400 protein-coding genes, 3 tRNA genes and 9 pseudogenes (2 of these 412 running past the window's edge) are annotated in these 455,678 nt (G+C 73.3%); 171 read left to right on the forward strand and 241 right to left on the reverse strand.

The genetic code is table 11. The features are described from left to right. Positions 1–133: the 3' end of a LacI family DNA-binding transcriptional regulator gene (locus ACSNOA_RS26815; RefSeq protein WP_436662566.1), read on the forward strand. It extends 941 nt beyond the left edge of the window; the window shows 133 of its 1,074 coding nt (coding positions 942–1,074); its start codon lies off the left edge, out of view; it ends in the stop codon at positions 131–133. 68 nt (positions 134–201) lie between these two features. Continuing rightward, positions 202–1,878: a glycoside hydrolase family 13 protein gene (locus tag ACSNOA_RS26820; RefSeq protein ID WP_436663390.1), complete on the forward strand. Its 1,677-nt coding sequence runs from the start codon at positions 202–204 to the stop codon at positions 1,876–1,878. 52 nt (positions 1,879–1,930) lie between these two features. On the opposite strand, the gene ACSNOA_RS26825 is transcribed toward ACSNOA_RS26820, so the two are convergent. From ACSNOA_RS26825 to xylA, 3 genes are all read right to left on the reverse strand, one after another. Then, positions 1,931–3,370, reverse strand: a complete 1,440-nt coding sequence (locus ACSNOA_RS26825; RefSeq protein ID WP_436662567.1) for an MFS transporter — start codon at positions 3,368–3,370, stop codon at positions 1,931–1,933. 72 nt (positions 3,371–3,442) lie between these two features. After that, positions 3,443–4,882 (reverse strand): xylulokinase, encoded by a 1,440-nt coding sequence (gene xylB / locus ACSNOA_RS26830; protein WP_436662568.1) that lies wholly within the window; start codon positions 4,880–4,882, stop codon positions 3,443–3,445. An 11-nt stretch (positions 4,883–4,893) separates the two neighbouring features. Next, a complete protein-coding gene (gene xylA, locus ACSNOA_RS26835; protein WP_436662569.1) occupies positions 4,894–6,081 on the reverse strand; it encodes a xylose isomerase in 1,188 nt (395 codons plus the stop codon). A 75-nt stretch (positions 6,082–6,156) separates the two neighbouring features. Between xylA and ACSNOA_RS26840 the strand changes: the two genes are divergently transcribed. Continuing rightward, complete coding sequence (locus ACSNOA_RS26840; RefSeq protein ID WP_436662570.1) at positions 6,157–7,392, forward strand: ROK family transcriptional regulator; 1,236 nt, start codon at positions 6,157–6,159, stop codon at positions 7,390–7,392. A gap of 13 nt (positions 7,393–7,405) precedes the next feature. Here ACSNOA_RS26840 and ACSNOA_RS26845 read toward each other — a convergent pair whose 3' ends face one another. Next, positions 7,406–7,939, reverse strand: coding sequence for a MarR family winged helix-turn-helix transcriptional regulator (locus ACSNOA_RS26845; protein WP_436662571.1), 534 nt, complete (start codon positions 7,937–7,939; stop codon positions 7,406–7,408). Positions 7,940–8,035: 96 nt separating this feature from the next. Between ACSNOA_RS26845 and ACSNOA_RS26850 the strand changes: the two genes are divergently transcribed. After that, the gene (locus ACSNOA_RS26850; RefSeq protein WP_436662572.1) at positions 8,036–9,166 is read left to right on the forward strand and encodes a PP2C family protein-serine/threonine phosphatase; all 1,131 of its coding nucleotides are present in this window, start codon (positions 8,036–8,038) and stop codon (positions 9,164–9,166) included. A gap of 13 nt (positions 9,167–9,179) precedes the next feature. Here ACSNOA_RS26850 and ACSNOA_RS26855 read toward each other — a convergent pair whose 3' ends face one another. The 7 genes from ACSNOA_RS26855 to ACSNOA_RS26885 form a co-directional block, all read right to left on the reverse strand. Next, on the reverse strand, positions 9,180–10,664 hold the full coding sequence (locus tag ACSNOA_RS26855; RefSeq protein WP_436662573.1) for a sugar transferase: 1,485 nt from the start codon (positions 10,662–10,664) through the stop codon (positions 9,180–9,182). A 207-nt stretch (positions 10,665–10,871) separates the two neighbouring features. Beyond that, positions 10,872–12,629 carry a substrate-binding domain-containing protein gene (locus tag ACSNOA_RS26860; protein ID WP_436662574.1) on the reverse strand — a complete coding sequence of 586 codons (1,758 nt, stop codon included), beginning with the start codon at positions 12,627–12,629 and terminating at the stop codon, positions 10,872–10,874. 164 nt (positions 12,630–12,793) lie between these two features. Beyond that, on the reverse strand, positions 12,794–13,831 hold the full coding sequence (locus ACSNOA_RS26865; protein ID WP_436662575.1) for a lactonase family protein: 1,038 nt from the start codon (positions 13,829–13,831) through the stop codon (positions 12,794–12,796). Positions 13,832–13,916: 85 nt separating this feature from the next. Continuing rightward, positions 13,917–14,519, reverse strand: coding sequence for a GTP-binding protein (locus tag ACSNOA_RS26870; protein ID WP_436662576.1), 603 nt, complete (start codon positions 14,517–14,519; stop codon positions 13,917–13,919). Next, on the reverse strand, positions 14,500–14,886 hold the full coding sequence (locus tag ACSNOA_RS26875; RefSeq protein WP_436662577.1) for a DUF742 domain-containing protein: 387 nt from the start codon (positions 14,884–14,886) through the stop codon (positions 14,500–14,502). The genes ACSNOA_RS26870 and ACSNOA_RS26875 overlap by 20 nt, the downstream gene beginning before the upstream one ends. Continuing rightward, complete coding sequence (locus ACSNOA_RS26880; RefSeq protein WP_436662578.1) at positions 14,876–15,298, reverse strand: roadblock/LC7 domain-containing protein; 423 nt, start codon at positions 15,296–15,298, stop codon at positions 14,876–14,878. Before ACSNOA_RS26880 ends, ACSNOA_RS26875 begins: the two co-directional genes overlap by 11 nt. Beyond that, positions 15,298–17,778, reverse strand: a complete 2,481-nt coding sequence (locus ACSNOA_RS26885; RefSeq protein WP_436662579.1) for a nitrate- and nitrite sensing domain-containing protein — start codon at positions 17,776–17,778, stop codon at positions 15,298–15,300. Before ACSNOA_RS26885 ends, ACSNOA_RS26880 begins: the two co-directional genes overlap by 1 nt. 502 nt (positions 17,779–18,280) lie before the next feature. Here ACSNOA_RS26885 and ACSNOA_RS26890 point away from each other — a divergent pair. The 7 genes from ACSNOA_RS26890 to ACSNOA_RS26920 all read left to right on the forward strand — a co-directional run bounded on the left by ACSNOA_RS26890 (position 18,281) and on the right by ACSNOA_RS26920 (position 25,374). Next, positions 18,281–18,985 carry a hypothetical protein gene (locus ACSNOA_RS26890; protein WP_436662580.1) on the forward strand — a complete coding sequence of 235 codons (705 nt, stop codon included), beginning with the start codon at positions 18,281–18,283 and terminating at the stop codon, positions 18,983–18,985. Positions 18,986–18,997: 12 nt separating this feature from the next. Continuing rightward, a complete protein-coding gene (locus tag ACSNOA_RS26895; RefSeq protein ID WP_436662581.1) occupies positions 18,998–20,017 on the forward strand; it encodes a hypothetical protein in 1,020 nt (339 codons plus the stop codon). A gap of 184 nt (positions 20,018–20,201) precedes the next feature. Next, positions 20,202–21,860: a sodium:solute symporter family protein gene (locus ACSNOA_RS26900; RefSeq protein ID WP_436662582.1), complete on the forward strand. Its 1,659-nt coding sequence runs from the start codon at positions 20,202–20,204 to the stop codon at positions 21,858–21,860. Between the two features lie 15 nt (positions 21,861–21,875). Next, positions 21,876–22,226 carry a hypothetical protein gene (locus tag ACSNOA_RS26905; RefSeq protein WP_436662583.1) on the forward strand — a complete coding sequence of 117 codons (351 nt, stop codon included), beginning with the start codon at positions 21,876–21,878 and terminating at the stop codon, positions 22,224–22,226. A 121-nt stretch (positions 22,227–22,347) separates the two neighbouring features. Then, the gene (locus ACSNOA_RS26910; protein ID WP_436662584.1) at positions 22,348–22,722 is read left to right on the forward strand and encodes a hypothetical protein; all 375 of its coding nucleotides are present in this window, start codon (positions 22,348–22,350) and stop codon (positions 22,720–22,722) included. Positions 22,723–23,270: 548 nt separating this feature from the next. Beyond that, positions 23,271–24,692 carry a hypothetical protein gene (locus ACSNOA_RS26915; RefSeq protein WP_436662585.1) on the forward strand — a complete coding sequence of 474 codons (1,422 nt, stop codon included), beginning with the start codon at positions 23,271–23,273 and terminating at the stop codon, positions 24,690–24,692. Then, positions 24,676–25,374: a class F sortase gene (locus ACSNOA_RS26920; protein ID WP_436662586.1), complete on the forward strand. Its 699-nt coding sequence runs from the start codon at positions 24,676–24,678 to the stop codon at positions 25,372–25,374. Before ACSNOA_RS26915 ends, ACSNOA_RS26920 begins: the two co-directional genes overlap by 17 nt. A gap of 62 nt (positions 25,375–25,436) precedes the next feature. Here the strand turns inward: ACSNOA_RS26920 and ACSNOA_RS26925 are convergent, their stop codons facing one another. Further along, positions 25,437–30,497 (reverse strand): NAD-glutamate dehydrogenase, encoded by a 5,061-nt coding sequence (locus ACSNOA_RS26925; protein WP_436662587.1) that lies wholly within the window; start codon positions 30,495–30,497, stop codon positions 25,437–25,439. 288 nt (positions 30,498–30,785) lie between these two features. On the opposite strand from ACSNOA_RS26925, the gene ACSNOA_RS26930 reads away from it, so the two are divergent. After that, positions 30,786–32,750: a penicillin-binding transpeptidase domain-containing protein gene (locus ACSNOA_RS26930; protein WP_436662588.1), complete on the forward strand. Its 1,965-nt coding sequence runs from the start codon at positions 30,786–30,788 to the stop codon at positions 32,748–32,750. A gap of 1,305 nt (positions 32,751–34,055) precedes the next feature. Here the strand turns inward: ACSNOA_RS26930 and ACSNOA_RS26935 are convergent. The 6 genes and pseudogenes from ACSNOA_RS26935 to ACSNOA_RS26960 all read right to left on the reverse strand — a co-directional run. Next, a pseudogene (locus ACSNOA_RS26935) lies at positions 34,056–34,991 on the reverse strand (arginase family protein); the annotation flags it as partial. Positions 34,992–35,063: 72 nt separating this feature from the next. After that, positions 35,064–35,972 carry a tetratricopeptide repeat protein gene (locus ACSNOA_RS26940; protein WP_436662589.1) on the reverse strand — a complete coding sequence of 303 codons (909 nt, stop codon included), beginning with the start codon at positions 35,970–35,972 and terminating at the stop codon, positions 35,064–35,066. Between the two features lie 106 nt (positions 35,973–36,078). Further along, positions 36,079–37,767 carry an acyl-CoA mutase large subunit family protein gene (locus ACSNOA_RS26945; RefSeq protein WP_436662590.1) on the reverse strand — a complete coding sequence of 563 codons (1,689 nt, stop codon included), beginning with the start codon at positions 37,765–37,767 and terminating at the stop codon, positions 36,079–36,081. 120 nt (positions 37,768–37,887) lie between these two features. Continuing rightward, entirely contained in the window at positions 37,888–38,301 is a 414-nt protein-coding gene (locus ACSNOA_RS26950) for an Asp23/Gls24 family envelope stress response protein (protein ID WP_436662591.1), read from the reverse strand. A gap of 83 nt (positions 38,302–38,384) precedes the next feature. Further along, on the reverse strand, positions 38,385–39,320 hold the full coding sequence (gene meaB, locus ACSNOA_RS26955; protein WP_436663391.1) for a methylmalonyl Co-A mutase-associated GTPase MeaB: 936 nt from the start codon (positions 39,318–39,320) through the stop codon (positions 38,385–38,387). A 103-nt stretch (positions 39,321–39,423) separates the two neighbouring features. Next, positions 39,424–40,623, reverse strand: coding sequence for an acetyl-CoA C-acetyltransferase (locus ACSNOA_RS26960; RefSeq protein WP_436662592.1), 1,200 nt, complete (start codon positions 40,621–40,623; stop codon positions 39,424–39,426). A gap of 61 nt (positions 40,624–40,684) precedes the next feature. On the opposite strand from ACSNOA_RS26960, the gene mce reads away from it, so the two are divergent. The 5 genes and pseudogenes from mce to ACSNOA_RS26985 all read left to right on the forward strand — a co-directional run bounded on the left by mce (position 40,685) and on the right by ACSNOA_RS26985 (position 48,993). Next, positions 40,685–41,158, forward strand: coding sequence for a methylmalonyl-CoA epimerase (mce, locus tag ACSNOA_RS26965; RefSeq protein WP_436662593.1), 474 nt, complete (start codon positions 40,685–40,687; stop codon positions 41,156–41,158). A 330-nt stretch (positions 41,159–41,488) separates the two neighbouring features. Beyond that, on the forward strand, positions 41,489–42,844 hold the full coding sequence (gene ccrA, locus ACSNOA_RS26970; protein ID WP_436662594.1) for a crotonyl-CoA carboxylase/reductase: 1,356 nt from the start codon (positions 41,489–41,491) through the stop codon (positions 42,842–42,844). Positions 42,845–43,177: 333 nt separating this feature from the next. Beyond that, a complete protein-coding gene (locus ACSNOA_RS26975) occupies positions 43,178–44,437 on the forward strand; it encodes a cell division protein DivIVA (protein ID WP_436662595.1) in 1,260 nt (419 codons plus the stop codon). A 177-nt stretch (positions 44,438–44,614) separates the two neighbouring features. Next, a pseudogene (locus ACSNOA_RS26980) lies at positions 44,615–46,318 on the forward strand (hypothetical protein); the annotation flags it as partial. 1,568 nt (positions 46,319–47,886) lie between these two features. Continuing rightward, entirely contained in the window at positions 47,887–48,993 is a 1,107-nt protein-coding gene (locus tag ACSNOA_RS26985; protein WP_436663392.1) for an AI-2E family transporter, read from the forward strand. Positions 48,994–49,000: 7 nt separating this feature from the next. Here the strand turns inward: ACSNOA_RS26985 and ACSNOA_RS26990 are convergent, their stop codons facing one another. From ACSNOA_RS26990 to ACSNOA_RS27015, 6 genes are all read right to left on the reverse strand, one after another. Continuing rightward, positions 49,001–49,810 (reverse strand): alpha/beta hydrolase, encoded by an 810-nt coding sequence (locus tag ACSNOA_RS26990; RefSeq protein ID WP_436662596.1) that lies wholly within the window; start codon positions 49,808–49,810, stop codon positions 49,001–49,003. Positions 49,811–49,877: 67 nt separating this feature from the next. Then, the gene (locus ACSNOA_RS26995) at positions 49,878–50,204 is read right to left on the reverse strand and encodes a hypothetical protein (protein WP_436662597.1); all 327 of its coding nucleotides are present in this window, start codon (positions 50,202–50,204) and stop codon (positions 49,878–49,880) included. Beyond that, positions 50,201–50,695 (reverse strand): sigma-70 family RNA polymerase sigma factor, encoded by a 495-nt coding sequence (locus ACSNOA_RS27000; protein WP_436662598.1) that lies wholly within the window; start codon positions 50,693–50,695, stop codon positions 50,201–50,203. Before ACSNOA_RS27000 ends, ACSNOA_RS26995 begins: the two co-directional genes overlap by 4 nt. 42 nt (positions 50,696–50,737) lie before the next feature. Next, on the reverse strand, positions 50,738–52,528 hold the full coding sequence (locus tag ACSNOA_RS27005) for a 3-hydroxyacyl-CoA dehydrogenase family protein (protein ID WP_436662599.1): 1,791 nt from the start codon (positions 52,526–52,528) through the stop codon (positions 50,738–50,740). A gap of 118 nt (positions 52,529–52,646) precedes the next feature. Beyond that, positions 52,647–53,711: an alpha/beta fold hydrolase gene (locus ACSNOA_RS27010; RefSeq protein ID WP_436662600.1), complete on the reverse strand. Its 1,065-nt coding sequence runs from the start codon at positions 53,709–53,711 to the stop codon at positions 52,647–52,649. 110 nt (positions 53,712–53,821) lie between these two features. Continuing rightward, a complete protein-coding gene (locus ACSNOA_RS27015) occupies positions 53,822–54,238 on the reverse strand; it encodes an FHA domain-containing protein (RefSeq protein WP_436662601.1) in 417 nt (138 codons plus the stop codon). 244 nt (positions 54,239–54,482) lie between these two features. On the opposite strand from ACSNOA_RS27015, the gene ACSNOA_RS27020 reads away from it, so the two are divergent. After that, a complete protein-coding gene (locus ACSNOA_RS27020) occupies positions 54,483–55,985 on the forward strand; it encodes an aldehyde dehydrogenase family protein (protein ID WP_436662602.1) in 1,503 nt (500 codons plus the stop codon). 28 nt (positions 55,986–56,013) lie between these two features. On the opposite strand, the gene nucS is transcribed toward ACSNOA_RS27020, so the two are convergent. Next, the gene (gene nucS, locus ACSNOA_RS27025) at positions 56,014–56,673 is read right to left on the reverse strand and encodes an endonuclease NucS (protein ID WP_436662603.1); all 660 of its coding nucleotides are present in this window, start codon (positions 56,671–56,673) and stop codon (positions 56,014–56,016) included. A 71-nt stretch (positions 56,674–56,744) separates the two neighbouring features. Between nucS and ACSNOA_RS27030 the strand changes: the two genes are divergently transcribed. Next, positions 56,745–57,362: a DUF4126 domain-containing protein gene (locus ACSNOA_RS27030; RefSeq protein ID WP_436662604.1), complete on the forward strand. Its 618-nt coding sequence runs from the start codon at positions 56,745–56,747 to the stop codon at positions 57,360–57,362. A gap of 58 nt (positions 57,363–57,420) precedes the next feature. On the opposite strand, the gene ACSNOA_RS27035 is transcribed toward ACSNOA_RS27030, so the two are convergent. Then, positions 57,421–58,011: a hypothetical protein gene (locus tag ACSNOA_RS27035; RefSeq protein WP_436662605.1), complete on the reverse strand. Its 591-nt coding sequence runs from the start codon at positions 58,009–58,011 to the stop codon at positions 57,421–57,423. A gap of 533 nt (positions 58,012–58,544) precedes the next feature. Between ACSNOA_RS27035 and ACSNOA_RS27040 the strand changes: the two genes are divergently transcribed. Continuing rightward, entirely contained in the window at positions 58,545–58,841 is a 297-nt protein-coding gene (locus ACSNOA_RS27040; RefSeq protein WP_436662606.1) for a DUF1540 domain-containing protein, read from the forward strand. A 2-nt stretch (positions 58,842–58,843) separates the two neighbouring features. On the opposite strand, the gene ACSNOA_RS27045 is transcribed toward ACSNOA_RS27040, so the two are convergent. Continuing rightward, a complete protein-coding gene (locus ACSNOA_RS27045) occupies positions 58,844–60,850 on the reverse strand; it encodes a protein meaA (protein ID WP_436662607.1) in 2,007 nt (668 codons plus the stop codon). Positions 60,851–61,001: 151 nt separating this feature from the next. On the opposite strand from ACSNOA_RS27045, the gene ACSNOA_RS27050 reads away from it, so the two are divergent. Next, a complete protein-coding gene (locus ACSNOA_RS27050) occupies positions 61,002–61,850 on the forward strand; it encodes an ABC transporter ATP-binding protein (protein ID WP_436662608.1) in 849 nt (282 codons plus the stop codon). Next, on the forward strand, positions 61,847–62,692 hold the full coding sequence (locus ACSNOA_RS27055; protein ID WP_436662609.1) for an ABC transporter permease: 846 nt from the start codon (positions 61,847–61,849) through the stop codon (positions 62,690–62,692). Before ACSNOA_RS27050 ends, ACSNOA_RS27055 begins: the two co-directional genes overlap by 4 nt. Before the next feature lie 17 nt (positions 62,693–62,709). Here the strand turns inward: ACSNOA_RS27055 and ACSNOA_RS27060 are convergent, their stop codons facing one another. Continuing rightward, entirely contained in the window at positions 62,710–63,663 is a 954-nt protein-coding gene (locus tag ACSNOA_RS27060) for a helix-turn-helix domain-containing protein (RefSeq protein ID WP_436662610.1), read from the reverse strand. Between the two features lie 57 nt (positions 63,664–63,720). Between ACSNOA_RS27060 and ACSNOA_RS27065 the strand changes: the two genes are divergently transcribed. Continuing rightward, positions 63,721–64,956: an MFS transporter gene (locus ACSNOA_RS27065; protein ID WP_436662611.1), complete on the forward strand. Its 1,236-nt coding sequence runs from the start codon at positions 63,721–63,723 to the stop codon at positions 64,954–64,956. A gap of 65 nt (positions 64,957–65,021) precedes the next feature. Here the strand turns inward: ACSNOA_RS27065 and ACSNOA_RS27070 are convergent, their stop codons facing one another. Both ACSNOA_RS27070 and murA read right to left on the reverse strand, forming a co-directional pair. Further along, entirely contained in the window at positions 65,022–65,870 is an 849-nt protein-coding gene (locus ACSNOA_RS27070) for a 3-hydroxyacyl-CoA dehydrogenase family protein (RefSeq protein ID WP_436662612.1), read from the reverse strand. Between the two features lie 121 nt (positions 65,871–65,991). Continuing rightward, positions 65,992–67,431, reverse strand: a complete 1,440-nt coding sequence (gene murA, locus ACSNOA_RS27075) for a UDP-N-acetylglucosamine 1-carboxyvinyltransferase (RefSeq protein WP_436662613.1) — start codon at positions 67,429–67,431, stop codon at positions 65,992–65,994. On the opposite strand from murA, the gene ACSNOA_RS27080 reads away from it, so the two are divergent. Then, complete coding sequence (locus tag ACSNOA_RS27080) at positions 67,430–68,002, forward strand: cob(I)yrinic acid a,c-diamide adenosyltransferase (protein ID WP_436662614.1); 573 nt, start codon at positions 67,430–67,432, stop codon at positions 68,000–68,002. The genes murA and ACSNOA_RS27080 overlap by 2 nt on opposite strands. Next, positions 67,978–68,394, forward strand: a complete 417-nt coding sequence (locus ACSNOA_RS27085) for a VOC family protein (protein WP_436662615.1) — start codon at positions 67,978–67,980, stop codon at positions 68,392–68,394. The genes ACSNOA_RS27080 and ACSNOA_RS27085 overlap by 25 nt, the downstream gene beginning before the upstream one ends. 31 nt (positions 68,395–68,425) lie before the next feature. Here the strand turns inward: ACSNOA_RS27085 and ACSNOA_RS27090 are convergent, their stop codons facing one another. From ACSNOA_RS27090 to glyA, 13 genes are all read right to left on the reverse strand, one after another. Next, a complete protein-coding gene (locus ACSNOA_RS27090; protein WP_436662616.1) occupies positions 68,426–68,881 on the reverse strand; it encodes a DUF2550 domain-containing protein in 456 nt (151 codons plus the stop codon). Positions 68,882–68,893: 12 nt separating this feature from the next. Continuing rightward, positions 68,894–69,178, reverse strand: coding sequence for a F0F1 ATP synthase subunit epsilon (locus ACSNOA_RS27095; protein WP_436662617.1), 285 nt, complete (start codon positions 69,176–69,178; stop codon positions 68,894–68,896). 89 nt (positions 69,179–69,267) lie between these two features. After that, positions 69,268–70,410, reverse strand: a complete 1,143-nt coding sequence (locus ACSNOA_RS27100; protein WP_436662618.1) for an LCP family protein — start codon at positions 70,408–70,410, stop codon at positions 69,268–69,270. A 210-nt stretch (positions 70,411–70,620) separates the two neighbouring features. Beyond that, the gene (atpD, locus tag ACSNOA_RS27105) at positions 70,621–72,060 is read right to left on the reverse strand and encodes a F0F1 ATP synthase subunit beta (protein ID WP_436662619.1); all 1,440 of its coding nucleotides are present in this window, start codon (positions 72,058–72,060) and stop codon (positions 70,621–70,623) included. Beyond that, the gene (locus ACSNOA_RS27110; protein WP_436662620.1) at positions 72,060–72,989 is read right to left on the reverse strand and encodes a F0F1 ATP synthase subunit gamma; all 930 of its coding nucleotides are present in this window, start codon (positions 72,987–72,989) and stop codon (positions 72,060–72,062) included. Before ACSNOA_RS27110 ends, atpD begins: the two co-directional genes overlap by 1 nt. A 3-nt stretch (positions 72,990–72,992) precedes the next feature. Next, positions 72,993–74,645 (reverse strand): F0F1 ATP synthase subunit alpha, encoded by a 1,653-nt coding sequence (gene atpA, locus ACSNOA_RS27115; protein WP_436662621.1) that lies wholly within the window; start codon positions 74,643–74,645, stop codon positions 72,993–72,995. Positions 74,646–74,760: 115 nt separating this feature from the next. Further along, positions 74,761–75,582 carry a F0F1 ATP synthase subunit delta gene (locus tag ACSNOA_RS27120; RefSeq protein WP_436662622.1) on the reverse strand — a complete coding sequence of 274 codons (822 nt, stop codon included), beginning with the start codon at positions 75,580–75,582 and terminating at the stop codon, positions 74,761–74,763. Next, entirely contained in the window at positions 75,582–76,121 is a 540-nt protein-coding gene (locus ACSNOA_RS27125) for a F0F1 ATP synthase subunit B (RefSeq protein ID WP_436662623.1), read from the reverse strand. The genes ACSNOA_RS27120 and ACSNOA_RS27125 overlap by 1 nt, the downstream gene beginning before the upstream one ends. Positions 76,122–76,149: 28 nt before the next feature. Continuing rightward, positions 76,150–76,380, reverse strand: coding sequence for an ATP synthase F0 subunit C (locus tag ACSNOA_RS27130; protein WP_120780588.1), 231 nt, complete (start codon positions 76,378–76,380; stop codon positions 76,150–76,152). Positions 76,381–76,448: 68 nt separating this feature from the next. Beyond that, positions 76,449–77,246, reverse strand: a complete 798-nt coding sequence (gene atpB / locus ACSNOA_RS27135) for a F0F1 ATP synthase subunit A (RefSeq protein ID WP_436662624.1) — start codon at positions 77,244–77,246, stop codon at positions 76,449–76,451. Positions 77,247–77,257: 11 nt separating this feature from the next. Beyond that, a complete protein-coding gene (locus ACSNOA_RS27140) occupies positions 77,258–77,494 on the reverse strand; it encodes an AtpZ/AtpI family protein (RefSeq protein ID WP_436662625.1) in 237 nt (78 codons plus the stop codon). A gap of 181 nt (positions 77,495–77,675) precedes the next feature. Beyond that, entirely contained in the window at positions 77,676–78,107 is a 432-nt protein-coding gene (locus ACSNOA_RS27145) for a hypothetical protein (RefSeq protein WP_436662626.1), read from the reverse strand. After that, positions 78,100–79,389: a serine hydroxymethyltransferase gene (gene glyA, locus ACSNOA_RS27150; protein WP_436662627.1), complete on the reverse strand. Its 1,290-nt coding sequence runs from the start codon at positions 79,387–79,389 to the stop codon at positions 78,100–78,102. The genes ACSNOA_RS27145 and glyA overlap by 8 nt, the downstream gene beginning before the upstream one ends. Positions 79,390–79,424: 35 nt before the next feature. Between glyA and ACSNOA_RS27155 the strand changes: the two genes are divergently transcribed. Next, positions 79,425–80,918, forward strand: a complete 1,494-nt coding sequence (locus ACSNOA_RS27155) for an SDR family oxidoreductase (RefSeq protein ID WP_436662628.1) — start codon at positions 79,425–79,427, stop codon at positions 80,916–80,918. On the opposite strand, the gene ACSNOA_RS27160 is transcribed toward ACSNOA_RS27155, so the two are convergent. The 4 genes from ACSNOA_RS27160 to prmC all read right to left on the reverse strand — a co-directional run bounded on the left by ACSNOA_RS27160 (position 80,893) and on the right by prmC (position 85,316). Beyond that, positions 80,893–83,004 (reverse strand): transglycosylase domain-containing protein, encoded by a 2,112-nt coding sequence (locus ACSNOA_RS27160; protein ID WP_436662629.1) that lies wholly within the window; start codon positions 83,002–83,004, stop codon positions 80,893–80,895. The genes ACSNOA_RS27155 and ACSNOA_RS27160 overlap by 26 nt on opposite strands. 111 nt (positions 83,005–83,115) lie before the next feature. Continuing rightward, positions 83,116–83,727 (reverse strand): phosphotyrosine protein phosphatase, encoded by a 612-nt coding sequence (locus ACSNOA_RS27165; protein WP_436662630.1) that lies wholly within the window; start codon positions 83,725–83,727, stop codon positions 83,116–83,118. After that, complete coding sequence (locus ACSNOA_RS27170) at positions 83,728–84,369, reverse strand: L-threonylcarbamoyladenylate synthase (RefSeq protein ID WP_436663393.1); 642 nt, start codon at positions 84,367–84,369, stop codon at positions 83,728–83,730. Continuing rightward, complete coding sequence (gene prmC, locus ACSNOA_RS27175; protein ID WP_436662631.1) at positions 84,369–85,316, reverse strand: peptide chain release factor N(5)-glutamine methyltransferase; 948 nt, start codon at positions 85,314–85,316, stop codon at positions 84,369–84,371. The genes ACSNOA_RS27170 and prmC overlap by 1 nt, the downstream gene beginning before the upstream one ends. 73 nt (positions 85,317–85,389) lie before the next feature. Here prmC and ACSNOA_RS27180 point away from each other — a divergent pair, with 73 nt between their 5' ends. Next, entirely contained in the window at positions 85,390–86,940 is a 1,551-nt protein-coding gene (locus tag ACSNOA_RS27180) for a GGDEF domain-containing protein (protein WP_436662632.1), read from the forward strand. Positions 86,941–86,961: 21 nt separating this feature from the next. Here the strand turns inward: ACSNOA_RS27180 and prfA are convergent, their stop codons facing one another. Next, positions 86,962–88,050 (reverse strand): peptide chain release factor 1, encoded by a 1,089-nt coding sequence (gene prfA, locus ACSNOA_RS27185; RefSeq protein ID WP_436662633.1) that lies wholly within the window; start codon positions 88,048–88,050, stop codon positions 86,962–86,964. Positions 88,051–88,172: 122 nt separating this feature from the next. After that, positions 88,173–88,397, reverse strand: a complete 225-nt coding sequence (gene rpmE, locus ACSNOA_RS27190) for a 50S ribosomal protein L31 (protein ID WP_436662634.1) — start codon at positions 88,395–88,397, stop codon at positions 88,173–88,175. 314 nt (positions 88,398–88,711) lie between these two features. On the opposite strand from rpmE, the gene ACSNOA_RS27195 reads away from it, so the two are divergent. Then, positions 88,712–89,608 carry an AAA family ATPase gene (locus tag ACSNOA_RS27195; RefSeq protein WP_436662635.1) on the forward strand — a complete coding sequence of 299 codons (897 nt, stop codon included), beginning with the start codon at positions 88,712–88,714 and terminating at the stop codon, positions 89,606–89,608. 49 nt (positions 89,609–89,657) lie between these two features. Here the strand turns inward: ACSNOA_RS27195 and ACSNOA_RS27200 are convergent, their stop codons facing one another. The 9 genes from ACSNOA_RS27200 to argS form a co-directional block, all read right to left on the reverse strand. Next, positions 89,658–93,155, reverse strand: coding sequence for a phosphodiester glycosidase family protein (locus ACSNOA_RS27200; RefSeq protein WP_436662636.1), 3,498 nt, complete (start codon positions 93,153–93,155; stop codon positions 89,658–89,660). Positions 93,156–93,854: 699 nt separating this feature from the next. Then, positions 93,855–95,903: a transcription termination factor Rho gene (gene rho, locus ACSNOA_RS27205; protein WP_436662637.1), complete on the reverse strand. Its 2,049-nt coding sequence runs from the start codon at positions 95,901–95,903 to the stop codon at positions 93,855–93,857. Positions 95,904–96,197: 294 nt separating this feature from the next. After that, on the reverse strand, positions 96,198–97,142 hold the full coding sequence (gene thrB, locus ACSNOA_RS27210) for a homoserine kinase (protein WP_436662638.1): 945 nt from the start codon (positions 97,140–97,142) through the stop codon (positions 96,198–96,200). A gap of 59 nt (positions 97,143–97,201) precedes the next feature. After that, complete coding sequence (locus ACSNOA_RS27215) at positions 97,202–98,449, reverse strand: MFS transporter (protein WP_436662639.1); 1,248 nt, start codon at positions 98,447–98,449, stop codon at positions 97,202–97,204. A 113-nt stretch (positions 98,450–98,562) separates the two neighbouring features. Then, positions 98,563–101,844: an efflux RND transporter permease subunit gene (locus tag ACSNOA_RS27220; protein WP_436662640.1), complete on the reverse strand. Its 3,282-nt coding sequence runs from the start codon at positions 101,842–101,844 to the stop codon at positions 98,563–98,565. A 133-nt stretch (positions 101,845–101,977) separates the two neighbouring features. Then, a complete protein-coding gene (thrC, locus tag ACSNOA_RS27225) occupies positions 101,978–103,027 on the reverse strand; it encodes a threonine synthase (RefSeq protein WP_436662641.1) in 1,050 nt (349 codons plus the stop codon). Positions 103,028–103,220: 193 nt separating this feature from the next. Then, a complete protein-coding gene (locus ACSNOA_RS27230; protein ID WP_436663394.1) occupies positions 103,221–104,531 on the reverse strand; it encodes a homoserine dehydrogenase in 1,311 nt (436 codons plus the stop codon). 8 nt (positions 104,532–104,539) lie between these two features. Then, positions 104,540–105,925 carry a diaminopimelate decarboxylase gene (gene lysA / locus ACSNOA_RS27235; RefSeq protein WP_436662642.1) on the reverse strand — a complete coding sequence of 462 codons (1,386 nt, stop codon included), beginning with the start codon at positions 105,923–105,925 and terminating at the stop codon, positions 104,540–104,542. A 62-nt stretch (positions 105,926–105,987) separates the two neighbouring features. Beyond that, positions 105,988–107,655: an arginine--tRNA ligase gene (argS, locus tag ACSNOA_RS27240; protein ID WP_436662643.1), complete on the reverse strand. Its 1,668-nt coding sequence runs from the start codon at positions 107,653–107,655 to the stop codon at positions 105,988–105,990. A 99-nt stretch (positions 107,656–107,754) separates the two neighbouring features. On the opposite strand from argS, the gene ACSNOA_RS27245 reads away from it, so the two are divergent. The 4 genes from ACSNOA_RS27245 to ACSNOA_RS27260 all read left to right on the forward strand — a co-directional run bounded on the left by ACSNOA_RS27245 (position 107,755) and on the right by ACSNOA_RS27260 (position 110,390). Beyond that, positions 107,755–108,558, forward strand: a complete 804-nt coding sequence (locus ACSNOA_RS27245) for a DUF3105 domain-containing protein (RefSeq protein ID WP_436662644.1) — start codon at positions 107,755–107,757, stop codon at positions 108,556–108,558. Positions 108,559–108,566: 8 nt separating this feature from the next. Further along, complete coding sequence (locus ACSNOA_RS27250) at positions 108,567–109,229, forward strand: DUF305 domain-containing protein (RefSeq protein WP_436662645.1); 663 nt, start codon at positions 108,567–108,569, stop codon at positions 109,227–109,229. 236 nt (positions 109,230–109,465) lie between these two features. Continuing rightward, positions 109,466–110,158, forward strand: a complete 693-nt coding sequence (locus tag ACSNOA_RS27255; RefSeq protein WP_436663395.1) for a winged helix-turn-helix domain-containing protein — start codon at positions 109,466–109,468, stop codon at positions 110,156–110,158. Positions 110,159–110,315: 157 nt separating this feature from the next. Then, a tRNA-Arg gene (locus ACSNOA_RS27260) sits at positions 110,316–110,390 on the forward strand. Positions 110,391–110,678: 288 nt separating this feature from the next. On the opposite strand, the gene ACSNOA_RS27265 is transcribed toward ACSNOA_RS27260, so the two are convergent. From ACSNOA_RS27265 to ACSNOA_RS27275, 3 genes are read right to left on the reverse strand one after another with little or no spacing between them, the layout of a single operon-like run. Further along, a complete protein-coding gene (locus tag ACSNOA_RS27265; protein ID WP_436662646.1) occupies positions 110,679–111,470 on the reverse strand; it encodes an ABC transporter permease in 792 nt (263 codons plus the stop codon). Continuing rightward, on the reverse strand, positions 111,467–112,429 hold the full coding sequence (locus tag ACSNOA_RS27270) for an ATP-binding cassette domain-containing protein (protein ID WP_436662647.1): 963 nt from the start codon (positions 112,427–112,429) through the stop codon (positions 111,467–111,469). The genes ACSNOA_RS27265 and ACSNOA_RS27270 overlap by 4 nt, the downstream gene beginning before the upstream one ends. A gap of 14 nt (positions 112,430–112,443) precedes the next feature. Beyond that, entirely contained in the window at positions 112,444–113,109 is a 666-nt protein-coding gene (locus tag ACSNOA_RS27275) for a DUF4097 family beta strand repeat-containing protein (RefSeq protein WP_436662648.1), read from the reverse strand. 225 nt (positions 113,110–113,334) lie between these two features. Here ACSNOA_RS27275 and ACSNOA_RS27280 point away from each other — a divergent pair, with 225 nt between their 5' ends. After that, positions 113,335–114,099 (forward strand): helix-turn-helix domain-containing protein, encoded by a 765-nt coding sequence (locus tag ACSNOA_RS27280; RefSeq protein WP_436662649.1) that lies wholly within the window; start codon positions 113,335–113,337, stop codon positions 114,097–114,099. Positions 114,100–114,129: 30 nt separating this feature from the next. On the opposite strand, the gene ACSNOA_RS27285 is transcribed toward ACSNOA_RS27280, so the two are convergent. After that, entirely contained in the window at positions 114,130–115,101 is a 972-nt protein-coding gene (locus tag ACSNOA_RS27285; protein WP_436662650.1) for a GlxA family transcriptional regulator, read from the reverse strand. Between the two features lie 141 nt (positions 115,102–115,242). Here ACSNOA_RS27285 and ACSNOA_RS27290 point away from each other — a divergent pair, with 141 nt between their 5' ends. Beyond that, the gene (locus ACSNOA_RS27290) at positions 115,243–115,881 is read left to right on the forward strand and encodes an HD domain-containing protein (protein WP_436662651.1); all 639 of its coding nucleotides are present in this window, start codon (positions 115,243–115,245) and stop codon (positions 115,879–115,881) included. Positions 115,882–115,897: 16 nt separating this feature from the next. Here the strand turns inward: ACSNOA_RS27290 and ligD are convergent, their stop codons facing one another. The 3 genes from ligD to ACSNOA_RS27305 form a co-directional block, all read right to left on the reverse strand. Beyond that, the gene (ligD, locus tag ACSNOA_RS27295; protein WP_436662652.1) at positions 115,898–116,857 is read right to left on the reverse strand and encodes a non-homologous end-joining DNA ligase; all 960 of its coding nucleotides are present in this window, start codon (positions 116,855–116,857) and stop codon (positions 115,898–115,900) included. A 31-nt stretch (positions 116,858–116,888) separates the two neighbouring features. Then, a complete protein-coding gene (locus ACSNOA_RS27300; protein ID WP_436662653.1) occupies positions 116,889–117,686 on the reverse strand; it encodes an isocitrate lyase/PEP mutase family protein in 798 nt (265 codons plus the stop codon). Between the two features lie 135 nt (positions 117,687–117,821). Continuing rightward, positions 117,822–119,258 carry an MFS transporter gene (locus tag ACSNOA_RS27305; RefSeq protein ID WP_436662654.1) on the reverse strand — a complete coding sequence of 479 codons (1,437 nt, stop codon included), beginning with the start codon at positions 119,256–119,258 and terminating at the stop codon, positions 117,822–117,824. 75 nt (positions 119,259–119,333) lie between these two features. On the opposite strand from ACSNOA_RS27305, the gene ACSNOA_RS27310 reads away from it, so the two are divergent. The 3 genes from ACSNOA_RS27310 (at position 119,334) to ACSNOA_RS27320 (ending at position 122,835) form a co-directional block, all read left to right on the forward strand. Then, positions 119,334–119,774, forward strand: coding sequence for a winged helix-turn-helix transcriptional regulator (locus ACSNOA_RS27310; RefSeq protein WP_436662655.1), 441 nt, complete (start codon positions 119,334–119,336; stop codon positions 119,772–119,774). Positions 119,775–120,035: 261 nt separating this feature from the next. Further along, complete coding sequence (locus ACSNOA_RS27315) at positions 120,036–120,596, forward strand: TetR/AcrR family transcriptional regulator (protein ID WP_436662656.1); 561 nt, start codon at positions 120,036–120,038, stop codon at positions 120,594–120,596. A 16-nt stretch (positions 120,597–120,612) separates the two neighbouring features. After that, positions 120,613–122,835 carry an MMPL family transporter gene (locus ACSNOA_RS27320; protein WP_436662657.1) on the forward strand — a complete coding sequence of 741 codons (2,223 nt, stop codon included), beginning with the start codon at positions 120,613–120,615 and terminating at the stop codon, positions 122,833–122,835. A gap of 10 nt (positions 122,836–122,845) precedes the next feature. Here ACSNOA_RS27320 and ACSNOA_RS27325 read toward each other — a convergent pair whose 3' ends face one another. Next, positions 122,846–124,102, reverse strand: a complete 1,257-nt coding sequence (locus ACSNOA_RS27325; RefSeq protein ID WP_436662658.1) for an erythromycin esterase family protein — start codon at positions 124,100–124,102, stop codon at positions 122,846–122,848. Positions 124,103–124,296: 194 nt separating this feature from the next. Between ACSNOA_RS27325 and ACSNOA_RS27330 the strand changes: the two genes are divergently transcribed. Further along, complete coding sequence (locus ACSNOA_RS27330) at positions 124,297–124,488, forward strand: DUF2795 domain-containing protein (RefSeq protein WP_436662659.1); 192 nt, start codon at positions 124,297–124,299, stop codon at positions 124,486–124,488. Positions 124,489–124,535: 47 nt separating this feature from the next. Here the strand turns inward: ACSNOA_RS27330 and erm are convergent, their stop codons facing one another. Continuing rightward, positions 124,536–125,333, reverse strand: a complete 798-nt coding sequence (erm, locus tag ACSNOA_RS27335) for an ErmE/ErmH/ErmO/ErmR family 23S rRNA (adenine(2058)-N(6))-methyltransferase (RefSeq protein WP_436662660.1) — start codon at positions 125,331–125,333, stop codon at positions 124,536–124,538. A gap of 431 nt (positions 125,334–125,764) precedes the next feature. Next, complete coding sequence (locus ACSNOA_RS27340; RefSeq protein WP_436663396.1) at positions 125,765–126,670, reverse strand: Gfo/Idh/MocA family protein; 906 nt, start codon at positions 126,668–126,670, stop codon at positions 125,765–125,767. Positions 126,671–126,840: 170 nt separating this feature from the next. Between ACSNOA_RS27340 and ACSNOA_RS27345 the strand changes: the two genes are divergently transcribed. Next, positions 126,841–127,236 (forward strand): hypothetical protein, encoded by a 396-nt coding sequence (locus ACSNOA_RS27345; RefSeq protein WP_436662661.1) that lies wholly within the window; start codon positions 126,841–126,843, stop codon positions 127,234–127,236. Beyond that, a complete protein-coding gene (locus ACSNOA_RS27350; protein WP_436662662.1) occupies positions 127,229–127,645 on the forward strand; it encodes a hypothetical protein in 417 nt (138 codons plus the stop codon). The genes ACSNOA_RS27345 and ACSNOA_RS27350 overlap by 8 nt, the downstream gene beginning before the upstream one ends. 61 nt (positions 127,646–127,706) lie before the next feature. On the opposite strand, the gene fabG is transcribed toward ACSNOA_RS27350, so the two are convergent. Beyond that, positions 127,707–128,465, reverse strand: a complete 759-nt coding sequence (gene fabG, locus ACSNOA_RS27355) for a 3-oxoacyl-ACP reductase FabG (RefSeq protein ID WP_436662663.1) — start codon at positions 128,463–128,465, stop codon at positions 127,707–127,709. 129 nt (positions 128,466–128,594) lie between these two features. After that, a complete protein-coding gene (locus tag ACSNOA_RS27360) occupies positions 128,595–130,961 on the reverse strand; it encodes a BTAD domain-containing putative transcriptional regulator (RefSeq protein ID WP_436662664.1) in 2,367 nt (788 codons plus the stop codon). 30 nt (positions 130,962–130,991) lie between these two features. On the opposite strand from ACSNOA_RS27360, the gene ACSNOA_RS27365 reads away from it, so the two are divergent. The 6 genes from ACSNOA_RS27365 (at position 130,992) to ACSNOA_RS27390 (ending at position 137,525) form a co-directional block, all read left to right on the forward strand. Beyond that, positions 130,992–131,438: a VOC family protein gene (locus tag ACSNOA_RS27365; RefSeq protein ID WP_436662665.1), complete on the forward strand. Its 447-nt coding sequence runs from the start codon at positions 130,992–130,994 to the stop codon at positions 131,436–131,438. A 32-nt stretch (positions 131,439–131,470) separates the two neighbouring features. Further along, on the forward strand, positions 131,471–131,638 hold the full coding sequence (locus ACSNOA_RS27370) for a hypothetical protein (protein WP_436662666.1): 168 nt from the start codon (positions 131,471–131,473) through the stop codon (positions 131,636–131,638). 77 nt (positions 131,639–131,715) lie between these two features. Further along, positions 131,716–132,240 carry a cupin domain-containing protein gene (locus tag ACSNOA_RS27375; protein ID WP_436662667.1) on the forward strand — a complete coding sequence of 175 codons (525 nt, stop codon included), beginning with the start codon at positions 131,716–131,718 and terminating at the stop codon, positions 132,238–132,240. A gap of 62 nt (positions 132,241–132,302) precedes the next feature. Next, a complete protein-coding gene (locus ACSNOA_RS27380) occupies positions 132,303–133,118 on the forward strand; it encodes a hemerythrin domain-containing protein (protein ID WP_436662668.1) in 816 nt (271 codons plus the stop codon). A gap of 52 nt (positions 133,119–133,170) precedes the next feature. Next, positions 133,171–133,554, forward strand: a complete 384-nt coding sequence (locus ACSNOA_RS27385; protein ID WP_436662669.1) for an SDR family oxidoreductase — start codon at positions 133,171–133,173, stop codon at positions 133,552–133,554. A gap of 218 nt (positions 133,555–133,772) precedes the next feature. Beyond that, positions 133,773–137,525: a S8 family serine peptidase gene (locus tag ACSNOA_RS27390; RefSeq protein ID WP_436662670.1), complete on the forward strand. Its 3,753-nt coding sequence runs from the start codon at positions 133,773–133,775 to the stop codon at positions 137,523–137,525. A 57-nt stretch (positions 137,526–137,582) separates the two neighbouring features. Here ACSNOA_RS27390 and ACSNOA_RS27395 read toward each other — a convergent pair whose 3' ends face one another. Next, positions 137,583–139,235 (reverse strand): alpha-amylase family protein, encoded by a 1,653-nt coding sequence (locus tag ACSNOA_RS27395; protein WP_436662671.1) that lies wholly within the window; start codon positions 139,233–139,235, stop codon positions 137,583–137,585. Positions 139,236–139,304: 69 nt separating this feature from the next. Here ACSNOA_RS27395 and ACSNOA_RS27400 point away from each other — a divergent pair, with 69 nt between their 5' ends. After that, positions 139,305–139,913: a DUF1349 domain-containing protein gene (locus ACSNOA_RS27400; protein WP_436662672.1), complete on the forward strand. Its 609-nt coding sequence runs from the start codon at positions 139,305–139,307 to the stop codon at positions 139,911–139,913. Positions 139,914–139,990: 77 nt separating this feature from the next. Beyond that, a complete protein-coding gene (locus ACSNOA_RS27405; protein WP_436662673.1) occupies positions 139,991–140,662 on the forward strand; it encodes a DedA family protein in 672 nt (223 codons plus the stop codon). Positions 140,663–140,783: 121 nt separating this feature from the next. Here ACSNOA_RS27405 and ACSNOA_RS27410 read toward each other — a convergent pair whose 3' ends face one another. The 4 genes from ACSNOA_RS27410 to ACSNOA_RS27425 form a co-directional block, all read right to left on the reverse strand. After that, positions 140,784–142,145 (reverse strand): chitinase, encoded by a 1,362-nt coding sequence (locus ACSNOA_RS27410; protein WP_436662674.1) that lies wholly within the window; start codon positions 142,143–142,145, stop codon positions 140,784–140,786. Between the two features lie 161 nt (positions 142,146–142,306). Continuing rightward, on the reverse strand, positions 142,307–143,716 hold the full coding sequence (locus tag ACSNOA_RS27415; RefSeq protein WP_436662675.1) for a carbohydrate-binding protein: 1,410 nt from the start codon (positions 143,714–143,716) through the stop codon (positions 142,307–142,309). Between the two features lie 72 nt (positions 143,717–143,788). Further along, positions 143,789–144,532: a YidC/Oxa1 family membrane protein insertase gene (locus ACSNOA_RS27420; protein ID WP_436662676.1), complete on the reverse strand. Its 744-nt coding sequence runs from the start codon at positions 144,530–144,532 to the stop codon at positions 143,789–143,791. Between the two features lie 177 nt (positions 144,533–144,709). Then, a complete protein-coding gene (locus tag ACSNOA_RS27425) occupies positions 144,710–145,003 on the reverse strand; it encodes a DUF6412 domain-containing protein (protein ID WP_436662677.1) in 294 nt (97 codons plus the stop codon). A 155-nt stretch (positions 145,004–145,158) separates the two neighbouring features. Here ACSNOA_RS27425 and ACSNOA_RS27430 point away from each other — a divergent pair, with 155 nt between their 5' ends. The 4 genes from ACSNOA_RS27430 (at position 145,159) to ACSNOA_RS27445 (ending at position 150,137) form a co-directional block, all read left to right on the forward strand. Further along, complete coding sequence (locus ACSNOA_RS27430) at positions 145,159–146,304, forward strand: carboxylate-amine ligase (protein WP_436662678.1); 1,146 nt, start codon at positions 145,159–145,161, stop codon at positions 146,302–146,304. Positions 146,305–146,316: 12 nt separating this feature from the next. Continuing rightward, the gene (locus ACSNOA_RS27435; RefSeq protein ID WP_436662679.1) at positions 146,317–147,696 is read left to right on the forward strand and encodes an FAD-dependent oxidoreductase; all 1,380 of its coding nucleotides are present in this window, start codon (positions 146,317–146,319) and stop codon (positions 147,694–147,696) included. 127 nt (positions 147,697–147,823) lie between these two features. Further along, entirely contained in the window at positions 147,824–149,242 is a 1,419-nt protein-coding gene (locus ACSNOA_RS27440) for a WGR domain-containing protein (protein WP_436662680.1), read from the forward strand. A gap of 16 nt (positions 149,243–149,258) precedes the next feature. Next, positions 149,259–150,137 carry an aminoglycoside phosphotransferase family protein gene (locus tag ACSNOA_RS27445; protein ID WP_436662681.1) on the forward strand — a complete coding sequence of 293 codons (879 nt, stop codon included), beginning with the start codon at positions 149,259–149,261 and terminating at the stop codon, positions 150,135–150,137. Positions 150,138–150,173: 36 nt separating this feature from the next. Here ACSNOA_RS27445 and ACSNOA_RS27450 read toward each other — a convergent pair whose 3' ends face one another. Continuing rightward, a complete protein-coding gene (locus ACSNOA_RS27450) occupies positions 150,174–150,767 on the reverse strand; it encodes an NADPH-dependent FMN reductase (protein ID WP_436662682.1) in 594 nt (197 codons plus the stop codon). 112 nt (positions 150,768–150,879) lie between these two features. Here ACSNOA_RS27450 and ACSNOA_RS27455 point away from each other — a divergent pair, with 112 nt between their 5' ends. After that, on the forward strand, positions 150,880–151,719 hold the full coding sequence (locus ACSNOA_RS27455) for a helix-turn-helix domain-containing protein (RefSeq protein ID WP_436662683.1): 840 nt from the start codon (positions 150,880–150,882) through the stop codon (positions 151,717–151,719). Here the strand turns inward: ACSNOA_RS27455 and ACSNOA_RS27460 are convergent. Further along, positions 151,712–152,548, reverse strand: a complete 837-nt coding sequence (locus ACSNOA_RS27460) for an Fpg/Nei family DNA glycosylase (protein ID WP_436662684.1) — start codon at positions 152,546–152,548, stop codon at positions 151,712–151,714. The two genes, ACSNOA_RS27455 and ACSNOA_RS27460, sit on opposite strands and share 8 nt — an antisense overlap. Positions 152,549–152,727: 179 nt before the next feature. Between ACSNOA_RS27460 and ACSNOA_RS27465 the strand changes: the two genes are divergently transcribed. The 4 genes from ACSNOA_RS27465 to rocD all read left to right on the forward strand — a co-directional run bounded on the left by ACSNOA_RS27465 (position 152,728) and on the right by rocD (position 158,103). After that, positions 152,728–154,626 carry a lectin gene (locus tag ACSNOA_RS27465; RefSeq protein WP_436662685.1) on the forward strand — a complete coding sequence of 633 codons (1,899 nt, stop codon included), beginning with the start codon at positions 152,728–152,730 and terminating at the stop codon, positions 154,624–154,626. Between the two features lie 165 nt (positions 154,627–154,791). Beyond that, positions 154,792–155,607 carry a thrombospondin gene (locus tag ACSNOA_RS27470; protein ID WP_436662686.1) on the forward strand — a complete coding sequence of 272 codons (816 nt, stop codon included), beginning with the start codon at positions 154,792–154,794 and terminating at the stop codon, positions 155,605–155,607. A 466-nt stretch (positions 155,608–156,073) separates the two neighbouring features. Beyond that, positions 156,074–156,889: a dimethylargininase gene (ddaH, locus tag ACSNOA_RS27475; protein WP_436663397.1), complete on the forward strand. Its 816-nt coding sequence runs from the start codon at positions 156,074–156,076 to the stop codon at positions 156,887–156,889. Continuing rightward, positions 156,889–158,103 (forward strand): ornithine--oxo-acid transaminase, encoded by a 1,215-nt coding sequence (rocD, locus tag ACSNOA_RS27480; RefSeq protein ID WP_436663398.1) that lies wholly within the window; start codon positions 156,889–156,891, stop codon positions 158,101–158,103. Before ddaH ends, rocD begins: the two co-directional genes overlap by 1 nt. Positions 158,104–158,153: 50 nt before the next feature. Here the strand turns inward: rocD and ACSNOA_RS27485 are convergent, their stop codons facing one another. Next, positions 158,154–159,302 carry an FHA domain-containing protein gene (locus ACSNOA_RS27485; protein WP_436662687.1) on the reverse strand — a complete coding sequence of 383 codons (1,149 nt, stop codon included), beginning with the start codon at positions 159,300–159,302 and terminating at the stop codon, positions 158,154–158,156. A 246-nt stretch (positions 159,303–159,548) separates the two neighbouring features. Here ACSNOA_RS27485 and ACSNOA_RS27490 point away from each other — a divergent pair, with 246 nt between their 5' ends. Continuing rightward, complete coding sequence (locus ACSNOA_RS27490) at positions 159,549–160,322, forward strand: hypothetical protein (RefSeq protein ID WP_436662688.1); 774 nt, start codon at positions 159,549–159,551, stop codon at positions 160,320–160,322. Between the two features lie 46 nt (positions 160,323–160,368). Here ACSNOA_RS27490 and ACSNOA_RS27495 read toward each other — a convergent pair whose 3' ends face one another. From ACSNOA_RS27495 to ACSNOA_RS27555, 13 genes are all read right to left on the reverse strand, one after another. Beyond that, positions 160,369–161,418: a fatty acid desaturase family protein gene (locus ACSNOA_RS27495; protein WP_436662689.1), complete on the reverse strand. Its 1,050-nt coding sequence runs from the start codon at positions 161,416–161,418 to the stop codon at positions 160,369–160,371. Between the two features lie 130 nt (positions 161,419–161,548). Beyond that, the gene (gene cutA / locus ACSNOA_RS27500) at positions 161,549–161,869 is read right to left on the reverse strand and encodes a divalent-cation tolerance protein CutA (RefSeq protein ID WP_436662690.1); all 321 of its coding nucleotides are present in this window, start codon (positions 161,867–161,869) and stop codon (positions 161,549–161,551) included. 9 nt (positions 161,870–161,878) lie between these two features. Next, complete coding sequence (locus ACSNOA_RS27505; protein WP_436662691.1) at positions 161,879–162,925, reverse strand: 1-acyl-sn-glycerol-3-phosphate acyltransferase; 1,047 nt, start codon at positions 162,923–162,925, stop codon at positions 161,879–161,881. Beyond that, a complete protein-coding gene (locus ACSNOA_RS27510) occupies positions 162,925–163,755 on the reverse strand; it encodes a patatin-like phospholipase family protein (RefSeq protein WP_436662692.1) in 831 nt (276 codons plus the stop codon). The genes ACSNOA_RS27505 and ACSNOA_RS27510 overlap by 1 nt, the downstream gene beginning before the upstream one ends. Positions 163,756–163,821: 66 nt before the next feature. Then, the gene (locus tag ACSNOA_RS27515; protein WP_436663399.1) at positions 163,822–164,877 is read right to left on the reverse strand and encodes a glycosyltransferase family 4 protein; all 1,056 of its coding nucleotides are present in this window, start codon (positions 164,875–164,877) and stop codon (positions 163,822–163,824) included. Positions 164,878–165,035: 158 nt separating this feature from the next. Beyond that, positions 165,036–165,707, reverse strand: coding sequence for a BON domain-containing protein (locus ACSNOA_RS27520; RefSeq protein ID WP_436662693.1), 672 nt, complete (start codon positions 165,705–165,707; stop codon positions 165,036–165,038). Positions 165,708–165,876: 169 nt separating this feature from the next. Continuing rightward, positions 165,877–167,526 carry a trypsin-like peptidase domain-containing protein gene (locus ACSNOA_RS27525; protein WP_436662694.1) on the reverse strand — a complete coding sequence of 550 codons (1,650 nt, stop codon included), beginning with the start codon at positions 167,524–167,526 and terminating at the stop codon, positions 165,877–165,879. Positions 167,527–167,588: 62 nt separating this feature from the next. Continuing rightward, positions 167,589–169,145: a sensor histidine kinase gene (locus tag ACSNOA_RS27530; RefSeq protein WP_436662695.1), complete on the reverse strand. Its 1,557-nt coding sequence runs from the start codon at positions 169,143–169,145 to the stop codon at positions 167,589–167,591. Further along, a complete protein-coding gene (locus ACSNOA_RS27535) occupies positions 169,142–169,843 on the reverse strand; it encodes a response regulator transcription factor (RefSeq protein WP_436662696.1) in 702 nt (233 codons plus the stop codon). Before ACSNOA_RS27535 ends, ACSNOA_RS27530 begins: the two co-directional genes overlap by 4 nt. 94 nt (positions 169,844–169,937) lie before the next feature. After that, positions 169,938–170,576 (reverse strand): PadR family transcriptional regulator, encoded by a 639-nt coding sequence (locus ACSNOA_RS27540; protein ID WP_436662697.1) that lies wholly within the window; start codon positions 170,574–170,576, stop codon positions 169,938–169,940. Next, positions 170,573–171,388: a DUF4097 family beta strand repeat-containing protein gene (locus tag ACSNOA_RS27545; RefSeq protein WP_436662698.1), complete on the reverse strand. Its 816-nt coding sequence runs from the start codon at positions 171,386–171,388 to the stop codon at positions 170,573–170,575. The genes ACSNOA_RS27540 and ACSNOA_RS27545 overlap by 4 nt, the downstream gene beginning before the upstream one ends. A 94-nt stretch (positions 171,389–171,482) precedes the next feature. After that, positions 171,483–172,436, reverse strand: coding sequence for a lysophospholipid acyltransferase family protein (locus tag ACSNOA_RS27550; protein WP_436662699.1), 954 nt, complete (start codon positions 172,434–172,436; stop codon positions 171,483–171,485). After that, the gene (locus tag ACSNOA_RS27555) at positions 172,433–173,203 is read right to left on the reverse strand and encodes a GNAT family N-acetyltransferase (RefSeq protein ID WP_436662700.1); all 771 of its coding nucleotides are present in this window, start codon (positions 173,201–173,203) and stop codon (positions 172,433–172,435) included. The genes ACSNOA_RS27550 and ACSNOA_RS27555 overlap by 4 nt, the downstream gene beginning before the upstream one ends. A 164-nt stretch (positions 173,204–173,367) precedes the next feature. Here ACSNOA_RS27555 and ACSNOA_RS27560 point away from each other — a divergent pair, with 164 nt between their 5' ends. From ACSNOA_RS27560 to ACSNOA_RS27570, 3 genes are all read left to right on the forward strand, one after another. Then, the gene (locus ACSNOA_RS27560; RefSeq protein WP_436662701.1) at positions 173,368–174,030 is read left to right on the forward strand and encodes a hypothetical protein; all 663 of its coding nucleotides are present in this window, start codon (positions 173,368–173,370) and stop codon (positions 174,028–174,030) included. 198 nt (positions 174,031–174,228) lie between these two features. After that, positions 174,229–175,164: an ABC transporter ATP-binding protein gene (locus tag ACSNOA_RS27565; RefSeq protein ID WP_436662702.1), complete on the forward strand. Its 936-nt coding sequence runs from the start codon at positions 174,229–174,231 to the stop codon at positions 175,162–175,164. Further along, the gene (locus tag ACSNOA_RS27570) at positions 175,161–175,985 is read left to right on the forward strand and encodes an ABC transporter permease (RefSeq protein WP_436662703.1); all 825 of its coding nucleotides are present in this window, start codon (positions 175,161–175,163) and stop codon (positions 175,983–175,985) included. Before ACSNOA_RS27565 ends, ACSNOA_RS27570 begins: the two co-directional genes overlap by 4 nt. A gap of 111 nt (positions 175,986–176,096) precedes the next feature. On the opposite strand, the gene ACSNOA_RS27575 is transcribed toward ACSNOA_RS27570, so the two are convergent. Then, on the reverse strand, positions 176,097–176,504 hold the full coding sequence (locus ACSNOA_RS27575) for a hypothetical protein (protein ID WP_436662704.1): 408 nt from the start codon (positions 176,502–176,504) through the stop codon (positions 176,097–176,099). Continuing rightward, a complete protein-coding gene (locus ACSNOA_RS27580; protein ID WP_436662705.1) occupies positions 176,501–176,851 on the reverse strand; it encodes a hypothetical protein in 351 nt (116 codons plus the stop codon). The genes ACSNOA_RS27575 and ACSNOA_RS27580 overlap by 4 nt, the downstream gene beginning before the upstream one ends. A gap of 252 nt (positions 176,852–177,103) precedes the next feature. Between ACSNOA_RS27580 and ACSNOA_RS27585 the strand changes: the two genes are divergently transcribed. From ACSNOA_RS27585 to ACSNOA_RS27600, 4 genes are all read left to right on the forward strand, one after another. After that, positions 177,104–180,862 (forward strand): multifunctional oxoglutarate decarboxylase/oxoglutarate dehydrogenase thiamine pyrophosphate-binding subunit/dihydrolipoyllysine-residue succinyltransferase subunit, encoded by a 3,759-nt coding sequence (locus tag ACSNOA_RS27585; RefSeq protein ID WP_436662706.1) that lies wholly within the window; start codon positions 177,104–177,106, stop codon positions 180,860–180,862. Between the two features lie 111 nt (positions 180,863–180,973). After that, a complete protein-coding gene (locus ACSNOA_RS27590) occupies positions 180,974–181,153 on the forward strand; it encodes a DUF6104 family protein (protein ID WP_436662707.1) in 180 nt (59 codons plus the stop codon). Between the two features lie 182 nt (positions 181,154–181,335). Beyond that, a complete protein-coding gene (pta, locus tag ACSNOA_RS27595) occupies positions 181,336–183,411 on the forward strand; it encodes a phosphate acetyltransferase (protein WP_436662708.1) in 2,076 nt (691 codons plus the stop codon). Continuing rightward, complete coding sequence (locus tag ACSNOA_RS27600; RefSeq protein WP_436662709.1) at positions 183,408–184,526, forward strand: acetate/propionate family kinase; 1,119 nt, start codon at positions 183,408–183,410, stop codon at positions 184,524–184,526. The genes pta and ACSNOA_RS27600 overlap by 4 nt, the downstream gene beginning before the upstream one ends. Positions 184,527–184,572: 46 nt before the next feature. Here ACSNOA_RS27600 and ACSNOA_RS27605 read toward each other — a convergent pair whose 3' ends face one another. After that, entirely contained in the window at positions 184,573–184,746 is a 174-nt protein-coding gene (locus ACSNOA_RS27605) for a hypothetical protein (protein WP_436662710.1), read from the reverse strand. A 147-nt stretch (positions 184,747–184,893) separates the two neighbouring features. On the opposite strand from ACSNOA_RS27605, the gene ACSNOA_RS27610 reads away from it, so the two are divergent. The 3 genes from ACSNOA_RS27610 to ACSNOA_RS27620 all read left to right on the forward strand — a co-directional run bounded on the left by ACSNOA_RS27610 (position 184,894) and on the right by ACSNOA_RS27620 (position 187,530). Next, positions 184,894–185,781 (forward strand): alpha/beta hydrolase family protein, encoded by an 888-nt coding sequence (locus ACSNOA_RS27610; protein ID WP_436662711.1) that lies wholly within the window; start codon positions 184,894–184,896, stop codon positions 185,779–185,781. Positions 185,782–185,795: 14 nt separating this feature from the next. Further along, positions 185,796–186,341 (forward strand): nucleotidyltransferase domain-containing protein, encoded by a 546-nt coding sequence (locus tag ACSNOA_RS27615; protein ID WP_436662712.1) that lies wholly within the window; start codon positions 185,796–185,798, stop codon positions 186,339–186,341. A 220-nt stretch (positions 186,342–186,561) separates the two neighbouring features. Further along, positions 186,562–187,530, forward strand: a complete 969-nt coding sequence (locus tag ACSNOA_RS27620; protein ID WP_436662713.1) for an alpha/beta hydrolase family protein — start codon at positions 186,562–186,564, stop codon at positions 187,528–187,530. 30 nt (positions 187,531–187,560) lie between these two features. Here ACSNOA_RS27620 and ACSNOA_RS27625 read toward each other — a convergent pair whose 3' ends face one another. The 3 genes from ACSNOA_RS27625 to ACSNOA_RS27635 form a co-directional block, all read right to left on the reverse strand. Further along, entirely contained in the window at positions 187,561–188,523 is a 963-nt protein-coding gene (locus ACSNOA_RS27625) for a zinc-binding dehydrogenase (protein ID WP_436662714.1), read from the reverse strand. A 73-nt stretch (positions 188,524–188,596) separates the two neighbouring features. Further along, positions 188,597–189,775 carry an NAD(P)-dependent malic enzyme gene (locus ACSNOA_RS27630; protein WP_436662715.1) on the reverse strand — a complete coding sequence of 393 codons (1,179 nt, stop codon included), beginning with the start codon at positions 189,773–189,775 and terminating at the stop codon, positions 188,597–188,599. Between the two features lie 143 nt (positions 189,776–189,918). Further along, a complete protein-coding gene (locus ACSNOA_RS27635; protein ID WP_436662716.1) occupies positions 189,919–190,269 on the reverse strand; it encodes a S24/S26 family peptidase in 351 nt (116 codons plus the stop codon). Between the two features lie 82 nt (positions 190,270–190,351). Between ACSNOA_RS27635 and sodN the strand changes: the two genes are divergently transcribed. From sodN to ACSNOA_RS27650, 3 genes are read left to right on the forward strand one after another with little or no spacing between them, the layout of a single operon-like run. Next, positions 190,352–190,756, forward strand: coding sequence for a superoxide dismutase, Ni (sodN, locus tag ACSNOA_RS27640; RefSeq protein ID WP_436662717.1), 405 nt, complete (start codon positions 190,352–190,354; stop codon positions 190,754–190,756). After that, entirely contained in the window at positions 190,753–191,274 is a 522-nt protein-coding gene (locus tag ACSNOA_RS27645; RefSeq protein WP_436662718.1) for an N-acetyltransferase family protein, read from the forward strand. Before sodN ends, ACSNOA_RS27645 begins: the two co-directional genes overlap by 4 nt. Positions 191,275–191,306: 32 nt before the next feature. After that, positions 191,307–191,714 (forward strand): ATP-binding protein, encoded by a 408-nt coding sequence (locus ACSNOA_RS27650; RefSeq protein ID WP_436662719.1) that lies wholly within the window; start codon positions 191,307–191,309, stop codon positions 191,712–191,714. Here ACSNOA_RS27650 and ACSNOA_RS27655 read toward each other — a convergent pair. Then, entirely contained in the window at positions 191,708–192,133 is a 426-nt protein-coding gene (locus ACSNOA_RS27655; protein ID WP_436662720.1) for a hypothetical protein, read from the reverse strand. The genes ACSNOA_RS27650 and ACSNOA_RS27655 overlap by 7 nt on opposite strands. A gap of 43 nt (positions 192,134–192,176) precedes the next feature. Here ACSNOA_RS27655 and ACSNOA_RS27660 point away from each other — a divergent pair, with 43 nt between their 5' ends. Next, positions 192,177–193,127 (forward strand): diacylglycerol/lipid kinase family protein, encoded by a 951-nt coding sequence (locus ACSNOA_RS27660; RefSeq protein ID WP_436662721.1) that lies wholly within the window; start codon positions 192,177–192,179, stop codon positions 193,125–193,127. Positions 193,128–193,568: 441 nt separating this feature from the next. Then, the gene (locus ACSNOA_RS27665; RefSeq protein ID WP_076472094.1) at positions 193,569–193,826 is read left to right on the forward strand and encodes a WhiB family transcriptional regulator; all 258 of its coding nucleotides are present in this window, start codon (positions 193,569–193,571) and stop codon (positions 193,824–193,826) included. A gap of 164 nt (positions 193,827–193,990) precedes the next feature. Here the strand turns inward: ACSNOA_RS27665 and ACSNOA_RS27670 are convergent, their stop codons facing one another. The 4 genes from ACSNOA_RS27670 to ACSNOA_RS27685 are packed head-to-tail and all read right to left on the reverse strand — an operon-like array spanning position 193,991 to position 197,476. Next, positions 193,991–194,803, reverse strand: a complete 813-nt coding sequence (locus ACSNOA_RS27670) for a sirohydrochlorin chelatase (RefSeq protein WP_436662722.1) — start codon at positions 194,801–194,803, stop codon at positions 193,991–193,993. Continuing rightward, positions 194,785–195,594 carry a phosphoadenylyl-sulfate reductase gene (locus tag ACSNOA_RS27675; protein ID WP_436663400.1) on the reverse strand — a complete coding sequence of 270 codons (810 nt, stop codon included), beginning with the start codon at positions 195,592–195,594 and terminating at the stop codon, positions 194,785–194,787. Before ACSNOA_RS27675 ends, ACSNOA_RS27670 begins: the two co-directional genes overlap by 19 nt. Positions 195,595–195,605: 11 nt before the next feature. Beyond that, positions 195,606–195,767 (reverse strand): hypothetical protein, encoded by a 162-nt coding sequence (locus tag ACSNOA_RS27680; RefSeq protein WP_436662723.1) that lies wholly within the window; start codon positions 195,765–195,767, stop codon positions 195,606–195,608. Beyond that, complete coding sequence (locus ACSNOA_RS27685; RefSeq protein WP_436662724.1) at positions 195,764–197,476, reverse strand: nitrite/sulfite reductase; 1,713 nt, start codon at positions 197,474–197,476, stop codon at positions 195,764–195,766. The genes ACSNOA_RS27680 and ACSNOA_RS27685 overlap by 4 nt, the downstream gene beginning before the upstream one ends. Positions 197,477–197,861: 385 nt before the next feature. On the opposite strand from ACSNOA_RS27685, the gene ACSNOA_RS27690 reads away from it, so the two are divergent. After that, on the forward strand, positions 197,862–199,271 hold the full coding sequence (locus ACSNOA_RS27690) for a glycosyltransferase family 39 protein (RefSeq protein WP_436663401.1): 1,410 nt from the start codon (positions 197,862–197,864) through the stop codon (positions 199,269–199,271). 148 nt (positions 199,272–199,419) lie between these two features. Here the strand turns inward: ACSNOA_RS27690 and ACSNOA_RS27695 are convergent, their stop codons facing one another. After that, positions 199,420–201,015 carry a sensor histidine kinase gene (locus tag ACSNOA_RS27695; RefSeq protein ID WP_436662725.1) on the reverse strand — a complete coding sequence of 532 codons (1,596 nt, stop codon included), beginning with the start codon at positions 201,013–201,015 and terminating at the stop codon, positions 199,420–199,422. Between the two features lie 25 nt (positions 201,016–201,040). Beyond that, positions 201,041–202,072 (reverse strand): SIS domain-containing protein, encoded by a 1,032-nt coding sequence (locus tag ACSNOA_RS27700; RefSeq protein WP_436663402.1) that lies wholly within the window; start codon positions 202,070–202,072, stop codon positions 201,041–201,043. 187 nt (positions 202,073–202,259) lie between these two features. Between ACSNOA_RS27700 and ACSNOA_RS27705 the strand changes: the two genes are divergently transcribed. Then, positions 202,260–204,077 carry a tetratricopeptide repeat protein gene (locus tag ACSNOA_RS27705; RefSeq protein ID WP_436662726.1) on the forward strand — a complete coding sequence of 606 codons (1,818 nt, stop codon included), beginning with the start codon at positions 202,260–202,262 and terminating at the stop codon, positions 204,075–204,077. Positions 204,078–204,218: 141 nt separating this feature from the next. Here ACSNOA_RS27705 and ACSNOA_RS27710 read toward each other — a convergent pair whose 3' ends face one another. Further along, positions 204,219–205,802, reverse strand: a complete 1,584-nt coding sequence (locus ACSNOA_RS27710) for an MDR family MFS transporter (protein WP_436662727.1) — start codon at positions 205,800–205,802, stop codon at positions 204,219–204,221. A 113-nt stretch (positions 205,803–205,915) separates the two neighbouring features. On the opposite strand from ACSNOA_RS27710, the gene ACSNOA_RS27715 reads away from it, so the two are divergent. Beyond that, on the forward strand, positions 205,916–206,503 hold the full coding sequence (locus tag ACSNOA_RS27715) for a TetR/AcrR family transcriptional regulator (protein ID WP_436662728.1): 588 nt from the start codon (positions 205,916–205,918) through the stop codon (positions 206,501–206,503). Positions 206,504–206,596: 93 nt separating this feature from the next. Here ACSNOA_RS27715 and ACSNOA_RS27720 read toward each other — a convergent pair whose 3' ends face one another. Both ACSNOA_RS27720 and ACSNOA_RS27725 read right to left on the reverse strand, forming a co-directional pair. Then, a complete protein-coding gene (locus tag ACSNOA_RS27720; RefSeq protein ID WP_436662729.1) occupies positions 206,597–207,103 on the reverse strand; it encodes a GNAT family N-acetyltransferase in 507 nt (168 codons plus the stop codon). Beyond that, a complete protein-coding gene (locus tag ACSNOA_RS27725; RefSeq protein ID WP_091068708.1) occupies positions 207,100–207,315 on the reverse strand; it encodes a biotin/lipoyl-binding carrier protein in 216 nt (71 codons plus the stop codon). Before ACSNOA_RS27725 ends, ACSNOA_RS27720 begins: the two co-directional genes overlap by 4 nt. Before the next feature lie 221 nt (positions 207,316–207,536). Here ACSNOA_RS27725 and ACSNOA_RS27730 point away from each other — a divergent pair, with 221 nt between their 5' ends. After that, a complete protein-coding gene (locus ACSNOA_RS27730) occupies positions 207,537–207,611 on the forward strand; it encodes a 50S ribosomal protein bL37 (RefSeq protein ID WP_369752275.1) in 75 nt (24 codons plus the stop codon). Between the two features lie 121 nt (positions 207,612–207,732). On the opposite strand, the gene rsrA is transcribed toward ACSNOA_RS27730, so the two are convergent. The 5 genes from rsrA to ACSNOA_RS27755 form a co-directional block, all read right to left on the reverse strand. Next, positions 207,733–208,020: a mycothiol system anti-sigma-R factor gene (gene rsrA, locus ACSNOA_RS27735; protein WP_436662730.1), complete on the reverse strand. Its 288-nt coding sequence runs from the start codon at positions 208,018–208,020 to the stop codon at positions 207,733–207,735. 1 nt (position 208,021) lies between these two features. Then, positions 208,022–208,831, reverse strand: coding sequence for a sigma-70 family RNA polymerase sigma factor (locus tag ACSNOA_RS27740; protein WP_436662731.1), 810 nt, complete (start codon positions 208,829–208,831; stop codon positions 208,022–208,024). A gap of 244 nt (positions 208,832–209,075) precedes the next feature. Continuing rightward, on the reverse strand, positions 209,076–209,720 hold the full coding sequence (locus tag ACSNOA_RS27745; RefSeq protein ID WP_436662732.1) for an alpha/beta hydrolase family protein: 645 nt from the start codon (positions 209,718–209,720) through the stop codon (positions 209,076–209,078). A gap of 31 nt (positions 209,721–209,751) precedes the next feature. Further along, positions 209,752–210,144, reverse strand: a complete 393-nt coding sequence (locus tag ACSNOA_RS27750) for a WhiB family transcriptional regulator (protein WP_436662733.1) — start codon at positions 210,142–210,144, stop codon at positions 209,752–209,754. Between the two features lie 198 nt (positions 210,145–210,342). Next, positions 210,343–211,050 carry an SOS response-associated peptidase gene (locus ACSNOA_RS27755; RefSeq protein ID WP_436662734.1) on the reverse strand — a complete coding sequence of 236 codons (708 nt, stop codon included), beginning with the start codon at positions 211,048–211,050 and terminating at the stop codon, positions 210,343–210,345. 102 nt (positions 211,051–211,152) lie between these two features. On the opposite strand from ACSNOA_RS27755, the gene aroA reads away from it, so the two are divergent. The 4 genes and pseudogenes from aroA to ACSNOA_RS27775 all read left to right on the forward strand — a co-directional run bounded on the left by aroA (position 211,153) and on the right by ACSNOA_RS27775 (position 215,402). Continuing rightward, positions 211,153–212,454, forward strand: coding sequence for a 3-phosphoshikimate 1-carboxyvinyltransferase (gene aroA, locus ACSNOA_RS27760; protein WP_436662735.1), 1,302 nt, complete (start codon positions 211,153–211,155; stop codon positions 212,452–212,454). 121 nt (positions 212,455–212,575) lie between these two features. Further along, positions 212,576–213,592, forward strand: coding sequence for a ribosome small subunit-dependent GTPase A (gene rsgA / locus ACSNOA_RS27765; RefSeq protein WP_436662736.1), 1,017 nt, complete (start codon positions 212,576–212,578; stop codon positions 213,590–213,592). A gap of 28 nt (positions 213,593–213,620) precedes the next feature. Further along, complete coding sequence (gene hisN, locus ACSNOA_RS27770) at positions 213,621–214,439, forward strand: histidinol-phosphatase (RefSeq protein WP_436662737.1); 819 nt, start codon at positions 213,621–213,623, stop codon at positions 214,437–214,439. Positions 214,440–214,498: 59 nt separating this feature from the next. Next, positions 214,499–215,402, forward strand: a pseudogene (locus ACSNOA_RS27775) (hypothetical protein). Here the strand turns inward: ACSNOA_RS27775 and ACSNOA_RS27780 are convergent. Further along, on the reverse strand, positions 215,360–216,559 hold the full coding sequence (locus tag ACSNOA_RS27780; RefSeq protein WP_436662738.1) for a glycosyltransferase: 1,200 nt from the start codon (positions 216,557–216,559) through the stop codon (positions 215,360–215,362). The pseudogene ACSNOA_RS27775 and the gene ACSNOA_RS27780 overlap by 43 nt on opposite strands. A gap of 231 nt (positions 216,560–216,790) precedes the next feature. Here ACSNOA_RS27780 and ACSNOA_RS27785 point away from each other — a divergent pair, with 231 nt between their 5' ends. The 4 genes from ACSNOA_RS27785 to ACSNOA_RS27800 all read left to right on the forward strand — a co-directional run bounded on the left by ACSNOA_RS27785 (position 216,791) and on the right by ACSNOA_RS27800 (position 220,042). Beyond that, complete coding sequence (locus ACSNOA_RS27785) at positions 216,791–217,792, forward strand: SDR family oxidoreductase (protein WP_436662739.1); 1,002 nt, start codon at positions 216,791–216,793, stop codon at positions 217,790–217,792. A gap of 56 nt (positions 217,793–217,848) precedes the next feature. Then, positions 217,849–218,592, forward strand: coding sequence for an ATP-binding protein (locus ACSNOA_RS27790; RefSeq protein WP_436662740.1), 744 nt, complete (start codon positions 217,849–217,851; stop codon positions 218,590–218,592). A gap of 123 nt (positions 218,593–218,715) precedes the next feature. Then, positions 218,716–219,288, forward strand: a complete 573-nt coding sequence (locus ACSNOA_RS27795) for a DUF5709 domain-containing protein (RefSeq protein ID WP_436662741.1) — start codon at positions 218,716–218,718, stop codon at positions 219,286–219,288. A 313-nt stretch (positions 219,289–219,601) separates the two neighbouring features. Beyond that, the gene (locus ACSNOA_RS27800) at positions 219,602–220,042 is read left to right on the forward strand and encodes an ATP-binding protein (RefSeq protein WP_436662742.1); all 441 of its coding nucleotides are present in this window, start codon (positions 219,602–219,604) and stop codon (positions 220,040–220,042) included. A 37-nt stretch (positions 220,043–220,079) separates the two neighbouring features. Here the strand turns inward: ACSNOA_RS27800 and ACSNOA_RS27805 are convergent, their stop codons facing one another. Beyond that, on the reverse strand, positions 220,080–221,018 hold the full coding sequence (locus ACSNOA_RS27805; RefSeq protein ID WP_436662743.1) for a ribose-phosphate diphosphokinase: 939 nt from the start codon (positions 221,016–221,018) through the stop codon (positions 220,080–220,082). A 100-nt stretch (positions 221,019–221,118) separates the two neighbouring features. On the opposite strand from ACSNOA_RS27805, the gene glpK reads away from it, so the two are divergent. Next, positions 221,119–222,603 (forward strand): glycerol kinase GlpK, encoded by a 1,485-nt coding sequence (glpK, locus tag ACSNOA_RS27810; RefSeq protein WP_436662744.1) that lies wholly within the window; start codon positions 221,119–221,121, stop codon positions 222,601–222,603. Positions 222,604–222,729: 126 nt separating this feature from the next. Then, entirely contained in the window at positions 222,730–223,452 is a 723-nt protein-coding gene (locus ACSNOA_RS27815) for an acetate uptake transporter family protein (protein ID WP_436662745.1), read from the forward strand. Between the two features lie 36 nt (positions 223,453–223,488). Here the strand turns inward: ACSNOA_RS27815 and ACSNOA_RS27820 are convergent, their stop codons facing one another. Then, on the reverse strand, positions 223,489–224,322 hold the full coding sequence (locus ACSNOA_RS27820; protein WP_436662746.1) for a phosphoribosylaminoimidazolesuccinocarboxamide synthase: 834 nt from the start codon (positions 224,320–224,322) through the stop codon (positions 223,489–223,491). Positions 224,323–224,490: 168 nt separating this feature from the next. Between ACSNOA_RS27820 and ACSNOA_RS27825 the strand changes: the two genes are divergently transcribed. Further along, entirely contained in the window at positions 224,491–225,819 is a 1,329-nt protein-coding gene (locus ACSNOA_RS27825; protein WP_436662747.1) for an ABC transporter substrate-binding protein, read from the forward strand. Between the two features lie 9 nt (positions 225,820–225,828). Here ACSNOA_RS27825 and ACSNOA_RS27830 read toward each other — a convergent pair whose 3' ends face one another. The 12 genes from ACSNOA_RS27830 to ACSNOA_RS27885 all read right to left on the reverse strand — a co-directional run bounded on the left by ACSNOA_RS27830 (position 225,829) and on the right by ACSNOA_RS27885 (position 239,645). After that, a complete protein-coding gene (locus tag ACSNOA_RS27830; RefSeq protein ID WP_436662748.1) occupies positions 225,829–226,083 on the reverse strand; it encodes a hypothetical protein in 255 nt (84 codons plus the stop codon). 123 nt (positions 226,084–226,206) lie between these two features. Then, positions 226,207–226,280: transfer RNA gene (locus ACSNOA_RS27835), tRNA-Met, on the reverse strand. 79 nt (positions 226,281–226,359) lie between these two features. Continuing rightward, entirely contained in the window at positions 226,360–227,739 is a 1,380-nt protein-coding gene (locus ACSNOA_RS27840) for a GDSL-type esterase/lipase family protein (RefSeq protein ID WP_436662749.1), read from the reverse strand. After that, positions 227,739–230,153, reverse strand: coding sequence for a glycosyl hydrolase family 95 catalytic domain-containing protein (locus ACSNOA_RS27845; protein ID WP_436662750.1), 2,415 nt, complete (start codon positions 230,151–230,153; stop codon positions 227,739–227,741). Before ACSNOA_RS27845 ends, ACSNOA_RS27840 begins: the two co-directional genes overlap by 1 nt. 78 nt (positions 230,154–230,231) lie before the next feature. Continuing rightward, positions 230,232–232,061 carry an alpha-galactosidase D gene (locus ACSNOA_RS27850; protein ID WP_436662751.1) on the reverse strand — a complete coding sequence of 610 codons (1,830 nt, stop codon included), beginning with the start codon at positions 232,059–232,061 and terminating at the stop codon, positions 230,232–230,234. A gap of 62 nt (positions 232,062–232,123) precedes the next feature. Next, entirely contained in the window at positions 232,124–233,290 is a 1,167-nt protein-coding gene (locus ACSNOA_RS27855) for an ROK family protein (RefSeq protein ID WP_436662752.1), read from the reverse strand. A gap of 199 nt (positions 233,291–233,489) precedes the next feature. After that, positions 233,490–233,563 (reverse strand) — tRNA-Met (locus tag ACSNOA_RS27860). 163 nt (positions 233,564–233,726) lie between these two features. Next, positions 233,727–234,653 carry a hypothetical protein gene (locus ACSNOA_RS27865; protein ID WP_436662753.1) on the reverse strand — a complete coding sequence of 309 codons (927 nt, stop codon included), beginning with the start codon at positions 234,651–234,653 and terminating at the stop codon, positions 233,727–233,729. Beyond that, positions 234,643–235,152, reverse strand: coding sequence for a SigE family RNA polymerase sigma factor (locus ACSNOA_RS27870; protein ID WP_436662754.1), 510 nt, complete (start codon positions 235,150–235,152; stop codon positions 234,643–234,645). The genes ACSNOA_RS27865 and ACSNOA_RS27870 overlap by 11 nt, the downstream gene beginning before the upstream one ends. A 142-nt stretch (positions 235,153–235,294) precedes the next feature. Further along, a complete protein-coding gene (locus tag ACSNOA_RS27875) occupies positions 235,295–238,333 on the reverse strand; it encodes a UPF0182 family membrane protein (RefSeq protein WP_436663403.1) in 3,039 nt (1,012 codons plus the stop codon). Between the two features lie 87 nt (positions 238,334–238,420). Continuing rightward, positions 238,421–239,434 (reverse strand): YlbL family protein, encoded by a 1,014-nt coding sequence (locus ACSNOA_RS27880; protein WP_436662755.1) that lies wholly within the window; start codon positions 239,432–239,434, stop codon positions 238,421–238,423. A 58-nt stretch (positions 239,435–239,492) separates the two neighbouring features. Beyond that, positions 239,493–239,645 (reverse strand): hypothetical protein, encoded by a 153-nt coding sequence (locus tag ACSNOA_RS27885; protein WP_436663443.1) that lies wholly within the window; start codon positions 239,643–239,645, stop codon positions 239,493–239,495. On the opposite strand from ACSNOA_RS27885, the gene ACSNOA_RS27890 reads away from it, so the two are divergent. Continuing rightward, positions 239,616–240,845, forward strand: coding sequence for a zinc-dependent metalloprotease (locus ACSNOA_RS27890; RefSeq protein ID WP_436662756.1), 1,230 nt, complete (start codon positions 239,616–239,618; stop codon positions 240,843–240,845). The genes ACSNOA_RS27885 and ACSNOA_RS27890 overlap by 30 nt on opposite strands. Before the next feature lie 319 nt (positions 240,846–241,164). Here the strand turns inward: ACSNOA_RS27890 and ACSNOA_RS27895 are convergent, their stop codons facing one another. Together ACSNOA_RS27895 and ACSNOA_RS27900 are read right to left on the reverse strand one after the other, a co-directional pair. Further along, entirely contained in the window at positions 241,165–241,773 is a 609-nt protein-coding gene (locus ACSNOA_RS27895) for a hypothetical protein (protein ID WP_436662757.1), read from the reverse strand. 129 nt (positions 241,774–241,902) lie between these two features. Then, a complete protein-coding gene (locus ACSNOA_RS27900) occupies positions 241,903–242,436 on the reverse strand; it encodes a M48 metallopeptidase family protein (protein ID WP_436662758.1) in 534 nt (177 codons plus the stop codon). Positions 242,437–242,963: 527 nt separating this feature from the next. Between ACSNOA_RS27900 and ACSNOA_RS27905 the strand changes: the two genes are divergently transcribed. The 3 genes from ACSNOA_RS27905 (at position 242,964) to ACSNOA_RS27915 (ending at position 245,864) form a co-directional block, all read left to right on the forward strand. Next, the gene (locus tag ACSNOA_RS27905; RefSeq protein ID WP_007072829.1) at positions 242,964–243,131 is read left to right on the forward strand and encodes a DUF5679 domain-containing protein; all 168 of its coding nucleotides are present in this window, start codon (positions 242,964–242,966) and stop codon (positions 243,129–243,131) included. A gap of 205 nt (positions 243,132–243,336) precedes the next feature. Further along, on the forward strand, positions 243,337–244,386 hold the full coding sequence (locus ACSNOA_RS27910) for a TOMM precursor leader peptide-binding protein (RefSeq protein WP_436662759.1): 1,050 nt from the start codon (positions 243,337–243,339) through the stop codon (positions 244,384–244,386). A 131-nt stretch (positions 244,387–244,517) separates the two neighbouring features. Further along, the gene (locus ACSNOA_RS27915; protein ID WP_436662760.1) at positions 244,518–245,864 is read left to right on the forward strand and encodes an ABC1 kinase family protein; all 1,347 of its coding nucleotides are present in this window, start codon (positions 244,518–244,520) and stop codon (positions 245,862–245,864) included. 326 nt (positions 245,865–246,190) lie between these two features. Here the strand turns inward: ACSNOA_RS27915 and ACSNOA_RS27920 are convergent, their stop codons facing one another. The 3 genes from ACSNOA_RS27920 to ACSNOA_RS27930 form a co-directional block, all read right to left on the reverse strand. Then, entirely contained in the window at positions 246,191–246,556 is a 366-nt protein-coding gene (locus ACSNOA_RS27920; protein ID WP_436662761.1) for a WhiB family transcriptional regulator, read from the reverse strand. A gap of 132 nt (positions 246,557–246,688) precedes the next feature. Beyond that, entirely contained in the window at positions 246,689–246,943 is a 255-nt protein-coding gene (locus tag ACSNOA_RS27925) for a hypothetical protein (RefSeq protein ID WP_436662762.1), read from the reverse strand. A 123-nt stretch (positions 246,944–247,066) separates the two neighbouring features. Then, a complete protein-coding gene (locus tag ACSNOA_RS27930) occupies positions 247,067–249,229 on the reverse strand; it encodes an ATP-dependent DNA helicase UvrD2 (RefSeq protein ID WP_436662763.1) in 2,163 nt (720 codons plus the stop codon). A 92-nt stretch (positions 249,230–249,321) separates the two neighbouring features. On the opposite strand from ACSNOA_RS27930, the gene ACSNOA_RS27935 reads away from it, so the two are divergent. Then, positions 249,322–249,564, forward strand: coding sequence for a mycoredoxin (locus ACSNOA_RS27935; RefSeq protein ID WP_436662764.1), 243 nt, complete (start codon positions 249,322–249,324; stop codon positions 249,562–249,564). 94 nt (positions 249,565–249,658) lie between these two features. Here ACSNOA_RS27935 and ACSNOA_RS27940 read toward each other — a convergent pair whose 3' ends face one another. After that, a complete protein-coding gene (locus ACSNOA_RS27940; RefSeq protein WP_436662765.1) occupies positions 249,659–250,963 on the reverse strand; it encodes an MFS transporter in 1,305 nt (434 codons plus the stop codon). 232 nt (positions 250,964–251,195) lie between these two features. Between ACSNOA_RS27940 and ACSNOA_RS27945 the strand changes: the two genes are divergently transcribed. The 3 genes from ACSNOA_RS27945 to ACSNOA_RS27955 all read left to right on the forward strand — a co-directional run bounded on the left by ACSNOA_RS27945 (position 251,196) and on the right by ACSNOA_RS27955 (position 252,972). Beyond that, positions 251,196–252,176, forward strand: a complete 981-nt coding sequence (locus tag ACSNOA_RS27945) for a helix-turn-helix domain-containing protein (RefSeq protein WP_436662766.1) — start codon at positions 251,196–251,198, stop codon at positions 252,174–252,176. Positions 252,177–252,248: 72 nt separating this feature from the next. Beyond that, entirely contained in the window at positions 252,249–252,488 is a 240-nt protein-coding gene (locus tag ACSNOA_RS27950) for a DUF397 domain-containing protein (RefSeq protein ID WP_436662767.1), read from the forward strand. Between the two features lie 214 nt (positions 252,489–252,702). After that, positions 252,703–252,972 (forward strand): hypothetical protein, encoded by a 270-nt coding sequence (locus tag ACSNOA_RS27955; protein ID WP_436662768.1) that lies wholly within the window; start codon positions 252,703–252,705, stop codon positions 252,970–252,972. A 125-nt stretch (positions 252,973–253,097) separates the two neighbouring features. Here the strand turns inward: ACSNOA_RS27955 and nudC are convergent, their stop codons facing one another. The 3 genes from nudC to ACSNOA_RS27970 all read right to left on the reverse strand — a co-directional run bounded on the left by nudC (position 253,098) and on the right by ACSNOA_RS27970 (position 256,864). Then, positions 253,098–254,057, reverse strand: coding sequence for an NAD(+) diphosphatase (gene nudC, locus ACSNOA_RS27960; RefSeq protein WP_436662769.1), 960 nt, complete (start codon positions 254,055–254,057; stop codon positions 253,098–253,100). Positions 254,058–254,106: 49 nt separating this feature from the next. Further along, positions 254,107–255,438: a M16 family metallopeptidase gene (locus tag ACSNOA_RS27965; protein ID WP_436662770.1), complete on the reverse strand. Its 1,332-nt coding sequence runs from the start codon at positions 255,436–255,438 to the stop codon at positions 254,107–254,109. A gap of 115 nt (positions 255,439–255,553) precedes the next feature. Beyond that, the gene (locus tag ACSNOA_RS27970) at positions 255,554–256,864 is read right to left on the reverse strand and encodes a M16 family metallopeptidase (RefSeq protein WP_436662771.1); all 1,311 of its coding nucleotides are present in this window, start codon (positions 256,862–256,864) and stop codon (positions 255,554–255,556) included. Between the two features lie 172 nt (positions 256,865–257,036). On the opposite strand from ACSNOA_RS27970, the gene ACSNOA_RS27975 reads away from it, so the two are divergent. From ACSNOA_RS27975 to ACSNOA_RS27985, 3 genes are read left to right on the forward strand one after another with little or no spacing between them, the layout of a single operon-like run. Then, a complete protein-coding gene (locus ACSNOA_RS27975; RefSeq protein ID WP_436662772.1) occupies positions 257,037–258,086 on the forward strand; it encodes an ABC transporter substrate-binding protein in 1,050 nt (349 codons plus the stop codon). Beyond that, the gene (locus ACSNOA_RS27980; protein ID WP_436662773.1) at positions 258,083–258,862 is read left to right on the forward strand and encodes an ABC transporter ATP-binding protein; all 780 of its coding nucleotides are present in this window, start codon (positions 258,083–258,085) and stop codon (positions 258,860–258,862) included. The genes ACSNOA_RS27975 and ACSNOA_RS27980 overlap by 4 nt, the downstream gene beginning before the upstream one ends. Further along, positions 258,852–259,736, forward strand: coding sequence for an ABC transporter permease (locus ACSNOA_RS27985; protein WP_436662774.1), 885 nt, complete (start codon positions 258,852–258,854; stop codon positions 259,734–259,736). The genes ACSNOA_RS27980 and ACSNOA_RS27985 overlap by 11 nt, the downstream gene beginning before the upstream one ends. 40 nt (positions 259,737–259,776) lie before the next feature. Here ACSNOA_RS27985 and ACSNOA_RS27990 read toward each other — a convergent pair whose 3' ends face one another. The 7 genes and pseudogenes from ACSNOA_RS27990 to ACSNOA_RS28020 all read right to left on the reverse strand — a co-directional run. Then, positions 259,777–260,022, reverse strand: a complete 246-nt coding sequence (locus tag ACSNOA_RS27990; RefSeq protein ID WP_436662775.1) for a hypothetical protein — start codon at positions 260,020–260,022, stop codon at positions 259,777–259,779. A 354-nt stretch (positions 260,023–260,376) separates the two neighbouring features. Continuing rightward, on the reverse strand, positions 260,377–261,696 hold the full coding sequence (locus tag ACSNOA_RS27995; RefSeq protein WP_436662776.1) for a DEAD/DEAH box helicase: 1,320 nt from the start codon (positions 261,694–261,696) through the stop codon (positions 260,377–260,379). Between the two features lie 182 nt (positions 261,697–261,878). Continuing rightward, positions 261,879–262,082, reverse strand: a complete 204-nt coding sequence (gene cspE, locus ACSNOA_RS28000) for a transcription antiterminator/RNA stability regulator CspE (protein WP_076466503.1) — start codon at positions 262,080–262,082, stop codon at positions 261,879–261,881. A 204-nt stretch (positions 262,083–262,286) separates the two neighbouring features. Further along, on the reverse strand, positions 262,287–265,700 hold the full coding sequence (locus tag ACSNOA_RS28005; protein ID WP_436662777.1) for an ATP-dependent helicase: 3,414 nt from the start codon (positions 265,698–265,700) through the stop codon (positions 262,287–262,289). A 58-nt stretch (positions 265,701–265,758) separates the two neighbouring features. Continuing rightward, complete coding sequence (locus ACSNOA_RS28010) at positions 265,759–269,412, reverse strand: ATP-dependent helicase (RefSeq protein WP_436662778.1); 3,654 nt, start codon at positions 269,410–269,412, stop codon at positions 265,759–265,761. Between the two features lie 174 nt (positions 269,413–269,586). After that, the gene (locus tag ACSNOA_RS28015; RefSeq protein ID WP_436662779.1) at positions 269,587–270,132 is read right to left on the reverse strand and encodes a TIGR00730 family Rossman fold protein; all 546 of its coding nucleotides are present in this window, start codon (positions 270,130–270,132) and stop codon (positions 269,587–269,589) included. A 123-nt stretch (positions 270,133–270,255) separates the two neighbouring features. Then, positions 270,256–271,086, reverse strand: a pseudogene (locus tag ACSNOA_RS28020) (TIGR00730 family Rossman fold protein); the annotation flags it as partial. 155 nt (positions 271,087–271,241) lie between these two features. Between ACSNOA_RS28020 and ACSNOA_RS28025 the strand changes: the two are divergent. Further along, positions 271,242–271,409, forward strand: a complete 168-nt coding sequence (locus tag ACSNOA_RS28025) for a hypothetical protein (RefSeq protein WP_436662780.1) — start codon at positions 271,242–271,244, stop codon at positions 271,407–271,409. Between the two features lie 99 nt (positions 271,410–271,508). Here the strand turns inward: ACSNOA_RS28025 and dapE are convergent, their stop codons facing one another. Next, on the reverse strand, positions 271,509–272,582 hold the full coding sequence (gene dapE / locus ACSNOA_RS28030) for a succinyl-diaminopimelate desuccinylase (protein ID WP_436662781.1): 1,074 nt from the start codon (positions 272,580–272,582) through the stop codon (positions 271,509–271,511). 78 nt (positions 272,583–272,660) lie between these two features. Here dapE and dapD point away from each other — a divergent pair, with 78 nt between their 5' ends. Beyond that, complete coding sequence (dapD, locus tag ACSNOA_RS28035) at positions 272,661–273,620, forward strand: 2,3,4,5-tetrahydropyridine-2,6-dicarboxylate N-succinyltransferase (protein ID WP_436662782.1); 960 nt, start codon at positions 272,661–272,663, stop codon at positions 273,618–273,620. A 48-nt stretch (positions 273,621–273,668) separates the two neighbouring features. Here the strand turns inward: dapD and ACSNOA_RS28040 are convergent, their stop codons facing one another. Next, positions 273,669–277,013: a S8 family serine peptidase gene (locus tag ACSNOA_RS28040; RefSeq protein WP_436662783.1), complete on the reverse strand. Its 3,345-nt coding sequence runs from the start codon at positions 277,011–277,013 to the stop codon at positions 273,669–273,671. A 137-nt stretch (positions 277,014–277,150) separates the two neighbouring features. On the opposite strand from ACSNOA_RS28040, the gene ACSNOA_RS28045 reads away from it, so the two are divergent. Continuing rightward, entirely contained in the window at positions 277,151–277,708 is a 558-nt protein-coding gene (locus ACSNOA_RS28045; RefSeq protein WP_436662784.1) for a sugar O-acetyltransferase, read from the forward strand. Positions 277,709–277,809: 101 nt separating this feature from the next. After that, positions 277,810–280,383 (forward strand): hypothetical protein, encoded by a 2,574-nt coding sequence (locus ACSNOA_RS28050; protein ID WP_436662785.1) that lies wholly within the window; start codon positions 277,810–277,812, stop codon positions 280,381–280,383. Between the two features lie 6 nt (positions 280,384–280,389). On the opposite strand, the gene ACSNOA_RS28055 is transcribed toward ACSNOA_RS28050, so the two are convergent. The 4 genes from ACSNOA_RS28055 to ACSNOA_RS28070 all read right to left on the reverse strand — a co-directional run bounded on the left by ACSNOA_RS28055 (position 280,390) and on the right by ACSNOA_RS28070 (position 283,792). Beyond that, a complete protein-coding gene (locus tag ACSNOA_RS28055; protein ID WP_436662786.1) occupies positions 280,390–281,037 on the reverse strand; it encodes a nucleoside/nucleotide kinase family protein in 648 nt (215 codons plus the stop codon). After that, positions 281,037–281,678 (reverse strand): SIMPL domain-containing protein, encoded by a 642-nt coding sequence (locus tag ACSNOA_RS28060; RefSeq protein WP_436662787.1) that lies wholly within the window; start codon positions 281,676–281,678, stop codon positions 281,037–281,039. The genes ACSNOA_RS28055 and ACSNOA_RS28060 overlap by 1 nt, the downstream gene beginning before the upstream one ends. Before the next feature lie 39 nt (positions 281,679–281,717). Further along, complete coding sequence (locus ACSNOA_RS28065) at positions 281,718–282,743, reverse strand: prephenate dehydrogenase (protein ID WP_436662788.1); 1,026 nt, start codon at positions 282,741–282,743, stop codon at positions 281,718–281,720. Between the two features lie 119 nt (positions 282,744–282,862). Beyond that, entirely contained in the window at positions 282,863–283,792 is a 930-nt protein-coding gene (locus ACSNOA_RS28070; protein WP_436662789.1) for a DUF4034 domain-containing protein, read from the reverse strand. Between the two features lie 187 nt (positions 283,793–283,979). Here ACSNOA_RS28070 and ACSNOA_RS28075 point away from each other — a divergent pair, with 187 nt between their 5' ends. After that, positions 283,980–285,821 carry a M48 family metallopeptidase gene (locus tag ACSNOA_RS28075; RefSeq protein WP_436662790.1) on the forward strand — a complete coding sequence of 614 codons (1,842 nt, stop codon included), beginning with the start codon at positions 283,980–283,982 and terminating at the stop codon, positions 285,819–285,821. Between the two features lie 82 nt (positions 285,822–285,903). On the opposite strand, the gene dapC is transcribed toward ACSNOA_RS28075, so the two are convergent. Beyond that, positions 285,904–287,013 (reverse strand): succinyldiaminopimelate transaminase, encoded by a 1,110-nt coding sequence (dapC, locus tag ACSNOA_RS28080; protein ID WP_436663404.1) that lies wholly within the window; start codon positions 287,011–287,013, stop codon positions 285,904–285,906. Next, on the reverse strand, positions 287,010–287,336 hold the full coding sequence (gene fdxA / locus ACSNOA_RS28085; protein WP_076466513.1) for a ferredoxin: 327 nt from the start codon (positions 287,334–287,336) through the stop codon (positions 287,010–287,012). Before fdxA ends, dapC begins: the two co-directional genes overlap by 4 nt. 80 nt (positions 287,337–287,416) lie before the next feature. Between fdxA and ACSNOA_RS28090 the strand changes: the two genes are divergently transcribed. After that, positions 287,417–288,598, forward strand: a complete 1,182-nt coding sequence (locus tag ACSNOA_RS28090) for a GNAT family N-acetyltransferase (protein ID WP_436662791.1) — start codon at positions 287,417–287,419, stop codon at positions 288,596–288,598. Positions 288,599–288,890: 292 nt separating this feature from the next. On the opposite strand, the gene ACSNOA_RS28095 is transcribed toward ACSNOA_RS28090, so the two are convergent. The 3 genes from ACSNOA_RS28095 to mshB all read right to left on the reverse strand — a co-directional run bounded on the left by ACSNOA_RS28095 (position 288,891) and on the right by mshB (position 290,812). Continuing rightward, positions 288,891–289,355: a hypothetical protein gene (locus ACSNOA_RS28095; RefSeq protein WP_436662792.1), complete on the reverse strand. Its 465-nt coding sequence runs from the start codon at positions 289,353–289,355 to the stop codon at positions 288,891–288,893. Between the two features lie 78 nt (positions 289,356–289,433). Then, positions 289,434–289,871: a hypothetical protein gene (locus ACSNOA_RS28100; RefSeq protein WP_436663405.1), complete on the reverse strand. Its 438-nt coding sequence runs from the start codon at positions 289,869–289,871 to the stop codon at positions 289,434–289,436. Between the two features lie 17 nt (positions 289,872–289,888). After that, positions 289,889–290,812: an N-acetyl-1-D-myo-inositol-2-amino-2-deoxy-alpha-D-glucopyranoside deacetylase gene (mshB, locus tag ACSNOA_RS28105; protein WP_436662793.1), complete on the reverse strand. Its 924-nt coding sequence runs from the start codon at positions 290,810–290,812 to the stop codon at positions 289,889–289,891. Positions 290,813–290,897: 85 nt separating this feature from the next. On the opposite strand from mshB, the gene ACSNOA_RS28110 reads away from it, so the two are divergent. Then, a complete protein-coding gene (locus ACSNOA_RS28110) occupies positions 290,898–293,045 on the forward strand; it encodes a prolyl oligopeptidase family serine peptidase (RefSeq protein ID WP_436662794.1) in 2,148 nt (715 codons plus the stop codon). A gap of 67 nt (positions 293,046–293,112) precedes the next feature. On the opposite strand, the gene ACSNOA_RS28115 is transcribed toward ACSNOA_RS28110, so the two are convergent. The 5 genes from ACSNOA_RS28115 to ACSNOA_RS28135 form a co-directional block, all read right to left on the reverse strand. Then, complete coding sequence (locus ACSNOA_RS28115; protein ID WP_436662795.1) at positions 293,113–294,855, reverse strand: ABC transporter substrate-binding protein; 1,743 nt, start codon at positions 294,853–294,855, stop codon at positions 293,113–293,115. A 154-nt stretch (positions 294,856–295,009) separates the two neighbouring features. Further along, a complete protein-coding gene (locus tag ACSNOA_RS28120; RefSeq protein ID WP_436662796.1) occupies positions 295,010–295,996 on the reverse strand; it encodes an ABC transporter permease in 987 nt (328 codons plus the stop codon). 70 nt (positions 295,997–296,066) lie between these two features. Beyond that, positions 296,067–297,074, reverse strand: coding sequence for an ABC transporter permease (locus ACSNOA_RS28125; RefSeq protein ID WP_436662797.1), 1,008 nt, complete (start codon positions 297,072–297,074; stop codon positions 296,067–296,069). Continuing rightward, the gene (locus ACSNOA_RS28130) at positions 297,071–298,138 is read right to left on the reverse strand and encodes an ABC transporter ATP-binding protein (RefSeq protein WP_436662798.1); all 1,068 of its coding nucleotides are present in this window, start codon (positions 298,136–298,138) and stop codon (positions 297,071–297,073) included. Before ACSNOA_RS28130 ends, ACSNOA_RS28125 begins: the two co-directional genes overlap by 4 nt. Then, on the reverse strand, positions 298,135–299,241 hold the full coding sequence (locus tag ACSNOA_RS28135) for an ABC transporter ATP-binding protein (protein WP_436662799.1): 1,107 nt from the start codon (positions 299,239–299,241) through the stop codon (positions 298,135–298,137). Before ACSNOA_RS28135 ends, ACSNOA_RS28130 begins: the two co-directional genes overlap by 4 nt. A gap of 302 nt (positions 299,242–299,543) precedes the next feature. Between ACSNOA_RS28135 and ACSNOA_RS28140 the strand changes: the two genes are divergently transcribed. From ACSNOA_RS28140 to ACSNOA_RS28160, 5 genes are all read left to right on the forward strand, one after another. Then, on the forward strand, positions 299,544–300,980 hold the full coding sequence (locus tag ACSNOA_RS28140; RefSeq protein WP_436662800.1) for a TldD/PmbA family protein: 1,437 nt from the start codon (positions 299,544–299,546) through the stop codon (positions 300,978–300,980). Beyond that, positions 300,977–302,356: a TldD/PmbA family protein gene (locus ACSNOA_RS28145; RefSeq protein ID WP_436662801.1), complete on the forward strand. Its 1,380-nt coding sequence runs from the start codon at positions 300,977–300,979 to the stop codon at positions 302,354–302,356. Before ACSNOA_RS28140 ends, ACSNOA_RS28145 begins: the two co-directional genes overlap by 4 nt. A 316-nt stretch (positions 302,357–302,672) precedes the next feature. Continuing rightward, the gene (locus ACSNOA_RS28150; RefSeq protein ID WP_436662802.1) at positions 302,673–303,479 is read left to right on the forward strand and encodes a hypothetical protein; all 807 of its coding nucleotides are present in this window, start codon (positions 302,673–302,675) and stop codon (positions 303,477–303,479) included. 11 nt (positions 303,480–303,490) lie between these two features. Further along, complete coding sequence (locus tag ACSNOA_RS28155; RefSeq protein WP_436662803.1) at positions 303,491–305,404, forward strand: fumarate reductase/succinate dehydrogenase flavoprotein subunit; 1,914 nt, start codon at positions 303,491–303,493, stop codon at positions 305,402–305,404. Positions 305,405–305,408: 4 nt separating this feature from the next. Continuing rightward, the gene (locus ACSNOA_RS28160) at positions 305,409–306,506 is read left to right on the forward strand and encodes a succinate dehydrogenase/fumarate reductase iron-sulfur subunit (RefSeq protein WP_436662804.1); all 1,098 of its coding nucleotides are present in this window, start codon (positions 305,409–305,411) and stop codon (positions 306,504–306,506) included. Positions 306,507–306,725: 219 nt separating this feature from the next. On the opposite strand, the gene ACSNOA_RS28165 is transcribed toward ACSNOA_RS28160, so the two are convergent. Beyond that, positions 306,726–307,166, reverse strand: coding sequence for a (deoxy)nucleoside triphosphate pyrophosphohydrolase (locus ACSNOA_RS28165; RefSeq protein ID WP_436662805.1), 441 nt, complete (start codon positions 307,164–307,166; stop codon positions 306,726–306,728). A 185-nt stretch (positions 307,167–307,351) separates the two neighbouring features. Here ACSNOA_RS28165 and ACSNOA_RS28170 point away from each other — a divergent pair, with 185 nt between their 5' ends. From ACSNOA_RS28170 to ACSNOA_RS28220, 11 genes and pseudogenes are all read left to right on the forward strand, one after another. Next, positions 307,352–307,660 carry a 4a-hydroxytetrahydrobiopterin dehydratase gene (locus tag ACSNOA_RS28170; protein ID WP_436662806.1) on the forward strand — a complete coding sequence of 103 codons (309 nt, stop codon included), beginning with the start codon at positions 307,352–307,354 and terminating at the stop codon, positions 307,658–307,660. Between the two features lie 23 nt (positions 307,661–307,683). Continuing rightward, entirely contained in the window at positions 307,684–308,292 is a 609-nt protein-coding gene (locus ACSNOA_RS28175; RefSeq protein ID WP_436662807.1) for an HAD family hydrolase, read from the forward strand. Positions 308,293–308,388: 96 nt separating this feature from the next. Then, complete coding sequence (locus tag ACSNOA_RS28180; protein ID WP_436662808.1) at positions 308,389–308,721, forward strand: hypothetical protein; 333 nt, start codon at positions 308,389–308,391, stop codon at positions 308,719–308,721. A 111-nt stretch (positions 308,722–308,832) separates the two neighbouring features. Continuing rightward, positions 308,833–309,194, forward strand: a pseudogene (locus ACSNOA_RS28185) (PH domain-containing protein). 72 nt (positions 309,195–309,266) lie between these two features. Next, the gene (locus ACSNOA_RS28190; protein WP_436662809.1) at positions 309,267–310,010 is read left to right on the forward strand and encodes a class I SAM-dependent methyltransferase; all 744 of its coding nucleotides are present in this window, start codon (positions 309,267–309,269) and stop codon (positions 310,008–310,010) included. Positions 310,011–310,053: 43 nt separating this feature from the next. Continuing rightward, complete coding sequence (locus ACSNOA_RS28195) at positions 310,054–310,683, forward strand: DUF899 domain-containing protein (protein ID WP_436662810.1); 630 nt, start codon at positions 310,054–310,056, stop codon at positions 310,681–310,683. Positions 310,684–310,744: 61 nt separating this feature from the next. After that, entirely contained in the window at positions 310,745–311,065 is a 321-nt protein-coding gene (locus tag ACSNOA_RS28200) for an ArsR/SmtB family transcription factor (protein WP_436662811.1), read from the forward strand. Continuing rightward, positions 311,062–311,535 carry an SRPBCC family protein gene (locus tag ACSNOA_RS28205; protein ID WP_436662812.1) on the forward strand — a complete coding sequence of 158 codons (474 nt, stop codon included), beginning with the start codon at positions 311,062–311,064 and terminating at the stop codon, positions 311,533–311,535. Before ACSNOA_RS28200 ends, ACSNOA_RS28205 begins: the two co-directional genes overlap by 4 nt. A 95-nt stretch (positions 311,536–311,630) precedes the next feature. Next, the gene (locus ACSNOA_RS28210; RefSeq protein WP_436662813.1) at positions 311,631–312,182 is read left to right on the forward strand and encodes a GNAT family N-acetyltransferase; all 552 of its coding nucleotides are present in this window, start codon (positions 311,631–311,633) and stop codon (positions 312,180–312,182) included. Next, positions 312,179–312,823, forward strand: coding sequence for a class I SAM-dependent methyltransferase (locus ACSNOA_RS28215; RefSeq protein WP_436662814.1), 645 nt, complete (start codon positions 312,179–312,181; stop codon positions 312,821–312,823). Before ACSNOA_RS28210 ends, ACSNOA_RS28215 begins: the two co-directional genes overlap by 4 nt. 107 nt (positions 312,824–312,930) lie before the next feature. Then, entirely contained in the window at positions 312,931–313,920 is a 990-nt protein-coding gene (locus tag ACSNOA_RS28220) for an IS481 family transposase (protein ID WP_436659092.1), read from the forward strand. Positions 313,921–313,965: 45 nt separating this feature from the next. On the opposite strand, the gene ACSNOA_RS28225 is transcribed toward ACSNOA_RS28220, so the two are convergent. From ACSNOA_RS28225 to ACSNOA_RS28265, 9 genes are all read right to left on the reverse strand, one after another. Then, positions 313,966–314,379 (reverse strand): carboxymuconolactone decarboxylase family protein, encoded by a 414-nt coding sequence (locus tag ACSNOA_RS28225; RefSeq protein WP_436662815.1) that lies wholly within the window; start codon positions 314,377–314,379, stop codon positions 313,966–313,968. Between the two features lie 114 nt (positions 314,380–314,493). Then, a complete protein-coding gene (locus tag ACSNOA_RS28230; RefSeq protein ID WP_436662816.1) occupies positions 314,494–315,189 on the reverse strand; it encodes an HAD family hydrolase in 696 nt (231 codons plus the stop codon). 25 nt (positions 315,190–315,214) lie between these two features. Then, entirely contained in the window at positions 315,215–315,496 is a 282-nt protein-coding gene (locus tag ACSNOA_RS28235; protein ID WP_436662817.1) for a hypothetical protein, read from the reverse strand. Positions 315,497–315,503: 7 nt separating this feature from the next. Then, positions 315,504–315,932 (reverse strand): polymorphic toxin type 17 domain-containing protein, encoded by a 429-nt coding sequence (locus tag ACSNOA_RS28240; protein ID WP_436662818.1) that lies wholly within the window; start codon positions 315,930–315,932, stop codon positions 315,504–315,506. Continuing rightward, the gene (locus ACSNOA_RS28245; protein ID WP_436662819.1) at positions 315,925–316,416 is read right to left on the reverse strand and encodes a hypothetical protein; all 492 of its coding nucleotides are present in this window, start codon (positions 316,414–316,416) and stop codon (positions 315,925–315,927) included. Before ACSNOA_RS28245 ends, ACSNOA_RS28240 begins: the two co-directional genes overlap by 8 nt. A 4-nt stretch (positions 316,417–316,420) precedes the next feature. Further along, on the reverse strand, positions 316,421–316,738 hold the full coding sequence (locus tag ACSNOA_RS28250) for a WXG100 family type VII secretion target (RefSeq protein WP_436662820.1): 318 nt from the start codon (positions 316,736–316,738) through the stop codon (positions 316,421–316,423). Then, positions 316,735–317,154, reverse strand: coding sequence for a YbaB/EbfC family nucleoid-associated protein (locus tag ACSNOA_RS28255; RefSeq protein ID WP_436662821.1), 420 nt, complete (start codon positions 317,152–317,154; stop codon positions 316,735–316,737). The genes ACSNOA_RS28250 and ACSNOA_RS28255 overlap by 4 nt, the downstream gene beginning before the upstream one ends. A gap of 159 nt (positions 317,155–317,313) precedes the next feature. After that, positions 317,314–317,991 carry a DUF1028 domain-containing protein gene (locus ACSNOA_RS28260; RefSeq protein ID WP_436662822.1) on the reverse strand — a complete coding sequence of 226 codons (678 nt, stop codon included), beginning with the start codon at positions 317,989–317,991 and terminating at the stop codon, positions 317,314–317,316. Positions 317,992–318,039: 48 nt separating this feature from the next. Next, on the reverse strand, positions 318,040–318,381 hold the full coding sequence (locus tag ACSNOA_RS28265) for a hypothetical protein (protein ID WP_436662823.1): 342 nt from the start codon (positions 318,379–318,381) through the stop codon (positions 318,040–318,042). A 54-nt stretch (positions 318,382–318,435) separates the two neighbouring features. Here ACSNOA_RS28265 and ACSNOA_RS28270 point away from each other — a divergent pair, with 54 nt between their 5' ends. Then, positions 318,436–318,879 (forward strand): MarR family winged helix-turn-helix transcriptional regulator, encoded by a 444-nt coding sequence (locus ACSNOA_RS28270; RefSeq protein WP_436662824.1) that lies wholly within the window; start codon positions 318,436–318,438, stop codon positions 318,877–318,879. A gap of 48 nt (positions 318,880–318,927) precedes the next feature. Here ACSNOA_RS28270 and ACSNOA_RS28275 read toward each other — a convergent pair whose 3' ends face one another. Continuing rightward, positions 318,928–319,542: a DinB family protein gene (locus ACSNOA_RS28275; RefSeq protein ID WP_436662825.1), complete on the reverse strand. Its 615-nt coding sequence runs from the start codon at positions 319,540–319,542 to the stop codon at positions 318,928–318,930. A 108-nt stretch (positions 319,543–319,650) separates the two neighbouring features. Between ACSNOA_RS28275 and ACSNOA_RS28280 the strand changes: the two genes are divergently transcribed. Together ACSNOA_RS28280 and ACSNOA_RS28285 are read left to right on the forward strand one after the other, a co-directional pair. Continuing rightward, positions 319,651–320,445 (forward strand): hypothetical protein, encoded by a 795-nt coding sequence (locus ACSNOA_RS28280; protein ID WP_436662826.1) that lies wholly within the window; start codon positions 319,651–319,653, stop codon positions 320,443–320,445. 47 nt (positions 320,446–320,492) lie between these two features. Next, positions 320,493–321,092, forward strand: coding sequence for a nucleotidyltransferase domain-containing protein (locus ACSNOA_RS28285; RefSeq protein ID WP_436662827.1), 600 nt, complete (start codon positions 320,493–320,495; stop codon positions 321,090–321,092). A gap of 67 nt (positions 321,093–321,159) precedes the next feature. On the opposite strand, the gene ACSNOA_RS28290 is transcribed toward ACSNOA_RS28285, so the two are convergent. The 4 genes and pseudogenes from ACSNOA_RS28290 to ACSNOA_RS28305 all read right to left on the reverse strand — a co-directional run. Continuing rightward, positions 321,160–321,522 carry a DUF4440 domain-containing protein gene (locus tag ACSNOA_RS28290; protein ID WP_436662828.1) on the reverse strand — a complete coding sequence of 121 codons (363 nt, stop codon included), beginning with the start codon at positions 321,520–321,522 and terminating at the stop codon, positions 321,160–321,162. A 273-nt stretch (positions 321,523–321,795) separates the two neighbouring features. Next, the gene (locus ACSNOA_RS28295) at positions 321,796–322,332 is read right to left on the reverse strand and encodes a GNAT family N-acetyltransferase (protein WP_436662829.1); all 537 of its coding nucleotides are present in this window, start codon (positions 322,330–322,332) and stop codon (positions 321,796–321,798) included. A 414-nt stretch (positions 322,333–322,746) separates the two neighbouring features. Then, positions 322,747–323,907, reverse strand: coding sequence for a low temperature requirement protein A (locus ACSNOA_RS28300; RefSeq protein ID WP_436662830.1), 1,161 nt, complete (start codon positions 323,905–323,907; stop codon positions 322,747–322,749). A gap of 61 nt (positions 323,908–323,968) precedes the next feature. Continuing rightward, positions 323,969–324,067, reverse strand: a pseudogene (locus ACSNOA_RS28305) (IS481 family transposase); the annotation flags it as partial. Between the two features lie 236 nt (positions 324,068–324,303). Between ACSNOA_RS28305 and ACSNOA_RS28310 the strand changes: the two are divergent. After that, a pseudogene (locus ACSNOA_RS28310) lies at positions 324,304–324,852 on the forward strand (integrase core domain-containing protein); the annotation flags it as partial. Positions 324,853–325,565: 713 nt separating this feature from the next. On the opposite strand, the gene ychF reads toward ACSNOA_RS28310, so the two are convergent. From ychF to ACSNOA_RS28325, 3 genes are all read right to left on the reverse strand, one after another. Beyond that, positions 325,566–326,651 (reverse strand): redox-regulated ATPase YchF, encoded by a 1,086-nt coding sequence (gene ychF, locus ACSNOA_RS28315; RefSeq protein ID WP_436662831.1) that lies wholly within the window; start codon positions 326,649–326,651, stop codon positions 325,566–325,568. A 23-nt stretch (positions 326,652–326,674) separates the two neighbouring features. Beyond that, positions 326,675–327,409 carry a Type 1 glutamine amidotransferase-like domain-containing protein gene (locus tag ACSNOA_RS28320; RefSeq protein WP_436662832.1) on the reverse strand — a complete coding sequence of 245 codons (735 nt, stop codon included), beginning with the start codon at positions 327,407–327,409 and terminating at the stop codon, positions 326,675–326,677. Positions 327,410–327,515: 106 nt separating this feature from the next. Further along, positions 327,516–328,028 carry a MarR family winged helix-turn-helix transcriptional regulator gene (locus ACSNOA_RS28325; protein WP_436662833.1) on the reverse strand — a complete coding sequence of 171 codons (513 nt, stop codon included), beginning with the start codon at positions 328,026–328,028 and terminating at the stop codon, positions 327,516–327,518. An 87-nt stretch (positions 328,029–328,115) separates the two neighbouring features. On the opposite strand from ACSNOA_RS28325, the gene ACSNOA_RS28330 reads away from it, so the two are divergent. Next, positions 328,116–329,039, forward strand: a complete 924-nt coding sequence (locus ACSNOA_RS28330) for an EamA family transporter (RefSeq protein ID WP_436662834.1) — start codon at positions 328,116–328,118, stop codon at positions 329,037–329,039. A gap of 122 nt (positions 329,040–329,161) precedes the next feature. Here the strand turns inward: ACSNOA_RS28330 and ACSNOA_RS28335 are convergent, their stop codons facing one another. Beyond that, a complete protein-coding gene (locus ACSNOA_RS28335) occupies positions 329,162–329,698 on the reverse strand; it encodes a hypothetical protein (RefSeq protein ID WP_436662835.1) in 537 nt (178 codons plus the stop codon). 149 nt (positions 329,699–329,847) lie between these two features. On the opposite strand from ACSNOA_RS28335, the gene ACSNOA_RS28340 reads away from it, so the two are divergent. The 4 genes from ACSNOA_RS28340 (at position 329,848) to ACSNOA_RS28355 (ending at position 335,741) form a co-directional block, all read left to right on the forward strand. Further along, entirely contained in the window at positions 329,848–331,338 is a 1,491-nt protein-coding gene (locus ACSNOA_RS28340) for a DNA-3-methyladenine glycosylase 2 family protein (RefSeq protein WP_436662836.1), read from the forward strand. Beyond that, positions 331,335–331,847, forward strand: a complete 513-nt coding sequence (locus ACSNOA_RS28345) for a methylated-DNA--[protein]-cysteine S-methyltransferase (protein WP_436662837.1) — start codon at positions 331,335–331,337, stop codon at positions 331,845–331,847. The genes ACSNOA_RS28340 and ACSNOA_RS28345 overlap by 4 nt, the downstream gene beginning before the upstream one ends. A 37-nt stretch (positions 331,848–331,884) precedes the next feature. Further along, positions 331,885–333,768: an ABC transporter ATP-binding protein gene (locus tag ACSNOA_RS28350; RefSeq protein ID WP_436662838.1), complete on the forward strand. Its 1,884-nt coding sequence runs from the start codon at positions 331,885–331,887 to the stop codon at positions 333,766–333,768. Between the two features lie 104 nt (positions 333,769–333,872). After that, positions 333,873–335,741 (forward strand): ABC transporter ATP-binding protein, encoded by a 1,869-nt coding sequence (locus tag ACSNOA_RS28355; RefSeq protein ID WP_436663406.1) that lies wholly within the window; start codon positions 333,873–333,875, stop codon positions 335,739–335,741. A gap of 119 nt (positions 335,742–335,860) precedes the next feature. Here the strand turns inward: ACSNOA_RS28355 and ACSNOA_RS28360 are convergent, their stop codons facing one another. Both ACSNOA_RS28360 and ACSNOA_RS28365 read right to left on the reverse strand, forming a co-directional pair. Continuing rightward, positions 335,861–337,315 carry a hypothetical protein gene (locus tag ACSNOA_RS28360; RefSeq protein WP_436662839.1) on the reverse strand — a complete coding sequence of 485 codons (1,455 nt, stop codon included), beginning with the start codon at positions 337,313–337,315 and terminating at the stop codon, positions 335,861–335,863. A 76-nt stretch (positions 337,316–337,391) separates the two neighbouring features. Then, positions 337,392–338,054 carry a nitroreductase family protein gene (locus ACSNOA_RS28365; protein WP_436662840.1) on the reverse strand — a complete coding sequence of 221 codons (663 nt, stop codon included), beginning with the start codon at positions 338,052–338,054 and terminating at the stop codon, positions 337,392–337,394. 56 nt (positions 338,055–338,110) lie between these two features. Between ACSNOA_RS28365 and valS the strand changes: the two genes are divergently transcribed. After that, positions 338,111–340,675, forward strand: coding sequence for a valine--tRNA ligase (valS, locus tag ACSNOA_RS28370; protein WP_436662841.1), 2,565 nt, complete (start codon positions 338,111–338,113; stop codon positions 340,673–340,675). An 82-nt stretch (positions 340,676–340,757) separates the two neighbouring features. Here the strand turns inward: valS and ACSNOA_RS28375 are convergent, their stop codons facing one another. From ACSNOA_RS28375 to ACSNOA_RS28395, 5 genes are all read right to left on the reverse strand, one after another. Next, a complete protein-coding gene (locus ACSNOA_RS28375; protein ID WP_436662842.1) occupies positions 340,758–341,381 on the reverse strand; it encodes a hypothetical protein in 624 nt (207 codons plus the stop codon). Positions 341,382–341,528: 147 nt separating this feature from the next. Beyond that, complete coding sequence (locus ACSNOA_RS28380; RefSeq protein ID WP_436662843.1) at positions 341,529–342,239, reverse strand: ABC transporter permease; 711 nt, start codon at positions 342,237–342,239, stop codon at positions 341,529–341,531. A gap of 3 nt (positions 342,240–342,242) precedes the next feature. Then, positions 342,243–343,202, reverse strand: coding sequence for an ABC transporter ATP-binding protein (locus ACSNOA_RS28385; RefSeq protein WP_436662844.1), 960 nt, complete (start codon positions 343,200–343,202; stop codon positions 342,243–342,245). After that, positions 343,199–344,086 carry an ABC transporter permease gene (locus ACSNOA_RS28390; protein ID WP_436662845.1) on the reverse strand — a complete coding sequence of 296 codons (888 nt, stop codon included), beginning with the start codon at positions 344,084–344,086 and terminating at the stop codon, positions 343,199–343,201. The genes ACSNOA_RS28385 and ACSNOA_RS28390 overlap by 4 nt, the downstream gene beginning before the upstream one ends. After that, positions 344,079–344,993, reverse strand: coding sequence for an ABC transporter ATP-binding protein (locus tag ACSNOA_RS28395; protein WP_436662846.1), 915 nt, complete (start codon positions 344,991–344,993; stop codon positions 344,079–344,081). The genes ACSNOA_RS28390 and ACSNOA_RS28395 overlap by 8 nt, the downstream gene beginning before the upstream one ends. A gap of 206 nt (positions 344,994–345,199) precedes the next feature. Between ACSNOA_RS28395 and ACSNOA_RS28400 the strand changes: the two genes are divergently transcribed. The 4 genes from ACSNOA_RS28400 to galT all read left to right on the forward strand — a co-directional run bounded on the left by ACSNOA_RS28400 (position 345,200) and on the right by galT (position 350,412). Further along, positions 345,200–346,750, forward strand: coding sequence for a glycosyltransferase family 2 protein (locus tag ACSNOA_RS28400; protein WP_436662847.1), 1,551 nt, complete (start codon positions 345,200–345,202; stop codon positions 346,748–346,750). Positions 346,751–346,872: 122 nt separating this feature from the next. Beyond that, positions 346,873–348,402: an adenylyl-sulfate kinase gene (gene cysC, locus ACSNOA_RS28405; RefSeq protein WP_436662848.1), complete on the forward strand. Its 1,530-nt coding sequence runs from the start codon at positions 346,873–346,875 to the stop codon at positions 348,400–348,402. A 112-nt stretch (positions 348,403–348,514) separates the two neighbouring features. Next, positions 348,515–349,339: a DeoR/GlpR family DNA-binding transcription regulator gene (locus tag ACSNOA_RS28410; protein ID WP_436662849.1), complete on the forward strand. Its 825-nt coding sequence runs from the start codon at positions 348,515–348,517 to the stop codon at positions 349,337–349,339. After that, positions 349,336–350,412 (forward strand): galactose-1-phosphate uridylyltransferase, encoded by a 1,077-nt coding sequence (galT, locus tag ACSNOA_RS28415; protein WP_436662850.1) that lies wholly within the window; start codon positions 349,336–349,338, stop codon positions 350,410–350,412. Before ACSNOA_RS28410 ends, galT begins: the two co-directional genes overlap by 4 nt. Before the next feature lie 290 nt (positions 350,413–350,702). Here galT and ACSNOA_RS28420 read toward each other — a convergent pair whose 3' ends face one another. From ACSNOA_RS28420 to ACSNOA_RS28430, 3 genes are all read right to left on the reverse strand, one after another. Continuing rightward, positions 350,703–351,920, reverse strand: a complete 1,218-nt coding sequence (locus ACSNOA_RS28420; RefSeq protein ID WP_436662851.1) for an NADP-dependent isocitrate dehydrogenase — start codon at positions 351,918–351,920, stop codon at positions 350,703–350,705. 207 nt (positions 351,921–352,127) lie between these two features. Then, entirely contained in the window at positions 352,128–353,078 is a 951-nt protein-coding gene (gene mdh / locus ACSNOA_RS28425; protein ID WP_436662852.1) for a malate dehydrogenase, read from the reverse strand. A 119-nt stretch (positions 353,079–353,197) separates the two neighbouring features. Then, a complete protein-coding gene (locus ACSNOA_RS28430) occupies positions 353,198–354,058 on the reverse strand; it encodes a bifunctional methylenetetrahydrofolate dehydrogenase/methenyltetrahydrofolate cyclohydrolase (RefSeq protein WP_436662853.1) in 861 nt (286 codons plus the stop codon). A gap of 451 nt (positions 354,059–354,509) precedes the next feature. Between ACSNOA_RS28430 and ACSNOA_RS28435 the strand changes: the two genes are divergently transcribed. From ACSNOA_RS28435 to ACSNOA_RS28455, 5 genes are all read left to right on the forward strand, one after another. After that, positions 354,510–356,111, forward strand: coding sequence for a peptide ABC transporter substrate-binding protein (locus ACSNOA_RS28435; protein ID WP_436662854.1), 1,602 nt, complete (start codon positions 354,510–354,512; stop codon positions 356,109–356,111). A 191-nt stretch (positions 356,112–356,302) separates the two neighbouring features. After that, a complete protein-coding gene (locus ACSNOA_RS28440) occupies positions 356,303–357,241 on the forward strand; it encodes an ABC transporter permease (RefSeq protein WP_436662855.1) in 939 nt (312 codons plus the stop codon). 72 nt (positions 357,242–357,313) lie between these two features. Next, positions 357,314–358,267: an ABC transporter permease gene (locus ACSNOA_RS28445; RefSeq protein WP_436662856.1), complete on the forward strand. Its 954-nt coding sequence runs from the start codon at positions 357,314–357,316 to the stop codon at positions 358,265–358,267. Between the two features lie 4 nt (positions 358,268–358,271). Further along, positions 358,272–359,309: an ABC transporter ATP-binding protein gene (locus ACSNOA_RS28450; protein WP_436662857.1), complete on the forward strand. Its 1,038-nt coding sequence runs from the start codon at positions 358,272–358,274 to the stop codon at positions 359,307–359,309. Continuing rightward, positions 359,293–360,324, forward strand: a complete 1,032-nt coding sequence (locus ACSNOA_RS28455) for an ABC transporter ATP-binding protein (protein WP_436662858.1) — start codon at positions 359,293–359,295, stop codon at positions 360,322–360,324. Before ACSNOA_RS28450 ends, ACSNOA_RS28455 begins: the two co-directional genes overlap by 17 nt. A gap of 81 nt (positions 360,325–360,405) precedes the next feature. Here ACSNOA_RS28455 and purH read toward each other — a convergent pair whose 3' ends face one another. After that, positions 360,406–361,974 carry a bifunctional phosphoribosylaminoimidazolecarboxamide formyltransferase/IMP cyclohydrolase gene (gene purH, locus ACSNOA_RS28460; protein WP_436662859.1) on the reverse strand — a complete coding sequence of 523 codons (1,569 nt, stop codon included), beginning with the start codon at positions 361,972–361,974 and terminating at the stop codon, positions 360,406–360,408. After that, the gene (gene purN, locus ACSNOA_RS28465; protein ID WP_436662860.1) at positions 361,971–362,588 is read right to left on the reverse strand and encodes a phosphoribosylglycinamide formyltransferase; all 618 of its coding nucleotides are present in this window, start codon (positions 362,586–362,588) and stop codon (positions 361,971–361,973) included. Before purN ends, purH begins: the two co-directional genes overlap by 4 nt. Before the next feature lie 147 nt (positions 362,589–362,735). Here purN and ACSNOA_RS28470 point away from each other — a divergent pair, with 147 nt between their 5' ends. Together ACSNOA_RS28470 and ACSNOA_RS28475 are read left to right on the forward strand one after the other, a co-directional pair. After that, complete coding sequence (locus ACSNOA_RS28470; protein ID WP_436662861.1) at positions 362,736–363,032, forward strand: CD225/dispanin family protein; 297 nt, start codon at positions 362,736–362,738, stop codon at positions 363,030–363,032. Positions 363,033–363,060: 28 nt separating this feature from the next. Then, on the forward strand, positions 363,061–363,609 hold the full coding sequence (locus ACSNOA_RS28475; RefSeq protein WP_436662862.1) for a DUF4190 domain-containing protein: 549 nt from the start codon (positions 363,061–363,063) through the stop codon (positions 363,607–363,609). A 76-nt stretch (positions 363,610–363,685) separates the two neighbouring features. Here the strand turns inward: ACSNOA_RS28475 and ACSNOA_RS28480 are convergent, their stop codons facing one another. The 4 genes from ACSNOA_RS28480 to ACSNOA_RS28495 all read right to left on the reverse strand — a co-directional run bounded on the left by ACSNOA_RS28480 (position 363,686) and on the right by ACSNOA_RS28495 (position 368,061). Beyond that, positions 363,686–364,978 carry a cell division protein PerM gene (locus ACSNOA_RS28480; RefSeq protein ID WP_436662863.1) on the reverse strand — a complete coding sequence of 431 codons (1,293 nt, stop codon included), beginning with the start codon at positions 364,976–364,978 and terminating at the stop codon, positions 363,686–363,688. A gap of 161 nt (positions 364,979–365,139) precedes the next feature. Next, entirely contained in the window at positions 365,140–366,027 is an 888-nt protein-coding gene (gene sucD / locus ACSNOA_RS28485) for a succinate--CoA ligase subunit alpha (RefSeq protein ID WP_436662864.1), read from the reverse strand. A 2-nt stretch (positions 366,028–366,029) separates the two neighbouring features. Further along, positions 366,030–367,208, reverse strand: coding sequence for an ADP-forming succinate--CoA ligase subunit beta (gene sucC, locus ACSNOA_RS28490; protein WP_436662865.1), 1,179 nt, complete (start codon positions 367,206–367,208; stop codon positions 366,030–366,032). A gap of 448 nt (positions 367,209–367,656) precedes the next feature. After that, a complete protein-coding gene (locus tag ACSNOA_RS28495) occupies positions 367,657–368,061 on the reverse strand; it encodes a cobalamin B12-binding domain-containing protein (protein ID WP_436662866.1) in 405 nt (134 codons plus the stop codon). Between the two features lie 439 nt (positions 368,062–368,500). On the opposite strand from ACSNOA_RS28495, the gene ACSNOA_RS28500 reads away from it, so the two are divergent. Together ACSNOA_RS28500 and ACSNOA_RS28505 are read left to right on the forward strand one after the other, a co-directional pair. Continuing rightward, positions 368,501–369,211, forward strand: a complete 711-nt coding sequence (locus tag ACSNOA_RS28500; RefSeq protein ID WP_436662867.1) for a M23 family metallopeptidase — start codon at positions 368,501–368,503, stop codon at positions 369,209–369,211. A 273-nt stretch (positions 369,212–369,484) separates the two neighbouring features. After that, positions 369,485–370,264, forward strand: a complete 780-nt coding sequence (locus ACSNOA_RS28505; RefSeq protein ID WP_436662869.1) for a M23 family metallopeptidase — start codon at positions 369,485–369,487, stop codon at positions 370,262–370,264. 954 nt (positions 370,265–371,218) lie between these two features. Here the strand turns inward: ACSNOA_RS28505 and pcrA are convergent. After that, positions 371,219–373,624, reverse strand: a complete 2,406-nt coding sequence (gene pcrA, locus ACSNOA_RS28510; RefSeq protein WP_436662870.1) for a DNA helicase PcrA — start codon at positions 373,622–373,624, stop codon at positions 371,219–371,221. 551 nt (positions 373,625–374,175) lie between these two features. Between pcrA and ACSNOA_RS28515 the strand changes: the two are divergent. Continuing rightward, a pseudogene (locus ACSNOA_RS28515) lies at positions 374,176–374,478 on the forward strand (chorismate mutase); the annotation flags it as partial. Positions 374,479–374,597: 119 nt separating this feature from the next. Here ACSNOA_RS28515 and ACSNOA_RS28520 read toward each other — a convergent pair. The 5 genes from ACSNOA_RS28520 to ACSNOA_RS28540 form a co-directional block, all read right to left on the reverse strand. After that, entirely contained in the window at positions 374,598–375,611 is a 1,014-nt protein-coding gene (locus tag ACSNOA_RS28520) for an ABC transporter ATP-binding protein (RefSeq protein WP_436662871.1), read from the reverse strand. Further along, positions 375,604–376,626, reverse strand: coding sequence for an ABC transporter ATP-binding protein (locus ACSNOA_RS28525; protein ID WP_436663407.1), 1,023 nt, complete (start codon positions 376,624–376,626; stop codon positions 375,604–375,606). The genes ACSNOA_RS28520 and ACSNOA_RS28525 overlap by 8 nt, the downstream gene beginning before the upstream one ends. A 26-nt stretch (positions 376,627–376,652) precedes the next feature. After that, the gene (locus ACSNOA_RS28530; protein WP_436662872.1) at positions 376,653–377,630 is read right to left on the reverse strand and encodes an ABC transporter permease; all 978 of its coding nucleotides are present in this window, start codon (positions 377,628–377,630) and stop codon (positions 376,653–376,655) included. Between the two features lie 72 nt (positions 377,631–377,702). Continuing rightward, complete coding sequence (locus ACSNOA_RS28535) at positions 377,703–378,629, reverse strand: ABC transporter permease (RefSeq protein ID WP_436662873.1); 927 nt, start codon at positions 378,627–378,629, stop codon at positions 377,703–377,705. 141 nt (positions 378,630–378,770) lie between these two features. Beyond that, complete coding sequence (locus tag ACSNOA_RS28540; RefSeq protein ID WP_436662874.1) at positions 378,771–380,408, reverse strand: peptide ABC transporter substrate-binding protein; 1,638 nt, start codon at positions 380,406–380,408, stop codon at positions 378,771–378,773. 419 nt (positions 380,409–380,827) lie between these two features. Here ACSNOA_RS28540 and ACSNOA_RS28545 point away from each other — a divergent pair, with 419 nt between their 5' ends. Continuing rightward, positions 380,828–381,562, forward strand: coding sequence for a PIG-L deacetylase family protein (locus ACSNOA_RS28545; protein ID WP_436662875.1), 735 nt, complete (start codon positions 380,828–380,830; stop codon positions 381,560–381,562). Between the two features lie 75 nt (positions 381,563–381,637). Here ACSNOA_RS28545 and ACSNOA_RS28550 read toward each other — a convergent pair whose 3' ends face one another. The 3 genes from ACSNOA_RS28550 to ACSNOA_RS28560 form a co-directional block, all read right to left on the reverse strand. Further along, a complete protein-coding gene (locus ACSNOA_RS28550; RefSeq protein ID WP_436662876.1) occupies positions 381,638–382,810 on the reverse strand; it encodes a thioester domain-containing protein in 1,173 nt (390 codons plus the stop codon). 190 nt (positions 382,811–383,000) lie between these two features. Continuing rightward, positions 383,001–383,687, reverse strand: a complete 687-nt coding sequence (locus tag ACSNOA_RS28555; RefSeq protein WP_436663408.1) for a response regulator — start codon at positions 383,685–383,687, stop codon at positions 383,001–383,003. Between the two features lie 2 nt (positions 383,688–383,689). Next, positions 383,690–384,955: a PspC domain-containing protein gene (locus tag ACSNOA_RS28560; RefSeq protein ID WP_436662877.1), complete on the reverse strand. Its 1,266-nt coding sequence runs from the start codon at positions 384,953–384,955 to the stop codon at positions 383,690–383,692. A 196-nt stretch (positions 384,956–385,151) separates the two neighbouring features. On the opposite strand from ACSNOA_RS28560, the gene ACSNOA_RS28565 reads away from it, so the two are divergent. The 3 genes and pseudogenes from ACSNOA_RS28565 (at position 385,152) to ACSNOA_RS28575 (ending at position 390,221) form a co-directional block, all read left to right on the forward strand. Next, complete coding sequence (locus tag ACSNOA_RS28565; protein ID WP_436662878.1) at positions 385,152–387,182, forward strand: PspC domain-containing protein; 2,031 nt, start codon at positions 385,152–385,154, stop codon at positions 387,180–387,182. Beyond that, positions 387,179–387,433: pseudogene (locus tag ACSNOA_RS28570) on the forward strand (hypothetical protein); the annotation flags it as partial. The gene ACSNOA_RS28565 and the pseudogene ACSNOA_RS28570, both read left to right, overlap by 4 nt. A gap of 1,534 nt (positions 387,434–388,967) precedes the next feature. Beyond that, positions 388,968–390,221, forward strand: coding sequence for a phosphatidylserine decarboxylase (locus ACSNOA_RS28575; RefSeq protein WP_436662879.1), 1,254 nt, complete (start codon positions 388,968–388,970; stop codon positions 390,219–390,221). 67 nt (positions 390,222–390,288) lie between these two features. On the opposite strand, the gene ACSNOA_RS28580 is transcribed toward ACSNOA_RS28575, so the two are convergent. The 3 genes from ACSNOA_RS28580 to ACSNOA_RS28590 all read right to left on the reverse strand — a co-directional run bounded on the left by ACSNOA_RS28580 (position 390,289) and on the right by ACSNOA_RS28590 (position 393,533). Further along, positions 390,289–391,203, reverse strand: a complete 915-nt coding sequence (locus tag ACSNOA_RS28580; RefSeq protein WP_436663409.1) for a CDP-alcohol phosphatidyltransferase family protein — start codon at positions 391,201–391,203, stop codon at positions 390,289–390,291. 339 nt (positions 391,204–391,542) lie between these two features. Next, positions 391,543–392,445 carry an NUDIX hydrolase gene (locus ACSNOA_RS28585; protein ID WP_436662880.1) on the reverse strand — a complete coding sequence of 301 codons (903 nt, stop codon included), beginning with the start codon at positions 392,443–392,445 and terminating at the stop codon, positions 391,543–391,545. Positions 392,446–392,585: 140 nt separating this feature from the next. Next, complete coding sequence (locus ACSNOA_RS28590; protein WP_436662881.1) at positions 392,586–393,533, reverse strand: NUDIX hydrolase; 948 nt, start codon at positions 393,531–393,533, stop codon at positions 392,586–392,588. Between the two features lie 144 nt (positions 393,534–393,677). Here ACSNOA_RS28590 and ACSNOA_RS28595 point away from each other — a divergent pair, with 144 nt between their 5' ends. Further along, positions 393,678–394,058 carry a PspC domain-containing protein gene (locus ACSNOA_RS28595; protein WP_436662882.1) on the forward strand — a complete coding sequence of 127 codons (381 nt, stop codon included), beginning with the start codon at positions 393,678–393,680 and terminating at the stop codon, positions 394,056–394,058. Positions 394,059–394,065: 7 nt separating this feature from the next. Here ACSNOA_RS28595 and guaA read toward each other — a convergent pair whose 3' ends face one another. Next, a complete protein-coding gene (guaA, locus tag ACSNOA_RS28600) occupies positions 394,066–395,619 on the reverse strand; it encodes a glutamine-hydrolyzing GMP synthase (protein WP_436662883.1) in 1,554 nt (517 codons plus the stop codon). 149 nt (positions 395,620–395,768) lie between these two features. Further along, positions 395,769–397,466, reverse strand: coding sequence for an FAD-dependent oxidoreductase (locus tag ACSNOA_RS28605; protein WP_436662884.1), 1,698 nt, complete (start codon positions 397,464–397,466; stop codon positions 395,769–395,771). 142 nt (positions 397,467–397,608) lie between these two features. Between ACSNOA_RS28605 and ACSNOA_RS28610 the strand changes: the two genes are divergently transcribed. Further along, the gene (locus ACSNOA_RS28610; RefSeq protein ID WP_436662885.1) at positions 397,609–398,742 is read left to right on the forward strand and encodes an LCP family protein; all 1,134 of its coding nucleotides are present in this window, start codon (positions 397,609–397,611) and stop codon (positions 398,740–398,742) included. On the opposite strand, the gene ACSNOA_RS28615 is transcribed toward ACSNOA_RS28610, so the two are convergent. The 4 genes from ACSNOA_RS28615 to guaB all read right to left on the reverse strand — a co-directional run bounded on the left by ACSNOA_RS28615 (position 398,739) and on the right by guaB (position 404,513). Beyond that, positions 398,739–400,199 (reverse strand): M1 family metallopeptidase, encoded by a 1,461-nt coding sequence (locus ACSNOA_RS28615; RefSeq protein WP_436662886.1) that lies wholly within the window; start codon positions 400,197–400,199, stop codon positions 398,739–398,741. The genes ACSNOA_RS28610 and ACSNOA_RS28615 overlap by 4 nt on opposite strands. A 141-nt stretch (positions 400,200–400,340) precedes the next feature. Next, the gene (locus ACSNOA_RS28620; RefSeq protein ID WP_436662887.1) at positions 400,341–401,744 is read right to left on the reverse strand and encodes a M1 family metallopeptidase; all 1,404 of its coding nucleotides are present in this window, start codon (positions 401,742–401,744) and stop codon (positions 400,341–400,343) included. Between the two features lie 49 nt (positions 401,745–401,793). Beyond that, entirely contained in the window at positions 401,794–402,912 is a 1,119-nt protein-coding gene (locus ACSNOA_RS28625; RefSeq protein WP_120780833.1) for a GuaB3 family IMP dehydrogenase-related protein, read from the reverse strand. A gap of 38 nt (positions 402,913–402,950) precedes the next feature. Continuing rightward, on the reverse strand, positions 402,951–404,513 hold the full coding sequence (gene guaB, locus ACSNOA_RS28630; RefSeq protein ID WP_436662888.1) for an IMP dehydrogenase: 1,563 nt from the start codon (positions 404,511–404,513) through the stop codon (positions 402,951–402,953). Positions 404,514–404,699: 186 nt separating this feature from the next. On the opposite strand from guaB, the gene ACSNOA_RS28635 reads away from it, so the two are divergent. Further along, the gene (locus tag ACSNOA_RS28635) at positions 404,700–405,122 is read left to right on the forward strand and encodes a DUF5319 domain-containing protein (RefSeq protein WP_436662889.1); all 423 of its coding nucleotides are present in this window, start codon (positions 404,700–404,702) and stop codon (positions 405,120–405,122) included. Positions 405,123–405,179: 57 nt separating this feature from the next. On the opposite strand, the gene ACSNOA_RS28640 is transcribed toward ACSNOA_RS28635, so the two are convergent. After that, the gene (locus ACSNOA_RS28640; protein ID WP_436662890.1) at positions 405,180–406,010 is read right to left on the reverse strand and encodes a response regulator transcription factor; all 831 of its coding nucleotides are present in this window, start codon (positions 406,008–406,010) and stop codon (positions 405,180–405,182) included. A 250-nt stretch (positions 406,011–406,260) separates the two neighbouring features. On the opposite strand from ACSNOA_RS28640, the gene ACSNOA_RS28645 reads away from it, so the two are divergent. Beyond that, entirely contained in the window at positions 406,261–406,644 is a 384-nt protein-coding gene (locus ACSNOA_RS28645) for a WhiB family transcriptional regulator (RefSeq protein WP_436662891.1), read from the forward strand. Positions 406,645–406,717: 73 nt separating this feature from the next. Here the strand turns inward: ACSNOA_RS28645 and ACSNOA_RS28650 are convergent, their stop codons facing one another. The 3 genes from ACSNOA_RS28650 to groES form a co-directional block, all read right to left on the reverse strand. Continuing rightward, on the reverse strand, positions 406,718–408,574 hold the full coding sequence (locus ACSNOA_RS28650; RefSeq protein WP_436662892.1) for a molybdopterin-dependent oxidoreductase: 1,857 nt from the start codon (positions 408,572–408,574) through the stop codon (positions 406,718–406,720). A gap of 124 nt (positions 408,575–408,698) precedes the next feature. After that, positions 408,699–410,345, reverse strand: coding sequence for a chaperonin GroEL (groL, locus tag ACSNOA_RS28655; RefSeq protein WP_436662893.1), 1,647 nt, complete (start codon positions 410,343–410,345; stop codon positions 408,699–408,701). A 69-nt stretch (positions 410,346–410,414) separates the two neighbouring features. Further along, complete coding sequence (gene groES / locus ACSNOA_RS28660) at positions 410,415–410,729, reverse strand: co-chaperone GroES (protein WP_089012574.1); 315 nt, start codon at positions 410,727–410,729, stop codon at positions 410,415–410,417. Positions 410,730–410,979: 250 nt separating this feature from the next. On the opposite strand from groES, the gene ACSNOA_RS28665 reads away from it, so the two are divergent. From ACSNOA_RS28665 to ACSNOA_RS28680, 4 genes are all read left to right on the forward strand, one after another. Further along, a complete protein-coding gene (locus ACSNOA_RS28665) occupies positions 410,980–412,185 on the forward strand; it encodes a THUMP-like domain-containing protein (RefSeq protein ID WP_436662894.1) in 1,206 nt (401 codons plus the stop codon). A gap of 10 nt (positions 412,186–412,195) precedes the next feature. Then, positions 412,196–412,681 carry a Cys-tRNA(Pro) deacylase gene (gene ybaK / locus ACSNOA_RS28670; protein ID WP_436662895.1) on the forward strand — a complete coding sequence of 162 codons (486 nt, stop codon included), beginning with the start codon at positions 412,196–412,198 and terminating at the stop codon, positions 412,679–412,681. Positions 412,682–412,756: 75 nt separating this feature from the next. Continuing rightward, complete coding sequence (locus ACSNOA_RS28675; protein ID WP_436662896.1) at positions 412,757–413,047, forward strand: DUF1707 SHOCT-like domain-containing protein; 291 nt, start codon at positions 412,757–412,759, stop codon at positions 413,045–413,047. Between the two features lie 147 nt (positions 413,048–413,194). Beyond that, positions 413,195–413,935, forward strand: a complete 741-nt coding sequence (locus ACSNOA_RS28680; RefSeq protein ID WP_436662897.1) for a DUF4142 domain-containing protein — start codon at positions 413,195–413,197, stop codon at positions 413,933–413,935. 25 nt (positions 413,936–413,960) lie between these two features. Here ACSNOA_RS28680 and ACSNOA_RS28685 read toward each other — a convergent pair whose 3' ends face one another. Genes ACSNOA_RS28685 through tsaB form a run of 4 tightly spaced genes read right to left on the reverse strand, consistent with a single transcriptional unit; the run spans position 413,961 to position 416,402 of the window. Then, positions 413,961–414,215 carry a hypothetical protein gene (locus ACSNOA_RS28685; protein ID WP_436662898.1) on the reverse strand — a complete coding sequence of 85 codons (255 nt, stop codon included), beginning with the start codon at positions 414,213–414,215 and terminating at the stop codon, positions 413,961–413,963. Positions 414,216–414,225: 10 nt separating this feature from the next. Next, positions 414,226–415,272, reverse strand: a complete 1,047-nt coding sequence (gene tsaD / locus ACSNOA_RS28690; RefSeq protein ID WP_436662899.1) for a tRNA (adenosine(37)-N6)-threonylcarbamoyltransferase complex transferase subunit TsaD — start codon at positions 415,270–415,272, stop codon at positions 414,226–414,228. Between the two features lie 3 nt (positions 415,273–415,275). Beyond that, positions 415,276–415,728, reverse strand: a complete 453-nt coding sequence (gene rimI, locus ACSNOA_RS28695) for a ribosomal protein S18-alanine N-acetyltransferase (RefSeq protein ID WP_436662900.1) — start codon at positions 415,726–415,728, stop codon at positions 415,276–415,278. Next, positions 415,725–416,402, reverse strand: a complete 678-nt coding sequence (tsaB, locus tag ACSNOA_RS28700; protein ID WP_436662901.1) for a tRNA (adenosine(37)-N6)-threonylcarbamoyltransferase complex dimerization subunit type 1 TsaB — start codon at positions 416,400–416,402, stop codon at positions 415,725–415,727. Before tsaB ends, rimI begins: the two co-directional genes overlap by 4 nt. Before the next feature lie 348 nt (positions 416,403–416,750). Between tsaB and ACSNOA_RS28705 the strand changes: the two genes are divergently transcribed. Continuing rightward, a complete protein-coding gene (locus tag ACSNOA_RS28705; protein WP_436662902.1) occupies positions 416,751–417,434 on the forward strand; it encodes a helix-turn-helix domain-containing protein in 684 nt (227 codons plus the stop codon). Positions 417,435–417,438: 4 nt separating this feature from the next. On the opposite strand, the gene ung is transcribed toward ACSNOA_RS28705, so the two are convergent. From ung to ACSNOA_RS28735, 6 genes are all read right to left on the reverse strand, one after another. Then, positions 417,439–418,137, reverse strand: coding sequence for a uracil-DNA glycosylase (gene ung / locus ACSNOA_RS28710; protein ID WP_436662903.1), 699 nt, complete (start codon positions 418,135–418,137; stop codon positions 417,439–417,441). A 74-nt stretch (positions 418,138–418,211) separates the two neighbouring features. Further along, a complete protein-coding gene (gene tsaE / locus ACSNOA_RS28715) occupies positions 418,212–418,694 on the reverse strand; it encodes a tRNA (adenosine(37)-N6)-threonylcarbamoyltransferase complex ATPase subunit type 1 TsaE (RefSeq protein ID WP_436662904.1) in 483 nt (160 codons plus the stop codon). Then, positions 418,691–419,779: an alpha/beta fold hydrolase gene (locus ACSNOA_RS28720; RefSeq protein WP_436662905.1), complete on the reverse strand. Its 1,089-nt coding sequence runs from the start codon at positions 419,777–419,779 to the stop codon at positions 418,691–418,693. The genes tsaE and ACSNOA_RS28720 overlap by 4 nt, the downstream gene beginning before the upstream one ends. 10 nt (positions 419,780–419,789) lie before the next feature. Next, positions 419,790–420,908 carry an alanine racemase gene (gene alr, locus ACSNOA_RS28725; RefSeq protein WP_436662906.1) on the reverse strand — a complete coding sequence of 373 codons (1,119 nt, stop codon included), beginning with the start codon at positions 420,906–420,908 and terminating at the stop codon, positions 419,790–419,792. Positions 420,909–421,011: 103 nt separating this feature from the next. Then, positions 421,012–422,481 (reverse strand): NAD(P)H-hydrate dehydratase, encoded by a 1,470-nt coding sequence (locus ACSNOA_RS28730; RefSeq protein ID WP_436662907.1) that lies wholly within the window; start codon positions 422,479–422,481, stop codon positions 421,012–421,014. A gap of 54 nt (positions 422,482–422,535) precedes the next feature. Continuing rightward, positions 422,536–422,904, reverse strand: a complete 369-nt coding sequence (locus ACSNOA_RS28735; protein WP_436662908.1) for a holo-ACP synthase — start codon at positions 422,902–422,904, stop codon at positions 422,536–422,538. Positions 422,905–423,077: 173 nt separating this feature from the next. Here ACSNOA_RS28735 and ACSNOA_RS28740 point away from each other — a divergent pair, with 173 nt between their 5' ends. Together ACSNOA_RS28740 and ACSNOA_RS28745 are read left to right on the forward strand one after the other, a co-directional pair. Further along, entirely contained in the window at positions 423,078–423,374 is a 297-nt protein-coding gene (locus ACSNOA_RS28740) for a hypothetical protein (protein WP_436662909.1), read from the forward strand. Beyond that, complete coding sequence (locus tag ACSNOA_RS28745; protein WP_436662910.1) at positions 423,371–424,969, forward strand: alpha/beta hydrolase; 1,599 nt, start codon at positions 423,371–423,373, stop codon at positions 424,967–424,969. The genes ACSNOA_RS28740 and ACSNOA_RS28745 overlap by 4 nt, the downstream gene beginning before the upstream one ends. Positions 424,970–425,161: 192 nt before the next feature. Here the strand turns inward: ACSNOA_RS28745 and glmS are convergent, their stop codons facing one another. Beyond that, complete coding sequence (gene glmS, locus ACSNOA_RS28750) at positions 425,162–427,075, reverse strand: glutamine--fructose-6-phosphate transaminase (isomerizing) (protein WP_436662911.1); 1,914 nt, start codon at positions 427,073–427,075, stop codon at positions 425,162–425,164. 1,569 nt (positions 427,076–428,644) lie between these two features. Between glmS and ACSNOA_RS28755 the strand changes: the two genes are divergently transcribed. Further along, positions 428,645–429,127 (forward strand): MmpS family transport accessory protein, encoded by a 483-nt coding sequence (locus ACSNOA_RS28755; RefSeq protein ID WP_436662912.1) that lies wholly within the window; start codon positions 428,645–428,647, stop codon positions 429,125–429,127. Positions 429,128–429,162: 35 nt separating this feature from the next. Further along, positions 429,163–430,374 (forward strand): pyridoxal phosphate-dependent aminotransferase, encoded by a 1,212-nt coding sequence (locus ACSNOA_RS28760; RefSeq protein ID WP_436663410.1) that lies wholly within the window; start codon positions 429,163–429,165, stop codon positions 430,372–430,374. An 8-nt stretch (positions 430,375–430,382) separates the two neighbouring features. On the opposite strand, the gene ACSNOA_RS28765 is transcribed toward ACSNOA_RS28760, so the two are convergent. After that, a complete protein-coding gene (locus ACSNOA_RS28765) occupies positions 430,383–431,015 on the reverse strand; it encodes a helix-turn-helix transcriptional regulator (RefSeq protein WP_436662913.1) in 633 nt (210 codons plus the stop codon). A gap of 92 nt (positions 431,016–431,107) precedes the next feature. Here ACSNOA_RS28765 and ACSNOA_RS28770 point away from each other — a divergent pair, with 92 nt between their 5' ends. Both ACSNOA_RS28770 and ACSNOA_RS28775 read left to right on the forward strand, forming a co-directional pair. After that, a complete protein-coding gene (locus ACSNOA_RS28770) occupies positions 431,108–433,936 on the forward strand; it encodes an FtsX-like permease family protein (RefSeq protein WP_436662914.1) in 2,829 nt (942 codons plus the stop codon). Between the two features lie 2 nt (positions 433,937–433,938). Further along, the gene (locus ACSNOA_RS28775; protein ID WP_436662915.1) at positions 433,939–434,685 is read left to right on the forward strand and encodes an ABC transporter ATP-binding protein; all 747 of its coding nucleotides are present in this window, start codon (positions 433,939–433,941) and stop codon (positions 434,683–434,685) included. Positions 434,686–434,750: 65 nt separating this feature from the next. Here ACSNOA_RS28775 and glmM read toward each other — a convergent pair whose 3' ends face one another. The 6 genes from glmM to ACSNOA_RS28805 all read right to left on the reverse strand — a co-directional run bounded on the left by glmM (position 434,751) and on the right by ACSNOA_RS28805 (position 438,708). After that, positions 434,751–436,109 carry a phosphoglucosamine mutase gene (gene glmM, locus ACSNOA_RS28780; protein WP_436662916.1) on the reverse strand — a complete coding sequence of 453 codons (1,359 nt, stop codon included), beginning with the start codon at positions 436,107–436,109 and terminating at the stop codon, positions 434,751–434,753. A gap of 114 nt (positions 436,110–436,223) precedes the next feature. Continuing rightward, complete coding sequence (gene rpsI, locus ACSNOA_RS28785; protein ID WP_076466623.1) at positions 436,224–436,688, reverse strand: 30S ribosomal protein S9; 465 nt, start codon at positions 436,686–436,688, stop codon at positions 436,224–436,226. A gap of 20 nt (positions 436,689–436,708) precedes the next feature. Further along, on the reverse strand, positions 436,709–437,152 hold the full coding sequence (gene rplM / locus ACSNOA_RS28790) for a 50S ribosomal protein L13 (protein ID WP_436662917.1): 444 nt from the start codon (positions 437,150–437,152) through the stop codon (positions 436,709–436,711). 194 nt (positions 437,153–437,346) lie between these two features. Further along, the gene (locus ACSNOA_RS28795) at positions 437,347–437,640 is read right to left on the reverse strand and encodes a type II toxin-antitoxin system PemK/MazF family toxin (RefSeq protein WP_436662918.1); all 294 of its coding nucleotides are present in this window, start codon (positions 437,638–437,640) and stop codon (positions 437,347–437,349) included. Then, the gene (locus tag ACSNOA_RS28800; protein WP_436662919.1) at positions 437,630–437,887 is read right to left on the reverse strand and encodes a DUF6364 family protein; all 258 of its coding nucleotides are present in this window, start codon (positions 437,885–437,887) and stop codon (positions 437,630–437,632) included. Before ACSNOA_RS28800 ends, ACSNOA_RS28795 begins: the two co-directional genes overlap by 11 nt. Before the next feature lie 125 nt (positions 437,888–438,012). Beyond that, a complete protein-coding gene (locus ACSNOA_RS28805; RefSeq protein WP_436662920.1) occupies positions 438,013–438,708 on the reverse strand; it encodes a class I SAM-dependent methyltransferase in 696 nt (231 codons plus the stop codon). Between the two features lie 170 nt (positions 438,709–438,878). Between ACSNOA_RS28805 and ACSNOA_RS28810 the strand changes: the two genes are divergently transcribed. Continuing rightward, positions 438,879–440,003: a uroporphyrinogen-III synthase gene (locus tag ACSNOA_RS28810; protein ID WP_436662921.1), complete on the forward strand. Its 1,125-nt coding sequence runs from the start codon at positions 438,879–438,881 to the stop codon at positions 440,001–440,003. 53 nt (positions 440,004–440,056) lie between these two features. Here the strand turns inward: ACSNOA_RS28810 and ACSNOA_RS28815 are convergent, their stop codons facing one another. From ACSNOA_RS28815 to ACSNOA_RS28830, 4 genes are all read right to left on the reverse strand, one after another. Further along, positions 440,057–440,680, reverse strand: a complete 624-nt coding sequence (locus ACSNOA_RS28815; RefSeq protein WP_436662922.1) for a GTP-binding protein — start codon at positions 440,678–440,680, stop codon at positions 440,057–440,059. Further along, positions 440,661–441,023 (reverse strand): DUF742 domain-containing protein, encoded by a 363-nt coding sequence (locus ACSNOA_RS28820; protein ID WP_436662923.1) that lies wholly within the window; start codon positions 441,021–441,023, stop codon positions 440,661–440,663. Before ACSNOA_RS28820 ends, ACSNOA_RS28815 begins: the two co-directional genes overlap by 20 nt. 83 nt (positions 441,024–441,106) lie before the next feature. Continuing rightward, the gene (locus ACSNOA_RS28825; protein ID WP_088976088.1) at positions 441,107–441,514 is read right to left on the reverse strand and encodes a roadblock/LC7 domain-containing protein; all 408 of its coding nucleotides are present in this window, start codon (positions 441,512–441,514) and stop codon (positions 441,107–441,109) included. Then, positions 441,511–444,654 (reverse strand): nitrate- and nitrite sensing domain-containing protein, encoded by a 3,144-nt coding sequence (locus ACSNOA_RS28830; RefSeq protein WP_436662924.1) that lies wholly within the window; start codon positions 444,652–444,654, stop codon positions 441,511–441,513. Before ACSNOA_RS28830 ends, ACSNOA_RS28825 begins: the two co-directional genes overlap by 4 nt. Positions 444,655–445,099: 445 nt before the next feature. Here ACSNOA_RS28830 and ACSNOA_RS28835 point away from each other — a divergent pair, with 445 nt between their 5' ends. Then, positions 445,100–446,281 (forward strand): ABC transporter substrate-binding protein, encoded by a 1,182-nt coding sequence (locus tag ACSNOA_RS28835; protein WP_436663411.1) that lies wholly within the window; start codon positions 445,100–445,102, stop codon positions 446,279–446,281. A 69-nt stretch (positions 446,282–446,350) separates the two neighbouring features. Here the strand turns inward: ACSNOA_RS28835 and ACSNOA_RS28840 are convergent, their stop codons facing one another. Together ACSNOA_RS28840 and ACSNOA_RS28845 are read right to left on the reverse strand one after the other, a co-directional pair. Further along, a complete protein-coding gene (locus tag ACSNOA_RS28840) occupies positions 446,351–447,208 on the reverse strand; it encodes an ABC transporter permease (RefSeq protein ID WP_436662925.1) in 858 nt (285 codons plus the stop codon). Positions 447,209–447,305: 97 nt separating this feature from the next. Then, complete coding sequence (locus tag ACSNOA_RS28845; protein WP_436662926.1) at positions 447,306–448,340, reverse strand: ABC transporter substrate-binding protein; 1,035 nt, start codon at positions 448,338–448,340, stop codon at positions 447,306–447,308. 266 nt (positions 448,341–448,606) lie between these two features. On the opposite strand from ACSNOA_RS28845, the gene ACSNOA_RS28850 reads away from it, so the two are divergent. The 4 genes from ACSNOA_RS28850 (at position 448,607) to ACSNOA_RS28865 (ending at position 454,164) form a co-directional block, all read left to right on the forward strand. After that, on the forward strand, positions 448,607–449,392 hold the full coding sequence (locus ACSNOA_RS28850) for an ABC transporter ATP-binding protein (protein WP_436662927.1): 786 nt from the start codon (positions 448,607–448,609) through the stop codon (positions 449,390–449,392). Positions 449,393–449,394: 2 nt separating this feature from the next. Continuing rightward, a complete protein-coding gene (locus ACSNOA_RS28855; RefSeq protein WP_436663412.1) occupies positions 449,395–450,345 on the forward strand; it encodes an LLM class F420-dependent oxidoreductase in 951 nt (316 codons plus the stop codon). Continuing rightward, on the forward strand, positions 450,342–450,650 hold the full coding sequence (locus ACSNOA_RS28860) for a cupin (RefSeq protein WP_436662928.1): 309 nt from the start codon (positions 450,342–450,344) through the stop codon (positions 450,648–450,650). The genes ACSNOA_RS28855 and ACSNOA_RS28860 overlap by 4 nt, the downstream gene beginning before the upstream one ends. A 79-nt stretch (positions 450,651–450,729) precedes the next feature. Beyond that, positions 450,730–454,164, forward strand: coding sequence for a hypothetical protein (locus ACSNOA_RS28865; protein WP_436662929.1), 3,435 nt, complete (start codon positions 450,730–450,732; stop codon positions 454,162–454,164). A gap of 95 nt (positions 454,165–454,259) precedes the next feature. Here the strand turns inward: ACSNOA_RS28865 and thiC are convergent, their stop codons facing one another. After that, positions 454,260–455,678: the 3' portion of a phosphomethylpyrimidine synthase ThiC gene (gene thiC / locus ACSNOA_RS28870; protein WP_436662930.1), read on the reverse strand. 174 nt of this gene lie beyond the right edge of the window; only the last 1,419 of its 1,593 coding nucleotides appear in the window; its start codon lies beyond the right edge, outside the window; the stop codon is at positions 454,260–454,262.

Consider the following 455,678-nt stretch of genomic DNA (forward strand, 5'->3'; position numbering starts at 1 on the left):
CCCGGACCGCGTGGGCGGCCGGCCGGCGGGCCGCACGGCCCGTCCGGGTCGACGCGACACGCCGGACCCGCCGGTGATCCTGCCCACTCGGCTGGTCGTCCGGGAATCGACCGCACCACCGCGGGCACACTGAACGGACCGCCCGCCACCGTCGCCGGGTGGCCCGCCGCACGACCGTACGAACACACACGGGAGAAGGCCCTGAACACCAACGTGACGCAACAGCACCCGTCCGGCGACCCGATCACCGGCTGGTGGACCGAAGCGGTCATCTACCAGATCTACCCGCGGTCGTTCGCCGACGCCGACGGGGACGGGATCGGGGATCTGCCCGGCATCACCGCCCGCCTCGACCACCTCGTGGAACTGGGCGTCGACGCGGTGTGGCTCTCGCCCTTCTACCCGTCGCCGCAGGCCGACGCCGGATACGACGTGGCCGACTACCGGGACGTCGACCCGCTGTTCGGGCGGCTGCCGGACGCGGACAAGCTCATCACCGAGGCACACGCGCGCGGCCTCCGGGTGATCGTCGACCTGGTGCCCAACCACACCTCGTCCGCCCACGCCTGGTTCACCGCGGCGCTCGCCGCCCCTCCCGGCAGCCCGGAGCGCGCCCGGTACATCTTCCGGGACGGGCGGGGGCCCGACGGCGCGGAGCCGCCGAACGACTGGCAGAGCGTCTTCGGCGGCCCCGCCTGGACCCGCGTCGTCGACCCCGACGGGCGGCCCGGCCAGTGGTACCTGCACCTGTTCGACGGCGGCCAGCCGGACCTGAACTGGGACAACCCCGAGGTGCGCGCCGAGTTCCTGGACATCCTGCGGTTCTGGCTGGACCGGGGCGTCGACGGCTTCCGGGTCGACGTGGCGCACGGCCTCATCAAGCAGGCCGACCTCGCCGACTGGCAGGAGCCGCAGGAGATCCTCTCCGGCCGGGAGGCGGAGGACCGGCCGCGCCCGCCCATGTGGGACCAGGACGGCGTGCACGACATCTACCGCGAGTGGCGCCGGGTGCTCGACTCCTACCCCGGCGAGCGGGTCCTCGTGGCCGAGGCGTGGGTGGAGCCGGCCGAGCGGCTGGCCCGCTACGTGCGGCCCGACGAGATGCACCAGGCGTTCAACTTCGAGTACCTGCTCGCGTCCTGGACCGCGCCCGCCCAGTACGCGGTGATCACCCGCTCGCTGGAGGCCACCGACGCCGTGGGCGCGCCCACCACCTGGGTGCTGTCCAACCACGACGTCGTGCGGCACGCCTCGCGGCTCGGGCTGCCGGTCGGCACGCCCCGCCCGAACGGCATCGGCATCGGCGACCCGCAGCCGGACGCGGCGCTCGGCCTGCGGCGGGCCCGCGCGGCCACCCTGCTCATGCTCGCCCTGCCCGGCTCGGCGTACCTCTACCAGGGTGAGGAGTTGGGGCTGCCGGAGCACACCACGATGCCCGACGAGGCCCGGCAGGACCCGACCTGGACCCGCAGCGGGCACACCCAGCGCGGCCGGGACGGCTGCCGCGTGCCGATTCCGTGGGAGGCCGACGCGCCGTCGTACGGCTTCGGGCCGACCGACGCGAGCTGGCTGCCGCAGCCGGGCGTCTGGGCCGAGTACGCCCTCGACCGGCAGCGGGACGTGACCGGCTCGACGTACGAGATGTACCGGACGGCGCTGCGGCTGCGCCGGGAGCACGGCCTGGGCCGGGGCACGCTGGCCTGGCGGGAGTCCGGCGACGCGGTGCTGACCTTCGACAACGGCGGGCTGACCGTCCTCACCAACTTCGGCGAGGCGCCCGTGCCGCTGCCGGCCGGCGCCGAGGTCCTGCACGCCAGCGCGCCGCTGACCGACGACGGCGCGGTCCCCACCGACGCCACGGTCTGGTTCCGCGCCTGACGCGGGTCGGGGTCTCCGGCACCGGCCGGAGACCCCACCGGGACCGGCCGGCTCAGCCCGCCTCGGCGCGCGCCGCCTGGGCGCGGTCGTGCAGCAACGCGTCCACGGCCGCGATGTCCTCCGGCGAGCTGCGCGCCGCGAGCCAGTACATGACGCCGGTGGGCACGAAGAAGAGCTGGAACGCGGCAAGCCCGACGGCGACGTTCAGCGGCGCCGGGAACGCCGTGGCGAGCGCCCGGAACGCCAGCCCGGCGAGGCCGTTGCCGGCCGCACGGCCGACCCCGTTGACGAGGTTGCCGAGGCTGTAGACGGTGCCCCGGTGCTCGGGCGGGTTGACGTCGGCGATCAGGGCGAACCAGTTCGGCGAGTTGGCCGAGGTGAGCGCGAGCGCCAGCAGCGCGGTGAGCAGGCTGAGGCCGACGGTCGGCTCGGTGACCACACTGGCGAGCACCGCTCCCACCACGCCGCCCGCGCCGGCCCCGTCGGGCACGTCGATGCGCATCGGCACGAAGAAGAGCACCAGGTACAACGGCACCGCGGCGAGGACGCCGACCGCCGCGACGAGCCCGCGCCCGCGCGGCGTACGCCGCTGCGCCGCGTCGCCGACCAGGCCGCCGACGATGGAGAACACCCCGCCGAGCTGGAACAGGGTGGCGAAGACGCTGCCCACCGCCACCGCTGTCGGTTCCGAGAAGCCCTGGGCCTCGGCGCGCTCGGTGAACAGCACCGGCAGCCAGACCAGCGAGCCGAAGGCGGCCTGCGCGGTGAGCCCCTGGAGGACGAGCCACACGTTGGTGCGCCGGGACAGGATCCGGGGCAGGTCCGACCGGCTGATCCGGTAGTCGTAGTCGCCGCCGGCCGCCAGCGCGCCGGCCAGCTCCGGCTCACTCTGCCCGCGCCGGACGTCGTACGTGAACAGGTACGCGACCGTGGCGGCCAGGCCGACGACGGCGAGCAGCAGGAACGGCCGCCGCCAGTCGGTGTTGCCGAGCAGGCCGGCGACCAGCGTCCCGGCCAGGGTGCCGACGCCCTGCGACAGCCCCCAGAAGCTCATGACCAGTCCCCGGCGGCGGGGCGAGATCAGGTCGGTGACGACCGAGAAACCGACCGACCCGACGGCGCCGAGGCCGATCGCCGCGACGAGCTGAGCGGCCAGGAAGACGGCGTACGACCCGGCGACCGCGCTGCCGCCGGTCCCGGCCGCCCAGATCAGCGTGCCGACCATGAGCAGCCGCTTGCGGTCGGCCCGGTCGCCGACGTACGCCCAGGCGACCGCGGCCGCCGCGCTCACCACGAAGCTCACGGCCGTGACGAGACCGAGCAGGCCCCGCGGGACGGCGAACGCCTCGGCGATCGGACCGTACAGCGGCGGGACCAGCCCGATCGCCACGTTGTCCAGCGAGGCGAGCAGCACGAAGACGACCACGCTGTAGCCGCGGTGCACCGCCGTGCCGCCCCAGGCCCGCGCCATCCCACCCCGGCTTGAGGTCATGAGCGGAAGCCAAGCAGTCCAAGGTCACGAGCGGGTGACGGCTCGCCGGCCACCGCCACCCGGCTCGTGCCGCTAGCTCGCGTCGATCCGGTCGAGGTGGCGTTCCCGGGCGGCGGCGTACCGTTCGCGGATCGCGGGGACCGGCTCGGCCGCGTACTCCTCGGTGCCGTCGAGCCGCCACACCGGCGGCGCGTCGCCGCCGAGGGCCACCCACGCGGCCTGCCGGGCGGCGCCGTCGGCGACGTACTCACCGGGCGGCGGTACGACCACCGGGCAGCCGAAGACCTGCGGCGCGATCCGGCGCACCGCGGCCGACCGGGCGCCGCCGCCGACCAGGATCACCCGGCGGATCTCGGCGCCCTGGGCGACGAGGGCGTCCAGCCCGTCGGCGAGCGCGGCGAGCAGGCCCTCCACGGCCGCGCGGGCCAGGTGCGCCGGGGTCGAGGTGCGCAGGGTCAGCCCGTGCACCGCGCCGGTGGCGGCGGGCCGGTTCGGCGTGCGCTCCCCCTCCAGATACGGCACCATGACCAGCCCGTCGGCGCCGGCCGGCGCGGAGAGCGCGAGATCGGCCAGGTCGTCGAGGCCGACCCGGAGCATCGAGGCGGCGGCGTCCAGCACCCGGGCGGCGTTGAGCGTGCACACCAGCGGCAGGAACCGGCCGGTGGCGTCCGCGAAGCCGGCGACGATGCCGCTGGCGTCGGCCGAGGGCCCCTCGGCGACGCTGAACACCGTGCCGGACGTGCCGATAGACACCACTACGTCGCCCGGCCCGGCTCCGACGCCGAGCGCCGCGGCCGCGTTGTCGCCGGTGCCGGGGCCGAGCAGCACGCCGGTGCCGGTGCCCAGCGCCGCCGCGTGCAGCTCGCCCGCCACCTCGGCGGGGCCGAGCACCGCGGGCACCGCGAGGCGACGGCCGAAGGCCCGCTCGAGCAGGTCGAACCGGTACTCCCCGGTGGCCGGCGACCAGTAGCCGGTGCCGCTCGCGTCGCCGCGGTCGGTGCGCAGCGCGCCCAGGTCGGGCGCCCCCGCCAGCCGCCAGGTGAGCCAGTCGTGCGGCAGGCAGACCGCGGCCACCCGGGCGGCGTGCTCCGGCTCGTGCCGGGCGAGCCAGCGCAGCTTTGTGGCGGTGAAGCTGGCCACCGGCACGCTGCCCACCGCGTCCGCCCAGAACCGACGCCCCGCCTCGCCGCCGCCGGCCTCGTCGACGAGATCGGCGGCGGCGTCGGCCGAGCGGGTGTCGTTCCACAGCAGCGCGGGCCGGACCACGGTGCCGGCCGCGTCCAGGGCGACCATGCCGTGCTGCTGGCCGCCCACCGACACGGCCGCCACGTCGGCCAACCCGCCGGCGGCGTCGACCGCCGCCCGCAGCGCCGACCACCAGGCGGCCGGGTCGACCTCGGTGCCGTCCGGGTGCGGCGCCCGACCCTGGCGCACCAGGGTCCCGGTCTCCGCGTCCCGGACGACCACCTTGCAGGACTGGGTGGACGAGTCCACCCCCGCGACGAGCGGCATGGCGGGCCGCCTCAGCGCGCGCCGAGCAGGTGCTCGACGGCGAGCTGGTTGAGCCGCACGAAACCGAAGCCGCGGGCCGCGACGGCGTCCACGTCGAACTCCTCGAAGGCGGACCGGTCGGCGAGCAGCTCGGCGTAGCCCTCCCCGTCGCCGAGCGTCGGAGCGGCCAGCTCGGCCACCTTGCTGGCGGCGAGCGCCTCGGCCACCTCCGGGTCGGCCCGGAAGGCCGCGGCCCGCTCCTTGAGCAGCAGGTAGGTGCGCATGTTCGCCTCGGCGGACGCCCACACCCCGGTCATGTCCTCGGTGCGGGAGGGCTTGTAGTCGAAGTGTCGGGGGCCGTCGTAGGCCGGCCCGCCACCCGGGCCGCCGTTCTCCAGCAGGTCGACCAGGGCGAACGCGTTCATCAGGTCACCGTGGCCGAAGACGAGGTCCTGGTCGTACTTGACGCCGCGCTGGCCGTTGAGGTCGAGGTGGAACAGCTTGCCCTGCCAGAGCGCCTGGGCGATGCCGTGGGCGTAGTTCAGCCCCGCCATCTGCTCGTGGCCGACCTCCGGGTTGAGGCCCACCAGCTCGGGGTGGGCGAGCGTGGAGATGAACGCGAGCGCGTGCCCGACGGTCGGCAGCAGGATGTCGCCGCGCGGCTCGTTCGGCTTGGGCTCGAGCGCGAAGCGCAGGTCGTAGCCGCGGTCGATGACGTACTGGGTCAGCAGGTCGACGGCCTCGCGGTAGCGCTCGAGCGCGGCCCGCACGTCCTTGGCCACGTCGTACTCCGAGCCCTCCCGGCCACCCCACATCACGAAGGTGCGGGCGCCCAGCTCGGCGGCCAGGTCGACGTTGCGCAGCACCTTGCGCAGCGCGTACCGCCGGACCTCGCGGTCGTTGCTCGTGAAGCCGCCGTCCTTGAAGACCGGGTGGTTGAACAGGTTGGTGGTGACCATGGGGACCACGAGGCCGGTCTCGTCGAGCGCCTTGCGGAACCGGGCGATGTGCTGGTCGCGGGTGGCGGCGTCGGCGCCGAACGGCACGAGGTCGTCGTCGTGGAACGTGATGCCGTACGCGCCCAGCTCGGCGAGCCGGTGCACCGCCTCGACGGCGTCCAGCGGGGGGCGGGTGGCGTCACCGAACGGGTCCCGGGCCTGCCAGCCCACGGTCCAGAGCCCGAAGGAGAACTTGTCGGCGGGGGTGGGACGGGGTGCCATGGCAGCCTCCGGGGGTGGGGTCCACTATTTGTTCAGCGATTGAATTATTTGGCTGGCCTGTGGCAGTGTCAAGGGGTGACGCCTACCCCCGCAGCCGTCGGCGCGGTCCGCCAGGGCAGCCTGCGCGAGCTGAACCTCGCCGTGGTGCTCGGCCGGATCGCCGCCGCGGACCGCCCGCCCTCCCGGGCCGAGCTGGCCGCCGAGACCGGCCTCACCCGGGCCACCGTCTCGGCGGTCGTCGAGGACCTGATCACGGGCCGGCTGGTCGCCGAGGCCGACCCGGCGCCACGCTCCGGCGCCGGCCGCCCCGCGCGCGGGCTGGTGCTGGCCGGGGACGGACCGGCCGGGCTGGGCCTGGAGATCAACGTGGACTACCTGGCCGCCTGCGTGGTGGACCTCGCCGGGCGCGTACGCCATCACGGCGTGCACCGGGCCGACCTGCGGCCGCACTCCCCCGCCGACGCGCTCGCCCGCCTCGTCGACCTGGCCGGACGCGCCCGCGCCGACGCCGCGGCGCAGGGCCTCACCCTGGCCGGCGCGGCGCTCGCCGTGCCCGGTCTCGTCGACGACGCCGGGACGGTACGGCTCGCGCCGAACCTCGGCTGGCGGGACGTGCCCGTGCCGGCGCTGCTCGCCGGGCACCCACCGCTGACCGAGCCGGTCGACGGGGTGCCCCCGCTCGTGGTCGACAACGAGGCCAACCTCGCCGCGCTCGGCGAACTCCACGCGGGCGCCGACGTGACGGCCAGCTTCCTGCACATCTCCGGCGAGGTGGGCATCGGCGCCGGCATCGTGCTGGACGGCGCCCTCTTCCGCGGCGCGCGCGGTTGGAGCGGCGAGATCGGGCACATGCCGGTCCGCCCCGAGGGGCGCCCCTGCCGCTGCGGCGGCCGCGGCTGCCTCGAGCAGTACGCCGGGCAGGAGGCGATCCTCGCGACCGCCGGCCTGGCCGGGGCCGACCTGCCGGCCGACACCGCCGCGGCCCGGCTCGCCGAGCTGGCGCGGGCCGGCGCCGCCGACGTGCTCGGCGCGCTGCACGAGGCCGGCACCGCGCTCGGCGTGGCCATCGCCGGCGTGGTCAATCTGCTCGACCTGGACACCGTGGTGCTGGGCGGCGGCTACGCGCCACTCACCCCCTGGCTGCGACCGCCCGTGCTCGCCGAGATCTCCCGCCGGGTGCTCACCGCGGCCTGGTCGCCGGTCACCGTACGGCCCGCGGTGCTCGGCGCGGACGCCGCCGCCGTCGGCGCGGCGGGCTCGGTGGTCCGGCGGATCGTCACCCGCCCGGCCGGCTGGCTGGCACGCGGCTGAGGGCCGCGCCGGATCAGGCGGTACGTGCCACCGGGGGATCGCCGGCCGGCCACTCCCGCGGGGCGGGAAGCGAACCGCCGTCCCCGAGCCCGTCCGGGCGGACCGGCACCGGCTCGACCGGGGCCGACTCGGCCTCCTGGCGGTGGGCGGTCTCATCGAACTCGCGCATCCCGCGCAGCAGCGCCTCCCGCCCCTCCGGCGTCATCCCGGAGAGGATCCGGGCGAGCTGGGTCCGCCGGTCGCCCCGCAGCTCCGCCAGGAGCCGGCGGGCCTCCGGCGTGAGGTGCAGCGCGATCTCCCGCCGGTCGAGCCGCCCCGGCTCGCGTTCCAGCATCCCGGCGGCCACGAGCCGGTCACAGAGCCGGCTCGCGGAGCTGAGCAGCATGTCGAGGCGGCTGGCGAGCCGGCGCAGGTTGATTCCGTCGTGCTGCTCGACCACCATCACCGCGCGCAGCTGGGCGCCGGAGACCCGGCTGGTCGTCCGCTCCCGCGCCGCCTCCCACACGGTCAACAGGGAGCCCGCCGCCACGTCCAGTGCGGCAGCCATACTCGTCTCGGGGTCCGGTGGACCGTGCAGTTCGGCCATGGTGGCCCGAGAGTACCCGCAGACGGGGCGCCTCGGGCCGGCGAGCGAGGAGCGGTGATGAACGAACCGGTCAACCGGGCACGAGAGGTCCTCATCGAGGCGCCCGCCGAACGCCTCGTCGCCGCGGTCGCCGACGTGGTGGCCGAGACGTACGGCGCCACCGACACCGAGCTGCTCCAGGTCGACTACCGGCTGGCGACGCTGCTGCCGCTGGGCGGAGGGGAGGCGGTCGACGCGCCGGGCCACCCCGCCTGGCGCTGCTTCGACCACCAGGAGCCGGTGGTGGCCGACGGGATCGGGTACTTCCCGGTGAGCATGCGGGGAGAGCGCCGCGGCGTCCTCCGGACCGCCCCGCTGCCGGAGGACCCGGGCGCCCTGGCCAAGCTGACCGAGATCGCCACGGCGCTCGCCCACGAGCTGGCGGCCGTCTCGGCCGGCACCGACGTCTACCGTTCCGCCCGACGCAGCCGGCGGCTCACGCTCGCCGCGGAGATGCAGTGGGAGCTGCTGCCCGGCCGCAGCCGGATCCGGCCCGCCTTCAGTCTGGCCGGCCAGTTGGAGCCCGCGTACGCGGTGCGGGGCGACAGCTTCGACTGGTCCGACGACGGGCACCGGCTCTGGCTGGCGATCATCAACGGGATGGGCGAGGGGGTGGCGGCGTCCATGCTCACGGCGCTGTGCACGAGCGCGCTGCGCAACGCCCGCCGCGCCGGGCTGGCCCTGGCCGACCAGGCAGCCCTCGCCGACCAGGCGATCTACGACCTGCACCGGGGCGCCCAGCACCTCTCCGCCCTGCTCATGGACCTCGACCTCGCCACCGGCGAGATGACCGTCGTGGACGCGGGCTCGCCACGCCTGGTGCGGGTCCGGAACGGCGAGGTCACGGAGCAACCGCTGGAGGCGCAGTTCCCCCTCGGCATGTTCGAGGCGACCGACTACCACGAGCAGCGGTTCCCGCTGCACCGCGGGGAGCGGCTCTTCGTGGTGAGCGACGGTGTGATCGAGGCGGCCGGGCAGCAGACCCGGTACGGCGAGACCGCGCTGGACCGGTTCCTGCGGCGGACCGGGCCGATGGAGCCGCTGGACGCCGTCCGGTCGCTCCTCGGCGACCTCCGCGCCTTCGTGGCCGGTGATCTGGTCGACGACGCCGTCGTGGTCTGCGTGGACTGGACGGGCCCGCAGGCCTGACCCGCGTCGCCGGTCAGTACGCGCCGCGCGCCTTGAGCACCGCGCCGAAGGTCTTCCAGAGGATGGAGAGGTCGACGGCGAGCGACCAGTTCTCCACGTAGTAGAGGTCGAGCCGGATGCCGTCCTCCCAGCTGAGGTCGGACCGCCCGCTGACCTGCCAGAGCCCCGTCATGCCGGGCTTCACGAGCAGCCGCCGGGCCACGTCGCCGTCGTAGCGGGCGACCTCCGAGGGCAGCGGCGGGCGCGGGCCGACGAGGCTCATCTGGCCGAGCAGGACGTTGAACAGTTGTGGCAGCTCGTCCAGCGACCACCTGCGCAGCAGCCGCCCGACCCGGGTGACCCGCGGGTCGTCGCGCATCTTGAACAGCAGGCCGTCGGTCTCGTTCTGGGCGGCCAGCTCCGCCAGCAGCGCGTCCGCGTTGACGACCATGGTGCGGAACTTCCACACCCCGAACTCCCGGCCACCGCGACCGACCCGGGTCTGCCGGAAGAACACCGGGCCGCGGCTGTCGAGCCGGACGGCCAGCGCGAGCACCACGACCAGCGGCAGCAGCAGCGTGAGGACGACCACCGCGACGGACCGGTCGACGAACCCCTTCACGAGCTTGCGGACCCCCCGGAACTCGGGCGCCTCGACGTGGATCAGCGGCAGGCCGGCGACCGGGCGGGTGTGGATCCGCGGGCCGGCCACGTCGGTGAGCGCCGGCGCGAGCACGAGGTCGATCCCGGTCCCCTCGAGCAGCCAACCGAGCCGGCGCAGCCGGGCGGCGGTCAGCTCACCGGACGCGGTGACGGCCACGGTGTCCGCGCCGATCGCGGAGGCCGCCTCGGGGATGTCCCGGAACGAGCCGACCACCGGCACGTCGTTCAGCCGCTGCGCCACGGGGGCGAGCAGCGCGTCCGGGATGCACGCGCCCACCACGTGGTAGCCGGCGTACGGCTCGCGGCGCAGGGTCTGCACCAGCTCCAGCACGTGGGCGGTGTCGCCGACCACCAGCACCTTGCGCGACCAGCCGGTGCCCCGGGACCGGGCCCGGTGCAGCTGCTTCCGGACGGCGAACCGGGCCACCTCGAGACCGAGCGTGCCGACGGCGAAGAAGATGCCCAGGAAGCTGCGGGAGACCCCCACCTCAATGACGTAGTCGGCGATGGCGATCCCGGCGGCCAGGCGCAGGCCCGACATGCTCACCCGGCGGTACTCGTCGGCCCCGTAGCCCACGACCCGGTCGTCGTAGCACCGCAGCGCCTTGAGCGTGAGCAGCCAGGCCAGCACCAGGCCGGGGGCCACCAGCACGTACGAGATCTTCGAGCCGCCGGGGGTCGTCTCGCCGAAGCGGGCCAGGTAGCTCGTCAGCAGCGCCACGCACAGCACGGCGGCGTCCAGCACCACGAGGCCCCGGACGTAGGCCCGCTCGTCGGTGCGGGCCACGACCCCGGCGGGGGTCTCGGCCGGCCTCGGCGGTGTCCGGGTGGGGGTCGACAGCGTCGCCGAGGTCACGAGTCCCTCCCACTTCGCTCGGGACGGCCCCGGCCGATGGTCGAACCGCAGGGGACCGACGATGCCGGAGCACGTCGACATCCTCCCCCACAACTATCGTCACCGATTGCTTCCGACGTATTGCCGTCAGTTTTCCGGCCACGGGAAAACGGGCCCGCCGCACCGGTCTCCACCGGCGGGGCGGGCCCGCTTCGACTGACGGCTCGATCAGCGCGGCGCCGGCGGGCGCAGCGCGATGGCCTTGAGGAAGATGCTGCCGATCTCGGTCGGATCCTTGGTGACGAAGCTTCCGCCGCCGGTCACCGTGGTGATGGACTGCAGCTCCGCCTCGCTGACCCCCTCGCCGATGCCGATGATGATCACCTGCACCGGCCGGTCCGGGTCCGAGAGCCGCTTGAGGTCGGACAGCAGCTTCTGCTGCGAGATGCCGTTCTTGTCGTCGTTCTTGCCGTCGGTGAAGAGCACCACCGAGTTCACCCGGCCGGCCTGCCAGTCCTCCTGGACCGCCTTGTACGCGGCGAGCATCGTGTCGTAGAGGCCGGTGTCACCGTCGGACGGGCGGATCGTGCTCAGCGCCGACTCCAGCTTGCCCCGGGTGCTGGACAGCGGGCCGATGTCGACCAGTGCCTTGTAGTCCCGGGCCCCGACCAGCTCGGTGGAGAACGTCCACAGGCCGATCGACCACGAGTCGTCGAAGAGACTGAGACCCCGCCGCGCCGCCTCGACCGTGACCTCCTCGCGGCTGCGGTTGTTGGCGCTCGGCACCTGCTCCTTCATCGAGCCGGACACGTCGATGACGCAGAGCATCCGGCCGGACTGGGTGGCGATGGACCAACTGGAGACGACCCGGTCGATCGAGTCGGCGTCGAGACCGCCCGCGGCCGTCCCGCCGCCGGCGGGCGCGGCCGACGGCTCGCCCGCGGGGCTCGGCGCGCCCTGCGGCGCCTTGAACCCGTCACCCCAGTTGCCGTCCGGCGCCCGCAGCGCCTGGGCGGCGAGCCGGTCCCGGAAGCCGGGGGTGGTGAGCACCTCGTAGAGCACGCGCGCGGCCGAGGCCTTGGCCGGCTCGATGCCCGGCAGCACCGCGAACGGGTAGTCCAGCGGCGCGGGCGCCGGCTCCAGGTACAGCGCCGCGAGCGGGACCGGCGGCTTCTTGCTGTTGTACGCGATGACGTCCTCTTCGGACAGCGCCGCGGCGCCGAGCCCGCTCGCGATGGCCGTCGGGTCGCTGGCCGTCGGGAACCGGGCCAGCAGGTCGTTGCGCAGCGCGGACCGCCCGGTGGCCAGGGCGCGCAGCGCGCCCACCGTGCTGCGCTGGGCGTCGCCCCCGGACGCACTGGCCGCCGCGGTGAGCGACAGCAGGCCGGAGAGGCCCGCCGCGTCGCGGGTGGGCTCCACGATGCCGGTACGCAGTGGCTTGTTGCTGTTCACCTGCTTGAGCAGGTCGGACCAGCCCAGCTTCGCCTTCGGCCAGCCGATCCGGGTGGCGATCGGCTCGGGCATCGCGACGACCACCGGGCTGCGCGCGATGGAGGCGCCGTTGGTCGGCGCGAACGCCGTGGCGTTCTTCTTGAGCCGCAGCAGCCAGGTGGAGGAGTCCGGGATCCAGACGTCGGGCGCTACCGCCGTGCCGCTGGCCTGACCCACGCCCGCGAGGACGGCGCCGTGCTTGGCGGCCACCACGGCGGCCACGTCGACCGGGTCGGCGGCCGTGACGTTGACGGCGATGCAGGTGCCGCCGACGGCCGCGCCGTCCTCGACCCACTGGGAGGCGGCGGCGTCGACCGCGGGAGCGAGTTCCGAGGCCACCGCCACCGACAGCTCGGTCTTACCGGAACAGGAGGGTTGTACTAACTCTCGGTAACCGTACCAGCTGCCCGCCGCGACGACGACGAGCGCCACCACGGAGAGGGCGGCGGCGGCTCCACGGATTTTCGAACGCATGCGATGGCGGCCTGCAGACACGGTGACCATCTTGCGTACCGCACCAGCCGACTGCCACAACCGTTCGGACGAAAGTTACAGAGCAGAAACAGTTTCTCGTCGGATGACGACACAGAGTGACGTTGCGGCCTCGCGGTGTCGTGAAGCGACCGTCCGCACCGGGCGGCGGGCGGCGGCGCGCCGGCTCAGGGGAGCACGCAGGTGGGGCTGGGCACCGGCACCGGTTCGCCGACCGCCTCGGGCACCCCGCTGTCGGGGTCCACCCGGAACACCCGGATCATGTCGGCCCGCTCGTCGGCGACGTACAGGTGCTCTCCGACGAGCGCGAAGTGGCGCGGCCACTCGCCGTCGGTCTCCACCTCGGCCACCAGGGCCGGTCGCTCGTCCCGCAGGTCGAAGACCGCCAGGGTGCCGACGCCCCGGTTCGCCACGTAGAGGAAACGGCCGCCGGGTCCCACCGCCACCTCCGACGGTTGCACGTGCCCCGGCCGGCCGCTCGCGTCGACCCGGCTGCGCCGGTGCAGCGAACCGTCGGCGGTCAGCTCGTAGCCGGTGACCGTCGCGTCCAGCTCGCCCACCAGGTAGAGGCGCCGCCCGTCCGGGTGCCGGGCCAGGTGGCGGGGGCCGGCGCCGGCCGTCGTGTGGACCCGCGGGGCCCGGGGCACCAGCCGCCCGGTGGCCGCGTCCAGGTCGTACCGGTAGACCGAGTCCGTGCCGAGGTCGACCGCGAGCAGCGGGCCGCCGGCCGGGGCCGGGGAGACCATGTGGGCGTGCGCGCGCTCCTGGCGCTCCGGGTCGGGCCCGCGCCCCTCGTGCACCACCAGATCGCTGCGCTCGCCGGGCACGCCCTGCTCGTCGAGCGGGAAGACGGACACGCTGCCGCCGCCGTAGTTGGCGGCCAGGAGGTGGCTCCCACCGGGCACCACGGCCAGGTGGCAGGGTTCCGCGCCCCCGGTGGGACGGGTGGCCAGCGGCGTCAGCTCGCCGTCGCCGCCGACCCGGAACGCGCTGACCTCGCCCGCGGGCAGTTCGTTGACCGCGTACAGGACGGGCAGCCTCGGGTGCCGGGCCAGGAAGGACGGCGAGGCGGTGGACGCCACGACGCCCAGCGGCGTCAACGCGCCGGTGGCCGCGTCCCGTCGGGCCGCCACGATGCCGGTGCCCCGCCCGCCGCTCTCCGCCGTGTAGCACCCGATGTGGACGACCTCGCCGCGACCGCTCACCGTTCCGCCTTCCGCCGACGTCCTGGTCCGATCCAACCAGAGGCGTCCGGCGGCGGCACGGCAACCGGACGCGTCCGACGACCGGTCAGGCCGCGGGAACCGGCTCGCCCCGCTGCCGGGCCACGTGCTCGACCAGGGAGATCAGCACCAGCTTGCCGGACTGCCGGTCCCGGGCGTCGCAGAGCACCAGCGGCACGTCCGGGTCGAGGTCCAGCGCCCGGCGTACGCTCTCCAGGTCGAACCGGCGCGCCCCCTCGAAGCAGTTCACACCCACCACGAACGGGATCCCGCGCTGCTCGAAGTAGTCGATCGAGGGGAAGCAGTCGGCGAGCCGGCGGGTGTCGGCGAGGACCACCGCACCGAGCGCACCGAAGGCCAGCTCGTCCCAGAGGAACCAGAAGCGGTCCTGCCCCGGGGTGCCGAAGAGGTAGACCTGAAGGTCGTCGTTGATGGTGATCCGACCGAAGTCCATGGCCACCGTGGTCGTGGCCTTCCCCTCGACCCCGGAGAGGTCGTCGGTGCCGACGCCGGCGCCGGTGAGGATCTCCTCGGTCTGCAACGGCCGGACCTCGCTCAACGCGCTCACGAGCGTCGTCTTGCCGGCGCCGAACCCGCCCGCGATGAGGATCTTCAGGGCCAGCGGGACCCGGGTGCCGGAGTCCGTCCGGTCATAACGCACGGAGTCCACTGACCACCGCCTTGAGGATGTCGTCGTCGGGAAGGGGCGCGGCGGCCGGTGGTTCGTGGACCGCGACCAGGCCGCGCGCGAGAAGGTCACCGAGCAGCACCCGGACCACGCCGACGGCGAGGTCCAGCTCGACCGCCAGCTCCGCGACCGGGACGGGCCGGTACGCCAGCTCGACCAGTCGCCGGTGCTCCGGCGGCAACGGCGTGTCGGTGGTGCCCGCGGCCGGGCCGGCCAGCACGAACGCCACCAGGTCGAACCCGTCGGCGGCGGACCGGACCCGGCCGCCGGTGAGGGTGTACGGACGCACGACCGGACCGGCGGCGTCGTCGAGCCACTCGTGCTGCGGCCCGGGCGGCTCAGTCAGCATCGACGGCCCCCGCCGTCGACCGGGCCGGCGCGCTGAGGTACTCCCCGACCCGGGTCACGAGCATCGCCATCTCGTACGCCACCAGGCCGATGTCGGCGTCCGCGTCGCTCACCACGGCCAGGCAGGCGCCCTGCCCGGCGGCGGTGACGAAGAGGTACGCCGACTCCATCTCCACCACGGTCTGGCGCACGTGCCCGCCGTCGACGTGCCGGCTCGCTCCCCGCGCCAGGCTGGCGAACCCGGCGGCGAGGGCGCACAGGTGCTCGGCGTCAGCCCGGTCCAGGTCGGCGGTGGCACCGAGCAGCAGCCCGTCCGCCGACAGCACGACCGCCTCGCGGGCGGCCGGTACCCGTTGCACCAGTTCGTCGAGCAGCCAGTCGAGATCGGCGCTCTGCTCCGTCGATTGCCGCACTAGGCGTCCCTCTCACTCTCGGTCGGTCGTTCACCTGCCGCCGGTGGTTCGGGCGGCAGCGGCACCGGTCGCTCGCCGGCACGAGGGGTCGTGCCGGCGGGGTCGACCGGCGCCGACGCCGCGCCGGCCTCCGGTACCGCCGGACGGACGTCGCCCGCCGCCGGAGGCGTCGAACGGGCCGCGTCGGCGGCGCGGCGGCCCCGGGCGGTGCCGGCCTGCAACGCCGACATCACCCGGCGCACCTCCTCCGGCGGGCGTGGGGTCGGGGTGTCCGTGGCCGGATGCCGCGGACGGGCGGACGGGCCCCGGCGTCGTACCCGGCGGGGCAGGCCGTCGATTTCTCCGGCGGCGTCCGGGCCGGTGGCGCCGTCCGCGTCGCCGATGGCCTCTCGCGGTGGCTGCGCAACGCCGCCGGCCGTGGCCGGTCGAGGCGGCGCCGACGCGGGCGTGGACGGGTCCGCGGACGCGGTGTCGGGCTGCTGGCCGCGGCGGGCGGCGGCGCGTGGCCGTGGGACGCCGCTCCGCCGCGTCCCGCCGGTGAGCCGCCGTGTCGGTCGCCCCGGGGAACGGCCCGTCGAGTCCAGTACGGACGATGCGGGTTCCTCGGTGACGAGGTCGTTCGGGACGAGCACCACGGCGATGATCCCGCCCGCCTCGGAACGGCGCAGGCTGACCCGCACGCCGTGCCGGACGGCCAGCCGCGCCACGACGAACAGGCCGAGCCGGGCGCTCTCGGCGGGAGAGAACTCGGGCGAGCGCGCGAGCCGGCGGTTGGCGTCCTCCAACGCGGTGTCGGACATGCCCAACCCGCTGTCGGTGACCTCCAGGGCGTAGCCGTTGGCCACCCGCTGGCCGGACACGGCCACCCGGGTGGCGGGCGGGGAGAACGCCGTCGCGTTCTCGATCAGCTCGGCGAGCAGGTGGATCACGTCGCCCACGGCCCGCCCGAGGACCCCGGCCGGCTGCACGTCCACGATGTCCACCCGGTCGTACGCCTCGACCTCCGAGATGGCTCCGCGCACCAGGTCGAGCATCGCGACCGGGTTGCGCCAGCCCCGGCCGGGCGCGGCGCCGGCCAGGATGACCAGGTCCTCCGCGTGCCGCCGGAGCCGGGTGGCCAGGTGGTCCACCTGGAACAGCTCGGCCAGCTCGTCCGGGTCCTCGGCGCTCCGCTCCATCGTGTCGAGCAGCGCGAGCTGCCGGTGCACGAGGCCCTGGCTGCGCCGGGCGATGTTGAGGAAGACCTCGTTCAGGCCCCGGCGCAGGGTGACCTCGTCCACGGCCGCCTGCACCGCCGTGCGCTGCACCTCGTTGAACGCCCGCCCCACCTGGCCGATCTCGTCGTCGCCGTACTCCAGCGGCGGCGCCTCGCGGGCCACGTCGACCTGCTCGCCGCGGCGCAGCCGGGTCACCACGTCGGGCAGTCGTTGCTCGGCCAGTTCGAGCGCGGCGGTCCGTACGCCGCTGAGGCGGCGGGCCAGGGTCCGGCCGACCCGCACCGACACGAGCACCGACACCACGACGGCGACCAGGCCGAGCACGCCAGCGGCGGCGAGCCGGACGAGGACCCGGACCGCGGTCGGCACCGACCGGTCGGCGAGCCCGTCGGCCGCGTCCAGCTCGAACTCGCGTAGCTGGCGCTGGACCTCGTCGTAGTCGGCCTGCCACGCGGCGGGGTCCACCCGCGGCGGCGCCGCGCGGTCGGCGGCCACCAGGCCGTCCTGCATCGCCCGGAGCCGGGTGAACGCCTCTCCCTCGGTGAGCCGCTGGTACGCCGCCCGCTCGGCCGGCGGCAGGTCGGCCACCGCGTCCTCGGCCAGGAACCGCTGGTTGCCGATGACCTGCACCAACCGGGCGTGCTCGCCCTCGGCGAACCGGCCGGCGGTCACGGCGCCGGCCAGCAGCGCGTCGGTCTGCCCCAGCAGCTCCCGGGAACGGCCGAGCGCGGTCAGCGCCCGCGCCTCCCGGTTGAGGTCCGGCTCGGGCAGCGCCGCCGTGGCGGCGAACGCCTGGAACGCCGAGCCGACCATGCCGTTGTAGAGGCCGAAGGCCCCGGGCCGGTCGAGCTTCCGCTGGTCGATGAAGTCCCGCCCGGCCGGCAACGCCTCGAGGGCGGTGACGAGCTGGTCGATCCGGGCTTCGAGCGGCGCGTCGGCGGCGTCCCGCAGCTCCTCGCCCGCGACCCGGCGGCGCAGCTCGTCGATCGCCCGGTCGGTCCGTTGCCGCTGCTCGGCGAGGGCGGGCAGGGTGCCGGCGCCGGCCAGTTGCACCACGGTGAGCCGGCGCTCGCGTTGCAGCTCGGCCACGACCGCCTCGCCGGGTCGGCCCAGGTCGTAGAGGTAGGTGCGGGCGGCGAGCAGGTCGAGCGCCGGGCCGAAGGTGAGCGTGGTCGCGAAGATCCAGAGCGCCAGCAGGGCGGTCACCGGTACGACGACCAGCGCCGTCAGCTTCGAGCGGATCGGCCAGTCGCGCGTTCTCATCGGACCTCGCCCGGAAGGTGTGGCAGAAGGGGCGCCGGCGACGGCCGGGCAGCGCTCCCACCGGGGCAGCGTCCCGGCGCCTGGCACCGGGCACCGGCACGGGCGCCTTGGGCAGGATACGTAATCCCGGACGGATGCACTACCGCCCGTTGCGACTACCATGACGCTCCGATGTGGAGCCGGACGGCGACGGGTGGCCGGCCGCCGGTGACCGACGGGCCCCGGGTGGGTCGGGCGTTGATCGACTCGGCGTGCCGGAGTTCCCGGTGCCGACCGACGTCGCGGGCCCGGCCCGGGGCTGGGCGCTGGCGATCGGAAAGCCGGCTCGCTCGCGGGCGGCGGGCAGACCGTCCCGGCCGGTTTTCTGGGGTGGATCAAGTCTCGGTGTACGGCTGCGCGCGCCGTCGCGGCGGGTGGCCCGGAACGCTTCCCCAGGAAAGTGCCACCGATCGGGATTGGCGATCTGTGCGGCGAGGGAATACCGGGTGACGAAGGAGGAGCCATGTCGCCCACGCAGATAATCGTCGTCATCGTCGCCGTGCTGGTGATCGCGGCGCTGGCCGTCGCCGTCCGGACGCTGGCCCGCCGCCGGTCCCTGCGGGACCGCTTCGGCCCGGAGTACGACCGGGTGGTGGCCGAGCGCGACAGCCGCGCCGCCGCGGAACGGGAACTCCGGGACCGGGAGCGCCGGCACGCGGAGCTGACGCTCACCCCGCTCGACCCGGAGTCCCGGGCCCGCTACGCCGCCGCCTGGGAGGAACTCCAGGTCCGTTTCGTCGACTCCCCCGCCGAAACCGTGGGCGACGCGGACGAACTGGTCACCCGGTTGATCGCGGAGCGCGGCTACCCCACAGGTGACTTTTCCGACCAGGCCGCCCACCTGTCCGTCGAGCACGCCCGCACCCTGACCCACTACCGGGACGCGCACGAGATCCACCTGCGCAACACCCGGGGCGAGGCCAGCACGGAGGACCTGCGACAGGCGGTCGTGCACTACCGCGCGCTCTTCGCCGACCTGCTCGGCGAGGATCCGCTGAAGCCGCGGCCGCCGGCGCCCCGCGAGTCCGACGAGGCCCTCGGGGACCGGGCCGAGCCGGCAAAGCACGAGCGCGGGCCGGACGACCCGGCGGACCGCATCCCGGACGGGCCCGAGCGCCATCCGGAGCGGCACCACCCGGACACGCCCCAGGACGTCACCAACCGCTGAGGAGGCACCGCGATGCGCCAGGAAGAGCAGCAGGTGAGCAACGACCACCCCGAGGCCGTGCGGTCCAACCCGGTGCCCGTTCCCCCGGAGGGCGGCCGCGGCGGCCGGTCGGGGGTGCCGGAGGACGCGCTCGACGACCGGGGCACCTTCGACGACCCGTCGGTCGCCGGCGAACGCGACGACACGACGGCGGACGACGACACGAGAGCCGACGACGCCCGTGTCGCGCGGACGGCGCGCCGGGACGCCGAGGAGGGCGGCTTCCACGATCCCGGACCGGTGCCGACCGCGCTGGGCGCTCCCACCGTGGCGGGCGCGGTGGCGGCGGCCGCCATGGCCAGTCCCCGGCCCGAGGACGAGGTGGACCCGCGGGCGGAGCGCACCGCCAGCCCGGGCGACGGCGCCGAGGAGGGCGAGCGTGAGGGGTTGCGCGCCGACCCCACGGCCGAGCTGCGCGGGGCCCCGGTCAGCACCGCGGCCGCCGCTTCCCCGCAGTCCTCGACCACGGTCGTGCCGCCCGCCGCGAGCGAGGGCGATCCGGAGCGCCGCGCCGACCTGACCCCGCCCGGGGGCGACCCGGGGGCGGGACCCGCCGGCTACGGCAGCGCCTCCCCCCGCATGGTCGACCCGGACGCGGTGTCACCGGACGCCGACCCGACCAGCGCCGCCGCCGCCGCGACCCCGGTCGCGGCCGGTGGGGCCACCGCCGGCACCCTCTCGTCGGCCGGGACCGCCCGACCGGTCGGGTCGACGGTCGCGGCCGAGCCGGCGAGCCTCTTCGACCCGGCCACGGCCCAGGGCTTCCGGGACCGCTGGCGCGACGTCCAGCTGCGTTTCGTGGACGACCCGCGGGCCGCGGCCGGTGAGGCCGAGGCGCTCGTGGAGGAGGCGATCGACGCCCTGTCGGCGGCGCTCGCGGCGCAGCAGACCACCCTCGGCGGGTGGCAGGAGGCCGGCTCCGCGGACACGGAGGAGCTGCGGATGGCGGTCCGCCGGTACCGGGACTTCCTGGACCGGGTGCTCGGCCGCTGACGGATCACACCGGGCGCGGGACGGGGATCCGCGCGCGCCCGGGCAGGACGCGAGGGTGCCCCGGCCGACGGCCGGGGCACCCTCGCACGCACGGAGCGGACATCAGGGCAGGCGTGGATTTTCACGTTCGGGGGTAGTAGGCCGCCCGCACCCGGACAGGGACGGTCGAACGGAAGGTGACGGGATGGACGGCGGCGGACTACGGCTGAACATGAACGCCCTGGACTATGTCCTCCTGGCGCTCTACTTCGTGACGGTGCTCGGGGTCGGCTTCGCCGCCCGCCGCGCGATCCGCACCAGCGTCGACTTCTTCCTCTCCGGCCGCTCGCTGCCGGCGTGGGTGACCGGCCTGGCGTTCGTGTCGGCCAACCTCGGCGCGCTGGAGATCATCGGCATGGCCGCCAACGGCGCCCAGTACGGCGTGATGACCGTGCACTACTACTGGATCGGCGCGGTCCCGGCGATGGTCTTCCTCGGCATCGTGATGATGCCCTTCTACTACGGCTCCAAGGTCCGCAGCGTCCCCGAGTACCTGCGGCTGCGCTTCAACCGCCCGACCCACCTGCTGAACGCGATCACCTTCGCGGTCGCCCAGGTGCTGATCGCCGGGGTCAACCTCTACGCGCTGGCCCTGATCATGCAGGCGCTGCTCGGGTGGCCGCTCTGGGTGGCGATCATCGTGGGCGCGGCGATCGTGCTGGTCTACATCACCATCGGCGGTCTGTCCGGTGCCATCTACAACGAGGTGCTCCAGTTCTTCGTGATCATCGCCGGTCTGGTGCCGATCACCGTCATCGGCCTCGTGAAGGTGGGCGGCGTGTCCGGCCTCATGGACGCGGTGCGGGACTCGAAGCTCGGCGAGGCGGGGCTGCACGCCTGGCAGGACACCGGCAGCTCGGCCAATCCGCTGGGCGCGCACTGGCTCGGCATCGTCTTCGGGCTCGGCTTCGTGCTCTCGTTCGGCTACTGGACGACCAACTTCGCCGAGGTGCAGCGGGCGCTCTCGGCCAAGAACATGAGCGCCGCCCGCCGTACGCCGATCATCGCCGCGTACCCGAAGCTCGTGATCCCGGCGGTGACCGTGATCCCCGGCCTCATCGCCCTGGTGACGGTGCAGGGGCTCGGCGCGCCGAGCGGCGACCTGGTCTACAACAACGCGATCCCGCTGCTGATGCGCGACCTGCTCCCCAACGGCGTGTTGGGCGTCGCGGTCACCGGCCTCGTGGCCTCGTTCATGGCCGGCATGGCGGCGAACGTGAGCGGTTTCAACACCGTCTTCACGTACGACATCTGGCAGGCGTACTTCCGGCGGGACCGGCCGGACGACTACTACGTGCGGGTCGGCCGGATCGCCACCGTCGTGGCCGTGGTGGTGGGCATCGGCACGGCGTTCATCGCGGCCGGGTTCAGCAACATCATGAACTACATCCAGGCGCTCTTCTCGGTGTTCAACGCCCCGCTCTTCGCCACCTTCATCATCGGCATGTTCTGGAAGCGGATGAGCCCCCTGGCCGGCTTCTGGTCGCTGCTGTCGGGCACCGTCGTCGCGGTGGGGACGTACCTGCTCTACAAGGGCGGGGCGATCCACTTCAACTCCGACCTGGAGGAGAGCTTCTGGGGCGCGGGGCTCGCCTTCGTGACGGCGGCCGTGGTCGCCGCGATCCTCACCCCGCTGACCGCCCCGAAGCGTGACGAGGACCTGCGCGGGCTGGTCTACGGCACCGGTGGCATCGATCTGAAGGGCGACGTGCTGGCCGGCGACACGGCCTGGTACCGCTCCCCCGTCCTGCTCGGCGTGATCGCCCTGGCGCTCGCCGTCGTCCTCTACATCCCGGTCTTCTAGGAAAGGGTCCGCACCATGGCAAACCGCAGCGAGCCGGACCGCGATCCGCTGGTCACGGGAGCCGAGTCGGAACAGCGGCGCTCGGCCGCCGCGCGCCTGTTCGACATCCGCCGAGTGATCGGCGGCCTCTTCGCCGTCTACGGGATCATCGTCACGCTGGTCGGCGTCTTCGACAGCCAGAGCGAGATCGACAAGGCCCAGGGCCTCCGGATCAACCTCTGGTCCGGCCTCGCGATGCTCGGCTTCGGGCTGCTGATGCTGCTCTGGCAGTGGGTCCGGCCGGCCGAGGCGCCCGCCGACCAGGAGCACCAGAGCGGCGCCGACACGCCCGGCGGGTCCGGACCGGGCGCCGCGGACGGGCGTTGACCCCCGGGGTGCCGTACCCGTGCCGCCGGGCTCCGGCGGGATGCTCCCGCGCATGACCCCACCCGCACGGGGTAGGCGAAGGGGATCAGGGAACGCGCCTCGGGAGAGGGAGGGCAGCAGCATGACCGATCGCGACCGCCAACCACCGCTGGAGGAGAGCCCGGAGATGGCCGCGGCGGTGGACGACGACAGCACCGTCCCGCAGCTCCGCACCGGAGGCGGCGCGGACCGGGACAACCCGACCTTCGCCGAGCCGGGTGACCAGGGCGCGCCGAACGACGAGATCATCGGCGACCCGTACGCGGCGGGGACCGGCGCCACCGGGACCGGCACCGGCGCGGGCGGTGACAACATCCGCACCGGGGCGGAGCAGCCCTGGGACCCGGAGGACCTCGTGATGGCCCGGGGCCAGGACCTCACGCCGGAGAACATCGAGCAGGCCCGTCGGGACCTCGACGAGCTGGGCCAGGCCGCGGTGGAGCGGACCGTGCCCTGACCCGTACGCGACGGCGGGCGGGCCCCCTCCCCGATCCCCGGCGGGTGGGCCCGCCGTTCCGCCGGAGTGGCGGTGTCCCGATCGGCCGGACACCGCCATCTCGCCGAACATGGCGTCGATCAGGGGCCTGTCCTCGTCGGCCCTCCCCGCCCACACACAGCCGCCCACCGGTTCCCCGGTCGGGCGGCTTTCGTTCGTCCCGTCACCGGATCCGGGCACCACGGACAGGCCGGCCCCCGGGAGCACGACGGCGACCAGTCCGGCCCAGGCCGGCCCCGACCCGGAGACTGCGGCCGGCGAGGCCCGGACGCGGTGGGACCGCCCGGTCGGGCCCGGACACGGTGGGACCGCCCGGTCGGGTGACAAGGCCATGGGAGGACCGGAAGACAACCGGTCGGCACGGAAAGCCGCGTACCACCCTCATGGTGCGTACGGCCAGCAAACGTAGAAACGTGAATCTTTCCCTGTATAGGTCATGAAACGGTCTAACGTCAGCCTTAGCTCGGGGGCACCGAGTTCAGGACAACAGGGATGGAGTGACGCAGGTCATGGCTAAGAAGATGCTCGGAAAGGTCGTCGCGGGCGCCGCCCTCGGTGGGGCGTCCCTCCTGGTGTTCACGCCGGGGGTCGCGCTCGCGGACGGGCACCACGACGGCAAGGACCGCGACGGCAAGGTCCTGGCCAAGCCGCACGTCGTGAAGGCCGGTGAGGAGGTCAAGCTCCTCGAGATCTGCTCTGAGCGGCAGGAGCACGCCTTCGTGTGGTCGAAGGTCACCGGCAAGGTCGACCTCAAGCCGGTCAAGGACGACCGCGGCGACTGGCGCGACGAGGACCGTGGCGGCAAGGACGAGCACGGCAAGGACGACAAGGGCCGCGACCACGAAGGCAAGGACGACAACGGCAAGGACGACAAGGGCCGCGACCACGAGGGCAAGGACGACAACGGCAAGGACGAGCACGGCAAGGACGACAAGGGCCGCGACCACGAAGGCAAGGACGACAACGGCAAGGACGAGCACGGCAAGGACGACAAGGGCCGCGACCACGAAGGCCGGGAGAACGGCGACAACGGCGGCGACAACGGCGACTGGAACGGCCAGCCGCCGGCCGACGGCCAGCAGCCGCCCGCCAACGAGGGACAGCCCCCGGCCGACGGCGGGCAGCCGAGCGGTCAGGGCGGCGGCGCCGCGGACGGCTCCGCGGACGACCGCAAGGACGACCGCAAGGACGAGCACGGCAAGGACGACAAGGGCCGCGACCACGAAGGCAAGGACGAGCACGGCAAGGACGACAAGGGCCGCGACCACGAAGGCAAGGACGACAACGGCAAGGACGAGCACGGCAAGGGCGAGGACCGCAAGGACTGGAACGGCTACGAGCACGGCCAGGACGCCGAGAACCGCGGCGACGAGGGCGACAAGAAGGACGACAAGGGCAAGGAGCACGGCGGGTACGGCTCCGACGAGTACGGCTCGGACGAGTACGGCTCCGACGAGTACGGCTCGGAGTGGAAGAAGGACGACAAGTCCAACGAGCACGGCGAGTACGGCTCGGAGGAGGGCCGCTCGGACGAGTACGGCTCGGACCGCAAGGACGAGGAGTCCAAGAACCACGACGGGTACGGCTCCGAAGAGGGCCGCTCGGACGAGTACGGCTCGGACCGCAAGGACGAGAAGTCCGGCGACTACGGCAAGGACGAGGACCGCTGGGAGCACAAGCGGGACTTCCTGTACTACGGCGAGGCCAAGGTCGACCGGGACGCCAAGCCGGGCCGCTACGAGCTGAAGGGCTCCTGCGGCGAGGGCGAGCTCATCGTCCTGCCGCACGGTGGGGTCGACGGCGGTGACGGTGGCTCGGCCGCCGGCACCGACAAGAACCTCGCCGCGGGTGGGGCCAGCCTGCTCGGTGCCGCCGCGCTGGGCGGGATCGTGCTGATGCGTCGTCGGCGGACCGATGAGTCGGTCGCCTGACGCGACGGCGACAGGGGCCGGCGGCCGTCACGGGAAACCGTGGCGCGCCGCCGGCGCCGCCGTCGTCGTGCTGCTCGCGCTGGCCGGCGCCGGCATGATCGGCGTCTCCCTGCAGGAGAATCCCGCCCCCCGCCCGCCGCAGCCGCTGGCCCAGGCCGCCCCCGACGCCAGCGGGCCGGCCGAGGCGGACCAGCCCGCCGAGGGGGCGCCGGCCGCGGCGGCCCTGCCCCGGTCCACCCCCACCACCATCGCCATTCCTCGGATCGGGGTGGACGCGCAGATCATGTCGCTCGGCACGAACCCGGACGGCACGGTCCAGGTCCCTCCGCTCGACCAGGCTCAGCTCGCCGGCTGGTACGAGCCGGGCCCGAGCCCCGGCGAGGTCGGCAACGCGGTCATCGTCGGGCACGTGGACTCGGCGAAGCTCGGCCCCGCGGTCTTCTTCGACCTGGGTGCCCTGCAACCGGGGGACACCGTCACGGTGAACCGGCAGGACGGGAGGACGGCCACCTTCCGGGTCGACTCGGTGAAGTCGTACCCGAAGACGTCGTTCCCCACCGAGCTGGTGTACGGGCCGAGCGACCGGCCCGGCCTGCGGGTGGTCACCTGCGGCGGCCAGTTCGACGAGAACGCCCGCAGCTACCTCAACAACATCATCGTCTTCGCGAGCCTCGTGGGCTGACCGGAAGGCGACGGGCCGGCCGGTCGGGTCTCCCCGACCGGCCGGCCCGCGTACGCGTCCGGTCAGGCCGCCGCGGCGGAGGTCCGCACCAGGGTACGGATCTGGCGCAGCAGCACCGACAGCGCGGCGAGGTCGGCCCGGGACTCGTCGAACTCGCCCATGGCCCGCCGTGTCCGGTGGATCGAGGTCGCGTTCGACTGCTCCCACTGCTGCACCCGGTCCTGCGGCGACTGGCTGTCCGGAGTGGAGTCCAGCACCTCCGCGGTGAGCGCCGCCAGCGCCGCGTAGAGGTCGTACCGCAGCGCCATCCGGGCCAGCGTCTGCCACCGGTCCTCCCGCGGCAGCAGGGAGATCTTCGACAGCAGCGCGTCGACGCGGAACCGGTCGGAGAGCACGAAGTAGACCGGCGCCACCTCGCCGACGTCCCGGCCCCGGCTCGCCGCGGTCTCCACCACGTCGAGCAGACCGAAGCTGTACATCAGCCGGGTCGACTGCTCGGCCAGCTCGCGCGGCAGCCCCCGCTCGGTCATCGAGTCGATGTGCGCCGAGATGGCCTCCCGCTCGCTGCCGTAGAACAGGTCCTCCAGCCCCGGCAGCAGTCGCGCCACCCCGTCGCGGAGGCGGGCGATCTCCGCCGGCACGTCGATCGGCGAGCGGCGGTTGGTCACGAGCCACCGCACGGCACGGTCGAGCAGCCGGCGGGTGTCCAGGTACACGGTGGTCTGCAGCTCGGGCGAGACCTTGTTGTCCAGGTTCTCCACCGCGTCCCACAGCTCACGCAGCCCGAACACCTCGCGGACCACGACGTACGCCCGGAGCACGTCCGCCGCGGAGGCGGCCGTCTCCTCCATCACCCGGAACACGAACGAGATGCCGCCCCGGTTGATCGCCTCGTTGACCAGCACCGTCGTGACGATGTCCCGGCGCAGCCGGTGCCGCGCCATCCGGTCGGCGAAGCGCTCCCGCATGGGCGTCGGGAAGTAGTTGACCAGGACCTCGGTCGTCCACTCCTCGTCGGCCAGCCCGTCGGCGAGGATGTCCCGCTCCAGGACGATCTTGACGTACGCGAGCAGCACCGCGAACTCCGGCGCCGTCAGCCCGGACTCGACCCGGACCGCGAGCTCCTCGTCCGGCGGCAGCGCCTCCAGCGAGCGGTCGAGGGCGCCGGAACGCTCCAGCTCGTTGATCATGCGCCGATGCACCGGAAGCAGCGAGGCGGCCTGCGCCTGGGCGTTGTTGATCGCCCGGGCCTGGTCGTAGTTGTCCCGCAGCACCAGGTCGGCGACCTCGTCGGTCATCTCGGCGAGCAACTCGTCCCGCTCACCCGTGGTCAGCTCCCCGTCGGCGACCGCGGTGTTCAGCAGGATCTTGATGTTCACCTCGTGGTCCGAGGTGTCCACACCGGCCGCGTTGTCGATGAAGTCGGTGTAGATGCGGCCGCCCGTCAGCGCGTACTCGATCCGGCCGAGCTGGGTGAAGCCCAGGTTGCCGCCCTCGCCGACCACCCGGCAGCGCAGGCTCCGGCCGTCCACCCGGATCGCGTCGTTGGACTTGTCGCCCACCTCGGCGTTGGTCTGGCTGGACGCCTTCACGTACGTGCCGATGCCGCCGTTCCAGAACAGGTCCACCGGCGCGGTCAGGATCGCCCGCATGAGTTCCTGCGGGGAGAGCTGGTCCACGTCGTCGGCCAGGCCGAGCCGCGCGCGGACCTGCGGCGTGATCGGGATGGACTTCGCGGTACGCGGGAAGATGCCGCCGCCGGCCGAGATCAGCTCGGGGTTGTAGTCCTCCCACGACGAGCGGGTCATCTCGAACAGCCGCTTCCGCTCGGCGTACGACGTGGCCGAGTCCGGGTCCGGGTCGAGGAAGATGTGCCGGTGGTCGAAGGCGGCCACCAGCCGGATGTGCTCGGAGAGCAGCATCCCGTTACCGAAGACGTCGCCGGACATGTCGCCGACGCCGACCACGGTGAAGTCCTCGCTCTGGGTGTCGTGCCCCAGCTCCCGGAAGTGCCGCTTGACCGACTCCCACGCGCCGCGGGCCGTGATGCCCATCTTCTTGTGGTCGTAGCCGGCCGAGCCGCCGGACGCGAACGCGTCGCCGAGCCAGAAGTTGTGCGCCTGCGAGATCTCGTTGGCGATGTCGGAAAACGTGGCCGTCCCCTTGTCGGCGGCGACCACCATGTACGGGTCGTCGCCGTCGTGCCGGACCACGTCGTCCGGCGGCACGATCTGCCCGCCCACGATGTTGTCGGTGACGTCGAGCAGCCCCGACACGAACTCCTTGTAGCAGGCCACGGCCTCGTCCCGGTCGCCCGGCTTCTGCTTCAGGACGAAGCCGCCCTTGGCGCCCACCGGCACGATGACGGTGTTCTTCACCATCTGCGCCTTGACCAGGCCGAGCACCTCGGTGCGGAAGTCCTCCCGCCGGTCGGACCAGCGCAGCCCGCCCCGGGCCACCGGCCCGAACCGCAGGTGCACACCCTCGAACCGGGGCGAGTACACGAAGATCTCGAACTTCGGTCGGGGCGCCGGCAGGTCCGGGATCGCCTGCGGGTCGAGCTTGAACGCCACGTACGACTTGGGCCGCCCGTCCGCGCGCCGCTGGTAGAAGCTCGTCCGCAGCGTGGCCTGGATCAGCGTGAGGTACGCCCGCAGGATCCGGTCCTGGTCGAGGCTCGCCACGTCGTCCAGCGCCTCGCGGATCGACTCCACCAGCTCGGTGCTGCGCCGCTGCCGCTCCTCGGCCTCCGTCCCGCCCGGCGCGAACCGGGTCTCGAAGAGCTGGACGAGCAGCTCCGCGATCTGCGGGTAGGCGATGAACGTCTGCTCCATGTAGTCCTGCGAGAAGACCGTCCCGGCCTGCCGCAGGTACTTCGCGTACGCCCGCAGCACCACGACCTGCCGCCACGTCAGCCCGGCACGAAGCACCAGCTCGTTGAAGCGGTCCACCTCGGCCTCGCCCCGCCACGCCGCCGCGAAGGCGTTCTCCACGTGCGGGCGCACCTCGGCCAGCTCCTGGTGCCCCTCGGGCAGGTGCAGACCGAAGTCGTACAGCCAGATGCGGCCGTCGACGCGGTCCACCTCGTACGGGTGCTCGTCGACGACCCGTACGCCGAGGGAGTGCAGCACCGGCAGCACGGCGGAGAGCATCATCGGCTCGCCGTACCGGTAGACCTTGAACCGGACGTCCAGCGTCTCGTCCACGTCGCCCGGCGCCCGCGCGCCGGCCCGGGGGGCGAGCTGCTTGCGGAACAGGTGCATCTCGAGCTGGCCGGGCTCCTCCAGCAGCTCCAGCTTCGCGAGGTCCTTCATGGCCTCGTACGGGGTGTGCCCGTCCTTGTAGCCCTCGGGGAACGCGTCGGCGTACCGGGCGAACAGGTGCTTGGCCTGCTCGTCGCCGAGCTTGCGCTCCAGCACCAGCCGGTAGTCGTCGTCCCAGAGCCGGGTCGCGTCCGCGAGTTCCTCGGCGAGCAGGTCGGCGTCCACGTCGCGGGGCGGGTCGGTCGGGTCGGTCCGCACGATGAAGTGCACCCGGGCCAGCATCGACTCGGTGACCCGGGTGGTGTAGTCCACCCCGACCCCGTTCAGCTCGCGCAGCAGGATGTCCTGCATCCGCAGCCGGTTCTGCGTGGTGAACCGGTCCCGCGGCAGGTAGATGAGGCAGGAGATGAACCGCCCGTACGCGTCCCGGCGCAGGAAGACCCGCAGCTGCCGGCGACCGGCCATGCGGAGCACGCCGATCACCGCGTGGTACAGGTCGTCGGTCTTGATCTGGAACAGCTCGTCCCGCGGGTAGGTCTCCAGGATCTGGAGCAGGTCCTTGCCGGAGTGGCTGCGCTGGCTCAGGCCGGAGCGCTCCAGCACCTCGGCGACCTTGCGGCGGACCACCGGCAGCTCCCGCACGCTGGTGCGGTACGCCGCCGTGGAGAACAACCCGAGGAACCGGCGCTCGCCGACCACCGCGCCGGACTCGTCGAACACCTTGAAACCGATGTAGTCCAGGTACGCCGACCGGTGGACGGTGGCCCGCGAGTTGGCCTTCGTGATGATCAGCAGGCGCTTCTCGAGCACCTTCTCGTGCGCCTCGGGAGTCATCGACGACAGCGCCCGCGCCTCCGGCGCGTCCTGCCGCAGGATGCCGAGCCCGGTGCCGAGCACCGCCTCCAGGGCCTGCCCGCCCTCCGCGGTCTCGACCAGCCGGTACTCCCGGTAGCCGAGGAACGTAAAGTGATCTTGGGCGAGCCACCGAAGCAGCTCCACCGAGTCGGTGATGTCCTTCTCCGGCACCGGCGGCCGGTTGTCGCTGGTCCGGGCGGCGGCCAGCTCGTCGGCGAGCGCGAGGGCGCGCTGGCGCATCTTCGGCCAGTCCTCCACGGCCTCCCGGACGTCGGTGAGGACCCGCTGGAGTTCGCGGCGGAGCCGTTCCCGTTCCGCCGCGTCACGGACCGGATCTATTTCGATCCGCATCCAACTTTCCACAAGATCGCCGGCGATCGCGTCGTCCGGCTCGACGTCCGCCGCCACCTCCATGAGGCGGCCCAGCGGCTCGCGACGCACCACCACGAGCGGGTGGACCAGCAGGTGGACGTCCAGATGGTACGAGTTGAGCAGAGCGGTCACGGAGTCGACCAGGAAGGGCATGTCGTCGACGACGATCTCGATGACCGTGTGGTGCTGCTCGGCGTCCGGCTCGTGGATCCGCAGCTTCAGCTCGCCCGGCACCCGCTGCTGCGCCAGGTCGCGGTGCGCGCGGGCCGCCTCGAGCATCTCCTCGGCGGTGAAGCCGATCAGCTCCTCGTCCGGCGCGAACCGCCAGAAGCGGCTGACCAGTGTCGCGGCGTCCTGGTCGTCCCCCGCGAGCGCCACGGCCTGGGCCACCAGGCGCTCCACGTTGGGTACCGGTTCGTCGAGCTCGGCGTCCTCCACGTCGTCGGCCAGCGCCTCTGTCGGCAGGCCGAGTTCGTAGATGGTGTCGATGCTCGACCCGGTCAGCCCGGTCACGCCCGTGTCGAGCCGGCCGTAGCCGTCTCCGTCGGTCGCCGAATCGAAGCTGTCGTCGTTCCGGCCGGAGTCATCCTGCCGGAGGTCGGGTTCCGGTTTGATCGCCGGACGCCGGTCCATCGGTGCCACTCCCCTCGACCCACAGCATTGTGGGTCACTCTGCCGCCCAGCCTAGGCCCTGCCGGTCTACCCCTTCGGAGGCGGACCACGGGCCGGACGTCCGGATCGGGACTTTGTCCTTTCACCCGTTGCGGGTCCGAGGTTGGCCGCCTGCCGAGTACCCCGCCACGCGATGTTCATCACACTGTCGCGGGTCCGTCTTTCGGCACGTCGGAGCCCAGCCGGGGACGATGGGGACGGCCTGCGCGTACTACCGTGAGGCGGCCCGAGATCGGAAGGGACTGCTCCATGCGCCTGTCGTACCCGCACCGCCCCACCTCCACCCGCACACGGCGTCCGCTCGCCGTCCTCGCGGTGACCGCCCTCGCGGCCGCAGGCCTGACGGCCTGCTCGGACAGCGACGGTCCGGGGCGCACCGTCGACGCGTTCCTGGCCGGCTGGCACTCCGGTGACCTCCAGGCGGTCGGGTTCGTCGACCCGCTCGGCGCCAAGCTGCCGGCCAGCGACGTCGCCGACGCACTCAAGGACCTGTCCGGTGAGCTGGCGGCCACCCCGCCCACGGTGCGCCGGCAGGGCGACCCGAAGATCACCAAGGACATCGCCACGAGCACGGTCCGCGTCGACTGGACGTTGCCCGGCGGGGCGCACTGGACGTACGACCGGCAGGTGCGCCTCACCCGGGGCGACGACGACCAGTGGCAGGTGATCTGGGAGCCGCAGCTCGTGCAGGAGAAGCTCACCAAGGGTGACCGCCTCGGGCTGCGGCGGGACGCCAGCCCCCGCGCGGGCTTGCTCGACGGCGCGGGCCAGCCGATCGTGGCGCCCCGCTCGGTGGTGCGGGTGGGTGTGCAGCCCGGCGAGGTGACCGACGTCAAGGGTCTCGTCAGCAAGCTCGACGCCGCCTTCAAGGCGATCCGGCCGGCGCTCGTGCCGGCGGTCGACCTCGCCGACCTGCCCAAGCGCATCGCCGAGGGCGGCGCCGGCGACTTCGTCGAGGTGGTGACGCTCCGGGACGAGGCGTACCGCCAGATCAAGTCGCGCATCTACGATCTGCCCGGCACCAAGTTCCGCTCCGAGAAGCTCGACCTGGCGCCCACCCGTGAGTTCGCCCGGGCGCTGCTGGGGTCGGTGGACCCCGCGCAGGCCGACGACCTGGCCGCCCACCCCGACCGGTACGCGGCCGGCGACCTCGTGGGCCACGGCGGCCTCCAGGGCCGTTACGACGAACGGCTACGGGGCAAGCCCGGCCTCACCGTGCTCATCGAGCGCGCGGGCGAGGACGGCAAGCTCGTGCCGACCGGCACCGAGGTGTTCCACAGCGACCCGGAGCCGGGCCAGCCGCTGAAGACCACACTCGACGTGTCCGTCCAGAACGCGGCCGACAACGCGCTGCGCCCCGAGAAGAAGCGGAGCGCCCTGGTGGCCGTACGCATCAGCGACGGCACCGTGCTCGCTGCGGCGAACGGGCCCGGTGCGACCGGGGAGAACCTCGCCTTCGACGCCCAGGTCCCGCCCGGGTCGACCTTCAAGATGGTCAGCGCGCTCGGCCTGCTCGACAAGGGCGCCGTCACGTCGACGACGCCGGTCGACTGCCCGAAGACCTTCACGGTGGACGGCCGCTCGTTCAAGAACTCCGACAACTTCGCGCTCGGCTCGGTGCCGTTCCGCACGGATTTCGCCAAGTCCTGCAACACCGCCTTCGCGGCGCTGGCACCGAAGCTGGGCGCCGACGGCCTGGCCGCCGCCGGCCGCTCGCTCGGCCTCGAGGGCCAGTGGGACCTCGGCGTGGACGCGTTCTCCGGCAAGGTCTCGGTGAACGGGTCCCCGGCCGAGCAGGCCGCCGCCGCCTTCGGGCAGGGCACCACCGTGGTCAGCCCGCTGGCCATGGCCGCCGCCACCGCGGCCGTCGCCCGGGGCCGCTTCGAGCAGCCCAAGCTGTTGCTGGACCCGGCGCCCGCGAAGCCGGCCGGGGCCGGGCCGCAGCTCAAGCCCGAGTCGGTGGAGGCGTTGCGGGGCATGATGCGCGAGGTGGTCACCACGGGCACCGGGACGGCCCTCAAGGACGTGCCCGGCCAGCCGGTGTACGGCAAGACCGGCACCGCCGAGTACGACGACAACCCCGCCCACACGCACGCCTGGTTCGTGGGCTGGCAGGGCGACGTCGCGTTCGCCGTGTTCGTGGAGGAGGGCGGGGCCAGCACGGCCACCGCCGTCCCGATCGCGGAGCGCTTCCTGCGGGCCCTCTCCCGCTGACCGCCCCTTCGCGCCGGGGGCTGGCCGTCCCGCCCACCGGGTCGGGTCGCGCTCCCTGATCGACTCGGCTTCGGCGATATGGCGGTGTCCCGCTTGCCAGGACACCGCCATATCGGGGAACCGGAGTGGATCAGGACGGGCCCCGGGGACCGGGTGAAGCAGTTGCGGGGCGGACGCTGTCGAGCTGCCCCAGATATGGGGCAACCGGGGTGGCCGCGACCGGCCGTGTTCCAGCCCCCGGTCGACGCGGGCTCGACGTCGAGCCGACCGGGCTGCCTTCGGTGGACCCGCTCCGCCTGGCCGATCCCTAGGCGCTCGAACGAGTCCGTCCGACGCTAGGGCCGACCCCGGCTGCCTTCGGTCGCGGCACCGCCGATCTACTCCGACCCACGTTCAATCGACTCGACCCCACGCTCGATCGACTCCACCCCGCGCTCGCTCGACTCCAGCCCGCGTTCGCTCGACTCCACTGTCCTGAAGTCGGGGTGTCCCGCCGCGCCGCACACCCCGACTTCAGGGAAGCCGGGTCGATCACCGCGCCCCAGATCTGGGGCAGCTCGACAGGCCCCGCGACGACCCCCCGACCACCGCCGCCCCAGGCGAAGCCGGCACCACGACACCGCGGCACACCCGCCTACGCCAAGACAAAGCCGATCACCGCGCCCCAGATCTGGGGCAGCTCGACAGGCCCCACGACGACTTCCCGACCACGCCGCCCCAGGCGAAGCCGACACCAGGCGAAGCCGGCACCACGACATCGCGGCACCGCGGCACACCTGCCTCCACCAAGACCCAGCCGACCGCCACGCCCCAGATCTGGGGCAGCTCGACAGGCCGCGGGACACCCGTCCCGACCGCCGCGGATCAGGCGAAGCCGGCGGCGGAGCGGGGGTTGTCGTCGTCCGACGACGGCCTGCTCGTCTCCGGCCCTGCCTCGTCCGGTGGCACCGGCGCGCGGCGCAGCCGGCCTGGACCGGCCGACGCGGGCGGCCCGACCGGCTCCAGCCCGAGCGGCCCGACCGGCCCGAGGGAACCCGCCACACCGGACCGCGCCGGCACACCCGACTGCGCCGCCACGCCGGACTGCGCCGGCACATTGGGCTTCACCGCCACGGCGGACGCCTCGGCCGGATCGGCCGGCGGCGCCGGAACGAGGGCCTCCGAGGGATCGGGATCGTCCGCCGGGACGGGCTCGGCGGCGGGTACAGCCGGACGACCGTTGCCCCGGCGCGGCGTGGGGGCGGCGGGCGATGCGGAACCCGGGAGCGGCGCGGAGGCCGGCGGCGGGGTGGTCGGGCCGGGGAGCAGCCGGGGCGGCACGGCCTCCGGCGCGGTGACCGGCGCCAGCCCGGCCACCACGGTGTTGACGATCTCGGCGGCGTACGCGCCGTCCGGGTCGTAGTCAGGGTCGAAGACCGTCAGTTCCACGCCCAGGCAGTGCGGGGTGTCCACCAGACCGGCGAGCAGGATCTCCAGTTCGGCGAAGGCGATGCCGCCGGGGTCGGGGGCGTCCACGGCGGGCATCACGGCCGGGTCGAGCACGTCGACGTCGATGTGCACCCAGTAGCCCGCGCAGTCGGCGAGCTGCTCGTGCGCCCACTGGGCGGTCCGCGCGGCGCCCTCGGCGCGCAGCGCCGGCACCGGCCGGGTGAGGATGCCGGCCGCCTGGAGGTCGAGCCGGTACTCGTCCTGCGCCCGGATGCCGAGCACCACCACGTCGATGTCCCGGAAGTACGGCCGGCGCCCCTCGATGGCGGCCAGGTCGGCCTGCCCGCGGCCGGTGACGAGGGCCAGATCCTCTCCGGCGGCGGCGCCCACGTAGGACGCGTTGCCGGGATGGCGGAAGTCGGAGTGACCGTCGACGAAGACCAGCCCGATCCGGCCGCCGACCGCCTCGCCGAGCCGGTGCATGGCGAGGGCCGACCCGAGCAGCACCGAGCAGTCCCCGCCGAGCACCACCGGGAACTCGCCCCGGTCGATGATCGTGCCGATCCGGTCGGCGAGCGCCACCGAGTACGCGGAGATCTCCGGGGCGTGGCACACCCCGTCGCCGGGTCGCCAGTCGCCCGCGTCGTACCGCGGCGGGGTGAGGCAGCCGGCGTCGCGGGCGCGCAGGCGGGCCAGCAGGCCGTGGTCCCGTAGCGCGCCGGGTGCCTTGGCGCAGCCGGGGACGGAGCTGGGCGTGGGCGGGCGCAGGCCCAGGTTCGTCGGCGCGTCGAGGACGGCGATCCGGCGCATCATGAGCTCCCGTCCTCGATGGTCGGGCGGGCCGGCCGTACGCCGGCCCGCGCTGGCGTCTTGCGTGCGGCTACCTCAGAACAGGGCGCTGGCGAGGGCCCGCCGTGCCGAGGCGACCGCCGGGTCGTCGGGACCGGCGATGGTGAACAGGCCGATCAGGTGCTGGCGTACCTTTTCGCGGTCGTCGCCCGCGGTGCGGCGGACCGCGTCCACGAGACGCTTGTAGGCCTGCTCGGCCATGCCGCTGAGCACCTCGATGTCGGCGGCCAGCGTCTGCGCGTCCACGTCGTCGAGGTTGGCCTCGGCCGCGGCCAGCGCGGCCCGCGGGTCGACGCCGGCCACCCGGCGGGCCAGGCCCACCTGGGCGAGGCCGGCTTCGGCCGCGGTGTCGGCGGGAGAGTCGGCGAGGATCTTCCGGTACGCCCGCTCGGCGGCGTCCAGGTCGCCGGTCATGAGGGCGTCGTCGGCCTCGTCGAGGCGCGGATCCGACGGGGCGGCCACGCTCACGCCACCGGCCTTGAGCACGGCCTGGATCCACTGCCGCAGCTGCGCCTCCGGCACCACGCCGGAGAAGGCGTCGATCGGCTGGCCGCCGACCACGGCGTAGACCATCGGGATGCCCTGCACCCGGAACATCTGGGCGATGCGCGGGTTGGCGTCGACGTCGATCTTGGCGAGCACCCAGGCGCCGCCGCCCTCGACGGCCAGCCGCTCCAGCACCGGCGAGAGCTGCTTGCACGGCTCGCACCACTCGGCCCAGAAGTCGATGACCACCGGTGTGTTGAGCGAGCGCTCCAGCACCTCGGACTGGAAGGTCGCCTCGGTCACGTCGATGACGGTGACCCCGCCGCCGACGGCGCCCCCGGGCGCGCCGGCGGGCGGGCCGGCCTGGGCCGGCGTGGAGGTGGGGGCAGGGGTGCGCAGCGCGCTGAGGTCGACCGCGCCGCGTGTGAAGATCGACGAGGTGATCCGTGGGTCGCTCATGGTTACCTAGTTTCGCACGGACAACGCCGAACTCAGATCAACCGCGACGGCGACAGTTGCAGTTCTCACCCTGCTCACCCCGCCCCTGCCCACCACGACGGACGGGTCAGAAGCGGGCGGGCTCGCGGTAGGTGCCCCACTCGGCGCGCAGGGCGTCGCAGATCTCGCCGAGGGTCGCCTCGGCCCGGACGGCGTCGAGCATGGCGGGAATCATGTTCTCGCCCGTACGGCTGACCTCGACCATCCGGTTCACGGCGGCCTTGACGGCGGCGTCGTCCCGTCCGGCCTTCCGCTCGGCCAGCACCCGGCGCTGCTCCAACTCGACCTCGTGCGAGATACGCAGGATCTCCAAGTCCTTGGCCACCGTGTTGGTGTGGCAGTTGACCCCGACGATCTTCTTGTCGCCCTTCTCGAGCGCCTGCTGGTAGGTGAAGGCGGCCTCGGCGATCTGGCTCGTGAACCAGCCGTCCTCGATGCCCCGGAGGATGCCGGAGGTCATGGGGCCGATCTGGTGCGGGCCCTCGCCACCGAGCTGGCGGATCCGGGCGAAGATCTCCTCCGCCTCGGCCTCGATCTTGTCAGTGAGCGCCTCGACGTACCAGGAGCCGCCGAGCGGGTCGGCCACGTTGGTGACGCCGGTCTCCTCCATGAGCACCTGCTGCGTACGCAGGGCGATCTCGGCGGACTCGTCGGTGGGCAGCGCGAGCGTCTCGTCGAGCGCGTTGGTGTGCAGCGAGTTGGTCCCGCCGAGCACGGCGGCGAGCGCCTCGACGGCGGTGCGTACCACGTTGTTGACCGGCTGCTGCGCGGTCAGCGACACACCGGCGGTCTGGGTGTGAAAGCGCAGCCAGAGGGCCTTCTCGCTGGTGGCGCCGTAGACGTCGCGCAGCCAGCGGGCCCAGATGCGGCGGGCGGCCCGGAACTTGGCGATCTCCTCGAAGAAGTCGACGTGCGAGTCGAAGAAGAAGCTCAGGCCCGGGGCGAAGACGTTCACGTCGAGCCCGCGCGAGAGGCCCAACTCGACGTAGCCGAAACCGTCGGCCAGGGTGTACGCAAGCTCCTGCGCGGCCGTCGAGCCGGCCTCGCGGATGTGGTAGCCGGAGACCGACAGCGGCTTGTAGCGCGGGATCTCCCGGGCGCAGTACTCCATGAGGTCGCCGATGAGGCGCAGGTGCGGCTCCGGGTCGAAGAGCCACTCCTTCTGCGCGATGTACTCCTTGAAGATGTCGGTCTGCAGGGTGCCGTCGAGCGTGGACAGGTCGACGCCCTGCCGCTCGGCGGCGACCAGGTACATGCAGAAGACCGGAACCGCCGGCCCCGAGATGGTCATCGACGTGGTGACCCCGGCCAGGTCGATGTCGTCGAAGAGCACCTCCATGTCGGCGGCGGTGTCGATGGCCACGCCGCAGTGCCCCACCTCGCCGAGCGCCTGCGGGTCGTCCGAGTCCCGGCCCATGAGCGTCGGCATGTCGAAGGCGACCGAGAGCCCGCCGCCGCCGGCGCCCAGGATCATCTTGTAGCGCTCGTTGGTCTGCCGGGCGTTCCCGAAGCCGGCGAACTGCCGGATCGTCCAGGTGCGCCCGCGGTAACCGGTCGGGTAGAGGCCACGGGTGTACGGGAACTCGCCCGGCCAGCCGATGCGCTCGAAGCCCGGGTACGCGACGCCCTCCGGAGGGCCGTAGACCGGGTCCACGGTCATGCCGGAGAGCGTGGTGAAGTCCGCGTCCCGCTTGCGCGCGGCGTCGTACCGGGCCTGCCAGCGGGCCCGTCCGGCAGCGATCTCGTCGGCGTTCATGAGCGGGGCTCCTCCTCGGGTCCTCGACTGCACGTCGAGTGTAGAGCCCTGGCCTGAACGATCGCTAAGGAAGGTCGTACCGGTGGGTAACCGTAGGGCCGCCGAACGGGAGGTCGGGCCTCAGGCCGTCGGTGCGGCCGGACCCCCGAGCGCCACGTCGTCGACCCGGATGTTGACCTCGTCGACCCGCAGGCCGTACGCCTCGACCGCCTGGGTCACCGCCACCCGGACCGCCTCCGTCACCTCGGGTACCGTCCGGCCCGCCTCGATCACGATGACGAGGTTGACCACCGCCGCCCCGTTGGTGACGTTGGCCGAGCAGCCGCGGCGGGCGTCGCCGACCTGGTCGAGCCCCACCCGGTCGAGCACCGCGTTGAAGAACCGCGCCACGTCCCCGCCGAGCTCGGTCACGCCGGGCACCGAACGGGCGGCGGCCACCGCGATCTTCTCCACCACCTCGTCGGAGACGGTCGTCGTCCCGGCCGCCACCGCGTCCGGCGTCACCGACAGCTCCTGCGTCGCCTCGTCAGCCATGCTCTCCCACCCTCGCTGCGCCCCGCACGCCGTCCGTACGGCGGTGCGAGCGTACTAACAAGGGCGGGTCCGCAGTGGACCGGTCAGCCGCCGAGCTGGTCCAGCAGCTGGTCGGCGGCCGCGTACGGGTCGATGGCCCCCTCGGCCACCTTCGCGGCGAGCGACGGCAGCTCCGTACCGTCGCGCAGCGAGCCGATCCGGTCGCGGAGGACGCCGAGCGCGATCGCCTCGATCTCGGCGGCGGCCCGCGCCTCCTGCCGGCGGCGCAGCTCGCCGTGCTCGACCAGCCAGCCGCGGTGCTTGTCGACGGCGGCGGCGATGTCGTCGATGCCCTCGCCGCGGGCGGCGATGGCGCGCACCACCTGCGGCCGCCACTCCCCCGGGCCGCGCTCACCGAGCGCGATCATGCCCTGGATGTCGCGGTACGTCGCGTCGGCGCCGTCGCGGTCGGCCTTGTTGACCACGAACACGTCGGCGATCTCCAGGATGCCGGCCTTCACGGCCTGGATGGCGTCGCCCATGCCCGGAGCGAGCAGCACCAGCGTCGTGTCGGCGAGCGAGGCGACCTCGACCTCCGCCTGCCCGACGCCGACGGTCTCGACCAGCACCACGTCGCAGCCGGCGCCCTCGAGCACACGCACGGCCTGCGGGGTGGCGGCGGCCAGCCCGCCGAGGTGTCCCCGGCTCGACATCGACCGGATGTAGACGCCCGGGTCGGTGGCGTGGTCCTGCATCCGGACCCGGTCGCCGAGGATCGCGCCGCCGGTGAACGGGCTCGACGGATCCACCGCCAGCACGCCCACCCGGTGGCCCCGGGCCCGCAGCGCCCGGACCAGCTCGTTGGTGGTGGTCGACTTGCCCACGCCGGGCGAGCCGGTCAGCCCGACCACCTGGGCCTGACCGGCGTACGGCGCGAGCGCCGCGGCGACATCGCGCAGCAGCTCGTCGCCGTTCTCCACCAGCGTGATGAGCCGGGCCACCGCGCGGGGGTCACCCGCGCGGGCCCGTTCGACCAGCATGGGTACGTCCCGACTGCGGCGCAGCGAGCCGGTGGCCGCGGCCGGGGCGTTCTCCACGGTTCCGCTCACCGGCCGCTCTCCAGGACTGTTGCCACCGTTTCGCTCACTGACCGCTCTCGCCCGGCGCCGGCACGTGGATGATCAGCGCGTCGCCCTGCCCGCCGCCGCCGCAGAGCGCGGCCGCGCCGGTGCCGCCGCCCCGGCGCTTCAGCTGCAGGGCGAGGGTGAGCACCAGCCGGGCGCCCGACATGCCGATCGGGTGGCCCAGCGCGATGGCGCCGCCGTTGACGTTCACCTTCTCGGGGCTGATCCCCAGCTCCCGGGTGGACTGAATCCCGACCTGGGCGAACGCCTCGTTGATCTCGATGAGGTCGAGGTCGGCGACGGTCAGCCCGGCCTTGCGCAGCGCGTGCTGGATGGCGTTGGACGGCTGGGAGTGCAGGGAGTTGTCCGGCCCGGCCACGTTGCCGTGCGCGCCGATCTCCGCCACCCAGGTCAGCCCCAGCTCCTTCGCCTTGGCCTTGCTCATCACGACGACGGCGGCGGCGCCGTCGGAGATCGGCGACGAGCTGCCGGCCGTGATGGTGCCGTCCTTCGTGAACGCCGGGCGCAGCTTCGCCAGCGTCTCGACCGTGGTGTCCGGGCGGATCCCCTCGTCCTCGCTGACCACCACCGGGTCGCCCTTGCGCTGGGGGATGACCACCGGGGTGATCTCGTCGGAGAAGCTGCCGTTCTTCTGCGCGGCGGCGGCCCGCTGGTGGCTCGCCGCGGCGAAGGCGTCCTGCTCCTCGCGGCTGATGCCGTGCTTCGTGCCGAGCCGCTCGGTCGACTCGCCCATCGAGCAGCAGTCCCAGGCGTCGGTGAGCCCGTCGAGCGCCATGTGGTCCTTGACCACCACGTCGCCGTACTTGTAACCGGTGCGCTGCCCCATGAGCAGGTGCGGCGCGTTGGTCATCGACTCCATGCCGCCCGCGACCACGATGTCGAACTCGCCGGCCCGGATCAGCTGGTCGGCCAGGGCGATCGCGTCGAGGCCGGAGAGGCAGACCTTGTTGACGGTCAGCGCCGGCACGGACATGGGGATGCCCGCCTCGACCGCTGCCTGGCGGGCCGGGATCTGGCCGGCACCGGCCTGGAGCACCTGCCCCATGATCACGTACTGCACCTGGTCGGGGCTGACGCCGCCCCGCTCCAGCGCGGCCTTGATGGCGATACCGCCGAGCTTCGTGGCCGGGAGGTCCTTGAGGTTGCCCAGCAGGCGCCCCATCGGGGTCCGCGCGCCGCTGACGATCACCGAAGCCATGCCTGCCTCCGAGGGGGTGCCGACCTGTACGCCTTAACGATTGTTCGGCCAGACTAGCGCCATGGCTGAGAACTCCCCCGTCGAGCCCGCTGCGGACTACGTCACAGACATCGGGCTGCGCCGAATCGACCACGTCGGCATCGCCGTCGCCGACCTGGACGCCGCCATCGACTTCTACGAGCGGACGTTCGGGATGCGCTGCGTGCACACCGAGACCAACACCGAGCAGGGGGTCCGGGAGGCGATGCTGGCCGTGGGACCGGACACCGCGGGCGGGTGCGTGCAACTGCTCGCCCCGCTCACCCCGGAGTCCACCATCGCGAAGTTCCTCGATCGCAACGGTCCGGGCGTGCAGCAGGTGGCGTACACGGTCGCCGACATCGACGCCGCCTGCGCGGCCCTGCGCGAGCGGGGGATGCGACTGCTCTACGACACCCCGCGGCGTGGCACCGCCGACTCGCGGATCAACTTCGTCCACCCCAAGGACGCCGGCGGCGTCCTTGTCGAGCTGGTCGAACCGGCCGCCGCCCACTGAGGCCGCCCCGGTGCCGTCGATCATGAGGTTGTCGGCGCGGTCGTCGGCGTGTCGCGCCGACAACCTCATGATCACGGGAGTGTGCAGGCCGAGGCGCGAGCCTGGTGGTGCGCGGTTCAACGTTGGCCCGGACAGCTTCACGCATCGAGCGATGCAGTTTTTCACACAGGGCTTCCCGCCCTAGCTACCGTTCAGTAACGTCCGCCCCCAACAGAAGCGCGACCACTGCCGGTTGTGTCGGATGCCGACATGGCGGCCCGGTCGCACCGGCGCCGACGATGGCAGCACCCAGGCTCGCGTGGCGCGGGTGCGGACGAACGGGAGGTCACCGTGCAGGACATCCTCGAGGCGATCATGGCGGCGGAGAACTCCAGCCAGCCGGAGCGGGAACTCGCCGGGATCGCCGGGCTGCCGGTGCCGGAGAGCTACCGCGGGGTCGTGGTGCGGGCCGACGAGACCCGGATGTTCGACGGGATGGCGACGCGGGACAAGGACCCGCGCAAGGCGCTGCACGTCCAGGAGGTGCCGACGCCGGAGCTGGGCCCCGGCGAGGCCCTGGTCGCCGTGATGGCGAGCGCCATCAACTACAACACGGTGTGGACGAGCATCTTCGAGCCGCTGTCCACCTTCACGTTCCTCCGACGGTACGGCCGGCTCTCCGAGCTGACCCGCCGGCACGACCTGCCGTACCACGTGGTGGGGTCGGACGCGGCCGGTGTCGTGCTGCGCACCGGGCCCGGTGTCACCCGGTGGAAGGCCGGTGACGAGGTCGTGGCGCACTGCCTCTCCGTCGAGCTGGAGGACGCGGCGGGGCACGACGACACGATGCTCGACCCGCAGCAGCGGATCTGGGGCTTCGAGACCAACTTCGGGGGCCTCGCCGAGCTGGCCGTCGTGAAGGCCAACCAGCTCATGCCCAAGCCGCGCCACCTCAGCTGGGAGGAGGCGGCCAGCCCGGGGCTGGTCAACTCGACCGCGTACCGGCAGCTCGTGTCCCACCATGGCGCCAACATGAAGCAGGGTGACGTGGTGCTCATCTGGGGCGCGTCCGGCGGCCTCGGCGGCTACGCCACCCAGATGGCGCTGAACGGCGGCGCCATCCCGGTGTGCGTGGTGTCCTCGCCGGAGAAGGCCGAGCTGTGCCGCAGGATGGGCGCCGAGCTGGTCATCGACCGCGCGACCGAGGGGTTCCGGTTCTGGCGGGACTCCGAGACCCAGGACCCGGACGAGTGGCGCCGCTTCGGCGAGCGGATCCGCGAGCTGACCGGCGGCGAGGACCCGGACATCGTCTTCGAACACCCCGGCCGGGAGACCTTCGGCGCGAGCGTCTACGTCGCCAAGCGGGGCGGCACCATCGTCACCTGCGCGTCCACCAGCGGCTACCAGCACCAGTACGACAACCGCTACCTGTGGATGCACCTCAAGCGGATCATCGGCAGCCACTTCGCCAACTACCACGAGGCGTGGCAGGCCAACCGGCTCGTGGCGCTGGGTCACGTGCACCCCACGGTGTCGCGCACCTACCCGTTGGAGCAGACCGGGCAGGCCGCGTACGAGGTGCACCGCAACGCGCACCAGGGCAAGGTCGGCGTGCGCTGCCTCGCGCCACGCGACGGCCTGGGCGTCCGGGACGCGGAGCGGCGTTCCCGGCACGAGGACGCGATCAACCGGTTCCGCGGTCACTGACCGCCGCCGGATCGCCGACGCACCCGCTCCGGCCGCTGTCCCTGCGGCCGGAGCGGGACGGTCCGTCCGGCGGGGACTCGTCGACCATTGCGGCCGACCGCGTTTCCGACGGGTCGCCGGCGACCCATTCGAGTGGACGCGGGAGCACCGACAAAGAGCGGGCGCTCGTACGCATTTCACGTTCCGCGCGGCGTCGTCCCGACCCGCCCCGGACCTGCCAAGATCGCGGCTGGGTCCGGTCCCGTGGCCACCCGAAGTTGACCATGTAAAGAGGACTCGAAAGGTTCGTACCGCTCTTGCGGAGCACCCTGGGGCGTCTGCCAGTATGTCCCAATGCCCCAGCAGCAGTCCTCCCCTCTTGCGTTCTTCGATAACGCGAACTCGCAGCCAGATTTCACCGTTGGCCTGCGCGGATACAACACCCACCAGGTCGATGACTTCATCGGCCGGATGACCGCCGCGCTGACCCAGTCCGAGCAGGCTCGCGCCGAGGCCGAGCAGCGGATGAACGACGCCCAGCGTCGGCTCCGCCAGGCCGAGCAGCGCATGACCGCGCTGGAGCAGAAGCTCGCGGACACCAACAAGCAGCTCGAGGAGAACAGCCGGCCGACCCTCTCCGGCCTCGGCACCCGCGTCGAGCAGATCCTCCGGCTGGCGGAGGAGCAGGCCAACGACCACCGCAACGAGGCCAAGCGGGAGTCGGAGGGCATCCTCTCCGCGGCCCGCCTCGAGGCGCGTGAGATCACCGACAAGGCACGCGCCGAGGCGGCCGCCATGAAGGCCACCGCCGAGCGGGAGGCGGGCAACGTCCGCACCGCCGCCGAGCGGGAGGCCGCCGAGGTCCGGGTGCAGGCCCGCCGTGAGGCCGACACGCTGCGCGCCGACGCCGAGCGCGAGACCAAGCAGCTGCGCACCGTCACCGCGCACGAGGTGGCCGAGCTGAAGTCCACCGTCGAGCGGGAGGTGGCCACCCTTCGGGCCACCGCCGAGCGGGAGATCACGCAGCAGCGCGCGAAGGCCGCGCGGGAGGCCGAGGAGAAGCGCGCCGAGGCCACCAAGCTGCTCACCGACGCGCGGGACAAGCGCGACAAGGACCTGCAGGCCCTGGAACTCCAGCTCGCCGAGCGCCGGGAGAAGGCCGAGCGCGAGGAGTCCGAGCGGCACGCCGCGCAGGTCGCGCAGACCCAGAAGCTGGTCAACGAGGCCGAGCAGCGGGCGCGGGCCGCCCAGGAGCGGGCCAAGGAGATCGAGCAGCGTGCGGAGGCCCGCCGGGTCGAGTCGGAGCGCACCGCGAACGAGACGGTCGACAAGGCCAAGGCGCTCGCGGACAAGACCCTCAACGAGGCGCGGGCCGAGTCGCAGCGCCTGCTCAGCGAGGCGCGCACCGAGGCGGAGCTGACCACGCAGGCGGCGCGCCGCGAGGTCGAGGACCTCACCCGTCAGAAGGACGCGGTCACCGCGCAGCTGGGCCAGATGCTGTCGGGTCTCGCCGGCATCGTGCCGGGCGTGCCGAACGCCGCGGCCGGGTCGGCCGCCAAGCCGGAGGCCGGCAAGACCGACGGCGACAAGGTGACCGCCGAGTCGGCCAGCTGACGCGGCGCCAGGTAGGGGCATGACGCGGCGCGGGGTGGCACCGGGTGACCGGTGGCACCCCGCGCCGCATGCTTTCGCAAACCCGTTGTTATCTACCGGTACGAACCGAGTGAAGTAGGTCCCAACAGGGGCGTCCGTATCGCCCCAGCCGGACCGGATGCGTGTGAGGATGGTGGCATGTCGCACGGCGAGGAACTGTTCGCTCTCGGCGGGGACGTGGCCACGGAGCCCAGCTTCGAGTCCGCGCTGCGGGGGTACGAGAAGAAACAGGTCGACAGGTACGTCGCGCGTGCGGAGCACGAGATCGCGACTCTCGCGGCGGAGCGGGAGCAGGCCTACACACAGATCCACAAGCTCGCCGGCCAGGTCGAGGTGCTCCAACGGGACCTCGCCCAGGTGCGCAAGCAGGTGGGCGTGGTGGACCGGGCGTCGTTCCGGCACCTCGGTCCCCGCGTGGAGCAGATCCTGCTCCTCGCCGAGGAGCAGGCGGAGGACATCCTCAGCGCCGCCAACCAGGAGATCGAGTCCCGCCGGGCCGCCGCCGAGCACATCGTCGAGGACGCGCGCGAGCAGGCCGCGACGGCGCTGAAGGACTTCGAGATCGCCCTCGCCGCCCGGCGCGCCGAGGAGGAGCGGCAGGCCGCCGCCCGCAAGGCCGAGTCGGAGGCCGCGCTGCGGGCCGCCAAGGAGGAGTCGGCGAAGCTGCGCCGCAACGCCCAGGACGAGCTGGCGAAGGCGCAGCAGGAGGCGACGCAGCTCCGCGAGACGGCCAAGGAGATCCACGCCCGGGCCCAGCAGGAGTCCACCAAGTTGCGTGAGGCGGCCCGCGAGGTGCTGACCAAGGCGCAGCAGGAGGCGACGCAGCTGCGGGACGCCGCCAAGGAGGTGCACGCCAAGGCCCAGCAGGAGGCCAAGCGCCTCGTCGACCAGGCGACCGAGGCCGGGCGGGCCACCCACGCCAAGGCGCAGCGGGACGCCAAGCAGATCATCGACGACGCCTCGATGGCCGGCCGGGCCACGCGGGCCAAGGCGCAGCAGGAGGCGGAGCGGCTGACCACGCAGGCGGCCGAGACGGCCAAGCGCAGCCGCGCCGAGACCGAGGCGTACGTGCAGCGCATGCGCAGCGAGACCGAGGCGTACGTGCAGCAGTCGCGGGCGCAGACCCAGCAGGAGCTGGGCGCCTGGCGGGCCGGCGTCGAGCAGGAGGTCAACTCCCGCCGCGAGACCGCCGACCGCGAGCTGGCCCAGCGGCGGGCCACGGCCGACCAGGAGTTCGCGAAGCGCCGCGACGAGCTGGAGAAGCAGTACAAGTCCCGCCAGCAGGAGCTGGAGACGGGCTTCACGAGCCGCAAGCAGGAGCTGGAGACCAGCTTCACCGGCCGGCGTGACCAGCTCGAGGCCGAGTACACGGCCCGCAAGAACGAGATCGAGCAGGGCGCCGACCGCATCCGGCAGACCGCCGAGCGGGACGCGGCGACCCTCCGCCAGCAGGCCGAGGAGCAGGCCGCCGAGCTGCTGCGCCGGGCCGAGTCGGAGGCCACCGAGAAGCGCCGCGCCGCCGACGAGCACGTGGCGACGTCCCGGCGGCAGTTCGAGGAGTACGCCGCCACGACCCAGCAGGCCCTGGCCACCACCCAGCAGCACCTGGCCGCCACGCAGCAGGAGGTCGCGGCCGGCCGACAGCAGCTCGCCCAGGTGATGCTGGAGATCGCCCAGGCCCAGCAGCAGCTCGCCGACCTGCGACAGGAGACGTGGAAGTCCCGCCAGGAGTCCGACGAGCTCCAGCGGAAGCTGGCCGAGCTGCGCGTGCAGACGGCCGCCGCGACGACCGGGTCCGACGGCCCCACCTCGCCCCCACCGGCGGGCACCGTCGCCCCCGCCTCCGCGGCCGGGCCGGCGGTGGCCGCCCGACCCGTCGACGCGGGCCGCGGCGCCGGCGAGGGCCCGGCGGCGAAGCCGGCGGAAGCGTCACGACCGGGTGGCCCGAAGGCCGAACCGGGCGCGGCACAGCCCACTCCCGTGAAGACCCAGCCGGGCACGGCCCAACCGGGGCCCGTGACGGCCCAGCCCGGCACCCCGCAGCCGGGACCCGTGACGGCCCAGCCGGCCGACGGCAAGCCCCAGCCCGTCGGCGGCAAGGCTCAGCCCGCTAAGGCGGCGACGTCGCCGGTGGGCGGCTCGCCCGCTGGCGGCACCACCCAGCCGGCCGGGAGCAAGCCCCAGACCGCCGAGGCTGCGCCCGCCGCGGCCACACCGGACCCGGTGACCACGGCGACGGAGTCGGCGAGCAGCGAGGGCGAACGGGACGCGGCCGCCCAGCCGAAGGCCCGCCCGGTGGCCGAGCCGGTCACCACGGTGGACGACGGGGAGGCCGGGGCGGCAAAGGACGGCGAGCCGACGGTGGCCGCGGTGCCGGGCGAGGGCGGCCGGGGCGCCACGCCCACGAAGATCACCAGCACCGGCGAGAACGGCAAGCGGCCGAGCAAGCCGACCACCGACGAGCGGGCCGCCAAGCCCAACACGGTGGCCGTCGAAAAGGAGTGAAGCCCGCTCGTCCGCGCGCGAGTCTCCCGGCCGGGGCGGGCTCGTTCGGCGGGGCGCGAGACGCCCTGCCCGGCATGATCGCACTCGATCCAGGAAGTAGTGGCCTTCCCGCACCCCTGAGGCCACTACTTCCCCGATCGAGCACGACCTTGGGGCCCGCACGTGTGCGTGCGAGCGCGGAGGCGGGTGCGGGTGCGGATGCGGGCGGGGGCGCCTTGGAGCGACGCGACGGGTGGCCCGGGCGGCGGCACATCTCCCGTCGGGCGTGATGCCTCTGCGTCATATTTATGCCTCAGAGGCATCACGCTCACGCGACCTTCTGCTCTCGGGCGGCATCGGCGATGACGTCAGATGCCGAGAGCCGCCGCTCAGCGCCGTCGGGCGACCCGGACGGAGGGCGGCGCCGGGCACGCTCAGCCGGCACGGCCACGCTCGGCTCGCACGGGCCGGTGGGCTCGCACGGCCGATGGGCTCGCACGGCCGCTGGGCGGATCCGGTGACGGTGGGCGGAGGCGGGTGGTTCACCCCTCGGGCGGCCAGTAGTCTCCGGGCATAGGCCGTTAAGCCACGAGCCACACGGCAGCGAGCCGCCGCACGCGTGGAGCCGCCCGCGCCACGAGCAGCCCGCGGCACGGGCAGCCCGCGCCACAAGCGGCTCGCGCCACGAGCGGCTCGGGACGAACCGGGTGTGCGAGCGGCGGTGGGTGGATGGGGCGGCCGAGCCGCGCGACCTGACCGGAGGACTGGTGACGCAGGACGGGCCGACCACCGACGGGCCGGACCCCGATCGGGCCGACGCGCCGGGCTCGGACCAGCCATCGGCCGGGGCTTCGCGGTCCGCCCCCGAGCGGGACCGGACGCACCGGCACACTCCGGCGCCCGAGGCGGCCACCCCGCCGCACCCCGTGGCCGCGCCGTCCGGGGACGCGCCCGAGGCGCTGGACCCGCCACCGGTCACCGGATCGGGGCGGTTCGGACCACCCGGCCGGCCACTGCGGCGCAACAGCTTCCTGCTCGGCTTCACCGGGGCGCTCGGCGTGCTGCTGGCGTACACCCTCTATCTCGGCATCCGCAACGCCGCCGGGATCCTCGTCCTGGTGCTGATCGCGCTCTTCCTCGCGGTCGGCCTCTACCCGGCGGTGGCCCGGCTGCGCCGCTGGGGCCTGCCGCACGGGCTGTCCGTGGCGCTCGTCGCGCTCGCCGTGCTGCTGCTGCTCTGCGGCGGCGTGGTGGCGCTGGTGCCGCCGATCGTCACGCAGTCCGGGCAGTTCATCGAGCAGTTGCCGACGCTGTTGGAGGAGTTGCGCCGCAGCGAGACGGTCAACAACCTGGTCGAGCGGTACGACCTCGTGCAGCGGGTGCAGGGCGCCGTGAACGCGGAAACCGTGAGCCGCGCGCTCGGCGGCGTGCTCGGCGGCGCCCAACTGATCTTCGGCACCATCTTCCGGATCCTGACCGTGCTGGTGCTCACGATCTACTTCCTGGCGTACTTCGACCGGCTGCGTGCGCTCGGGTACGCCCTCGTGCCCCGGTCGCGGCGGGAGCGGGTGCAGCTCATCGGCGACGAGATCCTCGCGAAGGTCGGGGCGTACATGGTCGGCGCACTGTGCATCGCGGTGCTGGCCGGCCTCAGCACGTTCATCTTCGCGCTGATCGTCGGGCTGGCGTACCCGATGGCGCTGGCCGTGGTCGTCGCCGTGACCGACCTCATCCCGCAGATCGGGGCGACCCTCGGCGCGTTGATCGTGACCCTGGTCGGCTTCGCCACCGACCTGTCGGCCGGCATCGCGTGCCTGGTCTTCTTCCTGGTCTACCAGCAGGTGGAGAACTACCTCATCTACCCGAAGGTGATGCGCCGGTCGGTGCACGTCAACGAGGTGGCGGCCCTGCTGGCCGCGCTGCTGGGGGTCGCGCTGATCGGCGTGGTGGGCGCCCTCATCGCCATTCCCACGGTGGCCGCGATCCAGCTCATCCTGCGCGAGGTGGTGCTGCCCCGGCAGCAGACGCGCTGACCGGCGCTCAGCCGGCCTTCGCCTGCGGCGGGCCCGGCACCGGCCGGTCCGCGAACGACGCCACCGTGCGGTCGGCGTACGCGCTCACGTCGCCGGTCTCCATCGGCCCGTCCCAGGTCGTGGGCAGCGGCACCGGGACGGCCGGGTTGACGCGCCGGACCACCTCGTCGAGCACCCGCTCGGCGTCGCCCACCCAGAGGTGCTTCGCGCCGGACACGCCCACGACCTCGGCCTGCGGCACGGCGGCGAAGCGCTCCCGGGCCTCGGCCGGGCGCAGGTAGTCGTCGAACTCGGGCACCAGCGCCACCAGCGGCCGGCCGGAACCCGCCCAGCGGTCAAGGTCCTCCGGCTCCGAGTAGCGCAGCGGCGGGGAGAGCAGGATGGCGCCGGAGACGGCCGGGTCGCAGCCGTACTTCAGGGCCAGGTCGGTCCCGAACGACCACCCCAGCAGCCAGATGTTCGGCAGGTCGTGGAACTCGGCGTACTCGATGGCGGCGGCCACGTCGTAACGCTCGCCGACCGCGTTGTCGAAACTCCCCTCGCTGGTGCCGCGGATGCTGCTGGTGCCCCTGGTGTTGAAGCGCAGCACGGCGACGTCGGCCAGCGCGGGCAGCCGCCAGGCCGCCTTGCGGAACACGTGGCTGTCCATCATCCCGCCGTGGGTGGGCAGCGGGTGGAGGCAGACCAGGGTGGCGACCGGCTCGCGGTCGACCGGGCGGGCCAGCTCGCCGACCAGGCGCAGACCGTCGGCGGTGTGCAGCTCGATGTCCTCCCGGTGGCCGGGGAGGATGGACGACGCGCGGATGGGTTCGCTCACCGGTCAAGTCTCGCGCCACGGCCTCGCGGCCGCCCGCCCGGGGCGGAAACAGCGTGACGCAGATCGCTCAGCCGTAGTGCGGGGCGCCGCGCCCGCGCTGGATCACCGGACCGCGCCGGTCCCGTGCGCGCCAGCACCCGCTGTGCCAGTGCCGGCGGTCGGTGAGGTCACCCCGGCCGTCGGCCGGCCAGGCCACCACGTGCGCCACCCCCGGGCGGATCTCCTGGTCGCAGCCGGGGCACCGGTACGTCTTCACGGACGCCCCGCCGCTGATCCCGCGGACCTGCCACTCCCCGTCGCGCCACTGCTGCACCGAGGCGACGCCCTGCCGCGCCCGGTCGCCGTCCAGGTGCGGGGTGTCGTCCCGACGGGGGCGGTTGCGACGAGGACTCACGTCGTCAAGCGTACGGGCCGACCGGCGGGACGCCCCGCCGGACGGTCTCCCCGCTCAGTCCCAGGTCTCCGGTCGGGCCAGGTCTGCGAGCAGTCCAGGATCTGCGCGATCGTCGCGTCGTCGAGGTCCTCGTAGTAGCGAAGCACGAGCACCGCACGCTGGCGGTCGGGCAGCCCGGCGATGAGCCGCCACATCTCGTCCCGGTCGGCCGTCTCGCCACCGAGGTCGCCGCGCTGGGGCCGCTCCCGGAACGACTCGACGGCCAGTTCCCGGTTGGACAGGCGTCGCCACCACGAGTTGTTGGCGTTGACGAGCATGCGGCGCACGTAGACGTCGGACCGGTCGGCTCGGGCGATCTTCCGCCAGTGCACGTACGCCCGGGTCAGCACCTCCTGGGTGAGGTCCTCGGCCCGGTGCTCGTCGCCGGTGAGCAGCCGGGCCAGGCGCAGAAGGGCCGGGCCGCGGCTGCCGACGTACTCCTCGAAGGTCACGCCCTTCCAGACGCCGTCACCGGCGCGTCCTGTTGACCCGGGTCAGCGGTGGGTGTGGTCGCGGAAGCCCCGGCCCGTCTTGCGGCCCAGGTAGCCGGCGGTGACCAGGTGCTCGAGCAGCGGCGCGGGGGCGAACCCGGGCTCGCGCAGCTCCAGGTACAGCTCGCGCTGGATGGCCAGCGAGACGTCCAGGCCCACCACGTCGAGCAGTTCGAACGGGCCCATCGGGTAGCCGCAGCCGAGCTTCATGGCGTGGTCGATGTCGTCCGCCGTCGAGTAGCTCGCCTCCAGCATCTTCACGGCGTCGTTGAGGTACGGGAAGAGCAACGCGTTTACGATGAACCCGGAGCGGTCGCCGCAGACCACGGCGGTCTTGCCGAGCGTCGCGCAGAGCGCGCGGGCGGTGGCCGTGGTCTCCGGCGACGTGCGGATGGTCCGGACCACCTCGACCAGCGGCATGATCGGCGCGGGGTTGAAGAAGTGCAGCCCCACCACGTCGGCGGGCCGCTGGGTGGCCATCGCCACGTCGATCACCGGCAGCGACGAGGTGGTGGTGGCGAGCACCACGCCCGGCTTGCAGATCTCGTCGAGGCTCGCGAAGAGCGCCTTCTTCACGCTCAGCTCCTCGACCACCGCCTCGACCACGACGTCGACGTCGGCGAGGTGGTCGAGGGCCGCCGACCAGGTGACGCGGCCGAGCGCCGCGTCCCGGTCCTCCTCGCTGAGCCTGCCGCGCACGACGCCCTTGTTGAGCGAGGTCTTCACGGCCTCGCAGACCGTCGCGGACTTCTCGGCGCCCCGGGTCACCGAGACCACCTCGTAGCCGGCCTTGGCGAACACCTCGATGATCCCGGTGGCCATCGTCCCGGAGCCGACCACGCCGACCTTCGTGATGGCGCGCGCGCCGTCGGCGAGGGCGGCCTCCGTGGTCACGGGCGTCGCCTCGTCGGGTACGACCACCGGGGAGCCCGGCCTCTCGTAGGTGTAGAAGCCGCGGCCGGACTTCCGGCCGAGCAGCCCCGCCGTGACCATCTGCTTGATCAGCGGCACCGGGGCGTGCCGGCGGTCCCGGCCGCCGCGCCGGTACATGGTGTCCAGGATCTCGTACGCGGTGTCCACGCCGATGAGGTCCATGAGCGCGAGGGGGCCCATGGGCAGGCCGCAGCCGAGCTTCATGGCGGCGTCGATGTCCTCGCGGCTCGCGTACCTGGCCTCGAACATGGCCACCGCGTGGTTCAGGTAGCCGAAGAGCAGCGCGTTCGCGATGAAGCCGGCCCGGTCGTTGATGGTGACGTCGACCTTGCCGAGCCGGGCGCAGAGCGCCTCCACGTCGGCGACCACGTCGGCCGAGGTGACCACCGTGCGGACCACCTCGACGAGCTTCATGACCGGCGCCGGGTTGAAGAAGTGGATGCCGATGACCTGGTTGGGCCGGGTGGTGGCCACCGAGATCTCGGTGACGCTGAGCGACGAGGTGTTGGTGGCGAGGATGGCGTCGGGCTTGCAGACCCGGTCCAGCTCGGCGAAGATCCGCTGCTTGAGGTCCAGGTGCTCGGGTACGGCCTCGACCACGAGGTCCACGGAGTGCAGGGCGTCCAGGCCGACCGCGAAGGTGATCCGCCCGAGCAGCGCGTCCCGGTCGGCCGCGGCCAGCTTGCCCTTGGCGACCGCGCGGTCGGTGGAGCCGGTGAGGTTGGCCCGCCCGCGCTCCAGCGCCCCCTCGGAGATCTCCACGGCGACCACGTCGATGCCGTTGCGCGCGAAGACCTCCACGATGCCGGCACCCATGGTGCCCAGTCCCACCACGCCCACGCTCGTGAACTCGCGCGCCACGACCGGCCTCCCCAGTACGCTCCGCACGACCGCTGAACGGCCGCTAAGGTTATGCGCGCGAGTCTGCCACGTGACGCTCGGTTGTCGAGACGCGGTGGGATATTTCACCCAGCGACGGTCAGACGGCCGGCACGGCGGTCAGCGCCAGCAGCTCGGCCACGAACTCCGCGGGCCGCTCGATGTGGGGGCTGTGCCCGCAGCCGGGGAGCACCACCTCGCGGTACGCGCCGCCGGCCGCCGCGTAGCGGTCCAGCACCGCCCGGGTCTGGCCGACCATCGGCTGGGGCGGGCAGTGCTCCGCACCGGGCCAGCCCGGCACCGCGCCGAGCGAGCCGAGGTACGCCAGGTCGAACAGCGAGGTGTCCGAGACGATCACGTCGGCGTCGCCGCGTACCCAGGTGATCGGGGGCTTGCCCGGCACGGCGACCAGCTCGTCGGCGAGCCGGAAGTACGTGGGCGCGAGCGCGTTGAGCACCCCGCGCTCGCCGGGCGCGTTGCCCGGCCAGTGCGGCGACGGGACCGAGGTGCCCGGGTAGTTGTCGTCGCCCGTGGCCGTGGACAGCACGGTGTCCAGGAGCAGGTCCTCGTCGGCGCCCAGCGAGGCGGGGTCCGCCACGTACGCGGTCCGCAGCACGTTGCGGGGGCTGGCCGGGGCGTCGTCGCCCCGGTCACCGGCGGCCAGCCGGGCCACGAAGTCGGCGTTGGCCGTGCCGGCGCCGGTGCCCGCGAAGTCCGGTGTGGTGGGCGTGCCGTCGAGGTCGCGGGTGCCGCCGAAGCCGTACGGCGAGACCGGCGCGGCGAGCAGCAGCCCGGCGACCCGGTGCGGGTGGTCGACCAGCAGCCGCATGGCCACTCCCCCGCCGAGCGAGTGCCCCACCACCACGGGGCGCGCGTCGGGGGCGCCGAAGAGGGCGGGGTCGTCGAGCAGGGCGGCCACGTCGTCGGCGAAGTCGCCCAGCCCACGGGTGGCGTCCACCGGGGCGGTCTGCGTGTCGCCGTAGCCGCGCAGGTCGGGTGCCACGACCCGCAGCGTCTCCGGCAGCCGCCGGACGAGCGGCTCCCAGAAGGCGGCGGAGGAGCAGTTGCCGTGCACGAGCAGCACGGGCGTGCCGCCGGGCGGCCCGGCCACCCGTACCGCCTGGGTGATGCCGTTCGCCGTGACGGTCCTCTGCTCGGTCTCCATCCGCGGCATGCTGCCACCGTGCCCGGCGCCGGTCCATGTGGGCCGTCCCCATGTGGCGGGGCCGCGCGGTGTGGTGTCGCGCTGCCCTGTGTGGCCGACGCGGGGCGGGTTCAGCGCATCGCGGGCGGCGTCACGGGCACGGGCAGCGGCAGCGTCGGCCGGTGGTCCCGGCGCGGCGTGCCGAAGCTGAGCCCCACCGGGTCCGTGCGGGCCACACCGGGGTCGAAGAACCGCAGCTCGGTGCGGCCTACGCGGATCACGTCGCCGTCGGTGAGCTGCTCCACGCCGTCGATCCGGCGGTCGTTGAGCCAGGTGCCGTTGGTCGACCCGAGGTCGCGCAACGAGGCGCCGTCGGGCGCCAGCCAGACCTCGGCGTGCCGGCGGCTCAGGTGCGGGTCGGACACGACCACGTCGGCCGCCGGAGCCCGGCCGATCACCTGGGCCGCCGGCCCCAGCCGGAAACTCGCTCCGCGCATCGGGCCACCGGCTATCGTCAACGACGGCAGCAGTTCCGGACGCTCCTCCATGGACAGTCAGCCCTCCACCCCACAGCGTCACTCTCCGCGCCAGCGTGCCATCGGACCGTAGTCGTCCTCCACCGCCGCGCGGCCACCTCCACGACACCGGCCGGCCACCTTCCGTTCGCCGGTTCGGGCGGCCCGTGTCGCTCGGGCCATCGTCCCGCCGCGGGTCCGTCTCGCTCGCGGGACGCGCCGTGAACTCCTCGATCACGACCTACCGACGGGTAACGCTCGGGTCTAGACTTCCGCCATGACGGCTGTGCATGTCCCCGGTGCCCCGCTCATCGACGACGGTGTGCTGGTCTCGACCAGCCCCGCCACCGGGGCCGAGGCGGGTCGCTTCCGCGTCGCCACGCCGGCCGCCGTCGCGGCCGCCGTCGAGCGGGCCGGCGCCGCCGGCCAGTGGTGGGCCGGATTGGGCTTCTCCGCGCGGCGGGAGCGGCTGCTGCGCTGGCGCGCGCTGCTCGCCCAGCGGATCGAGCAGCTCGCCGAGCTGGTGCACCTGGAGGGCGGCAAGCCGGTCGGCGACGCGGTCGTCGAGATCGTCACCGCGATCGAGCACATCGACTGGGCGGCGCGCAACGCGCGGCGGGTGCTCGGTCCCCGGCGGGTCCGTTCCCGGCTGATCCTCGCCGAGTTCTCCGGCCACCTGGAATACCAGCCGTACGGGGTGGTCGGCGTGATCGGCCCGTGGAACTATCCGGTCTTCACCCCGATCGGCTCCACGGCGTACGCGCTGGCCGCCGGCAACGCGGTGGTCCTCAAGCCCAGCGAGTACACCCCGGCCGTCGGGCAGTGGCTCGTGGACACGTTCGCCGAGGTGGTGCCGGAGCAGCCGGTCCTCACGGCGGTGCACGGGCTCGGCGACGTGGGCGCGGCGCTGTGTCGGTCGGGGGTGGGCAAGCTGGCGTTCACCGGCTCGACGGCCACGGCCCGCGCCGTCATGGCGGCCTGCGCCGAGACGCTGACGCCGGTGCTCCTGGAGGCGGGCGGCAAGGACGCGATGATCGTCGACTCGGACGCCGACCTGGACGCGGCCGCCGAGGCGTGCGTCTGGGGGGCCCTCACCAACGCCGGCCAGACCTGCATCGGCATCGAGCGGGTGTACGCCGTCGAGCCGGTCTTCGACGCCTTCGTCGAGAAGGTGGTCGCCCGGGCCGGCCGGCTCACCGTCGGCCCGGACGGCGCGGACATCGGCCCGATCACCATGCCGGCCCAGGTCGACGTGATCCGCCGGCACATCGACGACGCGCTCGCCCGGGGCGGGCGGGCCGTACTGGGCGGCGCGGACGCGGTGCAGGCTCCGTACGTGCGCCCGACCGTGCTCATCGACGTCCCGGAGGACTCGGCGGCCGTCCGGGAGGAGACGTTCGGGCCGACGCTCACCATCAACCGCGTACGCGACGCCGACGAGGCGGTGACCCGGGCCAACGCCCTCCCGTACGGGCTCGGGGGTTCCGTCTTCGGCCGGCGCCGCGCGGTGGGCATCGCCCGGCGACTGCGCTCCGGCATGGCCTCGGTCAACTCGACCCTGACCTTCGCGGGGATGTCGACCCTGCCGTTCGGCGGTGTGGGCGACTCGGGCTTCGGCCGGATCCACGGCGAGGACGGGCTGCGCGAGTTCGGCCGGGCCAAGGCGATCACCCGCCGGCGCGCGCGCTCGCTGCTGCCGTCGATGACCTTCGAGCGCACGCCGAGCGACGTCGCCCGGCTCGTCAAGGTCGTCAAGATGATGTACGGCCGGGGCGCCTGAGCCGGTCGGCGCCGCCGGCCGGGGAGCCTCAGAACAGGGTCAGCTCGTCGCGTTCGATGCCGCGCAGCTTGTCGTAGTCGACCACCACGCAGCGGATGCCCCGGTCGGTCGCGAGCACGCGCGCCTGTGGCTTGATCTCCTGGGCGGCGAAGACACCGGTGACCGGGGCGAGCAGCGGATCACGGTTCATCAGTTCGAGGTATCGGGTGAGCTGCTCCACCCCGTCGATCTCACCGCGCCGCTTCACCTCGACGGCGACCGCACGGGACTCGGCGTCCCGGCAGAGCAGGTCGACCGGACCGATGGCCGTCATGTACTCGCGCCGGACCAGGGTGAAGCCCTCGCCCAGCACGCCCGGGTTGGCGGCCAACAGCTCCTGGAGGTGCGCCTCCACGCCGTCCTTGCGCAGGCCCGGGTCGACGCCCAGCTCGTACGACGTGTCCTGGAAGATCTCCTCGAGGGTGATCCGCAGCTCCTCGCCGGCCTTGTTGACGACGCGCCAGACGCCCGGCGCCTCCTCGAGCCGGCAGGGTGGGCTCATCCAGTTGAGCGGCTTGTACGCCCGGTCGTCGGCGTGGATCGAGACCGAGCCGTCCGCCTTCACCATGAGCAGCCGGGTGGCCGGCGGCAGGTGGGCCGAGAGCCGTCCGACGTAGTCCACCGAGCACTTCGCAATGACCAACCGCACCCGACGAGGGTAGCGGAGGAGGTGGCCGTCGCCGCCGAGCGGCACTGGCGTGCCGGTGGGATGCTGAGACGGTGCTCGAAGTCCTCACCGGAACCGGTCTCGCCGCCTCGGCGGGGCTGAACGCCTACATCCCTCTGCTCACCATGGGGCTACTCGCCCGCTACACCGATCTGGTCGACCTGCCGGGTGGCTGGACGTGGCTGGGCAACGGCTGGGTCATCGCCATCCTCGCGGTCCTGCTCGCGGTCGAGGTCGTCGCCGACAAGGTGCCGGTGGTCGACCACGTCAACGACGTGGTGCAGACCGTTGTCCGTCCCACGGCCGGTGGGCTGGCCTTCGGCGCGGGCTCCAGCGCCGAGACGGTCACGGTGAACGACCCGGCGAGCTTCTTCTCGTCGCACCAGTGGGTGCCGGTGGTGACCGGCGTGCTCGTCGCGCTCGGTGTGCACCTGCTCAAGTCCGCCGCCCGCCCGGTGATCAACGCGACCACGGCCGGCGTCGGCGCCCCGGTGGCCAGCACCGCCGAGGACGCCACGAGCGTGCTGATGTCCGTGGTCGCCATCCTGCTGCCGGTGCTGGTGCTGGTCTTCCTCGTCGCGCTGGTGGCGTTCGTGTTCTGGTTCCGGCGCCGCCGTGCGGACCGCCGGGAGCAGCGGCGGGCGGCGCGCGCGGCCGGTTTCCGCGTCTGACCCGTAGACGCCACCGGCCGGGTCCCCGTGGCGGGGACCCGGCCGGTGATCGGATGGGTCAGCTGTTCCAGTACTGGGCGACCAGGTCGGCGGCCTGCTGCTCCCACTGCGCGTACGCGTCCGGGTAGGCCGAGACCTGCACCGTCTGCGCCGCCTCGGTCAGCGGCATGTCCTGCCAGCCGTCGATCTGCTTCAGGCCCTTGAGGAAGGCCATCGTGGAGTACTCGGGGTCGGTGATCTGCTCCGGCGTACCCCAACCGCTCGACGGGCGCTGCTGGAACAGGCCCAGCGAGTCGTGGTCGTTGGCGTCACCCAGGTGACCCAGGTTCTCCAGCTTCGACTCCTGCAGGCTGGTCGCGATCGAGATGACCGCGGCCCGCTCGTCCATACCGGACTTCTTCGTCGCCGCGATGATGGCCTTGGCGTTGGCGATCTGCTCGTCGTCCAGGTCGATGTGCGACTGCGCACCCTGCACGCCGTGCGGGATCAGCTTCGCCGTGTCCACGCCCGGCTTGTCCGCCTGCACCACCGCGACCGGTCGGGCGTCGACCGTGTGCGCGGTGTGCGCCGCGATCGGGCCACCGATCACGCCACCGGCGAAGGCCAGTCCGGCGAGACCGAAAACGCTCTTCCGCATGATGGTGTTCATGACAAGCTCCTTCAGGGGGTTGACACCCACGCGCCGCACAAGGGGATCGGCATCGCGGGTGTAAGCACCTCGTCGGGCGCTCGAACTCGGGGATCCGTGACCGGCTCGGCGGCCGTCCTCACGGGTGGCGCACGGGCGGGGGTGCCACGCCGCGCCGGGTCCATCTGCAACGACCGGGCGTCCGCCGGCATTCCGTCGGACCGGCTTCTCAGCTGGCCCGGCCGCCGTGCTCCCTCGGCCGTCGGGGGATGTCAACGACCCGCGCCCGCCCACGATTCCGCCGGCCGGGTGCCGCCCGTCACAGGTCAAATCCGGACGAACCACCCAGCCGGGCCTAAGCCGGTGGATCGTGCCAGCTCCACGCTCCGGACCGAGCCCGACCCTCCATCACCGTGATGCCTCTGAGGCATAAATATGCCTCAGAGGCATCACGCTCACGGGAGCACCAGCCCCGGCGGCGATGAGGAACCAATCGAGCCGTAACAAATCCGCCAAAAGCCTAGAATCGGTGCAACTGGCCAGAGGAGGTCGCCATGACGGCAGCGGTGCGGATGCCCCCCGTCGAGGAGTGTGTGGTCGCCGCCTGCGCGTACAACCAGGCCGGTGACTGCCACGCCTTCGCCATCACGATCGGCAGCATGGACCACGCGCACTGCCACACCTTCGTGGAGATGCCGGTCCGCGCGGGCGTGGCCGACCTGACCGCCCAGGTGGGCGCCTGCCAGCGGGCGGACTGCCGGCACAACGAGCAGCTCGAGTGCCACGCCACGGCGATTCGGGTGGGCCCGGACAACGACATGGCCGACTGCATGACGTACGACGAGCGCTGAGGTCAGCCCAGCCCGTTCGCCTCCCGGATCACCGTGACCAGCTCGTCGATGATGCCGGTGAGCGCGAAGTCCTTCGGCGTGAAGACCCGGGCCACCCCGGCCGCCCGCAGCCGCTCGGCGTCGCCGGCCGGGATGATGCCGCCGACGACCACCGGCAGGTCACCGCGCCCGGCCTCCCGCAGGCCCGTCAGCACCGCGGGCACCGCGGCGAGGTGGGAACCGGAGAGAACCGAGAGCCCGACCAGGTCGACGTCCTCCTCGACGGCGGCCGCGACGATCTGCCCCGCCGTCAACCGGATGCCCTGGTAGACCACCTCGAAGCCGGCGTCGCGGGCGCGGACCGCGATCTGCTCCGCGCCGTTGGAGTGCCCGTCGAGCCCCGGCTTGCCGACCAGGAGCCGGAGCCGCCCGCTGCCCAGCTCGCGGGCCGTGGCGGCGAGGCGCTCGCGCACACCCGCGAGACCCGCGTCGGCGCCCGAGCCGGCGCCACCGGCCAGACCGGTCGGCGCCCGGTACTCCCCGAAGACCTCGCGCAGCACGCCGGCCCACTCGCCGGTGGTCACCCCGGCGCGCACGCACCGCAGCGTCGCCGCCGTCAGGTTCGCCGTGGTGGCGGCGTCGGCGCGAAGCCGGGCCAGCGCCCACTCCACCGCGGCGCCGTCCCGAGCGGCCCGCCACTCACGTACGGCGGCCGCCGCCGACGCCTCCACCGCCGGGTCCACCTGCTCGACGGCCTCGGCGCCGGCCGCCATGAGCGGGGAGGGTTCGGTCTCGGTGAACCGGTTGACACCCACCACGACGTCCGAGCCGGCCTCCATGCGCCGACGGCGGTCGGCCAGCGAGGCGACGAGGGCGCTCTTCAGGTAGCCGGTCTCCACGGCGGTGACGACGCCGCCCATCTCCAGCACCGCGTCCAGCTCGGCGCGCGCGCCGGCCACGATCTCGTCGACCAGCGCGGTCATGACGTGCGAGCCGGCGAAGAGGTCGGGGTACTCGAGCAGGTCCGACTCGTACGCGAGCACCTGCTGCATCCGCAGCGACCACTGCTGGTCCCAGGGGCGGGGCAGGCCGAGCGCCTCGTTCCAGGCCGGAAGCTGCACGGCGCGGGCCCGGGCGTCCCGGGAGAGCGTGACGCCGAGCATCTCCAGCACGATGCGCTGGACGTTGTTCTCCGGCTGCGCCTCGGTGAGGCCCAGCGAGTTGACCTGCACTCCGTACCGGAACCGGCGCTGCCGCGGGTCCGCGACGCCGTACCGCTCCCGGATGATCTCGTCCCAGAGCGCGCCGAAGGCGCGCATCTTGGCGATCTCCTCGACGAAGCGGACGCCCGCGTTGACGAAGAACGAGATCCGCTGCACCACGTCGCCCATCCGCTCGGCGGGCACCTGGCCGGAGTCGCGGACCGTGTCGAGAACGGCGACGGCCGTCGCGAGCGCGAAACCCACCTCCTGCACCGGGGTCGCGCCCGCCTCCTGGAGGTGGTATGAGCAGATGTTCACGGGGTTCCAGCGGGGCATCGCTGTGAGCGTGTCCGCGACCACGTCGGCGGTGAGCCGCAGGGACGCCGCCGGCGGGAAGATGTGCGTCCCCCGGGACAGGTACTCCTTGATGATGTCGTTCTGCGTGGTGCCGGAGAGCGTCGAAGCCGTCGAGCCCTGCTCCTCGGCCACGGTGCGGTAGAGCGCCAGCAGCCACATGGCCGGGGCGTTGATGGTCATCGAGGTGTTCATGTCCGCGAGCGGGATGCCCTCGAAGAGGGCCCGCATGTCGCCGAGGTGGGCGACCGGCACGCCGACCCGGCCCACCTCGCCGGTGGCCAGCTCGTGGTCGGGGTCGTACCCGGTCTGGGTGGGCAGGTCGAAGGCGACCGAGAGCCCGGTCTGCCCCTTCGCCAGGTTGCGGCGGAAGAGGGCGTTGGTCGCGGCGGCCGAGCTGTGCCCGGCGTACGTGCGCATCACCCACGGGCGGTCGCGCTCCGGCAGCCGTCCCGGGAGGCCCTTCTCGTCCATGGCCGGAGTCTAAGTTACCGTTCAGTAGAACGGGTTGTGGAAAACCACACAGGTCCATGGACGGTACGACCGGGCGCAGACGGCGCGACATGGCTCCCACCACCACACCCCGCCCGCCCGGCCGCCGTTCCCAGGTCGCACACTTGACGGCATGGAGAACGAGCTGGCGATCCGCGTCCGGGGGCTGCGCAAGGCGTACGGCGACACCGTCGCGGTGGCCGGCCTCGACCTCGACGTCCACCGCGGCGAGGTGTTCGCGCTCCTCGGCCCGAACGGGGCCGGCAAGACCACCACCGTGGAGATCCTCGAGGGCTACCGCCGCCGCGACGCGGGCGAGGTCGGCGTGCTGGGCAGCGACCCGGCGTCGCCGGCCGCGGACTGGCGCTCCCGGGTGGGCATCGTGCTCCAGGGCACCGGCGAGTTCGACGAGCTGACGGTCGGTGAGGTGGTCCGGCACTTCGCGGGCTTCTACCCGGACGCCGACGACCCGGACAAGGTGATCGAGCGGGTGGGCCTCGCCGGCAAGGCGCGCGCCCGCACGCACACCCTCTCCGGCGGCCAGAAGCGTCGCCTCGACGTGGCGTTGGGCATCATCGGCCGCCCCGAGCTGCTGTTCCTCGACGAACCGACCACCGGCTTCGACCCCGAGGCGCGACGCGAGTTCTGGGAGCTGATCCGTGACCTGGCCGCCGCCGGCACCACGATCGTGCTCACCACCCACTACCTGGACGAGGCCGAGGCGCTCGCGGACCGGGTCGGCGTGATCGCCGGCGGCCGGCTCGTGGCGGTGGCCGCGCCGGACCAGCTCGGCAACCGGCAGGAGGCCCTGGCCACGGTCTCCTGGCGTACGCCGGAGGGGTCGGTGGAGAGCGCGCAGAGCGCGACGCCGACGGCGCTGGTGGCGGACCTGGCCGCGCGGTTCGGCGGCGAGGTGCCCGGCCTCACCGTGACCCGGCCGACCCTGGAGGACATCTACCTCACGATGATCGGACACCGATGACCACGACCACGAAGCCGGCGGCCCCGGTCGCCGCCAGCCCGAACCGGCGGCCGGGCCCGGTCGCGCTCGGGCTGCGCCAGGGCCGACTGGAGATCACCCAGTTCCTGCGCAGCCGGGAGTCCGTCGTGTTCACGATGGGCTTCCCGGTCATCATGATCCTGATCTTCGCGGCGATCTTCAACGACGAGATCGCGCCCGGGGTCAGCTACACGCAGTACTTCATCACCGGCATGATCGCCACCGGCCTCATGACGGTGAGCTTCCAGAACCTCGGCATCTGGATCCCCATCGAGCGGGACCGCGGGGTGCTCAAGCGCTACCGGGGCACACCCATGCCGAAGTGGGCGTACTTCGCCGGCAAGGTGCTCATGGTGGTGGCCATCGGGGTGGCGGAGACCGTCCTGCTGCTCGCCGTCTCGGTCGCCTTCTTCGACCTCGACCTGCCGGCCACCGCCGGGCGCTGGCTCACCTTCGGCTGGGTGTCGGTGCTCGGGGTGACCGCCTGCACGCTCTGCGGCATCGCCATCTCGTCGCTCGCCCGCACCGCCCGCAGCGGTTCGGCCGTCGTGACGCCGGTGGCGCTCGTACTCCAGTTCATCTCCGGGGTGTTCTTCGTCTTCACCGAGCTGCCGGGCTGGATGCAGCACGTGGCCGCGCTCTTCCCGCTCAAGTGGATGTGCCAGGGGCTGCGCGCGGTCTTCCTGCCGGACAGCTTCGGCGGCCAGGAGCCCGGCGGCTCGTTCGAGCTGGGCCGGGTCGCGCTCGTCCTCGCCGCCTGGTGCGTGATCGGCCTGGTGCTCTGCCTCACCACGTTCCGGTGGACCACCAAGCGCGACGGCTGACCGGTGGGGTCTCGCCGTCAGCCACCGGCGACGAGCGCGGCGCCGAGCGGCGTACGCCAGTAGAGCACCGCGCGCCCGGAACGCCGTTTGGTGACGGCGCCCGCGTCGAGCAGCACCCGCAGGTGGTCGCTGACCGTGCCGAGGGACAGCCCCGTCAGCACCACGAGCTGCGAGGTGCTGAGTGGCGCGTCCAGCCGGGCCAGGATGTCGGCCCGGTTCGCGCCGAGCAACCGGGCCAGACCGTCGGGTGCCGGTGAGGTGCGCTCGGCGAGGATGCCGCGCGCCGGATAGACCATCCCGAACCGGGTTGGCATGTCCCAGACGACCCAGCCCCGACGGCAGTGCGCGGGCAGGAAGAGCAGCTGCTCGGCCTCGTGCAGCGACAGTGCCGGCTCCGGGTAGTCGTTGACCTGGAGGAGACCCTCGCCCAGCCACCGCACGTTGCGGTTGATGTCGGTCAGCACCCCGGCCCAGCCGCCCGTGCTCAGCGCGGCGGTACGGGCCACGATGTCCGCCCGCAGCCGGCGCTCCCGCTCCGGCCACTCCGGCTCCACGGTGTGCGTCCAGACCCACTGAAGGAACTCGACCACGTGCCCCGTGAGGCCGTCCGCCAGCAGCTCGGCGGCGAGTGGCTCCGGTCGGGTGACGCGCAGGTCGGCCCGGATCCGCTCGTCGGACAGGCTCTCGACGGCCGCCAGCTCCGCCGCGAACGTCGGGTCCGGCGAGGCGGGCGCGATGGTGAGGAAGTCCGCGATCCACCGGAGGTTGAACGACGCCGACAGCAGCGCCCGGGCCACCGGCCGGGCGGCCAGCATCCGCCGGAACGCGTCGATGTGAGGCCGTCGCCAGGCCTGCTCCCACGGAACGTGCGGATAGCGCAGCGCCTTCACCGCCGCGACCGTCTCGACCATCGGCGAGACCGTGAACCGGCTCCGCGCGACCAGATCGGACGGCACCTGCCAGACGCCCATGTTTCGCCTCCAGACGTAACTCTGGGGATCGAGCCGACGGGCCCGGACCATCCTTCCGTGAGAACGTACGCAGATCTGTTCGCGGTCCGGGAGTTCCGCAACCTGTTCCTGGCGAACTGCGCCGGAATCGCCGCGCACACGACGTCGGCGCTGGCGCTGGGCGCGCTGACCTACGCGTCGACCGGCTCGGCCCTGCTCACCGCGCTGAGCATGTTCGGCGCGCCGCTGGCCGGTGTCCTCGGCAGTCTCACGCTGCTGTCCGCGGCCGACAGCGTGCCGCCGCGCCGGGCGCTGACCCTCGCCGCGCTGCTCGTCACCGCCGGAGCCGCGCTGCAGGTCGTGCCCGGACTCCCCCTGTGGGCCCGCTTCGCGATCATCTTCGCGAGCGCGTACGTCGGCTCGATCACCGCCGGCGCCCGGTGGGCGTTGCTCACCGACATCGTGCCGGTCGAGGCCTACGTGCTGGCCCGGGCCACCATGAACACCAGTGTGGGAGTCATGCAGATCGCCGGGTTCGGGCTGGCCGGCGTCCTGCTCGTCTGGCTGAGCCCGTACCAGGTGTTCCTGCTCGCCCTGGCCCTGCGGGCGGTGGCCGCCGCGGTGGGCTGGTTCGGGCTCGCCGAGCACCCGGCCCGGGCCACCGAGCGGGTGACGGTCACACGCACCCTCCGCGTCAACCGCCAGCTCTGGGCCCACCCCGGCCGCCGGTCGCTCCTGCTCAACCTCTGGGTGCCCAACGGTCTGATCGTCGGCTGCGAGGCGCTGTTCGTCCCGTACGCGGGTGAGCGCGCCGGCTTCCTCCTCGCGGCCGCCGCCCTCGGCATGCTGGTCGGGGACGTGGTGGTGGGCCGGTTCCTGACCCCGGCCCGCCGCGAGCGGTGGGTCCACCCGCTGCGGTTGCTACTCGCCGTTCCCTACCTGGCCTTCGTGCTGTCGCCGCCGCTGCCGGTGGCCGTGGCCGTCGCGCTGGTCGCCTCGGTCGGCTACGCCGCCGCGTTGCCGTTGCAGGATCGGCTGATCACCCACTCGCCGGCCGAGGCCCGTGGTCAGGTGCTCGGCCTGCACCACAACGGCATGATGGCCGGGCAGGCGGTCTGCGCCGCGCTCGCGGGAGCGCTCGCAGACCTCCTCGCGCCGTACCAGGCCGTCGCGCTGGTCGCCGGGGCGTCGCTGGCCGTCACGCTCGCGCTCACCTCCGGCCTGCGGCGGACCGCGCCCGGACCCGTCCCGCCGCCCCGCGCGGACGGTGGCGACGCCGACGAGCGGACCAGCCCGGCCGCGACGGCGCCCTGAGAAGCACCGAGGCGCCGGCGGGCACCGGTCTCCCGGCCCGCCGGCGCCTCCCACGGCGCCCCGGCTCAGTACGTGTAGAAGCCCTTGCCGGTCTTGCGGCCCAGATCGCCGGCGGTCACCATGCGCTGGAGCAGCTCCGGCGGGAAGAACTTCTCGTCCGCGGTGTCGGTGTAGATGTTCTTCGCGGCGTGCAGCAGCACGTCCACCCCGGTGAGGTCGGTGGTGGCGAGCGGACCCATGGCGTGGCCGAACCCGAGCTTGCACGCGGTGTCCAGGTCCTCGGCCGAGATCACCCCGGACTCGACGAGCTTGACCGCCTCGACCACGAGGGCGGCGATGAGCCGGGTGGTGACGAAGCCGGCGATGTCCCGGTTGACGACGACGACCGTCTTGCCGATTTCCTCGGCGAACGCCCGGACGGTGGCCAGCGTGGCGTCGCTCGTCTTGTAGCCCCGGACCAGCTCGCAGAGCTTCATCATGGGCACCGGGGAGAAGAAGTGGGTGCCGACCACCGACTCGGGGCGCTCGGTGACCGCGGCGATCTGGGTGACCGGGATGGCCGAGGTGTTGGTGGCGAGCACCGCGTCGGCCTTGCAGATCTTGTCGAGCGCGCGGAACACCTCGTGCTTGATCTCGAGGCGCTCGAAGACCGCCTCGACCACGATGTCCGCGTCGGCGGCCGCCTCCAGGTCGGTGGTCGGGGTGATCCGGCCGAGCGTCGCCTCGACCTCGGACGCCTCGATCTTCCCCTTCTCGGCGAACTTCTCCAGCGACCGCCGGATGCCGTCGACGCCCCGCGTGGTGGCCGCGTCGTCCAGGTCCCGCAGCGTCACCTGCCAGCCCGCCTGCGCCGCCACCTGGGCGATCCCGGAGCCCATCAGCCCGGCCCCGACGACCGCGAGTCGACCCGCCATCTGCTCTCTCCCTCGCCTGTTTTGGGTGTCTGCCGGCACCCAGGGGTCTGTTTCACAAGACCGTGCCTTGTGAGACGAACCCTAGTCGGCGAGCTGAACGGTCGCTAAGTCGCGTCGACGGTCAGATGGAGAGCTCGGGTTCCTCCGGCGCCGTGCCGCGCTCGACCTCGACGCCAAGCGCCCGCAGGTCGGCCACGAAGTCCGGGTAGCCGCGGTCGACGTGGTGCACGTGGGAGACCTCGGTGAGCCCGTCCGCGCAGAGCCCCGCGATGATCAGCCCGGCTCCGGCCCGGATGTCGGTGGCCCGCACCGGCGCGCCGGAGAGGCGGTCGCGGCCGCAGACCAGGGCGTGGTGGCCGTCGGTCCGGATGTCCGCGCCGAGCCGCATCATCTCGTTGGCGAACATGAACCGGCCGTCGAAGATGTTCTCGGTGATGAGGGAGGCGCCGTCGCTGACCGCCGCGAGCCCGATGGCCATGGGCAGCAGGTCGGTGGCGAAGCCGGGGAAGGGCAGGGTGACCACGTCCACGGCGGCCGGCCGGTCGGGCATCCGGATCCGGAACGCGTCCGCCCGGGTCTCCACCAGCCCACCGGCGGCCACGAGCTTGTCGAGCGCGACCTCGAGGAACGCCGGGTCCGCGCCGGTCACCGTCACGTCGCCCCGGGTCATGGCGGCCCCGAAGGCCCAGGTGCCGGCGACGATCCGGTCGCCCACCGTGGCGTGTCGCACCGGGCGCAGCTCGGGCACCCCCTCGATGTGCAGCGTGGACGTGCCGGCCCCGGAGATCTGGGCGCCCATCTGCCGCAGCATCGTGCAGATGTCGACGATCTCGGGCTCGCGGGCCGCGTTGTCGATGACCGTGGCGCCGCGGGCCAGCACCGCGGCCATGACCAGGTTCTCGGTGGCGCCCACGCTCGGGAAGTCCAGCGCTATCTCGGCGCCGTGCAGGCCCTGCGGTGCGGACGCGATCACGAACCCGTGCTCGCCAGAGATCTCCGCCCCCATCCGGGTCAGCCCGGAGATGTGCATGTCGAGCCCGCGCGAGCCGATGGCGTCACCGCCCGGGTGCGCCACCCGCACGTACCCCTGTCGGGCCAGCAGCGGGCCGAGCACGCAGATGGACGCGCGCAGCCGGCGGACCAGGTCGTAGTCGGCGTCGGTGCCCGGCCGCTCGGGCACGTCGATGGTCACCGAGCGGGACCGCGCCACGCCGCCCCGGGCCACCATGGGGTCCACCGGGTCGTCCGCCTCGAACCGGACGTCGCAGCCCAGCCGGCGCAGCACCTCGCCCATGATGGCGATGTCGGTGATCCGCGGGACGTTGGTGATCACGCTGCGCCCGGGCGCCAGCAGCGCGGCGGCCATGAGCTTCAACGCCGAGTTCTTCGCACCGACGACGTGTACGGTGCCCGTCAACCGGGCGCCACCGCGGACCCGGATGACGTCGACGTCGTTGACCGCCGTATCCCCCGCGTCGCCGGGGCCAACCGTGGCCGGCCAGGCGGCGGCGTCCGGCCGCACCGGGATCGTGAGGTCCGGTATCCGTAGGCTGTGCGTCATGGCCGTCCACCTCACGCGCATCTACACCAGGGCCGGCGACGCCGGCACGACCAGGCTGAACAACAACGAGCAGGTGCCGAAGACCGATCCGCGGATCGTCGCGTACGCCGACGTGGACGAGTGCAACGCGGCGATCGGCGTCGCGCTCGCCCTCGGCCAGCTCGACGACGAGCTGCGGGCGGTGCTCGGGTCGATCCAGAACGACCTCTTCGACGTGGGTGCCGACCTGTCCACCCCCGTCGAGCCGGAGCCGAAGTATCCGCCGCTGCGCGTCACCGAGGAGTACGTCGAGCGCCTTGAGGGCTGGTGCGACGACTTCAACGCGCGCCTGAGCAAGCTCGACTCCTTCATCCTCCCCGGCGGCACCGCGGGCGCGGCGCTGCTGCACGTGGCGCGGACCGTCGCCCGGCGCGCCGAGCGCGCGGCATGGGCGCTGGTCAGCCACGACCCGGAGCGGACCAGCACTCTTCCGGCCAAGTATCTCAACCGACTCTCCGATTTGCTGTTCATCCTGACAAGAACGGCAAATCCGGCCGGAGATGTGCTATGGGTCCCCGGGGGCGGGCGCTGACCGGAGGCCTGCACCACGTCGAGGTGTGGGTCCCCGATTTGGCCGCCGCCGAACATGCGTGGGGCTGGCTCCTCGCCGAACTGGGTTGGGCGCGCTTCCAGGAGTGGCCGGCCGGCCGCTCCTGGAAGCACGGCGGAACCTACCTGGTGCTCGAGGAGTCCCCGGCGCTGAGCGGACGGCGGCACGACCGGCTCGCCCCCGGCCTCAACCACCTCGCCTTCCACGCCGGTCCGCCGGCGGCGGTGGACCGGCTCGTCGCGGCGGCGCCGGCGCACGGCTGGACGCTGCTCTTCCCCGACCGGCATCCGCACGCCGGCGGTCCGGGGACCTACGCCGCCTACCTCACCGACGGGCAGGGCTACGAGGTCGAACTGGTCGCCGACGTGGAGTGAGCGCCGCGCCTTCGAGTGAGGGCGACGGGTGTCAGGCGGCCGGCCAGTCCTGGGAGGCCAGACGCGGCGAGGCCGCCCCGGGTGGGGCGGCCTCGAGCCAGGAGAGGAATCCGGTCACCGTGGACCGCGCCATGGCGATCTCCACCGGAGCGTGGTGACTGGTACAGCGGAGAATGACCCAGTCGGCGGGCATGGAGAGCCGTTCCTGGCCCTCCGGGAGCCGCCGCCGCTCGACCGCCAGCCCCTTGCGGTAGAGCACCCGCTTGGGGCGCAGCGCGAAGCTGAACATGCGGTACCAGCGGAGTTCGTCGCCGACGAACCGGCCGAAGCCGGGCGACCAGCCGCGACCGTCGAGCAGGGTGGAGACCCGGACGCTGAGCCGGATGATCCCACCGCTGCGGGTGACGAGGGCCCGCCGGACGAAGAGGATCAGGAGTGCGACGAGAACGGCGACGAGGCCGATCCCGATCCCCTCGACGATCTCCATCGACGGTGTGGCTCAGCGACCCTGAGCGGCGGACACCGGGGTGGCGCTCTCGGCGAGGACGGTCACGCCCTCGGCGCTCACCGAGAGGAAGCCGCCAGCCACCTCGTAGGAGACCTGCTCACCGCCCGGGAGCTTGATGCGCACCTGGCCGGGCTCGGCGAGCTGGCCGAGCAGGGGCGCGTGCCCCGGCAGCACACCCAGCTCGCCCTCGGTCGTCCGGGCGACGACCATCTCGGCCTCGCCGGACCAGACCTTCTCCTCGACGGCTACCAGCTCGACGTGAAGCTGCTGTGCCACGCTGTCTCCTTGCTGCGGCGGCGGAATGGGCAAATTCTAGTCCCGCCGCCGCAGCGCACCCAACGCGGGTGGCGAGAGCTGGGCCACGACTACTTGTTCTTGTTCACGAATTCCGGGTGCTCGAGCAGGAACGGGTCGAGCTGCTCGTTGTGCAGGGCGGTGAAGAAGTCGTCCACGCCCGCCTGGAACTGCTCGCCCTTGTACGTCTTGCCGTCGAAGACGGGACCACCGGGCAACTTGATCATCTGGAGCGTGTTCGGGCGGATGTTCTTGAGCGCGAGCGCGAAGTCGACGACGCTGTTGCCGCGACCACTGAAGATCAGCGACTGCCCGGCCGCGCGGAGCACCCGGTCCAGCTTGATCGGGTTGGTCACCACGTCGGCGCTGAACGCCTGCCCGACCATCGCCTTGACGAACTGCTGCTGGTGCCGCTGCCGGCCGTAGTCGGCGTCGGGAACGCCGTTCTTCGGGTAGCGCTGCCGGACGTAGTCCAGCGCCTGCCAGCCGCTCAGGTGCTGGGTGCCCTTCTTGTAGACCGCCTGCGGCCCGATGTAGCCCCCACCGCCGGGCTTGCCCTCCCGGTGCCGGCCACTCGGCTCGCGGTGCTCGGAGCGCACCTCCCGCTCGATGGTCATCGTGACGCCGCCCATCGCGTCGACGATCTTCTGGAAACCGGTGAAGTTGATGATCGCGCCGGCGTCGAACCGCTTGATCCCGGTCTCCTTCTGCACGGTCTTCGAGAGCAGTTCGAAGCCGCGGGCGGCGTCTGGGTTGCGGCCGGGCACCTGGCTGCCGAAGGACATGGCGGCGTTGAGCTTGGTGCGTTCGCCGCGGAAGTGCGCCGGCTCGAACTCCGGGATGTCGACGTAGAGGTCCCGCGGCATCGAGAACAGGTACGCGCGGTCCATGGTCGCCGGCACGTGCAGCACCATGATCGAGTCGGCGAGCGGCGGCGTCTCCGGGTTGCGGGGGTCGATGCCCACCAGCAGGAGGTTGAGCGGGCCCTTGATGTCGCTCTTGCGGGGCTGGGCGCCGGCGGCCTGGTCACCGAAGAGGTCCGCCTTGCCGACCGCGCCCTCGTACCGGGCCGTCAGCACCTCGGTGCCCACGAGCACCGCGCCGCTGAGCACCATGAGCACCGTCCCGAAGACGGTGCAGACCCGCGCCCACCGGGGCACGCCCCGCCAGATGGACGACTTGCGGCCGTTCTTGCCGGCCTTGGCCACGAGCATCTCCGTTCGTCACGCCTCTTCCTCTGAAGACGGCGTGCGTCGCTGAAAAGTTGCACCGATCAACGCTGATCCCGGTGAAGGCGCGATGAACGGTACCCGGCGGGTGCGCCAGTGCCGACCACCAGAATCCGAGCAGCGGAGATGATAGGGCCTGAAGGTGAACGAAAAGCCGCCCCGGTGTTACCGAGGCGGCTTTTCGTGGGGGCTGGGTCAGCCCTCCTTCATCAGCTCCTGCGCCTTGCGCTCCAGGTCCTCCAGACCGCCGCACATGAAGAACGCCTGCTCGGGGAAGTGGTCGTACTCGCCCTCGCTGATCTTGCGGAACGCCTCGATGGTCTCCTTGATCGGGACCGTCGAGCCGGGGACGCCGGTGAACTGCTCCGCCGCGTAGGTGTTCTGCGACAGGAACCGCTCGATCCGCCGGGCCCGGCCGACCGTGACCTTGTCCTCCTCGGAGAGCTCCTCGATGCCGAGGATGGCGATGATGTCCTGCAGGTCCTTGTAGCGCTGCAGGATCCGCTTCACCTCGGTGGCCACCGCGAAGTGCTCCTGGCCGACGAACTCCGGGGCGAGGATCCGGGACGAGGACGCCAGCGGGTCCACGGCCGGGTAGATGCCCTTGTCGGAGATCGACCGCTCCAGGTTGGTGGTCGCGTCGAGGTGGGCGAACGTGGTGGCCGGAGCGGGGTCGGTGTAGTCGTCCGCCGGCACGTAGATCGCCTGCATCGAGGTGATGGCCTGGCCCCGGACGGAGGTGATCCGCTCCTGGAGCTCGCCCATCTCGTCGGCCAGGGTCGGCTGGTAGCCCACGGCGCTCGGCATGCGGCCGAGCAGGGTGGACACCTCGGAACCGGCCTGGGTGAAGCGGAAGATGTTGTCGATGAAGAGCAGCACCTCCTGCTTCTTCACGTCCCGGAAGTACTCCGCCATGGTGAGCGCGGAGAGGGCGACCCGCAGCCGGGTGCCCGGCGGCTCGTCCATCTGGCCGTAGACCAGCGCGGTCTTGTCGATGACGCCGGACTCGGTCATCTCGGCGATGAGGTCGTTGCCCTCACGGGTGCGCTCACCCACGCCGGCGAACACCGACGTACCACCGAAGTTGCGGGCCACACGGGTGATCATCTCCTGGATGAGCACCGTCTTGCCCACGCCGGCGCCGCCGAACAGGCCGATCTTGCCGCCCTTCACGTACGGGGCCAGCAGGTCGATGACCTTGATGCCGGTCTCCAGCATCTCGGTCTTCGGCTCCAGGTCCGCGAAGGCAGGGGCCTTGCGGTGGATCCCCCAACGGTCGTCCGCCTCGAGCGTCTCGCCCTCGGTGAGGTTGAGGACCTCGCCGATCGCGTTGAACACGTGGCCCTTGACCGCGTCGCCCACCGGAACGGTGATCGGCGACCCGGTGTCGCGCACCACCGAGCCGCGGACCAGGCCGTCGGTCGGCTGCATCGAGATGGCGCGGACCATGTTGTCGCCCAGGTGCTGGGCGACCTCGAGGGTCAGCGTCTTCTCGCCGCCGGAGAGCGTCACGTCCACGTGCAGGGCGTTGAACAGGTCCGGCATGGCGTCGCGCGGGAACTCGGCGTCGACGACCGGGCCGATGACCCGGACCACGCGACCGGTGGCCGTCTTGGTCTCTACTGGGGCAGTCATCACACTTCACTTCCCGACGCGGCCAGCGCGTTCGCGCCGCCGACGATCTCGCTGATCTCCTGGGTGATCCCGGCCTGGCGGGCCGAGTTCATCTCGCGCGTGTACTTCTCGATCATCTCTTCGGCGTTGTCGGTGGCCGCCTTCATGGCTCGCCGCCGGGCCGCCGACTCGCTCGCCGCCGACTCGATCAACGCCGCGTAGATCCGCGTGTTGATGTACCTCGGCAGCAGCGCGTCGAGCAGCGCGTCCGCCTCCGGCTCGAACTCGTACGCCGGGAGCAGGCCCTCGGACCGCGGACGGTCCTCGACCTGCATCGGGCCGATGATCTTCGCGACCGGTGTCTGGGTCATCAGGGAGTGGAACTCGGTGTAGACGATGTGCAGCTCGTCGATGCCGAGCACCCCGTCCGGCCCGCTGCCGCCGTCGACGTCGTCCGCACCGGCCGAGAACGCCTTGATGAGCGTCTCGCCGACCGTGCGCGCGTCGTCGAACGCCGGCTGCTCCGAGAAGCCCGTCCAGCTCGCCTCGATGGGCCGGTTGCGGAACCGGTAGTACGTGACGCCCTTCCGCCCGATGACGTAGAGCACCGGCTGCTTGCCGTCGGCGTCCAGCCGGGCGATCAGCGACTCCGCGGTCCTGATCGCGTTCGTGCTGTAACCGCCGGCCAGACCCCGGTCGGCGGTTACCAGCAGGACGCCCGCCCGTCGCACCCGCTCACGCGGGGTGAGCAGCGGGTGGTCGATCCGCGCGTTGGACGCCAGCGCCGTGAGCACGCCGGTGATGGCCTGGGCGTACGGCAGGGACGCCTCCACCCGGGCCTGGGCCTTGGCGATGCGGCTCGTCGCCACGAGCTCCATCGCCTTGGTGATCTTCTTCATCCCCTTCGCGGAGCGGATCCGCTGGCGAAGGACGCGAACCTGGGCGGCCATGGGTCAGCTCTCTGCCGGCCGGTCGGTCGCGCCGTCGCGGAAGCGGGTCACCGTCTCGCGGTTCTCCTCGCCCTCCAGCGGCGCGGCCGGGGCCTCGTTGATCTGGCGGTCGTCCTGCTTGCCCAGGAAGACCTGCTTGAACTCGGTGATGGCCGAGTCCAGCGAGCCGATGATGTCGTCGTCCCACTTGTTGTCGGCGATCGCGGCCAGCACACCGGCGTGCTTGTGACGCAGGTACTGGAGGAACTCCGACTCGAAGCGCCGGATGTCGCCCACCGGGACGTCGTCCAGCTTGCCCTCGGTGCCGGCCCAGACCGAGACGACCTGCTCCTGCACCGGGAACGGCGAGTAGTTCGGCTGCTTGAGCAGCTCGACGAGGCGGGAGCCGCGCTCCAGCTGGGCGCGGGAGGCCCGGTCCAGGTCGGAGGCGAAGGCAGCGAACGCCTCCAGCTCGCGGTACTGGGCCAGGTTGAGCCGCAGCGAACCGGAGACCTTCTTCATCGGCTTCACCTGCGCGGCGCCACCGACCCGGGAGACCGAGGTGCCGACGTTGATGGCCGGCCGGACGCCCTGGTTGAACAGGTCGGTCTCGAGGAAGATCTGGCCGTCGGTGATCGAGATGACGTTGGTCGGGATGAACGCCGAGATGTCGTTCGCCTTCGTCTCGATGATCGGCAGACCGGTCATCGAGCCGCCGCCCAGCTCGTCGGAGAGCTTGGCGCAGCGCTCCAGCAGCCGGGAGTGCAGGTAGAAGACGTCACCCGGGTACGCCTCGCGGCCCGGCGGGCGGCGCAGCAGCAGCGACACGGCGCGGTACGCCTCGGCCTGCTTGCTCAGGTCGTCGAAGACGATGAGGACGTGCTTGCCGCCGTACATCCAGTGCTGCCCGATGGACGAGCCGGTGTACGGGGCGAGGTACTTGAAGCCGGCCGGGTCGGACGCCGGCGAGGCGACGATGGTGGTGAACTCCATCGCGCCCGACTCCTCCAGCAGGCCCTTGATCGAGGCGATCGTGGAGGCCTTCTGGCCGATGGCGACGTAGATGCAGCGGACCTGCTTCGTCGGGTCGCCGGAGCGCCAGTTCTCACGCTGGTTGAGGATCGCGTCCAGCGCCACCGTGGTCTTGCCGGTCTTCCGGTCGCCGATGATCAGCTGACGCTGGCCACGGCCGATCGGGGTCATGGCGTCGACGGCCTTGATGCCGGTCTGCAGCGGCTCGAACACCGACTGCCGCGACATCACGTTCGGGGCCTGCAGCTCCAGCTCCCGGTAGCCCTCGTTGGCGATGTCACCGAGGCCGTCGATCGGCTGGCCGAGCGCGTTGACCACCCGGCCGAGGAAGGCGTCGCCGACCGGCACGGAGAGCACGCGCTGGGTCCGCTTGACCCGCTGCCCCTCCTCGATACCGGCGTAGTCGCCGAGAACGACGACGCCGATGTCCCGGACGTCGAGGTTCAGCGCCACGCCGAGCGTGCCGTCCTCGAACTCCAGGAGCTCGTTGGTCATGGTCGAGGGCAGGCCCTCGACGTGGGCGATACCGTCACCGGCGTCGGCGACGGTGCCGACCTCCTCGCGGGAGACGTCGGTCGAATAGGAGGAGACGTAGCGCTCCAGGGCGCCGCGGATCTCCTCCGTCGAGATGGTCAGCTCGGCCATCCTCTGCTTCCTTATGTATCAGGGGCCCGGGATACCTAGTACCGACCGGTCCGAGTGGCGTCTGGTTATCAGGTGCGGCGCGGCTGTGCCGTCTCAGCGCTTCGCGCGAAGCCGGTCAGCGCTTCGCGAGCGCGTTGCGGGTCTCGTTGAGGCGGCGCAGGACGGTGCCGTCGTACAGGTCGGAGCCGACCCGGACGCTCACGCCACCCAGGACGTCGGGGTTGACCGTCTGTCGGACGGATACCTCCCGACCGTATATCGCGGAGAGGCGAGCGCCCAGCCGCTGCTCCTCCTCGTCACTCAACGGGGCGGCCACCGTGACGTAGGCCACCTGCCGGTCCCGCCGGTCGGCGGCGAGCTCGACCAGCCGGGTGAGCGCCCCCGTGAAGGAACGACCCCCGAACCCGCCGAGCGCGGCCTCCACGAGGCGGACCGTCACCGGACGCGCCTTGCCCTCGAGCAGCTCGCGGGCCAGGGCGGCCCGCCGCGCGGTCGGGGCGATCGGGTCGCCCAGCACCGCGGCCAGGTCCGGCTGACCGGTGACGACCTGCCCGAAACGGAACAGCTCGTCCTCGACCTCGCCCAGCTCGCCGGCCGAGTCGGCGCTGGCCAGCAGCGCCTCCACGCCCAGCCGCTCGGCGCCGTCGAGCAGGTCCGACGGGGTCGACCAGCGGCCCGAGACCAGCGTGGCGAGCAGGTCCAGCGCCTCGGCGTCGATCTTGCCGCGGAGCATGTCGCCGAGAAGGCCGGCCCGGTCCGGCGCGGACCGGGCCGGTTCGGAGAGCGCCCGGCGCAGCCGCGGCTCGCGCCGCAGCAGGGCGGCGACGGAGAGGAGGTCGTCGGCGGTGGCCAGCACCGCCGACGGCTCCACGCCGCGGACGTGGTTCTCCAGGTGCTCCGCCGCAGCCTGGTACGACTCCCGGCTGGCGGCCTGCATCAGCGGGCCCCCGTGCTCTCGAGGCTGCTCAGGAACCGGTCGACGGTGCCCTTGCGACGCGCCTCGTCCGCGAGCGACTCGCCGACGATCTTGCTGGCGAGGTCGACCGCGATCGTGCCGACCTCCGCGCGCAGCTCGCGCACGATGGTGGCCCGCTCGGCGGCGAGCTGGTCCTTGCCGGCCTGGATGACCCGGTCGGCCTCCTCCCGCGCCTTGGCGAGGATGTCCTGCCGGATGCCCTCGGCGTCGGCCCGGGCGTCGTCCCGGATCCTGGCAGCGTCGGTGCGCGCCTCGGCGAGCTGCGCGCGGTACTGCTCGAGCAGCTGGTTCGCCTCGGCCTGCGCGGCCTCGGCACGCTTGATGCCACCCTCGATCGCGTCGACCCGCGCCTGGAACGTCTGCTCCATCCGCGGGAAGACGAACTTCATCAGCACGAAGCAGAGCACGATGAAGGCGATGCCACCGACCACGATCTCCTGCCAGAGCGGAAGGATCGGGTTGTGGGTCGTCTCACCACCCTCTGCGGCGAGCAGGAACATGAAGACCTCCCGGTCTACTCAGACGGGATCAGGCGCCGGACCAGACGAAGCCGAACGCGACGCCCAGCAGAGCCAGCGCCTCGATGACGGCGAAGCCGATCCAGACGTACGGCAGGGTCATCCGGGACGACTCCGGCTGCCGGGCGGTCGACTGGATGTAGGCGGCGAAGACCAGGCCGACGCCGATACCCGGGCCGATGGCGGCGAGGCCGTAGCCGATGGCGGCGGTGCTGCCCTCTACCGCGGCGACGATGTCCATTAGTGGGTTCCTCCTGGTTATCACGCGTGACGGTCACGCGGGACGACAACGGTTGGTGCGGAAGTGGATCAGTGTTCCTCGGCGAGCGCGCCCTGCACGTAGCTGGCCGTCAGCACGGTGAAGACGTAGGCCTGCAGGACGATCACCAGGAACTCGAGGAAGGTCAGCGCGATGGTCATCAGCCAGGACACCACCGAGACCGGCGCCAGCAGGGCGTTGGCGTTGAGCATCGCGAAGCCGCCGAGCGTGAAGACCAGCAGGAGCATGTGACCGGCGAACATGTTCGCGAAGAGACGAACGGCGAGCGAGAAGGGCCGGACGAGGAACGTCGAGAACGCCTCGATCGGGATCAGCAGCGGCAGGATGTACCACGGCGCCGGCGGCACCAGCGCGTTCTTGAAGTACTTGCCGAAGCCGTGCTGCTTGATGCCGACGGCGTTGAACAGGACGTAGCTGATCGCGGCGAGGAACGCCGGGAAGGCGATGTGCGAGTTCGGCGAGATCTGGAAGAACGGCACGATCGCGAAGAAGTTCGTCAGCAGCACGAAGCAGAAGAGCGTCGTGAAGTACGGCGCGAACCGCACGCCCCGGTGCCCGATCATGTCGACCGCGATGTTGTTGCGCACGAAGCCGTAGATCGACTCGGCGAGCCACTGCTTCTTGGTCGGCACGAGCTGGGGCTTGCGGTAGGTGAGCAGGAAGAACAGGATCAGGATCCCGACCGCCAGCCACACCATGAACGTGATCTTGGTGAACCAGTAGTTGTTGTGCGCGCCCCACGGGGCGATGCTGGGCAGGTAGAAGTCCTCCACGCTGGGTGGGAAATTAACCTCGCCCTGTGCCAGGACGTTCGACTGTCCGAACACCGCGTCCCTTCCTATTGAGGCGTGCCGAGCCTACGGATGACCAGGACGATCCCCCCGGCCATGCCGAGCACGATCCCGATCCCGGTGGCGACGCCACCGGTCTCCAGCCACCGGTCAACCAGCCAGCCGATGAAGCCCCACACGAGCATGCCCGCGATCAGGTAGCTGAGCGCGGTCCAGCCCTGCCCGGCTCCGGACGGAACGTCGTCCTGGCCGCCAGCGCTGGGGGGTTTCTGGTCACCGGTCATGACGGGGCGAACGATATCAGTCGAGTGCACGAGGCTGTGCCTCACCCCCCGCACAACCTTGTTGTGTGGGACACGGGTGGGCGAAGTCGTCTGGAGGCACGCTACTCCCCTTCCGCGAGGGAGAGAATGACCGATCGCGGACACATCGGCGCGCCGCCCGAAAGGTGGGACACCCGGTCGCTCAGCGAGCCGCGCGTCGTGCGTGGACCGTGGTCAACCACCAGATGTGCACACCCGTCCACACCACCACACCAGCGGCGATGCCCAGGCAGAGCGGGATCAGGCCGGGCCAGCCGGAGGCCGCCACCGCGATCATGACGGCGCCGAGCAGGGTGAACTTCGCGACGTAGAGGCCGAGGCCGAACGGCAGCACCAGTTGCGAGTCACGGGAGTCGGCCCACGCCAGCACCACGGTGGTGAGGGTGTAGCTGGCCGCCGTGACGGCCACCCCAGCGGCGGCGCCGAGCGCCGCGTCGGCCCCGCCGGTCACCCCGCCCACCACGGCGGCGACCGCCGCCATGAGCACGGACGCGATCAGCAGCACCGGCAGGTGCCGCAGCCGCCAGCCCCGGTCCTCGGCCGCCTCCGCCGTCCGGGCCGCGGGCTCAGCCACGGGGGTACGCCGGGAACGCGGCCACGAGGTCGGCCACCTCGGCGCCGATCCGGGCCAGCTCGTCGGTGCCGCCGGGAGCCGCCGGGTCGGTCCGCACCGCCCGGGCGATGAGGGCGGCGACCTGCCGCATCTCCCCCTCCCGCATGCCCTGGGTGGTGACGCTCGGCGTGCCCACCCGGATGCCGGAGGCGACCATCGGCTTCTGCGGGTCGTACGGGATCGCGTTCTTGTTCAGGGTGATGGCGGCGGCGTCGCAGCGCGCCTCGGCGTCCGCGCCGGTCACCCCGACCTCGCGCAGGTCGACGAGGGCTAGGTGGGTGTCGGTGCCACCGGAGACCGGGCGCATCCCCTCGGCGGCCAGCCCGCCGGCCAGCGCCCGCGCGTTGGCGACCACCTGGGCCGCGTACGACCGGAACTCGGGCTGGGCGGCCTCCCGCAGCGCCACCGCCTTCGCGGCGACGGCGTGCATCAGCGGACCGCCCTGGGTGAACGGGAAGACGGCCTTGTCGATCCGCTGGGCCAGCGACTCCCGGCAGAGGATCATGCCGCCGCGCGGACCGCGCAGCACCTTGTGCGTGGTGCAGGTGACCACGTCCGCGTACGGCACGGGCGAGGGGATGGCCCCGCCGGCCACCAGCCCGATGAAGTGGGCCGCGTCCACCACGAGGTACGCGTCGACCTCGTCGGCGATCTCCCGGAACCGGGCGAAGTCGATCAACCGGGGGTACGCCGTGGCGCCGCAGATGATCATCTTCGGGCGGTGTGCCCGGGCCAGGTCCCGCACCTCGTCGTAGTCGATCAGCTCGGTGTCCGGCCGCACCCGGTAGCCGACCGGCGCGAACCACTTGCCCGAGAAGTTCACCCGGCTGCCGTGCGTGAGGTGGCCGCCGTGCGGCAGGTCCATGGCGAGCACCGTGTCGCCCGGCTGCACGAGGGCCGCGTACACGGCCAGGTTCGCGCTGGCGCCGGAGTGCGGCTGGAGGTTGGCGTGCTCGGCGTCGAACAGCTCACGGGCCCGCGCGACGCCGATCTCCTCGGCCCGGTCCACCTCGGCGCAGCCGCCGTAGTAGCGCCGCCCGGGGTAGCCCTCGGCGTACTTGTTCGTCAGCGTCGAGCCGAGCGCGGCCAGCACCGCCGGCGAGGTGAGGTTCTCGCTGGCGATGAGCTGGAGACCGCCGCGCAGGCGGTCCAGCTCGCCGAGCACCACCCCGGCGATCTCCGGGTCGGTGGCCCGGAGCTGGTCGAAATCCGGCCCCCAGAAGGTGCTCGTCACGGTGTCCACGACGAAGCAGTCTATGGGGCAGCAGACTGGAACCCGTGAGATGCCTGGTCACCGGCGCGACGGGATACATCGGCGGGCGGCTGGCGCCCCGACTGCTGGCCGACGGCCACGAGGTGCGGTGCCTGGCCCGCCACGCCGGCCGGCTGCGCGACGTCCCGTGGGCGTCGGAGGCGGAGGTCGTGGAGGGCGACCTGCGCCGGCCGGAGACGCTGCCGGCCGCGTTCGCCGGCGTGGACGTGGCCTACTACCTGGTGCACTCGCTGGGGCAGGCCGGCTTCGAGTCGGCCGACCGGGAGGCGGCGCAGGCGTTCGCGGCGGCGGCCCGGGAGGCCGGCGTACGCCGGATCGTCTACCTGGGCGGCCCGGAGCCGGCGCACGACGGCGGCAGCACGTCGGCACACCTGCGCTCCCGCGCCGAGGTGGGGCGGATCCTGCTCGACAGCGGCGTGCCGACGGCGGTGCTCCGGGCCGCGGTCATCATCGGGTCGGGCTCGGCCTCGTTCGAGATGCTGCGGTACCTGACCGAGCGGCTGCCGGCCATGACGACACCGCGCTGGGTCCGCAACCGCATCCAGCCGATCGCGGTCCGGGACGTGCTGCGCTACCTGGTCGGCTGCGCCGACCTCCCGGCGGAGGTCAACCGCGGGTTCGACATCGGCGGGCCCGAGGTGCTGACCTTCCAGGACATGATCCAGCGCTACGCCCGGGTCGCCGGGCTGCGGCGGCGGATCATCCTGCCGGTCCGGCCGCTGAGCCCGGCGCTGTCGTCGTACTGGGTGGGGATGGTGACCCCGGTGCCGAACGCCATCGCCCGGCCGTTGGTGGAGAGCCTGATCCACGAGGCGGTCGCCCGCGAGCACGACATCGCCGCGTACGTCCCCGACCCGCCGGACGGGCTGACCGGCCTCGACCGGGCGCTCGAACTGGCCCTGACCCGGGTGCGGAACGCCCAGGTGGAGACCCGCTGGTCGACGGCGAGCGTGCCGGACGCCCCGGCCGAGCCGCTGCCCAGCGACCCGTCGTGGTCCGGCGGCACGGCGTACACGGACCTGCGCGAGCGGATCGTCGACGCGCCGCCGGAGGCGCTGTGGCGGGTCATCGAGGGTGTCGGCGGCGAGCACGGCTGGTACTCGTTCCCGCTGGCCTGGTCCATCCGCGGCTGGCTGGACCGCCTCGTCGGCGGGGTGGGGCTGCGCCGCGGGCGGCGCGACCCGCACCGGCTCCAGGTCGGCGAGGCGCTGGACTTCTGGCGGGTCGAGGAGATCGAGCCGGGGAAGCTGTTGCGGCTGCGCGCCGAGATGCGGCTGCCCGGCCGCGCCTGGCTGGAGATGCGGGCGCTGCCCGCCGACGGCGGACGCAGCCGCTACCAGCAGCGGGCCGTCTTCCTGCCGCGCGGGCTCGCCGGGCACGCCTACTGGGGCGCCGTCACGCCGTTCCACGCGGTGATCTTCGGGGGCATGGCCCGCAACATCGCGCGCGGCGCCGAACACGACGGCGGGTCGGTCAGTTCCCCGTCCGGGCGCCGGTGACCTCGAACGCGGTCCGCTCGCTGGGCGGCACGAAGTCACGTACCGGCTGGTCGCGCAGGCCGAACGAGAGCACCTCGCCGACGGCCTCCACGAGGCGGGCCTGCACCGCCTGACCGACGGCGTCCCGTGGATCGTCCGGGTTCGCCGCCATCGAGGCGACCGCGAGCTGCGGGGTGAAGGCCACCACCGTCTCCGTCTCGTACCCCTCGGAGCTGCCCGTCTTGCCGGCCACCGGCCGGCCCAGCCGGGAGCGCAGCCCCTCGGCCGTGCCGCCGTCGCACCGGCCGTACATCGACTGGTCGCCCACCGGGCAGCGGGCCGCGTCGGCGGCCGCCCGCGCCACGTCGGTGTCCAGCACCTGGCGGCAGTCCGGTTTCGCGGCCGTCACCGGCCGCCCGGCCGAGTCGGTGATCGACACCACCGGCAGCGGCGCGCACCAGGTCCCCTCCGCCGCCACCGTGGCGTACGCGCCGGCGAGGTCGAGCGGGGTGGTGGCGGAGACGCCCAGGGTGAACGGCCCCCAGTCCTTGGCGCCGTAGCGGGCCAGCCGGGCGTCGGAGTCGGCCCGGAACACGATGCCGAGCCGCTCGGCCATCTCGACCACCCGGTCCGCGCCGACCCGCTCGGTGAGCCAGGCGAAGTACGTGTTGACCGAGCGGCCGAACGCGGTCCACATGCTCTGCCGGCCGTCCATCGACGCCGAGGCGTTCTGCGGGCACCAGCGGCCGTCGCAGCTCGCCGGTCCGGTCACCGGGAAGCGGGTCACGAGGCGGCCGGGCGCGTCGTACTCGGTCTGCAACGGCAGCCCGGATTCGAGCGCGGCGAGCATCGTGAAGAGCTTGAACGTCGAGCCGGCCTGGTATCCGTCGATCGTCCCGCCGCCCGCCACCAGCTGGTTGACCGTGTTCGGGCGGTTCTTCTGGCCGGCCGGATTCTCGCCCACCCCGTAGGTGCGGTTCACGGCCATGGCGAGCACCCGTCCGGTGCCGGGCTGGAGCACCGCGGTCGGCGCCGTCCGCCGGTCCGTGGTGCCGTAGATCCGCGACACCTGTTCGACGGTGGTGCGTTGGACGGCCGGGTCGAGCGAGGAGACGATCGAGAAGCCGCCCCGGCGGAGCGTGCGCTGCCGCTCGTCGGCCGTGGCGCCGAACGCCGACTGGTCGCTCCACCAGCGGGTGAACCAGTCGCAGAAGAAGCCCCAGTCGTTGTGCTCCTCCGGCACGGCGGTGCAGTCGTTCGGCGTCTCGCTGGGACGCAGGTTCAGCGGCTCCGCCTTGGCCCGCGCCGCCTGCTCGGGCGGGACCTGGGCGGTCTCGACCAGCCGGTCGAGCACGTACGCCCGGCGCGCCAGCGCGGCGTCGGCGTCACCGTTGATCGGGTCGTCGGTGTGCGGTGAGCGCACCAGCCCGGCCAGCATCGCGGCCTCGGGCAGGGTGAGGTCGGCGGGCGACTTGGAGAAGTACCGCTTGCTCGCGGCCGCGATCCCGTACGCCCCGGCCCCGAAGTACGCGATGTTCAGGTAGCGGGACAGGATCTCCTCCTTGTCCAGCTCCCGCTCCAGCGCGAGCGCGTAGCGCATCTCCTGCACCTTGCGCGCGGTGGACACCTCGGTGGCCGCCCGGCGCTGCCCCTCGGAGAGCCGCGGGTCGCTGCTCAGCACGTTCCGGACGTACTGCATGGTCAGCGTCGAGGCGCCCTGCCGGGTCTCGCCGTCGCGCTGGTTGACCGTGAAGGCCCGCGCCACACCTCGCAGGTCCACCCCGCTGTGCTGGTAGAACCGGACGTCCTCGGCGGCCACCATGGCCTGCCGCATCACGGGGGCGACCTCGCGCAGCGGCACGTCCACCCGGTCCTCCTGGTAGAAGGACGTGATGAGGGTCGTGCCGTCGTTGGCGTAGAGGTTCGAGCGCTGCGCCGTGGGCGGCGTCCGCAGCGTGTTGGGCAGCTCCGAGTAGGGCGTGGAGAGCGCGCTGAAGCCGATCCCGAACACCAGCGCCACCGGCAGCGCGGCCCCCGCCAGCACCAGACCGGCCAGGAGGCCGGCGATCAACACGGTCAGCACTTTGTCGAGATGGACCCGGATCATCAGCTCTCCCCGCAGGAGCCGGTCACGCTAGGACCCGTTCAGAATGACCCGGAATGCCCCGTTCGCCGCCGGTTTTCCCCAAACCCGCAGGAAATTCGCGAGGGCGGACAGTCAGGGCAGGAGGGCGGCCGCGAGCGGCCGCACGGTCTCCTCGATCTCGTCGGCCACCCGGCTGAAGCACTGGTCGCCCCGACCCCACGGGTCGTCCAGGTCGTCCGTGGCCAGCGGGGCCGCGTCCCGGCGGGCCGCGTGCGCCGCCGCCACCAGAGCCACCCCGCGCTCGTACACGGCCTCCGGGCTGCCCTCCGCCGGCGGCAGCGCGGCGTCGTCCACCGCGCCCAGCAGCCGGCCGAACTCGCCCAGCACGAACGTGCGCGCGGCCGCGTCGGGCCGCAGCGCCACCACGTACTCCTGCTGGTCGGCCGTCGCGGTGAGGACGAGGTCGGCGGCGTCGATGTGGTCCGACCGCAGCTTGCGGGCCGCGAAGCCCGTCACGTCACCGCCCCGCGACGTGACCTGCCGGGCCGCGGGCGGGTTCATCTCCTCACCGGCGTGCCACCCGCCGGTGCCCGCGCTGTGGCTGTGCACCAGCTCGTCGACGCCGGCCGGGTCGAGCCCCCGCCGGGTCAACCGCTCCCGCACCGCCAGGACGAGCAGCCGCTCGGCCATCGGGGACCGGCAGATGTTGCCCATGCAGACGTGCAGGACGGTGAACGGCGGCACCTAGGCCCCCTCGACGATGTCCGGCACCACGTCGCGCAGCTTCTCCATCGGGATCGCGCCCTGACGCAGCACCTGCGGCACATCGCCGGTGAGGTCGACGATCGTGCTCGGCACCGGATCCGGGCAGGGGCCCGCCTCCAGGTACGCGCGGACCGAGTAGCCCAGCTGGTCGCGGGCCTCCTCGGCCGTGAGCGCGGCCGGCTGCCCCGTCTTGTTGGCCGACGAGACGGCCATGGGCCCGGTCTCGCGCAGCACCTCGAGCGCCACCGGGTGCAGCGGCATGCGCACGGCCACCGTGCCGGTCTTGTCGCCGAGATCCCACTGGAGGCTTGGCGAGTGCTCGACCACGATGGTCAACGCGCCCGGCCAGAACGCCTCGACCAGGTCGCGGGCGGTGCGGGGCAGCGAGAGGACCAGCCCGTCGAGGGTGTGCCGGCTGCCGATCAGCACCGGCGGCGGCATGTGCCGGCCCCGGCCCTTGGCGTCCAGCAGCGCCTTCACGGCGTACGGGGTGAACGCGTCCGCGCCGATGCCGTAGACGGTGTCCGTCGGCAGGACGACGAGTTCTCCGTTCTTGACCGCCTCGATGGCCGCGGCGATGCCGCGGTCCCGGTCGGCGGGCGACCGGCAGTCGTAGAGCATCACGAGGAGCCAGTCTGCCACGCCGGCCCCGCGTCCGGTCGACGGCCGTCCGACCGGCGGGACGCGGTCGCGAAGCGGGGCCGCCCGGTGAGGTCCCGGTGGGCCGTGACGGCGGTGAACCGGCCGTCGGCCACGAGGAGCGCCGGCACGTCCGCGGCGTGCGTGTCGTCGTGCTCGACGCCGAACGCCCCGCCGGGACGCAACAGCGCTGCCGCACGGGTGACCACCGGGCGGATCACGGCGAGGCCGTCGACACCGCCGAAGACCGCCTCCGCGGGGTCGTACCCGGCCACCTCCGGCGCCACCACCGTGTCCGCCGGCACGTACGGCGGGTTGCACAGCAGCACGTCCACGCGCCCGACCAGATCCTCCAGCAGCTCCGGCGCCGTGACGTCCGCCTCGACCACCTCGACGGGCCGGTCCCCCGCCGCGGCCCGGGCCGCCGCGTTGCGGCGCAGCCAGCGCAGCGCGTCCGGTGAACGCTCCACCGCCACCACCCGGGCCGACGGCAGCTCCTGGGCGACGGCGAGCGCGATCGCCCCGGAGCCGCTGCACAGATCCACCACCAGCGGCGCGTCCCGGCCCCGGCCCTGCTCGATGCCCCAGCCCGCGAGCAGCTCGGTCTCCGGCCGGGGCACGAAGACGCCCGGCCCGACGGCCAGCTCGAGGCGCCGGAAGGCCGCGCTGCCCATGAGGTGCTGCAACGGCTCCCGGTGAGCCCGGCGGGCGACGAGCGCGTCGAAGGTGGCAAGCTGATCGCCGTCGAATCCGTCGGCCAGCGCCAGCCGGCCCCTCGGCACACCCAGCACGTACGCGGCCAGCAGCTCGGCCTCCGTCCGGGCCGCCCCCACACCGGCGTCGCCGAGGACCCGGGCCGCACGCGCCACGGCGGCCGAGGGTCGTTTCCGGTTCGCCCCTTCGGGGGGGTGTTGCGGCTCGATGGTCACGACATAATCATGAAGCGTCGCGGGTCACGTCACGAGCGGGTGCGTCGAGGCACACGCCGACAGGAGGTCGCTGGTGGGTTGGCTCGACCGGGTCGATGACCAGGTTGACGCGCTGACGCAGGCACGGGCGTTGCAGGAGGCCAGCCGGTCCGCCGAGGCGTACACCGTGCTGGAGGGCGTCCTCGCCACCACCACCGACCCCCGCTCCCGGGCCGACGCCCTCGTGCAGCGCCTATCCGCGCTGATCAATCTCGGCCGCACGGCCGAGTTCACCCGGGCCATCGAGGAGGCGTCCGCGGCCGTCCGCGACCTCGCCGAGCCCTACCTGCACGGGCATCTCAACGCGCTGGCCGCGCTCGCCGCCCACCACCAGGGCGCGCTCGACCGGTGCGTCACCCATCTCGTGAAGGCCGCCCGCGCGCTGAGCGCCGTCGAGGACCCGGACCGGGACACGGCCTGGGGCTGGCACGACCTCGCCATGGCCTACTCGTACCTCAGCTTCCACGGCTACGCGCTCGGAGCCATCGAACGCGCCCGGCAGCTCGGGCTCGCGGCCGGGATCCCCGAGGAGACGTTCGCGGCGCCCGGCATCCGGCTGCGCAACGCCGTCGCGCTCGACCACAACGGCGACAGCGACGGCTGCCTGCGGGTGCTGCGCGACGTGGCGACCGACCTCGGGCGGTTCCTGCGCGCCGGGCGGGCCGGCCGGCTGCGCCCCAGCAGCCTCGCCGCGTACGGCTATGCGGCCGCACGCCGTGCCGCGCTCGGCGACCGGCTCGACAGCGGTTCCGAGGCCGACCCGGCGCGGCTGCTCGCCCACGGCGGCGACAGCGCACGGGCACGCGACATGCGCGACCTCGGAAACGTCTGCCTCGCCATCGCGGCGGGCCGGCCGATCGAGGCGGTGGCCCGGCTCGACACCGTCCGCGTCTCCAGCGAGACGCTCGGCGCGGCCGAGCCGGCGCGCCTGCGCAGCATCGCCCTGTCCCGGGCCGGCGACCACGCGGCGGCGCACCGGGCCGACCGGCTGGCCTTCCGGCTCGCCGCGCAGCGCAACGACCGGCTGCGCGACGTCTACATCGACGGCATCGCGGCGCGGATCGACCACGAGGAGATGCGGCGGGAGGCCGCCCGCTACGAGGGCGAGGCGCTGACCGACCCGCTGACCGGGCTGCCCAACCGCCGCCGGCTGGAACGCTACATCGCGAGCGTGGTCGCCCGGGGCGAGCCGGTGGTGATCGGCGTCTGCGACCTGGACGGTTTCAAGGCCGTCAACACGCGGCACGGCCACCACTCCGGCGACCTGGTGCTCCAGCGCATCGCCGGGGTGATCAACCGGGTGATGCGTCGCGGCGACTTCGTGGCCCGCTACGGCGGGGACGAGTTCGTGGTGGTGCTGCCCGGCGCCGGCATGGCGGAGGCCGCCGAGGTGGCCCGCCGGATCGGCGCCGCGGTGGCCGGCGAGGACTGGGAGTCACTGGTCCCCGGCACCCCCGTCGGCGTGAGCATCGGCTTCGCCGAGGTGTCCGGCACCGGGCCGGCGCTGCGCGACGCGCTCAGCGCCGCCTTCGAGATCGCCGACCGCGAGATGCTCCGCGCGAAGGCCCGCCCCCGCGCGTCCTGAGCCGGCGGTCGGCCCCGACCGTCAGCGACGGGCGAGCTCGGTGTCGCCGGCCAGGCGGGCGGCGCGGTCGGCCTCGGCCAGGGCGTCCAGCACGCCGTCCAGGTCGCCGGCGAGTGCCAGGTCCAGGTTGTACGCCGTGTAGCCGATCCGGTGGTCGGTGATCCGGTTCTGCGGGAAGTTGTAGGTGCGGATCCGCTCCGAGCGGTCCACCGTCCGCACCTGCGCCTTGCGCGCGTCGGAGGCCGCCGCGTCCGCCCGCTCCTGCGCCGCCGCGAGCAGCCGGGCACGCAGGATCCGCATGGCCTGCTCCCGGTTCTGGAGCTGCGACTTCTCGTTCTGGCAGGAGACCACGATGCCGGTCGGCAGGTGGGTGATCCGGACCGCCGAGTCCGTGGTGTTCACCGACTGCCCGCCGGGGCCCGACGAGCGGAAGACGTCGATCCGCAGGTCGTTCGCGTCGATGGTCACGTCGACGTCCTCGGCCTCGGGCAGCACCAGGACACCGGCCGCGCTCGTGTGGATGCGGCCCTGCGACTCGGTGACCGGGACCCGCTGCACCCGGTGCACGCCGCCCTCCCACTTGAGCCGCGACCAGACGCCGTTGCCGCCCTCGGGGACGCCCTTGGTCTTGATCGCCAGCGAGACGTCCTTCATGCCGCCCAGGTCCGAGTCCTGCGCGTCGATCACCTCGACGAGCCAGCCGCGCCGCTCGGCGTACCGGGTGTACATCCGCAGCAGGTCACCCGCGAAGAGCGCGGACTCCTCGCCGCCCTCACCGGCCTTGATCTCGACGATCACGTCCTTGGCGTCGTGCGGGTCCCGCGGGATCAGCAGCTCGGCCAGACGCTCCTCGAGCGCCGGCAGGGTCGCCCCGATCGACTCCGCCTCGGCAGCGAACGACGGGTCCTCGGCGGCCAGTTCCCGCGCCGCCGCCAGGTCGGCGCGCGCCTGCGCCAGCTCGCCCGCCGCCTTGTGCAGCGGCACCAGTTCGGCGTACCGCCGGCCGACCCGCCGCGCGGTGGCCTGGTCGGCGTGGATGGCCGGATCGGCGAGCCGCTTCTCCAGGGCCGCGTACTCGTCGAGGAGGGCGGCCAGTCGCTCGCTGCTCATGCTGCGGATGCTCCTTCGACGACGCGGGGGGGCGGACACGTCCCGCCGGGCGACGCGACAGGCGGGAATACGGACGGCGCCCGCGTCCGGCGGAAAACCGGACGCGGGCGCCGAACGAGGAGTTACTTGGCCTTCTTGGCCTGAACCTTGGCGTACTTCTGCTGGAACTTGGCGACCCGACCAGCGGTGTCGAGGACGCGCTGCTTACCGGTGTAGAACGGGTGGCAGGCGCTGCAGGTCTCGACGTGGATGGTGCCGCCCTTGGCGGTGCTGCGGGTCGTGAAGGTGTTGCCGCAGGAGCAGCTGACCTCGGTGGTCACGTACTCCGGGTGGATGCCTGACTTCATGTCGCCTCGGTCCTTTCGTCGGTGGTCGCCGGGTCGCCGTCACCGCCCGCCACGTGGCGGGCTCGGGCGTGAACCGGAACCGGTGGCCGATTGACCAGTGTGCCATGGGCGCGGGCCGCGCCCGTCATCGGGCGGCACACCGATCCAGGGTCGGTAACGCACACCATCGGGTTGGCATTCCCGCCAGCCGGCGGGGCATTCACGCGGGACGCCGCCACGCCGGCCGCGTACCCCGCGCGGGGCACGCCGGGGGACACTTTCCGGCGGGAGACGGTGGCCGACGGCCGGAGCGACCACACGGAGGTGACAACGCGATGCCCCGCCTGATCGCGACCCGGGGCCTGCCCGCGTCGGGGAAGACCACTTTCGCCCGTACGCTCCAACCGTCCGTGGTCCGGGTCAACCGGGACGACATCCGCCGGATGCTGCACGGCGAACGGCTCTTCACGCAGTGGGCCGAGGCGCAGGTGACCACCGCCCAGCGGGCCCAGGTCGAGGCGCTGCTGCGCGCCCGCGCCGACGTGTGCGTCGACGACACGAACCTGCGCTCCCGCACGCTGCGGGACTGGGCAGAGCTGGCCGCCCGCCACGGCGCCGAGTTCGAGGTCCACGACTTCACGGACGTGCCGTTGGACGAGTGCCTGCGCCGCGACGCCGAACGTCCGGAGGCGGACCGGGTCGGCGAGGCCGCCATCCGCCGGCTGCACGAGCGCTACCTTGAGGGGCGCACCCTGCCACTGCCCGTCCCGCAGGCCCGCACCGGCCGTCCCGCGCGGGTCCAGGCGCCGAGCGGCGGGCCACCCGAGATCGTCCTCGTGGACATCGACGGCACCGTCGCGCTGAACGTCTCCCGCAGCCCGTACGACATGACGCGCGTCGGCGAGGACCGGCCCAACGAGGCGGTGATCGCCGCGGTCCGCGCGATGCACGCGGCCGGGTACGACGTGGTGTTCTGCTCGGGACGCGACGCCTCGGCCCGCGCCGACACGGTGGCGTGGCTGGAGCGGCACGTCCGGGTCCCGTACCGTGCGCTGCACCTGAGGGCGGTCGGCGACTCCCGGAAGGACTCGGTGGTCAAGCGCGAGATCTACGAGCGGGAGATCCGTGACCGCTACCGGGTCGTCGGCGTCTTCGACGACCGGATGCAGGTGGTCCGGATGTGGCGGTCCCTCGGCCTCACCGTCTTCCAGGTGGCCGAGGGCGACTTCTGAGCGACCCGGCGGGACGGGCGCCCGGTCGACCGGGGGCCCGTCCGCGTGCTCAGGCCGCGGCGCGCGCTCTCGTGGTGACGGTGGCGTCGGCGCGTACGCCGTTGACCGTCACGGCGAGCACGAGCGACGCGCCGGGACGCAACGCCACGAGCCGGCCGGTGTCCGGGTCGAACCAGGCCGCGTGCCACGGGCGCAGCCCGGTCACCGGGCCGACGTGCACGCTCGGCGAGGCGGACCAGTCGGCGCTCACGGGTGCGGCCACCGGAACGGTCCGCCCGCCCGGTTGGGTGAGCGTGGCCGTGACCGTCACCGGCGCGCCGACCGCCACGCTGGCCGGGGCCGTCACGGCGAGCCGGTCGGTGTGCGCGTGGACCTCGGCGTCCACCCAGCGCGGCCCCTCGGCCAGCGGGTTCCGCCGCGCCCGGTCGGCCTCGGCGGCGCTGACCGGGTCGACGCCGAACTCGGTCCAGCCCGTGAAGCCGCCCCGGTCCGCCGGGGTCGAGGGCGTCTTGCCGGAGTTGCCGTTGATGACGTACGGGACGCCGTCGACCCGCTCGGCGTGGAACGTGCCGACGTGCCCACCCACGAACAGCGCGCCCTTGCCGGTGCGGTGTTGGAAGTCGGCCAGCCACTGCTCCAGCAGCGCCGCCTCCTTGCGGTCGCCGAGCTGGCTCGCCTTGGCGGGGCTCGGATCGCGCGGCGGGTGGTGGTGCAGCACGACCACCGAGCCGACCGCCGGGTCCGTGGCCGCCGAGTCGAGCGCCTCGCGCAGCATCCGTACCTGGTCGAACCCGCCGCCCCGCAGCGAGCCGGTGGACGAGTTCAGCGTCACGAAGCGGGTGCCCCGGTGGTCGAAGACCCGCGAGGTGGCGCCGAACGCGGCCTCGAAGTTGCTGATCGGCGCGCCCATGATCTCGTGGTTGCCCGGCACGTAGTACCAGGGCAGGTCGTCGCCCAACTCCTCGTCGAGCAGCCGTTTCGCGAGCGCGAAGTCCTCCGGGTACGCCGTGTCCACGAGGTCACCGTTGATCACCAGGAAGTCCGGCTTCGCCGCCCTGATCTCCCGCAGTGTCCGGCGGGCCTGCGCGACGAGGTCGCTGTCCGGGTCGGCCGCCACGAACTGCGCGTCCGACATGACGGCGAAGCGCCACGGCGCGCCGTCGACCGTGCCGTCGCGCACCACCACCCGGTCGGTACGCGGCTCCTCGGCCGGCGCGTCCACCGACGGCGGCACCTTCGCCACCAGGTCGTCGATGACGATCTCACTGGTGTACTGCGCGGCGGCGTTCGTCTCCGCCACGTAGAAGCGCCGCACCCGCACCGGGTACTGCACGCCGGCCGGCACCGCGAACTCGACGTAGCGCCAGCCGGTCCACGTGATGTACGGCCCGCGCAGCACGTGCTGGGTGTCCTGCGCGTCGTGCAGGTGCAGGCTCGGCCACTCCCCCCGACCGTTGCCGTAGATCCACATGCCGAACGCCTGCGGCTGACCGGGCACCTCGATCCAGGCCGGCGGGTCCGCGTACGCGGCGCGGGTGCCGGTCGACTGGCTGAAGTCGTACGCCAGCTTCAGGCCCGTGCCGGTGTGTCCCGGCGCCGGCGCCACGGAGCCGCTCGCCCGTGCCTGGCTGAATTTCCAGGCGGACGCGTCCTCGAAGTCGGCCACCGGCTGGTCGGTCAGCCCCACGGTGACCGGGACGACGGTGCTCTGGCGTCCGACCCGGACGGTGACCAGCCCGGCGCCGGTGTCCCGCAGGGCGGTCACCGCGAGGTTGCCGTCGGCGGTGGGGGTGAGGCGCAGCAGCTCGTGGTCGTACTCGAGGTCGAGGTCGGCGGGCTCGACCGGCGCCGTGTTCCCCTCGGCGTCGTAGCCCACCACACCGAGCAGGGCGCTGCCGTCGCGGCCGGTGAGACCGACACGCTCCACAGTGGAGTCGATCCGGGCCAGCGGGCCGAGCACGGTGAGGTCGAGACCGCCGCTGGCCGGGCCCCGGCGAGCGGTGACCGTCGCGGTGCCGGGCAGCAGCGCGTGGAAGACGCCGGCACCGTCGACCCGGCCGTGGAGCGCCGGCTCGACCCGCCAGGTGGGCGAGCCGGCCGCCGGGCCGTACGTCTCGTCGTGGCCGGCCGCGGTGAGCCGCCGGGTGAGCCCGGGGAAGACCCGGTCGGGGCGGCCGCCGCGGACGGGCGAGACGCCGGGCGCGGCCGTCGGGTCGCTCGCGGTCTCCACCCAGTAACCGGTCAGGCGCCCGCTGCCCTTCGGGGCGTAGATGGCGAGGCCGTTCGGGACGGGCCGCTCGGAGCCGTCCGACGGGCTGTTCTCGACCGTGACCGCGGCGGCGCCCGGCTCGCGGGCGAGCAGCGTGGACGAGCCGCCACCATCAAGGTTGAGCGCGGTGTACGCACCCAGCTCGGTCATCATCCGGCCCATCTCGGTCTGGGTCACGCCCCGGCTGTCGACCTGGCGACCGTCCACCGTCAACATGATCATCTTGCGACCGTCGGCGGTGAAGCCGACCGCGGTGCGCGGGGCCAGCGACGCGTCGGCGATCGTCTGCACCACGCCGTCGCGGACCAGCACGTTCCCGCCACCGACCGCGGCGTGCAGGGCGCTGCCGTCGGACGGCTTCGGCAGCCACGTCACTCCCACGGGGTCGCCCGGCCGCAGCCCGGCGAGGGCGTCGGCGCCGGCCTCCCGGCCGAGCAGGACGGTGGTGCCCGCGGGGATCGGCCCGCTGCCCGCCGCCGGGCTCACGCTGGCCACCCGGCCGTCGACCACGGCGACCTCCGTGACGCGCGCCGCGCCCTCCACGGCCCGCTCCCGGGTGTACGTCCCCCAGAGCGCGGTGAACGCGCCGATGCCGCCCGCCTGGACCATGTTGTTGAACTGGGTGAGCGTGACCGGACCGCCCGGCAGGGTGGCCGTGCCGTCGAAGTTCACCTCGATCACCCGGCCGATGCCCTCGGTGGTCACGGCCACCGCGTTGCGATGCCCGCTCACCGCGGACTGGATCAGCTCGCCGTCGCGGATGCCGACGCCCTGCGCGGCTCCCGAGTTGTTGACGTCGAAGAAGTCGCCGTTGACCGCAGCCACGGCCCGGGTCCGGTCGACGGCGGCGCGCAGCGGCTCGGCCCGGCTCACCGCCCCCGAGTTGACGTAGTCCACGGTGACCCCGCCCGTGAGGTCGGCGGTGATGGCGTCGGCGCGCAGCCAGCCGTCGGCGTCGTACCGGTCGAACGACGTGAGCTGCACCCCCGGAGCGACCGGCCGCGTCGTGCGGGCGGTCTCGATGCCGTCGGCCGGCTCGACACCGGCGGCGGCGGACGCTGCCGCCGGGGCCAGCGTGAGCGGCTCAGCGGCCTGGGAGGAGGCGCGCGGCCCATCCTCGGCGAGGGTGCCGGTCGGGCCGGTGGTCGCGGGCGCAGTGGCCGCGGGCGTGGTGGGCGCGGCGGTCGACGGCGCGGCGGTGGCCGGGAGTGGGCCGGCCAGGGCGAGCAGCGGCGTCAGCAGCAGGACGCCGGCGAGGGATCGTCTGCGGGTGCGCATGGACGACAGTCAACCCGACGGTGAACAGAAGTTTCAATACCTGACGCTTGAACTGAAAGAAAACTGCATCCTGGGGCCCCGGCCTGCCGTCGCCCGCAGTCCCTCCGCGCGGTCGCGCCGGCGGACCTGGCCCCAGCCCCTCCGCGCGGTCGCGCCGGCGGACCGCCGCCCCGACGGCAATCGCCGCTCCGGCCGGACTGGCCACTCCCGGCGACCCCCGCCTTCCGCCGCCCGGGGGTTGGGCGGTCCCGCAGTCCCACGGTCCGGCAGCTCGGCGGGTTCGCAGCCACGAACCGGCACGACCCCCGCCGCCACGCCTACTCAGCGCAACGAACCACCGAACAAGCGACACACCCCTTTGCCTCCTTTGCTCTGCACCCACATGCGCACCAGGAACAGTCCGTGAGCGGTGCAGATAGGGGTGCAGAGCAAAGGGCGAGAGGAGGGTAGGTGGGACTTGGACGCCGTCGACGCGAACCCGCTGGTCAGCGCCGGAAACCCAGGGTGACCCGCCGTCGACGGCGGTGGGCCGCGCCGATCTTGAACACGGAGAGTGCATCTTTCCTTGAGCGGCGTCAGTCTCACCGAGAGTGACGGTCCGCCTGCCGGCACACGGCGGCCCGGCACACGACGGCGCGGCACACGACGAAGGGCACGGCCGGACGGCCGTGCCCTTCGTGGATCCTCAACCGGGAGAGGTCACTCCCCCGGCGTCGACTTCGCGATCTGCATGAGGAACTCGATGTTCGTGCGGGACTGCTTGAGCCGGTCCAGCAGCAGGTCGAGCGCCGCCTGCGAGTCCAGCGAATGCAGGACCTTGCGGAGCTTGTGGATGATGGCCAGCTCCTCCGGCGCGAGCAGGATCTCCTCCTTACGCGTGCCGGACGGGTGGATGTCGATGGCCGGGAAGGTGCGCTTGTCGGCGATCTTCCGGTCCAGCTTCAGCTCCGCGTTGCCGGTGCCCTTGAACTCCTCGAAGATGACCGTGTCGGCCATCGAGCCGGTCTCGACCAGCGCGGTGGCGAGGATGGTCAGCGACCCGCCGTTCTCGATGTTGCGGGCCGCGCCGAGGAACCGCTTCGGCGGGTACAGCGCCGTGGAGTCGATACCACCCGACATGATCCGGCCGCTGGCCGGCGCCGCCAGGTTGTACGACCGACCGAGCCGGGTCACGGAGTCGAGCAGCACGACGACGTCGTGCCCCAGCTCGACGAGCCGCTTCGCCCGCTCGATCGCCAGCTCCGCCACCGTCGTGTGGTCCTGCGGCGGACGGTCGAACGTGGCCGCGATGACCTCGCCCTTCACCGAACGCTGCATGTCGGTGACCTCTTCGGGCCGCTCGTCCACCAGCACCACCATGAGGTGGCACTCCGGGTTGTTGTGCGTGATCGCGTTGGCGATGGCCTGCAGCACCATCGTCTTACCCGCCTTCGGCGGGGACACGATGAGCGCCCGCTGGCCCTTGCCGATCGGCATCACCAGGTCGATCACCCGGGTCGTGAGGATGTGCGGCTCGGTCTCCAGCCGCAGCCGCTCCTGCGGGTACAGCGGAGTGAGCTTGTAGAACTCCGGCCGCCGGCGCGCCTCCTCCGGCTCCATGCCGTTGATGGTGTCCAGCCGGACCAGCGGGTTGTACTTGTCGCGCCGCTGCTCGCCGTCGCGGGCGGCGCGCACCGCGCCGGTGATCGCGTCTCCGCGGCGCAGGCCGTACTTCTTGATCTGAGACATCGACACGTACACGTCGTTCGGGCCGGCCAGGTAGCCGGTGGTCCGGACGAAGGCGTAGTTGTCGAGCACGTCGATGATGCCGGCCACCGGAACGAGCACGTCGTCCTCGCCGACCTGCGGCTCGCGGCCGCCCTCAGCGCCCTCGGAGCGCTCGCCCCGGCCACGGCGGCGGTCCCGGAAGCGGCTGCGCCGGCCGCGCCGGCCGCCGCCCTCGCCGTCCTCGTCGCCGTCGCTGTCCCGCTCGGCGCGCTGGCCCCGCTCGTTGCGGTCGCCGCGCTCGGCCCGCTCGGCACGCTCGTTGCGGTCACCGCGCTCGGCCCGCTCGTTACGGTCGCCACGCTCGTTGCGCTCGCCCCGCTCGTTGCGGTCACCGCGCTCGGCCCGCTCGCCACGCTCGGCCCGCTCGGCCCGCTCGGCCCGCTCGGTCCGCTCGGCCCGCTCGCCACGCTCGGCCCGCTCGCCGCGGTCCGCCCGCTCGCCACGCTCGGCCCGCTCGCCGCGGTCCGCGCGCTCGGCCCGCTCGTTGCGGTCGCGCCCACCGCGGCCCTCGCCCCGGTCGGTACGCTCGCCGGCCTCGGCCTCCTCGGTGCGTGCCTCGGTGGCCCGCGCCTCGGCGACGGCCCCCCGGCGCCGGGTCCGGCCGCGGCCCTCGGTCTCGACCGTGGCCTGCTCGGCCGGCTGCTCGCCGGTGCGCCGCTCGGCCTCCGGCCGCTCGGTGGTCTCCCGGACCTCGGCGTGCACCTCGTCGCGGGCGGGAGCGGCCGCGGCCGCGACCTCGGCCCGCGGTCGAGGGGTCCCGGCGGCGGCGCCGCCCTGCCGCTCGGAAATGGCGCTGATCAGCTCGCCCTTGCGCATGCGAGCCGTGCCGGAGATGCCGAGCGACGCGGCCAGGCTCTGGAGCTCTGGCAGCAGCATCGCCGACAGACCGGTGCCGCTACGCCGACGACGGGCGGGAGCGGCGGTGGTGGCTTCGCCAGCGACGTTGGAAACATCCGACGTCACGTCGGTGGTGTCGCTCAATGGATTCCTTCCCTCGATAGGCCGGGACTGCCCGGAGTCGACAAGCAGGTGGCCGGGCGGCCTCGGTGCACCCGCCTCGCATGAACGCGTCGCGGGAGTCTGTGACACAGCAGCCGGTCGGTTTCCCGACTCACCAGCATCGGTGAGCAGGTCTCGCCGTCTGCGGCGACCTGTGGAAACTGCGGTGCGGCGTGGGCCTTGGCAGGGGTGACGGGCTGACCGCCGAGAGCTTCGGGGGTGCGCCGACCCGCAGGAGATCGCATGCTTCGCGGCTGTGCTAGGTCTAGAGCGTAATCAACTCTTCCGACCTGCGGCAACAGGGTCCCGCTCGGCGTGTCCAAGTCTACCCCGGGCAACCCGGGCGCCGCTGACATCTATCGGCAACCGCCAGAACTGCCAGTCTGTTCCCGGGTCGAAGCCCTCCGGCAGGTCGCTGAGCGCCAGCACGCTGGGGCCCGCCCCACTGACCACAGCCGCCACACCCGCCGCACGCAACGCGTCGACCAGGGCGGCCGTGCCGGGCATGCCGGGGGCCCGATAGACCTGGTGGAGCCGGTCGACGGTCGCCGGGAACAACATCGCGGGATCGGCGGTCAGCGCGTGCACCAGCAGGGCGGCGCGACCCGCCGTCAACGCGGCGTCGCCGTGCGGCACGGTGGCCGGCAGCGCCGCCCGGGCGGCGGCAGTCAACCCTCGCTCGGCCGGCACGAAGACCGTCGGCCGGACGCCCTCGGCGACCCGGCGGGTGACGGCGCGGGCGCCGCCCGGCTCCGTCCACGCGAGGGTGAAACCGCCCAGAAGGCACGGCGCCACGTTGTCGGGGTGGCCCTCGATCTCGGCGGCGAGCCGGAGCACGGCCGCGTCGTCGAGGCGGCGCTGACCGTCGGACACCAACGCGCGGCCCAGCAGCACACCGGCCACGATCGCCGCGGAGGAGGAGCCCAGCCCGCGCGCCTGTGGGATGCGGTTGACGCACTCCACGACGAGCCCCGACGGCCGCCCGCCGAGCCGGTCGAAGGCGGCACGCATGGCCCGGACCACGAGGTGCCGCTCGTCGCCGGGCAGATCCCCGGCGCCCTGGCCGTGGACCGTCACCCGCACACCGGCCGGCGCCACCTCGGCGGCCACGTCGTCGTGGAGCCCGAGGGCCAGCCCCAGCGCGTCGAAGCCCGGGCCCAGGTTGGCGCTCGTGGCAGGCACCCGGACCCGGACCGGCCCCACGGTGAAGTTCGTCGGCACGGGCTCATGCTAGGGCCGCCATCCGACGGTTCCGGATCCCGGCCCGACCCGTGGGACCGCTACCGGGCGGCCGCGTCGGGCGCCGGCTCGGGCACCGGGTCGGAGAGGGAGAGCCTGCGGGTGGCGATCCGCCAGCCGAGCGCGTACACGAGGGTGACGAGACCGCAGCCGGCCAGCACCACCCGCTCGTCCACCACGTCCACGACGGCGGCCACGGCGAGCTGGCTGACCGAGATGGCGAGCGTCGCCAGCATCATGTCGGTCGCGAACACCCGCCCCCGCAGCCGGTCGGGCACCTCGCCCTGGAGGGCGAAGTTGGACATGACCCAGTTGCTGCCGCCCGCGAAGTGCGCCACGAAGACCAGCAGCAGCACGAGCGGGAACCAGCGCACCACCGACGTGCCCAGGTAGGCGAGCCCGTACAGCGACATCGACAGCGCGAGCCCGGGCAGCAGCCAGGAGCGGTTGGTGAGTACCCGGCGCATGAGGATCGGCCCCACGAGCGCGCCCGCGCCGCGCACCGCGAAGAGCAGCCCGGCACCGGCCGGCCCGGCCCCGTACACCCCGGCCAGCAGCGGGAAGACCGTCAGCACGCCGTTGCCGAGGCCCACCGCTGATTTCACGGTGACCAGCGCCAACACGCGGGGCCGGTGCCCGATGTAGCGCAGCGCCTCACCCACCGCGGCCCAGGCCCGCTGCGGCGGCAGGTCGGCGTCGCGGGGCGCCTGCAACGGGCGGCGGATCGTCGCGGCGAGACCCGCGGCGAGCGCCAGGCCGACCGCGGCGATCCAGAAGCAGGCGTACGGCCCGACCCGGTCGCTGAGCACACCGCCGAGCGAGGCGCCGACGACGGTCATGGTGCCCCAGGCCGACCCGGCCACGGCGTTGCCGGCGGCCAGTTCCTCGGGGTCGAGCACGTTGGGCAGGGCGGCCTGTGCGGCCGGCGAGTAGAAGCCCTTCGCGACGGCCACCACGCCGATCGCCAGCATGGCCAGCCAGGCGGTGGAGGCGCTGCGTACGGTGAGGAGGAGCAGGACCCCGGCGAGCGCCGCCACGTTCGCGATCATCATGATCCGGCGCCTGTCGAACCGGTCGGCGATGGTGCCCGTGAACGGCAGCAGCAGCGCCACGACGCCGGTGTCCACGGCCAGCACCAGTGCGCCCCACACGCCGCTGCCGGTGAGCTTGGGCAGCAGCACGAGCAGCGGCACCATGACGAACCAGTCGGCGCCGAAGACCACCAGCTCGGCCAGGAAGAGGTTGCGGAAGTTCCGGTTGCGGGTGAGGACCGACAGGGTGGACGCCACGGAGCAGGACCCTACTCCGCCCGCCGGGCCGCCCCGTGCCGTCCGCCCGGCGCGTGACGCGTACGCCCCCGGCGGGTCGGAACCCGTCGGGGGCGTACGTCCCGTCGCCGCGTCTACTCGGTGGGCGGCAGCGGCGAGGTGCGGCTCTTCGGCAGCCGGAGCACCTCGAACTGGTCCGTACCGTCGACCAGCGCGGCCGAGGGCGCGGGCCGCGCCGGTGCGGGCCGCTCTCCGGCGGCGTCGCCGCCGGCCGGCCGCGCCGCGGCCAGCGCCGGCTCGGGCTCGACCGCCGCGTCCGCCGGGTCGGTCGGCTCCCCCGGGCCGGCGGGCGCGTTCCCGGCACGCCGCCGGCGCCGCCGCTCCCGCATCGACTCCTTGGTGTTCTCCACCATCGCGTAGAGCGTCGGCACCAGGATCAGGGTCAGCAGCGTGGAGCTGAGCAGACCGCCGATCACCACGACCGCGAGCGGCTGCGAGATGAAGCCGCCCTCACCGGTGAGTCCGAACGCCATGGGCAGCAGCGCGAAGATCGTCGCGACCGCCGTCATGAGGATCGGACGCAGCCGGTGCCGGCCGCCCTCGACGACCGCCTCGGCGACGCCCAGGCCCTGGGCGCGGTACTGGTTGATCAGGTCGAGCAGCACGATCGCGTTGGTCACCACGATGCCGACCAGCATGAGCACGCCGATCAGCGCCGGCACCCCGAGCGGGGTCCCGGTGGCCAGCAGCAGGCCGATCGCGCCGGTCGCCGCGAACGGGATCGAGATCAGCAGGATGAGCGCCTGGGTGAGGCTGCGGAAGGTGGCCACCATGATCAGGAACACGATCGCGATGGCGACGAGCACCGCGAGCCCCAGGTCACCGAAGGCGTCCTTCTGCTCGGCGCTGACCCCGCCGATGGCGAACGTCGCCCCCGGCACGTCGATGGCATCGAGCCGCTCGCGCAGCGTCTTCGTGGTGGCGCCCAGGTTCGAGCCGGTGGACGTACCGCTCACCGTCACGCTGCGCTCGCCGTCGATCCGGGTCACCTGCTGCGGCCCCTCGGCCCGCTCGATCGTGGCGATGTCGCCGAGCTTCACGGGCCCGACCGGCAGCGCGCGCAGCTCCTCGATGCCGACGGGCGGCTTCGCGGCCAGGCGCAGCACCACGTCCTGCTGCCCACCGTCGAGGGTGACCTGGCCCAGCGGAGCGCCCCGGAAGGCCTGCGCCACGAGCTGGCCCACGGCGGCCTCGGTGAGCCCGGCCCGGCCGGCCTTCACCCGGTCGACGGTGACGTCGACCCGCGGCACCCGCTCGGCGAGGCTGGTCGTCACGTCCGCGACGTCCGGCGTACCGGCCACCGCCGCCTCCGCCGCTTCGGCGGCCCGCGCCAGCACCTCCGGGTCGGCGGCCTGGACGACCACCTCGATCTGGCTCGCCGAGGCGTCCTGCCCGCCACCGAAGGTGAACTCACCGGCGTCGGGGCCGAGGGCGTCGAACTCCTTGCGGAGCACCTCCCGCATCCGCTTGGCGTCGGTGTCCCCGCCGAGGGCCAGCGACCAGCTCGCGACGTTGTTACGGCCACCGCCGAGGAAGCCCATGTCGCTGCCGCCGGCCGACACCTGGTACGTCTCGACGCCGTCCGTGCGCTCGAGCACCGCCTCGACCTTGCGCGCCGCCTCGTCGGTCGCCGCCAGGGCAGCGCCGGCCGGCAGCTCCTGCCGGATGCTCAGCGTGTCCTGCCCGGAGTCGTCCAGGAAGTTCGTCTTCAGTTGGCTGGCCAGCCCGGACGTGGCGAAGAGCACCAGGACGCCCAGCCCCAGGGTGATCCACCGGGTGCGACGGGTGCGGGTGGCGAACCCGATCACCGGCAGGTACGTCCGCTGCAGCGGGCTGCGCAGCTCCTTCTCCTCCGCGGCCCGGCGCACGGCCTCGTCGTCCGGCGTCCCGCCGAACGGCTTGAGGAACCAGTACGCGAGCACCGGGATGACGGTGAGCGCGACGAGCAGCGAGGCCAGCAGCGCCACCGTCACGGTGATCGCGAACGGCGCGAAGAGCTGCCCCACGAAGCCGCCGACCAGCGCGATGGGCGCGAACACGGCGACCGTGGTGAGGGTGGACGCGGTCACCGCGCCGGCCACCTCGCGGACGCCGGCGACGATGGCCTCCCGCTTGCCCTCGCCGTACTCGAGGTGCCGTTTGATGTTCTCCAGCACCACGATCGAGTCGTCGACCACCCGGCCTACCGCGATGGTCAGCGCGCCGAGCGTGAGCAGGTTGAGCGAGTAGTCGCCGATCCACAGCGCGATGAGCGCCACCAGCACGGACAGCGGGATCGAGACCGCCGTGACGAGCGTGGAGCGGATCGACAGCAGGAACACCAGGATGACGATGACCGCCATGACGAGGCCCAGCAGGCCCTCGGTGGTGAGGCTCTCAATGGACTTCTCCACGAAGGGGGCCTGGTCGAAGACCACGGTCAGGCCGGTGCCGGAGGCGTCGCGCAGCGCGTCGAGGCGGTCGCGGATCTCGTGCGAGATCTCCACCGCGTTGCCGTCGGGGGCGGCGGTGACGGCGATGCCGAGGCTGTCCGCCCCGTTGGTCCGGGTGATGGCGGTGGCCGGGGCGAGCGTCTCCTCGACGGCCGCCACGTCGCCGAGGCGCACCGGTTTCGGCCCCGGGGCCACCACGATGCCGCGCAGGTCGTCGAGCGTGGTCACCGGGGTGCCGACCTGCACGGGCAGTGCCTGGGCGCCGTCGGTCACCGCGCCGGCGGGCACCGCCACGCCGTTCGTCTTGAGGGCCGCGCCGATGGCCGTGGGCTGGAGCTTCGCGGCGGCCAGCTTCGCCAGGTCCGGCGTGACCGTCACGACGTCGTCCCGGGTGCCGGTCAGCTCGACGCCGCGGACGCCCTCGATCGACTCCAGGTCCGGCAGCACGCTGGCCCGGAGCTTGTCGGCGAGGGCGCGCTCGTCGCCGCCGCCGGTCGCCGCGAGCACCACGGCCGGCAGGTCGTCGGTGCTGCCCGCGATCACCTGCGGGTCCACGCCCTCCGGCAACTGCGTGTCGATCCGGTTGAGCGCGGTCTCCATCTTGTTGACGACGTCGTCCAGGTCGGTGCCGAACTCGTACCGCACCTGGACGGTGGCCATGCCCTCGCGGGAGGTCGAGGTGACCTTCTCGAGCCCGGGAATGCCCTGGAGGCTGTTCTCGATCGGCTCGACGACCTGCGTTTCGACGATCTCCGGCGCCGCCCCCGGGTACGGGGCCATGACGAACGCGGCGGGGAACTCCAGCGACGGCAGCAGTTGCTGCTTCAGCGACGGCACGGCGAACACTCCGAACACCGTGGTCACCACCGCGATGAGGGCGATCAGCCCTCGGTTGGCGAGACTGAATCTGGCGAGCAGCGACATCGGCCTGGCTCACTCCTAGGGGATTCTGCGGGGCACGCAAAGTGTGCCCGACCCGCTCTCCCCGCCCCGCGCCGGGTACGCGCGGCGGTCCCCCCGACGGGACTTTCGTTCCGCCCGGTTCGCGCCGATCAGGTCAGGCCAGGTCCAGGGAGCGGGCGGCGGCCAGGGGGTCGTTCGCGATGGTGATCGGCGCCGGGGCCGTGGAGATGGCCCACTCCGGGTCCTTGAGCCCGTGCCCCGTGACCGTGCAGACGACGGTCGAGCCGGCCGGGATGCGCCCCGCGGCCGCCCGCTGGAGCAGCCCCGCCACGCTGGCTGCGCTGCCCAGCTCCACGAAGACGCCGACCTCCCTGGCCAGCAGCCGGTACGCGGAGAGGATCTCCCGGTCGGTCACCGCCGCGATGAGGCCGCCGGACTGGTCACGGGCGTCGATCGCCCGCGTCCAGCTGGCCGGGTTGCCGATGCGGATGGCGGTGGCGATGGTCGACGGCTCGCGCACCACCTCGCCGTTGACCAGCGGCGCCGCACCGGAGGCCTGGAAGCCGTACATCTTCGGGGCGCGGGTGGCGCGACCGTCGGCCAGCTCCTCCGCGTAGCCCATCCAGTACGCCGAGATGTTGCCGGCGTTGCCGACCGGCAGGCAGTGGATGTCCGGGGCGTCGCCGAGCGACTCGACGATCTCGAACGCCGCGGTCTTCTGGCCGTGCAGCCGGTCGATGTTCACCGAGTTGACAAGCGCCACCGGGTAGTCCTGCGCGAGCTTCGCGGCGAGCGACAGGCAGTCGTCGAAGTTGCCCTGCACCTGGAGCAGCCGCGCGCCGTGCACCAGCGCCTGGGCGAGCTTGCCCAGCGCGATCTTGCCCTGGGGCACGAGCACGGCGCAGGTCAGGCCGGCGCGGGCCGCGTACGCCGCGGCGGAGGCGCTCGTGTTGCCCGTGGAGGCGCAGATGATGGCCTTGTTACCGGCCTCGACCGCCCGGGAGACCGCGACCGTCATGCCGCGGTCCTTGAACGAGCCGGTCGGGTTGGCGCCCTCGACCTTGAGGTGCACGTCGCAGCCGAGCCGCGCCGAGAGCACCGGCGCGGGCAGCAGCGGGGTGTTCCCCTCGTGCAGGGTCACGACGGGCGTGGCGTCGGTGACCGGCAGCCGGTCCCGGTACGCCTCGATCAGGCCCCGCCACATGTCGCTCTCCTCGCGTCCAAGGCCCCGCCGAGCGGGGGCGCCTCCAGGCTGGACCAGCCTGCCCGACCGGCCCGGGCCACGCCCCTGGATACCCACCTGGCGGGACGACCACCCGGGTCGTGGGCGCCGCCGCGCGAAGTCGGCCCCTCCCCCACGGGCCGGGGTCGGCGACCGCCCCGCCGGGGTCAACGAGTCAGACGCCGCCCTCGACCCGGAGCACGCTGGTGACCGACCGGACGATGTCCAGCCCGCGCAGCTCGGCCACGGTGGCGGCGAGCGCGGCGTCCGGTGCCACGTGGGTGACGATCACGAGTTCGGCGTCCGCGCCGCCGCCCGGGGCGCCGGAGCCGCCCGCCTGCCGCACGGTCGCGATCGACACGTCGTGGCGGGCGAAGACGCCGGCCACCGCGGCCAGCACGCCGGGCCGGTCGGCCACGTCGAGGCTCACGTGGTAGCGGGTGAGCGCCTCGCCCATCGGCCGCACCGGCAGGTCGGCGTACGCGCTCTCGCTGGCGGCGCGCACCCCGGCGAGCCGGTTGCGGGCGACCGCCACGACGTCGCCGAGCACGGCGCTGGCCGTCGGCGCCCCGCCCGCGCCCCGACCGTAGAACATGAGCTGGCCGGCGGCCTCCGCCTCGACGAAGACCGCGTTGAAGGCGTCGCCGACGCTGGCCAGCGGGTGACCGAGCGGGATCATGGCCGGGTGCACCCGCACGTTGACGGTCTCCCGGCCGGCCGCGTCGGCGCCCCGGGCCGCGATGCAGAGCAGCTTGATGGTGCAGCCCATCGCCCGGGCGCTCGCCACATCGGCGGCGGTGACCTCAGTGATGCCCTCCCGGTGCACGTCGGCGGCGCTCACCCGGGTGTGGAACGCCAGCGAGGCGAGGATCGCCGCCTTGGCCGCCGCGTCGAAACCCTCCACGTCGGCCGTCGGGTCGGCCTCGGCGTACCCCAGCTCGGTCGCCTCCTCCAGCGCCTCGGCGAAGCCGGCGCCGGTGGCGTCCATGGCGGAGAGGATGAAGTTGGTGGTGCCGTTCACGATGCCGGTGACCCGGCTGATCCGGTCGCCGTGGAGCGACTCGCGCAACGGGCGCAGCAGCGGGATGGCCCCGGCCACCGCGGCCTCGTAGTAGAGGTCCGCGCCCCCCTCGGCGGCCGCGTCGTGCAGCGTCCCGCCGTCCTCGGCGAGCAGCGCCTTGTTGGCCGTCACCACGCTTTTGCCCGCGCGCAGCGCCTCGACCAGCCACCCGCGCGCCGGTTCGATGCCGCCGACCACCTCGACCACGACGTCCACGTCGTCCCGCTTGATCAGGCCCAGCGCGTCGGTGGTGAGGAGCGCCGGGTCGACCGGCAGGTCGCCGCGGTCGCGACCGGGCCGGCGTACGGCGATGCCGGCGATCTCCAGCGGGGCTCCGATCCGGGCGGCGAGGTCGGCCGACTGCTCGTGCAGCAGCCGCACCACCTCCCCGCCCACGGTGCCGCAGCCGAGCAGCGCCAGGCGCACAGGTGACGTCATCCAACATCCAATGCGAGCAGGTCCTCTTCGGTCTCCCGCCGGACGATCAGACGCGCCTGGCCGTCGCGCACCGCGACCACCGGAGGGCGCGGCACGTGGTTGTAGTTGCTGGCCATGCTCCGGCAGTAGGCGCCGGTGCCGGGCACCGCCACAAGATCTCCGGGCTGCACGTCGGCGGGCAGGAATTCATCCTTCACCACGATGTCCCCGGACTCACAGTGCTTTCCCACCACGCGGGCGAGCATCGGCTCGGCGGCGGACGCCCGTGAGGCCACCGTCGCGGAGTAGGACGCGTCGTAGAGCGCGGTCCGGATGTTGTCGCTCATGCCGCCGTCGACGCTCACGTACGTGCGGATGCCGTCGACGTCCTTGACGGTGCCCACCTCGTAGAGCGTGAACACGGCCGGGCCGACGATCGCCCGGCCGGGCTCGATGGACAGGCGCGGCACGGCCAGCCGCTCGGCCTCGCACTCGGAGTCGACGATCTTGCGCAGCCGCTTGGCCAGGTCCTGCGGCGCGGCCGGGTCGTCCTGCGTGGTGTACGCGATGCCGAAGCCGCCGCCCAGGTCCAGCTCGGGCAGCTCCACCCCGCGCGCGTCGCGGATCTGCGCCTGGAGGGCGAGCACCCGCCGGGCGGAGAGCTCGAAGCCGCTCGCGTCGAAGATCTGCGAGCCGATGTGCGAGTGCAGGCCGCGCAGCTCCAGCACGTCCTCGTCGAGGATCTTGAAGGCGGCCTCCGCGGCCGCGCCGCCGGCCAGCGAGAAGCCGAACTTCTGGTCCTCGTGCGCGGTCGCGATGAACTCGTGGGTGTGCGCCTCGACGCCCACGGTGACCCGGACGAGCACGTTCGGGCGGACGCCCCGCTCCCGCGCGAGCGCGGTGAGCCGGTCGATCTCGACGAACGAGTCGACGATGATCCGGCCGACCCCGGCGTCCACCGCGCGGGCCAGCTCGGCGACCGACTTGTTGTTGCCGTGGAAGCCCATCCGCTCCGGCGGCATCCCGGCCGCCAGCGCGGTGGCCAGCTCGCCGCCGCTGCACACGTCGAGGTGCATGCCCTCCTCGGCGATCATGCGGACGACGGCCCGGCACAGGAACGCCTTGCCGGCGTAGTACACGTCGATGCCGGAGAAGGCGGCCCGGAAGTCGCGGCAGCGCGAGCGCAGGTCGTCCTCGTCGAGCACGTACACCGGGGTGCCGAACTCAGCGGCGAGGTCGCGCACGCTGAGCCCCGCGACGGCGAGCGCGCCGTCCGCGGCCCGCGTCACGTTACGCGGCCAGAGCTCCGGCACCAGCGCGTTGACGTCGGCCGGCGTACGCAGCCAGGCCGGTCCGCGAATGCCGATCTCCCCGTGCAGGGCACCGGCCTCATGAGCGCGCATCTATCGTCCTTCGCTTCGTGACTGCGGGGCTCGCAAGCTCACTGCTCGCGCTCGCACGACGGTCACATCCTCTCGGGGGCGGACACGCCCAGCAGGTGCAGGCCGTTGGCGATCACCGTGCGGGTGGCGTCGTTGAGCCACAGCCGCGCCCGGTGCAGGTCGGTGACCTCCTCGTCGCCCTGCGGCGCGATCCGGCAGTTGTCGTAGAACCGGTGGTACGCCTGCGCCACGCTCTCCTCGAGGTAGCGGGCGACCCGGTGCGGCTCGCGCAGCTCCGCCGCCGTGGCCACCACGGCCGGGAACTCGGCGAGCGCCTTGAGCAGCTCGTTCTCCTTCTCGTGGCCCAGCAGCTCGGGGCGGAACGCGTCGGCGTCGCCCCGGGTCAGCCCGATCTCGGCCGCGTTGCGGGCCACACCGGCCGTGCGCGCCGCCACGTACTGGACGTAGTAGACCGGGTTGTCGTTCTTGGCCCGGGTCCACAGCTCCACGTCGATGTCGATGGGCGAGTCGGTCGAGTAGCGGGCCAGCGCGTACCGGGCGGCGTCCACGCCGATCGCGTCGACCAGGTCCTCCAGCGTGATCACCGTGCCGGCCCGCTTGCTCATCCGCACCGGGGCGCCGTCGCGGACCAGGTTCACGAGCTGGCCGATGAGGATCTCCAGGTTGCGGTCCGGGTCGTCGCCGAAGCACGCCGCCATGGCCCGCATCCGGCCGATGTAGCCGTGGTGGTCGGCGCCCAGCATGATCACGACCCGCTCGAAGCCGCGCTCCCGCTTGTCGAGGTAGTAGGCGCAGTCCGCCGCGAAGTAGGTCCACTCGCCGTTGGACTTGCGCAGCACCCGGTCCTTGTCGTCGCCGAACTCGGTGGTGCGCAGCCAGGTGGCGCCCTCGGCCTCGAAGACGTGGCCCTGCTCCCGCAGCCGCGTCAGGGCGAGATCCAGCTCACCACGGTCGTGCAGGTCCTTCTCGTTGAAGTAGGTGTCGAACTCGACCCCGAAGTCGCGCAGCGACGACCGGATCTCGTCGAACATCAGGGCGACGCCCTCGACCCGGAAGACCTCCTGCGCCGCGGCGTCGTCGAGCGCGAGCACGTCGGGCCGGCGGGCCTGCACCTCCGCGGCGATCTCGGCGATGTACGCCCCGCCGTAGCCGTCCTCCGGCGCGGCCTCGCCCCGGGCGGCGGCGAGCAGCGACCGGGCGAACCGGTCGATCTGGGAGCCGGCGTCGTTGAAGTAGTACTCCGTGCCGACGTGGGCGCCCGTGGCCCGCAGCAGCCGGCTCAGCGCGTCGCCGACGGCGGCCCACCGGACGCCGCCGATGTGCACGGGCCCCGTCGGGTTGGCCGAGACGAACTCGAGGTTGATCCGCTCCCCGGCGAGCCGCTCGCTGTGGCCGTACTCCGCGCCGGCCTCCACGATCACGCGCGCGAGCTGGCCGGCGGCGGCCGCGTCCAGCCGGATGTTGAGGAAGCCGGGACCGGCGATCTCCACGGACTTGACCCCCGGCGCCTTGCCGAGCTGCTCGGCGAGCGCGCCCGCCAGCTCCCGGGGCGGCAGGCCGACCTTCTTGCTCAGCTGAAGCGCGAGCGTCGAGGCGTAGTCGCCGTGCTCGGGGTTGCGGGGTCGCTCGACCGTGGTCTCCCCGGGCAGCACGGCGGGGTCCAGACCCCGTTGGGTGAAGACGGCGTGGGCTGCGGCGAGGACGGCCTCGGCGAGTTCTGCGGGAGTCACCGATCCATGTTATCGGGGGTAGACTCGGCACCCGCGGCGGCGACCCGTTGTGTGCACCAGGCCGCCGGCTTCCCTGACCGACCGACCTGACGAGGCACGATGAGCATCAGCACCCCGGGCGGCGAGCAGCGCCGTCCGACCGTGGTCAGCACGGGCAAGAAGCCGGCCGCGGGCCGGCCGGCGTCCGGCGCCAAGGCCGGATCCGGCAAGCCGGCGGGCGCCCCTCGGGCCGGCGGTGGCGGCAAGGGCCCCCGCAAGCCGGTCGCCCCGGTCAAGGTCAGCCAGGGCCGCTCGATGGGCCCGATCGCCCTCTTCGTCGCCGTGGGCGTGCTCGCCGTGGCGATCATCGGCTACGGCGCCTGGGCCGCGTTCCAGGGCTCGAAGCCGTGGGAGGAGCGGGCCGACGCCATCAACGGCATCGTGGACTACCGCAAGAAGGACCCGGAGCTGGTCAAGGGCAGCAACCACCAGCCCGGCAAGGTCACCTACAACATCCTCCCGCCGGTGGCCGGCCCCCACAACCAGGCCTGGCAGAACTGCATGGGCGACGTCTACGACGCCCCGATCGCCAACGAGCACGCGGTGCACAGCCTGGAGCACGGCGCCATCTGGATCACCTACCGTCCGGATCTCCCCGCCGACCAGGTCGCCAAGCTCGCCGAGAAGGTGCGCGGCAACGAGAAGATGCTCATGAGCCCGTTCGAGGGGCTCGACAAGCCGATCTCGCTGCAGGCCTGGGGCTACCAGCTCAAGGTCGACAACCCCGACGACAGCCGGATCGACGAGTTCATCAAGACGCTGCGGGTGAACGCCTCGGTCGAGGGGCCGACCGCCCTCTGCAACCAGGGCATCACGGCCACCGGCACCACGCCGCGTGACGGCCAGCAGATGCCGACCCAGTAAGGACTTCGATGACGGCTCCCGCGACGCTGGACACCACGCCCGAGACCCCGGCCGCCGACGGCGGCCGGGGATCCCGCCGACGCATCGGCCTGGTGGCGGGAGTCGTCGCCGTCGTGGTCGCGCTGCTGCTCGGGTACGCGGGCGGCCTGCTGACGCCCACGCTCACCCGCCCGGGCGACGACTCCGTCGAGGCCGGGTTCGCCCGGGACATGACGGCCCACCACGCCCAGGCGGTCGAGATGGGTCTCATGGCGTTCCAGCGCGCCACCGACCCCGAGGTGCGCAGCATGGGCGGCGACATCGCCACGGGCCAGCAGGGTGAGATCGGCACGATGCAGACCTGGCTCCGGTCGTGGGGTCTCGACCCGACCGGCTCCCGGCCGCGGATGGCCTGGATGCCGGACGGCGCGGGCCTGGTGAAGGACGGCCTCATGCCGGGCATGGCCACGCCCCAGGAGATGGAGCGGTTACGCGCCGCCCAGGGGCGGGAGTTCGACCTCCTCTTCGTGAACATGATGATCAAGCATCATCTCGGCGGCATCCACATGATCGACGGTGTGCTCGGGGCCAGTGACGAGCCGGACGTGGTCCGCACGGCCCAGGTCATGAAGAACACCCAGCAGACCGACCTCACCAACCTCACGAACGCGAAGAAGCGCCTGGGCGGCTGACTGCCCGGCCCGCCAGGGTCCCGGTCCAGAGCCCGTCCGTCCTCGCTTCGATCAAGAGGTTTGCGTCATCGCCGGTCCTTCGGCTGACGCAAACCTCTTGATCACTTTCCGGCGTCGCGCAAAGCCGACCGCCGTTCAGGGAGGGCGAGTATGGGCGTCATGTCCGATTGTGTTACTTCGGTAGTTTTCTCCCCACATATCGTGACCAGATGCGATTCGGGCTCGTTGCGCAGGACGTGGGGGTTGCACTCAGAGACGCACGGCGCTCCGTCACCAGCTGGTGCCGGCGCCACACCATCGGCGGTGACGGGGCGGTGGCAGCCGTCCGTCGCGGACAGCGGCAGGGCGAGCCGGGGATGCTCAGCCGCGAACAGGAACTCGAGCTGATCGACACCCTGCGGGGCGTCCACCCGGACCACTTCGGCCTGGACGAGGAGCTGTGGACGCGGCAGAGCCTCACCACCGTCATCCAGAGCCGGTTCGGTGTGCCGCTGGACGCCGGCGCGGTCGGGGCGTACCTGCGGGCCTGGGGGTTGGGTCCGCGCGAGCCCCGCGAGCGCGCCTGCGGGCTCTGCGTCGGCGCGGTCGAGCGCTGGGTACGCAGCGAGTACCCGGCGATCACCCGTGCCGCCCAGGAGCACCTCGCCGAGGTGTACTGGATCGGCCGGGTCCGGTTGCGGGGCACCATGCCGGCGGCCGACGTCGTCTCGGCTGTCTCCTCGCGGGGCCGCGTCCGGTTCATGATCACCACGCCGAACGTCGACCCGCCGCTGCCCCGCGAGTTCGTCCTGAGGCTCAGCGGGGAGGAGCAGCGCACCGTGCACCTCATCGTCGACGGTTCCTGGACCCGCAGCGAGTGGCCGCGCCGGCTGCCCCGGCGGATCGTGCTGCACCCGCTGCCGAGCTGCGGCCGCGCCGTAGCCGCCTGAGCTGCCGCACGGTCCAACCGCCCGTTGGTCATGAGGTTGACGGCGTTCGTGAGCTCCGAATACGCCGTCAACCTCATGATCGATACGACGGGCGCGGCGCGGCGGATACCGATTCGTCGTTCGCGGACGACGTTTGCTAGTCTTCTCCAGTCGCTGAGCCCCCGTAGCTCAGGGGATAGAGCACCGCCCTCCGGAGGCGGGAGCGCAGGTTCGAATCCTGCCGGGGGCACCAGAGCTGACCAGCACGAAAAAGGCGCTTGACCACGGAACCTGGGTCGGGCGCCTTTGTCGTCTCCCCAACCACCACCAGCAGGCCGCCACCCACGGCGGCCGGCGACCGCGGAGGCCGGCGACCGCGGTGATCAAGAGCTTTGCGTCAGGTTTCCGCTCCGGTATGACGCAAACCTCTTGATCACCGGCTCAGCGATGTCGGTCGTGGGGGTGTTCCGGAACCAGCGGTCCGACGCGAAGCGGCCACGTCGGGCTCGGTGAGCCCGACGTGGCCGGCGAACAGGCGAGGTTACTTCGGGTCGCGGTTGAACTTCGCGGTCGACCAGACGTAGCCGAGGACCGCGAGACCCAGGCACCAGACGACCGCGAGCCACCCGTTGTGGCCGATCTCGCTGCCGAGCAGCAGGCCCCGGAGGGTTTCGATGGCGGGGGTGAACGGCTGGTACTCGGCGATCGGCTGGAACCAGCCGGGCATGGCGTCGACCGGGACGAACGCGCTGGAGAGGAGCGGCAGCAGGATCAACGGCATCGCGTTGTTGCTGGCGGCCTCGGCGTTCGGACTGATGAGACCCATGCCGACCGCGATCCAGGTGAGCGCCGTGGCGAAGAGCACCAGCAGCCCGAACGCCGCAAGCCACTCCAGGAGGCCGGCATCCGTGGAACGGAAGCCGATGGCCACGGCCACGGCGCCCACGAGGACCACGCTCATGACTGACTGAAGCACGCTGCCGACGACATGGCCGACGAGCACCGAACCGCGGTGGATCGCCATCGTGCGGAAGCGGGCGATGATGCCCTCGGTCATGTCGTTGGAGACGGACACCGCGGTCCCGATCACGGTGCTGCCGATGGTCATGAGCAGGAGACCCGGGACGAGGTACGCGACGTAGTCGGAACGGTCCCCGCCGCCGCCCCCGATGCCCGCGCCCATCACGTCGCCGAAGAGGTAGACGAACAACAGCAGCAGCATGACCGGGGTGAGCAGCAGGTTCAGGGTGAGGGACGGGTAGCGCCGCGCGTGCAGCAGGTTGCGGCGCAGCATCGTGAACGAGTCGCGTACGGCGAGGGAGAGGGAACTCATCGGACGGCCTCCGTGGGCTGGTGGGGAACGCGAGCGCCGCCGGTCAGGGCGAAGAACACGTCGTCGAGGTCGGGGGTGTGCACGGTCAGTTCGTCGGCCTCGACAGCGGCCGAGTCCAGCCGGTCGAGGATGGCGCGAAGCTCGCGGTGGCTGCCGTCGCTGGGGACCTGCAGCGTGAGGGAGTCGTCGTCGCGGGTGGCGTCGCGAAGCGCGAGGGCCGCCGCCTGGTACGCGGCCGGGTCGGTGAAGCGGAGCCGGACGTGCCCGCCCGGGATGAGCCGCTTCAACTCGTCGGCGGTGCCCTCGGCGGCGATCTTCCCGTCGTGGAGCACGGCGATGCGGTCGGCGAGCTCGTCGGCCTCCTCCAGGTACTGGGTGGTGAGGAGGACGGTGGCTCCGTCGGCGACGAGTTCCCGGATGATCTGCCACATGTCGTGGCGGCTGCGGGGGTCGAGGCCGGTGGTGGGCTCGTCGAGGAAGATGACCCGCGGTTTGCCGACCAGGGTCATGGCGAGGTCGAGGCGGCGCTTCATACCGCCGGAGTAGGTGGAGGCGGGCTTCGTCGCGGCGTCGGTGAGGTCGAAGCGCTTCAGGAGCTCGGCGACGGCTTGGCGGCCCTCCCGCTTGGGCAGGTGGTGCAGGTCGGCCATGAGGAGCATGTTCTCCTCGCCGGTGATCAGGTTGTCGAGGGCGGAGAACTGGCCGGTGACGCCGGTCGCGGCGCGGACCGCCTGAGGGTCGGTGGCGAGGTCGTGGCCGCCGACGCGAAGGTCGCCGGAGGCGGGGTCGGGAGATAAGAGGGTAGAGAGGATCTTGACGGCGGTGGTCTTGCCGGCGCCGTTCGGGCCGAGCAGGGAGAAGATCGTTCCTGCCGGGACCATCAGGTCGACGCCGTCGAGCACGACCTTGTCGCCGTAGGACTTACGCAGCCCGTTCGCCGCGATGGCCAGGTTGGTCATGATCGGTGCTCCTTCTACAGGCTGCGGGCGGTGATGTCGCCGTGGGAGGTGGTGGCGTGGATGTCGAGGTCGGTGGTGCCGTCGTTCCGGAGGGCGTTGCTGACGCGGCCGTGGTCGGTGCCGGCGTCGAGGGCGGCCGAGACGCCGGCCGCGGCGACGACGGAGATGTCGCCGGACCGGGTACGGAGCTCGACCCGGCCGCGTACGGCCTCGGCGATCCGGATGTCGCCCCGTGTGGTGCTGATCTCGGCGGGGCCGCCCAGCCGGCCGACCTCGACGTCGCCGTCGATCGCGGTGAGGCGCACGCTCGCGGCCTCGTCGATCTTGATCTGGCGGTACGCGCCGTCGAAGACGACGTCGCCGAGGCGCCCCACGCCGCGGAACTCGGAACTGGCGGTGGTGGCCTCGACGCCGGACCCGGCGGGCAGTTGGACGGTGACCTCCACGGACCCGGACGGGCCGAAGAGCTGGTTCCGGGGCTCGGGGGTGCGGATGCGCAGGATCCCGTCGCCGTAGGCGACCTCGACCTGCGCCGCCGCCTTCACGTCACGGCTCTTCGCGGCGTCGGTGGGCCGGACCTCGACCACGGTGTCGGCGCGGTCGGCGGCGATCACCTGCACCCGCCCGGCGGGGATGTCCAGGACGGCGGAGATCGGGGCGGGGGTGTCGAACGTGTGCATGGTGGCTCCTCCAGCGGGTGCTTTTTCCAACACCGGAAACGCTACGTTGCGTTCACAGATCAGGCAACTATGCCGTTGCACAAGATGCGCATAAGCGCAGGTAGAAGCCGAGGAATCGTTGCAACGAGCCTATTTCTAACGCAACGCTGACGCGTCTCATTCGTTGCAATGACTACGGGTGAACGCTATGCTGGGGGCATCCAGGAAGCGGAAGGGGAGATCGCGATGCCGGGCGGCAGGCTCACCCAACAGGAACGCCAGCAGATTGCGGTGGGGCTGGCCGACGGCCTCGCCTACGCGGAGATCGCCCGGGGTCTGGACCGGCCCACGTCGACGATCACGCGGGAGGTGATGCGCAACGGCGGCCCCACGGCCTACCGCGCCGATCTGGCCCACCGGGCCACCGAGCGCCGCGCCCACCGGCGCCGGCAGGCCGCCCCCCGCGGGCCGCAGGAGTCCCCGCAGGCCGACGGACGCGACGCCGAGGCCGTGCGCGAGTACGAGGAGGCGTTCACCACCCTCTTCATGCGACAGGGCCTGCCCAAGATGATGTCCCGGGTGCTGACGTGCCTCTACACCACCGACGCGGGCAGCCTCACGGCGTCCGAACTCGTCCAGCGCCTCCAGGTCAGCCCGGCGTCCATCTCCAAGGCGATCACGTTCCTCGAGAGCCAGGGCCTCGTCCGCCGGGAGCGCGACGAGCGCCGCCGGGAGCGCTACCTCGTCGACAACGACGTCTGGTACCAGGGGATGATCGCCGCCGCGCAGGCCAACGTCGAGCTCGCCGAGACCGCACGGCAGGGCGTCCGGATCCTCGGCCCCGACACCCCGGCCGCCGCCCGCCTCGAGAACATCGCCCGCTTCGTCGACTTCGTGACGGAGAGCCTCACGCGCGCCGCGGAGCAGGCTCGGGAGATTCTCTTCGCGAAACCCGAAGCGGCCACGAAACCCGAAGCGGCCCCGGGCGACACCGCCAGGCCCGGTCGATAGCGCGCCCTTCGGCCGACCGGCCCGCTCAGGTCAGCCCGCGAGGGCGGAGCGGAAGCGCCGCTGGTAGACCGAGGGCGGGATGCCGTACAACGCGACGAAGGCCCGCCGCAGCGTCTCGTCGCTGCCGAACCCGCTGTGCCGGGCGGCCTGCGTGACCGTGCCGCCCTGTTCGAGGAACGCCCGGGCGGCCTCCGTCCGGGCCATCTCGACGTAGCGGCCGGGCGTGACGCCGAACTCCTGCTGGAACAGCCGCCGCAGGTGGCGCGGTGTGACCGTGGCATCCCGCGCCATGGCCTCGATCGGATAGGCCCGTGCGGGGTCGGCGGCCACCCGGTCGACGACCCGGCGCAGCCGCTGGTCGCCGCTGGGCGGCAGGTCCTGCCGGACGGAGAACTGGGACTGCCCGCCCGGGCGCTGCATGAACACCACGAGTTCCCGGGCCACCTCGCGGGCCAGCCCGGCGCCGTGGTCGGCCTGCACGAGGGCGAGCGCCAGGTCGATGCCGGCGGTCACGCCGGCGCTGGTCGCGAAGCGCCCGCTGCGGACGTAGATGGCGTCCGGCCGCACCTCGATCTCCGGAAACTCGGCCCGCAGCCGCGCGGCGTGCCGCCAGTGGGTGGTGGCCGGCCGCCCGGCCAGCCAGCCCGTACGGGCCAGCACGAACGCGCCGGTGCAGACCGCGGCGAGGCGGGTGTCGGGCCGTACGAGCCGGCCGAGCCGGGCCCGGACGTCGGCCGGGTCGGGCAGCGCGGAGAGGTCGTCGGCGCCGGTGAGCACGAGCGTGTCGACGGGGTCGGCCTCGTCGAGGATCGCGTCGGCGGTCAGCCGCACGCCCGACGACGTGCGCGCCTGCGGCGACCGCCACCCCAGCAACCGCACCGAGTAGTCGGCGCCGCGCCGGCTCGCGGCGTCGAACACGTCGACCGGGCCGGAGACGTCGAGCAGTTGCACCCCGTCGAAGACCACCACGCCGACGCGGTGGGCTCGCGTTCCGGCCGTCACGTTGTCCTCCTTCACGCCAGCGGCGATGTCCGTATCTGTGGGGCAGGTGTCCTCAGGGACATGGCCCGGTCGAGTCTAGCCGCGCAGCATCGGGGAAGGGTCGCGTGACCAGCGCGAAGCCCCGTACCGAAGGAGCATTCGATGACCGAGACCATCGCCGGGATCAGCATCCCGGACACCCCCCTCGTCACCGCCGCGACCGACCTCGTCCGGCAGGCCACCGACGACCTGCTCTACCACCACTCGCGGCGGGTGTTCCTGTTCGGCGCGCTCCAGGGCGAGCGGCGGGGCCTCTCCCCCGACCCCGAGCTGCTCTACGTGGGCGCGATGTTCCACGACCTCGGCCTGACCGGGTCGTACCGCAGCGACGACCTGCGCTTCGAGGTCGACGGGGCGCGGGCCGCCGAACGGTTCCTGCTCGACCACGGGCGCTCCCCCGCCGAGGCGCGCAAGGTCTGGCTGGCCATCGCGTTGCACACCACGCCGGGCGTGCCGGAGCACCTGGACCCGGAGATCGCCCTGGTGACCGCCGGCGTGGAGACCGACGTGCTGGGCATCGGCTACCGCGACCTCGACCCGGCGCGGGTCGCCGAGGTGACGGCGGCCCACCCGCGTCCCGACTTCAAGCGTCGGATCCTGGCCGCGTTCACCGAGGGCTTCGCCCACCGGCCGCGGACCACGTTCGGCACCGTGAACGCGGACGTCCTCGCGCACTACGACCCGTCGTTCGTCCGGGACGACTTCGTGGAGATCATCCTGGGCAACGACTGGCCGGAGTGAGTCGTACGCGGGGGCGTCAGTCGGCCTGGCGCCGGGCCCGCGCCCGGCGCTTGCCCTCGTGCATCGCCTGCACCCGCGCCACGGGGATGGCGCGCCCCTCCTCGATCAGGTCGGCCGGCAGCGCCTGTGGCGCCGGCATCCGGTCCAGCCATGGATCGCGCCCGGCGACCAGGCCCGGGACGGTGCGGACGGTGAAGTCGGCCGGCGTGACGTCGCCCAGGTCGGCCCAGTCGACCGGGAAGGAGACCGGCAGCCCGGGCCGCAGGCGCGGGCTGTACGCGGCCACCACGGTGGCCCCGCCCGCCCGCGTCGAGTCGACGAAGACCCGCCCGCCCCGGTCCTCACGGAGGAACGCCGTGGTGGCGAGCGCCGGGTCGAGCCGCTCGGCGCGGGCCGCGAGCGCCCGGGTGGCGGCGGCCATCTCCTCCGCATCGGCGCCGGACGCGACGGGCACGAAGACGTGCACGCCCTTGGCGCCGCTGGTCTTCACGGCGCCGGCCAGGCCGGAGTCGGCGAGCGCCTGCCGCACCAGCAGGGCGGCGGCCACCGCCGCGGGGAACGAGTCGCCCTCCGGCGGGTCCAGGTCGAGCACCAGGTGGGTGGGGCGGTGCAGGTCGTCGACCCGGGCCAGCGTCGGGTGGAACTCGATGGCCCGCTGGTTGGCGAACCAGAGCAGCGTGCGGCGGTCGTCGCAGAGCGCGTACGAGACCTCCCGGTGTGACGCCTCGGCCCAGACGGGCACCCGGCGCACCCACTCGGGCGTGTACTTCGGCAGGTTCTTCTGCATGAACGGCGCCTGCCCGCGCAGTGCCCGGATCACCGACAGCGGCCGGTCCCGCAGCTGCGGGATGATCCGGTCCCGGACGGCGTCGAGGTAGTCGACGAGGTCGCGCTTGCTGGCCCCGGCGCCCTCGAACAGCGTCTGGTCCAGGTTGGTCAGTGCGACCCCGTCCCGGGTCTCGTCCGCCCCGCTCATCAGCCCACCTTCCCGGCCGGGCGGGCGGTGGTCAACCGGACGCGACCGGACGCGCCGAGCCGAACGGGTCCGCGCCGGCCCGGACGGCGGCCAGCAGCTCCTCCGTACGCGCGCCGACGGCCGCGTGGAGGTGGTGGCCGTAGCTGATCCGGGCCACCCCGAGGGCCGCCAGGTCGGCGACGCCGGGCCCGCCGGGACGGGCCAGCAGGTTGATCCACCCGTCCGCCGCGTCGACCAGGGCGCATACGGCGTCCGGGTCGGTGAGCCCGATCGGGTAGACGCAGTCCGCTCCGGCCGCGCGGTAGCGCCGGGCGCGGTCGACCGCCTCGGCGAGCCGGCCGGCCGGGTCACCGCCGCCGCCGAGGAAGATGTCGAGCCGGGCATTGATAACCACCTCGACTCCCGCGACGCGGGCCGCCGCGCGGACCGCGGCGAGCAGTGCGACCTGCTCGTCGACCTCGACCAGCCGGCCGGTGGCCGGGTCGGAGTCCTCCAGGTTCAACCCGACCGCCCCGGCCGCGAGCAGCCGTTCGACCAGCTCGGCCGGGCGCAGCCCGTACCCCCGCTCGAGATCGGCCGTGACCGGGACGTCGACCACCCGGGCGATGCGGGCGACGGCGGCGATCATCTCGCCCGGCGGGGTGGCCTCGCCGTCGGCGTGGCCGAGCGTCTCCGCGACGGCCGCGCTGCTGGTGGCGACGGCCGGGAAGCCGGCCGCGGCGACCGCCCGGGCGGAGGCCGCGTCCCAGACGTTGGGGAGGACGAGCGGGTCACCCGGCCGGTGCAGCGCCCGCAGCTCGGCGGCCCGGTCGGCGAGATCGATGGTCATGCGGCGATTCTCCGGCCCGCGCCGACCCGCTCCCATCGCCAATTCCGCGCCGCTGGACCCGGCCGAGCGGGCCGCGCCGCCCGCCCCGCCACCGCGCCGGCCGGAACGCCGGCCCGTCCCGGCCGACCCCACCGGCTACCGGGCGGCGGGCACCGGGACCGGCGCCGGGACGGGCCGCGTCCGCAGCGTCAGCGCGGCGACCAGCGCGGCGACGGCGATCAGCCCGGCGGCCACCGCGAACGCGCCGCGGTAGCCGGCGGCCAACGCGGCCACCTCGTCCCACCCGCGGGTGCGCAGGTCGGCGGCCCGGCCGGCGGCCAGCGTGGCGAGCGCCGCCAGACCGAAGGCGCCGCCGATCTGCTGCGTGGTGTTGGCCAGCCCGGAGGCGAGACCCGCGTCGGCCTCGCCCGCCCCGGCCATGGCCGCCGTGGTCACCGCGGGCAGTGTCAGGCCGCCGGCCAGCCCGAAGACCAGCAGCGCGGGGAGCACGTCGGCCGGGTAGCCGCCGTCGGCCGGCAGCCGCGCGAGCAGCAGGAACCCCACGAGCGCCAGGCCCAGCCCGGTGACGAGCACCGTGCGGACGCCGTACCGGGCGATGAGCCGACCGGCGACGCCGAGCGAGACGGCCCCGATCACGACCGGGGTGGGCAAAAAGGCCCAGCCGGTGGCGGCCGCGTCGAACCCGAGCACCACCTGGAGGTCGAGCGCGAGCAGGAACTGGAAGCCGAAGAACGCCGCCACCGCGAGGAACTGGACGGCGTTCGCGGCGACCAGGCCGGGCGTACGCAGGATCCGGGGCGGCAGCAACGGGGTGGCCGCGGCCCGCTGGCGCAGCGCGAACGCGCCCAGCAGGGCGGCCGCCAGGAGCCCCGCACCGAGCGTGCGGGCCGAGGTCCAGCCGTGCTCGCCGGTGCCCACGATCGCGAGCACCGCCGCCATGAGGCCGGCCGTGGCGAGCGCCGCTCCGGGCGCGTCCAGACCGGCCCGCGGGCCGACACCCCGGTCGGCGGCGATCCGGCGTACGGTCGCCAGCACGATCACCAGACCGACCGGCAGGTTGACGAGGAAGATGGACCGCCATCCCGCGAGGTCGGTGAGCACGCCTCCGGCCACCGTGCCGAGAGAGGCGCCGGCGGCTCCCGTGAAGCTGAAGACCGCGATGGCGCGGGCCCGCTCGGCCGGCTCCGGGTAGAGCCGCACGATCATGCCCAGGCTGACCGCCATGGTGAGGGCGCCCCCGACGCCCTGGAGGAAGCGCGCGCCGATCAGCGTGGCCGGCCCGGTGGCGGTGGCGCACAGCAGCGAGGCCAGCGTGAAGAGGGTGACCCCGGCGAGGAAGACCGGCCGCCGGCCGAGCAGGTCGCCGAGGCGGCCGGCGAGCAGCAGCAGCCCGCCGAAGGCGACGAGGTACGCGTTGACCACCCAGGCCAGGCCGGTCGCCGAAAACCCGAGATCGCGCTGGATGGTGGGCAGCGCCACCGCCACGATGCTGCCGTCGAGGATGATCATGAGGCTTCCCGCGCACAGCACGAGCAGGGCGGGCCAGCGGGACGGGTCGGTGCGGGCGTTCATGGGATGCCTCCATGGTGCACGGTTTGTTACCGAGGCCATCGTCTGTGACCATGAGGCCGTGCGGAAGGAGGCACTGTGATGTCCCAGAGGAACACGGATGTGTCCGCGCAGCTCAACGCTCTGACGGCCTGCGCGGCCGAGGCTGTGGCGCCGTTCACACCGGGGCAGGCGAAGGCCTGCACCGTCCGGGAGGTGCTCGACCGGGTGGGCGGCAAGTGGAGCATCGGCATCCTCGTGGCCGCCTCCCAGGGCCCCGTGCGCTTCACCGAGTTGGAGCGGCAGATCGAGGGGATCAGCCGCCGGATGCTCACGCTGACGCTGCGCCACCTGGAACGGGACGGCCTGCTCGTCCGCAAGGTCCACCCGACCGTGCCGCCCAAGGTCGAGTACACGGCAACCCCCATCGCGCTGGAGCTCTACGAGTCCCTGGTCGCCCTCACGAGCTGGGCCGAGCGGCACCGCGGCACCATCGCCGCAGCCCGCGCGACGTACGACCGAGAGCACGGCCCAGCCTGACGCGGCCCGCGCCCTCGCCCGCCCCACCCGGCGATCATGCACTTGTGGTGGGTGACACAAGGCATGAATACGAACATTTAGCCCACCACAACTGCATGATCGGCGAGGTCGGGGCGAGGCTCGGGCGCGGTCGACGGTCAGGAGGCTGGCGCGCACCCGTAAACCTTCGCGCCTCTGTGCGGAAGGCCACGCTTTTCGTCTGACCGATCGGTCAGGGTCTGACCGATCGGTCAGGCATGCTGGTCAGCGGAGGTGAGCGGCATGCGACGGGCGGAACCCGAGACCCGCGGCGAGATCCTGACGGCCGCGGCACGGCGGTTCGCGGCGACCGGCTACCGGGGAACGTCGTTGCAGGACATCGCCACCGAGGTGGGCTGCTCGAAGGCCACGGTGCTCTACCACTTCGCGAACAAGGAGGCCCTGCTCACCGAGCTGATGGCCCCGGCCATCGCGGTGCTCCAGGCGCTCGACGCGCGGCTCACCGGGCTGACCGGCGGCGCGGCGCAGCGGGCCGCCGCCGAGGGGTTCGTCGACCTCGCGGTCCGGTTCCGGCGGGAGATCGCCCTGCTCCGCAGCGAGTTCCCCGAGCTGCTGCGCCAGCCCGCGTTCGCGCACGTCCAGCGGATCTCCGAACGGCTGCTCGACGCCCTGGCCGGTAACAGCGACCGGCCCGCCGCCCGGATCGCGGCGCTGGTGCTGCTCGCCGGCATCTCCGAGGGGTGCGCCGAGTTCGTCGACGTGCCCGACGAGGAACTCCGGCCCGCCCTGCTCGCCCTCACCCGGCGGGCCCTCGAACCCGTCCCCGACCCCAACCACGACTGAGGACAAAGGAACCCTGATGGCGACCCTGCTCTACCGGCTCGGCCGGGGCTCGTTGCGCCGGCGGCGACTCGTCGCCGCGATCTGGCTCGTCGTACTCGTCGGTCTCGGTCTGGCCGCCGTGTTCCTGCGCGGCCCGACGGCCAGCAACTTCACGATGCCCGGCACGGAGTCCCAGCGGGCACTCGACCTGCTCGCCCAGCAGTTCCCGGCGGCCAGCGGCGCGACCGGGACGATCGCGGTCAAGGCCCCGGCGGACGGCCAACTGGCCAGCCCCCAGGGCCAGGCCGTGGTCAAGGAGATCGTCCAGGAGGCCGGCCAGGTGCCCGGCGTGATCGGCGCGGTGGACCCGTTCACGGCGCGCGCCGTCTCACCCGACGGCCGGTACGCGCTGATCCAGGTCCAGTTCGCCACCGGCGGCGACGAGGTGGACGACGAGCAGCGCGCGGCGTACGAGCGGGTGGGCGAGGCGGCCGAGGCGCAGGGCTGGCAGGTGGCCCCCGGCGGCGAGGTGCTCAACGCCGAGCCCGAGGTCGGCTCGACCGAGGCGATCGGCGTGGTGGTGGCGGCGGTCGTCCTCGTCGTCACGTTCGGCTCGCTGGTCGCGGCCGGGATGACCATGCTCAACGCCCTGATCGGCGTGGCCGTGGGCATGGCCGGACTCTACGCCCTCAGCAGCACCGTGGAACTCACCAGCACCGCGCCGATCCTCGCGCTGATGCTCGGTCTCGCGGTCGGCATCGACTACTCGCTGTTCATCACCTCCCGGTACCGGCAGAACCTGCTCGAGGGGCTGCCCCCGGACGAGGCGGTCGGCCGCGCGGTGGGCACCGCCGGCTCCGCCGTCCTCTTCGCGGGTGCCACCGTGGTCATCGCGCTCGCCGGCCTGGCCGTGGTCGACATCCCGTTCCTGACGGTGATGGGTCTGGCCGCCGCGGGCACGGTCACCGTCGCGGTGCTGGTCGCCCTCACCCTCCAGCCGGCGCTGCTCGGCTTCGCCGGCCGCCGGGCGCTTCCCCGCAAGCTGCGCTCGGCCGTTCCGGCAGTCGACGGCGCGGCGCCCGCCGGCCTCGACGGGGAGATCCACCCCGCCGAGAACCGCTCCGGGTTCGGCTTCCGCTGGGCGCGGCTCGTCACCCGGTTCCGGGTGCCGGTCATCCTGGTCGGCCTGCTCGGCCTGGGCCTGCTCGCGCTCCCCACGCCGGGCATGCGGCTGGCCCTGCCGGACGCCGGCACGGCGCCCGTGGGTTCGCCGGCCCGCGTGTCGAACGACCTCATCACCGAGGGCTTCGGGCCCGGTTTCACGGGCCGGCTGGCCGTGGTCGTGGCCGGGGACAGCCCGCAGGCGACGGCCTCCGCCGTACCCCAGGTGACCGCCCTCGTGCAGCGCACCGACAACGTGCTCGCGGTGGCGCCGCCGCAGCTGAGCCCGGACGGGCGTACGGCCCTGCTGGGCGTGCTCCCGAAGACCGGGCCCACCGACGCCGCCACCGAGACCCTCGTGCACGACATCCGCGGTCAGGTCGGCGGGATCCGCGACGCCGACGTCCTGCTGACCGGGGCCACGGCCATCGGCATCGACGTCTCGGAGAAGCTCGCCGACGCGCTCCCGATCTACCTGTTCCTCGTGGTGGGGCTCTCGGTACTGCTGCTCATGCTGGTGTTCCGCTCGCTGCTGGTGCCCGTCAAGGCGGCGCTGGGCTTCCTGCTCACCGTCGCGGCCACGTTCGGCATCACGGTCGCGGTCTTCCAGCAGGGCCACCTCGCCGACCTGGTGGGCCTGGAGACCCCCGGCCCGCTCATCAGCTTCCTGCCGATCCTGCTCATCGGAATCCTGTTCGGCCTGGCCATGGACTACGAGGTCTTCCTGGTCTCGCGCATGCGCGAGGACTTCGTACACGGCGACACGGCCCGGCAGGCGACGATCAGCGGCATGGGGCACGGCGCCCGGGTGGTCACGGCGGCCGCGCTGATCATGATCTCGGTCTTCGGCGGCTTCGTCTTCTTCCTCGACGACCCCGTGATCAAGTCGATCGGCTTCGCGCTGGCCGTGGGCGTGGCCATCGACGCCTTCGTGGTCCGGATGACCATCGTTCCGGCCGTGATGTCCCTGCTCGGGGACCGCGCCTGGTGGCTGCCGAGGTGGCTGGCCCGGATCCTGCCGAACGTCGACGTCGAGGGCGAAGGGCTGCACGCCCACCTCGCCGAGCGCAGCCCCACCCCGGTCGGCCCGCGCGGCTGACCCCCGGCGGTCACACCCCGGCGGGATAGGTCTCCATCTCGCCGGGGGTGCTCGTCGCGGGCAGCGGGTGCAGGGCCGTCGTCTCGTCGCACCAGATGAACGCGTCGTACCGCTCGGCCAGCCGGGTCGGCACGTAGTTGCCCCACGACTCGAAGCTCGGGTCGTAGACCACCCCGATGGCCCGGTGGTCGACGGTGTCGGTGGCCCACCCGGGCTGGTCGTCACCGCCGAAGACCAGCACCGCCCGGTCCGGCATCAGCTCGTGCAGCCGCCGCTCGATCGAGCCGGGCCGGGCCGGCGGCACCACCATTGCCTCGGCCGGCGAGCCCCAGCGCGGCGCCGCGATCACGGTGCCCTGGTAGGAGCCGAATCCGACGAGCGCGACCGCCTCGGTGCCGTAGCGCTCGCGGGCCAGCTGACCGATGTTGATCATGCCGTCGGTGGTCATGTCGGTGGCCCGGGCGTCGCCCACGTGGGTGTTGTGCGCCCAGACCACGCCCCGCGCCTCCGGGCCGTACCGGTCGAGCAACCGGTCGAGCGTGTCCTGCATGTGGGTGTCCCGGATGTTCCACGACTCCGGGCCACCCGCGACCATGGCTCGGTAGTACCGCTCGGCGCCGGCCACCACCTCGGCGTTCTGCCACGCCGAGAAGCTGTCCGCGCCGTCGGCGAGCGCGTGCTCCCGCGTCCGGGCCAGCAGCCGGACGACCTCCTCCTCGCAGCGGGCGGAGACGAATCGGCTCGCGATGCCGTACTCCTCCTCGCGCTTGCCGTACGGCTCGAAGCAGCGGTACGCGTCCTGGGCGGCCTCCAGGGACCGCGGATCCTCCTCGCCCAGGTAGTCGAAGATCGCCTGCATCGACTCCCAGAGGCTGTAGACGTCCAGCCCGTGGAAGCCGGCCCGCTCCCCCGCGGGGCGCTCCGCGTTCCAGGCCCGCAGCCAGCGGCCGAAGCGGGCCACCTCGGCGTTGGCCCACATCCAGGTCGGCCAGCGCTCGAAGCGTTCCAGCGCGGCCAGCGGCTCCGCGGCCCCGCCCGGCGCCGCGGTCACCGAGCGGTTCACCCGGTCGCAGTCCGGCCAGTCCCCCTCGACGGCGACGAACGAGAAGCCGCACTCGGCGATGAGACGCCGGGTGAGCTGCTCCCGGAGGCGGTAGTAGTCGTAGGTCCCGTGGGTGGCCTCGCCGATCATCACCACCCGGGCGTCCCGGACGCGCTCCAGCAGGGGATCGAAGTCGCTCGGCGCGCCGAGCCGCTGAACCAGCATGCCAGCGGCTACCCGGCGGGTCGGCGGGCAAACCGTCGGCGCGCCGGGCCGCGACACGCCGGTCGGCGGGCCGGTGTGCCGGCGGGTCGGCGGCCGATGTCCGCGGTCGGCGGCCGGTGTGCCGGCGGTCGGCGGCCGGTGTGCCGGCGGTCGGCGGCCGGTGTGCCGGCGGGCAGAGCGGGTAGCCGCCGGGCATGACCGTCACCGGGGTGCAGTGGCAGGAGTTCCTGGCCGGGCTCGACTACCCGGTCTCGCGCGAGGACCTGGTCCGCTGGGGGCAGGAGAACGGCGCCAGCACGCAGATGTTGCAGATGTTGCGGACGTTGCCGGCGGAGCAGTTCGACTCGCCCGCCGAGCTGCACGAGGCGCTCGGCACGCTGGCCTGACCGCCGCCGGGCCGGCGCGACACCGGTCGCACCGGCCCGGGACCGCGTCAGCCGGCGTGCAGCAGGCGGAACAGGACCAGCCACTGCTCCGGCCAGACGTGCCCTACCGGCGTGGCCGGGTCCAGCCGCGTCGCCCGGAGCGCCGCGGCCAGCCGGGCCGGCGGGTGACGCCGCCGCAGCGAGGCCGCGAGCGAGCCGCCGGCGCCGCCGAAGCCCAGCTCCACCATCCGGCGGTACGCGGGCAGCGCCCCCGGGGCCAGCAACGGCTCCGACCGGCGGTCGATCCGCAGGATGCCCGCGTCCACGCGCGGCACCGGGCGGAACGCCGTCCGGGGCACCCGTCCGGCGAGCCGCCAGGAGAACTCCGGCCAGGTGAGCACGGTGAGCCGCGACCAGCGCCCGTAGTCGCCACTGCGGCGGCGGGCGTACTCCAGTTGCGTGAGCAGCGTGGCCGCGCGCAGCCGCGGGGCGGCCAGGCACCACCGGACCACCGCCGAGGTCAGCGACCAGGGGATGTTGCCGACCACCGCGAACGGTTCCGCGGGTGGTTCGGCGGTGAGGAAGTCGGCCTGCCGGTGCCGGACGTTGGGCAGCCCGGCGCAGACCGCGGCCAGCTCGGCGGCGGCCACCGGGTCGACCTCGTACGCCACGAGCCGCCCGCAGCGGGCGGCGAGCGGCCGGGTGAGCTGGCCGCGGCCGGCGCCGACCTCCAGCACGAGATCGTCCGGGTCGGGGTGGGCCGCCCGGACCACGCGGGTGAGGGCGGCCGGGTCGGCGAGGAAGTTCTGGGAGAGTACGCGACGGGACCGGTCGCGTTCGGTTGCTCGGGTACGGCGGGGCGCCACGTGTCGTCGTCCTGTCTGTCGCCTCGTGGCGACGGGGCGGACAGGCAGCCCGGAGCGGGGCCTGTCCGAGTGGATCGGGACTCGGACGGCCCTGGAGGATGGCGCGGTCGCGCCTGCGGTCAGTCGCGGGTCGCGTCCCGGCCGGCCAGGGCCGGACGCCGGACTCGCGGGCGGGACGCCAACTGGGGGCCCCGGGCGGCCGGCGTGCCGACCACCTGGATCAGGGCGTGCGTGAACATGCCGGCACGCTAACGAACCGGCCCCGCCGGCACCACCGGTTTACGACACGGACCCCGCCACCGAGCTCCTCCCCGCCCCCACCACCCGGGTTGATCATGAAGTTATTGCGCCGACACGCCGACGCCGAGGGCAATAACTTCATGATCAACGCCCGGGAAGGGCTCAGGGCGCGCCCGGGGCGCGCCCGGGGGTCACGCGGGGATCGTGATGGTGCGGGACTCGGCGCGGGCGGTCTCGGCGGCGGCCAGCACGGCCACCACCTCGCGGCCGAAGCGCACGTCGCAGCGGTGGTCGCGGGTGCCCGCCTCGATCTCCTCGAGCAGCTGGTCGATCGCCACGGTGAAGGCGGTCGCCGGCCCGGTCTGCCCGGGCGGGACCGTCTCGATGCCGTTCTCGCCGTAGAACGCCAGCTCGCGGGTCATCGCCTCGGTCGGTGCGTCCAGGGTCAGCGAGATGCTGCTGGTGGCACCCCCGTCGTGGGTGAGCAGCAGGTGCACGAAACCCCGTGGCCCGTCCACCGCGGCCACCGTCTCCACCCGACCCATCACCGGCAGGATGATCGAGAGGGCGTGCGGGCCGACGTCCCAGAGCGCGCCGTGCTCCTTGCGCCACTGCGACCCGCCGTACGGGCTGCCCGGCTGGTAGATCGACGAGAACATGATCGCCTTGGCGTGCTGCCAGCCGCCGGCCGCCGCGGTGGCCGCGAGGAAGGCCGTGACGTTCGGCTGGAACCGCTGGGTGAAGAAGACCACCGAGGCGACGCCGGCGCCCTGCGCGGCCTCGACCACGCGGTCGGCGTCGGCGAGGCTGAGCGCGAGCGGCTTGTCCAGCAGCAGGTGGCGGCCCGCGGTGGCCGCGCGGACCGCGATGTCCGCCTGGATGTCGGGCGGCAGGGCGACGGCGACCGCGTCGCACGCCTCGATGAGCGCGTCGACGTCGTCGAAGGCGGGCACGCCGTACCGCTCGGCGAGAGCGGCGGCCCGCTCCGGGTTCCGCCCCCACACGCCGGCCAACTCGGCGCGCGGGTGCGCGTCGAGCGCCGCCCCGTGCGTCTCCGTCGCCCAGTGACCGGTGCCGAACAAGCCGAACCGCAGCACGAGGTACTCCCGTCGTCGTCCGCCGCGGCGGCGCCACGGCACGTGATCCACGCTAGTCCCCCGGCTCGCGTCGATGCAGGCGAGGGGCGTCGGGGGCCGGGGCGCAGGGGCGGTTACTACAACGGTTAGTAGGCTGTGCCGGTGACCGAGCCAAGGGCCGGGTGGCCCCGATGACCGCCGCCGCCACGGCGGGTTCGCCGGTGGACGGCGCGCTCGCCACCGCGTCGATCGTGCTGTCGCTCGTACTCGCGCTGTGGGCCCTGGTGGCGGCGGTCCGCAGCCGGCCGCCGGACCGCTGGCAGCTCATCGGCCTGGGCGTGCTCGAGTTGGCGCTGCTCGCGCTGACCGTCGGGGCGCTGGTGGCCCTCGCCGGCGGCGAGCGGCCGGGCGAACCGGGCGCCTTCTTCGGCTACGTGGTGACGCTGGTCTGCCTGCCGCCCCTGGCGGCGGTGCTGGCCCGGATGGAACCCACCCGCTGGGGCTCGGCGATCGTCTGCGTGGTGTGCCTGGTCACCCCCGTCGTGGTGGTCCGGCTCCAGCAGACCTGGGAGGTGCTCGGTGGTTGAGACGGCGACGCCACGGCGCACGACCAACCGGGGGCCGGGCCGGCTGCTCATCGCCGTCTACATCCTCTTCGCGATCGCGGCCACCTCGCGGGCGGCTCTCCAGATCGTCACGAAGTTCGACGAGGCGCCGGTGGCCTACGCGCTGTCCGCGGTGGCCGCGCTGATCTACATCGTGGCGGCGATCGGGCTGGCCCGGGCCGGTCACACCGGGCGCCGGCTCGCCCTGGCCTGCTGCTCGATCGAGCTGGTGGGTGTGATCGCGGTGGGCATCCTGAGCCTGGCCGACCGGCAGCTCTTCCCGGACGAGACCGTCTGGTCGCAGTTCGGCAGCGGGTACGGCTACGTCCCGCTGGTCCTCCCGATGCTCGGCCTCTTCTGGCTCTGGCGCACGCGCGACACGGCCCGCTGAACCCACCGGACGGCAACGGCCACCCTCCCGCGGGAAGGGTGGCCGTGCTGCTCCGGCGGAGTCAGTCCTTGGGGCCCCCGGCTACATAGATCACCTGGCCGGACACGAACGACGCGCCCTCGCTGGTCAGGAACGAGATGGTGTGGGCCACGTCCTCCGGCCGGCCCACCCGGCGCACCGGGATCTCGGCGATGGCGTGCTTCTGCATCTCGGCGAAGTCCACCTTCATCCGGGCGGCCGTCGCGGCCGTCATGTCGGTGACGATGAACCCCGGGGCCACCGCGTTCACGGTGATCCCGAACGGGCCCAGCTCGATGGCGAGGGTCTTGGTGAAGCCCTGCAGCCCGGCCTTGGCCGCCGAGTAGTTGGCCTGACCGCGGTTGCCGAGGGCCGAGGTGCTGGAGAGGTTGACGATCCGGCCGTACCTCCGCTCGACCATGTGCTTCTGCGCGGCCTGGCTGAACAGGAAGGCGCCGCGCAGGTGCACGGCCAGCACCGTGTCCCAGTCGGCGTCGCTCATCTTGAACAGCAGGTTGTCGCGGAGCACGCCGGCGTTGTTCACGAGCACGGTCGGGGCGCCCAGCTCGGCGGCGACCCGCTCCACGGCGGCCTCCACCTGGTCCCGCTCGGCGACGTCCGCGCCCACGCCGAGCGCGCGACCGCCGGCGGCCGCGATCGCGTCGACGGTCTCCTTCGTGGCGGACTCCTCGATGTCCACCACGGCGACCGCCATGCCGTCGGCGGCGAGCCGGCGGGCGGTGGCCGCGCCGATACCGCGCGCGGCTCCGGTGACGATGGCGACGCGGGACTGCTCCGACATGATTACCTCCCGGTAACGTGAGCTCGATCGGAGGAGCCTAACCCCCATCCGACGCCGGCCGTCAGGCCCGATCGTGCTCGCCGAGCCGCCGCCGTCGACGCCCGGCAGTGGCGCGGCGTACACCCGTCGTCAGGCGACGTCGGGGTCCGGCTCGTCCACCAGTTCGAGCTTCACCTGCTCGATCAGGTCGGCCAGTTGGCCGGCGGAAGCCTCCGGGATGCTCGCGGCTTGGGCAGCCGTCGCCCACAGCTGTCTGTGCTCCGCCGACAGCCAGCCCTGGGCCGTCTCGGCGGTGTCGAACGTCAGGCCGCCGGGTTCGGCGTACGGCTGGGTGCGTCCGGGATCGGTCGCGAGCACGGCGTTGCGCAGAGTGGCGAGGTAGAACCGGCTCAGTCGCGCGAGCGCGGCCTGGCATTCGGCCTGGCCGTCTTCCAGCAGTGCGCGACTGCGGGCGAATCCGCGCACCGGGCTGAGGTAGTGGTAGCGGTCCTCGGCCCGGGGCTCGAGGAGGTGGACGTCGACGAGCGACTCCAGGACGCTCTCCGCCTCGTCGACCGGTACGTCGAGCGCCGCTGCCGCCGCGGCGAGCGAGAAATCGGGGCCGTCCGGCACGGCCAGGAGACGTAGCGCGCGGGCTTGCTGTGGTGAGAGGTCGCGCAGTGCGGATTCGTAGGGGCTCTCGATGGCCCGGCAGTCCGAGTGCGGCACCTCCAGGTTGCGCCCACGGTTGCTCAGGCGCTTCAGCGCCGTCGCCAGGCTCCAGCCGGGGCGCGACACCAGCCGGGCCCCGACAGCGTGCACCACCTGCGGCAGGCCGGCGGTGAGCCGGACGAGGTCGCGGGCGTGGAGAGGCTCCGACCGGACCCGCTCGACGCCGACCAGGCGCTCCAGCAGCGCGAGCGAGTCGTCCTCCGGCAACGCGTCGAGCGTCAGCCAGTGCGCGCAGGACAGCCCGAACAGGCGCCGCCGGGCGGTGATGATGACCGCGGCGCCACCGGGAAGGGGCAGTAGCGGCCGTACCTGCTCGAGGTCTCGGGCATCGTCGAGCACCAGCAGCAACCGGCGGCCGGCGGTCCGCGAACGCCACAGCCGGGCGGATTCGTGGGGAGAGTCGGGCATCGAGTCGTTCGAGACACCGACACCGCGCAGCAGCATGGGCAGCGGCTCGGCCGGCGAGTTCAGGTCGACGAAGAACTGGCCGTCCGGGAAATTGGCGGCGATCATGTGCCCGACGTGCACGGCGAGGGTGGTCTTGCCGATGCCGGCGAGACCGGTGAGACCGAGTACCGGCACGGTCGCGTCGGACGGACGCAGGGCCTGGGTCATTCGGCGCAGGAGGTCCGTCCGGCCGGTGAACTCGGGTAGATCCGGCGGCAGGGGCGCCAGCCGCTCGACCGGCTCGGCAACGGGCGACCGAGGGACCGGCGCCTCGTCGAGCGGTCGCGGGCCTGCCGGCGCGGCCAGGGAGGGGTCGGACCGCAGGATCCGCCGTTGCATCTCCTGCAGTTCCGGTCCGGGGTCGAGCCCGAACTCGTCGGCGAGCAGCCGCTGCGTCTCCTGGTAGACCCCGAGGGCCTCGGCCTGTCGCCCCGACCGGTACAGCGCCAGCATGAGCAGTTCGCGTGCCCGTTCGCGCAGTGGCTGCTCGATGACCACCGGCGCCAGGCCAGCTGCCGCCTCGACGTGTCGGCCGAGTTCAAGGTCCGCCGCGGCCAGATCTTCGATCGCCGCGAGCCGGATGTGGAGCAGGCGGTTGCGCTCCTGGTCGGCGTACTCACCGCGTACTCCCGACAGCGGGGTGCCCTTCCACAGCGCGAGCGCGTTCCGCAGGTCGGACGCCTCAGCGTCGACGTCCCCGCGGTAGCGCGCTTCGCGGGCGCTGCTGATCAGGTGATGGAAGTCGGCGAGGTCGAGATGCCCCGGCGGGACCTGCAGGGCATAGCCCCCGGCGATCGATCTGATCACCGTGGCTGGTCTGCCGTCGCCCAGCGCGCGACGCAGTCGTGAGATGTAAGAGCGGATCATGCCGGCCGCGGCGCGCGGCGCGGTTTCTCCCCAGACGCCCGATATCAACTGGTCCGGGGTCGCCACGGCGCCGGCTCGCACCAACAGGATCGCGAGGATCGCACGCTGTTGGGGTGTGCCGAGCTCCACCTCGGCGCCACCGCGCCACGCCCGTACCGGCCCGAGCACCTCGAAGCGCAGTTCACCGCTCACCAGCACGTTCCTCCGGAGGCCGACGTCCGCGATCACCAACAGTATCCGGAGGCCGCTGTTTCCAGTCGGCGGGAGCCGAGCAGCCGGCCGAGCGGGGCGAGCAGGCCAGGGAACGGATGGTGGCGGAAGCGGGCCGGTTTCGACGCGCCGTAGGGCATTGGCGGTGGCAGCGCCCGGCAGGTCGTCAACAAAACGAGAACAAGACGTCCACCCCGGCGTGTCAGGGTCGTCGTGACGGGCGGGCCGGGCGGCTGACGGATTCGGTCCGCTGCCCGCCACTCGTACGGAAAGGAATCGGATTCTCTCGTCATGAACATGAAGCTTGAAGTGGTGGTCCTGCCCGTATCCGACGTCGACCGGGCGAAGCATTTCTATGAGACGTTGGGATTCCGGTTGGACATCGACTATGTCGCCCCCGACGAGGACTACCGGGTGGTGCAGTTCACGCCTCCCGGCTCGGAGTGCTCGATCATCATCGGCACCGGGATCACCTCGGCCGCGCCCGGCTCGGTTCAGGGTCTGCACCTCGTCGTCGTCGACATCGGTGCGGCTCGTGCCGACCTCGTCGCCCGCGGGGTGGAGGTGTCGGAGCTGTTCCACGACGCGGGGGGCGTGTTCCATCACGTCGGTCATGAGCAGCGGCTGTCCGGCCCTCACCCGGATCGTCGTGACTACGGTTCCTTCGCCTCGTTCAGCGATCCGGACGGCAACGGCTGGGTCCTGCAGGAGGTCAAGGTGCGGGCTCCGGGGCGATGAGTTCCTGCGGGACGGCAGGGGTCGAATCGTCCATGATCGACGTCCTGCTGGACGCGCTCCGGCGTGCCGCGGCCGCTCACGGGATTCACGAGACGCAGCTCGGCGGGCCCGACCCCGACTGGCCGCAGTGGTATGCGGCGCACATGGCAGGCACGTTGCGTGAGGCCGGATATCGACTCGGCCGCTTTTCGAAGCCGTAGGCCCTGCATTCCCGCCGGGCAACGCGGGAAGAACGGGCATCCCCATTGATCCTCTCGTTGCAAAAAAGGAGATTCCTGTGAGCTTTTCGATTCAGGTTCCGGACCGAAGCGACCCGTGGTACACCAAGCGTGGCGCCGTGCACGTGCCGGCCGGCGAGGGCCTCACCAAATGGATGGTCGGCGACGTCTACACGGTCAAGCTGACCGCGGCGCAGACCAATGGTTCGCTGAGCTTCATCGACGCGTCGGTGCCCGCGGGCGCCGGACCGGTGGCTCACTCCCACGCGGATTCGGACGAGGCGTTCTACGTGATCTCCGGGGAGCTGGAGTTCCTCGACGGCGACCGGACGTTCATCGGCCGGGCGGGAGACCTCGTCTTCATTCCACGGGGGCACCGGCACCGCTTCAAGAACGTCGGGGTGCACCCCGCCCGGATGCTCTTCCTCTTCACCCCCGGGGGTCCGGAGGGCGCCTTCGTCGAGGGCGGGGAGGACCCGCGGCCCGGCGAGCAGCCTGGGCTCTGGGGACCCGAACGGCTCACGCGGATGGTGGAGCTCGCGAACCGCTACGGCTCCGAGATGCTTCCGGACGACGACCTGTAGCGACGCGCCCGCGTCCTCACGGAACGCCGCCCACACGACGCACGACCACTGGAAGAGTGATCATGACTGCAGGCGACGAGCCGCTCGCCGATGTCCGCGACATGTACCTCGTGCACACCCTCCTTCGCCGTGAGTTCACCCTCATGCCGGCGCTCGTCCGCAGCGTGGCGGACGGGGACACGGGACGGTCGGAGGTCATCGGCGCGCACATCGAACTGCTCGACACCGTTCTGCACCACCATCACCGGGGCGAGGACGAGCACATCTGGGTGAGGTTGCTCGAACGGGCGCCCGCGGAGGTCGCCCCGATCGTCCACCTCATGGAGGAGCAGCACAGAGGCATCGAGGGCTTGAACACGAAGCTGAACGAGGCGTTGGCGACCTGGCGCGGCACGGGCGACCCCGAGGCCCGCGCCGCGCTGGCGGAGGTGCTCGATCGCCTTGTGCCTCGGCTGACGGAGCATCTCGCCGTGGAGGAGGCGCAGGCGCTTCCGATCATGGCGAAGCACATCACCGGAGCGGAGTGGGGCCGGATGGTCGCCGAGGGCGGCAGCGCGATCGCCCCGGAGCACCTGCCCCTCCTGTTCGGTATGTCGATGTACGAGGGCGACCCGGACGTCGTGTCGACGGCCATCCTCCACATGCCGCCGGAGGTGCAACCGACCATCGGCGAGTTGGCCGCACAGGCGTTCGCGGCGCATTCCCAGCGCGTGCACGGCACCCCGACTCCGCCGCGGATCGGCGAAGCCTCCGGGGCGGTCCACCGGGCCAGCCCCGGAGGCGCCACGACCGTCGCCGAGCCGAGCGATCAGCGGCGGCGATCGGACCGCAACCTACCCCAGCCCGACGGTGCGCATGGCTGCGTCGTCGGCTCGTGACCCGACTGTTCCGAGGAAGAGCAGGGCCATTCGACTCACCACGCTCAAGCTGGTGGGCTACCTCGCGACCGTCCACGTGGTACGATCCCGACTCGCTCCGCACGCCGCGGTGCTCGTGTTCGGCGGCGGGGCGAGGTACCGGCCGTATCCGGGATCGACCACGGTGTCGACGATCAACGGCGGGGCCGAGGGGATGACCAGGACCCTCGGCGTCGAGTTGGCGCCGGTCCGGGTCAACTCGTTGCACAGCGGAATGGTCGTGGACTCGCCGTTCTGGCAGGACAAGCCGCAGGTGCAGGAAAACGCCCGGCTCCGGACGTTGACCGGTCGGCTGCCCACCTCGGCCGATGTGGTCGACGCCGCCGTCTTCCTGCTCGAGAACCCGGCTGTCAACGGCGTCGACCTGCGCGTCGACGGCGGCTGGCGAGAGCGGTGAGATCCCCGGCGAGAACCGGCAGCGCCGCCGGGCCACGGCGCGCCGCCGTCGCTCCCGCGCCACGCCTATACGAATTGATCATCTCGGCGTAGCGTCTCGTTCCGTCCTCCGACAGACGCCGTCGACCGTCGTCTCTCCACAACGGACGTCGGCCGGAGACGTCGCTGTGTGCCCCCGCCAGCGACCGGAGCACCCGACGAGACAAGGACAGACGTCACGTGAAGTTCTCGCGTACCCGTGGAGCATGGCTGTCCGCCGTGGTGTCCACGGCCCTCGCGGCGACCGCGGGCTCACCGGCCCTGGCCGCCCCCGGCGCGCCGGCCGATCCCGGCGCCACCGCCCCGTCCGCGAACGGACTGCCCACCCCACCGGGCACCCACTCGGTCACCCTGATCACCGGTGACGTCGTCACCACCCGCAGCGGCGCGAACGGCGGGACGGTCGACGTCCGGCGGCCGGACGGCGCCGCGGCCCCGGTCCGGGTGGTGGAGGCCGGCACCGACCTCTACGTGTACCCGCAGTCCGTGCTCTCCTACGTGGCCGCCGGCACGCTCGACAAGCGGCTGTTCAACGTGACCCGGCTGATCGCCGACGGGTACGACGACGCGCACACCGACCACCTGCCGCTCATCGTGTCGTACGCCGATGCGGGAGCCGGGCTGCGCGCCGCCGCGCCGACCGGGGCCACCCGCACCCGCGCGTTGAGCAGCATCTCCGGCGCCGCCCTGAGCGAGGACCGCGAGCACGCGGACGACTTCTGGGGCGCGGTGACCGGCGTCCCCGCCGGTGACAGCGCCGCCCCCGCTGCGCAGGCGAAGGCCACGGGCGGCGCCGCGGGCCGCTTCTCGGGCGGGATCGCCCGGATCTGGCTGGACGGGCGGGTCTACGCGGACCTCGCCGACACCACCGCGCAGATCGGCGCCCCGCAGGTCTGGGCGGAGGGCGACACCGGCGCGGGCGTACGCGTGGCCGTGCTGGACACCGGTATCGACGCCACCCACCCGGACCTGGCCGACCGGATCGCCGAGTCGGCGGTGTTCGTGCCCGGCGAGGAGCTGACCGACCGGGCCGGGCACGGGACCCACGTCGCCTCGACCATCGCCGGCAGCGGCGCCGCCTCGCAGGGGCGGGAGAAGGGCGTCGCACCGGATGCCCGGCTCGCCGTCGGCAAGGTGCTGAGCGACGCCGGATCCGGGCAGGACTCATGGATTCTCGCCGGCATGGAGTGGGCCGCGCGGGACGCGGGCGCGCGCGTCATCAACATGAGCCTGGGCTCGAACCAGCCCAGCGACGGCACCGACCCGGTCAGCCGGTCGGTCGACGCCCTGAGCGCGGAGACCGGTGCCCTGTTCGTCGTGGCCGCCGGCAACAACGGCGCCGCGGGCACCGTGTCCGCGCCGGGCGCGGCCGACGCGGCGCTGACCGTCGGCGCGGTCGACGCCGACGACCAGCTCGCGCCCTTCTCCAGCAGGGGCCCGCGGCTCAGCGACGAGGCCATCAAACCCGAGCTGACCGCCCCCGGAGTTGGAGTGCTCGCCGCCCGGTCCCGGTACGCGCCGGGTGAGGGCGACTACCAGAGCATGGACGGCACCTCGATGGCCACCCCGCACGTGGCCGGGGCTGCCGCCCTGCTCGCCGCGAAGCACCCGGACTGGACCGGGCAGCAACTCAAGGACGCCCTGGTCAGCACGACGAAGGCCACCCCGCAGTTCGACGTGTACGAGGCCGGCACGGGCCGGGTCGACGCCGCCGCCGCAGTGCGCGCCCCCGTCGTGGCCACCGGCACCGTCAGCACCAGCGTGCGGCACGACACGGCCGAGGCGGGCACCAGCACCCGCCCGGTGACGTACACCAACACCACCGGCTCGCCGATCACGCTGGACCTGACCGTGGACGCCGCCACGGCCCCGGCCGGGATGTTCCGCCTCTCCGCGTCGCGGGTGACCGTGCCGGCGCGCGGCACCGCCCAGGTGACCGTCACCACGGACACCTCCCGGGCCACCGCCGGCAGCCGGTACACGGGACAGGTGCTCGCCACCGGGCCGGACCGGGCCGTGCTGGCCCGCACCGCCCTCGGTGTCGGCACGTTCACCCCGTACCACGCGCTCCGGCTGGAGGTCACCGACCGCGCCGGCAAGCCGACGCCGGCCCTCGTGGAGCTGGGCCGGCCGGGCAGCTACGAGCCGGACTTCGTCCAGACCGACCCGGACGGCACGGCGCAGCTGTACCTGCCCGAGGGCGTCTACTCGGCGATGAGTTTCGTGAACGTCGCCGGCAGCCACGGGCCGAACTCCCTGGGCCTGGCCCTGCTCGGCGACCCCGATATCGAGCTGCGCGCGGACACGACGGTCCGCCTGGACGGCACGGCGGCGCGGCGCGTCCAGTCGACGGTGCCGCAGCAGACCGCCGACACGTACGCCCGTCTGGACTACCAGCGTTCCCAGGGCGCGGGCCGCTGGCGCTCGTTTGTCGAGGGCGGCGTGTACTACGACAGCTTCTGGGCCCAGCCGACCAGCCGGGACGTCAGCCACGGCGACTTCCACGTGAGCGCGCGCTGGCGCAAGGAACAGCCGGTGATCAGCGTCGGCACCGGGGCCGTCGACCTCGACGGCGTGGTACGCCAGCAGGGCACCACCCAGCTGCCGAAGGGCCGGTGGACGCTGCCCGCCGTGTACGCCGGCAACGGCGCGGCGAGCGACTACGCCGACCTGGACGCCCGGGGCCGCGTCGTCGTGGTCCGGCACAACGACGACGTCGGCGACGCCGACCAGGCCGCCGCGGCGACCGCGGCCGGGGCGAAGCTGATGCTCGTGGTGAACGACCACCCGTGGCGCGAGGTACGCGACTACTCGATCGCGTGGGCCACCCCGACCCCGATCGAGGTGGCGCTGCTCGGCGCGGACGAGGGCGAGGCGCTGATCCGGCAGATCCGGCGCGGGCCCACGAGCGTGCAGGTGGCCTCGCAGCCGGTCGCCGACTACGTGTACGACCTGGTCCAGGCGTACCACGACCGGATCCCTCGTGACCTGACCCGGACGGAGACGGCGAGGACGCTGGCCCGCGTCGACGTCGGCTTCGCCTTCCCGCCCGGGCAGCCCCGGGGCGGCGAGTTCCGGTTCGACTGGCCGTCGTACTCCGACTGGGGCATCGGCCAGACCAGCAACCGGCCGCTCGCGCCGGTCCGCACCGACTGGGTGTCGACCGGGGATCTGTACGCGTGGGGACAGGAGGCGTACGTCGATTCCGGCACGTACCAGATCGACGAGCGGACGACCTACCGGCCGGGCAGCAGCGCCGTGGAGCGGTTCTTCGAGCCGATCGAGCGGCCGCACCTGAACAACAACTTCAAGCTGCCCCGGCGGTCCGGCGACAGCCTCGACCTGGACGTGCCCGGGTGGGGCGGCGACGACCACGTCGGGATGGCGATGAACGGGGCGACGCAGAGCAACCAGCTCTACCAGGGCGACGCGTTGCTCGCCGAGAGCAGCAGCACGTGGATCAGCGGCACCGCCCCGCGAGCGGGCGACCTGCCGTACCGGCTCGTGGTGCGCACCGCCCAGGATCCCGCCGCCGGCGGGTACTCGGTCCGCACGGAAAGCGAGTGGCGGTTCCGGTCGAAGGCGCCGGCCGCGGGGGTGGAGTCGAGCGTTGTGCCGCTGCTCCAGCTCGACTACGCGGTCGACACCGACGCCTCCGGCACCGCGCGGCGGACGACCGACCTGACCGTGTCCGCGGCGCACCTGCCGGGGGTCACCGGCTGCGGCAGTGTGGGGCAGGTCGGGCTCGACATCTCGTACGACGACGGCGCGCACTGGCAGCGTCAGACGGTGAGCCGCACGGGGGACGGTTCCTGGACGGCGAGACTGCGGGCGCCGAAGGGCGCGGCGTACGTGTCGCTGCGCGCCCGGGCCGCGGACGGCGCGGGCGACTCGGTCAGCCAGACCGTGATCCGCGCGTTCGGCGTCCGCTGAGGCACCGCCGCGTGAGGGTCCGGCCGGCGGGCCCTCACGCGGCACCGGCTTCCCCGCTCAGCGGGGACGGCCGCGACACAGGCGGATCCAGCGGTAGCCGTAACCGGACAACTGGAGGCGGTCCAGCTTGCCGACCTCGGAGTAGCCCCGGTCGGTGAGCACGTCGATCGGCAGGTCGGCCTCCGGCTGGAGCACGCTGAGGTCGACCTCGGCGTCCTCGGTGCCGAGGTTGTGCAGGAAGACCATGGTGCCCGTCGGGCCGTCGGCGCGGTGCGCGAGCACTCCGGGCGGCATCGGCACGTCGATGTGGGTGGTGGAGCCCGAGCCGATCTCGGGGGCCTCGCGCAGCGTACGGATCATGCGCTCGAACCAGGCGAGGAGCGACCTGGGGTCGCGGCGCTGCGCGGTGACGTTGACCTTCTGGTAGCCGAACTCGCCCTTGTCGATGACGGGACGGACCAGCTTCTCCGGCGCGGCCGTGGAGAAGCCCGCGTTCTCCTTGTACGACCACTGCATCGGCGTACGGATCGCCTGCCGGCCGGGCAGCGACAGGTCCTCCCCCATCCCGATCTCCTCGCCGTAGCGCAGCACCGGCGTGCCGCGCAGGGAGAACTGCAAGGCGTACGCCAGCTCGATCCGCCGCCGGTCGTTTCCGAGCATCGAGGCGAGCCGACGGCGGATGCCCCGGTCGTAGAGGCGCATCTCCTCGTCCGGGCCGAACTGCGCGTACACCTGGTTGCGCTGCTCGGCGGTGAGCCGGGACAGGTCGATCTCGTCGTGGTTGCGCAGGAAGGTGGCCCACTGCCCACCGACCGGCAGGGTCGGCGTGTCGCGCAGCGCCTCGATGACCGGCTCCGGGTCCTGGCGGGCCAGCGCGAGCATCAGCCGGCCGTTGAGCATGAAGTCGAAGAGCATGTGCAGCCGGTTGGCCGACCCGCCGCTGTCGCCGAAGTAGACGGGCAGCTGGTCCGGTTCGACGTTCGCCTCGGCCAGCAGGATGGCGTCGCCGCGGCGCCACTGGACGTGCTGGCGCAGCTCGGTGAGGAAGTCCAGGTCCTTCGGCGAGTTCGCGTTGCCCGGCTCGGTCAGCTCGATGATGAACGGCACCGCGTCCATGCGGAATCCGGCGACGCCGAGCTGGAGCCAGAACGACATGATCTTCTTGACCTCGGCGCGGACCTCCGGGTTCGCCATGTTCAGGTCGGGCTGGAACCGGTAGAAGCGGTGGTAGTACCACGCCTTGGCGGTGCGGTCGTAGCTCCAGGTCTCGTTCTGCTCGCCCGGGAAGACCATGCCCTGGTGGCGGTCCGGCGGCTCCGTCTCCGACCACACGTACCAGTCGCGGTACGGGGAGTCCGGCGACGAGCGGGCGGACTGGAACCACGGGTGCTCGTCGGAGGTGTGGTTCACGACGAGGTCGATGATGACGCGGATGCCCCGGTTGCCCGCCTGGTGCAGCAGTTCGGCGAAGTCGCCGAGCGTGCCGAGCCGCGGGCTCACGTTGTAGAAGTCGGTGGCGTCGTAGCCGTCGTCCCGGTTCGGCGTCGGGTGGATCGGGTGCAGCCAGAGGCATGTCACCCCGAGCCGGGCGAGGTAGTCCAACCGCCCGATGAGACCCCGGAAGTCGCCGATCCCGTCGCCGTCGGAGTCGGCGAACGTGTCGACGTCGAGGCAGTAGACGACCGCTTCCTGGTACCACCTGTCACCCATGCCGGGTCATCATTTCCGATCCGTCGCCCGGGCAAACACGTCCGCCTCCGCGGCGGTACGGTGCCGATCATGCGCGACGCACCCCACACCGAGCCGGTCGACTGGGCCACCGGCAGCTGGCTGCACCAACCGGTGCACACCGACCGCACGCCCGAGGGCGACCTCGTGGTGGAGCCGGCCGCCGGCACCGACCTGTGGCGGCACACGAGCTACGGGTTCGTGCACGACGACGCGCCGGCCCTGCTCGCGCCGTTCCCGGTCGGAACGGCCGTCGAGGTGAGCTTCCGCCTGGAGTGGACGGAGCAGTTCGACCAGGCCGGGGTGCTGGTCCGGGTGGACGAGCGCACCTGGACCAAGGCCGGCGTCGAGTTCAGCGACGGCCAGCCGCAGGTCGGCGCGGTCGTGACCCGGGAGTTCTCCGACTGGTCGGTGGCGCCCGTGCCGGAGTGGGCGGGCCGGGAGGTCACCGTCCGCGCCAGCCGGTCGGGTGACGCGCTCACCGTCCGGGCCCGGGTGGCCGGTGAGCCGTGGCGGCTGGTCCGGCTCGCGCCGCTGGCGCCCGACGCCGAGGCCACGGCGGGGCCGTTCTGCTGCTCTCCCACTCGCGGCGGGCTGCGGGTCCGGTTCACCGGCTGGCGGCGGGGCCCGGCCGACGCGGCGCTGCACCCGGAGGACTGACCCGCGCGTCGGCAGGTGTGACGGTCCGGCGACGGGGTACAGGGATCCGATCCCCTCCCGTCGCGGAAAGGATCGCCATGGCACTCGCCCAGGACGTCGACCCGACCCAGCTCGGCGGGCTGACCGGCTGGGTGGCCGGGGTGATCGAGGCGACCGGCCTGCTGGGCGTCGCGCTGCTGGTCGCCCTGGAGAGCGTCGTCCCGCCGATCCCGAGCGAGGTCGTCCTCGCGATGGCCGGCTTCCTGGCCGGCGAGGGGCGGTTCCACGTCGTCGTGGTGGTGCTCGCCGCCACGGCCGGTTCGCTGGTGGGCGCGCTGATCCTCTACTGGCTGGGCGCCGTGGTCGGTGAGGACCGGCTGAAGCGGTGGCTGGACCGGCTTCCGCTGGTCGACCTCGACGACCTGGAACGCGCGGACCGCTGGTTCGAGCGGTACGGCCGGTGGGCGGTGTTCTTCGGCCGGATGATGCCGGTGGTGCGCAGCCTCGTCTCGATTCCCGCCGGGACGAACCGCATGCCGTTGCCCGAGTTCGTGGCGCTCACGACGCTGGGCAGCGGGATCTGGAACGCGCTCTTCGTGGGCGGCGGGTTCGCGCTCGGCTCCCGCTGGCAGCAGGTCGAGCGGTACAGCAACTGGTTCGACTACGGCATCATCGCCGTCTTCGCCGTCATGATCGCGCTCTGGGTGGTCAAGAAGGTCCGCCGCCGGTCGCGGCGGGGCGACCGGCAGTCGGTGACCGCCGGCCGCTGATCCGGTGGCGGTGAGCCGCACGCCGGGCGACGGTCGGGGTGCGCGGGCAGGTGCGCCCGTCGCCCGGCGGGCGGTGCTGGTGCGCCGGCTCCCTCTTCTGGACGGGAGCCGGCGGCTGCGCTCAGGGCAGGGTGTCCAGGTGCGGGCCGACGGTGCGGGCGAAGCCGCCGCCGTTGGTGACGTCCCAGTTGACCGACCAGGTCATGGCGCCCCGGATGCCCGGGTAGGTGCGCGGCGGCCGGAAGCTGCCGCAGTTGGTGCCCCGGGCCAGGCAGTCGAGCGCCGCGTTGACGACGCTGGGTGCCACGATGCCGCCACCGGCCGCGCCAGGGCCGGCGGGCAGACCGAGCCCGACCTGGTCGGGGCGGAGCCCGGCCTCGAGCTGGATGCAGGCGAGCGCCACGATGAAGTTGACCGTGCCCTGGGCGTACGCGGCGTTGCGGTCGCAGCCCAGCATGGCCCCCGAGTTGTAGTACTGGGTGTTGACGACGGTGAGGATGTCCTTGATGTCGAGCGCCAGCTTGAAGTAGCCGCCCGTGGGCGACTGCATGTCGATGGTCTGTGGCGCCATGGCGATGACCAGCCCGGCCCCGGCCTTCGCGCGCAGCGCGCGCAACGCCTGCGCCATGTACGTCGGGTTGAGCCCGTTCTCCAGGTCGATGTCGACGCCGTCGAACCCGTACCGCTGGATGAGCGCGTACACCGAGTCGCTGAACGCCACGGCGGAGGCCGCGTCGTTGACCGACACCCGACCGGCCTCACCGCCGACCGAGACGATCACCTTCTTTCCGCGGCTCTTGAGCGTCCGGACGTCCGCCGTGAAGTCGGCGTCGGTGTAGCCGCCCAGCGCGGCCGAGAGCCCGGGGTCGACGCCGAACGTGACCGCGCCGGGGTTGCCGGTGGCCTCCGCGAAGGCGACGGCGACCAGGTCGTACTCCGCGGGCACGTCCCGCAGCCGCAGCTCGACGGCCGGGTTGTCGAAGTTGTGCCAGTAGCCGGTCAGCAGGTGCTTCGGCAGGCCGCCGGTGGGCGGCGGCGGGTCGGTGGGCGGCGGGTCGGTGGGCGGCGGGTCCGTGGGCGGGGTGCCGCCGCCGCAGGGCGCGCCGTTGAGCTGGCAGTTCGTCGGCGAGCCGGGACCGTTGCCGAGAAAGCCGAAGGACACCGAGGCGCCCGGCGCGATGCTGCCGTTCCAGGACCGGTTGGTGAAGGTGTACCGCTGGCCGGCGGTGGTGAGCAGCGCGTCCCAGTAGCTGCCCACGGTCGTGCCGGCCGGCAGGTCGATGGTGACGGTCCACCCGTCGATGGTCGAGGCGCCGCCGTTGGTGATCGTGTACTTCCCCTCCCAGCCCGACCCCCAGTCGGCGGTCTTCACGAAGCTCGCGGTGGCCCCGGCGGCGAACGCGGGCGGCGCCACCCAGGCCGCGCCGAGACCGGCGGCCACCGCGGTGACCAGGGACAGGACGAGGTATCTGGCACGTTTCATGCGACCCTCCGCACCGGACAGGCATCCATGGACGTCAACGTTGGCGCCTATTATTAGGACTGTTAACTGTTTCTGTCCAGGGGGTGCTCCCGCGGGAGCGGACGGGTTTCGGGTGCCGGGCTTCCCGTCGGCGGCGGGAAGCCCGGCCCGGGTGAGGGGTTTCAGCGCCGGAAGGTGAACCAGTTGACGTTGACGAAGTCGTTCGGTTGGCCGCTGCTGAAGGTCAGGTAGACGGTGTGCCGACCGGTGGTCGCCGCGACGTTGCCGGGCACCGACCGCCAGCTCTGCCAGCCACCCGTGTTGCCGATCGCGAAACTGCCGATCGGCGCGTTCGTCGGGCTGTCGAGCCGCACCTCGACGAGGCCGCTGACCCCGCTTCCGGCGCCGGAGGCGACGCGGGCCACGAAGTCCCGGGCGGGCGTGCCGCCGAACTCGACGTTGTCGAAGCGGACCCAGTCACCGTTGCGCAGCGCGCCGATGTTCTGCCCGCCCTCGCTGCACGCCTCGACGATCACACCGTTCTGCGCGTTGAACGACTCGGCCTGGATCGTGGCGTACGCGTCGCGGGCGCCGCCGGGCGGCGGGTCGGTCGGCGGCGGGGTGGTCCCGCCGCCCCGGCTGTAGACGGCCACGTAGTCGACGAGCATGGGCCGGCCGGGAACGGTGCTGGCGGTCGGCGTGCCGAACCCGGCCACACCGTTCGGGAAGCCGCCGCCCATGGCGACGTTGAGCAGCAGGAAGTAGCCGGCGTGTCCGGTCATCTGGCTCCAGTACGGCTCGCCGACCCGGCTCTGGGTCACCGTGTGGTAGAGCTGCCCGTCGACGTACCAGCGCAGCTGCTGCGGGCTCGCCGCGGCGTCCCACTCGAAGCGGTAGGTGTGGAACGCGGACTGGCAGGTGCTGCCCGGGCACGCGCGGGAGGCGCCGATGCCGTTGGACTCGTTGCACGGCCCGCCGGGCGCCACACCGCAGTGGAGCACCCCCCACACCGAGTTGATGCCGTTCACGTTCTCCATCACGTCGAACTCGCCGATGCTCGGCCAGTTCTGGTAGTTGCCGCGGTACGGCGAGCCGAGCGCCCAGAACGCCGGCCAGTAGCCGAGCGCCTCGGAGCCGGTCACGTTCGGCATCTGGATCCGGCCCTCGATGGCCAGGACGCCGCCCGACGGAGGCTTGAAGTTGCTCCGGACCGTCTCGATCCGGGCCGAGGTCCAGCCGCCGGACGCGTTGCGGAGGGGTGTGATGCGCAGGTTGCCGCCTCCGTCGTGGCTCACGTTGGCGGTGCTGTTCGTGTACGTCTGGACCTCGCCGGTGCCCCAGTTCGGCGGGCCGCCGGGGTAGCTGGTGCCGGTGTCGATGATCCAGTTGGCCGACGACGGCAGGGTGCCGGCCGCCCCGGTGAAGTCGTCGCTCCACACGAGGCTCCACCCGGCCGGTGGCGGTGGCACGGCCGCGTACGCGGTCACGTTGACGCCGGCCAGGGCGGTGACGGTGGCGGCGAGCAGGGCGAACGCCAGCCGCAGCCGGCGTCGTGCGGGCAGGGCGGCGCGAGCCGCCTGGGCAGCTTTCATGGGACGTGCCTCTCTGCGGGGACGGTCGAGAGAGCGCTCTCTCAGGAGTTGTACGGGCTCTCCGGACAGTTGTCAACGTCGATCGATGGCGGCCTCGGCCGGACCGCTCCCGGGCCGGCGCAGCACGGCCTGCTCCAGGGCCGACCAGGCGGTGGTGGTCACCAGGTAGAGCACCGCGGCCAGCGGCAGCACGAGCGCCGCCAGCACCATCGCGTACGGCAGCAGCGGCAGGAGACGGCCGACCGCGGCGGCGCCGGGGCCCTCGGCCGACGCACCTGCGGGCACCGCGGCGCGGCGCATCCGTCGGGACGACCACCAGGCCAGCGCCGCCAGCGCGGCCAGCAGGACGGCGAACAGCGGCCCCGCCGCCCCGGCGAGCCCGTCACCGAGGTGGTGCCCGAGCGCGACCCCGGCGAGCCGCTCGTCGAGCAGCCCGGTGCCGCCCTCGGCGGTGCTGAACAGCCGGTACGTGACCAGCAGGACGGGCGCCTGGAGCAGCAGCGGGAGGCAGCCGGCCACCGGATTGGCGCCCGCCGACCGGTAGAGCGCCAACAGTTCGCGCTGGAGGCCGGCCGGGTCGTCCGCGTACCGCCGCCGCAGCTCGCGTACCTGCGGCGCGAGCGCCGCGCGCCGTCGTTCCCCGCGGACCTGGGCCACGGTGAGCGGGGAGATCAGCAGCCGGACGGCCACGGTGAAGAGCACGATCGCGGCGGCCGTGGCGGCGCCGCCCGCGATCGGTTCGAGGAGGGTCGTGAGGTGGGCGAGCGCGGCGCCGGCGGCGCCGACCGCGTCGTGCACGGGTGCGAAGGCGAGCATGGGAGATCCCTCGGTCCGATTCCGGATCGTCCCCACCCGGCACGGGGCCGGGTGCGGGACGGACGACAGGCGGAATCGGCCGCGTGGCCGGCGGCTGATGCCGGGGAAACGGGCACGGGGGCGCCCGAGCCGGGGCTGCCGCGCGCCGGCCGGGCGGGTGGCCCGGACCGGTCCGCGCTACGCGGCCGAGGGACGCAGGCCGGGTGCCCGGGGACGCGGCCGCCCGGGCGCGTCCGGGTCGACCTGGCGGGGCACCCGGCGGCGGGAGCGGGCCCGCAGACCGGCGGCCCGCGCCCGGGCGGGCGGCGCGACGCCGACGAGGAGGGCACGCGCCGCGAGGGCGGTGGCGAGCAGCACCGCCGCGCCGAGCGCGGCCCCCGCGAGCAGCCCGGCCGGCCGGTCCGCGAGCAGGGTGAGCTGGGCGAGGGCGTACGCCCACAGCTCCAGCGCGAGCCCGAGACCGATCGGCACGGGACGAGCCTAGGACCCGTTGTCACGCCGGCCGGTGGGACGCGACACGCCGGGCGGCACGCCGATGTGACGTTTTCGGGCATTACCACGCTGGGTAACGCCCCACCATCCGGAGCGGACCGACCGCGGCCGGCAGGAACGGACGGTGATGGGTGATGATGGGCCACCTGGCAGAGGCGCCGGACCGCACGGGCGGGACCGATCTGTTCACGGTGGGTGTCGAGGAGGAGTTCCTGCTCGTCGACCCGCACACCGGCGCCGCGGTGCCCGCCGTCGACCTCGTGATGGAGCAGGTGCCGGCCGAGCTGCGCGGGCAGGTGGAGCGGGAGTTCCAGACCAGCCAGATCGAGATCGGCAGCCCGCCCGGTCTGGAGCTGCGCTCGATCCGGCACTCGCTCGGAGTGCTGCGCGCGGCGCTGGCCGACGCGGCCGAGCGCGCCGGCGTACGGCTGCTCGCCATCGGGACGGGCCCGGTGGACGGCCCCGTCCCACCGGTGGTCGACAAGCCCCGCTTCGACCGCATGATCGAGCGGTTCCGTCTCCTGGTACCCGGCCCGGGCAACAACGGCATGCACGTGCACGTCGGCATCCCCGACCCGGAGACCGGCGTCCAGGTGCTCAACCACGTCCGGCCGTGGCTGCCCACGCTGCACGCCGTGACCACCAACTCCCCGTTCGCCCGCGGCGAGGACACCGGCTACGCGAGCTGGCGCTCGGTGGAGTGGGAACGCTGGCCGTCGGTCGCGCCGACGCCGTACCTGGAGTCGTACGAGCACTACCAGCGCCTGATCCGCCAGCTGATCGCGAGTGGCGTGATGCTCGACGAGGGGATGCTCTACTGGTACGCCCGGTTGTCGGCGAAGTACCCGACGGTCGAGATCCGCATCGGCGACGTCTGCCCGTCGGTGGACGACGCGGTGCTCGTCGCCGCACTCGTACGGGCGATGGTGGCCACCGCGATCGACGAGATCGCCGCCGGGCGGCCGGCCATCCGCACCGACCACCACCTGCTCGTGGGCGCGCACTGGCGGGCCGCGCACGACGGGCTGGAGGGCGACGGGGTCGACGTCACCAACGGCGAGATCAGGCCGGCCTGGCAGTTGCTCGACCGGTTCGTCGAGCGGGTCCGTCCCGCGCTGGAGCGGCACGGTGACTGGGCCGAGGTGAACGATCTGCTGGGCGCGCTGCGCCGGCACGGCACGGGCGCGGCCCGGCAGCGCGCCGTGTTCGCCCGTTCCGGCCAGCTCGCCGACGTGGTGCGGGACGTGGCGCGACAGACCCGCGGGGCGGGCGCGGCGTGACAGGATGACCCCGTGGCGCAACGGCTGATCGTCGTCGGTGGTGACGCCGCCGGCATGGCGGCGGCGTCCCAGGCACGCCGCCGCCGCGACCGGGCCGACCTGGAGATCATCGCCTTCGAGCGGGGGCACTTCACGTCGTACTCGTCGTGCGGCATCCCCTACTGGATCAGCGGGCTGGTGCCCGAGCCGGAGGCGCTGATCGCCCGCGACCCGGAGACGTTCCGCCGCTCGTTCGACATCGACGTCCGGATGCGGCACGAGGTCACGGCGATCGACCTGGACCGCCGCGAGGTGCTGGCCCGGGACCTGGAGGGCGGCGGCGAGGTCCGCGAACACTTCGACGAGCTGGTGTACGCGACCGGCGCGGTGCCGGTCAAACCGCCGTGGGCGCGGACCGACACCCAGGGCGTGTTCGGCATGCAGACGCTCGACGACGGCGCCGCGCTGCGGGACTGGCTGGAGAGCGAGCCGAAGCCACGCCGCGCCGTGGTGGTCGGCGGCGGCTACGTCGGCGTCGAGCTGGCCGAGGCGCTCATCGTGCGGGGCCTCGCCGTCACCCTGGTCGAGCAGGCCGACCAGCCGATGTCCACGGTGGACGGCGACATGGCGGAGCTGGTGGCCGACGCGATGACCGGCCTGGGCATCCACATCCGCACCGGCCTCGGTGTGAGCGGGCTCGAGGAGCGTGACGGCCGGGTCTCCGCCGTCGTGACGGCCGAGGGGCCGATCCCCACCGACGTCGTGGTGCTCGGCCTCGGCGTACGTCCCAACACGGATCTCGCCCGCGGCGCCGGCCTGCCGCTCGGGCCGACCGGCGCGATCCGGGTGGACCGGCGGATGCGGGTGCCCGGCGTGCCCGGCGTGTGGGCGGCCGGCGACTGCGTGGAGTGCCTGCACCGGGTGAGCGGGATGCCGGTGCACGTGCCGCTCGGCACGCACGCCAACAAGCAGGGCCGGGTGGCCGGGATCAACATCGGCGGCGGCTACGCCACGTTCACCGGGGTGATCGGCACCGCGGTCACGAAGGTCTGCGACCTGGAGGTGGGGCGCACCGGCCTGCGGGAGAGGGACGCCGCGGACGCCGGGTTCGAGTTCGTGTCCGTGATCGCCGAGTCGACGAACCGGGCCGGCTACTACCCGGGCGCCCGGCCGATGACCGTCAAGCTGATCGCGGAACGGCCGAGCGGGAGGCTGCTGGGTGCGCAGATCGTCGGCTGGTCCGAGGCCGCAAAGCGGATCGACACGCTCGCCGTGGCGCTCTGGAACGGCATGACGGTGGACGAGATGACCTCGCTCGACCTCGGCTACGCGCCCCCGTACGCGCCGGTCTGGGACCCGGTGCTGATCGCCGCCCGCAAGGCCGTCGACGTGCTGGCGGCGTCCGCCCGCTGACCGCCCGGGCGTCGCGGGTCGCGCCTCGGCCGGCACCGGCCCGGCCGGAGTTGTCGGTGGTGCTGGATAGCGTGATCCCGTTGTCGCACCGGCGATCCGCCGGCCGCCCACCCCCGGAGGCACCCCCATGTCCCAGGAGACGACCTACCTCGAACTGTCCGAAGTGGACGGAGCGCACAAGTTCTACGAGGTGGTGGTCGACGACACCGCCATGACGATCCGCTACGGCCGGATCGGCGACCAGGGCCAGGTGAAGACCACCTCGTACCCCGACAACACCCGCGCACGGGCGGCCGCCGCCAAGAAGATCGGCGAGAAGATCCGCAAGGGGTACGCCCCGGCCGTGCCGGGCGTACGCCAGAAGCGCGCGGTCTCCCGCCGGCAGATCGTGAGCACCCGCTCCACGGCGCGGACCGCCCCGGTGCTCTGGCGCTACCAGTCGGGAGCGCCCGCGTTCGGCATCTTCGTCGACGGGCAGAGCTGCATGGTCGGCAACGAGCACGGCGTGATCACCACGCTCGGCCACGACGCGCGGGTGCTCGGGCAGGTGCGGCTCCCCGACGGCGTGAAGTGCATCGTGGCCGACGACGCCTGGATCTACGCGGGCTGCGACGACGGCAACGTCTACGACCTGTCCGGCAAGGTGCCCCGGGCTGCTTACACCATCGCGCCCGACATCGACATCTACTGGCTGGACATCCACGACGGCGTGCTGGGTGTCTCCGACCGCGAGGGCGGGATCGCGGCCGTCGACCACGAGGACGAGTTCCTCTGGCGTCGACCGGGCCGCGGCCGGTCCGCCTGGATGGTGCGCTGTGACAGCGACGCGCTCTACCACGGCCACTCGCAGGGCGTCACCGGCTACGACTGGCGCACCGGCAAGGAGCTCTGGCACACGCCGACGGGGTCGGTGCTCTTCGGCTGGCAGGAGCGCGACAGCGTGTTCGCCGGCACGGGCAGCCGCGAGGTGGTGCGGCTGCGCAAGGACGGCCGGGCCGAGCGGACCTACCGGTGCGACGCGGCCGTTTTCTCCTGCGCGACCGCCGAGGGCGGCCGGTACGTCTTCGCCGGCGACAGCGCGTCCTCGATCTACTGCTTCGACGCGGCCGGCAACCGGCTCTGGAAGCTCGGCACGGGCTGCGGTTCGGCCTACTCCATGCAATACCACGACGAGCGGCTCTACGTGGTCACCACCGCCGGCTACCTCGCCTGCATCGACGCGAGCGAGCCGGCGATCCGCGCGGCCGAGGCGGGCAGCGTGCCGGACGTGGTCGACGTGAAGGCGCCGCCCCGGGTCCCCGAGCCGGCCGCCTGGTCGACCGTCGAGGTGACCAGCGACGTCGACGGCGGCGTGGTGGTGCAGTGCGTGGAGGAGCGCGGCCGGATGCGCGTCCACGTGCTCTCCCCCGGCTTCCGGCGCGAATGGTCGGTCCAGTTTCCCAAGGGCATCCGTGAGCCGGGGGCGCGTTACCTGGTCACCGAGGTTCGGGAGTCCGGCCGCGGCGGCTTCTACCGCGCGTACGGCGACATCCGCCGGCTGCGCTGACGGAAGGATGGGCCGGATGAGCGGTGAGGTGCGGATTCCCGACGGGCTGGGCTGTGTGCGACGGACGCCCGAGGGGCGGGCGTGGCTCGCCGCGCTGCCGGACCGGCTCGCCGCGTGCGCGGCCCGCTGGTCGCTCCGGATCGGGCCGCCGTTCCCCTACGCCTTCGCCTCCCTGGCGGTGCCGGCGCACCTGCCCGACGGCACCCCCGCCGTCCTCAAGGTCCAGTACCCGGACGCCGAGAGCGAGCACGAGGCCACGGCGCTGGCGCGCTGGGCGGGCGCGGGAGCGGTCCGGCTGCTCGGGCACGACCCGGAGCGCCGGGCCCTGCTGGTCGAGCGCTGCGTGCCCGGTACACCCCTGCACGACCTTCCGGCCGGGGCCGCGCTGGACGCGGTCGTGGCGCTGCTCCCCCGCCTCCTCGTGCCGGCGGGCCCGCCGTTCACGCCCCTCGCCGAGGAGGCCGCCGGCTGGGCCGGCCGGATGCCGGTCACGTGGGAGCGGGCCGGTCGGCCGTACGAGCGGCGGCTGCTGCACGTCGCGCTCGGGCTGATCGCCGACCTGGCACCCAGCCAGGGTGAGCAGGTGCTCGTCGACCAGGACCTGCACGCCGGGAACGTGCTGCGGGCGACCCGGGAGCCGTGGCTCGTCATCGACCCGAAGCCGCTGACGGGTGAGCGGGAGTTCGGCGTGGTGGCGATGGTGCGTGGCGCGGAGCTGGGGCACTCACGGGAGGCCGTCCGATACCGCCTCGACCGGCTCAGCGCCGAGTTGGGCCTCGACCGGGAGCGGGTGCGGGGCTGGACGGTCGTGCAGACGCTGGCCTGGGGCATAGCGGACGGCCGGCCCCTCCCGGGCCACGTCGAGGTGGCCCGCTGGCTGCTCGGCGGACGCTGACCGGCCCCCGGGAGAGCCCGGGGGCCGGCCCGCGGATCAGGCCGGGTACGGGGTCGCGGCCCGTGCCGCACCCAGCGCCGCGGCCCACCACGTGAGCTGGTCCAGCAGTGTCTTGGCGTATCCGGGTGCCCCCGGGTCGAGCGGTCGGCCGTCCTGCCAGGACGTGAAGTAGTTCGGGAAGGCCAGACCGTCCCGGATCGTCACGGCGTGCAGCTCGGTGAGGACGTTCTCCAGGTGGAGGACGGCGTGGCGACCGCCGGCCGCGCCGCCGTAGCTCACGAAGGCGACGGGCTTGGCCGTCCACTCGGTGAAGTGCCAGTCGATGGCCGCCTTCAGGGCGGCCGGATAGCTGTGGTTGTACTCCGGGGTGACCAGGATGAACGCGTCCGCCTCCGCGAGGCGGGCCGCCAGGGGCGCCATCGCCTCGGGGCGCGGGTAGGCGTCGCCCGCGAACTTCGGCGAGACCGCCGGAAGGGTCAGCGGGATCTCGAACTCCGCGAGGTCGACGACGTCGACGTCGAACCCGCCGTGTTCGCGCGCCTGCTCGGCGGTCCAGGACGCGACGACTGGCCCGAACCGGCCCTCGCGGACGCTGCCGACAACGATGACCAACGTGTGCTTCTCCGTCATGCGCTCCACCGTCGGTCAGCGGGACGACGGCAACCAGACCGGGCGCAGGCTGGCCCTCGGGGGGCCACGCTACGGCGTTCAGGACGGCCGACGACCGCCCTAGACTCCCCCCATGAGCACCCCGCTCGGCGACTTCGTCCGCGCCAAGCGCGACAGCATCCAGCCGGAGTCCTTCGGGCTGCCGGACCGTGGCCGGCGCCGCTCCCCCGGGCTGCGGCGCTCCGACCTGGCCGCCCGCGCCGCCATCAGCGTCGAGTACCTCACCCGCATCGAGCAGGGCCGGGACCGGAACCCGTCCTCCGCCGTGCTGATCGCGCTGGCGGACGCGCTGAGCCTGGACGCCACGGAGCGCCAGCACCTGCGCTACCTTGCCAAGATCACCGGCGGTGAGTGCGCCGGTCGCCCGCGGCCGTCACCACCCAGCCGCCACGTCCGCCCCACCGTGCTGGAGACCCTCCGGCTTCTCGAACCCGGGGTCGCGTTCGTCACCAACCGCCTGGGGGACGTGCTCGCCCACACGGGCGGGTTCGAGCTGGTGGTGCGCGGGACCGGGCTGCTCGACAGCGACGAGCCGAACCTCACCCGCTACGTGTTCACCGATCCGCGCGCCCGCACCGCCTTCCCGGACTGGGACCAGGTGGCCGACGAGCAGGCGTTCGACCTCTGGCTCGGGCCGTCCGTCGAGGCGTCCGAGTGGTTCACGGCCGAGCTCGCTCCCGTCGCGGGGCAGGAGTTCACTCGCCGGCTCAACCGTCACCTGCCCCCGCCGTCCGTTCCGCTCCGGCTCGACCACGCCACCGCCGGGGAACTGCGCTGGCACCGGGAGAGGCTGGAGTTGCCGAGCACCGACGCGCAGCAGCTCGTCGTCCTCCTGGCCGCCGACGAGGCGACGACCCGGGCCGTGGAGCGGCTGCGCCACCGGTCCCACGGCCTGCTGCGGGCGATCAGTTGACCCGGCGACCGGCACGGCGTCCGGCGCGCTGGCAGGTGGGACACCAATAGAGGTTGCGGCCGGCCATCTCGCCCCGGCTGACGGGCGTCGCGCAGACGTGGCAGGGCGCACCGGGGCGGCGGTAGACGTACACCTCGCCGCCGTGCCGGTCGACCCGCGGCGCCCGGCCCATCGCCTCGGGCAGGTGCTCGTCGCGGACGGTGTCGATGCGGCCCTGGCGTTCGGCGAGCGTCATGAGCGTCACGAGGTCGGCCCAGAGCCGGTCCCAACCGGCGCGACCGAGTCGCCGGCCGGGCAGTGTCGGCGGCAGGCCGGCCCGGAACAGCGCCTCGGTCACGAAGATCAGCCCGGTGCCGGCCACCACCGACTGGTCGAGCAGGAGCGCGGCCAGCGGCGTGGCGCTGCGGGAGATCCGGGCGTACGCGCGCTCCGGATCCGCGTCGGGGCGCAGCGGGTCCGGCCCGAGGCGCGCCCGCAACGCGTCCACCTCCGGCGGGGTGAGCACCTCGCAGGCGGTGGGGCCGCGCAGGTCGAGCCAGTGCCGGTCGCTGGCGAGCCGGAGCCGCACCTGGCCCACCGGCTCGGGCGGCGCGCCGGTCCCGTCGGTCACCTTGCCGTACAGCCCGAGGTGCACGTGCAGCGTCAGCTCGCCGGCATGGTGGTGCAGCAGGTGCTTGCCGTACGCCTCGGTGGCCTCGAGGACGGTGCCGCTGAGCAGGGCGGCGCCCTCGGCGAACCGCCCCTGCGGGCTGCTGGCGTGCACCTTGTCGCCGGCGAAGAGCGCGGCGTGGCGGGCCGCCAAACGGTGGATGGTGTGTCCCTCTGGCACGAGCGACAAGCGTAGCCGCGCGTGGGCGGCGGTGACGGCGGGCGATCGAGGGCCAATCATTGACTTCTATTACTAAGGAATATTAACTGTACTCACGGATGCCGCAGGTCGGGGCAATCCGGAACATCAGCGCGCGCTTCGCTCGACCACCACCGCCCCCGCTCGGGAGAGGAAGACGCATGCCCACCTCCGCCGTACCCCCGCCACGCCGCCGGCCCGTCGGCGCCGGCCTGCTCGCGCTCGCCACCGCGGCCGCCGCCGCCGCGGTCGCCCTGCCGGCGCCCGCCGTCGCCGCCAACGAGCCCGTGAACGTCTGGCTGACCACCACCTCCGACGCCGGAGGCCGACAGGTCACCCGCGGTCTCCAGCAGCAGTCGCCGGTGGCCTTCGCGGCCACGAGCGGCGCCGCCACGCACACGATCACGGTCAACGAGAACACCCGCTACCAGCAGTTCGAGGGCGGCGGCGCGTCGATCACGGACACCACGGCGTACCTCTTCCGGGGCGGCGCGATCAGCGCGGCCACCCGCGACGAGGTGATGCGCAGGCTCTTCTCCCCCACCGACGGCATCGGGCTGTCGTTCGTGCGCAACCCGATCGGCGCGTCCGACCTGTCCCGGCCCGGCAACGTCTCCCTCGACGACACCTGCTGCGACCTCGGCGACTTCTACACCAACGGCTACGACACCAACGTCCGCCTGCTCACCGCGCAGGCCCGGTCGCTCAACCCCGCCCTGCGGGTCATGGGCGTGCCGTGGAGCGCCCCGGGCTGGATGAAGGACAACGGCCGGATGGACCAGATGGGGTGGCTCAAGTGGGAGTACTACCCGATGTACGCCCAGTACCTGGTCCGGTACGTGCAGACCTACCAGGCCGCCGGCATCCCGGTGAACTACCTCTCGGTGCAGAACGAACCGAACTGCTGTCAGGCCGCCAACCCCACGGCCATGAACTACCCGGGGATGAGCTGGAACGGCTCCGGGCTCGTGGAGTTCACGAAGAACCACCTGTACCCCGCGCTGCGGGCCGCCGGCCTCGGCACGAAGGTGCTCGTGCACGACTGGAACTACGGTGACCATCCCAACTTCGGGGCGGTGCTGCTCGCCGACGCCGGCGTCCGCAACGACCCGCTCTTCGGCGGCATCGCCTGGCACGGCTACTTCGGCGACCCGGCCGTGGGCACCCAGGTCCGCAACCAGTACCCGGCGGTGCGCCAGTTCAGCACCGAGCACTCGGGCGGCACGTGGATCGGCAACCAGCACAACGAGGACCTGGCCGACATCGTCAACTACGCCCGGAACTACAGCGGCAGCCTCGTCAAGTGGAGCCTCGCGGTCAACCAGTTCCACGGCCCGCACAACGGTGGGTGCGACAGTTGCACCGGTCTGGTCACCGTGCAGGAGGGCGGCTCCCGGGCCGGCCAGGTCGACTACACCATCGAGTACTACACGACCGGACACCTCACGAAGTTCGTCCGCCCCGGGGCGTACCGGATCGACTCGACGGCCAACGGGACGGTGCCCAACGTGGCGTACGTGAACCCCGACGGGTCCAAGGCGCTGATCGCGCACAACGGAGGCACCGGCGCCCAGTCGATCAAGGTGGTGTGGGGCGGCCAGTCCTTCACCTACTCGCTGCCCGCCCGGACGACGGCCACCTTCACCTGGTCGGGCACCCAGTCCGGTGGCGGGGGCCGCACCGGGCCGATCGTGGGCCTCGCCGGTCGCTGCCTCGACGTGGCGAACGCGAACAGCGCCGACGGCACCCCCGTCCAGCTCTACGACTGCAACGGCAGCGCCGCGCAGCAGTGGACGCTCGGCGCGGACGGCACCGTACGCGCTCTCGGCAAGTGCCTCGACGTGCGGGACAACGCCACCGCCAACGGCGCGCGGGCACAGATCTGGACCTGCACGGGCGCGGCCAACCAACGCTGGACGGCGACCGCGGCCCGAGACCTCGTCAGCGCGAGCGCCAACAAGTGTCTGGACGTGCTCGACAACAACCCCGCGAACGGCACCCCGGTCCAGCTCTGGACCTGCACCGGCGCGAGCAACCAGAAGTGGACCGTGCCGGCCTGACCGGGCGGCGGAGGACGTGCGGCGAGCCGGCGGCCGGAGGCCGTCGGCTCGCCTCCGACCAGCACCTCGGTGTCGGGAAACGGCCATCTGGGTATTCCGGGGAGGTACCCGTGTGGGGGGTGCCACCCGTTCCACGGCCACCCCGCATCAACCAGGAGGTGTGTTGTGGTCAGAATTCCTTCGCTGTCGCGCCGGTCGGACCCGGCGTCGACGCGGGACGAGAACCCCGACGGCCGCGGAGACGGCCGCGACACGACGGCCGCCCCGGAAGGGGACGGCCCGGCGCCGGCGGGCGCGGTCCCGTCAGATGGCACCGCCCCCGTCCGGGCGACGGTGGCCGACCGGGACGCCGACCGCACGACGTACCGCAGCAGCGCCGCGGCCGACCGCGAGGCGACGTCCGAGCCGGAGCGGCGGGCGGCGGAGCGCGCCGCCGTGGCCCGGGCGGCCACCGCCCGGTCGGCCGAGCCCGCGGCCCGGCCCCACCCGGACCCGGCACTGGAGCGCACCGTCGACGGCGCCACCGTCGACCTGGACCGCGACCGGGCCGTACGCCCCGACGCCGACCGCGACCGCACGGTCGACACCGACCGCGACCGGGTGGTCGACACGGACGCCGACCGGGCCGAGCCGGAGCGGCCGGTGGCACTCGGACCGAAGCCGCGCGCCAGCCTGCTCGCCACCCTCGGCCTGGTGGTCGCCGTCGCCGGCGTCCTCTTCGTGCTGACCGGCACGCTCGCCGGCTACGGCATCGGCCTCGGCGCCCTCGGCGCGGTGCTCGCCGTGCTCGGCCTGATGGCCACCCGTCGACGGCACGTGGCCGGCAAGACCGACGCGCTGCTCGGCATCGGGTTCGGCCTCGCCGCCGTGGTGCTCGGGGTGCTCGCGATGACGGGCCAGTTCGACTGGCCGACGACCGACGGCGACTGGGTGCAGCGGTTCCGGGAGTGGCTCGACTCACAGTTTGTGGACCGGTTCTAGCGGGCACTGTCCCGCTCGCCGGCGGTGCGCCGGCGAAAGCGCCGGTGGTTCACCGGACGAGCCCGACCAGCCTGGTGGTTCACCAGCGGGCGAAACACCCATTCAGGGGCGGCGGTTCGCCGCCCCTGAAGTGTTTCTCCCTCGTGCGCGCGGATCGGACCGCCGCGCCGTCCTGGGAGCCCGTTCCTGCGCGAGCGTGATGCCTCACAGTCATATTTATGCCTCTGAGTCATCGCCTTCGTGGCGATGAGGACTCCCGCGAGATCTCCGGCGACGGCCGCGCCTCGTCGAGCGCGGAGACGCAACGATCCGCTACCCCGCGCCACCTAGACGCAACGAACAGTCGTGTCGCGCAAGTCTCGGCGGTGGATCCTGCTGGCGACGCCGCATAACGTTGAACAACGGCGCCAGCCCGTGGGCCGACGGTGGCCGGGCGCGCCCGACCCCTGGGAGCAGGACAATGACGATGGACGCCATCCGCCAGCGCTTTCTCATGTGCCGGCCGACGTACTTCGCCGTGGACTACGCGATCAACCCGTGGATGGACCCGACCGCCCCGGTCGACACCGACCTGGCCATCCGGCAGTGGGAGCAGCTCCGGCAGGTCTACCTCGACCTCGGACACACCGTCGAGGAGATCGCCCCGCTGCCCGGCCTGCCCGACATGGTCTTCGCCGCCAACGGCGGAACGGTGATCGACGGCAAGGCGATGGCCGTGCAGTTCCGCGACCCGCAGCGCGCCGACGAGGCGCCCGCGTACCGCGCCTGGTTCGAGTCCGCCGGCTTTGAGCTGTACGACCCGAAGCACGTCAACGAGGGCGAGGGCGACATCCTGCTGGTCGGCGACGTGCTGCTCGCGGGCACCGGCTTCCGCACCGCCCACGCCTCCCACGCCCAGCTCCAGGAGGTCTTCGGCTACCCGGTGATCACCATGCAGCTGGTCGACCCGCGTTTCTACCACCTGGACACGGCGCTCACCGTGCTCGACGAGCGGACCGTGGCGTACCTGCCCGAGGCCTTCTCGCCCGGCAGCCAGGCCGCGCTGCGCCGGCTCTTCCCCGACGCGGTGCACGCCACCATGGCCGACGCCGAGGTGCTCGGCCTCAACGCGGTCAGCGACGGCCGGCACGTGGTGCTGCCGGCGCAGGCCACCGACCTGGCCGCCAAGCTGCGCGACCGGGGCTACGAGACCATCGGTGTCGACCTGTCCGAGCTGCGTAGGGCCGGCGGCGGACCGAAGTGCTGCACGTTGCGACTCCGACAGGGAAAGGCAAGCAAGTGATCGTGGACGACATGCTGCGGACGCCGGGGGCCGTCCGGGACGCGGAGCGCTGGACCGCGCACAACTACCACCCGCTTCCGGTGGTGATCTCCTCGGCCGAGGGCGCCTGGCTGACCGACGTGGACGGCCGGCGCTACCTCGACTTCCTGGCCGGCTACTCGGCCCTGAACTTCGGCCACCGGCACCCGCAGCTGATCGCCGCGGCGCACGCCCAGCTCGACCGGCTCACGCTCACGAGCCGCGCGTTCATCCACGACCAGTTCGCCGACTTCTGCCGGGAACTGGCGGAGCTGTGCGGCAAGGACATGGTGCTGCCGATGAACACCGGCGCCGAGGCCGTCGAGACCGGGATCAAGGTCGCTCGCAAGTGGGGCTACCAGGTCAAGGGAGTGCCGGCCGGGCAGGCCAACATCGTTGTCGCCGAGGGCAACTTCCACGGCCGCACCACCACCATCGTGAGCTTCTCCACCGACGAGGACGCCCGCGCCGACTTCGGGCCGTACACGCCCGGGTTCACCGTGGTCCCGTACGGCGACCTCGACGCGCTGACCGCCGCCATCGACGAGAACACCGTGGCCGTGCTGCTCGAGCCGATCCAGGGCGAGCAGGGCGTGGTGGTGCCGCCGGAGGGCTACCTGCCGGGGGTGCGCGCGGTCTGCACCGAGCGCAACGTGCTCTTCGTCGCCGACGAGATCCAGTCCGGTCTGGGCCGGACGGGCGAGACCTTCGCCTGCGCCCACGAGGGCATCACGCCGGACATGTACCTGCTCGGCAAGGCGCTCGGCGGCGGCATCGTCCCGGTCTCCGCGGTCGCGGCGAACGCCGACGTGCTCGGGGTTCTCAAGCCGGGCCAGCACGGCTCGACGTTCGGTGGCAACCCACTGGCCTGCGCGGTGGCCGTCGAGGTGGTCCGGCTGCTGGCCACCGGCGAATTCCAGCGGCGCTCCGCCGAGCTGGGCGCCCGGCTGCACGCGGGCCTGGAGGGCCTGATCGGCAAGGGCCTGCTCGCCGTACGCGGCCGGGGCCTCTGGGCGGGCCTCGACATCGACCCGGCGCTCATGACCGGCCGCGAGGCGTGCGAGCGGCTCGCCGAGCGGGGGGTGCTCGCCAAGGACACCCACGGGTCGACCATCCGCCTCGCGCCGCCGCTGGTGGTCACCGAGGAGGAGATCGACCACGCCGTCGCCCAGCTCGCCGCCGTCCTGGCCGGCTGAGGCCCGTACGCGAGAAGGGGCGGGCCTCGTGCCCGCCCCTTCCCCGTGTGTCAGGGCCGCGGTAGGCGCATCGCCATGGTGGGGGCCTCGGCCATCACGGAGGCCGGGGTGAACGGGGCGCCGGTGGGCAGTTCCTCGGCCCGGCCGACCTGTACCCCCGGGTAGAGCTCCACCATGTCGTTCTCGGCGAGCACCCGGGACTGCTTGGGCGCGAGCGGGACGCGTTCGCCCTCGGCCATCGAGCCGCCCGGGCGGATGCCCGAGCCGTTGGTGCTGACATCCGTCACGATCACCTCGCCGACGCGCAGCTCCAGCCGGAGGTGGTTGCGGCTGATCCAGCGCCGCGCCTCGTCGTTGAGCCACTGCCCGAGCACGATCGCGCCGTCGCCCTCCGGCGCCCGGCCCACGAGCACCGGCTGCTCCTCACTGAGGACGAACCGGCGCCGCACGAGCCCGCCGATCCGCACCGCGAGCACCTCGGTGCGGGGGCGCGGCCCGACGTCACGCAGCCGGGTGCCGTGCCGGGGGCAGGTCGGGACCCCGTTGCGCAGCGTGGGCGGGGCCTGCGCGGCGGGGCTGCGTTGCACCCGCGCCAGATCCGCGAAGGCGCCGCCGCCGCCGCTGCCGAACAGCGCGCAGCCCGCCTCCGGGCACCGCCACTCGCGCGCGAGCAGCTTCGCGCCGACCGGCGAGCGGTCGCCGGCCACCGGCGTGTCACCCCCGCCGACGTGCGCCACGAAGGTCGGGCCGCCCGCGCCGGGCACCGGCGCGAGCACGCGGCCCGGCTGCTCCACGAGCCACGGGAACCGCCCCCGCAGCCCGTCGAGACGGACCCGGGTGAGCACGGGCAACCCGAGCAGGTCGGCGATCTCGAGCATCCGGTCGCCGGGGCTGTCGAGCACCTCGACCAGCCCGTCGTCGGCCCAGCGCCGGACCACCATGCGCTCGTTGGAGGTGAGGTCGGCGTCGGACAGCAGGGCCCGGTGCACCACGGCGTAGACCTGGACGCTGTCCTCCTCGAGTTGGCGGGACAGCGCGTCGATCACCATGCCGAGCCGGAGCAGGCTGGCCGGCCGTCCGCCGTCGATGTCCTGGAAGCGGATCACCTCGGCCAGGTCGACGACGGCGCGGGCCAGGGACGGATCCGTGCAGACCCGGCCCTCGATGGCGTCCAGAACCTTGCTGATCTCGAATCTCATCGGGCACTCCGCACGATCTCGTCGCTCCGACGGGCCAGCCCCTGGTCACGGTGCGGAACCCGGCCGGCCGAAAGCACGTCTGCCATGGGGTGACCCTACCGGGCCGGTGGCGACCGGCGTTCCGGTGGCGCGCCCGGCACCGCCGCATCGACATGTGCCAGTGGCCGGGTTTCGTTAGGCTGGCCAGCGGCCCGGCCGGATCGACCGGCGTTGTCACCGGCCCAACCAACACGAGGAGTTACCCACATGAAAACTCGACGGCTGGCGACCACGGGGGTCGCACTCGTCGCAGCACTCGGACTCGGCCTGGCCGGTTGCGGCAACGAGACGGGAGCGGACGACCCAGCCGCCGGTGGCAGCGCCAGCGCGGCGCCCGCCAGCAGCGCCCCGGCGGACGCGCTCGGCAAGCTCACCGCCGCCGCGCAGAAGCTCAACGAACAGAGCGTACGGACGAAGATCGAGTCGTCGATCCTCAGCGGCGGTGGGGTGATGGACCCGACCAAGCGGACCGGTGACATGGAGATGAGCCTGGGCCCGCAGGGCAAGATCCGGGCGCTGATCGTCGGCGACGACGCCTACCTGAAGGTCACCGGCATGACCGGGCTGCCCGACAAGTGGCTGCACATGGACGCCACCAAGCTCGGCCAGAACGGCCAGCTCAACCTCATGCCGGAGGGCGACCCGGGCGGCGCCAACAAGATGATCCAGAGCGTGGTGAAGGTCGAGGAGACCGGCTCCGGCAGCTTCTCCGGCACGATGGACTACACGAAGAGCGTGCCGAACGACAAGGACATCGCCGCGCTCGGCGACAAGGCCAAGGCCGTGCCGTTCACCGCGAAGGTGGACGGTGAGGGCCGGCTCACCGAGTTCGCCGTCGACACCAGCGTGCTCGACGCGTCCCTCGGCAAGATGACCACCACCTACTCCGACTTCGGCACCGCGGTCAACGTCAGCAAGCCGCCGGCGGCGGAGACCCAGGAGGCCCCGGAGGAGCTCATCAAGGCCTTCGGCGGCAACTGACCGCAGCGGGGGCGGCGCCGTGCGGCGCCGCCCCCGTCCGCGGGTCTCACCCGCGCAGCGGGCGCCCCACCTCGTGCAGGTGGGCCAGCGCCTGCCGGTACGACTCCACGAGGCCGGTCTCCACGTACGGGATGCCGCGCTCGGCGCAGTAGGCCCGCACGATCGGCTGGGCGCGGCGCAGGTTGGCCCGCGGCATGTTCGGGAACAGGTGGTGCTCGACCTGGTAGTTCAGCCCGCCCAGCGCCAGGTCGATGACCCGGCCGCCCCGCACGTTCCGCGAGGTGATGACCTGCTTGCGCAGGAAGTCCAGCTCGTCGTCGGCCGTCGGCATGGGCATGCCCTTGTGGTTCGGCGCGAACGCGCAGCCCATGTAGAGCCCCCAGAGTCCCTGGTGGACGGCGGCGACGAGCAGGGCCTTCCCGGGCGACATGGCCAGCAGCAGGGCGCCCAGGTAGCCGGCGGTGTGCACGGCGAGCAGCAGCCCCTCCACCGCGCGGTGCCGCATCGGGGTGCCGAACCGGCCGTCCGGCCCCCGCCCGACGACCGCCCGGATGCTCGACACGTGCAGGTTCAGCCCCTCGAGCAGCAGCATCGGGAAGAACAGGTACGCCTGCCGCCGGGCCAGCCAGCGGCCCAGACCCCGGGTGCCGATCGCCTGCTCGTACGACCAGACGAGCGCGCCCGCGCCGACGTCCGGGTCCTCGTCCTCGTGGTTCGGGTTGGCGTGGTGGCGGTTGTGCTTGTCCACCCACCAGCCATAGCTGAGCCCGACCGCCAGGTTGCCGCAGAGGAGGCCGACCGTCTCGCTCGGGCCGCGCCGGCGGAACATCTGCCGGTGTCCCGCGTCGTGGCCGAGGAACGCCACCTGGGTGGTGACGACCGCCAGCCCGACCGCGATCAGCAGCTGCCACCACGAGTCGCCGACCAGGAACACGGCCACCCAGCCGGCCGCGAAGGCGCCCAGGGTGAGCGCGATCCGGGCCGCGTACCGGGCCGGTCGCCGCTCCAGCAGCCCCGCCCCGCTGATCCGTCGGGACAACTGTGCGTAGTCACTCCCCCGCCGTACCGGCGGATCCGCCACCGCTGCCAGCACCATCGTCGCTCCCGTTCTTCGACGTCGGGCCGGCCGTACGGCTCGACCCTCCACATCGAGTCTCCGGCAACCGGTTGCGCTGAGTAACCCTGACAGCCCCCGGATCTTGGGTAGGGCAGGCCCTACCGCGCGCTCAGGGACGGGTGTGCTCGTAGACCCAGGTCGCGTACGCCGGGTCCCCGCTCTCCACCCGCGTCACCAGGATCTCCGGCACCTCGTACGGGTGGCTGGCGCGGATCTGGTCGACGAGCGCGGCCACCCGGTCGGGCGCCGTCTTGAACTGCACCGACCACTCGTGGCTGGTCTCCACGGCGGAACGCCACCAGTAGGTGCTGTCCACCTGCCCGCCGACCTGGGCGCAGGCCGCGAGCCGACCGGCGACGGCGGCCGCCGCCAGCACGTCGGCGACCGAGCGGGCGTCCACCACGGTCGTCACCACGCTGATCTGGTCCACGACCGCACCCTACGCGGCGACGTCCCGGCCGGCCGCGACCACGCCGTCCCGGTTGGCCTCGATCCACGCGTCGATCCGGGCCCACCAGTCGAAGAGCCACTCGATGCGTTCCTGACGGCCGACCGGGACCTCCTCGGGCGGCACCGACCAGAACCGCATCACGATGCGCTTGTCCATGGGCAGCTCACGCCACACGTCGGTCACGGTGAGCATCCGGTCCAGGCCGGTGTGCGCCACGAACACGACCCCCGCGTCGGGGGCGGCGTCCAGGGCGGCCAGCAGCCCGCCGGGGCGCGGGGCGAGGACGTTGCGCATCCGCTCGGCACGGGCCGCCATCCGGTTCAACCCCCGGGACCGGAGCCGGGCGATGGCACGGATGCGGCGGCGGGGGGTGAAGTTGCCGCCCTCCGGGAAGATCACGAACGCGTCGTCGTCGTCCAGCCCGGTGGCCAGGTGGCCGATCTGGCGCACCACGGCCTCGCTGCGGTCGTGGTCCGGCGACGGCGCGATGAACCGGTTGGGCAGTCGGTTGAGCAGCACGTCGATCGCCGGGTCCCACTGGAGGGTGTCCTTGAGGACGATCCGTGGCTCCCGCTTGAACCAGTTGACCAGGGCATGAATGAGGATGAACGAGTCGCCCGGCCCGGCGTGCCGGCAGAGCACCAGCTCGGGGCGGCCCACCAGCGCGGTGTCGGGATCGGCGCCCACCACGTCGATGCGCAGCCGCAGCGTCCAGCGCGCCTGCCAGAAGAGCACCCGCAGGAACCGGCCGGCGAGCACGTAGTGGGCACGCTGGAACCCCGGCGACCGCACGCGAACGCCGAAGCCGGCACCTACCCAGAGCGTGAAGAGCGCGAGCAGCGCCGCCGCGTCCCAGACCAGGTAGACGCACCCGATCCAGAGCAGCCGCAGCGGTCGCAGCCGGCCGGGGACCAGCGGCGAGAGGGCCGCCGCGAGCAGCGCCCACACCGGCAGCGTGGTGACCACCACGACGGCGAGCGCGACGACCGCCGGTGCCAGCAGCGTCCGGCGTACCCACCGCGGTGGCAGCGGCATCAGCGCTCCAGGCTCGCCAGGTAGCGGCGGGACGCGGTGTAGGCCCGGCTGATCCGCCGCCCGACCGCCGCCATGTCCCGGTACGCCCACGGCGTGTCGTCGCGCGGGTTGAGCCCACCGGTCGGCAGGACGTGCACCTCGACGCCCTCGGGCAGCGCGGCCAGCTCCCGGAAGAACCGGTGCCGGCGGGCGATCTCGAAGGCCACCTGGGCGACCTCCCAGGGCCGGCGCGGCGGGACCAGCTCCCGCTCGATGCGGCCCACCTGGAGGACGAAGATCCGGCTGGCGCCGGCGGTGACCGCCTCGCCGATGGGGATCGAGTTGACGATGCCGCCGTCCACGTAGTGCGCGCCGTCGATCTCGGTGGGCGGCAGCAGCCCGGGCACGGAGGCGGACGCCATGACGGCGGGCACCACGGGCCCCCGGTCGAACCAGTACTCGGCGGCCCGCTCGATGTGCGCGGCGCAGCACCGGAACGGCACGCGCAGGTCGGCGAACGTGGTGTCCGCCCCCAACTCCGACTCGAGCAGCCGGCGCAGCGGGCGCGGCGAGTGCAGGTGGGTGCGGGCGGCGAACCGGCGCAGCTGGCGGGCGACCGAGTCGCCGTACACCTCGCTGGCCTCCGGCGACGCCCACAGCCGGACCAGCCGGTCGGTGACGGCCTCGGTGGGGTCGGCGGCGACCAGCGCGCCGTTCACCGCGCCGATGGAGGTGCCGAGCACCAGGTCAGGTCGGATGCCGGCGCGGAACAGCGCACGCAACATGCCCACCTCGACGGCGCCCAGCACGCCACCGCCGCCCAGCACGAACGCGACCGGTCCCCCCGCCATGCCGTTCATCCTGGCACGACCGCGCCGCCCGCCTCTCGCCCCGGGTGGGCCCGTGACCGGGGCGGATCACCGGGTGACGGCGCGTACCGGCTCGGAGACCTCGTGGGCGCTTCCCGCGGCGCGCCGGTAGACCTGCTCGTAGCCCTGCGCCATCCGGGCCGTGGAGTAGTTCGCGGCCACGTGCGCCACGCAGTCCCCCGGGTCGAGCCGTCCCACCTCCCGCAACGCCGCCGGCAACTGCTCGACGTCGTCGCAGATCAGACCGGTGACCCCGGACCGGACCAGCTCCGGCGCCGCGCCACGGCCGAGCGCGACCACCGGCGTGCCGGTCGCCATCGCCTCGAGCATCACCATGCCGAACGGCTCCTCCCACTGGATCGGCATGATGAGGCACCGCGCGTCGAGCAGCATCCGCACCGCGGCCTGCCGGTCGCCGTTGAGCACCACCTCGACGTCCCCGCCGAGCATCGGCTTCACCACCTCGTCGTAGTAGCGGCGCTCGGCCGGCTCGTTGCACTTGCCGGCCAGCAGCAGCGGCAGTCCCGCCGCGCGGCAGGCCCGGATCGCGATGTCCGGCCCCTTGTCGGGGCTGAACCGGGCCAGCCAGAGCACGGGACCGGACGCCGGGGCCGACTTGTGCGGCAGGTCGCGGACCTCCAGCGCGTTGTGCACCGTGCCGACCCAGGGCAGCGCCGGGTTCAACCCGCGCTGCGCGTGCGACACGGCCACCAGGCCGACCCCCCGGTCCGTGTCGCTGAGCACGTCGCCGTACTCGCCCACCGGGTTGCCGTGCACGGTGGCCACCGTCGGCACCGCGCGCCGCCCGGCGACAAGCGGACCGATGGTGGTGTGGTCGTGGACGACGTCGAAGTCCGCGGCGTCGATCAGGCGCCGCACCCGGGCCAGGTGGGCCAGTTCCGGCAACGACTCGCCGAGTCGCCGGTACTGGAGTTCGGCCTCGGTGGAGACGAACGCCTGCGCGGTCGTGCCGTGGTGCTCGCCGGCGCCGAAGAGGGTCACGGCGTGCCCCCGCTGGGTGAGGGCGTCCACGAGCCCGGCGACGACCTGTTCGAGGCCCCCGTAACCGGGCGGCGGGACGGAGAGCCACGGCGGGACCACCATCGCGATCCGGAGCGGCCGCGCGGCCGCCCGGTCGGGCGTCGGATGGGTCACGGCCAGGAGCCTCCCCCGTTGCTTCCCGGTCCTGCGGTCCGCTGGGTGCGCGCGGTCGCCCGTGTTTTCCCGCTGCCGGGGGTAGTAAACCGGACAACCGGGACGCTTCAGTCGGCGACGACCACCTGGTCGTCGACGGCACGCACGCCCGGCGCCGACCAGGCGGCCCGGGTGGCCTGATCCCGCTCCCACCAGGAGCGCACCACTCCGCTGAGCACCAGCGTGTCCCCGTCCACGGCCGCCGACACCCGTTCGGTGCCGACCGCGCGCCCCAGGGCCCGCCGGACGTCCCGGAGGATCCGGTCGGTCTCCGTGGGGGCCGGCGGGCGGACCTCGACGAGGTTGGTGACCCCGCGTACGCCCCGCAGCCGCCGCAGCTCCCGCTCGGCGCTCCGGCGCTGCCAGCCGAACTCGACCTCGCCGCGGAGCATCACCCAGCCGTCGGCCACCGTCACGTCCAGCCGCTCGGCGGGGACGAAGCTGTCCCACTCCAACGCGCGACTGGCGGCGATGGCGATGTCGGAGTCGGTGAGGCCCGGGCTGCCGGGCAGGCGTACCTCGACGTCGTCGGCGACCGCCCGCACACCCCGTACGCGCTGCGCGCAGCGGGTCACGGCCCACCGGTGGGCGGAACTCTCGACCGAGCCGGTCAGCGTCACGACCCCCTGGTCGACGCTCACACCCACGTCGTTCGGCTGCACCTGCGGGTCCCAGGCCAACTCGGCCAGGACGTCCTGCTGGATCCGCTGGTCCTCGCGGGCGACGGCTGCCGTACCCATCGCGTCCCTCCCTCCGCCGGTGCTGCCGACACTGCCCCCGCTACGGGTGACGGCGGCTCACCCGGACCGGGTGAACCGCCGTCGAGCGGGGAGTGGCGGCGGGTGACGGAGCCAACCCCCTTGGCCCCGTCACCCGCCGCCGGAGGGAGGAGGCAGGTCCCGATACGGACTACGACGTCTCGGCGAGCGTGACGGTTGCCGTCTGCTCCGCGCCGTTCCGCTTGAAGTGCACCTCGACCCGGTCGCCGACCTTGCCGCCCTGGACGGCGCCGACCAGGTCGTCCGAGTCGTTGATGACCTTGTCGCCGAAGCGGGTGATCACGTCTCCGCGCTGGAGGCCGGCCTTCTCGGCCGCGCTGCCCGGGGTGATCGTGCCGATCGCCGCGCCACCGCCCTCGGCCATGGTCACGCTGACGCCCAGGGAGGGGTGGCTCACCTTCTCGCCCCGCTGGAGCTTGCCCGCGACGTCCTTGGCCTTGTTGCTCGGGATGGCGAAGCCGACACCGATGTTGCCGGTGCTCTGCCCCGAGGTGGCGATCGCGGTGTTGATGCCGATCACCTCGCCCCGAGTGTTGACCAGCGCCCCGCCGGAGTTGCCCGGGTTGATCGGAGCGTCGGTCTGGAGCAGGCCCGCGATGGAGGAGGCGGCCTGGCGCGGATCCTGCTGCTGGCCGTCACCGGCCTGGATCGTGCGGTCCCGGGCGCTCAGGATGCCCGCGGTCACCGAGCCCTGCAGGCCCAGCGGGCTGCCGAGGGCGAGCACCTGGTCGCCGACCTGCATCGCGTCGCTGTCGCCGAACTTCGCCGCCTTCAGATCCTTCACGCCGTTGGCCTTCACCACGGCGAGGTCGGTCTTCGGGTCGGTGCCCTTGATCTCGGCCTCGACGTTCGTCCCGTCCGCGAAGACCACCCGGACGGTGTTCCCGCTGGCCGAGGCGACCACGTGGTTGTTGGTGAGCACGAAGCCGTCGGCGCTGAGGATCACGCCGGAGCCCTCACCGCTGTCGGTGGTGATGGACACGACGCTGTCCTGCACCGAGGCGGCGATCTTCGGCAGGTCGTCGCTGTTGATGACCGGTGCGGCCGAGTAGGTGCGGGTGACCGTGCCGCCGTCGTCGTCGAGTGCGAGGGCGAGCGCCCCGCCCGCGACGCCGGAGCCGAGCATCAGCGCGAAGACGGCGACGCCCGCGCCCGCGAACTTCGCGATGCGGCTCGGCCGCGGCCCGGTGCCGGAGGCGCCGGCCCACGGCGGCACCGGCTGGCCGGGGTGCTGCGGCTGCTGCGGCTGCTGCCCGTACGGGTGCTGCCCGGCGCCCGGCTGGCCCCCGCCGGCCCAGCCGGACTGCTGGTTCGGGTACCAGTGGCCGCCCGGGTGGTAACCGCCGCCCGCCGGCTGCGGGTAGCCGGCCTGGCCGGCGTAGGGGTGGCCCGGCTGGGCCGAGCCGGGGTGGCCCGGCTGGCCGGAGACCGGGTGGCCCGGCTGGCCGGGGTAGGTCGGGGTGCCCGCCGGCGGCTGGTAGCCCGTGGTCGGGCCGGCGGCGGCGCCGGTGGTCGTGGCGACCGGCACGGTGGGGTCGGTGCCCGGGGTGGCGCCGGAGGCGGTGGGGCCGTCGCCGACGGTGGGCTCCGGAGTGCCGGAGCCGGTGGCGGGAGCGGCGGTCTGGTCGGCGTCCCGGGCGACCGGGCCGGCGCCGGCCGGCTCGGTGGTCGGGGAGTCGGACTGCGCGCGCTCCACGCGCGGCAGCTCGGCGGTGGGGTGCGACGGCTCGGCGTCGGTGGGGGCCGGCCGGTGCTGCGGGTCGGACTCGTACTCGGTCATGGATCCACCTTCTCCCGTGCCACTGCGACCAGCCTGGAACCGGCCTGGAAGTTGGCTGAAAGTCACTCGCCGCTGCCGTCGGGCTCCGGCACGAGCGGCAGCCGCACCCGGAAGGTGGCGCCGCCGCCGGGCGTCTCGGCGACCTCGACGGTGCCGTGGTGGGCGCTCACGAGCGCCGCCACGATGGCGAGCCCGAGGCCCGTACCGGCGTTGCCGCCGGCCCGCCGGGTCCGGGCCGCGTCGGCCCGGTAGAAGCGCTCGAAGACCCGTTCCGCCTGCTCGGGAGTGAGGCCCGGGCCGGTGTCGGCGACCTCCACGACGGCGAGGTTGCCCCGCTCGGCCCGCAGCCGCAGGGTCACCGAGGCGTCCGCGGGCGTGTGGGTGAGCGCGTTGGTCATGAGGTTGCCGATCACCTGCCGGAGCCGGGCGTCGTCACCGTGCACCACGAGCGGGCCCGAGCCGGGCTCGATCTCCAGCTCGATGCGGCGGTCCGGGGCGACGGCCCGGGCGGCCTGCACGGCGTCGCCGGCGAGCACCGGCAGCTCCACGGGCGCCAGGGAGATCGGCCGCTCCCGGTCCAGCCGGGCGAGCAGCAGCAGGTCCTCCACGAGGAGCCCCATCCGCGACGCCTCGTCCTCGATCCGGCGCAGCAGGCCGGCCGTCTGCTCCGGCGCGCGGGCCGCGCCCTGCCGGTACAGCTCGGCGAAGCCGCGGATGGTGGTCAACGGCGTACGTAGTTCGTGCGAGGCGTCCGCCACGAACTGCCGCATCCGTTCCTCCGAGCGCCGGGCACGCGCCTCGGACGCCTGCGCCGCGACGGCGGCGTCCCGGGCCGCGAACTCGGCGGAGCGGGCGGCGGTCTCCGAGGCGGCCCGGGCCGTGAAGGCGGCCTCGATCTGGGTGAGCATCGCGTTGAGGGCCCGGGAGAGCCGCCCCAGCTCCGACGTGGGGAACTCCTGCCCCTCCTCCGGGTCGGGCACCCGCCGGGTGAGGTCGCCGCCGGCGATCGCGGCGGCCGTACGCTCGATCTCCACAAGCGGTTTGAGGCTGGTCCGGACAATCGCGGCACCGACCGAGGCGAGCAGGATGAGCACCGCCCCGCCGACGAGCAGGTCTATCCAGACGAGCCGCTGCACCGCGCGGTCGACGTCGGTGAGCGGCTGCCCGAGGGCCAGCACCTCGTTCCCCTCCTGCGCGGCGTAGTACACCCGCCACCGCATCCGGCCGTCCACGGAGCGGACGGTGAAGGGCTCGCCCTCGAGGGCCGCGAACCCCTCGACGTCGGACGGGAACCGGGGCAGTTGCTGGCGCTGCAGCGAGAGATCGTCGTAGCTCGGCGGGGTGATCCCGCCGGGACCGGCCAGCACCACCACGTAGTCGCTGGGCAGCGTGGCGGCGACCCGACGGGTCTTCAACTCCGGGATGAGCGGGCCGAGCGTCTGGCTCGCGCCGCGCAGCTGCCCGTCCACCTGCCCCACCAGGTAGTCGCGCAGGAAGAACGTGGTCAGCGAGCTGATGACGAGGAGGGCGAGAGCCACCAGCGTGAGGACCGCGGTGACCAGCTTCACCCGCAGCGGTACGCTCCGCAGCCGTCCCTTCGCCTGCTGGACCGCGTTCACGCCGCCGGCTTGCGCAGCACGTACCCCACACCACGGAGCGTGTGGATGAGCCGGGGCTGGGTGGTGTCGACCTTGCGCCGCAGGTAGGAGATGTACGACTCGACGATGTTGTCGTCACCGCGGAAGTCGTAGTTCCAGACGTGGTCGAGGATCTGCGCCTTGGAGAGCACCCGGTTGGCGTTCAGCATGAGGTAGCGCAGCAGCTTGAACTCGGTGGGCGACAGCTGCACCCGCTGGCCGGCCCGGTAGACCTCGTGCGTCTCCTCGTCCAGTTCCAGGTCGGCGAAGGTGAGCCGGGAGGGGGCCTGCTCGCCGCTGCTGGTGCGGCGCAGCACCGCCCGGATCCGGGCCGTCAGCTCCTCGAGGCTGAACGGCTTGGTGACGTAGTCGTCGCCGCCCAGGGTGAGGCCGCGGATCTTGTCGTCGGTGGCGTCCCGGGCGGTCAGGAAGACCACCGGGGTCCGCGTGCCGCCCTCGCGCAGCATCCGGATGACCTCGAAGCCGTCCAGGTCGGGCAGCATCACGTCGAGCACGACGAGGTCGGGCCGGTGGTCCTTGGCGGCGGTGAGCGCCGCGCTGCCGCTGGTCGCGGTGGCCACGTCGAAGCCCGCGAAGCGCAGGCTCGCGGAGAGCAGTTCGAGGATGTTCGGGTCGTCCTCGACGACAAGCAGTCGCGCCTCGGTCTGGGTAGCGGGCATTGCCCCATCATCGGCGACTCCGCTGGGCCGGCGCTGGACGCATCCTGCAAAAAGGCTGTGAGCACCCGGAACGGAGCGTCCGCGGGATGCTGAATCAGCGCAGCAGCCGCCGCAGCCCGTCCAGCGCGCCGTCGAGCAGGCGGATCGCCGTACGCAGCTGGGAGTCGCTGAACCGGCGAGCCCGGACCAGCCGGCCCACCTCGGCGGCGAACGCCGCGAGCCGCTGGTCGAACTCGGCGAGCAGGGTGGGACCGGGCTCGGCCTCCCGCGCCGGCCCGGAGGGGAACGGCGGCGGTTCGGAGAAGAAGGTCGGCTCCCACCGATTCTGTCGGCCCTGCCGCGTCTGCCGCGTGGCCTCGCGCAGCTCCCGCTTGAGGTCCCGGACCGAGCCGCGCACCTCGCTGCGGATCTCGCCCGCGAGGGCGGACAGGTCCTCCACCGAGGCCGCGATGTCCGATTCGAGGGTGGCCAGCTCGTCGGCCCGCTGGCGCAACTCGGCGCGGCCGGCCTCGGTGATCTCGTACGTCTTCCGGCCGCCCGCCGCCGTGTGGCTCACCAGCCCCTCCGCCTCCAGCCGCTGGAGCCGGGGGTAGATCGTGCCGGCGCTCGGCGCGTACAGGCCGAGGAAGCGGTCCTCCAGCAGGCGGATCAGCTCGTAGCCGTGCTTCGGGCCGTCGTCGAGGAGCTTCAGCAGGTAGAGCCGGAGCCGTCCGTGACTGAACACGCCCGTCACGGCAGCTCCTCCTCGTCATCGTCGTCCACGGGCCGGGCGAGCAGCGCGATGCTGCCGGACGTGGCGGACGCCCAGAGCTTACCCTCGCCCGCGCCGAGGACTCCCTCGCTGTCGGACACCGCGCCGATCGTCGACTGGGTGCGCACCTGGGGGAAGCCACTGGTGATCCGGCCCGACGTGGTGTGCAGCCGGACGGCGAGGTCGCTGTCCTCCCGGACCCGGACCGTGATGCTGCCGGAGATCGTGTGCAGGCGGATCTCGCTGCGCCGGGGGTTGTCGAGGTCGCAGGTGATGGCGCCGGAGACGGTCTGCGCCCGGACCTGGCCGGCGGCGCTGTCGGCGAGGATCACCTCGCCGGAGACGGTCTCCAGGTGCAGGTCGCCGGCCACGCCGAGCGCCTCCACGGGACCGGAGACGATCTTGGCCGAGGTGGCGCCGCGCAGGCCCATGAGGGTGATCTGGCCGGAGGTGACGTCGGCGCGGGTCTGCCGGCGCAGGCCCGAGGCGACCAGCGAGCCGTCCACCAGGCGCAGGTTGGCCGGCACGTCGGCGGGCACGGCGATCGAGACGTCCACCCGGGGCCAGAACCCGAACGGCCAGAACCAGCGCCAGTTCCGCTCCTGCCGGACGGAGAGCCGCCCGTCGTGGTGCTCGACGAGCACGGGCCGGCGGCCCACCCGGGTGACGTCCACCCGGGCCGGCCCGTCCGTGGCCACCACGTTGAGCCGCCCACTGAACAGCCGCACGTCGAGCCGGGTGACCGGCCCGTCCAGGGTCAGCCGCTGCGGGCTGTCGACCGTCCAACCGGTCATGGCGTCCTCCCCTCGGGGACACGCCGAGGGCGCGTCCGACGGGGGAACAGTAACGCGATACATCGCGACAGCACAAGACTGTCGCGACGTCGTTTCACGCCGCCAGGTCGAGCTCCTCGTGACCGTCGAAGTCCGGAGCCCCCGCGAGCGGGGCGCTGGCGAGCGCCGGAGCCGCGGCGAGCGGGACGACGGCCGGCCGCGGCGCGACCGTGCCGGCCGGCACCAGGTGTACGGCCGACTCGGCGGCCCGGGCCAGCACCCGCCGGTCGGCGTCCGCGCTCGGGTGCAGCGCCGCACCGATCGTCACCGAGACCTCCAGCCCGCGGGCCGCGACCACCCGGCGTACCGAGCGCAGCAGCGTGTCCTCGCCGAGGAAGGCTGCCGCCGTCGTGCCGTGGCCGGTCGGCGCGCACCGGTAGCCGATCCGCAGCGGCACGACCGGGGCGCCCGCGTCGACCGCCGCCTGGAACAGGGCCGGCCGGAAACCGCCGCCGGGGCGGCAGTCCACGGCGCCCTCCCCGGCGCACCAGGTCGTGCCCTCGGGGAAGACGGCGACCGCCCGACCCCCGCGCAGCGCGTCGGCGACCCCCCGTACGGTCGCCGGCAGGTCGCGCGGCCGGGACCGGTCCACGAACACCGTTCCCGCAGCGGTGGCCAGCAGCCCCACCAGCGGCCAGGAGCGGACCTCCCGCTTCGCCACCATCCGGGCCGGCGCGACCGCGAGCACGACCAGGATGTCCAGCCAGGACACGTGGTTGGCGACGAGCAGGGCCCGCCGCCGGGGCAGCCGGCCGCGGACCGTCAGACGCACGCCGAACGCGCGGGCGGTCCCCCGGGCCCAGGCGCGTACCGCGGCCTGGCCGTCACGGGCGGGCAGCACCGGCAGCAGCGCGGCCACCCCCACCCCGAGCAGCAGCATCCCCGCGCCGGCGAGCAACCGCCCCACACGCCGGAGCGGCGGGACGGTGGGCACCTCGTCCGACGCGGGGAGGCACTGCTCGCCGCACCCGGACGAGGGACGCCACAGGTCGTACGCCACGGCGGTCACCGCGCCACCTCACCGAGGAAGTGCCGCAGGTAGCGGGGGTTCATCCGGTCGAGGGAGAGCAGGACGTAGAAGTCGGCCACCCCGAAGTCCGGGTCGTACGACGGCTCGCCGCAGATCCAGGCGCCGAGCCGCAGGTAGCCGCGCAGCAGGGGCGGCACCAGGGCGCGCGCGTCGCCCTCGCCGGGAGGCGGATCGAGCGGCGCCTCGGCGAACCAGGGACGCCGGGGGCTCACCCGCAGCGGCGGCGGCGCGAGGTGCCGGGCCTGCGCCAACTCCCACACCTGCGCCACCGCCCGGCCGCCGTCGCCCACCGGCACGGAGGCGCAGCCACCGAGCCACCGGGATCCGCGCAGGTGCAGGTACCGGGCGATGCCGGCCCACATCAGGTTGATCACCGCGCCGGTGCGGTGGTCCGGGTGCACGCAGGACCGGCCCGCCTCGACGAGGTCGTCCCGCAGCGGGGCGAGCGCGCCGAGGTCGAACTCGTCCTCCGAGTAGCGCCGGTCGGTCCGGCCGGGCGGCAGCAGCCGGTACGTGCCGACCACCGCCCCGGTGCTCTCCTGCCGGACGACGAGGTGGTCGCAGTACGGGTCGAACGGGTCAACGTCGAGCCCGGCGTCGCCGGGGCGCAGCGTGGCGCCGAGTTCGGTGGCGAACACCTCGTGGCGCAGGCGTTGCGCGGCCGCGACCTGGGTGGGGTCGTCGGCGATCAGCAGGGTGTAACCGCTGGTCGTCAGGGGTGCACCAGCGGCGTGCAGAACGGCCATGGGATCTGTGTAAGGGCCGCGGGTTGCCATCCCGGGTGGCGAGGAGTGTCGATCCGGTGAACGCCGCCCGGCCACGGCGTGTGTGCGGCGCGGGCGACCACGTGCGAGGCTGCCCCGCGGGACCCGGCGGCGTGCCCGGGCCGTGCCACCCCGGAGGTCAGGCGATGCGGATCGAATCCCGGTACAACGGGCCCCCCGGCTCGGGCAACGGCGGCTGGAGCGCCGGGGTCTTCGCCGTGGCGGCCGGCGGCGACGGGCCGGTCGAGGTGACGCTGCGCCGGCCGCCGCCGCTGGAGGCGCCGCTCACCCTCGTCGACGGCGAGGTCCGGGACGCGGGGGGCCTGGTGGTGGCCGAGGTACACCCGACCGGAGCCGTCGACGCCGTGGTGCCCCCGGTGGACCTCTCCACCGCGGTCGCCGTGTCGGCCACGTACCCCGGGCTGGTCGACCACCCGTTCCCCGGCTGCTACGTCTGCGGCCCGCGACGCTCCGACGGGCTGCGGATCTTCCCGGGCCGCCTGCCGGACGGCCGGACGGCCGCGCCGTTCCGCGTGCCGGCGTCCGTCTCGGAGGCGACGGTCTGGGCGGCCCTTGACTGCCCGGGCGGCTGGGCCGTGATCGCCCCCGGCCGGCCGTACGTCCTCGGCCGGATCGCGGCGTCGGTGCAGGCGCTGCCCGAGCCGGGCGACGAGTGCGTGGTGACCGGGGTGACGGTCGGCGTCGACGGGCGCAAGGCCCGCGTGCACACGAGCCTCTACGGCCCCGCCGGGACACTGCTCGCCAGCGCCCGGGCCACCTGGATCGCGCTGCCGCCCACCGGGCCGTGACGGGCGCCCCGTCCCCGGCCCCCGCCCGTCGTCCCCGGCCCGCCCGTCGTCCCTGACCCGCCCGTCGTCCCTGAGGAGGACCCGGATCCTGCCCGAGACGGACGCGCGACTACGGACCGCGCCTGATTGACCTTGTTGCGCGCGACCGTCACGCTGTGCCACGGCGTACCTCGACGCCACCCGCACGGGAGGAGAACGATGTCTGACGGGCAGCGAAGCCCCACCAGTGACGGTCAGATCGTGGTGTCCGGCCTGACGAAGCAGTACAAGAACGTCCGGGCGGTCAACAACCTGTCCTTCACGATCCAGCCGGGCCGGGTGACCGGCTTCCTCGGCCCGAACGGCGCCGGGAAGACCACGACCCTGCGCATGCTGCTGAACCTGGTCACGCCGACCAGCGGCACGGCGACCATCAGCGGCCACCGGTACGCCGACCTCGGCGAGCCGTTGCGGCACGTCGGCGCCGTGCTCGAGGCGTCCAGCGCGCACAAGGGCCGCACCGGGATCAACCACCTGCGGGTCATCTGCGCGGCGGCCGGGCTGCCCCGACAGCGGGCCGACGAGGCGCTCGCCCTCGTCGGGCTGACCCCGGCCGCGAAGCGCAAGTTCAAGGGCTACTCGCTCGGCATGAAGCAGCGGCTCGGCATCGCCGCCGCCATGCTCGGCAACCCCCGGGTGCTCATCCTCGACGAGCCGGCCAACGGGCTGGACCCGGAGGGCATCCGGTGGATGCGCGGGTTCCTCAAGGGCCTGGCCCAGGAGGGCCGCACCGTGCTGGTCTCCAGCCACCTGCTGTCGGAGATGCAGCTCCTCGCCGACGACGTGGTGATCATCGCGGCCGGCCAACTGGTCCGTCAGGGGCCGGTCGACCAGGTGATCGGGTCGATGACGCAGGGCGTCCGGGTCCGGGTCCGCACCCCGCAGGCCGAGGCGCTCACCACCGCGCTCAAGGCGCAGTCCGCCACTGTGGACACCGACGGGCAGGGCGCGCTGCTGGTCAGCGGGGTCGACGCCGCAACCGTCGGCCGCACGGCCCTCACCGCCGGCGTCGAGCTGCACGAACTCACCACGGAACGCCCCGACCTCGAAGGCGTCTTCCTGGAGCTGACGGCCGGAAAGGCGGGCATCCGATGAACCTGGTCCGAGCCGAACTGCTCAAGATCCGTACGACCAACACGTGGTGGGTCTTCGCGCTCATCTCGTTGCCGCTGTGGGCGCTCACCCTGCTCGTCAACTGGCTGCAGTCCGACGCGCTCACCAGCGGCAACCTCGGCGAGATGCCACCCGAGCAGGCCGGGCAGCTCGCCGCCGCCGCCCACCCGGACTCGCTGTCGGCGAACCTGTTCACCACGGGCCAGTTCTTCGGCCTGCTCATCGTGATGCTGCTCGGCATCATCGTGGTGACGAGCGAGTTCTTCCACCAGACGGTGACCACCACGTTCCTCACCTCGCCGCACCGCAGCGCCGTGATGATCGCGAAGCTGACCGCCGCCGCGTTTCTCGCGGTGCTGTTCTGGGTGGTCACCACGGCGTTCAACCTGGTGGCCGGCGCGGCGGTCCTGGAGAGCGTCGGCGTCGGCAACCAGCTCGGCAACACGGCCGCCTGGGAGGCGATCGGGCTCAACGGGCTCGCGTACCTGCTCTGGGGGATCCTCGGGGTCGGCCTGGGCGTGCTGATCCGCAGCCAGATCGGCGCCACGGTGACCGGCATCCTGCTCTACCTGGGCGGCACCATCGGCGCGGCGATCGCCATCAGCGTGCTGGCCGCCCGGTTCGGCGACTGGATCAACGACCTCCAGCTGCTGGTGCCGTCGCTGGCGTCCTCGCTCATGGTTACCGGCGCCGAGATCCCCGGCAACCCGCCGCGGTGGGCCGGCGCCGCCGTGCTCATCGGGTACGCGGTGGTGACCGGGGTCGTCGGCACCCTCATCCTCCGCCGGCGGGACATCTCCTGACGGCAGGCCCGGGGCGGCGACACGTCGCCCCGGGCCTTTCACCCGCCGCGCGTCGGGCGACCGGTCGGTCCGCCCGCGTCGGCCCGCGCGGCCGCGGGCCGTCGGCGCGGGTCACCCGCCGGGGCAGCCCCGGCCGCCGCTCACCGGTACGCAGTGCCCGACCGGCGGGACGGGCTCCCGGTCCGCCGGGGTGTGCCCGATCAACGGACCGGTCGCCATGCTGCCGGCCAGCGCGACGGCCAGGTAGACCAGCACCGTCCCGCCGAGCGCCCAGCCGAAGTGCCGCCACCAGCGCCGGTCGCCCGCGAGCCGGGCGAGCAGCAGCCCCAGCAGCGGCAGCGCCGCGTTGAGCAGGAGCCCGGCCGTCAGCAGGGCGTCCGTGGTCGCGCCGAACGCCTGCGCGGCCTCGCGTGTCGGCGTGTACGGCGTGGCCGTCCGCCGGATCAGGCCGACGACGAGCAGGAACGGCACCCCGTACAGCCAGGCGAGGAAGAGCCCGCCGAGGCCGAGGCGCCTCACGACCGGCCGCCCAGGTAGGCGCCGGCCGCCACGGCGGCGAGCGCCACGGTGACCGCCACGGACGCGGTGCCGGCCAGCACCGCCGACGAGATCCGGCGGACGAGCAGAGCGTTCACGACCGCCGTGACGACCAGCGCCCCGATGAGCGCCGGCGCGCCCCAGACCAACCCGGCGAGCGCCAGTGACTCGGCCGGCGACAGGCAGCTGAACATCGCCGAACAGTCCTGCGGCGGCTCGCTCGGCACGCTCAACGTGCCGACGACCACCGCCGCGACCAGTGTGGCGTACCACCCCAGCGCGACCGACAGGCTTCGCCCGTACCGGCCACGCGCCCCCGCTTCGTCCATGACGCCCATCCTGCGCCGTCCATCGGCACCCGTGCGCGCGCCTCCCGGCCGGCGCTTACCAGCTGGGAACCGTGCACGCAGCTCATTCCGAACTTCTGGCATCTTCTGTGAAACGGACCACCCGACGGAGGCGGAAATGCCTGGGGGTTCCGTACGGCGTAGCCTTGGAGCGTCCCGCGCGGGCTCGTGACACCGGGCCCGCCGGGCGCCGCGTGTCACACCACACCCGCGTGAAAGAGGCGATTACCGGCCGTGTCGACCCAGCAGACTTCGCAGGAGAACCCACTGGCGGGTTTCGGCCCGAACGAGTGGATCGTCGAGGAGATGTACCAGCGGTATCTCGCCGATCCCAAGAGCGTCGACTCGGCCTGGCACGACTTCTTCGCCGACTATCGCCCGGCACCCGGCGCCGCGACCGCGCGCCCGGAGGCGCGGCCGGTGCCCGCCGCCACGCCCGAGCCCGCCGAGCAGCAGGAGGCCGTGGCCACCGTGGCGCAGCCCGCCGCCGCGAAGCCGGCCGAGGCCAAGCCGGCACCCGCCCGCCCCGAGCCCGCCAAGGCCGCCGCCCCGGCCGCGCCCGCGAAGCCGGCCGCCGCCAAGCCCGCCGCCAAGCCGGCGGCGACCGCCAAGCCCGCGGCGACCGCGCCGACGGCCACCGGTCCGCAGACCACGCCCCTGCGCGGCGTCGCCGCGAAGATCGTCCAGAACATGGACGCCTCGCTGAGCGTGCCGACCGCGACGAGCGTCCGCGCCGTTCCGGCCAAGCTGCTCGTCGACAACCGCATCGTGATCAACAACCACCTCGCCCGCGGGCGCGGTGGCAAGGTGAGCTTCACCCACCTCATCGGCTACGCGATGGTCCGGGCCCTGGTCCAGCACCCGGAGATGAACAACTCCTACGCCGAGGTCGACGGCAAGCCGGCGCTGGTCCGCCCGGAGCACGTCAACCTCGGCATCGCCATCGACCTGGTCAAGCCGGACGGCAGCCGCAACCTCGTGGTCCCGTCCATCAAGGGCTGCGAGCAGATGGACTTCCGGCAGTTCTGGCAGGCGTACGAGGACGTGGTCCGGCGCGCCCGCCGCAACGAACTGACCATGGAGGACTACTCCGGCACCACGATCTCGCTCACGAACCCGGGCGGCATCGGCACCGTGCACTCGATGCCGCGGCTCATGCAGGGGCAGAGCGCGATCATCGGTGTGGGCGCCATGGAGTACCCGGCGCCCTACCAGGGCATGTCCGAGGCCACCCTCGCCGAGATGGCGGTCAGCAAGGTCATCACGCTGACCAGCACCTACGACCACCGGGTCATCCAGGGCGCGCAGTCCGGCGAGTTCCTCAAGGCCATGCACGAGCTGATCCTCGGCGAGCACAACTTCTTCGACGAGATCTTCACGTCGCTGCGCATCCCGTACGAGCCGGTGCGCTGGGTGCGGGACGTGGCGGTCGACAGCGAGGGCCAGATCAACAAGACGGCCCGGGTGCACGAGCTGATCCACGCCTACCGGGTCCGGGGCCACCTGATGGCCGACACCGACCCGCTCGAGTTCAAGATGCGCAAGCACCCCGACCTGGACGTGCTCCAGCACGGGCTGACCCTGTGGGACCTGGACCGGACCTTCCCGGTCAACGGCTTCGCGGGCAAGCAGCGGATGAAGCTGCGCGACATCCTCGGCGTGCTGCGCGACTCGTACTGCCGGCGCGTCGGCATCGAGTACATGCACATCCAGGACCCGGAGGAGCGGCGCTGGCTCCAGGAGCGGGTGGAGCGCCGGTACGAGAAGCCGTCCGCGGACGAGCAGAAGCACGTGCTCAACCGGCTCAACGCCGCCGAGGCGTTCGAGACCTTCCTCCAGACGAAGTACGTCGGTCAGAAGCGCTTCTCGCTGGAGGGCGGCGAGTCGCTCATCCCGCTGCTCGGCGAGGTGCTGGAGGCGTCGGCCGAGAACGGCCTCGACGAGGTCGTCATCGGCATGGCGCACCGGGGCCGGCTCAACGTGCTGGCCAACATCGTCGGCAAGCCGTACGAGAAGATCTTCTCGGAGTTCGAGGGGCACCTCGACCCGCGCTCGACGCAGGGCTCCGGCGACGTGAAGTACCACCTCGGCCAGAACGGCAAGTTCACCACGCCGGACGGCGCGAACGCGGTCAAGGTCTCGGTGGTCGCCAACCCGTCGCACCTGGAGGCCGTCGACCCGGTGCTGGAGGGCATCGTCCGGGCCAAGCAGGACCGGATCGACCTCAAGCTGGAGGGCTACACCGTGCTGCCGCTGGCCGTGCACGGTGACGCCGCCTTCGCCGGCCAGGGTGTGGTCGCCGAGACGCTCAACCTCTCCCAGCTGCGCGGCTACCGCACCGGCGGCACGGTGCACGTGGTGGTCAACAACCAGGTCGGCTTCACCACCGCCCCGAAGTACTCCCGGTCGAGCCTCTACAGCACCGACGTCGCCCGGATGATCCAGGCGCCGATCTTCCACGTCAACGGCGACGACCCCGAGGCCGTGGTCCGGGTCGCCCGGCTCGCCTTCGAGTACCGGCAGGCGTTCAACAAGGACGTCGTCATCGACATGGTGTGCTACCGACGGCGCGGCCACAACGAGGGCGACGACCCGTCGATGACCAACCCGGAAATGTACAAGATCATCGACTCGAAGCGCTCGGTGCGCAAGCTCTACACCGAGGAACTCATCGGTCGCGGCGACATCACGGTCGAGGACGCGGAGGAGCTGCTGCGCGACTACCAGGCGCAGCTCGAGCGCGTCTTCAAGGCCACCCGCGACGCCGCCACCACGCCCCGGCAGCTCAGCCGGCCGCGGCGCGAGGAGGAGCCGGAGCCGCAGGTCGACACCGCGATCGACGTCTCGGTCGTCCGGGCCGTCGGTGAGGCGCACGTCAACCTGCCCGAGGGCTTCACCCCGCACAAGCGGATCCAGCAGCTGCTGGACCGGCGCGCCAAGATGTCCGTCGAGGGCAACATTGACTGGGGCTACGGCGAGATCATCGCGTTCGGTTCCCTGCTGAACGACGGCGTCACCGTGCGGCTGGCCGGGCAGGACTCCCGCCGCGGCACGTTCGTGCAGCGGCACGCCTCGATCGTGGACGCGCGCACCGGCGAGGACTACCTGCCCCTCCAGTCGCTGACCGGCGACGGCGAGCGGTCCCGGTTCTTCGTGCACGACTCGCTGCTCAGCGAGTACGCGGCGATGGGCTTCGAGTACGGCTACTCGGTCGAGAACGTCAACGCGCTCGTCTGCTGGGAGGCCCAGTTCGGCGACTTCGTCAACGGCGCCCAGTCGGTGATCGACGAGTTCATCTCCTCCGGCGAGGTCAAGTGGGGCCAGCGGTCCGCCGTGACCCTGCTGCTGCCGCACGGCCACGAGGGCCAGGGCCCGGACCACACGTCCGGCCGTCCGGAGCGGTTCCTTCAACTCTGCGCCGAGGACAACATGCGGGTGGCGATCCCGACCACCCCGGCGAACTACTTCCACCTGCTGCGTCGCCAGGCGCTGTCGCCGAAGCGCAAGCCGCTCGTGGTGTTCACGCCGAAGTCGCTGCTGCGGCACCGGCTCTGCGTCTCCGCCGTCGAGGACTTCACCACCGGCACGTTCCAGCCGGTGCTGGCGGACTCGGCCGCCCCGGCGCCGGAGTCGGTGAAGCGGGTGCTGCTCTGCTCGGGCAAGCTCTACTACGACCTGTTCCAGGCCCGTCAGGAGCGGGGCATCACCGACACCGCGATCATCCGCATCGAGCAGCTCTACCCGATGCCGGTCGAGGAGATCCGGGCGGCGCTGGCGCAGTACCCGAACGCCGAGGACTTCGCCTGGGTGCAGGAGGAGCCGGCCAACCAGGGCGCCTGGTCGTTCGTGGCGCTCAACCTGCTGGAGCACCTCGCGGACGTGCGGCTGCGGCGGATCTCGCGCCCGGCCGCGGCCGCCCCGGCGGTCGGCTCGGCCAAGATGCACGAGGTCGAGCAGAACGCGCTGATCGAGGCGGCTCTCCCCCGCCCGTGACCTGACCGCACCGTCGCCAGCCGGGGCAGGACCGTCGTCGACGGCCCTGCCCCGGCCGCGTCGGTAGGCCCGCCCGGCTCCGCGCCGGGCTCCACGAAGAGGACGTAGCCGATGTACTTCACCGACCGCGGCATCGAGGAGCTGGTCGAGCGGCGGGGCGACGAGCAGGTCAGCATCGAGTGGCTGGCCGAGCGCCTGCGCGACTTCGTCGACCTGAGCCCCGAGTTCGAGACCCCCGTCGAACGCTTCGCCACCTGGCTGGCCCGCCTGGACGACGAAGACGACGACTGACGCAAGGCCCGCCGGGGGCGCCCCCGCAGGATCCCGCGTTGATCATGAAGTTGTTGCCGCCCGCATCGGCGTGTCGCAGCAATAACTTCATGATCAACTTGGTCCTGGCGGGCTGGGGTGGGACGAGGACGGTGCGACGAAGGTCTCGGGCGGGAGGTCTTCCGATCTTCTAGGGTGGGAACGTGGCGCGGAGCGTGTATCTCACCAGCGTGGGATCGGGTGGGGGCAAGTCGACCATCGCGCTCGGGCTGGCCGAGCTGCTCTCCCGCCAGGTCGGGCACATCGGCGTGTTCCGGCCGCTCATCGCGGGCACCGGTCCGGACCCGATCCTCGCCCTCCTCAGCGAGCGCTACCGGCTCGATCTGCCGCTGGCCGACCTGGCCGGCGCCACGTACGCCGAGGCCACCACGCTGGTCGCCGACGGTCGCCGCGAGGAGCTGATCTCGCGCATCGTGGAGCGGTACCGGGCGGTCGAACGGCAGTGCCCCGCCGTGGTCGTGGTGGGGAGCGACTTCGACGACACCGGCGACCCGGCCCGCCCGCGGGAACTCGCCTTCAACGCCCGGCTCGCCACCGAGTTCGGCAGCGTGGTGGTGCCCGTCGTGGACGGCTTCGGCCAGGAGCCCGCCGCCATCGCGGCGGCGGTCCGCGGCGCGTACCACGACCTCGCCGACCTGGGCGCCACCGTGCTCGCGGTCGTCGCCAACCGGGTCCCCGAGCCGATGGCGCTGCCGGAGCTGCCCGTGCCGGCGTACGCCATCCCGGAGGTGTCGAGCGTCTCGGCGCCGACGGTGGCCGAGGTGGCCGCCGCGCTCGACGCCACCCTGCTCGCCGGTGACGACGCCGCGCTGGGCCGGGACGTGCTCGACTTCGTGGTCGGCGCGGCCCAGGTGCCCATCCTGCTCGACCACCTGACCCCGGGCGCCCTCATGATCACCCCGGGCGACCGCGCCGACCTGCTCGTCGCGGCGAGCGCCGCGCACGTGTCCGGGCAGGTGCCGCTGGCCGGGCTGGTGCTGACGCTCGGCGAGCAGCCCGACGCCCGGGTGATGCGGCTGGTGGAGAGCATGAACACCGGCCTCGCGGTGCTCTCCGTGGACACGGACAGCTACGACACGGTCGCCGCGTCCAGCCGGATCGAGGGCCGGCTGAGCGCCGGCAACCCGCGCAAGGTCGAGGCGGCGCTCGGCGCGTTCGAGGCGCACGTGGACACCGCGGCCCTCGCGAGCCGGCTGCGGGTCAGCCGGTCCACGCGGGTCACACCGCTCATGTTCGAGAACGAGATCATCGACCGGGCGCGGGCCGAGCGGCGCCACCTGGTCCTGCCCGAGGGAGACGAGGAGCGCATCCTGCGGGCGGCCGAGATCCTGCTGCGCCGCGGCGTCGCCGAGCTGACCCTGCTGGGCCGGCCCGACGAGATCGCGCGGCGAGCCCGCGAGCTGGGCATCGACGTCGGCGACGCGCACGTCGTCGACCCGGTCACCAGCGAGTGGCGGGACGCCTTCGCCGCCGACTACGCCCGGCTGCGCGCGCACCGGGGGGTCACCGAGGAGCTGGCGCACGACATCGTGGCCCAGCCGAACTACTTCGGCACGCTCATGGTGGCGGCGGGGCACGCCGACGGCATGGTGTCCGGAGCGACGCACACCACGGCGGCCACGATCCGGCCCGCGTTCGAGATCATCCGGGCCGTGCCCGGCGTCTCCGTCGCGTCGAGCGTCTTCTTCATGCTGCTCGCCGACCGGGTGCTGGTCTACGGCGACTGCGCCGTGAACCGCGACCCCGACGCCACCCAGCTCGCCGACATCGCGATCTCGTCCGCGGACACCGCGGCCCGGTTCGGCATCGAGCCGCGGGTGGCCATGCTGTCGTACTCCACCGGCAGCTCGGGAGCGGGCGCCGACGTGGAGAAGGTCGCGGCGGCCACCGCGCTGGTGCGGGAACGTCGGCCGGAGCTGCTCGTCGAGGGCCCCATCCAGTACGACGCGGCGATCGATCCGGCCGTCGCCGCCACGAAGCTGCCGGGCAGCGCCGTCGCGGGCCGGGCGACCGTCTTCATCTTCCCGGACCTGAACACCGGCAACAACACGTACAAGGCGGTGCAGCGCTCGGCCGGGGCGGTGGCGGTCGGGCCGGTGATGCAGGGCCTGCGCCGGCCGGTCAACGACCTGTCCCGGGGCGCCACGGTGCCGGACATCGTGAGCACGGTGGCGATCACCGCGATCCAGGCCGCCGCGACGGCCGAGGAGGCCACATGAGCCGGGTGCTGGTGCTCAACTGCGGGTCGTCGTCGGTGAAGTACCGGCTCTACGACGGCGACGACGTGCGGGCGAAGGGCATCGTCGAGCGGGTCGGCGAGCCGGGCGGCGGGCCCGCCGACCACGAGAGCGCCGTCCGGCACATCCTGGGCGGGTTGGACCTCACGGGGTTGACCGCCGTGGGGCACCGGGTGGTGCACGGCGGCAAGCGCTTCGGCGAGCCGGTGCGGATCGACGACGCCGTGCTCGCGGCGATCCGCGACCTGGTGCCGCTGGCGCCCCTGCACAACCCGCCGAACCTCGCGGGCATCGAGGTGGCCCGCCAGGCGCTGCCGGACGTGCCCCAGGTCGCGGTCTTCGACACCGCGTTCCACCGGACGCTGCCGGAGAGCGCCGCGACGTACGCCGTCGAGCGCGACGTCGCCGAGCGGTACGGCATCCGGCGGTACGGCTTCCACGGCACGTCGCACGCGTACGTCTCGCGGCGCACGGCGGAACTCCTCGGCCGGCCGTACGCCGAGCTGAACACGATCACGCTGCACCTGGGCAACGGGGCGAGCGCCTGCGCGGTCGCCGGCGGCCGGAGCGTGGCCACCTCGATGGGCATGTCACCGCTGGAGGGCCTCGTCATGGGCACCCGCAGCGGCGACATCGACCCGACGGTCATCTTCCACCTGCGCCGCGAGGGCGGCCTGTCGGTCGACGAGATCGACGACCTGCTCAACCACCGCAGCGGGCTGCTCGGGCTGGCCGGGGCCAACGACATGCGCGAGGTGCTGAGCCGCCGGAACGCCGGCGACCCGGCGGCCGCGCTCGCCTTCGACGTGTACTGCCGCCGGATCACCGGCTACGTGGGCGCGTACTACGCGCTGCTGGGCCGGGTCGACGCGGTGACCTTCACGGCCGGGGTGGGCGAGCACGCCGCGCCGGTCCGCGCCGCCGCCCTGGCCGGCCTGGAGCGGCTCGGCATCGCCGTGGACCCCGAACGCAACGCCGGTGAGGGCGACCGGGTCATCTCGCCCGACGGGACCGAGGTCGCGGTGTGCGTGATCGGCACCGACGAGGAGCGCGAGATCGCCCGGGCGGCCCGGCAGGTGGTGGCCCGGGGGGCCTGACCGGCGTGCCGGTCACCCCGGTCGCCGCCGGGCCGGCCCGGCGGCCTCAGCCGACCGCCAGCCAGACGGCCAGCGCGAGCAGGACGGCGGCGACCACGGCCGCACCGACGATCATCGGGAGCCGGCCGGCGGTGCCCGCCGGCGCCTGCGGCTCGGGGCCGGTGGCGAAGGCACGGAAGGCCTCGGTGTTGCCGCTCGGGTCGGTGTAGTTCTCAGGCATGCCGGTGACCCTAGCGAAGCCCGTCCACGCGGGTCGTCCCGCGACGCCGCCCGACCCGGCTGACGGGACCGTTTCCGGCCGCAGGGTGGACCCGGTGGCGACCGGACGGTGGGACGACCGGCGCCGCCGGACGCCTACCGTGGAACCGTGGGGGTGAGGCGGCTCGTGGCCGTGGCGGTGACGGCGCTGCTGGCGGGCTGCGCGCCGGCCGCCGCCGTGACCGGAGCGCCCGCTCCGGCGCGCCGGGCCCCCGAGGGGTCGTACGCCGTCGGCGTGCGTACGTTCACCCTCGACCCGGGTTCGGCGCGGCCGCTGCCGGTGACCGTCTGGTATCCCGCGCGGGACGGCGCGGTGGCTGCCGGGCGGTTCCCGGTGGTGGTCTACAGCCACGGGCTCGACAGCCTGCCCGAGCTGCACGCCGGGCTCACCACCCGCTGGGCGGCAGCCGGCTTCGTGGTGGCCGCGCCGGCCTTCCCGCACACCCGGCGCGGCGCCGCCCACTTCACCCGCGCCGACGTACGCCAGCAGCCGGCCGACGGCTGGCGGCTGGTCCGGCACCTGGTCCGGCTCGACGCGCGCCGGAGCGACCCGCTGGCCGGTCACCTCGACGTGGCCCGGTTCGCGGCGGCCGGGCACTCGGCGGGCGGGTTCACCACCGCCGGGATGTTCACCTCGGGGCACTCGCCCCGGTTGCGCGCCGGCGTGGTGATCGCCGGCGGCGGGCTCGCCGGCAGCTTCGCGGGACCGGCCGCCCCGCTGCTGTTCGTCCACGGCACGGCCGACCCGGTGGTGCCGCTGTCCGTGGGACGGGCCGCGTACGGGCGGGCGCCCGAGCCCAAGGCGTTCCTGAGCGTGCTGGGGCAGGGCCACGGCGAGTACCTGACCCCGGGCCGGCCGGGCTTCGCCCAGGTCCTCGCCACCACCACCGACTTCCTCCGCTGGGCGCTCTACGGGGACCGGGACGCGGGAGGGCGCCTGCCCGCGGACGCCGACGTCCCCACCCTGACCCGCTTCGAGTCCCGCCTCGCCCCCTGACCTAGGGTCACCGCGTGGACCGTCTCACGGAGCGGCAGATGGCGAGCATCGGCGAGGTCGTCGAGGTGACCGGGGCCGCCGGCATCGACGTGTGGCTGCGCGGCGGTTGGGCCATGGACTTCCACCTCGGTCGTGTGGTCCGGCCGCACGTGGACGTCGACTGGTACTGCTGGCGGGCGGACGCCGAGCGGCTGGCCGCGCTGCTGACCGCGCGTGGCTGGCGACCCGACCCCCGGATGCCCGCCGAGAAGCAGCTCGACCTGTTCCGGGGCGACGTCGAGGTGAGCTTCGCCTACCTCGCGCGGGACGCGGCCGACCGGGTCACGGTGGGTGCGGGCCCGTGGGCCGGCACACCCCTGCCCGCCGGCATGCTCGACGCCCCGCCCGGCCGGATCGGGCCGCACTCCGCCCCGGTCATCTCGGTGGCGGCCCAGATCGAGTTCAAAGAGATGTTCCCCGTCTGGATGCCCGAGCGGCCCCGCCGTCCCAAGGACGTCGACGACCTGGCCCGGCTGCGCGCGACCCTGCGCGCCGCCGAGGGCGCCGCCGGACCGGCCTAATCGCACGAGGGATCCGGGAAGGCGCGCGGCCGGGCGTGTCGCGGCCGGGCGGGACTGACCGCGGCGACCTTGATGACTCTGCGGCATGAATATGACGCAGAGGCATCACGCCGAATCCGACATGGTCCGTCCCGGCGGGCACGGCCGGGCACCGCGCCGTCCTCGATGACGGCCGCCGTTCCCGGCCTCGCGCCCAGCCGGCGCGGGCACAATCGGTTTCATGTCCCGTCGCCGTACCGCCGCCCTGCTCACCACCACGCTGCTCGCCACCGGGCCCGCGGCCTGCTCCGCAGCGGCGCCGACGGCCGAGCGGCCGACCGTCCCGGCGGCGCCGCCCACGAGCGCCACGCCGGCTCCGCGGGTGCCCGCCGGCACCGCGCCGGCGAGGAGCTTCGCGGTCGGCGTACGACAGCTCACGCTCAACCGCGACGGCGACCGCCCGCTGCCGGTGACCATCTGGTACCCGGCGAGCGGTCCCGCCCGGGACGAGCCGGAGCGCTCCGCGGCGGCGGCCGACGGGCGGTTCCCCGTGGTGATGTTCAGCCACGGTCTGGGCGGCCGGCCGGACGACTACGCCCCGCTGCTCACCCGCTGGGCCGCGGCGGGTTTCCTGGTGGCCGCCCCCACCTTCCCGCACACGTCCCGGGGCGCCGACGGCAACGTGCTCGACGTGCTCAACCAGCCGGCCGACGTGTCGTACGCCCTGACCCAGGTGCTGGCGCTCGACGGCCGCGACGGCGACCCGCTGCGGGGCCGGTTGGCCACCGACCGGGTGGCGGCCGCGGGGCACTCGGCCGGCGGCGTGACCACGATCGGCCTCTTCACCGCCGGCCGGGACGAGCGGCTCGTCGCGGGGGTGGTGTTCGCCGGCACGTCCCTCGGCGTGGGCACGGCGTTCGCCGGCGCGGCCGCGCCGCAGCTCTTCGTGCACGGCGCGCTGGACGAGGTGGTCGACTACGCGGCGGGCCGGGCCGCGTACGACGCGGTGCCGTGGCCGAAGGCGATGCTCAGCCTCACCGACGGCGACCACGGGCGGGCGCTGCTCTCCGACGGCGCCGCCCTGCGCGTGGTCTCCGACACGACTGTCGAGTTCCTCCGCTGGTCGCTCTACGGCGACGCCGCGGCCAAGAGCCGCCTCCCCACCGAGGCCGCTCGCGGCGGCCTGGCCACCCTCGACAACCACCTGTGACCGGCCGCCGCCGGGCGCGCCACGGGTCGCTCAGGCCGTGTGGTCGAGCACGACCTTCCCGAAGACCTCGCCGCCGTGCAGCCGGGCGAACGCCTCCTCGACCTTGCTGAACGGGACCACGCTGTCCACCACCGGGCGGACCTGCCGGTCGGCGCAGAACGCCAGCAGCTCGTACAGCTCGCCCGGGGTGCCCATCGAGGTGCCGAGGATCTCCAGCTGCATGGCGAAGATCCGCCGCAGGTTGATCTTCGGCTCGTGCCCGGCGGTGGCCCCGGAGACCACGATGCGGGCCATCGGCGCGGCCGACTTCAGCGAGTGGTCGAACGTGGCCGCGCCCACCGTCTCGATGACCACGCCCACCCGCTCCGGCAGCCGGGCGCCGGGCTCGACGGCGGTCGCGCCCAGCGCGGCGATCCGCTCGCGCTTCCCCGCGTCGCGGCTCGTGGCGTACACCCGCTTGCCCATGGCGACGGCGAGCGCCACGGCCGCCGTCGCCACGCCGCCACCCGCGCCCTGCACGAGTACCGCGTCGGCGTCGTCCACACGGCCCTTCGTCGTGAGCATCCGCCAGGCGGTCAGCCAGGCGGTGGGCAGGCACGCCGCGTCGGTCAGCGTCAGGCCCTCGGGCAGCGGCACGAGGTTCGCCCGCGGTACGGCCACCCGCTCGGCGAACGTGCCCGGGAAGTGCTCGGAGAGGATGGAGGACCCGCGCGGGTCGCCCGGCGTGGCGACGACCGGGTAGACCACCACCTCGTTGCCCTCCGGGTCGACGCCCGCGGCGTCGCAGCCCAGGATCATCGGCAGCTGGGCCTCGGTGAGACCGACCCCGCGCAGGGACCAGAGGTCGTGGTGGTTGAGCGAGCTCGCCCGCACCTCCACGGTCACCCAGTCGTCGGCCGGGGGCGTCGGCTCGGGCCGCTCCCCCACCGTGAGCGCGGCGAGCGGGTCGGCGTCATCGAAGCGGGAGGCGAAGGCGGCACGCATGGTCGGCACCGTAACAAGACGAGCGCCCGCGAAGAAGGGCCCCTTCCTGTGCGGAAGGCGACAGGAAGGGACCCCGGGCAGCTCAGGCGCGGGCCACCCCGTCGCGGCGGGCCGCCTCGGCCACCGCCTCCGCCACCGCGGGCGCGACCCGCGGGTCCAGCGGCGACGGCACGATCGCCTCGGCGGTGAGCGTCTCGGCCACCACGCCGGCGATGGCGTCCGCGGCGGCCACCTTCATCGTGTCGGTGATCCGGGTGGCGCGGGCGTCCAGCGCCCCTCGGAACACGCCCGGAAAGGCGAGCACGTTGTTGATCTGGTTGGGGTAGTCGCTGCGCCCGGTGGCCACGACCGCGACGTGCCGCGCCGCCACCTCGGGGTGCACCTCCGGCGTCGGGTTGGCCAGCGCGAAGACGATGCCGCCCGGCGCCATGCCGGCCACGGCCGCCTCGGGGATCTGCCCGCCGGAGACCCCGATCAGCACGTCTGCGTCGCGCAGCGCCTCGGTGATGTCGCCCGCCCGGCCGTCCGTGTTGGTGGTGGCGGCCAGCTCGGCCTTCGTGCCGGTCAGGTCGGTGCGGTGCCGGCCGATGATTCCCTTGGAGTCGCAGACCACCACCCGGTCGGGGTCGACGCCGCCGGCGATCAGCATCTTCGTCACGGCGACGCCGGCCGCTCCCGCGCCGCTGACCGCGACCCGCAGGTCGCCGAGCTTGCGGCTGAGCAGCGTGGCGGCGTTGCGCAGCGCGGCGAGCACCACGATGGCCGTGCCGTGCTGGTCGTCGTGGAAGACCGGGATGTCGAGCGCCTCGTCGAGCCGGCGCTCCACCTCGAAGCAGCGCGGCGCGCTGATGTCCTCCAGGTTGATCCCGCCGAACGAGGGCGCGAGCGCGCGCACCGTCGCCACGATCTCGTCCACGTCCTGCGTGTCCAGGCAGACCGGCACCGCGTCCACGCCGGCGAACTGCTTGAACAGCACCGCCTTGCCCTCCATCACCGGCATCGCGGCGCGGGGGCCGATGTTGCCGAGCCCGAGCACCGCCGAGCCGTCGGTGACCACCGCGACGGTGTGCGACACCCAGGTGTAGTCGGCGGCCAGGGCCGGCTCGGCGGCGATCGCCTCGCACACCCGGGCCACCCCGGGGGTGTACGCGAGGGAGAGGTCCTCCCGGCTGGTGAGCGGGACCGTCGAGGCGACGGCCATCTTGCCGCCCCGGTGCAGCCGGAAGACGGGATCAGCAGGGTCCACGTTGGACGAAGGCATCGGTGACTCCAGGAATCTGTCGAGCAGACGGGGCGGCCCGGCTCGGGCGCGAGGTGGGCGGCGAGCGGCGGCACGCGGTGCGGGGGGTCACCCGGGCACTTTCCGAGCATAGTGTCGGAGGTGCCCCTCGGATGTGAGCAGGGTCATAACGGACGCGGGCGCAGCCGGCCGGGTCGCGGCCAGTAGCGCACCAGGACGCGGCCGTGGACGTCCGCCACCCCGTACGCCCGGGAGTCGTCGGTGACCAGGTCGTTGTCCCCGCGCAGCCACCAGCCGCCGTCCTCCGGCCGGACCGCGCGCTTCACGACCAGCAGCCCGGGGCGGCTGCGGAAGACCGCCACCACCACGTCGCCGGGGCGGACCGGCCGCCCACCCCGGCGTACCAGCACCGCGTCGCCGTGCCGCAGCGTCGGGGCCATGGACGGGCCCGTCACCAGGACGGCGGTCAGCGGCCCGCGCAGCAGCTGCGGCCCCGCCGGGTGATGGGCCGGCATGGTTTCACCTCCACCCCGTCGGGGAGCCCGTCCAGGAGTAATGTCGTCTTGGATCATCGCAAACTTCCCATGGAGGATCCCGATGCGACTTCCACGCATCCTTACGCCCCGTGTCACGGCCAGCGCCCACTGCGACCTGCCGTGCGGCGTCTACGACCCCGCCCAGGCCCGCATCGAGGCCGAGTCGGTCAAACTGATCTGCGAGAAGTACCAGGCGAACACCGACCCGGAGTTCCGCACCCGCGCGATCATCATCAAGGAGCAGCGCGCCGAGCTGGTCAAGCACCACCTCTGGGTGCTCTGGACCGACTACTTCAAGGCCACCCACTTCGAGAAGTACCCGCAGCTGCACCAGATGTTCAACGAGGCCACCAAGCTCGCCGGCTCCGGCGGCGTCAAGGGCAGCCTCGACCCGGCCACCGCCGACCAGCTGCTGCAGAAGATCGACGACATCGCCAAGATCTTCTGGGAGACCAAGAAGGCGTGACCTCCGCGGTCCCCACACCGACGATCCGGCCGGCACGTCCCGAGGACGTGCCGGCCGTCGTCGCGATGGTCCACGAACTGGCCGCGTACGAGCGCGCGCCGGACGAGTGCCACCTCACCGAGGCCCAGCTCACCACGGCCCTGTTCGGTCCCGCCCCGGCCCTGTACGGCCACGTGGCGGTCGACGCCCGCGACGAGCCGGTCGGCTTCGCGCTGTGGTTCCTCAACTACTCGACCTGGGCCGGCGTGCACGGCATCCACCTGGAGGACCTCTACGTCCGCCCGGGCGCGCGGGGCACCGGGGCCGGCCGGCTGCTGCTGGCCACCCTCGCCGCGATCTGCGTCGAGCGCGGTTACCGGCGGCTCGAGTGGTCGATGATCGACTGGAACCCGGCCGCCGGCTTCTACGCGGCGATCGGCGCCGAGCAGTTACGCGAGTGGCTCCCGTACCGGCTGAGCGGCGACGCGCTGCACCGGCTGGCCCGACGGGCGCCCGCCCCCACCCGCCCGACCGCCTGAGCGGGTAGAGTCCCCGACCGGGGGGATGAGTGGTGACTCAACTGACCGGCCAGTCGGCCACCGACGACGACGTGGTGCACCTCACCGTGCCCGCCGACGGCGGCTATCTGGGCGTGCTCCGCACGGCGACCGCCGGCCTCGCGGCCCGGCTGCAGTTCGCCCTCGACGAGATCGAGGATCTGCGGATCGCCGTCGACGAGGCCTGCGCCATGCTGCTCGCCATCGCCACCCGCGACGCCGAGCTGGAGTGCCGGTTCTCCGTGACCGAGGACGCGCTGACCGTCGAGGTGACCGTGCCGACCGTCCGCGGCGCGACGCTGCCCGCGGAGTCCTCGTTCGCGTGGAAGGTGCTCACCGCGCTCACCACCTCGGCGTCGGCCACCGCCACCGACGGGCGGGCCACCATCTCGCTGCTCACCCGCCGCTCCTCCGGCTACTGACCCGCCGCGCCGGCGTCCGACCGGCCGTCCGGAAAGCCGAGCGCCCGGTTCGTGGCCGGGCTCACCAGCAGCGCGCTGACACCGACACCGAGCGCCATCAGCGGTACGCCGAGCCAGCCGAGCCCGCCCTGGATCATGTACCAGCCGATCGGCAGCAGCATGAGCTGCAACACGATCGAAGGTGCGCGTGCGCCGGCACGGCAGCGGGCCAGGGCGCCGCCGAGCGCCCAGAGCGCGGCGGCCCCCGCGACGGCGAACGCCGTGACCAGCAACGCCGACGTGAGGCCGACGGTGGTCTCGGCGGTCAGGTCGGCCCAGATCAGCCAGATCGCGACCAACCCCAGGGCGACGGCTTCGCCGCGCAGGAGCCGGACCGCCCAGCGGAGTGTGACGGGAATCGGGTCGGAGTGGATGGTCACGCGCGCCACGATACCCGGGCTACCGGGGAGTACAGTGCCGCCCATGCGGGCCGTCCTGGTGGTCAATCCCAAGGCCACCACCACCAGCGAACGCAGCCGGGACGTGCTGGTCCGTGCGCTGCGCAGCGAAGTCGACCTGTCCGTGCGCTACACGCGCCGGCGCGGTCACGCGACCGCGCTGGCCCGGGAGGCCGCGGAGGAGGGCGTCGACGTCGTCGTCACCCTGGGTGGCGACGGCACGGTGAACGAGGTGGTCAACGGCCTCATGGCGGCCGAGCCGCCGACGGTGCCCGGCGCCGTCGCGCCGGCCGAACGGTTGCCCGCTCTGGCCACCGTCCCGGGCGGCTCGACCAACGTGTTCGCGCGGGCGCTGGGCCTGCCCCGGGAGTGGCCGGACGGCACCAGCATGATCTTGGAGGGACTGCGGCTGGGTCGTTACCGGACGATCGGCCTGGGCCGGGCCGACGACCGGTACTTCACCTTCTGCGCGGGTTTCGGCCTCGACGCCGCGGTGATCCACCGGGTCGAGCAGGCCCGGCGGCGGGGCCGCGTGTCGAGTCCCGGGCTCTACCTGCGCGCCATCCTGAGCCAGTACTTCTTCGCGTCCGACCGGCGGCACCCGGCCATCCGGCTGGAACGGCCCGGCGAGCCCGCCGAGGGCGAGCTGGCGACGGCGATCATCCAGAACACGGCACCGTGGACCTACCTGGGTGACCGGGAGGTCAACCCGAACCCGGAGGCGTCCTTCGATCTCGGCCTCGACGTGCTCGCCTTCCGGCAGCTCCGGGTGCCCAGCACGACACGGACCGTGACGCAGTTCCTGTCCCCCAAGCCGGATCCCCACGGGCGGCGGGTGCTGCGGCTGCACGATGTCGCCGAGTTCACGCTGCTCTCCAGCCGCCCCCAGGCGTTCCAGCTCGACGGCGACTATCTGGGCGAGCGGGAGAAAGTCAGATTCACATCCGTTCCCGCCGCACTGAGAGTAATCTGCTAGGTCTCGGGTACTGCCCTAGGTCGACCGGCAAGCACCGTCGGGGACGGCGGACGCGACACGAGGGGCAGGTGCCTGAAATGTCAGCAATGTCACGCGGACTGTACTATATTGATCCTCGACTGTGGTACGCCGGGTAACCAGAGACCTCGGGAATCCGGACAAATGGGTTGTGGGCTTGCTCACCGCGCGGAGTTTTTCTGAGCGTCACCCTTGACATTGTGTGAGTTCGTGAAAGTATTCACAAGCGAACTTGAGTTACCGGGACATCGCCTGGATATGCTCGGCACCTTGAGCTGTTCCAGCAGGTCCCCGGGGCCAACAGCCTGCTCACGCACCGCCGAATAGTCGGACGCGAACCGTCACGACCGGTGCTGCGGACGCATATAGGAAAAGCACCAAAGCACAATTTGCCACCCACCCAGAATGAGGAGTGTTGCCGCCATGGACTGGCGTCACCATGCTGTCTGCCGCGACGAGGACCCGGAGCTGTTCTTCCCGATCGGGACGTCCGGTCCGGCTCTCCTGCAGGTCGAGCAGGCCAAGGCCGTCTGCCGGCGCTGCTCCGTGACCGATCAGTGCCTGCAGTGGGCGCTCGAGTCGGGCCAGGACGCCGGCGTCTGGGGCGGGATGAGCGAGGAGGAGCGGCGCGCTCTCAAGCGTCGTGGCGGCCTCCGGGTGCTCCGCGCTCACTCCGCCTGACCAACGACACAGCTGCACGCCCCGCGAGGTCGACTCGCGGGGCGTTCTGCTGTCCGGGCCGATCCCCGGGACGGGACGGCGACACCGGCGCGGACGCTGCCGGAGCGTGACGGCGGGCACCCTCCCGCCGGGCCGCGATGTGTCGGAGCGTGACGGCGGGGCCGTCACGCAGCGTGAGCTCTCGGAGGTGCGGCGTGTGCGGGCAGCGCCGCGTCCACCCGATTCCACACGAGGTCCACCATCTCGGGAGCATCGGTGAGCGGCGCCGAGACGGCCACCGCTCCCGCGGCCCGCGCGGCCACCGTCACCGCGTCGTGGAAGAGGCCCGGCGCCAGGAAGTACGCCGACACGGCCACCCGCCGGGCGCCGCCCGCGCGTAACCGGTCCACCGCCGCCCCCACCCCGGGGGGCGCCGCCGAGGCGTACGACACGCGGACCGGCACACCGAGGCCGGTGGCGAGCGCGGCGGCCACGCGGCCCACCGAGGCGCGCGCCCGCGGGTCACGGGTGCCCGCCGCCGCCAACACGAGCGCGTCGAACCGTCCCGGCTCCGCCTCGACGAGCCGGCGGTGGAGGCCCGTCAGCAGTCCCGCGTCGACCGGCGTGCGGGCCGGCCCGAGCACGTCGGTCACCCGTACCGACAGGGCGGGCGCCGCGGCACGCGCCTCGGCGACCGCGTCCGGGATGTCGACCCGGCGGTGGTACGCGGCCGTGAGCAGGAGCGGGACCAGCACCGCGCGGGGGTGCCCGGCCGCGCCGAGTGCCCGCAGCGCCTCGGCCGGCGCGGGCGTCGTGTGGTCGAGCCAGCTCGCCGAGACGGGGATGCCGGGCCGGGCGGCCGACACCGCCCGGACGAGGGCGCGGGTCCCCGCGGCGGCCCGGGGATCGCGACTGCCATGCGCCACCAGGACCACGGGGTCGGTGGAGGATCCCGCGGACGGCCCGTCGCCGGCCCGGCTCAGGCGTGCAGGCCGCACTCGGTCTTCTCGAACATCGCCCACCGGCCGGCCCGCGGGTCCTCCCCGGCCTTGGTCCGGCGGGTGCAGGGCCAGCAGCCGATCGAGCCGTAGCCCTGCGTGAACAGGTCGTTGACGGGCACGTTCCAGCGGGCGATGTAGCCGTCCACGTCGGACTGGGTCCAGGCTGCGATCGGGTTCACCTTCACCTTGCCGCGACGCGCGTCGAACGCCACCACGGGCGTGTTCGCCCGGGTCGGTGACTCGTCCCGGCGCAGACCGGCCGCCCAGGCGTCGTACCCGGCGAGGGCCCGCTCCAGCGGCTCGACCTTGCGCAGGGCGCAGCAGTCGTCCGGGGCCCGGTGGAACAGCCGCGGGCCGTACTGGCCGTCCTGCTGACCGACGGTGAGTCGCGGCCGGATCGACCGGACGTTCACCGGCAGCGTCCGGGCGACCTCGTCGCGCACCCGGAGCGTTTCCGGGAAGTGCAGGCCCGTGTCGAGGAAGACGACGTCCACTCCGGGCGCCGCCCGGGACACCAGGTGCGCGAGCACGGCGTCGGCCATCGAGCTGGTGACGCAGAACCGGTCGCCGAAGGTCTCGGCGGCCCAGCGGGCGATCTCCAGGGCGGGTGCGCCCTCCAGCTCCCGTCCCGCCTCCTCGGCCAGCGCGCGCAGCTCCTCTGGATCCCGCCGGGCCGGGTCGGCGGGCGCCGGCGCGCCGACGCCCACCAGGTGGAGGTTCGTCGCGGACAGCAGGCCCGTCGACGCCGGGCCGGTCGACGCCGGACTGCTCGACGCCGGGCCGGGCAGCCGGGCGGCGCTCACCGGGCCACCGCCCGGGTCAGCAGGCCGTTGAACTTCACGGTGAAGACCCGGGCGCAGGCGTGGCACTCCCACGCGCCGTGGCTCGCCTCGTGCGGGCGCAGGTCCTCCTCGCCGCAGTACGGGCAGTACAGAGGTGCCGCTCGGTTCTCGCTGCTCACCGCAGTTCCTCCTCGTCGACTCTGATCACCCACTGGGCGAACGCCTCGCCCTCGTGCCGGCCGGCCAGGTAGCGGCGGGCCAGCCGTTCCACGTACTCCGGAAGCTCGTCGGCCGTGGTCTTCAGGCCGCGCAGCTTGCGGCCGAAGCCCGACGTCTGCCCGGCGGCCATCCCGAGGCCCCCGCCGAGGTGCACCTGGAAGCCCTCCACCTGGCGGCCGTCAGGGCCGAGCACCAGCTGACCCTTGAGGCCGATGTCGGCGACCTGGGTGCGGGCGCAGGCGTTGGGGCAGCCGTTGAGGTGGATGGAGATGTCCGCGTCGAAGTCGCGCAGCCGCTGTTCGAGCCGGGTCACCAGCTCCTCGCCGCGGGCCTTCGTCTCGACGATGGCGAGCTTGCAGAACTCGATACCCGTGCACGCCATCGTGCCGCGCCGCCAGGCCGACGGGCGGGCCTCCAGCCCGATCCCGCGCAGCGCGTCGACGAGGGACTCCGTCCGGTCGCCCGCCACGTCCAGCACCAGCAGCTTCTGGTACGGGGTGAGCCGCACCCGGTCGCTGCCGTGCGCCTCGACCACGTCCGCCAGCTTCGCGAGCTGCCCGCCCGAGACCCGGCCGACCACCGGCGCGGCTCCCACGTACCAGCGGCCGTCGCTCTGCCGGTGCACACCGATGTGGTCGATCGGCTTGACGGGCAGGTCCGGAGCGGGACCGTCGAGCAGGGCGCGGCCCAGGTACTCCTTCTCGAGCACCTCGCGGAAGCGCGCCAGGCCCCAGTCGGCCACGAGGAACTTCAGGCGCGCCCGGTTCCGCAGCCGCCGGTAGCCGTAGTCGCGGAAGATGCCGACCACGCCGGCCCAGACGTCGGGCACCTCGGCCAGCGGCACCCACACGCCCAGCCGCCGGGCCAGCATCGGGTTGGTGGCGAGGCCGCCGCCGACCCAGAGGTCGAACCCGGGCCCGTGGTCGGGGTGCTCCACACCGAGGAACGCGATGTCGTTCGCCTCGTACGGGGTGTCGACGAGCCAGGAGATCGACGACTTGAACTTGCGCGGCAGGTTGGAGAACTCGGGGTTGCCGACGTAGCGACGGACGATATCGTCGATCGCCGGCGTCGGGTCGACCGCCTCCGCCTCGGCGACCCCGGCCACCGGGCTGCCCAGCACGATCCGTGGGCAGTCGCCGCACGCCTCGGTGGTCTGGAGGCCCACCGACTCCAGCCGCCGCCAAATCTCCGGCACGTCCTCGATCCGGATCCAGTGGAACTGGACGTTCTGCCGGTCGGTGATGTCGGCGGTGTCCCGGGCGAACTCCTGCGAGATCCCCGCGATCGTCCGCAGTTGCGCGAGCGAGAGCTGGCCGCCGTCGATCCGCACCCGCAGCATGAAGTACTCGTCCTCGAGCTCGTGCGGCTCGAGGACGGCGGTGCGGCCGCCGTCGATGCCCGGCTTACGCTGGGTGTAGAGGCCCCACCAGCGGAACCGGCCGCGCAGGTCGGCGGGATCGATGGCCGCGAACCCGCGGTGCGCGTAGATCGTCTCGATCCGCGCGCGCACGTTCAGTGGATCGTCGTCCTTCTTGATCCGTTCGTTGGCGTTGAGCGGCTCGCGGTGCCCGAGCGCCCACTGCCCCTCACCTCGAGGCCGGCGCGGCGCCCGCGTGGGAGGCGCCGACGGGTCCTCGGACCGGGTGGGAATGCTGCTGACCGCCATCGCGGCGTCCTCCGTTGTCTGGCTTGCGCCGTGAAGGGAGCGCGCGTACGCGGCGGCCGGCCCGGAATGGAGCGGGCCAGAAGACGACGGTGTCGGGAGAGCCGGCGCGGAGCGCGCCCGAGACAGATGGGTCGGGCGACGTCAGTGGGCCGGACAGATGGCGCTGCGCACGCGGCCGTAGTCGACGTGGCGGCGGGCCACGAAGCGGCGCACGACGGCGGCGGTCATGCGGTCATGCTGCCACAGTCGGTAGGGGCCGGCCAATGAGCAGGTGCCAGATCCCACATGACGGGCCGGGTTGTGCGAGGCTCGGACGGTGGGCGAATTGTCCGATAGGCCGCATCGGGCGACGCCGCCGGGACGCGACCCGACACCGCCCCCGGTTCTGCGTGGCCCGGCGGGCATCGCGGTCTGGCTGGCGCCGGCCCTGCTGACGCTGGCGGTGACCGTCACCGGGCTGGACGCCGCCCCGCTCTGGCGTGACGAGTTGGCCACCTGGAGCGCGGCCACCCGGTCCGTCGACGACCTGGTCCGGCTGGCCGGCACCATCGACGCGGCGACCGGGCCGTACTACCTGCTCATGCACGGCTGGGTGGCGCTCTTCGGGGATTCGGTCGTCGCGCTGCGGCTGCCCTCCGTGCTCGCCATGACGGGGGCGGCGGCGCTGACCGCGTTGCTCGGCACGCGGCTGGCCGGAGCCCGGGCGGGGCTGCTCGCGGGGCTGCTGTTCGCGGTCCTCCCCGGCACCGCCCGGTACGCCCAGGAAGCCCGGCCGTACGCGCTGGCCACCCTCCTCGCCGTGCTCGCCACGCTGCTGTTCGTGGACGCGGTGCGCCGCCCGGGCTGGGGCCGCTGGGCCGCGTACGCCGCCGCGCTCGCGGCGCTCGGGCTGACCCACCTGATCGCCCTCACCCTTCTCGCCGCCCACGCCGTCGCCGTGCTCACCGCCCGCGGAGACCGGCGGCGCTGGCGCTGGCTGCCGGCCGTGCTGCCGGCGCTGCTGCTCGTGGCCCCGCTCGCGTACGTGGCGCGGGGTCAGCGGGGACGCCAGTTGCAGTGGGTGGACCTGGTCCGGCCGGTCGACCTCGTGACGCTGCCGGGCGGCGTCGCGCAGAGCACCGCGGTGGGCGGGCTGCTCGTCGGCCTCGCCGTCCTCGGCGCCGCCCGGCTGGGCCGGCACGCTCTCCTTCCCGTGTGCGCCGTGCTGCTGCCGGTGCTGCTGCTCTTCGTGGCCGGGCTCGTCGTACCCCTGTGGGTGCCCCGCTACCTGGTGTTCGTCGTACCGTTCGGCTGCCTGCTGGCCGGTGCGGCCCTGGCAGCCGTGCCGTTGCCGGGCGGGCTCGCCGTGCTGGCGGCGGCCGGGCTGCTGGGTCTGCCGGACCAGACGGCGCTGCGGCGGACGCACGAGTGGCCCCGCACCGCGCCCGTCGACTACCAGGGCGTGGCCCGGGTCGTCGCGGCCGGGCAGCGGCCCGGTGACGTCGTCGTCTACTCACCCCGCCGCAGTTGGCTCTTCCTCGATCTGGGGCTGGAGTACCACCTGCGCGGCGACCGGCCGCGCGACGCGCTGCTCGTCGAGTCGGCGGCCCGGCGCGGCGACCTCTGGGCCGACGAGTGCGCGCGGCCGGCCGAGTGCCTGGCTGGGGCGCCCCGGGTGTGGCTCGTGGTGGCCGGCCGGCACGCTGACCCGGTGGCCGCCGTGTCCGGCGCGAAGGGCGACGCGCTAAGGAACGGGTTCACCGTGACGCAGGTCTGGCAGCGTCCCGGCCTCACGCTCGCCCTGCTCACCCGCTGACGCCCGTCGCCCTCCCCGGGCGTGCCGTTCGGGCGTGTCGCTCCGGTCGGGCACACAAGCTCTTCAGCCCGATGCCTCTGAGTCATATTTATGCCGCAGAGGCATCAGCCCCACCGGCAGTTCCCTCCCCGCGACGTGAGGGGGCGCATCAGGCCGAGGCGCGGCCGTCCGCGCCGCCGCGCCCGAGCGGTACGACGAGCACGGCCTCCGTGCCGCCCCCCGCGGCGTCGCGCAGCTCGATGCTGCCGCGCAGCTCGCCGGTGACCAGCGCACGGACGATCTGCAACCCGAGGTTGCCGCCACGGTCGGCGTCGAACCCGGCGGGCAGACCCCGCCCGTTGTCGGTCACCGTGACGTGCAGCTGCTTGCGGAACCGGTGAGCCGAGACCACCACCTCGGGCGCGGCGGCCGGTTCACCGCCACCGGTCGACGCCTCCCCCGCGGTGCCCGCCACGGCGGCGGGCCCCGCCGCCTCGTCGCCCGCGTCCGCGGGCGGGAAGCCGTGCTCGACGGCGTTGAGCAGCAGCTCGTTGAGGACCATCACGAGCGACGTGGCGATCTCGGCGGGAAGGACGCCGAAGCTCCCCTTGCGACGCATGGCGACGGGCACCTCGGTCGCCAGCTCGGTCGCCGCGCTCGCCACCCGGTCGACGATCGTGTCGAACTCGACCGCCTCGTCGCTCGACATGGAGAGCGTCTCGTGCACCAGGGCGATCGAGGCGACGCGGCGTACCGAGTCCTCGAGGGCGACCCGGGCCTCCGGCATGGCGACCCGGCGCGCCTGGAGGCGCAGCAGCGCGGCCACGGTCTGGAGGTTGTTCTTCACCCGGTGGTGGATCTCGCGGATGGTGGCGTCCTTCGTGATAAGGGCGCGGTCCCGGCGGCGTACCTCGGTGATGTCCCGGACCAGCACCAGCGCGCCGATCGGCACGCCGGCGGGCATCAGCGGCAGCGCCCGGGTGAGCACGGTGGCGCCGCGGGCGTCGATCTCCCGGCGGGGCGGCGCGTCCCCGCGCAGCGCGGCCAGGATGGCGTTCGCCGCGTCGGTCCCCTCCAGCGGGTCGTGCGCGAGCCGGCGGTGCAGCACCGCGAGGTCCTCGCCCACGAGGTGCGAGGCGTAGCCCAGCCGGCGGTACGCGGACTGGGCGTTCGGGCTCGCGTACGTGACCTTGCCGTTGGCGTCCAGCCGGACGAGGCCGTCGCCGACCCGCGGCGCCGACGTGGTCTCCCCCGGGTGCCGGGGCGGCGGGAACGTGCCGTCGGCGATCATCTGCGCGAGGTCGTCGGCCGTGGTCAGGTAGTTCAGCTCCAGCTGGCTGGGGGTACGGGCCGTGGAGAGGTTGGTGTCCCGGCCCACCACCGCCACCACCTCACTCGCCTCGCCGTCGCCGGCACGCAGCCGCACCGGGATCGCCTCGTGCCGGGCGGGGACGTCGCCGTACCAGACCGGATCGCCCTCCCGCCAGATCCGGCCCTGCCGGTACGCCACCTCCAGGTGCGCCACCTCCGGCCCGCCGACGATCCGGCCCACCTGGTCGTCCTGGTACGCGGTGGGCGCCGTGGTGGGGCGGACCTGCGCCACGCACAGGAAGGTGCCCTCGGCGTCCACGGGCACCCACAGCAGCAGGTCGGCGAAGGACATGTCGGAGAGCAGCTGCCAGTCTCCGGCGATCCGGTGCAGGTGGTCGATGTCCGCCGGGCGGAGCTGGGTGTGCTCCTCGGCGAGGTCGCGCAGCGTGGACACGCTGACCAGCCTGCCACGCAGCGCCTCACATCGTCGCGGTGACCTTCTTGAGCCCGCGCGGGGAGTCCGGGTCCTCGCCGCGGGCCAGGGCGAGCGCCAGCGCGAGCCGTTGCAGCGGCAGGATGTCCAGCAGCGGGGCGTACCGCTCGTCGACCTCGGGGACGGGGATCCTGGTGCACCCCTCGACGTCGGCGGAGCCGACCACCACGACGTCGGCACGACGCTCGCCGAGGCGCGGCAGCACCTCCCCCATCGACCGCCCACCGGGCCCCGACCCGACCACGGCGAGCACCGGCACGTCCGGGTCGGTCATGGCGAGGGGGCCGTGCAGCAGGTCGGCGCCGGAGAAGGCGAGCGCCGGCAGGTAGGAGGTCTCCATGAGCTTGAGCGCCGCCTCCCGGGCGGTGGGGTACGCGTACCCGCGGCCGGTGGTGACCAGCTGGCCCGCGAACCGGTAGCGCGGCGCGAACTGCGCCGGGGTGGTGTCGGCGAGCGTACGGGCAGCCAGCTCGGGCAGCGCCGCGAGCGCGTCCCGCTCCTCGGCCGGGAGCACCCCGTCGCCGGCCCGGATCCCCTCCACGAGCAGGAGCAGGGCGAGCAGCTCGGCGGTGTACGTCTTCGTGGCGGCCACGGCCCGCTCGTGCCCGGCCGCGACGTCCAGGCTCAGCTCGGCGGCGCCGGCAAGCGGCGAGTCGGGCGCGTTGGTGACCGCGAGGGTGAGCGCGCCGGAGGCCCGGGCCAGCCGCAGCACCTCGGTGAGGTCGGGCGAGCCGCCGCTCTGGCTGACGCCGATGACCAGCGCGTCGGAGAGGTCGGGGCGGGCACCGTAGACGGTGACGACGCTGGGCGAGGCGAGCCCGGCGGGCAGGCCGAGCCGGATCTCGGTGAGGTACGCCCCGTAGAGCGCGGCGTGGTCCGAGGTGCCCCGGGCGGTGAAGACCACGTGCCGCGGCCGGCGCTCGGCGATGACGGCGGCCACCCGGGCGATCGCCCCGGCGTGCTCCGCGGAGAGCAGTCGTTCGTAGCCGGCCGGCTGCTCGTCGATGTCGGCGGCCATGCCGGCCCCTGCACGCGTCACGGAAACTCCTCCCTGTGCGCGGTTCCCGCGCGTTTGCTGCTCAGTCTTGCACCTTTGGTCGGGCCTGAGCAATCGAACGAACAGCACTGCGCAGTTGATCACCATTCCGATCCAACATCACCTAGGCTGGCCCGCGGCCCGACCCCGCCACCTTCGAGAGGACGACGTGCCCGAGGACGACCCCGCGCTCTCCGCCGCGGAGGAACTCGCCCTGGCCCGGCTGGCGCTCGACGAGGGCGACCTGGAGCACGCGGCCGGGCACGTCGCCGCCGCGCTGGCACAGGCGCCGACCCTGCCCGAGGTGCACGAGACGCTGGCCCGGCTCGCGGCGGCGAGCGGCGGCGGGGTCGACCTCTTTCCGCTCGACCACCACACCTTCGTCGGCGCCGCGGTCGCCCGCGCCCACCTGCTGGCCGCCGCCGGACGTCCGGCCGAGGGCCTGGACCTGCTCGCCGCCGCGACGGGGTACGCGCCGCGGACCGACTGGGCCGGGGTGCCCTGGGTGACCGCACCCGAACTGGTCGAACGCATCGCACCCGAACACGTGGCGCGGATCCTCATGCAGGTGTGCGGTGCGGTTCCCGATCCCGTGCCGCGCGCCGGCCGGCCGGCGCTGGCCGCGTACCTCACGCTGGCCGGCAACGCGGTGACCGCCCATCCCGAGCACGGCCTGCTGCTGGGCGCGGCCTCCGCGCTGGCCCGGCGGGTCGGCGAGGTCACGCAGGCGATCGGCTGGGCGGCCCGGGGCGTACGCGCCGAGCCGTCGAAGCTCGGCGAGGTGTGGCTCGGGTACGCGTACCGCAGCGCGGGCCGGACCCGCGAGGCGCTCGCGGCACTCGGCCGGGCCGTGGCGCACGATCCCAACGACCTCGCCGTGTACGCCGACATCGCGGGCACCCTGGCCGACGTCGGGCGGCTCGACGAGGCGCTGGACTGGATCGAGCGGGCACTGGCCCGCGACCCGACCTTCGACTGCGCCGTGCACACGGCGCACCGGCTGCGCTACCTGCGCGACGGCGACGTGGCGCACCTGGTCGCGCTGGCCGACTTCGCCCGCGAGCACCCGGACGACACGCACGAGCACGGCGACCTGGCCGAGTGCTGCCGGAGCCGACCGTGGCTCGGCCAGGTCACGCCGGCCGCCGGGCCCCTCGCCGACGCGCTGCGCCGCTCGGGGGCCGGCGACCGTGGCGGCGCCGTACGCCTGCCGACCCCGCCTCCGCCCAGCGCGTTGCGGACGGCGACGGCCGCGGCGCCGGGTCTACGGATCGAGGTGGCGGGGGCCGGCGAACCGGACGGGCGGGAGCCGCGGCGGGCCGACAGCCGTCCGCTGTGGCGCTACGAGGGCGCCGACGTGGCACCGGCGGTCGCGGCGCCGTCGGCGGCGGCTGCCGAGCGGCTGCGCCGGCTCGCGCACCCCGCCTGGCCGCACCCGCCGGCCGCCTACGACGCGGCGGTCGGCCTGGCCACCCTGGAACTGGCCGATCTGCTCGGCCTGCTCGCGCATCCGCCCGAGCCGCCGGCCGGCGCGGTCGGCCAGGTGCTGGCCGAGCAGGATCCGGCGCTCTGGGTGCGGTGCGTCCAGGTGTGGGCGTGCCTCGGCCTGCTGCACCACCGCACCGACGAGCCGTGGGAGGGCTCGACGCGGCGTCGGGTGCTGCTGGATCTGGTGTGGGGCGTGGAGGACTGGACCACCGAGGCGGCGCTCTTCGCCCTGGTCACCGCCGCGTGGGTGGACCCGGCCGTACGCCCCGACGTGGCCCGGGTGGTCGCCGAGCGGCTCGCGGACGCGGCGGTGGTGGCGCGTACCCGCCCGGTGCCCATCGCGATCTCGCTGGCCCACCTGGCCCTGGCCACCCCGGCCCTGGACGCGCAGACCCGCGACCTGGCCACCGGCCTGGTGGCGGCGGGCACGACGGCCCCGCGCCCGCGCAACCCGCTGACCCGCCTCTGGCACCGCCTAACCCTCCGCCCCCACCCCTGATCCCCCTCCCGATCCCCTCCCCTGGTCTCCCCTCCCCGGTGATCAAGAGGTTTGCGTCACCGGAGGCCGGATTCCTGACGCAAACCTCTTGATCAACCGGGTCGAAGGGTCGGGGAAGGGGGCGGGGAGGGGAGTTCCGGGTCAGGCCACGGGGGCCTTGCCGAGGGCCGTTTCGGCCTCCTCCTCCGGGGTGGCCTGCGCCGGCGCCTCGTTGGCGGTGCGCAGCGGGATCTCCTTGATGAACCAGGCGAGCACCGGCACGGCGACGGTGAACAGCACCGCCCACCAGAAGACGTGCGAGATGGCGTCGGCGAGACCGCTCAGCACCAGCTCACGTGCCTGGGCGGGCAGCTCCTTGAGCTGCTCGAGGTCCATCCGGCCACCGCTGCCGCCGCCGCTGAACGCCCCTCCCGCGGCCGAGTCGGCCAGTCGGTTGGCGAAGATCGCGCCGAACAGCGAGATGCCGAACGAGCCGCCGATCGACCGGAAGAACGTGGCCGCGCCGCTCGCTGCGCCCAGGTCCTTCTGCTCCACGCTGTTCTGCGCGATGAGCATCGAGGTCTGCATGAGGAAGCCCATGCCGACGCCGAGCACGACCATGAACAGCGACGACTCGACCTTGCTGGTGCCCACGTCGAGCATGGTGAGCAGCCCCATGCCGGCGGCCATCACCACGCCGCCGACGATCGGGTACGCGCGGTAGCGGCCGGTCCGGGTGATGGCCCGGCCGATGATCAGCGAGACGACGAGCATCCCGAACATCAGCGGGAGCAGCAGCAGGCCGCTGTTGGTGGCCGAGGCGCCCTGCACGGTCTGCTGGTACAGCGGCAGGAAGTTCATGGCGCCGAACATCGCGAAGCCGAGCAGGAAGCCGATCACCGAGATCAGCGCGAAGTTCCGGTTCGCGAAGAGGCCCAGCGGGAGGATCGGCTCGGCCGCCCGCCGTTCGACGAAACCGAAGGCCACGAGCGTCACCACGGCGAGCACGGCCAGGCCGAGGATCTGGCCGGAGCCCCAGTCGTACTCGTTGCCGCCCCACGTGGTGATCAGCACGATCGCCGTGATGCCGACCGAGAGCAGCGCCGCGCCGAGCCAGTCGATCCGGTGCTCGGTGCGGTACTTCGGCAGGTGCATGGTGGCGATCAGCAGCACGAGCGCGACGCCGCCGAGCGGCAGGTTGACGTAGAACGCCCAGCGCCAGGAGAGGTGGTCGGTGATGAAGCCGCCGACCAGCGGGCCGGCCACCATGGCGATGGCCATGATGCCGGCCATCATGCCCTGGTAGCGGCCACGCTCGCGGGGCGGCACGAGGTCACCGATGATCGCCATGACGCCGACCATGAGGCCGCCCGCGCCGAGGCCCTGGACCGCCCGGAAGGCGATGAGCTGGACCATGCCGTCGCCCGAGCCGCCCAGGAAGCCGGAGCCGGACATGCCGCAGAGCGCCGAGCCGACCAGGAAGATGGCGACCGACGTGAGGAAGACCGACTTCCGCCCGTAGAGGTCGCCGAGCTTGCCCCAGATGGGCGTGGAGACCGTGGTGCCGAGCACGTACGCCGTGACGACCCAGGTGAAGTGATCGAGGCCGCCGAACTCGCCGACGATCCGCGGCAACGCGGTGCTCACGATCATGTTGTCGAGCATCGCGAGCATCATCGCGATCATCAGACCGAACAGCACCACCCGTACGTTGGGTCGCGCGGCGGCCTGGGTTGACTGACTCATCGGTAAGCTCCCCCCGAAGCGCAGCTCTACTTACTTGCCGACCGGCTAGTTTTCCTTACTAGCCGCACGGTAAGCTGGTGGCGGACCAGGGTCAAGTGAATTGGGTGGTACGGGTGAAGGAGAGCACAGGCGGCACGCGTGACCGGATCAAGGCCGTGGCGCTGGAACTCTTCACCGAGCAGGGGTACGAGAAGACCTCGCTGCGGGAGATCGCCGAGCGGCTCAATGTGACGAAGGCCGCACTCTACTACCACTTCAAGAGCAAGGACGAGATCGTCACCAGCTTCGTCGACGACCGGCTGGAGCGGATTGACGCGCTCGTCGCCTGGGCCGAGACACAGCCGGCCACCCGCGACACCCGGCGCGAGCTGATCGGGCGGTACGCCGACGTGATGTTCACCGACGACCACCCCTCGGTCATGCGCTTCTTCGAGCAGAACCAGACGGTGCTCAAGAGCCTGGCGGCCGGGCAGCAGATGCGCGGCCGGATGATGCAACTGGCCAGCGCCCTCTGCCGCGGCGACGACTCCCCGGGCGCCCAGCTCCGCGCCGCGCTCTCGCTCTTCGCCGTGCACAGCAGCTGGTTCGCCGTACGCACGCCGCACATCACCGACGCGGAACGGCGGAAGATCGCGCTGGAGGTGGCGGACGAACTGCTCGCGCCCATCGGCCAGCCGGACGCCGGGGGCGCGCCGGCGTAGGCGTCGGGCGGCCGGACACCGGGCGGCCCGGACGTCGGGTCAGGATCCGGGCGTCGCGTCAGGGCCGGCGTCGCGTCCGGCCCGGACGTCGGGTCAGGCCCGGGCCAGCTCCAGGCGGAGGGCCAGCAGCGCGACGCCGGGCACCGGGGACCAGTCCTTCTCCGGCGTACGGACGAAACCGAGCCGCTGGTAGAGACGGTGCGCCGTCGCGGCCATCCCCTCACGGACGCAGATCACCACGGCCGAGCAGCCCAGCTCGCGGGCGCGGTCGATGCACGCCCGGGCCAGCGCGGCCCCGGCGCCGAGCCCCTGCGCCGCGGGGTCGACGGCCAGCATCCGGAACTCCGCCTCGCCGGGCCCGGAGAGTTCCGCGTAGCGGGTGCCGGGAAGCACGAAGGTGACCGAACCGAGCACCGCGCCGGCCGGGTCCTCGACGACCAGCACCTCGCCGTCGTCCGCCCGGGTCGCCACGTCGGCCAGCACCGCGCCGTAGCCGTTCTCGCCCTTGAGCTGACCGTCCGCCTCGTACGCGGCCACGGTCAACCGGGCGATCGCCGGGAAGTCGGCGGGCGTCGCGGGGCGTACCCGCAGGCCGCTCAACCGATCACCGCGATCAGGTCGCCGTCCTGCACGACGTCGCCCTCGTTGACGGCGAGCTGCTGCACGACGCCGTCGGACTCGGCCACGACCGGGATCTCCATCTTCATCGACTCGAGGATCACCAGGGTGTCCCCCTCGGACACGGTGTCCCCGGCCGACGCGACGACCTTCCAGACGTTCGCCACCATCTCGGCGCGGATCTCCTCGGCCATTCCCCCGGCCCTCCCTCTCGCGACTGCCTGCCGACGTATCCAATCATGCGGCGGCCGGCAGCGGGCGCGGAGCGGCCGCCTGGCGACGCATCGCCGGGGCGGAGCCGCCCGACGCCACCGGCCGCACTAGCATCAGCGGGTCGGACCCGGTGCCGGGCGGCCGGTGGGTGCACCGGCGCCGAGGTCGTCAGCCGGATCCGACCATTTCCGAGGAGGTCACCATGGCGAAGAAGGCTCGCAAGAAGAAGGCTCGTAAGAAGAGCTCCGCCAACCACGGCAAGCGCCCCAACTCCTGACCTCGTCCGGCGGGCGTGCCCGCCGAACGGTCAGCTCGTCCGGCCGGTGGCCGGAGACGCCGGTGGCCCGGGTCGACGGATCGACCCGGGCCACCGCTGTGTCCGTACGGTGAGCAGCGTTTCAGTCGGCCAGCTCGCGCGACTCGCTGCTCTCGAAGACGACCAGCTCGGTGAGCTTGACGCGCAGCCGCTCGCGCAGCTGCTCCGGTGCGGTCTCGTTGCCGCAGCAACGCGCCACCAGCGCCTTGACCTCCTGCTCGATGCCGTACTCGCGCAGGCACGGCCCGCAGTCGTCGAGGTGGTGCCGGATCAGCGTGCGCCGGTCCTCGGCGCACTCGAGATCCAGGTAGAGGTAGACCTCCGCGAGCACCTCGCGGCAGTCGGTCTCGTGCGGGTCACCACAGCTCACGTCACACCTCCCGACCGGCGGAAGCGGTCGAGCCCTTGGCGGTGGCAGAGAAGCCCCGCTCCTTGGCGTACTGCTCCAGCAGCTTGCGCAGATTACGCCGACCGCGGTGCAGCCGCGACATCACGGTGCCGATCGGCGTGCCCATGATGTCGGCCACCTCCTTGTAGGAGAAGCCCTCGACGTCGGTCAGGTAGACGGCCAGGCGGAACTCCTCCGGCAGTTGCTGGAGGGCCTCCTTGACGTCGCTGTCCGGCAGTCGGTCCAGCGCCTCGGTCTCGGCGGAGCGCAGGCCGCTCGAGGTGTGCGACTCGGCCTCGGCGAGCTGCCAGTCGGTGATCTCGTCGGTCGGCGCCTGCACGGGCTGGCGCTGACGCCGGCGGTAGGAGTTGATGTAGGTGTTGGTCAGGATCCGGTAGAGCCAGGCCTTCAGGTTGGTGCCCTGCTCGAACTGGTGGAAGGCGGCGTACGCCTTCAGGTACGTCTCCTGGACCAGATCCTCGGCATCCGCCGGGTTGCGGGTCATCCGCAGCCCAGCAGCGTAGAGCTGATCGACGAATGGCATCGCGTCCCGCTCGAAACGGGCCCTGCGCTCGTCCGTCTTCTCGGTGGTCAACCGCACATCCCCTCGCGTCGGATGCTTTCCCGCCGAGGATACGCGCACGGACCTGCCCACAGATTCACTTCCGGCCGGTGTGCTCGTGCTCACCGCGGTCGTCCCACCCGGTTCCACCGCGGCGGGCCACTCCGGCCCGGCGAGCAGTTGGCGTAGTTGCCGCTCGTCCCGCTCCCGGCTTCGTGTCTCGGTCGGCACCCGTCCCCCCTCCGACGAAGAAAAGTCGTCCGGGGGTAGTAACACGTGGCCGGGGTGCAGCATTCCGGGCGCGCCCGTCCCCTTTCCTGGCCCCGGCGTCGACGGAGCCGGCGCTGGGACCAGGAAGGGCCTGGGAGGATGGTTCCGCCGCCCGAACCGGACGTCCGGCACCATCCGATGCAACGACCCTCCTCCGCCGCCGGAAACGGCTCCTTCCGGACACGGCGGGGTGCCCGCGGGCCCGTCAGGCCGTCGCCCAGCCCTGTTCGCGCAGCCAGGCCCGCACCGCGGCGGCCGCGCCGGCCGGGTCCCTGCGCAGGTCGTGGCCCTCGCCCGGCCGCGTCACCAGGGTGACGCCGGGGCCCGGCTCCGGCACCCCGAACGGATCGCGGTCACCGTTGACCACCAGCGTCGGCAGGCCCGTCAGCAGCTCCGGCGCCCGGGTGCGCTCGGGCCGGCCCGGCGGGTGCAGCGGGAAGGCCAACGCCACGATCCCGGCCGCGCCGACCGCCCGCGCCGTCCGGCAGGCCACCCGGGCGCCGCTGGACCGGCCGCCGACGAGCAGCGTGGGCACGGAGGCGTAGCGCTCGCGCAGCACCGCGAGCACCGCCGTCCAGGCCTCGTCCAGGTGCCCGGCGGGCGCCGGCGCACGCCGCCCGGCGACCCGGTAGGGCTGGGTCACCCGGACCACGGCGACCCCGGCGGGGACCACGGCGTCCCGGACGGCGAGCAGGTCCGGCGCGTCCACCCCACCGCCCGCGCCGTGCCCGAGCACGAGCAGCGCGGCCGGCGGCCCGGCGGGCGTGTCGGTGTGGAGCCGGGCCGGCCCGCGTGGGGTCGGAACCTCGTCGTGCCGCGTCACCGGCCCATTCTCCCGGTGCCGGGACATCCGGCACCGACGGACGGGCCGGTGCGGCGCGTCAGCTGAGCGGGACGAGGGTGAGCAGGCGGTCGCGGACCGGCGGGCCGGCCTCGGCGGCGGCCTCCGGATCCGGCTGGACCTCGCTGCGCCACGCCACGAGCATGGCCCGACGCTCGCGGGGCGTGGTGCCGCCCCACACCCCGTGGCAGTCGCCGACCTCCAGCGCCCACGCGAGGCAGGAGCCCTGCACGTCGCAACTGCGGCAGAGCGCGACCGCCGCGTCGGCGGGCTCGTTGGGCGCCGGAAAGAACGTCTCCGGATCGACGCTCTGGCAAGTTCCTCTGGTCCGCCACGCTTCGTCGTGGCGGCGCTCACGCAGCGCGCGGAGCAGCCGAGGATCTCGCCGCGCGGCGGCCACCTCGTGCGGACGGGGCATACGCGCCCGGGTCATCCACCCACCTCCCCCGTGGGACCGGCAAGATCGGCAAGCGTCGTCCGCCCCCTGCGAATCGACACTCACCACCGGCGCTGTGTTCTATCGCACTTCCCGAGGGGGTCACAAGGGGTAACCGCGAAGATGGCTGAACGGCCAGGAGACGTTTCACCCGCAACTCTGGCAAATCGGCACATGACAATGCGCCGATCATGATCAGAAAAGCGTCGGTTCCTCCACGGCCACGGGCCGGGCGAGCGGCACCCGCGCCGTGAGGTGGGGCCCGTCGTTGCGGACGTCACCGACCGCCGGGCCGACCGGGCGGATCTCGAGCCCGGCCAACCAGCCGGGCGGGGGCGGCGCCAGCAACGGCGCCGGATCGTCCGCCGGCGCGAGCCAGGGCGCCCAGCGCTCGCGGGGCAGGAGCAACGGCATCCGGTCGTGCACCTCGGCCAGCTCGCCGACCGCCGCCGTGGTAAGCACGCTGAAGGTGAGCAGCGCGTCGGCGCCCGAGCCCCAGACCGACCAGATGCCGGCGAAGGCGAGCACCGAGGCGTCCTGGGGGGTCATGTAGTACGCCTGCCGGCCGGTGGGTGTGCGGACCCACTCGTACCAGCCGTCGGCGGGCACCAGGCAGCGGCGCCGGGCGAAGGCGCCGGCGTACGCCCGGCTGGTGGCGACCGTCTCGGCACGCGCGTTGATCATCCGGGCGGCGCCGGCGGCGCTGCGGGCCCAGTGCGGCAGGAAACCCCAGCGGCCCGCCGACAGCGTGCGGTGCCCCTCCGCGCCGAGGCGGACCAGCGGGACCGGGTCGGTGGGTGCCACGTTGTGGTCGGGGGCCAGGCGGCCGTCGGTCTCGTCGGACGACTCGAAGAGCGCGCTCAGCTCGCCCGCGCTCCGGGTCGTCGCGTACCTCCCGCACATGGTGCACACGCTAGCCCGCCGCACGCCCGCCGGCTGTCCCGGAAACCGGGAGTACGGAGGGCGGGCGGCGTCGTCGCCCGGCCGACACGGCAGAATGTAACCGTGGGGAACCTGACCGCGACCCGGCCGCTGGAGCCGTGGACCGCACCGACCGCCTCGGACCCGGTGGCGGTCACGCTGCGCCTCCCCGGGTCGAAGTCGATGACCGCCCGCGCGCTGGTGCTCAGCGCGCTGGCCAACGGGCCGTCCACGCTCTCCGGGCCGCTGCGCGCGCGGGACACCGAGCTGATGGCCGCGGGCCTGCGGGGCATGGGCGCGCACATGTCGACCAGCGACGACGAGCGGTGGCTGGTCCGGCCGCACCGGCTGGTCGGCCCGGCGCACGTCGATGTCGGCCTGGCCGGCACGGTCATGCGCTTCCTCCCGCCGGTGGCCGGCCTGGCCGACGGCCGGATCACCTTCGACGGCGACCCGCAGGCCCGGACGCGCCCGCTCGGGCCGCTCATCGGCGCGCTGCGCTCGCTCGGCGTGCGGATCGACGTCGCCGGCGACGGCAGCCTGCCGCTTGCCGTGCTCGGCGCCGGCCACGTCGCGGGCGGTGAGGTGGTAATCGACGCCTCCGCCTCCAGCCAGCTCGTCTCCGGGCTGCTGCTGGCCGCGCCGCGCTTCGACCGGGGGGTGGTGGTCCGCCACGTCGGGCCGCCGGTGCCCTCGGCGCCGCACCTGCGGATGACCGTGCAGATGCTGCGGGCCGCCGGCGCGGCGGTCGACGACACCGTCCCGGACCTCTGGGCCGTCGAGCCCGGTCCGCTCAGCGGGCGCGGTTGGGAGATCGAGCCGGACCTCTCCGGCGCCGTGCCGTTCTTCGCCGCCGCCCTGGTGACGGGCGGCGAGGTGACCCTCCAGGGGTGGCCGCGCAGCAGCGCCCAGCCGGTGGACCGGCTGCGCGAGCTGTTGCAGCGGATGGGCGGCGACGTCACCCTCTCCACCGACGGGCTGACCGTCCGGGGCACCGGTGTGGTGCACGGGCTGGAGGCCGACCTGTCCGACGTCAGCGAGCTGACGCCGGCGCTGACGGCGCTGGCCATGCTGGCCGACTCGCCGTCCCGGTTCACGGGGGTGGCGCACATCCGGGGCCACGAGACCGACCGGATCGCCGCGCTGGCGCGAGAGTTCGCGGCGCTGGGGGCCGACCTCACCGAGTCCCGCGACGGGCTGGAGATCCGGCCCCGGCCGCTGCGCGGCGGGGTGTTCCGCACGTACGCCGACCACCGGATGGCGCACGCGGCGGCGGTGGCCGGGTTGGCCGTGCCGGGCATCGAGGTCGACGACGTCGCGTGTACCTCGAAGACGATGCCCGAGTTCCCGGCACTATGGTCAGCGATGGTGACCGGCAAGAGCTGACGGCGACGGAGGGGCGGTCCTGGCGACCAAACGGCGGGAGTACGACGAGGACGACGTACGGGTCCGGCCCGGCAAGTCCTCGCGTCCGCGTACCCGCACCCGTCCCCAGCACGCCGACGCGGTGGACGGCTTCGTCATCGCCGTGGACCGGGGCCGCTACACGTGCGTGCTGCTGCCCGGCGGCGAGGTGGAGGTACCGACCGTCACGGCGATGCGCGCCCGCGAGCTGGGCCGCAAGTCGGTGGTGGTCGGTGACCGGGTGGGTCTCGTGGGCGACACCTCCGGCGCGCCCGGCGCGCTGGCCCGGATCGTCCGGATCGCCGAACGCAGCTCGGTGCTGCGCCGCACCGCCGAGGACGACGCCACGACCGCCGAGGGGCGGCTGGAGCGCGTGGTGGTGGCCAACGCCGACCAGTTGGTGATCGTCAGCGCGCTGGCCGACCCGCCCCCGCGCACCGGGTTCATCGACCGCTGCCTGGTGGCCGCCTACGACGCCGACATCGAGCCGCTGCTCTGCCTCACGAAGGCTGACCTCGCCGGTCCGGAGGCGGTGCTCGACTACTACGCCGAGCTGGAGCTGCCGTACGTGCTGATCCGCCCCGACTCGGAGCTGGACGCGCTGCGCGCGCTGCTCGCCGGGCGGGTCTCGGTGCTCGTCGGGCACTCCGGGGTGGGCAAGTCGACGCTGGTCAACCGCCTGGTCCCGGAGGCGGCCCGCGCCGTCGGCACGGTGAGCGCGATCGGCCGAGGCCGGCACACCTCCACGAGCGCCGTGGCGCTGCGGTTGCCGCCCGCGCCGGGCGGCGACGGAAGTGTCCGGGGCGGCGGGCGGGAGGCCGGGGCCGCCGCGGGCTGGATCATCGACACTCCCGGCGTCCGCAGCTTCGGGCTCGCGCACGTCTCGGCCGACAGCCTGCTGCACGGCTTCCCGGACCTGGTCGAGGGCACGGTCGACTGCCCGGCGAACTGTCCGCACACGGCCGACGAGGCCGACTGCGGGCTGGACGCCTGGGTGGCCGCCGGCAAGGCGGACCCGCGCCGGCTCGCGTCGTACCGCCGGTTGCTGGCCTCCCGGGCCGGCGACATCGACCCGCGCGGTGAGCCCGAACCGCGCGGCGAGCCGCCCGCCGACGGGTGACCCGGCCCGGGTCGGCTAGGTTGCCGGCATGAGCCGGTACGCCGACGACCTCGCCCTGGCCCACACCCTCGCCGACGCCGCGGACGCCGTCTCGACGGCGCGCTTCCGGGCGCTGGACCTGCGGGTCGAGTCGAAGCCGGACCTGACCCCGGTGTCCGACGCGGACACGGCCGTCGAGCGGGAGATCCGCGCGCTGCTGGCCGCGCACCGCCCGGCCGACGGGCTGCTCGGGGAGGAGTACGGCGCCCGGCCCGCGACCGGGCCCGGCGAGCGGCGCTGGGTGATCGACCCCATCGACGGCACCAAGAACTTCGTCCGCGGCGTGCCGGTCTGGGCGACCCTCGTCGCGTTGCTCGAGGGGGACCGGCCGGTGGTCGGCGTGGTCTCCGCCCCTGCGCTGGGGCGTCGCTGGTGGGCGGCGGAGGGCGGCGGCGCGTGGGCGGGGCCGGGCCGCGACGCGGGCGAGCCCATCCGGGTCTCCGCGGTACGCCGGCTCACCGACGCCAGCTTCTGTTACTCCTCGCTCACCGGATGGGAGGCCGCCGGGCGGCTCGACGCCATGCTCGGCCTTTTGCGGGAGTGCTGGCGCAGCCGGGCGTACGGCGACTTCTACGGCTACATGCTGTTGGCCGAGGGGGCACTGGACGTGATGGTGGAGCCGGAGCTGTCGCTCTGGGACGTCGCCGCCCTCGTGCCCATCGTGACCGAGGCGGGTGGCACGATCACCGACCTGACCGGCGCGGACGCCCCGGCGGGCGGGCCCGACACCGACCACAGCGCGGTGGCGACCAACGGCCCGCTGCACGCCGACATCCTGGCCCGCCTCGGTCGGCCAGCCGCGCGCTGACCCCCGCCAGCCTCTATCCTCGCCAGGTGGTCTCCTCCGGCTGGTGCTTCCTCGCGGCCATGATCGTCGCGTACGGCGTGGCCAACCTGCTCCAGTCGGTGGCCGCCGCGCGCACGACGGTGCACCACTCGTTCGACCCCGGGCTGCTGCTGCGGCTCGCGGGGCACCGCACCTACCTCGTGGGGGTGGGCTGCCAGCTCGGCGGTTTCCTGCTGGCCTTCCTCGCGCGGCGGGACCTGCCGCTCTTCCTCGTGCAGTCGAGCGTGGCGGCCGGGCTCGGGGTGACCGCCATCCTCGGCGTGGTGGTGCTGAAGTGGCGCCTGCCGGCCGCCGAGGTGGCGCTCCTGGTGCTGCTCTTCGCCGGGATCAGCGCGCTGGTGCTGGCCGCCCGGCCGGCGCCGTCGAAACAACTCGGCCCGGGCGGGTTGATCGCCCTGCTGGTGGTGCTCGCCGTCATCGCGGGTCTCGGCTTCTTCGCCGTCCGCCTGCACGGGGCGCCCGGTTCGGTCGCGCTCGGGTCGCTGGCCGGGCTCGCGTTCTCCGCGGCGGCCGTGGCCGCCCGCCCGCTCGCCTCCGCGCCGTCGGCCGAGGCGTTCGCCCGCAACCCCCTGCTCTACCTCCTGGTGGCGCACTCGATCGTCGGGCAGTTGCTGTTGGGCCTCGCCATGCAGCGCGGCTCGACCACGGCGGCCGTGGCGGCCATGGACGCGGCCGGCGCGGTGCCCGCGGCGATCGTCGGCCTGCTGCTGCTCAACGACAAGATCTGGCCGGGCCGGGAGTGGCTGGCCGGTGCCGGCTTCCTCATCACGCTGGCCGCGGTCATCGGCCTGACCCGGTACGCCGAACCGCAGCAGCACCACGCGGTCACCCGGGGCCACGACCGGGCCATGGTGGGCGCCGGCCGCGCCGGCTGACCGCCGTCAGGCGTCCACCGGCTTGCGCCGGCCCACCACCCGCTCGTAGAGGCGCTCCAGCGCGCCCGCGGTCCGTTCCCAGGTGTAGCTGCACCGCACCCGGTCCACGGCCGCGTGCCCGTACGCGAACCGCCCGGCGTTGTCGGCCAGCAGCCGGCGCAGGGTGACCCCGAGGGTCCGGACGTCGCCCGGGGGCACGAGGCGGCCGGTGACCTCGTCCACCACGGCGTCGGCGATCCCGCCCATGGCGTACCCCACCACCGGCACGCCGCAGGCCATCGCCTCCAGCGACACCCGCCCGGCGGACGAGTAGTGCGGGGTGCACGCCACCACGTCGGCCGACCGGTACCAGGTGGCCATCTGGTCGTGCGGCACGGCGCCCACGAGCTTCACCTGGTCGCCGACGCCGCTCCGCTCGGCCAGCTCGCGCAGCCGGCGCGCCTCGGCGTGGCCGTCGAGCTGCTCGACGGGTGGGCCGCCCGCGATCACCAGCTCGGCGTCGCCGACCAGCCGCATGGCCTGGATCAGGTCCTCCTGACCGTGCCCCCGCGACAGGCCGCCCACGGAGAGGATCCGCGCCCGCTGGTCGCGCGGGGCCGCCTCGCCGTCGGGGCGGAACTGCTCGACGTCCACCCCCGTGGGCACCATCGCCACCGCGCTGCGTTGCAGGCCCATCCGGGTGAGTTCGTCGACCTCGTCGTTGCACTGGGCCACCGCGATGTCCACGGCCCGGGTCAGCGCGCGTTCGAGCGGGATCCGCTCCCCCGGGCCGTCGTACGCCTGGCCCAGGTGGCGCAGCTGCTCGATGCCGAGCGAGTGGAAGGTCTGCACCACGGGGATGTCGGTCTCCCGGACGGCGTGCGCCGCCGCCAGCCCACCGACCCAGTAGTGCCCGTGCACCACCTCGGGCGTCCAGTCTCCGGACCAGCGGTCGGTCAGCCAGCCGCCGAACTCCGCCACGTACCGGATCAGCTCGGCGGTCGGCAGCGGCGCGGCCGGGCCGACGGGGACGCGTTCCACCCGGTGGCCGTCGACGTCGAGCGTCGCGGGCAGCTCGGGGTCGTCCCGGCGCTCGTAGACCCGGACGTCGTGGCCTCGTCCGGCGAGTTCGGCAGCCACCCGCGCGATGTGCTGGTGCGTGCCGACGGTCGGGCCGTCGGTCGTCCTGGACGGGCCGGCGTGCGCGCAGACGAGGCCGACGCGCATGGGTCACCTCCATGCGATCTTTCCAACGGTGGTCCTCCCGGTCAGAGGGTCCCATTAACCAGGGCCCCGGAAGCCGAAACCTGGCAGATCGGGAAGAGCCCGGCGAGTGCCCCGGACACTTCCGCCACGACAAGTATCAGGCGTCCCGGAACGGCGCCCGATGATCACTGTCCGTGGTGATCCCGAGGAATCGGCGGCATGACCCGCCCCGACCGGGGGTACGGGCGAGGAATGCCTCTCACCCGCAGCCTCGACGACGCCACCGTCGTGATCACCGGCGCCTCCAGCGGGATCGGCGCGGCGACCGCGTACGCGCTGGCCCGCAGGGGCGCCGCCGTCGTGCTGGCGGCACGGAGCGAGCCGGCCCTGTCGCGGGTCGCGCAGCGGTGCCGGCAGCTGGGCGGCAGGGCACTCGTCGTACCGACCGACGTCACGGACCCGGCGTCCGTGCAGCGGCTGGCCGACCGGGCGGCGGCCGAGTTCGGCCACCTCGACGCCTGGGTCAACAACGCCGCGGTGGGCGCCGTCGGGCTCTTCGACGAGATCCCGGTGGCCGAGTTCCGCCGGGTGTTGGAGGTCAACCTGCTCGGCGCCGTGCACGGCCTCCGGGCCGCCCTCCCCCACCTGGCGGCCGCCGGGGGCGGCGTGGTGGTCAACAACGCCTCGGTGCTGGCCGAGGTGGCGATGCCGTACCAGTCGCCGTACAACGCGACAAAGCACGGCCTGCGCGGCCTGGCCGACACGGTCCGCCAGGAGCTGCGGGTGACCGGCCGGGGCGCCATCTCGATCTGCACCGTGCTGCCCGCCACCATCGACACCCCGTACTTCCGGCACGTGGCGAACCACAGCGGGCGCGAGGTCCTGCCGCCGCCCCCGGTCTATCCCCCGGAGATGGTGGCCGCGACCATCGTCCGGCTGCTGCGCCGGCCGCGCCGCGAGGCGTACGCCGGTGGCGCGGCACGGCTGATCGGCCTCCAGTGGCGGTTGGCGCCGGCGCTCGCCGAGCGCGTCCTCGGCTGGTACGCGCACCGCGTCCAGTTCGGGCCCGGCGCCCGCCGGGACAGCGCGGGGAACGTGTTCCGGGCCGACGCGGACGGCCAGCGCGAGGGCGGCTGGCAGGGCCGGCGCCGGCAGCTTGTGCGGATGACCGCGGCCTTCGGCCTGGCCGCTGCCGGAACGGCGGTCGGCACGATGGCCGCCCGGACCCGTCGAGCCCGGACGGAACGGTCATGAACCGGACCGGGCGCCCGGGTGCGCGGCGGGTCGGCGAGGGGCACAATGGGGCGATCATGCCGACGGACGTGCGCTGCCTCGTGGAGACGGACGAGTCGTCCGCGGTGGTCCGGGTCAGCGGCGTGCTCGAGCCGTCCGGCACGGCCGCGGTGCGTGACGCGCTGCTCGCGCGGCTCTGCGACCGTCCCGGCCCGGTGGTGGCCGACCTGACCGGCCTGCGGGTCGCCGACCCGGAGCTTCGGGCGGTCTTCGCCGAGGTGCAGCGGGAGATCGAGGACTGGCCGGCCGCGGCGCTGCTGGTCTGCGACCCGGCCGCCGGGACGGCCGACCGGCCCGATCCCGCCCTGGCCGGGGTGGCGGTCTTGCCCACCCTCGACGCGGCGATGGCCGCGCTCGCGGAGTCGCCGATGGCGGCGGTGCTCACCGCCGAACTCGCCCCGGTGCTGGGCGCCGCCCGACAGGCGCGCGAGCTGGTCTCCGACGGCTGCGAGCGGTGGGGGGTGACGGCCCTCGCCGAGGCGGGCGGGATCGCGGTCACCGAGATGGTCAACAACGTGGTGGCCCACGCGCGGACCCCCATGACGGTGCGGCTCGCCCCGGTGGGCGACACGCTGCATCTGGCGGTGCGTGACCACTCGACACGCCTGCCCGCGTTCGCGGGGCTGGCCCCCGTGAACTCGCCGGGCGGTCGCGGCCTGCTGCTCATCGACACGGTGGCCCGGCGCTGGGGCAGCAGTCCGGTCCCGGACGGCAAGGTCGTCTGGTGCGTCCTGGATCCCACCGACCAACCCCCGCTCTAACCCACCCCACCCCACCCTCAGCCGGTGGATCATGCAGTTGTGGTGGGCGTTGTGAGGCGGTTCGAGGCTTTTGAGGGGCACCACAACTGCATGATCGACGGGTCGAGTGGGTAGAGATCCGTCATGCGCGACGACGAATACCCGACCCCCGTGTCCGACCCGGAGGCCAACGGCCTGCCGGGGACCGCCGACGACGACTCGACCGCGAACGACGACGTCCTGACCGGTCGCGAGGCGGACGGCCCGGACCCGGCCCAGCTGCCCGCCGACCGGACCCCGGTGGCCGTGGACCGGTACGGGACGACGGCCGAGGAGCAGGCCGACGGCGAGTCGTTGGACTACAAGCTCCAGCGCGAGCAGTACGAGCGCCCCGCCGACGACCCGCTCGCCGGCCCGGTCGACCCGGACATCGCGGCGGAGGCGGACAGCGAGGAGGCCGCGGCACAGGCCCAGCTCGACGCCGACGTCATCGACGACGGCCCCACCTCGGACCCGAACTCGCCGGTCTCCCTCTACGACCACGGTCAGCTCGGCACGGTCGCCGACGCGCAGGTGGGCCGGATCGTGGAGCCGGACGAGGGCGCGCACACCGATCAGGAGACCGACAACGTGGCGTACGACGCGGGCGCGGCCGGCGGTGGGGCGACGGCCGAGGAGCTCGCCATCCACGAGACCCGGCCGCCGCACTCCGTGTGACCCACACCGTCGCGCCGTCACGACCCTGGCGATCCGGTGCCACCCGAGGTGGCGCCGGATCGCCTCGTGCGTGCCGCGGTGCGGGCATGGGGCGACGGAGGACGAAGCCCCGCGTGCGGCCCTGTCGCATCCAGCGTGATGCCTCTGCGTCATATTTATGCCGCAGAGGCATCACGGTCATCGGGCCCCGTCGCTCCGGGCCGCGGGCCGCCGGGACAGGTGAACAGCGGCCCCGACCGCTGCGGCCGGGGAAACCCTGACGTACGGTGGAAATGCCGCGTAACAACTCCGAGATCCGCTGTCGGGACGGGCCATGACGAACGCCGACCCTCGCGCACCGCGTACGGTTGTGCCCATCGAACCTGCCCCCCTCATCGCCGAAGCCTTCGACCGGGCCCAGGTCACCGAGCTGCGTCACTCGGTCACCTCCTGCGCGCACGCCGCCGGCCTGCGTGACCAGCGCCTGGACGACTTCGTGCTGGCGGTCAACGAGCTGATCACCAACGCGGTCCGGCACGGTGGCGGGCGCGGCTCGCTGCGGCTGTGGCGGCTCGACGACCAGCTCGTCTGCGAGGTTGCCGACCAGGGCCTCGGGATCAGCGCCGGGCGGCTGGGCGACCGGAGCCGCCCCGCACCGGAGACCGCCGGCGGTTGGGGCCTGTGGCTGGCCCGCCAGCTCAGCGACACCATGGAGGTGCGCAGCGGCGAGAGCGGCACCGTCGTCCGGATCGCCACGGCGATCACCGCCGACTGAGCGGCGGGCGCGCCCCGCAGCGTCAGCCGGCGGCCGCTCAGCCGAACAGGGCGCTCACCGACTCGCCGTTGTGGATCCGCCGCATCGCCTCGGCCAACGCCGGGGCTACGGACAGCACCTTCAGCTTCGGCACCCGGTTCTCCGTCGGGATCGGCACGGTGTTGGTGCAGACGATCTCCAGGACGCCCGGCTGGTCGCCGAGCCGGGCGAGCGCCCCCGCGGCGAAGAGGCCGTGCGTGCAGGCGATCCGGATCGACCGCACCTTCAGGTCGCGCAGATGGTCCATCAGCTCCAGCACGGTGCTGCCCTTGGCGATCTCGTCGTCCAGCACGATCACGTCCCGGTCCGCCACGTCGCCGATCACCGCGCTGATCGTGACCTTGTCGTCGCTGAAGCGCTGCTTCGCGCCGGCCGCGACCGGGATGCCGAGGCGCCGGGCGAACGCCGCCGCCTCCTTCGCGTTGCCGAGGTCAGGCGACACGACCACGGTGTTGCTGAGGTCGTACCGCCGGAAGTGACCGGCCAGCTCCCGCAGCGCGTGCAGGTGGTCGACCGGGACGCTGAAGAAACCGTGCACCTGCGGCGAGTGCAGCGTCATGGCGAGCACCCGGTCCGCGCCGGCGGAGGTGAGCAGGTCGGCGACGAGCCGGGCGCCGATCGAGATCCGCGGGGCGTCCTTCTTGTCCGACCGGGCGTACGCGTAGTGCGGCAGCACCACGGTGATCCGGCCGGCCGAGGCGCCCCGCGCCGCGTCGATCATCAGCAGCAGCTCGACGAGGTGCTCCTGCACCGGAGGGACCAGGGGCTGGATCAGGAAGACGTCCCGCTCCCGGCAGTTGGCCTGGAGCTGCACCTCGAGGCAGTCGTTGGCGAACCGGGAGACCCGCACCGGGTGCAGCGGCACGCCCAGGTGGGCGCAGATCTCGGCGGCGAGGTCGGGATGGGCCGTTCCGCTGAACACGGCGATGTCACGCACGTTCGCACATCGTACGGCCGTCCGCACGCGGCGGGGAACGACGGGCCGCGGCGCGAAGCGGCGGTCGGCACGGCGCCACCGCGTTGGGTACGGTGCTGCCGTGACCGGAGAGTTCGTCGCCGCCATCGACCAGGGCACCACCTCCTCGCGGTGCATCGTCTTCGACCGGGCCGGGGACATCGTCTCCGTGGCACAGCGCGAACACCGGCAGATCTTCCCCCGTCCCGGCTGGGTCGAGCACGACGCCGAGGAGATCTGGGCGAACGTCGAGCAGGTGGTGCGGGAGGCGTTGGCGACCGCGGGCACGGACACCGCCGGGCTGGCGGCGGTGGGCATCACCAACCAGCGGGAGACCACCGTCGTCTGGGACCGCGCCACCGGCCGCCCGGTGGCGAACGCGATCGTCTGGCAGGACACCCGCACCGGGCCGCTGCTGCGCGAGCTCGGCGAGGCGTACGGCGAGGAGCTGTTCCGCAGCCGCACCGGCCTGCCGCTGGCCACGTACTTCGCCGGGCCGAAGCTGCGCTGGCTGCTCGACCACCTCGACGGGTTGCGCGCCCGCGCCGAGGCCGGTGAGGTGCTGTTCGGCACGATGGACAGCTGGCTCGTCTGGAAGTTGACCGGCCGGCACGTCACCGACGTGACCAACGCCAGCCGCACGATGCTCATGGACCTGTCCACCCTGGAGTGGGACGCCGAGCTGCTCGACGCCATGGGCGTGCCGGCCGCCATGCTGCCGGAGATCCGCAGCTCCGCGGAGGTCTACGGCACGGCCACCGGCGCGCTCGCCGGTGTGCCCGTGGCCAGCGCGCTCGGCGATCAGCAGGCCGCGCTGTTCGGGCAGACCTGCTTCCGGCCGGGCGAGGCCAAGTGCACGTACGGCACCGGCAGCTTCCTGCTGCTCAACACCGGGGCCAGCCCCGTCACGTCGTCGCACGGGCTGCTGACCACGGTCGCCTACCGGATCGCTGGGCAGCCGGCCGCGTACGCCCTGGAGGGCGCCATCGCGGTGACCGGGGCGCTGGTCCAGTGGCTGCGGGACAACCTCGGCCTGATCTCCACGGCGCCGGAGGTGGAGGACCTGGCCCGCACCGTCGAGGACAACGGCGGCTGCTACGTGGTGCCCGCCTTCTCCGGCCTGTTCGCCCCGCACTGGCGCAGCGACGCGCGCGGGGTGATCGCCGGGCTCACCGGCTACATCACGAAGGGGCACCTGGCCCGGGCGGTGCTCGAGGCGTCCGCCTGGCAGACCCGCGAGGTGGTCGACGCCATGAACGCCGACTCCGACGTGGCGCTGCGGCGGTTGCGGGTCGACGGCGGGATGACCGCCAACGCGCTGCTCATGCAGTTCCTCGCCGACGTGCTGGACGTCCCCGTGGTGCGTTCCCGGATCACCGAGACCACCTGCCTCGGCGCCGCGTACGCGGCCGGCCTCGCGGTCGGCTACTGGCCCGACCTCGCGACCCTGCGCGACCGGTGGCGCTCCGACGCCGAGTGGGCGCCGCGCATGGACCCGGCGCACCGCGACCGCGAGCTGCGCAACTGGCACAAGGCCGTGCAGCGCACCCTGGACTGGCTGGACTGAGCACCCGCCCCTCACGCCGACCGCCGGCCCGCCGGCTGGCTCGGCGTGTGGGACCGCGCGCACGGGGTAGACGCCTCCGACCGCTCGGCCGCACCGGTTGAGCCGCCGTGGGAGGAGGAGACTCGGATGTCCCGCATGGCCCAAGCGCCGTCCCACGACGGCGAGTTCGAATTCTGGCGAAACCACGCACAGATCTCGTTGCAGCCGGTCGCCGCGCCGTCGATCCTCGGCCTGTTCGGCTTCGCGGCCGCCACCTTCGTCGTGTCGACCAACCTGGCCGGCTGGTGGGGCAACAGCTCGGCGCCGAACTTCCTGTTCCCGTTCGCCGCGTTCACCGGCGGGCTCGCCCAGTTCCTGGCCGGGATGTGGGCGTTCCGGGCCCGCGACGGCGTGGCCACCGCCATGCACGGGATCTGGGGGGCGTTCTGGCTGGCGTACGGGCTGCTCTTCCTGCTCGTCGCGCTCGGGGTGCTCACCGTGCCGACCCCCTTCGTGGCGCTCGGCTACTGGTTCCTCGCGCTCGCCGCGATCACCTGGTCGGGGGCCCTCGCCGCCGTGGCGTTGAACCTCAGTGTCGCCGTCGTGCTGGGCACGCTGGCCGCGGGCGCCACCTGCCAGGCCATCGGCCAGCTCGCCGACATCTCGGGCTGGCGGACGGCCGGAGCGTACTTCTTCATCCTCTCGGCGATCGCGGGCTGGTACACGGCCACGGCCATGATGCTGGAGGCCTCGTACCGGCGGGTGATCCTGCCGATGGGCAAGCGCCGCGCGCCGAACCGGCCCGGCCGCGAGCCCGGGCAGGCCATCCAGTTCGTGTCCGGCGAGCCGGGCGTCAAGGTCGGCCAGTGACCGTACGGGCGGGCGCGCGGCGCCCGCCCGTTCCCGTCACGCCCAGCGGTTGCCGGTGAGCGTCTCGTACACGTCGACGTACCGGGCCCGGGTCGCCTCGACCACCTCGGCGGGCAGCTCCGGGGCCGGCGCCTGCTTGTTCCAGCCGCTGCTGGTGGCCCAGTCCCGCACGTACTGCTTGTCGTAGGAGAACTGGATCCGACCCGGCTGGTACGACTCGGCCGGCCAGAACCGGGACGAGTCGGAGGTCAGCAGCTCGTCGGCGAGGACGAGGGTGCCGTCCGGCGCCCAGCCCAGCTCGATCTTGGTGTCGGCGACCAGGATGCCCCGGTCCGCCGCGATCTCGGCGCCGCGCCGGTAGATGTCGAGCGTGATCTGGCGCAGCCGCTCGGCGGTCGCCTCGCCGACCTTGGCCACCACGTCCGCGTACGTGATCGGCTCGTCGTGCTCGCCGGCCGGCGCCTTCGTCGACGGGGTGAAGATCGGCTCGGGCAGGATCGACGCCTCCACCAGGCCCCGGGGCAGCGGTACGCCCGACACCGCGCCGGTGCGCTCGTACTCCCTGAGGCCGCCGCCCGTGAGGTAGCCGCGGGCCACGCACTCGACCGGGACCATCTCCAGCCGCCGGCAGCGGATCGCCCGCCCGGCGAACTCGGCCGGCACGTCGGTCGCCGAGATCACGTGGTTCGGAACGAGGTCGGAGAGCTGCTCGAACCACCAGAGTGAGAGCGCCGTGAGCAGCCGGCCCTTGTCGGGGATCGGCGTCGGCAACGCCACGTCGTAGATCGAGATGCGGTCGGAGGCGACCAGGATCAGGTCGTCGCCGTCGGCGTAGACGTCCCGGACCTTGCCCGAGTGCAGAAGTTCCACGCGCCCTAGTACACCACGCGGCACGCGTACACGATCACCGTGCCTGCGCTCGCCGGCCCGTGCTGCCGGCACCGGCGCCGGGTGTGCCCGGACGGCCGTTGACACCTTCGGGCCGTCCCTGCGTGAATGGGCCGACCGTCCCGTCCGCCGTGTTCCCAGGAGTCCCGCGTGCCCCTTTCGCGACCCCGGTCCGCAGGGGCCGATCCCGGCCGGCGGCGGGTGCTCGCCGCGTTGCTGGGCACTCCGGTCCTGGCCGCCGGCGGTCTCACCGGGTGCAGCGCCGGGCCGGCGCCCGCGCCGGTCCGGGAGGGACCGGTCGAGCTGTCGGTTTTCTGGTGGGGCGGGACGAGGCGCGCCCAGCTCACCGAGAAGGCGCTGCGCCTCTACACCGAGCGCCATCCCCGGGTCGGCTTCCGCGTCACCTGGCAGGGTTTCGACGGCTACTACTCGCGGCTCGCCACGCAGGCCCTCGGCGGGAACGTGCCGGACCTCGTCCAGGTCGACGACGGCGTGGTCACCGAGTACGCCCGCCGGAAGATCCTCCTCGACCTCACCGACCACGTGGCGGACAACCGGCTCGACCTGCGCGAGCTACCGGAGGGGCTGGCCCGCTACGGCCAGGTGGAGGGCCGGACGATGGCGGTGGCCGCCGGGCAGACCGTGGCCGCGCTGGTGTTCAACCGGGACCTGCTGCGCACGCTGCGCGTGCCGGAGCCGCGCGCCGGGATGTCCTGGGACGACTACGTCGACTGGGCCCGCCAGGTGACCCGGGCCAGCCGGGGCCGGGTCGCCGGCACCATGGACCCGTCCGGTGACCACCGGGCGCTCTGGCTCTGGCTGCGCGGCCGGGGGCGGGAGTTCTACCAGGGCCGGCAGCTCGGCTTCGGGGTCGACGAGCTGGTCGACTGGTTCGAGTTGTGGCGGGAGGCCCGCGTCGCGCGGGCGACCCCGAGCGCGGCCCTCGTCGAGCAGGCCGACAGCGGCGAGCCGGCCCGGCAGCTCGTCGTGTCGGGGTTGACCGCCGCCTCCTTCGCCTGGTCGCACCAGCTGCCCGAGCTGCAACGCCTCACCCGGTCGGAGCTGGGGGTCGCGCCCTTTCCGGGGTCGGCGGCCACCCAGTGGCCGCGGGCCTCGATGTACTGGGCGGTGTTCCGGGGCAGCCGAAACCCCGAGGCTGCGATCGACGTGATCAACTTCCTGACCACCGACGTCGCGGCGGGCGCCGTCCTCGGCCACGAGCGGGGGCTCACGCCGAGCCGGGCCGTCCGCCGGGCCGTGACGGCCGGCGTCACGGACCCGGCCGAGCAGCGTGCCGCCACGCTCGACGGCGTTCTCGACACCGGGTTGGGGCCGGCCCCGGCACCGCCCCCGCAGGGTCACCCCCGGGTCCGCAGCCTGCTCGTGGCGGCCGCCGAGAGCGTCCGGGCCGGCCGGGAGGACGGGCCGACGGCCGCCACCCGGTTCCTGGCCCAGGCCGGCGCAGCCCTCGCGGGCTGACCGGCCCCCTCAGCGCCGGGGCGGGCCGCCGCGCCGGTTACGCATGAGTCGCAGCAGCAACAGGACGATCACCACGACCACCACGAGGCAGCAGAGGAGACCGAGGAATCCGAAGCCACCGCCGCGCGACCGCCGCCGGGCGGCCTCCACGACCACCTCGCCGGTGCCGGTCGACGCCCAGGCCGCGACCGGGACGAACACCGCGAGCACGACCGAACCGAGGACCGCGCCGAGCCGGCCCCACCACTTGCCGAAAGAAGACATGCCCACATCCTCGCCGAGGAGCGCAAGGTCGGCACGGCGGTCGACGGCCAACACGCGAGGGGCACCTGCCGTGAAACGACAAAAACCCGGGCCCCTCATCTCTGAGGGACCCGGGTCATCTCGTAGCGGGGACAGGATTTGAACCTGCGACCTCTGGGTTATGAGCCCAGCGAGCTACCGAGCTGCTCCACCCCGCGTCGGTGAAAACAACTCTACCCCATCGTCTCCACCGGGTTTCGCGGGCCTCCCGATTCGGCGCCGTGGCGTTCCTCCGCTTCAGCGGTCGCACCGCAGCGCGGACAGGTCGACGGCGTCGGCCATCGCCTGCATGCCCTTGTCGTTCGGGTGGAGGTGGTCCCCGCCGTCGAAGAACGGCAGGAGCGCCTGCGGGTCGTACGGACTGCGTGTGATCCGGTCGAGGTCCACCACGGCGTCGAACGCGCCACCGCGCCGGATCCACTCGTTGACGCCCTGCCGCACCGCCTCGCCCGCGTCGTCGTACTCGGGCCAGCCCTTGTACGGCATGACCGTCGCGCCGACCACGCACTTCCCCGCGGCGTGCGCCCGGTCGACGATCTGCCGGTAGCCGGCCACCAGGTCGTCGACGGTGACACCGGCGTGGGCCTTGATGTCGTTGACGCCTTCGAGCACGAACACGGTCTCGACACCGGGCAGGGAGAGCACGTCGCGGTCCAGCCGACGGAGCGCGGCCTGCCCCGCGCCGTCGGCGAGCACCCTGTTGCCGGAGATGCCCTCGTTGGCCACGCCCTTCACCGTCCCGCCCGCCAGCGCCTGGAGCCGACGGGAGAGGTAGTCGGGCCACCGACGGTTCTCGTCCGACGTGGAGGCCCAGCCGTCGGTGATGGAGTCGCCGAGCACCGCCACGGCCCCGATGTCCGTGGACGTCTCCACGGTGACGGCGTCCAGCCAGTACCAGGAGTCCGTCCGGTCGATCCAGTTGGTGGCCGCCTCCTCGGCGGCGTGGTCACCGGCGGCCGCGTACGAGGTCTGCATGGCCATGCCGTGACCGGTCGTCGGCCCCTCGGCACCCGTCACGTACAGGCTGACGACGAGGTCGCTCTGCGCGGCCAGTCTCCCGGGCAGCGGATCGCTGTACGCCGTCTCGCCCGCCGGCACCGTGACCGACGCCCGGCCGCCGAACGTCAGCCGGCGGTTGCTGCCCCCGATCAGCTCCGCACCCTGCCGCCGGAGCCCCGCGTACGCGCTCGCGAAGGTCACCGGGTGCTCGCCGAAGGCGTTGCTCAGGCGGATCCGCAGGTCCGTCCCGCCGACGCTGGTGCGTACGACGAGGCGGTAGCTGCGGTCGGCGGGCCCGGCGCCCTGCCGGTCGGCGCTGGCGCCCCAGGTGACCACGGCGTGCCGGTCGCGAGCCGCCGTGGCCGAGGCCGGCGCGTTTCCCGCGACCGCCACCGACGCCGCCGGCCCGGCCGACACGGCCCGCGCGGCCGGCCCGGCCGACACGACCCGCGCGGCCGACACGGCCGGCGCGGAGGACCCGCCCTGCGCCGCCGGCCCCGCCTGCGCGGGAATCACCGTCAGCGGTACGCAGACCGCGGCGGCCAGCACCGCGCGGGTCGCCCGGCGCCGGTCGACCGGGCGACCGCGCCGGACGGTGTCGCGGTGCGGGCGGCGCATCAGAAGTCCCTCAGGGTGACGGACCCGCCGGGGGCCAGGTCGACCCGCCGGGTGACGCCACCGGTGACCACGGTCGTGCTGCGGCCGCCGACGCTCGTGAGGGTGGCCCGGGTGACCCGGCCGGCGCGCCAGGCGAGGTCGACGACGAAGCCGCCGCGGACGCCCACCCCGGACACCGAGCCGGAGGCCGCCCACGCGGCGGGCAGCGCGGGCAGCAGCTCGACGTGCCCCGGCCGGGAGTAGACGAGCATCTCGACGACCGCGGCGGGTGTGCCCAGGTTCGCGTCGATCTGGAAGATGCCGCGCCCCGGGTTCGTCTCGTAGATGTCGAAGAGGTTCATGGCAGTGCCGTTGCCACCGTCGATGGACGGCTTGAGGTTGGTGGCGATCAGCCGGTACGCCTTCTCCGCGTCCTTGAGCCGGGCCCAGCACAGGCTCCGCCAGGCGTTGGCCCAGCCGTAGCTGTTCATGCCGCGCGCGGTGAGCAGCGCCGTCGCGCCGGCGACGATCTGCGCCGGGGTGGAGTCGTCGGGGCGGATCCGGTCGCCGGGGAAGAGCCCGATAAGCGGGGAGAGGTGCCGGTGGGTGGTCTCACCGAGGTTGTCGGGCGACATCCACTCCTCGAGCCAGCCCGTCGTGGGGCTGACCACCGGCAGGTAGAGGCGGTTACGCAGCTCGTCGACGGTCTCGGCGTAGGCGCTGTCCCGCCCCAGCACCCGCGCCGCGGTGTGGTAGTTCCCGAAGAGGTTCCAGACCAGCTCCTGCGCGTAGGTGATGCCCCGGGCGTCCTGCGGCCCGTGCTCGGGCGACCAGTCGCCGTCGTCGACCAGCACCTCGCGGGTGACGCCGGACGCGTCGGTGACGGTGGTGGTGACGAGGCGGGCCGCCCAGAACTCCACGGCGCCCTTGAGCAGCGGATAGACCTTCGCCAGGTAGGCGCGGTCCTGGGTGTACTCGTAGTGCTCGAAGAGGTTCTGGCAGAGCCAGGCGTTGCCGGCCGGATGCCACCACCAGCCGCTTCCGCCGTACGGGTTGGTGGAGAAGGCCACCGCCCAGCCGGCGATCCGGCCGGTGGAGTTGCGGAACCGGTTGGTGGGGCTGTTGAACAGGCGGCGGGTGACGTCCGTCCAGGATGGCAGTTGCGCGAGGCAGTAGTCCGCGAGCGCGTCGAAGCAGACTCCCAGGCCCACCCGGTCGGCCAGCCAGTAGTTCATCTGGATGTTGACGTCGGTGTGGTAGTCGCCCATCCAGTCCGGATCGTTGCCGTCCAGCCACGGGCCCTGCAGGCCCATCGGCAGGCTGCCCCGCGATCCGGCGATCGTCAGGTAGCGGCCGAACTGGAGGTACGCGGCCTCGAGTTCCGGGTCGGGCACGTCGCCGCGCCACCGCGCCTCCAGCCGCTCCCAGGTGTCGAGTTCGCGCTGCGCGGCCGACGAGCCGCCGAGGTCGACGGTGAACCGCTCGAACAGCGGGCGGACGTCGGCCACGTGGGTGTGCAGCAGGTCGCGGACGGACTCGCGGGCCGCGGCCAGGACCTTGGTGCGGGCCAGGCGCTCGGGGTCCACGGACGGGTCGCGGAAGCCCGCGGCGGCGTCGGGCGCGTAGTTCGTGCCCCCGGTCACGATGACCGTGAGGTCCCGGCAGTCGGTGAACGAAATCGAGGTGCCGGTGACCGTGATCCGGCCGCTGTCGCTGCGCACCGTGACGGCGGCGCCGTACCTCAGCCCGTTGGCGAAGGACGCGCCGAACGACGCGCAGCGGTGCGCCACGTCGACGGTGGTCGACTCACCGTGGGTGCCCGCCAGGGCGACCGTGCCCGTGTACGCGCCCCGGCCCTCCTGTGTGAAGCGCAGGACGATCACGTCGTCGGGGCGGCTCGCGAAGATCTGCCGCCGGTAGGTGACGCCGCCCACCTCGTACGTGGCGCCGACGAGACCCTGCGCCAGGTCGAGCGTACGGCGGTAGTTGTCGACGCCACCCAGGTCGTGGCCGGGGATGTCGACGGTGAGCGTGGCCAGCAGGGTGAGGGAGCCGAAGTCGTCCCGCCCGTACGGGAACTGGCCGTCGCTCTGCAGGGTGTCGTTGCGCCCGCCGGTCCAGAGGGTGGCGTCGCTGATCGTCAACACCTCGCTGGCGGGGTCGTTGCCGGCGAGCGCGCCGAGGCGGCCGTTGCCGACCGGAAGCCCCTGCTCGATGAGGGAGGTGCCGGAGCCGGGGGCCCGCCACCACAGCTCGTTCCTCGCGGCGTCGGTCGGGGCGAGCAGGGGCGATTCGGTGGGGCGCCGAGGGGCCGCCGACGCCGCGAAGGCGGGCAGGCCACCCAGGGCGGTGACCACACCGGAGGCGGCGGCGAGGGCGAGGAAACCCCGCCGGCTCGGGCCGATGTCGCGCGATTCGGTGTTCCGGATGTCCATGTCGGTGCTCCAACCTGGCGGGCGGCGGGGTCCTCCGGCCGGGGGCCCGACCGGGTGGCCGGGCCCCACGGGGATCGGTCAGGGGGTCTGCGGGACGTCGATCCGGTCGATGTCGGGGGCGTACCAGTCGGCGCTGTCGACGGTGATGGTGTTGGCGCCCGCCCGGAGGGCCAGCTGGACGCTGATCGTCTCGGCCGTCCCCCAGTCGCCCGTGGAGGGGAACTTCACGCTCGTGCCGTTGCCGTCGTTGGAGGAGACGGTGGCCGAGCGGGCGTCGCCGCTCACGTAGGCGATGGTGACCGTGTAGATGCCGGCCCTGCGCACCGTGACGTCGTTGAACCGCAGCTTGCCGCCGAGGTAGAGGTTGCCGACCTTCTGGCCGCCCGAGCAGGCCTCGCATCCGGCCGGGGCCGCGTTGCCGCTCAGGGTGTTGGTGGCCGCCTCGGCCTCGTAGCGGGTGGTGACCAGCGCCGGCCCGTCGGGCCGGACGGTGAACAGCCGGGAACCGTGCGCCGGCAGCGCCGCGCTGATGCTGTCCCGGTACGCCCCGAGGTTCTTCCGGTTCCACAGGTCGCGCACGGCGGCCTTGCCGGTGAACCCGAGCGACGCCCAGTGGGCGGTGACCGAGGCGGGCGCGTCGGCGAGGTTGAACAGGGCCACGGTCCAGCTGCCGTCGGGGTTCTTCGCGGCCCAGACCTGCTGGTCGCCGGCGGGCGTGACCGGTCGGGCGGGCGCCGCGCCGTCCTGGTCGACCGCGATGACCTCGCGGTTGGTGAGCAGGGACAGGCCGTAGTCGTCGAGCCGGGTGAGGTCGTCGCCGGTGTACAGCGGCGACTTCGAGATCGCCCACAACGTCATGTACGTCTGCCGCTCGGCCCGGGTGAGGCCGTCCATCTCGCCGTTGCCCACGTTGAGCGTGTCGAGGTCGTTCCAGCCGCCGGGGCCGGCCTTGCGGCTCCAGGCCGGCGCGTCGTCGAACCGGTCGTCGACCGAGTTCTCCCAGGTGACGAGCGTGTTGCAGTAGCACTCGACGTCGGTGTCGATCCGCCAGCCGTTGGAGTACCGCTGCCAGTCGGCGGCGTGGTTGATGTCCAGGGACCAGGACAGCTCGAGGTGGATGGGCCGGCCGGCGGCGGCGATCGCCTTCTGCCAGGCGGCCACGTCGGCCACGTTGTCGTAGTTGTCGCCGGACTTGAACGAGCCCGGCCCGACGCCGTCGAGCTTGAGGAAGTCGTAGCCCCAGTCGGCGAACATCTGCGCCTGCGAGTCGATGTACCGCTGGGCACAGGGGTTGTCGAAGTTCAGCTTGTAGGCGCTGTCCCAGCCGTTCGTCGTACGCAGGTCCGGGTAGACGATGTCCGCGGTGGTGCAGCCGGGCGCGTTCCAGATGGGCGCCGCGCCGTCCGCGTACGCCTCCTTCTCCAGCCCGACGGGCAGGTAGATGCCCGCCTTCAGGCCCTTGCCGTGGATGTGGTCGGCCACGGCCTTCATGCCCCGGGGAAACCGGACCGGGTCGGGCGTCTGCCGGGCGTACCCGTCGAACCCGGGCTTCCAGGTGTTGTCCCGCCACCAGCCGGCGTCGATGTTGACGTACTCGTAGCCGAACGGCTTGAGCGTGGCGGCGAGCGCGTCCGCCTGCTTGAGGACGTTGGCCTCGGTGAGGTAGCTGTAGTCGCCGTCGGGGTTCAGGCCCGGGTACTTGGACGACTGCATGCTCCAACTGCTCCACCCCAGGTAGGGGCGCGCCGCGAGACCGGTCGTCGACGGCGCGGCCGTGCCGCCGGGCGTCGCGGCGTCCGCCGGCGTGCCGGCCCGCGCCGGCACGGCCCCGCCGCCCAAGGCGACGGCGAGCGCCGCGGCGACGACGACGCCGGTCCGACGCCCGGCACGTCTGCTGGCTGTTTCCACATCAACCTCCTGCTGGGGTGGTGTCCGTACGACCGGGCCGACCGTGGCCGGCCGTCGTCGGGTCAGGGAAGGACGAGCGACTGGATGCTCACGGCGGCCGCGCCGCGGGCCCACTCCTCGAACGGGAGCGGACGGATGGACAGGGGGCACTGGGCGGCGGCGCCGAAGGCCTGGCGCTCGAAGCTCGCGCGGATGGTCGTGTCGAACAGGTCGTACGCGGCGAGTCCCTCCCCCGAGACGACGATCCGGGTGGGGCCCACGAGGTTCGCGACGGCCGCGATGCCACAACCGATCGCGCTGCCGGCGCGGGCGAAGACGGCCCGCACGTCCTCCCGGCCGCCGCGCGCCAGCGCCACTGCCTCGTCGAGGCTCAGGTCGGGGCGGCCCGTGCGCTCCCGGGCCTGCGCCACGAGGGCGTCCGTGCCAGCGATGGCCTCGACGCAGCCGCGACCGCCGCAGTGACAGTCGGGGCCCGCGGCGTCCACGGGGAGGTGACCGATCTCACCGGCGACGCCGTACGAGCCGGAGACGAGCCGGCCGTTGACGACGAGGCCGCAGCCGATGCCCGTGCCGACGGTGACGAGGGCGAACGACTCGGCGCCCACCCCCTCGCCGAACCAGTGTTCGGCGGCCGTCAGCGCCTTCACGTCGTTCTCCACGGTCACGGTGAGGCCGGTGGCCCGGGTCGCGAGGCGCCCCAGCGGCACGTCGCGCCAGTGCAGGAACGGCGAGTAGCGCACGAGGCCGCTCGTGCGGTCCACGTCGCCGGAGAGGGAGAGCCCGAGCCGGCGGACCCGGGCCCGCTGACCGGGCAGCTCGTGGAGGAGCGTGTCCATGAGCCGGCCGAGCTCGCCGAGCACGGCCTCGACGCCGGAGTCGGCCAGCGGTCGGCGGGCCGTGGCGCGCACCCGGGCGCGCAGGTCGCAGACCACGCCGATCAGCTCGTCGGCGGTGATCTTCACGCCGAGGAAGAACTCGCGGTCGGCGCGGACGGCGAGCGGGCTGGCCGGACGCCCGGCGCCGGGGCCGGTGCGCTCGGTCGCGGCGAGCTCGTGCAGGTAACCCCGTTCGATGAGCGGGCGGGCGGCCTTGGTGACGGCGGCCGAGGAGAGGCCGAGCCGCCGGGCGAGCCGGACGCGGCTCACCGGCCCCTCGGTCAGCACCGCCGTGAACACGGCCGTGGCGGCCGGCGCCCCGATGAGCGCGCCCGTGTCGTCCGCGGGAGACATGCCCGAAAGCCTAAGGAAATATTTAACTTCTTCAAGTATTGATTTGGGTCCGGAGCCGTCCTACAGTCACCCGCACCGCACCCGGCCCCGCCCGCACCCGGCCCCGCCCGCACCCGGCCCCGCCCGCGCCCGGCCCTGGACATGACGAAAGCCCGCCCCCGGGATCCGGGAACGGGCTCTCACCTGGTGTTTCTCGTCGTAGCGGGGACAGGATTTGAACCTGCGACCTCTGGGTTATGAGCCCAGCGAGCTACCGAGCTGCTCCACCCCGCGTCGGTTCGTAAACCGTAACGCACGCCCCCCGTACTCCGCAAAACGGCTCCGGTGCGGGGTGGCCGGCAGCCGGAGCCCGGCTGCCCGGCGGCCAGCCGGCGGCGTAGCGCCGGGCGGCCGAGGCACGCGACCGGGCCGGCGGTCGCCCGCCGGCCCGGCGGCCTCAGTCCAACCAGTCGGAGACGGCCCGGACCGCACGCCGGCTGTAGTCGTCGACCTGGCGTCGGTCACTCGACGTGCCCTCCCAGCCCATCTCCCACAGCACCGTCACCACGTCGCCGGTCCGGATCGCCCGGATCAGGCGGATCGACTCGCCGTCCACCGGCTCGCCTCCCGCGAACGCCGGTTCGCGGATCTCGATGAGCACCGCCTCGTCGCCGAAGTCGCCGCCCGGCAGCAGCCGCAGCCGGGACGCCCGCCCGTCGCCGCTCTCCTGCTGGGGACAGTTCCGCACCGCCCGGCGCAGCTCGGCCATCCAGTCGTCGGCCCGCCCGGGACGGTGGATTGTGATGCTGTGCCGGTAGCTGCCGTACGGCACGGTGCCCTCCGGCTGGTTCGGGGTCAGGTGGTAGAAGAGCGCGCGGCTGCGGCTCCGCACCACCCCGCCGTCGAGGTCCGCGCCGCAGAGGTCCGGCAGCACGTTCCCGTCGGGCGTGAAGACCGGCGCCATGGCCGTGGTCGCCGCCGGCTGGACGAAGAAGGCCCGGTCCGGGATCGACGTGGGCGTACGCGGTGGCCGCGTCCCGGCCGTCGTGCGGGCAGCCGACGGCGTGCCGGCCGGGGTGACCCGGGACGGCGAGGTGGCCGGGGACGGCGTGACGGGCGACGGGGTCACCGGCACGGGAGACTCGGTCACCGCCGGGGCCGGCGTGTCGGCCGGGGGCGCGACGGGACCCTCGTCGCTGGCCAGCACCAGCCGGGTGCCGGTGGCGGTGCCGGCGACCAGCAGCGCCACGACGGAGGCGGCGACCGCCATCCGTACCCGCGCACGCCGGTCGGCTCGCCGGCGCAGCACGTCCGGCCCGTCGAGCGCGCGTCCGTCGGCGTCGGTGGCGAGCGAACGGTAGAAATCAGGCAGGTTAGGCGACATCGTGGGCCTCCAGCTCCGTGGCGGAGACACCGGGCAGCAGCGCGGCGAGCCGCGCGCGCCCCCGGGACAGCGACGACTTCACGGTGCCGGTCGGCACCTGCGTCTCCCGGGCGATCTCCTCCACCGACATGTCGAAGAGGTAGTGCAGGGCGAGAGCCTGCCGCTGGGCGGCTGGCAGCTGGCGCAGGGCGGCGAGGAGCAGCACCCCGTCCTCGCTGGGCGGCGGCACGACCGGTGGCGGCCCGCTGCGGACGAGCGCCGACCGCCACCCGTTCAGCCGCCGCCAGCGATCCGTGGCCAGCCGGGCGACGACCAGCCGCAGCCACGCCTCCGGCGCCGGGTGCGCCGACACGCGCCCCCACTGCCGCCAGGCCCGGGCGTACGCCTCCTGCACGAGGTCCTGCGCCTCGGTGTAGTCCCCGACGACCGCGTAGCCGTACCGGAGCATCCGTCGGGACGTGCTGCGGTAGAACTCGTCGAAGCTGCCCGCGTCCCTCATGTCGTCACCACGCTTTCCGGGCGCCGCGCCCCTTTTCAAGCAGGACGGACGAAAGGCGCGGCCGGTTGCGGTCGGAGAGACGACAGAGCCCCCGGCACCGGGACCGGTCGGTCCACGGGCCGGGGGCCTGCGGTGTGTCGGATCAGTCGCCCGCCGGTGGGCTGGTGCTCGGCGACGGCGGGGTGCTCCCCGGTGACGCGCTGCCGCTCGGCGTCGGCGAACCGCTCGGCGTGCCGGCTGCCGGGGTCACCTGACCCTGCGCCTGCTGGAAGGCGCTCATCGCCTCGTCCAGGGCCTTGAGCGCCCGCCCGTACCGCTCGAAGTCACCGGACGCCTGCGCGGCCCGGACCTCGCCGATGGCGTCCTGCACCCGTTCCGCCGCGGCGGCCAGCTCACCGGTGAGCGGTGGCGGCGTGTTGTCGCCGGTCGGTGGAGGCGGGTTGGTGCCGCCGGTGGTCGGCGGGTTGGTGCCCCCGGTGGTCGGCGGCGGCGCCCCCTGCGCGGCCTTCTTGCCCTGCTCGACGAGCTGCTTGATGCCGTCGGTCAGGTTGTTGGCCAGCGCCACGAACGAGCCGCCGTCGCCGTACGAGACGAGCACCCGCTGCAACTGCGGGAACGCGTCCTCGTTGTTGCTCTTCACGTAGACGGGCTCGACGTAGAGCATGCCGTTGCCGAACGGCAGGGACAGCAGGTTGCCGTACAGCACCTGCGCCTGGCCGGACGCCGCGAGGATGTTGAGCTGCCCCCGGATGTCGCCGTTGTTGGTCATCTGCTGGTGCACCTGCACCGGCCCGGAGATCCGGGTCTGGTCGGGCAGTTCCAGCACCTCCAACCGCGGCTGACCGTCGACGTACGACCCGGAGATCAGCGCGGCGAGGTTCTCCCGCTTGTTCGGCGTGACCGCCGAGGTGAGCTGGAACCGGGGACCGTCCTGGCCGGGGAACTGGGTGAAGAGGTAGTACGGCGGCTGCTTCTGGCCGCTGTCCGGTGCGTCCGGCACGTTCGGGACCTGCCAGAAGTCCTGGGCCGAGTAGAAGTCGCCGGGATCGGTGACGTGGAACTTCGTGAGCAGGTTGCGCTGCACCTTGAACAGGTCGTTCGGGTAGCGGAAGTGTTCGGCGAGCTCGGCCGGGATGTCCTTCTTCGGCAGCACCAGGTCACCGCCGAACGCCTTGTTCCACGCCTTCAGCACCGGGTCGTTCTCGTCGAACTCGTACAGCCGGACCGTGCCGTCGTACGCGTCGACCGTGGCCTTCACCGAGTTGCGGATGTAGTTGACGTCTTCCCGCGCCAACTGGAACGTGCCCCGGCCGGTCAGCTCGTCGGTGGTCTCCTCGCGGAGGTTGACGCGCTCGGCGTACGGGAAGGTCGCGGCCGTCGTGTAGCCGTCGACGATCCACTGCACGCGGCCGTCCACCACGGCCGGGTACGGGTCACCGTCGAGGGTCAGGAACGGCGCGACCTTCTCCACCCGGTCGCGCGGGTTGCGTACGTAGAGCAGCTTCGAGTCCTCGTTGACCGCGCCGGAGAGCAGGAAGTTGGACTCCTGCTCCTTGATCGCGTACAGCAGTCGCCGGGTGAACGAGCCGATCTCCACGCCGCCGGTGCCCGTGTAGGTGTAGAACTCGCCGCCGCCCTCGCCGACCGGCCGGTCGAACTCCGCCTTCTTCTCCGGGTCGGGCTGGCCGACGATCGCGTAGTCGTCGTCGCCCATCCGCTCGCCGTAGTAGATGCGCGGCTGGTTCGCGGGGATCTGCTCGGTCTGCGAGGAGCACGCCTCCTGCGTCCGGTCGCCGAGGAAGCCGGAGACGAAGAACGGCTGCCCGCCGCACACCACCTGGTTGGCGGGGGCGGCGACCAGGCCGTAGCCGTGCGTGTAGACGGTGTGCCGGTTGATCCAGGTGTTCTGCTGGTCGGTCAGCTCGCCGTAGTTGATCTCGCGGACGCCGACCACGTAGTCCGACGTCTTGCCGTTGACCCCGTACCGGTCGATGTCGAGCTTCGGGCCGAAGTCGTAGAAGCCCCGCACCTGCTGGAGCTGGGTGTACGTCTCGCTGACCAGTTGCGGGTCGAGCAGTCGGGCGTTCGGCACCACCGAGGTGTCGGTGGCCAGACTGGCGGGTGGAGTGAGGTTGTTCGCCGCGTACGGGGTTGTCTTCGTGTCCGCCAGGCCGAACGCCGCCCGGGTCGCCTCGATGCTGCGCTGGATGTACGGCGCCTCCTTCTCCTTGGCGCTCGGCTTCACCTCGAAGGTCTGCACGGCCCACGGGTAGATGCCGCCGATCGCCACCGCCGAGACACCCAGCAGGGCGAGCGAGATGCCCGGCCACACCAGGTTCCGCATCCAGGCGTTGGAGAAGATGATGATCGCGACCGCCACCACGACGGAGATGTACGCGAGGATCTCCTTCGCCGGCAGCAGCGCGTTGACGTCGGCGTAGCCGGCGCCGTAGAGCTTCGCGCCCTCGTTGTACTCCAGCAGCATGGCCCGCCGGTCCAGCACGTACGCGATCGCCTTGAGCGCCACGAAGACCGCGACGAGGGTGCTGAGGTGGGCGCGGGCGGCGTTGGTCATCCGGTCGCCGACGCCCTGCAACCGGACCCCGCCGAAGATGTAGTGCATGGCGAGCGCGCCGACCACGGCCAGCACCACGGCCGTGAACCCGACGCCCAGCAGGTAGCGCCAGAACGGCAGCTGGAAGACGTAGAACCCCACGTCGACGCCGAACTCCGGGTCCTTCACGCCGAAGTCGCCGCCGTTGCGGAAGAGCAGCCACTGGTTCCACCGGCTCTGCGCGGACAGGCCGGCGAACAGGCCCACGATCGCGGCGACGACCGCGATCCAGGTGCCGAGCCGCGGGGTGAGCGCCATGCGGTAGCGCTCCAGCGTCGCCTGCTCGACCGAGTGCGGGCGCAGCCGCGGACGCAGCCGGTAGGCCAGCCAGAGGTTGCCGCCGACGATCACGGCCATGGCGAGGCCGATCACGACGAAGAGCAGCAGTCGGGTGACGAGCACACCGGTGAAGACCTGTGTGTAGTCGACCTCGTCGAACCACAGCCAGTCCGTCCAGGCCTGTACGCCCCAACCGAGCAGGGTGAAGAGCGCGAACACCCCGACCAGGACGGCGATCGTGACGCGTCCGCGCCGACTCATCCTCGGCAGAGGGCTGCTGCTTCGCATGACCACTGTTGGCTCCGCACGCTCGATGTGATCGGCTCCGACCAGGCACCCAGAGTACGGGGTGTTCCTGAACGTGGCGGCCCGTGGTCAGCAGCGCGTCGGCTGGCCTCCGGCGCGGAGCGTCTCGAGCGCCTTGAGCGCCTCGTCCAGCGAGCCGATCCGGATCAGCGGCAGGTCGGGCTGCGGGTTGCGGACGGCCTCGGCGCAGTTGTCCGCCGGCACGAGGAACACCTTGGCGCCCGCGTGCTTGGCGCCGACCAGCTTCTGGGCGATCCCGCCGATCGGGCCGACCTTCCCCTCGTCGTCGATGGTGCCGGTGCCCGCGATCACCATGCCGCCGGTCAGGTCGTCGGGGGTCAGCTTGTCGACGATCCCGAGCGCGAACATCAGGCCGGCGCTGGGCCCGCCGATGTCCTCCAGGTCGATGCTCAGGTTGAACGGGTGCGGCTGCCGCTGCTCGATCTCGACGCCGATCCGCGGGTGGCCGTCCTGCTCCCGGCTGGTGACCCGCGCGGTGGCCGGCGTACCGGCCCGGGTGTAGCCGATGGTGAGCGCGGTGCCCGACGGCTTGGCCCGGATCAGCTCGGTGAGCCGGGCGGCGACCGGAACGGGCTGCCCGTCGACCGAGGTCAGCACGTCGCCGGGCTTGAGCAGCCCCACCGACGGGCCGCCCGCGGTCACCGACTTCACCACCACCTGCACCGGGAAGCCCAGTTCCCGCAGCGCGGCGGTCTCGGCGCTGGTCTGCGAGGCCGCGAAGTCCTCGGCGTTGCGCTTCTCGACCTGCTCCTGCGACTCGCCCGGCGGGTAGATCAGTTCGCGGGGCACGACGGCCTCGTCGTCGGAGAACCAGCCGGCGATGGCCGAACGGAGCTTGACCGACGGCTGGACGCCGACCGTGGTGAGCCGCAACTGCCCGGCGGAGGTGGAGGTCGCCCGGCCGGAGACCTGGATGACCTCCTTGCCGTTCTCCGTGCCCAGCGTGTTGACGGTCGGTCCCGGGCCGAGCACCACGTACGGGATCGGCGCGCCGAGCACCCCGATGCTGAGCAGAGCGGTGAGCAGGGCACCGAGGAGGACGGTCACGCCGCGACGTCTCATGCGGCAGAGCGTACCGACCGGGCCGGCACGCACCGGCGGTACGCGGGCGACTTCGCCCTCAGCGCAACGCCAGCGGCACGACCTGGGGCGCGGCGCGCGTACCGTAGACCTCGTGCCTGATATTCCGTTCGGTTTCGCACTCCCGGGTGGGCAACCACCAGACCCCAACGATCCCGCGCAGATGCAGCAGTTCATGTCGCAGTTGCAGCACCTGCTCTCCTCGTCGGGCAGCGGGCCGGTGAACTGGGACCTGGCCCGGCAGGTGGCCGCGAGCCAGCTCGCCGCCGCGGGCGACCCGGCGGTGTCGCCGTACGAGCGCAACGCCGTCGAGGAGGCGCTGCGGCTGGCCGACCTGTGGCTGGAGCCGGCGTCCGCGTGGCCGTCCGGCATCCAGACCTCGGTGGCCTGGAACCGCAACGAGTGGATCTACAAGACGCTGGACGTCTGGCGCAAGCTCTGCGACCCGGTGGCGAGCCGGATGGTCGGCGCCATGGGCGACCTCGTGCCTCCGGAGGCCCGCGCCCAGCTCGGCCCGATGCAGTCGATGGTCGCCACGCTCGGCGGCGCTCTCTTCGGCGGTCAGCTCGGCCAGGCGCTGGGCTCGCTCGCCGCCGAGGTGCTCTCCGCCGGTGACATCGGGCTGCCGCTCGGCCCGGCCGGCACGGCCGCGCTCATCCCGGCCAACATCAAGGCGTACGGCGAGGGCCTGGAGCTGCCGGAGGACGAGGTCCGCCTCTACGTGGCCCTGCGCGAGGCCGCCCACCAGCGCCTCTTCCAGCACGTCCCGTGGCTGCGCGGCCACGTGCTGAGCGCCGTCGAGATGTACGCCTCGGGCATCCGCGTCAACCGGGAGGCGATCGAGGAGGCGATGGGCCGGGTCGACCCGACCGACCCGGAGTCGATGCAGGCCATCGCGCTGGAGGGCATCTTCACGCCGGAGGACACCCCGGCGCAGAAGGCGTCACTGGCCCGCCTGGAGACCGCGTTGGCGCTGGTCGAGGGCTGGGTGTGCCACGTGGTGGACAGCGCGGCCCAGGGCCGGCTGCCCGACGTGGTACGCCTCGCCGAGGCGTTCCGGCGGCGGCGGGCGGCCGGCGGCCCCGCCGAGCAGACCTTCGCCGCGCTGGTCGGTCTGGAGCTGCGCCCACGGCGGCTGCGCGAGGCGGCCGCGCTCTGGGCCGCGCTCACCGAGCACCGCGGCATCGCCGGCCGGGACGCCCTCTGGGGCCACCCCGACCTGCTCCCCTCCGAGGACGACTTCGCCGACCCCGTGGCGTTCGCGATGGCCGACGTCGACATCATGGATGAGCTGGAGAAGTTCGACTTCACCGCTCCCGGCGGCCCGGAGGAGCAGGCGCCCGGCGAGAAGGAGCGGCGACCGGACGACGACGAGGGCGACAACCGCTCCTGACCCGTCCCGCAGCCGCGGGCCCGCCCGCGACGGGACTTCACCAAGAGTGAGATCGACGCGCGAACGGCGTGACCCGGCCAGCCGCGCGACCCCGACCTCGGACTGCTAATCACTGCGAGCCTGATGCCTCAGAGGCATATTTATGACTCTGAGGCATCAAGCCTTCGGGCGATCCGCTCCGGTCGGGGCGGCTCCGCCAGCTCGCAACGCCCACCGGCAGCGGCGCGACGCCGACCGCCAGCCGCGACGCGGTGCCAACACCAACGGTGGCGCGGCGCTGACCACCAGCCAAGACGCGCGCCGGACCAGGACCAGGCAGTCAGCCGGGGTGGCCCGCGCCGGAGAGCAGGGCGCGGGTGGCCTCCCACCCCTCGACGGCCGGGTCGAGCATGGCCACGTCGGCGGGCCCGCGCTGGCGGCGCCAGGCCGGTGTCACCGCGAGGTCGCCGGGGCGGGGAGCGGCGGCGCGTACGGTGCTCGGCAGCGTGCGGTCCAGGTCCACGGGCGGCAGCCAGTGCGGCACGGGCAGCCGCGCGGCGATCCCGAGCAGCCCCGGTCCGCCGCCCTCGGCAGGCGCGACCGCCACCGGGCGGCTGGTCAACGGGCGGAGCAGCTTGCCGATGGTCAGCCCCGGTAGGTCGGGCGCGTCGGCGGCGATCACGGCGGCCTGGTCGTACCCGGTCAGCGCCGCGAAGACGGCGCCCGGCGTCGGCTCGGGCACCTCGTACACGGCCATGTCGGGCCACGTCACCGCGTCGGCGAGCGCCCGGTCTGCGGGGGTCACCGCCACGGCGGTGTCGACCTCGGCCAGCATGGCGAGCAGGTCGACCGTGTCCTCGGCCAGCGCCGCGCGCCACCGCGCCGAATCCACGCCCGGCGGCGCCCAGGCCACCGGCCCCAGTAGCGCCACCACCACCCGCCGCACCATCCCCCGACCCTAACCCCCCACCCCGCACCCGTCCCGTGATCATGAGGTTGGCGGCGCGTCCGAAGATCGAAGGCGCCGCACACCTCATGATCGACGCGCCCGCCGGAACGGTGGGCAGCGCCGGGCTGGTCAGTCGGTCAGGGCGGGGACGGCGGCGGCCGCTGCCACGCCCTCCAGGTAGCCGCGGGCGCGCTCGGAGCGGGGGTAGCGGGCGACCAACGCCCAGAACTCGGCGTTGTGGCTCGGCACGATAAGGTGCGCCAGCTCGTGCAGGAGCACGTAGTCGATCACCCAGTCGGGCATGTCCTGCACACGGTGCGAGATCCGGATGGTGCGGTCGGCGGGGGTGCACGAGCCCCAGCGGCCGTTCTGGTTGGTGACCCACCGGACGCTGGCCGGCACCGCCCGGGCGCCGTACTCGGTGAGATAGGTGGTGAGCAGCCGGGTGGCCCGTGCGAGCAGCTCGGCGTCGGAGCGGGCGAGGCGCCCCTCCCGTGCGGCGAGCCGGGCCAGCATCCGGTCGACCCACTCGCTCTCCTCGGCCCGGGAGAACTGGTCGGGAATCAGGACGACGACCCGCTCGCCGTCGCGGTACGCGGACACCGTGCGTCGCCGGCGCTGGCTGCGCCGCACCTCGACAACCGGCTTGCGCGCGCCTGCCATCACAGACCCGCGCAGCCTCGGTTTGCTGCCACGAAGGAAAGCTACTGCCTAGTGACCAGGGGTACGCAAGGGTCAACCCTCCGACACGCGCCCGGAAGATGGCGATTGGTCGCCAGGAGTCCTGAAAATTTTCTTGCCGGAGTGTGGCACCGCACGACCGTCACGCTTCGTGGCGGCTCCGAAGCCCGCCCCCTGGGAGTGGGCGGTGCGCACCCCCACCGTAAGTGATCATCCCGCTCGGCCGTCCGCCGGGGGGTGCCCAGGAGCCGTCTGAGGCGGTTTGGTCGGCGTGTCCGCGCCAAACTGACTTATCCGACGTTATTCGCCGTGCACACTCTCGTGGTCGGCTTCCTCACAGTGTCGCCGCACAGCTGACATGGAACCGCCCGCACCTGGGTAGGGTCCGCGGACCAGCGGTCACGCGAGTGGCCGTAGGAGTTAGACCCGAGCGCCGGGGCCCCGTGTGGCCCGCCGCCGGGAACCCCGCCGGGACGGTATCGACCGGCGGACGAGACGAGGAGGGCACCGTGGCCGACCAGGCCCAGACCTACAACGGTTACTGCGTCAAGTGCAAGGAGAAGCGGGACTTCGAGGGGCACATCGAGGTCTCGAAGACCGGGATGAACATGGCCAAGGGCAAGTGTCCGGTGTGCGGCACAACAGTGAACCGCATCCTGGGCAAGGCCAAGGTCTGACCCGACCACGACGACGGGGAGGGGTGGCTCGGACGGGCCGCCCCTCCCCGTCGTCGCACCCGGGGCGCAGCCTGTCGGCTGTCCGACAGGCGACGCCAGGGGCTGTGGATAACCCGGGAGATCCTGTGGACAGCCCTGGACAGAGGCGTCCGCACCTGTGGACAACGATCGACGCAGCGCAGGGACTCGGTCACGATTCGTCGTCATGAGCCGCGCCGTCCTTCCCCGCCCCACGTTGCTGCCGGGCCTCACCCGGCTCTGGCGTGACCGGCACACGCTCCAGCTCGGCGTCGGGCCGGGCCGGGCCGTCCTGCTCGAGATCGCCGACCCGCGCGCCGCCCGGCTGCTCGACCTGCTCGACGGCACGCGCAGCGAACGCGGCGTGCTGACGCACCCGGTCGCCACCGACGTCGGCGCCGACCAGGCCCGTACGCTGCTCGACGCCCTGCGCGCCGCGGGCCTGCTCGTGGCCGGGCACTCGCTGCTGCCGCGCGACCTCGCCGGGCCGACCCGGGCCCGGCTCGCCGCGGAGGCCGGCGCGCTCGCCCTCGCCGCCGCCGCGTTGCCCGCCAGTCCGGCGCAGGTGCTGCGCCGGCGGCGAGCCGCGCGGGTGCTGGTGACCGGGCCCGGCCCGCTGGGCGCGGCGGTCGCCGTGGCGCTCGCCCAGGCCGGAGTGGGCCAGGTCACCACGAGCCTCGCCGGTCCCGTACGCCCGACCGATCTGGTGGGCACCGGCATCCCGGCAGCGGACCTCGGACGTCCGCTCACCGCCGCCGTGCGGGACGCCATCGCCCGCGCCGCCCCCGGCGCCGGGGTGCCGCACGGGCGGATCCGTGCCGACCTGGTGGTGCAGGTCGGCACCGACCGGCCCGCGGCGCTGGTGGCCGCCGGCCACGCCCAGCGGCGCCAGCCACACCTGCTGGTCACCGTGCGGGAGGGTGTGCCGGTCATCGGGCCGATGGTGCGGCCTCCCGTCGGTCCCTGTCTCCACTGCGTCGACCTGCACCGCGCCGACCGCGACCCGGACTGGCCCCGGCTCGCCGCCCAACTCGCCGCCGGGGAGCCGGCTCCCGCGGGCGCCGCGGCGACCCTGCTCGCCGCGGCCGGGTACGCCGTCGCCGAGGCGCTGGCCCAGCTCGACGGGGGCGCCCCCGAGACGCTCGGTGCCGCGGTGGAGATCGACGGCCCCGGCCGGTTCCGCCGTCGTGGCTGGCCGCCGCACCCGTCCTGCGGCTGCTTCCGGCGCGGCCGGTGACCCGACTCGCCGGAAAGAATCAACGGAACCTGTCCCCTGACGCCCGTTGTGCGCCCGGGCGTCCGGACCGAACGACGGTCGCCGGGGGCGCTCAGCAGCCGCGAGCCCGCCGAGTCGGTAACAATGACCGGGTGACCGACATCCCGCGCCGGGCCGTGTCCCGGACCGCCAAGCTCGCTTCACTGCCGCTCGGCTTCGCCGGGCGCACCGTCCTCGGCATGGGAAAGCGCGTCACCGGGCTCGCCTCCGACGTGATCTCGGCGGAGATCCAGCAGCGCACCGCCGAACAGCTCTTCAGCGTCCTGGGCCAGCTCAAGGGCGGTGCCATGAAGTTCGGGCAGGCGCTGTCGGTGTTCGAGGCGGCGCTGCCGGAGGAGATCGCCGCGCCCTACCGGCAGGCGCTCACGAAGCTCCAGGAGGCGGCGCCGCCGCTGCCCGTGGCGAGCGTGCACAAGGTGCTCACCGAGCAGCTCGGCCCGGACTGGCGGGACCGCTTCGTCGAGTTCGACGACCGTCCGGCCGCGGCGGCCAGCATCGGGCAGGTGCACCGCGCGGTCTGGCGGGATCCGGGGTACGGGCCGTCGGGTGCGCCCCACAACCGGGACGTGGCCGTCAAGATCCAGTATCCGGGTGCCGGGGACGCCCTGCTCTCCGACCTGAAGCAGCTCTCCCGGCTCGGCGGGATGCTGCGGGCGATCCAGCCCGGGCTGGACGTCAAGCCGCTCCTCGTCGAGCTGCGCGAACGCATCACCGAGGAGCTCGACTACGAGCTGGAGGCCGAGTCCCAGCGGGCTTTCGCGGCCGCGTACGCCGACGACCCGGAGATCTACATCCCGGCGGTCGTCTCGTCCGCGCCCCGCGTGCTCGTCACCGAGTGGGTCGAGGGCACCCCGCTGGCCGACATCATCCGGGAGGGCACCGAGGAGCAGCGGGACGAGGCGGGTCGCCTCATGGCCACCCTGCACCTCTCCGCGCCCATGCGGGCCGGGCTCCTGCACGCCGACCCGCACCCCGGCAACTTCCGGCTGCTGCCGGACGGCCGGCTCGGCGTCATCGACTTCGGCGCCGTGGCCCGGATGCCCGAGGGCACGCCCGAGCCGATCGGCCGGCTGGCCGGCCTGGCCCTGCGCGGCGACGCGGAGGGTGTGGTGAACGGGCTTCGTGAGGAGGGCTTCCTCAACCAGACCGATCCGATCGACGGGCAGGCGGTGCTGGACTACATCCGGCCCATGCTCGAGCCGGTGGCCGCCGACGAGTTCCGGTTCACCCGCGCCTGGCTGCGCAGCGAGGCCGCCCGGCTGGCCAGCCCCCGCTCGCCCGCGTACCAGCTGGGCCGGCAGCTCAACCTGCCCCCGTCGTACCTGCTCATCCACCGGGTCACCCTCGGCTCGATCGGGGTGCTCTGCCAGCTCGAGGCGAAGGCGCCGTACCGGAGCATCCTGGAGCGCTGGCTGCCGGGCTTCGCGCCGGTCGCCTGAGCGTCCCCACGTCGGCGACGACGCGTCCTTCGACGGACACACCGAGGGGCGGGTGGCCGGAGACCGGCCGCCCGCCCCTCGGTGGGTGTTTCTAGAGAATGCCCAGTTCGCGCGCCGACTGGTTACGGCTGTTCATGGCGACGGTGCGGGCGGATCGGGTTGCCTCAGTGCTCGTGGTGCGTCCGGCCTGAGGCCGGCGCATTCGAGCCCTGGACAACGCTTCGTGAAGTAGTTGCATCTCGATGACTCCGTTCGGGACGTGCAGCATGGTGTTCTCACTCGTCACCGGTGTGGCACCGGCGTAGTTGGGACGGGTCGGGTTCATGTCAGGCCGCCAGCCGGACCGCGTTACGCCCCTGGGCCAGGCCACTGGCCGCGAGACGCGCCTCGGCCTCGACCCGCAGGGCCGCGTCGCGGGCGACGTCCTCCTTGCGCGGACGGCCGCGGGGCCGCTTGCGCGGGACGACCGCGCCACGCTCGAAGATCTCGCCACCCCAGACGCCCCAGGGCTCGGCACGCTCCACCGCGCCGGCGAGGCACTCGACGCGCAGCGGGCAGTCCCCGCAGAGCGACTTGGCCAGCTCGAGCTCGGTGGGCGAGTCGGAGAACCACAGGTCGGGGTCGAACTTCCGGCAGGGCAGGTTCGCCTCCAGCTCGACGTTCACGTCGAGCGAGGCCAACGCCAGACTCATCACCCGGTCACCTCTCTCTCACTTCGATTTCGTGGATCGCTACTTCCGACTACTTCGGCGGGACAAAAAACTGAGGCCGCGGATCCCGGTGTGCGGGTTCCGCGGCCTCGAGGTGAGCCGGTGGTCTGGTGATCAGACCGGTCTACCTCGAGGTGGAACACCGCGGACGTCCGTGCGCTTGTTGGCGACATCGACGCCCATGCCCGTGAAGCCACTGGTCCCCTCGACTCCGATCGGTGCGACGGTGAGGTTCAGCTCGGCCTGAACCTGGACCTGGTGCACCTGCGGAACCGACGGTCGTGCGGCGGCAAGGGCCACCCGGACAGCCGACAGCGGAGCGCAGGCAGCTGGCATCGCCGCCGGACGCTCATAGGTAAAGATCTTCACGGGTGCCACCTCCCTCACGTTCCTCGAATCGACTGGACCTACCCCCCGTGAGCAGGCCGAATGGCGCCGCTCGCGAGGTGTGTCCTGAGGCTATTCCTCGCCGCACGGGGAGGGCAAACGAATTTACGACTCGATTTCGAAAGTTTTCTCCGGGCAGACGTCCTCGACGGCCGCGCCCGAAACCAGCGCCAGGACGGAATCTCCGTAGAGGCCCACTTTGCGTGGTCCGATCCCGGCGATCGCGATCAGCTCCTCGGGGCGGCCGGGACGCCGCTCGGCGAGCGCGACCAGCGTGGCGTCGGTGAACACCACGTACGCGGGGACCTTCTGCGCCCCGGCCACCCGCCGGCGCCACTCGCGGAGCCGCTCGTGGAGTTCCTCGTCCATGTCGGAGGGGCAGGTCGCGCAGCGGCCGAGCTTCCGGTCGGGACCGGCGAGCAGGGTCGCGCCGCAGATCCGGCAGGAGACGATCTGCGTACGGCGGCGCTCCGGCCGGGCCGTCGGGCCCGGGCCGCGGGCCCGCTCGCCGCCGCCCGAGCGGTCCAGCTGTGGCAGGAAACGCGACGGCCGCCGGGCCCGCCCGCCCGGGGAGCGCGCCACGGCGTACGACAGCCAGAGCCACTCCCGGGCCCGGGTGATCCCCACGTAGAGCAGCCGGCGTTCCTCCTCGACCTGCTCCACGGTCTTCGCGTACGTCGTGGGCAGGGTGCCCTCGGAGAGCCCGACCAGGAACACCGCGTCCCACTCCAGCCCCTTCGCCGCGTGCAGCGAGGCGAGGGTCACCCCGTCCACCGTCGGCACGTGCTGCTGGCTGGCCCGGCGGTGCAGCTCGTCGGTGAAGTCGCCGAGTGTCACCGGCCGCTCGACGGCCGCCGCCTCCCCGATGGGGAGCACCGTCGGGGTGGCCGCGTACTCCTCGGCGAGCTGCACCAGCGCGGCGAGGGCCTCCCAGCGTTCCCGGGCGGCGCCACCGGCCGGCGGGGCGTCGGGCGCCCAGCCGACCGCGGCGAGCGCCTCGACGACGGCGGCCGGCAGCGGGGTGTCCCCGGGGAGGGAGCGGGTGGCGGCGCGCAGCGCGACCATCGCCTGCCGCACCTCGGCCCGTTCGAAGAAGCGCTCGGCTCCCTGCACCACGTACGGCACCTCGGCCTCGGTGAGCGCCTTCTCGTACGCCTCGGACTGGGCGTTGGTGCGGAACAGCACGGCGATCTCGCGGGCGGGGGTGCCGGCGTCGACCAGCGCGCGGGCGCGGGCGGCCACCGCGTTGGCCTCCGCCGGCTCGTCGGTGAAGATCCGCAACTCCGGCTCGGGGCCGGGCGGGCGCTGGCCCCGCAGCTCCAGACGGAGCCGGGCCTCGGTGCCCCGCGCCTGCGAGATCACCGCGTTGGCGAGCCCGACGACCTGCGGCGTGGAGCGGTAGTCGCGCACCAGCCGGACGACCACGGCCGCGCGGTGCCGGCGCGGGAAGTCAACGAGGTACGACGAGGTGGCCCCGGTGAACGAGTAGATCGTCTGGCTCGCGTCGCCCACCACGGTGAGGTCGTCGCGCCCGCCGAGCCAGGCTTCCAGCAGCCGCTGCTGGAGCGGGTTCACGTCCTGGTACTCGTCGACGACGAAGTGCCGGTACTGCGCCCGCACCTGCTCGGCGACGTCGGCGTGCTCCTCGATGCCCCAGACCGCGGCGCGGAGCATGTCCTCGAAGTCGATCACACCGTTGCCGCGTTTGATCTTCTCGTACGCCGCGAAGACCTCGGCCACCTTCGCGGGCTCGTGCGGGGTGTCGCGCAGCGCCTTGGCTGCCGCCACCACGTACTCCCCCGGCTCGACCAGCGACGACTTGGCCCACTCGATCTCGCCGGCCAGGTCGCGGGCCGCGGCGCGGTCGGTGCGCAGGCCGACCCGCGCGGCGGCGAGTGTCACGAGCCGGACCTTGCTGTCCAGCAGCTCCGGCATGGCCCGCCCGTCGAGCAGCCGGGGGGCGAAGTAGCGCACCTGGCGCAGGGCCGCCGCGTGGAAGGTGCGTGCCTGGACGCCTGGCACGCCGAGGACCGTGAGACGACTTCTCATCTCGGCGGCAGCCCGGGCCGTGAACGTGACCGCCAGCACGTGCCGGGGGGAGATCTCCCCGGTGAGGGCGCGGTGGGCGATCCGCGAGGTGATGGCGCGGGTCTTGCCGGTGCCGGCGCCGGCAAGCACGCAGACCGGCCCGGCCGGCGCGGTCACCGCGCTGCGCTGCTCGGGATCCAGGCCGGCGAGCACCCGCTCCGCCGCTGAGTGAACCACCACAGCCAGGAATTCTGGCAGCCACCCCGGACGTTGCAGCGGTTAGCCTCGGCTTGATCGGCAAGCCACCGGGCGGACGGTTGGAGGACGAGACCATGCTGACGATGTATTCCACCTCGTGGTGCGGCTACTGCCACCGGCTGAAGTCGCAGCTGGACCGGGAGGGCATCGGGTACGAGGTGGTCGACATCGAGCAGGACCCGCAGGCCGCGGAGTTCGTGATGAGCGTGAACGGCGGCAACCAGACCGTCCCGACGCTGCGCTTCGCCGACGGCAGCGCGCTCACCAACCCGTCCATCACCCAGGTCAAGCAGCACCTGGACAGCATCGCCGCCTGAGTCCCACAGCACCGCGAGAGGCGGCCGCCCGTCGGGCGGCCGCCTCTTTCGCGTCCGCGACCCACCCACCCCGCCGACGCGGGCGACCATGGGGTCAGCGGCACCGCTGCCGGCATGTCGCGCCGGTAATCTCATGATCATCGGGCCGGCGCGGGGACGGAACGCGCGGGGGCGGGTGCGGCGCCGGGACGCGCGGGGGCGGGACGCCGGCGCGCGCGGTCGGGCGCGTGAGGTGGCGGGCCCGCCAGAGGTAGCCGCCGGCGAGCAGCGTGGCCACGCCGGTCACGAGGAAGAGCAGCCGGTAGTCGAGCACGCCGACCAACAGCGCCCCGGCGCCGATCGAGACCGCCTGCGGGCCGCTCACCACCGCCTCGGCGGCGGCCACCACCCGGCCGAGCAGCCCCGGCGGGGTACGCCGCTGGATGAGCGTGTGGAGCCCCACCATGGTCAGCGGGAGCGAGAAACCGGCCAGCAGCACCGCCGCGACGCCGAGGCGCAGGTCGGGATACGCGAGCGCCAGCGCGGCCGGCCCGAAGAAGGCCACCCCGGTGGCCAACGTGCCGACCTCGCCGAGACGGCGTACCGCGCCGGGTGAGCAGAGGCTGCCGACCAGACCGCCGACGCCCTGCACGGTGACGAGCACGCCGACGAACGCGGCGTCCCGGCGGAGCCCCTGGTCGACGTACGCGAAGATCAGTGACTCGGTGAAGCCCATCACCAGCGAGCCGAGGCCGTAGCCGAGCAGGGCCCGGCGCAGCGCCGGCTCGCCGGCCAGGTGCCGCAGGCCCGCGCCGAGGTCGAGGGGCCAGCGCGGTCCCGCTCCGGGCGGAACGGCCTCCGTCGTACGGAGCATCCCCACCACGGCGGCCGCGGTCAGGAAGCCCAGCACGCCGATCGCGGCCAGCGCCGCGCCGCCGACCGCCGCGTAGAGGCCGGCGCCGGCGAGCGGCCCGACGAGGCGCAGCCCCTGGCGTACGGTCTGCAGCACACCGTTCGCCTCGGCCAGCAGTTCCACGGGCACGAGCTGCCGGATCAGCCCGCTGAGCGCGGCGCTGAGAGCCAGGTAGGACAGCCCGTACAGGGCGGCCACCGCGTAGACGATCCACACGTCGCCCCGGTCCCGCACGAGAAAGAGCGGGCTGACGACCAGCGCGGTCACCAGGTTGGCGGCGACGAAGAACGGCCGGCGCGGGCAGCGGTCGACGAACCATCCCACCAGCGGCGCCAGCGCCATCGGTGCGATGACCGCGAAGATGGTGGCGCCGGCCAGTCCGTCCGACCCGGTGAGGTCCTTGACCCAGATGGCCAGCGCGAGCAGCAGGATCGACTCCGCGCTCATGCTGGCCAGCAGCCCGCAGAAGAGCAGGCGGAACTCGGGGCGGCGCAGGACGGTCCGCATGGATGGGTCCTCCGGCGGGCGGTGGTGGCGGCGCGGGGCGGGCACGGTCTCCGGTGGCGCGGCGGGCGCGTACGCGTCGTCCGGCGACCGCGCCTTCCACGGTCCTCTTTTCTGCGAGACACGCCCCCGGGCGGAACGTCGGGCGCCGGTCGTGACGTCCATACTGACGGTGGGGGGCGAACTTCATACAGTTACCGTCGCGTCCGCGGCGGTCGACGGGAAAGAGGACACTGTGCCTCCTGCCTCACCCAGCCCCATCCTGCGACGGCGCAGGCTGGGCACCGAGCTGCGCCGGCTCCGCGAGGCCGCGGGTCTCACCGGGGACCAGGTCATCGAGCGGATCGGCTGGGCCTCCGCGTCCAAACTCTCCCGTCTGGAGAACGGCCGCAGCCGGCCGGACCCGGAGGACGTGCGCGCCCTGCTCGACCTCTACGGCGCCGACGCGGCGCTGCGCGCCGACCTCCTCGGCATCACCCAGGAGGCGGGCGACATGCGTGGGTGGCTGAAGAACTTTCCGGTGATGACCCAGCAGCAGCGCAGCTGGGCCGAGCTGGAGGCGGGCTGCGCGGCGATCTCGGAGTACAACCCGGTGCTGGTCCCCGGGCTGTTGCAGACCCCGGGCTACGCCAGCGTCCGGATCGTCTCGGCCCGTCGGGTCGCCGAGCGCGCCGGCGACCCGGAACCCACCGAGGAGCCGGAGGTCGAGGTGCAGGCCCGGCTGGCGCGGCAGGGGCTGTTGACCCGGGAGCCGGACGCGCCCCGCTACACGGCGGTGATCGAGGAGGCGGCGCTCGGCCACCGGGCCGGCCCGCCGGACGTGCTCCACGAGCAACTCGCCCAGCTCTGCGAGCTGGCCCTGCTGCCGAACGTGACCCTGCACGTGCTGCCGCGCGACACCCCGATCGGCGACTGGTACCTGCCGCCGACCGCGTTCTCCGTCTACCGGTTCGCCGATCCTCTCGATCCGGAGACGGTCGCCATCGAAGGGGGCTTCACCGACGTCATGTCGACCGAGGCAAAAACCCTAAATCGCTATAAAGTGGTGTTCGAGTGGCTATGCACGGCGGCACTTCCCGCCTCGGACACGCTCTCCTGGCTGATCGAGGCGACGGGACGGCTGACCGGGACGGCGAACCCGTCCACAGTGGCGTACGGGCCGGCAACGGCGCCGACCCAACGCCGCCGGCATCCGGGGCGGCTGACGGAACGGTGATCCACGGGGGACCCTCCGTCCGGGCGTGCGGCACCACTCGTCCCATCGGAGCGGTTCGAATGGAGCAGAACCATGAACGAGATCCGCAACACCCGGTCCGTCACCGCCGAGCATCTGACGGGCGCCCCGTGGCGCAAGAGCACCCGCAGCCAGACCTCCAACTGCGTGGAGGTCGCCCCGCTGGGCAACGGCCCGGCCGCGGTCGCGCTGCGCGACAGCAAGGACCAGCGCGGTCCGGTGCTGTTGTTCAACCGGGCCGGCTGGCTCGGTTTCATCGCGGGCGCGAAGGAGGGACAGTTCGATCGGAACTGATCCGCGTGTTCGGGGCGGGGCCGTCGGCGATGCCGGCGGCCCCGTTCGCGCGTCCGATCAGACCGGTCGCTGACCAGGCATCCGCTGATCGGACGAGGCTGAAAACCGATAGTGGCGTTTCACTTGCTGAGACGAAGGCGCGGCGTAAAGTGACGACTGAGTGACGTGGAATTTCCACACCGGGTCACCAGTCGCTGTTCATCCGGAGACGCCCATGCGGTTCCTGATCGTTCGCACCGACATCCGCGCCGTCGCCGACGGGGACATCGCCGCGGCCTGGGCCGGCGGGCACCGGCTGCGCGACGAGACGACCGCACCGGAACAGCGCCGGCAGATCGTGCACGCCGAGGACCGGGACGCCGCCCTGCTGCTGGCCCGCGCGCTGTCCACCGTGGGCGCCGTCCGCGCCGGCCGGCAACGCGTCAAGGTGCTGCCCCTGCGCGACGGCGGCCCCCTCCGGGCGCACCGGCCCGGCGTCACCTGAAAACGACGTCCGTCGTGGCCGACCGGCTCCCCCGCCGTGTTCCTCGCCCACCGACCACGACGGCCCGTGTTCCCGGCCCGTGACCGCCGCGGCAACGGCGGTCACGGGTCGGGACCGCATCCCGCTCAGCGCCCGGCGTCCACCCAGCCGTCGAGCCACTTGTGGATCAGGAACAGCGCGATCGACGCCGGCGGCGGCAGCACCAGTCGGGCGCCGCCGCCCACGTCCACCGTCCGCCCGGCCAGCGCCGCGCCGATCTCCGCGCGGGTGAACCACCGGGCGTACGCGATCTCGGCGGGGTCGAGCCGCACCGGGTCCTCCGGGTCGGCCGTGGCGAGGAAGCCCAGCATCAGGGAACCGGGAAACGGCCACGCCTGACTGCCCACGTACGTGATCGCCTCGACCCCGACGCCGACCTCCTCGCGGACCTCCCGCAGCACGGCCGCCTCGGCCGACTCCCCCGGCTCCACATAACCGGCCAGACAGGAGAAACGCCGCTCGCCCGGCGTGCTCGGCCAGGTCGCGTTGTTGCCCAGCAGGCACCGGCCCTCCAGGCCGGGCACGCCGTCGTGCACCAGCACGATCATCGCGGGATCCGTACGCGGCCAGATCCGGTCCCCGTCGCGGTCGACCCGGGACCAACCGGCCTCGTCCATCTCCGTGGGCGCGCCGGTGGCCGACGAGTAGCCGTGCCGCACGTGCCAGTTGAGCAGCGCGAGCGCCGTGGTGAAGAGGCCGGCGTCCCGGTCGCTGAGCAGGTGGCCCACGTCGCGCAGGCCGGCCGCCCGAGTGCCGGGAAGCTCCGGCAGCACGACGTCGACGGCGAAGACCGGCACCCCGTCCGGCTCCACACCGAGGAACATCGCGCCCGCCTCACTGCCCGCCGGAAGGTCACCGGCGCCGAGCAGGACCAGGGCCGGCGGGCTCACGTCGGTACGCACGAGCGTCCGGCCGCCCGCCGACGAGTCCAGCACCAGCACACGGCCACGCAACCACGCCTCGCCGAGCCACACCGGGTCGGTGCGCCGGTGCGCCGCGCGGTCCAGCGTGGAACGCGCCAGCGGCGGGGCGATCTCGCCGCTCACGCCCCCGCCTCCCGCCGGTCGGCGCCGGCCGGCCGCGCTCCGCGCCCGTTCATGCCGTCTCGATCGGAGTCAACGCGGCCAGCGACGGGGCGATCCGCTCGGCGTCGCCCAGCACCACGGTCACCGCGTTCGCCGGCGCGAGGTAGCGGGCCGCCGCCTCGGCGACATCGGCCACCGTGGCCTTGGCGAGCCGGGCCGCGTGCTCGGCCAGGAAGTCGAGCCGCAGCCCGCTGCCCGCGTACGCGCTGACCAGGGCGGCCAGGCCGGCCTGGGTGGACATACCCAGCTGGAGGGTGCCGAGCGCGTACTGGCGCGCCTGCTCCAGCTCGTCCTCCTTCGGCGGCAGCGACGCCAGCCGGCCCAGCTCGTACGTCGTCTCCAACAGCGCCGGACCGGTCACCTCCGTGGCCACCTCGGCGGCGGCCACGAGCACCGACCCGGCCACCGCGTGCTCGATGAGCGAGTGCGGGCCGTACGTGTAGCCCTTGTCCTCCCGGATGTTCTCCACCCAACGGGACGAGAAGTAGCCGCCGAACACGAGGTTGGCCAGTTGCAGGGCCGCGTGGTCGGGATGGGTGCGGGGCACCGCCGGCATCGCCACGCGCAGCGACGACTGCACCGAGCCCGGCCGGTCGACCAGCAGCAGCGGGCCGGGCTCCAGCGGCGGCGCGGGCGGCAGGTCGACCGTACGACCGGCGCCCGTCCAGCCGTCGAGCGCCTTCTCGGCGGCGTCCAGCGCGCGTTCCGGCTGCACGTCGCCGACCAGCACGAGCACCGAGTCGGCGGGGTGCACCCGCTCGGCGTGCAGGCGGCGCAGCGCGGCGGGACGGACCGCGCGGACCTCGTCCGGCTCCGGCGTCTGCACCGCGTACGGGTGCCGGCCGTAGACGCGCTTGAGCAGCGCGACGCGCGCCAGGTGCGCGGGTTGGCTCTGCGCCACCTGAATCCGGTCGATCAACCGGTCCCGTTCGGTGGCGACCTCCTCGTTCGGGTAGGTGGCCCCGGTCAGCACCTCGGCGAGGATCTCCAGCATCCGGTCGAGCCCGGTGACGAGGCTGGCGCCCGAGAGCATGAGCCGGTCGGGGTCGACCCCGGCGGAAAGCCCGCCGCCGACCTTCTGCAGCTCGGCGGCGATCTGCACGCTCGTCATGGTCGACGTGCCGGAGAGCAGGGTCTGCGAGAGCATCCCGCCGCGGGCCAGGTGCGCCCGGCCGAACGGCACCCAGAGCCGCAGCTCGACCAACGGCACGGCCGGCCGGCGTACGGCGATCACGGTGAGGCCGTTGCCGAGCGTGCGCTCGGCCTGCTTCGGCAGCTTGAGCTTGCGGGTCGGACCGAGCGGCGGCAGCGTCCGCGGCCCCGGCGAGACAGTTGCCGTCACTGGACCTCCTTCGTTCGCGACTGCGGGGCTCGCAAACCCGGCTCACTCCTCGCGCTCACCGGGCCCTCCTTCGTTCGCGACTGCGGGGCTCGCAAACCCGGCTCACTCCTCGCGCTCACCGGGCACCTCCGGCGATGACCTCGATCGACGCGCGGCGCTGCGGCCGCAGGGTGGCGGCGGCGGCGCGCACCTGCTCCTCGGTGACCTCGCCCACCAGCCGCGGCAGGTCGTTGAGCAGGCCCGGCTCGCCGCGCTGCTGCTCCAGCACCGCCATGCGCAGCGCCCGGCCGAGCACGGCGTCGGTGTCGCGCAGCAGGTGGGTGGCCATCCTCGCCTGCGTACGCGCCAGCTCGCCCTCGGTGAGACCGTCGGTGGCGAGCCGGTCCAGCTCCTCGTCGATGGTGCGCAGCACCTTGTCCACGTCGCCGCCCGGTGGCAGGTGGGCCTGGAGCAGCAGCGCCGTCGGGTCCCGCACGTCGAACGGGTCGCCCATGAAGCCGAGGTAGCCGCCCATGCTGGTGACCGTCCGGTCACGCTGCACGAGCCGCTCCACGAGCCGCGAGGCGTCGCCGTCGGTGAGCACCTCGGCGAGCACCACGTACGGCAGGTAGCCCGCGAAGTCGGTGACCGGGTCCGGTACGCGCCAGGCGCCGGCCACCGCCGGGAGCGGGGCGAGCGTGTCGGTGTACGAGGTGCGTCGCTCGGCGGTCAGGTCGGGCTCGGCGAAGTCGGGCCGGTCCGGCGCGGGGCGCGCCGGCACGTCCCCGAAGTGCCGCTCGATCAACGCGGTGGCCTCGGTCACGTCGATGTCACCGCTCACCGCCAGCACGGCGTTGCCGCTCGCGTAGTAACGCCGGAAGAAGTCGGTCGCGTCGGCCACGGTGGCCGACTCCAGGTCGTCGAAGGAGCCGTAGCCGTCGTGCGCGTTGGGGAACGTGTCGAACATGACCGGCGGCAGCGTCAGCCAGGGGAAGCCGCCGTACGGCCGGTTGAGGACGTTGACCCGGATCTCCTCCTTGACCACGTCGACCTGGTTGCGCAGGTTCTCCTCGGTCAGGCGGGGACCGCGCATCCGGTCGGCCTCGAGGAAGAGCGCGCGCTCGAGCGCGTTGCTCGGCAGGGTCTCGAAGTAGTCGGTGTAGTCGAGGTGGGTCGAGCCGTTGAAGGTGCCGCCGGCGCCCTGCACGTGCCGGAAGTGGGCCAGCTTCTCCAGGTTCTCGGAACCCTGGAACATCAGGTGCTCGAAGAGGTGGGCGAAGCCGGTGCGCCCCTCGGGTTCGGACCGGATGCCGACGTCGTAGACCACGGCCACCCCGATGACCGGGGCGCTGCGGTCCGGGGTGAGGACCACCCGCAGGCCGTTGTCGAGGGTGAACCGCTCGACCGGATACTTCGTCGCTGGAATTCTCGATCTCCGCGCCGCCACGTGATCGACCCTAGCGCGTCGTCCTCCTCGTCACCGGCGACCTCCCTGAGCCGCCGCATCCGGCCCCGTCGCCCGCGACGACCTCCCGCCATGTGGGTGGGCCTTGACGGCACCCGACCCATGCCCCACTCTTCCTATCAACTAAGTAGGAAAACTCGGGATTGGATGAGCGATGAGACGTCGCCGCATGGTCACCCTGGTCACCCTCGCCGCGCTCGGCACGGCGACGCTGGGCACCGCCGCCTGCGGCGACGGCGGCGACTCCGGCGGTGGCTCCGGACCGGTGACGCTGCGCCTCGGCTACTTCCCGAACATCACCCACGCGCCCGCCGTGGTCGGCGTGGAGAAGGGCATCTTCGCCGAGAAGCTCGGCAGCGACGTGAAGCTGGAGCCGAAGACGTTCAACGCCGGCCCGGCCGCCATCGAGGCGATCTTCTCCGGCGCGCTGGACGCCACGTACATCGGTCCGAACCCGACGGTGAACGCCTTCTCCAAGAGCGACGGCCAGGCCGTCCGGGTGGTCTCCGGGGCGGCCTCGGGTGGCGTGGCGCTCGTCGTCAAGCCGGGCATCACCGGCGTGCAGGATCTGCGCGGCAAGAAGATCGCCACGCCCCAGCTCGGCAACACGCAGGACGTGGCGGTGCGCTGGTGGCTCAAGCAGCAGGGGCTCACCACCACCAAGGAGGGAGGCGGCGACGTCACGATCGTCCCGCAGGAGAACGCGCAGACGGTGGAGACGTTCGGCAGTGGCGCGATCGACGGCGCCTGGGTGCCCGAACCGTTCGTCTCCCGGCTCGTCAACGCCGGCGGCAGGGTGCTCGTCGACGAGCGCGACCTCTGGCCGGACGGGAAGTTCGTCATCACCAATCTGCTGGTCAGCACCACGTTCCTCAAGGCACACCCGGACGTGGTGCGCCGGCTCGTCCAGGGCCAGGTGGCGGCGAACGACTTCGTCAACGCCAAGCCCGACGAGGCGCAGCAGGCGATCTCGGACGCGATCGGCAAGATCACCGGCAAGCCGCTCGACCTCAAGCTGATCAAGCAGGCATGGCCGACGCTGACGTTCACCAACGATCCGCTCCCCACGTCCCTCACGGCGGGGCTCGACCACGCCGTCGACGTCGGGCTGACCGATCCGGTGGACCTCAAGGGCCTGTACGACCTCTCGTACCTCAACGAGACACTCAAGGCGCAGGGCAAGCCCGAGGTCGTCCAGCCATGACGTCGACCACGACGACGCCGGACAGCGCGACCGCCGCGGTCGCGCTGTCCGGCGTGACCAAGGTGTACGGACGCGGTGCGAACGCCGTCCTCGCCCTGGACGGGGTCTCCCTCGACGTCGCGCCGGGCGAGTTCGTCTGCCTGGTGGGCGCGTCGGGCTGCGGCAAGAGCACCTTGCTCAACCTGGTCGCCGGCCTGGACCGGCCCAGCGGCGGGCGGATCGCCCTGGCCGGCGACTCCACCCCCGGCCTCATGTTCCAGGAGCCGGCGCTCTTCCCGTGGCTGACCGTCGAGGCCAACGTCGAGATGCCGCTCAAGCTGCGCGGGCTGCCCCGCGCGCACCGCCGGGAACGGGTGGCCGAGCTGCTGCGGACGGTGCACCTCGCCGACTTCGGGCGCAAGCGACCGCACGAGCTCTCCGGCGGCATGCGGCAACGGGTCGCGCTGGCCCGCACCCTGGCGCTCGACACACCGGTGCTGCTCATGGACGAGCCGTTCGGCGCGCTCGACGCGATGACCCGCGACATCCTGCACGACGAGCTGGAACGGATCTGGGCGGAACGGCGGCTCACCGTCCTGTTCGTGACGCACAACGTCCGGGAGGCGGCCCGGCTGGCCGACCGGATCATCCTGCTGTCCAGCCGGCCCGGCCGGATCATCTACTCGACCCGGGTCGAGGTGCCGAGACCCCGCCGGATCGACGCCCCCGAGGTGGCCGCCATCGCCGCCGAGGTCACCGACCGACTCCGTACGGAGGTGGGCCGCCATGGCCAGTGACACGCTCGTCCCGGCGGCGCGTACCGACGCGGAGATCTCCGGGCTGGACGCGTTGGAGATCGCCGGGCGGGAGAAGGAGGCGTCCCGGGCGAGCCGCCTGTGGGCGGCCACCTGGCCGAAGCTGGCCGCGCTCGCCCTGGCGCTCGCCCTGTGGCAGGTCGTGGTCTGGACCGGCTGGAAGGATCCGTGGGCCCTGCCCGGCCCGGGCCCGGTCCTCGCCGACCTCGGCCGGTACGTGGGCAGCGCCGCCCTCTGGGACGGCCTCGCGACCACGGCCCGCCGGGCGGTGGTCGGCTTCGCCGCCGCGGTAGCGGTGGGGCTGCTGCTCGGCCTCGCGGTGGCCCGGTCGCGGGTGCTGCGCGCCGCGATCGGGTCGATGATCACGGCGTTGCAGACCATGCCGTCGATCGCCTGGTTCCCACTCGCGATCCTGCTGTTCCAGCTCAGCGAGCAGGCGATCTTCTTCGTGGTGGTGCTCGGCGCCGCGCCGTCGATCGCGAACGGGGTCATCCACGGCGTGGACTACGTGCCGCCGCTGCTGCTGCGGGCCGGTCGCAACCTGGGCGCCCGCGGGGTGAGCCTCTACCGGTACGTCATCGCGCCGGCCGCGCTCCCGGCCATCGTCGCCGGGCTCAAGCAGGGCTGGGCCTTCGCCTGGCGGAGCCTCATGGCCGGCGAGCTGCTCGTGGTCATCGCGGCGCGGACCTCGATCGGCGCGCAGCTCACGTACGCCCGCGACTTCTCCGACGCGGAACGGCTGATGGCCATCATGATCGTGATCCTGGTGGTCGGTCTCCTGGTGGACGCCGCGTTCGGCGCCGCCGACAAGGCGATCCGGCGCCGGTGGGGCGTGCTGGACCAGGCCGGCCGCTGACGCCGACCGCGGTGTGAGCGGGCTCCGGGTGGCCTACCGGTCAGCCGACCGGGAGGCCACCCGGAGCCGAGTCGGGGTCCACCGGGACGTGCAAATCCACCACGCCGGCGGGAGCGGTTCCGGCCACGGTGGCGTGCCAGGGCGTGAAGGCCGCGACCACGGCGAGCAGGAGCCCGGCGGCCGCGAGCGCGAGCACGAGGAGCAGCTCGCGTGTCGCGGCGAGCAGCTCGCGTGTCGCGGCGAGCAGCTCGCGTGTCGCGGCGCCCGAGCCCCGGTCGCCCGCCATGGTCGCCCCCTCCGCGCCGGGCCCCCCGCCCGGCGTCGTCCCCAGGGGAGCTTCGACCACGCGGACCTACCCGCACAGTCGCCCACCCGACGCACCGGCCGCTGATTGCCGACTCAGTCGGGCCCGACGCGCGCAGAAACCGCTCGGAGTCGACCGGCCCGAAGAGGCCCGCCGCCGAAACGGCCGACGGACGAGGGAGCGGGTGGTCCCGCGACGAGGGCGATGCCTCAGCGTCATAAATATGCCTCTGAGGCATCACGCCCAACGACGAGGGCGAACGTCACCGCCCCCGGTCCCGAGCACCACACCGTTCCCGCCGTCCCAGGAGCGGGGATCGGGCGTGCGGCGACGCCCTCAGGCGTGGCGCGGCCGGCGAGGCCGGCGCGAGCGGCCCGACGCGCGGTGCGCCGTCCCGCTTTCCGGCCGGCCGCCTGCGCCGCTCACCCGGGCCGGGGCCCGGACCGGCGCGGGCGCCGGCGGCGCCGCGATGGTCACCGGCTCGCCGGACGGCTCGCGCGCACCGGTCACCCGGGCCAGGGAGGTGTCGCCGGGACGCACCTCGACGGACTCCGGACGGATCCCGGCGGTCGCCATCAAGCGCGACACGTCCCGGCGCTGCTCGGGCAGGACCAGGGTCACCACCCGGCCGGGCTCCCCGGCGCGTGCCGTACGGCCGCCCCGGTGCAGGTAGTCCTTGGCCTCGGTGGGCGGGTCCACGTTCACCACGAGGTCCAGCCCGTCGACGTGGATGCCCCGGGCCGCCACGTTCGTGGCGACCAGCGCGGTCACCTGCCCGGTGCGGAACTGCTCGAGGATCCGGGTGCGCTGCGGCTGCGACTTGCCCCCGTGCAACGCGGCGGCACGCACGCCCTTGGCGAGCAGTTGGCGAGCCAGGCGGTCGGCCCGGTGCTTCGTACCCAGGAACAGGATGCTGCGGCCCTCGCGGGCGGCGATCCGGGCCACCGCGGCGGGCTTGTCCGCCGGGTCGACGTGCACCACGTGGTGCGTCATCGCGGTGACCATGGCGGTGCCCGGGTCGACCGAGTGGGACACCGGGTCGGTCAGGAAGCGCCGGACGAGCCGGTCCACGCCGCCGTCCAGGGTGGCCGAGAAGAGCATCCGCTGCCCGTCCGGTGCGACCTGCTCCAGCAGCCAGGTCACCTGGGGCAGGAACCCCATGTCGGCCATCTGGTCCGCCTCGTCGAGCACGGTGGTGCGGACCTGGTCGAGGCGGGCGTCGCCACGGTCGATCAGGTCACGCAACCGGCCAGGGGTGGCCACCAGCACCTCGACGCCCGCGCGCAGGTCGTCCGCCTGCCGCCGCAGCGACAGGCCGCCGACGACGCTGGCGCAGCGCAACCCGACCGCCTGCGCGTACGGGGTGAGGGCGGCCGTCACCTGCTGGGCCAGCTCACGGGTGGGCACCAGCACGAGCGCCAGCGGACGGCCCGGGCGGGCCCGGTGGCCGGCGGTGCGGTGCAGCAGTGGAAGCCCGAAGGCGAGTGTCTTGCCGGAGCCGGTGCGGCCCCGGCCCAGCACGTCCCGGCCGGCGAGCGAGTCCGGGAGGGTCGCCGACTGGATCGGGAACGGTTCGGTGATGCCCTGCGCCGACAGCACGGCCAGCAGGCGGGGAGCCAGGCCGGAATCAGCGAAGGAGGGAAGAACGGTGGTCAACGGGAAGCCTTCCTCGAGGCGGCACGTGTCGAGGAAGGCGCCGGGCGGCGCTGCACCGGTTCGGCGAACCGCCGGTGGTCACAAGCACGAACCGAATGGGTACGGGGGCCGGCCGCGTGCGGCGGCCGGCCCCCGTCACCGGGCCCGAAGGGCGCGGTGGATGGTGCGCTGTCGCCCGACGATCAGAGCGGGCGGATGTTCGCGGCCTGCGGGCCCTTCTGGCCCTGGGTCACCTCGAACTCCACCCGCTGGTTCTCGTCCAGGCTCCGGTAGCCGGAGGACTGGATCGCCGAGAAGTGGGCGAAGACGTCCGCGCCGCCGTCGTCCGGGGTGATGAAGCCGAAGCCCTTGTCAGCGTTGAACCACTTGACGGTGCCGATTGCCATGTTGTTCGTCTCCTTGACGGAACGTCGGACCCGCACCTGTTGCGGGCCCGAGAGGAGCGCCCCACGCGGAACTGCGTGGCGCGCCTGTCGCTTCTGGTCGCCCCGCCCGGAGAACTCCGGACACAACAAAGAGCGCCTGGGGCCACAATCCGCCAGGCGCACACGAAGTCTCTGGGAACCAAAACTGCAACGCCCCGAAATCTATCACGCCCGGGCGGAATCGGCGCGGTGATCCCCGCCCTCCGGCAGCGCGGCGATCATTTCGGTCAGCCCGGCCACGTCGAGCAGGTCCACCGGCCGCACGGTGACGCCGTCACGGACGTAGTGGAACGCGGCGCCCACCTGCTCGACCGGCACCCCGGCAAGCTCCGCCCAGGCCAGCCGGTAGACGGCGAGCTGCACGGCCGCGGCCTCCGCGGCGGCGCCGGCGGGCTGCCCGCCGGTCTTCCAGTCCACCACGTCGAACCGCCCACCGGGACGGGCGAAGACCGCGTCCATCCGGCCCCGCACCACCACCCCGGCGATCACCGTGGCGAACGGCACCTCCACCTCGACCGGCGTCCGATCGGCCCACTCGCTGGCCAGGAAGCGCTCCTGGAGCTCCACGAGAGCCTCGTCCGGCGCCGCGTCGGCGTCGGTCGCGCCGGGCAGTTCGTCCACATCGAGCAGCCGGTCGGCGCCGAAGCGCTGCTCCAGCCAGGTGTGGAAGGCCGTGCCCCGCCGGGCGTACGGGCTCGGCTCGCTCGGGAGCGGGCGGCGCAGCGACCGGGCCAGCGCCACCGGGTCGCGGCGCAGCGCCACCAGTTGCGTGACCGTCAGGTGGTCGGGCAACACCACCTCGACCGCCCCGGAGGCGCGGGTCAGCTCCGCGCGCTCGGCCAGCAGCAGGTCCGCCTCCCGGCGCCAGCGCGCCGCCTCGAGGTCGTCCGCACCGGGATCCGGCTCGGCCTCCTCCCCCGCCGACTCGGACGCCGCGCCCCCCGGGTCCGGCCTGTCGGCCAGGAACCGCCGGACCAGGGCGGCGGCCTCACCCAGCGCCGGCCGGCGCGCGCCCAGCGGGTCGGCCGGCCACTCCGCCCGGAGCACCACCTCTGTGGTCGGGTTGGTCGCGTCCGGCGCCGGCTCGGGCGCCCACGCGTCGACCAGGTGCCCCGGCCCTCCGTCGAGGCAGGCGGCCTGCACCTCCTGAAGGAACACCGACGGGCCACGGGGGCGCTTCGTCCCCTCCCCCCACCAGTACCCGGAGCAGAGCAGCAGCCGCCGCGGACGGGTCACCGCCACGTACGCGAGCCGCCGCTCCTCCCGCTCGTCGTGCGCCCGCCAGGCGTCGGTGAAGTCGGCCAGCGCCCGGGCCACCCCGCGCTGGTCGGTCACCTCGTCGAGATCCAGCCGTGGCAGCCCGTCGGCGTCACCACGCAGCGGGAACGGCAGCACGCCGAGCCCGCCCAACCAGTGGTCGGAGTTGCGCACCGGGCCGGGCCACACGCCGCGGCTCAGGCCGGCGACCGCCACCACGTCCCACTCCAGGCCCTTCGCCGCGTGCGCGGTGAGCACCTGCACCGCGCCCTCGACCACCTCGACCTCGCCCGGGGTCAGGCCGCGCTCCTCGTCCTCGGCGGCGGCGAGGAAGGAGAGGAACGCCGAGAGCGTGGCGCCGGGCGTCTCACCGCCGAACCGGGCCGCCACGTCGCCGAGCGCGTCCAGGTGGCCCCGGGCGAGGCCCGCGTCGCCCGCGCCGTCCCGGCCGGCGCGCACGGCCACCTCCACGTCCAGGCCGATCGTCCGCTCGACGTCCGCGATCAGGTCCGGCAGGGACTGGTCGAGCCGGTAGCGGAGCAACGCCAGCTCGCGGCCGTACGCGCGCAGCCGCGCGTAGCCCTCCGCCGAGTACGCCTGCGCCGGGCCGAGGTCGGCCAACGCCTCGACCAACGTCGCCTCGTCCAGCTGGTCCGGGGTGATCTCCGGGGTGCCGTCGCCGGCGAGCTGCCGCCGGCCGGCCGCGATGGCCCGCGCCCGGCGGTGCAGCGCCACCAGGTCCCGCGGCCCGATCCGCCAGCGCGCGCCGGTGAGCAGCCGCAGCAGCGCCGCGCCGTCGGTCGGATCGGCCAGCACGCGCAGCGTGCAGACGACGTCCCGCACCTCCGGGGTGTCGAGCAGGCCGCCCAGGCCGACCACGTCGACCGGGAGCCCCCGCTCACGCAGCGCCGACTCGATCGCCGGGATCTGGCTGCGTACCCGCACCAGCACGGCGGTGGTCGGCCGTTGCGCGACCGGGATGTGCTCGGGCAGGGCGCCCGGCATCCGGGCCGCGCCCCGCCAGGCGGACAGCACGCTGTCGGCGATCCAGGCCGCCTCGTCGGCGTACGTCTCGAGCAGGGCGCAGTGGACGGTGCCGGCGGCCGCGCCGCGGGGGCTGCGGTGCGGGATCGGCTCGCGCACGCTCAGCGCGGCGCGCAGCTCGGGCACCCGGGCGCCCGCCGCTCGCAGCGGCGCGGCCAGCGCGTTAGCCACCGCGAGGATCTCCGGACGGTTGCGCCAGCTCGTGGTGAGGCCGAGCGCGGGCGCGGGCGTGCCGTCCGGCCGGGCGAACTCGGCGGGAAACCGGTCCAGCGTGCCGGCCGAGGCGCCCCGCCAGCCGTAGATGGACTGGCACGGGTCGCCCACCGCGGTCACCGGGTGCCCGTCGCCGAAGAGTGCCGTGAGCAGCACCACCTGGGCGTGGCTCGTGTCCTGGTACTCGTCGAGCAGCACCACGCGGTAGCGGTCCCGCTCGATCGCGCCGACCCCCGGATGGTCCCGGGCCACCCGGGCGGCCCGGGCGAGCTGGTCGGCGAAGTCCATCGCCTCGAAGTCCTCCTTGCGCCGCGCGTACGCCCGCACCAGCGGGAGCAACCTCAGCCGGGTCTGCTGGAGCTGGAGCGCCCTGCGCACGTCCGCGTAGACGCGGCCCGGGTTGGCCTGCACCTCCGCGAAGAACCGGCCGGTCCACGCGGCCAGGTCGTCCGGGTCGACGAGGTGCTCGTCCAGCTCGCCGGCCAGCGCCAGCACCGCGTCCGTGATGGTGCTCGGCATCCGGTCCACCTCGGACATGTCGCCGTCGTAGTTGCGCACCAGCAGATCGACCAGCTGCCAGCGGGACGCCTCGGTGAGCAGCCGGGTGGACGGCTCGTAGCCCGCGCGCAGCCCGTGCTCGGTGACGATGCGGCCCGCGTACGAGTGGTAGGTGGCGATGGTGGGCTCGCCGGCCAGCGGGTCGTCGAGCGGGTCCCGCCCCCGCCGGCCGAGCCGGCGGATGAGCTGGTCGAGCCGCGTCCGGACGCGGTGTGCCAGCTCCCCCGCGGCCTTGCGGGTGAAGGTGAGCCCGAGCACCTGCTCGGGGCGGACGTACGAGTTGGCCACCAGCCACACCACCCGGGCGGCCATGGTCTCGGTCTTGCCGGACCCGGCGCCCGCCACGACCAGCAGCGGCTCCACCGGCGCCGCGATGATCGCGGCCTGCTCGTGGGTGGGCGCGGGCAGCCGCAGCAGCCGCGCCAGCTCCACCGGGGTGTACCGGGGCCCGGCGTCGGCCACCCGGGGCGCCGGCGTCGCGGTGCCGAACAGGGCCGGTTGGGTCACTGTCCCGTCCTCGTACGCGACTGCGGGGCTCGCACGTCCACTCCTCGCGCTCGCGGTCCTACGCCTGGTCCGGACGGCGGACGGCCGGCGGCTCCACCACCTGGCGGCCCTGCCCGGAGACCGGGCAGCTGGTGCGTACCGGGCAGACCCGGCACTTCGAGTTGGCGACCGCGGCGAAGGTGGCGGCGGCCATCGTATCGGCGGTGCGCCGCACCAGCGCCGTCGCCCAGCCGGCCTCCGGCCCCTCACCGGCCGGCGGCTGGCTCTGCTCCTTCGCGTCCTTGGCGGTGGTGCCGAGCTGCACCAGCGCGGCGCCACCGGACTCCTCACCGAACTCGGCGAACGCCCCCGCCTCGACCGCCGCCTGGTACGCACCCAACTGCGGGTGCTCGGCCAGGTCACTGCCGGTCACCGCGGTGGACTTGCCGGTCTTCAGGTCGACCACCACGAGGCGCCCGTCGGCGTCGACCTCCAGCCGGTCCACCCGGCCGGTCAGCTCGACCGGCCGGCGCGGGTCGTCGAGGCGTACGGCGAACTCGTGCTCGATGGCGAGCAGCCGGCGCGGGTTGCTGGCCAACCACCGCAGCAGCTTGTCGACCATCGCCTCCGCGCGGTTGCGCTCGGGGCCGGCCATCCAGCGGGCGGCCAGCTCGATCGCGTCGAACCGGGCGGCCACGTAGTCGAGCAGCGCCCCCCGGTCGGCGCTCGCGTCCTCGGCGAGCATGGCGGCGGCGTGCACCAGGTTGCCCACGCCCTGGGCGGTGCTGGCCGGCGCGCTTCCGCCGTGCCGTTCCAGCAGCCAGCGCAGGCTGCACCGCAGCGCGCTCTCCATGGCCGACGGGGTCACCCGCACCGGGTCCCCCTCGTCCACGAGCGGCCGGTCGTCGGAGAGCCCGCGCAGCCCCCACCAGTCGTCGGGATGCGCGCCGGGCACCCCGGCGGCGGCCAGCCGGGCGAGTTCGGCCGCCGCGGCGCGCCGCCGGGCGTGCGGGGCCGCCGGGTCGACCACGGCGGTACGCAGTTCGGCGACGAGCGCCGGCAGGGTGAGCGCGCGGGGCGGCCGGGTGACCGGCAGCGCGTCCCGTCGCTCGGGGACGGTCACGGGACTCTCCGTGCCGGAGGCGTCCGCGGTGTCGTCCGGCCCGGACCCGTCCGGCTCCGGCCCGTCCACGGCGCCCTCCGCCTCGGGCCCGTCCACGACGCCGCGCGTCGCGGATTCGTCCGGGCGCTCGGCGGGGGCCAATCCGCCGGCCGGGGCCGGTTCGTTGGCCATGGCCGGGCCGCCGTTCGCGGGCGAGTCGCCGTTCGTCGCCGGGACGCCGTTCGCGGGCGGACCGTGCGGGTCGCCGTCGGGGGTGGACCGGGGGCCGGGCGGGGTGGGGTCGCCGCCGGGCGGGGCGGGCGGGTCGGTGGGACCGAGTTCGTACAGAAAGCGGCTGGGCTGCTCCTCGTGGTCGTCGCCGCCGACCGCCGCCGACGCGACCGCGCTGACCAGCAGCCGGTGGCGCGCCCGGGTCACCGCCACGTAGAACAGCCGCCGCTCCTCGTCGAGCAGCGCGGAGGTCTGGCCGACCACGGTGGCCAGGCCGCCCTCGCCCACGGCCCGCCCGGCGAGCACGTCGACGAGCCGCTCCGAGCCGAGCAGGCTACCCCGCAGCCGCAGGTCCGGCCAGACGCCCTCCTGCACGCCGGCCACCGCCACCAGATCCCACTCCAGGCCCTTGGCGGCGTGCGCGGTGAGCAGCCGTACCGCCTCACCACGGTCGGCGGCCGGGGCGAGGGTGTCGGCCGGCAGGTCCTGACCGAGCACGTGGTCGAGGAAGACCTCGGTGCGGGCGCCGGGCAGCCGGTCGGTGAACCGGGCCGCCGCGTCGAAAAGCACCATCACGGCGTCGAGATCCCGGTCGGCGGCCTCCGCCCGGCGTCGCCGCGCCAGGTCCCCCTCGCCGGCCACCGGCCGGCCGCGGCTGATCGCGCCGGCCCACCGCTCGGCCAGCCCGCTGGCCCGCCACACCGCCCACAGCACGTCCTCCGCCGTGGCACCCGGGCGGGCGGCCGCCTCCCGCGCGGTGGCCAGCAGCCCCGCCACGGCCTGCGCCGGCTCGGCCCAGCGCCGCTCGATGCCGGCCAGCTCGGCCGGATCCCGCAACGCCTCCACGAGCAACTCGCCGGAGGGTCGGCGGTCGCCGCCGGCCAACGCGAGCGCCCGCAGACCCTGTCGCAGCCGCCGCTCGGCCAGCGGGTCGGCCCCGCCGAGCGGCGAGTGCAGCAGCGCGACGGCGGCCTCCTCGTCGAGCTGGGCAGGATCGAGGGCGCAGCGCAGCAGGAGCAGCAGCGGCGCGACCGCCGGTTGCAGGTGCAGCGGCAGGTCCTCGCCGTGCACCACGGTCGGCACGCCGGCCGCGTGGAGCGCCCGTTGCAGGGTCGGCAGTTGCAACGCCGTCGACCGGAGCAGCACCGCCATCCGCGACCAGGGCACGCCGTCCAGCAGGTGCGCCGCCCGCAGCGAGTGCGCGAGCCAGGACGCCTCGCTGGTCGCCGACCGGAACGTGTGGACCTCCACGACGCCGGGCGGCGCCTCGGGCAGCGACCGCAGCCGGCGCTGCCCGGCCGGACCACGCAGCCGGTTGGCCACCCGCCCGGTCGCGGCGAGCAGGCGCGGGCCGGCCCGGTAGGAGGTGGTGAGCAGCACCTGCGCCGCCGGCGCCCCGGACGCCGTCCGGAACCGGTGCGGGAACGTGGTCACGGCGGCCGGGTCGGCGCCGCGGAACGCGTACGTGGAGGAATCCGGGTCGGCGAAGGCGACCAGGGACTTGCCGCCACCGGCCACCACGGCGAGCAGCTCCTGCTGGGCCGGGTCCGTGTCGGCCAGCTCGTCTACGTAGACGTACGCGAGCCGGCGCCGCTCGGCCGCGAGCAGCTCGTCGTCGTCGCGGAGCAGCCCGGTGGCGGCCCGCACCAGCTCGGCCGGGTCGTACGCGATCGAGCCGCGGTTGCTGACGTCGCGCAGCGCGAGCACCGCCACGTACTCCCGCAGAAAGCGCGCGGCGGCCGGCCAGTCGGCACGGCCGAGTTTCTCGCCGAGCCGGGCCAGGTCAACCGGGCCCACCCCGCGCTCGGCGGCGCGCATCAGCAGGTCCCGCAGCTGGGCGGCGAACGCCCGCGTACGCAGCGCGGGACGCAGGTCCTCCGGCCAGCCGACCGGGTCGTCGTCCGGCTCCTCGCCGACCACGTCCAGCAACTCGCGGATGATCAGATCCTGCTCGGGACCGGTGAGCAGCCGGGGCGACGGCTCGCCCCGCTCGGCGGCGGCCCGGCGGAGCAGCCCGAAGGCGTACGCCGGAAAGGTGCGCACGAGCGGCTCGCGCAGCACGCGGTGGCCGTCGCGGGCCACCCGGGCCTCGATGCGGTGGCGCAGCGCCGTGGCGCCCCGGCGGCCGAACGTGAGCACCAGGATCCGCTCCGGGTCGACGCCCTCGGCGACGCGGGCCGCGACCGCCTCGACGAGCGTGCTCGTCTTGCCGGTGCCCGGCCCTCCGACGACCAGCATCGGCCCGTCGGTGTGCCCGACCACCTCGGCCTGTACCGGATCGACCCGCCAACGACCGTCGGCCGCCCCCATAGGCGGACGGGTCTCGCCGGCCGGCCCGTCGGGCCGCCGGGCCTCCTCGGTCGGCCCCGCGGGCCGACGCACCAACCGGTACGCCTGCATCACCTCATCCCACCACGCCCCTACGACACCCCGCCCCGCCCCACCCCTCGCCTCTACTCGTCGATCATGAAGTTGTTGTCGCGACACGCCGGTGGTGGCGGCAATAACTTCATGATCGACGGGAAGCGGGGGGACGGGGGCCGGGCGCCGGGCGAGGGCCGGTAAGGGCCGGTCTCAGGTGAGGCGGGACTCCAGCGCGTCCAGGGCGGCGGGGACGGAGTCGACGACGGTGAGCAGGTCGAGGCCGGCCGGCTTGAGGAACTGCTGCTCGGTGAGGGCGGCCAGCCAGTCGAGCAGCGGCCGGTAGAACCCGTCGGCGTCCACGAGCACCATCGGCTTGCCGTGCAGGGCGAGGGTGGCCGTCGTCCAGACCTCGAACAGCTCGTCCAGCGTGCCGAGCCCGCCGGGCAGGGTGAGGAACGCGTCCGACTTGTCGATCATGAGCGTCTTGCGGCTGGCCATCGAGTCGGTGACCAGCAGCTCGTCCGACTTGAGGTCGGCGACCTCCAGGTCGACGAGCGCCTGCGGGATCACCCCGACGGTCGGTCCGCCGCCCGCCCGGGCGCCGTCGGCGAGGGCGCCCATCATCCCGACGCACCCGCCGCCGCTCACGAGCGTGTGCCCGCGCCGGGCGATCTCCGCGCCGGTCTCGGTGGCGAGGGCGAGCCAGCGGCGGTCGAGGGTACGGGACGAGGCACAGAAGACGCAGATGGCGGCCACCGCTCAGTCCTCCCCCTCGCCGGCGTCGATCCGCTCGGCCACGTCAGCCGGCGCGACCCCGTGCGGGACGGCGCGGCCCGTTCCGGCGCCGGCGTCCCGGCGATCGGCCATCGCGTGTTGCGCGCTCGCGTCCCGCTGGTCGGCGGCCGTCCGGGCCACCGCCTCCTCGCGGACGGCCTCCTGTTCGGCGGAGAGCGCGGCCTCGGCCTCGACGATGTGCCGGACGGCCGCGTCCACGTCGTCGGTGAGGCAGATCAGCTCCAGGTCGACCGGCCCGATCTTGCCGCCGGCCGCCATCGTGTCGCGGAGCCAGTCGAGCAGGCCGCGCCAGTAGTCCACGCCCATGAGCACCACGGGGAACCGGGTCACCTTGCCGGTCTGCACGAGCGTGAGCGCCTCGAAGAGCTCGTCCATCGTGCCGAACCCGCCGGGCAGCACCACGAAGGCCTGGGCGTACTTCACGAACATGGTCTTGCGGGCGAAGAAGTAGCGGAAGTCGATGGCGAGGTCGACCCAGTCGTTGATGCCCTGCTCGAAGGGAAGTTCGATGCCGAGCCCGACGGAGAGCCCACCCGCCTCGCTGGCGCCGCGGTTGGTGGCCTCCATCACGCCGGGCCCGCCCCCGGTGATCACGGCGTAGCCGGCGCGGGCCAGGGCGCCGCCGAGTTCCTCGGCCATCCGGCACTCTTCGCTGTCCGGGCCGCTGCGGGCGGAGCCGAAGACGCTGACGGCCGGCGGCAGGTCGGCGAGGGTGTCGAAGCCCTCCACGAACTCGGAGAGGATCCGCAGCGCCCGCCAGGCGTCCCTGGTCTTCCAGTCGCCCCGGCCCCGCGAGTCCAGCAGGCGCTGGTCGGCGGTGCTGCTCGGGATCGCCTGGCGGCGGAGCGTCACGGCGCCCCGGTGCCGCTCCCGCCCCGGCGGCCGGCCCGCCTCCCGCCCGTTGCTCTCGCTCATGCAAGCAACCGTAGTGGAGCCGCACCGGCGGGGTGCGGGCGGCGAGAACGCCGAGAAATAGTTCGCGATCTTGGGCAACTAATTCCGTCGCCCGTACGTCTTACTATTCACATACCGGGTATGCCCCGGCGCGCGCCTTCGGGGGAGGAGCCAGCGTGATCAGCAACAGCGAGATGATCCGGATCCGCCGTCAGATGCAGCGGCGGATCCGTGACGTGGTGGCCGAGCGCCGCCGCGCCCGTCAGATGGAGCCCGTCGGCGGCGAGCCGACCGGCGATCCCGCCGACGCCCGGCCCGCCGCCGACGTCACCGCTTCGGTCTGACCGCCCCGCCGGCGGGTCGCCGGCCACAGCGTCGACCGTGATGTCCCGCGTCGCCCGGCCCACCCCGGCCGGCGCGGGCATCCTGGTCGTGAGCCCGGGTCACGCGGGGGCGAGCCACCGGTGCAGCGTGGCGGCCCCGTCGCGGATCTTGCTGATCTCGACGTGCTCGTCCTTGTGGTGGGCCAGGTTCGGATCGCCCGGGCCGAAGTTCAACGCCGGAATCCCCATGGCCGCGAAGCGGGCCACGTCCGTCCAGCCCAGCTTGCCGATCGGCGCGGCGCCGACCGCCGCGAGGAACTCCTGCGCCGCCGGGTTGTCCAGGCCCGGGGCCGCGCCGGCCGCCGCGTCGGTGACCGCCAGGTCGAAGCCGGCGAAGACCTCCCGCAGGTGCGCCTCGGCCGCCGCCGGGTCCCGGTCCGGGGCGTACCGGTAGTTGACCTCGATCTCGCACCGGTCCGGGATGACGTTGCCGGCCACCCCACCGGTGATCCGCACCGCGTTCAGGCCCTCGCGATAGTCGCAGCCGTCGATGGTCACCCGGCGCGCCTCGTACGCGCCCAGCCGACGCAGCACCTCGCCGGCCCCGTGGATGGCGTTCACCCCGTGCCAGGACCGGGCCGCGTGGGCACGCTCGCCGTGCGTGGTGACGACCGCCCGCATCGTCCCCTGGCAGCCGGCCTCGACGATGCCGTACGTGGGCTCCAGCAGCACCGCGAAGTCCGCCTGGAGCCACTCCGGGTGCGCCTCCCCGACGAGGCGCAGCCCGTTGTACTTCGACTCGATCTCCTCCGCCTCGTAGAAGAAGTACGTGACGTCGTAGCGCGGGTCGGGCAGGGTCACCGCGAGGTGCAGGGCGTACGCGACGCCCGACTTCATGTCCGAGGTGCCGCAGCCGTACATGAGGTCGCCGCGCAGCGTCGACGGGAAGTTGTTGTTGAGCGGCACCGTGTCCAGGTGCCCGGCGAGCACCACCCGCTGCGCCCGGCCCAGCTCGGTACGCGCCATCACCGTGTTGCCGTGGCGGTAGGTGGTCAGGTGCGGCACACCCCGCAGCACCTCCTCGACGCAGTCGGCGATCGCCTTCTCGTTCAGGGAGACGGACTCTATGTCGACGAGGGCGCGGGTCAGCGCCACCGGATCGGCGAGGACCTCGGGGGTCAACGGGTTCTCCATGGTTCGCACGGTACCGTCAGACCCGGTGGGGGCGCGGAGCGAGCTTCCGCCGCTCGATGGCGAACGAGAGGTGAAGCAGTGACGTCCGCACGATCCGCCTGGGGCATCGGCCTGGCCACCGTCACCGGCGACGACCAGGTGCTCGACACCTGGTACCCGACCGGGAAGCTGGGGCTCGGCGAGCTTCCGCTGGTGCCCGGCGAGGAGAAGGCGGACGTGCTCGACCTGCCGCCCGCGGCGGTCGGCGAGCGGGCCCTGCCGGGCCTGCGGAGCGTCGAGGTGGTCACCGTCATCGGCTCGCTCGACGACCCGATCAAGGACGCCGCCGACGCGTACCTCCGGCTGCACCTGCTCTCCCACCGCCTGGTGCGGCCGGGTGAGCTGAACCTCGACGGCATCTTCGGCAAGCTGGCGAACGTGGCCTGGACCTCGGCGGGGCCGTGCCCGCCGGAGCGGGTCGACGAGCTGCGGGTCATCGAGCGGGCCGCCGGCCGGCACCTCGCCGTGTACGGGGTGGACAAGTTCCCCCGGATGACCGACTACGTGGTGCCCTCGGGCGTCCGCATCGCCGACGCGGACCGGGTCCGCCTCGGCGCGCACCTGGCCTCCGGCACCACGGTCATGCACGAGGGCTTCGTGAACTTCAACGCCGGCACGCTGGGCACGTCGATGGTCGAGGGCCGGATCGTGCAGGGTGTGGTGGTCGGCGACGGCTCCGACATCGGCGGCGGCGCGTCGATCATGGGTACGCTCTCCGGCGGCGGCACCGACAGGATCCGTATCGGCGAGCGGAGCCTGGTCGGCGCGAACGCCGGCGTCGGCATCTCCCTCGGCGACGACTGCGTGGTCGAGGCCGGCTGCTACATCACCGCCGCGTCGAAGATCACACTTCCGGACGGCCGGGTCGTGAAGGCCCGCGAGCTGTCCGGCGTGGACGGGCTGCTCTTCTGGCGCAACTCGGTGACCGGCGCGCTGGAGGCCAAGCCGCGCACCGGCCGCGGCATCGAGCTGAACGCGGCGCTGCACGCCAACGACTGACGTCCCCTCCGGGTCCGCGGTCGCCCGCGGACCCGGAGGAGGTACGCCTCAGCGCAGCCGGTAGGCCTGGATGACGTGCTGCCGCACGGTGTTGCCGGCCGTGTCCCGCGCGGTGGCCCGCAGGGAGACGTGACCGGCGCCGGTGGGATGCCGGACGGTGGCCGCCCAGCCGTCGCGCGCGGGTCGTACCCACGCCCGCTGCCAGGTCGCGCCGCCGTCGTAGGAGACCTCGACCGTGAGGGCCGCGACCCGGGCCGACGGCGCGCCCGGTTGCCGCTGCACCCGGACCGGGATGGTGAAGCTCCGTCCGGCCGGCGCAGTGTTCGCCGCGTCCAGCGGCGGCGCGAAGCGCACCGCCATCGCGGGCAGCCGGGCGAAGTCGTCACCCGGGACGTGCCGGGACCGGAACGTCCAGGCCACGCCCACCTCGGTGCTCAGGTCGGTGAAGCTCCGCCGCGTCAGGGTCTCCATCCGGTAGTCGGCGGCACCGGGCGGCACCGCGAACTCTCCGTAACCCGGTTCGGCGTTCTCGCCGACCAGCGCGCCGTTGCGGTAGAGCGCCGTCCGGGCGCTGTCCGGCACCGATCCGCCGGCGTGCCCCTGGGCGTCGCTGTGCAGCGGCACGTCCAGAACGATGACGTCGCCCTGCCGGGTGAGGCCCTGCCCGGGCCAGCTCGGCGCCGGGAAGGACGGCCCGTACGGGGCGCTGTTCCAGTCCTCCCGCGTCCGCTGGCCGGCCCGGTAGGCACGGGGTTCGCCGACCAGCACCGCGCGGGGTTCGAGCCAGCCGTCCTCGGCCCGTACGCCGAACGTCAGTTCGGAGGACCAGCGCACGCCGCGGGTGTTGTAGTGCTCGACCCGCTGCCCCGGCACCGCCGTGGGCAGCACGACCGCCCAGCCGCCCACGTCGGACGCGAGTCGCGGGTAGGCCACCCGCTCCGCTTCCAGCCCCGGATAGCCGCCGCGGAACCGGTGGGTGACGGTGGCCAGGTCGCGGCTGCGGTAGTGCCGGTCGAAGCCGGTGGGCATCCGCCCGGGGAAGCCCTCGCTGAGCGCGTAGAGGTACGGGCTGCTGGCCGCCTCCCGGTCCGCCCACTGGCTGCCCACGGTGCCGATGAAGGACTTCGGTGACCCGTCCGGGCCGAGCTGCGCGGTGGACAGGCCGGTGAAGTCGAAACCGAGCACGCCGAAGCCGTACGAGCTGCCGTCGTCGGCGACGAAGTTCGCGCCGATGTCGACGAGCAGCGGCGTGGCCGTGCGGTCCGGCACCGTGGTCCGGACCGGCCTGGCCCGCCGGGCGTCGACGGTGACCACCGTGTCGCGGTCGAGCACCAGCTCGGGGCGGGCGATCAGCGCGGAGCGGAAATCCTGCTCGTCGCCGCTGCCCACGTAGCTGGCGAGGCCGTAGCGCCCCTTGGGTACCCGCACCTCGGCGGTGCCGTCCGGGTCGGACAGGTCGTAGGTGACGAAGCTTTCCAGCCCCGCGAGCGTGGTGTTGGCGTTTCCGGTGGGGGCTCCGGTGTCGTCGAGGTGCCGGACGGCGAGCGTGTAGCTCTCCACCTCCCGGTGTACCGCGAACGGGGTGACCGCCACCGCGTCGCCGGCGCGGGCGACGATCCGGCCCGTGTAGTGCCCGTCCGCGCCGCCCAGCCGGGTGTCGGCGGTGACCCTGGCCGTCGCCGTGCCGCCGGCGGGCACGGTGATCCGGCTGGCGCTCAGGGCGAACATCCCGGCCGGGGCGGGCGTGTCGTCCGGGCCGGTGGCCTCGACGCCGAGGTCGAGGGTGAGCGGCGCGGGCCCGTCGTTGCGCCAGGTCACCTCGCGGGTGATCGGCGCGTCGTCGCCATGCGGCCAGAGCGCCCGGCCGAACGAGACGCTCACCGGGTCGGAGGTGACGGTCTGCGTGATGGCCCGGGCCACGTCGACCCGCCCCGCACCCTGCTGGTACGCGGTCTGCGCCGGGTGGGGCTTCGCCGACGCCATCAGGGTCGCCTTGAGCTGGCCGGCCGCCCAACCGGAGTGCTGCTGGGCGAGGAGCGCCGCCGCGCCGGTGACGTGCGGCGCGGCCATCGAGGTGCCGGAGATGGCGACGTACCCCTCCCCCACCGGGGTGCCGATGACGCCCTGCGCGGCGCGGGCCGCGACGATCTCCACGCCGGGCGCGGTGAGGTCCGGCTTGAGCGCGTCGTCGCCCACCCGGGGCCCGCGGCTGGAGAATTCGGCCAGCGCGTCGTTCCGGTCCACCGCGCCGACGGCGAGCGCGGCGTCGGCGGTGCCCGGTGAGCCGACCGGGGCGAATTCGCCGTCGTTGCCCGCGGACACCACGAAGAGCGTCCCGGTCTGCGCGGTGAGCTGTGACACCGCCTCCTCGAGCGGGTCGTTCCCGGGCGTGTCCGTGCCGGTGAGGCTCATGTTCACGACGTCGGCGTGCTGCTCGACGGCGGCCCACTGCATGCCGGCGAGAATCGCGGAGTCGGTGCAGAAGCTGGTCTCGCAGACCTTGCCGGCGAGCAGCGTGGCGTCCGGTGCGACCCCGCGGTAGCGGCCACCGGAGGCGGCGCCGCTGCCCGCCACGATCGAGGCGACGTGGGTGCCGTGACCCACGAGGTCGCCCGGCGCGGGGTCCTCGGTGAAGTTGCGCGCCTCGGCCACCCGGCCGGCCAGGTCCGGGTGTGTGGCGTCGACGCCCGTGTCGAGCACCGCGACGCGGACGCCCCGGCCCGTGTACCCGGCCTGGTGCGCGGCGGGGGCACCGATCTGCGGCACGCTGTGGTCGAGGGTGACCCGCCGCTGGCCGTCGAGCCAGATGCGGTCGACGCTCCCCGGCGTGTCGACGCGCGCGCCGGTCGCCCGGGCGCTGACCGTCGCCCAGATCTCGCCGGCCCGGTCCTTGGCCGCCGTGCCGGCGAACCCGCCGATGGCGGCAACCTCCCGGGTGACCGTGATGCCCGCCGGCAAGCTGGCACGCCGCTCGGCACCGGCCCGCTGACGGAGGAGCACCGGCAGGTCGTCGCGGCGGGCGTCGTCGTACCCGGCCGCGATGAGCCCCGTGACGTCGAAGAGCCGCCGGTCGACACGGCCCTCCCGGACCAGCGGCAGCGCGTCCTGCGGCACGACCGTGAGCCGGCCGCGCTCGCGGGTGGTCAGGAAACGGACGTGCTCCCGACCCGCACCCGGTCGCACGCTGGCGGCGCCGGACACGGTGACGGTCACCCGGTCGCCCGTGAGCAGGGTGACGGTGGTGGGTTGGCGGTCGGCGGGTGCGGAAGGGGCACCCGGACCGGTGGTGGCGGTGCGGGCGCCGCCCGGCGGTGCGGCCACGGCGACCGACGGGGCGGCGAGGACGAGGGCGAGCGCGACGGCGCCGCCGGACAGGCCTTTGATCAGGCGCAACGGAACCTCCTCGATGGAGCGTCGTTATAACGAGGACATCGATGAGCGCCCCTAGACTTGCATACCGGGTATGCATTGGGAAGCTGAAAAACGCCGAGTCGCGGGTACAGATCGCGGCAGCTCGGGATGATCGGCCCGTGACGTCCATGAAAGACCGCATGCTCGCCGGCGAGCTCTACCGGGCCGACGACCCCGAGATCACCGCCGACCTGGACCGGGCCGCGCGCCTCATGGAACGCTTCAACACGAGCCCCGCAGGCGACCCCGGAGCGCGCCTGGCGGCGCTGCGCGAGCTGCTCGGCGAGGTGGGCGAGGAGACCTGGGTCCGCCCCCCGTTCTACTGCGACTACGGCTCCCGGATCCGGATCGGGCCGCGCAGCTTCGTCAACTACAACGCCGTGTTCCTGGACGTCGCACCGATCACGCTGGGCGCCGACGTCCAGGTCGGGCCGAACGTCCAACTCCTCACCCCGACCCACCCGGTCGAGCCCGAGCCCCGGCGCGACAAGTGGGAGGCCGCGAAGCCGATCGCCATCGGCGACAACGTCTGGCTGGGCGGAGGCGCCATCGTGCTCGGCGGGGTCAGCGTCGGGGCGGACACCGTCGTCGGGGCGGGCGCCGTCGTCACCCGGGACCTGCCACCGGGCGTGGTTGCTCTCGGCAACCCGGCCCGGCCGGTACGCCCCGTGCAGTAGGCATGGGAAACCCTCTCACCTGCGCAAACGGCTCTTTCGGCCGATGGCGGTGCGGCCCGCCACCCGGCACTGTGGGTAGTGGGGCTTCACCGGGAGGCGGGATGAGCGGTCGGGTGCTCGAGCTTCGGGTGCACGGGGTGTCCAACACACCCCCGGCCCAGATCCTCGGGATGCGCCCGGACGGCGACGCCCCGCAACCGCGGCGGGTCGCGGGCGGCCCCGTTACCGGGTTCTACCGCGCCCCCGGCGTCGGCCCCGACGACCCGCTCGTCGTCGAGGCGTACAGCTGGGGGCAGTTGACCTCCGGGGGACGGACCGCGCGCGATGTCGAACGCGCGCTGTGGACGCTGCTGCTGCCCTTCACCCTCGCGAACGTGGCCCTGCACGCCCGGCCCGGCATACCCGCGGACCCGGCGCAGGAGCGGCCGACCAGCCGGTCCGGCGTCACCGCGTGGCTCATCCGGCTCTTCTGCCTGAGCCTCACCTGCTCCGTGGTCGTCACGGTGACCGGAATCGGCGTCGATCTGGTGGGCTGGCAATGCGTCGACGAGGCCTGCCTCGGCCGGATCCCCGGCCCCTGGAAGTTCCTTGGCCACGGCTGGTGGAGCGAGGGGGCGCGGGCACTCGCCGTCGGGCTGCTCGCCCCACTGGCCCTGCTCGCGCTGCTCGGGGTGGTCACCTGGCGCACCTACCAGTACGAGGCGGAGCTGCCCGCCGGGACGGACCTTCCCGGGCCCGCGGCCGCCCCGGACCACCAACCGGAACCCGCGGCGCCGCCCCCGACGAACCCGTTGCAGGACCCCACGTTCTGGTACGGGGAGGGGCAGGTGCGCCGCGCCGCCGTGCTGCACCTGTGCACCGGCGTGGCAGTCGCCGCGGCGGTGCCCCTCGGCGCCGTCCTCGCCATGGACCCGCCCCGGGGCGTACGGACGGTGGTCGCCGTGCCCGCGGTCCTGTCGTGCGGCGCCGTGCTGCTGATCGCCGCGGTGGCCCTGAGCCGGCCGTACCTGACCCGACGGTCCGGCCCCGCCCCGCTCGGCCGGTGGAGCGTCACGGTGGCCGCGTTCACCGCGGTCGCCCTGGCCGGCACCGTCGTCCTCCTGCTGCTGCCCGACGGGCCCGCCGGCACCCCGCTCGCCGACCTCCGTCCGCCGCCGGGCTGCACCCGTGACCCCGCCCTGCCGGGCTGCCTGGCCGACCGGTCGCTGCCCGGATATGACTGGATCGTCTCCTGGCTGGGCCTCGGTCAACTGCTGCTGCTGATCGCCATCGGGGCGGTCGCCCGGTCCGGCCGCCGGGCGCTCGCGGCGCCCGCGTCGGCGGCGGTGCTGTTCGCGCTCGGCGTGGCCTGGCTCGGCGGCTCGCTGCGCCCGCTGCCCGACGCACCGGAACCGCTGGCCGTCTGGATGCTCGCCGTACCCGCCGTCGCCGTCGCCGCGGTGGGTCTGGTGCTACCCCGCGCGCGCCCCGCCGGCGAGGCCCAGCCCCCGCCTCCGCACAGCGCGGTGGCCTGGGGCGGCCGGGGTCCGGCCGTGATCGCCGGCTCCGGCTGGGTGCTCTGCGTCGCCAACTGCGCCGGGCTGCTCTACTGGGTGGCCGACCGGCTCAACAACGGCGCCACCCCCAGCGGACGGTCCACGGTCGTCCCCCCGATACCGGTCCTGTGGGGCGGGCTCGCCTTCGCCGTGGCGCTCGTCGCGCTGGCGGTCACCCTCGCCCGTGCCGGCCTGCTCTTCCACCGGCTGCGCCGCCGGGCGTACGCCGAACTGGCGCCCCCCGGGCACGACCTCTCCCCGCACGACCTGCGCCGCGTCCGCGACGTGGCCGCCTTCCACGCCCTCCACCGGCTCGTCGGCGAGCACGCCGTACGCCTCGTCGGACGCTACGCGGTCGCCGCGACCGTGCTCGTGGCCGTCTGCTGCGCCGCCGTGCTCTCGCACACCCGGCCGCACCCCGCGGAGGCCACCGACGGCGCGGCGGTCGTGAAGGTCGTGGCCGACGTGGGCGACTCGATGCTCGGCTGGCTGCCGGTGTTGCTCGCCGGGATCGGCGCGCTGGTCTACCGCAACGACACCGTACGGCGCACCGTGGGCGTGATCTGGGACGTGGGAACCTTCTGGCCGCGGGCCGCCCATCCGCTCGCCCCGCCCAGCTACGCCGAGCGGGCCGTGCCCGAGTTGCAGACCCGCATCGCCGGGCTGCTCGCCCTCACGGCGCACGACCCGCGCCGCGTCGACGGGATCATCCTCTCCGGCCACAGCCAGGGCAGTGTGCTGTGCGCGGCCGTCGTCCTCCAACTGGCGGCACGGTGGCGGCGGCGGATCTGGCTCTTCTCGTACGGCAGTCAGCTGACCCGCCTCTACGGTCGGGTGTTCCCGGCGTACTTCGGGCCGGACCGGCTGCCCACGCTGGCCGGGGCGCTGACCGGCCCGGCCGGGACCGGCTGGACCAACTTCTGGCGGGACACCGACCCGCTCGGCTGGCCCGTCGACGCGGGCGAACGGAACCTCGCCGTCCACGATCCGGAGGCGCTGCACCCCCGGGGCGGCGAGGTGGCGGACCCGCCGATCCGGAACCACAGCGGGTACCCCGACGCGCCGGAGTTCCGGCAGGAACGGGCCCGCGTCGCGCGGCTGCTGCGGCCCGGGGTACCCGTACCCCGGCGGGGCGGCTGACCGCGGTCACTCCGGCAGGGGGTCGGCCAGCCGCACCACGAGATCGGCCCGGTCCGCGGTGCCGGACACCAGCGTGGCGTTCGCCTCGTCGCTGCCCAGCGCCCAGGCGCGGGCCTGCTCGGGTGTGCGCCCGTACGCCTCGTGCCGGGCGGTGAGCCGGCGCAGCCGCACCTCCGCGTCGAGGTCCAGGAACCAGGCCTCGTGCAGCAGCGTGCGCACGTCCTCCCACGGGTCGTCCGGCAGCAGCAGGTAGTTGCCCTCGGTCACCACGAGCCGCACCTCCGGCGGCACCTCGATGGCGCCCGCGACCGGCTCCTCCAGGTCGCGTCGGAACATCGGCGCGTAGACCGAGGTGGGTTCCAGGCGGTGCAGGCGGCGCAGCAGCGAGGCGAAGCCGTTGGCGTCGAAGGTGTCGGGGGCGCCCTTGCGGTCGGCGCGGCCGAGCCGCACCAGCTCCGACTGGGCGAGGTGGAAGCCGTCCATGGGCACGAGGCGGGCCGTCGGCCCGACCTCGGCGACGATCCGTTCGGCCAGCGTGGACTTGCCGGCGCCGGGCGCGCCGGCGATGCCGAGCAGCTGGCGCGGACCCGCCGCGGCCAGCGCGCGCGCCCGGTCCACCAGCTCCCCGACGGTGAGCACCCGTGCCGTCGTCATCAGCCCAGGACCGGCTCGCTGATCGTGAACCGCGCCTGCACGGCCGCCTGCACGGTCTGCGGCTGCGGATCGAGGTCGAGCTCCGGCGTGCCGCCGCCCTCGGGACCCCCGGCGTACGCCATCCGCGCCATCATGGGCCGCTCCACACCGGCGTCGGCGAGTTCGAGGAGCGCGGTGACGCGGGCGCCGAGCGCCTCGGCGTACTCCCGGGCGCGGGCGAGCGCGTCGGCGATCGCGGCGTGCCGCGCCTCCCGGTGGGCCGGGCTGTCCGGCCGCAGCGACCACCAGGGCCCCGCAACCTCCACCTGGTCCTGGTCGGCCAGCCGGAGCATCAGCTCGCCGAGGGCCGTGAAGTCGCTGACGGTCACGGTCGTGGTGACGCTGCCGTGCCAGGCCACCACCCGCTCGGTGGCGCGCCGGGTCTCCGGCCGCACCCGCAGGTCGCCGGTCTCCCGCCGGTCGATCACCGACCCGGTGCCGTCGAGCAGCACCCGGACGGCGGCGGCGCGCTCCGCCAGCCGGGTGAGCGTGGTCTCGCGGTCCCGGTCGCGGGCCGTCACGGTGACCGTGAACTGGGCCCGCTCGGGAGCCACCTCCCGGTACGCCTCGCCGCGTACCGTCACGACCGGCCCGTCCGCCATGCCCTCACCCTAGTCGCGGCCGGGCGTGCGCGCCCGGGCTCAACCCGCGCCGGTGGCCGGCGGGCGATGCTCCAGGTACGCCACGACGTCGCCGTCGGTCCGGCAGCCACTCAGGTATCCCCCGGCGGCGCCCAGCTCCAGCAGGTACGCCACCTCCGCCGTGTGGTCGCCGCCGGCCGGGAACTCCCGGCGTCCCGGCACCGTGGCGCGGTCGGCCAGAGCGCCGCGCAGCTCCTGCGCCTGCCGGTAGCGCGCGACGAGGGCCGGCAGGTCCTCCCGCCGGAGCGCGTCGGCCAGGTCGTCGAGGAACGCGCTTACCTGCGACAACTGCCGGACGACCTGGTCCCGGTTCTGGAACAGCATGTCCGCGGTGCGCGTCGCGGGCGTGCCGGCCACCCGGGTGCCGTCCCGGAAGCTGCCCGCCGCCAGACCGAGCACGGCGTCGCGGACGTCCGAGCCGGCCACCGCACCCGCGAGGCTCCCCGCCAGCAGGTGCGGGACGTGCGACGAGAGCGCGACCACCGAGTCGTGCACGGCCGGCGACATGGGCACCACCCGGGCGGAGAAGACGTCCACGAGGAGGCCGGCAAGCGCCCGGAACGGCTCGATCCCCTCGGGCGCGGGGCAGAGCACCCACGCCGCCCCGTCGAAGAGCCCCGGGACGGCCGAGGTCAGCCCCGCCCGCTCGGTGCCCGCCATCGGGTGGCCCGGCACGAACCGGTCGGTGAGCCCGTGCTCCCCGGCGAAGCGGGCGACGGCACCCTTCGTGCTGCCGACGTCGGTGACCACACACCGGTCACCGGTGTGCTTGACCACCGTGAGCAGCGTCTCCGGCAGGCTCGGCAGCGGACCGGCGAGGAACACCACGTCCCGGTCCCGGACGGCCGCAGCGAGGTCGTCGGGAAAACGCACCCCCCGCGCACGCCCCTCGGCCCGCGTGGCCGGATCCGGGTCCCAACCGACGACGTCCGCGTACGCCTCGTGCAGGCGGAGCAGGATCGACCCGCCGATGAGACCCGTGCCCACCACGGCGATCCTCGGCTGCCCAGCGGGCCTGTCCACCATCACGCACCTCGGCGTCTCGGTCGGTGTCGTGGCCGGGTGGCGGTCGACCCGCCCCTGCCACCGCGGGGCGTCGTCGGCCCCGACTCGGTCGGGCCGAGGATATCGCCGCGCTGCCGCGCTCAGCCGCTCGCGCCGGCAGCTTCCGCCCGCCACTCAAGGAACGGCAGCTCCGGTTGCCGGCCGTTCAGGTACTGCCAGGGCCACTCGCTGACCTGGTCACCGATCACCTCGAACTGCCCGGCGGCCGAGCGGAGATCACCGGAGAGCGCGAAGGCCATGGCGAACGAGTTGTGCACGCTCGGCCAGCCGGGCCGGCGACGGTAGTCGGGGTGGCGAACCGACGCGTCCGCCGCCGCGTTCAGCTCGGCCCGCACCGCGTCGTCGCCGATGTACTCGCCGTCCTCACCCACCGGAAGATCGAGCCACTTCTCCAGGTGCGCGACCGCGACCAGGTGCCCGAGGGGCGCGCCCGTCGGCGCCTTGGCCACGGTGGACCGGGCGAAGTCGAACATCTCGTCGTGGCTGCCGAACCATTTCTCGCAGCGGTACTGGAGCATCTGCTCGTGGGCGATCCGGTGCCACGGGTGCCGGGCCACCACGTCGTCGAAGCGGCGCTGCGCCTCGTCCCGGTCGACCTGACGGCCGCGCGCCGACATGACCAGGAAGACCCGCGCGGTGACGTCGTCCGGATCGCGGTCCGCCACCTCGTCGAGGCAGTTCTCGGCGAACTTCAGCCGCCGCCAGAACTCCTTGAACTGCTCCTCGCGGGTCTGCGAGGCGCGCGCGCCGCCGCGCGCCTCCCAGGCCCACTTGACCGCGTGCGCCCCGCGGACCAGCAGTGGCAGGGTCGACGACGGCTCGGCGTCGACCCACTCGCCGATCCAGTCCTGGAGACCCGTGACATCGGCCGCCATCGAGACGTAGAACGCGTGGTCGTCCGGGTCGGTGACCGGGACGAGCAGGTCACGGGCCGTCCGCCAGTCGCGCCGTCCCAACGCCTCCTGCAACGCCGCCGCGGTCGGGTCGCCCTGGGCGCGGTCGACCCGCACGGCCGGCACCTCCGCCTGCCTCGTCCTACGCCGGAACGGCCACATCTTGATCTTCCCTCTCCCGTCGGTCCCGGCAGATCGTAGGGGCAGCGCAGGTCGACCGGAAGGGGGTTGTCCCGGAAAGATCAACGTCGTACGGTCCCCTGCGCCGCCCGCTAGGAGGCGGGAACGGGGAGGGGGACGACCCATGACCGCGACCTACCGGGCACTCGCCTCGGTGGTGATGCTGATCGGTTTCTACGTGGTCGCGCTGCTGCAACTCGCCGCGGTCGTCGCGCTGGGCGCCTGGTTGATCGACGTCAGCAACGCCGTCGTCGCCGGGAAGCTGTTGATCCCGCTGCTCGTCGCGCTGGGCGCGGTGCTCGTCGGTCTGTGGCGCGCCGTGCGTACGAAGAACGAACCGATGCCCGGCCTGATCCTCGGCGAGCGCGAGGCGCCCGAGCTGTGGGCCGCGGTGCGCGACCTGGCCCGGGCGGTCGGCACGCGGGCGCCCGACGAGATCCGGTTGGTGCCGGAGGTCAACGCGGCGGTCAGCGAGCAGAGCCGTCTGCTCGGCCTGATCGGCGGCCGCCGGATCCTCTACGTCGGGATGCCGCTGCTGCAGGCGTTGCGCGTCGACCAGCTCCGCTCGGTGCTCGCGCACGAGCTGGGCCACTACTCCGGCCGGCACACCCGCCTCGGCGGGGTCGCCTACCGGGGCCGTCTGGCGATCGGCCAGACCATCGAGCGGATCAGCAGCCGGAACCCGGTGGGCTGGGTCTTCCGCGGCTACGCGCGGCTCTACCTGCTGGTCGACAACGCGGCCTCCCGGCGGCAGGAGTTGGCGGCCGACCGGTCGTCGGTGCTCCTCGCCGGCCACGAGGCGGCCACGTCCGCACTGCGTACGCTGCCTCCGCTCGCCGCCGCCTGGGCCTTCTACATGCGCCGGTACGTCGAGCCGGGCTGGTCGGCCGGCCTCGCGCCGGACGACCTGTTCGGTGGCTTCGCCCAGCTGCTGAACGCTCGACGGGACGAGATCGCCGGCCTGCGGGAGAACGCACCCGACGAGGAGCAGTCACGCTGGGACACGCACCCGCCGATCGGCATCCGGATCGCCGCCATGCGCGACGTCCCCGCCGGTGACGTCCCCCCGGACGAGCGACCGGCCGCCGTGCTGCTCGCCGACATCGCCGCCGCCGGCCGCCAGCTGCAGGGCGTGGTGGTGGACCACGGTGCGCGGCAGGTGCTGCCGTGGGCCGGGTTCACCGCGGCGGCGGTGGCCGCCGGAGTGCAACGCGAGGCGGACACCGTCTACCGGGCCGCGGGCCGGTTCGCCGCGACGGCCGAACCGGGCCTCGCGACCGTGCTGGACCTGGTGCGGGCGGGCCGGCTCGGCGCCTTCGCCGAGCAGTTCTTCGCCAACGCCACCCGCAAGGAGGCGGCGCAGCGCTTCGCCGGCCCGATGGAGCTGCTGCTGAACAACGCGGCCGTCCGCTCCGGCCGGGCGCACTGGGAGCTCTCCTGGTCGGGGCCCGCACGCCTGGTCGGCGCCGACGGCGAGCCGTGGGATCTCGCCGAGATCGCCAAGCTCGCGGTCTCGCCGGAGACCGTGGACGAGGCGGTGACCCGGCTACGCGAGCGGGGTGTCGACCCGGCGGGAGCGACCGTCGTGCAGAGCCGCGTCACCGGCCAGGACGCGGACCTGGTCGGCGGGCTGGCCAACATGAAGGTCGACGGCAGGGAGCACGACCTGCTCGTGCTCGACCGGGGTCTTCTCCTCGTGCCCGACCCCGGCCGGGCCAGCCAGGGCGAGAAGCGGCTGAAGGCCCTGGTCGGGTCGGTGCCGATGGCCGAGCTGGCCACCCGCTACCCGTTCCTGCCGTACGAGGAGATCAGCTCGGTCGAGGTGCAACGTGAGGTGCCGCTGAAGGCCACCCTGACGCTGCACGACGGCCGGACGGTGGTTGTGCAGGAGTTGTACTCCAGCGAGCTGCTGGAGAAGCACAGCCGGGACAACCTCCTGGCCGTCTTCCGCCGGATCACCGACTGACCGCCGGATCCCGCCGGATCAACCACTGACCGCCGGGTCCCGCCGGCCGGCCCGCGCCGGCCGGCGGTGACACGGTCGGGTTCTACGCCTCGGCGAGCCGGCCGGCGACGGCCGCGACGTGCTCGTCGGACTCGGTGAGCGCCACCCGGACGTGCTGCCCGCCCGCCGGCCCGTAGAAGACCCCCGCGGCCACGAGGATGCCCCGACGGGCCAGCCAGTCGACCGTCTTCCAGCAGTCCTCGTCGCGGGTCATCCAGAGGTAGAGACCCGCCTCCGAGTGCTCGACGGTGAACCCGGCCGCGGTGAACGCCAGGTACAGCGCCTCCCGCCGGGCCCGGTAGCGCTCCCGCTGCTCCTCGGCGTGCCGCTCGTCCTGGAGGGCGGCCACCATGGCGGCCTGCACCGGAGCCGGGACGATCATCCCGGCGTGCTTGCGCACCTTCAGCAGCTCGGCCACGAGCGCCGGGTCGCCGGCCACGAAGCCGGCCCGGTAGCCCGCCAGGTTGGACCGCTTGGAGAGCGAATGCAGCGCCAGCAGGTTGTCGTACGAGCCGCCGCAGACCTCGGGTGACAGGATCGAGACCGGCTCGGCGGACCAGCCCAGCGGCAGGTAGCACTCGTCGCTCGCGACGATCGCGCCGCGCTCCCGCGCCCAGTCGACCACCTTGCGCAGGTGGCGGGCGGGCAGCACCTGCCCCGTCGGGTTGCCGGGCGAGTTCACCCAGACCAGCCGGACCCGCGACGTCGGACCGACCGAGGTCAGCGAGTCGGTGCGGACGGTGGTGGCGCCGGCCAGGCGTGCCCCGTCCTCGTAGGTGGGGTAGCAGATCGACGGCACCACCACCACGTCACCCGGCCCGATGCCGAGCAGGGTGGGCAGCCAGGCGACCAGCTCCTTCGAGCCGATGGTCGGCAGCACACCGAAACCGTCGACCCCGGCCCCGCACGCCCGGGCCACCCAGGCGCTGATCGCCGCCCGCAACGCCGGGGTGCCGGCCGTCAACGGGTAACCGGGAGCGTCGGACGCGTCAGCGAGCGCCTGCCGGATCACCGGGGGCACCGGGTCGACCGGCGTACCCATGGAGAGGTTGATGAGCCCCTCCGGATGCGCCGCAGCCAGGGCGGCCGCGGCGTCCAGGGTGTCCCAGGTGAACTCGGGCAGTCGTGCCGAGACCGGCGCGGGCGGGTTCAGTGGCCCTCACCGCGCGGCGGCTGGGCGGCCACGAAGGCCGCGTCCTTCTCGACCTTGCCGATCTTCGAGGCGCCGCCGGGCGAGCCCAGGTCCTCGAAGAACTCGTAGTTGGCGCCGGTGTAGTCCTTCCACTGCTCCGGCACGTCGTCCTCGTAGAAGATCGCCTCGACGGGGCAGACAGGCTCACAGGCACCACAGTCGACGCACTCGTCGGGGTGGATGTAGAGCATCCGGTTGCCCTCGTAAATGCAGTCGACCGGGCACTCCTCGATGCATGCCTTGTCGAGCACATCCACGCACGGCTCGGCGATGATGTAGGTCACCGGTCTTCTCCTCCGCAAGACGCGCCGCGATCTCCCGCGACGGTAAGAGCCTAGTATCTCGCCGGGGAGGGGGTCGATCGATGCTGGGTCAGCAGGATGTGGGACACCGGATCGTGGTCCGCCGGATTGTGGGCATTCGCGAGGGCCGGCCGCTCTTCTCGGACGCCCTCGGCGAGCTGGTCGAACTGGACGAGACCCATCTCACGCTGGCCACCGCGCAGGGCCCGCTGCGTGTCCCCCGCGGGGAGGTGCACCGCGCCAAGCGCGTGCCGCCCACCCGCCGGCCCACCGCCGCCGCCGTGACCGAGCTGGAACTGGCCGCCGACGAGGCGTGGCCGGCGCCGGTACGCGACCGGCTGGGTGGCTGGCTGCTGCGGGCCGCCGACGGGTGGACCGGCCGGGCCAACTCGGCGCTGCCGGTCGGCGACCCGGACCGGCCGTTGCCGGCCGCGCTGGACGCGGTCGAGCGGTGGTACGACCGGCACGGCCTGCCGCCCATGGTCAACACGCCGTTGCCGCTCGCCGCGCCGGTCGGCGCCGAACTGGACGCCCGCGGCTGGGCGAGCCGCCCACCGGTGCTGGTGCAGACCGCGCCACTCCCGCTCCCGGCCGCGCCGCCTGCCCCGGATGGGCTACCGACCGACGTGCCCGCGCCGGATGCGCTGCGGGCCGACGCGCCCGCGCCGGATGGGTTGCCGGCCGACGCGCCCGCGCCGGATGCGTTGCGGGCCGACGTGCCCGCGCAGGATGGGTCACCGTCCGACGCGCCCGCGCCGGACGGGTTGGCGGCCGGCCTGCCGTCGTCCGCTGGGCCGCCGGTCGCCGGGGCTACGCAGGCCGCTCAGGCGTCTGCCGCGGCGGCGGTCGTGGAGCTGGCGACCGCGCCGGCGCCCGAGTGGCTGGCGGTCGCGTCGGGACGCAAGGGTGGCCTCGCGGACGCCGCCCGGCACGTGCTCACCGCCGTGGACCAGGTCCGTTTCGCGCACGTGTACGTGGACGGGGCCCTCGTCGGGATCGGCCGGGGCACGGTGACCGGACAGGGGCGTTGGCTGGGGTTGAGTCTCCTCGAGGTGCTGCCGCAGGCTCGCCGGCAGGGGCTGGCGAGCCGGATGATCCGCGCCCTGGCGGAGTGGGGCGCGCAGGCCGGCGCCACGCACGCGTTCCTCCAGGTCGAGCAGCACAACAGCGGCGCCGTGGCCCTCTACCGGCGGCTCGGCTTCACGACCCACCACACGTACCGGACGCGGGTCGCCCCGCGCTGACCACCGCGACTCCCCTCCACCCACCCGACCACCGACCCGACCCCGAGATCGACTCCACTTCGCCGACGTGGCGGTATCCCCGCGACCCGGACACCGCCACGTCGGCGAAACGGAGTCGATCACCCCGCAGCCGCTCCGCGATCTTGCACTTAGTACCCCCACAATCCGGACACAAGCCGCGTTTCACGGGCCGAAACTGCAAGATCGCGGAGAGGCCGGGGACCCGCGTGAGCGCCGCGAGGCTGACGGGTCGGGCGACGTGCGCGGGGCCCTCGGTCTCGTCCTGCGCGGGCTAGCGGCGGACTACCTTGCGGGGCTTGGCTGCCTTGATCTCCGCGTACCGCTTGAGGCTCTGCGAGCGGTGGTCCAGCCCGAGCGCCGTGAGCACCAGGTAACCCACGAGCGTCCCGGCGCCGGTGGCCGCCAGGTAGAGCCAGATCTGGGCGAAGAAGGTGCCCGCGCCGCCGGCGAACGGGCTGTCGCCGACCAGCAGTGGGCCGACCAGCACGGTCAGCAGCATGGCCACGAGCACGGCACCCGCCACGTCGGCCGCCCAGTCGCCGAGCGGCTGGCGCCGCCCCCACTGGAACGCCACCACGGCGAGGATCAGCCCGATGAGCACGAACATTCCCAGCGACACCCGGTCGGCAGCGGCGTCGTCGCCGTCCGTGCCGAAATGGATGATCAGCCGGGCCGCCACGTTGACCAGAAAGAGCGCACCCGCGAGCACCCCGATGTCGCGCCAGCGCTTGTCCATCGCACGACCTCCCGCTCCACCGCCCGCCCCCGGGGCAGTGTCCTGGCAGGAATATCTACCACCGCAAGCTGTGTGCCGTCAGTCCCCCACCCGGACGGTGGGTACCGCGAGGATCTGCCGGAAGCCCATGACGGCGAACGTCATGGCGCCCGCCACGATCATGACCAGGCCGACCCAGTTGTCGCCGGCGAGCAGCAGGTCGCCCTCGGACGTCCGCACGGCCGCGACGGCCATCAGCAGGAACCACGGCACGGCGGGCAACGCCACCGACCAGCGGCGGCCGACGGCCTCCCGGGCGAACCAGCTCAGCACGATGTTCGCGCCGATCGCCACCAGCACCGACACCCCGATGAGCTGCCCGGCCACACGGACCGTGGCGAGGAGGAGTTCCAGCACCCCGGAGACCGTGCCGGCAACGACGGCCACGAGGCCGCCGGCCACGCGCAGGCCGGCGTCGATCAGGCGCGGGGGCGGGCCCGCGGGCGGCGGGCTGGTCTCGTCCGGGGCGACCGACATCGGGGCGGCGGGAAGCGTCACCGCAGGCCGGCCGCCGTGACCGGGGCCCGGTCCGGGCCGAGGGCGGGGAGCCCCGCGAAGAGGTCGTCCTCCCAGCCGTACGGCCCGCTGCCCGGGCCCTTCTCCCCCACCGCGAGCGTGAAGTACTCCACCCCGAGGAACTCGGCGCCGAAGTTGCCGGCGATGGTGTGGAGCCAGGAGTCGGCCGGGATCTGGGTGGCGTGGGCGCGGATGGCCGCCTGCTTCGCGGCGTGCTGGTCGGTGCCGTCGATGCGGGCGGCGATCTGGGCGTCCGGGGTGCCGAACGGCAGCTCGGCGACGTCCTCGATGCCGGCGAACGGGTTGTCGGCCGACTCGGTGAACTCGGTCATGCCCGCCTCGAGCACGCTGAGCGGCATGGCGGTCCAGTAGATCTTGGCCGGCGCGACACCCTCGGCGGCGGCCAGCTCGGCGGCGCGCATCGCCACCCGGTGCGCCTGGATGTGGTCCGGGTGCCCGTAGAAGCCGTTCTCGTCGTACGTGATCATGACCTGCGGGCGGACCTCGCGCATGATCTCCACCAGGTGCCCGGCGGCCTCGTCCAGGTCGGCCTGCCAGAAGGCCCGGGGGTGCTCGTTGGTGGCGAGGCCCATCATCCCGGAGTCGCGGTAGCGGCCCGGGCCGCCGAGGAAGCGGTGGTCGGTGACGCCGAGCGCCGCACAGGCGGCGGCCAGCTCGCCGAGCCGGTAGCCGCCGAGCTGGTCGGCCTCGGCGGCGGCGAGCTGGGCCAGCTCCGGCACGTGGATCTCGCCCTCCTCGCCGAGCGTGCACGTCACCAGCGTGACGTGGGCGCCTTCGGCGGCGTAGCGGGCCATGGTCGAGCCGGTGCCGATGGTCTCGTCGTCCGGGTGCGCGTGGACCAGCAGCAGGCGGCGGTCAGGCAGCGTCGTCACGCCCGTCACTCTAACCGGCGGTTCCGCCCGACCGGCCCGGACGCGTCCACGCAGGTCGGCCACATCACCCCGGCAACCGCCTTACGATCTGGCCGTGGACTATCCGGAGCTGGCCGCCCGTACCCGCCGGTTCAGCCACGGTGCGCCGCGCGCCGTCTCCGTGGCCGACGACGGCTCCCGGGTGATCTTCCTGCGCTCGGCCGGTCCGGAGGACCCGGCCGACGCGCTCTGGCTCCTGAACGTCGCGAGCGGGGAGGAGCGGTTGGTCGCCGACCCGGCGGCGCTGCTCGGGGCGGACGCCGACGCGAGCGCGCTCTCCGCCGGCGAGCGCGCGCTGCGTGAGCGGCAGCGCCTCAGCGCGGGCGGCATCGGCTCGTACGCCCTGGACGCGGCCGGCCGCGTGGCGGTCTTCGCACTGGCCGGCCGGCTGTTCCGCGCCGACCTCGTGCACGGCGACGTGGTCGAGGTGGCCGCCGTGGGGCCGGTCCTCGACCCGCGTCCGGACCCGGCCGGCGAGCGGCTCGCGTACGTCACCGACGCCGCCGACGGGGTCCGCCGTGGCGAGCTGCGGGTGGTCGACTCCGACGGCACGGACACCCTGCTCGCCGGGGAGGACGCGGGGGTGACCTGGGGTCTCGCCGAGCACATCGCGGCCGAGGAGTTCGGGCGGTTCCGTGGCTACTGGTGGGCGCCGGACGGCCGCTGCGTGCTCGCGGCCCGGGTGGACGAGTCCCGGCTGGGCCGGTGGCACCTGCACGACCCGGCCGACCCGGCGAGCCCGCCGGTCGCCGTCGCGTACCCGCAGGCCGGAGGGCCGAACGCGGAGGTCAGTCTGCACCTGCTCGACCTCGACGGCGGCTGGGTCGACGTGCACTGGGACCGCGAGACCTACCCGTACCTGACCGCGGTGAGCTGGTCCGAGGGCGGGCCGCTCATCACGGTGCTGCGCCGGTCCCAGCAGCACGGCCTCGTGCTCGCGGTCGACCCGCGCACCGGCGAGACCCAGGTGCACGCCGAACTGGCCGACCCGCGCTGGGTGGAGCCGATCGCCGGCACACCGGCCCACCTGCCGGACGGCCGGGTGCTGGTGGGCGGTGAGCTGGCCCACGACGGGTACGACGCCCGCTGCCTCTTCGCCGACGGCACGCTGCTCACCCCGCCCTCGCTCTACGTACGCCGGGTGGTGGGCCGGCTGCCGGCCGCCACGGCCGGTCCGGCCGACCTGTTGGTCGAGGCGAGCGACGGCGAGCCGAGCGAGCGGCACCTGTTCCGGGTGCGGACCACGATCGGCGGCGGGGTGGACGCCCGGCGGCTCACCACCGACTCGGGTTGGCACACGGCCGCGGTCGGCGGCGACGTGCTCGTGGTGGGGGTCGCGTCGCTCGACCACGCGGGGGTCCGCTGGACCGTGTGGCGGGGCGACGAGGAGGTGGCGGAGCTCGTCTCGCACGCCGCCACCCCGCCGTACTCGCCGTTGCCGCTGCTGGAGCGGGTGACCGACCGGCGGCTGCCGAGCGCCGTGCTCTACCCGAACAGCTATGTGACCGGGCGGCGGTTGCCGGTGCTGCTGGACATCTACGGGGGGCCCGGCCACCAGGAGGTGGTGGCCGCCCGGGCGGCCTGGCTGGAGCGGCAGTGGTGGGCCGACGCGGGCTTCGCCGTGGTGGTCGTGGACAACCGCGGGACGCCCGGCGTCGCGCCGTCGTTCGAGAAGGCGATCCACCGGCGGGTGGCCGACGTGATCCTGCTGGACCAGGTGGACGCGTTGACCGCGCTCGCCGACAAGCACCCGGATCTGGACCTGGGCCGGGTGGCGGTGCGGGGGTGGTCGTTCGGCGGCTGGCTGGCGGGCCTCGCGGTGCTGCGTCACCCGGAGTTGTTCCGCTGCGGCATCGCCGGCGCCCCGGTCAGCGACTGGGGGCTCTACGACACGGCCTACAGCGAGCGTTACCTGGGCCTGCCGGAGGACGGCGCGGACGTCTACGCGCACCACTCGCTGATCGAGCTGGCCGCCGAGCCGGTGACCGCCTCGGAACAGGCCCGGCCGCTGCTGCTGGTGCACGGCATGGTCGACGACAACGTGGTGGCCGCGCACACGCTGCGCCTGTCGGCGGCGCTGCTGGCCGCCGGCCGGCCACACTCGGTGCTGCCGTTGACCGGCGCCACGCACATGGCCGCCGGTGGCCTCGCCGAGCGGCTGCTGAAGCTCGAGCTGGACTTCGTCCGCTCCCACGTGGGATAGGGCGCGCGGAGACACGGCGGCCCCCGGTCGACGACGCTGTCGACCGGGGGCCGGTCCGGGAGGTGCGTTACGGCTTGACGAACGCGTTCACGAACGACGGGTAGCCGAAGACGCTGGAGATGAACACCCCACCGGCCTTCGAGCCGTGCACCACGTAGGCCACGTCGACGTACATCGGCACGACCGGGGCGTGCTCCTTCATGATCCGCTCGTCGAGCTTGCCCCACTCGGGGCCCTGGTCCGCCGGGGGCATGGCCAGGATCCGGTCGAACTCGGCGTTGATGGCCGGGTCGTTGAAGTACGACTGGTTGCTGTTGCCCTCGGGCTTGATGGTGCGGCCGTCGTAGAGCACGGGCAGGATCGAGGCGCCGCTCGGCCAGTCCGCCGCCCAGTTACCGATGTACAGGTCCCAGGGGTTGTCCTTCTTCTTGATCTCGTCGAGCTTCGCGTCGTCCGGGATGTTCCGCACGGTGATCTTGAAGCCGGCCCGCTCGAGGTTCGCCTTGAGCTGGGCGCCCTGCTGCTGCTCGACCGATCCGTCGGAGACGCCGAGGACCAGCTCCGGGGTCTTGCCGCCGAGGAGTTCCTTGGCCTTGTCGACGTTGCCGGTCGGGCCGGCCGGGTACGCCTCGTACGCCTTGAAGCCGATGGTCGACGGCGGCATCAGCGTGGTGAGCGGCGCGGCGACGGTCTGCCCGCCCAGCGCCTTGATCATCCCTTCGCGGTCGATCGCGTAGTTCAGCGCCTGCCGGACCTTGAGGTCGGTGACCCGCTGGTTGTTGATGACGAGCTGGTTCGCGCTCGGGGTCGGCGAGAGGATGGTGCGGGACTTCAGCGCCGCGTCGCCGGCCACCTTGGCCACCAGCGAGGCGGGCACGAAGTTGAAGGCGACCGCGCTCTGGTCGGCACCGTTGTCGGCGATGACCCGGTTGTTGGCGGCGTCGGCGGTCGGGCCGAAGGTCCAGACGAACTGGTCCGGGTACTGGTGCCGGACCGGGTCCGTGTTCGGGTCCCAGTTGGTGTTCCGGTCGAGGGTGAGCTTCACGCCGACCTGGTTCGAAGCGATCTTGTACGGCCCGGACGAGAACGGCCGGGTGTCGAGGTTGACGCCGGTGTCCTTGTCCGGCGGCAGCGGCGCCGTGGTGGGCAGCGACACCGCGAACGGCAGGTCACAGCGGGGCTTGGTGAACTCGAAGCGCAGCGTCTTGTCGTCCGGCGTGGTGAGCCCCGGCGGCAGCGAGCCCTTGTTCTTCTTGAAGTCCCACTTGGTGTCGAACTGCGGGCTGTCGGCGAGCCACTCCTGGATGTAGGTCGGGCCGCTCGTGAGGTCCGGGTCGAAGGAGCGGGCGATGCCGTACGCGATCTCCTTGGAGGTGATCGGCCGCCCGTCCTCGAACTTCACCCCGTCCTTGATCTTGAATTCCCAGACCTTGCAGTCGTTGTTGACGTTGGTCCCGGGCGTCTCGGCCAGGTCGCCGACGAGGACGAGGCCGCCCTTGCCGTCGTCCTTCCAGGTGGTGAGGTAGCGGGCGAAGAGCGGGTTGGCCATCAGACCGGCGAACGAGTACGTCCGCTGCGGGTCGAGGTGGGAGATGGGGGTCTCCCGGATGATGGTGAAGGTGCCGCCCTTCTGCGCCCCGGCCACCTCGGCGGCCGGCCCCTGGGAGTCCTTCGGGTCGGTCGCGATGACCCCGGTCTGCGTACGGTTGGTGTCCACGGTGGTGCCCTCGCCCGTGTTCTTCGAGCAGGCACCCAGTGCCACAACCAGTGCGATCGCGCCGCCAGCGGCGGCCGCCACGCGTGGTCGCATCTCCTACCTCCTCCACCCATCTGTCTGCGGTCGCCGGAGGTGGAACCGCCGACGTCCCGAGGATCGTAAAGAAGAAAACCTACGAGTTGTGTAACAGTTGTCGATAAATTTCACCGCCGTCCGACCGCCCTTCACCGGGCCGGTGGCGGCCCGGTCAGCGCAGCCGCACCCGGGGGTCGATGGCCGCGTACAGCAGGTCGACGAGCACGTTCGCGAGCACCACGAAGACCGCGGCGATCAGCACGGTGGCCATGATGGTGGGCAGGTCACCGGAGCGCACCGCGTCCACGGCGGTGCGGCCCAGCCCCTGGATGCCGAAGGTGGTCTCGGTGATCACCGTGCCGCCGAGCGCGCCCCCGACGTCGAGGCCGGCGATCGTCACCACGGGCGTGATGGCGGCGCGCAACGCGTGCCGGCCGTACACCTTCGGTTTGGCCAGGCCCTTCGCCCGCGCCGTGCGGACGAAGTCCTCCGACAGGGTCTCCAGCATCTGCGCGCGCGACAGCCGGGCGTAGATGGCGGAGAAGAGGAACGCCAGCGACACCCACGCGAGGACGAGACCGCTCGCCCACTTCAACGGATTGTCGAGGATCGACGTGTAGCTGGGCACCGGCAGCAGCCGCAGGTTGTAGACGAAGACCAGCAGCAGCACCGCGCCCACGAAGTAGAGCTGCAACGACGCGCCGGTCAGCGAGAAGCCGATGGCGAGCCGGTCCAACCACGTGCCCCGGCGCAGCGCGGAGATCATGCCGAGCCCCACCCCGAGCAGCAGCCAGAGGACCGCCGCCGGGATCACGATGCTCAACGTCACGGGCAGCACCCGCGCGATGGTGTCCGAGACCGCCTCGTTGGTGACGTACGACCAGCCCAGGCAGGGCGCGTCGCAGTGCCCGCCCTGGGCGCTGCCCAGGTCCCGGCCGGTGACGATGCCCTTCATGTAGCCGGCGTACTGCGTGACCAGCGGATCGTTGAGGCCCAGCTCGTCGCGGACCCGCTCCAGCCGCTCCGGGTTGCAGTTCTTCGGGCACATGCCGGTGACCGGGTCGCGCGGCAGCGCGAAGAACATGAGGAACGTCAGCACGCTCACCGCGAACAGGGTCAGCGTGGCGGAGAAGAGCCGCTTGACCAGGAATCGCGCCATCAGAGCCTCTCTCCATTCGCGACTGCGGGGCTCCGCTCCGCCGCACTCCTCGCGCTCATACCGACAGCCCTCACCGGGACGACTTCGGGTCGAGCGCGTCACGCAGCGCGTCGCCGAAGAGGTTGAAGGCGAACACCAGCGCGAAGATCATGATGCCCGGGAAGAACACGTACGCCGGGTCGGTCTGCAGGTAGTCGAGGCTGCGGTAGATCATCCGGCCGAAGCTCGGAGTCTCGTCGCTCAGCCCGACGCCGATGAACGAGAGCGCCGCCTCGCTCGTGATGAACTGCGGCACGGCCAGCGAGAACGACACGAGGATCGGCGCCCAGATGTTCGGCAGCAGCTGCCGGAAGAGCATGTGCCCGAGCCCGGCGCCGCTGGCCTTGGCGGCCTCGACGAACTCGCGCTCCCGCAGCGCGATCACCTGGCCGCGGACCAGCCGGGCCGTGCTCGTCCAGCCGAAGACCGCGAACACCGCGATGAGCACGCCCACGCCGAACGCCGAGGAGACCTGCTCCCGCTCGCCGTAGAAACGCAGCACGAGGGTCGGGGTCAGCGCCAGCGCGATGACGAGGAACGGCATGGCCAGCGTGAGGTCGGTGATCCAGTTGATCGCCGTGTCCAGCCAGCCGCCGAGGTAGCCGGCGAGCGTACCGAGGACGATCCCGATGGTCGCCGTGATGACGGCGGCCGCGAAGGCAATGAACAACGACGTACGCAGGCCGTAGATCAGCCGGATGAAGATGTCCCGCCCGAGCCCCGGCTCCAGCCCGAACCAGTGGTCACCCGAGACGCCGCCGGCGTACCCGAGCGGCATGCCGAAGCCGTCGAGCAGGTTCTGGAACTGCTCGCGCGGGCTGATGCCGTAGGCCATCTCGATCAAAGGGGCGACCAGCGCCAGCACCATGAAGAAGACCAGCATGCCGCCGCTGACCATCGCCGTGCGGTCGCGGCGCAGCCGGAGCCAGGCGAGCTGGCCGGGCGAGCGGCCGACGACGTCCCGCCGCTCCGGCGCCCCGGCGTCGCCGCCGGACTCGATCTCGGCCAGCGCGACACCCTCCACCGGGGAGAGGCTCACTTCGACACCTCCTCGACGGTCGGGTCCGCCGGACCGGCGGTCTCGACGGCGACGGGCCCGGCCTCCGGAAAGTGGCAGGCCGCGGCCTGGGCGCCACCGTCCCGCGGCACCAGCGCGGGCTCCTCGGTCGCGCAGACCTCCTGCGCCTTCCAGCAGCGGGTGCGGAATCGGCAGCCCGACGGCGGGTCCAGCGGCGTGGGCACGTCGCCCGCCAGCCGGATGCGGCCGCCGGGGCCCAGCTTCGTGACGTCGGGAATGGCCGAGAGCAGCGCCCGGGTGTACGGATGTTGCGGCCGCTCGTAGATGTCCGCCCGCTCCCCGATCTCGACGATCTTGCCCAGGTACATGACGGCGACCCGCTGGCAGAAGTGCCGCACCACCGCCAGGTCGTGTGCGATGAACACGAACGCCAGCCCGAGGTCCCGCTGCAACTCGCGCAGCAGGTTGATGACCTGCGCCTGGATGGAGACGTCGAGGGCGGAGACCGGCTCGTCGGCGACGATGAGCTTCGGCCGCAGCGCCAGGGCCCGGGCGATGCCGATCCGCTGCCGCTGCCCGCCGGAGAACTCGTGCGGGTACCGGTTGTAGTGCTCCGGGTTGAGCCCGACGATCTCCAGCAGTTCCTGCACCCGCGCCTTCACGCCGCCGGGCGGCTTGACCCCGTTGACCTGCAACGGCATCGCGATGATCCGGCCGACCGTGTGCCGGGGGTTCAGCGAGGCGTACGGGTCCTGGAAGATGATCTGGAGGTCCTGGCGCAGGGGACGCAGCTCACGCCGACCGGCGTGCGTGATGTCTCGTCCCTCGAACTCGATGCTGCCCGCGGTTGGCTCGAGCAGGCGCACGAGCATCCGCCCCGTCGTGGTCTTGCCGCAGCCGGACTCGCCCACCAGGCCGAGCGTCTCCCCCGGCCGCACCTCGAAGTCCAGCCCGTCCACGGCCCGCACCAGGTTGCGGCCGCGCAGGCCGCCCACCGGAAAGTGCTTGGTCAGCGCGCGTACCCGCAGCAGCGGCTCGACCTCCGCGCCCGACCCGACCCGCGCCTCGTCCACCTGGACACTCATCGGGCGACTCCCACCTGTGCGACCTCCTCGCGGTACAGCCGGACCCGTTCCTCGGCGGCCAGGTGGCAGGCCACCAGGTGGCCGTCCTCGCCGGTCGGGCCCAGTTCCGGAACCTCGGTGCGGGACCGGTCGCCGTTGCGGTCCGCGTACCGGCAGCGCGGGTGGAAGGCGCAGCCGGGAGGCAGGTTGATGAGGCTCGGCGGGTTGCCGCGAATCGGCAGGAGGTCCGCGTCCGCGTCGCCGTGCAGCGAGGGCACGCTGGAGAGCAACCCCCAGGTGTACGGGTGCTGCGGCCGGCGCAGCACCTGCTCGACGCTGCCGTGCTCGACGGCCCGCCCGCCGTACATCACGAGCACGTCGTCGGCCACCTGGCTGACCACGCCCAGGTCGTGCGTGATCATGATGATCGCGCTGTGGAACTCGGCCTGGAGGTCGGCGAGCAGGTCGAGGATCTGCGCCTGCACGGTGACGTCCAGAGCGGTGGTCGGCTCGTCGGCGATGAGCAGGTCCGGGTCGTTCACCAGTGCCATGGCGATCATCGCCCGCTGGCGCATGCCGCCGGAGAACTCGTGCGGATACTGGTCGAAGCGGCGCGCCGGCTGCGGGATGCCGACCCGGCCGAGCATGTCGACCGCCCGCTGGCGGGCCTCCCGCTTCCCGGCCCGCGGGTGGTGCACCCGGTACGCCTCGGCGATCTGCTTCCCGACGGTGTAGTACGGGTGCAGCGCGGAGAGCGGGTCCTGGAAGATCATCGCCATGTCGCGGCCGCGCAGCCGGCGTACCTCCTCCTCGGGCAGGCCGACGAGCTGGCGGCCGCCCACGAAGATCTCGCCGGTGGTGGTGCTGCGCCGGGGGTCGTGCAGGCCGAGGACGGCCAGCGACGTGACGCTCTTGCCCGAGCCGGACTCGCCGACGATGCCGAGCGTGCGACCGCGCTCCACCGCGAAGGACACCCCGTCGACCGCGCGGACCACGCCGTCGGTGGTGTCGAACCGCACCCGCAGGTCCCGTACCCGCAGGTAGGGGTCGTCGCTGCTGCGCTGCTCCGGAACACTGGGGCGATCGCCCGGTTGCCCGGACGGCGCCGACTCCGGACCGACCACGACCGCCTCCCTCAGTGACGAAGAGAACTTACAGGAAAGTCCTGAGGGTGAAAATAAGCTACACGTCGGCAGACTGTCAGCGGCCGTCAGCGTAACGACTCGGCAACGGCTGTGAACAGCCCTCACCAGCACATTCATCCATCGCGATTCCCTACCCGCCGCCCTGTCGGCGGCGAACGACGGGTTGATCGACTCCGTTTCCCCGATATGGCGGTGTCCCGGCACATTGGATACCGCCACGTCGGCGAGCTGGTGTCGATCACGCCTGACGGATGTCGGGCGGCTCGCCTAGGGTCGGTCGCATGAGCGAGTTCGACGCCGCGACCGCCGCCGTGCAGGCCGCCCTGGACGCCGGGGCGCGGTACGCCGACGCGCGGGTGATGCACCGGCGCTACGAGTCCATGTCGGCGCGCAACGGTGAGATCGAGGAGCTGACCCAGGACGAGAGTGTCGGCCTGGGCGTCCGGGCGCTCGTCGGGTCGAGCTGGGGCTTCCACGCCGTACCCGACCTCACCGACGCCGCGGCCCGGGACGCCGGCCGCCGGGCCGCCCGGATCGCCGCCGCGAGCGCGCGGGTCCCCGGCCCGCCCGTCGACCTGGTGCCCGCCGACCCGGCCACCGCGACCTGGGCCTCGGCCTGCGAGGTCGACCCACTCGGCGTTTCCCTGTCGGACAAGGGCGACCTGCTGGTCGGCGCCACCGCCACGATGGCCGCGCACGGCGCCGACATCGCCGAGGGCCTCTACCAGATCTGGGACACCGCGAAGTGGTTCGTCTCCAGCGAGGGGCACCGGATCGACCAGCGCATCCGCGAGTGCGGCGGCGGCATCTCCGCCACCTCGATCGGCGACGGCGAGACCCAGCGCCGCTCCTACCCGAGCTACCGCGGCCAGTACGGCACCACCGGCTGGGAGCTGGTCACGTCACTCGACCTGGCCGCGCACGCCGCGCGCATCGCCGAGGAGTCGCGGGCGCTGCTCACCGCGCCGCTCTGCCCCTCCGGCGAGACCGACCTCATCCTCGGCGGTGAGCAGCTCGCCCTGCAGATCCACGAGTCGGTCGGTCACGCCATCGAACTCGACCGGATCCTCGGCTGGGAGGCCGCCTTCGCCGGCACGTCCTGGCTGGACCTGGCCCAGCTCGGCACGCTGCGCTACGGCTCGGACCTCATGAACGTCACCATCGACCCGACCATCCCCGGCGCGCTGGGCAGCTTCGGTTTCGACGACGAGGGATCACCGGCCGTGAAGCGGGACGCCGTCCGCGAGGGACGGTGGGTGGGTGTGCTCGCCGGGCGCGACTCGGCCGCCGTCGCCGGTCTCGACTACGGCGGGAGCGTACGTGCCGACGGCTGGGCGCGCCTGCCCATGGTGCGGATGACCAACGTCGGCCTCGAGCCCGGCCCGCACACCCTGGAGGAGATCATCGCGGCCACCGACGACGGGGTGCTCATGGACCTTAACCGCTCCTGGTCCATCGACGACAAGCGGCTCAACTTCCAGTTCGGGTGCGAGGTCGGCTGGGAGGTGAAGAAGGGGCGGCGCGGCCGGATGCTGCGCAACCCGACCTACACGGGGATCGGCCCGCTCTTCTGGCGGTCGATGGACATGCTCTCCTCGGAGACCGTCGCCTGGGGCACCCCGAACTGCGGCAAGGGCCAGCCGGGGCAGACGGGGCACACGGGCCATCCCGCCGCGCCGGCCCGGTTCCGCAACGTCCGGGTGGGGGTGCGGGCATGACCGAGCTGGAGCTCGCCGGTCAGGTGGTCGAGCTGGTCCGCCGTCTCGGCGGTCCGGCCGCCGAGGCCGAGGCGGTGGTGACCCGGGCCGACCTGGCGCTGACCCGGTTCGCCAACTCCTTCATCCACCAGAACGTCGCCGAGTCGACCGTCGGCGTCCGGCTGCGGGTGCACGTCGACGGCCGGACCGCCGCGGGCAGCGGCAGCGTGGTGAGCCCGGCCGGGCTGCGCGCGCTCGTCGAACGCACCCTGGCCGCCGCCCGGCTCTGCCCTCCGGACCCGGCGTGGCCGGGCCTCACCCCGCCCACCCCGACGGGGGCCGGGGGACCTGTCGACGAGGCCACCGCCCACGCCGACCCGGACGAGCGGGCCGAGCGGGTCCGTGCGTTCGTGGCGGCCGCCGAGGGGCTGGAGACGGCCGGCTACTGCCGCACCGCCCACCGGTCGTCGGCCTTCGCGAACACCGCCGGGCACACGGCGTACGGCCGCTCGGTCGAGGCCGCCATGGACGGCATCGCGCGCACCGGCGGCGCCGACGGGGTGGCCCGGCTCTGCGCCGACCGGCTGGCCGACCTCGACGGCGCGGCGCTGGGCGCGCGGGCCGCGGGCAAGGCCCGCGCGGCGGCGACCCCTGTGGAGTTGCCGCCGGGCCGATACGAGGTGGTGTTCGAGCCGGCCGCCGTGGCGGACCTGCTGCAGAACCTGTGCTGGTTCGGCTTCAACGGCAAGCGGTACGTCGAGCGGCAGTCCTTCGCCGAGCCGGGCGTCGCGCAGTTCGACCCGGCGGTCACCCTGGTCGACGACCCGCTCGGCGCGGCCGGGTTGCCGTTCGACGCCGAGGGGACGCCGCGGCGGGCGGTGACCCTCGTCGAGGCCGGCACCACGCGCACGGTGGCGCACGACCGGCGGACGGCCGCGGAGGCGGGCGCCGAGTCCACGGGGCACGCCGTGGCCGGCGGCGGAGGCTTCGGCCCGATGGCCCGCAACCTGAGGCTCGCCGGCGCCACGGGAGGTACGGCGGCGCCGGACGCCGCCACCGGCGCGGTGGCGGACCCCGACACGGCCGCCCTGGTCGCGCAGGTCGGGCGCGGGCTGCTGGTGAGCGACCTCTGGTACACGCGGGTGCTCGACCCGAAGAGCCTCGTGGTCACGGGCCTGACCCGCAACGGGGTGTGGCTCGTCGAGGACGGCGTGGTGACGGGCGCCGTCCGCGACTTCCGCTTCACCGAGTCGTATCCCCGCGCGCTCGGGCCGGGCGCCGTGCTCGGCGTCGGACGGCGTCCGGTCCGCCAACCGGACCGGGTGGACGGTGTGTGGTGGGAGGCCCCGCCGGTGCGGTTGGCCTCCTGGCACTTCACCGGCGGCGCCTCCGGCTGACCCGGCCCGAGGCGCGACGCAGGGCCACGCCGGCCTGGCGGTACCCCCGCTGTCACCGCCAGGCAGTGACCTTCTTAACATCGTCACATCGATCATCGTGCTGGGGCTTCTGCGCAGGCTGGACACACGGGACACTGCCTTGCGCGGACGGCCCGCGGAGATCGGCGTAACGTGTGTCACTTAGCTGCGCCGGTGCCTCCGGCGCGGTCGTTGGTGTGCGCATGACGTGGCAAGCGGGTGCGGGTCCTCCGGTCCGCGTGCCGACCGGAGGAAGATCCGCCCGCGCCTGCGGGCCCCCGTCGAGGAGACGACTCGAATGACATCAACGGCAACGAGGCCGCTGGGGGCGCGGGCGCGCGCCGCCATCACGGCGAAGACGTTGCGCACCGACCGCTGGTGGTTCGCCCCGCTCATCACCGTCGTCGGGCTCACCGCCTGGGTGGCGTACGCGACGGTGCGGGTCTTCATGCACGATTTTTACTGGGTCGAGGATTTCCACTACCTCACCCCGTTCTACTCCCCGTGCGTGACGGACCGGTGCGTCGAGAACGCGTCGCACTTCGGGCAGTTCCTCCCCGGCTGGTGGATCATCCCGGACGCCGCGCTGACCCTGCCCTTCCTGCTGCTGTTCCGGCTGACCTGCTACTACTACCGCAAGGCGTACTACCGGTCGTTCTGGCTCTCGCCGCCGGCCTGCGCCGTGCCGGACGGGCACCAGACGTACAGCGGTGAGACCCGCTTCCCGCTGCTCGGGCAGAACCTGCACCGCTACTTCTTCTACGCCGCCGCGATCATCTCGCTGATCAACACCTACGACGCCATCCTCGCCTTCCACTCGCCGAAGGGCTTCGGGTTCGGGCTGGGCAACCTCATCCTGATCGGCAACGTGGTGATGCTCTGGGCGTACACCATCTCCTGCCACTCCTGCCGGCACATCATCGGCGGGCGGCTCAAGCACTTCTCCAAGCACCCGCTGCGCTACCGGGCCTGGACCGGCGTGTCCTGGCTCAACGTCCGGCACATGCAGCTCGCCTGGATCACGCTCGGCACCCTGGCGCTGACCGACTTCTACGTCATGGCGGTCGCGGCCGAGTGGTTCCCCGACCTGCGGTTCATCAACTAGAGGGCCTGGACATGACGACTACCACTCGCATCGAACGACACCACTACGACGTCGTCGTGATCGGCGCCGGGGGCGCCGGCCTGCGCGCGGCGATCGAGGCCCGGCTCGCCGGCAAGAAGACGGCGATCATCTCGAAGTCGCTCTTCGGCAAGGCGCACACGGTGATGGCCGAGGGCGGCGCGGCGGCCGCCATGGGCAACGTGAACCCGCGCGACAACTGGCAGGTGCACTTCCGCGACACCATGCGCGGCGGCAAGTTCCTGAACAACTTCCGGATGGCCGAGCTGCACGCGAAGGAGTCGCCGCAGCGCATCTGGGAGCTGGAGACGTACGGGGCGCTCTTCGACCGTACGAAGGACGGCAAGATCTCCCAGCGCAACTTCGGCGGCCACGAGTACCCGCGGCTGGCGCACGTCGGCGACCGCACCGGCCTGGAGCTGATCCGCACCCTCCAGCAGAAGATCGTCTCCCTCCAGCAGGAGGACAAGGCCGAGTACGGCGACTACGAGGCGCGCATCAAGGTCTTCTCCGAGACCACCATCACCGAGCTGCTGCTCGACGGCGACCGGATCGCCGGGGCGTTCGGCTACTACCGGGAGTCCGGCGAGTTCGTCCTGTTCGAGACGCCGGCCGTGGTGCTGGCCACCGGCGGGGTGGGTCGGTCCTACAAGGTCACCTCGAACTCCTGGGAGTACACGGGGGACGGTCACGCGCTCGCGCTGCGCGCCGGGGCGACGCTCATCAACATGGAGTTCCTCCAGTTCCACCCGACCGGCATGGTCTGGCCGCCCTCGGTGAAGGGCATCCTCGTGACCGAGTCGGTCCGGGGTGACGGCGGCGTGCTGAAGAACTCCGACGGCAAGCGGTTCATGTTCGACTACGTCCCCGACGTCTTCCGCAAGCAGTACGCGGAGACGGAGGAGGAGGCGGACCGCTGGTACACCGACCCGGACAACAACCGCCGCCCGCCGGAGCTGCTGCCGCGCGACGAGGTGGCCCGGGCCATCAACAGCGAGGTCAAGGCCGGCCGGGGCACTCCCGCCGGCGGCGTCTTCCTGGACATCGCGAGCCGCAAGTCGGCCGACGAGATCCGCCGCCGGCTGCCCTCGATGTACCACCAGTTCAAGGAGCTGGCCGACGTCGACATCACCCGGGAGCCCATGGAGGTGGGTCCCACCTGCCACTACGTGATGGGCGGCGTCGAGGTCGACCCGGACTCGGGCGCCGCGGCGGGCCACGTGCGTGGCCTCTTCGCGGCCGGTGAGGTGTCCGGCGGCATGCACGGCTCCAACCGGCTCGGCGGCAACTCGCTGTCCGACCTGCTGGTGTTCGGCAAGCGCGCGGGCGGCCACGCGGCCACCTACAACGACGGCCTCGCGGCCCGCCCGAAGGTGCCCGTGCAGGCCGTCGAGGCGGCGGTGGAGACGGCGCTCGCGCCGCTGCAGCGGGACACCGGGGAGAGCCCGTACGTCCTCCAGCAGGACCTCCAGGCGGTCATGGGTGACCTGGTCGGCATCATCCGCCGGGAGGGGGAGCTGGCCGACGCGCTGGTCCGCCTCGCCGAGCTGCGCGAGCGGGTCGCCAAGGTGAGCGCGTCCGGGGGGCGCCGTTACAACCCGGGCTGGCACCTGGCCCTGGATCTGCGCAACATGCTGCTCGTCTCCGAGTGCACGGCGAAGGCCGCGCTGGAGCGGCGGGAGTCGCGCGGCGGCCACACCCGTGAGGACCACCCCACGATGGACCCGCAGTGGCGTCGGGTGAACCTGGTCTGCTCGCTGGAGGGCGACACGGTGCAGCTGACCCGCAAGCCGCTGCCGAAGATGCGCCCCGAGCTGATCACGTTGTTCGACCGCGCCGAGCTGGCCAAGTACCTGACGGACGAGGAACTCGCGGAGTTCGACGCCCTCGCTGAGAAGGAGAGCTGACGAGATGGCTGAGCGAAACTCCCCGGCGGCCGGCGACGCGGCCGCGAAGCGGCAGTTCCGCATCTGGCGGGGCGACGACAGCGGTGGCGACCTGCAGGACTACGTGGTCGAGGTGAACGAGGGCGAGGTCGTCCTCGACGTCATCCACCGGCTCCAGGCCACCGACGCGCCGGATCTCGCCTGCCGCTGGAACTGCAAGGCGGGCAAGTGCGGCTCCTGCTCCATGGAGATCAACGGCAAGCCGCGCCTGGCCTGCATGACCCGGATGTCCACGTTCGAACAGGAGGAGACCGTCACGGTCACCCCGTTGCGGACGTTTCCGGTCATCCGGGACCTCGTCACGGACGTCTCGTTCAACTACGAGAAGGCCCGGGAGACGCCGGCGTTCGCGCCGCCCGAGGACGTGGCGCCCGGCGACTACCGGATGCAGCAGGTCGACGTCGAGCGCTCGCAGGAGTTCCGCAAGTGCATCGAGTGCTTCCTCTGCCAGAACGTGTGTCACGTGATCCGGGACCACGAGGAGAACAAGCCGGCGTTCTCCGGCCCACGGTTCTTCATCCGGGCCGCCGAGCTGGACATGCACCCTCTCGACACCCGGGCCGACCGCAAGCAGTACGCGCAGTCGGAGATGGGCCTCGGCTACTGCAACATCACCAAGTGCTGCACGGAGGTCTGCCCCGAGCACATCAAGATCACTGACAACGGGATCATCCCCATGAAGGAGCGGGTCGTCGACCGCAGGTACGATCCCCTTGTGTGGCTTGGTAGCAAGATCTTCCGTCGGGGTGAGACGCCCCAGAGCAGCGTGACCAGCGCCCGTGCCGCCGGTCCGGCGACGCCCAGCACCAGCCGGGGCGGTGTGCACTCGCACGCGGGTGGCTCGCACGACCCGCAGGCCGAGGCGCAGGCGCAGAGCGGTGTCAACTGGCACCGCGAGGTGCCGCACCCGACCGCGCCGGCGGTGGACGAGCGGGGCAAGCTCCCGCTCACGGAGCTCACGTTCGACCGGGCCGCCGCGCCGTCGCCGTTCGGTGACGACGTCACGTTCCCGCTGCCGCCGGAGCACCTGAACTTCGCCCACCCGGAGCAGGACAAGCACTGAGCACGTCCACGATGACGGGGGCCGCGGCTGTTGCCGCCGGCCCCCGTCCCGTTGTCCCCCACCCCGTCCCCGAGCCGGTCCGGTCCCCGACCCAGCGCGGTTGATCATGAAGTTGTCGCCCGGATCTCCGGCGTGTCCCGGCAACAACTTCATGATCAACGGGGTGGCGGCCGGGTCGCCGGGCCGGGCGGTCCGTCGGCGTCGGGGCGCGGGGCCGGGTCAGTCGGCCTTGAGGAGGGGACGCAGGGCGGCCACGATCGGCGCGTCGGCCGGCAGCCAGGTCACCGAATCCAGCTCGGTGGCGGAGAGCCAGCGCAGCGCCGAGTGCTCCAGCGGCTGGGGTTCGTCGTCGTGGAGCAGGCGGGCCGCGTACACCTTGAGCACCGAACGGCCGTGGGCCATCTTCACGTTGCGGCCGACCCGGTCGCCGATCTCCACGCGTACGGCGAGTTCCTCGGCGCACTCCCGCACCAGCGCGTCGGTCTCCGACTCCCCCGGCTCGACCTTGCCGCCGGGGAACTCCCACATCCCGGCGACCTCGGGCGGCGCGGAACGCGCACAGGCGAGGACCCGCCCGTCCTGGATGATCGCCGCGCCGACGATCACCTTGAGGTCCCGCCGCGCGGCCTGCCCGCCGCCACTCGCCCGTTCGGTCCGCACGGCCGTCCAGCGTGCCAGATCAATCGGCGGTTTGGGTACCGTAACCGGCCGCTAGGTCAGGAGAACCCGGAAGTGTGGGCGTGGACACACGTGCCGTGAGGCGACAAGACTGGAAACCACCGAACAAGACACGGGACGGCGACGATTTGGCCACAAGCCGGCAACGGCGCCTGGGAGGTGCGGTGATGCGCGTGCTGTTCAACGGCCGGGCGAAGCAGCAGGACTACCTCTCCGACGCGCTGACCCTGCTCTCCGGGTGGACCCGGGAGGGCGAGCAGATTCGACGCACCCTCGTCATCGACGACAGCCAGCATGCCGCACTGACCGAGCGGGTCAAGGTGGTGGCGGACGCCCTCCACCTGCGTCCCGAGATCAGCCGCCGGGCCGACGAGACGCAGATCCGGGTGGGGCACGGCAACTCCCCGCTCACCGAGGGCGAGGTGCTGCTGGCGGCCCGCATCGAGGACGCCTACCGGGCCGTCACCGAAGACTGACCGCCGCCGTACCCTGCGGGGTCATGACGGAACGGGCGGTCGTCTTCGACATCGGCGGGGTCCTGGAGATCACTCCCCCGCTCGGCACCACGGCCCGCTGGGAGGCGGAGTTCGGGTTGCGCCCCGGCGAGATGGTCGAGCGGGCAGCGGACATCTGGGCGGACGGCGCCGTCGGCGCCATCACCCTCGACGAGGTGCACCGGCGTCTCGGCGAGCGGCTGAACGCGGACGACGCCCGTGTCGCCGCCTTTCTGGACGACGTCTGGACCGAGTACCTCGGGACGCCCAACACCGAGCTGATCGAGTATTTCCGTGCCCTCCGCGCCCGGTGCCGGACCGGCATCGTCAGCAACAGCTTCGTGGGTGCTCGGGAACGCGAGCAGGAACGGTACGGGTTCGCCGACCTCACCGACGTGCTGGTCTACTCGCACGAGGTCGGCCTGTCGAAGCCGGATCCTCGCATCTACCTGCTGGCCTGTGCGCGGCTGGAGGTGCCGCCGGAGCGGACGCTGTTCTTGGACGACGTGCCGGCGGCGGTCGACGGCGCCCGGGCGGTCGGCATGCGCGGTGTGCGCTACGAGACGAACGCGCAGGCCGTCGCCGAAATCGAGGCGTGGCTGAAAACGACCTGAGAGTTTGTGGTTTCGCGAAAAAGTGCGAGGGTACCGATTCTGCGCGGGGGTCAACAATCGCCGCGAACTTCACATCTCGCACTCTCAGGAGCTGATATGACCACGCCTGCCCAGAACCGGGTGTCGGACCGGGTGGAGACCGCCGGTCACCACGCCGACCACGACCTCCGCCACTTCCACCGGCGCGGCGAGGAGACCAAGCCGGCCTGGAAGACCACCGAGCTGGCCGTCTACCTGCTGGCGGTGATCGGGGTGCTGATCGCCTCCAACGCCGTCGGCGACGGGGCCGCCAACAACGGTGGCGACTACTTCGCGGCCGACAAGGCCTGGTGGTACATCACGCTGCTCACCGTCGGCTACCTGGTGAGCCGCGGCCTCGCCAAGGCAGGCAGCCGCACCCCCGACCACGACCCGCGCACCGACCGCTGACCGGGCCGTAGCCCCGCCGGCCGCCTCCGTTCGAGGCCGCCGGCGGGGCTTCCTCGTGCGCGGCGGTGGGCCCCGCCGGTCCGCTGGCGGAGCCCGCCTACGGTGGGGCGCATGGCCAACGTGACCTATGACCGCAAGGAGCAGTTCCAGCAGATCCAGAGTGGACTGCTCGAGGGAGAACAGATCATCGCCGTCTACGACGCGGTCGGCACCGGCACCGGGTTCCTCGGCCTCACCGACCGGCGCGTGATCATCCAGGACCGGTCGTCGTCGGCAAGCGGTACGCCATCACGAGCATCCCGTACTCGAAGATCACGAGCGTGAGCGTGGTCAGCAACAAGTCGTGGGGCGGCTCGTTCTTCTCCACCGGCGCGATCGCCATCCACGTCGGCACGCACACCTACGAGGTCGAATTCCGTGGCGCGCAGAAGAGCCACCACGTCCACAACGTGATCCTCCACCACATCTCCTGACGGCGGGCCCGCGCAGGAGCGGACGGAAGGCGGCGGTGTGGCGTCTGTCGGGCGGTCAGGGCCGGTGCCCCGGTGAGGCACGGCGAGTTCGAGGATCCGCGGCTCGTGCCGGTCTACGACGCGGAGTGTCCGTGGGGCCGGGACGACGACTTCTTCCTCGCCACGGTCGGTGCGACGCCCGCCGCGCGGGTGCTGGATCTCGGGTGCGGGACCGGGCGCCTGACCGTCGCTCTGGCCGCGGAGGGCCACACCGTCACCGGCGTCGACCCCGCACACGCCTCCCTCTCCGCCGCCCGCGCCCGGCCCGGCGCCGACCGGGTCAGGTGGGTGGCGGGCACCTCCTCCGTGCTGCCGAGCCGGTCTTTCGACATCGCGGTGCTGACCAGCCACGTGGCGCAGGTGTTCGTCACCGACGAGGAGTGGGCGGTGACCCTCGCCGACCTGCGCCGGGCGCTGGTGCCCGACGGCCGCCTGGTGTTCGACTCGCGCGATCCGGCCGGACGGAGCTGGGAGCGGTGGAACCCGGCCGACTCACGGCGGTGGATCACCGTGGCCGACGGCCGCCGGATCTCCGCGTGGACTGAGGTGACGGCGGTCGGGCACGGGGTGGTGAGCTTCGTGCACCACTACACGTTTCCGGACGGGGAGGAACTGCTCAGCTCAGCCGACCTGCGCTTCCGGGACGAGCAGGAGCTACGCGGCTCGCTGCGCTCGGCCGGGTTCGCCGTCGAGCACGTCTTCGGTGGGTGGGGCCGCGAGCCGGTCGGTGCCGGCGACGGCGAGCTGATCGTGGTTGCCCGCCCCGCGACCGGGTGAGCACGCATCGGAAGATGTCGGTCCCCGCCCACAGAATCTCCGCATGGAGAAGCCGAGGATCACCTCCGCCGAGGATTGGCAACGGGCTCGCGACGAGTTGCTCAGGGCCGAGAAGGAAGCCACACGTGCGTTGGACGCACTCGCCGCCCGTCGGCGCCGCCTGCCGATGGTCAGGTTCGACAACGGGTACGTCTTCGACACGCCGACCGGTCACCGGACCCTGCTGGACCTGTTCGAGGGGCGTGGCCAGCTCGTGGTCTACCAGTTCATGGACAGCGGTCCAGAGCACTACTGCCCGGGCTGCACCTGGTTCACCGACAACGTCCCGGTGAGCGCTCCCGACAAGCTGGCCGACCGTGGTGTCACCTGGGTGACGGCCTCCGACATGCCGCTCACGCAGATCGAGGCCTACAAGGCGCGGCGGGGGTGGACGATCCCGTTCGTGTCGTCGCGCGGCAGCACCTTCGCCGAGGACTGCGGCGCCGGGAAGGGCTTCATGCTGAGCGTGTTCCTCCGCGACGGCGACGACGTCTACCGGACGTACAACACGACGGCGCGGGGCGTCGACCGCCTGCTGTTCACGCAGAACATCCTCGACCTCACACCGTACGGCCGGCAGGAGGACTGGGAGGACTCCCCGACCGGCTGGCCGCAGCGCCCGACCTACGGGTGATCGTCGGTTCGTCACGTCCCGCCCCTTGACCCATCTAATGGTAAGTGTAGACTTACCGTTCGTGGCCACTTACCAAGGGCAGATGCTCGAAGCCCTCGGCGACCCGACCCGGCGGACCATCTTCGAGTCCCTGGCCGCCGGTCCGCGCTCGGTCGCGGAGATCGCGAACGGTCTCCCGGTGAGCCGGCCCGCCGTCTCGCAGCACCTCAAGGTGCTCAGGGACGCCGGGCTCGTGTCGTCGACATCCGTGGGCACGCGCCGCCTCTACGCCGTCGACCCGAAGGGCCTGGCAGCGATCCGCGGCTATTTCGAGCAGTTCTGGCACCAGGCGCTCGCGGCGTTCGCCGAGGCCGCCGAGAACCCACCGGAGGGAAAGACGTGACAGCACACGCCGAGCAGGACACCGCGGTACGCACCAGCATCCACGTCGCCGCCGCGCCCGAGCACGCGTACGAGGTGTTCACCAGCGGCATCGACCGGTGGTGGAACCGGTCCCACCACCTACAACCCGGCGAGCTGAAGCAGATCGGCGTCGACCCGTACGTCGGCGGCCGGATGTGGGAGGAGAACGACGCGGGAGACGTCTGCACCTGGGGTCGGGTGCTCGTCTGGGACCCGCCGCGCACGTTCGCCTTCTCCTGGCTCATCGGCACGGACTGGAAGCCGCCGGCGCCCGACGCCGTGGGCAGCCGCGTCACCGTCACGTTCACCCCGACGGAGACCGGCACCCAGGTCGACCTCGTGCACGACCACCTGGACGTGCACGGCCCCGGCTGGGAGGGCGTACGCGGCGCCGTCGGCGGCGACAACGGCTGGCCCGGCGGCCTGCGCGACTTCGCGGCAGCGCTCTGACCACGACGACGTGACGGAGACGCCGGGGTGGGATCGATGCCGCCGACCCGCCCCGGCCGTCGCCCGTTCCGCACGGGGAGCGTTATCGTCGCCGGATGCCCGAACTGATCGTGCCGACCGTCCGGCTGCACGCCGCCTGGCTCGCGGCACACGACGAGTGGGGACCCGGGCTCCACGAGGACGGTTTCGGGCTGCGGCCGTCCGACGAGGTACGCACGCCGGCCGGGTTCGCGGCCTGGGTGGCCCGGTTGGCCGAGGACGCGGATCCCACGAGGCCACCGGACGCCGGCCGGGTGCCCTGCTCGTACCGCTGGATCGTCGAGGGCGACGAGGTGCTCGGCGGGATCGCGCTGCGGCACACGCTCAACGACTTCCTGCTGCGGGTCGGCGGGCACATCGGCTACGGCATCCGGCCGTCGGCCCGCCGCCGGGGCCTCGCCACCTGGGCGCTGGGCGAGATGCTCGGCGAGGCACGGGCCCTCGGGCTCGGTCGGGTGCTCGTCACCTGCGAGGTGGACAACTTCGCCTCGGCGCGGACGATCGAACGGCACGGCGGTGCCCTCGAGGACGTGCGGGACACCGAACTCGGCGCCGTGCGGCGGTACTGGATCACGCTCCAGGATGCCGGGCTACCCTGGCGCGGATGAGCGACCAGGGCTGGATCACGGACACCCGCACCTCCTACGACACGGTCGCGGCCAGCTACGCCGACCAGGTGCGCCACGCCCTCGCCCGCGAGCCCTACCTCCGCGGGAGTCTCGCGATGTTCGCCGACCTGGTCCGGGCGGCCGGCGGTGGGCCGGTGGCCGACGTCGGTTGCGGGCCGGGCCACGTCACGGCCCACCTGCGCGAGTCGGGCGTCGACGCGTTCGGCATCGACCTCTCCCCCGCGATGGTCGACCTGGCCCGGCGCGACCACCCCGGCCTACGGTTCGAGGTGGGCTCGATGACGGACCTGCACCTCGCCGACGCCTCGGTCGAGGGTCTGCTCGCCTGGTGGTCGCTGATCCACGTGCCCGACGACGCGGTCCCGGGGGTTCTCGGTCACTTCCGGCGGGTGCTGCGTCCCGGAGGGCCGCTGCTGCTCGGCTTCCACGTCGGCGACGGATCACGCCTGAAGACCCGGGGCTACGGCGGCCACCCCATGAAGGTCGACGTGCACCGCCGCCGGCCCGACCGGGTGACCGCCTGGCTGGGCGAGGCCGGGTTCGCGGTCGAGGCGCAGTTGCTCGTCGACCTGGAGGAGAGCGTGCCGGGGGCCTTGCTCTTCGCGCGGCGCCGGCCCTAGCTGTTCTGTCCATGGACGTTGGTGACAGGGCTGGGATCTTGAAATGGGTGAGGACCTCCGGGTGAGGTGGAGCTTGTCGAAGGTTCCGCACCACCCGGGAGGTCCTCGTGCCCCACGCTAACGCACCCTTGACTGAGCGAGGCAGGCTGCGCCTGGCGCGCTGCGTGGTTGACGATCGTTGGCCGTTGCGGCGGGCCGCGGAACGGTTCCAGGTCAGCGTGAATACGGCGAAGCGGTGGGCCGACCGGTACCGGGCCGAAGGAGTCGCTGGCATGTCCGATCGGTCCAGTCGCCCGCACCGGTCCCCGAACCGCACCCGCCCGCCAGCCGAGCGCAAGGTGCTGCACCTGCGGGTGAAGAAGCGGTGGGGGCCAGCGCGGATCGCCGGCCGGCTCGACATGGCGGCGTCGACGTGCCACGCGATCCTGCGCCGTGCCGGGGTCGCCCGCCTGGCTCACCTCGACCGCGGCACCGGCCGCCCGGTCCGCCGCTACGAACACGCCAGCCCCGGCGACCTGGTCCATGTCGACGTCAAGAAACTCGGCAACATCCCCGACGGCGGCGGCTGGCGCACCCAGGGCCGGCGACGAGGCAAACTCAACCGCACCGCCACGCCCGGGCACACCACCGACCGGTGGGGCGGCGCCCGGCTCGGATACGCCTATCTACACACCGCCCTGGACGATCACTCCCGGCTGGCCTATACCGAAATCCTCACCGACGAGACCCGCCAGACCGCCACCGCCTTCTGGCAGCGAGCACAAGCCTGGTTCACCGCCCAGGGCATCACCGTGCGACGCATCATCACCGACAACGGCAGCTGCTACCGCTCCCGGCTCTGGCGCGACACCCTGACCAACGCCGGGATCAGCGTGAAGAAGACCCGCCCCTACCGGCCCCAAACCAACGGCAAGGTCGAGCGGTTCCACCGCACACTCGCCGACGAGTGGGCCTACGCCAAGCCGTACTCCTCAGAAACAGCCCGACGAGCCGCCTTGCCCGCATGGCTACACCACTACAACAATCACCGCAGCCACACCGCACTCGGCGGCCCACCCGCCAGCCGCGTCCCCAACCTCTCCGGACAGAACACCTAGCGGTCGGCAGTCGGCAGGTCGGCGGTGATCTGCACGCCGTCGGCGCTAGCGGCCCTCGGCCTCGGCGAAGACCTGGGTCGCGATCTGGTAGCCGTCGAACGCGCGCGCCACTCCGGCGTAGACGGCGACCTGCACGAACACCTCGGCGATCTCCTCCCTGGTGGCGCCCGCGTTGAGGGCGATGCGGAGCTGGCCGCGGAGCGGCTCCAGGACGCCGAGGGTCGCCGCGATGGTCACGGACACGAGCGCCCTGGTCCGCGTGTCCAGGTGTTCGGTGCGCGGCCAGGCATCGCCGAAGGCGTGCACGGTCGCGATCCGCTTGAAGTCCGCGCCGTTGGCCGGCTCACCCGGGGCCGCGCCGAGGAAGCGCTCCAGTCGGAAGCCGAGCAGGCGCTCGGCCTGGTCCAGCGCGGCGGCATAGGCCGGGTCCGTGGCACCGGATGGATCGTTCGTCGCCATGGTGGTCACTCTTCCAGGCCACGGCGCGTAGCGGGTGGGACCGCGTGTTTCGGGGCGGCGAGGCCGGACCGCCGCCGCCGTCGCTCCGCGCCCGGGAGCTTGTCGTACGCCCGCTCAGGCGCGGCCGGTGCGCACCCCGGGCGGTTCGCGCAGGAGGCCCGGCAGGTCAGCGAGCACGGGGATGGCCGTTCCGCTCCAGCTCCGGTCGGTGTCGCTGTGCTCCGTGGTACGGAAGACGGTCATGCCCACCGCCGCCGCGCCCGCCAGCTCACCGTCCGCGCCGTCGCCCACGAACACGCACTCCGCCGGCTCGACGCCCAGCCGCTCGGCGGCGGCGCGGTAGATCGCAGGATCGGGCTTGGCCAGCCCGACGTCGCTGGAGAAGACCGCGACGTCGAAACGGCGGGCGAGGCGGGACCGCGGCCACGCCTCGGCCGTCTCGGAGGTGGCGTTGCTGACGAGCGCCAGCGGATGCCCGTCCCCTCGCAGCCCGTCGAGAACATCCAGGGTGGCGGCCGAGACGCTGTCCAGCACCCGCCACGCGAGGGCTCGCCGGTGGTCCGCGGCGCGGGCCACCTGCTCGTCGGTCGGCGTACCGCCGAGACGACCGGCCAGGATGCGGATGGTCTCCTCGACGTCCCACCGGACCAGCCGGTCCCGCCAGCTGGCGTGGTACGCCGCGACGAGGGCGGCGGGATCCACCCCGATCATCGTCGCCATCTCGCCGACCACCCGGTCACGCTCCTCGTCGGCCCCGTGGACCAGCGTGTGGAAGAGGTCGAAGATCACCGGCCGAGGCGTGTCGCACATCCGGCGTAGCGCGTGGATCAACTTCTCAACCGGCGGGAGCGATGTCGCCGTAGCCGTCCTTGTCGACGACGACGCGGACGGTCTCCGGCTCGTCGCCGCCGTAGACCTCGGACTCGTCGACGACGACACCGGTCGAGGCGAGCTCGTACTCCCAGAACATCGCTTCCTCGTCGGAGTCTGGGAACCTCACCGAGTAGCTGGCGCCGCGGCCCTCGTCCTCACCGATGCCGGTCACGATGCCGATCTGGCCGACGAACTCCTCGGTTCGCGCCCGGTCGGTGACCCGGACCTTTTCGTAGAACTGCATGACACCATCACTTGTGAGTTATGTGACCGTCGAGCGACACATTCGCGTGCGAGCCGTCACGGGTCCATTTGCCGAGCTGTTCCTTGCCTTTGCCGCGGAGCTGGACGTCCCATTCGAACTCCTGACCGGGAGTGCGGCTGGGGCCCTTGGTCCACTCGTTGCCGAAGCGGTCCCGGTAACCACCCCGAGGCGTCCTGGGCAGCGGCATCGACGGATTGTAGCCTTTCGGCGGGACGTACCGGATACGTCCCTTCGTGGGAAGGCCGGCGTCCTTGATCCGGCCCTTGGTGCCGGATCGGGCGGCGCTGCGCGCCGTCTTCCCGCTTCGCGCAGCCGCCTTCTCCGCCTTCTTCAGCAGTTTCCGGGCGGCCCGGGCGATGATGCCCTCGGCGACCTCGGCGCCACCGTGACGGGCGGCACTTCCACCGCTAGCCAAGAACGACCTCCAGCGCCTGACTGATCAGGAAGTTGATCGCCATGTCGGTCAGTTTCTTGAACACCGGAATCTCCAGCAGCGACGCCCCGAACGTCTCGGGGGCGGTCAGCACCGCCTGCAGGATCTCCACGGCCAGGATCGTCAGCTGCACGATGACGTTGATCTTCAGCGCGAGGACGATGCCGGCGCAGACGATCAGGGTGGCCCCGATGGCCTGCGCCCCGGTCATTCCCTCGGCCAGCACCTGCCGCCCGGCCTCGTCGCCCGACCACTTCGCCTGGAACGCGTCGATGTCGGCGCCGCGGTTGCCGGTCAGCGCGCTACGCACCGCCGCGTCCGCCTCCTGCCCGACCTCGCCGAGCGTGCCGGCGAACTGGATCCACTGCTGGCCGAGCGCGAACAGCTGGGTCTCGTCCGACTTGGGCCAGGTGTAGCCAAGCTCGTTGAGCAGGTCGGCGAGCTCCCCGGGAATCTCCAGCCCCACGGCGTTACCGCATCATCCGACTGAACAGTTCGGCGATCTCCAGTTCGTTTGCCTCGTGGTTGTCGGCGGACTCCTCCAGGCCGGCCCCGAAGTCGTCGAACGACTCCGCCACCGACACGAAGCACTCGGCCGCGATCTGGTGCGCGGCCTGGTACGACGCCCCGATCAGCCCGCCCACCGCGTCGTCGCCGAAGATGTCGCCCATCGACTGCACCTGCGAGCTGAACGCGGCCCATTCCCGGTCGAGGCGCTCCGCCGCGCGGGTCAGTTGCTCCCCGGCACGGCGCAGCGCGTCGACGTCGACCTCGACGCCGGCGCTCACCGCCCGCCCCCGGACTCCCGCATCCGGGCCAGCACGTCGTTCATCGCCTGGCCGAACATGCTCATCTGCCGCACCGACGCGTCCTGCACCTCGCGCAGCTGCTCGGCCAGCCGGGCCGGGTCGACAGTGACCGGGACGCCGGCGGTCGGCTGCCGGGCGGCAGCCAGCGCGGCGTTGACCGCGGTCACGATGTGCTCACCGAGATCATCGCTGGCGAGGCGCATCACCCGCGGGTCGAGCCGGACGGACTCGAGCCGGCCGTCGCGCATCACCGCCCGCACCTGCCCGTCGGCGGCCTCGCCGACCGCGTCTTCGCGAGGCGCGCCGGCCTCCTGCGGGCCGGCACGCATGGTGTCCAGCGTCTGCCTCATCTGCGCCAGCAACTGTCCGACCTGCGTGCCGTCGAAATCCGCCACCCGCGACCTCCCCGAGGGCTCCGCAACCAGCCGGCGGCAGCCTAACAAGGCTGGGCGAGACAGGTCAGCAAGGCGTAGCGGACGCGACAGTGCGGAATTCGGGCGGCGATCAGGGGCGAGCAGGGCATCGACGTACCGGCCCCTGGCGCCGGTGCCGGACTACCCGAGCGCCTCCCGCGCGGCCTCGCCCATGGGATCGTCGCGCGTGGGCAGCCGCTGGATGGTCGGAAGCACGTCCTCCTGGAAGACGCCGTGCAGCCGGCGTAGTTCCCGCGCCGGACGCTCCGCGTCGTCGACCCGCACGTCCCAGAGCGGGTACGGCTGGTCGCCGATCACGGTCACGGTCGCCGACCGGGCGCCGTGCCGGTCACCGCCGGCCTCCTCTCCGGCCACGACGGCCTCCACGAGCCGCTCCGCCAGGTCGAGGTCCCGGCTGTCCTCGAACACGCGGACGATCTCCGCGAGGGTCTCCGGGCCCACCAGGCGGTTGCCCTGCACCGCGTAACCCGGCCCGGTGCGGTGGCCCGCCCACTCCGCCGTACGCGAGCCGGTGAAGGCGTACGAGCGACCCTGGCAGTCGACCATGCCGGCCTGCCGCACCTCACGACCCGGGTCCCGGGCCAGCAGCTCGGCGAGCACGTCCCGCGGCGCCCAGCCCTCGCCGAGCAGCGGCAGGCCGTCGTACGCCAGGAACGGGTTGGGGGTGGCCTGTGTCGCGACCGCGCCACGACCGGAGTCGACGTGTGCGACGAGCTTGCCGACCGCGGGTCTGGCCGTCAGGGCTGCCACCCCGAGCTGGCCGGTACGCGGGCACCGCGCGGCGATCGAGAAGGTCACGCTCGGCAGGTACCCGGACGAAGGCCCCGCATGCCGGAGGCACGGTGACTATCCGTCGCCGGCACGGAACACCGCACGGCTGAGGTAGTGCCGGGAGTGCCGGTCGAAGCGCTTGAGCAGGCGGCGGGCGGCGGGCGGGACGACCGAGGTCGCCGGATCTCCGCCGGTGAACGCCGACACCGCGGTGACGTCCCGGAAGGCCATGACGGTGAGGAACTCGCTGCCGTCGGCGGGATCCAGTTCCTGTGGAGAACGGCGCAGAACGTGCAGCTCGTGGAGCCCCTCCAGGCCACGGGCGAGGATCGCCGGCGCGATGTCCCGCGTCAACAGCCGCTCGTAGGCGTCGGCGTTGGCGGGAGTCGTCCGTCCACTCCACAGTCGAAGAATCATGACAACATGCTGTCACTACGACAGATCGCTGTCAATCCCGGTATGCTGTCGCCGATGGAACGGGAACGCGTCGACATGTATCGGCTGCTCATCGCGGATGTGTACGAGCTGGCGGGCGAGTCCCGACGCTCAAGCGAGGAGCTCGCCGGGGAACAGGGGCAGACAGCCGCGCGGTGGCACGTACTGAGCGTGCTGTCCGACGGCGCCCGCACCGTCGCGAGCGCGGCGCGCAGACTCGGCCTGGCGCGACAGAGTGTGCAGCGAGTGGTCGACAACCTGGTCACCGCCGGCCTGGTGACGTTGCACGACAATCCCGATCACGTACGCGCGCCACTCGTGGCCCTCACCGAGGAGGGTCGGACCACGCTCGCCGCCCTGCTGGAACGGTCGGACGCCGACCGTCGGGACGTCGTCGCACGGGCGGGGCTGAGCCTCCGCGATCTCGAGGATGCCCGCGCGGTGGTTAGGAGGCTGGTGAACGCCCTCAGGGACCGGTGACCCACCCGTTCGGGCTCACGCCGGGCGCCGGGTGTCCGCCCCGCGGTTTCAGCCGTGGGCGGTGACGGAACCGTCGTGATGGGGCTCGGTGGCGGCCGCCTTGGCGGCCCGCTCGATCCTCGCGCGTCGGGCCTCCCAGAACGCCGCATCGTGCTGCGTGTCCGCGTCCCAGGCGGCCACCCCGGTCGCGCCGTCGAGCTGTTCGCGCAGGATGTCGGCGTGTCCGGCGTGCCGGCTGGTCTCGGCGAGCACGTGGACCAGGATGTTGAACAGCTTCACGTCCGGCCGTGGCCACCAGGGCACGTGGCCCGGGGAGTCGACGGCGAGCGCGGTGATCGTGGCGTCCGAGTGCTTCCACACGCGACGGTAGCGGTCGATGATCTCCTCGCGGGTCTCGTGCTCCGTCGCCCACATCAGCGAGTCGTGTTCCCGGACGTCGTCCCACCGGGGCAGCCGCTCGGGGAACGGCCGGTCGAAGACCTCGCCGAAGTACCAGGACTCCGTGACCGACAGGTGCTTGACCAGGCCGAGAAGGTTTGTCCCCGTCACGGTCAGCGGGCGGCGGACGTCGTACTCGGGCAACCCGTCGAGCTTCCACAGCATCGTCTCGCGAATATCTCGCAGATCGCTGTGCAGGTACTCCTTCGCGAAATCATCGATCATGCCGCGTGAGCCTTCCATCCGCCGTCGACGCGCTCAACCCGGACTGCCGACCTACGGGCAGCCTTTGCGGGGCCACGCGAACTCCCTTGCGCCGGCATACTTCCACGCATGGATCGAGGCACCCGGCGGATGACGTCCGGCGCTGCGCTGCTCCTGGTTCTGGCGCTGGTGGGCGGTGTCTCCTGGCACTTTCTCGACAAGCTGGAGGGTCGCCTCCAGGAGAGGGTCGGCGACATCGTCGACCTACGGCGAAGCCCGCTCCACGAGAGCGCCGTGGCCGACGCCGCCAAGAAAGTCGACAGGGTCCTCTTCCGGTTCGAATACGACCACCTCTACCAGGCCGACAAGTACGCACACTCCGCGGGCCAGCACCCCGACGTCAAGGTCCTCACGGTCACCGGCGAGACGCACTGGCAGACCGGTGTGACCCTGGTGCTCCAGGTGACCGGTCACGGCGTGGAGATCGGGGCGGACGGCTCAGTGATCGACGAGGGTGACGAGCAGATCTGCTTTCGTCTCCAGCTCGGCCCGGAGAACGACACCCGCGACGACGACATCGCATGCCCGAGGGGAGCTCCGCTACCGGTCACCAAGGACCCGACGCTCGCCGGCGTCGACGACCGTCTGAAGGTCGCCCTGCGGTCCGCCGGCTCCAACGAGGACGCCGTCCGCGCGGCGCTCGTCGGCCTGCAACTCGACCCGGCGATTCAACAGGACGTCGGTGCGCGACAGGGCACGGTGGGTGTCGGCCTGCGAGCCTCGCAGTACGACTGCATTCTGGCCCGCGTCACCGCGAAGGGGCCGCAGCTCTGGCGGCCCTCGCACACCCAGCTCGCACCGGGCGAGATGAGCTGCACCGCGGAGACCGCCCTGAGCACCGCCTTCGGGAAGTACCCGCACTGAACACACGCTACGTCGCCTCGGGGCGAGGTGGCTGTCAGCCTGGGTTCATGCGGTACGACCCACAGCGGCACATCTGGTCTGCGCTCTCCGTCGGCGAGGTGCGCTCACTGTTTCCAGGTTGTCCAGCGCGCTGGTGGCTCTCGGGCGGTTGGGCCATCGACCATTGGCTGGAAACCACGAGCCGACATCACGGCGACATCGATGTCAGCACCCTCCGGCCGGCGCTCCCGGCCTTGCTCGACAGCATGTCGGCGAGGCTGCGGCCCTTCGCCGCCATGAACGGGCACCTGTTGTCGCTGGCGGAGCACCTCGACGACCCCGCACTGCACAACATCTGGCTACGCGACGAAAAGCGCGATCGGTGGGTCCTCCAAATCAATCTGGAGGACGGCGACGAGGCGGTCTGGCGGTATCGCCGCGATCCACGCATCACGCTCCCCTGGAGTCGGGCCGTCGCACCGGTACGCGGCGTGCCGACAGGGACGCCGGCCACTCAACTGCTCTGGAAGTCGCGAGATCCCCGTACCCGTGACGAGCACGACCTCCGCATCTCCCAGGGCATCCTGGACGCGGAGGAACGGCGGTGGTTGCGCGAGGCCATCCGCACCGCGCACCCGCAGTCGCCGTGGGTGCGGGATGTCGTCTGACACGTTCCTGACTGACGGGATGCGGCAGCGCTTGCGCTGAGCAAAAGGCCCAGCGCGAATGTCCCCGTCACGCGCCGCCGAGGGAGCTGAACTGGATGCCGGCCAGTCGCCAGCCCTCGGGCAGCTCGACCCGGGTCTGGCTGACGCGGACGGTCAATGCCATCTCCTGCCCGCGCCAGGTCGAGCGGGTGCGCTGGACGCACCGGACGATGGCCGCATGACCGTAGTAGGACACCTCCACGTCGTCGCTCTCCAGACTGGTGTAGGCGGACTCGGCGAACTTGCCGACCCACTGTGCCTTGTCGAGCACGTAGCCCTGCTCGCCGATGGACCGGAAGTCGTCGGCGAGCAACGCGTTCAGCAGGTCGGTGTCGGCGCGTAGCTCAGCCTCGTCGAAGGCACGCTGGAGTCGATGAATCTCTGCGATCACGACCAGATTCTGCCCGGCCGTGCGATCGGGTGGCGGCCCGGGCCGCGCGGGAACGGGCGGGTTTCAGACGTCGATGCGGAAGTCAGGGCGCGGCACACTGACCAGCGGCAACAGCGCTCGACGCCGGCTCCCACGCCTTCCCTTCTGCCATGACCGCTCGCTGGTTCAGCCTTTTGCCTTCGTCCTGCGCGGGTGATGGCTGACACCGCGGCCTCGGACGATGCCCTACCTGGTTGGCATCCCGGTCAGCGACCGGGCGACCGGCGGGCCCGCTCAGCCGAGCTTCTTGGTCAGGATCTCGAACGCGAGGTCCGACCGCTTGGGCAGCCCGAACCGCTCGTCCCCGTACGGGAACGGGGTCAGCTCGCCGGTACGGATGTAGCCGCGGCGCTCGTACCAGGCGATCAGGTCGTGCCGTTGGACGATGACGGTCATCCGCATCTCGCCGACGCCCCACTCCTCCGTGGCGAACCGCTCTGCCTCCGCCAGCAGGGCCCGGCCGAGCCCGCCACCCTGCAGCACCGGCGAAACCGCGAACATGCCGAAGTAGGCGTGGCCGCTGCGGCGCTCCAGCTGGCAGCAGGCGACGATCTTCGTCCGATCCTCGGCGACCAGCACCGCGCCCTCCGGGTGCGTCACGGCCGCGCGCACCATGTCGACGTCGGTGCGCTGCCCGTCGAGCAGGTCCGCCTCATGGGTCCAGCCGGCCTGGCTTCGCTCCCCCCGGTACGCCGACTCGACAAGGTCGACGAGGGTGGGCACGTCGGCTGGGCGGGCTGCGCGGATGGTGCAGAGTTCAGATCTCGTCATCGTTGGGTCTCCCGGGCCGCGGCGAGTCGCCGGATCAGCTTAGGCACCCCGCGGGGGCTCGGTGTCACCCGCACGCCCAGGGCACCATGGCACTAGCGGCCGTCGGCCGAGCGGGCCGCCGCCTACTTCACCGCCCTCTACGGCAAGGCGTACAAGCTCTACCCGCAGAAGTCGTGCGGCTGCTTCCACGTCACCAGCGTGCTGACCAAGGAGGAGCGGCGGGCGAAGAAGGCCGCCGCCCGCCAGGCCGCCGTCAACCAGACCCTCGCGCAGGCCGCCTGACATGGGCAGCGCGATGGGCGCCCGGAAGACGGCGGCCACCCGGATCGGCCTCACCGTCGAGGAGTACGGCCTCTTCGTGGACGCCGGCTTCAAGTGGTGCGGACTGATCTGCCTGCTCGGGCGTCCCGGTGATCATGCAGGCACCGCGCGGCTGAGTGGCGCGCCGGGACGGTGCCCGTCGATCAGCAGCATGACGAGCATCAGGATGATCACGACGCCCAGGTGCAGGGCGGAGTTGACGCTTGCGCCGATGGGGGTGCTGGCCAGGACGAGCGCGGCCGTGGCACGGCGGCTGGTGGTCCGCCTGACGCCGACGGAGTGGCGGAGGTCGGCGATGGCGGCGAGGAAGAGGGCCACACCGGCGGTGAGGGCGAGCGCGGCGGGCCATCCGGCGGGGGTCTCGGGGTGGACGACCACGGCGTGCAGGCCGGTGGCGGTGGCGATGATGCCGAGAAGCAGCACGACGTGGTCGAGGTTGTAGACGCGGGCAGCCAGGCGGGCTCGGGTGGCGTCGTCGGCGTGTTCGAGGGCGGCTTCGCTGGCGGCGGTGTCGGTGAAGTAGGTCCACCAGAAAGTGGCGGGGAGGGCGAGGGCCATCACGACGGCGCCGGCGACGCCGGGGTTGAGGTGGTCCACCCGGGCGCCCATGCCGATGGCGACGACGGTTTCGCCGAGGGCCACGATGACGAGCAGGGCGTGCCGTTCGACGAAGTGGGCGGGGCGGACGTGGAGGCTCGCGGCGGCGCCGACCCAGGAGTGGCCGGGCAGCAGGAAGGGCAGGACGCTCTGGATGAAGATGGCGGCGACCCAGAGGACGGGCACGGCGGGTCCGGTGAGCAGGCCGGCGACGATCACGAGGGCGGCACCGCCGAGTTCGTAGGGGACGAACCGGCGGACGGCCGGCCGGTGGGGGCTGCGGCTGAACAGGCCGATGTGGACGGTGACCACGATGAGGTAGCCGACGCCGAAGAGCAGGCCGCTGCCGGTGAAGGCGTGGGGGATGGCGGCGGCGGTGAGCAGGAAGCCGGCCATGCCGCCGAAGAGGAGGAGTATGCGGACGGGGCGGCGGGGTGGGACGTGGTTGGTCAGCCAGACGTAGCCGCTGTAGACGTACCAGAGCAGGCCGAGGATCAGGACGGTCTGACCGACGCCGGCCCAGTTGAGGTGGTGCTCGAGCAGGCCGGCGAGTTGGGTGACGGTGAGGACGAAGACGACGTCGAAGAAGATTTCGACGGGGGTGGCGCGGTCGGCGACGTCGGTGTCGGCGTTCTGGCCGCGGGGCTCGCTCGGCATGGCGTGACGTTAGCGGGTGGCGGCGGCCGTCCGAGGGCGTACAGGACGATCAGCCCGGGTCGCGCTCCGCGACCCGTCGTAGCGGCCAACCGTCATCGACCACACAGCTGGCCAGGCGCAGCCTCCCGCGCTCTGCCAGGGGTGCGTTAGCGTGTGGCACGAGGACCTCCAGGGTGGTGCGAAACCTTCGTGCAACCAGCGGCCTCCCTTGACGATCGTGTGGATTCCCGGCCCGACCGTCCGGAGGAGCGCAGCGTGTCCTGACAGTGCCCTACCGTATCGGGATGGACGAGCTGATCCCGATGCCGACCGCGTCACCCGACTTGCCAAGCTTCGCCGACTCAACGGCCGTGGCATTGTGAGGGAGGCGGCAGAGCTGGAGTACCACCTGAGGGGCCCCGCCCTAGTGAGGTGTTGTTCGAGCGGATCTGCCGGGAGAACGGCATCGTGGCCCGCAACACCAAACCCCGCACCCCGACCACCACCGGGAAGGTAGAACGGTTCCATCAGAGCCTGCAGGGTGAATGCCTGGACGGGGGGGTGTTCGCCACTCTGGATGAGGCCCAGGCCGCGGTGGACGCCTTCGTCGCCGAATACAACTACGACCGGCCCCACCAGGGCATCGACGACGCCTTCCCCGCCGACCGTTTCCACCGCCCCACGGCAGGACGAGACCGGCCTGAGGCGGAAAATCTGCCCCTGCGTCTGCCGGCCGGGCTGCTGCCCACCCCACCACCGGCCCCGAGGAAGCCACCCGCCATCCAGATCGACGCGTCGATCACCGTGTCCACCGGCCGGCCGCAGCCGGTGCAGCTCGTCCGGGTCGTGTCATCGTCGGGCAACCTGACCGTCGCCCAGCAGCAGGTGTGGCTCGGCCCAGCCCTCGCCGGCACCCCGGTCACGATCTGGGTCGACACCGACCGGCTCCACGTCCTGACCGCCGACGAAACGATCACCTCTCGGACGTACTACTAAAAACCCGCTGATGGAAGCATGGGGTCGTAGAAGCCGGCCCAGATAGGACCGCGGAGTGGTGGACAACTTCCGATGTAGCCGCCTACCTCGGTGTCAAGGTAGCGACGGTGACGAACTACCGGAAGCGGGGCCAGATGCCAGAGCCAGACGCAACGATCGGGCGCACCCACGTACTGCTCGCGCTGCGCGTCCAAGACGTCGACCTCGCCTCGCGGCTGGTCCGCATCGAATGGCAGTTCGCGCCGCAATCCAAGGTGCGGGCGGAACCCAAGACGCCGCGTTCGCGCCGGACAGTGCCGCTGCCCCAGGTCGTCGCCGACGCTCTCCGGGCGCACATGGCGCAGTACCCGCCGGCTGGTGACGGCACTCTCTTCACAACCCGCTTCGCTGGCCCCTACCGGCACGACTACTACGGCACACTCATCTTTCGGAGCGGCTGTCTGGAAGGCTGGCCTGCCGGACAGCATCACGACGCACGACCTGCGCCATCACCACGCGTCGGTCATCACGGTCGCCGAGCGGTTGGGGCACGAGAACGCGACCCTGGTCCTGTCGACGTACGGGCACCTGATGCCGGACTCGGAGGAGCGCACCCGACGCGCCGTCGATGAGGCCTGGTGTTGTGCTCCCGGTGTGCCCCAGAGCGAGGGTCCAACCTCGTGACCTGCGGAAACGGGCCGGGTTCAGACGTTGAAGCGGAACTCCACGACGTCGCCGTCCTGCATGACGTACTCCTTGCCCTCGATCCGGACCTTGCCGGCCGCCTTGGCGGCGGCCATGCTCCCGGCCGTGACCAGGTCGCCGTAGGAGACGACCTCGGCTTTGATGAAGCCGCGCTGGAAGTCGGAGTGGATGACCCCCGCGGCCTCCGGCGCGGTCGCGCCGACCGGGATGGTCCAGGCCCGCGCCTCCTTGGGGCCGGCCGTGAGGTACGTCTGGAGCCCGAGCGTCCGGAAGCCGACCCGGACGAGCTGGTCGAGCCCCGGCTCGCTCTGCCCGATCGACTCCAGCAGCTCCCGGGCCTCGTCCTCGGGCAGGTCCACCAGCTCCGACTCGATCTTCGCGTCCATGAAGATCGCCTCGGCGGGCGCGACGAGGGCGCGCATCTCGTCGAGGAACTCGGCGTTGCCCAGCTCGGCCTCGTCGACGTTGAAGACGTAGAGGAACGGCTTGGTGGTGAGCAGGTGCAGCTCGCGCAGGTGCTCCACCTCGATGCCCGCGGCGGCGGCGCCGGCGTAGAGGGTGACGCCGGTGTCGAGCAGCTCGGCGGCCTGCTTGGCGGCGGTCGCGGCGGCCGCCCGGTCCTTGCGGAGCTTGGCCTCCTTCTCCAGCCGCGGCACCGCCTTCTCCAGCGTCTGGAGGTCGGCGAGGATCAGCTCGGTGTTGATCGTCTCGATGTCGTCGGCCGGGGAGACCTTGCCGTCGACGTGCACCACGTTCGGGTCGGAGAAGGCCCGCACCACCTGGCAGATCGCCGTGGCGTCCCGGATGTTCGCAAGGAACGCGTTGCCCCGGCCCTGGCCCTTGGAGGCCCCGCGGACGAGGCCGGCGATGTCGACGAACGACACCGGCGCGGGCAGCACCTTCTGCGAGCTGAAGATCTCGGCGAGCTTTCCCAGCCGCTCGTCGGGCAGCCCCACGACGCCGACGTTGGGCTCGATGGTGGCGAACGGGTAGTTCGCCGCGAGCACGTCGTTCTTGGTGAGCGCGTTGAACAGGGTGCTCTTGCCGACGTTGGGCAGGCCGACGATGCCGATGGTGAGACTCACGACGAGCCAGCTTACCCGTGACGTCAGCGGAGCAGGCGCGGGGCGATGACGGTCTCCCGTACCGTGCCGTCGGCGGCGCGGCTCACCTCGTACGCCGAGACCCCCTCCCGGTCCGCGACGGCCTCGACCAGCGTGTCCCCTCGGTAGACCAGGCCGACCCCGTCGTCGGTGCAGTGCGAGACGGGCAGCGTGCCGTCGCCCACCAGCCGGTGGACGAGCGGCCGGCGCTGCTCCTCGCTGTCGTAGTGCACGCCGTTGCCGTACGGCAGCCAGCCCAGCCCGTCGGTGAACCCGCGCAGCTCCGGGCCGAAGCTGTCGGTGGCCCCGCCCACGTGCCAGCAGATCGAGCCGGCGGACACCCCGCCGAGCACCACCCCGGCCTGCCAGGACTCGTGGAGGATCTCGTCGAGGCCGTGCACCCGCCACACGGCCACGAGGTTGGCCACGCTGCCGCCCCCGACCCAGATCATGTCCTGGGCGAGCAGGTGGGCCCGGATGTCGTCGACGTTCGGCATCGGGAACAGGGCGAGGTGCGACAGCCGGAACCGGGTGCCGGCGAACGCGCCGTACATCGCCGTGAAGGAGGTGGGCTGGTCGCCGACGGCCTGCCCGAGGTAGCAGATGCGCGGCTCCGGGCCGGCCTGGGCCAGCTCCGCTCCCAGGTCGAAGATCGGGCCGGGCCGGAGGTCGTACGGCCCGCGCCTGCGGCTGGAGAAGCCCATGCTGGTGGCGAGGATGGTCGGTTCGCTGGCGGGCACGAGTCGTCCTTCCGTCGGGAGCGGTCGCCGAGCATCCTCCCCCGGCCGCCGCGGGCCCGCCGGCCGACCCCGGGGGGCCGGCGTGACGTCTGCGCCCCGCGCCAGGTCAGTGTGCGTCGTCCGTGGCGCCCGCGAGGAGCGTACGCAGCAGGTCGCCGAGGCGTTCCTGGTCCTCGGGCGGCAGCGTGTCGAGGATCCGGCGCTGCACGGCGAGCCCGGCGTCGGCGGCCTCCTCGATCACCTGCCGTCCCGTCTCGGTGAGGGTGACCTGGAGGCCCCGCCGGTCGGTCGGGTCGGGTGCCCGGCGCACGAGTCCGGCGCGTTCGAGCCGGTCGAGCCGGCCGGTCATCCCGCCGGACGTGAGCATCAGTGAGGCCGTGAGCGCCTTGGGCGCCAGAGTGTACGGCGCGCCGGAGCGGCGCAGCGCGGCCAGCACGTCGAACTCGCCCCGGCCGATCCCCCACCGCGCGTAGACCCGCTGCTGCTCGTCGCCGACCAGCCGGGCCAGCCGGTAGATCCGGCCGAACACCGCCATCGGCTCGGGACGCATGCCCGGCCGCTCGCGCTGCCACTGCGCGACGATCGCGTCCACGTCGTCCCGGCTCACCCGTTCCGTCACATCCGGATTGTGCCGCACGGACCCCTTCCCACTTAACTTGGGCTCAAGTATCTTAGCCCTAAGATACTTAGTGCTGAGGAGGACGCCATGGACCGCCGCTGGACGGACGTGCTGTCGACCGCCGTGGCCCCCACCGTGTGGGGCACGACGTACCTGGTGACGAGCGAGCTGCTGCCGCCGGGGCGGCCGCTCTGGTCCGGCGTGCTGCGGGCGCTCCCCGCCGGGCTGCTGCTGCTCGCGCTCACCCGGCGCCGCCCGCACGGGGCCTGGTGGTGGCGCTCGCTGGTGCTGGGCGCGCTCAACATCGGCGCGTTCTTCCCGCTGCTCTTCCTGGCCGCGTACCGGCTGCCCGGCGGCACGGCCGCCGTGCTCGGTGCGGTGCAGCCGCTGCTGGTGGCCGGGCTGACCGTGCTCGTGCTCGGCGAACGGCCCCGCGCCCTGGCCGCCGCCGTCGCCGCGCCGCTCGGCGTCACGCTCGTGGTGCTGCGCCCCGACGCCGGCCTCGACGCGGTGGGCATCGCCGCGGGCCTGACCGCCACGGCCGCGATGGCCACCGGGCTGGTGCTCACCCGACGCTGGGGGCGCCCCGACGGCGTGGGCACGCTCACCGTCACCGGATGGCAGCTCGCCGCGGGCGGACTCATGGTGGTGCCGCTCGCCCTCGCCGTCGAGGGCCGGCCACCGGCCCCGGACCTGCCCGCCCTCGCCGGGTACGCCTGGCTCACGCTGGTCGGGACCGCCCTCGCGTACGCGCTGTGGTTCCGGGGCGCCGCCCGGCTGCCGGTCACCCAGGTGTCGCTGCTGGGGGCGCTCAGCCCGCTGACCGCGGCCGCCCTCGGCTGGGTGGCGCTGGGCCAGTCGTTCACCGCCTGGCAGCTCGCCGGGTTCGCCCTGGCGGTCGGCGCCACGGCGCTCGGCCAGCGCCCGCCCCGCGAGGACCGGCGCCGGCCCGAGCCGCTGCGTCGGGTGAACGGTCAGCCCCGGCTGCTCCCGGTCGCCGTCGATCGGTGACGTGCCGGCGAGACGACACGCCGCACGAGGACTCGCCGAAGCGTCACCGACCGGCAGGCCTCACCGCGAGCCCGGGGCGCGCCGGCAGGCCTCACCGCGAGCCCGGCTCGCGCCGGCAGGCCTCACCGCGAGCCCGGCTCGCGCCGGAGCTGGCGCGGCACGACCGCCCCGAACGGCCCGGTGGGCGGGTCGGCCGCGATCGGCAGGTCCTCGTACAGCTCGGGTGGAACGTCGCCCGGCGCCAGCTCGCGGGCCGCGGCGAGGGGCAGGGTGAACCGGGCCTCGGCGGCGGGGCCCGCCGCGCACGACTCGCGGAGCATCCAGCGCACCTCGTCGGCCGTCCAGCCCAGCCCCACCCGGGCGGCGATCTCCCGGACCAGGCGCAGGCCGGGCAGGGTGTCGTCGTCGTAGAACCGCATGCACCAGTGGTGCGCCCACATGCCCAGGGCCCGCAGGCCGTCGTGGTCGAGTGACTGGGCCAGTCGGCCGCAGGCGGTGTCGGCGAAGGGACGGGTGTGGTCGGTGGCGCGGTCACGCTCGATGGCGCCCACGGCGGCCGGGGCGACGGCCCGCATCCGCCGGTAGAAGCCCTGGAGGACGGCCCGGTCCAGCGGAGGGTGCCCGCTCCGCGTCGCTCCGCGACCCGCCACGCTCGCCATCGCTGCACCCTTCTTGAGTTGGTGGCCGGACACTAGCGCCCACTACCGACACTTTCGACGACGCGTATCGAACCGCCGGGCGGGACGGCGCACGGCCACGTCCGATTCCCGCCAGCCGATGCCCGGCGGCCGGGGGCATCATCGGTGGCGTGGACTTGGACTTCGAGCGGTGCTATCGGGCCGTCGACAGCCGTGACCAGCGGTTCGACGGCTGGTTCTACACCGGCGTGACGTCGACCGGCGTCTACTGCCGGCCCTCGTGCCCGGCCACCACACCCAAGCGGCAGAACGTCCGGTTCTTCCCGTCGGCGGCCGCCGCGCAGGGCGCCGGGTTGCGCGCCTGCCGCCGCTGCCGCCCGGACGCGGCGCCAGGCTCACCCCAGTGGGACGTCCGCGCCGACGTGGTGGGACGGGCCATGCGGCTGATCGCCGACGGGGTGGTCGACCGGGACGGCGTGCCCGGGCTCGCCTCCCGACTCGGCTACACCGAGCGACACCTGCACCGGATGCTCCGCGCCGAGCTGGGGGCCGGGCCGCTGGCCCTGGCCCGGGCCCAGCGGGCGCAGACCGCCCGGATCCTCGTCGAGACCACGGGGCTGGGCATGGCGGAGATCGCGTTCGCGGCCGGGTTCGGCAGCGTACGGCAGTTCAACGACACGGTTCGCGAGGTGTACGGCGTGGCCCCGACCGAGCTGCGCCACGCGCGCCGGGGACTGCCGGCCCCCGGTGGGGCGGGAACGATCACCCTCCGGCTCGCGTACCGCCCGCCGCTGCACGCGGTCGCGCTGCTGGACTTCCTCGCGGTGCGGGCGCTGCCCGGCGTCGAGGAGGTCCGGGACGGCACGTACCGCCGGGGGTTGCGACTGCCGCACGGCGCCGCCGAGGTGGCGCTGACCCCGGCCGACGGTCACGTGTCGGCGACGCTGCGGCTCGCCGACATGCGGGACCTGGCTCCGGCCGTGGCGCGCTGCCGCCGCCTGCTGGACCTCGACGCGGACCCGGTGGCCGTCGACGCCGCGCTCGGTGCGGACCCGGCGTTCGCGAGCGCGGTCGCCGCCGAGCCGGGCGTCCGGCTGCCGCGCTCGGTCGACGGCTTCGAGATGGCGGTACGCGCCATCGTCGGTCAGCAGGTCTCCGTGGCCGCCGCCCGCACCACCCTGACCCGCCTCCTGACCCACACGACCGCACCCGATCCCGTCGATCATGAGATCGACGGCGATGCGGATCTCCGGGAACGCCGCCAACCTCATGATCACCGGAGCCTGAGGGGGTTTCCCGCCGCCGAGGACGTCGCCGGGCTGCCGGACGCGGCGTTCCGGATGCCGGCCGGGCGGCGGGAGACGATCCGGGCGCTCGCCCGGGCGGTCGCCGACGGGTCGCTCGACCTGGCGCCCGGGGGCGACCGCGAGGAGGCCGTACGCCGGCTCGTCGCGGTGCCCGGCATCGGCGCCTGGACCGCCGGCTACGTGGCGATGCGCGCACTCGGCGACCCCGACGTTTTCCTCCCCACCGACCTGGCGGTCCGGCGCGGCGCGGCCGCCCTCGGCCTGCCCGACGACCCGAAGACCCTCGACGCGTACGCCGACCGCTGGCGTCCCTGGCGATCCTACGCGGTGATCCGACTCTGGAGAGCGCTGTGACCACGATCGACACTGCCGTGCTTGCCACTCCGGCCGGCCCGCTGACCATCCTCACCGGCCCCGACGGGGCGGTCCGGGCCGCCGGCTTCACGGCCGACCCGGAGGGCCTGCTGCCGCTGCTCCACCCCGCCCTGCGCGGGCCGCTGCGCGAACGCGCCGACCTCGGCCCGGTCACCGCCGCGGTCCGGTCCTACCTGGACGGCGACCTCACGGCGATCGACGCCGTACCCGTCGAGCAACGCACCGGCGGGGAGTTCATGGGGCACGCCTGGCGCGTGCTGCGGGAGGTGAAGCCCGGCGACCCGGTGACCTACACCGCGTTCGCCGGGCTCGCCGGCCGGCCCCTGGCCGTACGCGCCGCCGCGGCCGCCTGCGCCCGTAACGCGGCCGCCCTGTTCGTGCCCTGCCACCGGGTGCTGCGCACCGACGGGACGCTGGGCGGCTACCGCTGGGGCCTCGACGTGAAGAAGTGGCTTCTCGGTCATGAGCGGCGGTTGACGGCAAGCTGACACCGGCCGGCCTCACATTTGCCGCTACCGTCGGGTAGTGCCTGCGGAGAGCGACGGCGACCCGGCCGCCCGGGTCGCCGCGGGCCCCCACCCGGTGCACAACCTCTGGCGGCTGCGCCGCTACCTGCGCCCGTACGCGGCCCAGTTCGGCTGGCTGCTGCTCGCGGCGCTGGCCGGCACCGGAGCGAGCATCGCCGTGCCAGTCGTGGTGCAACGGGTCGTCGACGGGCCGGTGGCACGGCGCGACCCGGCCGGGCTGCTCCACCTCGGCGCGCTCGCGCTGCTGCTCGGGCTCGCCGAGGCGGTGCTCATCTTCGTCCGCCGCTGGGTGCAGTCCTCCTCGGCGGTCGGCATGGAGGCGGCGCTGCGCGCCGACGTCTACGCCCACCTGCAACGACTTCCCGCGAGCTTCCACGACCGGTGGCAGTCCGGCCAACTCCTCTCCCGGATCACCACCGACCTGTCGGTGATCCGCCGGTTCCTCTCGTTCGGCCTGCTCTTCCTGGTGCTCAACCTGCTCACGTACGCGGTCGTGGTGGTGCTGCTGATCCGCCTGCACCCGGCGCTGGGCCTGCTGGTGGCCGCGAGCGCGGTGCCGCTGTTCCTCATCAGCCGGCAGTTCGCCCGGCACTACCACGCGGCGTCGCGACGGATGCAGGAGCAGCAGGGTGACGTGGCCACGCTCGTCGAGGAGACGGCGCAGGGGCTGCGCACCATGCGGGCGTACGGGCGGGGACCGCAGCTCGCGGCCCGCTTCGGCGGCGCCGCCCGCACGCTGCACGACACCGGCGTCGGCAAGGGTCGGCTGCTGGCCCGCACCTCCGCCCTGCTCGACCTGGTGCCGAACCTCACGCTGGGGGCAGTGCTGGTCGCCGGTGCGGCCACCGCCGCCCGGGGCGGGTTCACCATCGGCGAGCTGGTCGCCTTCGTGACCCTCCAGCTCATGCTGATCTGGCCGGTGCAGTCGCTGGGCTGGATCATCGCGAACGGGCAGGAGGCCGCCACCGCCGCGGACCGCGTCCAGGAGGTGCTGGACACTCCCCCGCGGATCGTGGACGCCCCCGGCGCCGTGGCGCTGTCCCGCGCGGCGGTGCGCGGCCGGCTGCGGTTCGAGCGCGTCTCGTTCGCGTACCCCGACACGGCCGCGCCGGTGCTGCGCGACATCGACCTGACCGTCGAGCCGGGCGAGACGGTGGCCCTCGTGGGCGCGACCGGTTGCGGCAAGAGCACGCTGCTCTCACTCGTGCCGCGTCTGCACGACGTGACCGGCGGCCGGATCACCCTCGACGGACACGACCTGCGCCACCTGCGGCTGGACGCGTTGCGTCGCCTCGTCGGGGTGGCGTTCGAGGAACCCACCCTGTTCTCCATGTCGGTCCGGGAGAACCTCATCCTCGGCCGCCCCGACGCGGGCGAGGAGGAGATCCGGGCCGCGCTCGCACTGGCCCAGGCCGATTTCGCGTACGACCTGCCGTGGGGGTTGGGCACGCGGGTGGGCGAACAGGGCCTCACCCTGTCCGGCGGGCAGCGGCAGCGGCTCGCGCTGGCCCGCGCGGTGCTCGGCCGGCCCGCGCTGCTCGTCCTCGACGACCCGCTCTCCGCGCTCGACGTGCAGACCGAGGCGCTCGTCGAGGCCGCGTTGAAGCGGGTGCTGCGGGAGTGCACGGCGCTGCTCGTGGTGCACCGGCCGTCGACCATCGCGCTGGCCGACCGGGTGGCGCTCCTCGACGGCGGCCGGATCACCGCGGTCGGCCGCCATTCCGACCTGCTCGCCACGGTTCCCGCGTACCGGGCCCTGCTCTCGGCCGAGCCGCCTTCCGCCGCGGGCACCGGGGCCGCACCGGCCGGCGGGGCGTCGCCGCCCACCGGGGCCGGGCCGACGGGCACCGCACCGGGCGGACGCGGGCTGGTGCGGTCGTGACCGCCGACGCCTCGGGGCCACGCGGGAACGTGGCCGGGGGCGGGGGCCACCGCCGGTGGCCGCTGCGGCCCCGCCGGCCGCCACCCGCCGACGGTCCGCCCGAAATCGACGACGTTCCGTCCCTGGACGGTGAGGCGGAGCTGACGCGCTGGCGCGGACGGGCCATCGACCCGGTCGCCGACCGCAGCCACGCCGAGGACGGCAGCCCCGAGGCCGTGGCCCGGCTCCGGGCCCGCAGCCGGCTGCTCCTGGCCGACCTCCTGCGCCCGCACCGCGGCTGGCTCACCGCGGCGGTGGCGCTGCTGCTCGCCCAGAACGGCGCCGCCATGGCCGGGCCGTACCTCGTCATGCTCGGCATCGACCGGGGCATCGCGCCGCTGCGGGCCGGCGACCCCGGCCCGCTCGTCGCCGTGGCCGGGGCGTTCGGCGCGGCGGCCGTCGTCGAGTACGCGGCCCGCCGCGGTTTCCTCACCCTCTCCGCGCGCATCGGCCAGGCCGTCCTCCTCGACCTCCGCCAGCGGGTGTACGGGCACTTCCTGCGCCTGTCGGTGGCGTTCCACGAGCGGTACACGTCCGGGCGGATGGTGTCCCGCCTCACGAGCGACCTCGACTCGATCGCCGAACTGGTCGACGGCGGCATCGACAGCGTGGTGCTCGCCGTGCTCTCGATCGTGTCCGTGGCCGCCATCCTGCTCCTGCTGGACCCGCCGCTGGCCGCCGTGACCCTGCTCGCCTTCCCGTTCCTGTTCTGGCTGTCCCGCTGGTTCGCCCGGGCGTCGGCCGGCGCGTACCGGCGCACCCGCGAGGCGGTGGCGCTGGTCATCGTCCACTTCGTCGAGTCGATGCGCGGCATCCGGGCGGTGCAGGCGTACCGGCGGGAGCCGCGCAACCAGCGCATCTTCGAGGCGCTGAGCGACGACTACCGCCACGCCAGCCTGCACGCTTTCCGGCTGATCGCCACGTACTCACCGGGGATCAAGGTGATCGGCAACGTGACGGTGGCCGCGGTCCTCTGCTACGGCGGCTGGCGGGTGCTCGGCGGGCGTACCGAGATCGGCGTGCTGGCCGCGTTCCTGCTCTACCTGCGGCGTTTCTTCGAGCCGATGCAGGAGCTGAGCCAGTTCTACAACTCGCTCCAGTCCGCCACGGCGGCGCTGGAGAAGCTCGCCGGTGTGCTCGACGAGCGGCCGGAGGTGCCGGAGCCTCCCCGCCCGGCGCCGCTGCCGCGCGGCCCCGGTAACGGGGAGCTGGCCTTCCGTACGGTCTCCTTCGGCTACCGCCCGGGCGCCGCCATCCTCACCGACCTGGAGCTGACGGTGCCCGCCGGGCAGACCGTCGCGCTCATCGGGCCGACGGGCGCCGGCAAGTCGACCATCGCCAAGCTGGTCGCGCGGTTCCACGACCCGGTCAGCGGCGCGGTAAGCCTCGACGGGATCGACCTGCGGGACGTGGCCGACGCCGACCTGCGCCGGGCCGTGGTGCTGGTGACCCAGGAGAACCACCTGTTCAGCGGCACCGTCGAGGAGAACATCCGGTTCGGCCGCCCGGACGCCGACGACGCCGCGGTGCGGGCCGCCGCCACGGCGATCGGCGCGCACGACTTCATCTCGGCGCTCCCCGACGGGTACGCCACGCAGGTGCACCGGCGTGGCGGCCGGCTCTCCGCCGGGCAGCGGCAGTTGGTCGCGTTCGCCCGCGCGTTCCTGGCCGACCCGACCGTGCTGATCCTGGACGAGGCGACCTCGTCCCTGGACGTCCCCACGGAACGGCTGGTGCAGCGGGCGCTCGGCACCATCCTGCGGGACCGGACGGCGCTGGTCATCGCGCACCGGCTCTCCACCGTGGAGATCGCCGACCGGGTGCTGGTCCTCGACGGCGGCCGCATCGTCGAGGACGGCCCGCCGCACCGGCTGGCCGCCGCCGGAGGCCGCTACGCCGCCCTGCACCGCCAGTGGCAGAACTCCCTCCGCTGATCCCCGACCCCCTCCGGCCCCACCCGGCCCAACCCCACCGGCCCCATCCGGCCAGGCCCGGCCCGGTGATCAAGAGCTTTGCGTCAGGATCGGGCGGCCGGACGACGCAAAGCTCTTGATCACGCGACGGGTTGGGGTTGCGGTCGGCGGAGGAGCCGCTCCACCGCGCGCTGCAGCCCGAACAGCAGCGCCGCCAGCACCGCGGCGCCGGCCGCGAAGGCGGGCACGGTCACCAGCGGCTCCCGGTACGGCGTGTCCATCTGGGAGTGCAGCACCACCGGGGCCAGCGCCACGGCGGAGAGCAGCAGCGCGGCTGGGCCGAGCGCCAAGAGCCCGACCAGGCGGCCGGTCTCCGGGCCGGGCCCGGGACCGCCGCGCCCGATTTCCGGGGGACCGACCGCGGTGGCCGTGTGACTCAGGCCGAAGCCCAGCGCGAGACCGAGGCCGAGGGTGACCAGCACCGGATGAGCGGTCACCGCCCAGGGCAGCTCCGGCCCCACCATGGGGGACGCCAGGGGCGCCGCCACGGCGGCGACCAACAGACCGATCGCGTCCCCGGGCGGCGACACGGCGCTCCGCGCCAGCAGGGCGCCGGTGGTGAGCGCGGCGGCCCCCGCCACCACGACCAGGAACATCCGCGACGGCGAGGAGGTGCCGCCCAGCGGGAACCCGGTGAGCAGGAGCGGACCGGCGCCCGCACCGACCGCCACCCACCGGGCCGCGACCACGCCACCGGCCCGGTACGCGGAAGCCAGCAGCACCACGGCGACGGCCACCGCGATCACGACAAGCGAGTAGTGGGAGATCGCCTCGACGACGACCGTCCGCCGGTGGCTCGAGAAGCCGTCCGGGTCGAGCCGGAGCGCCCGGACCAGCCACGAACGGCCGGCCAGCCCCGCGAGGGTCAGCGCGGCCGCGACGCCGACCAGCACCACCGGGGCGGGCCGGGACCGGCCGGGCGCCGGGGACGGGACGTCGATGGACCGCCGGTACGCCAGGAGCCCGGCGAGCAGGACGACCGGCACCGCCGCCCAGAGCTGCACCTGGGCGGGGAGCAGCGTGCCGGCGTACCGGGCCGGCAGCTGGCTCGTGATCGCCGCGGTGCTGACCGGGTGCAGCACGAGCCCGGCCGCCAGCCCACCGGCCGGCAGCCACCGCACCGTTCGGGGCACCTGCCCCAGCGCCAGCAGCACACCGCCGAGCGCGAAGCCGACCCCGACGGCGGCCGCGAGCGCGGCGGCTACCTCGCCGGTCGCGTACTCGCCGGACGGCGGCATGAGCCCGGAGCCACCGCCGCCGGGCAACCGGTCCGCCACGAGGAGGAGGGCCAGAGCGCCGCCCACGAGCCACCATCCGGGCAGGCGCGGGGCGAGGGCCGCCGCGGCCACGGCCACGGCGAGCAGCGCGCAGGCCGGCGCGACTGCCGCCACGGAGGCGTTGGCGATCAGCTCGGAGAAGCCGGACACCGCCACGAGCGGCATCCCGCGGGCCGCGAACACCACGCCGACGGCGAACGCGGCGAGCGCCTCGACGAGCTCCGGCCGGTCCCACCACACCGCGCGTACGTCGTCCACGCACTGCCTCCCCCGGGGTTGCCAGGACCCGGCAGATGCTGTCACAGCCGGAGGTCTCTCCGCCGCCCCGACCGGCCTACCAGCGGTCGACGTGCAGCACCTCGTCGAGGGGCTGCCGCCTCGCCGGCCGGAAACCCTCGCCCGTGTACCAGGCCGTCGGGACCAGCGCGGCCTGGCGCACCTCCTCGGGCAGGCCGAGCAGCTCGGCCACCTCCGCCTCGTACGTGAGGTGCAGGGTGGTCCAGGCGGTGCCGAGCCCGCGCGCCCGGGCGGCGAGCATGTAGCTCCACACCGCTGGCAGGAGCGACCCCCACAGCCCGGCCTGGTTGCCGGCCGACAGCTCCCCGCCGCCGTGCAGCCGCAGGCACGGGAGCAGCAGCACGGGCACCTGGCCCATCCGGTCACCGAGCCAGGCCACGCTCTCGCCCACCCGCTGCTGCACGGCGGCGCGCGCCGGGTCGTCCGGGAACAGGCGGGCCGCCGAGGACTCCGACGCGAGGTACGCCCGCACCGCCCGCTGGTAGAGCAGACCGATCTCGGCGCGCAGCATCGGGTCGGTGACCACCACGAAGTGCCAGCCCTGCCGGTTGGAGCCGGAGGGCGCCTGGAGCGCGATCTCCAGGCACTCGCGGACCAGCTCCATCGGCACCGGCCGGCTCAGGTCCAGCCGCCGGCGGACCGTGCGCGTGGTGGTGAGCAGCTCGTCGGGGCTCAGTGGAAGCGTCGGCACGAATTCCATCGTGGCACGAGGCTTAACCGATGGTCCGGCCGTTGCCCGCTGCCTACGATCGCAGGATGACCGATACGGAGAGGACGGCCCGCGCCGGCGTCCCCGACCGTCCGAGCCTGGACGGCATCGAGGAGACCTGGGCGCGCCGCTGGCAGGAGGAGGGCACGTACGCGTTCGACCGCTCGAAGGAGCGTTCGGACGTATACGCCATCGACACGCCTCCGCCGACCGTATCGGGCGAGCTGCACATGGGGCACGTCTTCTCGTACACGCACACCGACACGGTGGCCCGGTTCCAGCGGATGCGCGGGCGCACCGTGTTCTACCCGATGGGCTGGGACGACAACGGCCTGCCGACGGAGCGGCGGGTGCAGAACGTCTACGGGGTGCGCTGCGACCCGGAGCTGCCCTACGACCCGGCCTGGCGACCGCCGGCCGCCCCGGTCACCGACGAGGCCCGGAAGAACCCGACGCCCGTCTCCCGGCGCAGTTTCATCGAGCTGTGCGAGCGGCTCACCGTCGCCGACGAGCAGGTCTTCGAGGCGCTCTGGCGGCGGCTCGGGCTGTCGGTGGACTGGTCGCTGACGTACACCACGATCGGCCGGGTGGCGCGGGCCACCAGCCAGCGGGCGTTCCTGCGCAACCTGGCGCGCGGCGAGGCCTACCAGGCGGAGGCGCCGACCCTGTGGGACGTCGGGTTCGGCACCGCGGTGGCCCAGGCCGAGCTGGAGGACCGGGAGCGCCCGGGCGCCTACCACCGGCTGCGCTTCACCGGCCGCGACGGGCGCGAGCTGCTGATTGAGACGACCCGGCCGGAGCTGCTGCCGGCCTGCGTGGCGCTGGTCCACCACCCGGACGACGAGCGCTACGCCGACCTGACCGGGACGATCGCCCGCAGCCCGCTGTTCGGGGTGGAGGTGCCGGTGCACGCCCACCCGCTCGCCGACCCGGCCAAGGGCACCGGTCTGGTGATGGTCTGCACGTTCGGCGACCTCAGCGACGTGACCTGGTGGCGTGAGCTGCAACTGGACACCCGGGTCGTCATCGGCCGGGACGGCCGGCTGCTGCCCGAGCCGCCCGCCGGCGTGCCGGCCGAGCCGTACGCGGCCCTGGCGGGGCAGACCGTCAACGGCGCGCGCCGGGAGGTCGTCGGGATGCTCGCCGACGCGGGCGACCTGATCGGCGAGCCACGACCGATCACGCACCCCGTGAAGTTCTACGAGCGCGGTGACCGGCCGCTGGAGATCGTCTCCACCCGGCAGTGGTACCTGCGCAACGGCGGGCGCGACCCCCGGCTGCGCGAGGATCTGCTGGCCCGTGGCCGTGAGCTGCACTGGGTGCCGGACTACATGCGCCACCGCTACGAGCACTGGGTGGGCGGGTTGACCGGCGACTGGCTGGTCAGCCGGCAGCGCTACTTCGGGGTGCCGGTGCCGGTGTGGTACCGGCTCGACGACGCTGGCGAGCCGGACTGGTCCCAGCCTCTCACGCCGGACGAGTCCGCGCTGCCGGTCGACCCGTCCAGCGACCCGGCGCCCGGTTACGAGGAGTCCCAGCGCGGTCGCCCCGGCGGTTTCGTCGGCGACCCGGACGTCCTGGACACCTGGGCCACCTCGTCGCTGAGCCCGCAGATCGTCGGCGGCTGGGAGACCGACCCGGACCTGTTCGCCCGGGTCTTCCCGATGGACCTGCGCCCGCAGGCACACGACATCATCCGCACCTGGCTCTTCTCCACGATCGTCCGGTCGCACCTCGAACACGGCGTGCTGCCCTGGCGGGACGCCGAGGTGTCCGGCTGGATCCTCGACCCGGACCGGAAGAAGATGTCGAAGTCCAAGGGGAACGTCGTCACCCCGATGGCGCTGCTGGAGCAGCACGGCTCCGACGCGGTGCGGTACTGGGCGGCGAGCGGCAAGCCCGGCATGGACCTGGCGTACGACCCGGCCCAGATCAAGATCGGCCGCCGGCTGGCGACGAAGCTGCTGAACGCGTCGAAGTTCGCCCTCGGGCTGGGCGCCGGGGCGGCGCTGCGCGAGGCCGCGACCGCGCCGCTCGACCGGGCCGTGCTCGCCGAACTCTCCACCGTCGTGGCCGCCGCGACGACCGCCCTCGAGGCGTACGACCACACGGCCGCCCTCCAGGCGACCGAGACGTTCTTCTGGCGGTTCTGCGACGACTACATCGAGCTGGTGAAGGAGCGGGCGTACGGATCTGGGCCCGGTGCCGACTCGGCCCGGGCGGCGCTGGCCACCGCCCTCTCGGTGCAGTTGCGGCTGTTCGCCCCCGTGCTGCCGTTCGTCACCGAGGAGGTCTGGTCATGGTGGCGGTACGGCTCGGTGCACCGCGCGCCGTGGCCGACCACGTACGAGGTGGGCCGGGCGATCGAGGGCGAGGGTGACCCGGAGCTGCTCCGGCTCGCCGGGGACGCGCTCAGCCAGGTGCGGCGGGCCAAGTCCGAGCGGAAGCTCTCGATGCGGGCGGAGGTGCCGCTCGCCGAGGCGCTCGGCCCGGCCGCCGTGCTGGAGAAGCTCACGCTGGTCTCCGACGACGTGCGGGCCGCCGGCCGGATCGGCAAGCTCGACCTGCTGCCCGACCGCACCACCGAACTGGTCATCGCCTCCGCGTTCTAGCGACGCCCGGCCGGGCCGGCGCCCGGGGGGCCGGCGACGCCCGGCCGGGCCAGCCCTCGGGGCCGGCCCGGCCGGTGGTGTGTCACCAGCCGCGGAGGAAGCGCAGCCCGAGCAGGAACGAGACCACCGACGGGCCGACCAGCAGCGTGATGGCCTGCAGGCGGTACGGCATCCGGTGCCGGACCAGCTCGACCGCGTTGCCGCACACGATCACCCCGGCCAGCATGAGGAAGGCCCCCCACCAGCCGGTGTCGCCGAAGTCCACGACGCCGGCGCGGATCAGCTGGAACGTCGCGCCGAGCAGCGCGCCGGTCAGCGCCAGCAGCGCCACCGCCCGGTGCAGCCCCCGCGCCAGCGGATGCGCCGGCCGCCACAGGTACGTGCCGGCGACCGCCAGGCACGGCAGCATGATCATGACGGGCCAGCCGCGGCCCATCACCCCGAACATCAGCAGCGCGCCGGTGGCGAAGACCAGCGCGCCCGGGCAGACGATGACGTACCCGGCGAAGGCCCGCCCGCCGCCCCGGGCCAGCATCGGCCCTCCACTGGCGGCGATCAACGCGCCGGGGATCAACACGAACCCCGCCCACCAGTGGAAGTGCCCGCTGCCCTGGGCGACCGTGCTGGTCGCGGCGGCGGCCAGCCCGGCCACCGCGAGGCTCACCAGCCAGTGCCGCGCGCCGCCGGCGTATGGCTGGCGCGCCATGACCTGTCCCGCTTCCGCACTCACGTGTCCAGCCTCGCCGACCTGGCGGACCCGGTCCATCCGGCCAGCCCTACCATCCGCGCACCTGCTGACCGGGCCCCCGCGTCGCGTGAGGCGTCGCGGGGGCCCGTCGCACGGTCCGTAGCCTCAGCTCGTCTCGCCGGCCACGCTGAACGAGCGCAGCCGGTCGATCGCCAGGACGGTGAAGCCGACGCTCACGAGCGCCGTCATGACGGCCGCCACCGGCACGGAGACGCTCGTCTCCAGCAGCCCGGTCGGGGCCAGTCGGTCGGCCAGGGCGATCACGTACTGCTGGATCGAGAGCACCTTCGTGCCGCTCACGAAGTTGCCGAGCAGCCCCTCCCAGATCAGCACGTAGACCAGACCGAGCAGCACCGGCCGCCGGGTGAGCAGGCTGAGCGCCAGGAACAGCGCCGAGTACGCCAGCGCACCGAGGCACGCGGCCGCGGCGAGCGCCAGGCCGAGGCGTACGGAATGGGCCAGCACGCCCGCGACGTAGAGCGGCACGGCCACGGTGGCCGCCGTGACGCCGGTCGCCACCGCGAGCTTCGGCAGGACGATCTGCCAGCGCGGCAGCGGCTTGGTGAGGATGTGCACCACCGTGCCGTCGTCGATCTCCGCACCGAGCACACCGGTGCCCACGATCAGGGCGACCACCGGCAGCACGACGGCCAGCCCGAGCCCGACGAGCACGGGCGGGCCCCACTGACCCGGGTCCACGCCCAGGGAGCGGGACAGCACGGCCAGCAGCACGAGCACCACCGGGAGGGGGAACAGCAGCAGGAACCGGCGCCGGCCGAAGAGGCCGCGGGCGGTGATCCAGGAAACGGTCGACATGGGTCAGGCCTCCACCAGGTAGGAGAAGACGCTCTCGAGGGACTCGTCCTCGGGCACGAGCTGCCGCACCCGGATGCCCTTCCCGAGGGCGATCCGGGGCAGTGCCCGGGTGAAGGCGCCGTAGTCGCCGGCCCGCACGGTGAGCCCGGTGCGCGTCAGCTCGACGCCGGTCACCGAGGCCTCGGCCATCAACGCGACCGCGAGGGCCCGGTCGTCGGTCGAGTGCACCGCGAAGACGTGCGGCCGGTTGGTCATGAGCCGGCGGATCGTCCGGAAGTCGCCGGAGGCGGCGAGCCGGCCGGCCACCATCACCTGGACCGTGCCGGAGACCTGCTCGACCTCTTCGAGGATGTGCGAGCTGAACAGGATGGTGCGGCCGGCGCCGCCGAGGCGGTGCAGCAGGTCCATCATGTGCAGCCGCTGGCGGGGGTCCATGCCGTTGAACGGCTCGTCGAGCAGCAGCACCTGCGGGTCGTGCACCAGCGCCGCGGCCACGCGGGCGCGCTGCCGCATGCCCTTGGAGTACGTGCCGATCCGCCGGTCCTGCGCGCTCTCCAGCTCCACCAGGGCGATGGCCCGGCGGGCCGCCTCCTTCGGATCGGGCAGGCGGTGCAGCTTCGCGCTGGCCAGCACGAACTCGTACGCGCTGAGGAAGGTGTGCACCGCCTCCCGCTCGCTCACCAGCCCCAGCCGGCGGTAGACCTCCGGGTTGCGCCAGGTCGGCGCGCCGTCGAGGGTCACCGCCCCGCGCGAGGGGGCCAGGAAACCGGCCATCATGTGCAGCAGGGTCGTCTTGCCCGCGCCGTTGGGGCCGAGCAGCCCGGTGACGCCCGGGCCGAGCCGCATGCTCACGTCGTTGACGGCGACCACGTTGCCGTACCAGCGGGAGACGCCGGCGAGATCCAGCGTGCTGGCGGCTGCGGTCGCGGCCCCCGCGCGGGGGGCGGCGCTGGTCGTGGTCATCGGGCGGCCACCTTCCGGTACCGGGCCAGCAGCAGGGTGACGCAGACGGCCACGAGCAGCACGGCGGCGATCGCGTAGACCGGCCCGAAGCCGCCGATCATCGAGTGCGCGGTGCCACCGTTCTCGGTGACGAGCAGGTCGCCGAGGGACCAGACGCCGACGCCCTGCACGAGCGTGGACGGCGAGGCCAGCCCGGCCAGCTCGTTGACCGCCCGCGACGGCATGATCGACAGGGTGCCGACGATCGGCGTGGTCATGAGGAACACCGCCACGATCCCGCCGGCCGCGAACGCGCGCTTGCCGCTCAGCGAGGCGACCAGCAGGCCTACCGAGGCGAAGACGACCGCCCAGAGGCCGGCGTAGAGCAGGCCGGGCAGCAGGTCGAGAAGCTCGTTCCAGACCCCGGTCATGCCGTCGTCGGTGGTGAACGCGGCGCCGAGGAACATCACCAGCTGCGGCCCGCCGAGCAGCAGCCACAGCGCGGTCACGAGGGCCAGCAGCTTGGCGAGCGGGTAGTCCGACCGGGGCAGCGGCCGGGAGAAGTAGAGCGGCAGCACACCGCTGCGCAGGTCCCGGGAGACCAGCTCGGGGGCGACCACTGCCACGAAGAAGATGACGAGCCAGCTCATGTTGTCGGCGAACTGGGCGTACGTCATCACCACCTCGCCGAGCTGGCTGCGGACGGCGGTGACGCCGGCCGCGACCACGGTGACGATGGCGACCACCAGCCACGGGAAGATCTTGGCCTTGGCGCTGCGGCCCAGCCCGAACGCGGTGCGCAGCCCGTGCAGGTAGAGCGCGCCGAAGACGTGCCGGCGGCCCAGCCGCGGGCCGGTGTAACGCTGGTAGCCGATGTCGTGGATGACACCGGTCGGCTCAGGCATGGCTGGGCTCCCTCGTGGCGAACAGCTCGGCCACCCGGTGCCGGCGCTGGTCCAGCCGGTGCAGCGGCAGGTCCAGCTCGGCCACCGCGCCGAGGATCAGGTCGTAGGTGGCGTCGTCGGCCAGCTCGACGAGCAGCAGCCGCCCGTCGCGACGGACCGGCAGGTGCAGCGCGGCCAGCCGGGCGGCGAGCTCCTCGGTGCCCTCGCTCACCTCGACGGCGAGCACGTCGGTGGCCGAGGTCATGGCCGAGATGTGGTCGGCCCGCAGCAGCCGGCCGCCGTCGATGGCGACCAGGGTGTCGCAGATCCGCTCGACCTCGCCGAGCAGGTGGGAACAGACCAGGACGGAGATGCCGAACTCGGTGCCGATGCGGTGCACGAGGGCCAGCATGGCGTCCCGGCCGGCCGGGTCGAGGCCGTTGGTCGGCTCGTCGAGCAGCAGCAGGTCGGGGTCGTGCACGAGCGCCTGTGCGAGCTTCACCCGCTGCTTCATGCCGGTGGAGTAGCCGCCCACCGGGCGGTAGCGCTCCTCGTAGAGGCCCACGTGCCGCAGCGCCTCGGAGGCCCGCTCGCGAGCGACCGTGCGGGGCAGCCCGCTGATCCGCCCGAGGTGGGTCACCAGCTCGGCGGCGCTCAGGTCGGGCGGGAGGGCGTCGTGCTCGGGCATGTAGCCGACCCGGGCCCGTACGGCCGCGGAGTCGGTCGTCGGGTCCAGGCCGAGCACCCGGACCCGCCCGCTCGTCGGGGCCAGCAGGCCGAGCAGGATCTTGATCAGGGTCGACTTGCCGGCGCCGTTCGCGCCCACCAGCCCGATGATCCCCGGCTCGACCGAGACGGTGAGGTCGGCCAGCGCGGTGACCCCTCCCCCGTACGTCTTGGTCAGCGACTCCGTCGCTATCAGTGTCACGCCGCCCAGCGTAGGCAGCTCAGGCCCCTCGTGGGGCGTTCCGCGCCCCGGACGCTTCCCTGATCCTCCCCGGGCCCGGCCCCTAGGGATCAGCGGCGGGCCATGGCTACCACCCACGCGCCCGGACCCTCACAATGGAGCGGTTCATCGCCGCCCGCGGATGGCCCGACCGTCCCGGGTGGCGACCTACGACCGGGGAGAGAACGATGACCGGCGACACGAGTACCCCCGTGAAGGTGAGCGTGGTGGTGCCCGCCTACAACTGTGGTCCCCGGATCGGGCGCCTCGTCGACTCGCTGCTCAGCCAGTCGCTGCCGCCCGCGCAGTTCGAGGCCGTCTTCGTCGACGACGGCTCGACCGACGACACGCCGGCCCGCCTGGACGCGCTGGCGGCCGCCCACCCGCACCTGCGGGTCGTGCACATCGAGAACTCGGGCTGGCCGTCACGGCCGCGCAACGTCGGCGTCGCGCAGGCGCGCGGCGAGTACGTGATGTTCGTGGACGACGACGACTGGCTCGGCGACGAGGCCCTCGAGCGGCTCTACGACACCGCCTCGACGCACGGAGCGGACGTGGTCATCGGCCGGATGGCCGGGCACGGGCGCAGCGTCCCCCGCGAGCTGTTCCGGCGCAACCGGTTCGACGCCACCCTCGCGAACGCGCCGCTGATCGACAGCCTGACCTGCCACAAGATGTTCCGCCGGGCGTTCCTGGACGAGCACGACCTGCGGTTCCCGGAGGGATGGCCGCGACGCCTGGAGGACCACCGGATGGTGGTGCGGGCATACCTGCTGTCGAAGCGCACCTGCGTCCTGGCCGACTACACCTGCTACCACCACACCCGTCGGGACGACGGCGGCGGCGTGACCACCGCCGAGATGGACCCGGGCGAGTACTACACCGCCCTGCGGGAGGCGCTGGACACCGTCGACGCGCACGTGGAGCCAGGCCCGCTGCGGGACCGGCTGCACCGGCGCTGGCTCCGCAACGAGATGCTCAGCCGGCTGCGCGGGCGCCGCTTCCTTGACGCCCCGCAGGAGTGGGCGGCGCGGGTCGCCGCGGAGGTCCGCGACATCATCCGGGAGCGGTTCGGTCCCGGCGTCGCGGCCGGGCTGCCGCCGGTGCAACGCGTCCTCACCCACCTCGCCGCCGAGGACCGGCTGGCCGACCTGCGCCGGCTCGCCGAGTGGGAGTCGAGGCTCCACGCCACCGGCCGGGTCGACCGGTACGCCCTCGACGGTACGACGCTGACCGTCGACGTCCGTGCGTGGCTGGAGTCCGGCCGGCGGCCGATGCGGGTCGTGCGACAGGGCGACCGGGATCTCCTGCAGCTGCCGGTGACGGACGTCGACCCGGAGCTGCGCGACGTGACGAAGGCCCTCGGCAAGGGCCGGCTGGACGTGGTGGCCCGCCACCAGGAGACCAACGAGGAGGTCTTCCTGCCGGTGCAGTTCACGGTCGAGCGGGTGGCCGGGCCCGACGGGACGGTCCACGCCGAGCACCGCGGGACGGTGACGGTCGACCTCTCGACGGTCAACGGCGGCCGGACGGCCGGGACGTGGCAGCTCAAGGTCCGCGTCAGCAGCTTGGGCTGGACGCTGGACGCCCGGCTCCCGCTGCTGGTGCGGTGCGCCACCGACGGGGCGCCGCCGGAGGTGTCGGAGGAGTCGTTACTCATCCGGCTCCGCCGGGCCGTCCGCCGCCGTGTCCCCGACAATCTGGTCGCGCTCGCCGGGCGGGGCGGCCGGCGCGGCTGACCTGCGCTGACCGGGATGGATCGACCGGCTGTGCCGACACACGGCGGCGGGGTGGAGTGGCGCCCTCGACCGATCGGCGGTCGACTGAGAAACTGTGTGCCGGCCAGCGAGTGGGGGGTGTGATGAGCAACGGGTGGGTGCTGCCCGACGAGGTGCTCCGGGACGCGCCGGCGTACACGCCGCGCCCCGGCGAGCTGGCCGACCTGGAACTGCTGCTGACCGGGGCGTACGCCCCGCTGACCGGCTTCATGACCCGGGCCGACCTGGTCTCGGTCAGCCGCCGGGGGCGGCTCGCCGACGGCAGCCCGTGGCAGGTCCCCGTGACCCTCCAGGTGCCGGCGGCGCTCGCGCAGGCGCTCGACCCGCGCGATCCGGCGCGCCGCGCGCTGGTGCTCACCGACGGCGAGGGCGCGCCGATGGCCGCGCTGGACGTGGCCGACGCGTGGCCGGTGCGCGACGGGGTGGCCGGTGTCGGTGGCGTCCTGCGCCGGCTGGGCGACGGCAGTCACGGGCCGTTCCAGCGGCTGCGCCGCAGCCCGGAGGAGGTCCGCGCGCTGCTGCCTCCCGGCCGGGTGCTCGGGGTGATCGCCGACCGTCCGCTGCACCGGCCGCAGCTGGCCCAGATCGCGCACGCCGCCCGCACCCTCGGCGCGCACCTGCTGGTCCTCATCCCGATCGGTGAGGACGGCGTCGGCGGGATGCCACCCGAGTCGCTGGTGCGCGCCGTCTTCGCGGCCCGGGACCGGATGCCCCCGGCCACGCTCGTCGCGGTGCCGCTCTCCCGCCGTCGCGACGAGATCAGCGACGCGCTGCTGCGGGCGCGGGTGTCGGCCGCGTACGGCGTGACCCACCTGCTCTCCACGGGCGAGATGCTCTCCGGCGCCGGCCTGCGCGTGCTGGTGCCGCGCGAGCTGGCGTACGACAACCGTGACGGTCAGTGGCGCTGGCGGGAGGACATCCCGCCCCGCAACCGGCGGCTCGCGCTGGCCCAGGAGGAGATCGACGACCTGCTGGACCGGGGTTTCCCGCTCCCCGAGTGGCACACCCCGCCGGCGGTCGCCAGGGAGCTGGCCCGGGCCCGTCCGCCGCGCCGGCACCGCGGGCTCGTGGTCTTCCTGACCGGTCTCTCCGGCTCGGGCAAGTCGACCATCGCGCGCGGCCTGTCCGACGCGCTGCGCGAGGGGGGCGAGCGGACGATCAGCCTGCTCGACGGCGACGCCGTGCGCCGGGAGCTGTCCGCGGGGCTGGGGTTCACCAAGACCGACCGCGACCTGAACGTACGCCGGATCGGCTGGGTGGCGGCGGAGATCGCCCGGCACCGCGGGCTGGCCATCTGCTGCCCCATCGCCCCGTACGCCGCGGCCCGGGCGGCCGCCCGGGAGATGGCGCTGGCGGCCGGGGCGGGTTTCCTGCTGGTGCACGTCGCCACCCCGCTCGAGGTGTGCGAACGGCGCGACCGCAAGGGGCTCTACGCGCGGGCGCGCGCCGGTCTGCTCACCGGGATGACGGGGGTCGACGACCCGTACGAGGAGCCGACCGACGCCGACCTGGTGGTCGACACCAGCGACCTGACCGTCGAGGAGTCGGTCCAGGCCGTCCTGCACCACCTCACCGAGACCGGGTGGGTCGAGCCCAAACTGCCGTCCGTCTGACCGCCGGACGACCCCCGTTCCTTCCGCCGCTTCCGGGTACGCGCTAGTGTTCGTTCTTGTTGGAACACGTTTGACCGCGTGAGGGTATGCGACACGGCCCGGAGGTGAGGGGATGCTCGCGCAGCAGCGGCAGGCGGCCATCCTGGAGCGGGTCCGGGCGGCGGGCGGGGTACGCGTCACCGAGTTGGCCGCCGAGTTCGGCGTCTCGGACATGACGATCCGGCGCGACCTGGAGACGCTGCACGACCGCGGCCTGCTGGCCAAGGTGCACGGCGGCGCCACCCTGGCCGGCACCGGGTCGACCGACGAGCCGGGGTTCCGGGCCAAGTCGGTCCGACAGCCGGGCGAGAAGGCGGCCATCGCCGACCGGGCGGCACAGCTGGTGCCTCCGGGCGCGGCCGTCGCGCTCTCCGCGGGGACGACCACCGCCGAACTGGCCCGCCGGCTCGTGGACGTGCCCGGACTGACCGTGGTGACCAACTCGCTGCCGGTCGCCGAGATCCTGCACGCCGGTGGGCGGGCCGACCAGACGGTGGTGCTCACCGGGGGCGTGCGGACGCCGTCCGATGCGCTGGTGGGTCCGCTGGCCGTCGGGGCGATCCGGTCGCTCCACCTCGACCTGCTCTTCCTCGGCGTCCACGGGATCAGCGAACGGGCGGGCTTCACCACGCCCAACCTCATGGAGGCGGAGACCGACCGCGCCCTGGTGGCGGCGGCCGACCGGCTGGTGGTGCTCGCCGACCACACGAAGTGGGGCACCGTCGGCATCTCCTCGATCGTGGAGCTGTCCGCCGCGCACGTGCTCGTCAGCGACGACGGGTTGCCGGCGGAGGCACGACGGATACTCGGCGAGCGCGTGGGTGAACTGGTGATGGTGAGGGCGACGGAGGTGCGCCGGCCCACCGGCGCGCCGACGACTGGAGGGGCGGCGGAGTGAAGCGCACCGCGATCCGGCTGGCCGACGGCCGGGAACTGATCTACTTCGACGAGCGGGACGACGCCGTCCGCGACCAGCCGGACCGGCGGGAGCTGCCGCCTCCGCCGCACGCCTCCCAACTGCGGTACGACCCGCTGACCGACGAGTGGGTGGCGGTGGCCGTCCACCGGCAGACCCGGACCTTCCTGCCCCCCGCCGACCAGTGCCCGCTCGACCCCTCGGTGGGCGACCGGCTCACCGAGATCCCGGCGCCCGACTACGACGTCGTCGTCTTCGAGAACCGGTTTCCGTCACTGAGCGGCCGGGTGGCCGACGAGCCCGGTGAGGTCACACCGTTCACCCCGCTCCGGCCGGGCTTCGGCCGCTGCGAGGTGGTCTGCTTCACGTCCGACCACAACGCCTCGTTCGCGAGCCTCTCCCCCCGCCGGGTCCGCACCGTGCTCGACGCGCTCGCCGACCGGACGGTCGCGCTGGGTGAGCTGCCCGGTGTGGAGCAGGTGTTCTGCTTCGAGAACCGCGGCGTGGAGATCGGTGTGACGCTGCACCACCCGCACGGGCAGATCTACGCGTACCCCTTCGTGACGCCACGGACCCGGGCGATGCTCGGCGCCGCACGCCGCTACGCCGAGCGCACCCTCGGCGGCAACCTCTACGCGGACGTGCTGGCCGCCGAACGGGCCGCCGGCGAGCGGGTGGTGCTCTCCAACGAGCACTGGACGGCGTACGTCCCGGCGGCCGCCCGGTGGCCGTTCGAGGTGCACGTCGCGCCGCACCGGCCGGTGCCGGACATCCCCGCCCTGGACGACGCCGAGCGGGAGGCGTTCGGGCCGCTCTACCTGGACCTGCTGCGTCGCTTCGACGCGCTCTTCGACCTGCCCATGCCCTACATCGCGGCGTGGCACCAGGCGCCGGTGCGGATCGACCGGCAGCTCGGGCACCTGCACCTGCAGCTCTTCAGCATTCGGCGGGCGAAGGACAAGCTGAAGTACCTGGCCGGCTCGGAGTCCGGGATGGGCGTCTTCATCAACGACATCGCGCCCGAACGCGCCGCCGAGCTCCTCCGCGCCGCCTGATCCCCCGCAGGGAGGCCCGGCGGGAAGGAAGTGGGGCCGGACAGGGCGCGGGGGGCCCGGGACAGGGCCCCCCGCAGGGAAGGGACGGCTGGCTGTGCACGACAGCCGGGAAGGCTGGCTGGTCGGCACGAGTGCCGCGCGGCTACCGCGGTCAACCTTCCTGGACGCGACTGGCATCTCGTCCACCCTGGTCAACGAGGCGCGCCGGGTCGGGTGACGGAGAACGCTCCCAGGGAACGAACGGGGCCCGCCGGCAGCTGCCGGCGGGCCCGTACGTGTGCTGGCGAGGATCAGGCGGCGAGCTTGCGCGCCAGGTTCTCGTCGAGCGCGTTCATGAACTCGTCGGTGGTGAGCCACGGGGCGTCCCGGCCGATGAGCAGCGCGAGGTCCTTGGTCATCTGGCCGCCCTCGACGGTCTCGACGATGACCTTCTCCAGCGTGTCGGCGAACTCGGTGACCGCCGGCGTGCCGTCCAGCTTGCCCCGGTGGGCGAGGCCACGGGTCCAGGCGTAGATCGACGCGATCGGGTTGGTCGAGGTCTTCTCACCCTTCTGCCACTGCCGGTAGTGCCGGGTGACCGTGCCGTGCGCGGCCTCGGCCTCGACGGTGCGGCCGTCCGGGGTCATGAGCACCGAGGTCATGAGGCCGAGCGAGCCGAAGCCCTGGGCCACGGTGTCGGACTGCACGTCGCCGTCGTAGTTCTTGGCGGCCCAGACGAAGCCGCCCTCCCACTTCAGCGCGGCGGCGACCATGTCGTCGATCAGCCGGTGCTCGTACGTGATGCCGGCGGCCTCGAAGTCCGCCTTGAACTCGTTCTCGAACACCTCGGCGAAGAGGTCCTTGAACCGGCCGTCGTACGCCTTGAGGATGGTGTTCTTGGTGGACAGGTAGACCGGGTAGTTGCGGTCCAGGCCGTACCGGAACGAGGCGCGGGCGAAGTCCCGGATCGACTCGTCGAAGTTGTACATGCCCATGGCGATGCCGCCGCCGGGGAAGTTGGCGACCTCCATCTCCACCGGCGCCGAGCCGTCGGCCGGGGTGTAGGTGATGGTCACCGTGCCCGGGCCGGGGACCACGAAGTCGGTGGCCTTGTACTGGTCGCCGTGCGCGTGGCGGCCGATGATGATCGGCTTGGTCCAGCCGGGGACCAGTCGGGGCACGTTCGACATGATGATCGGCTCGCGGAAGACGACGCCGCCGAGAATGTTGCGGATGGTGCCGTTCGGCGACCGCCACATCTTCTTGAGGCCGAACTCCTCGACCCGGGCCTCGTCCGGGGTGATCGTCGCGCACTTGACGCCGACGCCGTGCTCCTTGATGGCGTTGGCCGCGTCGACGGTGACCTGGTCGTCGGTCTCGTCGCGGTGCTGGATCGACAGGTCGTAGTAGTGCAGGTCGACGTCGAGGTAGGGCAGGATCAGCTGCTCCCGGATCTGCTTCCAGATGATCCGGGTCATCTCGTCGCCGTCGAGCTCCACGACCGGGTTGTTTACCTTGATCTTCGCCATCGGCCGGCGCTCCTCTCGGGGGACACGTGCTCAAGCAGTACGAGCGTACTGGAACTGGCCGGCGATCCCCACTCGGGCTCCCTCTAGCCGGTGACCTGCCCGGACGAGGCCGCACCCCGCCTCACCCCGGTGGGCCGGGGCCGGGCCGGGACGCGGAAGGGGCGCGCCGGCATCGCCGGCGCGCCCCTTCCGGTGGCTGTGGTCAGCTCACATGTTGGAGATGTCGGCCTGCTTGGAACGGACGGCCTCGGCGGCCTCCTTGAGGCTGGCCAGCTCGTCGGCGTCCAGCTCGGTCTCGACGACCCGCTTGACGCCCTCCGCGCCGATCTCGGCCTCGACGCCGAGGTAGACGCCGGAGATCCCGTACTGACCGTCGACCCAGGCGCAGACCGGCATGACCTCGCCGGAGTCCTCGGCGACCGCCTTGGCCATCCGGGCGGCGGCCGCGGACGGCGCGTAGTACGCCGAACCCGTCTTGAGCAGCGCGACCACCTCGGCGCCACCGTTGCGCGTACGGACCACGAGGTCCTCGATCTGCTCGGCCGGCATGACGTCGCGCAGCGGCTTGCCGTTGACGGTGCTCCGGGACGGCACGGGCACCATGGTGTCGCCGTGCGAGCCGAGGGTGAGCGTCCGCACCGACTTCACGGGAACGTTGAGGGCCTCGGCCACGAAGTTGCTGAACCGGGCGGTGTCCAGCATGCCGGCCTGCCCGAGCACGCGGTTCTTCGGGAACTGGGTGGCGATCTGGGCGAGCGCGGTCATCTCGTCGAGGGGGTTGGAGACCACGATGACCACGGCGTTCGGGGCGTACTTGGCCACGTTCTCGGAGACCTGACGGACGATCTTGGCGTTGGTCTCCAGCAGGTCCATCCGGCTCATGCCCGGCTTCCGGGGCAGGCCAGCGGTGATCACCACGACGTCCGAGCCCTCGATGGCCTCGTAGCCCTCGCCGTTGGGGCCGGTGGTCGCGCCCACCACCTTGGTCTCGAAGCCCTCGATCGACCGCGACTGGTTCAGGTCCAGTGCGATGCCGGCGGGCTTGCCCTCGACGATGTCCGTGATCACGACGGTGTCGAAGACGTCGTACTCGGCCAGGCGCTGTGCGGTGGTGGAGCCGTAGAAGCCGGCCCCGACGACAGTGACCTTCTTACCCATGGTCGTCCCACTCCCTGATACCAGTCGGTTTTCCGGACGGTATCAGCCATCCTGGCACCGATCCGGCCAGGGTCGGACGGTTATGCCGGGACCGGGCGGGCGGGGAGCCCGCGGCGTTCTCAGCCCTGCTCCGCCCGTTCCACCACGTTGGTGAGCAGCATGGCCCGGGTCATGGGGCCGACGCCGCCCGGCATCGGGACCAGCGCGCCGGCCACCTCGGCCACCTCCGAGTCGACGTCACCGGTGTAGCGGCCCTTGCCGTCGGGCCCCACGACGCGGGTGATGCCCACGTCGACGACGGTCGCACCCGGCGTGATCATGTCGGCCGTGAGCAGGCCGGGCACACCGGCCGCCACGATGACGATGTCGGCGGCCCGGGTGTGCGCCGCGAGGTCGAGCGTGCCGGTGTGGCACAGGGTCACCGTGGCGTTCTCGCTGCGGCGGGTGAGCAGCAGGCCGAGCGGGCGGCCGACGGTGTTGCCCCGGCCGACCACGGCGACCTTGGCTCCGCTCAACGCCACGTCGTGACGCCGGAGCAGCTCGACGATGCCGCGTGGCGTGCACGGCAGCGGGCCCGGGTAGCCGAGCACCAGCCGGCCGAGGTTGACCGGGTGCAGGCCGTCGGCGTCCTTCGCCGGGTCGATGAGTTCCAGGACCCGCTGCGTGTCGAGGTGCGCCGGGAGTGGCAGCTGGACGATGTAGCCGTGGCAGGCCGGGTCGGCGTTCAGCTCGGCGAGCACGGCCTCGACCTGCTCCTGGGTGGCGTCCTCGGGCAGCTCGCGACGGATCGACGCGATGCCCACCTCCGCGCAGTCCCGGTGCTTGCCGTTGACGTACGCCTGGGAGCCCGGATCGGACCCCACCAGGACCGTGCCCAGGCCCGGGGTGATGCCGCGTTCGGCCAGAGCCTTGACCCGCGTCCGCAGCTCGTCCTTGATCTCCGCCGCGGTCGCCTTGCCGTCGAGAAGCGTCGCCGTCACGCCCAGATCGTCTCACGTCGGGCGTGCGCCGACCCCCACGACCCCGGTCCGGAACGGGCACGGGGACCGCCTCCGGCGCAGGCATTGGTGACTGTACGTCACATGATGTTCATCACTCTCGGTTGCTGGAATGTGGATTCCATCACGGTCGGACGGGACGGGCAGGCATGGCCCGGATATTCCGGACGAACGCCTGCGGACGGGCACGACAGGTCACGAGCGACCCGCGAAGTACGCCGCAACCCCCCGTGAATCAGCACTTCAGCGCCGAATCCGCCGTGATCGGTTAGCAGGGTGGATGCCGCCCGGCAAGAGCCGTCCGGCCGCTCTGTTACGGAGTCGAAACCGCCTCGTTGCCGAACAAGCGTTGACGACCTACCGTTGCCCGACGTTGCGCAGCGTTACCCAGCGCCGGGCTTGACTGCGCAGTGTGAGGAGATGAGGAGGCTCCATGCGAGTTCGTAGACTCGCCGCCTGGACCGCTCTCCCGCTCGCGGTGACGCTGGGCCTCGCGGCCTGCGGCAGCGGCGGCGGAAGCGGATCGGGCAGCAACGGCTCCGGTGCGGTCAGCATCCAGATCGCCGAGCCGCAGCACCTGGTCCCGACCAACACCACGGAGACCTCGGGCTCCCAGGTGATCTCCGGCCTGTTCGCGCCGCTCGTGGACTACGACGCGCAGAACAAGCCGGTCGAGGTCGCGGCCGAGTCCGTCACGTCGTCCGACAACACCGTCTGGACGATCAAGCTGAAGGACGGCTTCACCTTCCACAACGGTGAGAAGGTCACGTCCGACGACTACATCAACGCCTGGAACTACGGCGCCTACGCGCCGAACGGCCAGGGCGCCAGCTACTTCTTCGACAAGATCGCCGGTTACCAGGACCTTCAGGGCGACAAGCCCAAGGCGAAGACCCTGTCCGGCCTCAAGAAGCTGGACGACCTGACCTTCCAGGTGACGCTTTCCGCGCCGTACACCGACTTCAAGACGATGCTCGGCTACAACGCGTTCTACCCGCTGCCGGAGGCCGCGTTCTCCGCGCCGGGCGTGCTCAAGGACAACTACGAGCAGGCGCCGATCGGCCAGGGCCCGTTCAAGATGAAGGGCGCCTGGCAGCACGACAGCAAGATCGAGGTCGAGCGCTACGACGCGTACCCGCTCGACAAGCCGAAGGTCAAGGACATCGAGTTCCGGATCTACCAGCAGCTCACCGCCGCGTACGCGGACGTGCTGGCGGACAACCTCGACGTGCTGCCGACGATTCCGACCGAGAACCTGAGCACCGCGCCGACCGACCTGGGCGACCGGTACCAGACCAGCCCCATGTCGTCGTTCCAGTTCCTGGCCTTCCCCACGTTCGACAAGGACTACAGCAACCCGGACGTGCGCAAGGCGATCTCGATGGCGATCGACCGGGACGAGATCACCAAGTCGATCTTCAAGAACTCGCAGCAGCCGGCCCGCTCGTTCGTGTCGCCGATCCTGCCGGGCTTCCGTGACGACACCACGGGTGCGGCGGGTCAGTTCAACCCGACCGAGGCCAAGAGCCTGTACCAGGCCGCCAAGGGTCCGTCGAAGATCACCATCTCCTACAACGGCGACGGCGGTCACAAGGACTGGGTGGACGCGACCTGCAACCAGCTCAAGGCCAACCTCGGCGTGGACTGCGTCGGCTCGGCCGAGCCGAAGTTCTCCGACCTGCTCGACAAGGTCGAGAAGAAGCAGCCGGTGGGCCTGTTCCGGATGGGTTGGGTCATGGACTACCCGTCCATGGAGGACTACCTGGGTCCGCTGTACAGCACCAACGGCTCGTCGAACTACTACGGCTACAGCAACAAGGAGTTCGACCGGCTCGTGAAGGAGGGCGCCGCCGCGCCTTCCCAGGAAGAGGCGATCAAGAAGTACCAGCAGGCCGAGGACATCCTGGCCAAGGACATGCCGGTGATCCCGCTCCGCTTCGGGCAGAACGTGTTCGGGCACTCGACGAAGGTCAAGAACGTCGAGATGGACGCTTCCCAGCGCGTCAACCTGGTCAAGATCGAGGCCGCCAGCTGAGCTGACGACCGCGGCACGGGCCACCCGGGGGCGACCCCGGGTGGCCCGGGCACACCCGAACCGCCCGGTCCTCCGCGTCCGGGCCGCTTCCGGCGCCGGCCCCGTGGGCCGGAACCGGTCGGGGATTTTTCCGGTACGACCAGAAAGTCTTCTCGCGACCCCTTCGCATTTTTCCGGAGAGACTGGAAAGTATGTTCCGCTATATCCTGCGGCGACTCCTGCAGATGGTCCTGGCGTTCTTCGGGACCACGCTGATCGTCTATGCGCTCATGTTCGCCGGCCAGAGCGACCCGATCCAGGCCCTTGCGGGCGAGCGCCCGGTGACGGCCGCGCAGCGGGCATACCTGACCGAGAAGTACCACCTCGACCAGACCGGTGTCGGTGGCTTCTTCTACCGCTACTTCGACTACGTCCGGAGCCTGCTCCAGGGCGACCTCGGCCAGTCGCTGACCGGCCGGCAGATCGGCGACATCCTCCAGCAGGCGTGGCCCGTCACGGTGCGGCTGGCCCTCATCGCCCTCGCCGTCGCCGTGGTCTTCGGCGTCACCGCCGGTGTGATCGCCGGCATCCGCCGCGCGAGCATCTTCGACAACTCGACCCTCGTGCTGACGCTGCTCGTGCTGGGCATCCCCACCATCGTGCTGGCGCCCCTCGCGCAGTACTTCCTCGGCGTCAAGTGGCAGCTCTTCCCGCCCACCGCCGGCGCGGAGCCGACTTTCTACGCGCTGCTGCTACCGGGCATCGTGCTCGGTTCCCTCTCGCTGGCCACGGCGCTGCGACTCACCCGCACCTCGGTCGCGGAGAACCTGCGCGCCGACTACGTCCGGACGGCACGGTCGAAGGGCCTCGTCAAGCGGCGCATCGTGAGCGTCCACGTGCTGCGCAACTCGCTCATCCCCGTGGTGACCTTCCTCGGCGTCGAGCTGGGCAACCTCATGAGCGGCGCGATCATCACGGAGGGCGTCTTCAACATCCCCGGCGTGGGCTTCAACCTCTTCCGGGGCATCCGCACGGAGGACGGCCCCCTGGTGGTGGGCTTCGTCAGCGTGCTCGTCGTGGTCTACCTGGTCTCGAACCTGCTGGTGGACGTCCTGTACGCCGTACTCGACCCGAGGATCCGCTATGAGTGAGCGCAGCGAACGAATCATCAACGCAGCGTGCTTGGGCGCTCATGCCGGCACCGAGCGGAGCGAGGTGCAGGCATGAGTGACTTCGAAACGGTGGCGGCGACCGAGAACCAGGCCGCGCGGCGTGGCCCCTCCGGTGAGCCCGGCGCGCCGGACAGGGTCGGCACCCACAAGCCCCGCAGCCTCGCCGGGGACGCGTGGCGCGACCTGCGCCGCAACCCGATCTTCTGGATCTCGCTGGCCCTCGTGACGCTGGTCAGCCTGATGGCCATCGTGCCCGGCCTGTTCGCCTCGAACGACCCGCAGGACTGCCTGCTCTCACGGCAGAACGCCGGCCCGTCCGGTGGCGCCATCTTCGGGTACGACTTCCAGGGCTGCGACACGTACTCCCGCGCGGTCTACGGTTCCCGCGCGTCGCTGCTGGTGGGCGCGCTCTCCGCGCTGTTCACCGGCGTGATCGCGCTGGTGATCGGCATGCTCGCCGGGTACTTCGGCCGCTGGGTGGACGCCGTGCTCTCCCGGGTGATCGACATCGTGCTCGGCATCCCGCTGCTGCTGGCCGCCATCGTGCTGCTCAAGCGGGTGGGCAGCGCCAGCCCGAACGCCCGGATCACCGCTGTCATCTTCGTACTGGCCGTCCTCGGCTGGACGACGGCGGCCCGCGTGGTGCGCTCCTCCGTGATCACCGCGAAGGAGCAGGACTACGTCGCGGCGGCCCGGATGCTCGGCGCCGGTCACGGCCGGATCATGTGGCGGCACATCCTGCCGAACTCGCTGGCACCGGCCATCGTGGTGTTGACCATCGCGCTCGGCTCCTTCATCGCCGCCGAGGCCACGCTCTCCTTCCTGGGCATCGGCCTCAAGGCGCCGACGATCTCGTGGGGCCAGGACATCGACACCGGCCGGATCCACATGCGGGAGTCGGCCACCCCGCTGATCGTCCCGTCGACCTTCCTCGCGTTGACCGTGCTGGCGTTCATCATGCTCGGCGACGCGATCCGTGACGCCTTCGACCCGAAGCTGCGGTGACCCCATGACCCAATCGACCGTCCAACCCACGCCGGCCTCGCCCACACCCGAGGGCGGCCACCTGCTCGAGGTCCGGGACCTGCACGTCGAGTTCCGCACCAACGAGGGCGTCGCCCGGGTGATCAACGGGGTGTCGTACCACCTGGACGCCGGCGAGACGCTCGCCGTGCTCGGCGAGTCCGGGTCCGGCAAGTCCGTGACCGCCCAGGCGATCATGGGCATCCTGGACACCCCGCCGGCGCACATCCGGTCCGGGCAGATCCTCTACCAGGGCCGCGACCTGCTCACCCAGACGGAGGACCAGCGCCGGCAGGTGCGCGGCAAGGAGATCGCGATGATCTTCCAGGACGCGCTCTCCGCGCTGAACCCGGTGTTCCCGGTCGGCTGGCAGATCGGTGAGACGCTGCGCCAGCGCGAGGGGATGTCCCGGGCCGACGCCCGCCGGCGGGCCGTCGAGCTCATGGATCTCGTGAAGATCCCGGCCGCCGCCAAGCGGATCGGCGACTACCCGCACCAGTTCTCCGGTGGCATGCGGCAGCGCGTCATGATCGCCATGGCGCTCGCGCTCAACCCGAAGGTGCTGATCGCCGACGAGCCGACGACCGCGCTCGACGTGACGGTCCAGGCCCAGATCATGGACCTCCTCGCCGACCTGCGCCGCGAGCTCGGCATGGCGATGATCCTGATCACCCACGACCTGGGCGTCGTCGCCGGCGTGGCGGACCGGATCGCGGTCATGTACGCGGGCCGCATCGTCGAGCACGCCGACGTCCGGTCGCTCTACCGGGCGCCGGCGCACCCGTACACCAAGGGCCTGCTGGAGTCGATCCCGCGCCTGGACGTCCGCGGCCAGGAGCTGGCGACGATCAAGGGTCTGCCGCCGAACCTCATGGCGATCCCCTCCGGCTGCCCGTTCCACCCCCGGTGCCCGTACGTGCAGCAGGTCTGCGTCGACGTGGTGCCGAACGACCTGGTCCTCGGCGACGGCCGGACCAGCGCATGCCACTTCGCTCAGGAGGTGCGTGATGACAGCGCCCGCTAGTTCCACCAAGGTCCGCGGCGAGACCCTCCTCGCCGTCGACAACGTGGTGAAGCACTTCCCGATCTCCCAGGGCGTGCTGTTCAAGAAGCAGACCGGCGCGGTCAAGGCCGTCGACGGGGTCAGCTTCGAGCTGCGCCGGGGTGAGACCCTGGGCATCGTCGGCGAGTCCGGCTGCGGCAAGTCGACGCTGGCCCGGCTGCTCATGCGGCTGGAGACGCCGACCTCCGGCCGGGCCACCCTCGAGGGGCGGGACCTGTTCAAGGCCTCCGGCGGCGAGCTGCGCCGGCTGCGGCGCAACATGCAGATGGTCATGCAGGACCCGTACACCTCGCTCAACCCGCGGATGACGGTCGGCGACATCATCGGCGAGCCGTTCGAGATCCACCCGGACGCGGCGCCGAAGGGCAGCCGGCGGAAGCGGGTGCAGGAGCTGCTGGAGGTGGTCGGGCTGAACCCCGAGCACATCAACCGGTACCCGCACCAGTTCTCCGGCGGCCAGCGGCAGCGCATTGGCATCGCCCGGGCTCTCGCCCTGCGTCCGGAGATCATCGTCTGCGACGAGCCGGTGTCGGCCCTCGACGTGTCGATCCAGGCGCAGGTGATCAACCTGCTGGAGCAGCTCCAGGACGAGTTCGGCCTGTCCTACATCTTCATCGCGCACGACCTGTCGGTGGTCCGGCACATCTCCGACCGGGTCGCCGTCATGTACCTCGGCAAGATCGTCGAGATCGGCACCGAGGACGAGATCTACGAGCGCGCCACCCACCCGTACACCCAGGCGCTGCTCTCCGCGGTGCCGGTGCCGGACCCGGAGGTGCGCCACGAGCGGAACATCATTCGCCTGACCGGCGACGTGCCCTCCCCGGCCGACCCGCCGTCGGGCTGCCGGTTCCGCACCCGCTGCTGGAAGGCCCAGGAGGTCTGCGCCCGCGAGGAGCCGCTCACGATCTCCCGCGCCGCCGACCCGCACCCCTCGGCCTGCCACTTCGCCGAGGTCCGTCCCGCCGCGGCCTGACCCGCGCCCCGATCGTCGCCCCGCGCCCGGAGTCCCTGGGGCGCGGGGCGACGCGGTGTCGGCGGCCTCCGTACGCAGGGCTCAGTGGAAGAAGTGGCGGGTCCCGGTGAGGTACATGGTCACGCCGGCCTCCTTGGCCGCCGCGATGACCTCCTCGTCGCGGATGGAGCCGCCGGGCTGCACGATGGCGCGTACGCCGGCCTCGATGAGGATCGTCGGACCGTCGGCGAACGGGAAGAACGCGTCCGAGGCGCAGACCGAGCCGCGGGCCCGCTCGGCACCGGCCCGGCGCACCGCGAGCTGCGCCGAGTCGACCCGGTTGACCTGACCCATGCCGACGCCGACGGTCGCGCCGTCCTTCGCGAGCAGGATCGCGTTGCTCTTCACCGCGCGGACCGCCCGCCAGGCGAAGGCGAGGTCACGCAGCGTCTCCTCGTCGGCCGGGTCACCGGCCGCGAGCCGCCAGCTCGCCGGGTCGTCGCCCGGCGCGTCGATCCGGTCCGCCATCTGCACGAGCACGCCGCCGCCGACCTGCCGCCACTCCGCGGGCTGCGGATTCCACGCCGGGGCGCGCAGCAGCCGGATGTTCTTCTTGGCCCGGAGGATCTCGGTCGCCGCGGCGTCGAACTCCGGCGCCACCACCACCTCGGTGAAGATGTCCGCCACCTGGCGGGCCAGCTCGACGGTCACCGGCCGGTTGACCGCGATGACACCCCCGTACGCCGAGACCGGGTCGCAGGCGTGCGCCTTCCGGTGCGCCTCGGCCACGTCCGCGCCGACCGCGATGCCGCACGGGTTGGCGTGCTTGATGATCGCTACCGCCGGCTGGTCGCCGAAGTCGTTGGCGGCCCGCCACGCGGCGTCCGCGTCGACGTAGTTGTTGTAGGACATCTCCTTGCCGTGCAGCTGCTCGGCCTGGGCGAGCCCGGCCGGCGCGTCGGGGTCGGTGTAGAGCGCGGCCGCCTGGTGAGGGTTCTCTCCGTAGCGCAGCGCCCGCTGCGACCGCAGCGCCAGCCCCGCAAAGGCCGGCCACTCCGGCTCACCGCCCAGCTGCACCGCGCACCAGTTGGCCACCGCCACGTCGTACTCGGCGATGTCGGCGAACGCCCGCGCGGCCAACGCCCGGCGCTGCGTCAGGGTGAAGCCCCCCGCCTCGAGCGCGGCGCGAAGCGCCGGGTACGCCGACGGGTCGGTCACCACGGCGACGGAGGCGTGGTTCTTGGCCGCCGCCCGGACCATCGCCGGACCGCCGATGTCGATCTGCTCCACGCACTCGTCGAGGCTCGCCCCGGAGGCCACCGTGGCCTGGAACGGGTACAGGTTGCTGACCAGCAGGTCGAACGCGGCGACACCCAGCTCGTCGAGCTGGGTGACGTGCGAATCCTTGCGCAGGTCGGCGAGCAGGCCCGCGTGCACCTTGGGGTGCAGGGTCTTGACCCGCCCGTCGAGCACCTCGGGGAAGCCGGTGACCGTCTCCACCGCGGTGACCGGCACGCCGGCGCCGGCGATCGTCGCCGCGGTGCTCCCGGTCGACACGATCTCCACGCCCGCCGCGTGCAGCGCCTGGGCCAGCTCGACCAGGCCGGTCTTGTCGTAGACGCTGACCAGCGCCCGCCTGATCGGGCGACGTGCGTCCTCAGTGGAGCTCACGGGATGGTGACCTTTCTTCCGGTGATGGTCCAGCCGTTGCGGACGAGGCGGCCCACGTGCTCGACGAGCTGGCGCCGCTCGGCCGACTTGATGCGCTCGGTGAGCGACTCCTCGTCGTCGTCGTCCAGCACCGGCACGGCGACCTGCGCGACGATCGGGCCGGTGTCCATGCCGGCGTCGACGAAGAAGAGGGTGGCGCCGGTGACCTTCACGCCGTAGGCGAGGGCGTCGCGCGGGCCGTGGATGCCGGGAAACGCCGGCAGCAGGGTGTTGTGCGTGTTCAGGTACCGGTCGCCGAAGGCGGCCAGGAAGTGCGGCCCGACCAGCTTCAGGAAGCCGGCCGAGACGACCAGGTCGGGCCGGTGCTCGGCGACCTGCGCGGTGAGCGCGCGGTCCCAGTCCTCCCGGGTGTCGTACGCCTTGAGCGGCGCCACGAACGTCGGCACGCCCGCCGCGGCGGCCCGGTCCAGCCCGGCGATCCCGTCCCGGTCGGCGCCGACCGCCACGACCCTCGCGCCGTACGCGGGATCGGTGCTGGCGTCGAGCAGCGCCTGCAGGTTGCTCCCGGATCCGGAGACGAGGACGACGATGCGGGCGGACTCGGGCTCGGTCACCCGGCCACCCTATCGGGCAGGTCAGAGTGACCGACGTCTGGGCGGCGCGCCAACGGCCGACAGTCGGACGGGCGCCGAACCGGTACGCTGCCGCTGCCCCGGGCCCGCGCGTGCCCGCCCCTCGACCACATCGACGACAGGAGCTCCATGCAGCCCGGATATCCGGCACCGCAGCCGCCGCCGATCAACAACAACATGACGATGTCGATCGTCGCCATCTTCCTCTTCTGGCCGCTCGCGATCCCCGCCATCATCAACGCGTCGAAGGTGAACCCGCTCCTCGCGCAGGGCGACTACGCCGGGGCGCACGCCGCGGCGGCCGAGTCGCGGAAATGGTCCAAGTGGGCCCTGATCGTCGGCATCGCGTGGTACGTGGTGGCGATCCTGTGCTGCGCGCTGGGCGGCATCGGCGCGATCATCAGTAACAACACCAGTACGCACTGACCGACCACAGGCAAGGAGCCTCATCGAAATGCAGCCCGGTTACCCCGGTCAGGATCCCCACAACCAGCAGCCCAACCAGGATCCGACCGCCCAGCCGCACGACCCGTACGCGCCGCCGCCGGCCGCGCCCTACGGGCAGCAGCCCACCTCCGGTCAGCCGTACGGGCAGCAGCCCACTTCGGGCCAGCCGTACGGGCAGCAGCCCACCTCGGGCCAGCCGTACGGGCAGCCGTACCAGGACCCGTACGGCCAGCAGCAGCCGTACGGCGGCGCGCCCACGTACCCGAACGCCGGCTACCCCCAGACGGGTGGGCAGAACAACACGCTCGGCCTGGTGTCGATGATCCTCGGTATCGCGTCGATCCCGCTGGTCTGCTGCCTCTACCTGGGCATCCCGGTCGGCATCGCCGGCGTGATCACCGGCTACCTGGCCAAGCAGAAGGCCGACCAGGGGCAGGCCAGCAACGCCGGCCAGGCCAAGGCCGGTCTCATCTGCGGAGCGATCGGCGCGGGCCTGGGCATCCTGGTGCTCATCCTCGGCATCGTCGCCAACGTGAACCTGCCGACCGAGCCCTGATCGACGGCGTACACCAGGGGCGTCCCGCGGTCCGCGGGGCGCCCCTTGCCGTTGCCGGGCGCGGCGAGACGGCGGGTCAGCGCGCGGGCGGGCGGGTGAACGCCCGCGTGGCGGCGGCGCCGAGCAGCGCGCCCACACCCACGACCGCCGTGGTCACGGCGGCCACCTGCCAGGCGACCGGCCCCATCTCGGCGAGGCGACCGCCGCCCAGCGGCCCGCCGGACGCGCGCGCGGCGACCCCGAGCAGCACCCCGGCGACCGGGCCGGCGATCGCCGCCGCGCCGAGCAGCGGCCCCCAGGCCAGCGGCGCCCGCTGGTCGGCCGCGAGCCGCAGCAGCCTCCGCGCGAGCAGCCAGCCGGCGGTCATCCCGGCCAGCACCGGCACCGCGAGCAGCGCGGCGCCCAGCCCGTCGACCGGGCCGCGCGGCAGGCCGGCCAGCAGCGGTACGGCCGGCAGCGCGCCGACGGACACCTCGCTGGTGCGTACCGCGGTGTCGGCGCCGACGGCGAAGCCCGGGCCGAGCAGATAGCTGGTCGACCAGAGGGTGGCGTTGGGCGCGTACGCGAGGCTCACGAGCACGATCCCCGCCTGACCCGCCACCCCCGTGCGGTACGCCCCGATCATGTCGGCCGCGTCGCCGCCACCCGTGGCCACCGCGAGCCCGGCCGCTCCGGCGCCCGCCGCGATCAGCAGCAGGCCCGCGACAAGGCCGGTCCGGAACCCGTCCCGGAGCACCGTCGGGGCCCGGTCGGCGAGCAACGCCGCCACGCCCGTGATGCGCGCGGCACCGGCCAGAGCGGCCAGCGTGCCGATGAGGGCGAAGGCCACGGCGGCGCGGACCGGCGACACGGCGGCGCCGCCCGCGCGGGCGAGCACCGCGGCGAGCACGCCGAGCAGCGCGTAGCCGACACCGACCGCCACCGCGGCGGTGAGCGCCTGGCGCGTCGACCGCCCGCCGCGGGCCCCGATGGCCCGGCTGACGTGCACGCCGGCCCGCGCCAACCGCCAAATCACCAGCGCGGTGAGCGCCAGCGGGGCGAGCCCGAGCGGGCCGGCGTCGGTCGGTAACGGCACGCCGTGGCCGAGCAGCCAGCCGGCCAGCCCGGCGCGCAGCGCGCCGGTGACCGAACCCGCGTCCTCGCTGAGCTGGGCCAGACCGAGCACGACCGCGACCGGCAGGTACGAGGTGAGCGCCGCCCCGGCGGCGGCCACCGCGGCGGCCACGGCCAGCGGCGCCCGCCCGCGCGGGGAGCCGCCGGCGCGGGGAGCCGGAACCCGCCGCTCCCGCGTGGCAGGGGTGACCGGCCGGTCGTCGGCGGCGGTGACCGCACCGGAACGGCGTGGTTGCTCAGGGGTGTCGGGGGACATCGGGATCTACTCTGGCACGTCGCGCCGGTGACGGCAGTCCGATACGGGCTCGCCACGACCGCGAGTCCCGCGATCTCCGGCCCGGGACGACGCCCGGTGCGGTGGAAACGGTCGAGGGGGTCGACCGGATCCGGTCGACCCCCTCACCAGGAACGGTCCACTCAGCCAGCGGACATGATCTCCCGCATCAGGCGGGCCGTCTCGGTCGGCGTCTTGCCGACCTTGACGCCGACCGCCTCGAGCGCGGCCTTCTTCGCGTCGGCCGTGCCGGCCGAGCCGGAGATGATCGCGCCGGCGTGCCCCATGGTCTTGCCGGGCGGCGCCGTGAAGCCGGCGATGTAGCCGACCACCGGCTTGGTGACGTTCGCCTTGATGAACTCCGCGGCCCGCTCCTCCGCGTCGCCGCCGATCTCACCGATCATCACGATGGCGTCGGTGTCCGGGTCGGCCTCGAACGCGGCGAGGGCGTCGATGTGGGTGGTGCCGATGATCGGGTCACCGCCGATGCCGACGCAGGTCGAGAAGCCGATGTCGCGCAGCTCGTACATCATCTGGTAGGTCAGCGTGCCGCTCTTGCTGACGAGGCCGATCCGACCGGAGCCGGTGATGTCGGCCGGGATGATGCCGGCGTTGGAGCCGCCCGGCGAGGCGATGCCGGGGCAGTTCGGCCCGATGATCCGGGTCCGCTCGCCCTTGGCCACGTTGTACGCCCACAGCGCCGCGGTGTCGTGCACCGGCACGCCCTCGGTGATCACGACGGCCAGGTCGATGCCGGCGTCGATCGCCTCGATGGCCGCGGCCTTGGTGAACTGCGGCGGCACGAAGATGACCGTGACGTCGGCCCCGGTCTCCTTCATGGCGTCCGCCACGGTGGCGAAGACCGGCAGCTCGGTGCCGTCGAAGTCGACCGTCTGGCCCGCCTTGCGCGGGTTGACGCCACCGACCACGTTGGTGCCGGCGGCGAGCATGCGCCGGGTGTGCTTGGAACCCTCGGAGCCGGTCATCCCCTGAACGATGACCTTCGAGTCCTTGGTCAGCCAGATTGCCATGATCAGACCCCCGCAGCGGCCAGCTCGGCGGCCCGCTCGGCCGCGCCATCCATCGTGTCGACCCGCTCGATGAGCGGGTTGTTCGCGTCGTCGAGGATCGCCCGGCCGGCCTCGGCGTTGTTGCCGTCGAGCCGGACGACGAGCGGCTTGGTGACCTTCTCGCCGCGCTGCTCGAGCAGGGCGAGCGCCTGCACGATGCCGTTGGCGACCGCGTCGCAGGCGGTGATGCCGCCGAAGACGTTGACGAAGACGCTCTTCACCGACGGGTCGGACAGGACGATCTCCAGCCCGTTCGCCATCACCGCGGCGCTCGCGCCGCCGCCGATGTCGAGGAAGTTGGCCGGCTTGACGCCGCCGTGCCGCTCACCGGCGTACGCGACCACGTCGAGGGTGGACATGACGAGGCCCGCGCCGTTGCCGATGATGCCGACCTCGCCGTCGAGCTTGACGTAGTTGAGGTCCTTCTCCTTGGCGGCCTGCTCCAGCGGGTCCACGGCGGCCTGGTCGACGAGCGCCTCGTGGTCCGGGTGCCGGAACGCGGCGTTCTCGTCGAGGCTCACCTTCGCGTCGAGCAGCAGCAGCTTGCCCTCGCCGGTCTTGGCCAGCGGGTTCACCTCGACGAGCGTGGCGTCCTCGGCGACGAACGCCTTCCACAGCCCGACGGCGACCTCGACGACCTGGTCGGCGACCTCGGCGGGGAAGTTGGCGGCGGTGACGATCTCACGCGCCTTGGCCTCGTCCACCCCGGTGACCGCGTCGATCGGCGCCTTGACGACCTTGTCCGGGGTCTCGGCGGCGACCTGCTCGATGTCCATGCCGCCGGCGACGCTGGCGATGCAGAGGAAGGTGCGGTTCGCCCGGTCGAGCAGGTAGGAGAAGTAGTACTCCTCGGCCACGTCCGCGGTCACCGTGATCATGACCTTGTGGACGGTGTGGCCCTTGATGTCCATGCCCAGGATGTCGGTGGCGCGGGCCACCGTCTCCTCGGCGCCCTCGGCCAGCTTCACGCCGCCGGCCTTGCCCCGGCCACCGACCTTCACCTGCGCCTTGACGACCACCCGGCCGCCGAGGCGTTCGGCGATCGCGCGGGCCTCCTCCGGGGTCGTGGCGACGCCGCCGGCGAGCACGGGCAACCCGTGCCGCTCGAACAGGTCCCGCCCCTGGTACTCGTACAGGTCCACGATTGCGCGTCCCGTCCCGTCTCCGCGGCGCGCCGTCGCGCCGCCACCAGCGTTCAGAAAACAGTTTGACGCCTGTCATCACTTGACACAGGCCATTGGCCGCAGCCTAGCGAGGTGGGCACCGGTGGCAACCGAGCGGGTGCGCGGTGTGCGGTAATGCACAACCGGGCACCGGTCCGCTCCGTTTCCCGGCCCGCGGCCGTCGGCGTCAGCCGTCCGGGGGATGTTGGCGCGGGTGCGTAACCCCTCCGCGGGGCCGTCGTTGAGTCAGGTGTCGGAGCGCTGGTCAAGCGCGATGACGGGAGACGGCCGATGCCCTGTCGGTCGAGGGGTGGCGGCGGGGCATCGTGCATAGAGGGGCCGGACGTGTGAGGGGTGCGTCCGGCCCCTCCCCCGTCTCCGCGTCTCCCGATGACTCCCGCGCGGCGCCGACGACTCTCGCGGGGTGTCAGCCGACCGGCTGCGCGACGTTCTGGCGCACCCACTCCACGATCGACGTGGTGGTGGCGCCCGGCGTGAAGATCTTCGCGACGCCCAGCCGCTCCAGCTCCGGGATGTCGGCGTCCGGGATGATGCCCCCGCCGAAGACCACGATGTCGCGCGCGTCGCGCTCGGCGAGCAGCTCGACCACCCGACGGAAGAGGGTCATGTGCGCGCCGGAGAGGACCGAGAGACCGACCGCGTCCGCGTCCTCCTGGATGGCGGTCTCGACGATCTGCTCCGGGGTTTGGTGCAGGCCGGTGTAGATGACCTCCATGCCGGCGTCGCGCAGGGCGCGGGCGACCACCTTCGCCCCCCGGTCGTGGCCGTCCAGGCCTGGCTTGGCGACGACGACCCGAATACGAGAGCTCATCAGCGCACACCTTTCACCGGCTCCGCGGCCATTCACCTGAACGAACGGTAACCCGGCCGGGCGGGGGCGGGAAATCGGGGCCGGGAACCTTCCCCGGACGGGCGTCCTTCCGCCGCGCCGTCCGTAGTCGCCGACACAGCCGGTGGCCCGTCACCGCTCCGTCAAGCCGGACGAGTCCGCCGCATCGGTAACGCTGGGCGACGAACGGACAGTAAGCAGGGCACCGAACGGCGGCCCGAAGCCTGACAACCACGGACGCAAACGGACAGAACGACACGCCAATTCTGCGGTCTGGCTTGTGACTCCTGTTGCGGTTGGCTAACGTGACCACGGTTGTCATCAGGTCCATGGACGGGTGACGACGTGGCCCGCAGACGTTTCCCGGCGCTTGACCGGGTGTCCGCGAGCCGCATCGGAACCCCGACAACGGAGGGTGTGCGTGCGTCAGCGCCTGTCGTCTGAGCCCGATAGATATCGCGGCCGCCGCCGCGTACCCACCCCACCGCGGAGCCGTTACGCGGCCGTCGTCACGACCGCCTTCGTCGGAGCCGGCGTCGTCGCGCTCGGCGCGGGCGCCCTGCCCGACGCGAAGAGCGTCAACCCGTCGGTCCTCGACGAGCTCCGCCAGGCCTCGATCACCAGCCAGGACGCCGCGGCCCGTGCCGACTCCGCCGACCGCGCCTCCCGCGACAGCGCCCGCGGCGAGGAGGCCACCGAGGCCGACGTCTGGCTGCTTCCCCTCCAGGGCTACGACTTCAGCTCGCCCTACGGCATGCGCTGGGGCGAGCTGCACACCGGCGTCGACCTCGTGGCGCCCGAGGGCACCCCGTACGTGGCGATCCACGACGGCACGGTCACGAAGGCCGGCTGGTTCGGTGGCTACGGGTACGCGGTGATCGTCCAGCACCAGGACGGCAGCGAGGCCATCTACGGGCACTCCTCGGCCGTGAGCGTGCACCAGGGGCAGCAGGTCAAGGCCGGCGACCAGCTCGGTCTCGTGGGCAACACGGGTCACTCCTACGGCTCCCACCTGCACCTCGAGGTGCATGTCAAGGGCGAGCCGGTCGACCCGGTGCCGTGGCTCCAAGAGCGCGGAGTGGACATCAAGCTACAAGTCGAGACGTACTACAACGAGGTAGCCGCGTCCTGACGCTGCGTATCAGTCGTTGACCGCCCGGATCGGCCGATCCGGGCGGTTTTTTCTGCGCCTGAACGGGGCGACGTGACCTGCGACGCACGAGTGAAAGTGACGGACGCCACCACGGTCCAAGATCACTTACCGGGACGGAACGCCTGAGGGTGGTCGAACCGGACAGCGGGTGGCGTCGCACCGGGGCCGGCGCCATGACCCCTCGACCGCGCCGTTCACGGGCCTCACCAGGATCGTTCGGGTCCCACGCCCTCGACACGTGAAGGTCCACCCGTGCAGGAAGACAGCACAACCCAGAACGACCAGCCCGTCGACGCCGGAGTGGTTCGGCACCGGCGTCGGCCGGGCCGTGCCCGGCTCCTCGTCGTCGGGGCGGTCGCCGTGATTGGCATCGGCGTCGCGGGTGCCGCGATCGCCACCTCCGGTAGCGACGACACCCCGGCCCCGGTCTCGCTCGACGCGCAGGCCCGCAACGAGGCCGCCGCCCGCGCCGACCGCGCGGCCCGCGAGTCGAGCGCGCCGGCCACCCCGTCGACCGCGCCGGCCAGCCCCGCGCCGAGCCCGACGAGCGCCAGCCCCTCGCCCTCGGTCACGGCGACCACCGCCAAGCCGAAGCCGAAGCCGAAGCCGAAGAAGACCGTGAAGCCCAAGCCGGGCTGGGTCATCCCGATGCAGGGCGCCAGCATCACCTCCTGCTTCGGTCCGCGCTGGGGCACCCAGCACGCCGGCATCGACTTCGCGATGCCCGCCGGCACGCCGATCCACGCCGCCTTCGGTGGCACCGTCGTGAAGGCCGGCGACGCCGGCGACGGGTACGGCAACTCGGTCTTCATCGACCACGGCAACGGCTACCTGACCCACTACGCCCACCAGAGCCGGCTCATCGTGAGCGTCGGCGACAAGGTCTCCACCGGCCAGGTCATCGGCTACGAGGGCGCGACCGGCGACGCGACCGGCCCTCACCTGCACTTCGAGGTGCACCAGGGTCAGATGTGGAACCAGATCGACCCGGCGCCGTTCCTGCGCGCCCGCGGCATCGACGTGGCCTGCTGACGGCCGTCCGTTCTCATCGAGGATGTCGCCATCGCGCGGCACCTTCGTGGTAGAGCCTGGGCGCCGCGCTACGGCCCGCGACGCGATGGCTTCGTCGGCCTCCTGAGACACCACGGCCGAGCAGGCACCCCTCGACCGATCTCGTTCCCGACGGGATCGTCGACCTCATGTGCCTGCTCGGCCCGGCGGCCGCGCGTCGCGAACAGTCACGCGGCGTTCGTCGTCAGCCGTCACTCGCCTGGTGAACAAAGCGGCCGTCCGGCGCGGCGCCGCCTTTCCCCGTCGCTCGGGTCGGCGGCCTGCTTCCGTGCCACGGACGGCCATCGCGTTGACTCTTCGTATCCTTCAGGGCTCCCTTCAACACCACACCGCGGATCCTTTGCTCTGCACCCACATATGCACCAGTTGCGGAGCGTCACCGGGCGGCCGACGCGCGTTCCGGGGAGCCAGCGCATGCTCCCTGGTCAGCTCGGTGGTGCATCGAGGGGTGCAGAGCAAAGGAGGCGGAGGGGTGATTAGGCCCAGGAGCCTCTCGTTACGCAGGGCGACAGGACGCATATGTGACTGCGAGTAATGGCAGGGCCGCGCGCTCGTAGCGCTCGAAGCCCCCGGCAGCCCCCGGCAGCGGGTCTCCCGTGCCGTCCGCGCCCACGCCCGCCTCGACTCGCACGGCCCCCGGCCGGGGGTTGTACAAGAGATCCGGGATCGCGTGGAGGCGCGTTGCCGGCCCGGCGGCGTCGGCGGTGGTGAAAGCCGTGGGGGGCCGCCGTGGGAGCGGCGGGGCGGTCCGCCGGACGGCAACGCCGGAGCGGCCCCGCCGGGGCGGCCCGCCGGGGCAGCGCCGCCGGGCGACCATCGGTCAGGGGACGTCGGCCATCGACCAGCGGTCGGCGGCCAGGGTGCGCCACCACCCGTCCGGTCCCCGCAGCAGCTTTCCCGTCGATCCTCGGCCGCTCAGAGCTTGTCGATCGGGGCGTGCCGGATCACGAGCCAGAGGGTCTGGTCGCCGAAGTCGATCTGCGCGCGTGCGCCCGGGCCGTGTCCCTCGACGACGATCACCCGACCCATCCCGTAGCGCTGGTGGTTGACCCGGTCGCCGGCGGCCACCTTCGGCGCCTGGGGAAGCTCGCTGGCCGTGGTGAGACGGCTGCCGTCCACGCCGAGCCGTCGCGCCAGCTGCGCGGCCTTCGGCGTACCGCCGGTGAAGCCGCCACGACCGCCGGGCGCGCGGTCCGCGCGGCCCCCGACGCCGCCGCCCCCGCCGGCCCACGAGGTGTACGACCCCTCCGTGCGCTCCCAGCGCACCAGATCCGGCGGCAGTTCCTCGAGGAACCGCGACGGCGGGTTGTAGGCCGGCTGCCCCCACGCCGAGCGGGTGACCGCCCGGGAGAGGTAGAGGCGCTGCCGGGCGCGGGTGATCCCCACGTACGCGAGCCGCCGCTCCTCCTCCAGCTCGCGGGTGTCGCCGAGCGAGCGCAGGTGCGGGAAGACGCCGTCCTCCAGGCCGGTCAGGAAGACCACCGGGAACTCCAGCCCCTTGGCCGTGTGCAGGGTCATGAGGGTGACCACGCCCTGGTGGTCCGGGTCGTCCGTCGGGACCTGGTCGGCGTCGGCGACCAGGGCGACCTGCTCCAGGAAACCGGCCACGGTGGCTCGCTCCCCGTCGGCGCCGGTCGCCTCGATCCGCTCCGTGTACTCCCGGGCCACGCTGACCAGTTCCTGGAGGTTGTCGACGCGGCCCGCGTCCTGCGGGTCGATGCTCTCCTCCAGCTCGGTGAGGTAGCCCGAACGGGTGAGCAGCGCCTCCAACACCTCCTCCGGCGTGCCGGTCTCGGCCAGCTCCCGGGCGCCGTCGAGCAGGGCCACGAAATCGGCGATGCCGTTCGCGGCCCGGGTGGAGATGCCCGGCGCGTCCTTGGCCCGGCGTAGCGCCGCGCCGAACGAGATCCGGTCCCGGGCGGAGAGGGCCTCCACGCACGCCTCGGCCCGGTCGCCGATGCCCCGGCGCGGGGTGTTCAGGATCCGGCGCAGGCTGACGGTGTCGTCGTCGTTGACCACGGCGCGCAGGTAGGCGAGTGCGTCGCGGACCTCCTTGCGCTCGTAGAAGCGCACACCGCCGACCACCTTGTACGGCAGGCCGACCCGGATGAACACCTCCTCGAAGACGCGGGACTGGGCGTTGGTCCGGTAGAAGACGGCCACGTCCCCGGGGCGGGTCTCGTCGGCGTCGACCAGCCGGTCGATCTCCCGCGCCACCCAGTCGGCCTCGGCGTGCTCGGTGTCGGCCACGTAGCCGACGATCTGCTCGCCGGGGCCGGAGTCGCTCCAGAGCCGCTTCGGCTTCCGCGAGGTGTTGCGGTCGATCACGGCGTTGGCCGCGTTGAGGATCGTCTGCGTGGAGCGGTAGTTCTGCTCCAGCAGGATCGTCCGCGCGTCGGTGAAGTCGCGCTCGAACTCGAGGATGTTGCGGATGGTCGCGCCCCGGAACGCGTAGATCGACTGGTCGGCGTCGCCGACCACGCACAGCTCCGCCGGGGGCAGCCCCTCGGTGCCGGAGACCAGCTCCTTGATCAGGACGTACTGGGCGTGGTTGGTGTCCTGGTACTCGTCGACCAGCACGTGCCGGAACCGCCGGCGGTAGGTCTCCGCGACGTGCGGGTGCGACTGGAGCAGGTGCACCGTCGTCATGATCAGGTCGTCGAAGTCCAGCGCGTGGGCCTCGCGCAGCCGGCGCTGGTAGAGCGTGTAGGCCTCGGCGAGGGCCCGCTCGTTGGGGCCCTTCGCCCCGGCCGCGAACGCCTCGGGGTCGACCAGCTCGTTCTTCAGGTTGGAGACCTGGGCGGCCAGCCCGCGCGCCGGATAGCGCTTCGGGTCGAGATCCAGCTCCCGGGTCACCATCTGCATGAGCCGGCGGGAGTCGTCGGCGTCGTAGATGGAGAACGTCGACTTGAGCCCGGCGTGCTCGTGCTCGGCGCGCAGGATGCGTACGCACGCCGAGTGGAACGTCGACACCCACATGAGCCGGGCCCGGGGGCCGACCAGCGCGGCGACCCGCTCCTTCATCTCGCCCGCGGCCTTGTTGGTGAAGGTGATCGCGATGATCTCCCCGGGGTGCACGTCCCGCGCGGCCAACAGGTAGGCGATCCGGTGGGTGAGCACGCGGGTCTTGCCGGAGCCGGCGCCCGCGACGATCAACAGTGGCGAACCGGCGTGGGTCACCGCGTCGCGTTGCGGCCCGTTGAGGCCGGTGAGCAGGGCCTGCGGGTCGAGGCGGCTGCCGGCGGACCCGGGCCGGTGCGGGCGGGCCGACGCGGGCCCGGGCGCGGGCGGGGACGCGGGGAGGTCGAAGAGAGGATGCATCGCACGGCGAGTCTATGCCGCCCGGCGGACACTCCCCGACCGCGCACGCCCCGTGCCGCCCTGCGGTGAGACCGGTTGGTGGGAATCCTTGCGCGCCGCCCCTCAGGGTGGGCATACTCGACGGCGTGTTCGGTCAGCGCTACTACTTTTACTACGGCACCGGGAGTCCGGCAGCCGTAGGTCGCGCCTGATCACAGACCTGCGAGAAAGCCCCGGGCTCCTGGAGCCCGGGGCTTTCTCGTCCTCGGGATCCGGGCACCGGGGCCCGACGTCCGAGGGGTACGGCGATGATGACAGACGTGGCACACCGAAACGGCGGACCGGCACGGGGTGACGGCGACCCGGCCGACGCGAGCGACACCGGCGCGGAGGGCGGTGTCGTGGCGGCGAACGGGAGTTCGGCCCCCGCGGACGGCACCTCGGCCCCGGCGAACGGCGCCTCGACCCCCGCGGACGGCGCCTCGGCCCCTGCGGGCGACGCAAGCGGGAGCGGACCGACGCCGGCCGGACCGACCGGCGACGCGGCCGTCGGCGTCGACGGGGCCGTCGCGGCGGCGGACGGCCCGACCGGCGGGCCCGGGGCCCGGGACGCCGGCACGCGGGAGCCCGCGGCCGCGGCCCGCATCCTGGACATCCGGAAGCGGATCGACGAGATCGACCAGGCGCTCATCGACCTCTGGCAGGAGCGGGCCCGCCTCTCCCAGGAGGTCGGCGCGACACGGATGGCCTCCGGCGGCACCCGGCTGGTGCTCTCTCGCGAGCGGGAGATCCTCGAGCGGTTCCGGACGGCGCTCGGCGCCGACGGCACCCAGTTCGCGCTCCTGCTGCTGCGCGCCGGCCGCGGGCCGCTCTGACGCCCTTCGCTGCGGCCCGTCGCTCGCACCGGCCCGAGGGACCGCCGCCCCTTCGGGCTCCGGATACACGGAACCGCCTGCCGGCGCCGCGTCGGCGTCGGCAGGCGGTCCGGGGTGCGTCAGACCTCGTGGGTGGCCACGATCTCCCGCTTCTCGGCGAAGTGGCACGCGCTCGGGTGGTCCGAGCCCTGCCGGATCTGCAGCAGCGGCACCTGCTGGGCGCAGATCTCCTGCGCCTTCCAGCACCGGGTGCGGAACCGGCAGCCCGACGGCGGGTCGGCCGGCGACGGCACGTCACCCGTCAGGCGGATGATCGCCTTGTGCTCCCGGACGGTCGGGTCCGGCACCGGCACCGCGGAGAGCAGCGCCTGGGTGTACGGGTGCGTCGGCCGCTCGTAGATCTCGTCCTCGGTGCCGATCTCCACGATCTTGCCGAGGTACATGACCGCGACGCGGTCGCTCAGGTGCCGCACCACCGACAGGTCGTGCGCGATGAAGATGTACGCGAGGCCGAACTCCGACTGGAGCTTCTCCAGCAGGTTCATGACCTGCGCCTGGATCGACACGTCCAGGGCCGACACCGGCTCGTCGCAGACGATGATCTCCGGACGCAGGGCGAGCGCCCGGGCGATGCCGATGCGCTGCCGCTGGCCACCGGAGAACTGGTGCGGGTACCGGTTGATGTGCTCCGGGTTGAGACCCACCAGGTCGAGCAGTTCCTTGACCTTCGACCGCCGGCTGCCGCGCGGAGCCACCTCCGGGTGGATTTCGAACGGCTCACCGATGAGGTCGCCGACCGTCATCCGCGGGTTCAGCGAGGTGTACGGGTCCTGCATGACGAGCTGGATCTGCCGGCGCAGCCGGCGCAGGGCGCCACCGGACAGCTTGGAGATGTCCTGGCCCTTGTAGTGCACGCTGCCGGCGGTCGGCTTCTCCAGGTTCATGAGCACCCGGGCCAGCGTCGACTTGCCGCAGCCCGACTCGCCCACCACGCCGAGGGTCTCGCCCTGGCGCAGCTCGAAGGAGACCCCGTCGACCGCCTTGACCTGACCGACGGTCTTCTTGAACACCACACCGCGGGTGACGGGGTAGTGCTTGACCAGCTCACGGACCTCGAGGATGTTCTCAGTCACGGTTCACCAGCTCCTCGGCGAAGTGGCAGGCGCTGGCACGACCGGCGCCGATGTGCAGCAGCGGCGGCACCTTCTCCCGGCAGACCGGCTGCGCCATGGGGCAGCGCGGGTTGAACGGGCAGCCCGGCGGGATGTTCATGAGGTTCGGCGGGAGGCCCTTGATGGTGCGGAGCTGCTGCCCCTTCTCGTCGAGCCGGGGAATCGAGTCGAGCAGGCCGAGGGTGTACGGGTGCGCGGGCTTCGCGTACAGGTCGTACACGTTGGCTTCCTCGACGATGCGGCCCGCGTACATGACCGCGATCCGGTCCGCGACGTCGGCGACGACGCCGAGGTCGTGGGTGATCAGGATCATGCCCATCTGCCGCTCGCGCTGGAGCTCGGCCAGCAGGTCCATGATCTGGGCCTGCACGGTCACGTCCAACGCGGTGGTCGGCTCGTCCGCGATCAGCACCTCCGGGTCGAGCGCCAGCGACATGGCGATCATCGCCCGCTGCCGCATACCGCCGGAGAACTGGTGCGGGTAGTTGCTGAACCGGCCCTTGGCGTTCGGGATCTTGACCTGGTCGAGCATCTCGATCGCGCGCTTCTTGGCGTCCGCGCGGCTCATGCCACGCCGGACGCGGAACTGCTCGGCGATCTGGAACCCGACGGTGAACACCGGGTTCAGGGCAGAGAGCGCGTCCTGGAAGATCATGGCGATGCCCTCGCCGCGGATGCGGCGGCGCTCCTCGAAGGACATGGCGAGCATGTCCTTGCCGTGGAAGCGCACCTGGCCGCCGGTGACGTGACCGGGCGGGGTGTCGAGGATGCCCATGATGGTCTGCGCCGTGACGCTCTTGCCGGAGCCGGACTCGCCGAGCACGGCGAGGGTCTCCCCCGCGTCGACGTGGTACGTGACCCCGTTGATGACCTTGGCGACGCCGTCGCGGGTGCGGAACTCCACGCGGAGGTCGTCGACCTCGAGCAGGCGGCCGGCGGGGCGCCCGGAGGCGCCCGCGGCGGACTGCTCGGACACGAGAATGTCGGACAACTGGATCTCCCCTAGCGGAGTTTCGGGTCGAGAGCCTCGCGGACCGCCTCGCCGAGCATCACGAAGCTCAGCACGGCGGCGACGAGGAACGCGGCGGGGAAGAAGAGCAGGTTCGGGGCGACCCGGATCAGGTCCTGCGCCTCGTTGATGATGATGCCCCAGGAGACCACCGGCGACTTCAGCCCGACGCCCAGGAAGGAGAGCGTCGCCTCGGCGCCGATGAACGAGCCGACCATGATCGTCCCGTACACCAGCAGCGGGGCCAGGCAGTTCGGCAGCAGGTGCTTGAGGATGATCCGGCCGGTGCCGGCGCCCAGCGCGCGGGCCGCCACGATGTAGTCGGCCTCCTTGTTGGCCAGCACCGACGAGCGCATCAGCCGCATCACGACCGGCCAGCTCAGCACGACCAGCGAGGCGATGACGAGGAACTTGACCTCCCACTCGCTGTTGCTGGTGCCGGAGCCGTTGAAGGTCGTCAGGATGACGATCGCGCCGAGCACGAACGGCAGGCCGAAGAACACGTCGGCGATCCGGGAGAGCAGGGCGTCCACCCAGCCGCCGCGGTAGCCGGCGATGATGCCCATCGTGCCGCCGATCAGCAGCGTGCCGATCACCGACAGCAGCGCCACCACGATGGAGGCGTTGGCGCCGTAGATGGTCCGGGCGTAGACGTCCCGGCCCTGGATGTCGTAACCGAACCAGGCGTGCCCGGACGGCTTGTCCAGGCTCCGGCCCAGCTCACCGGCGGTCGGGTCGGCCGAGGTGAACAGCGACGGGAAGGCGGCCATCACGATGAAGAGCAGGATGAAGGCCGCGGAGATCCAGAAGAGCGGCTTGCGCCGCAGGTCGCGCCAGGCGTCACCGAGCAGGCCGCGCGCCTTCTCCTGGCGCGCGTTCTCGGGCAGGCCGGCGTTCGTCGGGGCGCCGATCTCGGTCGGCTGGTGCGACGGCGGTGTGGAGACGATCGACGCAGCGCTCGGGTCACTCATGCCGCCACCTCGCTTCGCTCGGCCCCGGCCTGAGTCGCCGGGCACGCCGCGTTGATGATTCGTTCGCTTCGCTCACTCATAGCGGATCCTCGGGTCCAGGGCGGCGTAGAGCAGGTCCACCACAAGGTTCATCAGGAGATAGACGAGCACCAGGATCACCACGATGGAGACCACGGTGGCGCTCTCCTTCGTGACGATCGACCGGTACACCTGTCGACCGATGCCGTTGATCTGGAAGATGCCCTCGGTGACGATGGCGCCACCCATCAGCGCGCCGAGGTCGGTGCCGAGCAGGGTGACCACCGGGATCAGCGAGTTGCGCAGCAGGTGCACACCGACCACGCGGCGCATCGGCAGGCCCTTGGCGATCGCCGTGCGGACGTAGTCGGAGCGGCGGTTCTCGGCGATGCTCGTGCGGGCGACCCGGGCGACGTACGCCATCGAGATGCTGCCCAGCACGAAGCCGGGGACTATCAGCTCGGAGAGGCGCATCTCGCCCGACACCGTCGGGTTGATGAGGTGCCACTGCACGCCGAGCACCCACTGGAGCACGAAGCCGATGACGAAGATCGGCAGTGCGATGAGGAAGAGCGTGGAGACGAGGACCAGGTTGTCCAGGAAACCGTTACGCCGCAGGCCGGTCACGACACCGGCGGTGAGGCCGATGACCGCTTCGATCACCAGGGCGACCACGGCCAGCTTCAGCGTGTTCGGGTACGCCGTGGCGATGATCTCGCTGATCGGGCGGCCGCTCCAGGTCGTGCCGAAGTCCCCCTGGAAGAGGTTCTTCATGTAGGTGGCGTACTGCACGTAGAGGGGCTGGTCCAGCTGGAACTTCTCGGTCATCATCGCGACGAATCCGGGCGGGCACGGCCGCTCACCGCACTTGCCGGCGAACGGATCGCCGGGCACCGACCAGACGAGCCAGTAGATCAGGAATGTCGTTCCGATGAAGACCGGGACGAGTTGGAGCAGCCGTCTCAACAGATAACGGCCCATGGGGTGGTCCTCCAGACAGGGGGCGCGTCGGCGAAGCGACACGCGTGACGACGTGTCGAGGGGCATTTTGCACCCCTCGCGGAACGGCCCCAGGTCGGGCTCACCTCATAGGTGAGCCCGACCTGGGTCAGACCGTACGGATCAGAGCTCGACGGAGGTGATGTCGATCTCGCCGACGTTGGTCAGCTCCACCTTCTTGATCTTCTCCGAGTGGCCGGACTGCTGGCCCTGGAAGTAGACCGGGATGGACGGAACGTCCTGGTCGATGACCTTGACGGCCTCGGCGAACTTCTCGTGCGAGGCCTCCAGGTTCGGGGCGCCACTGGCCTCCTTGGCCAGCGCGTCGACCTGGGGGTTGCTGTACAGGCCGTCGTTCGAGGAACCACCGGTCACGTAGAGCGGGTTGACCCAGTTCTCCACGTCGGGGTAGTCCTGCTGCCAGCCGGCACGGTACGGGCCCTTCATCTTGTGGGCGTTGATCTGCTCACGGAAGACCGCGAAGGTGGGGATGCCCTCGGCCCGGGCGTTGATGCCCAGCACGTTCTTCACGCTCTGCGCGACGGCCTCCATCCACTCCTTGTGGCTGGCGTCCGCGTTGTAGTAGAAGACCATCTCGCCCTGGAAGCCGCCGGCCTCGGCGAGGAGCCGCTTGGCCTCGTCCGGGTTGTACTGGCAGGCCGTGCAGTTGCCGCCCTTGGCGCCCGGGGTCAGCGGGTTGGCCCAGCTGTCGGCCGGGGTGCGGTTGCCGAAGAAGATCTTCTCGGTGATCTCCTGCCGGTTGACCGCCAGCGAGACCGCGCGACGCAGCTTCGGGTCCTTGAAGCGGGCGTCGTACATCGGGAAGGCGATGATGCCCGTGGACGGCGTGGTCGACTGGATCGCCCGGTCGGCCAGGTCGGCCTTCCACTTGTCACCGGCCAGCGCGGAGACCGGGACCTGCTGCTGGAAGTCCAGGTTGCCGGCGAGCAGGTCGTTGTAGGCCGCCGTGTCCTCCTGGTAGAGCTTGACGTCGACGTCCTTGATCTTCATCTTGTCGCGCAGCTGGTAGTCGTCGAAGCGCGTCAGCTTGATGCTGACGTTGTTCTCCCACGACACGAACTTCACCGGGCCGTTGCCGACCGGCTTGCGGCCGAACTCCTCCGGCGTCTGGGTGAAAAACACGTCCGGCAGCGGCACGAAGGCGCTGTAACCGAGCTTGGTGGGGAACACCGCGGTCGGCGCGGAGAGCGTGACCTGGAAGGAGTAGTCGTCGATGACCTTCAGGCCCGACATCTCCTTCTTGGCCGGCTCCGCGGCCTTCTTCGGCCCCTCGCCGTCCGGGTCCTCCGACTGCACGTCGGCGAAGCCCTGGATGTCGGCGAAGAAGCTCGAGTTCTGCGCGCCGTTCGGCGAGTAGGCGGCCCAGTTCCAGGCCTTGGTGAAGTTCGCGGCCTTCACCTCGGTTCCATCGTGGAACTTGAGGCCCTTCTTGATCTTGATGTTGTAGACCTTGGAGTCGCTGGTCTCAATCGACTCGGCGACCGCGTTCTGCGGCGCGCCACCGTTGTTCGGGTACTCGACCAGACCGGTCCACAGGTAGTCGATGATGGCACCGCCACCGGTCTCGGTGGTGTTCGCCGGAACCAGGGGAACCTCCGGCTCGGTGCCGTCGATGACGATCGCGCCGTCAGCGCTGTTGCCGGCGTCGCCGCCGTCGTCGCTGCCCGAGCAGCCGGACGCGATGAGCGCGAATGCCGCGCCCAGCGCGACCGCGCTACTCGCCCGCTTCGAGACTCTCATTCCGAGGGGCCTCCTCTTTCTAACCTGGTTCCGTCGTGGAGTTCACGTACGTCTGGGGGGTGACGCCAACGGTGGCCGCGTACGCGGGCCGCCGAGAACCACTGGGAAATCGGGACACCCCTGATGTACCGATCCGCCGGGCCACCACGCCCGGCCGGGCTCCGCACCGCGCACGCGTCGGTGCCACGAACCGCTGTCGAGAGCGGGGACCGTGGTCATCAGGCCGTACGGAGTGCCTCACACGGGGGGCGAGGTGCTTGCCACTGTGACACTCACCGGCCGCTTCCGTGAAGGTGCCGTTATCAAGACGTTAGTTGGCCGCCATGTTGCCGATACTTGAGAAAAGATCATGAAACATGTAGGTCATACCGCTGTGAGCAGGTAAGACATGGTCCGGCCACCGCGTACGCTCGGAGTCCGTGAGCTTTCCCGCCTCCGCTCCCCTACTCCCCGACGTCCGCCGGGCGCTAGCAGTTTTTGCCCATCCGGACGACATCGAATTCGACTGTGCGGGCACGATCGCCGGCTGGGTGGATGAGGGTATCGAGATCGCTTACCTCGTTACCAGCCGGGGTGAGTCGGGCGGCTTCGACGACACCGAGCGGGCCGAGATGCCCCGGCTGCGCGAGGCGGAGCAGAGGGCCGCCGCCGCGAGTCTCGGCGTCCGGCAGGTGGAGTTCCTCGACGGCTACCCCGACGGCACGCTCGCGCCGACGGTGCCGCTGCGCCGCGACATCACGGCCGCCATCCGCCGGTTCCGTCCCGAGCGCGTGCTCACCCATTCCCCGCTGCGCCGCTGGGAGCAGCTCACCGGTCCCAGCCACCCGGACCACCTGGCCGTCGGCGAGGCCACCACCTGCGCGATCTACCCCGACGCGCGCAACCGCTTCGCCCATCCCGACCTGCTGGCCGACGGGCTCGAACCCTGGGTGGTCCGCGAGGTCTGGTACTTCGGGGGGCCGCGGCCGGACCACGCCGTCGACATCACCGACCGCTTCGACCGCAAAATCGCGGCGATGCGCGTGCACCGCACACAGACCCAGCATTTCGACGTCGAGACGTGGATCCGCACCCGCCTCACCACGGCCGCCGAGAACGCCGGACTGCCGCCCGGCCGGCTGGCCGAGGCGTTCACCGTGCTGCGGACGGAGTGAAGAGCGGCGCCGGTCCCCGGACACGACGCGGCCCCGGCACCGCGGGAAGCGATGCCGGGGCCGGGGCCGAACGGGTCAGGCGGTGAAGCGGACCTTGCGGCGGCGCATCACCAGCACGGTCCCCGCGCCGGCGGCGAGCAGCAGCACACCGGCGATCACCGCGGTGGCGATCGGCGAGCCGGTCAGCGGCAGGGCTCCGCCGCTGCTGGCCGGCGAGGTGGACGGCGCCGGGGTCTCACCCGGGGTCGACGGCGTCGCCGAAGGCGACTCGCTGGTGCTCGGGCTGGCGCTGGCGCTGGCGCTCGCGCTCGGGGTGGCCGACGGCGTGGTCGGCGCGGCGGTGAAGGTGGCGCCGGCCTTGGCCGTCACCGTCTCGTCGGTGCTGCCACCGAGGATCAGCTTCTGGTGCTTGTTCTTGCCGCCGGTGAAGAGGAACACCCGGCCGAAGGAGACCGAGCCCTTGGCGGACAGCGTCACCTCGACCTTGCCGGCGTCCGCGGCGCTCAGCCAGAACTGGCCGCCGTTGGTGGTCGTGGTGAGAGCCTTGCCCTCGGCGTCCACGGCGGTGCCGCCGGTGACCGCGACCGCGATGTCACCGGCCGGGCCCTGGACGGTGAACGGACCGGCCTTGCCACCGACCGTCGCCGTGGCGCTGCTCGGGTCGACCTTCAGCTCGGCGCGCGGCTCGGGCTGGTCGGTCGCGTTCTTCACCAGGTAGTCGTGGATCCCCTTGACCACGGCGTACTGCTTCTTGCCGAGCAGGCCCTTGCCGTCGACGTACTCACCGAGCTTGATGCCGTCGCTGAACTGCCAGACGGCCGTCTGGGTGCCGAAGTAGAGCAGCTTCTTCGCGTCGGCACCCGCCGGCACGGTCACCTTGGCCGCCGCGAGCAGCTCCGCGGAGTCGGCGTTCGGGTAGCCGTGGGTCAGCACCCACTGCACCTTGCCGAGGTTCTTCACCTCGGACTCGCTCCAGGTGCCCTCCTTGTACTTCCCGTCCACGGCGACCGGCGTGTGGAAATCGATGCAGAAGACGACGAGCGACTTCTTCTCGATCTTCAGCTCCAGCGCGCCGACACCCTGCGCCTTGCCGTTGAGCAGCAGCGTGACGCTGCCGCCCGCCGACTTCGCGGTGCCGACTGCCGGCTCGTCCGCCGCGGCCGGCGCGGCGGCGCCGAGCGCGAGCGCGCCACCGGCGACGGTCGCCAGGGCGATCCGCGCCCAGCGCCGTCCTCGTTGTCCGATCATGAGTCTGGTCTACCTCTCCCCAAGGGTGACCCGCCCGTGGCGGGTGTGCGAGAGCCGCCGTTCCCGCGGGATGCGCACCACCCGCACGCGAGAACGTGACGGGGCATTATGAGACGAAGATTGATCGCCTGTCAGCCCCTACCGGCGGCATCCGTCGCATCTGCCCGAGTTTTCCCGGGAGAGGATTCGATCACACGAGCCGGCGGTCGGCGGCCCACCGGGAGAGTTCGTACCTGTTGGACATCTGGAGCTTGCGCAGCACGTTCGACACGTGGGTCTCGACCGTCTTGATCGAGATGAACAGCTCCTTGGCGATCTCCTTGTACGCGTACCCCCGGGCGAGCAGCCGCAGCACCTCGCGCTCACGGTTGGTGAGCTGGTCCAGCTCCGGGTCGGCGACCGGGGCGTCCGGCCGGGCCGCGAAGGCGTCCAGCACGAACCCGGCCAGCCGCGGGCTGAACACGGCGTCGCCGTCGGCCACCCGGCGGATCGCCGCGGTCAGCTCGTCCGGCGAGATGGTCTTCGTGACGTAGCCCCGGGCGCCGGCCCGGATCAGCCCGATGACGTCCTCGGCCGCGTCCGAGACGCTCAGCGCCAGGAACTTGACCTGCGGGTGGGTACGCCGCATGGCCTCGAGCACCGCCCGCCCGCCGCCGTCGGGCATGTGCACGTCCAGCAGGACCACGTCGGGCAGCGTCGCGGCGATCCCGTTGACCGCCTCGGCCACCGCGCTGGCCTCACCCACGACCTCGACGTGCGCGCCGAGTTCGGCCCGTACGCCGGCGCGGAACATGGCGTGGTCGTCCACGAGGAAGACCCGCAGCCGCTCGGCGCGGGCGCCCGCACCCTCGACCGGTCCCATCGACTGCTCCGCCATCGTCATCTGTCCCTTTCCGCTGTGGACGGGTCACCGGAGATCGGCAGGATCAACCGGATCTCGGTCCCCTCGCCCGGCTCCGACCGGATCTCGGCCCGGCCGTTGTGCCGCTTCATCCGCCCGATGATCGAACCACGGACGCCGTGCCGGTGGTCCTCCACCGTATCGGGGTCGAAGCCCTTCCCCCGGTCCCGGACGAACACGCTGATCTGGTCCGGTTCCACCTCGGCGTACAACGAGACCGTCTGCACCCCGGCGTGCCGCGCGGCGTTCACCAGTGCCTCGCGGGCGGCCGCGACGAGCGCGCCGACGCGCTCGTCGGTCTCGCGGTCCCCGACCACGACCGCCTCGACCGTGATGGCGAAGGTGTCCTCGACCTCGGCCGCGGCCTGCTCGAGCGCCGCCGCGAACCGTTCGGTGGGCGACCCGGTGGGCTTGTAGAGCCAGTTGCGCAGCGAGCGCTCCTGCCCGCGGGCGAGCCGCTGGACCATCTTGATGTCGCTCGCGTTGCGCTGGATCAGGGCGAGGGTGTGCAGCACCTGGTCGTGCACCATCGCGGCCAGCTCGGCCCGCTCCTGCTCCCGGATGCGCCCCTCGCGCTCCGAGCGGAGCTGGTTGTACGTCCGCCACAGCACCGGCGCCGCCACCACGCCGACCCCGGCGAGGCCGACCAGGGCGAAGATGACGCCGTTGATCACCGCGTCGAGGTTCTGGGCCGGGGAGTAGACGGCGGCCACGCCGATGATGCCGACCGCCACCAGCACCCCGCCGCCGATGAAGCGCAGCACGAACGCCCGCCGGTCGCTCTCCTCGACGACCGCGCCGAGCCAGGGCACCGGCAGGGCCTCGCCCCACTGGCGCCGCCGTTCCGGAGCGGACTGGTGCCAGATCACCCCCGCGCCGACCGCGATGATCGCGACCAGCCAGCCGGCCGTGCCCGCCGCGCCCACCGAGTCGAAGACCATCACCTGCACCAGGAGGACGCCGAGCCCGATGGCCACGAAGGGCAGCAGCTGGCCGATGTCGCGCCGGGGCGGCACACCGGTGTCGCCGGGCCGCAGCGGCACCACCGCCCAGAAGGCGGCGTAGAGCAGCAGGCCGAGACCGCTCAGCCCGAGCAGGACCATGAAGGCCACGCGTACCCGCAGCACCGAGATCCCGAGGTGGTCGGCGATGCCGGCGGCCACCCCGGCGGCCATCCGGTGCTCCGGTGCGCGGTAGAGGCGCGGTGGCGGGCTCACGGTGCTGATCGGAAACTCCCTGGTCACGGGGGCGGCGCCGGTGCGGGCCCGGCGAGGAGCGCAGATGGCCGGCACGTCGCCGGCACCCATTTTCGATGGTCACACGCGCCGGCGGGTGCCGACCACGGGGACGCCCCGGACATTCCGGCGCCCGGGATCTCAGGGTGGCGTCAGGGTCGGGTCCTGAGGTCGTTCGGGCGGGAGGGGCAGCAGGATCGAGAGCATGAACGAGGAAGCTGCCCAGTCGCCCGGCCCTCAGGCGGCGTCCACGGGCGGGGCGACGCCCTCGCCCGGGTCCGCCGGCTGGACCGGGCCCGCCGCGTTCGGCCCGCCGGCTCCGGCTGGCCCCGGCCCTTCGGGCACGGGAGGCGCCGGCGCGGGCCCCGCGGGATACGGACCGGGCCCCGGGTCGAGCGCGGGCCCCGGCCCGGCGCCGGTCGCCGCGGGCGGGGGGCCCGCGGCGACCACCGGCCACGGTCCGGGCACCGCCGACGCGGGTGCCTTCGGGTACGGCCCGGGCTCCGCCGGCGCGGGCCCCACGGGATACGGACCCGGCTCCGCCGGCGCGGATGCTTTCGGGTACGGCCCCGGCGCTGCCGGTTTCGGCCCCGCCGGAGGATCGGGGGCCGCCGGTGGCGGCGGTGGCACGCCGCCCCCGGCCGGCGGTCCGGGCGGGTTCCCGGGCGACACGCCGCCGGGCGCCGCCGGCTTCACCACGCGGTACGGGTTGGTCCGCCCGCGTGACGGGCGGTACCTGGCCGGGGTCTGCGCGGCCATCGGGCGGGCCACCAACACCGACCCCGTGCTCTGGCGGGTGCTGCTCGCGGTGCTCGGGTTCTTCGGCGGGGTCGGCATCCTCGTCTACATCGCGGCGTGGCTGATCATCCCCGGTGAGGGCGACAGCGCGTCGCCCGTCGAGTCGATGCTGGGACGTGGCCGCTCCAGCATGTCGCCCGTCACCGTCATCGTGCTCAGCATCGTGGCGGCGGTGGGCTTCGGCTACATCGTCACCGACGCCTTCCGGGCGGTGCTGCTCGGCGCGGCCATCCTCATCGGTGGGGCGCTGCTGCTCAATCGGGAGCACCGCGGCCGGGAGCGCGGCCCCGCGGCCGCCCCGCCCCCGGCCGCGCCAGCGGGCCCCGTGCCACCGGTCGCCTACCCGGCGCCCGGCCCGTACGCCGCCCCGCCCACCGTCGACCTGGCCGCCGCCCCCGGCGCGCCCACGCCCGGCGTCGGCCCGGCGGCCGGGCCCCAACCGTCCGCCGCCCCGGCAGCACCCGTGCCGGCGCGCACCCCGCACGCCGCCTACGCCGGCGGTCCGGTCTCCGGCGGCGCTCCCGTCGGCGTCCCCACCCCGGTCAGCGCGCAGCCCGCGGACCGCACCGCCGAGCTGCCGGCCTGGCCGCCGGTCGCCCCGGCCGGGTCCACGCCGCAGGTGTCGGGCGCTCCGGCTCCGGCCCTGCCGTCCGAGGTCGCCCCCCGGAGCGGTCAGCCGGCCACTGCCGGGTACGCCCCGACCGCGCCGCTGCCCCCGGCCGGCTACCGGCCGCCGTTCGCCCCACACGGCCCGTACGCCTCACAGTCGGCGGGCGGCCAACTGCCGATGCCGCCGAAGAAGCCGGCCAAGCAGCCGAAGCGGCCGAAGGAGCGCTCGCCGCTCGGCGCCGTCACGTTCTCGCTGATCTTCCTCGCGCTCGGCTTGGTCGCCGTCCTCGACCTGCTGAACGTCTTCGACGTGGGCGCCTCGGCGTACTTCGCGGCGGCGCTGGCCACCATCGGATTCGGGCTGCTCGTCGGCACCTGGTTCGGCCGGGCCCGCTGGCTCATCGCGCTCGGCCTCGTGACCGCCGCCGCGCTGGCCGTGGGGACGGTCGCCGAGTCGTACGACCGGTTCCGGGGCGTCGACGGCGCGGTGACCTGGGCGCCGGCCAGCTACCAGGATCTCGCCACCCGGTACGAGAACAGCCTCGGCGACGCCGTGCTCGACCTGCGGGCGGTCGACTTCGACAAGCGGAACACCGACATCACGGTCTCGGTCAACCTCGGCAAGGCCACCGTCGTGGTGCCGCCGAACGTCGACGTGACCACGGTGGCCGACGTCAACGCCGGTGACGCGACCATCTTCGGGCGGCACCAGCCCGGCCCGGCCGGAAGGTCCCGGGAGTTCACCGATCTCGGCCCCGACGGGGCGGGCGGCGGGACCCTCCGGCTCTTCGTCCACATCAACGCCGGCAACCTGGTGGTGACTCGGTGAAAGCGCATCGTACGGACCTCGTCTCGTTCGCCTTCGGCCTGCTCTTCCTGGCGCTCGCCGCCTGGTGGCTGTCCGCCCAACTGCTCGGGCTCGCCCTGCCGCCGGTCGGCTGGTTCCTGGCCGGCGCCCTGATCCTCATCGGGATCATGGGCCTCGTCGGCGCCCTCCGCTCCGGCCGCTACGCCGACAGCGCGACCGCACCCGCCGCCACGCCCGCCGACGCACCGGCCGACGCACCGGCCCCGGTGCCGGTCAGCACCGCGGGCGCGCCGGGCTCGGCCGCGCCCGGCGCGCCGAGCTCGGGTGGCCCGGCCGCCGGAGAACCCGTGTCGGCCGCCCCGGCGGCCGGTGAGCCCGTCGCCGCCGGCGGGCCGGCCGGTTGGCACGCGGACCGGCCCACGTCGGGCGGGATCCTGCCGGGCTGGGAGGCGGACCAGCCCACGGCGGGGGGCATCCACCCGGCGTGGGAAGCGGAGCAGCCGACGGTCGGCGGGGTCCATCCCGCCTGGGAGGCGGAGCAGCCGACGGCCGGCGGCGTCCACCCGGCCTGGGAGGCGGAACGACCCACCACCGGCGGCGTCCACCCGGCCTGGGAGGCGGAGCGACCGACGAAGTCCGCGGACACGGCCGGTGCCGGGTCCGACCGTGCGGAGGACGGAGCCGAGGAGCGGCCGACCGAGGCCATCACCGACGCCCCGGTCGAGGCGACCGAGGACCGGCCGAGCGGTGGCCCGGGCGGCGGGGCGAACCCGTGGCCGGCGGCCGACGACGACCCGCGACGCTGACCGGCCCCGACGCTGACCGGCCCGACGCTGACCGGCCCCGACGCTGACGGGCCCGACGCTGACCCGATGGAAGTGTGGCGCTCGACGTGATCGACTCGAGATCCCTGAAGTCGCGGTATCCCGGACCGCCGGATACGCCAACTTCCGTGAACTCGAGTCGATAACTCCCGGCCACGCGGCTTGATCCACACCACATCGCCGAAGTGGCGGTGTCATACGCGCCGCAACCCCGCCACATCGGCGATCTGGAGTCGATCTCGGTAATCGCCGCCCCGCGAGCGAGGCGGCTCGACCGCGGGTCGCACCAGCCGCCCCGCCAGCCGGACCACCCGCTTGCTCTGCACCCCGATATGCACCGGCAAACCCGTGGCACCGTGCCGGAGGGCGAGGTCGACGCCCGATTCGCGTTTCCGCAGGTCAGCGCCATGGTGCATCGGCGGGTGCAGAGCAAGGCGTCGAACGGGGACCGGCGGGCCCGACGCCGACCAGCCACCAGGCCCACCGCGCCCGACGCCGACCAGCCACCAGGCCCACCGCGCCCGAAGCCCACCAGCCGCCAGGCCGACCGCGCCCGAAGCCGACCAGCCTCGACGCTGACCGGCCACCACTCCGACCGGGCCGACGCTCACCAGCCCCGACGCCGACCAGCCACCACACCGACCAGCCACCACACCGACCAACCAGCACGCCGACCGGCCACGGCACCGACCGGGCCCGACGCCGACCCGAGCCCGACGCTGACCGGCCCGCGAATCGACCGGTTCGCCCCGGCCAGCGCGGTAGGCGCCGTCGGCCGGCGGCTGCCGCTCGCGTCGACAGGCGCGGGCGGCCCGGCCAGGGATGGTGAAAGGGCAGCCGGTCGGGACGGTGGCGGCGGTGCGGGCGGCACGCACGGACGCCTATGCTGGCCGATGGACATTCGCCCCGCCCGCCGGCCCCGCGCCGCCCGCGGCGGCCCCGTCGCGCTTGCAGTGCCTACCCCGTCAGGAGCCCGCCCGAGATGACCCAGTCCCCCGCCGTGCGTACCCCCGGACGGCCCGGTCCGGTCCGCATCGGCGAGCGAGCCGCCCGTACCCTCGTCACCGAACTCGCCCGGTTCAACGACCCGAAGGCCGCGCTGCTGGTGGGCGCCAGCGCGCAGTCCCCGGTGCTGGCCGCGGCGATCGAGGCGTTGCTGCCCGGTGACCGGCTCACCGTCGTGCCCGCGGAGGCCGCCTCGGCCACGGCGCTGCGGGAGCACGTCACCGGCCAGGGCCGCTGGGTCTCCGAGCGGGTCCGGGTGGTCGACTCCCTCACCGAGGCCGACCCGGCCGAGGTGGTGATCGCCGCCGAGCCGCTTCTCGGCACGGCCGAGGAGGCGCGGGCCACGATCGAGACGCTCACCAAGTATCTCGGCGACGGCGCGGTGCTCAGCGTGGCGACCGCCGCCGGGCCGGGCCGTACGGCTGGGGCCGCGGGCGAGTTGGAGCGGCAGGACGCGCTGTACGGCGTGGGTAGCGACCTGGTGTTGCGCAATTCCCCTCCGGTACGGCTGTACCGGCTCCGGTTCACGCCGGCGTCCCCCGCCACGGCGGCCCGGCTCGCGCCCGCCCACCGGCCGTCGAGCGTGCCGCTGACCCGGACCATGCACATCGACTCCAACGGTGTGGCCGCCGCCGGGATCACCCTGGGGCTCGCCGCGCTGGCCCGGCTCGCCCGGCCGAAGTCGAAGCTCTGGCTGCTTCCCGCCCTCGCCGCCGCCCCGGTCGCCGCGTTCTTCCGTGACCCGGAGCGGGACGTGCCCGAGGACCCGTCGGCGGTGGTGGCCGCCGCGGACGGGCAGGTGCTGTCGGTGCGGCGGCTGCACGACGAGCGCTTCGGTGACGGGGAGTGGTTGCGTGTCGCGGTCTTCCTGTCGGTGCTGGACGTGCACGTCAACCGGGCGCCGGTCGCCGGCAAGGTGGTCGACTACTTCGTGGCCGACGGCGGGTTCGTCAACGCCATGAAGCCGGACGCCGAGCACAACGTGGCCGCGTACACGGTGCTCGACACCGCGAACGGCACGGTGGTCGTCGCGCAAAGGACCGGGCTGATCGCCCGGCGGATCGTGCAGCGGGCGCCGATCGGCACGCTGCTGGCCCGGGGCGAGCGTTTCGGGCTCATCCGGTTCGGCTCGCGCACCGACGTCTACCTGCCGGCCGACGCCGCGGACCCGCTGGTCGGCCCGGGCGACAAGGTGGTCGGTGGCGCCACGGTGATCGCGCGCTGGCGCTGAGACGGACGGGGACACCTGAGAAGGGGCGCCGCGGGTTCGCGGCGCCCCTTCTGACGTACGACGGAAATCAGGCGGCGCGGCGCTGGCGCAGCCAGAGGACCGGGCCGCTCACCAGGTAGCCGACCACGATGAGCGCGAAGGTGATCCGGACGTCGACGAGCGCGCCGACCACCGGGGCCAGCCAGAGCCACGGCGGCAGCTTCACGAGCCGGGCCAGCTTGGCGTACGGGAAGCTGGACACCATGGCGAAGGCGAGCAGCGCCACGCCGGCCAGCAGCACCGGCCCGGGTACGGGCACACGGATGGCGACGGTCACCGCGAGCACGGCGGCGGCCATCGTGGTGGGCACGCCGCAGAAGAAGCGCCCGTCCTTCGGCGAGACGTTGAACCGGGCGAGCCGGATGGCGGCGCAGGCCGCGACGAGCGCGCAGGCGACGGCCGCGGCCGCCGTCGACACGGAGCCGGCGAGCGAGGCGTAGACGACCACCGGCGCGGCGAGACCGAACGAGCACATGTCGGCCAGCGAGTCCATCTGCGCGCCGAACGGGCTGGCCACACCCAGCTTGCGGGCCAGCGCGCCGTCCAGGCCGTCGAACGCCACGCAGGCGATGAGGCACAGCGCGGCGACGCGTACGTCGCCCTGCATGGCCAGGAAGATGGCGAGCATGCCGAGCGTGAGGCTGCTCAGTGTGCACGCGTTGACCAGGGCGAACTTCGCGCGCCGGGTGGCGGTGCGCTCGCCGGGGAGCAGCGGGATCGACCGGGCCGCGTCGTCGGGCTCGGCGACCGGCGCCACGGCCGGGCTGACCGGCATGACGGCCTCGATCTCGGCCCGGCTGGGCCGGTCGAGACCGTAGCGACGCCGGTGGTCGACGTAACGGGGCTCGGCGAGCGCCGTGTCGGTGCCGCCGTGGAGGTCGCCGTCGCGGCGACCCACTCGAACCAGCAGCACCTGCCGGGCGAACGTGCTGCTGCGACGCAGCCGGCCCGCCCAGCGACGCCCTGCGGGGCGCGGACTGTCAGTCGTACGACGCCGGCGCCATGGGGCTCTCGGCACGCTTCCTCCATCACCGGATCGGCTGGCCGCCTCGGGGCGGGTGTCCGGCTGTCTCGTGCCGGACCTTTCGTGGCCCGGCAGCCGTTGTGCGGAGTACACCATCGCACAGGGAACGGCGCTTGGCGATAGCTGTCGGGGGCCTATATCTCCGTAAACCGTGCGAGCGGCCCTCTTATTCCCAACCCGGGCCTCATCGCCCGTTCCGCCATCATTCCCCACCTCGACTGTACCGGAGGGCGCCAGTCTCGGCCGGGTTGGCGAGTGTTATCGCCCTCGACGTCCGGTAGCGCGGGCGGCGATCTCGGTCAGCGGCAGCCCGGCGAGCTGGTCACGGGTGAACCACCCGGCCCGCGCCGTCGACCCGCCGGCCAGCTCGGTGACCCGCGGCTCGGTCGGCGCCTCGACCACCACCCGGTAGATCACCCGCACCCCGTGCCAGTCCAGCGGTCGCCCCTCCGGCCCGAGCGCGGCCGGGTTGTGCAGGTTGTCCAGCCCGATGAGCCCGGTCACGCGGCCGAGCTGGCCCGATTCCTCGACGAGTTCGCGCAGCAGCGCGGGCACCGGCTGCTCGCCGTGGTCCGTCCCGCCGCCGGGCAGGTGCCACCGGCCCGCCCCGGGGTAGCCGTCCGCGATCATCGTGAGCAGCACCCGACCCTCCGGGTCGGTGACCAGCCCGTACGCCCCGAAGCGCAGCCGGCGGTCGGGGTGCGGCGGCGGAAAGGCCCACCGCCCGGCCCGTGGGGCCGGCAGGGGTGTCACGGGCAGGCCGAGCAGTTCGGCCGTGAACGGCATGAGCGGCAGCTCGGCCGCCTCCTGGGGCGTGACCCAGCGGGCCTGGTCGGTGGCGCCCGCACCCTCGTCGCGCAGGCTGCCCCCGATGACGGCCAGGTCGAAGACCACCCGGTCGGTGTGCAGGGAGACGTCGGCCTCCGGGAACGGGATCACGTCCGCCACCACGGCGTGCAGGTCCGTGATCTCGACGGTCAGGCCGGTCTCCTCGGTGACCTCGCGTACCACCGTGTGGGCCGGGTGCTCGGCGTGCTCCACTCCGCCGCCGGGCACCTGCCAGATGCCGGGGAAGTCGGCGCTGGCCGACGCCCGCACCAGCAGCACCCGCCCGTCGTCCCGGCAGAGGCCGTACGCCCCCACCCGCCGCCGCTGCTCCATCCGCTGACTCCCCCGCCCGCCGCCCGCCACCCGACGATCATGAAGTTATCGCCGTCCATACCGGCGTGTCCCGACAATAACTTCATGATCGCCGCGGGAAGCGGCGAGGGGCGCGGGGGCGTGAGAAGCGCGCGAGGGGGTCAGGCTAGCTGGGCGGCCTGGACGGCCTCGGCGGTCACCTCGGTGAGGTGGTCGGTGGGTAGCGCGCCGAGCTCCTCCCTCGCGAACCAGCGGGCCTCGGAGGTGGAGCCCCCGACGTCGGCGACCCGGGGCGGCGCCGGTTTGTCGACCACCACCCGGTAGAAGGCGCGTACGCCGTGCCAGTCGATGGGGTAGCCCTCGGGGCCGAGCGAGGCGGCATCCCGGTGGCTGGCGACGCCGAGCAGCCCCACCAGCCGACCGGTCTGCCCGGTCTCCTCGACGAGTTCGCGGATCAGCGCCGCCCCGGGCTGCTCGCCGTAGTCGGTGCCGCCGCCGGGCAGGTGCCAGCAGCCCGCGCCCGGGTAGCCGTCGGCGACCCGGGTGAGCAGCACCCGGCCGGCCGGGTCGGTGCAGACCGCGTACGCCGCGAAGCGCTGCGCCCGGTGCAGCCCGTCCGGGCCGGGCACGGCGTAGAAGGAGGGGAACTCGGGCGCCTCGTCGGGGACCACGTCGGCCGAGGCGGCCGGCAGGTCGAGGGCCCGCGCCGTGAACGCCCGCAGCGGCAGCTCGGCGGCCTCCTCCCGGGTGAACCACCGGGCCAGGTCGGTGGGCCGGCCCACCCGGTCGCTGAGGGTGCCGCCGCGCACCGAGACCCGGTAGACGAGCCGGTCCGTGTGGATCGTGATACCGCGCTCGGGCAGCGCCCGCATGTCCGCCAGCACGTCCTCGAGGCCGGTCACCGCGACCGACAGCCCGGTCTCGGCCGCGGTCTCCCGGACGACGGTGTGGTTCGGATCCTCACCGTGGTCGACCGCCCCGCCGGGCAGCGACCAGGTGCCCGGTGTGCCGGATCGCTCCGACGCGCGGACCAGCAGAACTCGACCGGCCGAATCAGCACAAACTGCGTATGCCGCGATCCTGCGAAGCGGCGTCAGCGTGGTGGTCACGGGAAAAAATTCTCCCCCGGCCCGGTTACCCCCATCGAAAAGAGTCGGATTCCTGACTCAACGCTCCCGCCTCAGGGGGCGGTCAGGGTAGGGATCCGGGCGGTCACCGAGGTCGCCGCGACGCCCGGCGCGGACGGTGGAGACATGACAGCCTCCATCCCTCCCCAGGCTCCGTACAAGCAGCTCCGGCGACCGACCACCGACCGGATGGTGGCGGGTGTCGCCAGCGGCCTCGGCCGCTACCTCGACGTCGATCCCGTCCTGGTCCGAGTGATCTTCGCGGTCGCCGGGCTCCTCACCGGCGGGCTGGCGCTGCTCGCGTACCCGATCATGTGGTTCCTCATGCCCGAGGAGCCGGCGGGCGCACCCGCCTGGCCGCACCCCGCGGGCGCCGCGCCGCACGCGCCCGCCGCCGGAACCGTGCCGCCGGCGGGGTACGCCCCGGCCGGGCCCTACCCGCCGGCCGGTCCCGGCATGACCCCGCCGCAGCCGCCGACCGGGCCGGTGCCGCCGGCCGCCGGCTGAGCCGGGGTCACTCCCACTCGATGGTGCCCGGCGGCTTGCTGGTCACGTCCAGCACCACGCGGTTGACCTCGGCGACCTCGTTGGTGATCCGGGTGGAGATCCGGGCGACCACCTCGTAGGGCAGCCGGGACCAGTCGGCCGTCATCGCGTCCTCGCTGGAGACCGGGCGCAGCACCACGGGATGCCCGTAGCTGCGCCCGTCGCCCTGCACGCCGACGCTGCGGACGTCGGCCAGGAGCACCACCGGGAACTGCCACACGCCCCGGTCCAGGCCGGCGGCGGTGAGCTCCTCGCGGGCGATCAGGTCGGCCCGGCGGAGCACCTCGAGGCGCTCCCGGTCGACGGCGCCGATGATCCGGATGGCGAGGCCGGGGCCCGGGAACGGGTGCCGCCACACCATCGCCTCGGGCAGCCCCAGTTGCAGGCCGAGCGCCCGCACCTCGTCCTTGAACAGCGTGCGCAGCGGCTCGACGAGCGCGAACTTCAGGTCATCCGGCAGGCCGCCGACGTTGTGGTGGCTCTTGATGTTGGCGGTGCCGGCGCCGCCGCCGGACTCGACCACGTCGGGGTAGAGGGTGCCCTGCACGAGGAACTCGACGTCGCCGTGGGAGGCGATCTCCCGGGCGGCGGACTCGAAGACCCGGATGAACTCCCGGCCGATGATCTTGCGCTTCTGCTCCGGGTCGGTCACCCCGGCGAGCGCGCCGAGGAACCGGTCCGCGGCGTCGACCACCTTGAGCTTGATGCCGGTGGCCGCCACGTAGTCCTTCTCGACCTGCTCGGCCTCGCCGGCGCGCAGCAGGCCGTGGTCGACGAACACGCAGGTCAGCTGGTCGCCGACGGCCCGGTGGACCAGCGCCGCGGCGACCGCCGAGTCGACGCCGCCGCTCAGGCCGCAGATGACCTCCTTGTCACCGACCTGCTCGCGGATCCGGGCGACCTGCTCGTCGATGATGTTCTCCGGCGTCCAGGTGGGCTCGATGCCGGCGATCTCGTGGAGGAACCGGGCCAGGATCTCCTGGCCGTGGGCGGTGTGCCCGACCTCCGGGTGGAACTGCACCCCGGCCCGGCGGCCGGCCAGGTCCTCGAAGGCGGCGACCGGCGCGCCCGACGACTCGGCGGTCACCGTGAACCCGGCCGGCGCCTCGGTCACGCAGTCGCCGTGGCTCATCCAGACCGGCAGGTCGTCCGGGAGGTCGCGGAGCAGCACGCCGGCGTCCGGGCGGGCGCGCAGCGGGGTGCCGCCGTACTCCCGGTTGCCGGTGCGGGCCACGGTGCCGCCGAGCGCCTGGGCCATCGCCTGGAAGCCGTAGCAGATGCCGAAGACGGGTACGCCGGCCGTGAACATGCCGGCGTCGATCTGCGGGGCGCCCGGCGCGTAGACGCTGGACGGGCCTCCGGACAGGATGATCGCGGCCGGGTCCTTCGCCAGCATCTCGGCGACGGGCATGGTGTGCGGCACGATCTCGGAGTAGACGTTCGCCTCGCGCACCCGACGCGCGATGAGCTGGGCGTACTGGGCTCCGAGGTCCACCACGAGGACAGGGCGAGGCGTGCTCATGTGGGCAAAGCCTACCGACAGTCACGGGCGCCCCGGACACGCCCCGCCGGCCACCGCCCGACTTCCGCGATCTTGCAGTTTCCGCCCCGGCGAACGGGACAAACGCCGCGTTCCGGGGGCCGAAACTGCAAGATCGCGGGGGACGGAGGTCAGAGGCGTAGGGCTGCGGGGGCCTCGGGCGGTACCGCGGGGTTGCGCGGGGGGACCGGCTTCAGGCGGCGGTACGGAGCGCCCAGGGGCGGTCTCGGATCGTCCTCGCCCCTGTTCGGCCAGAGGGACATCGCCCTCTCCGCCTGCGCGGTGATCGTCAGCGACGGGTTCACCCCGAGGTTCGCGGTGACGGCCGCCCCGTCCACCACGTGCAGCCCCGGATGCCCGTAGACCCGGTGGTACGGGTCGATCACCCCGTCGGCCGGGGTGGCGCCGATGGCCGCGCCGCCGAGGATGTGCGCGGTCATCGGGATGTCGAACGGCTCGGTCAGGGCGCCGCCCGGCGTACCGCCGATCTCCTCGGCGAGCAGGCGGGCCGCCGTGTTGCCGGCCGGGATCCAGGTGGGGCTCGGCTCACCGTGCCCGGGAAGCGTGACGAGCCGCCGCCCGAGCGGCCCGCGTCGCCAGCGGGTGGTCAGCGAGTTGTCGAGCGACTGCATGACCAGGGCGATCACCGTCCGCTGGGACCAGTCGCGGACCGACAGCAGCCGCGCCGCGGTGCGGGGCTGGCGCAGCAGGACGCCGAACCAGCGCCGCAGGCGGTGCGGACCGCCGTCGACCAGCAGGGACTGGAGCAGCCCCATGGCGTTGGAGCCCCGCCCGTAGCGGACCGGCTCGATGTGCGTCTGCGGGTCGGGGTGGAACGAGCTGGTGATGGCGACGCCCTCGGTGAAGTCGAGCGCCCGGGCGCGGGCCTGGCCTCGGGGCACGGAGGCGCCGAGGATGGCCTCCGAGTTGGTCCGGGTCAGCTCGCCCAACCGCGGGGACAGGCCCGGCAGGGCGCCGCTCGCCCGCATCGCGTGCAGGAGCCGTTGGGTGCCGAGCGCGCCGGCCGCGAAGACGACCTGGTCGGCCCGGACCACCTGCCGACGCCGGCGCAGCCAGGCGCCGGTGCGGACGGTGTGCACCTCGTACCCGCCGTCGGACGCGGGGCGGACGGCGGTGACCGTGGTGAGCGGGTGCACCCGCGCGCCGAGCCGCTCGGCGAGCCACAGGTAGTTCTTGACCAGCGTGTTCTTGGCCCCCAGCCGGCAGCCCGTCATGCAGGAGCCGCAGTGCGTGCAGCCGGTGCGCTCCGGGCCGGCGCCGCCGAAGTACGGGTCGGCGGCCCGCTGGCCGGGACGGCCGATGTGCACGCCGACGGGCGTGGCGTGGAACGTGTGGCCCACCCCCATCCGCGCGGCCACCGCCCGCATGGCCCGGTCCGCGCCGGTCTCCCGCGGGTACGTGGTGACGCCGAGCATCCGCTTCGCCTGGTCGTAGTGCGGCGCGAGCTCGTCCCGCCAGTCGGTGATGTCGCGCCACTGCGGATCGGCGTAGAACGCGGGCAGCGGCTCGTAGAGGGTGTTGGCGTAGACCAGCGAGCCGCCGCCCACCCCCGCCCCGGAGAGCACGAGCACCCCGCCACCGGCCCGCCGGTCGGCCGAGCGGAGCAGCGTGATTCGCTGGATGCCGTAGCAGCCCAGCCCCGGCGCCCAGAGGAAGCGGCGCAGCCGCCACGACGTCTCCGGGAACTCGTCGTCGGCGAAGCGCCGCCCGGCCTCCAGCACTCCGACGGAGTAGCCCTTCTCGGCGAGCCGCAGGGCCGCGACGCTGCCACCGAAGCCGGACCCGATGACCACCACGTCGTACCGCATGACCGCATCATTACCGGTCGGTAGCCGTCGCGCCAGGGGCGTTTTCACGGGATCATCCACACTCGGCGCATCGGCGCCACGGGGCGGCAACCGGAGGCACCCGTCGGAACGTCACAGAGGTACGGGTGGAAGGGGTCGCCAGATGAGCCTCGGGTCAGGTCTGACACGCCGTCGCTGGCTGGTCGGCGTGCTGCTGCTCGCCGCGATCGTGCTCGTCACCGCCGGTGGGGTGGTGGCCGTCCGGCTGGTGGGCGACCGGGGCCCGGACACCGGCGCGGCATCGGGCGCCTCGGGAAGCCCCTCCCCGAGCACACCGGTCCCGTCCCCCAGCCCGTCCACCTCGCCCCCGCCGCCGCCGGGTGCCGACATCACCGGCCCGCTCAACCTGCTGCTCGTGGGTGTGGACACCCGGGTCAGCGTCCCCGGGTGGGAGCCGCACGCCGACGCCGTCCTGGTGCTGCACGTGCCCCGGGGGCTCGACCGGGCGTACCTGTTCTCGCTCCCCCGCGACCTGGTGGTCGACATCCCGGCCTTCCCGAAGGCCGGCTACCGCGGCGGGCGGACCAAGCTGACCCACGCCATGAGCTACGGCAGCCGGGTGCCGGGCCGCCCGAAGCAGCCGAACACCGCGCAGGGGTACGAGCTGGTGCGCAGCACCGTGAGCGGGTACACGGGGCTGCGCATCGACGCGGGCGCGGTGATCACCTTCAACGGCTTCGACCGGCTCGTGGACAGCCTCGGCGGGGTGGACATCTACGTCGACCAGCGGGTCGAGTCGCGGCACCGCCGGCCCGACGGCCGGCACCGGGAGCCCGGCGCGGGTGGGTACGTCGGGCCGCAGATGGTCTACGAGAAGGGCAACCGCCACCTCACCGGATGGCAGGCGCTGGACTACGCGCGGCAGCGCTACATCCCCGGCGGGGACTACAGCCGGCAGCGGCACCAGCAGCAACTGATCCGGGCCCTCGCCCGCAAGATCCTGGACCAGGGGCTCGCCCGTGACCCCGACCGGGTGCAGCAGGTCGCCGACGCGCTCGGCGACACGCTCGTCTACGCCGGTGGCGGGCGGCGGCTCGTCGAGTTCGCGTACGCCCTGGGTGGCCTGCCGGCGGACCGGTTCGTGCTGGTCGGCCTGCCCGGCTCGTCGGTCGGCTCCGGCGGCTCCTACCGCGGCGAGCAGCTCACCTCGGTGGGCCGCCGCTTCCTCACCGAACTCCGCGCCGGCCGTGCCGAGCCCTACCTGTCCGCCCACCCCACCCTGCGGGTGAAGACCTAGAGGGGCTTGGGCTCGGCGGGACGGGTGGTGCCGTAGAGCCAGGCGTCGAAGAGGCCCTTGAGCTTCTTGCCCGAGACGCGTTCGGCCAACGCGACGAACTCCTCGGTGGTGCCGTTGCTGTTGCGCTTCTCCGCCGCCCAGGTCTTCAGGATCTCGAAGAACGCCTTGTCGCCGACCGCGACCCGCAGCGCGTGCACCGTCATCCCGCCGCGCTGGTAGACCGCGTCGCTGAACAGGTTCGCCACACCCGGCTTGCCGGGCGGGGTCCGCCAGAACTGGCTGGGCGAGCCCGCGTAGCGGGTGGCGAAGGCGGCCGCGGCCCGCCGGCCCTCGCTGTGCTCGGCCCACAGCCACTCGGCGTACGTGGCGAGCCCCTCGTTGAGCCAGATGTCCTGCCACCGCGAGAGCGCCACGCTGTCGCCGTACCACTGGTGCGCCAGCTCGTGCGCCACCACGCCCGTGTTCACGCCCTGCCGGAAGAACCCGGCGGAGTAGACCGGCCGTGACTGCGTCTCCAGCGCGTACCGGATCCGCGAGTCGGAGACGACCACCCCGCCGTACGCCTCGAACGGGTACGGCCCGAAGACGCTCTCCAGGTAGTCGGCCACCTCGACGGTCTTCGCGATCGACTCGTCCGCCGCGCCCTCGGAGATGCCGCTCTCGACGGCGCTGAACACGGGCCGTCCCTTGTGCTCGCCGGTGGTCACCCGGAGCTTGCCGATCACCACAAAACTCAGGTAGCTGGCCATCGGCTGACGCTCGGACCACTTCCAGGTCGTCCAGCCGCCGCTGCCGGACCTCCCGGCCGGCACCCCGTTGCTGACCGCCGTCAACCCGTCCGGGACGGTGATCTCGAAGTCGTACGTGGCCTTGTCGGACGGGTGGTCGTTGACCGGAAACCACGTGCTCGCCGACTCGGGCTGGCCGAGCGCGATCGCGCCGGTCTGCGTGTGGAGGAAACCGCCCAGCCCGAGCACCTCGTTCTCCAGCGGCGCGGGCTCGCCCTCGTACGCCACCTCGACGACGAAGCCGTTGCCGGCGATCAGGCCGTGGGCCGGCGTCACCACCAGCTCGTCGCCCTTACGGGAGTGCTTCGCGGGCGCACCGTCCACGGTCACCGACCGCACGGTCATCCCGGCGAGGTCCAGATTGAACGCCGACAGGTCGGCGGTCGCCGCGGCGTGCACGGTCGTGGTGCCGCTGAGCCGGTCCTTCGCCGGCTCGTAGCGGACCTTCACCGTGTACCGGCCGACGTCGTAGCCGCCGTTGCCGTAGGTGGGGAAGTACGGGTCACCCGCGCCGGCCGCTCCGGGCTTGAACTCCCGGGCGGCCGCCGACGACGGCGCGGCCGCCGGCGCGGGGTCCGAGCCGGCCGGCGCCGAGTCGCAACCGGCCAGCAGGGCGCCGGTCAGCACCAGACCGCCAGCCACCCGCAGAGCACGCCGTGGCAGCCCCATCGCCTCGCCCTCCCGCAGTGTCGACGGCTTCCGCGCCCGTCGTCGGCGCCCGGTCGCCCGGCCCGCCCCGCTGAGGCAGCGGCCGGCACCTCGTCGCCCGGTCCGTCCGCGGCAGCCTACCGAGGAACCATCACGGGGTCGTCACGGCAGGGCGGGGGCGCTGCCGCCCACCAGCCAGGCGTCGAGGAACGGTCGCAGTTGCCGGCCGGCCACCCGTTCGGCGAGGGCCACCAGGTCGTCGGTGGTGCCGTTGCCGTCGCGCCGCTGCGCCGTCCACTCGCGAAGGATCCGGAAGAAGGCGTCGTCGCCGACCGCGCGGCGCAGCGCGTGCACGGCGAGGGCGCCACGCTTGTAGACGGCCGTGCCGAACATCGCCTCCCGACCGGGGTCGATCGAGGGCTGCGACCAGTCGGTGGCCGCGTACTGCGCCTCGAACGCGCGCTGCGCCGTCCGGCCGCCGTCGTGCTCCTCCCAGAGCCATTCGGCGTACGTGGCGAAGCCCTCGTTGAGCCAGATGTCGCTCCACCGGCTCAGCGAGACGCTGTCACCGAACCACTGGTGGGCCAGCTCGTGCGCCACCACGCTCGGGTTCGGCCGGCCGCCGAGGAAGAAGCCCGGCCCGTACACGGGCCGCGACTGCGTCTCCAGCGCGTACCCGATCCGTTCGTCGGTCACCGCGATGCCGCCGTACGCCTCGAACGGGTACGGCCCGAAGCGCCCGGCCAGGAAGTCGGCGATCTCGCCGGTGCGGGCCAGCGAGGTGGCGGCCGGGCCGTCCGCCGGCTCGTTGGAGGGCACCGCGGTGACGATGGGCCGGCCCGCGTGCGTGCCCGTGGTCACCCGGTAGTCGCCGATCACCAGGGTCGTGAGGTAGCTGGCCATCGGCGACCGCTCGCTCCAGCGCCAGGTGGTCCAGCCGCCGTCGCTGCGTCGCTCCCCCGGCGCCCCGTTGCTCAACGCCGCGAGCCCGTCCGGCACGGTCACCGCGATGTCGTAGGTGGCCTTGTCCGACGGGTGGTCGTTGACCGGGAACCAGGTGGCCGCCGAGTCGGGTTGGCCGAGCGCTATCGCCCCGTCGTCGGTGTGCAGGAAGCCGCCGCTGCCCAACGCGCCGTCGGTGACCGGCGCCGGCACCCCGCCGTACGCGACCTCGACGGTGAAGCGGGCGCCCCGGGGAAGCCCGCGGGGCGGGGTGACGACCAGCTCGTCCCCGGCGCGGCGGTGCTCGGCCGGCGCGCCGTCGACCACCACCCGGTCGACGGTCAGGCCGGCGAGGTCCAGGTTGAACCGGGACAGCCCCTGGGTGGCCGTCGCGGTGAGCGTCGCGCGCCCGGTCAGCCGGTCGGACGCCGGGTCGTAGCGCACGTCGAGGGCGTAGTGCCCCACGTCGTACCCGCCGTTGCCGTGCCCCGGGACGTACGGGTCGCCGAGGTCCGCGCTGCCCGGACGGAACGCGCCGTCCTCCTTGGACGGCGTGCAGCCGGCGGCCGCGAGCGCGACCGCCAGCGCGGCGGCGAGCACGAATCGCGGGGAGAGACGACGCACCGGCCGAGCCTATCGGCGCGGCCGGTGCGGTGCGGTGGGTTCGCGCAGGTCAGCGGTCGAGGACCAGGCCGACCTTCTGGAACTCCTTGAGGTCCCGGTAGCCGCACTTGGCCATGGCCCGGCGCAGGCCGCCGAAGAGGTTGAGCTGGCCGTCGGGCTCGTCGGCGGGGCCGAAGAGGACCTGCTCCATGGTGCCGAGCGGCTCGTTGGCGGGCTCGAACGCGCCGCGCGGCAGCGACGGGTGGCTGGCGGCCGAGTGCCACCAGGCGCCCCCGGCCGGCGCCTCCTCGCAGAGCGACAACGGCTCGCCGAGCATCACGGCGTCCGCGCCGCAGCCGAGCGCCTTCGCGATGTCGCCGGAGGTCTGCATGTCGCCGTCGGCGATGAGGTGCACGTACCGACCGCCGGTCTCGTCGAGGTAGTCGCGGCGGGCCGCCGCCGCGTCGGCGATCGCGGTGGCCATCGGCACCCGGATGCCGAGCACCGACTCGGTGGTCGACCAGTCGTCCCCGCCGATGCCGACGATCACGCCGGCCGCGCCGGTACGCATGAGGTGCAGCGCGGTCTTGTAGTCGGTGCAGCCGCCCACGATCACCGGCAGGTCGAGGTCGGCGATGAACTCCTTGAGGTTCAGCGGCTCGTCGGTGGTCGAGACGTGCTCGGCGGAGACGATGGTGCCCTGGATGACCAGGATGTCCACGCCGGCGTCGAGGATGACCGGGGCGAGCGCCAGCGTGTGCTGCGGGGAGACGCGCACCGCCACCGTGCCGCCGCCCGCGCGCAGCTCCCGGACCCGCTCGGCGATGAGGTCCGGACGGATCGGCTCGGCGTACACCTCCTGGAGCCGCTTGGTGGCGGGGGCGTCCTCGTCGAGCCCGGCCAGCTCCTCGAGCACCTTGGTGGGGTTCTCGTAGCGGGTCCAGAGCCCCTCGACGTTGAGCACGCCGAGGCCGCCGAGCTGCCCGAGCCGGACCGCCGAGGCGGGGCTCATGGTGGCGTCGGAGGGGTGGCCCACACACGGGATGCCGAACTGGTAGGCGTCGAGCTGCCAGGACGTGGAGACGTCGTCGACGTCCCGGGTCCGGCGGCTCGGCACGATCGCGATGTCGTCCAGGTGGTAACCGCGCTGCGCGGTCTTGCCCAACCCGATCTCGACCACGTCACGCATGGGTCAACTCCAGGTGTGTTCGGGGGTGGTGGGGGAGGTCAGCGGGTGTGGTAGTTGGGCGCCTCGACGGTCATCTGGATGTCGTGCGGGTGGCTCTCCTTGAGGCCCGCCGCGGTGATCCGGATCAGCTGGCCGCGCTCGTGGAGCTCGGGGATGCTCTCGGCGCCGGCGTACCCCATCGCCAGCCGCAGGCCGCCGACCAGCTGGTGGGCCACCCGGGACAGCGGGCCGCGGTACGGCACCTGACCCTCGACGCCCTCCGGGACCAGCTTCTCGTCGCTGGTCACGTCCTGCTGGAAGTAGCGGTCCTTCGAGTACGACTTGGCCTGCCCGCGGGACTGCATCGCGCCGAGCGAGCCCATGCCGCGGTACGCCTTGAACTGCTTGCCGTTGACGAAGATCAGCTCGCCGGGGCTCTCCTCGCAGCCCGCGAGCAGGCTGCCGAGCATCACCGTGTCGGCGCCGGCGACCAGCGCCTTCGCGATGTCGCCCGAGTACTGGATGCCGCCGTCGCCGATCACCGGCACACCGGCGGGGCCGGCGGCCCGGGCCGCCTCCATGATCGCGGTGATCTGCGGGACACCCACGCCGGCGACGATCCGGGTGGTGCAGATCGCACCCGGGCCCACGCCGACCTTCACGCCGTCGGCGCCCGCGTCGACCAGGGCCTTCGCCCCGGCGTACGTGGCCACGTTGCCGCCCACGACGTCGACCGTCACGTCCTTCTTGAGCCGGCGGACCATGTCGAGCACGGCCCGCTGGTGGCCGTGCGCCGTGTCCACGATCAGCACGTCCACGCCCGCGTCGACGAGGGCCCGGGCCCGCTTGTACGCGTCCTCGCCGACGCCGATCGCGGCGGCCACGCGCAGCCGGCCCGCCTCGTCCTTGGTGGCGTCCGGGTACTGCTCGCTCTTGGTGAAGTCCTTCACCGTGATCAGCCCGCGCAGCCGCCCGGAGCCGTCCACGATCGGGAGCTTCTCCACCTTGTGCTGGCGCAGCAGGGCCAGCGCCTCGTCCTTGCTCACGCCGACGGGCGCCGTGATCAGCGGGGCCCGGGTCATGATCTCCCGAACCGGGGTGGCCGGGTCGGAGACGAAGCGCATGTCGCGGTTCGTGACGATGCCCACCAGCTGGCCGTCACCGTCGACGACCGGCACGCCGGAGATCCGGTAGCGGCCGCAGAGCGCGTCGACGTCGCGCAGCGTGTCGTCGGGGCTCGCCGTCACCGGGTTGGTGATCATGCCGGACTCGGAGCGCTTCACGAGGTCGACCTGGAGCGCCTGGTCCTCCACCGAGAGGTTGCGGTGCAGCACCCCGATGCCACCCTGACGGGCCATGGCGATCGCCATCCGGGCCTCGGTCACCGTGTCCATGGCGCTGGACAGCAGCGGGATGGAGAGGGTCACGTTGCGGGTCAGCCGGGTGACGGTGTTGACCCGGCTGGGCACCACGTCCGACTCGCCGGGCTGGAGGAGCACGTCGTCGAAGGTGAGGCCGAGCGGCACCACCCGGGCCGAGCCGGCCGGGAGTTCCGGCAGGTGGCCGCCCAGCTCGCCGTGGTCGGCGCCGGCCGGACGATCGGTGCTGGGCGAATTTTCCACGATTGCTCCCCTGAGCTGGATGTACGGGCTTCAGCGAGGTGGCGCGGGCGGCACCGGAGGGGCGCCGCACGCGGCGCGTCGCACCATCGTACCCGTGCAGCTCGGCCGGCCCCGCGTCGCGCCGGGCCGGCCCCACACGCGCCCGGGGGGCGGGCGTGGCCGGGGTGTTGGGTCTACGGTGAGGGGGTGCACGACGAGCCCATCGACCCGTTCAACGGCGACCCGGCCGATCCGGCGGCGGGGCTGCACGATCCGGGCGACGACGCGCCGCTCGACCCGCTGACCGACGTCGAGCGCCAGGACGTGCTGGAGGACCTCGCCGACCTGGAGATCTACCAGGCCCTGCTGGCGCCCATCGGGGTGCGCGGGCTGGTGATCGAATGCGAGGACTGCCGCGAGCCGCACTACTTCGACTGGGACCTGCTCCGGGGCAACCTGCGCCACCTGTTGAGCTCCGGCCGGCCGCGCGTGCACGAGCCCGCCTACGACCCGGATCCGGACCACTACGTCACCTGGGAGTACGCCCGGGGCTACGCGGACGGCGTGCACGACACGCTGACCGAGGGGAACGACGAGGAGTCGGGGAGCGACGAGCCCACCGACCGGTGAGTCGAGCGCCCGACCGCCCGGTCGGCGGCGGCCCGCCGCCCGGAGGTCGGCTCCGGCTCAGGCCACCAGGCCGGCGCGGAAGCCCGCGGCCACCGCGTGCGCCCGGTCCCGCGCCCCGAGCTTGCGGAACAGCCGGCGCGCGTGCGTCTTGACGGTGTCCTCGGAGACGAACAGCTCCCGCCCGATCTCGGCGTTGCTCTTGCCCTCGGCCATGCCGAGCAGCACCTGAAGCTCGCGCTCGGTGAGGCCGATGGCCGCCCGCGCGGCCCGTACGTTCGGGGCGGGTCGCTGGCCGTCGTCCGGTGACGTGTCCTCGGGGTCGCCTCCGGCGCCCTCCGGGCCGTCGTCGCCGCGCTGCACCGGCACCACGGCCGGTGCGCCGCCCGGCCCCTCCTCGGGACCGGCCGTCCAGCCCGGGCCGGGATCGCCGCCGCGGCGGCCGGCCGGCGCGGACCGGACCGGCCCACCGACGGCCGCCGTGTCCCGCGCCGGGTCGGTGACCCGGTGCCGGGCCGCCCGCCCCGGTGCGGAGAGCAGCAGGAGGGCCTTGGCCACGGCGCTCGTGAGGTCGTGGTCGGCGCCCTGGATCAGGCCGCGGGCGCCCGCGCTGATGGTGGCCGCGGCCGCCTCGGACTCCTCGGCGCCGAACAGCAGCACCGCGGCGTGCGGTGCGCGGGCCAGCACGCGGCGGACGAAGCCGGCGCTGTCCGGCCGGGTGAGCGCCGTGTCGGCGAGCACCACGTCGGGCTGGCGCTCCGCGAGCCGCAGCATCACCTCGGGATCGGAGACGGCGGTACGGACGACCGCGGACAGACCGAGCCGGGCTGCTGCGGACGTGAGATGTTGCGCCGCAAGTGGTGTCCGGACGCACACAAGAACGGTACGCACTGTGGTCTCCTCTCCGCCCACGAGCAGACCATGACCGGGTGGGCCCGGGAGGAGGTTCCCGGCAATCCTCCGAACTTTTCCGACAGAAGGGGCATATGCCGCAACTTGCCGGACGTTTTGGATCACACACGTGTGAGTTGCCGACGGCGCGGGTACCGGAGTTCAGGCCGGGAACGGTGCGCCTGTGCGGCCCGCCGCCCGAAGACCGGCCATGAGTATCTCGCGGTGCCGCGCGGGAGGAGGGGTGCTGATGTCGAACGTACGTAGACTGCCCGGACCCATCGTCGATCTCTGGGACTGGCAGCGACTCGGCGCCTGCCGGGGCCGGGACAGCGCCCAGTTCTTCCACCCCGACGGCGAGCGGGGCTCGTCCCGGCTCCGCCGCGAGTCGGGGGCGAAGGCGGTCTGCCGTGCGTGCCCCGTCCGGGCCGAGTGCGCCGCCCACGCGCTGTCCGTCCGCGAACCGTACGGCGTCTGGGGTGGCTTCAGCGAGTCCGAGCGGCTGCGCCTGCTGGCCATCGGCTGGGAGGACCTGGCCGACCGTCGCCAGGCCCGGGTCGACGTCGGCCGGCTGGAGGCGCGCCTCGGCCGCCCGCACAAGTCGACCATGCCCGCCCAGCGCAACGTGGCCTGAGCGGCACCCCACCGATCTCCGGCGCCGCGTCCCCGAACGGGGGCGCGGCGCCGCGCCGTGGCGGAGAGGCGGGTCAGCGGACGGTCACCGTCACCGTGTGCCAGCCGGTGGCGCCGTCCGGAACGACATCCTGCCGGCGCTCGGTCTGCGTCTCGCCCGTGGCGTCGGTGGCGCGCACCTGGAGGCGGTGCTCGCCCGGCGTGGCGTCCCAGCGCCACGACCACTGCACCCAGGTGTCCACCGAGACGGTGGGAGCCAGCTCCGCGTCGTGCCAGGGGCCCTCGTCGACGCGTACCTCGACCCGGCGGACGCCCCGGTGCTGCGCCCACGCCACCCCGGCCACCACGACCGGGCCGGCGGTCAGCCGGTTGCGCGCCCGGGGCGCGTCGATCCGTGACTGCGTCTTGATCGGCCCCTGCGCCGACCATCCGCGCGGCACCCAGTACGCGTCGAAGTCCGCGAAGCTCGTCAACTCCAGCTCGGTCACCCACTTGCACGCCGACACGTAGCCGTAGAGACCGGGCACCACCATCCGGACCGGGAACCCGTGCTCCACGGGCAGCGGCTCCCCGTTCATCCCGACCGCCAGCAACGCGTCCCGCCCGTCGCGCAGCGCCGCCGTCGGGGTGCCGCAGGTCCAGCCGTCGACCGAGCGGGCGACCACCTGGTCGGCGCCCTCCTCCGGCCCCGCCTCGTCCAGCAGCTCCCGTATCGGGACGCCCAGCCACCGGGCGTTGCCGACGAGGTCCCCACCGACCTCGTTGGAGACGCAGGCCAGCGTGACGTACCGCTCCACCAGCGGACGCGCCAGCAGGTCGGCGAAGCTCAAGGTGATCGGGTTGCGGACCCGCCCGTGGATGCGCAGCCGCCAGCTCTCCGGGTCGACCTGCGGCACCACGAGGGCCGTGTCGATCCGGTAGAAGCCGAAGTTCGGGGTGACGTAGGGCGCGAGCTGGGTCAGCGACAGGTCCGCCCCCGCGGGCACCGCGGGGGCGGGCGACGCCGGGGCGGGCAGCACCACGGCCTTCCGGGCCGCGGACACCCCGCGCCGGCCGGCCAGCCAGTGCCCGCCCAGTCCGGCCACGGCCGCCGCGCCGAGCAGCGCCCCGGCACCGGTGAGGAAGCGCCGCCGGGACTCCGGGGCGATGCTCTCCAGCGGCGCGCCGACAGTCGCGAGCCCGGTGGTCGCGGGGCCGGTGGTCGCGGGGCCGGTGGTCACGGCGCCCGTCGACGATCCTGGCGCGGTTACCTCAGCGGCCTCCTGTCGAGCTGCCCCAGAAATGGGGCGCCCCATTTCTGGGGCAGCTCGACAGGGGACGGAGTCCTCAGGCGGAGCTGCGGCCGAGGCTGTGGCGGAGACCTGCGGCGGGGCCGAGACCTGCGACAAGCCCGGTACCGAGACCTGCGGCGGGGCCGGAACCTGCGACAAGCCCGTGGCGGACACCTGCGACGGGCCCGTGGGCCGGGCGGTGGGCGGGGTCCAGGGCCAGGGGTCGAGCTCCAGCGGCCCGGCGACGAAAGCCCAGAGCACCGCCGCGCCGAGCCCCGCGCCGACGAGCGACGGCAACGCGTCCGCGGCGTCCGCGCCGGCGCGGGTGAGCGCCGCGGCCACGCCGAGCGCCCCGAAGGCGGCGATGCCCGCGAGGCCGACCGCGAGCCGGCGTACGGACAGCACGCCCAGCAGCGCGGCGAAACCGGCCAGCAGCACGGCCGTCCCGATCAGGAGGGCAGGCTTGTCGTACGTGCCGAACAGGTCGATGGCGAACTGCTTGAGCGGCTCCGGGACGGTGTCGACGACCACTCCCCCGACCGCGACCAGCGGCGCCGACCGGGGGCCGGTCAGCACGGCCACCACCTCCGCGACGCCGATCGCCACGGCGGCGGCGGTGATCCCGGCCAGGGCGGCGAACCGGCGGTTCGTGGTGCTCATCGGCCCAGTGTTTCCGATCGACCGGCCGGCCGGTAGTGCCGGAGGCACCCGGTGGCCAGGGCCACGTACGCGTCGGGGCACACCGCCGGACGACGGTGTGCCCCGACCGGGCGTACGACGTGCGTCAGAAGCCCGGGCCGTGCTGGTGGCCGTGGCCGTGCGAGTGGCCGTGGCCGCCCGCGGCGGCCGGCTCCGGCTCGGCCGGCTTCTCGACCACGAGGCTCTCCGTGGTGAGCAGCAGGCCGGCGATGGAGGCGGCGTTGGCGACGGCGTTGCGGGTCACCTTCACCGGGTCCACGATGCCGGACTTGGCCAGGTCGACGTACTCGCCGGTGGCGGCGTTCAGGCCGGTGCCCCAGTCGGCGCCCGCGACCTTCTGCACCACCACGTAGCCGTCGTGGCCGGCGTTCTGGGCGATCCAGCGCAGCGGCTCGACGAGCGCCTTGCGCACGATCGAGACGCCGACCTTCTCGTCACCGGTGAAGCCGAGGTCGTCGTCCAGCGCTGGGAGGATCTGCGCGAGGGCCGCGCCGCCGCCGGGCACCGTGCCCTCCTCGACCGCGGCCTTGGTCGCGGCGATGGCGTCCTCGATGCGGTGCTTGCGCTCCTTCATCTCGACCTCGGTCGCCGCGCCCACCTTGATGACCGCGATGCCGCCCGAGAGCTTCGCGAGCCGCTCGGAGAGCTTCTCCCGGTCCCACTCGGAGTCCGAGGCCTCGATCTCCTTGCGGATCTGGGCCACCCGGTCGGCGACGTCGGCGCTCTGGCCGCCGCCGTCGACGATCGTGGTGTTGTCCTTGTCGACCACGACGCGGCGGGCCGAGCCCAGCACCTCGAGGCCGACCTGGTCGAGCTTGTAGCCCAGCTCGGGGGCGATCAGCTCGGCGCCGGTGAGGATCGCCATGTCCTGGAGCATCGCCTTGCGGCGGTCGCCGAAGCCCGGGGCCTTCACCGCGCAGACCTTGAGGGTCTTGCGGAGCGAGTTGACCACGAGGGTGGCCAGCGCCTGGCCCTCGACGTCCTCGGCGATGATCAGCAGCGGCTTGCTGTTCTGCAGGATCTTCTCCAGCAGCGGCAGCAGCTCCTCGATCGCCGAGATCTTCTGCGTGGTGATCAGGATGTACGGGTCCTCCAGGACCGACTCCTGCGCCTCCGCGTCGGTGACGAAGTTCGGGGAGATGAAGCCCTTGTCGAACTGGAGACCCTCGGTCACGTCCAGCTCGGTGGCGAGGGTGGAGCCCTCCTCGACGGTGATGACGCCGTCGCGGCCGACCTTCTCCATCGCCTCGGCGATCAGGTCGCCGATGGCCGCGTCCTGCGCGGAGACCGTCGCGACGTGCGCGATGGACTCCCGGCCGGCCACCTCGACGGCCCGGCCGAGCAGCGCCTCGGAGACCTTGCCGGCCGCCGCGTCGATGCCCCGCTTGAGGCCGGTCGGGTTGGCGCCGGCGGCCACGTTGCGCAGGCCCTCACGGACCATGGCCTGGGCGAGCACGGTCGCGGTGGTGGTCCCGTCGCCGGCGACGTCGTTGGTCTTGGTCGCCACCTCCTTGACCAGCTGCGCGCCGAGGTTCTCGTACGGGTTGGTGAGCTCGATCTCCTTGGCGATGGTCACACCATCGTTGGTGATCGTCGGCGCACCGAATTTCTTGTCCAGGACGACGTTGCGCCCGCGCGGGCCGAGGGTGACCTTCACCGCGTCCGCGAGGGCGTTGACACCGTGCTCCAGCAGGTGTCGGGCGTCGTCCGAGAAGCTCAGGATCTTCGCCATGGATGTCCCTTCAAGCGGCGGTGCCCCGGCCCGGCGAACCGGACCGGGGCAACGACACTGATCGGTTGCTTACTTCTCGATGACCGCGAGGACGTCGCGGGCGGAGAGCACCAGGTACTCCTCGCCGGCGTACTTGACCTCGGTGCCGCCGTACTTCGAGTAGATGACGGTGTCGCCGACCTTGACGTCAACCGGGATCCGGTTGCCCTTGTCGTCGACGCGGCCCGGGCCGACAGCGAGGACGGTGCCCTCCTGCGGCTTCTCCTTGGCGGTGTCGGGGATCACGATGCCCGACGCCGTGGTGGTCTCAGCCTCGTTCGCCTGGACCAGGATCCGGTCCTCGAGCGGCTTGATCGCAACCTTGGTCGCGGTAGTCACGGGCATACCCTCCTGGGGTACTGGTTTCTGTGCCGGCCGGCGGGGCCGGCCAGGTCAATCTGCCACATGCCACCGGGCGGGGCCGTCGTCGCGGGTGCCGGTCCGCCTGGCGTTCAGCCACCGAGTCACCAGGACCCGGAAGCTGGCACCCTCGGGGTGAGAGTGCTAATCGCAGGTTATTCCGTGGCTAGCACTCCGTCAAGGAGAGTGCCAACCCCCAGGGCGGCGCGTCGCGGCCGGCCACCACAATGACCGGGTGGATCTCGACCAGCTCGCCGCCCTGCGTACCCCCGAGGGAACGGCCGCGCTCGACGCGGCGGCGCGGGTGGCCGACGCCGACCCGCTGGCCGCGGCGTCCGCGCTCCGCGCGGCCGGGGTGCCCGCCGGGCTCGCGGCGGCGGCGCTCACCCAGGTCGCGCTGCGCCGCCGGGCCGCGGGCAAGTTCGGGCCCGCGGCGGCCGGGATGTTCCTCACCCGCGCCGGCCTGGAACAGGCCACCCGGGGCGTGGTCGCCGCACGGCGCGCCGAGCGCCTCCGCGCCGCCGGGGTGGGCAGCCTCGCCGACCTCGGCTGCGGGCTCGGCGCCGACGCGCTCGCCGCCGCCCGCGCGGGCATCCGCGTGTACGGGGTGGAGGCCGACCCGCTGACCGCCGCCATGGCCGCGGCCAACGCCGAGGCGGCCGGGCTGTCCGACCTCTTCACCGTCGAGTGCGGCGACGCCACCGCGTTCGACGTGAGCCGGGTCGACGCGGTCTTCTGCGACCCGGCCCGGCGGGCCGCCGGCACCGGCCGGCGGCTCTTCGACCCGAACGCCTACTCGCCGTCCTGGGACTTCGTGACGGCGCTCGCCGAGCGGGTGCCGCGCACCGTCGTGAAGGTGGCGCCGGGGATCGACCATCGGCTGATTCCCGCCGGCGCCGAGGCCGAGTGGGTCGGCGTGGACGGCGACCTCGTCGAGGCGGCGCTCTGGTGCGGCCGGCTCGCCGAGGTGCCCCGGCGCGCCACGCTCCTCCGGGACGACCCCGCGACGCCCGCCCGCCAGCTCACCGGCGCGGGCGACCGGGAGGCGGCCGTGGGGCCGGTACGCCGCTTCCTGCACGACCCCGACCCCGCCGTGGTACGCGCGCACCTGATCGCCGAACTGGCCGACGACCTCGGCGCGACCCTGGCCGACCCCGCCATCGCCTACCTGTACGCGGACACCCCCGCGCAGAGCCCGTTCACCCGCTGCCTGGAGGTCACCGACGTGCTCCCGTTCTCGCTGAAGCGGCTGCGCGCGCTCCTGCGGGAACGACGCGTCGGCCGTGTGGAGATCCTCAAGCGCGGCTCGGCGCTCACTCCCGAACAGCTCCGGCGTGACCTGCGCCTCTCCGGCGACGCGGCGGCCAGCGTGGTGCTCACTCGGGTCGCCGGGCAGCCCACGGTGCTGCTCTGTCAACCGGTCCCCGCCGGTCGACGGTAGGTTGTCGACCGTGGCGGGACAGGGCACACCGGCGACGGCACTGCTGACCAAGCGGAAGATCGCGCACAGCGTCCACCCGTACGACGTGGACCCGGACGCGCCCAACTACGGGGCGCTGGCCGCTGCCGCGCTCGGCGTACCGCCGGAGCGGGTGTTCAAGTCACTGGTCACCGAGGTGGACGGCGTGCTCACCGTGGCCGTGGTGCCGGTCACCGGTGAGCTGGACCTCAAGGCCCTCGCGGCGGCCGTCGGGGGCAAGCGGGCGGCCCTCGCCAACCGCGCGGTCGCCGAGCGCACGACCGGGTACGTCCGCGGCGGGATCAGCCCGCTCGGCCAGCGCAGGCGGCTCCCCACGGTGCTCGACTCCTCGGCGCTGACCTTCCCCACGATCTACGTGTCGGCGGGCCGCCGCGGCCTCCAGCTCCAACTCGCCCCGGCCGACCTCGTGACCCTGACCCAGGCGCAGGTGGCGCCCGTCGCCTCCGGCCGCGCCTAGACGCGCGACGTCCGCACTTCAGTCGATGGACGCCGACGGAACCCGCCGGGGAGCCGGGCTGCGTACGCTGTCGGCGTGGACGTCGAGCTGCGCGCCTCCGACGACGACCGCCAGCGCGTGGTCGCCGAGTTGCAGGGGCACACGGCGGCGGGCCGACTCACCCTGGACGAGTTCTCCGACCGGGTCGGCGCCGCCTGGAACGCCAGGACGCTCGGCGACCTCGCCGCGCTGACCCGCGACCTGCCCGCGCCGGCGGGCCCCGCCGCTCCGGCGGCGCGACACGGCCGCCGCGAACTGCTGGCCGTCTTCGCCGCCGCCGCGCTCACCCTGCTCCTGCTCGGGCTGTTCATGGCCGTCAGCCGCTGACGCGGAGCGCCTTCCCCGGTCTCGACGGGCCACCGGAAACGGTGAACTGATCGCGCGGTCGGTCCGTACCAGTGTCCGACGGGCGGCCGGCGGGGTGGTCGCCGCCCGGTCGGACGTGGTCGGCCGCACCGAGGAGGCATCGCACTGATGGCACCGCTCAGATCCGCTCGTCGCCGGTCGGGCCACCGGCTTCACCGCGCGGCGGCGCTGCTCGTCGCGATCGTGGCCGGGGTCGGCGTGGTGCCCGGCGTGGCCGCGGCCGCGCCCGCCGGCGGGCAGCAGCTCAACGCGGCGGACATGACCCTCCTCAACGGTGTACGGCTGGCCGGGCTGTGGGAGATGCCGGCCGGGCAGATGGCGGCCGAGAAGGGCCAGTCCGCGAAGGTACGGGAGATCGGCGCGGGCATCGCGGGCGAGCACCAGCAGCTGGACCAGCTCGTCGTGGACGCGGCCAACAAGCTGCGCGCGAGCATCCCCTCGGAGCCCACGGCCGAACAGAAGGGCTGGCTCGCGGAGATGCAGAACGCCTCCGGCGCCCGGTTCGACCAGATCTTCGTGACCCGCCTCCGGGTCGCGCACGGCAAGATCTTCCCGGTGATCGGCGCGGTACGGGCCAGCACCCGGGACGCCACGGTCCGGAAACTCTGCGACGACGCCAACCGTTTCGTGCTGCACCACATGCAGATGCTCGAGAGCACCGGTCTGGTGCGGTGGCCCGAGCTGCCGCCGGCGGCGCTCCCCGCCCCCGGCAGCGACGGGCTGCTCGCCGCTGCCTCCGCGAACAGCGGGCCCGGGGTCGGGGTGAGCAGCACGGTGGTCTGGCTGGTCTTCCTGGCCGCCCTCGGCACCGGCGGCCTCGCCACCTACCGCCTCCTCCGCCGCACCTGAGCGGCACGGCGGACGGACCGTGCGGTCAGCGGTCGACCTGGGTGAAGTCCCAGGAGTGCGGCGGCCGGGCGACCAGCATGGCGGGCGGGTCCGGCAACGGGCGCGGGTCGCTGCGCCACTTCGAGATGACCACCACCCGGTGGTCCGTCGACGAGTAGACCTCGCTGGAGAGGTGCCGCGGGTCGTGTTCGAACTCGGGCAGCGCGGTGTCGCACACCCAGGTGATGAGGTCGGCGAAGCCGTACGACTCCGCCCGCGCCTCCCACATCCGGACGATCACGCCGCTCCCCTCACACGCTGACGACGGTCAGCGGCATGGCCGAGTCCGCGGGCAGGTCGAGCCGGCTCGGCGCGACACCGGAGGCGACCAGGTGCGAGCCGAGCGCCGCGACCATCGCGCCGTTGTCGGTGCAGAGCCGGGGCCGGGGCACGCGTACGCGGATGCCGTGCTTCTCGGCCCGCTGCTCGGCCATGGCCCGCAGGCGCGAGTTCGCCGCCACTCCCCCACCGATCACGAGCGTGTCGACGCCGTGCGTCCGGCACGCGTCCAGCGCCTTCGCGGTGAGGACGTCGCAGACGGCCTCCTGGAACGACGCGGCCACGTCGGCGACCGGCACCGGTGCGCCGTCGCGCTGCCGGGCCTCGACCCAGCGGGCCACCGCCGTCTTGAGGCCGGAGAACGAGAAGTCGTACCGGTGCTTCGCGAGGTCCTTGGCGGCGGTGAGCCCGCGCGGGAAACCGATGGCCGCCGCGTCGCCGGCCCGCGCCTCCCGGTCGATGGGCGGGCCGCCGGGGAACGGCAGCCCGAGCAGGCGGGCCACCTTGTCGAACGCCTCCCCGGCCGCGTCGTCGATGGTGGCGCCGAGCGGGGTGACCCCGCGGGCCAGGTCGTCGACGAGCAGCAGGGAGGAGTGCCCACCGGAGACCAGCAGCGCGACCGCCGGCTCGGGCAGCGGCCCGTGTTCCAGGGTGTCCACGGCGACGTGCGCGGCGAGGTGGTTCACCCCGTAGACCGGCTTCTCGGCGGCGAGCGCGTACCCCTTGGCCGCTGCCACGCCCACGAGCAGGGCGCCGGCCAGCCCGGGACCGGAGGTGACGGCGATCGCGTCGATGTCCGCGATCGTGACGCCGGCCTCCTTGAGCGCCCGGTCCATGGTGGGCACGATCGCCTCCAGGTGGGCCCGGCTGGCCACCTCGGGCACCACGCCGCCGAACCGGGCGTGCTCCTCGACGCTGGAGGCGAGCGCGTCGGCGAGCAGGGTGTGCCCGCGGACGACGCCCACCCCCGTCTCGTCACACGAGGTCTCGATGCCGAGGATGAGAGGTTCGTCAGCCATGGGTCATTCCTCGTTCCGCTGCATGACCAGCGCGTCGGTGTTGCTGGGTTGGTAGTAGCCCCGCCGGATGCCCACCGGCTCGAAGCCGTACGTCGCGTAGAGCCGCTGCGCGGGCGCGTTGTCCGCCGCCACCTCGAGCAGCGTGCGCCGGGCGCCGAGCCGGACCGCCTCGGCCAGCAGCTCCTCCAGCAGGAACCGGCCGATGCCCCGGCGCTGGGCGTCGCGCCGCACCGCGATGTTCTGCACCCACGCCTCGTCGGGTGGGGCCACGGTCAGTCCGGCGTACCCGACGACGGTGCCGTCCTCGTCGGTGGCCACCCGGTAGTAGTGGCCGTTGGCCAACTCGTTCCAGAACATCGCGGGCGACCACTGCTCGGCGCCGAACAGGTCCGCCTCCAGCGGCAGCACCTCGTCGATGTGCCACCACCGGAACCGGTCGAGCCGGACCGTACTCATGGAAGGACCGGCTTGCGCGCGATCGCCGCCACGGCGTCCGGGCGGCGCAGGTACAGCGGGGTGAGCCGCTCGCCGGCGGCACCGGCGCGGATCCGCTCGCCGGCCAGCCGGGCCAGCGCGACCGGGTCCGGGTAGCGCGGCTCCGCGCGGACCGGCAGGTTCAGCACGTCGGCGTACCGGTGCGCGCCGTCGCCCACCGCCACGGTGACCGCGAGGTCGCGTGCCCGCTCGGCGGCCACCGCGGGCGCGTCCACCTCGGGCCCCGCGATGCGCTGGCCTGCGCCGTCGTAGACCGCCCAGTAGATCTCCTTGCGGCGCGCGTCGCTCGCCGCGAGGACCGGCTCGCCGGCGGCCGCCGGGTGGCCGATGCCGTCGAGCGAGCACACGCCGTACGTCGGGATGCCGAGCACCTGGCCCATCGTGGCGGCGGTCACGAGGCCCACCCGCAGCCCGGTGAACGGGCCGGGGCCGAGGCCGGCCACGATGGCGGCGAGGTCGGCCGGGCGGGCATCCGCGTCCGCGAGCACCGCGTCGACCTCCGGGGCGAGGAGTTCGCCGTGCGCCCGGGCATCGACCGTGCACCGGTGCGCGCGGAGCGCGACGTCGTCCGCCGAGACCTCGACCAGCGCCGCGGTCACCGCGGGGGTCGAGCTGTCCACCACGAGTACGAGCACGGTATGCCAGCCTAGCCGCCCCCGCCGTCACGCCATGTGACGCCCCGCCCCGCCCGTGCTTCCGCAGGTGGCCCGCCGGTGGTGGTTCCGAAGGCGGCCGCGCCGGCCCCGCCCCGTCGCGATCTTTCCGCTCAGGCCGTGGACCAGCCCGGGCGCGGTAGTTCCTTTATGAGCCTGATGCCTCTCAGTCATAAATATGCCTCTGAGGCATCAGGCTCACCGCGAGTGGTCCCACCGGCCGGTGCCAGCACCGGCCGGCGCCCGTTCGGCCGATCGCGCCTCAGGTCGCCGAGTCGCCAACATGCCTCTGGGGTACCGCCCCCGGTCAGCATCGCCGACGATGCCGGGATGTCCCGCCTCGTGAGGATCCTCGGTCACACCGTTCGACAGCAGCGCGAGTCGCGTGAGCTCACCCAGCGGCAGTTGGCCGACCTGGCCGGGGTCAGCCAGACGGCCGTGGCCCGCATCGAGCGCGGCGAGCGGGCGCCCGGCCTGCCGCTGCTCGAGCGGCTGCTCGCGGCGATGGACGTCCAGCTCGCGGTGGCCGTCGAGCCGCTCGACGCGCACCTCGACGCCGCGATGGCCGACCTGGCCGCCCGGCCGCTGGCCGACCGGATCGACGAGCTGAACCTGGACCGGCTGCTCGACCGGCTCGGCGACCTGCCACACGTGGTCTCGGGAGCCGCGGCGGCGCTGCTGCAGGGCGCCCCCATTCCGGTCGACGCCCCGGAGGTGGCGGTGCGGTGGCGCGACGCGGCCCGGTTCACCCGCTGGCTGGAGGCCGCCTACGGGCAGCGGTGGAACGCCCGGTGGGGCGAGTTCGGCGGCGTGCACGTCGACCCCGAGGAGCCGGGCGAGCATCGCTGGCGCACCCGGTACGGGGAGATCCGCGCGGCCATGTGCGACGAGCTGCCCGACGCCATCGAGGTGCGCCACGGCGAGCGCGGCTACCGGGTGGTCCCGCTGGTCGAGGTGGAGGTCGCCGATCCCCGGGCCGCCGCGCTCCTGCGCCGCCACCGCGAACGGCGCTGAGCGCTCAGCCGGCCGTACGCTCCCAGTCGACCGTGGGCAGCCCGGCGTCGGCGAGGGCCTTGTTGGCCGCGCTGAACGGGCGGCTGCCGAGGAAGCCGCGCGGGTTCATGGGGCTCGGGTGGCCCGCCTCCAGCACCACGTGCTGCGGGTTGGTCACGAGGGCCGCCTTCTTGCGGGCGTAGCCGCCCCAGAGCAGGAAGACCACCCGGTCGGGCTGCGCGTCGAGCGCCCGGATGGTGGCGTCGGTGAACTCCTCCCACCCCTTGTTGGCGTGCGAGCCGGGGCTCGCCTGCCGCACCGTCAGCACGGCGTTGAGCAGCAGCACCCCCTGGGCCGCCCAGCCGGCGAGGTTGCCGCTGCGCGGCTTCGGCACGCCCAGGTCGTCGCCGAGTTCCTTGAAGACGTTGCGCAGCGACGGCGGGACGGACACCCCCTCGCGGACGCTGAAGCTGAGCCCGTGCGCCTGCCCCGCCCGGTGGTAGGGGTCCTGCCCGAGGATCAGCACCCGGCACGCCTGCGGCGGGCAGAGCCGGTAGGCGGAGAACAGGTCCGGCAGCGGTGGGAAGACGGTCTGGCTCGCGTACTCCCCGGCCACGAACTCGGCCAGGGCGGCGGTGCGGGCCGGGTCGAGGTGGGGGGTGAGCACGGCACGCCACTCCTCCGGCAGCAGCGCCAGCAGGTCGAGGGCGGGGGCGTCGGTCATCGGCAACCTTTCGTCGGTCGGCACCCTTCCTACCAGCCCCCACCGACAGCGCGGCGGAGGCCGCCCGACGGCCGTCAGCCGAGGGCGGCGACGCGCTGGGCCCAGTCGCCGCCCACCGGGTCGAGCTCGACGATCCGCGTGTCGTCGTCCCGGCGGTCGATCCGGACCCGCAGGTGCGCGTCGGTCAACTGCTCGACCAGGCCCTCGCCCCACTCGACCACGGTCACCGACTCGTCGACCGACGCGTCCAGGTCCAGGTCGTCGATCTCGGCGCGGGGGTCGGCGGCGTCGCCCAGCCGGTACGCGTCGGCGTGCACGAGCGGGACCCGCCCGCCGCGGGCCGGGTCCGGCCGGTGCACCCGGGCGATCACGAACGTCGGTGAGGTGACCTCGCCGAGCACACCGAGACCGGCGCCGATGCCCTGGGTGAGCGCGGTCTTGCCGGCGCCCAGCGGGCCCGTCAGCAGCACCAGGTCGCCCGCGCGGAGCACCCCGGCCAGCCGGCGGCCGAACTCCTGCGTGTCGGCGACGGTCGGCAGCTTCACGACCTGACTCACAACTCCTCCAGGAACCTCACCAGCGCGGCGTTGACCTCGTCCGCGTGCTCCAGCATCACCACGTGCCCGCTGTCGGGGATCTTGACGAACTCGGCGTGCGGCAGCCGGCGGACGATCTCCTCCGAGTGGGTCACCGGTGTGATCATGTCCTTGTCGCCGACCACCACGAGGACCGGGGTGTCGGCCAGCGCCGCCAACGCCGGGAAGCGGGAGTGCGTGGCAAGCGTACGCAGGTACCGCGTCACGGTGTCCGCCGAGGTGCGCGAGTTCATCGTCTCCACGTACGACACGAGGGCCGCGCTCGGCTTGCGGCCGCCGAAGCCGTACCGGCGGGTGAGCAGCCAGGCCACGTTCGACGTCGATCTGCGGGCCCTATCGATGACCGTGCCGCCGTAGCGGGTGGCGTTGCTCATCATGTGCAGCACCGGGCCGCCGACCCGGCCGAGCAGTGCCGGCGCCACCAGCTTCGTCTCGGCGAGCAGGCCGCCCGAGGTGGCCATCAGCACGGTGCCGACCACCCGGTCGCCGAACATCTCCGGAAACAGCTCGGCGAACGCCATGATGGTCATCCCGCCCATCGAATGGCCGACCAGCACGAGCGGCCCCTCCGGGGCGGTCCGGTCGATCACCCGGCGCAGGGTGTGCCCGAGCGCCTCGATGTCGTACTCGCCCGTCTCCAACCGGCCGGACCGGCCGTGCCCGGGCTGGTCGTACGCGACCACCCGGTGCTCACCGCGCTCGGTGAGCAGCTTGCGCTGGAAGTGGAAGGTGCCCATGTCGAGGCAGAAGCCGTGCACGAGCACGATGGTCGGGTGGCCCGGCACCGGCCGGCTCGGCTCGACCACCTCGACGTGGATGTCGGTGCCGTCCGGCAGCTCCAGCCGGAACGCCTCGTCGTACGGCTGCTGGCCGAACGGCTCGTACGCGTACGGATCGCCCGGGTCGGCCTTGAGCCGGCGGACCAGCGCGCGTTCGGTGGCGACACCGGCCGCGAGCCCGGCGGCGGCGACGCCCACCGCCGCACCGACCACGCCGGCGACCCGGCCCGTCGCGGTCCGCGGCCGGGGGATGCGGTACGGACTCACGGCACCACGCTCACGGGCGCTCACCGTCGTAGATCCGCGGAACGCGGCTGCTGCCGAACCGGGTGACGATCTCGTAGTTGATCGTGCCGACCGCGTCGGCCCAGTCGTCGGCCGTCGGCTCGCCGTCGGCGCCGCTGCCGAAGAGCGTGGCCACGTCTCCGGCGGCCACCTGGTCGTCGCCGCAGTCGAGCACGAACTGGTCCATGCAGACCCGGCCGGAGATCACCCGCCGGGAGCCGCCGAGCTGCACCGGCCCGCTGTTGGAGGCGTGCCGCGGCACCCCGTCGGCGTAGCCCAGCGGCACGACGGCCAGGTTCGCCTCGCGCTCGGTGGTGTACGTGTGCCCGTACGAGACGCCGGTGCCGGCCGGCACCCGTTTGGTGAGCATCACCCGGGCGCGGGCGGTCATCGCCGGCCGCAACCCGAACGTCTCCCCGGCGACCGGCGAGAGACCGTAGACGGCGATGCCGGGCCGGACCAGGTCGAAGTGGGTGTCCGGCCGGGTCAGGGTGGCCGCGGAGTTGGCCAGGTGCCGGTACTGCGGGCGCAGACCGGCGCGCTCGACCATGGCCAGCCCCTCGTGGAAGACGGCCAGCTGGCGGTCGGTCGTGGGGTGCCCGGGCATGTCGGCGTAGACGAAGTGGCTCCACACCCCGACCACCTCGACCAGCCCGTCGGCCTGCGCCTTGGCGGCCGCGTCGAGCAGGGCGGGCCAGTCCGCGACGGTGGCCCCGCCCCGGGACAGCCCGGTGTCGATCTTCAGGTGCAGCCGGGCCGGCCGATCGGCCCGGCGGCTCGCCTCGACCATCTCGTCGAGCTGCGGCAGGCTGGCGGCGGCCAGGTCGACGCCGGCCGTGATCCCGTCGTGCAGCGGCAGCCCGGGGGCGAGCAGCCAGGCGAGCACGGGCGCCGTGATGCCGGCCCGGCGCAGCGTGAGCGCCTCGTCGAGGGTGCAGACGCCGAGCCAGGTCGCCCCGCCGTCCAACGCCGCACGGGCGGCCGGGATCATGCCGTGCCCGTATCCGTCGGCCTTCACCACCGACATCACGTCGGCGGTGGTGCCGGACCGGAGCCGGCTCACGTTCTCACGGATCGCATCAAGATCGACGCGTACCTCGGCCTGCCACATGCGCCCAGCGTACTTGCGCAGTGATCACCGTGCGGGTCGACGCACGCCCCGCGCGTCGAGCCCGCCGGGCCGGCGGGCGGAGCGGCGGGTGATACGGGGACGTTCAGCCCAGCCGGGCGATCACCGGGCGGAGCGCGGCCGCCACGTCCAGCGCGGTCACCGGTCCGCTCCGGGCCGCCTCCCGGCCGGCCAGCCCGTGGAGGTACGCCGCCGCCGCGGCCGCCCGCTCGGCGCGCACCCCGCCGGCCAGCAGCGAGCCGAGCAGCCCGGCCAGCACGTCGCCCGTGCCACCGGTGGCCAGTGCCGGGGTGCCGGTCGGGTTCACGTACGCCTGCCCGGCGGGCGTGGCGACCACCGTGCGGTCCCCCTTGAGCAGCACCACGGCGTTCATCCAGGCGGCGAGTCGCAGCGCGGCGGCGACCCGGTCGGCGCCCGGCTCCTCGCCGCAGAGCCGGGCGAACTCCCGGTCGTGCGGGGTCACCACTATCGGGGCGTCCCGCTTGCGGAGCTGCTCGGCGAGGGAGCCGTCCACCAGCAGGGTGAGCGCGTCGGCGTCCAGCACCACGGGCACCGGCGCGGCCAGCACCGCGCGCAGCTCGGCGGCGGCGTCGTCGCCGGTGCCCAGCCCGGAGCCGCACACCCACGCCTGCACCCGGCCCGCGTCGGCGACCCGGCCGGTCGCGATCACCGACGGGTGCTGGTGCAGCACCTCGGCCCGGGCGCCGCCCGCGTAGCGGAGCATCCCCGTCGGCCCGGCCAGCGCGCCGCCCACCGACAGGACCGCCGCGCCCGGGTACGCGGCCGAGCCCGTGGCCACCCCGACCACGCCCCGGCTGTACTTCTCCGAGGCGGGGCCGAGTGCCGGCCACCACGCCACCACGTCCGACCACTCGGTGACCCGCAACGCCGGGGTGCCGCGCAGCCACGGACCCAGCCCGATGTCGACCAGCTCGACCTCGCCGGCGAGCGGCGCGGCCGGGCCCACCACCAGGGCCGGCTTCAACGCGCCGAACGTGACCGTGACGTCGGCCCGGACGGCGTTCGGCCGGCCCGACGCGGTCACCGGCACGTCGCCGGTGTCCACCGCGACCCCGCTCGGCACGTCAACGGCCACGACCGTGGCGCGGAGGCCGTCGCGCCCGCAGTGCCGTACGAGGCTCGCCGCCAACTGGTCGGCCGTCTCCCGCAGCCCGCCGCTGCCACCGATGCCGACGATCCCGTCCAGCAGGAGGTCGACGACGGCCGGCGGGCGGTCGACCACCCGGCCGCCCGCGGCGCGCAGCGCGGCCAGCCCGCCGGCGTGCGCCCGGCCCGGCGTGAGCAGCAGGGCCGACACGGCCGCGCCGCGCCGGGCGAGGTGCGCGCCCGCGAAGAGCGTGTCGCCGCCGTTGTCACCCGAGCCCACCAGCAGCAGCACCCGGGAGCCGTAGACGCCGCCCCGGTCCGCGAGCAGCAGCGCGCACCGCCGGGCGAGCCCGGCCGCCGCGCGCTGCATGAGCGTCCCGGGCGGCAGCGTGGCCATCAGGCCGGCCTCCGCCGCGCGTACGTCCGCCACCCGCCACACCGGTCTCATGCCGCCGGCCCCCGTCCCACGTCCCGGGCGCGCCCGCCGGCGGCCCACCGATTGTCAGCGCTCCGCGACCACCATGGCCGAGGCGATCCCGCCGTCGTGCGACAGCGAGAGGTGCCAGTGGTTCACCCCGCGTTCCTCGGCGGCGGCGGCCACCGTGCCGGAGACCGTCAGCCACGGGCGGCCGTCCGGATCGGGCACGACCTCGCAGTCGTGCCAGTTCAGCCCGGCCGGCGCGCCGAGCGCCTTGGCCACCGCCTCCTTCGCGGCGAACCGGGCGGCGAGCGACTCGGGTGAGCGGGGGTGGCCGGAGTGGGTCCGCCGCTCGGCCTCGGTGAAGAGCCGGTCGGCGAGCAGCGGCGTCCGCGCCAGGGCCCGGGCGAACCGGTCCACCAGCACGACGTCGATGCCCACAGCCACGATCACGAACTCACCCTACCGGCGGGCGTGGCGGGACATTAGCGCCCGGCTCCGCACCGGGCAACGCCTGTGGACGGGCGGCGCGCGTCTGCCCTTCCGCCGTCCACAGGGAACCCGGAACGGCCATCCCGGCGCCTAGCGTCGTCGCTGTCGATGCCGATCCACACGGGGGTGCGGGAATGACGGAGGAGCCGTTCAGCGTCCGGCCGGAGACACTGCGCGGGGTGGCCCGGGCGCTGGACGACGACGCGTACGCGCTGGCGCACGGGCTGGCCGGGGTTCCCGGGTTGACGGTGCCCGCTCCGGGCTGGTCGGCGGGGTCGGCCCTGGCCGGGCTGGAGGCGGCGGTGCACGGCTGGCTGGGCCGGCTCGGCGGCCGGGTGGCCGCCACGGGCGCCGCGGTCCGGGCGGCTGTCGACGCCTACCAGGCGGTCGACGACCGGGCGGCCCGACGGCTCGGCGGGGTGCCGCGATGAGCCGTCCGGCCGTCGGTTACGCCCAGCTCTGGGCCGCCGATCCGGGGGCGTGGCGGGCCGCGGGCGCGGAGTGGGCGGGGCTGACCGGGCTGGTCGACCGGCGCTCGTCGGCACTGGCAGGGCACGCGGTCACGCTGGACGGCGGGTGGTCCGGTGCGGCGGCCGGCGCGGCCGGGTCCCGCGTCACCGGCTTGGCCAGCGAGGTGACCTCGGTGGCGCCCGCGCTGATCGAGGCCGACCAGGTGCTCGCCGAGCTCGCGGCCCGTCTCACCGCCGCGAAGGGCCGGCTGGCCGCGGCGGTGGCCCTCGCCGACGCGTCCGGGCTGTCGGTCGACCGGGAGGGCCGGGTCGGCGTCGATCCGGCCCGAGTACGCCCCAGTGAGCGGGACGGCCCCGCCGCGGCGCGGGTGTCGGCGGCGCTGCGGGGGGCGCTCGAGCTGGCCGCGGCCGCCGACCGGACGGCCGCGCGCCGGCTGGCCGACCTCGCCGCAGCCGCGGCGGCCGGCTGGCAGTCGCCGCCGCCCCCGGGCCGTCCCGCGCCGGACGCCGATCCCGCCCGGGTACGCGCCTGGTGGGCGGGGCTCACCCCGGCCCAGCGGCGCTGGCTCGTGGCGCACGAGCCGGCGCTTGTCGGTGGCCTGGACGGGGTGCCCGTGGCGGCACGCGACCAGGCCAACCGCCTGCTGCTCGGCGCGCGCCGCGCGGTCCTGCTGGCCGAGCGCGGGCGTCTGCTGGCCCGGCTGCCGCCCGGCCCGGTCGACACGGCCCGGCTGCACCTGCTCGACGCCCGGCTAGCCGGCCTGGACGCGCTCGCCGAAAGGATGGGCGGGGCGGCCGGGCCGCGCGCGTACCTGCTCGGTCTGGATCCGGCGGGTGAGGGTCGGGTCGTCGTCGCGCTCGGCGACCCGGACGACGCCGAGCGCGTGTTCACGTACGTGCCGGGGATGACGGCCGGCCTCGACGACGCCCCGGGCGAGCTGGTCCGCGCCGGGCGGGTGCTGGACCGGTGCGCCGAGCTGGCCCCAGGCCAGCGAAGCGCGGCGGTGCTCTGGCTGGACTACGACGCCCCGGACTTCCTGCACGAGGCGGTCACGGCGGAGAAGGCGCGGGACGCCGGCCCGGCGCTGCACCGCTTCCAGGACGGGCTGCGGGCCACCCACGACGGGCCCCCGGCCCGGCAGACCGTGCTCGGGCACAGCTACGGGTCGCTCGTGGTCGGCACGGCCGCCCGCGACCACGGCCTGGCCGCCGACGCCCTGGTCTTCGTCGGCTCGCCGGGGGTCGGCGTCGGGCACGCCGCCGACCTGCGCGTGCCGCCCGGGGAGGTGTGGGCCAGCAGCGCCGCGGACGACGTGATCCGGCTCGCCCGCCCGCCGGACGAGCTGGCGCGGCGGGCGCTCACCGGCACGTCCCCGCTCGCCGCAGCGCTCGGCTGGCCGGGGCGCGACGGGCACGAGCTGTGGTTCGGCCGGGATCCGGCCGATCCGGGTTTCGGCGGGCGCGTCTTCCCCAGCGGCCGGCACGGCCACACCGGCTACTTCGACGCGGACAATCCGGCGCTGGACGGCATGGCCCGGGTCGTCCTGGGCCGTTGACGAGGGCTGGGCCGGCGTCGAGCAGGCCCGGCCGGCGTCGAGCAGGCCCGGCCGGCGTCGAGCGGGCCCTGTCGGCGTCGAGCAGGCCCGGCCGGCGTCGAGCGGGCGCGGCCGGCCGTGAGCGCGGCGTGAAGCGCGCGACCCCGGGTCCCGGCCGCCGGACGCGGCGGCCGGGACCCACGGGTCGGCTCGTCACTCGACGGTGACGGACTTCGCGAGGTTGCGCGGCTGGTCGACGTCGTGGCCGCGCGCGGCGGCGATCTCCGCCGCGAGGACCTGCAGCGGCACGGTGGTGACCAGGGGCGAGAGCAGGGTCGGCGTGCGGGGCACGTAGATCAGGTGGTCGGCGTAGCGGACGACCGCCTCGTCGCCCTCCTCCGCGATCACGATGGTCCGGGCGCCCCGCGCCCGCACCTCCTGGATGTTGGAGACCACCTTGTCGTGCAGCATTCCCCGGCCGGCCGGCGACGGCACCACGCAGACCACCGGCGTGCCCTTGTCGATCAGTGCGATCGGCCCGTGCTTCAGCTCGCCGGCGGCGAACCCCTCGGCGTGCATGTACGCCAGCTCCTTGAGCTTGAGCGCACCTTCGAGCGCCACCGGGTAGCCGACGTGCCGGCCGATGAAGAGCACGGTCGGCTCGGCTTTCAGCTCCCGCGCCAGCTCGCGCACCGGCTCGATGCGGTCGAGCAGCTCCCGCAGCTTGGCCGGCATCTCCTGCAACTGGGCGACCACGGCGGCCACCTCGTCGGCGAACTTGATCCCGCGCACCTGCGCCAGGTGCAGGCCGATCAGGTAGCAGGCGACGAGCTGGGTGAGGAACGCCTTCGTGGAGGCGACCGCGATCTCCGGCCCGCCGTGGGTGTAGAGCACCGCGTCGGACTCGCGGGGGATCGTCGAGCCGTTGGTGTTGCAGATGGCCAGCACCCGCGCCTTCTGCTCCTTGGCGTGCCGGAGCGCCATCAGCGTGTCCATCGTCTCGCCGGACTGCGAGATCACCACGATGAGGGTGGACCGGTCGAGCACCGGGTCGCGGTAGCGGAACTCGCTGGCCAGCTCCACCTCGCAGGGGATCCGGGTCCAGTGCTCGATGGCGTACTTGGCGACCAGACCGGAGTGGTACGCGGTGCCGCACGCCACGATGAAGATCTTGTCGACGTCGCGCAGGTCCTGGTCGCTGAGGCGGACCTCGTCGAGCATGATCTCGCCGGACTCGGTGAGCCGGCCGAGCAGCGTGTCGGCGACGGCCTGCGGCTGCTCCTCGATCTCCTTGAGCATGAACCAGTCGTAGCCACCCTTCTCGGCGGCGGACGAGTCCCAGTCGATGTGGAAGTCCTTGCCGCTGGCCGGCTGGCCGTCGAAGTCGGTGATCTCGATGGTGTCGCCGGTGATCAGCACGATCTGGTCCTGGCCCAGCTCGACCGCGTCCCGGGTGTGCTCGATGAACGCGGCCACGTCGGACGCCAGGTAGTTCTCACCCTGGCCCCGGCCCACGACGAGCGGCGAGTTGCGCCGCGCGCCCACCACGGCGCCGGGGACCGTGGCGTCCACGGCGAGGAGCGTGAACGCGCCCTCGAGCCGCTGGCAGACCACCCGCATGGCGGCCGCGAGCAGTTGCGGGCCGTCCGGGTGGCCGGCGGCGCGCAGGTCGGCCAGCGCGGCGGCGAGCAGGTGCGCCGCGCACTCGGTGTCGGTGTCGCTGGTGAACTGGACGCCGTCGGCCTCCAGCTCGGCGCGGAGCTTCGCGAAGTTCTCGATGATCCCGTTGTGGATCACGGCGACACGGCCGTCGGGCGAGACGTGTGGGTGGGCGTTGCGGTCGGTGGGGCCGCCGTGGGTGGCCCAGCGGGTGTGACCGATGCCGGTGGTGCCGTCACCGATGCCGATCGGGCTGGCCGCGCAGGACGCCGGGTCCTCGGCCGCGCGTTCGGAGAGCACCTTCTCCAGGTTGGCGAGCTTGCCGGCCTTCTTCTCGGTCAGCAGCTGCCCGTCGCACACGATGGCGACGCCCGCCGAGTCGTAGCCGCGGTACTCCAGCCGCCGCAGCCCGTCCAGCACGATGCCGAGCGCCGGCCGCGCGCCGGCGTAACCCACGATTCCACACATGGTCCGCAGCCTAACCCAGTTTCGCTCATCGCGCGTGCGCGAAAGTCCGCCAAACAATCACTGAGCTTGAGCGAACGGCCCCGCGCGCCACGCCACCCGGCGGGAAAACCCGTCCTGGCGTGCCGCGACACGGTCGCTCACCGCCCCCGCCTACCCGTACATCGAGGGGCGCAACCGGCGGGCGGGCGTCAAACCTCGACGGCCGGCACGCGCCTCCCGGCCGGACGCCGCTTCTGTCCCCGGAGCGGAAGCACCGGATACCGCCAGATCGGCGTAACCGCGTCGACCAAGCCTCGGCACGGCCTTGATCGACTCCACTCCGCCGATACGGCGGGGTTCCGGGGCGCCGGATACCGCGAGATCGGCGAAACGGTGTCGATCAGCCCGCAGGCGCCGGCGATCGGCTCGGGCCCCTGAAGTTGCGGTGTCCGGTCGCCTGATCGACTCGGGTTCCGTGAAGTCGCGGTGTGCCGGCCGTCGTGACAGCCCGACTTCCGGGAAGTCGAGTCGATCACCCCTGTCGGCCCGGCGAGGGTCTGCCATGGCCCGTCCGAATCCCTCGATCGGCCGGCGCTCGGCCGGCGGCCGGCGCTCCAGGTCGGCGGCGCGCCAGGTCGACGGCAGCGCTCCAGGGTCGACGGCGGCGCTTTAGGTCGAAGGCAGCGCTCCAGGTCGGCGCAGCACCCCAGGTCGGCGCAGCACCCCAGGTCGGCGCAGCACCCCAGGTCGGCGGCGGCGCTCCACCATGACTACCGAGGGGCCATCCGGCTCGCCTGCCCGGTCAGCCTCGTGTCCGGCTCGCGCCGGATATCCGGTTCCGGTCGACCCGTCCGTGGACGGACGACCCGGGGGCGCCGGATCATCGCCGGCCCCGGCTCGGTGAAACACGGTCGCCGCGGCCCGGACCCGAGCAACCGGGCCCGCTGCCGGAACAGGCGGCCGCCGCAGAGGATTGACCCCGGCCCTGCCGAGCCCGGTGCGATGCCGAGCCCGCCGGGTGGGGCCCCTGCCCGCAGGCCCACGGCACGTACGCTGGCGGCGCCGCCGAAGAGTTCAGCCCACGCTGGAGCAGTCATGCCCGAGGGGCGCCCGCCCTCCGCAACGCCATCGCCCGAGCCGTCAACGCCCCGCGCCTGGGGCCCGCCCTCCACAACGCCGTCGCCACCCCACCCCTGGGCCCCGCCCTCCACAACGCCATCGCCCGAGCCGTCAACGCCCCGTGCCTGGGCGGCGCCCTCCACAACGCCGCCACCCGAGCCGCCGGCGCGCCCCTGGGCCCCCCTCGACCCGCCGTCGCCCGAGCCGTCAACGCCCCGCGCCTGGGCCCCGCCCTCCACAACGCCGCCACCCGAACCGCCACCGCCCCGTGCCTGGGCACCCCTCGACCCGCCGTCGGCACGCCAGTCCGATCCCTGGCTCCCCGCCGACCCCGCCCACGCGCCGTTCCCGCGGCAGACGCCCGAGCCCCCCGTCGCCGACCCGCCCCACACCGGACGACCGGACGGCGTCGGCTCGGGCACCGGACAACCGGACGGCGCCGGCCCGACCACCGGCCGGCGGCGCCGTCGGGTGCTGGTCGGCGCGGTCCTCGCCGTGGTGCTCCTGGTCGCGGGCGGCGTCGGGCTCGACGCCTATGTCACCGCCCGGCCCGATCACCAGGCCCGGGACGAGGCGGCCCCCGACGACGAGTGGCCCGGCCGAGGGACGGTCGGGTCCGTGGCCGCGACCACCCCGCCGGCCCCCTCGGCCGCGCCGGCCACGACGCCGTCCACCGGCCCCGGCCGGATCCGGGTCGTCTACGAGGTGACCGGGCAGGGACGGGCCGACATCCTCTACTGGGACGCGAACGGCGAGCCGGTCTGGCTGGAGGGGGCGCGGCTGCCCTGGCGGAAGAGCATCCGGACCGATCGCCGCGACCGGGTGATGGTGCAGGCAGCCAGGATGGCCGCAACCGGGGGAAAGAAGCTCTCCTGCACGCTGAGCACCGACGGTGGCACGCCGGTCACCGAGGCGGTCGACAGCACGGGTTGGCGGGCCAGCTGCTTCGGCTGAGCGACCGGTTCGCGCCGGCGGCCGGGGGTCGTAGGCTGGCGGGCGTGACGACGACGACCACCGATGCCGATCCGCTGGTGGCCCGGATGCGGCCGTTCGGCACGACCATCTTCGCCGAGATGTCCGCGCTCGCCGTCCGCACGGGCGCGGTCAACCTGGGGCAGGGCTTTCCGGACACCGACGGGCCGCCGGAGATGCTGGCCGCCGCGGCCGAGGCGCTGCGCTCGGGGCAGAACCAGTACCCGCCGGGGCCGGGGATTCCCGCCCTGCGCGCGGCGGTGGCGGCGCACCAGCGGCGGTTCTGGGGACTGGAGTACGACCCGGACGGCGAGGTCGTGGTGACGGCGGGCGCCACCGAGGCGGTCGCCGCCGCGATCCTCGCGCTCTGCGAGCCCGGCGACGAGGTGGTCTGCTTCGAGCCGTACTACGACTCGTACGCGGCTTCGATCGCTCTGGCCGGGGCCGTGCGCCGGCCGGTCACCCTGCGCCCCGCCGAGGACGGCCGGTACGCCTTCGACCCGGCTGCCCTGCGCGCGGCGTTCGGGCCGCGGACCCGGCTGGTGCTGCTGAACTCGCCGCACAACCCGACCGGCAAGGTCTTCACCCCGGCCGAACTGGCGCTCGTCGCCGACCTGTGCCGGGAGCACGGCGCGTACGCGGTGACCGACGAGGTGTACGAGCACCTCGTCTTCACTGACGCGTCGGCCCCGCACGTGCCGCTCGCCACCCTGCCCGGCATGCGGGAGCGCACACTGCGCATCTCCTCCGCGGGCAAGACGTTCTCCTGCACCGGCTGGAAGGTCGGCTGGGTGAGCGGCCCCGCCGCGCTGGTCTCCGCGGTGCTCCGGGTGAAGCAGTTCCTGACCTTCGTGAACGCGTCGCCGCTCCAACCCGCCGTGGCCGTGGCGCTGGGCCTGCCGGACGCGTACTTCACCGGCTTCCGCGCGGATCTCCAGGCCCGGCGGGACCGGCTGGTCGCCGGCCTCGCGGACGCCGGTTTCGACGTGCTCGCGCCGGAGGGGACGTACTTCGTGACGGCCGACGTCACCCCGCTCGGCGGCCGTGACGGTGTGGAGTTCTGTCTCTCGCTGCCGGAGCGGTGCGGCGTGGTGGCCGTGCCGACGCAGGTGTTCTACGACGACGTCGAGGCCGGTCGGAGGCTCGTCCGGTTCGCGTTCTGCAAGCGCCCGGAGGTCCTGGCCGAGGCGGTGGCCCGGCTGCGCGGGCTGACGGGCCCACCGGCCTGACCGGCGGGTCAGCCGGCCGCCCGGGTCGGCTCGGCGTCGTCCCCCGCCGGGGCTCCCGGGGCGTCGGCGGCCGCGCCGGTGCTTTCCGACGGTGCGACCGCCAGCGTGGCGAGCAGCGCGCCGCCGTCGGCCAGCAGCACCGCCTCGGCATCGTCGACGAAGGCGAGGTCCGCCTCGACGTGCCGGCTCGCCGCGGCGAGCAGCAGACCGACCACCGGATCGTCGGCCCTGCGACGCAGCCCGTCGAGGTTGCGCAGCTCACGCAGCAGGTGCCCGCGCTGGTTGCTCAGCACGGTGCGGACGGTCTGCGCGGAACCCGACCGGGCCGCGGCGGTGACCTTGAGGAAGAAGTCGTCCCGGAAGCCGCCGCTGCGCGGGCTCGGCTCGTGGAGCCAGCGTTCCAGCTCGGCACGGCCGGCGGGGGTGATCTGGTAGACCACCCGGTCGGGTTTGACCTGCTGGGCCTGCCGCTCGGCGACCACCAGGGAGTCCCGGGAGAGCCGGTCGAGGATCTGGTAGAGATGGCCGATGTTGAGCGGCCCCCACTGTGGACCGGTGGCGGCCTCGAAGGCGCCTTTCAGCTCGTAGCCGTAACTCGGACCGCGTACGAGCAGCGCCAGGACCGCGTGCTGGATGGCCACGTCTCCTCCGTTCCACCGACCCGCGGGGCCGGGCCCTTGCATTGTGACAATGTAACGCGCACAGTGTGAGGTAGCACACGGGGAGGCGCGACATGCTGAGGTTCGTCTGGGGACAGCTGCGCGGCCGTGCTGGGCGGTCGGTGGCGCTGCTGGCAGGGGTGCTGGTGGCGACCACCGGCTTCGTCGTCCTCACCGGCGCCACCACCACCTCCCGCCTGGAGGTCACCGGCGCCGTGGAGCGCAACACCCGGGCCGCCTACGACATCCTGGTCCGTCCCCAGGGGACGCGCACCCCGCTCGAGGCCGACCGTGGCCTGGTCCGCCCGAACTACCTCTCCGGCCTCTTCGGCGGCATCACCCCCGCGCAGTACGAGCGGGTGAAGCAGGTCCCCGGCATCGACGTCGCCGCCCCGATCGCCATGCTGGGCTACTCGACCTCGACGGTGCCGGTCCGGTTCGACGTGACCGGCGCGGTCGACCGCTCGCTGGAGCAGCAGGTCATCCGGCTCGACCCCACCTTCACCGCCGAGCGCGGGCTCTCCACCGCCCCCGGCAGCCCGCGCTACGTGTACGTGACCAAGCGCCCACTGCTCTACCCCGAGTGGGGCGCGGACCCGAACGACTCCTGGTTCCCCTACTCGGACGGCCGGACGTACCGGTACGACCCGCAGTGCGGGCAGGTCCCACGGGAGGTGCTTCCCGGTGGCGGGAGCGAGCCGATCTGTGACCCGCACCTGATGTCGCAGCCGGGGAACGGTGGGCTCACCTCCGAACGGCAAAAATGGAGCGTCGACACCGTCCGGCTGCTGCCCGACGGGCGTTTCGAGGCGAACACCTGGCTGCCCGACCGCGCCCAGCGCGTCGTCACCGACCGACTGGTCGTCACCTACCGGGTGACGGTGCCGTTCCTGCTGGCCGCCGTCGACCCCGACGCGGAGCAGCGCCTCGTCGGCCTGCGCGACGCGGTGACCGAGGGCCGCCCGCTCCGGCCGGACGACACGACAACCGAGACCTCCCTGGGTCCCGGCGCGATCGAACGGTCCATCCCTGTGTTGAGCACCAGCCGCCCCTACCTCGACGTCACCGTGCGGTCCGCCCTCACCCGGCTGCCGCAGGCACGGCCCGCGGGGCTGCCGATCGACGAACTGGAGCAGGTGCTGAGCCGCGCCACCCGGGTCGGGGCCGGGTTCGAGGAGTACGCCCTGACCGACGGGTATCGCGACCTGCTCGCCGAGGGCCTCTCCGAGACCGGCTGCTGCATGGGTGACCTGCAGACGGTCATCCAGGCGGGTGCCCCGGAGTACGAACGGCTCCCCGACGGCACCCTCCGAGTTGTCGCGCGACCGCCGTACGATCCCGGAATCTACGGCGGCCAGAACGTCCTCAACCCTCGCCCCCGTCCGTGGCTGGCCGACGACAACGGCTTCCGCCCGGTGACCGCACTTCCCCAGCCGCCGTCGGGCACGAACCTCCAGCTCCGGTTCTGGCGTACCGTCGGCGTCTTCGACCCCGAGAAGCTGCGCGGGTTCAGCGACCTGTCCCGGGTGCCGCTGGAGACGTACGAGCCGCCGCGCACCGACGGCGCCGACGAGCGCAGCCGCCAGGCGCTGGGCGGCCGGCCGCTGGAGCCGAGCGGCAACCCGGCTGGCTACCTCTCCTCGCCGCCGTTGCTGCTCACCAGCCTGGCCGCGGTGCCGACGCTGCTCGCGGGTGACGCCACCCCGATGCGGACCGCGCCGATCAGCGCGATCCGGGTCCGGGTCGCCGACGTCGGCGGCTACACCGAACGGTCCGCCGAGCGGGTCCGGCTCATCGCCGAGCGGATCGCCGACACGACCGGGCTGGACGTCGACCTCACCTTCGGCTCGTCTCCCGCTCCGCAGACCGTGGAGCTGCCCGGGGGCTCGTTCGGCCGGCCCGAGCTGCGGCTGACCGAGCCGTGGTCGGCCCTCGGGGTTGCCTCGGTCATCACGCGGGCCGTCGACCGCAAGAGCGTCGTCCTCTTCGGGCTGGTGCTGGTGGTCTGCGCGCTGTTCCTCGGCAACGCGGTCTCCGCCGCCGTCCGGGACCGGCGCCCCGAGCTGGCAGTGCTCGCCTGCCTGGGCTGGCCGGCGCGCCGGATCGCGGCGCTGGTCCTCGGCGAGGTGGCCGCCGTGGGGCTGGCCGCCGGCCTGCTCGCCCTGGGGCTGGCGTTCCCCCTGGCCGCCGCGCTGGACATCGGGATCGATTGGCGTCAGGCCGCGCTCGCCGTACCGGTGGCTCTGCTCCTGGCGCTGGTGGCGGGCCTGGTTCCGGCGCTGCGGGCCGCGGGCGCCCACCCGGCCGCCGCCCTGCGGCCGCTGGTGGCCCCGGCCCGGTGGGTGCGTCGGCCCCGCAGCCTGCTCGGGATGGCCCTCGTGAACCTGGTCCGCACACCCGGGCGCACCCTGCTCGGGGCCGGCGCGCTGGCCATCGGCCTGACCGCGTTGACCCTGGTCAGCGCCGCCGCCTACGCCTTCCGCGGCGCCATCGTCGGCAGCCTGCTCGGCGACACCGTCTCGCTGAACGTGCGGGGTGCCGACACCCTCGCCGCGGTCGTCACCGTCCTGCTCGGCGCGGGCGCCGTGGCCGACGTGCTGTACCTGAACGTCCGGGACCGCGCTGCGGAGTTGTCCACCCTGCGCGCGGTCGGCTGGACGGACGCCGCACTGGCCCGCCTGATCGGCTACGAGGGGCTTCTCATCGGCGCGCTCGGCGCGCTCACCGGGGCGGGGCTGGGCCTCGCCGGGGCCGCCTGGCTGGTCGGTGGCCTGCCGGCCGCCCTGGTGCTGGTCGCCGCCGCGGTGGCGCTCGTCGGGGTGCTGGTCACCTGTCTCGCGGCGCTGGTGCCGGCCGCCGTGCTGCGCCGGCTGCCGACCGCACGGCTACTCGCGGAGGAGTGACGATGGAGGCAACGACCGGCAGCACGGTCCGGACCGCCGGGCTGACCCGGCAGTTCCGCGCCGGCGCCGAACGCCTGACCGCGGTCGACGACGTCTCGCTGGAGATCACGGCCGGGTCGGTGGTGGCGCTGACCGGTCCCAGCGGCTCCGGCAAGTCGACCCTGCTGCACCTGATCGGCGCCATCGAACAGGCCGACAGCGGCACCGTCACGGTCGACGACACGGAGATCACGGCGCTGCGTCGTGCCGCGCTGGCCCGGTACCGGCAGCGGGTCGGGTTCGTCTTCCAGCGCTACCACCTGCTGCCCGCGCTGACCGTGCTGGACAACGTGATCGCCCCGGTGCTGCCGCTGCGCGGCCGGGCCGACCACGCGACCCGGGCTCGTGAGCTGCTCGACGCCGTCGGCCTCGCCGGACGGGAGCGGGCGATGCCGGCGCAGCTCTCCGGCGGTGAGCAGCAACGGGTCGCCATCGCCCGGGCGCTGATGGGTGCGCCCGGGCTGCTGCTGGCCGACGAGCCCACCGGCAACCTCGACTCGACCACCAGCGCCCAGATCCTCGACCTGCTGCTCGACCTGCGCGAGCGGCACGGGATGACGATCGTGTTGGCCACCCACGAGCGGTCGATCGCGGCCCGCTGCGACCGGCTGGTCCGGCTCGGCGACGGCCGGGTGGTCGAGGACCTCGACCTCACCGAGGGCGAGGATCCCGCCGACACCTACGACCGCGCCGCCCGCCTCCGCCTCTGACCCGGCGGGCCGGCCGCCCGGCCGGGATGGTCCCCGCCGGGCACGGCCATCGCCGGGGCCGGCGGTCAGGCGTTGGCGGGGCTCGCGTTGCGGACCTGCTCGGCGATCCGCTCGGCGACGGCCCGGGCCGTCGTCTCGGTGGCCGCCTCGACCATGACCCGGACCAGCGGCTCGGTGCCCGACGGGCGCAGCAGCACCCGGCCGGTGCCGTCCAGCTCGGCCTCGGCCCGCTCGACCTCGGCCCGGACGGCCGGCGCGGCGGCGCCGACGGTGCGATCGCCGACCGGCACGTTGATGAGCACCTGCGGGAGCTTGGTCACCACGGCGGCCAGGTCGGCCAGGGTGCGGCCGGTGGCCGCCATCCGTGACATGAGGTGCAGGCCGGTCAGCACCCCGTCGCCCGTGGTGGCGTACGCCGGCATGACGATGTGCCCGCTCTGCTCGCCGCCGAGCGCCAGCCCGGACGCGCGCAGCTCCTCGAGCACGTACCGGTCGCCGACCTTGGTCTCGACGAGCCGGATGCCTTCGGCGGACATGGCGAGCCGCAGCCCGAGGTTGCTCATCACCGTCGCCACCAGCGTGTCGTCGGTGAGCGTGCCGGCCTCCCGCATGGCGAGCGCGAGGATCGCCATGACCTGGTCGCCGTCGACCTCCTCGCCGTCGGCCGTCACGGCCACGCAACGGTCGGCGTCGCCGTCGTGGGCGATGCCCAGGTGTGCGCCGTGCTCGACCACGGCGGCGCGCAGCGCGTCGATGTGGTTCGACCCGCAGTCGTCGTTGATGTTGAGCCCGTCCGGCTCGGCGTGGATGGCGATCACCTCGGCGCCGGCCTCCCGGTACGCGACGGGGGCCACCTCGGCCGCCGCGCCGTTGGCGCAGTCCACCACGACCTTGATGCCGTCGAGCCGGTGCGGCACGGTCCCCACCAGGTGCTGCACGTAGTGGTCCGCCCCGTCGAGCAGGTCGTGCACCCGCCCGACCCCGGCGCCCACCGGCCGCTCCCAGGCGGTCGTGGCGTTCGCCTCGACCGCCGCCTCGATCTTCATCTCGATGTCGTCGGGAAGCTTGTGCCCCCCGGCCGCGAAGAGCTTGATCCCGTTGTCCGGCATCGGGTTGTGCGACGCGGAGAGCATCACGCCGAGGTCCGCCTTGGCCTCCGCGGTCAGGAACGCCACCGCCGGGGTGGGCAGCACACCGACCCGGATCACCGTGGCGCCGGCGCTGGTGAGCCCCGCCACGACCGCGGCCTCCAGCATCTCGCCGCTGGCCCGGGTGTCCCGACCGACCACCGCCACGGGCGGATGGCTCCGGTCCGTCTCGGCCAGCGTGTGAGCGGCGGCGACGGCCACCGCGAGCGCCAACTCCGGCGTGAGATCCACGTTCGCCCGTCCGCGGACGCCGTCCGTGCCGAACAACCGACCCATACCCGCCAACCTCCGATGACACGGTCGAGGAAGAGAAAGCGAAACGGCCGGACCACCGCCCGGCGAGGGGAGGCGGACCGGCCGTCCGTCAGACGTACAAGGTGGTGCTGAAGGTCAGCGCTTCGAGTACTGCGGAGCCTTGCGGGCCTTCTTGAGACCGTACTTCTTGCTCTCCTTGACCCGGGCGTCCCGAGTCAGGAAGCCGGCCTTCTTGAGGGCGGGGCGGTCGTCCGGCTCGTTGACGATCAGCGCCCGGGCGATGGCCAGGCGGAGGGCGCCGGCCTGACCGGTGATGCCGCCACCCCGCAGGTTGGCGATCACGTCGAACGCCTCCGGCTTCTCGGCGGTCACCAGCGGGTCCTTGATCAGCTGCTGGTGCACCTTGCTCGGGAAGTAGGCCTCGAGGTCCCGGCCGTTGCAGGTGATCTTGCCGGTGCCCGGAACGATGCGGACCCGGACGATGGCCTCCTTGCGGCGGCCCACGGTCTGGATCGGGCGGTCACCACGGGGCGCGCGGGCGACGGGCGCCGGCGCCTCGGTGGCCTCGGGGGCGACCTCGGTGGCGGTGATGTCGGTCATGCTGCTTCCTTCGCCCGCGCTCACTGCGCGATCTGCTTGATCTCGAACGGCACCGGCGACTGGGCGCCGTGCGGGTGCTCGGCACCGGCGTAGACCTTCAGCTTCTTGATGAGCTTACGGCCGAGCTTGTTGTGCGGGAGCATGCCCTTGACGGCGAGCTCGATGGCTCGCTCCGGACGCTTGCTGAGCAGCTCGTCGTAGCCGACCTGCTTCAGACCACCCGGGTAGCCGGAGTGGCGGTAGGCGATCTTCTGCTGCCGCTTGTTGCCGGTCAGCGCAACCTTGCCCGCGTTCACGATGACGACGAAGTCGCCCGTGTCGACGTGCGGCGCGAAGGTCGGCTTGTGCTTGCCACGCAGCAGCGTGGCGGCGTGGGTGGCCAGGCGGCCCAGCACGACATCAGAGGCGTCGATGACGTGCCACTGACGCTCGATCTCACCCGGCTTCGGGCTGTACGTACGCACAGGTCTACCTTGTCTCGTCGTCGGTCTGGGGTCGCGCGCCGGGTCACCAGGCGCGCACGAACGACCAAGCGTACCTGATGTGGCACGCCTCTGGATGTCGTACAACAGCAGGCAACGATACCGAACGCCCGGTCGGCAGGTCAAAACGGGGTCCCGCCCCGCGCGCCGCCGGCCCGCCGGGTGAGCAGCGACACTCAGAGCTGCTGCAGGATACGCAGCGCCCGGCCCACCCGGAGCATCGTCTCGGTGTCGGCCACGTCCACGCACTCGGTGAACCACTTCTTCATGGGCGAGGAGATGCGGTCCGGCATGACCACGTACCCGCCCATGGGCACGGCCAGCGGCGAGTCGCGCAGCAGCGCCTGCTCGACCACCTCGGCCACGATCACGATGGGTACGTCGGTGGAGTTGTAGACGTCCGAGCTGATCACCAGCCCGAGCCGTTCGCGTGCGCCCTCAATGCGCCAGACCTCGCCCCTACGCAGCACGCGGGCGTCCGCGGAAGAGCAGGTCGTCGACCATGCCCACCTCGCGGGCGTCGGCCAGGGCGGCCGACTCGAGATCCAGGCCGGCGCGGCCCACGGCGGCGGCGTGCGCGGCGAAGACCTCGCGGAGCGCCTTCTCTCGGGCCGCCTGGTCCATCCACGCCGAGAGCGACAACCCCTCGCGCTTGGCGAACCGCCGGGCCTCCTCGATCGTCTCGTCGGAGAACGAAAGGGTCACCTTGGCAGTCATGACCGGGAGACTACCCACCGGTATGACCGTCAGTCATCCCGGCCGCCGCCGGCACCCGCCCCGACGGCGCGAGAACGCCCACCGGAGGACAAACCTCCGGGACGCCACGCGGCGGGCCGGCCACGTCAGGCCACCCGGCCGCCGAACACGGCGAACCGCCACTCCTTGAAGAAGCAGTCCACGTCGACCAGGCCCGCGTCGGTGAGCCAGGCGCACTGGTCGGTGACCGTCGCGGGGCGGTCGTACGCCATCCGCGCCCGCGCGGCGGCGATCTCCGCGGCGTCCGAGCCGAGAGCCGCGGTCCGCTCCCGCCACACCTCGTCGTAGCGCCGGTCCAGCGTCGGGGTCGGGCCCGCCACCTGCTCGGCGTTGACGAAGACGCCGCCGGGGGCCAGGGCGGCCGGCAGCCGGCGGTAGAGGGCGCGCTTGCCCGGGTCGTCGAGGTGGTGGATGGCCAGGGCGCTGACCACCGCGTCGTACCGGCCGACGGGCAGCGGGTCGGCCAGGTCGGCGAACACCGTCCGGTGCTCCACCCCGCGCTCCCGGAGCCGGTCGGCGGCCACCGCCAGCATCGCGGGCGCCGCGTCGACGAGGGTCAGCCGCACCCCGGGCACCGCCGCGGCGAGCAGCAGCGACAGCAGGCCGGTGCCGGCGCCGAGGTCGAGCACCTCGGGCGTACGCCCGGCGGCCCGCGCGGCCCGCAGCGGTGGCGACGCCACCTCCACAGCGGCTCCGTAGAAGGCCTCGAAGCACGGCACGAGCCGGCGGCGCGCCTCGTCGTAGGTGCCGGCGACGGCGTCGAAGGCGTCCGCGACGGTCATTCCGCTCTCCCATCATCCGGGAAACGTGTCTCGCATTCTAGACCAGGCGCACGGACGGACGGTACCCCGCGACGGGGGACGCCCCCGGCCCGCGCGGACGCCTCGCCCTTGACCGGGCCGAAACAGGCCGGACCCGGCCCGGAAACCGCCCGGCGGCACGCTTGGCCGGCATGACGGAGGGTGCGCGGTCGGCCACCCGGGCGGGACGCCCGCAGCAACTGGCCGGCTTCACCGTCGGGGTGACCGCCGACCGCCGGCGGGACGACCTCGCCGCGCTGCTGCGACGACGGGGGGCCCGCGTGGTGCTCGCCCCGGCGCCGCGGGTCGTGCCGCCGCCCGACGACACCCGGCTGCGGGAGGCCACCCGTGCCTGCCTGGACCGGCCACCGGACGTCCTCGTGGCGACCACCGGCGCCGGCCTGCGGGACTGGCTGGAGGCGGCCCGGGGGTGGGGCCTGGCGGACGCGCTGCGCGCCGCGCTCGCCCCGGCGTACGCGGTGGCCCGCGGTCCCACGGCCCGGGCAGCCCTCCGCGCGGCCGGCCTGCGCGACCGGTGGTCACCAATCTCCGCGAGTTGCGACGAGGTGGTCGACCACCTGCGCCGGCGTGGGGTGGCCGGCCAGGTGGTCGCGGTGCAGCTGCACGGCCGGCGGCGGCCCGGGTACGCGCGGGCGCTCGAAGCGGCCGGCGCCACGGTGGTCGAGATACCGGTCCACCGGTGGGCGCCGCCCACCGACCCGGCGCCGCTGCACCGGCTCGTAGACCTGGTGGCCGGCCGCCTCGTCGACGCGGTCACGTTCCTGGCGGCCCCGGCCGTGGAGTCGCTTCTGGAGGCTGCCGGCGACCGCGTCGACGCGGTGCTCGGCGCCTTCCGTACGGACGTGCTGGCCACCGCCGTCGGGCCGGTCACCGCGGACCCGCTGCGCCGGCGCGGGGTGCCGGTCAGCACGCCCGCGCGGGCCCGGCTGGGCATGCTCGTCCAGACCGTCGCCGACGAGCTGCCCGGTCGGGCCATCACCTGCACGGCGGACGGCCACCTGCTCACCGTTCGCGGGCACGCCGCGGTGATCGACGGTGAGCTGCGTCCGCTCGCGCCGGCGCCGATGGCGGTGCTACGCGAACTCGCCCGGCACCCGGGCCGGGTGCTGTCGCGCGCCGCGCTGCTGCGGGCGCTGCCGCGCGGCGCCGACGAGCACGTCGTGGAGCTGGCGGTGACCCGGCTCCGCGCCGGCCTGCGCGCCCCCCGCCTGGTGCAGACCGTCGTGAGGCGGGGCTACCGCCTGCGCGTCGACTGAGCCGCCGCGTGGCACGTGCCCGGGACGTCCCGGTGCGCGGCCACGACGCCGGCTCAGCCGACGGGTGTCGCGTACCCCCGGCCGTGCTCGGCCTGCAGCCGCGCCATGGCGTGCTCGACGACGGTGACCAGCACCTGCTTCACCGACTCCCGCCGCCGGGCGTCGGTCATGATGAGGGGCACCTGCGGCGAGATCGCGAGCGCCTCGCGGACCTCCTCCAGCTCGTACTGCGGCGCGCCGTCGAAGGCGTTCAGGGCGACCACGTACGGCAGGTTGCGGTTCTCGAAGTAGTCCAGCGGCGCGAAGGCGTCGGTGATCCGGCGGGTGTCGACCAGCACGGCCGCGCCCACGGCGCCCCGGATGATCTCGTCCCACATGAACCAGAAGCGGGTCTGGCCCGGCGTGCCGAACAGGTACAGGATCAGGTCCTGCGCCATGGTGATGCGGCCGAAGTCCATGGCGACGGTGGTCGTCTCCTTGCCCGGCACCTTGGACGGGTCGTCGATGCCGACACCGGCCGCGGTCATCACCGCCTCGGTGGTCAGCGGTGTGATCTCGGAGATCGAGCCGACCAGCGTCGTCTTGCCGACGCCGAAGCCACCCGCGATGACGATCTTGGCGGATACGATCCCGCGGCTCTGCTGACCCCCCGCGGGGTCATAGCCTGCGAAGTCCACTTAGCACCCTTCCCAGCAGTTCCATGCGCTCCTCGAACCCCTCGGCGGGAGCAGCAGCGTGTAGCGTCAGCAGGCCCTCGGCCACCAGGTCGGCGACCAGCACCCGGGCGACGCCGAGTGGCATCCGGGTGTACGCGGCGATCTCCGCCAGCGACTGCGCCCGGCCCTCGCAGACGGTGGCTATGCGGTGCTTGTCGTGCCCCGCGAAGCGGGACTCGGCGACCTGGGTGGGCGTGGCCATCAGGACCGCCTCCAGGGCGATGTCCTGCCGGGGCTCGGTACGGCCGCGGGTGACCGCGTACGGTCGCACGAGCGCACCGCGCGGGTCACGCCGTGGTTCCATCCGCGATCACCTCCTCTCCGTGCCGGCGGCTGCCGGTTCCGTCTCCCCCGTCCCTGGTCGCCGTGCGGCCGGCGCCCGGTGGGCTACGAGCGCACCGCGTCCCGGGGCAGCGGCACCAGCGCGGCGCCCACCCGTTCCACCAGCAGCGCCATCTCGTACCCGACCTGACCCACGTCGCAGCTGCGCGCGGCCAGCACGGCCATCGACGAGCCGTCGCTGATCGACATCAGGAAGAGGTAGCCGCTGTCCATCTCGATGACCGTCTGCAGCACCCCGCCGGCGCTGAACATCCGGGCGGCGCCCTCGGTCAGGCTCACCACGCCGGACGTGATCGCGGCGAGCTGGTCCGCCCGGTCCGGGGGGAGGTCCCGGGAGGAGGCGAGCAGCAGCCCGTCGGCGGACACCGCCACCACGTGGGCGATGCCCGCCACGCTGTCGGCGAAGTTGGTGAGCAGCCAACCCATGTCCTGCATGGCCGCTGGCCTGTTCATCGGGTCTCCTTCGAGGTGCGGTTCTGGTCCGTGCCGGCCGTCCGACCGCGCTGCACGCCACGGTGGTAGGCCGACAACAGACCGCGTACGTCGTCCGGGCTGCGCCGCGAGGGCTCCCGGCCACCGCGCGGCTCGATGCCGCCCGGCACGAGCTGCGCCTGGGGCACCCGCTTCGGCAGCCCCGAGCGGGTGGTCCCGGCGTTGGCCGGCTCCGCCGCCCGGCTGGCGCGCGTCCAGCCGTCGTCGGCCGCCGTCCGCCAGGCGTCGGCGTCGCTCGCCGCGGCCGCCGGGGCCGCGGGCGACGGCGGGGCCGCAGCCGCCGGGGCCGCGGGAGTCGCCGGGGCCGCGGGAGTCGCCGGGGACGGAGTCGCCGGCGGCGTGTACGACGGCGGCGGCGGCTGCGGCGGGGCGGTGGTGCCGCTGCCGCCCGGGGTGCGGGTGGGCAGCGGAGGGGCCGCCGCAGGGGTGGTGGGCCGCGCGGTCGACGGGGTGCTTCCTCCCGCTCCGGCCGGCGGCTCGTCGAACTGCGGCCGGGTGAAGATGGCGGTGGCGTCGTTGCCGTGGGAGCGGAACCAGACCGCCTCCATCTCCCGGAAGATCGGCGCCTCGGCCACCGGCTCCGGACGGGCCGCGATCGGCGGCGGCGCGGCCGGCATGGCCGACGGGGGCATGGCCGACGGGGGCATGGCCGACGGGGGCATGGCCGGCACCGCGGGCGGGGGAACGGCCGGCATGGCCGGCGGGACGGCCGGGGGCGCCGGCGGAGCGGCCGGGGGCGTGCCCGCGCCGGGGACCGCGCCGAACTGCCGTGACGGTGCGGCGGGCGACTCGGCCGGGCCGGTGGCCGGCGCACGCCGGGGCAGCGGGGCGAGCGTCGGATGGGCGGCCGTCGGGTTGTCGACGGGGAGCCCCGCCCCGTACGACGGCTGCGCCGCCGGGGCCGGGTTGGTCATCCCGCCGGCCGACACGGTGGGTGCGCCGTCCCGGGCGTCCACGGGCGCCGGCCACGGCGCCGGGGCCGGCGTGCCGGTGGTGCGCCACTGGTCGGTCAGCGGCGCCGCCGAGGTGAGGCCGATACGCGGCTCGGCCACCGCGACGGGGCTCAGCGGCGCCTGCTCGACCGCCATCGGCTGGCGCGGTCGGGTGAGCGCCTGGTCCCGGCCCCGCTGCACCGGCAGGACGACTGTCGAGTTCGGCAACGTGACCTGAGCGACCGTGCCGCCCTCGACGTTGCGGCGCAACTCGACGCGGATGCCGTAGCGGGACGCCAGCCGGCTCACCACGGCGAGACCCATGAGCCGGAACGCCGCGACGTCCACGGTGGGCGGGGCGGCGAGCCGGCGGTTCAGCGAGTCGAGTTGCTCGTCGGTCAGGCCGAGCCCGCGGTCCTCGATCTTGATGAGGACGTAGTCGCGGATGCGCCGACCGTCGGCCACGACGACGGTGTTCGGCGGCGAGAACCGGGTGGCGTTGTCGAGCAGCTCGGCGACCAGCCGGACCACGTCGTTGACGGCGTGGGCGGCCACCGAGATGTCGGTGTCGACGTTGCCGAACTCGATGCGCGCGTACAGCTCGACCTCGGACTGCGCGGCGCGCAGCACGTCCACGAGCAGGGCGTCGTCGCGGCGCGGCACGGCCGAGTCGGCGCCCGCGAGGACCAGCAGGTTCTCGTCGTTGCGGCGCATCCGGGTGGCCAGGTGGTCCAGCTCGAAGAGCTGGGCGAGCCGCTTCGGGTCCTCCTCGCCGCGCTCGATGGCATCCAGCTCGCCGATCATCCGGTCGACCAGCGTCTGGCTGCGCCGGGCCAGGTTGAGGAACATCGCCGAGACGCTGGTACGCAGCGCCGCCTGTTCGGCCGCGATGCGCACGGCCTCCCGGTGTACGACGTTGAAGGCGGAGGCTACCTGCCCCACCTCGTCGCGGTTGGACAGCTTTATCGGGTCCCGGACCTCGCGGACGATCTCGTCCACGCCGCCCTCGCCGACGCTGCCCATGCTCTGCAGCCGTTGCACGGCGTCGGGCAGGTCGTGGTTGGCCACCGACAGGGCGCCCTCCCGGAGGCGGCGCAGCGAGTCGTTGAGCGAACGGGCCAGCACCACGGCGAGCGACACGGCGATGAGAAGGGTCAGCAGCACCAGCACGGACTCGAGCACGGCCTGCCGGATGACGTCCGCGCGGGTCTGGTCGGTCTGGGCGTAGAGCTGGTTCTGCAACTGGACCTCGGCCCAGCGCATCAGGTCGTTCACCGCGCCGATGGCGGCCGTGGCGTCCTGCGCGCCGACGAGCGGACGCTGCCCGACCGAGCGGGTGATGTCGGCGGCCACCCGGTCGGCGAGGCCGACGGCGTCACCCGAGACGGTGCTGTTCACGAGGGCGCGTTGCGCCGGGTCCGCGGCCAGCGAGAAGGCGAGCAGCGCCTCCTGCTGACTGGTGAGGGTGGCCACGAAGGCGGAGAACTGCTCCTCGTCGAGCTGGCCGGCGCTGAGCGCCGTGAAGGCGACCGCCTCCTCCTCGGCCACGGCCGCCTTGGCGCGGGCGAACGCGGCCACCGCCCGCCGGCTGTCCGCCAGGCGTTCGCCGCCGGGAAGCTGGGCCAGCCCGTCGCCGTACGAGACCAGGTCGGTGAGGATGACGCCGTAGCGGAGCACGGCCTCGGCGACCGCCATCTGCCGGCGGTCCAGCACCTCCTGCCGGGTGCTGTCCAGCGTCTCGAGGTGGCCGTCGATGGCGGCCAGCCGCTCCTGGACCGACGTGGGCACCTCTCCGACACGCTTGCGCTCCTCGCGGTACGCCTCGACGCGTTGCTGCGTCTGGCGCACCCGCAGGTTGTACGCGTCGGCCTGCTGCTGCGGTGCGGCCAGGTAGGCGGCCGCGGCCATCCGCTCGGCCTGCAGGTCCTGCGTGAGCGCGGAGACGTCGCGGGACAGCTCGGTCAGCGACCGCGCCTGGCTCGCCTCGAAGGCGCCCTGCCCGACGGAGACGAGCCGGACGGCCGCCAGCGCGATGACGGCGGCGACCGGCACCACAAGGATGAGCGCCAGCTTCGACCGGATCCGGGCGTCCCGCAGTCGGGGCAGGCGACGACGGGCCGGCCGGGCGCCCGCACGAGTGTGGGGCAGGGTCGTCGGTCCGGTGCTCACGACATCGCCTCCGTCGTTTCTTCCACGCCTGAACGACCGAACCGTGCCGGGCGCGCTGGGCGGCGGCACGCGCGGCACGGCCGCGATTTCATCAGAGACGCTCCTGTTTGGGAAGCCGCAGCCGGGCAGATAACGGTCGCACCGCGCGCACCCCGTGTTCCGGTCAACTGTTACCTTCACTTCCGCAAGCCTGTGAACAGGGCAGGTGACTCCAGAGTGGTCACACGTGTATGCACCGTGACCGTTGGTAAACATCGCGTGTCGCCAGCATGTGGGATGCGCGTCCCGAAACGACCACGACGACCGCGCTTGACCGCAGCGCCCGCCGTTGGCAAGGTTTTGCAGGCTTCGCGCACACCGTACGGCACACTCTTCCCGTCATTCCACTGAGGACGGACTAGCGGCGGTGACCGGGCAGCGCCCGCGCCCGCACCTGGAGGACGACTTGAGCCCCATCCGCTCCACGGCCATCGTGGCTCTGGCATCCGTCGTGCTGGCCGGCACGCTCACGGGGTGCCAGTTCGGCACGGACGAGGCGGCGGCGAGTCCGATCGTGATCGCCGCGGACCTCGAACTCTCCGGCGCCTCCGCCCCCGTCGGGAAGGCGTACCAGCGTGCGCTCGAACTGAAGATCGAACAGCTGAACGCCTCCGGCGCGCTCGGTGGCCGGCGGATCGAGCTGAAGGTCAAGGACAACCGTTCCGACGCCAGCGAATCGCTGCGGAACATCGGCGACTTCAGCAGCGACGGCGACGTCAGCGCGATCATCATGGGCGGCTGCAACGAGTGCGCGATCGGCGCGGTCCGGACCATCAACGAGAAGAAGATCCCCACCATCGCCCTCGCCACGTCGGGCGCCGTCGCCAGCCCGGTGGCCGACCGGCGGTACGTGTTCAAGCTCGGCCCGAACGCCGCCGACAGCGCCGCCGCCCTGGCCACGGAGCTGAGCCGCCGGGGCATCCGCAAGGTGTCGCTGCTCTACAGCGCCGACGACTACGGCCGGGAGGGGATGACCGCCCTCCAGCGCGAGTTCACCAAGACGGGCGCCGACCTGGTACGCCAGGCGTCCGTGCGGATCACCGACACGGACGTCAGCCAGCCCGTGCGTACGCTGACCTCGCGCAAGACCGACGCCCTGATCGTCTGGACCCCGCCGGAGCAGGCCGGGCTGGCGGCGACCGCTGCGCAGCAGCTCGGCTTCACGGGCTCGCTCTACTTCGACGCGGGCGCCGCGGGCGACCTCTTCCTGGGCGAGGCGGCCCGGGCCACCGAGCGGGCGACGCTGATCTTCACCCAGACCATGGTGATCGACGACGTGATCGCCACGACGCCGGCCAAGGCGGCCCGCCGGCAGTGGTTCCAGGACTACACGGCACGGTTCGGCGGTTACAACGGCGCCTCGTCGTTCGCGGCCGACGCCGTGCAGCTCATCGCGGACGCGCAGCTACGTGCCGGCGGGCCAGCCGACCGGGTGAACCGGGACGGCATGCGCGACGTGCTCGAGACGTCCCAGTTGGACGGTCTCTCGGGCCCGATCCGGATGACTCCGGACAACCACTCCGGCCTCATGCCGCAGGCGCTCACGACCCTCGTGGCGCGCAACGGCCGCTGGCGCCTGGCGGGCTGACCCACACGACGCGGGCCGGCTTCCCCGATCCGGGGGAGCCGGCCCGCGTCGCGTTCGGGGGAAGGAATATCAGCGGCTGCTCGTGGTCTCGCGGACCCACGGCAGGGCGATCCGCTCGATCACCACGAGGGCCGTGTAGAGCAGGATGCTGACCACCGCGACCAGCATGATCGCCGCCCACGCGGTCGCCGTGTCGCCGACGCCCGCGTACTGCTGGATGACGTAGCCGAGCCCACCCTCCCCGGCCTGGAACTCGCCGATGACCGCGCCGATGGCGGCCAGCGGCATGGCGACCTTGAGGCCGACGAAGATCTGCGGCAGCGCGGCCGGGAAGCGCACCTTGCGGAAGGCCTGCCAGCGGGAGGCGTTCCAGGACCGGACCAGTTCGGCGAGGTCGGCCGGCGTGGTGGTGAGCCCGGTCGCCGTGGAGAGCACGATCGGAAAGAAGCAGAGCAGGAACACCATGGTGAGGATGGGCTTCTGACCCCAGCCGAGGGCCACCACGAGCAGCGGCCCCAGGGTGATCTTGGGTACGGCGTTCACCGCGACGAGCAGCGGCGTGAACATCCGCTCCACCGTCCGGGACGTGGCCAGCGCCAGCCCGATCAGGACGCCGGCCGCCACGGAGAGCGCGAACCCGATCAGGATCTCCAGCATCGTGTCCCAGGTGTGCTCCAGCATCCGGGCCGGCTTGTCGACGAACGCGGTGAACACGTCCGCGGGCGGCGGCAGGGCCGCCGGGTGCACCAGCTCGAGCCGTGCGGTGAGCCACCACACCGCGAGGGCGATCAGCAGACCCACGGTGGGCAGCAGCGCGGCGCCCGCCCCGGCGGCCCGTACGCCGACGGCCCGGCGCGGACCCGTCGCCGACGTGGTCTCCGCGGCGGTGGGCTCGGTCACCGGCTCCGCCGACCGGACCTCGGTCATGGTGTCCTCCTTGGTTCCTCCGGCCGATGGGCCGGAACGCGGGACGGGGTGCGCCCCGCCGGAGTCCGGCGGGACACACCCCGGGGCACTGCGGTGATCAGGCCTTCGGCGTGAGGCTGAAGTCGATGATCTGCTCGGGGGTGATGTTCTGCTTGAGGGTGCCGGCGCCCTGGAGGATCGCGATGCTCTTGGCCACGCGGCCGCTGTCCAGCGTGCCGAGGGCGGTGCCCGAGTTGCTCGACCGGACGTACCCGGCCATCAGCTGCAGCTCGGCGGCGGCCGAGGCGGTGTTGGTGGCGTCCACGTTCTTCTTGAGGATGTCCGCCGCCTCCTGCGGGTTGGCGAGGCTGTACTCCAGGCCCTTCATGAGCGCCGCCGTGAACTTCTTCACCATCTCCGGCTTCTCCTTGGCGATCTTCGCCGAGGTGATGAGCACGTTGCCGTAGAGGTCCTGCATCACGTTGCTGTACGGCAGCATGACGGCCTTCTTGCCCTTGGCCACGCCCTCGATGGTCGGCTGACCCACGACGAACTGCCCGATGCCGTCGACCTGGCCGGCGGCGAGCGTGCCGATCAGGGTCTGCGCCTCGCCGTTGACCCAGGTCACCTTGGTGGCGTCGATGCCGGCCATCCGGGCGTACGTCGGGAAGAGGTTGCGCACGACCGAGCCGGGGGTGTCGGCGAGCTTCTTGCCCTCGAGGTCCTTCGGCGAGGCGATGTTCTTGCCCTCGAGCGTGGCGATGGCGGCCATGGTGCGCTGCTGGATCGCGGCCACCGCCACGAAGTCCTTGGCCTGGCCGTTGCCGAGCTGGAGCAGACCGCCGGTCAGGTCGATCGGGCCGAAGTCGGCCTGGCCGCCGACGATCGTCTGAATGACGGCGCCCGTGCCCTGACCGGGCTTGATGTCGACGTCGAAGCCGGCCTCCTTGAAGAAGCCCTTGTCCTTCGCCACCCACGCGTAGGAGTCACGGCCGAAGTTGCCGAACGACGTGAGGTAGGTCACCTTCTCCAGCGAGCCGCCGCCGCCCTTGGCGTCGTCGGACGAGTCCGAGCCGCCGCTGCAGCCGGCGGCGGCCAGCGCGAGACCGGTGGCCAACGCGGCCGCGGCGACCGTACGGGTCAGCCTTCTCATCAGTGCACCATGTCCTTTCCGACCGGGGCCGGCAGGCCGCCGGAGGGGTTGTCGCGGGGTACCGGCGAAGGGGGGGCAGGCCGGCACCACCGTCGTGAGGGGACTCTTCGCGGGCACAGCGTACGAGAACCCCACCTTTGCGACGCCAGGCGTGTCGGGTTGCGGAACGGAAACAAACTGGCGTCCACCCCGGACGGTGCGATGCGGACACAGGGCGGATAGCCTTTGGCGGATTCTGACCGCCCACTCAGGGAGGCCCGCCGGAGATGATCCGACTGTCCGGTGTGTCCCGTACGTTCGACGGCCGCGGCGGCCGCGTCGAGGCGTTGCGGGGCATCGACCTCGACGTCGCCGAGGGCGAGTTCGTCGCCGTCCTCGGCCGCTCCGGTTGCGGCAAGTCGACCCTGCTGCGGCTGATCGCCGGCCTCCTGCCGCTGACCAGCGGCGAGATCACCGTCGGCGGCACGCCGGTGGGCAAGCCCCGCCGCGACATCGCCATGCTGTTCCAGAAGCCCGCCCTGCTCCCCTGGCGTACGGTCCTCGACAACGTCCTCCTGCCGGTCGAGGTGTTCGGCTGGAGCCGGGCGAAGTACCGCGACCGCGCCCGGGAGCTGCTCGACCTGGCCGGGCTCGGGGGCTTCGAGAAGCGCCTGCCGCACGAGCTCTCCGGCGGCATGCAGCAGCGGGTCTCGCTGTGCCGGTCCCTGATCGGCGATCCCCGGGTGATGCTCATGGACGAGCCGTTCTCCGCGCTCGACGCGCTCACCCGCGAGGAGCTCTCCGGTGAGCTCCAGCGGGTGCACATGGAGAACTCCTCGACCATCGTCTTCGTCACCCACTCGATCGACGAGGCGGTGCTCCTCGCCGACCGGGTCGTGGTGCTGAGTCCCCGGCCCGGCCGGATCCGCAAGGTCGTCGACGTGGCCATCCCCCGGCCGCGCACGCTCGGCCGCAACGCGCACCTGGCCGACGTCGCCCGGGTCAGCGCCGACCTCCACGAGCTGCTCATGGAACGCGACGAACCGGCGTCCGCCGGTACGGAGGGCCGATGACCATGCGGGTGTCGGTGTTCATCGAGCCGCACCGCGGCGCCAGCTACGACGACCAGCTCCGCTTCGCGCGCGCCGTCGAGGACCTCGGCTTCGAGGGCTTCTTCCGCGCCGACCACTACCAGTCGATGGGGGCCGACCCGGGGTTGCCCGGTCCGACCGACGCCTGGTTGACCCTGGCCGCGCTGGCCCGGGAGACCAGCCGCATCCGGCTCGGCACGCTGGTCACCTCGGCGACGTTCCGCCTGCCCGGCCCGCTCGCCCTGATGGTGGCCCAGGTGGACCAGATGAGCGGCGGTCGCGTCGAGCTGGGCATCGGCGCCGGCTGGTACGAACGGGAACACCTCTCGTACGGCATCCCGTTCCCCCCGGTCGGCGAGCGCTTCGACCGGCTCGCCGAGCAGCTCGAAGTGATCACCGGTCTGTGGCGGACCCCGCTGGGCGGCTCGTACCACTTCTCGGGCGACCACTACCGGCTGGCGGACGCTCCCGCGCTGCCCAAGCCCGTGCAGGTGCCGGGGCCGCCGGTCATCGTGGGCGGGCGCGGCCCGAAGCGCACCCCGGACCTGGCGGCGCGCTACGGCGACGAGTTCAACATGCCGTTCAAGTCGGTCGAGGAGACCGCCGAGGCGTACGAACGGGTGCGCGAGGCCTGCGAGCGGGTGGGCCGGGCGGAGACGGGGCGAGCGCCACTGGTCCTCTCCGCCGGGATCGTGGTGGCCGTCGGCCGGACGGACGCCGAGGCACAGCGCCGGGCCGCGCCGTTGCACGTGGCGAGCGCGTTGCCGCCGGAGGACCCGGTGGTCGGCTCCCCCGCCCAACTGGTCGACCGGATCGGCGAGTTCGCGGCGCTCGGCGCGACCCGGGTGCACCTGCGCCTCACCGAACTCGCCGACCTCGATCACCTGGAACTGATCGCCGGCGAGGTGCTGCCGCAGTGGGACGGAGGACGATGAGCGACGTGAGCGACGACCTGGAGCTCGGGCCGGTGGGCCAGGAGATCGTGTACGAGAACGACCGGGTGCGGGTCTGGCACATCCGGCTGGAGCCGGGCGAGCGGCAGCCGCTGCACCGGCACGACCACCCCTACCTCGTGGTGGCGATCCAGGGTGCGAAGAACGTCGTGCAGACCGTCGACGGCACCCGGATCGACGCGGACGAACCGACCGGCGGAGTCGTCTACCGCGACCCGGGCGCCGTGCACATGCTCACCAACGTCGGGAACACGACATACCTGGCCCGGCTGGTCGAACTCAAGTAGACCCGCCGGTCGAGCGCCCGGCCGCGACGCGCGGCGTGCCGGTGGCGATCCGGCACAGCGGGTGCGTAACGTGCCGGACATGGCCTATCGGACCTGGGGCAGACTGCTGCTCACCGCGCTCGGGGTGAGCGTGCTGGCCGGGGCCGGTCAGCTGGGCATCGCGTACGGCTTCGGCATCGTCCGGCTCACCGGCGCCTTCACCGGCGTGACCGTCAACCAGTGGCCGGCCCAGCTCGTCTGGGTGGGCTGGTTCGCGGCGAACGCCGCCGTGGCCGGGGCGGTGCTCACCGGGCGTCTCGCCCGCCACGACGGCCCACCGGCCACGACCGGTCGACACCTGGCCGTCGGCGCCGCCGCGGCGCTCGGCGCCACCATCGTCGCGCCGCTGTGCATGCAGCCGGCCCGCGCCGCCGAGCTGGTCTCCGTCGACCCGGTCTTCGCAGTCGGGATCTGCGCCGTCCTCGGCGCGATCGTCGGCGCGGGAGCGGCCATCGCGGTGCTGCTGAACCCGCCGCTGGGCTGGAACGTCGCGGCCGTGGCCGGCGCCGTCTGGCTGCTCGCCCTGGTGTCCGCGCTGCCGTCGCTCGGCGCGGCCGGTCCGCTGCGCAGCGTCCGGCTCGGTGTGCTCGAGCCGACCTGGCTCGCCGCGGACGCCGCCCAGCGGCTGTCGCTGCTGCTGTTGCCGATCGTGGCGCTGCTCGCCGGCGCGACGACCGCCGGTCTCGCCCGGTGGCGCGGGCAGGTGCCGCTGGTCAGCGGCGCGACCGGCGTGGCCGGTCCGGTGCTCGTGGCGTTCGCCTACCTCACGGCCGGCCCCGGCGACGCGGTGGACCGGTACCAGACCACGCCCTACTACGGCGCGTTGATCGCGGTCGCCGCCGGAGTCCTCGGCGCGACGGCCGCGGCCCTGCTGCGCCGTCCCGTCGACGCGCACGGCGCCGGTGCCCACCGCAGCGGCGGCACCGCCATCGAGCCGAGCGCCATCCTGCGTCCCCTGCCGGCCGGTCCCGTGCTGCCCGGCGCCGACGCTCCGGCCACCGACGGTCCGGCGTCCGACGGGCCGGCGTCCGACGGTCCGGCGTACGGCGCTCGGGCCGCCGGCGGTACGGACGCGGGCGCTCCGGACGCCGACCGGGTGGTGCCGGCCGGCGCGGACGTGGCCGCCCGCTCGGCCGGGTCGGTGCCCGCCACGGCCGCCGTCCACACCGGCGGCCCCGGGCTCCGGGGCACCCCAGCCCACTGGGACTGGCCGCAGGCGGGCGCGACGAGCGCCCACCCGACGCGCGGCGACGCCTCCGGCCGCCCGCGCGCGGAGGACCAGGCCACCATGCCACTGACCGTCGAGTCGACGCTGGGCCGGCCGGTCGAGCACGCCGCTGCGACGGAACAGACTCCCGCCGCCGAGCCCGCCCCCGTCGCGGATCGCTCCTCGGACTCGACATCCGCCAGTCGCACGACCGTCAGCCCCAGCACGGCGTCGACCTCCGGCCCGGCGTCCACCCCCGGGATGACGTCCACCCCCGGCCCGGCGTCCACCCCCGGCACCGCATCCGCGCCCGGCACGGCATCTGCGCCCGGAGCCGCGAAGGGCCGCGCCACAGAGCCCTCCGTCGCCGAGGCACGCCGTGTCGCAGGGCCCGCCCCGGTCGCGAAGCCGAGTTCCGTCGAGCGGTCGAGCCCCGCGGCCGCGTTCGAACCGACAACCGAGCCCGTGCCATCGACCGAGCACGCTGCCGGGGCCGCCGGGACCGAACCCACGACGAGCGTGATGCCTCAGAGTCATAAATATGCCTCTGAGGCATCACGCTCGACCGGGAAGGTTGGCCAGCCGTCCGGCGACGCACCGGCGGACGGGCGCCCGCCGGCCGAGCCGGGCGTGGGCGGTGCGGCCAGAAGCAGCGCCCGGACGGCGCCGCGGGCCCGCGGCGGTGGCGGGGCGGGCACGCGGGATGCGGCGCCGGCAGCGGAGGCAGCGCCTGCCGGCAAGACACCACCCGCAACCGAGGACGCCAGGGCAGCGGACGCGCCGGAGGCACCGGCGCCGAAGCCCCGGCGCACGGCCAGGTCACGGTCCGCGGCGAAGCCGGCCGTGGCCGGCACCGACACCCCGACCAGCACGGCAACCCCGACCAGCACGGCAACCCCGACCAGCACGGCAATCCCGACCAGCACGGGAACCGCGGCCCGCCCGACCGGCACCGCGAGCGGCGCGACCGACACCACCGACACCGCGAGCGGCACCACCGACACCACCACCGACACCACCGCCGGCCCGACCGGCACTGCGAGCGGCACCACCGACACCCCCGCCGGCCCGACCGGCACCACCGACACGACCGGCACCGCAAGCGGCACGACCGGCACGCCGGCACCCGCCGGGCCGATCGGCGGGAACCCGGCCGAGGTCGGCACGACCGCCCACAAGCCGACCACCAGCACGCCAACCACCGCCAGGCCGACCGCCGGCAGGCCGACCACCAGCACGCCAACCACCGCCAAGCCGACCGCCGGCAGGCGGACCGCGGACGTGCCGACCACTAACGGGCCGACCATCAGGACGACCGCCGACGAATCGACCGTCGACGGACCGGCCCGCGGCGGCGTCCCGGCCGGGGCAACCGTTCCGGCCGAGGCAACCGTTCCGGCCGAGGCAACCGTTCCGGCCGAGGCAACCGTTCCGGTCGAGGCAGCCGCTCCGGCCGGGCCGAGCGGCCCGACCGCGGAGCCGGAGAGCGATCCCTCCCGCCCGGTCGACCGGCCCGACCACGGCTCCCGCGCCGTGACCGAACCGCAGGGCGCGACGCCCACCGCCGACGGCCCGCCCCCAGACCCGCAGGACGCGACGAGCCGTGCAGACGCGTCGCCCCGTGGCGCCCGCCCGGCCGGCGGACCGGCCCGCACGGACTGGCCCGTCACTCCGGCCTGGCCCATCCCGCCGCGTTCGGGCGCCGGACCGGCCCGCGAGGCGTCCTCCGGCGGAACGGCCCAGCCGGCATCCGCGGAAGGCACGCGCGAGCCGGCGCCCCGGGCGCGGCACCGCGCGCCGCTGCCCGACCTGAACCGGGCGGCGAGCTGGGAAGCCCTGGCCACCGCGCGGCGCGCCGGCCCGCAGACGACCGGTCCACAGACGACCGATCCGCAAACGGCCGGCCAACAAACGACCGATCTGCAAACGGCCGGCCCACAGACGACCGGTCCGCAGCCCACCAGCCCGCGCCACACGCAGGCGGGGACGGAGTCGACCGAGGCGGACGTACCCGCCGAGGGGTCCACGGACGGACCGGCCCCGGCGGACCGGTCCGCCGGTCGCGGCCGGGGTCGGCTCGGGCTGTTCCGGCGCAACCGCTCCCGCGACGACGGCGCGGAGAGCACCGACGCCGAGGCGCTGCCGGCGCAGGACGAGGAGTACGTCGACTGGGTGGCCGGGCTGGGCCGCCCGGTGGCGGACAACGAGCCCGAGCGGGAGAGCGGACGGCGCTCGCTGCGCTCCTCGGGCCGCCACCACCGCGACTGACGGACCGACGACGGCGGCGACGCCCGGGGTCACACCCCGGGCGTCGCCGTGTGTGCGCGGACACCGCGGACCGCGGTCGCCTCGCAGCGGCGCGGTCAGGCCAGGGGCAGGTAGACGCGCCCGCCGGAGGAGAGGAACTCCGCCGACTTGTCCTGCATCCCGCGCGCCGCGTACTCCTTCAGCTCCTGAGTGATCTTCATGGAGCAGAACTTCGGGCCGCACATCGAGCAGAAGTGGGCGGTCTTCGCCGGATCGGCGGGCAGCGTCGCGTCGTGGTACGACCGGGCGGTCTCCGGGTCGAGCGCGAGGTTGAACTGGTCCTCCCACCGGAACTCGAACCGCGCCTTGGAGAGCGCGTCGTCCCAGGCCTGCGCCCCGGGGTGGCCCTTCGCCAGGTCGGCCGCGTGCGCCGCGATCTTGTACGCGATGACGCCCGCCTTCACGTCGTCGCGGTCCGGGAGCCCGAGGTGCTCCTTCGGGGTGACGTAGCAGAGCATGGCGGTGCCGAACATGCCGATCATCGCGGCGCCGATCGCCGAGGTGATGTGGTCGTACGCGGGCGCGATGTCGGTGGTCAGCGGACCGAGCGTGTAGAACGGCGCCTCGTGGCACCACTCCTGCTGGAGGTCCACGTTCTCCTTGATCTTGTGCATGGGCACGTGCCCGGGGCCCTCGATCATGACCTGGACGTCGTACGCCCAGGCGACCTTCGTGAGCTCGCCGAGGGTGCGCAGCTCGGCGAACTGCGCCTCGTCGTTCGCGTCGGCGATCGAACCGGGGCGGAGCCCGTCGCCGAGGGAGAACGTCACGTCGTACCGCGCGAGGATCTCGCACAGCTCCTCGAAGTGCGTGTAGAGGAAGTTCTCCTCGTGGTGCGCGAGGCACCAGGCCGCCATGATCGAGCCGCCGCGCGAGACGATCCCGGTCACCCGGTCGACGGCCAGGGGCACGTACGGCAGCCGCACCCCGGCGTGCACCGTCATGTAGTCGACGCCCTGCTCGGCCTGCTCGACGACGGTCTCCCGGAACACCTCCCAGCTCAGCTTCACCGGGTCGCCGCCGACCTTCTCGAGCGCCTGGTAGATCGGCACGGTGCCGATCGGGACGGGCGCGTTCCGCACGATCGCCTCGCGGGTCTCGTGGATCCGCTTGCCGGTGGACAGGTCCATGACGGTGTCCGCGCCCCACCGGGTGGCCCAGGTCAGCTTCTCCACCTCCTCGGCGATGGACGAGCTGACCGCCGAGGTGCCGATGTTGGCGTTGACCTTGACGAGGAACGCCTTGCCGATGATCGCGGGCTCGCACTCCGGGTGGTTCACGTTGAGCGGGAGCACGGCGCGGCCGGCGGCGATCTCGTCGCGGACGAACTCGGGCGCCACACCCTCCCGGATCGCCACGAACTCCATCTCGGGCGTCACGACGCCCGCACGGGCGTACGCGAGCTGCGTGGGCCGCCGGCCGTCGGCGCCGGCGAGCGGGGTGCCGGCTCCGCGCACCGGGGCGACGTCGCCGCG

The organism is Micromonospora sp. URMC 103 (assembly GCF_051386435.1).
GTDB lineage: Bacteria > Actinomycetota > Actinomycetes > Mycobacteriales > Micromonosporaceae > Micromonospora.

Excerpts from the sequence above, each read along its gene's own strand:
- ACSNOA_RS26825 (WP_436662567.1), bottom strand. The coding sequence starts at position 3,370 with ATGACCTCAAGCCGGGGTGGGATGGCGCGGGCCTGGGGCGGCACGGCG.
- xylB (WP_436662568.1), bottom strand. The coding sequence starts at position 4,882 with ATGCCGCTCGTCGCGGGGGTGGACTCGTCCACCCAGTCCTGCAAGGTG.
- xylA (WP_436662569.1), bottom strand. The coding sequence starts at position 6,081 with ATGGCACCCCGTCCCACCCCCGCCGACAAGTTCTCCTTCGGGCTCTGG.
- ACSNOA_RS26845 (WP_436662571.1), bottom strand. The coding sequence starts at position 7,939 with ATGGCTGCCGCACTGGACGTGGCGGCGGGCTCCCTGTTGACCGTGTGG.
- ACSNOA_RS26850 (WP_436662572.1), top strand. The coding sequence starts at position 8,036 with ATGAACGAACCGGTCAACCGGGCACGAGAGGTCCTCATCGAGGCGCCC.
- ACSNOA_RS26875 (WP_436662577.1), bottom strand. The coding sequence starts at position 14,886 with ATGCTGACTGAGCCGCCCGGGCCGCAGCACGAGTGGCTCGACGACGCC.
- ACSNOA_RS26885 (WP_436662579.1), bottom strand. The coding sequence starts at position 17,778 with ATGAGAACGCGCGACTGGCCGATCCGCTCGAAGCTGACGGCGCTGGTC.
- ACSNOA_RS26890 (WP_436662580.1), top strand. The coding sequence starts at position 18,281 with ATGTCGCCCACGCAGATAATCGTCGTCATCGTCGCCGTGCTGGTGATC.
- ACSNOA_RS26895 (WP_436662581.1), top strand. The coding sequence starts at position 18,998 with ATGCGCCAGGAAGAGCAGCAGGTGAGCAACGACCACCCCGAGGCCGTG.
- ACSNOA_RS26900 (WP_436662582.1), top strand. The coding sequence starts at position 20,202 with ATGGACGGCGGCGGACTACGGCTGAACATGAACGCCCTGGACTATGTC.
- ACSNOA_RS26905 (WP_436662583.1), top strand. The coding sequence starts at position 21,876 with ATGGCAAACCGCAGCGAGCCGGACCGCGATCCGCTGGTCACGGGAGCC.
- ACSNOA_RS26910 (WP_436662584.1), top strand. The coding sequence starts at position 22,348 with ATGACCGATCGCGACCGCCAACCACCGCTGGAGGAGAGCCCGGAGATG.
- ACSNOA_RS26915 (WP_436662585.1), top strand. The coding sequence starts at position 23,271 with ATGGCTAAGAAGATGCTCGGAAAGGTCGTCGCGGGCGCCGCCCTCGGT.
- ACSNOA_RS26920 (WP_436662586.1), top strand. The coding sequence starts at position 24,676 with ATGAGTCGGTCGCCTGACGCGACGGCGACAGGGGCCGGCGGCCGTCAC.
- ACSNOA_RS26925 (WP_436662587.1), bottom strand. The coding sequence starts at position 30,497 with ATGGACCGGCGTCCGGCGATCAAACCGGAACCCGACCTCCGGCAGGAT.
- ACSNOA_RS26930 (WP_436662588.1), top strand. The coding sequence starts at position 30,786 with ATGCGCCTGTCGTACCCGCACCGCCCCACCTCCACCCGCACACGGCGT.
- ACSNOA_RS26940 (WP_436662589.1), bottom strand. The coding sequence starts at position 35,972 with ATGAGCGACCCACGGATCACCTCGTCGATCTTCACACGCGGCGCGGTC.
- ACSNOA_RS26945 (WP_436662590.1), bottom strand. The coding sequence starts at position 37,767 with ATGAACGCCGACGAGATCGCTGCCGGACGGGCCCGCTGGCAGGCCCGG.
- ACSNOA_RS26950 (WP_436662591.1), bottom strand. The coding sequence starts at position 38,301 with ATGGCTGACGAGGCGACGCAGGAGCTGTCGGTGACGCCGGACGCGGTG.
- meaB (WP_436663391.1), bottom strand. The coding sequence starts at position 39,320 with ATGCTGGTCGAACGGGCCCGCGCGGGTGACCCCCGCGCGGTGGCCCGG.
- ACSNOA_RS26960 (WP_436662592.1), bottom strand. The coding sequence starts at position 40,623 with ATGGCTTCGGTGATCGTCAGCGGCGCGCGGACCCCGATGGGGCGCCTG.
- mce (WP_436662593.1), top strand. The coding sequence starts at position 40,685 with ATGGCTGAGAACTCCCCCGTCGAGCCCGCTGCGGACTACGTCACAGAC.
- ACSNOA_RS26975 (WP_436662595.1), top strand. The coding sequence starts at position 43,178 with ATGCCCCAGCAGCAGTCCTCCCCTCTTGCGTTCTTCGATAACGCGAAC.
- ACSNOA_RS27010 (WP_436662600.1), bottom strand. The coding sequence starts at position 53,711 with ATGGAGACCGAGCAGAGGACCGTCACGGCGAACGGCATCACCCAGGCG.
- ACSNOA_RS27015 (WP_436662601.1), bottom strand. The coding sequence starts at position 54,238 with ATGGAGGAGCGTCCGGAACTGCTGCCGTCGTTGACGATAGCCGGTGGC.
- ACSNOA_RS27020 (WP_436662602.1), top strand. The coding sequence starts at position 54,483 with ATGACGGCTGTGCATGTCCCCGGTGCCCCGCTCATCGACGACGGTGTG.
- ACSNOA_RS27035 (WP_436662605.1), bottom strand. The coding sequence starts at position 58,011 with ATGAACACCATCATGCGGAAGAGCGTTTTCGGTCTCGCCGGACTGGCC.
- ACSNOA_RS27040 (WP_436662606.1), top strand. The coding sequence starts at position 58,545 with ATGACGGCAGCGGTGCGGATGCCCCCCGTCGAGGAGTGTGTGGTCGCC.
- ACSNOA_RS27045 (WP_436662607.1), bottom strand. The coding sequence starts at position 60,850 with ATGGACGAGAAGGGCCTCCCGGGACGGCTGCCGGAGCGCGACCGCCCG.
- ACSNOA_RS27050 (WP_436662608.1), top strand. The coding sequence starts at position 61,002 with ATGGAGAACGAGCTGGCGATCCGCGTCCGGGGGCTGCGCAAGGCGTAC.
- ACSNOA_RS27055 (WP_436662609.1), top strand. The coding sequence starts at position 61,847 with ATGACCACGACCACGAAGCCGGCGGCCCCGGTCGCCGCCAGCCCGAAC.
- ACSNOA_RS27060 (WP_436662610.1), bottom strand. The coding sequence starts at position 63,663 with ATGGGCGTCTGGCAGGTGCCGTCCGATCTGGTCGCGCGGAGCCGGTTC.
- ACSNOA_RS27070 (WP_436662612.1), bottom strand. The coding sequence starts at position 65,870 with ATGGCGGGTCGACTCGCGGTCGTCGGGGCCGGGCTGATGGGCTCCGGG.
- ACSNOA_RS27080 (WP_436662614.1), top strand. The coding sequence starts at position 67,430 with ATGGCCGTCCACCTCACGCGCATCTACACCAGGGCCGGCGACGCCGGC.
- murA (WP_436662613.1), bottom strand. The coding sequence starts at position 67,431 with ATGACGCACAGCCTACGGATACCGGACCTCACGATCCCGGTGCGGCCG.
- ACSNOA_RS27085 (WP_436662615.1), top strand. The coding sequence starts at position 67,978 with ATGGGTCCCCGGGGGCGGGCGCTGACCGGAGGCCTGCACCACGTCGAG.
- ACSNOA_RS27090 (WP_436662616.1), bottom strand. The coding sequence starts at position 68,881 with ATGGAGATCGTCGAGGGGATCGGGATCGGCCTCGTCGCCGTTCTCGTC.
- ACSNOA_RS27100 (WP_436662618.1), bottom strand. The coding sequence starts at position 70,410 with ATGCTCGTGGCCAAGGCCGGCAAGAACGGCCGCAAGTCGTCCATCTGG.
- atpD (WP_436662619.1), bottom strand. The coding sequence starts at position 72,060 with ATGACTGCCCCAGTAGAGACCAAGACGGCCACCGGTCGCGTGGTCCGG.
- ACSNOA_RS27110 (WP_436662620.1), bottom strand. The coding sequence starts at position 72,989 with ATGGCCGCCCAGGTTCGCGTCCTTCGCCAGCGGATCCGCTCCGCGAAG.
- atpA (WP_436662621.1), bottom strand. The coding sequence starts at position 74,645 with ATGGCCGAGCTGACCATCTCGACGGAGGAGATCCGCGGCGCCCTGGAG.
- ACSNOA_RS27120 (WP_436662622.1), bottom strand. The coding sequence starts at position 75,582 with ATGCAGGCCGCCAGCCGGGAGTCGTACCAGGCTGCGGCGGAGCACCTG.
- ACSNOA_RS27125 (WP_436662623.1), bottom strand. The coding sequence starts at position 76,121 with ATGTTCCTGCTCGCCGCAGAGGGTGGTGAGACGACCCACAACCCGATC.
- ACSNOA_RS27130 (WP_120780588.1), bottom strand. The coding sequence starts at position 76,380 with ATGGACATCGTCGCCGCGGTAGAGGGCAGCACCGCCGCCATCGGCTAC.
- ACSNOA_RS27140 (WP_436662625.1), bottom strand. The coding sequence starts at position 77,494 with ATGACCGGTGACCAGAAACCCCCCAGCGCTGGCGGCCAGGACGACGTT.
- ACSNOA_RS27160 (WP_436662629.1), bottom strand. The coding sequence starts at position 83,004 with ATGATCCGGGTCCATCTCGACAAAGTGCTGACCGTGTTGATCGCCGGC.
- ACSNOA_RS27170 (WP_436663393.1), bottom strand. The coding sequence starts at position 84,369 with ATGCTCTACGACTGCCGGTCGCCCGCCGACCGGGACCGCGGCATCGCC.
- prfA (WP_436662633.1), bottom strand. The coding sequence starts at position 88,050 with ATGAGCAGCGAGCGACTGGCCGCCCTCCTCGACGAGTACGCGGCCCTG.
- rpmE (WP_436662634.1), bottom strand. The coding sequence starts at position 88,397 with ATGAAGTCAGGCATCCACCCGGAGTACGTGACCACCGAGGTCAGCTGC.
- ACSNOA_RS27195 (WP_436662635.1), top strand. The coding sequence starts at position 88,712 with ATGCCCCGCCTGATCGCGACCCGGGGCCTGCCCGCGTCGGGGAAGACC.
- ACSNOA_RS27200 (WP_436662636.1), bottom strand. The coding sequence starts at position 93,155 with ATGCGCACCCGCAGACGATCCCTCGCCGGCGTCCTGCTGCTGACGCCG.
- ACSNOA_RS27220 (WP_436662640.1), bottom strand. The coding sequence starts at position 101,844 with ATGTCGCTGCTCGCCAGATTCAGTCTCGCCAACCGAGGGCTGATCGCC.
- thrC (WP_436662641.1), bottom strand. The coding sequence starts at position 103,027 with ATGTGGCGGGGCCTGATCGAGGCGTACCGGGACCGGCTGCCGGTCACC.
- lysA (WP_436662642.1), bottom strand. The coding sequence starts at position 105,925 with ATGCGCGCTCATGAGGCCGGTGCCCTGCACGGGGAGATCGGCATTCGC.
- ACSNOA_RS27245 (WP_436662644.1), top strand. The coding sequence starts at position 107,755 with ATGAGCATCAGCACCCCGGGCGGCGAGCAGCGCCGTCCGACCGTGGTC.
- ACSNOA_RS27250 (WP_436662645.1), top strand. The coding sequence starts at position 108,567 with ATGACGGCTCCCGCGACGCTGGACACCACGCCCGAGACCCCGGCCGCC.
- ACSNOA_RS27265 (WP_436662646.1), bottom strand. The coding sequence starts at position 111,470 with ATGAGTTCCCTCTCCCTCGCCGTACGCGACTCGTTCACGATGCTGCGC.
- ACSNOA_RS27270 (WP_436662647.1), bottom strand. The coding sequence starts at position 112,429 with ATGACCAACCTGGCCATCGCGGCGAACGGGCTGCGTAAGTCCTACGGC.
- ACSNOA_RS27275 (WP_436662648.1), bottom strand. The coding sequence starts at position 113,109 with ATGCACACGTTCGACACCCCCGCCCCGATCTCCGCCGTCCTGGACATC.
- ACSNOA_RS27280 (WP_436662649.1), top strand. The coding sequence starts at position 113,335 with ATGCCGGGCGGCAGGCTCACCCAACAGGAACGCCAGCAGATTGCGGTG.
- ACSNOA_RS27290 (WP_436662651.1), top strand. The coding sequence starts at position 115,243 with ATGACCGAGACCATCGCCGGGATCAGCATCCCGGACACCCCCCTCGTC.
- ligD (WP_436662652.1), bottom strand. The coding sequence starts at position 116,857 with ATGAGCGGGGCGGACGAGACCCGGGACGGGGTCGCACTGACCAACCTG.
- ACSNOA_RS27300 (WP_436662653.1), bottom strand. The coding sequence starts at position 117,686 with ATGACCATCGATCTCGCCGACCGGGCCGCCGAGCTGCGGGCGCTGCAC.
- ACSNOA_RS27305 (WP_436662654.1), bottom strand. The coding sequence starts at position 119,258 with ATGAACGCCCGCACCGACCCGTCCCGCTGGCCCGCCCTGCTCGTGCTG.
- ACSNOA_RS27315 (WP_436662656.1), top strand. The coding sequence starts at position 120,036 with ATGCGACGGGCGGAACCCGAGACCCGCGGCGAGATCCTGACGGCCGCG.
- ACSNOA_RS27320 (WP_436662657.1), top strand. The coding sequence starts at position 120,613 with ATGGCGACCCTGCTCTACCGGCTCGGCCGGGGCTCGTTGCGCCGGCGG.
- ACSNOA_RS27325 (WP_436662658.1), bottom strand. The coding sequence starts at position 124,102 with ATGCTGGTTCAGCGGCTCGGCGCGCCGAGCGACTTCGATCCCCTGCTG.
- ACSNOA_RS27330 (WP_436662659.1), top strand. The coding sequence starts at position 124,297 with ATGACCGTCACCGGGGTGCAGTGGCAGGAGTTCCTGGCCGGGCTCGAC.
- ACSNOA_RS27345 (WP_436662661.1), top strand. The coding sequence starts at position 126,841 with ATGACCGCCGCCGCCACGGCGGGTTCGCCGGTGGACGGCGCGCTCGCC.
- fabG (WP_436662663.1), bottom strand. The coding sequence starts at position 128,465 with ATGTCGGAGCAGTCCCGCGTCGCCATCGTCACCGGAGCCGCGCGCGGT.
- ACSNOA_RS27365 (WP_436662665.1), top strand. The coding sequence starts at position 130,992 with ATGAACATGAAGCTTGAAGTGGTGGTCCTGCCCGTATCCGACGTCGAC.
- ACSNOA_RS27370 (WP_436662666.1), top strand. The coding sequence starts at position 131,471 with ATGATCGACGTCCTGCTGGACGCGCTCCGGCGTGCCGCGGCCGCTCAC.
- ACSNOA_RS27380 (WP_436662668.1), top strand. The coding sequence starts at position 132,303 with ATGACTGCAGGCGACGAGCCGCTCGCCGATGTCCGCGACATGTACCTC.
- ACSNOA_RS27395 (WP_436662671.1), bottom strand. The coding sequence starts at position 139,235 with ATGGGTGACAGGTGGTACCAGGAAGCGGTCGTCTACTGCCTCGACGTC.
- ACSNOA_RS27400 (WP_436662672.1), top strand. The coding sequence starts at position 139,305 with ATGCGCGACGCACCCCACACCGAGCCGGTCGACTGGGCCACCGGCAGC.
- ACSNOA_RS27405 (WP_436662673.1), top strand. The coding sequence starts at position 139,991 with ATGGCACTCGCCCAGGACGTCGACCCGACCCAGCTCGGCGGGCTGACC.
- ACSNOA_RS27410 (WP_436662674.1), bottom strand. The coding sequence starts at position 142,145 with ATGAAACGTGCCAGATACCTCGTCCTGTCCCTGGTCACCGCGGTGGCC.
- ACSNOA_RS27415 (WP_436662675.1), bottom strand. The coding sequence starts at position 143,716 with ATGAAAGCTGCCCAGGCGGCTCGCGCCGCCCTGCCCGCACGACGCCGG.
- ACSNOA_RS27420 (WP_436662676.1), bottom strand. The coding sequence starts at position 144,532 with ATGCTCGCCTTCGCACCCGTGCACGACGCGGTCGGCGCCGCCGGCGCC.
- ACSNOA_RS27430 (WP_436662678.1), top strand. The coding sequence starts at position 145,159 with ATGATGGGCCACCTGGCAGAGGCGCCGGACCGCACGGGCGGGACCGAT.
- ACSNOA_RS27440 (WP_436662680.1), top strand. The coding sequence starts at position 147,824 with ATGTCCCAGGAGACGACCTACCTCGAACTGTCCGAAGTGGACGGAGCG.
- ACSNOA_RS27445 (WP_436662681.1), top strand. The coding sequence starts at position 149,259 with ATGAGCGGTGAGGTGCGGATTCCCGACGGGCTGGGCTGTGTGCGACGG.
- ACSNOA_RS27450 (WP_436662682.1), bottom strand. The coding sequence starts at position 150,767 with ATGACGGAGAAGCACACGTTGGTCATCGTTGTCGGCAGCGTCCGCGAG.
- ACSNOA_RS27455 (WP_436662683.1), top strand. The coding sequence starts at position 150,880 with ATGAGCACCCCGCTCGGCGACTTCGTCCGCGCCAAGCGCGACAGCATC.
- ACSNOA_RS27465 (WP_436662685.1), top strand. The coding sequence starts at position 152,728 with ATGCCCACCTCCGCCGTACCCCCGCCACGCCGCCGGCCCGTCGGCGCC.
- ddaH (WP_436663397.1), top strand. The coding sequence starts at position 156,074 with ATGGACGCCATCCGCCAGCGCTTTCTCATGTGCCGGCCGACGTACTTC.
- ACSNOA_RS27485 (WP_436662687.1), bottom strand. The coding sequence starts at position 159,302 with ATGAGATTCGAGATCAGCAAGGTTCTGGACGCCATCGAGGGCCGGGTC.
- ACSNOA_RS27490 (WP_436662688.1), top strand. The coding sequence starts at position 159,549 with ATGAAAACTCGACGGCTGGCGACCACGGGGGTCGCACTCGTCGCAGCA.
- ACSNOA_RS27495 (WP_436662689.1), bottom strand. The coding sequence starts at position 161,418 with ATGGTGCTGGCAGCGGTGGCGGATCCGCCGGTACGGCGGGGGAGTGAC.
- ACSNOA_RS27505 (WP_436662691.1), bottom strand. The coding sequence starts at position 162,925 with ATGCCGCTGCCACCGCGGTGGGTACGCCGGACGCTGCTGGCACCGGCG.
- ACSNOA_RS27510 (WP_436662692.1), bottom strand. The coding sequence starts at position 163,755 with ATGGCGGGGGGACCGGTCGCGTTCGTGCTGGGCGGCGGTGGCGTGCTG.
- ACSNOA_RS27515 (WP_436663399.1), bottom strand. The coding sequence starts at position 164,877 with ATGGTGGTCCCGCCGTGGCTCTCCGTCCCGCCGCCCGGTTACGGGGGC.
- ACSNOA_RS27520 (WP_436662693.1), bottom strand. The coding sequence starts at position 165,707 with ATGGGTACGGCAGCCGTCGCCCGCGAGGACCAGCGGATCCAGCAGGAC.
- ACSNOA_RS27525 (WP_436662694.1), bottom strand. The coding sequence starts at position 167,526 with ATGACCGAGTACGAGTCCGACCCGCAGCACCGGCCGGCCCCCACCGAC.
- ACSNOA_RS27535 (WP_436662696.1), bottom strand. The coding sequence starts at position 169,843 with ATGCCCGCTACCCAGACCGAGGCGCGACTGCTTGTCGTCGAGGACGAC.
- ACSNOA_RS27545 (WP_436662698.1), bottom strand. The coding sequence starts at position 171,388 with ATGACCGGTTGGACGGTCGACAGCCCGCAGCGGCTGACCCTGGACGGG.
- ACSNOA_RS27555 (WP_436662700.1), bottom strand. The coding sequence starts at position 173,203 with ATGGCCGTTCTGCACGCCGCTGGTGCACCCCTGACGACCAGCGGTTAC.
- ACSNOA_RS27560 (WP_436662701.1), top strand. The coding sequence starts at position 173,368 with ATGCGGATCGAATCCCGGTACAACGGGCCCCCCGGCTCGGGCAACGGC.
- ACSNOA_RS27565 (WP_436662702.1), top strand. The coding sequence starts at position 174,229 with ATGTCTGACGGGCAGCGAAGCCCCACCAGTGACGGTCAGATCGTGGTG.
- ACSNOA_RS27570 (WP_436662703.1), top strand. The coding sequence starts at position 175,161 with ATGAACCTGGTCCGAGCCGAACTGCTCAAGATCCGTACGACCAACACG.
- ACSNOA_RS27580 (WP_436662705.1), bottom strand. The coding sequence starts at position 176,851 with ATGGACGAAGCGGGGGCGCGTGGCCGGTACGGGCGAAGCCTGTCGGTC.
- ACSNOA_RS27590 (WP_436662707.1), top strand. The coding sequence starts at position 180,974 with ATGTACTTCACCGACCGCGGCATCGAGGAGCTGGTCGAGCGGCGGGGC.
- ACSNOA_RS27600 (WP_436662709.1), top strand. The coding sequence starts at position 183,408 with ATGAGCCGGGTGCTGGTGCTCAACTGCGGGTCGTCGTCGGTGAAGTAC.
- ACSNOA_RS27605 (WP_436662710.1), bottom strand. The coding sequence starts at position 184,746 with ATGCCTGAGAACTACACCGACCCGAGCGGCAACACCGAGGCCTTCCGT.
- ACSNOA_RS27620 (WP_436662713.1), top strand. The coding sequence starts at position 186,562 with ATGTCCCGTCGCCGTACCGCCGCCCTGCTCACCACCACGCTGCTCGCC.
- ACSNOA_RS27630 (WP_436662715.1), bottom strand. The coding sequence starts at position 189,775 with ATGCCTTCGTCCAACGTGGACCCTGCTGATCCCGTCTTCCGGCTGCAC.
- ACSNOA_RS27635 (WP_436662716.1), bottom strand. The coding sequence starts at position 190,269 with ATGCCGGCCCATCACCCGGCGGGGCCGCAGCTGCTGCGCGGGCCGCTG.
- sodN (WP_436662717.1), top strand. The coding sequence starts at position 190,352 with ATGCGACTTCCACGCATCCTTACGCCCCGTGTCACGGCCAGCGCCCAC.
- ACSNOA_RS27660 (WP_436662721.1), top strand. The coding sequence starts at position 192,177 with ATGCGGGCCGTCCTGGTGGTCAATCCCAAGGCCACCACCACCAGCGAA.
- ACSNOA_RS27665 (WP_076472094.1), top strand. The coding sequence starts at position 193,569 with ATGGACTGGCGTCACCATGCTGTCTGCCGCGACGAGGACCCGGAGCTG.
- ACSNOA_RS27685 (WP_436662724.1), bottom strand. The coding sequence starts at position 197,476 with ATGGCGGTCAGCAGCATTCCCACCCGGTCCGAGGACCCGTCGGCGCCT.
- ACSNOA_RS27700 (WP_436663402.1), bottom strand. The coding sequence starts at position 202,072 with ATGGCCGCCGACATCGACGAGCAGCCGGCCGGCTACGAACGACTGCTC.
- ACSNOA_RS27710 (WP_436662727.1), bottom strand. The coding sequence starts at position 205,802 with ATGAGTCAGTCAACCCAGGCCGCCGCGCGACCCAACGTACGGGTGGTG.
- ACSNOA_RS27725 (WP_091068708.1), bottom strand. The coding sequence starts at position 207,315 with ATGGCCGAGGAGATCCGCGCCGAGATGGTGGCGAACGTCTGGAAGGTC.
- ACSNOA_RS27745 (WP_436662732.1), bottom strand. The coding sequence starts at position 209,720 with ATGTCCCGGCACCGGGAGAATGGGCCGGTGACGCGGCACGACGAGGTT.
- ACSNOA_RS27750 (WP_436662733.1), bottom strand. The coding sequence starts at position 210,144 with ATGACCCGGGCGCGTATGCCCCGTCCGCACGAGGTGGCCGCCGCGCGG.
- ACSNOA_RS27755 (WP_436662734.1), bottom strand. The coding sequence starts at position 211,050 with ATGTGCGGGAGGTACGCGACGACCCGGAGCGCGGGCGAGCTGAGCGCG.
- hisN (WP_436662737.1), top strand. The coding sequence starts at position 213,621 with ATGAGCCGGTACGCCGACGACCTCGCCCTGGCCCACACCCTCGCCGAC.
- ACSNOA_RS27780 (WP_436662738.1), bottom strand. The coding sequence starts at position 216,559 with ATGCGCGTCGGCCTCGTCTGCGCGCACGCCGGCCCGTCCAGGACGACC.
- ACSNOA_RS27785 (WP_436662739.1), top strand. The coding sequence starts at position 216,791 with ATGCCTCTCACCCGCAGCCTCGACGACGCCACCGTCGTGATCACCGGC.
- ACSNOA_RS27790 (WP_436662740.1), top strand. The coding sequence starts at position 217,849 with ATGCCGACGGACGTGCGCTGCCTCGTGGAGACGGACGAGTCGTCCGCG.
- ACSNOA_RS27795 (WP_436662741.1), top strand. The coding sequence starts at position 218,716 with ATGCGCGACGACGAATACCCGACCCCCGTGTCCGACCCGGAGGCCAAC.
- ACSNOA_RS27800 (WP_436662742.1), top strand. The coding sequence starts at position 219,602 with ATGACGAACGCCGACCCTCGCGCACCGCGTACGGTTGTGCCCATCGAA.
- ACSNOA_RS27815 (WP_436662745.1), top strand. The coding sequence starts at position 222,730 with ATGTCCCGCATGGCCCAAGCGCCGTCCCACGACGGCGAGTTCGAATTC.
- ACSNOA_RS27830 (WP_436662748.1), bottom strand. The coding sequence starts at position 226,083 with ATGTCTTCTTTCGGCAAGTGGTGGGGCCGGCTCGGCGCGGTCCTCGGT.
- ACSNOA_RS27840 (WP_436662749.1), bottom strand. The coding sequence starts at position 227,739 with ATGCGCCGCCCGCACCGCGACACCGTCCGGCGCGGTCGCCCGGTCGAC.
- ACSNOA_RS27845 (WP_436662750.1), bottom strand. The coding sequence starts at position 230,153 with ATGGACATCCGGAACACCGAATCGCGCGACATCGGCCCGAGCCGGCGG.
- ACSNOA_RS27855 (WP_436662752.1), bottom strand. The coding sequence starts at position 233,290 with ATGTCTCCCGCGGACGACACGGGCGCGCTCATCGGGGCGCCGGCCGCC.
- ACSNOA_RS27865 (WP_436662753.1), bottom strand. The coding sequence starts at position 234,653 with ATGTCGCCTAACCTGCCTGATTTCTACCGTTCGCTCGCCACCGACGCC.
- ACSNOA_RS27870 (WP_436662754.1), bottom strand. The coding sequence starts at position 235,152 with ATGAGGGACGCGGGCAGCTTCGACGAGTTCTACCGCAGCACGTCCCGA.
- ACSNOA_RS27875 (WP_436663403.1), bottom strand. The coding sequence starts at position 238,333 with ATGCGAAGCAGCAGCCCTCTGCCGAGGATGAGTCGGCGCGGACGCGTC.
- ACSNOA_RS27880 (WP_436662755.1), bottom strand. The coding sequence starts at position 239,434 with ATGAGACGTCGCGGCGTGACCGTCCTCCTCGGTGCCCTGCTCACCGCT.
- ACSNOA_RS27890 (WP_436662756.1), top strand. The coding sequence starts at position 239,616 with ATGCAGCAGTTCATGTCGCAGTTGCAGCACCTGCTCTCCTCGTCGGGC.
- ACSNOA_RS27895 (WP_436662757.1), bottom strand. The coding sequence starts at position 241,773 with ATGGTGCGGCGGGTGGTGGTGGCGCTACTGGGGCCGGTGGCCTGGGCG.
- ACSNOA_RS27900 (WP_436662758.1), bottom strand. The coding sequence starts at position 242,436 with ATGGCAGGCGCGCGCAAGCCGGTTGTCGAGGTGCGGCGCAGCCAGCGC.
- ACSNOA_RS27910 (WP_436662759.1), top strand. The coding sequence starts at position 243,337 with ATGAGCCGCGCCGTCCTTCCCCGCCCCACGTTGCTGCCGGGCCTCACC.
- ACSNOA_RS27920 (WP_436662761.1), bottom strand. The coding sequence starts at position 246,556 with ATGAGTCTGGCGTTGGCCTCGCTCGACGTGAACGTCGAGCTGGAGGCG.
- ACSNOA_RS27935 (WP_436662764.1), top strand. The coding sequence starts at position 249,322 with ATGCTGACGATGTATTCCACCTCGTGGTGCGGCTACTGCCACCGGCTG.
- ACSNOA_RS27940 (WP_436662765.1), bottom strand. The coding sequence starts at position 250,963 with ATGCGGACCGTCCTGCGCCGCCCCGAGTTCCGCCTGCTCTTCTGCGGG.
- ACSNOA_RS27950 (WP_436662767.1), top strand. The coding sequence starts at position 252,249 with ATGAACGAGATCCGCAACACCCGGTCCGTCACCGCCGAGCATCTGACG.
- ACSNOA_RS27955 (WP_436662768.1), top strand. The coding sequence starts at position 252,703 with ATGCGGTTCCTGATCGTTCGCACCGACATCCGCGCCGTCGCCGACGGG.
- ACSNOA_RS27975 (WP_436662772.1), top strand. The coding sequence starts at position 257,037 with ATGAGACGTCGCCGCATGGTCACCCTGGTCACCCTCGCCGCGCTCGGC.
- ACSNOA_RS27980 (WP_436662773.1), top strand. The coding sequence starts at position 258,083 with ATGACGTCGACCACGACGACGCCGGACAGCGCGACCGCCGCGGTCGCG.
- ACSNOA_RS27985 (WP_436662774.1), top strand. The coding sequence starts at position 258,852 with ATGGCCAGTGACACGCTCGTCCCGGCGGCGCGTACCGACGCGGAGATC.
- ACSNOA_RS27990 (WP_436662775.1), bottom strand. The coding sequence starts at position 260,022 with ATGGCGGGCGACCGGGGCTCGGGCGCCGCGACACGCGAGCTGCTCGCC.
- cspE (WP_076466503.1), bottom strand. The coding sequence starts at position 262,082 with ATGGCAATCGGCACCGTCAAGTGGTTCAACGCTGACAAGGGCTTCGGC.
- ACSNOA_RS28010 (WP_436662778.1), bottom strand. The coding sequence starts at position 269,412 with ATGCAGGCGTACCGGTTGGTGCGTCGGCCCGCGGGGCCGACCGAGGAG.
- dapE (WP_436662781.1), bottom strand. The coding sequence starts at position 272,582 with ATGGAGAACCCGTTGACCCCCGAGGTCCTCGCCGATCCGGTGGCGCTG.
- ACSNOA_RS28050 (WP_436662785.1), top strand. The coding sequence starts at position 277,810 with ATGAGCGGTCGGGTGCTCGAGCTTCGGGTGCACGGGGTGTCCAACACA.
- ACSNOA_RS28055 (WP_436662786.1), bottom strand. The coding sequence starts at position 281,037 with ATGACGACGGCACGGGTGCTCACCGTCGGGGAGCTGGTGGACCGGGCG.
- ACSNOA_RS28060 (WP_436662787.1), bottom strand. The coding sequence starts at position 281,678 with ATGGCGGACGGGCCGGTCGTGACGGTACGCGGCGAGGCGTACCGGGAG.
- ACSNOA_RS28065 (WP_436662788.1), bottom strand. The coding sequence starts at position 282,743 with ATGGTGGACAGGCCCGCTGGGCAGCCGAGGATCGCCGTGGTGGGCACG.
- ACSNOA_RS28075 (WP_436662790.1), top strand. The coding sequence starts at position 283,980 with ATGACCGCGACCTACCGGGCACTCGCCTCGGTGGTGATGCTGATCGGT.
- ACSNOA_RS28090 (WP_436662791.1), top strand. The coding sequence starts at position 287,417 with ATGCTGGGTCAGCAGGATGTGGGACACCGGATCGTGGTCCGCCGGATT.
- ACSNOA_RS28095 (WP_436662792.1), bottom strand. The coding sequence starts at position 289,355 with ATGGACAAGCGCTGGCGCGACATCGGGGTGCTCGCGGGTGCGCTCTTT.
- ACSNOA_RS28100 (WP_436663405.1), bottom strand. The coding sequence starts at position 289,871 with ATGTCGGTCGCCCCGGACGAGACCAGCCCGCCGCCCGCGGGCCCGCCC.
- ACSNOA_RS28115 (WP_436662795.1), bottom strand. The coding sequence starts at position 294,855 with ATGCGACCACGCGTGGCGGCCGCCGCTGGCGGCGCGATCGCACTGGTT.
- ACSNOA_RS28120 (WP_436662796.1), bottom strand. The coding sequence starts at position 295,996 with ATGGCGCGATTCCTGGTCAAGCGGCTCTTCTCCGCCACGCTGACCCTG.
- ACSNOA_RS28130 (WP_436662798.1), bottom strand. The coding sequence starts at position 298,138 with ATGAGTGTCCAGGTGGACGAGGCGCGGGTCGGGTCGGGCGCGGAGGTC.
- ACSNOA_RS28140 (WP_436662800.1), top strand. The coding sequence starts at position 299,544 with ATGAGCGAGTTCGACGCCGCGACCGCCGCCGTGCAGGCCGCCCTGGAC.
- ACSNOA_RS28145 (WP_436662801.1), top strand. The coding sequence starts at position 300,977 with ATGACCGAGCTGGAGCTCGCCGGTCAGGTGGTCGAGCTGGTCCGCCGT.
- ACSNOA_RS28150 (WP_436662802.1), top strand. The coding sequence starts at position 302,673 with ATGACATCAACGGCAACGAGGCCGCTGGGGGCGCGGGCGCGCGCCGCC.
- ACSNOA_RS28155 (WP_436662803.1), top strand. The coding sequence starts at position 303,491 with ATGACGACTACCACTCGCATCGAACGACACCACTACGACGTCGTCGTG.
- ACSNOA_RS28160 (WP_436662804.1), top strand. The coding sequence starts at position 305,409 with ATGGCTGAGCGAAACTCCCCGGCGGCCGGCGACGCGGCCGCGAAGCGG.
- ACSNOA_RS28170 (WP_436662806.1), top strand. The coding sequence starts at position 307,352 with ATGCGCGTGCTGTTCAACGGCCGGGCGAAGCAGCAGGACTACCTCTCC.
- ACSNOA_RS28175 (WP_436662807.1), top strand. The coding sequence starts at position 307,684 with ATGACGGAACGGGCGGTCGTCTTCGACATCGGCGGGGTCCTGGAGATC.
- ACSNOA_RS28180 (WP_436662808.1), top strand. The coding sequence starts at position 308,389 with ATGACCACGCCTGCCCAGAACCGGGTGTCGGACCGGGTGGAGACCGCC.
- ACSNOA_RS28195 (WP_436662810.1), top strand. The coding sequence starts at position 310,054 with ATGGAGAAGCCGAGGATCACCTCCGCCGAGGATTGGCAACGGGCTCGC.
- ACSNOA_RS28210 (WP_436662813.1), top strand. The coding sequence starts at position 311,631 with ATGCCCGAACTGATCGTGCCGACCGTCCGGCTGCACGCCGCCTGGCTC.
- ACSNOA_RS28215 (WP_436662814.1), top strand. The coding sequence starts at position 312,179 with ATGAGCGACCAGGGCTGGATCACGGACACCCGCACCTCCTACGACACG.
- ACSNOA_RS28225 (WP_436662815.1), bottom strand. The coding sequence starts at position 314,379 with ATGGCGACGAACGATCCATCCGGTGCCACGGACCCGGCCTATGCCGCC.
- ACSNOA_RS28230 (WP_436662816.1), bottom strand. The coding sequence starts at position 315,189 with ATGTGCGACACGCCTCGGCCGGTGATCTTCGACCTCTTCCACACGCTG.
- ACSNOA_RS28235 (WP_436662817.1), bottom strand. The coding sequence starts at position 315,496 with ATGCAGTTCTACGAAAAGGTCCGGGTCACCGACCGGGCGCGAACCGAG.
- ACSNOA_RS28265 (WP_436662823.1), bottom strand. The coding sequence starts at position 318,381 with ATGATTCTTCGACTGTGGAGTGGACGGACGACTCCCGCCAACGCCGAC.
- ACSNOA_RS28270 (WP_436662824.1), top strand. The coding sequence starts at position 318,436 with ATGGAACGGGAACGCGTCGACATGTATCGGCTGCTCATCGCGGATGTG.
- ACSNOA_RS28275 (WP_436662825.1), bottom strand. The coding sequence starts at position 319,542 with ATGATCGATGATTTCGCGAAGGAGTACCTGCACAGCGATCTGCGAGAT.
- ACSNOA_RS28280 (WP_436662826.1), top strand. The coding sequence starts at position 319,651 with ATGGATCGAGGCACCCGGCGGATGACGTCCGGCGCTGCGCTGCTCCTG.
- ACSNOA_RS28285 (WP_436662827.1), top strand. The coding sequence starts at position 320,493 with ATGCGGTACGACCCACAGCGGCACATCTGGTCTGCGCTCTCCGTCGGC.
- ACSNOA_RS28295 (WP_436662829.1), bottom strand. The coding sequence starts at position 322,332 with ATGACGAGATCTGAACTCTGCACCATCCGCGCAGCCCGCCCAGCCGAC.
- ACSNOA_RS28300 (WP_436662830.1), bottom strand. The coding sequence starts at position 323,907 with ATGCCGAGCGAGCCCCGCGGCCAGAACGCCGACACCGACGTCGCCGAC.
- ACSNOA_RS28330 (WP_436662834.1), top strand. The coding sequence starts at position 328,116 with ATGGACCGCCGCTGGACGGACGTGCTGTCGACCGCCGTGGCCCCCACC.
- ACSNOA_RS28335 (WP_436662835.1), bottom strand. The coding sequence starts at position 329,698 with ATGGCGAGCGTGGCGGGTCGCGGAGCGACGCGGAGCGGGCACCCTCCG.
- ACSNOA_RS28365 (WP_436662840.1), bottom strand. The coding sequence starts at position 338,054 with ATGGAATTCGTGCCGACGCTTCCACTGAGCCCCGACGAGCTGCTCACC.
- valS (WP_436662841.1), top strand. The coding sequence starts at position 338,111 with ATGACCGATACGGAGAGGACGGCCCGCGCCGGCGTCCCCGACCGTCCG.
- ACSNOA_RS28375 (WP_436662842.1), bottom strand. The coding sequence starts at position 341,381 with ATGGCGCGCCAGCCATACGCCGGCGGCGCGCGGCACTGGCTGGTGAGC.
- ACSNOA_RS28380 (WP_436662843.1), bottom strand. The coding sequence starts at position 342,239 with ATGTCGACCGTTTCCTGGATCACCGCCCGCGGCCTCTTCGGCCGGCGC.
- ACSNOA_RS28385 (WP_436662844.1), bottom strand. The coding sequence starts at position 343,202 with ATGACCACGACCAGCGCCGCCCCCCGCGCGGGGGCCGCGACCGCAGCC.
- ACSNOA_RS28390 (WP_436662845.1), bottom strand. The coding sequence starts at position 344,086 with ATGCCTGAGCCGACCGGTGTCATCCACGACATCGGCTACCAGCGTTAC.
- ACSNOA_RS28400 (WP_436662847.1), top strand. The coding sequence starts at position 345,200 with ATGACCGGCGACACGAGTACCCCCGTGAAGGTGAGCGTGGTGGTGCCC.
- cysC (WP_436662848.1), top strand. The coding sequence starts at position 346,873 with ATGAGCAACGGGTGGGTGCTGCCCGACGAGGTGCTCCGGGACGCGCCG.
- ACSNOA_RS28410 (WP_436662849.1), top strand. The coding sequence starts at position 348,515 with ATGCTCGCGCAGCAGCGGCAGGCGGCCATCCTGGAGCGGGTCCGGGCG.
- ACSNOA_RS28420 (WP_436662851.1), bottom strand. The coding sequence starts at position 351,920 with ATGGCGAAGATCAAGGTAAACAACCCGGTCGTGGAGCTCGACGGCGAC.
- mdh (WP_436662852.1), bottom strand. The coding sequence starts at position 353,078 with ATGGGTAAGAAGGTCACTGTCGTCGGGGCCGGCTTCTACGGCTCCACC.
- ACSNOA_RS28435 (WP_436662854.1), top strand. The coding sequence starts at position 354,510 with ATGCGAGTTCGTAGACTCGCCGCCTGGACCGCTCTCCCGCTCGCGGTG.
- ACSNOA_RS28440 (WP_436662855.1), top strand. The coding sequence starts at position 356,303 with ATGTTCCGCTATATCCTGCGGCGACTCCTGCAGATGGTCCTGGCGTTC.
- ACSNOA_RS28445 (WP_436662856.1), top strand. The coding sequence starts at position 357,314 with ATGAGTGACTTCGAAACGGTGGCGGCGACCGAGAACCAGGCCGCGCGG.
- ACSNOA_RS28450 (WP_436662857.1), top strand. The coding sequence starts at position 358,272 with ATGACCCAATCGACCGTCCAACCCACGCCGGCCTCGCCCACACCCGAG.
- ACSNOA_RS28455 (WP_436662858.1), top strand. The coding sequence starts at position 359,293 with ATGACAGCGCCCGCTAGTTCCACCAAGGTCCGCGGCGAGACCCTCCTC.
- ACSNOA_RS28470 (WP_436662861.1), top strand. The coding sequence starts at position 362,736 with ATGCAGCCCGGATATCCGGCACCGCAGCCGCCGCCGATCAACAACAAC.
- ACSNOA_RS28475 (WP_436662862.1), top strand. The coding sequence starts at position 363,061 with ATGCAGCCCGGTTACCCCGGTCAGGATCCCCACAACCAGCAGCCCAAC.
- ACSNOA_RS28480 (WP_436662863.1), bottom strand. The coding sequence starts at position 364,978 with ATGTCCCCCGACACCCCTGAGCAACCACGCCGTTCCGGTGCGGTCACC.
- sucD (WP_436662864.1), bottom strand. The coding sequence starts at position 366,027 with ATGGCAATCTGGCTGACCAAGGACTCGAAGGTCATCGTTCAGGGGATG.
- ACSNOA_RS28495 (WP_436662866.1), bottom strand. The coding sequence starts at position 368,061 with ATGAGCTCTCGTATTCGGGTCGTCGTCGCCAAGCCAGGCCTGGACGGC.
- pcrA (WP_436662870.1), bottom strand. The coding sequence starts at position 373,624 with ATGCATCCTCTCTTCGACCTCCCCGCGTCCCCGCCCGCGCCCGGGCCC.
- ACSNOA_RS28530 (WP_436662872.1), bottom strand. The coding sequence starts at position 377,630 with ATGAGTGACCCGAGCGCTGCGTCGATCGTCTCCACACCGCCGTCGCAC.
- ACSNOA_RS28535 (WP_436662873.1), bottom strand. The coding sequence starts at position 378,629 with ATGGGCCGTTATCTGTTGAGACGGCTGCTCCAACTCGTCCCGGTCTTC.
- ACSNOA_RS28540 (WP_436662874.1), bottom strand. The coding sequence starts at position 380,408 with ATGAGAGTCTCGAAGCGGGCGAGTAGCGCGGTCGCGCTGGGCGCGGCA.
- ACSNOA_RS28550 (WP_436662876.1), bottom strand. The coding sequence starts at position 382,810 with ATGATCGGACAACGAGGACGGCGCTGGGCGCGGATCGCCCTGGCGACC.
- ACSNOA_RS28555 (WP_436663408.1), bottom strand. The coding sequence starts at position 383,687 with ATGGCGGAGCAGTCGATGGGACCGGTCGAGGGTGCGGGCGCCCGCGCC.
- ACSNOA_RS28565 (WP_436662878.1), top strand. The coding sequence starts at position 385,152 with ATGAACGAGGAAGCTGCCCAGTCGCCCGGCCCTCAGGCGGCGTCCACG.
- ACSNOA_RS28575 (WP_436662879.1), top strand. The coding sequence starts at position 388,968 with ATGACCCAGTCCCCCGCCGTGCGTACCCCCGGACGGCCCGGTCCGGTC.
- ACSNOA_RS28585 (WP_436662880.1), bottom strand. The coding sequence starts at position 392,445 with ATGGAGCAGCGGCGGCGGGTGGGGGCGTACGGCCTCTGCCGGGACGAC.
- ACSNOA_RS28595 (WP_436662882.1), top strand. The coding sequence starts at position 393,678 with ATGACAGCCTCCATCCCTCCCCAGGCTCCGTACAAGCAGCTCCGGCGA.
- guaA (WP_436662883.1), bottom strand. The coding sequence starts at position 395,619 with ATGAGCACGCCTCGCCCTGTCCTCGTGGTGGACCTCGGAGCCCAGTAC.
- ACSNOA_RS28605 (WP_436662884.1), bottom strand. The coding sequence starts at position 397,466 with ATGCGGTACGACGTGGTGGTCATCGGGTCCGGCTTCGGTGGCAGCGTC.
- ACSNOA_RS28610 (WP_436662885.1), top strand. The coding sequence starts at position 397,609 with ATGAGCCTCGGGTCAGGTCTGACACGCCGTCGCTGGCTGGTCGGCGTG.
- ACSNOA_RS28615 (WP_436662886.1), bottom strand. The coding sequence starts at position 400,199 with ATGGGGCTGCCACGGCGTGCTCTGCGGGTGGCTGGCGGTCTGGTGCTG.
- ACSNOA_RS28625 (WP_120780833.1), bottom strand. The coding sequence starts at position 402,912 with ATGCGTGACGTGGTCGAGATCGGGTTGGGCAAGACCGCGCAGCGCGGT.
- ACSNOA_RS28645 (WP_436662891.1), top strand. The coding sequence starts at position 406,261 with ATGTCGAACGTACGTAGACTGCCCGGACCCATCGTCGATCTCTGGGAC.
- ACSNOA_RS28650 (WP_436662892.1), bottom strand. The coding sequence starts at position 408,574 with ATGAGCACCACGAACCGCCGGTTCGCCGCCCTGGCCGGGATCACCGCC.
- groL (WP_436662893.1), bottom strand. The coding sequence starts at position 410,345 with ATGGCGAAGATCCTGAGCTTCTCGGACGACGCCCGACACCTGCTGGAG.
- groES (WP_089012574.1), bottom strand. The coding sequence starts at position 410,729 with ATGCCCGTGACTACCGCGACCAAGGTTGCGATCAAGCCGCTCGAGGAC.
- ACSNOA_RS28680 (WP_436662897.1), top strand. The coding sequence starts at position 413,195 with ATGGCACCGCTCAGATCCGCTCGTCGCCGGTCGGGCCACCGGCTTCAC.
- tsaD (WP_436662899.1), bottom strand. The coding sequence starts at position 415,272 with ATGGCTGACGAACCTCTCATCCTCGGCATCGAGACCTCGTGTGACGAG.
- rimI (WP_436662900.1), bottom strand. The coding sequence starts at position 415,728 with ATGAGTACGGTCCGGCTCGACCGGTTCCGGTGGTGGCACATCGACGAG.
- ACSNOA_RS28705 (WP_436662902.1), top strand. The coding sequence starts at position 416,751 with ATGTCCCGCCTCGTGAGGATCCTCGGTCACACCGTTCGACAGCAGCGC.
- ung (WP_436662903.1), bottom strand. The coding sequence starts at position 418,137 with ATGACCGACGCCCCCGCCCTCGACCTGCTGGCGCTGCTGCCGGAGGAG.
- alr (WP_436662906.1), bottom strand. The coding sequence starts at position 420,908 with ATGTGGCAGGCCGAGGTACGCGTCGATCTTGATGCGATCCGTGAGAAC.
- ACSNOA_RS28730 (WP_436662907.1), bottom strand. The coding sequence starts at position 422,481 with ATGAGACCGGTGTGGCGGGTGGCGGACGTACGCGCGGCGGAGGCCGGC.
- ACSNOA_RS28740 (WP_436662909.1), top strand. The coding sequence starts at position 423,078 with ATGACGGAGGAGCCGTTCAGCGTCCGGCCGGAGACACTGCGCGGGGTG.
- ACSNOA_RS28745 (WP_436662910.1), top strand. The coding sequence starts at position 423,371 with ATGAGCCGTCCGGCCGTCGGTTACGCCCAGCTCTGGGCCGCCGATCCG.
- glmS (WP_436662911.1), bottom strand. The coding sequence starts at position 427,075 with ATGTGTGGAATCGTGGGTTACGCCGGCGCGCGGCCGGCGCTCGGCATC.
- ACSNOA_RS28770 (WP_436662914.1), top strand. The coding sequence starts at position 431,108 with ATGCTGAGGTTCGTCTGGGGACAGCTGCGCGGCCGTGCTGGGCGGTCG.
- ACSNOA_RS28775 (WP_436662915.1), top strand. The coding sequence starts at position 433,939 with ATGGAGGCAACGACCGGCAGCACGGTCCGGACCGCCGGGCTGACCCGG.
- glmM (WP_436662916.1), bottom strand. The coding sequence starts at position 436,109 with ATGGGTCGGTTGTTCGGCACGGACGGCGTCCGCGGACGGGCGAACGTG.
- rpsI (WP_076466623.1), bottom strand. The coding sequence starts at position 436,688 with ATGACCGACATCACCGCCACCGAGGTCGCCCCCGAGGCCACCGAGGCG.
- ACSNOA_RS28800 (WP_436662919.1), bottom strand. The coding sequence starts at position 437,887 with ATGACTGCCAAGGTGACCCTTTCGTTCTCCGACGAGACGATCGAGGAG.
- ACSNOA_RS28805 (WP_436662920.1), bottom strand. The coding sequence starts at position 438,708 with ATGACCGTCGCGGACGCCTTCGACGCCGTCGCCGGCACCTACGACGAG.
- ACSNOA_RS28810 (WP_436662921.1), top strand. The coding sequence starts at position 438,879 with ATGACGGAGGGTGCGCGGTCGGCCACCCGGGCGGGACGCCCGCAGCAA.
- ACSNOA_RS28820 (WP_436662923.1), bottom strand. The coding sequence starts at position 441,023 with ATGGAACCACGGCGTGACCCGCGCGGTGCGCTCGTGCGACCGTACGCG.
- ACSNOA_RS28825 (WP_088976088.1), bottom strand. The coding sequence starts at position 441,514 with ATGAACAGGCCAGCGGCCATGCAGGACATGGGTTGGCTGCTCACCAAC.
- ACSNOA_RS28840 (WP_436662925.1), bottom strand. The coding sequence starts at position 447,208 with ATGACCGAGGTCCGGTCGGCGGAGCCGGTGACCGAGCCCACCGCCGCG.
- ACSNOA_RS28845 (WP_436662926.1), bottom strand. The coding sequence starts at position 448,340 with ATGAGAAGGCTGACCCGTACGGTCGCCGCGGCCGCGTTGGCCACCGGT.
- ACSNOA_RS28850 (WP_436662927.1), top strand. The coding sequence starts at position 448,607 with ATGATCCGACTGTCCGGTGTGTCCCGTACGTTCGACGGCCGCGGCGGC.
- ACSNOA_RS28855 (WP_436663412.1), top strand. The coding sequence starts at position 449,395 with ATGCGGGTGTCGGTGTTCATCGAGCCGCACCGCGGCGCCAGCTACGAC.
- ACSNOA_RS28860 (WP_436662928.1), top strand. The coding sequence starts at position 450,342 with ATGAGCGACGTGAGCGACGACCTGGAGCTCGGGCCGGTGGGCCAGGAG.
- ACSNOA_RS28865 (WP_436662929.1), top strand. The coding sequence starts at position 450,730 with ATGGCCTATCGGACCTGGGGCAGACTGCTGCTCACCGCGCTCGGGGTG.